We start from the raw sequence: 461,373 nt of genomic DNA, 5'->3' as shown, positions 1-461,373 counted from the left end.
GGCCGGCGCGCAGATCGAGCCGGCCTTCTCCGGGCTGCCTGTCTCGCCGCAGCGCCCCTCGGTCCCCGGGGCGCCGCAGGAGCCGCAGGGACACGGCACGTCACAGCAGGTGCCGTCGACGCAGATATCGGGGGACAAGCAAGCGGTCGCTGAGGTGCACGCCTCCCCCCGGGCCAGGCCGAACCGCTCGGTCTCGGCGAGCGTGATGTCAGAGTAATTCCCCCCTGCCACCAGCACCTGGCCGCTCGACAACCGCGTGGCGGTGTGCCCGACGCGCGGGGAGCTCATGGGGGTCGTGACGGTCCAGGTATTGGCTGCCGGGTCGTACCGCTCCGCGCTGCTCAGGTAGAAAAAGTTGTCGGTCAATCCGCCTGCGAAGAGGACCATGCCGTCGGGTAGCAGCGATGCGGTGTAGCTCACCCGCCCGCGGTTCATCGGGCTCGTCAGCCTCCAGCGCCCGGTCCCCGGATCGTACCGCTCCGCGCTCGCGATCCAGGTGCCGTCACGATGCCGGCCGCCCGCCACCAGGACCTCTCCATTCAGCAGCGGCGTCATCGTGAGGCCGCTGCGCGCGTGGTTCATCGGCTCCTTCGTGAACTCCCACCGATCGGCCTCGGGGTCGTACAGCTGCGCCGTGGCGTACGCGCCGGGAACGTAAGATCCGCCCGCCACGAGGACCTTGCCGTTCGAGAGCAGCGTCGCCTCGTGCCCAGCGCGCGGGTCGTCCATCGGAGCCATGAGATCCCACCGGTCGGACTCGGGGTCGTACAGCTCCACGCTGTCGGTAAAAAAGGTGTTCTTGCCCCCGCCCACCACCAGGACCTTACCGCTCCGGAGCAGCGTCGCCGTGTGACCGGTGCGGGCGAGATGCATCGACGCCACGTCGGTCCATGTGCCCGTCTCCGGATGATAGAGCTCCGCGGTCTCGAGATCGACGCCGCCAATCTCGTGGGCGCTCTCCACGTCACCGCCCACGACGAGGACCTCGCCGCTCGAGAGCAGCGTCGCCGTGTGCCTGGCGCGCGCGTGCTTCATGCTCCCCGTGAAGCTCCAGGCGTCGGCCGCCGGGTCGTACAGCTCCGCGCTGTCGAACGTGGTGCTCGTCTCCTCGAAAGACCCGTCGTCCCGCCCGCCCGCCACGAGGACGAGGCCGCTCCGCAACAGCGTCGCGGTATGACCTTTCCGCGCGACGTTCATCGCGCCGTGGGTCAGCACCCACGCCGGGTCCACGAGCACCGCCTCGCCGCCCGCGTCCACCGTGAGCTCGATGCGCGAGCCCCGCGCCCTGAGCGCCATGGCCACAGGCCGCCCCGAGAGCGCGTGGGCCCGCGGCGCCGAGACCCGCAGCACCGCCGTCCCCCTCCCCTCCTCGACGAGCTCCACCGCCTCGCCGCGCTCGCGCAGCGTCGCGCCCTCCACCTCCCACGCCGCCACCGCCTCGCCGCCGCGCGCCACGCCCTCGTCGAGCAGCAGCCACTCCTCCACGCCGCGCTCGGTCGCCGACCAGAACGACGTCCCCCCGCTCCGCCGGTAGGCCACGGCCTGCTCCACCGCCATGCCCTCCCCCGCGGCCCCGAGCTCTCGCACCCGCACCTCCACCCCTGCCGGCGTGCGGATCCGGATCGGCTCGCTGCCCTCGCGAGGCAGCACCACGTGCGGCCGCGAGGGTCTCCCGCTCACCTCCGCCGAGCCCAGATGAAACCCCTCCCCGTCGGCGACGAACGCCTCGCGCGCCTCGAGCACGGCCGCGGACTGGTCCGGGAACTGGCGGCGCAGGGCCGCGGCGGACGCAGGCGGCTCCACCTCGCCGCTGCAGCCGGAGAGCCATGCGGCGGCCCAGAGCAGCAGGGTGAGGCGCGGCCGAACGCGCCTGAGGGAGCCGCGCGGGGACATCAGGAGCCTCCCCGCCGCCGTGGGAATCGGCCCCGGAAGACCGAGGCGCTCCGCTGCGCGGCGGCGAGGTGCGATCGGCCCCGGAAGGCCGAGGCGCTCCGCTGCGCGATGGCGAGGAGCGCAAGGAGCGCGGCGCCGAGGCCGGCCCTGGGGCCGCCCGCCGCCGCGGTGGCTGGCCCGGCGCTACACCCCCGAACCTCGACGGGCGGAGCGGGCACACAGCGCCCGGAGAAGTCGCATGCATGGCCCGGCGCGCAGTCCTCCCACGAGCTGCACTCGACCTTGCAGGTGCCTCTGACCTGATCGCAATCGTACGGCGCGCAATCCACGACCTCCCGGCCATCGCTGCTCGCGCCCGCGCAGCTGGCTCCACCGGCGGGGCAGAGCACCTGCGCCATGCTGTGCGTCTCGTCGCGGCACTGCGCCGGGGCGCACACGCCGCCCTCGGGCACGGCGAAGCAGGCGCCGAGCCCGTCGCACGATCCATCGCAGCCCTCGCGCGCGCAGTCGCCGCGAGCATCCAAGCCCTTCGGCTGGAGCACGCAGCGCCCCAGCGACGAGGGCATGGCGCACGAGTGACAGGGCTCGGAGCACCGCGACTCGCAGCAGACGCCGTCGACGCAGGCGCCGCGCCCGCACTCGGCGTCCGTCGCACACCGGAGTCCGACCATCGAATACCGCTCTGCGTACTCGAAGTCGCCGACCAGCAGCACATCGCCACTCAGCAGCCGTGTCGCGGAGTGGTAGCCCTGCGAACCGTTCGTGGGCGCCGTCTCGGTCCAGGCGTCGGTCTCCGGGTCGTACAGCTCCACGCTCCTGTAGGACGCGCTGCCCGTGGCGGCGTAGGGCTCACCCGCGACCAGGACCATGCCGTTGTGCAACGTCGTCGCGCTGGGCGATTGGCGCAGCCCGATCATCGGGCCCGTGGCGGACCAGGCGCCGGCTGTCGGATCGTACCGCGCCGCTCGCCGCGTGCCCACGGCCACGACCTCGCCGCTCGGCAGCGGCGCCATGACAACGGGGAACCAACCGCTTCCGGGCAGCGCCCCCGTGGTCGTCCAGGTGTCGGTCGCCGGGTCGTACAGCTCCGCGCTCCCGAGCTCACCGCTGAGTCCCCATCCTCCCGCCACGAGGATCTTGCCGCTCGGCCGCAAGAGCGCCGCGCCGTGTTCCAGGCGAGCGTCGTTCATCGGCGCCGCGGAGGTCCACGTGTCGGTCCTCGGGTCGTACAGCTCCGCGCTGGAAAGGGTGTGGACTCCCGCCATTCCGCCCGTCACGAGGACCTCGCCATCCGGCAGCAGCGTCGCGGTGTGATAAACCCGCGACGTGGCCATGGATGCTCTCGGCGTCCAGGTGTCGGTCTCGGGATCGTACACCTCCACGGTGTCGACGGGCTCCACCGCGGGGGCGTTGAGGTTGTTGCGCTGCCCCCCGAGCACGAGGACCTCGCCGCTCTCCAGCCACGTCGCGGTGTGATTGTAGCGCGCTACGCGCATCGGCTGGCCCACGGGGCTCCAGGTGTCGTCTGCCGAGTCGTACAGCTCCGCGCTGGCGACAACTTCGAGCCGGGTGAGACCGCCCGCCACGAGGACCTTGCCGCTCTGCGACAGCAGCGTCGCGGTGTGATCTCGCCTGACTTCGACGATCCTTCGCCCCGCCGGCTCCCAGGCCGGATCGACGAGCACCGCCTCGCCGCCCGCGTCGCCCGCGTCGCCCGCATCAATCGACAGCTCGACGCGCGCCCCCCGCGCCCGCAGCGCCACCGCCACGGGCCGCCCCGAGGCCGCGTACGCGCGCGGCGCCGTCACGCGCAGCACCGGCGCGCCGCGCGCCTCGTCCACGAGCTCCACCGCCGCGCCGCGCTCGCGCAGCAGCGCCCCCTCCACCTCCCACGCCGCCACCACCTCGCCGTCGCGCGCGACCCCCTCCTCGAGCAGCAGCCACTCCTCCACGCCCCCGTCGGTCGCCGTCCAGAACGACGTCCCGCCCGCGCGCCGGTAGCTCACCGCGCGCTCCGCCATCGCGCCCTCGCCCTCGGCGCCGAGCTCCCTCACCCGGATCTCGCCGCCGTCCGCGAACCGGAACCGGATCGCGCCGCTCCCGTCGCGGGGCAGCTCCACCTCCGGCCGCGCAGCCCGCATCCAGGCCCCGCCGGGCTCGGTCGCCGCCAGCCGGAACCCGCCTTCCGCCGGCGCGAACGCCTCGCGCGCCGACAGCACGACGTCCGCGTGCTCCGGGAAGCGCAGGCGCAGCGCCGCGGCGGACGTGTCCTCCGGCTCCGCGCCGCAGCCGCCGAGGAGCAGCGCGGCCGCGAGCAGGGGTGACGGCGTCGGGAGCGATCGCCTCGATGTCAAGGATGGTGCTGGCACGTCGCGTCTCGCCGCGCCGAGTAGAGCAGCCTTGCCCCGGCCCGCCTAGCCTCCCGCTGCGACGGCGTCGTGCGCGCGCGCCGTCGCAGCGGCGAGCCTCAAGGCCGGCCGTCGCCGCGCGCGCCCTCCGCGGGCGGCTCCGCCTTCTGCGCCCGCGCCGGGGGCCCCTCGAGCCCCGCCGCGCGGGCCAGCCCCATCACCCCCTCCACGGCGGCCGCGATGTATCCGAACGGGTTCGCCCCGTCGACCGCCGTGACGTGCACCTCGCCCATCCGCTGCTGGAACGCGGCCGCGAGCGCCGGCATCTGCTGCGCCACCGTCAGCCGGATGATCTCCGGGGACACGGCGTTCTCGATCTCGCGGAGCGCCCGCGCGCGCCCGAGCTCGAGCTCCTGCGCGAGCCGCGCCTTCCTCGCCTCGATCTCGGCGATGGCGAGCTCGGCCTCGGCCACGAGCCGCCGCGCGTCCGCGATCGCCGCGCGCTGCCGGAGCAGGTCGATCTCGTGGGCGCCCGCGGCCATCTTCGCCGCGTGGCGCGCGGCCGCGGCCTCCGCCTCGAGCGCGGTCTTCTCGATCTCGGCCCGCGCCGAGCGCGCCGCGATCTGCTGCTCGTGCGCGAGGCGCGCCTCCTCGATCCGCGCCTCGGAGGCGATCTCCTCGAGGCGCGCCTTCTCGCTGGTCTCCTGGCGGCGCGTGCGCAGCTCGACCTCGGCGGCGAGCTTCGTCAGCTCGATCGCCCGCTGCGCCTCGGCCTCGCCCTGCTGGACGGCGCGCTCGGTGAGCAGCGACGCCTCGCGGGCCATCCGCTCCTGCTCCTTTCGGTAGCGCGCCTGCAGGTTGCCGAAGACCGCCGGCGAGAGGATGCGCACGTCCTGGATCTCGATGGAGTCGACGAGGACGCCCCACCCCTTGTCGGTCGTGTCGTCGGCGCTGCCGCGCCCCGAGACGACCGGCACGATCTCCCGCATCAGCTCTCCGGCGATCCCTTCTTTCCGCCGCGTCAGGCACTCCTCGACCGACAGGTTCGCGATCAGCCGGCGCGCGGCGCCCGCGAACATGTCGACGAGCAGCGCCTCGAGCTTCTCCTGCGCGCGCTCCGGGAACGAGAAGTTCAGCATCCGGAAGGCGACGAGCGGGTCCGCGATGCGGTAGACGGCGAGCCCTGTGACCTCCACGCCCACCTTCTCGAGGGTGACCTGGTCGGCCGTGAACTGGAGCTTCTGGATCGTGGTCGGCACGACCGCGACGCTGTCGCCGGGGAGCTTGAAGCACGAGGCGCCCTGTCCCGAGGTGGGCCGCAGGTGGCCTCGCCGCATGTGAATCAGGTACTCGCTCGGCTTCGCGCTGATGCGCCCCCACCTCTTGAGCTTCTCCGGATCTTCGGCCGGCTTGCCGGCGCGCCAGCCCTGCTCGTATCGCTCGCGGCCGGCCGCCCCGGCCCCGCGGTCGCCCGCGTGGACGATGGCACCCGCGCTGCCCTCGTCGCTCGTGATGACCCTGCGTCGATCGATGTGCGTCATGGCCTCTCCCTCGTGAGGACGGGCTTCGCAGGAACCGGGCCAGACGGGAGATAGGGGAAATGGGGCGCTGCGCCGCCGCCTCGCGCGCCGCCGCGATCCGCGATGGAGCGCGCGCCGCTCCAGAATGGAGCGCCGCGGCCCGTCGCGGCCGCGGGGGCGGCTCGCGTCAGCGGATGTTGACCCTGAGCCTCACCGGGCGGCCGTCGCGCTCGACGACGACGGACAGGCTCTTGTCGGAGCGCATGCGCGTGTAGGCCATCATCGCCTTCTGCGGGTCGGTGAGGTCGATGCTGTTGATCGATTTCACGAGATCGCCGCTCTGCAGCCCGAGCGACTCGAGCACCGAGCCCGGCTTGATCATCATCTTCAGCCCGACCACCTGGTTGTCCCGCATCTCCGGGATCGCCGCCGAGGTGGTCGTCACGATCTCGGGCTGCTCGAAGATCTTCTCGGCGGCCGATCGATCGATGTCGATCTCGGTGTCGCTCACGCGCTTCATGCGCGAGGCGATCTCGGGCGGGACGTCGCTCCTGCCGGACGCGCGCGACGGGGTCGCGCGGGGCGGATCCGGCGCCCTGGGCTGCGGCTCGGCCGCCTTCTTGCCGTCATTGTCGCTCTTCTTGCCGAGCTGCATCTGGCAGCGCGCGCCGCCCGACGTCATCCACACCCGATCCCAGGCGATGTGCTCGACCTTCCGGCCGCCGATCTCCCCCCCGCGCCGCCCGAGGGCCGTGCGTCCGCCTTCCGCCTCGACGGCGGCGAACGACCATTCCGGGTCCTCGGACACCGCGATGAGCACGACGCGGCCCGTATCGCACGGCGGCGCGAGGTAGGGATCGCGCTGAGAGAGATCCGCCTGGCCGGCGGTCGCCGCGCTCGGCCGAGGCACGAGCGGCCCTGTCGTGGAGTCGAACGGATTGCGCTCCAGGATGGGCGCCGCGCTCGTCGAGCGGTCGTCGGCGGGCGGCGCCGGGGCGGGCGCTCGCTCCGGGAGGGCGGGAGGGGCGCCGTCCCGCGCGATCTGATGGGCGATGAGCTGAGCGACCCCGGAGGCCTGATAATACGCGGAGACCGCGACCATGCCTCCCACGATGAATGCGAATCCGCGCTTGACGAACGCGTCGGGGCTCATTGGTAACGCTCCTCGTGGCGGGAGCGCGCCGGGGCTCGCGGCGCGCGTGTCCCTTGCCGCCGCGGAGGTCGCGGCAGTGCACGCCCTCGCCACCGGCAAGACCGCGCGTCAGGGCGAGCACCGAGCGTGCCCGCGCGCGGGTCATCGCCGCGGTCCGGGCGGGATCTGGCCCGGACAGGCGCGCGCTCAGCGGGGAGGAGCGCTGTTCGCGCGGCTCACTTCAGGGAGTACTCGAGGCCCCAGATATTCACGGATCCCCGTTCGGGATAGTACACGGTGAGCTCGTCCGAGGCCTCGAGGCGGGCGGCGTCGATCAGGGGATCGGAGAAGAATCGGCCCGCGTCGGCGGCGTCGAGGAGCGTCCAGGTCGCATAGCCGTCGCTCGGCGAGGCGCCGGCGATGCGCAGATCGGGGAGGATCGCGTAGACGTTCTCGGTGGAGGAGATCGCGAGCTTTCCCCGGAAGTTCTCGATCGCGCGCAGGCCGAGGCCGTGGCGCGTCCAGGTTCCCCCCGGATCCCGGACGTAATGGAAGAACTCGCTGCGCGCCCGTGCGTTCGTGAAATTCGCGTCGTCGGCCTCGGCGTCGGGCAGGTGCGAGAGCAGCACGTGGACCCGGCCGCTCTCGTCGACGGTCATGTGCTCCTGGTTGATGAGCCCTCGGTTCTGGCCGATGGCCCACACGGAGAGGCCCGCCGTGCTCCGGGTGACGAAGGCGGCGCCGGTGGTCGCGACCTTTTCCCCTGCGTTGTTGTGCCAGGTGCGCCCGTGATCGTCGCTGTAGACGTAGAGGAGATCGTGGTTCGTTGTCGCGTTCGGCGTGTCCCGCCAGCACCAGGCCGCGTGGAGGCGCGCGCCGCCGCGCGTGTACGCGAGCCCGTGCAGGTAGGCGTTCATGCTGGCGTCCGTGCCCTCGATGTACTCGCCGAGCGCGCTCCAGGCGTGCGCCGTCGTGTCGTACTCCCACAGGTGCTCGTCGCCGCTGCCGCTCTCGCCGATCCGGGCGCTCAAGAGGAGCTTGTCGCCGCCGGGCTCGGTGACGAACCGCGGGTAGGTGACGAGGGTCACGGCGGTCGAGCCGACGAGCGCGCTCGAGACGGCGCCGAAGCTCGCGGCGGCCCAGGCGGTGCCCTCCGGGTCGGTCAAGAGGCCGGTGACCGAGCGGCGGTAGTGGAGCGTGCTGCCGTGGTGATCGAAGGCGAGGTGGAGCGTGCCGTCGCCGGGCGCGATCCCGAGAGAGATGGTGTTGTGGGCGTCGTCGGCGCTGAGCCGGTAGTCCTTGAAGTCGAACTTCTGCCATTCCCCGGCGGCGCCGCCCGGGCGGGCCGGCAGCTGCCGTCGCGCGAGGACGACATTGCGATTGGTGTTCCAGAAGGCCGTGTATTGATAACCGCCGAACGAGACGATCGCGTCTTGCTGGAAGGATTCGCCGTTGAGGTAACCACCGTACGACACCACGGTAAGGCCCGACTCGGCGAGCTTGCCCTCGGCGTGCTTGACGATCCCGGGCGCGACGGCCTCCGCGCCGCCGCCGGAGGTCGCGCCGCTCGCGGTCGCGCCGCCGCCCGCGCCGGTGGCATCGGGGCTGGTCGCTCCCGTCCCGCCGCCGCCGAGGTTCGCGCCGCCTCCGCCCGCGCCCCCGCCTGAGGCGGAGCCTCCGGGGGTCGAATCGCGCTCGCCGTCGCCGCAGCTCGCCAGGCAACCTGCCGAGACGAGGACGAGCAGGAGGGAGGAGGGAAAGCGAAGGATCATGGGTGTTGCCCGAGGGTACTGCCGTTCCGCGGCAGCACCAAGCGCGGCCCCGCCTCGCCTCACGCGTCGTAGAGCAGCACCTCGACCTCGGCGCCCTCTCCCACCGCCGCGTCCTCGGCGCGCACGATGACCACGCCGTCCGCGCGCGTGGTCGACGACAGGATCGACGCGCCGCTCGTCGCGATCGGAAACACCCGGTCTCCCTCGACGCGCACCCGCACGTAATCGACGCGCCCCGGCAGCGAGGCGATCTCGCGCGCCACCACGCACCGCCGCCGCCGGTGCGGCCACGCGCGCGGCAGGCCGCCCAGGGCGCGGATCGAGGGGCCCGCGAAGAACTCGTAGGCGCACAGGCACGACACCGGGTTTCCCGGCAGCAGGAACACCGGCCGCTCACCCGCCAGAAACCCGAACCCCGCGGGCTTCGCCGGGCGCATCGCGACGCCGTGGACCGCCACCTCGCCGAGCTCCGCGAGCACGAGCGGCGCATGGTCCTCCGAGCCGACCGACGACCCGCCCGAGACCAGCACCACGTCCTCGCCAGCCGCCGCGAGGGCGCTCCGGACCGCCTCGCGCCGGTCGGGGACATACGCGACCTCCACGTCCTCGACGCCGTCGCGGCGCGCGAGCGCCGACAGCACCAGGCTGTTCGCGTCGACGATGCACGCCCCGCTCGGCGCGCTCCCCGGCGGCAGGAGCTCGTCGCCCGTGATCAGGATCCGCACCGACGGCCGCCGCACCGCGCGCACCTCGGCGACCCCGGTCGACGCGAGCACGCCGACGTCCTGCGGCCGCAGCCGGCGCCCGGCCGGCACGACCTCCGCGCCCTCGATCACGTCCTCGCCGATCGACGCGACGTGCTTGCCCGCCGGCACCGGCGCGCGCACCCGCAGCACCGCCGCCCCGGCCGGGCCCGCGGCCTCCTCCGCGTGCTCCGCCATGAGCACCGCGTCCGCCCCCTCGGGCACCGGAGCGCCGGTCGTGATCCGCACGGCCTCGCCCAGGCGGATCGCCCCCGCGTGAGGGCGCCCGGGGAACGACGCGCCCACGAGCGCGAGCTCGACCGGCGCGCCGGCGGCCGCGCCGGAGGTCGCCTCGCCGGCGAGCGCGTACCCGTCCATGGCCGCGCGCGCGAAGTGCGGCACGCTCGCCCGGGCGAGCACGCGCTCGGCCGTGACCCGCCCCGCCGCCCGGGCGATCGGCACCGGCTCGTCGCCGAGCCGCCGGATCCGCTGCCCGAGCACCTCGAGCGCCCGCTCGACCGTCGTCTGCTCGCGGAAACCTCGCATCCGGACGTCGCGCATCGGGGCTCCGTGGACCGTCGGCCCCTCAGCCGGCGGCGGAGGTCTCGAGCGCGCCGCGATAGACCTCGTCGACGTCGAGCACGCCGTCGATCGACGCGAGCCTCGCGCGCTCGCCGGGCCCGGCCTCGTAGAGCGTCCACGAGCCGTCCTCGTTGCGCCGGAAGACCTCGATCCTCGGGTGCGCCTGCGAGACGAGGACGTACTCCTTGAGCGAGGGGATGCGGCGGTAGTGCGCGAACTTCTCCCCCCGATCGTACGCCTCGGTGGAGTCCGACAGCACCTCGACAAGCACCAGCGGGTTGACGACCGCGTGCTCGTCCTCGGGATCGTGCGCCAGCTTGCCGCAGACGACGCTCACGTCCGGGTACGTCGCGAGGCCCGTCGCGAGGACGCGCACGCGGAGGTCGGACGAGAACACGTCACAGGGGCGCCGCGCCAGCTGCGCGCCGAGCGCCACGGTCACCCGCGCCGCGAGCCGCGCGTGCTCCGGCGTGCCGCCGGCCATGTCGAAGATCTCGCCGCCGAGGTACTCGTGCTTGGTCGGGCTCGCCCGCTCCTGCTCGAGGTACTCGGCGTACGTGAAGGAGAGCTTGCGGGCGGGTGCGTTCACGTTCGGGGCCTCCCGCGGGAGTATGGCACGGGAAGCCCCCCTCCGGTGCCGCCCGCGCCCGCCGCGGCGCCGCCCGCCCGATCCCTACCGCCGGCCGCCCCTCCGCGGCCGGCTCGCGCGCCGGAGCGGCGCGATCAGCGCGAACACCCCGAGCGCCATGACCGACAGCTTCGGCCCCCGCTTCTTCCGGGCGCCCGGCTGCCGCTCGCCCGCGATCGAGCAGTCCTCCGACTCGGCGGAGTCGTCGGAGCCCCCGCTACAGCCGTCGTCCTCCGCGTAATACTCGTCCTCGGACTCGTCGCTCGTATCGCCGCTGCAGCCGTCGTCCTCCGCGTAATACTCATCCTCGGACTCGTCGCTCGTGTCGCCGCTGCAGCCGTCGTCCTCCGCGTAGTACTCGTCCTCGGACCCCGTCTCGCTCGTATCGCCGCTGCAGCCGTCGTCCTCCGCGTAGTACTCGTCCTCGGATCCCGTCTCGCTCGTGTCCCCGCTGCAGCCGTCGTCCTCGTACTCCCCCGCGTAATATTCGTCCTCGTCCTGCGGCTCGGGGTCGTCCACGACGACCGTATCGGCGGTGCCGGCGCAGCCGCAGCCCATGTCCGCGGCCGGCTCGTCGTCGTAGTAGTAATCCGGGTCATCCACGCCCGACGGCCCGCCGGTCGTGCTCGACGCGCCGGCGCTCGGCCCGCCGCCGAGGCCCCCGGGCCCGCCCACGCCCGACGATCCGCCGGGATCGCCGCCCGCGCCGCCGCCGCCGGTCTCGGTGGAGCACGCGTCCAGGCGCACGGCGCCGGCCCTCGCGACCGGCGAGACGGACGCGCCGGCCCCGAACGTCAGCGGCCAGTCCGCGCCGGACTGCCCGGCCGCGAGCCGCAGCGCTACGCGGGTGAGCCACACCGACGACGGCGCGAGCCCGGAGAGCCCGACCGCGAGATCGTCGGCGATCGGACCGCACCGCAGGAGATCGGGATCCGTCTCGTCCCTGCGGGGCGACTCCGCGCAGTCGAGCGCGCCGTCGACCACGCCGAGCGCGGCGCGCGGGCAGCTCGCGGCGACCGCGAGGCCCGACTCCAGCGCGGCCGCGGCCACGGCGGCGCACGCCCCCGGGCCGTCGCCGGCGTCGCCGTACGCGCCCGCGCGCGCGAAATAGGCCGCGACCACGCTGTCCACGCTGTCGCTGCCGAGGGCGACGCGGCGGCTCAGCGCCTCGTGCCCCGCGGCCTCGACGAGCGCCCCGTCGAGCCCCGCCTGGCCGAGGGCCTCGGCGCGCAGCGCCTCGTAATCGCTGCGCTGCGCGCCCGCGTCCCAGCTCAGCGAGGCCGGCGGCAGCGTCACCGGCGTCGCGCCCGTCAGCGCGCCCCGGCCGTCGCCGAGGAGCCACGCGGTCACGCGCACGTCGGCCGCGCCCGCCCTGGCCAGCGACAGCGGCAGGCGCGCCTCCCCGCCGCCCGCGACGACGCGCAGCGTCCGCGTCACCGCGGGCCCGCCGGGCGCCTCGAAGCGCGCCGCCGCGAAGCGCATCCCCTGCAGCGCGCCGAGCTGCGCGGCCGTCTCGGAGGAGAGCGCGAGCCCCGCCGACTCGGCCCAGCGCGCGACCGCGCCCGCGTCCTCGAGCACCGCCACCTCGATCGGCTCGAGCGTCGGCTCGTGCGCGAGCTGCCCGACGGTCTCGAACGGGCCCGGCGGGCCCTCGTCCCCCGGGCAGTAGGGGGCGGCGCCCTCGGGCGGGAGCACGCGCGGCGCGGTCGCCGCCTCGAGCGCCTCGAACCACGCGTCCGAGCTCGCGTCGAGCGCCGCGAGCGGCGGCACCGGCACGACGACCGCCACCGGCCCGCGCGCGCCGTCGAACCGCAGGCTCGTCCAGAGCGTCGTGCGCTCCGGCCCCGCCGCGACGGCGACGCGCTGCTCGACCGACGCCTGTCCGGCGCCGGGCAGCCACGCCCCCGCGGCGAGGGCGTCGGCAGAAAAAGAGAAGAGGACCGCAGCAGGAACGACAAGCGCAAGCGACCGTCGGGGCATGCGAGGCCGATTGGCAAGCAGCATGCCCTTGATCCTACGCGGCCTTCGAGCCCGACTTCCACGCTGCCGCGTCCGGATGAGAACCGCGGTTCACGACGCTCCGTCACCACACCGACGGGCCTGCGGCGGCTCACCCCTCGTGGACGATGACGATGTCGTCGGGGTGAAGGTGGCAGAACACCCTGTCGCCGACGTGCAGCGCGGCCTGGACGGAGCTCTCGTTGGCCACCACGGCCGTGAGCTCGAGGCCGGAGCCGGTCCGGAGGCGCAGCTGGTCGGTGGCGCCCTTGAACAGCTCGTCCTCGACGTGCGCGTCGAAGCAGTTCTCCAGATCGCCGTGCCGTTCCTTGCGGAGCGCGATCTTCTCGGGCCGGATCGAGATGAGCGCGCTCTCGGCCCCGCCCGCGAGGTGCTCGGCGTTGACGAGGAGCTCGATCCCGCCGGCGAGCCGGACCCGCGCGCGCTCGCCGCTCCGCGAGAGGACGGCCGCCCGGAGGATGTTGGCTTGGCCGATGAAGTTCGCGACGAACGTGGTCTTCGGCCGGTGGTAGATCTGCGACGCGTCGCCGAGCTGCTCGATCCGGCCCTTGTTGATCACGGCGATGCGGTCGCTCATGGTGAGCGCCTCTTCCTGGTCGTGGGTCACGAACACGAAGGTGATCCCGAGCTTCTTCTGGAGCTCCTTGAGCTCGACCTGCATGGCGTGCCGGAGCTTCGCGTCGAGCGCGGACAGCGGCTCGTCGAGGAGCAGGACCTTCGGCCGGCAGACGATGGCGCGCGCGAGCGCGACCCGCTGCCGCTGCCCGCCGGAGAGCTGCGACGGCTTGCGCTGCTCCATGCCTTCGAGCGACACCATCGCGACGGCGGCGCGGACCCGCTCGGCGATCTCCGGCTTCGGGACCTTCTTCATCCGCAGGCCGAAGCTGATGTTCTCCTGCACGGTCATGTGAGGGAACAGCGCGTAGCTCTGGAACACCTGGTTCACGTCGCGCCGGTAGGGCGGATCGTGCGTGACGTCCTTCCCCGCGAGCAGGACGGCGCCGCTCGTCGGCGTCTCGAACCCCGAGATCATCCGGAGGAGCGTCGTCTTGCCGCACCCCGAGGGGCCGAGGAGGGTGATGAACTCGCCCGCCTGGATCTGGAGATCGACCTCGCTCACCGCTTGAAAGCTGCCGAATCGCTTGGTGACCGCGCGGAGCTCGACCATGACGTCCATCAATTTACCTTGGGGGGCCGGGAGCAGAGGGGGAGAGATAGAGGCGAGAGAGGGAGCGGGGAGAGCGGGACGCGCGGCGGCGGAGGGGCGCGGCGCCGCGTCAACGGTCCTGCTCCTTGCGCATCCCGAGCAGGAAGAACAGCGAGAACAAGAGGAGCAGCGTCATCCCGAGCGCGGCGCCGAACGGCCAGTCGCGCGCCTGACCGAACTGGTTCTGGATGACGTTGCCGATCATCGGCACCCGCGACCCGCCCATGAGATCGGTGATCGCGAACATCCCGAGCGCCGGGATGAACACGAGCAGGACCCCCGCGAGGATCCCCGGCCGCGTCAGCGGGACGATGACGTGCGAGAAGGCGGACACCGGCCCCGCGCCGAGATCGAACGCCGCCTCGATGAGCGCGTTGTCGAGCTTCTCGACGCTCCCGTAGATCGGCAGGATCATGAACGGCAGGTACGAATACACGAGGCCGATGACCACCGCCGTCGGCGTGTACATGATGTCGAGCGGCGCCGAGATGATCCGCAGGTAGAGCAGGAGCCCGTTGAGGAGCCCCTCCGACTTGAGGATCGACATCCACGCATACGTCCGGATGAGGAAGCTGGTCCAGAACGGCACCATCACCAGCATGAGCAGCTTGTTCCGGATGCCCTCCCGGGCCCGCCCGATGAAGTACGCCACCGGATAGCCCGCGACGAGGCAGATGGCCGTGGTGATCGCGGCGTACTTGATCGAATTGACCAGGATCTTGAGGTAGGTCGCGTCGAGGACGCGCGCGTAGCTCGACAGCGAGAGCTCGAACACCACCTGCCCGAGCTCGTCCCGCTCGCAGAAGCTGTAGACGAGCATGATCGCGGTGGGCGCCACGACGAAGGCGAGGAGCCAGAGCAAGAGCGGGGCGAGCAGCAGCCACCCGCGGACGCCCGGCTTGCGCTGGGGGCCCTGGAGCTCGACGACCTGCCCGGTGGCCGTGTTCATGACGCGCCGCCGCTCACTGCGACGCCTTGAGGTCCGTCACCAGCTTGTCGATGTCCGCCGCCGCCTTCCCGATGTCGTGGAAGGTCTCCATCCCGGCGAGGGGCGGGTAGCTCGCCGGGTTCGCGAGCTGCTCCGGCGTGAGCAGCGCGCGCGCCTCCGTGTTCGGGTTCGTGTAGGGGAACTTGTCCGAGATGAGCTTGCTGACCTCCGGGCGGAGGATGTAATTCATGAACATCTCCGCGCCGATCTTGTTCTGCGCGTTGTCGGGGATGGCCAGGCTGTCGATCGCCTTGTGCGTCCCCTCGACCGGCAGGACGAACTGGAACTTGTTCTTGTCCTCCTGGTAGAGCAGGGCCGCCTCCCCGCTCCAGACGACGCCGATGTCCACGTCGCCGTTGAGCAGCGCCGTCTTCGGGCTGTCGGAGTCGAACACCTTCACGAGCTTGATCCACTCCGCCAGGGTCGGCTTGACCTTCGCGAGGTTCTCCGGGGTCACGTCGTTCGGGTTCATCCCCATCGTCACCATCACCCAGGAGACCATCTCGCGGTTGTCGTTCAGGGCCACGATGCGCCCCTTGTGCTTCGGCTGGAACACGTCCTTGTAGCCCTTGATGGGCTCCTTCACCTTCGCGGTGTTGACGACGATGCCGACGGTCGTGCCCATCCACGGGACCGTGTACTTGAGCTCCGGGTCGTGCGGCTGGTTCCTGAACGCGGGCGCGATGTTCTTCAGGTTCGGGACGCGGGCGTGATCGAGCGGCTGGAGCTTCTTCTGCTTGATGAGCGCCTCGATCGCGTACTCCGAGGGCTGGATGAGATCGTACCGGGTGCCCCCGGCGAGGAGCTTCGACAGCATCTCCTCGTTCGAGGCGTAGGTCTCGTAGTTGACCTTGATCCCCGTCTCCTTCGTGAAGCCGTCCAGGATCTCCTGCGGGACGTACTCGGACCACCCGAAGAGGTTGAGCTCGCCGCCGGCCTTCGGCTCGGGCGCGGGGCCGCTGCCCGAGGCGGCCGCCTGGGGCGCCGGGCTCTCCTTCTTCCCACAGCCGAGCAGGGCCACGAGGGGCACGAACACCAGGATCAGGAGCGCTGAGATGCGTTTCATTGACTTTTCCTTGTCTTGCCTGCGCCGGCGCAGGCGCTCGCGCCGCGCGTCGGTCCCCTTCAGCTCTCGTCGGGGGGCCGCCTCGCGGTGCCCTTCAGCGACTCGGCGACCACGACGAGCATCGCGGTCGCGACGATGAACACGGTCGAGATCGTGTTCAGCATCGGGTTCAGACCGACCTTCGCCATGCCGAACACCTTGATCGGCAAGGTCTCGGACTTGGGCCCGCGGGTGAAATAGGTGACGATGAGCTCGTCCATCGACAGCGTGAACGACATCAGCGCACCGGAGACGATCGCGGGCAGAAGGTAAGGCACCATGACCAGGAAGAACGCCTTGAGCGGCGTCGCCCCGAGGTCCAGCGCGGCCTCCTCGAGCGACGGATCGAGCCCCGCGAGCCGCGCCTGGACCGCGATGAGCACGAAGGGGAAACAGAAGGTGATGTGCGAGATGATGACCGTCGTGAAGCCGAGCTCGAGCTCCACCGTCTTGAAGAAGATGAGCAGGCTGATCCCCATGATGATCTCCGGGATGATCATGGGGATGAAGATCAGCGTGCTGATCGACCGGAGCGCGGGGAACCTGTACCGGTAGAGCAGGAAGGCGCCCGCCGTGCCGAGGACGACCGAGAACGCCGTGGTGATCGCGGCGACGATCACGCTGTTGCTCATCGACTCGATGAGCGGCGACCGGCGCTCGTCGCTCATGTGGGCGACGAGCTCGTCAAAGAGCTGCCGATACCACTTGAACGTGAACCCCTCCCACACCACGCTCATCCGCGAGTCGTTGAACGAGTAGGCGACGAGGAGCAGGATCGGCAGATAGAGGTAAACGAGGACGAGCCCGCTCCAGCCGCAGAGGAGCAGATTCGACAGCTTGATGCCCGATATCGTCCGGAGTCGCATGCGGCGGCCTAGCGATCTACCACGATCGCCGCGCGAGCTTATCGCTTGCGGAACGCCGGTTGCAACCCGTTGCCGTGTGGTGAGGCCGACACGGCGCACGGCGACGCGACCACGCTGGCTGACATGCTTCGCGGCGCGAGGGCGCTCGCGCGCGGCCGCGGGCCCGCCGGCGCCCGGGTCGGCGCGGGCGGCGCGGGCGCGCGGCCAGGCGAGGCCCCCGGCTGCCGCCGAGCCCGCGTGGCTCATCCTCAACGAAGGCGCCCCGCGCCCGGCCGCGGCGGATCCTTCCGGAGAAGCCCTTGACACCGCACTCTCCTCCGCTTACCGGCCCTGCATGACCGGGTTGTCGCGCCGCCCTTCAGGTGAGGTCCCGTGAGCACTCCCCGCATCTGGACGATCGAAGAGGCGAACGCGCTCGTCCCCCGGCTATCGTCGCTGATCGGCCGGCAGCTCGCCCTGGCGAGCGATATCGAGCGCTGCTGGCAGGCGCTCGTGAAGGCCGTCGAGAGCCCGGCGGCGACGCCCGATCAGCTCCTCGAGCTGGCGCGCGGCGGCAGCGAGCTGGCGCGCGCCCGCGAGCGCGAGCTCTCGGAGAAGATCGCCGCGTACGAGTCGGGGTGGCAGGAGGTCGAGGAGCTCGGCGTGGTCGTGAAGGACCAGCGCATCGGGCTCTGCGACTTCTACGGGCGCCTCGACGGCACCCTCGTCTGGCTGTGCTGGCGCTACGGCGAGCAGGCCGTCGAGCACTACCACGGGCTCGAGGCCGGCTACGCCGGGCGAAAGCCGATCACCGCGGCCAAGCGCCGGCAGCTGCTCAACTGACGGGGCCCCGGTGATCGATCGACAGAGAGCGGCACGGGCGATCGAGGAGTTCCTCCGCGCCCTCGGGCGCGACGTCGAGGGGGAGCTCGCCGGCACGGGCGAGCGCGTCGCCGACGCGTGGGCGGACGACCTGATCGAGGGCGAGGCCATCGACGCGGCCGCGGTGCTCCGCGAGGGCGCGATGGAGACGGGCCCCTTCGAGCGCGGCCTCGTCGTCGCCCGCGATCTCTCGGTGACCACGATGTGCCCGCACCACCTCTTGCCGGGGCACGGCACCGGGGTCGTCGCCTACCTGCCGGGGGCGCGGGTCGCCGGCATCGGCACGATCGCGCACGTGCTCGACGCGCTGGCGCGGCGGCTGACCTTGCAGGAGCGCATCGGCGGGCAGCTCGTCGACCTGCTCGTCGGCGAGCTCGGCGCCCGCGGCGCCCTGTGCAAGCTCACGCTGACCCACACGTGCCTCATCGCCCGCGGCGAGCGCAAGGCCGGCGCGGTCATCGAGACCGTGGCGGCCGCCGGGGTGTTCGCCGAGCCGGGCCCGGAGCGCGATCTCGCCTTCGCCGCCGCGCTCTCCGGGGGCAGGCGGTGAGCGGCGTCGCGGTCGTCACGGGGCCGAGCCGCGGCATCGGCCGCGCGACGGCGCTCGCGCTCGCGCGCCGCGGCCTGTCCGTCGCGCTGCTCGGCCGGCCGAGCCCGCGCCTCGACGAGGTGACCGACGAGGTCCGCCGGCTCGACGTCTCCGCGCTGGCGGTCCCCTGCGACGTCGCCTCCGAGGAGCAGGTCGCGCGCGCCGCCGCCGAGGTCGTGGCGTGGCTCGGCGCGCCCCGCGTCGTCGTGAACAACGCGGGCATCGTGCGCCGCGGGACGCGGGTCCACGAGACCTCGCCCGCCGCCTGGGACGAGGTGATCGCCGTCAACCTGCGCGGCCCCTACCTCGTCTCGCGCGCCTTCCTCCCGGCCATGCTGGCGCACGGCCGCGGCCGGCTCGTCCACGTCGGCAGCATCTCCTCGACCATCGCGTCCCCGGGCAACGCCTCGTACGCCGCCTCCAAGTGGGGCCTCGTCGGCTTCTCGAAGAGCCTGGCCGAGGAGCTGCGCGGGACGGGGCTCCAGTCCATCGCCGTGCTCCCCGGCTCGGTCGACACCGACATGCTCGCCGGCAGCGGCTTCCCCCCGCAGATGAGCGCCGACGAGGTGGCGCAGCTCATCGTGTACGCCGCGCTCGACGCCCCCGACGCCGTGACCGGCTCGGCGCTCGAGATGTTCGGCTGACGAGGCCGGCAGGGCGGCCGGCGCGCCGCGCGCGGCCAGGCGCGAAGCGCGCGGCCAGGCACGCGCTGCGCGGGGCCAGGCGCGCAGCGCGCGGCCAGGCGCGCGCTGCGCGATCAGGCATGGTGCCGCGCTCGATGTACGTGGCGCCGCCACACCCGACCCCCCCGCGTGCTACCCTGAGGCTCGTGGAAACGACGCCTCCGCGACCGGGCGACCTCAACGCGGCCTTGCCCGAGCTCCCGCTGTTCCCGCTGCCGCAGACGGTGCTGTTCCCCGGCGCCCTCCTGCCGCTCCACATCTTCGAGCCGCGCTATCGGGCGCTCGTGCGCGACGCGCTCGAGACGCACCGCATCCTCTCGGTCGTCCTCATCACGGACCCCCACCCGATCGACGCGCACGGCCACCCGGCCATCGCGGGGGTGGCGGGCGCGGGCGAGATCATCGATCACGCCGAGCTGCCGGGGGGCCGCTACAACATCGTGCTGCGTGGCCGCGCCCGCGTCCGCCTGGCGGAGCGCCCGTTCGTGCCGCCGTACCGCACGGCCGCGGCGACCGTCCTCGAGGACCAGCCCGGCGAGATCTCGGCGCAGGACCACGCCGCGCTCATCTCCACCGCGGCCTCGTTCGCCTCGCTCGTCCGCGAGCGCGACAGCAATTTCGAGTTTCGGCTGCCGCGCGACGCGGCCACCTCGCTCGTCGCCGACCTCTGCGCCCATCACCTGATCCTCGACGCGCGGGAGCGGCAGGCCGTGCTGGAGACCCTCGACGTCGTCGCGCGGGTGCGCCGCGTGACCGAGGCGCTCGCGCTCCAGCAGCTCGCGCTGGCCTCGGCGGCGCGCGACGTCAACTAGCGCCTCGCGCTCGCCTCGGCGGCGCGCGACGCCGACGACCCCTCGGCGCGACGCCCGCTGACGCCGCGCGCCGCGCCGGGCGGATGGGCTCGATTGCGCGCCGACCGCGCGGCGCACCTGAACACGGGTCCAGAAGCGGCGCCGGAGCGGGGCTGGAGCGGGTGCGGCCGTCCCAAGATCGAGTAGGCTGCGCCGCCTATGGCGACCTCTCGTTCAACGGAACCTTCGGCCCCGATCATCGTCAAGCACCCGGGGTGTCCCCAGTGGGGACTCGGATACCTCGTCGAGGAGCGCGACGAAAAGCGCTTCTACGATTTCGAGGACGGCCTCAATCATTCCATCGCCAAGGCTTTCTGGTCCAAGCTCGAGCCGGTGCAGCTCGGCGACGACGAGGCGAGCGCGCTCGAGGCCAGGATCCGCGGTCTCCGTGACCGGCCGTCGGCCGCCGCCAAGAAGCAGCGCGCGCGCGTGGTCGCGCCGCCGCTCACGAGCTTCGACGAGCAGGTCGCGAGCTTCGAGTCGCAGTTCGAGGGCGGGTTCGGGGGCCCGCACTTCATCGCCGAGGAGCGCGGCGCCGCCGGGGCCGTCGCGGCCGAGGGCGGGAAGAAGAAGAGCAAGGCCTTCAAGCAGGGCGCCATCGAGACCGCGCGCGCGCTCCTCGGCAAGGGCGAGCTCGAGGCGCTGCTCGCGGCGGGCAACCTCGCCGATTTCATGGAGCGGATCGCCAAGGTCCACAAGGCCGCGACCGGCCTCCTGCACCCGCTCGGCGACCTCATCCCGTTCAACAAGATGCCGGCCGAGCACCACCGCGCCTACGCCGAGGCGGTCGTCGACGTGCTCTACGGCGCGGGCGACTACGCCGCGCGCTTCGACCGGCTCGCCGGCGTGCTCGCCGCGGCCAAGGTCGCCACCTGGCCGCTCGCGACGATCCTGAGCGCGCTCGTCTACCCGGAGGAGCACGTCTTCGTGAAGCCCTCGTTCTTCGAGAAGCAGGCGTCCGTGCTCGGCTTCGATCTCGCCTACGATCGCGTCCCGGGCGCCGAGGGCTACGGCCGGATGCAGGCGCTCGCGCGCGAGCTCGAGCGGCGGCTGCGCGAGCGCGGCCTCGCCCCGCGCGACCTGATGGACGTCTACGCCTTCCTCTGGCGCACGATCTCTCCGCCCAAGGTCTCCGCGAAGTCCTGACGTCCCGCGTCAGCCCGCCCCGCGCGTCGCCGCGCGGGGCGCGGCTCGACGGCCCTCGACGCCCGGCCGCGGCCCGCCTATGCGACCCCAACGAGGAGGGCTTCGCAGGAAGCGGCCGCGCTGCCCCTGCGATGCCCCGAGGAGGGTCTCGTATGAAGGCAGCCGTTCTCGAAGCCGTGAAGAAGATCGCCGTACGCAACGACGTCGCGCCGCCGCAGATCGGCCCGCGCGACGTGCTCGTCCGCGCGAAGGCGTGCGGCATCTGCGGGACCGACGTGCACATCTGGGAGGGCGATTTCTTCCCGACCTTCCCGCTGATCCCGGGGCACGAGCTCGCCGGCGAGGTGGCCGCCGTGGGCGACGAGGTCGAGGGCCTCCGGCCCGGCGACCGGGTCATGGTCGACCCGACGGTGACCTGCGAAGAGTGCCATTTCTGCATGATCAACCGGCAGAACCACTGCCTTCGGTGGAACGCGGTGGGCGTGACCCGCGACGGCGGCTTCGCCGAGCTCGTCCGAGTCCCGGCGAAGAACTGTTATCGCTTCGAGCGCGTCTCGTTCGGCGAGGCGGCGTTCTGCGAGCCGCTCGCGTGCGTCGTCTTCGGCCAGGATCGCGCGCGCATCGAGATCGGCTCGGAGGTCCTGGTCCTCGGCGCCGGCCCGATCGGCCAGCTCCACCTCCAGGCGAGCCGCGCGAACGGCGCGGCCGCGGTCACCGTGGTCGACCTCGTCGAGTCGAAGCTCGATCTGGCGCGCCAGCACGGCGCGACCGAGGTGGTCGTCGCCGACAACGCGCTCCCGGCGAAGCTCAAGAAGATCGCGCCGTACGGCTTCGACGTCGTGATCGACGCGACGGGCATCGCGCGGGTCCTCGGCGACGCGCTCCAGTACGTGAAGAACGGCGGCCGGTACCTCGTGTTCGGCGTGTGTGGTCCCGAGGACAAGGTCGAGGTCTCGCCGTTCGAGATCTACCGGCGCGATCTCGAGATCATCGGCAGCTTCGCGATCAGGAGGACGTACGACCGGGCATTCAAGCTGATGGAGCGCGGGGCCGTCGACGTGAAGCGGCTCCTGTCCGAGGCGATGCCCGTCGAGGAGCTCCCGCGCGGGCTGGAGATGATGAAGAAGGGCACCGCGCCCATGAAGCTCCAGGTCGTGTTCTAGCCGCTCACCTTCTCTTCAGAGTTTCTAGCCGCTCACCTTCTCTTCAAAGTTCCAGCCGCTCACCTTCTCTTCCAAGGAAAAGGACGCTCTTCATGGCCATCGTGATCGGAATCGACGTCGGGACCAGCGGCCTCAAGGCCATCGCAGTCGAAACGGAGCGCGGCGCGGCGGTCGCGTCGGCGCACCGCGAATACCCGCTCTCCACGCCGCACGCCGGGTGGGCCGAGCAGGAGCCCGAGGACTTCGCCGCGGCGGCGCTGAGCGCCCTCGGCGAGCTCGCCCGCGCCCTCGGCCCGCGCCGGGACGAGGTGCGCGCGATCGGGCTGACGGGGCAGATGCACTCGGCGGTGTTGCTGGACGAGGCGCAGGCCGTCATCCGCCCGGCGATCCTGTGGTGCGACACGCGCACCACGGCCGAGTGCCAGGCGATCCACGCGAACCCGAAGGTCGGCGACGCGGGCCTCGCGCGCCTGGTCGGCAACCGCGCGCTCGAGGGGTTCACGCTGCCGAAGCTGCTCTGGCTGCGGCAGCACGAGCCCGAGGCGTTCGCGCGCGTGCGCGCGGTGCTGATGCCGAAGGATTACGTGGGGCTCAAGCTCACGGGCGAGCTCGGGACCGACGACAGCGACGCGAGCGGCACGCTGGCGTTCTCGCCGGGGGATCGCGCCTTCAGCGCCGAGCTCCTCGACGCGGTCGGGGTGCCGCGCGCGGTGTTCCCGAAGTCGGCGCCGTCGAACGCGCCGCTCGGCAAGCTCACGCCCGAGGTCGCGGCGGCCACGGGGTTGCCGGCGGGGACGCTGGTCGTGCGGGGCGCGGCGGACAACGCGGCGGGCGCGGTGGGGCTCGGCATCGTGCGCCCAGGCCGGGCGATGGCGTCGGTCGGCACGAGCGGCGTGATCCTGGCGCACACCGACACCTGGGTCGTGGAGCCCGAGATGCGGCTGCACAGCTTCTGCCACGCGGTCCCGGGGCGCTTCTACCTGATGGGGGTGATGCTCGCCGCCGGCGGCGCGCTCCGCTGGTACCGCGACGTCCTCGGCGACGGGGAGCGCATGGCGGCGGAGATCCGCAAGGTCGATCCGTACGAGATCATCTCGGACACCGCGTCGACGGCGCGCCCCGGCGCGGGCGGCGTGGTCTTCCTGCCGTACCTGATGGGCGAGCGGACGCCGCACAACGACGCGGCGGCGCGCGGCGCGTTCGTGGGGCTGAGCGCCCGGACGACGAAGGCCGACCTCTCGCGCGCGGTGCTCGAGGGCATCACGTTCGGGCTGGCGGACTCGCTGGACCTGATGCGCGGCGTGGGGCAGGCGAACGGCGCGGCGGCGGTCTCGATCGACGAGATCCGGCTGACCGGCGGCGGCGCGCGCAGCGCGTTCTGGCGGCAGCTGATGGCCGACGTGTTCGAGGCCCCGGTGGCGATCACGACGTCGACGGAGGGCCCGGCCTACGGCGCGGCGCTCCTCGGCGCGGCGGGCGCGGGGCTGTTCTCGTCGGTCGAGGAGGCGGCGGACGCGTTCGTCCATGTCGTCTCGCGGGTCGCGCCGGATCAGGCGCGCTCGGCGCGGTACCGGGAGATCCACGCGGTGTACCGCGGGCTCTACAACGACCTCCGGGGGCGGTTCCGGGAGCTCGGGAAGCTGGCGTGAGGTAGCCAAGCAGTACCGCCTGCTCGCCGCTGGCGGCAAGCTCGCCGGACGCGAGGGAACTTGCCCCGGAGGCGTCTTCTGCCGGTGACGTTCCCCCCTACGAACTGGCTGGACACCGCCCCAGTGGGCCGTGAGAGACTCCAGCCATGGCCAGGATCTTCCTCTCGCACGCTAGTCCAGACAAGCCGACGGTCCGTCGGATCGCCGAAGCATTACGTGTCGCGGGTCACGAGCCCTGGCTCGATGAGCAAGAGATCCTCGTGGGTGACTCCATCCCAGGCGCCATCGAGCGAGGGCTGCAGAGCACGGACTACGTGATAGTCTGCCTCTCCCGCGCCGCGCTCGCGAGCGGATGGGTCAACAGCGAGCTGCACGGCTCGGTCATGAAACAGTTCAGCTCGAAGATGACGCGGGTGCTGCCAGTCCGACTCGAGGAGGTCACGCCGCCGAGCATCATCGCCCACGTCCTGTATGTTGATCTCTACCCGGACGAAGAGACGTTCCGGCGAGGGATCGACCGGTTGATGCGCTCGATTGACGGCCACGCGGCACGGGCCGTTACCCGCCCCTGATCGGCTCACCGGGGGCGGGCGTCGCCCCGGTGAGCCCAGGGCAGGCGCCATCCCTGCCGGTGCCCTTTGTTCCAACGCCAACGCACAGATGGGCCGGTCAGTGGAGCGGTCTGGCGGCAGCGAAGACAATTGGAACCATCATCGTCATCGCCCTGTTTTTATCGAATATTCCCGCAGGAGATCTGGATGAGAAACTAGCCAGGGTCGGTGCAGAGAATGAACGGCTATCAGAGCAGTACCGCAGCATCGCGGCGCAGGGCGCATCGTCCGATGATGACGAGTACCCAGTCGGAAGCCTACCTCATATTGGTGCCTTCAGTTCGACAGCTGCGTCTAGCTCAGGCGACAAAACTCTACTCTCCGATGAAACCGTCATACAGATCGGATTTTCATTATGGCTGAGAGAACCCCTCAAGGATCCTACATCGAACACACCAAAGCAATATGCCACAATAGCACTCGCACAGTCGGCATGTTCGAATCATTCTCCGGGCTGGCGCTTGCCTAAAACTGGAGAGTTTCGAGCTTTGACGAAAGATGGTCGCATCAATGAGGCGCGGTTTCCAGACTTCCCAATAGGAGCATTCTGGGCTGGACCATACAATCGGGTAGCCGTCTCTGCATCGGGAGCATTGGACACGTACGAAGGCAGCACAGCACCGATGGTGCTATGCATCAAGGACATAGATGTTGATAGCGCCCTCCCGTTCGATCCTTAGGGCAGCTCTCGCTCATAGACACAGACGAGGATCAGCACCTTGCGCTCCTGGGGCTCCACGAGCCGAGCCTACGCCGCCCGCACCCACCCCCGCGCCGTCTCTTCGAAATGCTCCGCGCCGGCGATCCTGAAAATACCGCTCTCCGCCTCCCAGAAGTTCCGCTCGATATCGATCTTGTGCCCGCTGATCCGGATCACGTTGAACGCGTTCTGCTCCCCGCGCCCGCGCGTCGAGGTCGCCGTGCCGGCCTGGATGATCAGCGACGAGTGCCCGCCGGCCTCGAACCGCTCCGCGGAGTGCCCTGTATGGCTGAGGTGCAGGTGCCCCGACAGGATGATGTCGACCCCGCAGGCCGCGATCGCCGCCATCGCCTGCCGCGCGCGCCCCACGATCGCGTGCGGCGAGTTCTCGGGCAGATCGAACGGGTGATGCGTGACCACGATCTTCGTGATCTCGGGCCCGAGCTCGCACATCCTCGCCTTGATCCCCTCGATCTGCCGCGCGTTGATGCGCCCGTCCTTGATGGTCAGCGATCGCGCGGTGTTGATGCCGAGCACGGCGAGCTCCGCGTCGAGGTGGAACGGCGAGAGGTCGTCCGTGATGTGGCTCCGGTACTTGTCGAGCGGGCGAAGGAACCGGTCGAACAGGTTGTAGAGCGGGACATCGTGGTTGCCGGGCACCACGATCTGCGGCGCGGGCAGCGCGTCGAGGAAGGCGCGCGCCTCGGCGAACTCGGCGCTCCGCGCCCTCTGGGTCAGGTCGCCCGAGATCACGACGACGCTCGGCTCGATCCGCCAGATCCTGTCAATCAACGGGCGGAGGATGGCCTTGTCGACGCGGCCGAAGTGCAGATCCGACAGGTGCACGAGCGTGCGCATGATGAATCATCCTCCCAGCGCGGCGACGTGAGCCGTCGAGCCCTCCCGCCGTCGTGAGCCCGCGCTGATCTGGGACGACAGGGGCACGATGACGCGAAGCGCCTCAGGCCGCGTGCGATAGCAGAGCGGCGGCTTCATCTTCAGGACCTCGCCGTCCGCGGCCACGTGGAGGCGGCGGCGCCCCGGCGCCTCCACCCGCAGCTCCGTCGTGCGCAAAACGCTGAAATCGCTCGCCTCCTGGATGCGGCCGGCGAGGGCGCTGGCGATGAGCCGGACGCTGGAGAGCCGGCTCTCCGCGTGCGCGACGCACACCCCGAGCTCGCCCGAGCCCGGCGGCCGCTGCCGGGCGAGATCGACGTCGCCGAGCTTGAAATCGTTGTTCGCGACGAACACGAACGGCGTGTCCAGCTGGAGCTCCTGCCCGTCCAGGAAGAGCCGGAGTCGGACGCGCTCGTGCCGCCGGATGCCCGAGGCGGTCGCCAGCGCGAGGGCGACCCACTTGTTGAGCCCGCTTCGCTTCCGGAGCGCCTCGCGGTCGCGCACGATGCCGGGATAGATGCCCAGGGTCGAGTTGTTCACGAACACACGCCCGTTGACCTCGCCCACATCGACCCGGGCGCGCCGCCCCTCGACCAGCGTGCGCACGGCCCCCTCGAGGGTCAGCGGAACACCGAGGTACTTGGCGAAATGGTTCACCGTCCCGAGCGGCAGCACCCCCAGCGTCTTGTCCGTGCCGGCGACCGCCGCGGCGACCGTGTTCACCGTGCCATCGCCGCCGGCCGCCACGACGAGATCGTAGGGCTCCCGCGCCGCGTAGCGGGCGAGCTCCCCCATGTGCCGGGTCTTCTCGGCGCACAGCAGATCTGCGTCAAAGCCGGTCTCCTTCAGGAGCTCCCCGAGCCGCGCGCGCTGCTCCGCCGCGCGGTTCGATCGGGAAGAGCAATTCAACAGGACTGCCACGGATCGATGCATTACCGTCGAGCTTCCAGCAAGAGGCCAGGGCTCGCGCTCACCGCTCCTCGATGAAACGGATCGCGCAGAGCGCTCCTCCTGGTGAAGCAATCCGCGCGCCCGACCTCCAGCCCGTCGCGCCGGCGCCTCCGGCCGGCCGCGCCGCCAGCGGCGTGCCTCACCCGGCGCGGAGCGTGGCGGATCGCCACGCTCGCCTCCGCGGCCGGCGCGGCGGCGCGCCGCGGCCGACCCTGCTCAGCGCACGCCGCCCCCGACGTCCGGCTCGCTCCGCGGCCAGGTGAAGAAGAACGTGGCGCCGGCGCCCTTCTCCGACTCGACCCACGCCCGGCCTCCCTTGCTGAGCACGATCTTCTGGACGATCGAGAGCCCGATGCCCGTCCCCTCGACGTTGTCGCGCGGATTCAGGGTCTGGAAGATCTCCCAGACCTTCTGGTGGTACTGCGGGGCGATCCCGGGCCCGTTGTCTCTCACCGAGAACTCCCAGAGCTCGCCCACCTCCCGCCCCCGCACCTCGACGCGCGGGTCGGGGCGATCGGCATACTTCAACGCATTGCCGATCAGGTTCAGAAACACCTGCTCGAGCGGAACCCGCTCCGCGAGGAGCGTCGGCATGCCCGCCGCGATCTCGATCGACGCGCCGTCCGGGACCGTGAGCAGCGCGAGCACGTCGTCGAGGAGCTTCCGGACCTCCACGCTCTCGGGCTTGTCGCGCACGCGTCCAGCGCGCGAGTAGCGCAGGATCCCCTCGATGAGCGCCTCGAGCCGGACCACGCGCGAGCGGAGCAGGACCATGTGCTGGCGCGTCTCCGGCGACGCCTTGTCCATGAGGTCGTCCTCGATCCACTGCGACAGGTTCGCGATGGCGCGGAGCGGCGCCTTCAGATCGTGGCTCGCCACGTAGGCGAAGCGATCGAGCTCCTTGTTGCTCTGCTCGAGGGCCTGGATGAGCTGCTGCGCCCGCCGGAACAGGTGCGCGTTGTCCATCGCGATGGCGGCCTGAGCCGCGAGGCCGACCACCAGCTTCTCCGCCCGCTCGGTGAAGACGCCCCGCGCCGGGTGCCCGAAGAACAGCCCGCCGATGACGCTCCCGGACCGAGAGACCACCGGCACGGCCAGGTAGCTGACCACCGGCAGATGGCCTTTCGGCATGCCGTGGTAAGGAGCGTTGTTCCCGTAGCGCCGGTCCTGCGTGACGTCGTCGAGGCGCACCACGCCCTCTCCATTGAATGTAGGCGCGAATACATCCGTGTTGCGCGGCATCGGGAACGCGGAGAAGTGCTCTCGCGGCACGCCCGAGATCGTGTAGAGCATGTAGCTCTTCCCCTCGGCGTTCGTGACGTTGTAGAAGAACGCGCCGAACTGCGCGCCGCTCAGCCGCGTGGCCGCGTCCGTCACCGCCTGCACGAGCTTCTCCAGATCGAGCTCGGCCGCGAGCTGCTTGCCCGTGAGGTTGAGCACCTCCAGCGTCTCCCCCTCTTCCTGGAGCCGGTCCTCGGTCCGCTTGCGCTCGGTGATGTCGAGCACGACGACCCCCACGCCGATGACGCCCTCGTCCTTCGCCCGCACGGGCGCGTAATTGACCAGCCAGGAGCGCGGCAGGTCCGAGGCCCGCGTCCGCCCCGTCACCTCGCCGGTGAAGGCCGCCCCGGTCAGAAGGACGCGCCGGAGGTGGGCGACGATCGCGTCGCTCATCTCCGGGAGCAGCTCGGGGACGGTCCTGCCGAGGTGCGCCTCGAGGGGGATCCCGTTGATGTCCGCCAGCGCCTGGTTGAGCCGCACCACGCGGAGCTCGCGGTCGATCACGCCGAGCCCGGCGGTCGTCGCCTGGAAGAAGGCGTCGATCAGCGCGCAGTCCGCGGACGGCTCGTGCAGCGCGTGGCGCTCGTGGTCGAGCGGCGCCGCCCTCGCTGCGCCGCGCGGCGCCGCCGCGGGCTCTGCCGTCGCGCCCTCGCCCGGACGCGAGACCGGCTCGGCGTGCTCCCCACTCCCGCTCTTCAAATGCGTGTTCTCCATGGACCTCGTGGAACCTGGGGCTGTCCTCGCCCGAGCGTAGCGCTCGTGTGCAAACGCGTGTGCAAAGACAGCACCCGCGCCGTGCGCCGGGGCGCCGGCGCGGGCGGGCGCCAGCCAACGATCGCGATGAGCAGCGCGCTCGCGACGTGGGGCCCGTGGCTCTTCAGGAGCTCGAACGGCGTGCCCCACGTCGCAATCCCCTGCTCCACGCTGCCTCTCCTCCTCGACGATGCGCGCCGGCTCGCCCTGCGCCGGGCTGTGTCGGCGCGCGGCCGTCGGGCGTCAACCGGCGAGCGCGGCGAGGCGACGGAGCCGCTGCGCCGCGAGCTCGGCGCCGTTGACGAGGCCCTGGAGGAGGTGGGCGACGACACTGTCCTTCGCCGCGCGGGTGGCGCGCGCCGGGCGCGCCGCGAACCACGCGAGCTCGCCGGCGGCCGCCTCGACGAGGGGTCTGCGCGCCGAGAGCCAGCGCGCGCACCACGCCGCGAGGTGCGTGTCGCCCTCCGCCGTGGCGACGTACTGGATCAGCTCGACGAGGTCGATGCCGTGGCGCATCCCGAGGAGCGTGCCGCGGTAGGACTTCTCGGCGTTCAGCAGGTGATCGGCGAGGTGATCGCGCAGCGCCGAGAAGATGTGGCCCACCGCGCTCCCGCCGGCGCTGACGGGCAGCCCGCGCTCGGCGAGAAGCGACGGGAGCTCCGACAGCACGGCCTCCGCGTGAGCCGAGACCGCCCGCATGGCGTGCGCCGGCGGCACATCGCCGAGGCGCTCCGCCTCTACCAACGGGTGTGCCTTCGCCGAGTGCTCCGTCTGGAACAGCTCCCGCGCGAGGTTCGCGAGGAACGCGCGCCCCTTCGGGCTCTCTTCCTGCGGCCCGGACTCGTCCCTCGCCGCGCGGCCCTCGCCGTCCGGCGCCCCGTTGCCCTGAAGTTCGTGCATGGTCGTCCCCTCTCCCCTCCTCGCGCCGAGGTCAGGATCCGCTCGCGGCGCGCCGTGCTCCTGTCCCGGTCCGCCGCGAGGTCGTCTTGCGCGATGCGCTGCTCTTGCGCGCGCTCGACCCGGCGCTCTTGCGCGCGCTCGACCCGGCGCTCTTGCGCGCGCTCGACCCCGCGCTCTTGCGCGCGCTCGACCCCGCGCTCTTGCGCGCGCTCGACCCCGGGCTCTTGCGCGCGCTCGACCCGGCGCTCTTGCGCGCGCTCGACCCCGCGCTCTTCGGCGCCGCCTTCTTCGCGGCCCCTCCCTGGCCGGCGCCGGCCGCGGCGTTCCGCTTGCGGGTCGCGGCCGCCTTCTTCGCCGCCGCGCTCCGCGCCGAGGCCGGCCGCGCCTTCGAGGCGGCGCCGCCCTTGCGGCCCCCCTTCTTCGCCGGCTCCTTGTTCACCGGTTTGCCCACCCCCGAGCCCGACTTCTTCCCTCCGCCGGTCATCTTGTTGACGGTCGCCCAGGCCCGCCGCTCGGCCTCGCCCTCCGATAAGCCGCGCTTCTCGTATCCTTCCTCGATGTGCTCGGCCTGCCGCTTCTGCTTGTCCGTGTAGCTCGACTTGTCGCCTCTCGGCATGGTGTCCTCCTTGGCGAGCTCGCGCCGCCGCGCGGGTCCGCTTCTCCGCTGGAAGCCCGGCGCGCCCTGTCGTGAGAAGAAGACAAGACCGTGCCTGTGGCTCGGATCCATCGAACCGCGGTGTCTGCGTCGATCGAGGAGCAACCGCTGTGCCGTCCGCGAGCGCCGCGACGTCCCCTGACGCAGGTCCGGATTTCCCGTCTATTGTGGAGCCAGCGCCGCGCCGGCCGGACGGCGGCGGGGCGCGATCGTGGCAATCGGCCCCGGGTGATGAGGAACGCCTCAATCGCGTCGCGCGGGGAGCGCGGCGGGGCGAGGGCTCAGAGGGACTCGAGGTAGGCGACGAGATCGTCGAGCTGCGCGGAGGTCAGACCGGAGACGTCGCCGTGATCGCGGCCGCCGCAGGCGGGATCGAAGCGATCGCGGAGCGTCGCCGCGCAGCCGTCGTGCATGAACGGCGCGCGCCCGGAGATGCCGATGAGCGAGGGCACCTGCAAGAGCTCACCGGTCCCGACCTCCTCGTTCCGGTTGTTGGTGAGCATCGGGCCACTGTGGCAGTCGGCGCAGGCCACCTTCTTGTCGTGGAAGAGCGCCGCGCCGCGCGTGACCGCGGCCTCGTCCTCGGGCGGCGACGCCGGGAAGGCGGGCAGGCTGTCGATATAGCGGGCCATCAGGTCGAGCCGCCGGGGGCCGGGCTTGGGGCCGCCCATGCGGGAGACGAACACCTCTCCCATCAGGCCGGAGAGATCCGGCATATCGCCGCTCCAGTGGAGGGGCGCCGTCTGCAGGATGCCGCCGCCCACGGTCTGCGTCCGGCGCAGGCCCACGGGGTCGAAGTTCCACGTGTGTCCGTCCTCGTGCCCCTCGGGGTGGCACGACGCGCACGCGACGGCGCTGAAGCCGTTCGGCGGGCGATGGAACATGTCGTGGCCGGTGTCTCTGGCGCTCTCGCCCGGAAGCGCGATGGTGGGCCCGTCGAGCACGACCAGGGCGGCCGGCTCGCGCAGCTGCACGACGACGGCGCCTCGGGCGGTGAACGCCACGGCGACCGGCTGCCCGCCCGCCGGCCGCGAGGTGACCTCGGGGTTGCAGTTGGGGGACACGGAGTCGCGCGTCAGGTTGCCGGTGGCCGCGGTCACGACCACGTCGTTGCCGGCCCCGACCACGGCCACGCGCGCGCCGTCGGGCGATACCGCGATGTCGACAGGCAGCGAGACGCTCGGGATCGCGGCCGCGGGCGGCGGGGAGGCCGCCGTGTCGGGAGTATCCGCCGGGTCGATCCGGCTGATCGCGCCGTGCACGATGTTCCCATCGCAATCGCCTGCCTGGTAATAGCCGCCCGGGCTGAGGGTGACCTGCGACGCCATCGCACGCTGATGCACCATCAGCGCGCCGCCCTCGGCGCGCGGCACCATGCGCCAGGCCACGGAAGGTGCGTAATCCGAGGTGCTGAACCCGCTGGAGCGGAATGCGGGGAGCGCGCGGCGCGAGAGCACCTCGCCCTCGGGGCCCACGACGAGGGTCTCGGCGGACTTGAAGCGGCTGACGAGCAGCCGGTCGCCCTCGACCACGACGTCGCGCAGGTCGGGGGCGGGTCGGATCTTCCGGACGGCGGGGCCGCCGGCGGCGGGGAGCGTCACGAGCTCGCCGCCGGCGCAGGCGACGTGGATGGCGTCGCGCGATGCGTCGAAGGCGACCCCGCGGGGCGCGCGGCAGACCTCTCGGCGCTCGACGATCGATCGCGACGCGACGTCGAGGGTCGCCACGGCGCCGGCGCGCCGGAGCGCCACGTGGACCCGGCCATTCGCGTCTTCGACGAGGCGCCCGGGCTCGTCCCCGCGCGCGAGCGCGACCGACGCCGGCTCGCCGCCGTCGAGATCCACGATCCAGACGCGATCGCGGTCGGGGTCCGCCGCGACCGCCGTGCGTCCGTCGGCGGCGATGAGCAGCGTTCCGCCGCTGATGGCCGGCGGCGGGACCTCCGTCACCATGATCCGCGGATCAGAGCCGTCGACGCCGAAGCCGGGCGTCGGCATGGGGTCCTCTGGCCCGCAGGCCGCGAGGAGCGACGAGAAAACGCTCGTCGAGAAGAGCCCTACCAGGACAAGAGAACGAGAAAGTCGCTGACGCATGAGGTCCTCCGTTCGCCGCGCGCGCGAGCTCAGCAAGAAGGATTCCAGGGAGATGTCGAGATTTGGACGGCGGTTAGCGCCGGGCGCGGCGCGCGCCGCGCGGCGCCGGAGGCCGGAGCGGGAGGCGGAGCGGGAAGAGGTGTTCCCAGGCGGGGTGCGAAGGGGGGCGCGCGCTGGGCCGCGGGGAGCGCGGGCCGACCGGCGGGGATGCGCGCGGGATCGTCCTTCGCCGTGGGCGGAGAGGAGCGCGCCGCGGGAGGAGCCTCGGGAGTGCCCCGGCGCTCCTTCGCGTCGCCCTGGCGCCTCTACCCCGTGGCACCCGGTCGGTGAGGTAACGGAGATACCGACCTGGTCTCACGACCGGGCAGGCGGTCGCGGTGAGGAGCGGCGGCTCTCGCCGGTAGAGGCGCCGGCAATCGCCCCCGGAGACGATGCTGTGGGGCAGATTCGCGAGAGATAGGGTGCGCGGACCGCAGGGACGTAATGCGAACTAGACCGCCTGTTGGCGGACGTTGTACGCGCAGAAACGGTCATGGCTATACCTACTGCGAGATTTGCCGCGACGAATGTCAGCAAGACAAGCCCTACACCTATGAGCTCTGCTTTCAGTGCGGATTCAAATGAGCATGACGCCCCCCGTGACACTTTTGGATGCGACGCACGTCACCTTCGACACGCCAGCCGCGGAGCGCCTGGTGCAGCTCGGGGCGACCAACATCGTACGTGCGCACGAGCATCTTATCATCGGACCTTGTCGCCCGGGCGCCGCAGAGCATGTCCGGACGCGTGAGGATTGGTCTTCTTCATGCGAAGAATGCTCGGACAGAGACGATGATGGAGAAAAGTGGGATCAGCTCTATTCACCCGATCTACGCTGGGAGCCGCCCGTTGTCTTGTGGACGACGGAGAGCCTCGACGATCGAGTGAATCTCTGGAGAACCTGCAGCTACTTGCGAAGCCTGGGAATCCGGAGCAATGACGTCCTCATCGTCGAGTTCGAGCGTGTCCACGGTACGATGAAAAGGTTTCCCGAGCCACCGAGGATCCCGCCTTTCGACTGCACCGGATCGGTAGCCCACCACCCCGACGAGGTTCTTCTGGACCGCCTCGGCAAGGCGCGCCCCTGGCCGGTGGAACGTTACGAACGTGCCGTTCGGCTCTGGGAGAGCTACGCCGATGAGAACCCCTTGCCGTTCGTCGAAAGCTGCATCTCTCGTGTCGAAGGCTTTCCAGAGCTCGCTTCGCTGTGGGCGCTCCTCTCGTGCTTCTTTCCACGGAAGACCGCCGGAGGTGCCCTGCGCCTCAGCCGGTACGACGACCTCCTCCTGACCATTCTGTCCGTAGAGGAGTGGCAGACTCCGGTGAAGGTGATCTGCAACAAATCGCAGCTTGGGCTGGACTTGAGAGATCTGATGTCCTGTACCGGAGACCTGTTTTGGGGAGACCGTCTCGCACAATGGGCAAAGCACGACGTGAGCGCCGCTGTGGAGCGCGCTCCTGGCCCCAAGCCGCCCAACGCTGGCTACCCGCTGCTCTCGACGGTGTATCGCCTCACCGAGCGCGGAGAGCGACTCCGACACGAGGGGCTCGACGAGCTCACGGATGCGCCGAGCCTGCCCATCGCCGGGACCGAGGCGTACTCGGCTTCGGCCCCTTGGGTGCTGCTCGACGATGGCTGGCTCGCTCGACGGTGAGGCGCAACGCGGGCGCCTGCGAGGCGCCAGCGCGCACGAGCAGCATGGAGAAGGGGGACGAGGAGGGCGGGATCGACCGCGGCCGCGAGGGCTGCGAGCTCCCCTGCCGGGAGCAATCCGGCGCGGTCGAGATCAGCTGGCGCGCCGGGGACGGCTCTGGAACGCGCGGCGGTAGCCTTGCGGGCTGATCCCGGCCACCCGGTGGAAGTGCTGCCGGAACGCCGCGACCGAGCCGAACCCGGCGCTGGACGCGACCCGCTCGATGGAGAGGGGCGTCGTCTCCAGCAGCGCCTGCGCCCGGCGGACGCGCGCCTTGAGCAGCCACTGGAGCGGGGTCGTGCCCGTCTGCTCCTTGAAGTGGCGGCTCAGAGAGCGGACGCTCATCGCTGCTCGCCGCGCGATGTCGCCGAGGGAGAGGTCGTCATGCAGGTGCTCTTCCAGCCACTCTAGCACTCGGCTCAACGAGACATGCTCCGTCGGAGGGGGCGCCTGCTCGATGAACTGCGCTTGCCCGCCGTCGCGCTCCAGCGGCATGACGGACAGGCGCGCCGCGGTGGCGGCCACGGCTGCCCCGTAGTCGCGCCGCACGATGTGCAGGCACAGGTCGAGCGCGGCGGCCGCCCCGGCCGACGTCAGCACCTTGCCCTCGTCGACATAGAGGACGCTTGGGTCCACCGATACCCGCGGAAAGCGCCTCGCGAGCTCCCCGGCGGCGAGCCAGTGCGTGGTCGCCCGCTTGCCGTCGAGCAGCCCCGTCGCGGCGAGCAGGAACGCGCCGCTGCAGATCGAAGCGACGCGCGCTCCCTCCTTGGCGGCTCGTCGGACGGCGCGGATCAGAGGCTCCGGGACCTGCCGAGCGATGTCCGCGATGCCCGGAAGGATGACCGTGTCGGCCTTGCGCAGGGCCGACAGCCCCTGCCGGACCCGCATCCGGAAGCGCCCGGCGTCGATATCGCGTTGCACGCCGCAGACCTGCACCTGGTACCCCGGGCGCCCGCTCGCGAGGCGTACGCGCTCGAACACCTCGATCGGCGTCGAGAGATCGAAGGCGACCACCCCGTCCAGCGCGACGATCACCACCCGATGCATGGCGCCATCATGGCGCGCTCCTCTTTCCCCGACAACCGCAGCGGCCGCGACGGCAGCAATCCTTGCCGGATCGCAGCTGCATCGTCTCCCCCTGGGCCCATGACCCCGCGACGGGGTGGCCCCACGACCTCGCAATGCGGCGGCGATCTCGCCTTCCCAGGACGCGACGCTGGCCAGATCCTGGCGATCATTGTCGTTTTTGCCGCTCGCGCAGAGGGCGACCGTCCTCCAGACTGGCGTCCGCGTGGAGTCCCGGACGTCAGTCCCGGACGCCGCCACGTGCCACGGAGATGCTGGACCCCGAGCTGCTTACGATGCTTGAACACTGGAGCAGGGACCTCCGGCGGGAGGCGTACCGATGATCGCGTATCGATGCATTCTCGTGCTCAAGTTCCTGAGCATCATGGGGTACGCCGGCGGCGCTGCCGGCGCTTTCCTGTGCGACGATCCAGCCGCGAGGAGGCGCGCCGTGCACCGCGTCGCGTCGCCCAGCCTGCTGGCGACGTGGCTGTCTGGATACGCGCTCCTCGTCCTGAACGGCTGGCCGCTGTTCGAGCTCTGGGTCGCGGGCGCGCTGCTCCTGTCGCTCGTCGGCAATGCCGCGCTGGTCTACTGCGTCAGCCGAGAGCGAAGGGACCTCTCTGCGTTCCTTGGGTCCGCGCTGCCCGTGGTCTGCGTCGTGGCGTTGATGGTGGTCAAGCCGACCTGGGCGCAGGTGCGGCCATGAACGAGCGCCGGACCCTCCGGATCGCGAGCATCGTCGAGGGAGCGTCTCTCCTGATATTGCTGCTCGTGGCGATGCCCCTCAAATACGCGCTCGGCTACCCCGTCGCGGTGCGCATCGCCGGGAGCGTGCACGGCGTGCTCTTCCTGGCGATGCTCTCCGCCGCCTTCCGGGCGGCGCTCGAGCGCGCGCTGTCCGGCCGGGCCGTGCTCCGCGTGGTCGCGCTGTCCGTCGTCCCGTTCGGGTTCGTCGTCGCGGACCGGATCCTGCGCGTCGGAGACCGGGCCTAGAGAACGGGGACGGCGACCGCGGCGGCGAGGGCTGCTCGCCGCCGCGCCGGGGCCAGAAGCCCATCGGCATCCGGCCGGAGCCCATCGGCATCGGTGGGGCGAGCCGTCGTCATCCGGCCGGAGCCCATCGGCATCGGTGGGGCGAGCCGTCGTCATCCGGCCGGAGCCCATCGTCATCGGCGGGGCGACCCGTCGTCATCCGGCCGGAGCCCATCGGCATCCGGCCGGAGCCCATCGGCATCCGGCCGGAGCCCATCGGCATCGGCGGGGCGACCCGTCGTCATCCGGCCAGAGCCCGTCGTCATCGGTGGGGCGACCCGTCGTCATCCGGCCGGAGCCCATCGGCATCGGCGGGGCGACCCGTCGTCATCCGGCCAGAGCCCGTCGTCATCGGTGGGGCGACCCGTCGTCATCCGGCCGGAGCCCGTCGTCATCGGCGGGGCGACCCGTCGTCATCCGGCCAGAGCCCGTCGTCATCGGTGGGGCGACCCGTCGTCATCCGGCCAGGAGCGTGACGGCACTCGCTTCCCCCTGGCCCGAGCTCGGGCGCGTCGCCGACGGCGAGCCCAGGGGCGAGCTCGCCGCCGTCCATCATCCGCGGCAGGCCGCCGTCAGCGGTAGGCGCCGCCGAACCCCATCTCGTGCTCGATCTTGACCATCTTGTTGTACAGGCCGATCACCAGCAGCGAAGGCACCCACTGGCCGACGAAGTTCGCGATCTGCTTCTTGCCGGCCAGCATGCAGCCGGCCGAGATCAGCATCGAGCCGATCGCCAGCCCGAGATAGGCGCCGGACGGAACCCTGCCAGTCCGCTCCTCGATCTTCGTGGTGATCTTGCCCTCTTCCTTCTGCATCATGGGTTCGGTCGTCGTCATCGTGGATCTCCTTCCGCGGCGCCGGGCCGGCGCTGCGCTTGCCGCCGCGAGCCGGTGCGACGACCGGGCCAGAAGCGAGGGCGCCCGGACGAGAACAAACCGCGCAGCGCTCTCCCCTCGATCCGTCGCCCCGGCCCGCCGCGATTCGCGGCGATCGCCAGCCCGGCGAGGCGCACGGCCGCCGCACCAACGCGGCTGGCGGGCGCGATCGCGCCCGCGCTCACTGCCACGCCGGTGCACACGCCGGCCGGCCAAACCGCGCTTCCGGCGGCCCGGCTGCCTCGAGCGCGGGCCCGGCCGGGGCGCCCGACCCGCTCAGACCCGCGCCGTCACCGCGCGCAGGAGCTGCCGCTGCGCCGCCGCGAACACGAGGAGCACGGGCAGGCTCAGGATCACGTTGCCGGCCATCACGAGGTGCCAGCGGACCCCCGTCCCCTGCTCCCGCAGGAGGGCGATCGCGAGCGGCAACGTGCGCACCCGATCGTCCGTCGTCATGACGAGCGGCCAGAAGTAATCGTTGTAGTGAAAGACGAAGCTGAACAGGAACAGCGCCGAGAGCGTCGGCCGGAGCATCGGGCCGAGGATCAGGTAGACGATCCTGAGCTCGCCCGCCCCATCCATCCTGGCCGCCTCGATGATCTCGTCAGGCACCGAGAGCAGCGCCTGGCGCACGAGGAACGTCCCGAGCGCGCTGACCCCGAAGGGGAGGATCAACGCCGCGAACGTGTTCACGAGGCCGGCCGCGCCGAGCATCGTGAAGACCGGCACGAACGTCACCTGCGCCGGGATGAGCAGGCACGAGAGCACGAGGACGAACGCGGCGCCCCGCCCGACGAACCTGAGCTTCGCGAGGGCATAGCCGGCCGGGAGCGCCAGGGCGATCTGCAAGAGCGCGATGGCCGTCGCCATGAACACGGTATTGGCGAAATACCGCATCACCGGCACCGCCTGGAGCACCTCGCGGTACGCGCCGAGCTGGATCGCCTGCGGCAACGGGTACGCGGGAGCGCGGGTGATCTCGGGCAGGGTCTTCAGCGAGGTGATCGTCATCCACACGTACGGCCCGAGCCACACGACGGCCACCGCGAGGAGCACGAGATCCGAGACGAGCCGGCGCGCGCGCGCGCTGAAGAGCCCCGCGCCCGCGCCGCCGCCGCGCCCCGCCGTCACGACGGCCGCCTCCCCGCGCGCGGCACGCCCGCGCGGAGCGCCCAGAGCTGCAGGACCGTCAAGAGGAGCAAGAACCCGAAGAAGACCACGATCATCGCGCTCGCCCGGCCGACCCGCAGGTTCACGAAGACGTGCTCGTAGATGGCATAGACGAAGAGGGTCGTCGACTTGACCGGACCGCCCTGCGTCATCACGCGGATCACGTCGAACGCCTGGAAGGAGAGGATGAGGCTCGTCGTCGCCACGAACGCGGCGCTCGGGCGGAGCAGCGGCCACGTCACGTGGCGGAACCGCCGCCACGGGCCGGCGCCGTCGAGCGCCGCCGCCTCGTGCAGCGCGCGGGGGATGTCCTGCAGGCCCGCCAGGAAGATGACCATCGCATACCCCGTGATCTTCCAGACGCTCACCGCGGCCAGCGCGAGCAGCGCCGACCGGGGATCGCCGAGCCAGCTCATCGCCGGGAGGCCGAGCCCGCGGAGCGCCGCCGAGAAGATGCCCTCGGCGTCGAGGATCCACATCCAGAGGAGCGCCACCGCGACCCACGACACGACATAGGCGCTGAACACCGCGCCCCGCACGAAGGCGTAGACCGGCCCCGGCCGATCGAGCGCCACCGCCAGCGCGAGCCCGAGGGAGCCGGAGAGCGTCACCACGACGGCGCTGTAGCCGAGCGTGCGGAGCAGCGTGCCGGCGAGCTCGCCGCTCTCGGCGAGGACCTCGTAGTTCCGCAGCCCGACGTACCGCGGCGGCGTGAGCAGATCCCACGCGTAGAAGCTGTTCTTCGCCGCGAGCAGGAGCGGGACCAGGAAGAACACGCCCAGGAAGGCCGCGGTCGGCAGGAGGAGCAGGTACGGAGAGAGGGGGTGCTTGGGCTTCATCGCTCGCGCGCCGCGCGGACGGCCTCGGAGAGGGTCTCGGCGGCGTCGCGCGGGGCGAGCACCGCCTCTTCGAGCCGGGGCTGCACCGCCTCGCGCTGGACGCGGAACAGGTCCGGCGACCAGGGCCAGGGCGCGGCGTGCGCGAGCTGGTCCACGGCGACGCGATCGTTCGGGTGCGCGGCGTAGTAGCCGTCCCGCGCGAGCGCCGCGAGGCCGCGCCGCGAGACGGGCATGTAGCCCGTGCGCGTCGCCCACGCGTTCGCCTGCGCCGGCTCCATCATCCAGCGCAGGAACGCGAACGCCGCCTCCTGCGCCGACGGCGCCGCGCCCCGCGGCATCACGAACATCGTCCCGCCGGTGGGCACCGAGGCGCGCACGTCGCGCGGCAGCGGGGCGGCGCCGACCTCGAACCGCCCCGCGCCCGCCTGGCCCGCGTTGTCCTCCAGGTACCGGAGGAACGCGGTCGAGGTCCAGATCATCGCGACCCGGCCCGAGAGGAAGTCGGTGTTGGTCACCTGCCAGGCGTTGTAGTCGCGCCCCGGCGGCGGCTTCATCGTGCGGTCCTCGTGCACGAGCGCCTGCCAGAACCGGAGCGCGCGCACGCCCGCCTCGCCGCCGAACGCCGGCGCGCCGTCCGGGCCGAGGAGCTCGCCGCCCGCCTGCCCCACGAGCGCCGCCCAGAACCACCAGTCGATCGGGCACTCGAAGCCCCAGCGCCGCGTCCCGCCCCCGTCGCGCACGACGAGCCGCGCCGCGGTCTGGCGGAGCTCGTCCCAGGTCGACGGCGGCGACAGCCCGAGCTCGCGGAACACGTCGCGGTTGTAGTAGGCGATCGGCGTCGACCGGTTGAACGGCAGGCACACGAGCGGGCGCTCGCCCCCGCCCACGAACGTGCCCGCCTGGCCGAGCGCCTCGACGACGTCGAGGCCGCCGTCCCCGGCGCCGGGCGCGCCGAGGAACCGCTCGAGCGGCTCGAGCACGCCCGCCTCGGCCAGGTAGGGCACCACCTCGCCGACCACGTGCGTCAGCGCGGGCGCCGCGCGCGCCGCGAGCGCGGTCCGCAGCTTGGCGAGCGCCTCGAAGTAGTCGCCCTGGTACACCGCGTCGATGCGGTAGCGCCCCTGCTCGCGGTGGAACTTGTCGACGAGCGACAGGAGCACCTCGCGGTTCTTGCCGCCGTAGGCGAACCACAGCGACGCCTCGATGCGCCCGTCCGGCGCGCGCCGCGCGCAGCCGGTCGCGCCGGCCGCGGCCGCGGCGATCGACGCGGCGAGCGCCCGGAGCGCGTCGCGCCGCGAGCAGGCGGCGCTCGCCCAGGACCGCGCCGCGCCGCGCGCGCTGCCGCTCACGGCGCGGCCTCCCCGCGCGCCCCGCGCATGACGCCGACCCCTCCGCGCCGGGCGCGCACCGCTCCGCGCACCGCGCCGCCCCCTCCGCTCATGACGCGCCCCCCGGCGGGGCGATCCGCGCGCCGGAGCCCGCGTCGAACCAGAGCACGGCGCCCGGGTCGAGCCGCGCGCGCACCGCCTCCCCCGGCGCGGGCGTCGCGAAGCCGTGCGCCCGCGCGCGCAGCCGCGCGCCGCCGGCCTCGAGGTACAGGAACGTCTCGGCGCCGAGCGGCTCGGCGACCACGACGCGCGCCTCGACCTCCACCTCGCCCCGCGCCCCGTCGCCCGCGGCCCCGGCGTCGCCCCACGCCCCCGCGTCGCCCTGCGCCCCCGGCGCGACGCGCAGGTGCTCGGGCCGCACGCCCGCGATGACCCGGTCCGGGAGCGCCACCCCCGGCGGGGCGGGCAGCGAGAGCGCCGCGCTCGCGTACCGATCGCCATCGCGCTCGAGCGGGACCAGGTTGATCGCCGGCGTGCCCAGGAAGCCGGCCACGAAGGTGTTCGCCGGCGCCTCGTAGATGGCGCGCGGCGGGCCGACCTGCTGGAGCTCGCCGGCGCGCAGCACGGCGATGCGGTCGCCCATGGTCATGGCCTCGATCTGGTCGTGGGTCACGTAGACCGACGTCGTGCCGAGGCGGCGCACGAGCGCCGCGAGCTCGACCCGGAGCTCGGCGCGCAGCGCGGCGTCGAGGTTCGAGAGCGGCTCGTCGAAGAGGAACGCCGCCGGCGCGCGCACGATCGCGCGGCCCATGGCCACGCGCTGGCGCTCGCCGCCCGAGAGCTCGCCGGGGCGGCGATCGAGCAGGTGGCCGATGCCGAGCAGCGCCGCCGCCTCCTCCACGCGGCGCGCCCGCTCCGCCTTCGCGACCCCGCGCATCCGGAGCGGGAAGCCCATGATGTCGCGCGCGGTCATGTGCGGGTACAGGGCGTAGCCCTGGAAGACCATGGCGACGTCGCGGTCCTCGGGCGCGACGCGGCTGACGTCGCGCCCGCCGATCGAGACCGTGCCGCCGTCGGGGCTGTCGAGGCCCGCGATCAGCCGGAGCGCCGTGGATTTACCGCAGCCGGAGGGCCCGACGAGGACGAGCAGCTCGCCGTCCTCGACCTCGAGGTCCAGGCCGGCGAGGGCGGGGCGCTCGGCGCCCGGGAAGCGTCGGAGGAGGCCGCGGAGCGAGAGGTTGGCCATGGCGGCAGCTCAGGTGTCGAGCAGGACGAGCCCCGGGATCGAGCCCGCGACCGCGAGCAGCTTCGGGCTCGGCGCGACCGCGACGGGCACCCGGGCCGTCCTCAGCAGGGCGGCGTCGTACGCGCTGTCGCCGAACGCCGCAAGCACGGCGAGCTCGGGGAACAGGCGCTCGAGCGCGCGGGTCTTGCCGTCGCCGTAGGTCGGGGGCGCGGCGAGCTCCGCGGCGAGCCGGCCCTCGCGGACGGCCGGGGTCATCGCCGCGATCCGCTCAGGGGCGACGCCGAGCCGCCGCACCGCGCGCTCGATCACGGCGCGCGGGGAGGCGGAGACGACATAGACCGCGACGCCGCGCGACCGCGCCCAGTCGAGGATCGGCAAGAGCGCCGGCCGGATCCGCCCCGCGTGGCCCTTCTCCTCGAGCACGCGGTCGATCAGGGCGGCGAGCTCGTCCTCGCGCCACCCGGCGAAGGCCCAGGCCATCATCGCGAAGGCCCGGTCCTCCGGGTAGCGCTCGGCGGCGAACGCCGCGTAGAGCGCGCTCGCGATCTCGTGCGCGCCGCCCTCCGCGGCGACGCCGAACGCCTCGGCCTCGCGCCGCAGCGCCGCCTCGGCCTCGGGCCGCGCGCAGCGGCCGGCGAGGAACGCCTCGAACAGGTCGAAGCCGACGTCGCCCTCCCAGAGGGTGCCGTCCGCGTCGAACGCGAGGGCGGCGCCCGGGCCGAGGGCGGCGTGCGCGGCCTCGATCCGCCGCAGGATGTCGCTCGTGCTCTGGCGAGGGATGGGCGCCGCGCTGCCGCCCTGGTGTGCCGCTGTCATGGTCTCCCCGAGGCCGGACGCCGGGTCCGGCCGAGGGCTACGCCTACTGCGGCGCGCGCGTCGCGTCACGCCTGTCAACGTCCTGTCACGCGGCCGGCGGCCGGCGTCACGCGGCCGGCGGCCGGTCGTGGTGAGCCGTCACCGCGCCTTCTCGAAGAGGGAGCGGTGCAGCACCGCGACCGCGGCCGCGACGCTCGCGTCCTCGATGACCATCGACAGGTTGATGCTGCCCATGGCGTAGCTCAGCATCTCGACGTTGACGCCGGCCTCGGCCATCGCCTCGAGCACCTGCGCGGCGACGCCCTTCTGCTTGGGCAGGCCCTTGCCGACCACGACCAGCGTCGTCCGGTTGGGCAGCACCTCGCAGGCGCCGAACCCCTCGAGCTCGGGCAGCGCGCGGCTGAGCTTCCCGAGGTCGTCGGTGGTCATCGAGATCGACACCTCGGACGTGGTGATCACGTCGATCACGACCTCGTGCCGGGCCAGCACGGCGAGGACCTGCGCGAGGAAGCCGACCTCGCCGAACATCCGGGTCGAGCTGATCTTGAGCACGACCTGCCGCTCGCGGTACGCGATGCTGGTCACGGCCGGGGACCCGGCCTCGGTGTTGAAGTCGATGACGGTGCCGGGGTGATCCGGCCGGTTCGTGTTGAGCACCCGCACCGGGATGCCCTTCTCCATGGCGGGCAGGAGCGTGGAGGGGTGCAGGACGCGGGAGCCGAAGAACGCGAGCTCGGCGGCCTCGTCGAAGCGCATCGTGGGGATGTTCCGGGCCGTCTTCACGACGCTCGGGTCGGCGGTCATCACGCCGTCGGTGTCGCTCCAGATCTGCGCCTCCTCGGCGCCGAGGCCCGCGGCGAGCAGCGTGGCCGTGAGGTCGCTCCCGTTGCGGCCGACGGTCGTGATCTCGCCGGCCTCGTTGCGGCCGACGAAGCCGGTGACGATCGGGACGACGCCCTCGGGGACGCGCTCGGCGAACATGGCCTTCACGCGGGCGTCGAAGCCGGGCAGCGGGCGCGCGCGGCCGAAGCTCGAGTCGGTGATGAAGCCGAGGTCCCAGACGTCGTAAGCGCGGGCCTCTACGCCGCTCCGCGCGAAGAAGTCCGCGATGCAGCGCACGGCCATGCGCTCCCCGAAGCTCGCGATGTAGTCGAGGCTCCGCGGGCTGAGCTCCTTGACGAGGCTGATGCCGCGCAAAAGGTCCGCGATCTCCTCGTAGAAGGGCGCGAGGAGATCGGGCGCGCAGCCGAGCGCCTCAGCGACGGCGCGCTGCTTGCTCAACGGGATGGAGGGGTCGTACTTCCCGGTGGCGGCGAGCTTGGCGGCGTTGATCAGCGCGTCGGTCATGCCCTTGTGGGCGGAGCTCACGACGACGGGGCGGCGGTCCAGACGGGCTCGGACGATGTGAAGGACCTTCTCGATCTGCGCGCGGCTCTCGACCGAGCTGCCGCCGAACTTCATGACGATCATTGCGCGTGCCTCCATGGGCCTGCCGGCCCGGTGGGCGCGGAAGGATAGTCAGGACCGGCGGTTAGGCGAGCCCCACCGCACGTCTGACGCGCCGGGCTACGCCTCGGTCGCCAGGAGGGCCCGGAAGCTCTCGCGCTTCGTGAGGAGGAGCCAGCGCAGGTTCTTCATGAGCTTGCCCTGCTCGGACAGGGCCGCGTGGCTCAGGAGGACGAGCTCGGCCACGCTGATGCCCTCCCGCACGTCCTCCGGGGAGACCTTGACCCGGCCGTCCGCCGCGGCGCGGCAGCGGGCGAAGCGAGAGATGATGACGGTGGCGAGCGACAGGTCGAGGACCGCGGCCAGGAGGTGCCGGGGCGCCGAGAAGATGTGCCGGCGCTGGAGCACGAGGCGCAGGTAGTCCTTGACGAGGATCCCCTCGTCCCCGGCGAGGAAGCGGTCGACCGTCCTCACCCGCTGCAGCTTGAACGGCTTGGGGATGAACAGCAGTTCGACGGTGCCGCGGCCGAGCATCCAGGCGGCCTTGTTGCCGAAGCTGCGCAGCGCGTGGAGCTCCGTCCACGAGGCCTTTCCGACGCGGTGGGCCTCCCGGACCCGCGACGGATAACAGAGGTTGCCGAGGAGATAGGCGAACAGCACCCGGGCGTAGAACGAGGGCTTTTTGCGGGGCTCGAGCGGCGCGGGCGCCTCGGCCCCGGCGAGCGCGAGGGCGGCGTCGATGGAGACGTCCGCGGCGCGCTCGGCGCCCGGGGGGAGGGCGCGCTCGAAGGCGGTCGTCCAGTCGTAGAGCCGCGCCAGGGTCGCCGCCGGCGAGTCGTCGGTCGCGAGCTCGGCTTCCCAGTGCGCCGCCGCGCGCAGGTACTGCGGCTGGGCGAGGATGACGCCGCCCAGCGTGGCGAGCGCCTTCGACATCCGCTCGGTGTCGCCCCGCTGCTGGAGCTTGTCCTTGAGCTGTCGGTCCACGGGCTCGCCGTAGTTGTCGCGGATCGACGGGCAGAGATGGGACAGCTGCGCGACGACGACGTCCTTCTCGTCGCGGACGAAGCCGAACGGGAACGCCTGGCACGACTTGGGGATGTACTCGTGGCCAAACCGCTTCTGCATGCTGCAGAGCAGGTCGTCGTCGAGGAAGACGCACTGGAGCCGGCGGTCCTTCTCCCGCATCGGCAGGACGCCGCGCGCGATGACGAGCGCCCCCTCCTCCCCGGCCCGCTCCCGCACCCACGGCTCCTCGAGGTACCGCTTGGCCTCTTCGCTGCTGAAGCGGATGTTCCAGGGCAGCCGGCAGCAGCGAGCTGGGCAGTCGCGGCACGCGAACTTCTGATCCGGGGGAGAGGAGATCTTCTCCGCCGGAAGCTTCGGGAGCTTCTTCGCCGGAGAGGCGTGCTTCGTCTTCGTCGCCATGGGGCGGCCGACGATACAACGCGACGGCGGTCCGCGCCCGATCCCCGGCCGCGCCTTGCGTCACCGTCCCGGCCTGCCGGGCGACGTGAGCCGTGGCGCGCAGGCGTGGCAGAACGCACCGACCGGGAAGGCAACGGACAAAAATACAGCGCCGCCGGGGCCTCAGGGGGGCGAAGGCCGCGCCGGCGGCGCTGGCCTCCCATGAAGCACCGACCATGCCATCCGGAGGATCCCTAGAACCGGCCGAGAATTGCGGCAGTGCGTCGGGGACATCCCCGCCAGGTTTCGATTCTGAAACGCCATGGTCTCAGCATTGCACGATTGTAAGGACCATTTTCTTATCAACGTATTCTACCAAGGACGTAACAATTACAGTTATTGCTGTGTTTTTCTCCTGATGTGGCACGTATTGGCGTATTCCGTGCTACGAGCGCTGTACCCCCTACTAAGGAGAAACAAGATGCGACTTGCTCTTCCCCTGTCAGCGGTTGCAGCGATGTGCCTGTCGCTTGCCGCCTGCGGCGACGACGACCCGAGCCCGCAAGGGACCGCGTCCGGCACGGGTGGCGAAGGCGGTGATGGCGGCCAGGGCGGCGACGGCGGCCAGGGCGGCGAGGGCGGCGACGGCGGCCAGGGCGAGGGCGGCCAGGGCGGCGACGGCGGCGACGGCTTCGGCGCCCCGGAGGCGAAGGCGGACGGCGAGGCCTGCACGGCCAACGAGGAGTGTCTCGGCGGGCTCTGCTTGACCGAGGAGTCGTTCGGCTGGGCGGGCGGCTACTGCTCTTCGCTCTGCGACGAGGAGCTGCTGCCCTGCGAGGAGGGCTCCGAGTGTCTTCCCCAGGGCAGCTACTCGCTCTGCCTCAAGTCCTGTGCATCGGCGGACGACTGCGGGGGCGTGGCGCAGGCCTGCGTCGACATGGACGGGGCAGGCTGGCAGATGTGCGTCGGCGGCTGCGACGCCGACGAGCAGTGCCAGGGCTCCTGCGACGACGACTCCGGGTTCTGCGTCGCGGAGGGCGAGACCTGCGACAACGGCAAAGACGACGACCGCGACGCCCTGCAGGACTGCGAGGAGCTCGACTGCTCCGCGCAGCAGGCGTGCTCCGACCGCATCACCGCGGCGTGCACGGGGGCGACCGACGTGTCCGAGGGAGGGACGTTCACCGGCACGACGGAGGACGGCAGCGACGCGTTCGGCGCGATCTGCTCGGACATCTTCGGCACGTACCCCGCCGGCTCGGGCCTCAAGGAGAAGGTGTTCCAGTTCGTCGCGCCGGCGAAGGGCGTGGTCCGGTTCGGCGCGTACTCGGACGATCCGGAGGGCCTGTTCGACTGGTACGTCCGGACCAGCTGCGATGATGCGGCCACGCTGCTCGGCTGCCTCCAGGCGTTCGCGCCGGGCGAGCCCCTCGTGGAGCTCCCCGTCGAGGCCGGCGAGAGCTACTTCATCTACATCGAGGCGCTGAGCGAGGCGGACGCTTCGTACGAGCTCGACGTGACCTTCGTGGAGCAAATCTGCGGCGATGGAGAGATCGTCGGCACGGAGGAGTGCGACGACGGCAATACCGTGGACGACGACGCGTGCAAGAACACGTGCGTGGTGAACGCGGAGGTCCTGTGCGCGGACGCCGTGGCGCTCACGGAGCCGGAGGTGACGGGGGACTCGTCCGACGGCACGCAGGGCTTCACGGGGTCGTGCGGGGGCGCCGGTGGGGAGGTCGTGTATCGGTACACCCCTTCGGCGAGCGGCGATGTGACGATCACCGCCACGCCGGATGTCGGCACCGATGTCGTCCTCTACGCGCGGACCGAATGCGCTGACCGGGACAGCGAGCTCGCGTGCGCGGACGATCCGATCGACGCCGAGTTCCCCGAGTCGATCACGGTGGCGGTGACCGCCGACACGCCGATCGACATCTTCGTCGACAGCTACGGCCCTGGCGACGTCGGGCCTTTCACGCTGACGATCGCGCCGGCGGAGTGACCTGGAGCTGAGCGGCGCCGCCGCCTCGATCTCGCGGCGGCGCGCGCGGTCGGCGCGCGCCGCCGCCACAAACGCGAACCGGCCGTCCGGGAGGCTCGGCCTCCGGACAGCCGGGGAGCGCCGCCGGCGCCGAAGTCACTGGGGCGGCGGGAGCACGGCCTCCTTGCCCTTCATGCTCGGCGGGTCGACGACCTGGAGATCCATCGTCGCGACCTCGCCCGGCCTCACCCGCAGGCCGGCCCCGGTGCTCGTCGACTCGACGTTCAGGATGTAGGGGCCGGGCGGGAGCCCGGACGCGCGGTACGAGCCGTCCTCCGCCGTGACAGGGTAATACATGCCGATGGCGCCCTCGTCCCCCACGGAGGTGGCCAGCACGAGGCGAGCCCCCGGGAGCGGCTTGCCGCCCACGGTGACGCGGCCGCGGATCTCCCCTGTGCCCTGGGGCGGAAAGGCGATGTCCTGCTGCGTTGTCTTCCCCTCCGCGATCTCGACGCCCGCCATCATCACCTGCTCGCCGCGCTGCATGATCACGCGGAGCGCGCCGGACGGGACCTGATCGAACTCGAAGCGGCCCTGGGCGTCGCTCACCGTGTTCACGAAGCCGATCGGCCGGTGCGCCAGCGTGATCCGGGCGCCCGCGATGGGCTTGCCGTCGGCGTCGCGCGCCACGCCGGAGAGGCTGCCGCCGGGCGACATCACGAGCTTCACCGGCGAGAGGCCGTCGCAGCTCGGGACCTCGATCTCCATCGAGCTCACGGCGTTGCTCCCGTCATAGCCGCGGACGACGACCGTGCCCTTCGGCACGTGCGGCAAGCTGAACGAGCCGTCGTCCTCGGTCTGCGCCTGGGCGGCGGCCTCCATGGCGACGGGGCTCATCTCGCCGACGGCGATCAGCGACTCGGCGTCGACGTACACGCCCGGCAGCGGAGCGCCGGACGGGTCCACCGCGCGCCCGGTCAGAATACACCCCTGGGAGAGGGTCAAATCCATCTTCTCGACGTCCCCGGCTGCCACGGCGATCATCGGAGAGAACGTGGGCGCGAACCCCGCCGCGGTCGCCCTGAGGGTGAACTGCCAGGAGGGCAGCTGATCGATACGGAACGAGCCGTCCGGGCTGTCGAACGTGCGCGAGAACAGAGGCGGCGTCGCCGGGGTCTCCGCCGTCACGGCCGAGAGGACGTCGAGCGCGAAGCGCCGCACGGGCTCGCCCCGCTCGTCCAGCACGCGCCCCTCGATGACGCCGCTCCTCGACAGCACGAGGCTCACCGCCTCGCCGGGGTGCGCCGTGGTCGACGTGGTCCCGTACCCCTCGGCGCTCGCGTTCAGCTGATAGGTGCCGTCCGGGAGCCCTAGCTCGAACCGCCCGCGCTCGTCGCTCTTCACCGAGCCCGCCGTCGAGAGCACGTTGCCGGCGACCTCGAACGTCGACGCGACGACGGTCGCGCCCGCGATGGTGTTCCCGTCGCTCCCGTAGACAAGGCCGCTGATCGTGGGCCGCGCCTCCGGCCGCGCCGCGGGCGCGCTGCCGCGGAGGACCGCCCTGTTGCGATAGCGAGCTCGCTTGTCCGCCGCGGCGGCCGGGGCCTTCGCGCCGCCGGTCGGCTCGTCCGCCGGACGGAGGGCGAGGAAGAGGGCCACGCCGGCGAGGGCAGCCAGGAGAAGTCCGACGGCGATCCACAGGCGCCGGCGCGACGGGGGCCGTTGCGACGTACTCGGTTGCATCATTGTTCCTCCAGACAAGTCGACTTGGCTAGAGCTCTGCGCCGGACGCTCGATGGAGGCGGAGAAAGAGAAGGGGCCGCCGGCGGCTGCCGGCGTCCCCTCCTCGCTCCGCACGACGCGATCGACGAACGCCTCCCCGTCCTGCCCGGGGCCGTTACTGAGGGCTTTCTGCGGGGAGACCCTCGCCGATCGGTCGAGCGCTGGGCGTCGCTTCAGAGCCCGATGGAGACCGGTCTCAGCGACGCACCGGCATCAGCAGCCACCACTCGGCGTGAACGTGCCGGTCAGGGCGAACGACAGCGGCGAGTGGTACCGCAACACCGACTTCATCACGCCGTTGTAGCCGTCCTCGATGGCGATGAAGCTGGCCAGGATCGCCTTCTGCCACCGTGTGTCGATGCCGTAGTTCGGGCCGAAGCTGTCCATGCAGATGTCCGCGTCCGTGAACTGATACGAGATCTCATCGCAGCCGAAATGCCCGAGCGTCGTCGCCTGGCGCATGACGGAGGTGGCGCTCACGGCGGCGCCCGGGGCCGCCATGACGCCCCACTTGCACGCGTAGACGCACTCGTCTCTCCACAAATCCCCGCTCTGCTCGGCCAGGCCGCAAGCGAACTTACCGGCAGGGATCGACCGCAGCCCGTTCTTGAGCACGACATCGTAACCGCAAGCCTGATTGATGGCCATGGCGCTGCCAGAGACCGACATCACCGCAGCGAAAGCGAGCGCCCAACGAGCAATCTTCTTCATGAGAAATACCTCCGAGGAATCGAATCTGTGGTGAAGTTTGATGCAGATACCTATCCAGATCGTCACCCAAGGGATTCATGCCCCGGGGCCTGCGCCAGGGGATCCGTGGCCCGGCGGGCGCGACGCGCGTCGTCGTCGGCCCGTCATGGCCACGCTCCCGGAGGAACCCGCCCCGAGGTCATGAAGCGAACAACAGGAGACTATTCTCCCCGCGCGTTCGCGCAAGCACTTTTGACTGGCAGTCTTCCGCTCGAAAACACGACGGAGATAGAACCAGGGAGAATACCGGCACTCCTCGACTATGCTCTCATGCCCTCTGCCTCGAACGCACCCCATGGGCTCCCACATCCAGCCGAATCATCACGCACCTGCGCCGCGAGAGGCGCTGTGCGGCGACGGTGCGAAGAGCGGTCCAGGCCGCGTGTGACGGCGGGAGCGCGCGCGCGGGCGCGCGAGGAAGGAACACGCGGAATGCGCGCGAACGCTCGCGTGCGACTCCCGAGGATGCTTGTGGGTCCTGCCCCCTCATGTGACGCCGCTGGGCACCGCGGAGCCACACGGCGGCGCGGCGCGACGGAGCGCGGCAGTCTCGCGATGATGGGATATCGAGACATCGAGTCGCCGCGGCGGGCCGGGTTCGTCCCGGCCCCCCGGCGGCGCCCGGAGCGGGCGCGCCGCGTCTCGACGGGACGTGGGCGCAGCGACCCCGGACGCGCGGGGGCGCCGCGCGTCAGCGGAGGGTGACGGCCAGCCGGTACTCGAAGAGGGCCGCGGAGCCCGGCGCGCCCGACGCGGCGCGGACGCGGAGGAAGTACGTTCCCGCCGGGAGCGCGTGCGCGCCGGGGTGGCGCGGGGCGTCCCCGGTGCCGTCGAGGAGCGAGCAGCGCCCCCGGCCGCCGTCGTCGTCGTCCGCGATGAGCGCGCCCTCGGCGTCGAGCAGCGACAGCCGGCTGTCGATCTCGAGCGACTCGCACGTCTCCGCGCCGCCCTCGACGATCTCCGCGCGGATCGAGCGGCCCTCCGGGAGATCCACGGCGTAGAAATCGAAGTCGTCGCGCGTCCGCGCGCCGGCGATGAAGACGTCGGAGCCGATCGGCCCGTTCGCCTCGGCGATGGTGCCGTTCGGCTCGGCCTCGGCGCCGGCGGACTCGAGGATCTTCGCCTGGAGGAGGTAGAGCGGGATCGCCGCGCCGCCGTCCCGCGACGCCGCCTCGATATCGTAGTCACCGGCGGGCAGCGCCAGGACGAGCGCCGAGCAGCCGCCGATGCCGCCCGCGACCTCGGCGTCGGAGAGCCCCTCGTCGGTCGCGACGGGCGCCCCCTCGGCGTCCCGCACGCGGAGCGTCGTGGCGATGTCCCCCGCGCACCCCGCGGCGGTGCCGTCGAAGACCTCGAGGCGCACGACCGAGGCGACAGGCAATCTCATGGGAAAGACATCCCTGTCGCCCGCGGCGAGGCTCGCCGCGACGAGCGCGTCGCCCGCGATCACGAGATCGCTCGCCCGCGCCTCCTCGGGGGTGTCGTTCGGCTCGATCTCCGCGGTCACCGCCTCGAGCTGGCAGGCGGCGCTGCACCCGTCCCCGCCCGCGGCGTTGCCGTCGTCGCACCCCTCCGGCGCGTCGCGGAGGCCGTCGCCGCAGATCGCGACCCGCTCGCAGCGCGGATCGCAGAGCGCGCCGCCGTCGCACTCCTCCGTGCCCTCCGTCACGCCGTTGCCGCACGAGGCGTCGAGCGAGACGCGCAGCGTGTAGCGCGCCCCGGGCAGCTCGGGGAAGCCGCGGACACTGACATAGTACGTCCCCGGCGAGAGGCGGCGCGCCGCGGCGCCGCCCGGGCTCGTCGAGTCGATGAGCGAGCAGGCGCCCACGCCGCCGTCGTCGTCGGACGCGAGCACGGTCGCGCCGTCCGCCGCGAGGAGCGCGAGGGCGGTGTCGACGCCGCCGGCGCAGCGGTCGGGGCCGCTCGAGTCGAAGGTCTCGAGCCGGAGGTCGGAGATGGTGGTGAGTTGCAAGGCGAAGAGATCGACGTCGCCCTCCGGCTCGATCGCGCCGGACACGAGCGCTCCCGGCGCCACGGCGCCGTTCGCGTCGGCCTCGGCGGGCGTCGCGTTGGGCTCGATCTCGGCCGTCGCCCCCTCGAGCCGGCACGCGGCGTCGCAGCCGTCCCCGCCGTCGGTATTGCCGTCGTCGCAGACCTCGGGAGCGTCGATGAGGCCGTCGCCGCACACGGGGACGCGCTGGCACGCAGGCCCGCACGCGGGGCCGCCGTCGCACTCCTCCAGGCCCTCGACGCGGCCGTCGCCGCAGACGGCCGTCGTCCGCGCGCGCAGCGTGTATCCGCCGATATAGCCGCTGCCGTACTCCTCGACGCGCACGAGATACGTGCCCGGCGCGGGGATGGCGGCCTGGATGCGCGAGCACGCGCCCTCGCCGCCGTCGTCGTCCTCCGCCATCACGGCGCCTTCCGGCGAGAGGAGCTGCATCACCGTGTCGACATCGCGGCACGAGCGCGGGCCGCTCGTGTCGAACGTCTCCAGATCGAGGTCGGCCACGCCGGGGACCTCGACGGCGAAATAGTCGATCTCGCCCGGCGGATCGATCGACGCGGTGAACAGCGCGCCCGTCGCGGTCGCCTGCCCCGCGGTCGCCTGGTCCGGCGCGTCGTTCGGCTCGATCTCCGGGAGCGTCCCCTCGAGCTCGCACGCGGCGCTGCAGCCGTCTCCGCTCTCGGTGTCGCCGTCGTCGCACGTCTCGGCGCCGTCGACCACGCCGTCGCCGCACACCTGGATGCGCGCGCACGCCGCAGAGCACCCCTCGCCGCCGTCGCACGCCTCCGCCCCCTCGACCACGCCGTCGCCGCAGAGCGCGGTGAACACGACAAGGAGGTTGTAGCCGGGGATCGTGGCGTCGTTGGAGAACTCCTCGACAGCGACGTAATACGTGCCCGGCTGGAGCTGGGTCGCCCACGGGGCGACGCTCGCGTCGATGAGCGAGCAGGCCTCGGGGCCGCTGTCGTCGTCGCTCGCTAGCACCGTCGCGCCGTCCACGTCGAGCAGCTGAAGGAAGGTGTCGACCCCCTGGACGCACGCGCTCAGGCTCCCTGGGCTGAACGTGGCGAGCAGGATCTCCGCGACGCTCGGCACCTCGAAGGCGAAGACATCGACGTCGCCGAGCGGCGCGATCGCCCCCGAGACGAGCGCGTTCGGCCGGAGCGCGGCGCGCGCGTCGGCCTCCGCCGCGGTGTCGTTCGGCTCGACCTCGGGGCGCGGGGTGTCCAGCTCGCACGCGGCGCTGCAGCCGTCGCCGCCGACCGTGTTCCCGTCGTCGCAGAGCTCCGGGCCCTCGAGCGCGCCGTCGCCGCACACCGAGGTGTCCAGCGTGAGCGAGAGCGTGTAGTCGAAGGTCGCGGGCTCCGCGGCAGGGGAGATCTGCACGCTGACGAGGTATTCGCCGGGACTCAGCTTCTCCAGCACGAGGTGAGAGCAGTAGTTGTCTTCGTCGATGTCGTCGTGGTCCGCGATCGTCTCGAGCCTGCCGTCGACGATCGTCAGGTAGGTGTCGACGCCGAGCGAGCTGCACGTCGTGCCCAGCGGGCCGTCGCGCGTCTCCGCCTCGAGGCGCCCGAGCGCGCCGTCGGGGACGGTCACCGAGAACACGTCCACATCGCCTTCGGGATCGATGAACGCGCGGATGCGGCCGTCCGGCGCGATGGAGAAGGCGTCATTGGCGGACGCGAAGCCGTCGTTCGGCTCGACCTCGCACCCGGGCTCCACCTGACAGGCGCGCGAGCAGCAATCGCCGTCCTCGTCGCCGCCGTCATCGCACGTCTCCGCGCCGCCCAGCGCGCCGTCGCCGCACCCCGCGGTGCACGCGCTCGGCGACCCGGCGCAGGCGAACCCGGGCTCGATCGCGCAGCCCGGATCGCACCCGTCGCCGGCCGTCCGATTCCCATCGTCGCACGCCTCGGCGGGCGCGCCGACGGCCCCGTCGCCGCACACCGCGCCTGGCGCGCCGCCCCCGCCGCCGCTGCCCGCCTCGCCGCTTTCGCCGGCCTCGCCGCCGCCGCCGGCCTCGCCGCCGCTGCCGGCCGCGGGCGCATCGATCTTGCTGCGGTCGACGGCGACGAGCAGCTCACACCCGATCAGGGCCGGAGCCCCCAGACCGAGAAACAACGGGAGCGCGGTCCTGCGATAAAACATCATGGAGCTCGGGCCTCGGCTGGGCGCGGTCGCGGACATCGTGGCGAGCGCGACCATCACGTTAGGAGCGCCGCAGGCTCGCCGCGGCGGCGTGGCCGGCAGCAGACCCAAGCCCCACCGTTGCGTCAAGGGACAGCGCGCGCGCCGAGCCTCAGTACGTCACGACGACCGTCTTGCGCAGGTATTCGTCGCTGTCGATCTGGGAGAGCATGAAATGCGCGACGTCCTCGCGAGAGATGGTGGGACCAGCAAAGAAGTAACCGCCCATCGGCAGGTGATCGACGCTGGCGCGGTAATCCTTGGTGAGCCGTCCGTCCGTGAGCTTGGGCGGGCGCACGACGGTCCAGGCCACATCGCTCTGGCGGACGGCCTCTTCCATGCGCTGCATGTCGGAATACCGGTTGCGGAGCAGCGGCTTCACGAGGACGCGGAACCACAGCGCGCTCTGCTGATCGTCGCCGACGCCCGCCGAGGTGACCGCGATCAGGCGGCGGACGCGGTGCTCCTTCATCGCGCGGAGGACGTTGGCGACGCCCTCGGAGTAGACGCGCGTCGGGCCGAGGCCGCGCGACCCGACGGCGGAGAGGACCGCGTCGTGGCCGGACACGGCGCGCGACACCTGCTCGGCATCCATCATGTCGCCCCGGAGCGCGCGCAGCCGCTCGTGGTGCGGGACAGGGATGCTGGCCGGCGTCCGCGCGAATGCGGAGACCTCGTGGCCAGCTTCCAGGGCCTGACGGACCAACGCGGCGCCCGTGCCCCCAGTCGCCCCCAAGATCAGCAGTCTGCTCATGAACCGCCAGCCTACCCGGTCTGCCGCGGCGGGTTCAATACGCGCGATTCATCTTTACGCTCCTTTTACGCTCCTTACGCATGCCCCCGAATCTCGTTCTGCGTTGTGGAGCGAGGCGCGCGCCGCCCTGGGCGGGACGCCGGCCTCATCCGTCGAGCGCCGCCGGGGGATCGTCCGGGCGCGCGGCGCTCCGCCCGTCAGGCGCCGAGCCGCAGCCCCACGACCACGCCGTGGTGATCCGAGCCGGAGAACGGCGCCCGCTCGCAGCGCGTGATCGTCCACCCCTCCCCCGGCTGGACGAAGACATAGTCGATGCGGCGCAGCGGGAGGCCCGCCGGCCAGGTGCCGCCGGTCTTGCCGGGGTGCGTCTGCGACCAGGCGTCGAGCCAGGAGCCCTCTCCGGCGCTCGCCTGGAGGTAACAGACCGCCTCCTCGCTCGGGAGCGCGTTGAAGTCGCCCATCAGCACGGCGCCGAGGCTCTTCGACTTCTCGCGCTCGCGCGCGGCGAAGCTCACGAGCTCGCGCACGGTGCGCGCCCGCGCGCGCTTCGACAGCGAGAGGTGCGTGACGAGCACGTCGATCACCGCGCCTGCGCGCCGGATCGCGGCGCGCAGGACGACGCGCTGGCTGTCGCGCTCGAACGGGTCGTCGCGGTCGAGCGTGAGCGCCTCCACGGAGTGATCGAGCACCTCGATGTCGTCCCGGCAGAGCAGCGCGACCCCCTCGCACTCGCCGCCCGCGGCGACCCGCCCCGGCGCGAACCAGGCCCGGTATCCGCCGACGAGCCGCGAGAGCTCGCCGGCCTGGCCGAGGTCGCCGCTCGCGCCCTGCGCGTGCACCTCCTGGAGCCCGATGATGCAGGGGCGCAGATCGCCGATGAGCCGGGCCAGCATCGCCCGGCGCCGCTCCCAGAGGGCGACTCCCCCCCAGATGTTCTGGGTCAAAATGACGAGGTCGCGATCCTGGCTCAAATGCCTCCTCCTCGGGCGTCAGTCCGGGGATGTCTTAACCAGCTTGTCGAGGAGGCTCAAGGCCCCGTGAGCTAGCCAGTCCGCGGCCTTGGCCTGGAGCGACCGCTCCGCGAGCGTGCCCCGGGTCACCGGCCGCGAGGCCGCCCTGTCCCTCGAGAACAGGTCCGCCACCTGCGCGACGAACGCCGGCTCGAACACGAAGAGATTCACCTCGTTGACGGCGCTCAGGCTGCTCGGGTTCGCGTTGAACGTGCCTATCGTGCACCAGTCGTCGTCGATGAGCGCGAATTTCGAGTGCATGACGTCCCGCTGGTACTCGAAGAGCTTGAAGCCCCGATCGAGCCACGCGGCGTGCTCGGCGCGCGCGGCGCGCTGGATGATGGGCAGATCGGTCTCGCCGGGGAGGATGATCTGGACGTCGACGCCGCGCGAGGCCGCGTCGACGAGATCCTTGAGCATCCCGGCGGGCGGGAAGAAATAGGCGTTCTCGATCCAGACGCGCTCCCTCGCCCGCCGGATCGCCGCGCGGTAGCGGCCGTAGACCCGCGCGTTGTCGTCCGGCGTGTCCGCGACGAGCTCGAGATCCGGGTACTTGCGCCCGGTCGCGTAGTCGCGCAGCCCCTCGGAGCCGCCGTCGGCCTCGCGCCAGCGCTGCTCGAAGAGGAAGGCGAAGTCTTCGACACAGGGGCCCTCGAGGCGCATACAGACGTCGTGCCACCCCTTGCCGCCGCGCCGCTCGGGGAGCCACTCGTCTCCCCACGCGGCGCCGCCGGTGTAGGCGAGCTCGTCGATCACGATGACGCGCGAGTGATCCCGCGGCAGGAGCCCGCCGCGGCCGAGGCTGGACGCCATCGGGCGGTAGGCGCGGACCTCGATGTTGCGGCGCCGGAGCTCGTCGAAGAACGGGGCGTCGGTCTCGTGCGAGCCGAGCGGATCGTAGAGGAGCCGCGCGCGCACGCCGCGCGCCGCGGCCCGCCCCATGACGTCCGCGAACGAGCTCCCGAGCAGGTCGTCGCGGTAGATGTACGTCTCGATGTCGACGCGCCGCTCGGCGCGCTCGACGTCGCGGAAGATCGAGCCCAGCACCGCCTCCATGCCCGGCAGGAGGGTGAGCGCGTGCTGCGCCGTCAGGATGGGGCCGACGGGCTTCGACGCGCCGGCGCGGTCCGAGGGCGGCTCGCCCGGCACGGGCGAGCTGCGTCCGTCGCCGACGGGGCTCAGCAACCGGCGGTCACGGGAGATCATCGGCGGAGTGTGGAGGATGCAGGGGAGAAGGCGAGCGCTACCCGACCCGCCGGCGCTGCGCCGCGCGCGGGCGCCGCGGGCGGGCGCGCTCGCTCACTTGAGCGAGAGCGGGCCCTCGCCGGCCTCGGCGCCGCCCTTCATCTCGTGCGTGTTGGGATCGTACTTCGAGGTGCACTTGGCCATCACGAGGCTCGCCTCGAAGTTGCCGTCCTGCTTGAGCGTGCCCTCGACGGTCACCTGGACGCCGCCGCCCTTCACGTCGCGGAAGGTGTCGGGGATGACGCACTGGGCGTAGCGCACGGGCAGCGACGCCTGCGTGCCGTGGATCTCGAAGCGGTACTCGCAGGGGGTGTCGCGCTTGGCCAGCGTGCCGGGCACGAGCTCGCCCTCGACGCGGACCTTGCGGCCGGCGAGCTTCTCCTTGGAGGCGAGCAGCTGATCGACCGGCGTCGCGTAGACGGCCGCTTCCTTGAAGCCGACGAGGAACAGCGCGACGAGCGCGCCGACCATGACGAGCAGCGTCGCGAGCAGGCCGAGGCTGCGCGACGGGCGCTTGGTCGGCGGGCTCGCCGCGGCCGGCTTCACCACCGCGGGCGTGTCCTGCTGCTCTACGAGAGACAGCGCCTGGGCCAACTCTTCATCCAGCTTCTTGCTCATCGTGGAACCCTTCAGGCACAGGCTAGCCCGCGCTCCACGGCCGGTCGAGCGCCACCTGCACGCCCCCGTGCCCGGCCTCGAAGGCGCCCCAGGGTTCGGACAGCCCTACCGGACTTGTCCCTCGCGAGCGTACTGCACAAACCGGCGCGCCTGCTCGCGGAGCGTCGAGACGCTCGCGGTGTCGTCGGTCGTGAAGAGCACGCGGAGCCCGTCCGCCGCCTCGACGACCCTGCCGCGCGCGCCCGCTCGGGCCATGTCGAACAGGCGGCAGCGCGCCTCGCCGTCCCCCGGCGGCGGCTGCTCCTCCTGGTCGAGCGCGGCGAGGTGCGCGTCGAGCCGGCGAGCGAGCCGCTCGAGCGACGTCGCGGTGGCGCCGGGGACCGGCGTCAGCACGATCTGCACGCCGCCCGGGATGTCCTGCGCGCTGACGCTCGTCGACGCGGAGATCTCGTCGCAAAGCTCGCGCTCCTCGCGGTCGCCCGGCGCGCCCTGGCCCTGCCGCTCGCCCGGCGCGCCCTGGCCCATCCGGCCGCCCGGCGCGCCCTGGCCCATCCGGCCGCCCGGCGCGCCCTGGCCCATCCGGCCCTGCTCCGCGGGGCTCCGCCCGAACTCGCTCGAGTCCGACGGCGGCGGCGCGTGCCCGTGCCAGTGCCCGTGCCCGGCGCCCGGCGGCTGCCCGTCGGCTGCGTAGGGCATCTCGGACTCGAACGTCGGCGTCCTGCCGATCGGCTGGGCCGGCCGCCGCTCGCCGCCGCACCCGGAGGAGACGAGCGCGAGGAGCGCGGCGGCGCCCAGAGTTACGTGCATGCGGTGAATCGACGCGTTCATGGAGGCCTCCTGGCTTTTCTCCGCCCTGCCGGGCTGCAGCCGCCGTGCCCGCGGGCGCGCGCCCCGCGACGATCGCGGCCCGTACAGAGCGGCACCGCGGTGCACGCTCCGGCGTGCGCGCAGCCCACGGCGCGCGGCGCGTGCGCCCTGGCGACGATCGCCGGCCCATCTGCGCTAGGCTCGGCCGCCGCCCCCTCCCGGCCGCGCCGCGAGCGGGGCCGAGCGCGCGAAGCATGCGACGTCCCCGATCGCCCCTCTCCCTCCTCGCTGCCCTGCTCGTGCCGTTCGCCTGCGGCGCGGGCGCTTGCTCCGGCCGCCCGATGACGGCGGCGCCCGCGCCCGCCGGCACGGCGGCGCGCGCCCCCGCCCGCGGGCCGGCCGCCGCCCCGGCGCCGCTGGCCGACGCCGCGGAGGCGGCCGACGCCGCGGCGCAACCCGGGCGCACCCCGCTCGGCGCGCCGCAGCTCGAGCCGCTCGCGTTCACCGTCGAGCCGTCGCTCGACGGCCGCTCGGTGGTGTTCCTCTCCAAGACGTCGTCGGACCGGTTCGGCTGGGTCAGGCGGCTCGACGCCGCGACCGGCGAGCTCGGGCCGCCGCTCCTGCTCGTCGACGAGGACCTCGCCGGCGCCCTCTCCTCGCCCAGCGGGAGCACGACGCTGCTCACCTCGCAGGACGGCGAGATCTGCGCGACGGCGTTCCTCCCCGGCGAGGCCTCGGCCGCGTCCCGCGCGTGCGCGAGGGGCCGCGCGCACGCGGCGGCGGCCGTGGGCGAGCGCGTCGCGCTGCTCGAGCTCGAGATCGCCGATCCCGCGAAGCGCGACGTGGCCGCGAAGGCGCAGCGCGCGGCGCGCGAGCGCGCCGCCGCGGCGAAGCCTTCCCGCAAGGCGCCCGCCCGCAAGGCGCCCGCGGCGAGGCGGCCCGACAAAGTGTCCGGCGGCCGCGGCGCCCCGGCCGACAAGAAGAAGCGCGGCGCGGATCGCGGGCGCGAAGGCCGCCCGAGGAAGGCCCCGCGCGCGGCGCCCCAGCCGAAGCGGCCGGATCCGCTGCCCGAGGTCGAGGTGCGGATCCGCTGGTTCTCGCCGGCCGAGGGGATCGCGACCGCGTCGTCCCCCACCGGGCTGCGGTTCCGGCCGCCCCTCGACGGCATGGGGCTCATCGACGCCGCCGGGAGGCCCGGCGCGATCGACCTCCTCTACTACGCGGCGAGCGCGAAGAAGACGAGCACGTCATGGCTCGGGAGCGCGCAGATCGCCTTCGCGTCGCTCGGCGAGGACGGCAAGCTCGACGCGAGCCGGCGCGCGGTCGTGGCCGAGGGGGATCTCGACTACGGCGCGCTGCGCGGCCACCTGGATCCGCGCCTCGCGACGGCGAGCGCGGGCGCGGTGGCCGTCGATGTCACCGGCCGCAACGGGGCCTGCCAGGCGACGCGCGTCGCGCCCTCGCTCCAGCGGCTCCCGGCCGGCGCCGCTCCCAGGGCGGTCTGCGCCGTGGATCCGGCGCGCCTCGCGGACCCGACGCCGCTCGCGCCCGCCGAGATCGGCGCGCTCGAGCGCATCGCCGCGAGCGGCGCCCGCCGCGCCGCGGGGCAGCCGGCGTACGATCCGGGGCTCGCCGTGTGGGCGGGGGATCGCGCCTACTTCCAGACGGTCGCCGGCGAGCTCTTCTCGGCCTCGCGCGCCGACGGGCAGCCGCGCCGCGAGCCGGACCCGTTCCCGGCGCGGCGCGCGCGCCTCGCGTGGGGCGCGTTCGCGCCGGACGGCGAGGGGCTCGCCTTCGCCGCGGGGCAGCTCCACCGGCTCGACGCGCGCGGCCTGATCTCCGCGTCGGCCGCGCCGGCGGGCCTCGGCGCCGCGCCGCCCGGGGGCGCGCCGGGCGCGCCGATCGACGAGCCGGAGCGCCCCGCCGACCGGCGGCGCGCCGCGCGCATCGGGGCGTCCTGGTGGCTCGCGAGGACCGACGTGGTGCGGCTCGCGCCCGAGCCGCTCGTGGTGCCCGCGCTGCGGGGGCGCGCCCACGAGGGCGGCGCGGCGCTCGTCGGCGGCAGCGAGCGGGGGCTCTTCCTCGAGGTGCTCGGCGACCGGCTCCAGATCACCGGGGTCGACGCCTCGGGCGCGCTCACCGCGCCGGGCGCGCAGGCCGCGCTCGCGCGCGTCGACCCCCGCGCGCCCCACGCGGCCGCGGCGGGCCCGGCGGCGCCCGCCGTGGCGATCGCGTCGCCGGTGCGCGCGGGCTTCGACGCGTGCGAGCGCCGGGGCGGCGGGGCCCTCGTCGCCGGCGTGAGCGCCGCCGATCCGCGCAAGGTCGTGGCGCTCTCGATCGACGCGCTCGGCCGGCCCGGCCCCGCGCGCGAGACGTCGCTGCCGCTCGCCGAGGGCGACCTCACGGTGCGGCTCGTCGCCCTGCCCGAGGGAGGCGCGCTGCTCAGCGACGCGGCCCGGAGCCACGTGGTCTGGCTGGACGACGACGGCGCGGAGCTCGCGTCGCAGCCGTGGCCCACGGACGACACCGGCGCGCTCTGCGTCGACGGCCAGCCGGCGCGGCGCGCGGTCCCGGCGCCCTCGCCGGGCGCCTTCGTGACCGTCCCGGAGCTCGCGGCCCCCGGCGCCTGCGTGGTGGGCGACGTCGTCTGGGCGGCCGACGGCAGCCTGCGGTGGTTCGGGAGCGCGGCGCGCGGGCTCGACGCGCAGGCCGAGGCGGGCGTCGCGCGCCCCGCGCTGCCGGCGACCGCGGTCGCGGCGGCGCGCCCGGCCGCGGGGGCGAAGGCGGAGGCGCCCGCCCCCGCGCTGCCGGCCGCGCCCGCGTGCCCCTCGGACATGGTCGCGATCGCGGGCGGCCGCTTCTGCATCGATCGCTTCGAGGGGATGCTCGTCGACGGCGCCACCGGGCAGGCGCTCTCGCCCGACTACCCGTCGACCCCGAACCTCCTCGAGATCACGCTCGCCGAGTGGTCGACCGGCCGGCGGCGGATCGGCGACGTCCACGCCCGCGCCTTCCCGCTGCCGCTGCTCCCTGGCTGGCAGCGCGGCCGGGCGACCGCCGCGCTGGCCCGCTCCAGGTTCGGGGTGCGGCCGAGCGGCTACGTGACCGGGCTCGTCGCCGAGAGCGCCTGCGCGGCCGCGGGCAAGCGGCTCTGCTCGGTCGACGAGTTCGTCACGGCGTGCCGCGGCGAGGACGACACCCTGTACCCGTACGGCGACACGTTCGAGGAGGGCGCGTGCAATGTCTTCCGGCCGGCGCACCCCGCCGCCCTGCTCCACGGCAACGCGTCGATGGGCCACCTGGATCCCCGGCTCAACCGCGTGCGCAGCGCCCGAGAGCCCCTGCTCCGCGAGACGGGCGGGAGCCCCCGGTGCCGGAGCCGCTGGGGCAGCGACGCGGTCTACGACCTCGTGGGCAACCTCGATGAGTGGGTGAACGAGCCGGGCGGCGCCTTCGCCGGCGGCTTCTACGCGCGCTCGACCCGGGCGGGCTGCGAGGCGCTGATCACGGCTCACCCGAGGAGCTACCTCGATTACTCGACCGGCGTCCGCTGCTGCCAGGACGGCCCCGCGGCGGCGGCGACAGAGACGGAGTCGCCCGAGGCGGCGCCCGCCGGCTCAGCGGTGGGGCCGAGCGGGCATCTGCCGGAGCATCCCGGTGACGGCGAAAGCGGCGGAGATCACGAGGAGCACGTTGAGCCAGCCGTCCTCGGGCAGCACGCCGAGCACGCCGAGCAGCCACATCAGCAGCGACACTAGCACCACGCTCCAGAGCACCACGTCGGTCCAGCGTTTCATACACGGCCCTTTCGAGACGGTTCGCCCGAGGACGAAGCGAATCGCGTGCCACGCCGTCGCGGTCGCGCGCTCCCGCGTGCTACGTTCGGCGGTGATGAGCGCGTCATCCTCCGCCATAGAAAGCGACCTGGAAAACCCGACGGAAGAGCACCGGATGCTGCGGCAGATGGTGCGGGATTTCGCCCGTGAGGTCGTCGAGCCGCAGGCCGACGAGCACGACCGGAGCGCCAGCCTCAACGTCCCCCTGATGCAGCGGCTGGGCGAGCTCGGCCTGCTCGGCGTGACCGTGCCCTCCGAGTACGGGGGCGCGGGCATGGACGCGGTCGCCGCCGTGATCGTCCACCACGAGCTCGCGAAGAGCGATCCCGGGTTCACGCTCGCGTATCTCGCCCACGCGATGCTGTTCGTGAACAACTTCTTCCACGCCGGGAGCGACGAGCAGCGCGCGCGGTACCTGCCGAAGGTGCTCTCCGGCGAGTGGATCGGCGCGATGGGCATGACCGAGCCCACGAGCGGGACAGACGTGCTCGGCATGAAGACGTTCGCCCGGCGCGACGGGGATCGGTACATCCTGAAGGGGCGCAAGGCGCTCATCACGAACGCCCCCGAGGCCCAGATTTTCCTGGTCTATGCGACCATCGAGGGCAGGATCACGACCTTCGTGGTGGAGCGCGGCTTCCCCGGGTTCTCGACCGACGAGAAGACGCCGAAGATGGGGATGCGCGCCAGCACGATGAGCGAGCTCATCTTCGACGACTGCGTCGTGCCCGCCCGGAACGTCCTCGGCCAGGAGGGCGGCGGGATCCGCAACATGATGAGGAACCTGGAGCTCGAGCGCCTCACCCTGGCTGCCATGAGCCTCGGAATCGCGGATCGCTGTCTGGACATCATGATCCAGTACGCCGGAGAGCGGAGGAGCTTCGGCAAGCCGATCGCCGAGCACGGGCAGATCCAGCGCTACATCGCGGAGAGCTACGCCAAGACCGAGGCGGCGCGCGCCCTCATCTACTCGGTGGCGCGCAACGTCAGCCCTGACCGGAGAAACCGCCTCGGGACGGACGCGGCGAAGCTCTTCGCAGCGCCGGTGGGCAAGGAGGTGGCCGACAACGCCATGCAGGTGCTCGGCGGCTGGGGGTACTGCACCGAGTACAAGGTGGAGCGGTTCTTCCGGGACGCCAAGCTGCTCGAGATCGGCGGCGGCACGCTCGAGTCCCACCAAAAGAACATCACGCGAGAGCTGATCGGCCGCATCACCTGACGTCGCACGCCGCACGCCGCACGCCGCACGCCGCACGTCGCGCGGCCCCGCTCGCCCGGCGCCGGCGCGCGTGCGTCGGAGACGGATTCCCGGACGAAGGACGATGTCGCCGGTGGCGGTCGGCGCGTATCGTGCCGAGTCGCCGTCAGGCGGCGCGGGGGCGATGAGCTCCTGTCACGCCCTGGTCGCGAAAAGGCAGCGCTGGGTTTGCGGTCCGGCCATCGAGACGCCACGCGCCTCGTTCAGCATCGTCGTCCATGGATTGGGGAGCACTGGCGACGGTCGCGCCGACGGCGCTGTCATCTACCATCTATGTGACGCTCCAGGCCTCGTTCCTCTTGAGGATCGCCCGGCACCGCCTCGAAGCGGCGCGCGGCGCGCCGCGGCCGCTCGCGGCGACACCGGTCGTCAGCATCCTCAAGCCTGTCGCGGGCGTCGATGACGAGCTCGCCAGCAACCTCGACTCCTTCGCCCGCCTCGATTACCCTTGTTACGAGCTCGTCTTCGGCGTCGCCTCGCGCGAGGACCCGGCGGTGCCGGTGATCCAGGCCTTCATCGAGGCGCACCCCGAGGTGAAGGCGCGGCTCTGCGTGACGGACCCGGGCGAGGCGTTGAACCCGAAGGTGGCGCAGCTCCTCGAGCTCACGCGCAGGGCGGAGGGCAGCGTCCTCGTCATCTCGGACGCGAACGTGCGTGTTCGCCCGGACTACCTCCGCGCGCTCCTGTCGCGCTTGATGCGGCCCGGCGTGGGGCTCGTCTCGAGCCTCGTCGCGGGCACGGGGGAGCGCACGCTCGGCGCGGTGGTCGAGAACGCGCAGCTCGGGGCGTTCATCGCGCCCGGGATCGTCGCCGCCGCGGAGCTCGCGGGGCGGTCGATCAGCGTGGGCAAGTCGATGGCGATGCGGCGGGCCGATCTCGAGCGGGTCGGCGGGTTCGAGAGCGTGGCCAGCGTGCTGGCGGAGGACGACGTGCTCGGGCAGCGCTTCAGCGCGCGCGGGTTCGTGGTCGATCTATGCCTGGATCCGATCGAGAACCGCAACACCAGCTGCTCGCTGATGCGCACGCTGGATCGGCACACCCGCTGGGCGAAGATGCGGCGCGCGCTCGTCCCGCGCTGCTTCGCGGTGGAGCCGTTCAACGCGCCGCTGCTCATCGCCTGGCTGACATTGCTGCTCAGCCCGACGCGCCTCGCCCTGGAGGTCTGGCTGTTCGCCTGGGCGCTTCAGAGCCTGGGGACGTTCCTGGCCCTGAGGGCGCTGCGGCCGGCGCGCTCCAACCTGGCGCTGGTCCTGGCGGAGCCGCTGCGGACGCTGTGCTGGTTCTTCTGCTGGCTGAACGCCTATTCCAACCGGCGGGTCGCCTGGCGGGGGAACGCGTTCTACATCGGGGCCGGGTCGGAGCTGGTGGCCGCAGAGGAGCCGGCTTCGGTGCGATCGCCGGCGCGGTGAGGCGCGGGACACACGCCTTCTTCCGTCTTCCCTCTTCCGTCTTCCGTCTTCCCTCTCCCGTCTTTCCTCTTCCCTCTCCCGTCTTCCCTCTTCCGTGCGCGTCCTTCGTGCGCGTGCGCGTGCGCGTTGATTCCAGGGATCGCGCACGCGCACGCGCACGAAGAGGAGCACGGGAGACGGGAGACGGGAGACGAGCACGGGAGACGGGAGACGGAAGACGAGCACGGGAGACGGGAGACGGGAGACGGGAGACGGAAGACGAGCACGGGAGACGGGAGACGAAATACGTCTGCGCGACCCCCGATCGAAAACCGCTCTAGAGGTGTACGGACAGCACGCCGACGGCGGCGCCAGCCACGATGAGCCAGAGCGAGCTCACGCGGTATCGGACGAGCAGGAGCGCTGCAACGAGGGCCAGGGCGCCGGTGAGCCAGTCGACCACGGCCGCGCGGGCGAGGCGGTAGGAGACGACCGCCATCAGCGCGAGCGACGCCGCGTTCACGCCGTCCAGGAAGGCCGAGGCCACGGCGGAGCGGCGGACGCGGGGGATCAGCGGGCCGCTCAGCGCGACGAAGAAGAACGCCGGGAGGAAGATGCCCAGCGTGGCGACCAGGGCGCCCGGGCCACCGCCCAGGAAATACCCGATGAACGTCGCCGTCGTGAAGACGGGGCCGGGCGTCACCTGGCCGACCGCCACCGCGTCGAGCAGCTGCGCCTCGGTCATCCACCCGTATCGCTCGACGAGATCCGCGCGAAGAAACGCGAGGAGCACATAGCCGCTCCCGAAGAGGACCGAACCCACCTTGAGAAAGAACAGGAACAGCGGCAGGAGCCCGAACGGCACGCCCGCGGCCGCGGCCGTCGCGGCGCCGCCGGCGAGCGGGACGACGAGGCCCGCCACGCCGGGCGACGAGCCCCGAGGGCCCCCGGCCGCGAGCCGGAACGCCACCGCGAGCGCGCCGGCGCCGGCCAGGAGCGCGAGCTCGTGGACGCCGAGCAGGCTCGCGCCCGCGCAGAGCGCCGCGAGGCCCGCCGAGAGCTTCGAGCGCAGGCCGGCGCGGCCGAGACCCCAGAGCGCCTGGACCACCACCGCGATGATCACCGGCTTCACCCCGTAGAGGAGCGCCGACATCTCCGGCACGGCGCCGAACCGGACATACCCCCACGCAAAGCCGAGCGTGATGAGCGCCGCCGGAACGATGAAGCACGCCCCGGCCACGAGCAGCCCCGCCCACCCGGCCCGGCGGTGCCCGATGTGGATCGCGAGCTCGGTCGAGCTGGGTCCCGGGATCAGGTTCGTCGCACCGTAGAGATCGAGGAAGTCCTCGCGCGTCATCCAGCCGCGCCGGCGGACCACCTCGTCCTCCATCATCGCGACGTGGGCCGCAGGGCCGCCGAACGCCGTGGCGCCCAGCCGGAAGAAGAGCCGCGCGAGCTCCCAGAGCGCCGCGCCCCGGGCCTCGCCGGGCGCCGGAGCCCCCCCGCTGACCGAGCTTTCGCCCATGACCGTGCGGCCGTGTGTACCAGAAGCGGGCCCCGGAAGGGCTACCAAAGGCCTCGAGGGAGCCGCCGCCGGGGCAGCCCCCCTCCGCGGCTCCGGGCGCCCGCCGGCGGGCGCCCGCTCGCCCTTCATTCGATGGGGAGGTCCGGGATCTCCGGCGGGACGAGGAAGAAGATCTTGCGGGTGCTCAGCGTGGTCACGCCGTCGCCGGTGACGACGATGTTCGCCGTGAAGACCTGCGGCTCCGTCGTCGGGGGCACCGAGACGTTGATCTTCGGGAGCACGTCGAAGCAGACCGTCGGCCCCGGGAACACGTTGGCGAACGTGTCCGCGACGCCGTCGCGGTTCTTGTCCACGACCCTGAGGCCGGAGGTGCAGGGCTCCGGCGCCAGGTTGTTCGCGATGATCCTGTCGATGAACGCGCTCACGGCGTCGACCGTGTCGGTCTCGTCGTCCTCCGCCGCCGCCGAGATGTCGAGCGTGACGTAGGTCGTGAGCACCTTGATCGCCTGCACGACGGCCAGGTTCAGGCCGGTGCCGCTGCTGGAGGTCTGGAACACGAGCGGGCACTTGCCGTTCGCCGCCGCCACGCCCCTGCCGTTCTCGCCGGTGCAGCACTGGCCGACCGCGCAGCTCGGCGGGCGCATGCCCTCAGGCCCCCACGCCGTCGGCGGAACCACCGAGCCCGTCGCCAGCGCGCCGGCCGTCAGATCGGCCTTCGCCTCGCTCCCGTCGGACGTCGCCACCATGCCGATGAGGCGGCCGCCCAAGCCGGTCACCGCGCTCAGCGCCTGCTGGTAGTTCGGGGACTCGATCCTCGAGTAGCCGTACCCCGGAATCGTCCCGTTGTGGCTCGGCACGTCGGTGATCATCACCACGATGGGCAGCGAGCCGGTGCGGAAGCCCACGCCGCCGATCGTGCCGACCGACTCGCCCGGCGGGATCTCGCCCGGCGGCGCGGTCGCCGGGTCGAACGCCGGCACGCTCGAGCGTCCCTCGTCCGTGCCCCGCCCGCTGGCGATCTGGAAGAGCGCCTCCCAGCCGCTCTCCGGCTCGTCGTTGCCGCCCGAGGCCGAGAGCTCGTCCACCGCTTCCTGCACCGACTCCCGCCCCTCCGGCGTGAGCACGCTCATCACCCGGTGCTCCAGGTAGAACGGCTGGTCGGCGGAGCCGCCGTACGGATCGGTCGGGAAGTCCTTGTAGTGGGTCACCCCGATACCGATGCTCGGGATCTCCTCGGCGAGCACATCGATCATGTCCTGGAGCGCGCCCTGCAGGTTCCTGATGGAGCCGCTCATCGATCCCGTGGTGTCCATCGCGAACACCACGTCGGCCTGCGAGATGTTGGTCGAGAAGTCGAGCGTGTCCTGCGCCGGGCTCGGGTCGTCCCGGTAGGGCACGATGAACACGAAGTCCCCATTGGCCTGCGGGTTATCCAGGTCGTCGTTCGGGTTCGTGCCGGCGGACACCTCGATGAGGTCGCTCACGCCGTCCTCGTCCGTGTCCTCGCTCGCGGTGCTGGACTCGAGCGGATCGAGCACGCCGTCGCAGTTGACGTCCTCGAGCTTGTCGAGCAGCCCGTCGTTGTCGCTGTCCAGATCGAGGAAATCGCCCGCGCCGTCGTTGTCGCTGTCGATGGGCGGCTTCGTGATCTCGCCCTCGCCCCGCTCGGCCGCGTCGGGCCGGCAGTCGCCGTCCGAGTCGAGATCGCGGAACGCCGGGATCCTGTCGCTGTCGGCGTCGATCTCTCGCTCGAACCGATCGAGGATGCCGTCGTTGTCGGAGTCGGTGTCGCGGAAATCAGGCCACCTGTCGCCGTCGGTGTTCACCGGGTCGAGCGGGTCCGGCCCCAGCTCGTCCCTGTCGAAGAGGCCGTCGGCGTCGTCGTCGAGGTCCGCGTAATCGGCCGTGCCGTCGTCGTCGCGGTCGCCGTCGCCCTCCTCTTCGTCGGGGATCCCGTTGCCGTCGGAGTCCTCGTCGCGGAAATCCGGCACGCCGTCGCCGTCGCTGTCGGGAAGCGCGGTTTGCCCCGTGGGGATGGCGCCCTCGAGCTTGTCGGGCAGCCCGTCGCCGTCGGAGTCGGCGTCCTCGAAATCGGGCACGCCGTCGCTGTCCGTGTCGATCTCCTCGTCGCGCCCCTCGTCCGCGTCGCTGATGCCGTCCTTATCCGTGTCCTCGATCGCCGGCACGTCATCGACCGGCGGCTGCGGCTGCGGGGCTTTGTCGTTCGACGCCGCGGTGCATCCGACCGGCACGGAGAGCAAAAGGCAGTAGAGCAGAGGACGAAAACTACGACGCATAGAGACTCCTGCGCGAGTGGGTGCGAAAGCCTAGACGCTCCGCACAACCCGGACAACCGGCATTCCATCGCGCCATCGCGTGATCGCGCGCGCGAGCGCCCGACCCCATCGACAGCTCAGGGGACTGCGGCGCACTGGCCACCGCGATCGGCGGCACAGCAGCGGCCGCCCGTCGCCTCATGCGCCGACAACGGAACGCCGCGGGCTCCTTCGCTGTCTTCCGCCGCGGGCGCTCGATCGCTTCAGGGAAGTTTCACGCGAGGTACCGTGATCGTTACCGACTCCGCCGGCGCGCTCTCACGGTAAGGGCAATGACGACATTTCGAGTTGCAGCAGTATCCCCGCTTCAGGTGATACTCCGCTGTGAAAACCACCCGGCCGCCCTCGAGGTAATAGTCTTCGCCTTCGATGGCCTTAGGAGGTTTCGGCCCGCGCATCTGCCCTCGATCAAGCTACTCCGAAACGCGTACCGGCGCCATCCGGCCCCGGGGCGCGGCGGGGCCGCGACGCCCGCCCGCCGCCCGTGCTACGCCTGCCCCGCCCGCCGCGCGCCGGTGCTCGGGCGGGTCCGCTCGCGATGCCCGATCGATCCTGCCCGAAGCTCCTCCGCGCCCTGCTCCCGCTCCTCGCCGCGACCGGCTGCGACGGCTGCCCGAGCTCCAAGCCCTACACCCCCTACACGCTCGGCTCGGCGGCGCCCTCCGGCTCCCCGCCCCCGCTGAGCGCCATCGCCCCCGGCGCGCCGGACGCGGGCCCCGACGCCGACGCCGACGCTCCGGACGCCGCCGCGCCCCGGTTCGCGGCCGTGCCGAGCGTCCCGGCGCCGGAAGGCGGCAAGCGGTGGCCCCTCGACGGCGGCGCCGTGGCCGCCGCGCCGACCGGGCGCACCTTCGAGACCGGCCTCCTGCTCGACCTCGACGGCGACGGCGCGCGCGATCTCGTCGCCTGGGCGCGGGCGCCCGACGGCCTGCGCGGCGAGCTCCTGCTCGCGCCCGCCGCGCGGCCGCAGGCGCCGCGCACGCTCGCCGCCCTCCCCGGCGATCTCGCCGCGCAGGGGTGCACCCCGCGCGTGGGCCTCAGCCAGATCGGCCCCGCGACGCTCGCCCTCGACTTCGCGCCGCAGTGCCCCGATCAGCAGCGCGCCGCCGGCGCGGGCGCCACGCGCTGGATCGCCGTGATTCGCCTCCCCGGCCCCGCCGCGGGCGCGGGCGCGGCGCCGGAGCTCGCCCTGGAGCTCCGCCTCCGCACGCCGCCGCCCGACGAGGCGCTCTCCGCCTCCCTCGAGGTCGCCGACCGCGACGCCGACGGCCGCGACGACCTCGTCGTCTCCGTCGGCCTCGCCGGCGCGCTGCGCCCGTTCCCGGCGCCGGCGGGCGCCGCCGCCGCCGGCCTCGGCGCCCCGCTGGTCTTCCTCGATCGCCCCGCGGGCCTGTCGCGCGACGCGGCCCAGCCCGGCGAGGCGCTGCGCGCGCTCGCCGCCGCCCTGCTCCGCGACGCGCGCGGCAAGGCCACCGCGCCGGCCGTGGCCGCCTCCGCCCAGCGGCTGCGCCGGCTCCACGCCGCCCTCTGCGCCGACGCCGCGGGCGGCGGCGGCGCGGTCGCCGGCCGCGACGCCACGCGCGCCGGCGAGGCCCTCGTCTGGACGGGCGCGGGCCCGGTGCGGTGCGGAGAGCCGGGGCTCGCGGCGGCGATCGATCACGCCGAGGCGGTCGCGGCATCGACGCGCGGGGCGCCGCTCGCGGCCGTCGCGGCGCTCGACCGCGGCGGCGCCGAGGCGCGCGGCAAGGACGAGGGCAAGCTGCTCGCGAAGCTCGCGCCGCCGGCCACCGCGACCGCCGTGTACCGCACCGCCGCGGCCCCCCAGCCGACCCGGCCCGGCGCCTTCGGCCCGCTCGCGTTCGAGGCGAGCGGCGCCCTGCTCGTCCGCACCGCGCAGGGCGTCGTCCGCGTCGACCCCGCGGCGTCGACCGAGGCGGCGACGGACATCCCCCCCTGGCCCGCCGCCGTCCACGCCGGGCCCGCGGAGCTCGTCGCCGTCGAGCGGCGCTGCGACGCGCCCACGCTGCTCGCGCTCTTCCGCAGCTCGCCCGAGGCCGTCGGCGAGATGGAGGTCCCGCTCCCGCTGCTCCGCGGCCAGGGGCCCCGCGCCCGGCCGGGCGCGGCCGCGCCCGAGCGCTGCGCCGGGACCGAGCGGCTGCCGTTCTCTCCGCTCGCCGCGTCCGAGGGCGGCTTCGACATCGCCCTCGGCGCCGCGCTCGTCTCGATCGACCTGCGCGCCGCCGCGCCGACCGCGTCCGCGCTGTCGTTCCCGCTCGCCACGCCCGCCCCGCGGGGCGCGGCGCGGTCGCCGGACGGCGCGACGCTCGCGGTCCCCGCCGCCGGCGGGCTGCTCGTGGCGACCGCGGGCGGCGCCGCGCGCCTCTGGTCGGGCGGCGACCTCGCGCAGGCGACGGCGTGCGCGCCGGCCAACGGGGGGGCGCGCGTCGCGTGCGTCGTCGGCGCGGCGGCGGTGATCTTCGAGGCGAAGTGACCCCGCGGCCGAGGCCGGGGGTCGCCCCCGCGGCCGAGGCCCGGGGTCAACCGGGGCTCAGCCCTTGTTGACGCGCTCCAGGTACTTGCCGTCGGTCGTGTCGATCTTGATCCACTCGCCCTCCTTCACGAAGAGCGGGACGTTGACGGTCGCGCCGGTCGACACCGTGGCGGGCTTGGTGGCGCCGCTCGCCGTGTCGCCCTTCACGCCCGGCTCGCTGCTCACGATCTGGAGCACCACGTGCGGGGGCATGCTGACGCCGATCGGCTGCCCGTTGAACAGGGTCACGTCGATCGACATCCCGTCGCTCAGCCACTGGGAATCGTCGCCGATCTTCTCGCCGGGCACCGTGAGCTGCTCGCCGGTCGCCGGGTCCATGAACACGTAGTCCGTGCCCTCGGGATAAATGTACTGGAGGCTGCGCTCCTCCACGTCCGCGGGCTCCAGCTTCTCGCCGGATTTGTACGTGCGCTCGAGCACCGCGCCGGTCGCCATGTTCCGGATCTTGACGCGGGTGAAGGCCTGCCCCTTTCCCGGCTTGACGAACTGGAAGTCGATGACCGAGTAGGGCTGGCCGTCGACCATCATCTTGAGGCCTTTTCGGATGTCGCTTGTGTCCATGGGCAGAGCTTCCTGGTAGCGTAAGGGCGGCCTTTCGGCGAGGCCGGGGATCCGCGTCAGCGTCCCCCCTTGCGCGGCCCGCGAGTCCGCGTTAGCGGCCTCCCGGGCGCGGTTCGGGGGCCCGCGTCGCGGCCCCCTTAGCACGAGCGCGGCCTCCTGCACAGGGCGCGGTTTCAGGACTTGAAAATGCACGACTTCGACGACGAGCTCCGGGAGATCAAGCGTGAGATCGTGGAATCCCGTGGGCTCATCATCAAGACGAACAACCTCACGAACGCCCTCGCCGCGGACCTGAAGAGCATCTCCAAGCGCCAGATGGCGTACGAGCGGCGCGCCTTCTGGAACAGCGCGAGCGCGAACCTCCTCTTCGTGATCGTGGTCATCGGCGTCGTCAAGCTCGCCTGGGACGCGCGCGTCGACGCCGTCCAGGCCGAGACGAAGGGCGCCCGGGACCGCATCGCGAAGCACGAGGCGGATCTCAAGGAGATGCAGCAGCGGAGCGACGCGCGGGCCAAGGCCGAGAGCGACGCCGCCGCGTTCTACGAGCTCATCCGTGCCGAGCGGCGGCAGGAGGTGATCGAGGGGTTCGAGGCGCTGCGCAAGGCGCCGCTCACCCGCGCAGAGCTCGCCTTCTTCACGGACTCGGTCGACAAGGCGCGCTCGGAGCTGTCGATCAAATCGTACCAGACGGGCCTCGATCACATGCGGACGGGCCGCTGGCACGAGGCCGCGGTCGCCTTCGAGGACGCGATCCGCCAGAAGGAGACGGCGTCGCACACCCCGTCGGCCCGCCTCAACCTGGCGCGCGCCTACCGCAGGCTGAACCGCCAGCGCGACGCGATCCCGCTGCTCATGACGCTCTCCGAGGCGTCGCCCGACCGCGAGGTCATGGACGACGCGACCTTCCTCCTCGCCGAGTGCCTGCTCGACATCCAGGCCTGGAACGACGCGAAGACGACGCTGCGGTCGTTCATCCGCCGCTTCCCGGACAGCGCCTACATCAACGACGCGCGCCTCGCGCTGGCCGACGTCTCGCTCCGGCACTGACGCGCGTCGGCGAGCGGCGCGCGCGGCGACGTGCGGCGCCGCGCGGCAACGCGCGGCGCAGCGTGGGCGGCGCGCCTCAGGACGGGGGGCGCACGTCGATCTTCCGCGGCTCGTCCTTCTCCTCGAACCAGCCGGATCGGAGCGAGCGGCGGAGGCCCGACGCGAACAGGCAGTCGCGGAACGCGTTCTGCTGGAAGGTCACCGCGCTGTGCGCGAGCGGGGCCTCGATGAAGATCGCGCGGCCGTCCACGAGCTGCTTGCGCGTGAGCTCGCCCGGGCGGCGCTCGTGGAGGCAGGCGACGCCCTTCGCCTCGAGGGCGCGCTCGAGCTCGAGGTTGAGCCGCCGCGGGTCGCCCGCGACGAAGTGGCTGATGAGCTTGTGCCGGTCCCGCCCCGACCTGTCCTTCCGCTCGAGCACCCAGTCGCGGAACGCGTCGACCTCCCCGTAGAGGGCGTCGAACAGGTACACCTCGCTCACCTCGCAGCCGCCGTGGCGGAGGCACGCGGCCGCGACGCGGTAGCCGCCCGAGTGCGCCGACAGGCAGAGCCTCCCGAGCTTCGCCTTGCGCGGGGCGGCGCGGTCGCCGAGCGCCCGCCGCGCCGCGGGGCCCGCGAGCACCGCCGCGAGCTCGCCGCACAGCCGCCGGAGGCCGCCCTGCTGCCCCAGCTGGCCCGGGGGCGACTCGGCGGCGTTCACCGCGCCCTGCGGCACGACGAGCACCGCGTTCTGCTTGCTCTCGTGGAGCTGCTCGCGGAGCTTGTGCGCCGCGATGGCCCGCTCCGCGGTCGTGACGTGACCGTGGAAGTGGATCACCAGGTCGAGCTCGCCGCTCTCCGGCGCGCGGTAATGGTCCGGCACGAAGACCAGCACCGTCGCGTCCCGGTACGGGGCGCCGGCGCAGGGGAACGGCGCGTGCGACAGCTCGAGCTTCAGCGTCACGCCGATGTCCGAGTCGTCGACGCGCCTGACCTTCGAGGCGCCCCCGGCGAGCGCCGGCGCCGGCCGGAAGAGCCCCGGCGCGGCGACGGCGCCGCCCGCGGCGCCGAGCGCATGGAGAAAGGTCCGACGGCTGAGCGGGGGTGCTGCGAAGCGGGACATCCTGGCGACCTCGTCCGATGCCGCCTCCGCGCGTACCGCAGGCCCCCGATCCGGGCCAAGAAACCGCCGCTCAGGCCTGGTTGCTGACCGCGGCGGAGCTCACCTGCGCGAGCAGGTCCTGGATGCGCCGGACGAGCTGCGCCGGCTCCTGCACCACGCCCTCGACGAGGAGGGCCTGGTCGAGGAGGAGCTCGGACCACTGCTTCACCCGCTCCGAGCCGGGCTCGCGCCCCGCGAGGATGTTGAGGTTCTTCACCACCGGGTGGCTCGGGTTGAGCTCCAGGATCCGCTTCGACTCCTCGGTGCTCTGGTCGATGAGCTTCATGATCCGCTCGAGGTTCGCCCCTGGGTCGCCCTCGGCTGCGACGAGGCAGCTCGCGCTGTCGGTGAGGCGGCGCGAGACGCGCACGTCCTTCACCCGGTCGCCGAGCGCCGCCTTGACCGCCGCCACGGCGGCGTCCACGGCCTCCTCGGGCTGGTCCTTCTTCTCCGGCTCGCTGCCGAGGTCGACGTCGCCGTGCGTCACGCTCTTGAGGCGGCGCTTGTCGAACTCGTTCAGCGCCTTCACCAGCCACTCGTCGACCGGATCCACGAGGAACAGCACGTCGTAGCCGCGCTTGCGGAACGCCTCGAGGTGCGGGCTCTGCTCCACCGCGCGGCGGCCGAGGCCGGTCACGTAATAGATCTCCTTCTGCTGCTCCGGCATCTTCTCCACGTAGTCGCGGAGCGAGATGAGCTTGCCCGCCTCCGTGTTCATCGACTCGAAGCGGCAGAGCTCGGCGATCGCGTCCTTGTTCTTCCAGTCGTTCGTGACCCCTTCCTTGACGACCCGGCCGAACTCCCTCCAGAAGGTCGCGTAGCGCTCGGGATCCGACTCGGAGAGGTCCTTCAGCGACTTGAGCACCTGCTTGACGATCTGCTGCTCGATCTGCGAGAGCGTGCGGTTCTCCTGGAGCATCTCGCGCGAGACGTTCAGCGACAGATCCTCGGAGTCGACGACGCCGCGCAGGAAGCGCAGGTACATCGGCGTGAGCTTGTCGCACTCCTCGACGATGAGGACCCGCTTCGCGTAGAGGCGCACCGCCCTGCGGTCCTTGTGGAACATGTCCGGCGGCGCCTTCTCGGGCACGTAGAGCAGGGCGTGGAACTGCACCGGCGCGTCGATCGACAGGTGCACCGTGAGCAGCGGCTTCTCCCCCTCGTAGCCGCCGGTCACGTGCCGGAAGAACTCCGCGTGCTGCTCCTCGGTGATCTGCGACTTCGGCAGCGTCCAGAGCGCGGCCGAGCGGTTCGCGACCTCGTCGTTCACCTTGATGGGGAAATGGACGAAATCGGAGTACTTGCGGATGATCTCCTTGATCCGCCACGCCTTCGTGTACTCGCGCGCGTCGTCCTTGAGGTGGAGGACGATCTTCGTGCCGGGGTGCTCGCGGTCGCCCGGCGCCACGGTGAAGGAGCCGGCGCCGGACGAGCGCCACAGGACGGGCTCGGCGCCGGGCAGCATCGAGCGGGTCTGCACGTCGACGCGCGAGGCGACCATGAACGCGGCGTAGAAGCCGACGCCGAACTGGCCGATGAGCTGGAGCTTGCCGCCGTCCTTCTGCTTCATCGCGGCCTCGGCGTTGGCCCTCAGGAACTCGAGCGACCCCGAGCGGGCGATGGTGCCGAGGTTCTGCACCACCTCGTCGCGGGTCATCCCGACGCCGTTGTCCTCGATGGTGAGGGTCCGGGCCGCGTCGTCGAGCGTGATGAGGATCGCGGGCTCGCCGACCTGCTCGGCGGCCCCTTCGCGCGTGAGGGCCAGGAAGCGGGCCTTGTCGAGGGCGTCCGACGCGTTCGAGATGAGCTCGCGCAGGAAGACCTCCTGGTTCGCGTAGAGCGAGTTGATGACCAGCGCGAGGACCTGCTGCACCTCGGCCTGGAAGGGGAGCTCGACCGCGCCGGCGGCCTTGGCCTCCTCGGACGCGGTCGACGCGGGCGGCTGGCCCGGCGCCGCGCCCGAAGGCTCGGCAGAGGGCGCGGCGCCGCTGGTTTCGGGGTTCTGGCTTTCCGTGTTCATCTCGGCGACCAAATGGATCCGATTTTCGAAAGGGCAATCCCCCGCCGCGCAGCAGAGCGACGCGCGGGCCGCGCCGCGCGGCGATCGCCGCGCTCGATGCGCCGCCCTCCCGCGGCGATGCGCGGCGCCAGGGTGGCTCACCCGCGGCGACGCGCGCTGCCGGGGTGGGGGCTCACGCGTTCACGGGTGCGTTCACGGGTCGACACCTGACCCGAGGTCGGACGCCGCGGGCCGGGTCCTCACGTTCAGGTCGCCGGGCCCGCGATCCCTGCATCCTCGCTCGGTTTTTCCGGAGGGTAAGGGTTTCGTCAGGAGGGCGGCGGCGCTAGATTCACCCGGGTTGCACCCTCGCCGTCGGGGAGATCCGTTGTGGTAGCACTTCTCCGTGCAGTAGTCCGTGTTCTCCCGGTAATCGGGGTGCTGGCGCTCGCGGGGTGCGGCGATCGGGGCAAGGCGGCGGGCAACGAGGACATGAAGCGTCCGCCCGCTCTGCTCCAGTTCGAGGGCTACGTCTACGTCCCGACCGACACGAGCGATTTCAAGATCCTCGAGCGTGTGCGGGCGCAGACGCGCTCGGTGTTCACCGGGCTGCGGCGGTCCCGGGTGATGGTGAGCCGGCGCGAGGTCCAGGGCGCGACCACGGACAGCTTCCTCAAGGAGGCCGTGACCGTCGTCGACGCCGCGGGGCAGCGCAACCTCGCGCTCCGCGTGCGCTACCGCTTCGTCGCCCGGCCGGAGGTCGCGAACGGCATCGACGATCGCAAGGAGCTCGCGCTCGCGGTCCTGCACCGGGAGGACGACGCCGTCGCGGAGCGCGTGCTCCGGGAGTGCACGGCCAACCCGGACGCGAGGAAGGGGGGCGCCAGCGCCGTCGGGCTCGACTTCGATCCGTCCCTCCCGGGCTGCAAGGCGGCGATCGACGCGGAGCAGGCGGCGATCGACGCCGCGCGCGCGAAGGTGCCCGAGCTCGCCGGGGCGCCCGCGTCGGTCAAGGACACCGTGGTCCCGGCCGAGGAGGTGCGGCGCGTGTACCTCCCGACCCGGGTGACGGTCGAGCTCCGCGCCCGCAGGCCCGGCGAGGTCGCGCCGCGCTACGCCCCGGTGGACCGCCCGGACGATCCGGAGCAGGACGCGCGGGTCGCGACGGCGGAGCCTCGCGGCGGCGAGGGCTCGGAGGCGCTCGAGCCGGCGGCGGTGATCGTCGATCCGGATCTCGCGACGCGGCGGACGCCCGAGGAGCAGGCGCTGGCGGCCGAGGGCGCCCTGCTGCCGAAGCTGCCCGGGGCGGTCGGCACGAGCGTCGAGATGGGCGGGAGGCGGCTGCCCGAGGTCGTCGCTCCCGCGACGGCGCAGGCGCAGCAGCGCAAGGTGGAGCCCGCGAACGAGCGCTTCGAGATCCCGCTCGAGACGCTGGCCGATCCGAAGTTCATTGTCGTGTGGCTGAGCCTCCTGATGGCGTATCCGATCCTCCGGGGCGATCCGCGGAAGCGGCGCTGACGCGGCGTCGCCGGGCGTGGAAGCGGCGCTGCCGCGCGTGGAAGCGGCGCTGCCGGCCCGCGGTGAACGTGCCGGCGTCTTGCGATGCGCTCGCGCATCGACGAGCCTGCCGGGCCATGTTGCGGCCGTTGCGGCCGCGCTCCCTGAGAAGGAGGGGTGCATGGCGTCGAAATTGGTGACCGACAGGGACAAGTCCAGCCGCGCCGTGGCCGCGTCGGCCGAGACGCACGCCGACGAGATCGCGAAGGGGATGGCGGCGGAGCTCGCGCCCTGCCTGAGGTCCGGCGAGAAGATGCCCGACGTGGCGTTGCTCGTGCGCCTCGTCGCGCGCCGGCTCGCCGCGGACACGGCCGCGCTCGTGGCGGCCGACGACGCGCACGAGCGCGAGCTCGCCGACGACGCCGCGCCCCGCGAGGCGCGCGACGAGGCGGCCGCCCGGCTGCGCTCGGTGCTCGTCGACGGGCGCGCCGCCGTCGACGCGGCGTTCGGGCCGGCGGGCCTGCGCAAGCTGCGGCTGGACGGGGCCGTTCCCGAGGACCCCTCCGTGCTCGTCACGACCGGCGAGCGGGTCGTGGGCGCCCTGCGGGACGCGGAGATCAAGCTTCCGAAGCCGAGGCGCGCGTCGATGAAGCTCGATCGCGCCGCGCTCGCCGACGAGATCGCGGCCGAGCTGCCGGCGCTGAAGAAGGCGCTCGCGAAGGTCGCGACCGAGGAGCGCGAGAAGGAGGCGACGCTGCGCGCGAAGCAGAATGCCATGCGCAAGAGCGACAAGAGCTTCGGCCAGGGCGCCGCGCTGCTCGCCGCGAGCTTCACGTTCGCCGGCCTCGAGGATCTCGCCGCCAAGGTGCGCCCGTCAGGCCGCAGGCCCGGCCGTACCGCGGCCGAGGAGGACGAAGCGCTGCCCGTCGAGGAGCCCGGCTCGCCCGAATCTCCGCTGCCGCTCGAAGGCGGCTGACCGCCGGCCGCGCCTGAGAGCGGCCCTCACGCCCGAAATCGCGCTGCCACGGCCGGGAAACGCGATGATCCCGCGGCGAGCCGCGGTCCGAGCCGTTCCCCTCGGCCGTCGCCGCGGGCGAAGCCCTCCCGAAGCGCTCGGCGGCGCCGGCGCCGCCGGACCTCGCCTTTCCGGCGGCTCCGGCGGCGTCTCGCCCTGCGCTCGTCGCCCGCGGAGCGGCTCCGGCGGCGTCTCGCCCTGCGCTCGTCGCCCGCGGAGCGGCTGCTGCGTCGAGCGCCACACCCGGTACGTCCCCTGCGCTCCAGTGGACGGTGGCCTTGGCGTCATCGAGGTCTCTCGTCGGCCCCACCAGGACTGCTCCCGCGAGGCGACGGGCCTGCCGAAAAAGATCGCGTCGGGCCTCGCGGCGTTGCGGGAGAAGGGGATGGCCGCGGCGGCGCTCGATGCGGTGCAGGCGAGGCTCGACGCGGGCGACGTGAAGGGCGCCGCCATCGCATATGACGCGGCGGTGCGCGGCGCGGAGGGGACATGAGAGGCTCGAAGGACGTCGCGCGGCGCGGCTTCTGTGCCGCGGTGTTCCAGAAGCTCATCGCGCTGATGACGTCGCTTTCGGTGCTGGCGCCGTCGCCGGCGTGGGCGCGCACCCGCACGCCGTATACCGTGCTCTGGAGGAGCTACGGTGATGCCGATTCGTGCGGTTCTACCGAGCTCGAGACCGAGGGCGATGCCATCTTCGAGGTGAACCGAACGCCGCTGCCCACCTACGGGGTGCCGGGCGCGCTGCAGATCGAAGCCGACGGCTCGCGGAGCAACACGCTCGAGGCGGAGTTCGACTCGGTGCTGCTCCTCATGGGCAGAAACGAGTTCCACTTCGGGGTCCACACCGTCAACGGCAACGACTGGTGTACCCACGCGCAGGAGGTGGTGCACCTCGTCTCGGAGCCGCTCGGGCTGAACAAGCCGCTCTTCGACATCCGCCGCGACGGGACTGGTTTCGAGGGCAGCACCGAGGTCGACCTGAGCCTTTCGGAGATCAACCCGGACCTCGCGCGCGACATCGCGGAGCTGGAGGCCAGGGTCGCCCGGCTGATGGCGGAGCTCCTCCGCAACGCCGCGAGGGTCGCGGACCTCCGGGCGCGGATGGACCTCTTGCGGCAGCTCGACACGGAGCTGCACGACCTGGTGAGCCGGCCGCTGGACGAGATCTCGCGGACCGACCTCGACGCGATCCTCGATCGGTACAAGGACGTGGTCGACGCGGAGACGCGGGCGGCGATGGAGCAGCTCGTCGACGACCTGAAGAAGAGCGTCAGCGATCTGGAGAGCGAGCTCGCACGGCTGCTCGACGAGTTCGGCGCGCAGGCCGATGAGGTGGCGGACCTGGCGACGCAGGACGCGCGCGCCGAGGGGTGGAATCCGGACGACCCGTGGAACTACGCGCTCGGGGAGAGCGAGGTGCCGTGGGTGGAGGTGCCGGACATCGCGGAGGTGGACGAGGCGTTCGAGGAGGGGAGGGACCCGTACGCGGCGTACGCGGACGCGGTGATCGCGGCGCTGGAGGCCGACGTGAGCGGCGGGGTCGTGGTCGCGCGGGCCGACTTCGTGGCGAACGTGCGGGCGTGGCGAGACAACAGCGCGGCGCTGGAGATCGCGCTGCGCGACCGGATGGGCGTGTCGCTGGCGGAGACGAACGCGTTCCTGAAGGCGCAGAACCGGATCACGGCGTACGTGCGGCGGTTCATGGATGCGTCGGACTGGTTCGTGGACTCGCCGGTGCCGGCGGACCTGCGGGCGCAGGTGGACAGCGTGCTCAAGCCGAGGTTCGACGCGCTTGCCGACCAGATGAAGGACAGCCTGAACCAGTGGACCGGGGAGGCGCTCGATCTGGAGCAGACGCAGCTCTATCAGACGATCAGCGCGTTCGCCGGGGCGATGTCGACCGTCGGCGAGGGCTTCGAGGCGTACGCGGGGGTGATGCAGACGCTGGTGCACGCCACGACGCGCATCGGGGTGGGGTTCGTGCCGGTGGTCGGGCCGGCGCTCGACCTGTGCGAGGCGGTCACCGGGAAGGCGTTCTGCTTGCCGTCGGGGCAGGAGCTCAGCGACGAGGAGCGGATCTTCTCGGGGGTGGGGTTCGGGCTCGGGGCGGTCGGACCGATGTGGCGCGCGGTCGGCCGCGCCGGCGGGATGACGCCGGAAGCGATCCGGGTCGCCGAGGAGATCGCGCAGATGGGCGAGGAGCTTGCGACAGCTCTGCGCGCATCGCGGCGTACATCGTACAAGACGCTGCGCGGGGCGGTCACCACCAAGCTGATCGACCCCTTCGAGAGGAAGGCGGCCAAGCTCCTTCTGGACGATGGGCGGGCGCTGATCGGCGTTGGCGATGACGGAGTGCGCACGGTGCTGGGTATCCCGAGGAACGCTCCTGCCTACAGCGATGCCGCGAAGGCGCCCGATTTCGTGACGGTAACCAGAGGGAATAAGCTCGCAGTGAGCGAGGCAAAAAGTGGGACGCACGTCCAGGAAGCGATCAAACAGTTGACGAACGGCCTGAAGGCGCTGAAAGAGAAGGGACTCGCCGGCGACGTCGCAAGAGTCGAGATAATCATCAAGAAGGGCGTAACCTTCGACGATCACAACAAGATCATCAAGAACGAATATCTATTCGACACGGCCACAGGCCAGACCGTTCAGATTTCCGGAGAGGACTTCAAGCATTTTGTTAGGGTCATCGAGATATGAGCGAGCCAAGCGGTCAGCGGGTTTTGAGGGAATCAACCCCTTCGTTCTTCGCGTGGTGTGACGAGTCGGACAGAATCGACGCATTTGCAGCGGCGCTGTCGGCTCTCGTTCACCCGTGGCGGATCTGCGGCAGCCTGTCGATATTCTCGACATGGCGTGATGAGATTCCTGTCGATGAAGTCGCTGCGACGCTGCATGCCCAGTTCGGCACGGACGCGTACGCTTGGGCGTCTTTCGGCGTGACGCTAAGCTCCGGACGTGTGCTGGGCTTCAGCAGCCACTGCTGCGGCGACGGGCAGCTCCGCCGCGGCGCCTCAGGTCCTCTCGGCATGTCGCCGTTCGACAAGGAGGAACTGCTCCCGCTTCGCCTGCCCGTCGGATTGCTCGCCAGCGCTAAATCGATCGAGGTTGAGGCGGCCATGGCGTCACTCGTTGTCCAGGAGGACGTGGAGGATCTCCTGCTCCGCCTATGCGCGCCGGGCGCGAGCAGACGCGTAACGACCGGAGGATGTACGAAGCTCGGGCACTGGGGCGCCCCGATCGAAATCGGCGCGACCTACCACGCGACGGCTACGGAGGTCGTGCGTGATCTTGCTCTCTCGTGGGTGCACCTGCACGACGACGACAAGGTGGAACGCGCCGCAGGGTTGTCGATGGACGCGCTGCATGCGCGCGTCGACGCTGCTCCGCACGGGGCGCGCATCGCGATCAAAGGCGGCGCTGAGGTATCGCGGGAAGCGGTTCTGCAGGCCATTGATACTGCACCGGCAGTGCTTCTCGACGCGCTTGAGGCGTCGGCGCTCCCGGACGACGATTGGCGCGCCGTGGAGCCCTACGCCCGCGAGATCATGAAGATGATCGCAGAGGGCGCGCCCGTGCACGACGTGGACCTCACCACGCGCAAACACGTCCGGTTTCTCGAGCAACACGCCCCCTACCACGTCCGTCGCCTACCGAGCGGCGGTGTAATGCTGGCGACCCACCCGTACCGCACGCTGTGGCCGCTCTGGGCCGACGCCCTCTTCTTGCTGGGCATCACGTCGTGACGCAGGGCGCCCGCCCACTCTCCCTTGCAGGTTCCGCACCTGGAAATGCTGGGCAACGCCCCCCTCCCTGAGCGCGCGGAGCGCGCGATTTGGGAGGGGCGGACCGCGCGCAGGCGCGAAGCGCCGAGCACGGGCCGGGGGTGGGCATCCGCTCTCGCAGAGCGGGCGGGAGGTGGTGCCAGCCAACGAGCGCTTCGAGATCCCGTTCGAGACGCTGGCCGATCCGAAATTCCTGGGCCGCTCACGCCCCGCGCGCGCCTGCGCTCCAGCGCTTGCGGGCGCGCGCGAGGCTGCCCGGCTCGGCGAAGCCGACGAGCAGCGCCGCCTCCTTGGCGCTCGCCCCGCGGTCGATCAGGTCGACGGCGCGCGCGCGGCGCTCGCGGTCGACGAGATCGTGAAAGCTCGTGCCCTCACGCTGCAGCCTTCGCTGCAGCGTGCGGGCGCTCATGTGGAGCCGCCGCGCCACGCTCTCGAGCCGCGGGGCGGCGACGTCGAGCTCGGCGCGCAACATCGAGGCGATGCGGTCGGCGAGCGACGCGGAGGCGGGGAGCGCGGCGACCGCCGTGAGGGCGATCCGCTCGAGCGCGCGCCCCAGGAGCTCCGGCGGCGCCGCGACCGGGCGCCCGGCCACCTCCGCCGGCAGGGCGAGCGCGCTCTCGGCGCAGCCGTACGCCGGCGCGACGCCGAGCGCCGCGCACAGCGCGTCGTCGGGGCCGAGCCGGCCGTGCCGGAGCCGCGCGGCGTGGCCCTCCGCGGGCCTGCCGGTGAGCAGCCGCACCGCGTCGACGATCTCCACGAGCGCGCACTCGGCCAGCACAGCGCGCGCCAGGGCGCTCCGCCCGGGGTGCTCGAAGCGGACGGCGAGCCCGCCGCGGAGCGCGCTCAGGGCGAAGCGCTCGCCGTCGCCCCACACGCGCTGGTAGGCGACGGCGCGGGCGAGCCCGTCGCGGAACGAAGGCCCCGCGAGCAGCAGGAGCGCGGCGACGCCGTACGTCTCCTCGTCCCGCACGCGCGCCAGCGCGGCCCCGAGGCCCGCCGCCCCGACGCGCGAGGCCGCGGCCTCGATGGCCCGGTCGAGCGCGGCGTACGGGACGCGGCAGGCGGGACGCCGGAGCTCGCCCTCGGTGGCGCCGAGCACGTCGAGGAGCGGCGCCGTGTCGAGCGCGCGATCCGCGAAGAACCGCACGAGGCGCAGGGCCATCGCGCCCGAGATGCCAGCGCCGCCGCCACCGCGCGGCTTCATGGGGCGACCGGGATGGCGCGTTCATGGGGCGACCGGGATGGCGCGCGAGGCCGCGCGATCTGGCGTGTCCGGCCGCCGCGCCCAAAGGGGGCGTGGGCTAGGTTCCTCGCCATGGTGCTGCGTCTCATGAAGATTTTCAGTCTCGCATTCGTGGAGACAGCCGTCGAGCGCGCCCGCCGCGGCCCCGCCCGGCCGACCTGGGGCTTCGGCTTCGAGTGGGTGGTCCGCGCGCTCCGCCGCGACTTCATCGACATGCTCGACTGGCCCTATCCGAAGATCCGGGCCGATCTGGACGCGCGCTTGTCTCCCGATAAGGCCGTCCGCCGCGTCGAGCGCACGGCCGACGTCCTGGGGGGCGTGCCCGCCGTGTGGTTCGAGCCGCCGGGCGCGACGGATCGAGGCGTCGTGCTCTACCTCCACGGGGGCTCGTACCTGTTCGGATCCACGAAGACCCACGCGGAGCTCATGGCGCGGCTCGCGCTCTCGAGCGGCGCGCGCGTCGTGGGGATCGAGTACCGGCTGGCGCCGGAGCATCGGTATCCCGCCCAGCTCGAGGACGCGCTCGCCGCCTTCGGCGCGCTCGTCGAGCGAGGCCACGCGCCGGGCGAGATCGCGCTCGCCGGCGACTCCGCCGGCGGCAACCTCGCGCTCGTCGCCCAGCTCGCGCTGCGCGATCGCGGCGAGCAGGCGCGCTGCGCCGCGCTCATCTCCCCCTGGCTCGATCTCACCGCGAGCAGCGCCTCGACCCGCGAGAACGACCCCACCGACTACGGCACCCGGGACGGGCTCGCGCGCCAGGCGCGCGACTTCGCCGGCGCGATGCCGCTCGACGACCCCCGGCTGTCCCCCCTGCGCGCGCGCCTCGACGGCCTGGGCCCGCTGTTGGTCCAGGTCGGCGATGCCGAGCGCCTCCGGGACGAGGGCCTCGAGCTCGCGCGGCGCGCCCGCGAGGCGGGCGTCGACGTCACCCTCGACGTGCTGCGGGACATGCCGCACAACGGGCCGGTCCTGGCCGAGTACCACCCGGAAGGCGCCCGGGGCGCGGAGACCCTGGGGTCGTACCTGCGGGCGCGCCTGTCCGAGCCCGCACGCGCGCCGCATCCGCCGGCGCCGCCCCGCCGCCCGGGCGAGGCGCCGACCGCGCGGCGGGCCTGAGCCGCGCTCCGCGCCCGTTGCGGTGCGCGCGCGCAGCGCGTACTGGATCGGGCCCTCGGGGCGCGCTCCGCGGGGACCTCGAGGAGGACGGAGACGATGACGCCTTCCCAAGACCTTGTCGATCTGGCCGAGCGGCTGGCGGACGCGAGCGGCGCGGTGATCCGGCGGTATTTCCGCAAGGGCATCGAGGCCGACGACAAGGCCGACACGAGCCCGGTCACGATCGCGGACCGCGAGGCCGAGGCGGCGATCCGGGAGCTGCTCGCGGCGCGCGCGCCGGGGCACGGGATCGTGGGGGAGGAGCTCGGCCGCGAGAACGAGGGGGCGGAGCACGTGTGGGTGCTCGATCCCATCGACGGCACGAAGGCGTTCATCACGGGCAAGCCGCTCTTCGGCACGCTCATCGCCCTGCTGCACCGGGGGAGGCCGGTGCTCGGCGTCATCGACCAGCCCGTCCTCGGCGATCGCTGGGTCGGCGCCCTGGGCCGGCCGACGCTCTGGAACGGCAGCCCGGCGCGCGTCCGCGCCTGCGCGGGGCTCTCGCTGGCGCGCCTCTCCACCACGGGCCCGCAGTACTTCCCGCCGGCGGCGGCGCGCGCCTTCGGCGCGGTCGCGTCGCGGGCCAAGCTCCTGAGCTACGGCGGCGACTGCTACCAGTACGGCCTCGTGGCGAGCGGCAGCATCGACGTGGTCGTCGAGCACGGGCTCAAGCTCCACGATTTCGCGGCGCTCGTCCCCGTGATCGCCGGCGCCGGCGGGCTCATGACGGACTGGGAGGGTCGCCCGCTCGACGCCGCCAGCGCCGGCGACGTGGTGGCCGCCGGCGATCCGCGCGCCCACGCCGAGGTGCTCGCCGCGCTCCGCGCCGGCCTCGCCGAACGCGAGGCGCGCTGACGCCGGGGCGCCTCGGGGACGGCCGGCGAGGGCGGGGCCGGGGAGGCGCGCCCGGCGCAGGCGTCACGCCCGGAGCCCACGGTACTGGAGGGCGAGGGAGCTCTTCAGCACCGGATCGAGCGCCGCGCCGAGGGTCGCGAAGCCGCTGAGCCAGGACAGGAGCGCCGCGAAGTAGAGGGCGAAGATGTTGTGCGCCGCGGCGAGCGGGTCGATGTCGCCGTCGACCTCGCCGCGCGCCTGGGCGTCGCGCACGAGGCCCGCGATGCGGTGCAGGAACGCGAAGGTGAGGGCGTTCAGCCGCTCGCCGTTCGGGCCCGACGCCCCGGGAAAGGCCTTCACGAACGCCTGCGACACGAGCGGCTGCTCGCCGTACATCGCGAACAGCTGCTGGAACACGTGGAGCAGCTGGGGGAGCAGGGGGTCTCTGCGCGGCAGCGTCTCGAACGCCGCGTCGACCGCGGCCGCGAGCCGGTCGTGCATCACCATCATGAGCAGGTCGGCCTTGTCGCGCGCGTGGACGAACACCGTCCCCGCCGCGACCTCCGCGCGCTCCGCCACCGCCTTGGTCGTCGTGCCGTCGTACCCGAGCTCGGTGAAGAGCGCCCACGCCGCGTCCCGGATGCGGCGGCGGGTGTCGAGCTTCTGCTGGGCGCGGCCGCCGCGCTCGGGGGCCGGCGCGTCCGGGGACGGCGGCGCGTCCGACGCCGCGGGCGACGCGGCTCCCTTCCGGCGCCTCGCCGCACCTTGACGACTGACCCTGCTCATCGCTCGCGCACTGTGCTGCCGCGCGCCGTTACGAGTCAAGCCGGGTAGACTTGACAGGGCGGGCCCGAAGAATGACCATGGTCATTGACCGTACTCACCAACGGAGGGTGGTGCCATGGCGCTGGTGCATTACGACGAGGGCCTCACGATGCGGGAGGCGCGGGCGATCTACTTCGAGGTGAACGGGTTCGGCGCGGACGGCGGGTACGGGGACGCGTGGGTCGACTTCAAGCTCGGCCCCCTGCCCGTGCCGTTCCCGAACACCCCGGCGCGCGTGCGCGCGGTGCGGTACCACGACCTGCACCACGTGCTCACGGGCTACGACACGAACACGATCGGCGAGTTCGAGATCTCGGCCTGGGAGCTCGGCGCCGGCTGCAAGGACTTCGTCGCGGCGTGGCAGCTCAACCTGGGCGGCCTCTTCGCCGGGCTGCTCTCGGCCCCGCGCCGGACGGTGCGCGCGTTCCTCCGCGGCCGCCGCAGCGAGAGCCTGTATGGCCAGCCGTTCGAGGCGCTGCTCGATCGGACCGTCGGCGATCTCCGCCGGGAGATGCGCGCGGACGCGCCTTCGTCCGGCCCGACGGTGAGCGACGCGCTCTGGCTGGCGCTCGCGACCCTAGGGGGGCTCATGGTGGGCGTCGCGGGGCTCGTGCTCGTGCCGGTCGTGACGCCGATCGGGCTCGTGAGCCTCGCGCTGCGCCGGCACCGCGCGCGGCGCGCCGCGGGCGCCGAAGCCTGAGGGACAGATCGCGCTCTCCACTCACGGTTCGTCGGAGCCCACCCCCACCGGCTCCTCCGGCGCCTCCGGGTGCGCTCCCCCGCCCTTCCCGGGTGAGCCGCTCACGTTGATCTTCACGAGCGTCCCCGTGATCGTGACCCCCGCCGCGTCCAGCCGGATGAACCCGCCCGGTCCGCGGATCGTCACGTCGTCCGCGCCTTCACCCACGAAGTCCTCACCGACGACGTGGATCTTCTTCGCCGCGCGCAGCGCATGGCGACCGCCGACGCGCTCCTGCTGACCTTGCTCGACGGTGCGCGACTGCGTTCCTCGAACCTCCTCCCGGTAGCTCTCACGCACCTCCAGGTGGCAGCTCCCCTCGATCCGCTCCCGCCTGTCGCCCCCCGTCACGGCATCCACGTCCTTGCTCACCGCTCGCTTGACGTAACCGTCGATCCGCTCGGACTCATCGTTCTTGACGAGCTTCTGCCGGTCATGACCGACCGTGCCCTGCTCGTCGTGCTTGACCAGCCGCTTCCGGTCTCTCTGCGCCTGCTGCCAGACGAGCTCCTTGCCCTTCAGGTCCTCGAACATCACCTCGTTGAACCCGCCCGCTCCCGGCGAGGAGTCGCTCTTCCAGGTGCTCCGGGTGCGGTGCTCGGGCAGCGCGTACGGGGCGCTCTGGACCGCGTTGTAGGTGCGACCGATGACAACGGGCTGATCCGGGTCGCCCTGAAGGAACGTGACGAGGACCTCCTGCCCAACGCGCGGAAGCGCGAGCATCCCCCAGCCCGCGCCGCCCCATCCTTGATGCACGCGCATCCAGCAGGAGCTGTGCTGGTCCTTCTGCCCTTCTCGGTCCCACGCGAGCTGCACGCGGACGCGGCCGAACTCGTCCGTGTGGATCTCCTGGCCAGGCGGCCCGACGACCACGGCGCTCTGAAAGCCATGGACGACCGGCTTCGGAGCGCGCCGCGGCGGGCGATACGGCGAATCGGCAAACACCGCGTGACCCGAGAGCGTCCACTCGCCGTCAGGCGTGCCCTCGAACGAGCTCTCGACGACGAGGAGCTTGCGAGCCGGGGGCAGCCCGGGATGCGGATGGCTGTCGACCGAGAAGACGGCGCCCGGGACGATGTCGAAGGCGTTCGTCTCGTAGGCGATGCCGTGGAGGCCGACGCGCTCGCCGTGGAGCTCGCGATGTGCGAGGTCGTCGGCAACTCCGGAGTCATGGCGGGCGAACCCTTGGTCGTCGGCGACCGGGCTGCCGGCTGGCTTGCCGGTCTCCACGAGAAACGCGCCGGGCCGGTACCGGTATTGCTCGTAGCGATCCTCGGCAGAGGCCGTGCGGGCGCTCGCCGCCAGCGGAAACATCGGACGTCGAAAATCGTGGTCCCGTACGCTCACGGCACCAGGACGCACTTCACGGCTGAGACGCACGCCAGTGACGAACTCCCGTCCCGCGCCCTCGCTCGCGTCGCCAATATAGAGGATCGGGGACGCCGACCGCGGTGGGTTCGCCTCCAGACGGTCGCTGAAGATCGGCGCGGCGGCGTGCCCCTCGTCATCCGCAAACGTGAAGGCGATCCCCGCTTCCTCGAGCAGGCGGCTCAGGAACAGGTAATCGGTCTCGGCGTACTGAACCTTGTATTCAAGCTTCGGATAGCGCCCGCGATCGATCCGCCACACAGCCCGAATACGCCACTCGCCGAGGAGGCGGTCGACGATGTCGGGGATGGAAAGGTGCTGGTAGATGCGCTGATTGCGCCGCTGCGTGAGCTGCCAGAGGGTCGGGACCAGGCGGAAGTGGTACGTGGAGACGTTCTGCTGGCCGGCCGCGGTCTTGACGGCGTGGACCTGCTCGGCGCGGCTCACAAGGCCGCTCCACGTGCGGCCGCCCGGCCGGTGCGCGAAGCCGTAGCCGGCGTCGGCGTGGAAGGTCCCCGGGCGGCCGACGATGCCCCCGAGGTCCAGGGTCGGATCCGGCGAGCGGGCCCAGACCGAGATCGAGAACGGCATCGAGATGGCCTCGTGGACCGCAAACCGATGCACGAACAGCGCGTCTTCTCGAGAAGCGAGGGTCAGCTTGAGCGCGGGCATCCGGTCATCCCTCGGACGGCGCGTCCGCCGTCCCCAACGCCCTGACGGATCGCTTGGCCGTCGCGAGCTCGGCGTCGATGCTCGCGAGGCCGTGATCGGGGACCTCGTAGAGGATGCGCTCATTGGCGCCGAGCATCTCCTCGATCTGCAGCGGCGTGCACGTGGGAGCGAAGACGCTCATCACGCCGGGATCGTAAAACCTGAAATACACACGCTCGCCCGACGTCTCCAGCTCCACCATCAGGAACCGCCGGAAGTGCCGTCGGACCTCGCGGAACGGCTCTCGACTCGTGCAGTAAATCCCCCAGCGCCTCCCCCAGCCCTCGAGCACCAGCCGCGACAGCAGCGCCGATCTCGGATCCATGGGGCCGGCCAGGTAGGGCGCCACGTCCTCCAGCGGTTCGCCGGGAGGCCCCTCGTAGAGCGACTGGTGGCGCTCCACCGACTCGCGCAAGAGCTCCAGGATCCGGTCGTCGCGGGCGGCGTCGAGGACCGCGTAGAGGGGAACGCGCGAGGAGGCGTCGCGCAGCCTCTCCAGCGCTCGCTCCGCGAGCCCCTGGCGCATCGCTCGACGGCGCCGCTCGTCCTCGTCGACCTCGTCGTCTTCCTCGTCCGGCGGCGGCGTGTGGGCCTCGAAATAGACCATGAAATCGGCTTCGCCTGCGCGGATCCAGGCCCCGTGCTCCACCTCGGCTTCGGCCACCGGCGCGCCGCCCAGCTGCGTGCCCGTCGCGCTCCGCAGGTCCCGGAGCGTGCAGCGCGCGCCGTCCCAGGCGAGCTCGAAGTGCACCGCCGAGAGCCTCGGGTCGTGCCGCACCGCGAGCTGCGCCATGTCCCCGCGCCCGACCCGCAGCGTATCGCCGGGGTCGATGGCGACCTTCGTGCCCGCGAGCTTCCCCCACCGGACCTCGACGATGCAGCGCGGCGCCGGCATCAGCGCTTCCCCCGGTTGCGGCGCGCCTCGCGCTCCTTGCGCTTGCGCTCGCAGTCCTCGCAGAACGGCTTGTCCGTCCGCAAGGTCTCCGCCTGAGGGTTCGATCCGATGAGCACCGTCGGACACCCCTTCACGATCACCCCGCCGTGCGACGTGGGGTCCCCCATGCGCGCCGCATCCTTGTGGCCGATGATCACCGTGGGCTCGCCCGCCGAGATGCTGTCGATCGCAGGGACGCACTGGGCGCTGTCGCCGACGCGCGCGGCGGGCTGGAAGCCGATCAGGACGGTCCCCTCCCCGCTCAGGACCGGGCCGCCGACGTGGGGGACCGGTCCGGGCTCGACCATCGGGCACGTGTGCAGGTCGGTGATGCGTGCTGCCGGAGGCATCTCTCCTCTCCTCTCGTCTCGCGTCGAACGTTCGGTCGTGGACCATCCAGCGCCGATCACTGCCCTATCAGCGTCCGGCTCACGTCGTCCGTGACGGCCTCCGTCGCCTCGGCCGGCGCCTCGGGGCTCGCGCCCTTGCCGCTGCCGGGCGAGCCGCCGCTGTTGATGCGCACGACGTTGCCCCGGATGGTGATGCCGCTCGCGTCGATGCGAATGAACCCGCCCGGGCCCTTGAGCGTCAGGTCCTTCGCCGCCTCGATGACCAGCGCCGTACCGGCCGCGACGTGGATCTCCTCGGCCGCCGCGAGGGCGTGGCTCTTGCCCACGACCTCATGGCGATCTCCGCCCACGATCAGCGAGTGCGATCCGTCGATCTTCTGGTTGCGCTTCCCCCAGACGCGAAGGTGGCTGTTGCCCTCCACGCGCTCGCGCTTCTCCTGCTTGATGACGATGTCTTGATCCTTGCCGACATAGACCTTCAGGTTGCCGAGCGTGCGCGCGTGCTCGTCGTTCTTCACGAGCAGCTGGCGATCGTGGCCGATGGTGATCGTCTCGTCGTTCTTGACGAGCCGGCGGCGGTTCTTCTCGGCCTGCTCCCAGACGAGCTCCTGCCCCTTCTGGTCCTCGAACATGATCTCGTTGAAGCCGCCGCCGCCCTGCGACGAGTCGCTCTTCCAGGTGCTCCTCGTCTTGTGATCCGGGAGCTTGTAAGGGACCTGCTGGGTGGCGTTGAAGACGCGCCCGACGACGATCGGCTGATCGGGATCCCCCTCCAGGAAGCCGACGAGGACCTCCTGGCCGACGCGGGGGATGACAATCATCCCGTAGCCCGTGCCGGCCCAGCCCTGGCTCACGCGGATCCAGCACGAGCTCGCGTCGTCGTGATGCCCCTCGCGGTCCCAGGGAAACTGGACGCGGACCCGGCCGAACTCGTCGGTGTGTATCTCCTGCCCCGCGCGGCCCACGACCGTGGCGCACTGCGCGCCTTCGACGCGAGGCTTGGGGGTGCGGAGCGGAGGCAGGTAGGGAACGTCCGTGAAGAGGGCGCGGCCCGACATCGACCACTCCTCGCCAGGGGTGCCGTCGATCGAGAATTCGGTGACGAGCAGCCGCGTGCCGTCGGCGATCTCGGGGTGCGGATGGCCATCGACGCTGAAGACGACGCCGGGCCAGAGGTCGATCGTGTTCGTCTCGAAGGAGATCGCGCGGCGGTCGACGCGCTCGGCGCCGAGCGCCCGCTCGGCCAGCCGCGCGCCGAAGGCCTGCTCGTGACGCGTGGCCCCCTTGTCGTCCGCGGCCGGCGTGCCGCCGCCCCTGTCCGCGTGGATCAAGAAGGCGCCCGGCTGGTAATGGTATTGCTCGTACTTGTCCTCGGGCGCGGGCGCCTTCTGCGCCTCGCCGAGGAGGGGAAACGCCGGGCGGCGGAGATCATGGTCGCGGATCGTGTAAGCCCCCGGGCGGACCTCGTGCGAGAGCTGGACGTTGGCGACGAACTGCTGGTCGAGGGGTTGGCTCGGGTTGTCCGCGTAGGTCAGCGGCGCCCCCGCGCGCAGCGGGTTCTGGTGCAGGCGATCGCTCAGCGTCAGCCGAGAGCCCGCGCCCTCGTCGTCGGGGAAGGTGAACGCTATCCCGGCCTCCTCCCAGAGGCGGCACAGGAAGGCGTAGTCGCTCTCGCCGTACTGGACCCTGTACTCGAGCTTGGGATAGCGCCCCCGATCGATCTGCCAGACGGGCTGCAGGTTCCACTCCGCGAGCAGCCGGTCGGAGATGTCCGGGATCGTGAGGTGCTGATAGATACGGTAGTTGCGGCGCTGGGTGAGCAGCCAGAGATCCGGGACGATGCGCACGTGGTAGCTGGAGATGGCCGTCTGACCGCTGGTCGGCTGCACCGCGTGGACCTGCTCGACATAGCTGCAGATGCCCGTCCAGAGGCGGGTACCTGCGCCAGCATGAGACATGCCGCCGACGACGCGAAAGCGCGCCGGCCTGCCGATGATCGCCTCCAGGTCGATGGCGGGGCTCTCGGATCCTGCGAGGACCGAGACGGTGAACAGGCTCGATACCGCCTCCTGCACCGAGAACCGGCGCACGGAAAGCGGGCCCTCGCCACACGCAAAGGTCACCTCGAGACGCATCGACGGGCTCTCCTTCGTTCAGCCGGCGAGGACCTCCCTCACCCTGTGCCAGGCTCACCGGTCGGGGTCGAAGGGTATGCGATCCGCCGCCGCCATCGGAACAAGAAAACGGGCGTGCTCGACGGCCGCACGCTCAGCTCCTGGGCAGCCGCAAGAGCTCCGCGGCCGCCGTCCTGAAGATGCGTTCGCAGGCCCCCCACGCGAGCTCCAGCCGCGCGCGGACAGCCTGGACAGCCGCCTCCACCCTCGTCCGCTCGCGCGCGTTTCCCTGGACCTGCTCGAGCAACCTCTGGAGCGCGCCAGGGTCCTCCGCCGCGCGTGTCATATGGAAGAACGCCCTCCGGACGCGCGTGATGTCGGGCGTGAGGTCGCCCTCGTTGAGATAGGATCGCGTGCGCGCGATCTTCGTGAACAGGCGGACCACGGCGCCCTGGAACTCCTGCGCGTACATCGAGTAGGCGTCGTTGTTGGCGTCTCCGCCGAGATAGGTCGCCGTCTGGAGCGATTCTCTCAGATCCCTCAGGGCCGCATCCTCGAGGAACGCCGTCAGGAGGCTCGAAGTCAGCGGCATGCGCTTGCGCATCCAGTCGTCCCGCGCCGCTCTGCTGTGGATGAGGGGGCCGAGCGGAGCCGAGCCAGCCGAGCCGCTGGCGAGCTTCTCGCGCGCATAGGCGGTGAACCCGGCCTCGAACGCGCCGTTCATCTTGGCGACGATGTTGTTGAAGACGTGATCCCCCTTCGACATGCCGGCCTCCCCATCGCTACGGCTGCGCGCCCGCCCGTCACGCGCGCGGCGCCGCCATCAACCTCCCGAGCGCCGTCACCCTCAGGGCCGCCGGGTGCGTCTCGTACTGATCCTCCTGCAGCTCGAGCGTCGCGATCAGCCTCGCCCTGAACCGCGCCTGCATCGGCAGCCGCTTCGCCAGATCCTCGGGCAGGTACGCCGGCACGTGCTTCGACGAGCCGCCCACCTGCAGCAGCGCGCGCAGGTGCACCGCCCCGAACACCGCGCGCCGCTGGTAGCATCGCCGCTCGAGGAGCACCCGCTCCGCCTGCTCCCCGAGGTACCCCTGCGGCACCGAGCGCTTCACCCGCGCGAAGGCGTCCTCGATCCGCTGGGTGAGCCCCTCGGCCACCGCCGGCGGGCAGAGCAGGTGCGGCATGCTCAGGAAGCCCTTCGCCTCCTCGACCGCGGCGCTCAGCGCCTCGTCCCCGGCCGCGAACGTGGCCGCCGTCGTCATCGTCGCCTTCAGCCGCTCGAGCTCGTCGAACGGGAAGTGCAGCTCGCCGGCGAGCAAGGCCAGCGGCGGCACGAACTTCCCGTCCTCGCGGACCGCCCGCTCGAGCGCCCTGCTCAGCTCCGCCTCGTCCGCCGCCTCCCCGCGCGCGAGCACCTCGAAGACCTCGCGCCGATCCTCGACCGCCATCGGATCCCTGGCGATCGCCGGATCGTCGACCTCCGCGTCGAGCGGCCTCCCCTCGAGCTCGCGGAGGATCCGCTGAAACGCGGGCTTTCGCCGCATCCGCGGCACCTCGTCGGGGTCGTACCAGATGAACTGCAACGCCGGGGCGCCCTCGGGGCGCGGCGTCGCCGCAGGCGCCGGGCGCGCGGCGGGCGCTGGCTCGGCCCGGACGACCTCGGGGGTCGCCACGTGGGCGGCGAGCTGCCCCACCGTCATGGGCGGCGGCTGACCCGCGCGCGGCTCGACCGACCACGGGTTGCTCTCGCGCGCCGGAGGGATCGCCTCCATCGGCGCTGGCGCCACGACCCTCGGCGGCGGAGGCGGCGGCGACGGAGCGAAGAAGGCGTCCGGATCGTCGCTGCCCGTGCGCGTCCGGAGGGAGGGAGGCGGCGGCGCGGGCTGAGCCCCCGCCCCCCAGGACGGCGACGACTGGCCGAGCGACGGCGCGGAGCCCGGCGGCGCGGGCACGGCAGGCGGCGCCGCGCCGCCCCACCCGGACGAGGACTGCGCCAGCGGCCGCGGCGCGCTCTGCGCTGGAGGGCCGCCCGCGAAGCCGGATGCCTGACCCGACGGCGCGAACGGGAGCGCCATGTCCGCCGGGGGGACCACCCCCGGAGCCATCGTCCCCATGAAGCTCTCGTCCTCGGACGACGGCGGCGGCGGAACCGCCGTCTCCGCGACGTCGAGCCCCCGCGGCTGCGACGCCATCGGTGCGCGCCCCACCGCTCCACCGGGCCAGCCGGCCCCGGCCTGCGCGAGCTCGACAAGCACCCTCCCCCGCTCCTGCGGGTGCTCGATCGGGACCTGCGCGCGCCACGTCAGCGCGCACACCGATCGATCCGCGTCGATCCACAGCGTATCGCAGCGCAAGGTGAGCGGCTGCGCCGCGCCGCTCGCGCGCTCGAGCACCGCGCGCGGCCGGACGCCGGGCAGGCTCGCGACGAGGCGCGGGTGCTCCGGGTGGAGGTTCTCGAGCGCGATCTGCGCGTCGTCGCGCAGCTCCTTGATCTGCTGATCTTGCGGCGCGTGATTGAAGCACGAGAAGTCGATGTCTTCCGGGAGCGGCTGCTTGTACCAGTCCCTCAGCAGCCCCGGCGCCCCCTTGCGGCCCATCTTCTCGCGCCTCGACGGCCACGCCGGCGAAAGCGGTCCGAAGCCGATCGGCGCAATGAAATCAGACCGGGATGTGACGTTCACCCCGGGCGGCTGGAGGTTCGGGAGCATGAGCCGCCCTTGCGCGTCGTGCGTCCCAGGGCGCAACCCGACAGGGTTGAACGTGTCCGGCCCGCCCGCCGCGCGCTCGTAAACCAACGGCATCCGAGAGAATCGTTGTCCTTCTTGGAGCGTGCCGTCCTGGCCAAAGGCCCGATCGCAGAACACCGCGATCGACTTGTCCACCTCGCCCACGCTGAGCCGGGCGATCAGCGAGCGCACGGGCTCCCCCCTCGGCGCGAACGCGTGCCCGACCAGCGCGACGTCTGCCCAGGGCTTCACGGGGACGAGATCGCAGGCGGCGCGGAGGCTCCGGCGGGCGTCGTTGTGCCAGTGCTGGTCGTCCTCGTGCGGCGGCTCCTGCTCTCTCGCGAGCGCCGCCTCGCCTGGTCGCAGCACGAACGTCGCTTTGCAGACGACGGTCAGCATCCAGGTCGCGGGGCGTGGCTGCCAGACGACCGAAGCGACCGGCAGCGGGCAGCTGGAGACGACATCCATGGCGGCGTTCGCCATCCTACACCCCGGCGAGGTCACCTCGTGCAACGGGCTCGCGGCCGAGCTCGCGAACGCCCCTCCCCCTCCCCGCCCCGCGCGCCCCTCCGCCCCCAGCTTGACCCGGAGCCCGCCACGCACGAGGATCCGCCCCGTGCCCCAGCGAAAGCGCTACCTCTTCGTCTGCGTCAACCGCCGCCCGGACGGAGTCCCCAAGGGCTCCTGCGCCCAGCGCGGCGCCGAGGGGATCCACGCGCAGCTCAAGGCGGCCCTCGCCGAGCGCGGCCTCGCCAAGACCGAGGCGCGCGCCTGCACCGCGAGCTGCATCGACGTCTGCTGGGCCGGCCCCGTCATCGCCGTCGAGCCGGACGGCTACTTCTACGGGCGCGTGACCCCCGCGGACGTCCCCGAGATCGTCGACGCCCTCGCCGAGGGCCGCCGCGTCGAGCGGCTCGTGCTCCCGCCCGAGGACTTCACCGAGGCCACGGCCGGCCCGCCGCTGCCGGCGCCGCCCCGCCGCCCGCCGGAGGCGTGATGCGCGGCTTCGAGTTCTGCGAGACCATGGCCGGGAGCTTCCACCTGGTCGAGTCCCCCGCCGACGAGCGGCCCATGTCGTTCACCATCCGCGCGCGCTCGCGCGGCCTCCTCGCCTTCCTGCGCAAGCCCGAGGTCGAGATCGAGGGCGAGATCGACGCCGAGGGGTTCGCCGATCACCGCTACCTCTCCGGGCGCCTCGGCCTCGACCTCGCGCGCACCGGCACCCTCCCCTACTCCTTCGAGTTCACCGCGAACGACGGCCGCCGCTGCGCGTTCGCCGGCCGCAAGACCGTGCGCCCGAGCGATCTGCTGGCGTCGATGACCGTCCTGCCCGGCGTGCTCGTCGGCGAGGGCGGCGCCGTGATCGGCGAGGCGCTCCTCCGCTTCGACCTGCGGAGCGACCTGCTCCGGTTCCTCAAGAGCTTCCGGACCGCGAGGTAGCCATGCGAAGGCTCGAGCCCAGCGCGAGCGCGGTCATCGTCGTCGACGTCCAGGAGAAGCTCGCGGCCGCGATGCCGGCGCCCCAGATGGCCGCGCTGACCCGCGCGGCCACCCTGCTGATCGAGGCGGCGCGGCGGCTCGGCGCGCACGTCCTCGCGACCGAGCAGTACCCCGCGGGGCTCGGGCGCACCGTCGCGCCCCTCGCAGAGAAGCTCGCCCAGGCGGGCGCGCCGGTCATCCCCAAGATGGAGTTCTCCGCCTGCGACGCGCTCGAGTTCGAGCGCGCCTTCGGCGAGCGCGCGCCCCGCACCGCCATCGTCGTCGGCATGGAGGCGCACGTCTGCGTCTTCCAGACCGTCCGCGAGCTCGCCGCGCGCGGCGTCGCGGTCCACGTGCCGCTCGACGGCGTCGCCTCGCGCCGCGACGACCACCGGCTCGCCGGCCTCGACCTCTGCCGCGCCGCAGGCGCCACCATCACCACCGCCGAGACCGTCGTCTTCGACTGGCTCAAGGTCGCCGGGACGGACGACTTCAAGCACCTGTCGAAGCTCATCCGCTGAGATCGCCGCGATCTCCGCGGGCCGCGCGGCGCCCCGGTCGCCGTGTCAGTTTGTCAGCCGCCGGCTCGGACTTTGTCAGACCCGTGCTCTTCTGGACATGCCGCTGACGTTCGTGACACAGTGGCGCATGGCTGACGATCTGGCACAAGTCGGAGCCCCCCCGAGCGCGCCGCCGCCCGCCGGCGCCGCGCCGCCGCCCGGCGCGCCGACGGTCCTCGTGGTCGACGACGAGCCGTCGAACGTCGCCTCGATCGAGAAGATCTTCCAGCGCGACGGCATGCGCGTCATCACGGCGGACAGCGCGAAGGCGGCGCTCGAGATCGTGCGCAGCCGCCGCGTCGAGGTGGTGCTCACCGACCTCATGATGCCGGGGGTCAGCGGGCTCGAGCTGCTCCGCGCGCTCAAGCAGCTCGCGCCCGACACCGAGGTCGTGATGATGACCGCGTACGGGACCGTCGAGACCGCGGTCCAGGCCATGCGCGAGGGCGCCTACGACTTCGTGGAGAAGCCGCTCAAGCGGATGACGATCATCAAGAGCGTCCGCAAGGCCGCCGAGCGCCAGTCGCTCGTCGCCGAGAACCGGTCGCTGCGGCAGGAGATCAAGCTGCTCACGAAGCGCGAGATCGTCGGCTCGAGCCCGACGCTCCGCCGCGTGCTCGACATCGCGACCCAGGCGGCGCCCTCGAGCGCCACGGTGCTCGTGCTCGGCGAGAGCGGCACCGGCAAGGAGCTGCTCGCGCGCTTCATCCACGAGCGCAGCGCGCGCTCGCGCGGGCCGTTCGTCGCGGTCAACTGCGCGGCCATCCCGGAGACCATCCTCGAGGCCGAGCTGTTCGGCCACGAGCGCGGGGCGTTCACCGGCGCCCTCGCGAAGCGCGACGGCCGCTTCGCCAAGGCGGCCGGCGGCACGCTGTTCCTCGACGAGATCGGCGAGCTCTCGCCGGCCGTGCAGGTGAAGCTCCTCCGCGTGCTGCAGGAGGGCGAGTACGAGCCCGTCGGCGGCGACACGGTCCGCGCCGACGTGCGCCTCGTCGCGGCCACCAACAAGGACCTCCGCGCCGAGGTCGCCGCGGGGCGCTTCCGCGAGGACCTGTTCTACCGGCTCAACGTGATCGCGATCACCGCGCCCCCGCTCCGGACCCGGCGCGAGGACATCCCGCTCCTCGTCGACCACTTCCTCGGCGTGTACTGCACGAAGAACAACCGCCCCCGCCTGGAGGCGCCGCGCGACGTGCTGGCGCGCCTGACCGACTACACCTGGCCGGGCAACGTCCGCGAGCTCGAGAACGTGATCGAGCGCGCCGTGGTGCTCTGCCGCGGCGACCAGCTCTCGGTCGACGACCTGCCCGACTTCATCCGCGAGGCCGCCCCCGCCGAGCCGAGCTCGCTCACGTTCTCGGTCGGCACCCCCCTCGACGAGGTCGAGCGCAGGCTCATCCGCGAGACGCTCCGCCACGCGCGCGGGGACAAATCCGTGGCCGCGCAGCTGCTCGGCATCTCGACCCGCACGATCTACCGAAAGCTCGGCGAGCTGGAGTGATCGCGCGCGCGCCGTCCGGCGGACACGGCGCGCCCCGGCGCGCCGGCACCCCCGGCGAAAATCCAGTTGTCACTTTGGCAAAGGAGGCCGCCCCGCGCGCCTCGGGTGCGTCACCTTGGCGGGGCAGCTTCCGTATTTCCGAGAAAAGGCGGGGGAACGGCCAGCGATTGACCCCTGGCACGGAACTCGCTTAGAGGAGCACGGGCGCATGGGCATCGACGCGATCCTGAAGCGGTATTTCCCCTGGGTGCTGGGCGCGCTGATCGCGCTCGCCGCCTATTTCCAGGCGTCGGGCATGGGTCAGCTCGTGGCCTCGAGCGTCGCGATCGACGCGCCGCCGGCGCCGGTGGCCGCGCCGCCGCGCCCCGCGTCGTTCGGGTCGACCGCGAGCACGGACCACGCGACGCACGCCGGGCCGATCCTCTCGCGCAACCCGTTCGACTCGGTGACGGGGCCGCTCGACGGCAAGCCGGTCGAGATCCCGAGCGTGCAGCAGGAGATGAGCAACAAGGATCCGTACGAGGATCCGTCGTGCGACGGCGCCCGCGTGCTGCTCATCACGCAGGCCGACGATCCCGCGTGGTCGTTCGCGGCGATGGCCGGCTCGGACGGCAAGGCGATCTTGCGGCGGCAGGGGGATGAGATCAGCGGGCAGACCGTTTACTACGTGGGGTGGGACCGGGTCTGGCTGACGTCCGGCAGTTCGCGGTGCCAGGCCATCGTGGGCGGCAGCAAGGCCGTCGCGCGCGCCGCCGCGGCGCCGACGCCCGTGACGCCCGCGCCGACGAGCACGTCGAAGTCGACCGCCCGCGGCGGCAAGAAGGTGCCGCCCGAGATCGCCTCGAAGATCCAGCGGGTGAGCGAGACGGAGTTCAACGTGGAGCGCAGCGCCGTCGACCAGATCCTCGAGAACCAGGGCGAGCTGATGCGCTCCGCGCGCATCGTCCCCGAGAAGGAGGGCGACAAGGTGGTCGGCATCCGTCTCTTCGGGATTCGACCGGACTCGCTGCTCGGGACGCTCGGCCTGGAGAACGGAGACCGGCTGTCCAGCATCAACGGGTTTGAGATGAGCGATCCGCAGAAGGCCCTCGAGGCCTATGCGCGGCTCCGGACGGCGGACCGGCTCACGGTGAGCATCAACCGCAAGGGCAAGCCGATGAACATCGACTTCAACATCAAGTGAGCGCTGCGGACTGAATTCAAGGGATGAAAGCAGGGTAGTGGCATGGCGCGATGGATAGGTAGACTGGACGAGGGGAGCCTGCTGCGGCGAACGCTGATGTACGTCGGCACGTTCGTCCTCGGCTCACTCACGTTCGTCGGGGTCATGAGCCTGCTCCTCGTGTCGGTCGCCAAGACCGTCCTGCCGCCCCACGGCGCCGAAGGCGCCGCGGACGCGGCGGACGAGGCCGAAGGCGAGGCCACCACCGGGGCGAGCAAGACCGCCCTGGGCAGGACATCCCGCTCGAAGCGGCCGCGGCCCCCCTCGCCGGCCGAGCGCGAGAGCGCGCCGAGCGCCGACTGAGCGGCGCCGCCTCCCCCACCCCAAAACCAACGCAGAGAATATCGAGTCGACTGATGGTGATGACGACCCTCGAGCGATCCTGCTGCCTCCGGAGGAGGCTCCTCGCCGCGCCGGTGGCGGCGCTCGTGTTCGCCGCGGCGGCCCCGCCGGCCGCAGCGCAGCCCGCGAACCGCAACGCCCCCGTGCTGCGGACCCCCGGCCAGGGCGCGCCGGCGCCCGGTCGCCCCGGGATCCCCTCGGGGACGCCGGCCGCCGGGGGCGCAGCCGCGCCGGGCGCGGGCGCGCCCGGGGCAGGCGCGCCGGGGGCGCCCGGGGCAGGCGCGCCGGGAGCGCCGGGCGCAGCGCCGGGCGACACCGGCGACGACCCGCTCGCCGCGGTCAAGCAGGGGGTCCAGGAGATCGAGTTCAAGCCGAAGCCCGGCGGCTACAAGGTCAGCTTCAACCTCGACGAGGCCGACCTGCCCGAGCTGGTGAAGGCGATCAGCAACATCACCGGGCGGCGGTTCATCTACGGCGGCAAGCTCCGGCAGATCAAGGCCACGGTGTACGCGCCGGAGAAGGTGACGGTCGCCGAGGCGTACAGCGCGTTCCTGTCGATCCTCGCGTCGAACGACCTCACCGTCATCCCCCACGGCCGCTTCCTCAAGATCGTGGAGACGCCCGGCGCGGTGTCGGAGACGACCCCCGTGTTCGGGACGGCCGCGCCCGTGCCCGCGGAGGACCGGTTCGTCACCCGCATGTACCGGCTGTCCCATATCGACGCCAACGAGGCGGGCGGCGTCCTGACCAAGTTCAAGTCGAAGGACGGCGACGTCACCGTCTACCCGCCCGGCAACCTGCTCATCATCACGGACACGGGCACGAACATCCAGCGCATGCTCCGGATCGTCGAGGAGATCGACGTCGGCGGCGCCGGCGATCAGCTGTGGGTGCAGCCGGTTCACTACGGCTCCGCCGCGGAGGTCGCGACGAAGCTGAACGAGATCGTCGACCCCAGGGCCGGCGGCGGCGGGGGCAGGCCCGGCAGGGGCGGCGCCCCCGGCGCCGGCGGCACCGGCGCGCGCATCATCGCGGACGACAGGACCAACTCGCTCATCATCACCGCCAGCGAGCCGGACTACCTGCGCGTCCTCGGCATCCTGAAGCGCCTCGACGTGCCGCAGACGGGCGAGGGGCAGGTCCACGTGCTCTCGCTCCAGCACGCCGGCTGCAAGGAGCTGTCCGCGACGCTGAACCAGGTCCTCGGCGGGAGCGCCGGCGGCGGCGGCGGCGCGGCCGTGGGCGGCAGGGGCGCGGCGCGCAACGCCCCCCCGGTGCCCGGCTCGACCGACGACATCTTCGAGGGCCAGGTCAAGGTCACCTGCGACGAGGCGAGCAACAAGCTCCTCATCACCTCGTCGCCCCACGATTACGCCCAGCTGCGCACCGTGATCGACCAGCTCGACGAGCCCCGGCGGCAGGTGTTCATCGAGGCCGTGATCATGGACGTGGACGTCAAGCGCTCGCTCAATTTCGGCATCGGCTACCACGCCGGCGCGCCGTTCGACGCCGCCAACGGCCAGGGCATCATCTACGGCGGCAACAACGTCGTGCCCTCGGTCGGCGGCCTGCCGACCGAGCTCGGCGCGCTCGCGCTGGGCGTCCGCGGCGCCGAGATCCCGGGCTCGAGCAACATCTTCGGGACGGGCCTGTCGATCCCCGCCTTCGGCATCGTCCTCCACGCGCTGGCGCAGGACGGCGACTCCAACATCCTCGCGACGCCGCACATCCTCGCGACCGACAACGTGGCGGCCGAGATCTCGATCGGCCAGAACATCCCGCTCCAGACCAACGTGGGCGGCGGCGGGCTCAACCAGCTCGCGAGCCTGGCGGGCGGCGCGGCGGGGGCCGCGGGCGCGCTCGGCGGCCTCGGGGGCCTCGGCGGCCTGCTCGGCGGCCTCGGCGGCCAGGCCGCGCGCCAGGACGTCGGCACGAAGATCAAGGTCATCCCCCACGTCAACGACTCGGACCAGGTGCGGCTGGAGCTCACGGAGGAGATCTCGGACGCCGGCGCGCCGCTCGGGGCGCTCGGCGCGATCCCCATCAACAAGCGCACCGCGAGCACGACCCTCGTGGTCCGGGATCAGCAGACCGTGGTGATCGGCGGCCTCGTGCGCGACTCGATGCAGACCCGGGAGACCAAGATCCCGGTGCTCGGCGACATCCCGGTGCTCGGGTTCCTGTTCCGGCAGCGGGTCAAGGAGGTGGCGAAGACGAACCTCCTGCTCGTCCTGACGCCGTACGTCATCCGCGACCAGGAGGACCTCCGGGCGATCTTCGAGCGCAAGATGCAGGAGCGGCAGGAGTTCATCGACCGCTACTTCGTCTTCAGCGACAGCGCCGCCTGGGAGCCGCCGCGCGACTTCAGCCGGGCGAACGGGCTCGTCGAGGACATCCGGCAGTCGATCCTGACCGAGGAGGAGCGGGCGCGCCTCGAGGAGGAGGCGCGGCCGAGGAGGCCGCAGGATCACACGCCGGTCGAGCCGGTCGGGCTGCCGACGTTCGGCGGCAAGGCCGGCGCGGCCGCAGGGCCGATGGCCCCTGGTATGGTCGAGATGGACGGCGACATGCCCCCGCCGCAGAACGGAGCGCCGCCGCCGCCGCGCCCCGTGCGACGCCCGCCCGGCGGACGGCAGATGGAGCGCGTCGAATGAGCATGCAGCAGCAGCAGTACCTCGGCGAGATCCTGGTCCGGCGGGGCGTCGTCTCCGCGGAGCGGCTCGTGCCGCTCTTCGACACGGTCCGCGAGCGCGGTCAGCCGCTCGCGGACCTGCTCGTCTCGTCCAACATCGCCGACGAGGCGAGCATCGCGAGGGCGCTCGCGGAGGAGTGCGAGGTCGGCCTCCTCCCGCGCATCGACATCGACGCGGTGCCGCTCGAGCTCGCGAGCCGGGTGCCGATCACGTACGCCAAGCAGCACAAGATCCTGCCGCTCTCCGAGCACGACGGGGTCGTCTACTGCGCGGTCGCCGACCCCCTCGACACGACCGCGATCGACGACGTGCGGGCGCTGTTCGGCAAGCCGGTCGAGATCGCGGTCGCCACGAGCGACGCGGTGCTGAACGCGATCAACCGCATCTGGGAGCGCAAGGAGGACGGCGGCACGAAGCTCGAGGGCGACCAGGCGCTCGAGGAGGACAACCTCGTCGACATCATCGACTCGGACGACGACGCCCCGATCATCGCCTGGGTCAACGGCCTCTTCGCGCAGGCGGTCCGCGAGCGGGCGAGCGACATCCACATCGAGCCCGAGGAGCGCGACGTCGTCGTCCGCTACCGGATCGACGGCGAGCTCTACGTCGCGAAGCGCGCCTCGAAGCAGTTCATGGCGCCGATCATCGCCCGCGTGAAGATCATGGCGTCGCTCAACATCGCCGAGAAGCGGCTCCCCCAGGACGGCCGCATCACCCTGAAGATCGCGGGAAAGAGCGTCGACATCCGCGTCTCGACGGTGCCGACGAGCCGCGGCTTCGAGCGGATCGTGATGCGCATCCTGCACAAGGCGTCGGTCCTGCTCGGGCTCGACGACCTCGGCTTCGCGCCGCGCGAGTACGCCCTCATGGACGGGCTGATCCAGCGGCCGGACGGCATCATCCTCGTCACCGGCCCGACCGGCAGCGGCAAGACGACGACGCTCTACGCCTGCCTCAACCGGATCAACGAGCCGAGCCGGAACATCCTCACCGCCGAGGACCCGGTCGAGTACGAGATCGGCGGCATCCATCAGATCCACGTCCACCCCGGGATCGGGCTCACCTTCGCCTCGGCGCTCCGCGCCTTCCTCCGCCAGGATCCGGACGTCATCATGGTCGGCGAGATCCGCGACAAGGAGACGGCCGAGATCGCCATCCACGCGTCGCTGACCGGCCACCTCGTGCTCTCGACCATCCACACGAACGACGCGGCCGGCGCCGTGACGCGCCTCGTCGAGATGGAGATCGAGCCGTTCCTCGTGCGGAGCAGCGTGATCGGCATCCTCGCCCAGCGCCTCGTGCGCCTGCTCTGCTCGGCGTGCAAGGTCCCCTACCGCCCGTCGGACTACGAGCTCCAGCAGCTCGGCCTCGACCAGGACCGGCTCGCCTGGAAGGCGCGGCGGAAGCTGTCGAACCGCTACAGCGTGCACGGGCAGAAATACGACTACATCGGGCAGGACATCGACCGGGCCGTGTTCTACAAACCGGGCGGCTGCGACGCCTGCAACCAGAAGGGCTTCGTCGGCCGGCGGGGCATCTACGAGCTGATGGTCATCGACGACGCGGTGGGCCCGCTCATCCTGAAGAGCGCGGACGCGCAGACCATCAAGCGGGTCGCCATCTCGCAGGGGATGGATACGCTCCGCGACGACGGGGCACGAAAGGTGCTCCTGGGCATCACCACCGTCGAGGAGGTCCTCGCGGCGACGCAGGAAGACGTCATCGTCGACGAGTAGGGAAGGCCGTGGCGGTATTCGAATACAAAGGCATCCTCGTCGGCACCGGCAAGCCGGTCAAAGGGGTCCGCGACGCGGAGAACGCGAAGGCCCTGCGGGCCGCCCTGCGCAAGGACGGCATCATGCTCACCGGCGCGACCGAGGAGCAGGCCGCGAAGGCGAAGGCGAAGCGGGATCTCAAGCTCTTCGCGTTCGCGGGCCGCCCCTCGACGTCCGAGGTCGCCATGATGACCCGCCAGCTCGCGACGCTCATCGGCGCCGGCATCCCGCTGTTCGAGTCGCTCAACGCGCTCATCGAGCAGGTCGAGAAGGAGTCGCTGAAGCGGACCCTCACGCAGGTGCGCGAGCAGGTGCGCGAGGGCACGAGCTTCGCGAAGGCGCTGGAGGGGCACCCCACGGTCTTCCCGCCGCTCTACGTCAGCATGGTGCGCGCCGGCGAGGCGTCCGGCACGCTCGAGGGCGTGCTGCTCCGCCTGACCGTCTTCATGGAAAACCAGGCGAAGCTCGTGGGCAAGGTGACCGCGGCCCTCGCCTACCCGGCGCTCATGGCGATCATCGGCATCGGGCTCATCTCGGTCCTCATGATCGCGGTCGTGCCGAACGTGAAGGACATCTTCTCGTCGATGGACCAGACGCTGCCCTGGTACACCTCGGCGCTCATCGGCACCTCGGAGTTCGCCGCGAGCTACTGGTGGCTCGTGATCGTCATGCTGGTCGGCGCGGTGTACGGGTTCCGCCGCTGGCTGCGCACGCCGAAGGGGCGCCTCCGCTGGGACACGTTCGTGCTGGGCGCGCCGATCTTCGGCAAGCTCATCCAGATGCTCTCCATCGCGCGCTTCGCGCGGACCCTCGCGACCCTGCTCTCGTCGGGCGTCGCGCTCCTCAGCGCCATGGACATCGTGCGCAGCGTGCTCGGCAACGCCGCCCTGGAGAAGGTCATCGCCGACGCGATCGGGTCGATCCGCGAGGGCCAGAGCATCGCCGATCCGCTGAAGCGCAGCGGCCGGTTCCCGCCCATCGTCATCCACATGATCGCCATCGGCGAGCGGAGCGGGCAGCTCGAGGCGATGCTCGAGAACGTCGCCAACGCGTACGACTCCGAGGTCGAGACCCGCGTCCAGGTGCTCACGAGCCTGCTCGAGCCGCTCATGATCGTCATCATGGGCGGCACGGTCGCGTTCATCGCGATATCCATCCTCATGCCGCTCATGCAGATGTCGAACTTCGTCGGGTAGGGGGCTCCATGGGGCGCAGGAGGCAGCGAGAGAGCACGATCTTCTTCCCGTGGGAGCGCGGCGGCGGGCTCTTCCGCAGGAGCGGCATGGCGCGCGTGCGGCCGTTTGCGGCCGGCCTCGGGATGGCGGTCCTGCTCCTGCTGCTCGGCGCGCGCGAGCGGCGGCTCGTGGGAATTCGATCGACGCGCGCCACGTTGTCCGTCGTCCACGGGGCCATCACGCTGTACCGCGCCGACCACGAGCGGCGGTGCCCGGCTTCGCTGGAAGAGCTGAAGCGCGAGGGATACCTCGCGATCGATCCGGTCGACGCCTGGGGGAGGCCGCTCCGGCTCACCTGCCCTGGCAGGAGGGACCCGGAGGGATACGATCTGATGAGCGACGGTCCGGACGGCGAAATCGGCGGGCTTGACAGGGTGGAGTGAGGGACATGGAGACGAACAGGGCGAACAGGGCGAAGACGATTCGAAGGTTGGGCCGGGGACTCTCGCGGGGCGTGACCCTGGTCGAGGTCCTGATCGTGGTGACGATCATGGCGATCATCGCCGGCGGCGCCACGCTCGTGCTGTGGCCGAAGCTCGAGGCCGCGAAGGTCAGGAGCGCCTACACCGGCGCGTCGGTCATCAAGACCGCGGCGGATCAGTACCAGAACCTCGGCGGGGGCGGCGAGGGCTGCCCGACCCTGCAAGCGCTGGTGAGCGCGAAGCAGATCGACGCCAACAAGACGGACGACCCCTGGGGCCAGCCGTACCGGATCAAGTGCGAGGAGAGCGAGATCCGCGTCTACTCGCTCGGCAAGGACAAGAAAGAAGGCTCCCCGGACGACATCCGGGACAACATGAGGCAGTCCGAGATCAACAAGATCGCGGAGATGTGACGCCGACGCGGAGGGAGCGCCCATGACACGCCGCCTGCGCACGAGGGGAGTCACGCTGGTCGAGGTGCTGATCGCCGTCACGGTGATCGCGCTCATCAGCGGCTCGGTGGTCCTCGGCATGGGCGCGGTCACGAGCGCCCGGCTGAAGCGGAGCGCGGCGCTGCTCGCGGGCGCCGTGCGGGTCGCCTACGCCCACGCCAACGCGAAGTCGAAGCCGATGCGGCTCGTCTTCGACTTCGAGGAGCGGATGATCGTGCTCGAGGAGTCCACGGGCGAGCTCGTCGTCGAGAGGAACGACCGGACCGGCGGCGCCGCCGCGGCGACCGAGGCCGAGAAGGCGGCGGTGGCGGAGGCCGAGGCGATCCTGAAGGGGCCGCGCGCGCCGCGCCCGTCGTTCCAGCCGGCGAAGGCGTTCGGCTTCGACCCGTCGAGCGAGAAGCCCGGCAAGGAGCTCTCGAGCGGCGTCCGCTTCCTCCAGGTGGAGACCGGGCACCAGGACGAGGCCGCGACCGAGGGGCGCGCCTACCTCTACTTCTGGCCCGGCGGCCAGACCGAGCGGGCGGCCATCCAGCTCTCGCTCGGCGGCGAGGAGACCGAGGACTCCGTGATGACGGTGCTCGTCTCGCCGCTCACCGGCAAGACCGAGATCCGGCGGGGCAAGGTGAGCATGCCGCGGCCGCGCGACGACGCCGAGGAGTCGGAGCGCGAGGACACGGGGTTCTGATGCGCGCCCGCGGCTTCACCCTGCTCGAGATCATGGTGGCGGTGGCCATCCTCGGCCTCGGGCTCACCGCGATCCTCTCCGCCCAGGCCGGCGCCTTCTCGGCGGCGGCGCACGCGCGGAACATCAGCCTCGCGAACGGGCTCGCGCGCTGCAAGATGACCGAGATCGAGGAGCGGCTCGCCCGGGACGGCCTGCCGATGCTCGACGAGGCCGACAACGGGCCGTGCTGCGAGGGCGACGAGTCGACCTCCATCAAGTGCTCCTGGCGCATCGAGAAGCCGGAGATGCCCGAGCCCAAGTACGGCGATCTCGATCTCGACACGAACCTCGAGGGGCTCGGCCAGCTCACCAAGCCGGCCGAGTCGAGCGGCTCCGCCGCCCCGAGCGGCAGCCTCGACGACCTCGCGCAGTCGCTGGTCGGCGCGCCCGGCGGCGCGGGGGGCGGCGAGCCCGCCGGCGGGATCGCTGGGCTCCTGCAGCCGTTCATCGACATGCTCGCGCCGACGCTCCAGCCGATCTTCGAGGCGAGCGCGCGGCGGGTGACGGTCCGGCTGACGTGGCAGCAAGGGGCGCAGGAGCACGCGCTCGAGCTCGTGCAGTGGGTCACGGTGCCGCAGATGGGCCAGCCCGAGGACACCGGCGCGGGCGGCGGCACGGGCCAGGGAGGCGGGCAATGACCGCGACGGCGCGGACGGCGAGCTCGCTCCGCAGGCGCCGCCGGCGCGCGGGCGGGGTGACGCTCCTCGAGGTCCTCGTCTCGGTCGCCATCCTGGCGATCATCGGGACGCTCATCTACGGCGCGTTCGACGGCATGAGCCGGTCGCGCGCGGGCATCTCGCGCATCAGCGACCGCTACCACCAGGGCCGCGGGGCGATCGCCCGCATCTCGCGCGAGCTCCAGGCGGCCTTTCTGTCCCGGCACCAGCCGGCCGACAAGAACATCGCGGTACGGCTCACGGCGTTCACCGGAGAGGACTCGTCGCCCGCGGATCGCGTCGACTTCACCGCGTTCGCGCACCGGAGGCTGCTCAGGAACGCGCACGAGTCGGACCAGTGCGAGATCGGCTATTTCGGCTCGCGCGACCCGGAGCGCGACAAGCTCGATCTCGTGCGCCGAGAGGCGAAGTTCATCGATCTCGAGCCGACGAGGGGCGGCGTCGTCAACGTGCTCGCCGAGGACATCGAGAGCTTCAATGTCCGTTACCTCGACCCCGTCACCGGGGAGTGGGTCGACTCGTGGGACTCGACGCAACCGGCGGCGCAGTTCGAGCGGCTCCCGTCGCAGGTGTGGGTGACGCTGGTCCTGAACGGCGGGCCGGGCGGGGAGCCCATCAAGTTCGAGACGAAGGTGCCCATCGCCATGCAGGTCCCCATCGCCTTCGGGGCCAACTGAGCCATGAGCCACCCGGAGAGCCCCCACGCCGAGGAGCGCGCCGCCCCCACCCCGCCGGGCGGGCGCGCGCGCCGCCGCCTCCGGAGGCGGCGCGACCGGCGGGGCGTGGCGCTGGTCATGGTGCTCGGCGCGATCACGGTGCTCACCGTGTTCCTGACCGAGCTCCAGGAGGAGACCTCCACCGAGCTCTCGGCGGCGCTCGCCGATCGCGACGCGCTCCGGGCCGAGTACTACGCGCGGAGCGCCGTGAACCTGTCGCGGATGCTCATCGCCTCCGAGCCGAGCGTCAGCCAGACGATCGGGCCGATGCTCGCGATCATCGGCCTCAAGGGGAATTTCCAGGTGCCGGTCTGGAAGTTCACCGACATGTTCCTCGGCCCGTTCAACGCGCAGCTCACCGAGCCGGGCGCGGCGCCGCCCGACGAGGCCGCGGCCAGCGCGGCGGCGGGCAAGAACCTCGGGCTCACTGGCGGCGGCCGCTTCGAGCTCAAGATCGTCGACGAGGACTCGAAGATCAACATCAACCGCGCCGCCGACGACGTGGGCGGCATCGCGGATCAGATCGCCGTGGGGGCGCAGCTCATCAGCCTGATGAGCCCCCCGCAGTACAACGCGCTCTTCGAGGAGCGCGACGGCGACGGCCAGTTCTCGGATCGCGCGACCATCTGCAGCGCGCTCGTCGACTGGGCCGACCCCGGCGACCAGACGTTCGTCTGCGACACGTCGACGAACGCCCCGAGCTCCACCGGCGCCGAGGACAGCTTCTACCAGACGGTTGGCCTCCCCTACGTGCGCAAGAACGCCCCCTTCGACTCGTTCGAGGAGCTGCGGCTGATCCGGGGCATGGGCGACGACTTCTGGGCGACGTTCGTCGATCCGGATCCGAACAACCCGGACAAGCGGGTGCTGACCGTCTGGGGCAACCGGAAGCAGAAGGTGAACGCGACGTCGGCGAACGCGCAGATGCTCCTCACGCTCACCTGCAGCGCCGACTTCGTGGACGTCGCGGCGACGCCGCTCTGCACCGACGTGAACCAGCAGACGGCGTTCCTGACCGTGGCGTCGCTCGTGCAGAGCATGACCGGGGGCATCCTCTTCCCCACCCCCAAGGATTTCGTCGACGCCATGACCCAGAAGGCCGGCAATACGCTCGGGGCGATGCTCGGCCAGCAGCTCAAGGCGATGGGCGTCGAGGCGGTGAAGTTCAAGCCGAACGCCACGAAGGCCCTCGGCAACAGGAGCAACTTCCTGAGCATCTATGCCGACGGCGTCGTCCCGGGGAACAAGCGTGAGACGCGCGTGCGCATCCACGCGGTGGTCGATCTCACCGGGGCGACGAAGATCACCGATACCGATCCGAACAAGGATCCCGCTGGCGGTGGGGGCAACCCCGACCCGCGGAACGGCGGCTCGACCGGCGCCCCCCCGACGCCGGAATCGTACGAACAACAGGTACGGTCGAACCCCGCCGGGACGATCATCTACTATCGCATCGAATAGGACACCCCTCCGGGAAGAAGCGCGGAAATGCACAGGCTGCTCGGGATAGATGCTGGGAAATCCGTGGTGCGGACGGCGCTCATCCGCACCTCGTACAGGAAGGTCTTCGTCGAGGCGCTCGGCGAGGCGCCCATCACGGACGCGGTCTCCGAGGCCGAGGCGATCCGCGCCGCGGTGGGGCTCCTCCGCCCCGACGCCGCCGCGATCGCGATCTCCGGGGAGAAGTCGTTCTACCGCCGCCTCGACCTGCCCGCGGCCGCGCAGAAGGAGGTCGAGAACGTCCTCGGCTTCGAGCTCGAGGCCACGGTGCCGTTCGAGATGGAGGACGCGGTCTTCGACTACCGCCTGCTCAAGCGGCCGCCCAGCGTCGAGACGCTGCCGGTCTTCGCCGCCATCGCGCGCGCCGACGACGTGCGCGAGCGCATCGCCGTCGTGAAGGAGGCGCTCGGCTTCGAGCCGGAGCGCGTCGCGCTCGGCGCGGTGGCGCTCGCCAACCTCGAGGCCGTGATGCCGGAGCTCGCCTCGCCCTCGCCCGCCGGCGCGAGCGTGCCGATCGCGCTGCTCGACCTCGACCACCTCACGTCCGAGATCGTGATCCTCTCCGCCGGGGAGCCGGTCTTCGCCCGGACGCTGTCGCGGGGGACGGCCGGGCTCCCCGGCACGGCGCCGGCGCTCGCGCGCGAGCTCCGCCAGACGCTCGCGGCCTGGCGCAACCTCGGCGGCGAGCCGCTCGCCGGGATGTACCTCGTCGGCGGCGGCGCGAGCGCGCAGGGCGCCGAGGTGTTCCTGTCCACCCAGCTCGGCCTCACGATCCTGCCGCTGCCGGCCCCTCGGGTCGAAGGGCTCACGCCGGAGCAGGCCGCGGCGCTGCCCCGCTTCGCCAAGGCGCTCGGGCTGGCGCTCGGGCTGACGCCGAAGACCAAGGGGTTCAACCTGAGGAAGGGCGCGCTCGAGGCCGAGCGCAGCTACCCGTTCCTGCGCGAGAAGATCCCGATCCTCGCCGGCCTCGGCACCGTCATCGCGCTGAGCTTCGGGTTCTCCATCGTCGCGGAGCTGCGCACCCTGAGCACCGAGCGGGAGCTCCTGCTCGCCTCGCTCGCGACCGCCTCGCACGACGTGCTCGGCGAGGAGACGAGCGACCCGGTGAGGGCCCGCGAGCTGCTCGACCAGGGCCCCGGCGCGGCCGACGAGGACCCGATGCCCCGCGTCGACGCCTTCGACGTCATGGTGCAGCTCTCGAAGGCCGTGCCGAAGGAGATCACCCACGACGTGCTCGAGCTCGACGTGAACCGCGGGCACGTGACCCTCCAGGGCGTCGTCCCGTCGGTGTCGGACGCGCAGATCATCGCGGATCACATGAAGGAACACCGCTGCTTCCGCGACGTGAAGGTCGGGCGGACGAGCCAGTTCACGGAGGGCAAGCACAAGTACGTCCTCGAGCTGGATCTCAAGTGCGAGGACAAGAAGAAGAAGAAGACCGGCGCCGACGCGGCGGACAGCGCCTCGGCGGGCGCGCCGGAGAAGCCAGAGGGATCGCGATGACGCTCCGCGAGCGACTCGACAAGCTGGAGCCGCGCGAGCGCCGGCTCCTCACCCTCCTCGTCGGATTCCTGGGGGTGCTCGTGTTCCTGGCCGTGCCGATCGGGCTCGCGAGCATCGCCTCCGGCAGGCGCGCCGACAACCAGGAGATCCGCGACCTGCTCCAGCAGATCTACGAGGCCTCGGGGAAGGTCAGCGAGCGGAAGGCGCAGAAGGACGCGCTGCTCGCGCGCTACGCGCGGCCGGCGCCGGCCCTCGCCGGCTTCATCGAGGACGCGGCGAAGCAGCAGGGGCTCACCGCGGCCGAGTCGCAGGATCGCCCCGACGTCCCGCACGGCAAGAAGTACACCGAGCGGGTCACGGTGGTGAAGATGCACAGGATCGGGATGCTCGGCCTCGCCAAGATGCTCGAGCGCATCGAGACCTCGGGCCACCCGGTCGCGGTGACGAAGCTGAACATCAAGCCGCGCGCCGGCGAGCCGGACTCGTACGAGGTGGAGCTCGGCGTCTCCGCGTTCGACCGGAAGGGCGACCCCCAGCCGGCGAGCCCCGCGCCGTCCGCGCCGCCGGCCGCCGACGAGCAGGAGGAGCAAGAGCCATGAAGGCGCGGCTCGTCAAGATCGCGAAGTGGGCGGCCTACCCGCTCTTTTACCTCTTCTGCCTGGGCCTCTTCGGCTACCTCACGTTCCCGTACGACCGGCTCAAGGACCGGCTGATCGCCGAGTTCGATCGCGCGCAGCAGAAGCGGGGCTCCGGCCCGCCGCAGCGCCTCGAGATCGACGAGCTCGACGCGTACTGGTTCACGGGCGTGGAGATGAAGGGCGTGCGGCTCATCCTGCCGCCGAACGAGCCCGGCTCGGGCAGGCCGACCGGCGCCGCCGCCTTCACCTCCACCTCGGGCGACGCCGCCAAGGACAGCGCGCCGAAGCCGAGCGTCATCGAGATCGAGGAGGCGCACGCCCGGGTGAAGATCCTGCCCCTCCTGATCGGGCGGATGCGGGTCTCGTTCTGGGCGAGCGTGTTCGGCGGGGAGGTCGAGGGCGTGGTCCCGATGGGCAAGTCGGGCGGCGACGTGCACGTCGAGGTCGCGGACGTGGAGCTCGCGCAGGTGGGGCCGCTCGGGGACATCCTCGGCCTGCCGATCGCCGGCACGCTGAGCGCGAACCTCGATCTCAGCGCGCCCGACGGCAAGTTCAACAAGGCGAGCGGCGCGCTCGAGGTCTCGGCCAAGGAGGTCTCGGTCGGCGACGGCAAGACGAAGATCCAGGGGCTCATCGCGCTGCCCGAGGCCAAGCTGGGCGAGCTCGTCCTGTCGGCCGAGGCGAAGGACGGCGTCCTCAAGGTCACGAAGATGTCCGCGAACGGCCAGGACCTCGAGCTCGACGGCGACGGCAAGGTCACCATGCGCGAGCCGTGGAACAACTCCACGGCGGACCTCTACGTGCGCTTCAAGTTCAACGACGCCTACCGGTCGAAGAACGACCTCACCAAGTCGCTGCTCGGCGCGCCGGGGTCGAACGTGCCCGGGCTGATCGAGATGCAGCAGCCCAAGATGAAGCGGTCGAAGCGCTCGGACGGCTTCTACGGCTGGCACGTCCACGGCGTGCTGAAGCGGCCGCGGTTCGATCCGCACGCCGCCGACTCGCCCGCGGCGCGGGGCCGCGGCAAGGCCGACGCGCCGAGCTCGGCCGCGACCACGAGGAAGCCCGGCGGCGTCAACCTGCCCCTCGGCCCCTCGGAGGCCCCGGCGCGGGACAGCGAGGAGCAGGGGAGCCCGCCGCCGGCGATGCCCCCGCCGATGCCGCCGCCGCCGTCCACCGAGGACGAGTCGCCCGAGCCGCGGGCGCGGCCGACGCCCGCTCCGCCGGCCGAGGGCGACCCGCCGCCGCCGGAATAGGGCCTGGACCTCACGCGCCAGGGGCGAGTAGGACCTGGACCTCACGCTCCAGGGACGGGTAGGACCTGGATTCACGCTCCGAGGAAGAGGCCATGCGGGACCCCAGGTGGCAGCAGAACCGGCGCATTCTGCTGATCGACGACAACGAGGCCATCCACGAGGATTTCCGCAGGATCCTCCGGTCCGACGCGGAGGCGTCGACCTTCGACCGCCTCGAGTCGGCGCTGTTCCGCGAGCCGCCCGGCCGGCGGCCGGTGAGGTTCGAGCTCACGACCGCGACCCAGGGCGCCGAGGGGCTGGAGAAGGTCCGCGAGGCGCGGCAGCGCGGCGCGCCGTACGCCCTCGCCTTCGTCGACGTGCGCATGCCGCCGGGGTGGGACGGCATCGAGACGCTCTCGCGCATCTGGCAGGAGGACGGCGCCATCCAGGCGGTCATCTGCTCGGCGTACTCGGATTACTCCTGGGAGGAGATCGCCACCCGGTTCGGGAACACCGACAACCTGCTCATCCTCGCCAAGCCGTTCGACCCGAACGAGGTCCGGCAGATGGCCTACGCGCTCACCGAGAAGTGGAACCAGCGCCGTGCCCTGTCCGAGGCGAACCACAAGGTGTCGGCGCAGTACACGGTGACGAGGATCCTCGTCGAGTCGACGACGCTGTCCGAGGGCATCCTCGCGCTCCTCGGCGCGCTCGGGGAGACGCTCGGCTTCCGGTTCGCCGCCCTGTGGCTCGGCGACGGCGAGAGCGGCGGCCTGCGCTGCGAGCACACGTGGAGCGCCGCGCCCGACGACGCCGCCGCGCTCGAGGCGGCGACCCGGGGCGCGCAGCTCGCCCTCGACGCGGGGCTGCCCGGCCGCGCGCTCGCCCAGGGGGAGCCGACCTGGTTCTGCGACCTCGACGCGGTCGAGGACGACCCGCGCGCGCTGGCGGCGCGCGGCGCCGGCCTCCGCTTCGCGGTCGAGCTCCCCATCGCGGTCCGCGCCGACGCGCAGGTCGCGGCGGTGCTGGAGCTCATGGACGCCGAGCCGCGCGAGCCCGACCCGGGGCTGCTCGACGTGCTGCTCGCGATCGCCGCCAAGGCCGGACACTTCATCGGCAGCAAGCGCGTCGAGGCCGCCCTGCGCCGGAGCGAGGCGAACAACCGCGCGCTGCTCTACGCCATCCCCGACACGATCCTCCGGCTCAGCAGCGACGGCATCTGCCTCGACTTCAAGGCGTCCCGGGAGTCGAGGCCGTCGCTCCGCGCCGAGGACTTCCTGCACCGGCACGTCGCCGACGTGTTCCCCGCCGGCGTGGCGGAGCAGATCACCGAGCTCGTCGGCCGGGCGCTCGCCGACGAGGCGACGCACGTCTTCGAGTACCAGGAGCAGGTCCGCGAGGGCACGCGCGACTACGAGGTCCGGATCGCCGGCAGCGACCGCGCCGAGGCGGTCGTGATCGTGCGGGACGTCACCGAGCGCAAGCGCGCGGCGGCGGAGACCGAGGCGCGGCGCGCCCGCGAGGAGGCGCTGCGGGCGCAGAACGAGATGCTCGCGGCCCTGTCGACCCCGCTCATCCCCATCAGCGACGACATCGTCGTGATGCCGCTCGTCGGCGCCCTCGACGCGCAGCGGGCGCGCCGCGTGCAGGAGACGCTGGTCCGCGGCGTCGCGTCCCGCCGCGCGCGCGTCGCGATCCTCGACATCACCGGGGTGCCGCAGATCGACGGCCAGTGCGCCGACGAGCTCCTGAGCGCCGCCACCGCGGTGCGCCTGCTCGGCTCGGAGGTGATCATCACGGGCCTGAGCCCCGACGTGGCCACGACGCTCGTCGAGCTCGGCGTCGACCTGAGCGGGATCGTCACGCACAACACCCTGCAGAACGGCATCGCCGAGGCGATGACGTCCGCGGGCGCCCGCGGCAGGCCGAGGCGGCGCCGCGCGCGGCGGCGCGGGTAGCGGGCGGCGGCCGCGCGACGCCGGCCGCTCACGGCCCCGCCGCGCGCTCGGCGGCGGCGCCCCCGAGCCGCACCGGGAGCTCGAGCGTGAAGGTGGCCCCGCGCCCCACGCCGTCGCTCGTCGCCGACAGCACCCCGCTCATCTCCTCGGCGGCGAGCGCGCAGCTGTGCAGCCCGAAGCCGTGGCCGCCGCTGCGCGTCGTGAACCCGTGGGAGAAGATCCGCGTCAGGTGCTCCTTCGCGATGCCCACCCCCGTGTCCTGCACGCAGATCCGCACCGCGCCGTCCCTGCCCGCCCCGCGCGCCTCGACCCGCAGCGTGAGCTCGTGCTCCCTGCCGGGCAGCTCGTCCATCGCGTGCTTCGCGTTGCTGATGAGGTTCATCAGGATCTGCAAGAGCTTGTGCTTGTCGACGTAGACCGGGCGCGGGCACGCGAGCTCTCGCACGACCTTGAGGTGCGGGCGCGAGAGCGCCGCGTCGTTCATCCGGAGGGCGTCCTCCAGGAGCTCCGAGAGCTGCACCGGCTCGACCACCGCGGTGGTGCCGGCGTAGGTCTGCTGCGTCCGGACGATGTCCTTGATGTGGTCGACGCTCTTTTCGAGCTGGTCCACGTAGCGCAGGATGCGCCGCCGATCGCCCTCCAGCGCGGCGGACAGCGCCTCCAGGTAGGCGATGAGGTGCCGCCCGCGCTCGTCCTCGGTGAGGAACCGCCCGGGGTCCTCCCGGTGGCTCGCAAGGAGCTGCGCCGCCCGCTCGAGCTTCTCCAGCTTGAGGCCGCCGAGCTCCTCCCCGATGAGCTTGGCGGACACGTTGACGGTGTTCAGCACGTTGCCGATGTTGTGCACCACGTTCGTGGCGATCTCCGCCATGCCGGCGCGCCTCGCCGTGTCGAGGACCTGGCGCTGGGCCGCCGCGAGCTCCGCCGTCCGCTCGACGACCCGCTGCTCCAGCGCCTCGTTCAGCTGCCTGAGCTGCTCCTCGCTCGCCTTCAGCGCCGCCTCCGCGCGGCCGCGCTCGGCGAGCTCGACCTGGAGCCGCTCGTTGGCCACGAGCAGCTCCGCGGTCCGCTCCGCCACGCGCCGCTCCAGCTCGCCCTTGGCGCGCTCCAGATCCTCGTTGAGGGCCTGCACCGTCTCCCGGAGCTGCTGCTCGCGGGCCGCCCGGTCCGAGACGTCCGCGTACGCCTGCTGGAGCCGGTCCTGCCGCGCCAGGGTGACGCCGAGCAGGTGCTGGAAGGCGTCTCGCAAGCGCTTGATTTGCTTTATCTTTCCGGCGGGGCTGAGCTCCCCGGAGACGTCGCCCGAGGCGTAGCGCGCGGCGTCCGCGGCGAGGCGCTCGATGGGGCGCACGATCTCGCGGCTCAGGAGCCAGCCGAAGGTCAGCGCCAGGAGGATGCTGCCGCCCACGCCCGCGGCGAGCCCGATCAGGGCGCGCTGCTTGAGCGTGCGGCCCCTCGCCTCGAGCTCGCTCAGCGCCTCCTTGTGCTGCGCCTGGCCCGCCCGCGCGCTCGAGAGGAGCACGAAGGTCAGCTCCTGGGCCTCGCCGTAGAACACCGACGTCGCCCGCGCCGCGTCGCCCTCCTGCATCGCGTCGAAGATCGCCGCGTGCTGCGCGTCGAGCTCCGCGTACACCGCGCCGAGGTGCTGCCACAGCCGCTCTTGCGGCGAGCCCCGCTCGCCCCGCGCGCGGTTGAAATGGACGAGCGTCTGGTCCCGGCGGGACGCGTCATCGGTCGTGTACGGCGAGACGTCGAGCCCGCGCAGCGCCTCGCCGACGGTCTCGCGCTGGGTGATCACCGCGAGCTCCATGTCCTGCAGGTCGACGAGATCGCCGAGGAGAGCGAGCTGCTGCGCGGAGATCCGCGAGAGCGTCGCGTTGACCAGGGGGAGGAAGACCGCCAGCGCGACCGCCACCGTCAGGAGCGGGGCGAACGAGAGCAGCGTGCGGTGGCGGATGTCCACGGAGGCCTCTGCCGGACGAGGATGCCGGGGGGATCGAGCGCGTCAAGGCGCGCCCGCGCCGCTGTCCCGCGCGGGCCCGCCAGCCCTCCGTCCAGCCTCCAGTCCAGCCCCCGCCGCCCCCCGATCGGCGGGCGCGCCGATCCACGTCGGCGGGCGCGCCGATCCACGCACGCCGCGGCCGCTCAGCGCCTCCGCGGGCCGGCGCCGCTCAACCCTTCTTGCCGGTCTGCGCGGTGTGTTTGGCGTGTTTGTCCAGCGCGGCGAGGACGCGGTCGTAGTCGGGCGGCAGCTCGACCGGCGGGTTGGCGAGCCGGCTCGTCACGTCGGGGAGCGCGCGCTCGTGGTATTTCACCTTGAACTCCGTGAACTTGAGGCCGTTCGCGGTCGAGACCACGACGACCCGCTGGCGCTTCTCGACGAGGCCCTTCTTCACGAGCTTCTCCAGCGCGGCGAGGGCGACCGCCGTGTGCGGGCAGGTGTACATCCCGGTCCGGTCGGCGCGCGCCGCCGCGTCGCAGAGCTCGTCCTCGGTCACCTCCTCCGCGACCCCGTTCATCGCCTGGAGCGCCATCATCGCCCGCGGCGCGCTCACCGGGTTGCCGATCTGGATCGCGCTCGCCAGCGTCTCGCCCGCCTTCATCGGCACGACCTCGCTGCGCCCCTCGGCCCACGCCCGGTAGAGCGGGTTGGCCCGCGCCGACTGCGCCACGCACAGGCGCGGGAAGCGCGTCGTCAGGCCGAGGTCCTTCAGCATCTTGAAGCCGGCGTAGAGCGCGTAGGCGTTGCCCAGGTTGCCGCTCGGCAGGACGACCCAGTCGGGCAAGGTCCAGTCGAACTGCTGCACGATCTCGATGGCCACGGTCTTCTGGCCCTCGAGGCGCAGGGCGTTCATCGAGTTCGCCAGGTAGACCACGCCGTCGGCCGAGAGCCGCTGCACGATGGCCATGCAGCCGTCGAAGTCCGTGTCGAGCGAGAGCACCAGGGCCCCCGACGCGATCGGCTGCACCAGCTGCGCCATCGACACCTTGCCCCGCGGCAGCAGCACGACCACGGGCAGGCCGGCCGCCGCGCCGTACGCCGCGAGCGAGGCCGACGTGTCCCCCGTCGACGCGCAGGCGATCGCGCGCACCTCGAGGCCCTCGCGGATCGCCTTGTTCACCACCGAGACGAGCACCGTCATCCCGAGGTCCTTGAACGACCCCGTATGGCTGTTGCCGCAGAGCTTCACCCAGACGTCGTCGAGCCCGAGCGAGCGGCCGTAGCGGTCCGCCCAGAAGAGGTTCGTGCCGCCCTCATCCATCGACACGATGGCCTCGTCCGGGACCTGGGGCGCGACCCACTCCCGCTTGCCCCAGACCCCGGAGCCGTAGGGCCACACCGTGCGCTTGTAGCGCTCGTCGAAGAGCTTCATCCACGTCGCGGGGCTCCGGTCGCGGAGCGCGTCGATGTCGTGCGCGACGTCGAGCAGGCCGCCGCAGGTCGGGCAACGGTAGAGGGGCTGCGTCAGCGGGTAGCTGCCGGGACAGCCGGTCAGACATCGGAATGCAGCAGAGTAGGCCATGGCAATACGGATCTCCTGGGTGGCGGGAAGCGCCCGCGGGAGGTGGTGTTCGGTTCAGTCGAAGCGTGGGGCTTCCATGCCGAGCCGCCTATAGAAGTAGATCGCCGCGTTCCTGGCAAACGATCCCTGCGGGACGTAGACGTCGTCCGGCTCGGGGAGCGGCTCGTCCGCCGAGAGCGGCCCGTCCCGCTCGCCCGCGAGGCGCTCGAGGTCCTCCAGGAACGCCTCCATCGAGGGATAGCGGTTCTCCGGGCGCTTGCGGATCGCCTTCAGGATCACCGACTCGAGCTGCGGGTCGATGCTCTTCCGCTTCTCCGAGGGGCGGGGCGGCGGGGTCACGAGCTGCCGGGCGAGGAGCTCGGACTGCTCCGAGCGCGGGAACGGGAGCTCGCCGGTGAAGGTCCGGAACATGACGACCCCGAGCCCGTAGACGTCGGTGCGGGCGTCGGGCCTGTCGCTCACGACCTGCTCGGGCGCCATGTACTCGAGCGTGCCCACCGCGGTGCCGGTCGCCGTGATGTGATCGGCGTCCTGGATCTTCGCCAGGCCGAAATCGAGCACCTTGACCGCGTACGGGTCGCCCTGCGCGCCGACGAGGTAGAGGTTGTCGGGCTTCACGTCGCGGTGGATGATGCCGACCCGGTGCGCGGCGGCGAGCCCGGACGCGGCCTGGGAGAGCACCGGGACGGCGAGGTCCGCCTCCATGCGGCGCTCGCGCCGGAGCCAGTCGCCGAGCGACTCGCCGAAGAGGTACTCCATGACGATGTACGGCGCGCCGTCGGCGGCGCGCGTGCCGGCGTCGAGCACCTTGACGATGTTCGGGTGCCCGATCTTCGCGGCGCTCTGCGCCTCGCGCACGAACCGCTCGCGCGTCCGCTCCGCCCGGGCCGCGAACGCCTCCAGGACCTTGATCGCGACCGGCTGCCCGGTCTCGATCTCGATCGCGAGGTAGACGCGCGCCATCGCGCCCTTGCCGAGGTAGCCGCGCACCTCGTAGCGCTCCCCGAGGATCGTCCCCCGCAGCCGGGTCGGCTTGTACCGGAACAGGTCGACGCGCCGCGCCTCGGCGAGCTCCGCGCCGTCGTAGGGGCAGAAGCGATGGCCCGCGTCGTACTCCCGGTGGCAGCGCGCGCAGAACATGGCCCCGCTTCGAATAGCGCCCCGCGCTCCGGCCACGCAAGCGCTCCGCGCGCGCGCGCCTGACGCGGCGCGCCCCGCGCCTGCGCGGGCGCCGCGCGGGCGCCGCGCTCACGCCGCCTTGCGCGGCGAGCGCCCCGTCAGCTTGGTGTAGGCGTGATAGCCGAGCCAGCGGATCGGCTCGGGCGGGACCCCCCCGAGCGGGTACATGTAGAAGGGCAGGTCCCGCCACCGCGCGTCGTCGCCCGCGTAAATGTCGCAGAGCACGCGGCCCGCGAGGTTGCCGAGCGTCACGCCGTGGCCGCTGTAGCCGAGCGCGTAGTACACGTTCCGGTGCTCGCCGCGCACCCCCATGCTGCAGATCCGGCTCATCGTGATGCCGAGCGTGCCCGTCCAGCGGTGCGCGATCCGGACCCGCTCGGCCGCGGGGAAGTAGCCGACCAGCCGGCGCCGGATCGCCTCGAACGCCTTCCCGGCCGAGTCGGGTGAGCCGGGGTAGGAGGTCTTGTTCCCATAGAGGTAGGCGTACGCCGCGTTGCTGCCCCCGCCGAACACGAGCTCGCCGGCGGGGGTCATGCTGGCGTACGCGATCCGGTCGTGGTCGTCGCTGAAGCCGGCGACCTGCCCCCAGCCGAGCGCGGCGCGCGCCTCGGCGTCGAGCGGCTCGGTCGCGATCACGTGCGAGTGCAGCGGGAAGATGCCGGTCTTGAAGTAGCCGAGCCGCGGCGTGTAGCCGTTCGTGGCGAGCACGATGGCCGACGCCCGGACGACCCCGCCCGGCGTGGTCAGCTCGATCGTGCGCCCCTCCTGGATCCGGAGCACCGGTGTGTCCTCGTGGAGGGCGACCCCACACCCGAGGAGCAGCGGGCGCAGGCCGCGCAGCAGGTCGACCCCGTTGAGCTGCCCCTCGGTCGCGTCCAGCACGGCCCCGGCCGCCCCGCGGACGCCGAGCCGCTTCGCGAGCGCCGCGCCGTCCAGGTACTGTAGCGGAATGCCCCACCCGGCGAGCTGCTCCGCCCGCGCGTGCGCCGCCTCGGCCCGGCGCGCGTCGGTGAGCACCTCCATGCAGCCGTCGCGCCGGTAGCGCACCGGGAGATTGTGCTCCTGGATCATCCCGACGATGCCGTCGATGCCCGCGCGCGTCGCCTCGTAGACGCGGCGCGTGAGCTCCGGTTCGCGGTAGCTCACCCCGTTAATCCAGTTCAGCATCATCCCGCCGTTGCGCCCGCTCGCGCCGTTGGCGAGGTGACGCGCCTCGAGGATCATGACGCGGAGGCTCGGAAATCGGCGGATTAGATGGTATGCCGTGGAGACGCCGGTGAACCCGCCCCCGACGATGGCCACGTCGGCCGCCGCGTCCCCGCGGAGCGGCGGGGCGGGCTCATAGACCGGGCCCGCCTCGCTCCACACGGAGCGAGCGGAATCGATCTGCGTGCGGGTGTCGACGAGAGCTGCCTGGGTCACGATGATTACCTATCAGATGAACGCTCCGTCTGGCACCATGGACCCCAGGAGCCCTGCTTGAAGCGACGTGTCCGGCTCTGCATGAAGGATCTCTTCCACCAGGACGTGGTGGAGATGATCGAGCGCGAAACCCGCAAATACCAGATCTGGTCGATCGAGGACCCTTCCGACCCGGACTTCGACACGGCGTATCAGATCCTCTGGGACTGCTTCGGGCCTCATGGAGAGATGGAGCGCAAGGAGGCGATCCACGCGTTCCTGCGGGACGACCCGTTCACGCCCGAGCCGTCGGGCACATACATGCGCTACTTCCTGCTCGTGGCGCGAGACGCGGACGGAAAGGTGCGCGGCGTGCGCGACGGGACCGTGCTCGTCAATCCGGCGTACGCGCCGGATCTCTGCGTCATCTACCTCGCCCACATCTTCATGATCCCCGAGGCGCGCGGGACGGTGCTGTCGTACTGGCTGCGCATCGCCCCGGTCGAGCTCGCCATGCAGTACCTCGCCGACCTCCACGCGATGGGGAAGATCACGCTCCCCGCGCCCTCGGCCCCGGGCAAGTACTTCGGGATGAACCTCGATCTCGCGGCCGAGGTCGAGTACTTCACCCCCGAAGAGCGCCTGTCGTGGCAGCGCATCCTGTTCTACGGCCGCGGCGGGTTCGACGCGATCAACCCGCGTCATTTCCCCTACCGCCAGCCCGACTTCCGCGATCCCGAGGAGATCCGGGCGACGGGCAACCAGCCTTCTCCGTTCATGGTCCTCGTCCGGCGCATGGGCCGCGAGCGGCAGGCGCAGCTGCCGATCGACGAGGCGCGGGCGCTCCTGCGGCTGCTCTACGACGATTTCGCGGATCACTGCGCGCCGCACCTGCTCGAGAACAGCCTCCAGCTCGTGCTCGACCGGCTGGAGGAGCGGGCGAAGCGGAAGAGCTTCGTCGAGCTCCTGCCGCTGCCGAGCGGGCCGAAGGACCTGCACCGGCTGAAGCCGCTCTTCCGGTACAACGTGTTCACGAAGTACTACCCGGAGAGCCCCGACATCCGCGGCTACCTGAACAGCGGCATCCGCGAGCGGCTGGCCGCGAACCCGCGCTACCTCGACGAGGAGCTCGCCCGCATCGCGCGGGAGCTGGAGGCCCGCCCGCCGTACGTCTACGGGAGCCGGGACAAGAGCGCGACCTGGGAGGGCACGCCGCTCGCGCCGGGGTCGGAGCCGCCGCCGCCCGAGGGCGCCGACGCGGGCGAGATCACCCGCGAGCTGCCGGCGCCGCCCGGGGCCGCGACGCCGCAGTGAACCAGCGGGCGCGAGCGCGCCCCGGAGACTCCCCCTCCCCCATGAACGTATTCGCCGCCGCGCCCGTCCCCGTCGCGTCGATCCTCTGGCAACCCTCCGCGGGCTCCTGGGTGCTCACCGTCGTCTGCAAGGCGACGTTCCTGCTCCGCCCCGGCGAGTCGCCGCTCGCCCCCGACCAGGAGGCGCCGACCCCCCACGACGCGGCGTGGGACGACGCGCCGTCGAGGAGCCTGCAGTCGGCGAGCGATCTCGCGCCCGCGAAGCCGCGCGCCGACGTCGTGCTCGTCGGCTTCGCGTACGCGCCGGGCAAGGCGCCGGCGCGCTCGCTGGTCGCCAGGCTCGCCGTGGGCGACCTGGACAAGTCGATCGAGGTGTGGTGCGACCGCATCTTCTCCCAGGACGGGACGCTCCACGAGGGCCCGCCGTTCGCGCAGATGCCGCTGGTCTACGAGCGCGCGGCCGGAGGGCCGGGCTCGTGGAATCCGGCCGGGCTGAGCGCCGGCGCGCGGAACGCCTACGGGCAGATCGCCGTGCCCAACCTCCAGCCGCCGGGGCTGCTCGTCTCCGATCCGGGCAAGGCGATCGAGCCCACGGGCTTCGGTCCGATCGCCCCGACGTGGCCGTCGCGCGTCGAGAAGCTCGGCCGCCACGCGGCCGGCTGGTCGCACCGCGACTGGAGCCGCAAGCCGCTGCCCGCCGGGTTCGACCCCGGCTACTTCAACATCGCCCCGCCCGATCAGCAGCTCCCGTCGCTGCGCGAGGACGAGCGCCTCGTGCTCGAGAACCTCCACCCCGAGCACCCGCGCCTCGTCACCCAGCTGCCCAGCCTCCGCCCGACGGCGACCCTCGAGGGCCGGCGAGGCGGCGCTCGACCGGTGCCCCTGCGCTGCGACACGCTCTGGGTCGACACCGCGCGGGGGCGCTGCTCCCTGACCTGGCGCGCGCAGATCGCGCTGGAGCACCCGGAGGAGCAGGGGCGCGTGGTGGTGAGCCTGGAGCCGCCGCAGACCGCGCGCGGCGAGGCCGAGAGGTCCGTGCCCCCGAGCTCCGGGCACGTCGCGCCGCGCCCCCCGAGCACGTCGCAGACGCAGCTCCCCGGGCTCCGCTCCGAGCACGCTCCGGTGCTGCCCTGGAAGACGGAGGAGCGCGGGGCCGACAGCGCGCCCCACTCGAGCCCCCCGAGCGGCGGGCTCCCGTTCCGCGCGCCCGCGGCCCAGGGCGACCTCGGGGCGCTCATGGCGGCGCCGCCGTCGCGGTGGTCCGCGCCGTCTCCGCCGGCCGGCCCCCTCGATCAGGCGCCGGCGACGCCGCCGCCCCCGGCCTTGGCGCCGCCGCCCCCCGCCTTGGCGCCCGCCGGGAGCCGAGGCCTCTGGGGAACCAACGACGCGCCGCCGGCGATGACGGTGGGCCAGAAGTTCGGGGCGGCCGAGAGCGCGGCCCGCGCCTCGCTGCCCGCCCCGGCCGAGGACGACCGCCCGTCGAGGGTCAGGGCGTCGCCGCCGAGGCCCGCGGCCGACGACATCGTCGAGCTGCTCTGGTTCGACCCCGCCGCGCTGCCGCGCGTCCGCGCTCGGTGGAGCGACCTGATCCTCGAGCTCGACTTCGAGGAGCTCGACCCGCGTTACGACCTGCCGGCCGACGACGCGGCCAAGGACCGCCACGACGTCCTCGGCGTGCTCACCGACGGGTCGCCGATCGAGCCGAGCGGCGTGCCGCAGGCGCTCCTCGCGTCGATCGGCGACAGGCGGCGGTTCACGCCGCCGCTCGTGCTCGTGACCGGCGAGGCGCGGTTCCCGTTCGACGAGGTCGAGGCGCTCAAGGCCACCGTCGCCGTGGTCGCGCCGCTCGCGGGCCCCGACAAGCAGCTCAAGGACGCCCTCGACTCCATCGGGGAGCTGCTCAAGTCGCCTTACCTCCAGAGCTCGACCGGCGTCGTGGACCGGCTGAACCAGCAGCTGAAGGAGCTCCTCGCGCAGTCGAGCCGCTCGCTGCCGGCGGGCCAGATCGAGGCGCACACCGAGCGGCTCCTGCTCGAGCAGCGGCGCTACCAGACCCGCAAGGTGCTCGGCGACGCGTGGATTCGCGCGCTGCTCGCGGCGGGCGGGCAGGGCGCGCTGCCGCTCTACCTGCCGAAGGCCCTGGAGCACCGGCTGCCCCTGATGACGAGCCTGAAGGTGCGCGTCCTCGCGGAGGCGCACCTCCGGCAGGATCAGCTCGAGCCGAGCCGCTACGCGCTCAAGGCGGTCGCGCTCGGGAGGGTCTTCACCGCGGACGAGCTGCGGCCCGCGCGCACGTCGGACTGAGGTCAGTCGAGCGGCTCCGTCGGCCAGACGTCGCTCGCGCCGACGAGCGGGAGCACCTCGACGATGAGCCGCTGCTGCGCCTCGAGGAGCTGCCGCTTCACGTCGCCGCTCGCCGAGGCGAAGCGCAGGTGCACAACGAACCTGGGGCCGTCCTCGTAGATGCGCGCCGCCGCCTCCGGCGTGAGCTTGCCGGCGACGTAGTCGCCATGATGGTGGCTGTCCGAGATCGCCCACACCGAAGGCCACCGCTCGTCGAGCCGCCGGAGCATCTCGTCCTGGGAGAGCTCGCTCTTGAAGGACCACGCGAGCGTCGTGCTTGCCGTCTTGCCCATATCACCTCTCCTCAGCGGCCGCCGTCCCGCGGATCGGTCGAGACGCCCGCCCCGCCCGCGCCGGCCGTCCCGGCGCTGCCGGTCGGCGCCTGCGGCGCGGCGGGGGGCGTCGCGCCGACCGCGTTGGGGCCTCGATAGATCGTCGGGAAGTCGCCGTTCGGCTCACGCGGGCCGTTGAGCTTGAAGTCGAAGCCGCCGTTGCTCGGGTTGGGCTCACCGTAGATCTCCACGTTCCACCGCTCTGCCAGCGCGTTGAGCTTGCTCCCGAGCGACGTGTTGGAAAGCCCCGGCTTCCCCTCCGGGTTCAGCGCGCTCGGCGCCTCGCCGTTCTTGAAGATGCCGTATTTGGCGTTGTACGGCGCGCCCGCCTGCTGCGCCTGGACCAGCGCCTGGTCGCTGTGGATCGCGAAATCGGTGTCCGATTTTGGCGACCAGAACCCGAAGGGCTTGTCCGGGTTGCCCTTGAACCCGTCCGTGGCCGAGCCGAGCTGCTTCACCGTCGCGTCCGTGATGCCCTCCGACTCGAAGACGTTCCGGATGTCCGACTGCAGCCTGTCGAACTGCGCGCGATCCTTGTACGTGAGCGGGACGCGCTGGCCGTCGGCGTCGCCCTCGACAGCCATCTTGAGCCGCTCGGGGGTCGTGTTCGGGTGCTCCAGCTCGCCGCGCTGCACCCGCTCGTAGGCCGCGCGGTTCTCCGCGATCCTCGCCTCGAGCTTGGCGGCCGCCGCGGGATCGGCCGCGGGCCCCGCGGCCATCTGCTCGTCGGTCCAGGCGCGCGCCCGGGTCACCTCCTCCGGGCTCGGCGGCCCCTTCCGCCCGAGCGGGACCTCCTCCGCGGCCGGCGGGCGGATCCACCCGAACCGCTCGCCGAGCTTCGCGGCGCCGATGCCCCCGAGGAGGCCGCCGCCGAACTCGCCGAGGATCTCGCCGACGCGCGCGGCGCGCTCGCCAAAGAGGCCGCCCACCGCCTCGCCCACGTGCGCGCCAACGAACGCGCCGGCCAGCGAGCCGGCGAGCCCCAGCCCCGCGACGACGACGCCGGCGCCCACCCCCGTCAGGACGAGCGCCGCCCCGCCCGCGATCAGCGCGGTCCATCGCAGGGTCGTGAGGAGCCACGACGGCACCTCCTCCTCGACGGGCACGAGCGTCAGCGTCTCGCCGCCGATGAACGTGGTGACGGCCGCCTGGCTGACGACGCCGCCGCACTGGGCCTTCTCGGTCCTGCGGCCCAGGTGCTTCCCGTTGACGAAGACCGTGGCGCTGCCCTGCGCCACCTTCTTGCCGCCGTGCTCGAGGACGTCGAGCTCCGCGCGCGCGGCGGCGCGCCCCTCGATGCGCGTGTCCGGCGATCCCGTCGCGATCTCCCCGCACGGGGACCCCTCGAACATCTTGCCGATCTCGGCGCCGGCCAGCGCGCCGCCGGCGCCGAGCCCGACGCCGCCGGCGACCGCCGCGCCGATGAGGACCGCCCCGGCGCCGCCGGTGACCACGGAGAACAGGATCGCCCCGCCGATCGCGAGCCCGACGCACGCCCCCGCGATGAGGCCGGCCCACGCGGACGAGTGGCCGATCTCATCGCCCATCCGGGCCGCTTCGAGGGCGCTCACGGCCTCGCAGCCCCTCAGCCCTGGCCCAGCTTCACGCTCGCGAGGATGCGATCGAACACCGGGTTCAGCCGCGCGGCCTCGCTCTTCGGCATGGTCGCGGTGAAGCTGAGCACCGTCGGCTTACGCCCCCCGACGAACACGAGCCGCTGCTCGATCGGCCCGCTCTGCCCCCTCCACGCGAACCGGATCTCCACGGCCGGCTGGCCGCCGAGGGTGATCTCCTGCCGCGCGTAGAGCTGGAAGCCGTCGAGCCGCTGGGCCATCTCGACGAGCTGCCGGTCGCCGTAACCGCGGATGTCCTCGCCCGCGGCCAGCGTGTCCCGCGTCATGACCAGGTTGGAGATCATCCCCTGGCCGGGCTTCGCCGGCGCGGCGAAGACCACCACCGAGCGGTCCTCCCAGTCGCGCGGCACGTCGAAGGACACGTCGGTGTGGTCATAACGCGGCATCGTCTCCGTCTCCACGCTGCGAGGCGCAGCGCTCGCTCTCCGACATCCAGCCGGCCCCGGGCGTCACGGCTCCACCTTGACGAACCCGCCCTGGAGGTCGCCCCGGTAGAGGGCCACGCCCTGCGCCGACAGCGCCCCTGCGTACGCCCGCTCCGCGGGCACGCCCGAGGCCTCGGTCGCCTGCGCCGCGGTCTTCACCGCCGCGCCGTTCACCGACCGCGGCGCCGCCGCGGTCCGCAGCGCCAGGAACTGCGCCACCTGCCCGCCCGCGCCGCCGACGTGGAAGATGCCGGCCGCGCTGCCCGCGTTCACGAGCGTCCCGAGGTCGCCCGCGCTCAGGCCGCCGAGCGCCGGCAGCGGCGTCGTGAGCACCGGACCGAGCACGTCCAGCGTCGACGGCAGCGAGGCGAGGCTCTCCCCCTTCGCGAGCCGGAAGAGCTCCAGCGCGCCGCTCCCCGTCGCCACCAGCGCGGCGAGCGACGCGGAGGGCGCGCGCACCGCCTCCTGGATCGCCGCGCCGGCGGCGGGCCCGATCTGCAGCGACGCCGGGGCCGCGGCCGGGGTGAGCGGCGGCGAGGCGACGGCGCGGTCGAGCCGCCGCGCCGCGCCCTCCACCTCGACGTCCTCGATGCCCCCCGGCGCCTCGACGGCGCCGCCGCCGCGCATCACCTCGGCCGGCGCGCTCGTCTCGCCGCCACCGCCGGGCCGCCCCGGCGCGCTCGGCGCCCTGGCCTTGCCGATGGTCGCCACCGCGGGCGCCTTCGCGGACGTGGTGTTGATGAGCACGTTCGGCCCGCCGTCGATCTGCACCTCCGCGCCGGACAGCTTGAGCAACCCGCCCGCCGAGATCTCGAGCTTGCCCTGCGCGTCGATGAAGATGCCCTCCGACGTGATCTTGATCGACGCGACGCCGTTCGTGATCTGGACGGTCTTGTCCTTGTTGATCGTGTACCCGACGCCGTCGCCGACCGTGACGCTCTGGCTGTCGCCGGCGTCGACCGCGTCGGAGGTGCGCACGATCGACGTGCGGCCCTCGCCGATGTGGTTGATCTGCTGCTCGCCGATCGTGTGGCTCTGGCTCTTGACGACGTTGAAGCTCTGGCTCCCCCCGACGGTCACGGCGTCGGCGCCGGTCACGCTGGCCGAGCGGTTCGAGAGCACGGTCGAGCGCTGATCCCGCTTGATGATCTCGGTGTAATCGCGCTGCGCCTGGACGTGGATGAGCTCGCGCCCCGCGGCGTCGTCGAAGGAGAGCTCGTTGAACCCGCCCGAGCCCGGGGAGGAGTCGCTCTTCCAGCCGCTCTTGGTCTTCTCGGCGGGCAGCGTGTACGGCACGCGCGTGGTGCTGTTGAAGACGCGGCCCACGATCACCGGCCGGTCGGGGTCGCCGTCGAAGAAATCGACGAGGACCTCCTGCCCGACGCGGGGGATGGCCACGAGCCCGTAGCGGCTCCCGGCCCAGCCCTGGCTGACGCGGATCCAGCACGAGCTCGCGTCGCTGAACCGCCCCTCGCGGTCCCAGTGGAACTGCGCGCGCACGCGGCCGAACTCGTCGGTGTGGATCTCCTCGCCCGGAGGGCCGACCACGATCGCGCTCTGCACGCCCACGACCCGCGGCTTCGGCGTCCGCCGCGCGGGGCGGTAGGGCTGCTGCGCGAACACGGCCTCGCCGGTCATTGTCCACTCGCCGCTGTGATCGCCCTCGAACGTGGACGCGACGACGAGCAGCGCCTGGTCCGGGGCGAGCTCCTTGCGGGGGTGCCCGCCGAGCGCCAGGACGACGCCGGGGCACAGGTCGAGGGCGTTGGTGCGGTACCGGACGGCGCGCCGGCCGCCCCGCTCGCCCTCGAGGCTCCTCGCCGCGAGCGCCTCCGCCTCCTTGATGTCGACCCGCGCGACGCCCCTGTCGTCGGCGACCGGCGTGTCGCCGCCCTTGCCCGGCTCGACCACGAACGCGCCAGGCACGTAGTGGTACTGCTCGTAGCGGAGCTCCTCCTCGAGCCCCTCCCGCGCCTCGGCGAAGAGCTGAACATCGGGCCTCGACCTGAAATCGAAGTCGCGGAGGGTGACGTGGCCGGGCCGCACCTCGTGGCTCACGACGAGCTCGCTCACGTACTCGCGCCCGGACGACTGGTTCGGGTTGTCGACGTAGGCGATGGGAGCGCCGGGGCGCGGCTCCCGCCGCTGCGGGGCGTCGCTCAGGACGAGGCGGGTGAGCTCGGCGCCCATGCGGCCGCCGTCCGCGCGGTGCGAGAAGTAAAAGGAGATGCCCGCCTCCTCGAGCAGCCGGCAGATGAACGCGTAATCGGTCTCGCCGTACTGCACGCGGTATTCATGGGCGGGGTACTTCGCGCCCAGCGCCACCTCCGGCTCGATCTCCCACTCCTTGAGCACCTGGAGCACGATCTCGGGGATCGTCATGTGCTGGAAAATGCGGCTGTTGCGCCGGAGCGTCGCCCGGAACAGCAAAGGCACGATGCGCAGCCGGTAGGTGGAGAGCCCCGTCGGCTCGACCTGCACCTGCTCCATCTGGGCGCAGAGCCCGGCCCAGACCCGGGCGGGAACGGCCGAATGCAGGACGGCCGACTCGGCCTTGAAGGCGGCGGCCTTGCCCACGAGGCTGTCGAGATCGAGATCCTCGATCTCGGAGACGGCCAGTATCGACACCTCGAAGAGCGACGAGATCTGCTCCCGGACCGAGAACCGTCGCACCGAGAGCGATTCTTCCTTGGACGCGAACGAGAGCGAGAGGCGCGACATGGACGGAACGCCGAGCGTAGAGCATGCGCTCGGCGCGATCTAGATCACGGCGCCGCGCCGCTGCCCGTCGCCGCGCGCGCGCGCAGGGCGCCCGCGCGGATCTCGTTCACGGCCGCGCAGGCGGCCTCGTGGGCTTCGATCGCGCCGCGCAGCACGAGCGACCTCCCCCGCTCGGCGGCGGTCTCCTCGAGCGTCCCCTCGAGCACGCCCTCGGCGAGGCGGACGAGCGGGCCCACCTCGGCCATGCCGCGCGCGAGCGCCCGGGCCGCCGCGACGAGCCCGGACGCCGCGGGGGCGGAGCTCGCGACGGCCGCGGCCTCGTCGCAGAGCTCGTCCGCCACGGAGCCCATGTCGCGCCAGCACCCGACGGCCGCGCGCAGGCTGGCGATCGTCACGAGCGCCGAGGGGGTCGCGTGCATCGCGTCGACGGGCGCCTGCGGCCGCACCCCCGCCGCGTTCTGCGCCGCGGCGATGACCGGGGCGAGGGACAGGAGCGCGCGCTCCAGCACGCGCGTGGCCTGCTCGATGCGGACGAGGCGCTCCTGCACGTCGGCGCTGCCGACCGGCGCGTCGCGCTCGACGAGGTCGGAGAGGCGGCCGGCGACCTCGATGGCGAGCTGATCGAGCCCGTCGATGGTGCGCGGGTCGAAGCGGCGGGGCACGACGTCGAGGACGCACAGCGAGCCGATCGCGTGCCCGCGCACGCGCACCGGCACCCCGGCGTACGCGCGGATGCCGTAGTGCTCGACGAGCTCCTTCGGCACCCGCTCGTCGCGCAGCGCGTCCTCGACGAGGAGCGGCGCCTCGTCGCGCACGACGAGCTGGCAGAAGGAGTTGCTCCGCGAGGTCGCGCAGCTCACGGCGAGCTCCAGGGGCAGCCCGTGGTGGGCGCGCAGGAGCTGGATGTGGCGGACGACGAGGCTCACGAGCGCGATCGGCGCGCGCGCGAGCCTGGCGGCCCGCGTCACGCAGGCGTCGAGGATGGCGTCCGCGTCCGTGCGCAGCATGGCGCCGTGCAGCTCGGCCAGGCGGACGGGGTCGTTGAGGTCGGCCATGGCGAAAGTCTACCAGCAAAGGCCGCCGCGCCGGCGCTGCACTGCGTCGCGCCCCGCGGAACCCGGGGCGCGGGAGCATTCACCTGCGCGGCGCGGATTTGCCGGGAGCGCGCGCGGCGCCGCGCCTCCCGCCCGGCGCGCGCCCGCGTTGTCGCGCCGTCTTGCGGCGGGCAGAATCCGCGGGATGGCTGATCCCGCGCGAAGGCTCGATCCCGCAACGATGGCCGACCTCGAGGCGCTCCCGCCGCAGATCAAGGGCGAGATCATCGAGGGCGTGCTCTACACGCAGCCGCGCCCGCGATCCCGGCACCAGCGCGTGCTGTCGCTCATCGACCATGAGCTCCTCGACCCCTACGACCGGAGCCGCGGCGGCCCTGGTGGGTGGTGGATCCTGCCGGAGCCCGGCATCGAGCTCGAAGGCTCGCCGGAGTTCTCGCCCGACATCGCGGGATGGAAGCGCGAGCGCTTGCCCGAGCTGCCCGACGAGGAGTCCATTCGCGTCGTCCCCGACTGGGTCTGCGAGATCTTCTCCCCGCGGATGCGCGCGTACACGCAGGGGACCAAGCGCCCTTTCTACGCGCGGATCGGCGTCGGCTGGCTCTGGTATGTCGACCTCGAGGCGCAGACGTTCACCTGGAGCCGGCTCCACGAGGGGAAGTGGCTGGAGCTCGGCGTGGTGGTCGGGGAGGCGCGGGTGCGCGCGGAGCCCTTCGACGCGGTGGAGCTCGACGTCGCGGAGTGGTGGACGAGCGGTCGCGCGCGGGGCGCCGAGTAGAACTCCATGCCATCAGCGGCGTTCGCCATTTCGTGAATCACAAGGACAGCACCGCCGAATGCCGCCAAGGTGCTCGGCAGAGCTACGGATAGGGCTTATGGGCTGAGCTGAGCTTCCGAGCACGGGAGCCCGACCCCGCAGACGTCACCCCCGAGCCGCCTGCGCCTCCCTCGCCCGCACCGCCGCGACGAACGTGCCGAGATGCACGTCGACCACCCGGCTCACGTCGGGCGTGTAGCCGCCCGCGAGGACCCACGCGATCGGGATGCGGCGCTCGAGCGCGGCCCGGAACACGACCTCGTCGCGCGCGCGGAGGTCGTCGTGCGTCAGGTCGAGCGGCGAATACGGGTCCTCGCGGTACGGGTCCGCGCCGGCCTGGTACAGGATCAGGTCGGGCGCGGCGCGGTCGATCGCGGGGCCGAGGTGCCGCTCCAGGATCTCGAGATAAGCGGCGCCGCCGCTCCCGCCCGGCACCGGGACCGACCAGCCGTTCTCCGTGTCCGGCGCGCGCTCGGCATCGACGTCCCGGTACGCCCGGTTCTGCTTGTACCAGTTGCCGTAAATGGAGAGCTGGAACGCCCACGGCCGCGACGCGAGCAGCGACGCGGTGCCGTTGCCGTAATGGAGGTCCATGTCGACCACCAGGGCGCGGCGGATGCGCCCCTCGGCGCGCGCGCGCTCCATCGCGACGACGAGGCCGTTGAAGGTGCAGAAGCCCTGGCCGTGATCGGCGTGCGCGTGGTGAAAGCCGCTCGCGAGGTTGCCCGCGACGCCGTCCTCGAGCGCCGCGAAGGCCGCGGCGACGCAGCCGCCGTTCGTGAAGCGCACCGCCCCGGCGAGCGCCGGCGACCACGGGAACTTCTGGGACTCGGCCAGCGCCCGGGGCTCGCCGGTCGCGATCGCCCGGACGTACTCGGGCGTGTGGACGCGGAGCAGGTCCTCGTCGCCGACCGGCTCGGGCTCTTCAACCCGCGCGCAGAGGCCGCTCCGCTCGATCGCCTCGCGGACCAGGGCGAACTTGCGCATCGGCATGACGTGCTCGCCGATGTCCGCGAAATAGCGCGGCGAGTGGAACACCCGGATCGGAGGCGAGGCGCCGGTCACTTGCAGACCGACTCGAGCAGATCGAGCGCCTCGGCGACGTGGCGCGGGGCGAAGACGAGCGCCGGCCGGAAGCGGAGCGTGCGCTCGCCCGAGCCGCCCACCTCGAGGCCGCGGTTCCGCAGCGCGGTGAGCGCCGCGTCGCGGCGGGCGGCGTGAGGGAAGTCGACTGCGGCGAAGGTGCCGCTGCCCCGCGCGCCCGAGAGCACCCCCGGGTACCGGACGCAGAGGTCCTCGAGCCCGGCGACGAGGCGCTGGCCGGTCGCCCGCGTGTTCTCGAGGAGCCGGTCGCGCTCGATGACCTCGAGGATCACCTCGAGCTGCGCGCCGCGGAGCGGGTCGCCGAGCCAGGTGTTGAAGATGCGCAGCGGCTCGATCGGCGCGAGCTCCTCGCGGCAGTAGAAGCCGCCGAGCTGCATCTTCTTGGAGAACGTCACCATGTCCGGCGGCTCGGGCAGGTCCCACGCCTCGTGCGCCCACAGCGCGCCGGTCCCGCCGCCGCAGGTCTGCACCTCGTCGATGATGAGCGCGACGCCGCGCTCCGCGGTGAGGCGGCGGAGCGCCTGGAAGAACGCCGGGCTCGCGTGGCGATCGCCGCCCTCGCCCTGGATCGGCTCGACGATGACCGCGGCGACCTCGTCCGGGTGCGCGTCGATCGCCGCCTTGACCGCCTCGAGCGAGCGCGCCTCGGCGGCGCGGTTCTGCTCGGCGTGGGCCGCCTCGGGGAACTGGACCGCGGGGAACGGCACGACGGGCCAGTCGAACGCCGGGATGTCGAGCTTGTGGATCGGCTTGCTCCGCGTCGCCGAGAGGGCGCCCATGCTGCGGCCGTGGAACCCGCCCTCGAAGGAGATTACCTTGAAGGCGTTCACGCCGGGCTGCCGGTTGAGCATGCAGGCGGCGAGGTCGGCGTCGCTCGGCTGCGCGCCGCCGCGCCGGCGCCGGGCGAGCCGGATGAACGCGGCCTTGAGCGCGTTCTCCACCGCCTCCGCGCCCGTGGTGAACGTGAACACGTGCGAGTGCCCCTTCGGCGCAACGCGCATCAGCGTCTTCTCGACGATGTCGACCCACTCGGGCGCGGGCGCGACCCCGAGCGCCGAGCGGTAGCCGGCGCACCAGTCGAAGCGGCCGTCGCGCCACGCGGCGAGCAGATCCGGGTGGTTATAGCCGATGGGCACGGCGGCGATGTGGCCGTAGACGTCGAGCAGGACGTTGCCGTCCACGTCGACCATGTAGTTGCCCAGGCTCTTCCGCGCGTCCTGATAGAGGTGGATCGGCCGCGCGTCCTGGTAGCGATGGTGGCGGGCGCGGAGCGCCTCGGACGCAGGCCCCGGGACGGCGGTGCGCATGGAAGCGCGCTCGGGCTCACCGGGGATGGGCGGAGAGATGCTGGGCGGTGCGTTCATGGTCGGACTCCAGTGCAACGGACGCGGCGGAGCGTCACGCGGATCCGTCGCTCGCGACGGCCCGCCGGACGCGCACCACGATCGATTTCGACGCGGGGGTGTTGCTCTTGTCGGCGATGCTGCCGAGCGGCACGAGCACGTTGGCCTCGGGGAAATAGGCCGCCACGTTGCCGCGGGGGATCGTGTAGAGCACGACGCGGAACGCGCGCGCCGCGCGCTCCCCGTCGGAGAAGCGGCTCGTGACATCGACGAGGTCCCCCTGCGCGAGCCCGCGCTCGGCCGCGTCCTCGGCGTTCATGAACACGACGCGGCGCCCGCCGCGGACGCCGCGGTAGCGGTCGTCGAGCCCGTAGATGGTCGTGTTGTACTGGTCATGGCTGCGGATCGTCATCATCAAGAGCTCGCCCGGCTCGAGCTCGTGCCGCGGGAGCGGGTGGACCAGGAAGTTCGCCTTGCCCGTGGCGGTGCGGAACTCGCGCCGCGCCGCGGCGTTCGGCAGGGCGAAGCCGCGCGGGTCCTTGACCCTCGCGTTGAAGTCGTCGAACCCGTCGATGGTGCGCTCGATGAGATCGCGGATTCGATCGTAATCGGCCGTGAGCGCCTCCCACGGCACGCGCGAGCGCGCGCCCAGCGTCGCGCGGGCGAGCCCCGCCACGATCGCCACCTCGCTCCGCAAGAGCTCCGAGGCGGGCGGGAGGTTGCCGCGCGAGCTCGAGACGACGCCCATCGAGTTCTCGACCGTCACGAACTGCGGCCCGCGCGCCTGCACGTCGCGCTCGGTGCGCCCGAGGCAGGGCAGGATGAGCGCGCGCCGGCCCGTCACGAGGTGCGCCCGGTTCAGCTTGGTCGAGACGTGCGCCGTGAGGTCGCACCGGGCGAGGGCGCGGGCGGTGAAGGCCGTGTCCGGCGTCGCCGAGAGGAAGTTGCCGCCCAGCGCGAAGAACACGCGCGCGCGCCCGTCGGCCATCGCGGCGATCGCGGCGACGGTGTCGAGGCCGTGGCGGCGCGGCGGCGAGAAGCCGAAGTTCTCCTCGATCCGGTCGAGCAGCTCGGCCGGCGGCCGCTCCCAGATCCCCATCGTCCGGTCGCCCTGCACGTTGCTGTGCCCTCGCACCGGGCACGGGCCCGCGCCGGGCCGCCCGACGTTGCCGCGCAGGAGCAGGAAGTTCATCACCTGCTGCACGTTGGCCACGCCGTTCTGGTGCTGCGTGATGCCCATGGCCCAGCACGCGATCGTGCGCTCGGACCGCATCGCGACCTCGGCCGCCGCCCGGATCCGGTCGCGCGGGATCCCGCTCTGCTCCACGATGTCGTCCCACGGCGCGGCGCGCACGGCGGCCGCGAACGCCTCGAAGCCGTGGGTGTGGCGCTCGATGAACGCGCGATCGAGCACGGCCCCCGGCCGCCGCTCCTCCTCCTCGAGCATCTCCTTGATGATCCCGGTGAAGAGCGCGACGTCGCCGTTGATGCGCACCTGGAGGAACAGCGTCGAGAGCGGCACCCCCGCGCCGACGAGATCGAGCGGGTGCTGCGGGTGCTGGAAGCGCTCGTTGCCCACCTCGGGGAGCGGGTTCACGGTCACGATCTCGCACCCGCGCAGCCGCGCCTCGCGCAGCGTCGAGAGCATGCGCGGGTGGTTCGTCCCCGGGTTCTGCCCGACGATGAAGATCGCGTCGGCCCGCTCGAAATCGTGGAGGGAGACGGTCCCCTTGCCCACCCCGATGGCCTCGCGCAGGCCCACGCCGCTCGACTCGTGGCACATGTTCGAGCAGTCGGGCAGGTTGTTCGTCCCGTACTCGCGCACGAAGAGCTGGTAGAGGAACGCCGCCTCGTTGCTCGTGCGCCCCGACGTGTAGAAGACCGCCTCGTCCGGGGAGCCGAGGGCGCGCAGCGACGAGGCGACGAGCTCGAGCGCCTCGTCCCACGACACCGGGCGGTAGTGCGACGCGCCCTCCTCGAGCAGCATCGGGTGGACGAGCCGCCCCTGCTTGCCGAGCCAGTGGTCCGACTGCCGCGAGAGCTCCTCGACGCTGTGCTTGCGGAAGAACTCCGGCGTGACCCGCCGGAGCGTCGCCTCCTCCGCGACCGCCTTCGCGCCGTTCTCGCAAAACTCGGCGGCCGAGCGGTTCTCCTCGGGCTCGGGCCACGCGCAGCCGGGGCAATCGAAGCCCTCGCCCTGGTTCACGTGCAGGAGCGTGCGCACGGCGCGCGCGACCCCCATCTCGGAGACCGCGTGCTGCAGCGTCGCCCCGACCGCCGCGAGCCCGCCGGCCGCCGCGCTGCGCTCGCCGAGCCGGGGCGCCTCGGCCTCGAGCGGCGGCTCGGCCTGCACGTCGCGCGGCGCGTCCCGCGCCGTCACGACGCCGCCTCCGAGAGGGCCGCGATGCGCTCCCGGCCCGCGTAGACGTTGAACCGGCCGTCGCGCGCGAAGCCGACGAGCGTCATCCCGTGCGCCGCCGCGAGCTCGGCGGCCAGGCTCGACGGCGCGCCCACCGCGACCATCACCGGGATCGAGGCCCGCAGCGCCTTCTGCACGAGCTCGAACCCGGCGCGCCCGCTGACCATGAGCACCGCGCCCGGGTCGGGCAGCCGCCCGGCGAGCAGCGCGGCGCCGATCAGCTTGTCGACCGCGTTGTGGCGCCCGACGTCCTCGCGAAGGTCGGCGAGGGCGCCGCCCGCGTCGAAGAGGGCCGCCGCGTGCAGCCCCCCGGTCCGCCCGAACACCGGCTGCGCGCCGCGGAGCCGCGCGGCGAGCCCGTGCACGACGCCCGGCGCGATCCGCGGGACGCCCCGCGCGAGCGGCGCGGGCGGCGCGCACGACGCGACGTCGATCGACGCCTTGCCGCAGACGCCGCAGCTCGCGTTCGCGACCGCGAGCGCGCGCTCGCTGCGCCCGAGATCGACGGTCACGTCCTCGGCGAGCGCGACGCGCACGAGGTCGCCCGAGGGGCCGGAGAGCTCGTCGACGCCGACAACGTCGGCCGCGCGGGAGATGATCCCCTCGGCGAACAGGAGCCCGATCGCGAGCTCGCGGTCGTTGCCGGGCGTGCGCATCGTGATCCCGAGCCGGCGCGGGGCGCGCTCCTGCAAGGCCGAGGGGCGCGCGCTGTCGACGTGCGCGGCGCGCGCGGCGCGCGCGACGACGATGATCTCGAGCGGCGCCTCGACGGCGAGCTGGTCCTCGACGTCCGAGGCGCTCTCGTCGGTGATCCTGCGGATCGAAACGGGGGTCGTGGTGGACGGCATGGCGGCGGATCCGGCGATCTCCATCGTAGCCCGCGGCGGACCGCCGGGGAGGACCCGCGTGGAGCCGCCCGCCCGGCCGTCCCGGCTATCCCGAGGCCCACGCGGCGACGAGCCGCGCGAGCTCCCGGTCCGGCGCGTCGAGCGGCGCCTTGCCGCGCCACGCCAGCGGGAACAGCGGCATCACCGCGCTCCGGAGCACCGGCGCGAAGCCGGCGAGCTCGGCCGTATCGCGCGGGATCCGGATCAGCGGCACGCGCTCGCCCGGGAACGCCGCGAGCCGCGCGAGCGCGTTCTCGCGGATCGGCGCGAGCTCGCCCTGGCTCACCTCGGCGGCGTGGACGGTCTGGTAATGGCGCAGGAACGACGCGGCCCGGGCGCGCGGGATGTCGTCGCGCCCCTCCTCGCCGACCTGGCGCACCACCGCGAGCAGCGGCAGCGGCACCGGCGCCACGCCGAGCGCCGCGAGGTCGCGGAAGTCGGGCTGCGCGTACGGGAGCACCGCCGGCGGGATGATCGCGAACCCGGCGCGGCCGTAGGCGATGAGCCGCACCACCGTGTCGCGGTCGTCCGGGTCGACGGCCTCCATCTCGGCGGCGAGCATCACCTCCGCGCTGGAGCCGCCGAGCCCCGCGCCTTCGAGCGCGCGGCGCGCGAGCGCGACGGGCGCCGCGCGCAGCAGGGCGGCGAGGCCGGAGCGGCGGTACGCCGGCAGGACGAGGGCGTGCGAGAGCAGCACCACGCAGCGCCGCGCGGCGCGGTCGAGCGTGACGTAGCCGTCGCGCACGCCGGCGAGGCGCCCGTCGTCCACGCTGCGCGCGAGCAGCATGTGGTACCTCGCCTCGATCGGCGCCGCCGGGTCCGTGTGCTGCCCGGCGAACCACGCCGCGAGCACCTTGCGCCGCTCGAGCTCGCCCTTCGGCCCGAAGACCTCGTCGAGCGCGCGGTAGCCCTCGTCGAACGCCGCGTCGTCCTGCGCCTCGACCACGGAGAACCGCGCGAGCGCCCGCGCGACCTTCTCCGGCCCCTCCCCCGGGCGCACGTCGCGCGGGTCGACGATCATCCGGCCATCTCGCGCAGCACGGCGTCGAACACCGAGGCCGCCTCGTCGACGTCCGCGGTCGTCGTGATGAGGTGCGGGCGGAGCCGCACCGATCGCGTCCCCGTGTAGCTCGCGAACACCCCGCGGCGGAGCGCGCGCGCGAGGAAGTCGTCGCGCGCCGCGGTCGTCGGCAGGTCGAACGCGAGCAGGAAGCCGCGGCCGCGCGGCTCGGTCGCGAGCGCGGGGTAGCGCTCGCAGAGCTCCTCGAGCCGCGCGAGGAAGTGGCGGCCGGTCGCGCGCACGTTGGCGAGCAGCTGCTCGGCCTCGATCGCGCGGAGCGTCGCCAGCGCGACCGCGGCCCGCGCGCGGTCGCCGTTGCGCGTCTGGTACATGCGCCCGAACTGCGCGACGTCGTACGCCGACGTCGCGAAGAACCCGCCCATCTGCATCTTCTTGCCGAAGCACATCAGGTCGGGCGGGCGCGGCAGGTCGAGCTGCTCGTGCGCCCACAGCGTGCCGCTGATCCCGAGCCCCGTCTGCACCTCGTCCAGGATGAACGCCGCGCCCGCCTTGCCGGCGAGCTCCTGCGCGCGGCGGAAGAAGACCGGGCTCGCGTGCCGGTCGCCGCCCTCGGACTGCACGGGCTCGACGATCACGGCCGCCACCCTGCCCTGGTGCGCGTCGAGGATCCGCTCCAGCGCAGCGAGCGCCTCGACCTCGGCGCGGTCGTTCTGGTCGGCGAAGCGCGCGAGCGGGAAGCGGCTCGCGGGGAAGGGCGCCGTGGGCCAGGGGAACGCGGGCAGGTCGGCCTTGTGGATGACCTTGGAGTGCGTCGCGGACATCGGCCCGAGGCCGCGGCCGTGGAACGCGCCGGAGAACGACACGACCACCGCGTCGGTCCCCGCGTTGTCGAGGATGCGCTGCTGCTGCTCCTCCGGCAGCTCCAGCGGGTTCTTCGGCAGCCCGGCGGCCTCCCGGCGGCGCTCGCCGTGCCGGATGAACGCCGCCTTGAGCGCCGACTCGACGCCCTCGCCCCCCGCGTCCACGCAGAAGACGCGCGCCATGCCGCGCGGGGCGTACCGCTGCTCGAGCGCCTCCACGAACTCGAACCACGCCGGCGTCGTCACGAACGGCGTCGACGTCGGGTTCGCGACGGCGCGGATGAACGCCTCGCCGTGGGCCGCCTCGACGAGCGCGGGGTGGTTGTAGCCGAGCGCGCCGAGCGCGAAGTTCGCGAACAGGTCGAGGAACACGTTGCCGTCCACGTCGACGAGCGAGCACCCCCGGCTCGCGGTGTCGTCCATCACGACGGCGCGGTAGCGCGACTGCATGTCGAAGCCGCCGCGCGCCATGTAGGCGCGCGCCTTCGGCCCCGGCAGCTCGGTGACGACTCTTCGCGGAGGGACGGACGGCAGCGTGGGGCGGTCGGAGAGGTCCATGGGCAGGACGAGTATCCCGCACGGCAGGGCCCGTGTCATCGCCGCTTGCCGCGCCCGGGTGCGCGGGTTTACGACGAGAGCATGCCCGAGACGCGCGAGACCGTGAAGAAGCTCTGGATCGACAACGCCGACAGGGACGCCCTCTCCGGCGAGACGTTCGAGACCGCCAACCCCGCGACCGGCGGCTCGCTCGCGCGGCTCGCCCGCGGCCGGCGGGAGGACGTCGACGCCGCCGTGGCGTCCGCGCGCGCGGCGTTTCCGCGCTGGGCGGCGATGGATCCGAACGAGCGCGCGCGCATCCTGTGGAAGGCCGGGGAGCTGATCCTCGCGCGGTGCGAGGAGCTCGCGCGCCTCGAGGCCGTGGACACGGGCAAGCCGATCACGGCGGCGCGGACGATCGACGTGCCGCGGACGGCGGACACGTTCTTCTATTTCTCCGGGTGGGCGACGAAGCTCGGCGGCGAGACGATCCCGGTGCGGGGGCCGTTCCTGAACTACACGGTGCGCGAGCCGCTCGGCGTCATCGGCGCGATCATCCCGTGGAATTTCCCGCTGCTGCTCGCGGCGCGGAAGGTGGCGCCGGCGCTCGCGGTGGGCAACACGGTGGTGGTCAAGCCGCCGGAGGAGGCGAGCCTGACGACGCTGGAGCTCGCGCGCATCCTCGCGGAGGCGGGGGTGCCGCCGGGCGTCGTCAACGTGGTCACGGGGCACGGCGAGGAGGCGGGCGCGGCGCTCGTGGAGCACCCGGGGGTCGCGAAGATCTCGTTCACGGGCGGCACGGAGACGGGCCGGACGATCATGCGCGCGGCGGCGGGCACGCTGAAGAAGCTGTCGCTGGAGCTCGGCGGCAAGAGCCCGAACATCGTGTTCGCGGACGCGGACGTGGAGAGCGCGGCGAAGGCGGCGGTGACGGCGATCTTCTACAACCAGGGCGAGCTCTGCACGGCGGGGAGCCGGCTCCTCGTGGAGCGGTCGGTGCACGATCGCGTGCTGGAGACGGTCACGAGCGGCGCGCGCCGGCTCGTGCCGGGCGATCCGCTCGATCCGTCGACGCAGCTGGGCCCCCTCGTCTCCGAGGCGCACTTCACGAAGGTGCTCGGCTACATCGATCGGGGCGCGGCCGAGGGGGCGCGCCGCGAGACCGGCGGGCGCCGCGAGGGGCCGGGGTTCTTCGTGGAGCCGACGGTGTTCTCGGCGGTGTCTCCGTCGATGGCCATCGCCCGCGAGGAGATCTTCGGCCCGGTGCTGGCGGTCATCCCCTTCGACGACGTGGAGGAGGCGGCGCGCGTCGCGAACGCGACCGAGTTCGGCCTGGCGGCGGGCATCTGGACGCGCGACGTGGGCAAGGCGCACGCGCTGGCGGCGCGGCTCGCGGCGGGGACGATCTGGATCAACACGTACAACCGGTTCGACGCGGCGAGCCCGTACGGCGGATACAAGCAGTCGGGCTTCGGGCGGGAGAACGGGCGGGCGGTGCTGGACGAGCTCACGCAGCTCAAGTCGGTCTGGGTGGCGCTGGGCTGATCCGAGGGCGCGGTGTCGCCAGAGCTCTCCTGAGAGGAGCCACCCGGTACCGCGGGGGCAGAGATCCCGCCAGGGATCTGCATCGGGAGCGCAGAGACAGAGAGATCAACGCAAAGTCGCAAAGGCGCAAAAAAAAGAGAGAGATTAAATATACACAAAAGAGAACTCAGAACCTCTGTTCTTTTTTGCGCCTTGGCGCCTTTGCGACTTTGCGTTAAATTCTCTCTCTCAGGATCCCTGGCCGGATCTCTGGTGGGTGGAAGTAGATGTGGAGAGGAATCGTCCTCTCACGTTTCGTTGTCCAGACGATTCGAGATCAAGGTCGCTCTGGGCCGAGCAGCAGAAACGGCGACGCGCGCAGCCGGTCCCTGGACCAGCTGCGCGCGTCTCTACTGCCACCCCGGGCGCGCGCTCGATACCGCGCGCCCGCCTTCGCGATGCCGTGGGCCGCGGGGGACTACTTCATCCCCGGCGAGGCCCCCTTCGTGCCCGCGCCGGCGCCGGCGGCCGGGGTCGCCGCCGGCGGCTGCACGCCGCCCTGGCCGCCCGGGCTCCCCGCCGTCACACCGGTCTGACCGGCCTGGTGCCCCGACTGCGCGCCGGCGGCGTGCTGGCCGCCGCTCGCGGCCCCCTGGGCGCCAGCGCCCGTCGCGCCGGTCGCCGCGCCCGTGGCCCCCGCAGGGCCGAGCTTCTGCGCGAGCGCCTCCGCGTCCTTCAGGTGCTTCTCGATCGTCGGCCGGAGATCCTTCTCGAGCATCGCCTTCAGATCGGCGTTCTTCGCGTCCTGCAGGATGCGACGGTCGATGAGGTCGAGCGTCGTCTGGTGGTCCTTGACCATGAGCTGCACGAACTGCTGATCGAAGTCGGCGCCCTGGAGGGCCTTCAGCTGATCGACCGCCTGCTGCGTCTCGGTGGCGAGCTGCTTGCTCTTGTCCGACTCGGCCGCGGTGATGCCGAGCTTCTTGACCAGCTTGGCCTGCTTCGCCTTCGCGTCGTTGTGGTGCTGGACGATGACCCTGGCGTAGGCCTTCACGTCCTTGTTCTTGGCCTTGGTCTGCGCGAGCTGCGCCTCGTCGATCTCCTTCTTGTTCGCGGCGTCGAGCACGGCGACGATCTGCTCGTCGGTGAGCGGCGCCTCGGCGGGCGCGCTCGGCGTCGTGCTCGTGGTGGCGTCCGGCTGCGCCGTCCCCGCCTGCGCGTCGACGCTCGGCGGAGGGGCCGGCGCCATCTCCGGCGGCGTGGTCGGAGCCGGGGTCGGGGCCGGCGGCGGCGGTGCGTTCACCGTGCTCGGGTCGCTTGCCGCAGGCTGGTTGGAGCAACCGGCGCCGAGAGCAAGACCGACCGTCAAGACGAGAACGTTGCGCGATACGACCATAGGTAAGGACCTCCTCAGGTGTGTTCAGGTGCCGGCCCGTGTGCAAGATCGGTGCACAAGACGACAGCACGTTTTTCCCCGAAATCCTCGGGAACGTGGCCGCCCGCACTGTGGCAACTTGCTACGGCCGTGGCGAATCTGCTTTAGAAGGCCGTTTCGAGGATCGCCTCGCTCATCCCACATGATGCCGAATCCACCGAATGGGTGACCCCGGCACGCACAGCGGGCTCTAACCGCGTTCCGCGGTCGCGGAGCTCTGCTTGGCGCTCGCCAGAGCGGGGCTCGGGGAGGGCGTGAGTTGCGGCGGGTTCATCTTGCGGATGCAGTAGCTGAGGGCCGCCCGCAGGTTCCGCTGCGTGACGATCTGCGAGAGATCGAGCCCGAGCGCGACCATCGTCTGGGCCACGTTCGGCTTGATGCCGGCCACGATACCCTCCGCGCCGAGGAGCCGGATCGCCGTCACGAGCTCGATCAGGTGGCTCGCCACCCGCGTGTCGACCATCTCGACGCCGGTGAGGTCCAGGATGGCGAAGCGCGCCTGCTGCTCGACGATGCGCTGGAGCACGCTGTCCATCACGTCCGCGGTCCGCACGCTGTCCACGATGCCGACCATCGGTAGGGTGAGCACCCCGCTCCACACCTCGATGATCGGCGTCGAGAGATTGCGGATCACCTCCTGCTGCTTCTCGATCTGCCGCAGCCGCGAGCGGAGCTCCTCCTCGGCAGACTTCGCCGGCGAGATGTCGAGCGCCACCCCGACCGCCCCCTCGATCTCGCCGTCGCCGCCGCGGAGCGGGACGACCCAGCTGTCCCAGTGAGCGCCCTGCACCTCATCGCAGGTGTGGATCGGCTCCCCGGCGAGCGCGCGCTTCACCTCGCCGGCGAGCTCGCTCCCCTCCTGCGCCTCGAAGAGGCTCACGCCTTCGCACTGGCGTGGCGTGAGGCAGAGCTTCTCGAGCGCCCTGCCCTCCTGGTAGCCGAACCTGCCCTCGCGATCGACCGCCCAGAGCGCGATGGGAAGGTGAGCGACCACCTGATCCAGGATGCGCTCCTTGAGCGAGCGGCTCGCCTCCGGCGCGGGCGCGCCCTGGAGCGAGCCGTAGATCGCGTCGCCGTCGGGCGACCGGGTCGCGCTGCACGTCAGGGCCTGCTCGGCGCCGCGCGCGTCGCGGAAGCGCAGGGCGAGCCGGAGCGGCTCCGCGCTCTGCTGCAGCCGTGACCAGGCCGCCGCGAGCGTCCCCCGATCGGCCTCGTCGACGAGCGAGGCGAGCGTCGCCCCCGGCGCGGCCGCCGGACCCAGGGTGCGCCGCAGCGCTCCGCTGACCTGCTGCAGGCTGCCGTCCCGTCCCGCGACGAACAGCATGTCCGGGCAGGAAGCGAAGAATGCTTGAAGTGAATCCTTGGATGATCCCTGGTCCGCCACGTTCCCTCCCAGCGCACGCGAGCGACGAGGTCGCGTTGTAGCAGAGGCCCGTCTCGCTTGAGAAGCGCGTTCGCCCGGCCGACGCGCGCGCCTGCTCGCCAGTCCGCGCTCCGTCTGCCGTCGCGGATGCGACATCACCGCTCCGGCTACAGCGCTGTCAGGCGACTCATGATGTCGCCCCGCGGGCGCGCGTCATCGGAGCTCCCGTCGCGGCGGCGCGCGCTTGCCGTCCGTCAGGTCGAGGCGCCCCGCGGCGAGCTCGACGGGGCGGCAGGAGCGTTGTCGCGCGACAGCCCCGGGAGCGCCGCGCGGCAGGGGGCGACGACCTCGGCGAGCACCTCGCGGCGCAGCGCCCCGAGCGCGTGCGCCGGGAGCAGGCCGAGCGCCTCGTGCGCGAGCAGCCCCGGCGCCGGGTCGACCGCGAACCGCGCGGCGGCGCGGGAGAACGCCCGCTCCGCCGCGGCGCGCGCCGGCTCGCCGAACGCCGCGAGCATCCACGAGAGCGCCCTCCACGACAGCGCCGCGTGCCGCTCCTCGTCGGCGGCGATGCGCTCGAGCGCGGCCGCGAGCGCCGGGTCCGCGGCGATCCGCGAGAGCTCCCGGCCCTCGGCGGCGCCCAGCGTCTCGCCGACGCAGCCCTCCTCGACGAGCGCCTCCACCACCTCCGCGACGCCCGCGCCGACGGGCGCCGTGGCCGCCTCGAGCAGCGGCCCCGGGCCGATCGCCCGGCCCGCCAGGCGCGAGGCGATGTCGTAGGCGAGGCGCGCGTGCTCCAGCTCGTCGAGCGCGGCGCGGTGCGCCTCCCCGACGAGGGCGGCCGGCGCGCCGAGCGCGAGGAGCTGCAAGGAGAAGCGGGCGAAGCTCGCGATCGACGCGTGCTCGAGCGCGGCGACGGCGGCGTAGTGCGCCGCGGCGCGCTCGCGCACCTCGGGCGGGAGGGACGCGACGTCGAGCTCCGTGGGCGCCGCGGGCGCGCGCCAGTCGTCGCGCGGGGCGCGCGGCGCGGCGCGCGGCGCTCCCTCGACGACGAGGGGGCGGCCGATGGCGCAGGAGATCCCGGCGCACTCCCAGCGCGCGCTCTCTCCCTCGATGTCGGGGACGACGCAGGCGACCCCCGGGTTCGCGTCGGACGCGCAGTCGGCGTCGCTCTGGCAAGCGTCGTCCTTGGTCCTGCAGGCGAGCGTGACCTGCTCCCAGCACCCGTTGAAGTACGCCGACAGGCCGCAGGTGCTGCCAGGGCAATCCGCGTCGACCGCGCAGAGGGCCTTCGCGCAGACGGAGTGCTCCTCTCGGAGCGCGCCAGTCCCCTTGCACACGCACACCTCGGACGGGCCGCACTCGGCGTCGGTCTCGCAGGCGTACTCGCAGCCGCAATAGGGGCCAATCTGCCCGAAGGAGCTCACGCATTTGCCGCGCGGCCCCTGCGTGCAGTCGGCGTCGGTCCTGCATTGAAACGATCGCTCGGTGCCGGCGCACGCGCGCTGCGCGATGGTCGCGTCGCAGCGGACCGTCGACGCGCGGTGGACGGTGCCGTCCGCTTCCTGCATCCAGCCCGCGCTGCGCTGCGGCCGGGGCGCGGGCGCCGCCGGGTCGTCCGCGGCGCCGGCGTCGTCGGCCGTGGCCTGCGGCTCGGCGAGCGTGACGACCGCGATGTCGCGGCTCTTCGCGCTGGAGCAGCCGGCGGCGCCGGCGGCGAGGAGGAGGGTCATGCGGAGCGAGCGGTGGCGGTCCATCCCGCGAGGGTAGCAGAGGGGCGCGCGGCCGACGGTCGGGCTCACGGCGGGGCGAGGGGTGCGCGTGGACGCCGAGGACGTCGAAGAGCACGGCGTGCAGCAAGAGGAGAGACCGCAAGGGCGCACGGGGCGCAACGGGACAGAGATGAATTGCATTCTTCTCTTCCCTTGCGCCCCTTGCGCCCTTGCGGCCCTCTTCCCATGAATTGATTTTCGTCGAATTTCGACGTAATCGGCGTTCTCAGGAGAACAATGTAAGCGAGCGCCGGATCATCTCTTGCCGCCAGCCTGCCGCCCTGTGTGCGTTGGTGGTCTCGCGGCTTTCTTGTTCGGCAGAGGCGCGCGCATCGCTGGCTCCTCGCAGCGCGGCTCGTCGACCGAAGGGACCAGCGACGAGTCGTGCACCACCTGCAGCGAAGCCCCGCGCGCTTCCCGCGACGTCCTGCACCACCTCCGGCCAAGCCCCGCGCGCTTCCTGCGACGTCCTGCACCACCTCCGGCCAAGCCCCGCGCGCTTCCCGCGACGTCCTGCACCACCTCCGGCCAAGCCCCGCGCGCTTCCCGCGACGTCCTGCACCACCTCCGGCCAAGCCCCGCGCGCTTCCCGCGACGTCCTGCACCACCTCCGGCCAAGCCCCGCGCGCTTCCCGCGACGTCCTGCACCATCCCACGCCCCGCGCGACCTCCCCTGCCATCCTGCAACCGCACGACGATATTCATGAATCGCGCCCATTTCGTGCTCGCTCGCGGCATTCTCTCCCGCGCGACTTAGTCCTTGCGTCCATGCCCAAACCCAAGAACCCGAACAAATCAGGGACACCCGCCGTCGAACCCACGCAGCTCCATATCGCGGAGGCGGCCTTTCAGCGCGTGAAGCCCGACCTGGACGCGATACCGCTCGCCGGGCTGGACACGCCGCGGCTCGATCTCCAGGCGGCCGCCGTGCAGGCCATCGGCGTGGCCCAGACGCTCGCCGCGCCCGAGCTGCGCCAGCGCATCGCGGCCATCGCCGCGGCGGGCGCGCTCGACGCCGCGCTCATCGACGGGCTCGAGAGCGTCGCCTGGGCGACCTGGTTCGCCCGGCACAAGCTCCTCCTCACCTCGGCCACGCACTCCGGGGCGGCGCTCCCGGCCACCCTCGTCGAGCGCGCCTACGAGATGCGCGCGCGCATGCTGAAGACCCTCGAGTACCACCTCGACGGCGACGCGGAGGCCACCGCCCAGCTCGCGCACCTGCGCGCGGGCAGCGGTCACCTCGACCTCGCCAACGACCTGTCGGGCGTCGCCGATTTGTACCGCAAGCACCGCGACGCCATCAAAGACGACAAGAGGAACTTCCGCAGCGAGGACGAGCAGGAAGCGAGCGCCCTCGCGGAGCAGATCCTGCGCCTGCTCGGCGCCACGTCGACGCCCGAACAGACGCTCTGGAAAGGCTACCAGGCGCGCGCCGCCAAGCTGCTCTTCCGCCATTACGACGAAGCCGTCCGCATTGGCCGGTTCCTCTTCTATTACGACGATCCCGAAGGTCGATTCCCCAATCTGTACACGGCGACACGCGCCACGCCGGCGTCTCCTCGGCCCGACAAGAAGCCGGATGCCGGCCCCGTGAAGCCCGAGCCCGCTCCGGTCGATCCGCTCGTCACCGGCATCGCCTGATCCAGCCAGACGCTCACGCTCCCCCGCGCGCTCCTCATCATCCCCATCATCCCCTCCACCGCGGCCGCTCGCGCCCTCCGGCCGCATGCGCTACTGCGCCGGCATGCGCCTCTACACGTTCCGCCACTCGCCCAACGCGCTCAAGGTGCGCCTCGCCCTCGCCGAGCTCGGGCTCGCCTACGAACCGGTCGAGATCGACCTGTTCCGCGGCGAGCAGCGCGCCGAGGCGTTCGCCCGGCTGAACCCGCACCGGAAGGTGCCCGTCCTCGAGGACGGACCGCTCGCGCTCCGGGAGTCGAACGCCATCATCGCCTACCTCGGCCGCACGCACGGGACGACGCGCTGGCCCGACGTGCCGACGTCCGAGGCCCGGGCGCTCCAGTGGCTGTTCTTCGACAGCGCGCACCTGACCCCGCACTGCAGCGCGCTCTGGTGGACCAACGTCGTCGCGCCGAAGACGGGCCTCCCCGCCCTCGCCGAGGCGGTCGTCAAGCGGGCCAGCGACGAGGCGACGCGCTCGCTCGATCTGCTCGAGGCAGAGCTCGAGGCCCCGTACCTGCTCAAGAGCTCCATGTCGCTCGCGGACTGCTCCGTGGGCGCCGCCCTCTCGCTGCTCCGCGGTTCGCACCTCGACGACGCCGGGCGCTGGCCGAAGGTGATCGCCTACCGCGAGCGGCTGCGCAGCCGCGACAGCTGGACCGAGGCGGGCGGCGACGCGGTCAGCGACCTCGGTTGAGCGACGCGGCCAGCGCGGCGCGCCCGCGGCTAGCGCCTCGCCCTGCGTCGCTCGCGGCTATCGCCTCGCCCTGCGTCGCTCGCGGCTATCGCCTCGCCCTGCGGCCGATCCCGCGCGCGTCGCGCCCGATCGGCTCGCCCAGCTCGAACGCCGGATCTCCGTCGCCCGCCGGCAGCTCCCGCGGCTCTCCCGGCTCGAGCGGGCCGTGCGCCCGCTCGGCTTCGGCGATGGACGGATAGAGCTCCACGTCGCCGTCGACCCGGAAGCCGCCCGCGCGCGCGGGGCGCACCACGCGGCCGAGGACGAGCCCCTCGTCCCAGATGCCGCCGTGCTCGACCGCGATCGCCGCGCCCACCGCCACGTCGGAGAGCCGCGCGGGCGCGCCGTCCGGCCGCGTCGGCGAGGGTCGCCACCGCAGGATCGCATCCACGTGGAGCACCACCACCGCGCGCTCCCCGGGCAGCTCGGACACCCCGAGGGCAAAGCGGACGCGGCACCCCGGCGCCCCGGCGCGCTCCACCCCGCGCTCGCCGCCGGCGCCCTCCGCCTCCTCGAGCGCGGCGAGCGGCTCCGCACCCAGTTCCTCGAGCGGCGCCATGCGAAGTCCTCCCCGAGCGGTGTCGGCCGAGCGCACGGCGACGTCAAGGCCGCTCGGCCCGTGCCCCGCGCTTGACGCCCCGAGACCTCCGCTGATGCCATCGGCCCATGACGTCGTTCGATCCGTTCCCCGTCCTCACGACGCCGCGCCTGACGCTCCGCGCGATCGCGCCCAGCGACGTCGAGCGCATCTTCCGCATCCAGTCGGATCCGGAGGTGGTGCGCTACGCCGGCCGCGGGCCGGACGGCTCGCTCGCGGACTCGGAGCGGCGCATCGCCACCGTCATGACCGGCGTCCGAGAGAACACCTCGATCCGCTGGGGCATCACCCTCAAAGAGGGCGGAGAGCTCGTCGGCACGGGAGGCTTCTGGCGCTGGAACAAGCCCCATCGCTCGGCGGAGATCGGCTACGAGCTCCTGCCCGCGTTCTGGAACCGGGGGATCATGACCGAGGCGCTGCGCGCCGTGATCCGCTTCGGCTTCGCGTCCATGGAGCTCCACCGCGTCGAGGCGCAGATCGATCCGGACAACCGCGCCTCCGCGCGCGTGCTCGAGCGCCTCGGCTTCGCGCTCGAGGGGCGGCAGCGCCAGAACTGGTACTACGACGGGCGGTACACCGACACCGCGCTCTACGGCCTGCTGCGCGGCGAGCTCGCGGACGCCCCGACGTGACCCGCGCCCGCCGGCCTCCGCCCCCGCGGCTACCTCGCCGCCGGCGCGCGCCCGCTGCCCGGCGGCGCCGCGGTCCCGGGCTCGCCCTTCGGGTCCAGGTTGATCTGGATCCGCGCGGGCGACTCCGACGTGATCTCCACCGTCTGCGAGACGCCGTCGCTCGACCGCGCCTCCACCACGAGCGACACCCCCGGCTTCGGCCGCGCGATGACCTGGCTGCCCACGCCGAGCACCACGCCGTTCAGCTTCACCACCGCGGCGCTCGGCTGGGTCTGCACCGCGATCGGATCCACGATGGGCCGCTGATCCCTCGGCCGGCTCAGCGCGACGAACATGAGCGACGCCACCGCGACGCCCGTCGAGACCGACGCCACGAGCCACGGCAGCGCCACCGGGCGCAGCGCGTCGCTGCCCGCGCGCATCAGCCCGCCGATCCCCCGCCGCGGCGCCGTGCGCGCGTTCCGCGAGCGGCCCTCCGACGGCGGCCCGACGCTCAGCGTCGCCCCCGGCTTCGGCCGCCACCCCGGGCGCTGCTGCGGGACGATCGCGTCCGCGATCCGCTGCCGCTCCTCCTCGAGCTTGTCCCCGCAGCGCGCCATCAGGAGCTCCGCCACGTGCGCGGTCGTGATCACGCCCGACCTGCGCATCAGGAAGTCCTCCAGCGCGCTCGCCATCTCGCCCGCCGTCTGGAAGCGCTGGTCCGGGTCGCGCGCGAGCGCCTTCAGGATGATCTCCTCGAGATCCCGCGGGCACTGCGGCGCGATCAGCGTGGGCCGCGGCGGCTCCGACGACCCGGTCTGCGGCAGCACGAGGTCGTGCAGCACCTGGAACGGGAGCGCGCCCGTCACCGCCTCGAAGAGCACCACGCCGAGCGAGAAGATGTCCGAGCGGCGATCGACCTGGTGCCCCTGCGCCTGCTCGGGCGACATGTACTCGCCCTTGCCCTTGATCTCGCCGGTCTGCGTCGTGTCGCCCAGCCGCTCGAACGCCTTCACGATCCCGAAATCGGCCACCTTCACCGTGCCGTCGCGATCGATGAGGATGTTCTGCGGGCAGACGTCCCGGTGCACGATGCCGAGCGGCACCCCGCGCTCGTCGTGGAGCTCGTGCGCCGCGTGCAGCCCGTGCGCCGCGTCGGCCACGACGCGCGCCGCCATCGCCGGGGAGATCGGCATCGGGCGCAGGCCCGGCCGGAGCAGCCGCTGCATCGTCTGCCCGTCGATCCACTCCATCACGAGGAAGAGCACGCCGTCGGTGTCGCCGAGGTCGAGGATCTCGACCACGTTGCGGTGATGGATCTTCGCGGCGAGGTTCGCCTCGTCGAGGAACATGCGCTGGAACTGCGGATCGCGCGCGAGCGCCGGGATGAGCGTCTTCAGCGCGACGACCTTGTGGAAGCCGCGGGAGCCCTCCATGCGCGCGGCCCAGACCTGGGCCATCCCGCCCTCGCCGATGAGGCGCAGAAGCTCATATCGCCCGAGACGCTGCCCCGGAGCGGGGTCCTCGGAGATCCGCATGGCTCACCAGACGCTTGTGCTCGGGGAGCCGCGCCCGCGGTCCCCAGGAGCAGCTCGGGCCGCAGGTAGCGGCCCCCTCTCTCCAGGCGCTCACCATAGCCAAGCGCGACCGCGCCGCAAAGGATCGTGTGGATCGAAGGCCGCCCGCGGCCACCCCCGGACCGTCGCGCCGCGCCACCTCCGGCGCCCGCGACGCCGCGCGTCCGGCGCGACGCCGCGCGTCCGGGGCCGCGATGCCCCCGCGCCCGGCGGCCTCGATCCGCGTCGCTCCCCCGCCCTGCCCCTGCTATGGCCCGGAGCACGATGACGAACGAGAAGAGCGCCCCCCCGCCCGCCCGCGGGGGCCGAGCCCCCGCCTCCAAAGCCCTGTTCGACCGCGCCGCCGCCGTCCTGCCCGGCGGCGTGAACAGCCCGGTGCGGGCCTTCCGCGCCGTCGGCGGCGACCCCCTCTTCATCGCCCGCGCGCAGGGAGCGCGGCTGTTCGACGCCGACGGCGCCGAGTACATCGACTACGTCGGCTCCTGGGGGCCGGCCATCCTCGGCCACGCGAACCCCGCCGTGGTGGAGGCCGTCCGCGAGGCGGCCCTCGGCGGCCTCTCGTTCGGCGCCCCGACCGAGCTCGAGGTCCGCTTCGCCGAGAAGATCCGCGAGCTCTACCCGAGCATCGACATGCTGCGCTGCGTCTCCAGCGGCACCGAGGCCACGATGAGCGCCATCCGCGTCGCGCGCGGCTTCACCGGCCGCGACGCCATCATCAAGTTCGAGGGCTGCTACCACGGCCACGCCGACCACCTGCTCGTCAAGGCGGGCAGCGGGCTCGCCACCTTCGGCGCGCCCGACTCCGCCGGCGTCCCCGAGAGCGTCGCCCGCGCCACCCTCTCCCTGCCCTACAACGACCCGGCCGCCCTCGAGGCCGCCTTCGCGGCGCGCGGCGGCGACATCGCCGCGGTCATCCTCGAGCCCGTGGTCGGCAACATGGGCTGCGTCCCGCCGGAGCCCGGCTTCCTCGCCCTGGTGCTCGACCTCTGCCGCAAGCACGGCGCGCTCTCGATCTTCGACGAGGTGATGACCGGCTGCCGCCTCGCCCGCGGCGGCGCGCAGGAGCGCTTCGGCCTCCGGCCGGACCTGACCACGCTCGGCAAGATCGTCGGCGGCGGCATGCCCCTCGCGGCCTACGGCGGCCGCGCCGACGTGATGCGCGTCGTCTCGCCGCTCGGCCCCGTGTACCAGGCCGGCACGCTCAGCGGCAACCCGCTGGCGGTCAGCGCCGGGCTCGCGACGCTCGAGCGCCTCACGCCCGACCTCTACGCGCGGCTCGAGCAGCTCGGCGCGTCCCTCGAGCAGGGCCTCAGGGCCGCCGCCGCGGGCGCCGGCGCGACCGCGTGCGTCCAGCGGGTCGGCTCGATGATCACGCTGTTCTTCACGAAGGGCCCGGTCCGCTCCTGGGCCGACGCCGCGACCTCCGACACGAAGCGCTTCAGCGCCTTCCACGCGGGCATGCTCGCGCGCGGCGTCTACTGGCCCCCGTCGCAGTACGAGGCCGCGTTCCTGAGCGGCGCGCACACCGAGGAGGACGTCGAGCGGACCGTCGCCGCCTGCCGCGAGGCGCTCGCGGCCTGAGGCCGGGCGGGCCGGAACGGCGAGGGGCCGGCCGCCGCAGCGACCGGCCCCTCCCGCGAGCGCCCGCGCGGGCGGGCCCCGCGGCGCGGGTCAGTCAGTCCGCGCGTACCCAGCCGTTTCTATAGAGGTTGCCGCGGGCGGTCGGCCAGAGCAGGCAGTTCGTCGACGACCGCGGCACCGTGTACACATAGGTGTTCGGCTCGGGGGTCTGGCCGTCGATCCAGCCGATCTCGCGGAGCGAGACGACGATCTCGACCGTGCCGTCGCCGTTCACGTCGGCGAGCGTGGGCACGGGCATCGCGCCGAGCCGCGGCAGCGGGATCTTGTGGAGGAGCTTGCCGCCCGCGTTGAGGATGAAGAGGTGGCTCCGGTTCTCCTCGGTCGAGTAGGTGTTGAACACGACCTCGGGGATGCCGTCGCCCGAGAGGTCCCCGACCACGACGCCGCCCGTGAGCACCTGCGTGTCGTCCGTGTACTCGACGTCCCAGTACTCGCTCTTGTCGGCGTAGACCGCGTGGATCCGCCCGTCGAGGCCCGCGAAGATCATCTCGGGGCCGGGGTGCGTCGCGTTGAGGTCGGCGACGGTCACCTGCTGCGTCGCCGCCACGATGTTGCCGCCGAGGTCCTCGCCGCCGGACAGGTAGTCCGGCGCGTAGAACGGGCTCTCCCAGCCCGGGATGCGGCTCGCGTCGTTGCGGACCACCCACAGGCCGACGCCCTGGGACTGGTCCGACATGTCGACGTCCTCGGCCGCCGCGAGCATGATGACCTCCGGCGCGCCGTCGCCGTCCACGTCCGCGATCGCAGGGGCCGAGTTCTTGAAATAGGCCTGCAGGTCCCTGCTGTCGCCGAAGCCCTGCTGCGCGAGCGCGAGGTCGTGCATGTACCGCACGCCCGGCGTCTTCGGGCGGCCCTTGAACATGGGATTCGCGTCGAAGGCCTCCCCCGTGCCGTGGTAGAAGCCCGCATAGGAGTTGTCCATCGGCGAGACGATGTCCTGGGCGCCGTCTCCGTCGAGGTCGCCGATGGCCAGGTTCTGGTCGTAGACGCCCACGATCCAGCACTCGGCGTCGTCGCTGCGGCGGGCGTCGCACCCGATCGTGTTGCTCGCGATCGGCGGGAAGCCGGCGACCGGCGCCCCGCTCGCGTGGAACGCCATCAGGACGTCGGGGGTCCTGTCGGTGCTCGCGGCCACGACGTCGAGCTGGCCGTCGCCGTCGACGTCGCCGGCAGCGAGGGCGCGGATCTCGTCGTTCCAGACGACGGGCCAGCCGTCCACCAGGCGGCCGCTCGCGTCGAGCATGTAGATCCGGGTGCGCGCCGCGATGACCACCTCGAGCTGCGCGTCGCCGCGGAAATCCGCGACGAGCGGGCTCGCCCAGATGCGGCCGTGCTCCCGCGACTCGTCGAACCGCCACTTCTGGGCGCCGTCGGGCCCCCAGGCGACGATGTTGCCGTTGTGCGTCACCAGGATCTCGTTCTCGCCGTCGCCGTCCAGATCGGCGACCGCCGGCGACCCGAGCCACGCGCTCTCGTCGTCGTCGGAGAGCTGGAGGAGGAGCTCCGGCTCCGCGACGTCGGCGGAGCCGCTGCCGGCCGGCGCGCACGACGCGACCGCCGGCAGCGGCTTGGAGCCCCCGGGCACCGGGCGGGGGTGGCTCCAGGAGCCGCTGCTGCCGCCGCCGTCGTCGTCGGGGAGGGTGCCGTCGACGTTGCCGAGCTGGCCCTCGCAGGCGGCAAGAGCGAGGACGCTGGTCAAGAGAGCGATTCTACCGGGAATTACAAAACCTCGGTTGCAGACAAAGGACTTCATCATGGCCTGGAAGCTTACCAGCGCTTCGCGGCCGAAGAAGAGGTGAAGCGGAAAATTGACGCGGTCGCGGATGCGCTGAACGGTGCGTTACGCTCCTCCTTCAGGAGGGGAGGTAGGCTGCATGTCCCCGACGTGGCGCGCGCTGGTGGACCTGCGGGTTGCCGGTATGGGTGCGGGTAGGTGCTGTGCTAGGCTCCGCCGCCATGAACGTATCGCGACGGCTTTGGATTGCCGGCGCCGCCTGTGCCCTGCTGCTGGGGACGACGGCGCTGGGCTGCAGCTCGAACCCCGCGCCGAAGACGGCCAAGGTGGAGGCCGGGGACATGCCCGAAGGAGGCGACTGGACGGGCGTCTATTACAGCGAGCTCTACGGTTACCTGCACCTCGTGCGGGACCCGAACTCCGACTCCATCGAGGGCCGCTGGCTCCGGCCCGTCAAGGATCGGTGGGGCGAGCTGCACGGGTCGGTGGCGGGCGACCTCATCAAGTTCACGTGGACCGAGCGCGTCATCGGCGCCATCGGGCCCAACTCGACCAAGGAAGGCCGGGGGTACTTCAAGTACACGCGGCCGGAGGGCGAGAACGTCGACGACAAGATCGTGGGCCAGATCGGCCGCAACAAGGATGAGGTCGGCGAGCCCTGGGAAGCGGTCAAGCAGCGCAACATGATGCCGGACCTGCAGTCGATCGGGGGCTCCGACAGCTCCGACATCGGCGGCGGCGACTGGGACAGCGACAACCAGGAGTCCGGAAAGCCCGAGCCGCCCGCCTCCCCCTCCGAAGAAGCACCTGCCGAGCCCCCCGGCCTCTGACATAACAGCCCCCGATGACCCAGCCGCAGCCGCGAGGCATTCAGTTCCGCGAACCCCCCATCTTCGAGCGAGGCACGCCGGGCAGGACCGGCGCGTCGCTCCCCCCGCTCGACGTGCCCGACGTCGATCCCGGCGCCCACTACGGCGCGCTCGCGCGCAAGGAGCCGGCCGGCCTGCCGGAGGTGAGCGAGCCGGAGGCCTTCCGGCACTTCGTCCGGCTCTCGCAGTGGAACTTCTGCATCGACGGGCAGATGTACCCGCTCGGGTCGTGCACGATGAAGTACAACCCGAAGATCAACGAGTGGGCCGCGCGGATCCCGGGCTTCGCGAAGCTGCACCCGATGACGCCCGACGAGCTCAGCCAGGGCTCGCTCGAGGTGATGTGGCGCCTGCAGGAGGCGCTCTGCGAGGTCAGCGGGATGGACGGCTGCTCGCTGCAGCCGTCGGCGGGCGCGCAGGGCGAGCTCGCGGGGCTGATGATGATGCGGGCGTTCCACGAGTCGAAGGGGCGCTCGCCGCGGAAGGTCTTCATCCCGGAGAGCGCCCACGGCACGAACCCGGCGAGCTGCGCGCTCAACGGGCTGGTCGCCGTCAGGATCGAGAAGACCGCCGACGGCATCACCCACCCCGAGCAGGTCCTCGCCGCGATCGAGCGCGAGGGGTCGGACGGCGACGTCTGCGGGCTGATGATCACGAACCCGAACACCCTCGGGGCGTACGAGACGCACCTGCCGGCGATCATCAAGCTCATCCACGACAAGGGGGGGCTCGTCTACGGCGACGGCGCGAACACGAACGCCATCATGGGGCACGCGCGGCCGGGCGACGTCGGGATGGACGTCATCCACATCAACCTGCACAAGACGTTCACGACGCCGCACGGCGGCGGCGGCCCCGGCTCCGGGCCGGTCTGCTTCAAGAAGCACCTGGAGCCGTTCCAGCCCGCGCCCGTCCTCGTGCGGCGGGGCGACGGGCTCGCGTGGGACCGCGATCGGCCCCAGAGCGTCGGGCGGCTCCGGGCCTTCACCGGCAACTTCGGGATGTTCATCCGCGCGTACACGTACATCCGGGAGATGGGCGGCGAGGGGCTCACGGCGGCGAGCAGCCTGGCCGTGCTGAACGCGCGCTACCTCTGGGCCAAGCTGAAGGACCACTACCTCGCGCCGGTGCCGCAGCCGTGCATGCACGAGGTGGTGCTCTCGGACAGCCAGATCGAGAAGGAGACCGGGGTCAAGACCCTCGACATCGCGAAGCGGCTGCTCGACTACGGCTTCCACGCGCCCACGGTCTACTTCCCGCTGGTCGTGCCGGGCGCCCTGATGATCGAGCCGACCGAGACCGAGACGCGCGAGACCCTCGACGAGTTCGCGGCCGCGATGCTGAGCATCCTCAAGGAGGCGCAGGAGACGCCGGACGTCGTGAAGCAGGCCCCGCACGGGACGGTGGTGGGCCGCCTCGACGAGGCCCGGGCCGCGCGCCAGCCGCGCCTGCGGTGGTCGAGGACGTGACCCTCCCGGAGGAGGCGGCCGGCGCGCGGCCGCCTCCGGCGGGCGGCGCCGGGCGGACAAGCGCTCCAAATTCGCGAATCTGCGCCGGTCGCGTCTACAATGAGCGCCGAGGGTCCGTGGTGCGGTACCTCACGGGACGAGCGACGCGTGGCCGATACCGTTGAGAACGAGGGCGACATCGAGACGATCAGCCAGACCACCCCGGTCTCGGTTGGAGACACCGTGCGCCTGGTGTTCCGCGCCTACGACGAGGCGACGCCGCCGTTCAACATCAAGATCCGCTCCCCCTCGGGGAAGATCATCATCGAGCGCGTGCTGCGCGACCTGCCCACGGGCAAGCCGCAGAGCGCGTCGCCGGTCGAGTTCAGCGCGTCGTCCCCGGGCGAGTACAAGATCGAGATCAAGCAGCTCTACGGGAAGCAGAAGGGCACGGCCGTCCTCCGCGTGAAGCCCTGACGGGCGAGCGCCTGTCCCAGGGCTATCTGGCGAAGCCCGGGATGAGCATGCTCGTCATGCGGTCGGGGCTCACGATGCCCTGCTCCTGCATCCAGCCGTTCGCGGCGGCGACGGCGGCGCGGCCCTCGTCGCCCTGGAGCAGCTCGCCGTGGCGGCGCCGCGCCGCCGCGGCGTAGAGGGCCATGCCGGCGGCCTCGAAGCCGCGCACGGCCTCGGCGAGCTGCTGCGCCGCCGGCTCCGCCTCGCCTCGGGCGGCCGCGACCGCGGCGCGCACCGCCGCGGCGAACGGGTCGGCCCAGGGCATGTGCTCGGCCTCGATCTTGCGGGCGGCGCGCGTCGCCTCCTCGTAGAGCGGCTCCGCCTCGGCCGGCGTGACGGCGGCGGCGGCGGCCAGCGCGGCGCAGGCCCGGAGGTGGGTGATGATGATGCGCACGGCCTGGATGCGCAGGACCAGCGAGCTCTCGAGGCCCGCCCGCTGCTCGGCGAAGAGGCGGTGCGTGGCCTCGCCGTCGCCCCGGTACAGGCCGATGTGCGCGCGGGCGACGAGGTCGAAATAGCTCTGCAGCTGGAAGCCCGCCTTGGACCAGCTCCGGATCGCGTCCTGCGCCTGGCGCTGCGCGGCGTCGGGGTCGTCCTGCACGAGCCAGTAGGCGTTGCTCTGCGACGAGCGCAGGCTCGTGGCGAGGTAACGGTCGCCGCGCTCGTCGGCCGCCTGCAGGGACATCGGGACCCGACGCATGAACTCGCGCGTCTCGCCGCCATACCAGAGCGCCCAGGCCGAGAACGTGTGCGCCCAGCTCCGCTCCCACGTGACGCCGGTGCAACGCTCGCGAAAGATGACGTCCGCCCGATCGAGATCCGCCACGCCCTGGTGCCAGCGGCCGAACAGCGTGGACGTGACGCCGCTGACGAAGCCGACGAGGCCGAGCGCGTGAGGCCGGCCGATGCGCGACGCGATCGCGCTCGCGGTCGAGAGCAGGTCGGTCACGCGGGAGACGGACGGGCCGCCGTCGATCGCGAGGTAGGTCGCCTCGAAGGCGAGGGCGCGGGTCACGCGGTAAGGCTCCCCCGCCTTGAGCGAGAGCAGCAGGTTGCGCGCCTGGAAGTCGGCGCCGCGCGTGGGATCGACGATCGCGAGCCCCATCGCGGCCGACCAGCAGACGTCGATGCGCATGAGGTCCTCGGGCGCGACCTCGTCGGCCGGCCGCTCGACGAAATTCAGCCCGCGCAGGCGGACCTGCGCGCGCCGCAGCAGCAGCGACGCGACCGCGAGCTCCGGCGTCTTCGGCACCTGCATGCCCACCGCGCCGAGCACCGAGCGCAGGCCCGCCATGCCGGCGTCGACGTAGCCGGCGCGGAGGAGGTTCTCGGCGGCGCGGCGCCCGAGGTCGATCGCCTCCGGCTCGGGGGCGCCGTCGCTCGCGGCCATGTACGCCTCCGCGGCCTTGGCGCCGCGGCCGGCGCTGCTCAGCGCGTCGCCGAGCTTGGCGAGCACGACCCGCCGCTCCGCCCCGCCGGGCAGGTGGAGATCGATCGCCATCCGGTAGAGGCGCGCCGCGTGGTCGAACGCGAACGCGGCCTCGGCCTGCTCGCCCGCGCGCACCGCGTAGCCGGCGGCGCGCTCGGAGTCGCCGGCGGCGCGCCAGTGCTCGGCCAGCGCCTCGAGCTCCGCGCGCCCCGAGGCCTCCAGCGCCAGCGCGAGCCGGCCGTGCCAGCTGCGCGCCGTCTGCTCGTCGAGCCGGCTCGTGACCGTCTCCCGGATGCGGTTGTGAAACGGCTCGAGGAACTCGTCCTGCCCCGAGCCGCCGGTCCGCACGAGGTTCGCCGCGCGCAGCACCGAGAGCACCCGCGTGAGCTCCGCGAAATCGGCCGCCATGGCGTGCGCGGCCACCGACGTCAGCACCGGCGCGCCGGCGCAGACGACGAGCTCGAGCAGCTGGCGCGCCCGCGGGTCCAGCCGGCTGATCCGCGCCCAGAGGACGTCGTCGAGGCGCACCGGGCCGCCGTCGTTGTCCTGCGCCATCCGGTGGCGCAGCAGGGCGTCGATGAACAGCGGGTGGCCGCCGGCCTCCTGCGCGATCGCCTCGATGCTGAGCGGCCGGCCGGCCGGCGCGCCCCGGAGCAGGAGCGCGCAGAGCTCCTGCGCCTCCGCGAGCGACAGGCGGTGGAGGATGATGTGCCCGAGCGCGTCGACCGGCACCCCGAGCTGCCGCGAGACCGGCGGCGCCGTCTCGGAGGCGGTGCGCACCGCCGCGACGAGCATCATCGCCCGCGGACGCGCGGGATCGACGACGGGCGGCGCGCCCGCGCACGCGGGCCCGTCGAGGCCGGCGAACGAGCCCGGCCTGGCCGCGGCGCTGAGATCGGCCTCGGTCCACGGGCGCATCACCTCCGAGAGCAGCGCGACGCTGTCGGCGTCGGCCCACTGGAGATCGTCGATCGCGAGCACGAGCGGCCGCTCGGCCGCGAGCCGGCCGAGCAGCTCCCGCAGCGCGGCGAAGACGAGGGCGCGGATCTCGGGCGGGTCGATCGCCTTGCGCCGCGCGCGCGCCTCGGTGATGGCGGGGACCGTGCGGAGCACCGGGAACACCGTGCCGAGCAGGCCCGCGTTGGGCGGCAGGAGCGCCTTGACCTCCTCGGGCGGGCGGCGCACGAGGTGCCGGCTCAGCGCGTCGATGAGCTCGTCCACCGCCTTGTAGGGGACCGCCTCGCGCTCGTAGCAGCGCCCGGCCAGGACGAGCGCGTCCTTGTCGATGCGCTCGAGGAACCGGCGCAGGAGCGCGCTCTTGCCGACGCCCGACTCGCCCTCGAGGAACCGCGTGACGGAGCGGCCCATCCGCGCCTCGGCGAACGCGCCCTCGAGCGCGGCGAGCTCGCTGTGCCGGCCGACGAAGCCGATGCGCTGCGAGAGGACCGGCGGCTCCTCGATGAGCTCCTGCACCCGGAGCCGCCGCAGCACGTCGCGCGCGGTCGGGCGGGCGGCCGGGTCGATGCGGAGCATGTCCACGCAGAGCTCGTCGATGTCCGCCGGCATGTCCTCGACGAGCCGGCTCGGCGGCGGCGGCTCGGCCCGCCGCATCATGTCCATCGTCGCCTTGGGCGCCGTCTGGAACGGATAGACGCCGGTCAGGGCGAGGTAGAGCATGACGCCCGCGCTGTAGATGTCCGCCTCGGGCCCGGCCGCCTTCCCCTCGGCCTGCTCGGGCGCCATGTAGTGGAGCGTCCCGACCACGGCCTGCTCGCGCCCCGGGCCGCTCGCGTCGGCGACGAAGCCGAAGTCGAGGAGGACCACCCGCTCTTCGGCGGTGACGAGCACGTTGGAAGGCTTGATGTCGCGGTGGACCTTGTAGGCCGCGTGCACCGCCGCGAGCCCCTGGGCGAGCTGGGCCAGCGCCGAGCGGAGGCGGGCCTCGTGGAAGGGGCGCTTGATGCGGGGCAGTTGCTCGGGCGCGGGGCCCTGCCCGTGCCAGAGGGGGATCGACGGCAGGGTGGAGCGCCGCCCGCCGCCCGCGGGCTCGCCCCGCGGCCCGCCGTCGCCCTCCTCGTGGAGCCGCACGTGCACCACGAAGTCGACGCCCCGGATGAGCTCCATCGTGAAGAAGAGCTGCCCCTCTTCCTCGTGGAGCTCGCCGAGGCTGACCAGGTTCGGGTGCTGGATGTCCTGCAGCGAACGGAACTCGTTCTTGAACCGGAGGCGCGCCTCGGCGCTCAGATTGCGGAGGATCTTGAGCGCGACGCGCCCCTTCCGCTCGCGGTCGAAGGCCTCGTAGACAACCCCCATCCCGCCGACGCCCACGACGCGAACGACCTGGAAGCGACGCGTGCCTCCGAACTCCGGTCTCGCGTTCCTCAGGCCCATGCGTGGACCAAGAAATCACCGGCGCCGAGCGGTGGCAAGCAGCGCGTTGGGAGCGCGTTGGAAGCGCGGAGGATGCGCGCGGGACGCGCGTGGGGAGCGGGCGGGAAGCGCGCAGGATGCGCGCGCCAGCAGCGCGCGGGCGGCGCGGCGAGGGCGCAGGCGCCGCGCGGCGCGCGCCGGGCCCGCGCGGTGGCGCAGGCCCTGCGCGGCGCGCGTCCGGCCTGCGTGACGCGCGCGTCACGCCGCGAACAGGATCGGCAGAAAGGTGGCACGCGCAGGGGAAGGGCGGTAGCGTACCCGGCCTGCGAGCGAAAAGAACCCGGTCCGGGGCGCGCCGCTCAGCCGGTCAGCCCGGCGCGCACCCAGTTGACAACGGGAGGGCATCATGGTCTGCGTAGTACGCTCCGAGGCTTCGGAAGCGGTTCCGAGAGCGCCACGCGCAAAGGGTTTGCTGGGGTGATCCAGAGGTTGAGAGACTTCTTCTCGTCGTCGGCGCGGCGCATCACGAGGCCCCCGAGCGAGAGCGCGGCCGAGAGCAACCCGGGATGCAGCCTCGTTGTAGAGAATGTCAGCAAGAGCTTCGGGAAGACACAGATACTGAACGACGTGTCGTTCAAGGCGGAGGCCGGCGAGTTCGTCACGCTGCTCGGGCCGTCCGGCTGCGGAAAGACCACGCTGCTCCGCATCATCGCGGGGCTCGATCGCTCCGATCGGGGGCGCATCCTCCTCGCGGGCAGGGCGGTTGACCACCTGCCGGCGAACCGCAGGCCGGTGAACACGGTGTTCCAGAACTATGCCCTGTTCCCGCATCTCACCGTGTTCGAGAACGTGGCCTTCGGCCTGAGGTCGCGCAGCATCCCTGATCCCGAGGTGCGCGAGCGCGTGCGCTCGAGCCTCTCGATGCTCAAGCTCGATGATCTCGCGGAGCGGTATCCGCACCAGATCTCGGGCGGTCAGAAGCAGCGAGTCGCGCTCGCGCGCGCGGTCGTCAACGAGCCTGAGGTGCTGCTGCTCGACGAGCCGATGTCGGCCCTCGACGCGAAGCTGCGCGCCGAGGTCCAGCTCGACCTGCGCCGCCTCCAGCGCGCGCTCGGGAAGACGTTCGTGCTCGTCACTCACGATCAGGACGAGGCGATGACCGTCTCGGACCGCATCGTGCTGATGAACAAGGGCCGCATCGAGCAGCAGGGCGCGACGGCCGAGGTCTACGAGCGGCCGCAGAGCCGCTTCGCCGCCGAGTTCTTCGGCGCGGCCAACCTCATCTCGGCGCAGCGCGTCGGCGCCACGCTCGTCTTCACGACGGTGGGCGCGCTGAGGGTCCAGACCACGCCTCAGTGGGAGTTCGGCACGCTCGCGATCCACCCCGAGTGGATCGAGCTCTGCGACAGCGAGCCGCCGGAGAACGGCGTGCGCGGCGTGGTGCGCGAGAGCTTCTACCGCGGCGACCACGTCGAGCTCATCATCGAGCCCGGGCCGCTGCGCGTGCAGCTCAGCCCCCGCTCGATGCTCAAGCCCGGCTCGTCCGTCTGGCTCGCCCTCCCCGCCGAGCGGCTCGAGGTGCTCAGTGACTGAGCCGACGGTCTGGTATGGCCAGCTGACGACGCGGCGGCGGCTGCTCGCGCGAGGCTTCATGCTCATCGCGGGCGGCGTCTCGTGGCTGTCCGTGTTCCTCCTCCTGCCGAGCCTCGCCCTCCTCGTCGTGTCGTTCGTGAAGCGCGACGCCGACGGCGCGCTGATCTGGGAGCTGACGCTCGAGTCGTTCGCGCGCATCTTCGGCTCCGCGTCGGGCGAGAACGCGCGCATCCTCATCCGGAGCATCGTCCTCGCGCTGGTCGCCACGAGCGCCTCCGTGCTCCTCGCGTATCCGATGGGCTTCTTCATCGCCCGCGGCTCGCAGCGCCGGCGGTTCTTCTGGCTGGCGCTCGTCTTCGTCCCGCTCTGCACGAACCTCGTCATCCGCACGTTCAGCTGGAAGCTCCTCCTCTCGGCGCAGCTGCCCCCCGCCAAGCTCGCCGCGTCGCTCGGCTGGGTCGACCCCGGCCGCGACATCTACCCGAGCTGGGTCGCGGTCTCGCTCGGCCTCGTCGCGGCCTCGCTGCCGTTCGCGGTGGTCCCCCTCTACACGAGCATCGACCGCCTCGACTGGTCGCTCGTCGAGGCGGCGCAGGACCTCTACGCCTCGCGGCTCCGCGTCTTCTTCGCCGCGATCTTGCCCCAGACCCTCCCCGGCCTCAGCGTCGCCGTGATCCTGACGTTCGTCCCCGCGATGAGCGTCTTCGTGGTGAGCGACATGCTCGGCGGCGCGAAGCACTGGCTGATAGGCAACCTGATCCAGCACCAGTTCGGCCCCGGCCGGAACATCCCCTATGGCGCGGCGCTGAGCCTGCTGCTCATCGTCATGACCCTGGGCGGCGTCTCCCTGTATCGCCGCAACGGGCGCTCCGTGGAGATCTTGTGAACAGCGATCGCGGTCCCTGGCGCGCGCTGACGACGGTCGCCGCCTTCCTCGGCTTCGGGCTGCTCTACGTGCCGCTGCTCGCGGTGGCCATGTACTCGTTCAACGCCGCGGAGCGGGGCCTGGTCTGGACGGGCTTCTCGGTGCGCTGGTACGTCGATCTCTTCGCCGATCCCGAGACCAGCCGGCGCGCCCGGGAGATCCGCGAGGTGGCCGTGAATACCCTGCTGCTCGGCGGCGCCTCCACGCTCGTCTCGACCGTCCTCGGGACGCTGCTCGCGCTCGGGATGCGCTTTCCGTGGACGAGCTCCGTGAGCCGGCTGCTCGAGTCGATCGTGGACATCCCGGCGGTCGCGCCGGACATCACCTTCGCGGCGGTGCTGGTCATGGCGTTCAACCTGCTCCGCCGGGTGGTGGACTGGTTCGACCTGGGCATGACGACGATGATCATCGGCCACGTGACGTTCGAGATCGCGTTCGTCACGCTCATCGTCCGCAGCCGCCTCATCTCCATCGGACCGACGCTGAGCGAGGCCGCGATGGATCTCTACGCCTCGTCCTGGATCCATTTCCGGCGGGTCACGCTCCCCCTCCTCTGGCCGGCCATCGTGGGGGGCGCGATGCTCGCGTTCACGATGTCGCTCAACGACTTCGTGATCAGCTTCTTCACGTCCGGCCCCCGCTCGGTCACGCTCCCGCTCTTCGTCTATCACTCTCAGGTGCGGGGGATGCGGACGGACCTGTTCGCGATCTCGACGATCCTCGTGTTCGGGGTGATCGTGTTCATCATGGTGCTGGAGCGGCTGACCCGCTGGCGGAACGATTGAGCGGTCGCCGCCGCTCCACGGCCGAGCTCGAGTCGCTCCACCGCTGAGGGCCCGCGCCGCCGCCTCGCGCCGCGCGAGCGCCGGCGCCTCGCGATCGCTTATGCATGTGCGGCGGCGCGAGCCGGCGCGCTGCGGCTCGGGCGCGGCGCGGCGCGCGAGCGAGCCCGAGCTCGGGCGCTTGCCTCGCGGCGCGCGGGAGCGCGAGCGGTTCCGGGGAGATCCGCGCGCGCGGCGAGCTCCGCGCGCTGGGCTCGACCGCGGCCCGCTCACGCTGTCACGCGGCCCGCGCAGAAGCGCCTACACAGCGGCGGCGACGTGGACGTGGGGGCGTCCGCCGCTTGTGCGAACAGGTTGGATCGGCTCACGGCTTACGGTAAGCTGACCCGGCAATGCGGCTGTTCGTCCGAAGCTCGCCGTGTCTCAGCGTGACTGCTGGGCCCCGGCGGACGGCGCCTTGCGCTCCACTACGACCGCTGGGAATCGAGATCGAAAGATGAGCTTTCGTCGTTCCGCACTCCTACTCATACTCGTTTCACTCCTCACATTCTCCGGTCGGCCTGCCTGGGCGGACGATCTGGCCGATGAGGCCGATCTACACTTCAGGATCGCCACGGAGCGTTACGCCAAAGCCGATTACCGGGGCGCCCTGGAGCACTTCCTGGTGTCGAACCGGCTCGTGCCGAACCGCAACGTCATCTTCAACATCGCACGAACGTACGAGGCGCTCGGGGAGTACCCGGACGCGTTCCGCTACTACGTTCAGGCGCTCGAGCAGGAGCCCAACGCGGCGCGCCGGCCCGCCATCGAGGAGGCGCTCGCGCGCATACGCCCGAACGTCGCCGTCATCAAGGTGACGACGGACCCGCCGGGAGCGACGGTGTACATCAACCGCCGTGATCTCGGCGGCCGCGGCAACACGCCGCGCCTCCTCGGCTTCCCGCCCAACACGAAGCACAAGATCATCGTCGATCTCGAGGGCTACGAGCCGGCGGAGGTCGAGAACGTCGAGGCGAAGCTCGGCGAGCAGACGAACGTCGAGGTCAAGCTGAAGCGCATCATCGGGACGGTGCGCGTGGTGGGCGAGACGGCGGGCACGACGGTGCGCGTCAACGACGCGAGCGGCCCGCCGGCGTGCACCGCGCCGTGCGACCTCACGCTGCCTCCGGGCCGGCACCGCCTGTACCTCTCGCAGGAGGGGTATCAGCCGTCGGAGCAGGACGTGAACGTCGCGGCCGCGAGCACGGTGACCGCGCGCTACCGCCTGAACCCGCTCACGGGCAGCCTGGTGGTCAACGCGGACGAGCGCGACGCGCTCGTCGAGGTCGACGGCAAGCCGATGGGCTTCACGCCGGCGGTGCTCAACGTGCAGAGCGGCCAGCGCCGCGTGCGCGTCTCGCTCCGCGGCTTCCGCCCGGTGGAGCAGGTCGCGACCGTCGTGGCGAGCCAGCAGACCCGGATCGACATCTCGCTCCGGCAGCTCGAGGAGGTCGAGGCCGCGTCTCGTTCGACGGAGGCCGTCGAGGACGCCCCCGGCTCGGTCACCATCATCCCCGGGCAGGAGCTGCGCGCGATGGGTTATCCGACCGTCGCCGAGGCGCTCCGGGGCACGCGCGGCGTCTACACGACGTACGACGGCGTCTACACGTTCGCGGGCGTCCGCGGGATCAACCTGCCAGGCGACTTCGGCAACCGCATGCTGACGCTGCTCAACGGCCACTCGATGAACGACAGCTGGGTCAACCTGTCGTACTTCGACTACCTCGCCCGAACGGACCTGGAGGACGTGGAGCGGATCGAGATCGTGCGGGGCCCCGGCTCGGTGCTCTACGGTACCGGCGCGTTCTCCGGCGTCGTCAACATCGTGACCAAGGGCCGCCCGACGGCGAGCAGCGTGGGCTTCGGCGTGGGCACGGCCGACAACTCGCTGGTCCGCGGGCGCGCGTCGTTCCAGCTGCCGCTCGGGCGCGACTCCGGCGTCTGGGCGTCCGTCGGCGCCGCGCGGAGTCTCGGGCGGGATTACTACTTCGGCGATTACAAGAATCACTTCACGTCCAGCGATCCCCCGCCGGTGCTCGACGAGCGAGATCGGCCGATCTACAACCCGAACCGTTACGACTTCGACGGTCACTCACGGGGCAACGACAAGTTCACCGTGGGGACCTTCCAGGGGCGGCTCTGGCTGAAGTCGTTCTCGGCGCAGTGGTACCTGAACTCCCGCGACAAGACGGTCCCCAACGGCGTCGCGACGACGCAGCTCGGCGTCGACAAGACGTACTACAAGGACACCCGTGGGTTCCTCGAGCTCTCGCTCTCGCCGCGCTTCGGGGACAAGCTCGCGACGCTGACCCGCGCGAGCATCAACCTGTACCAGTTCAGAGACAGGCTCTGGTACTACCCTCCGTTTGCCGCGCCGGGCATGAGCCAGGTCTATGACCAGGAGAAATTCGACGACGTCTGGTTGCTCGCGGAGCAACGGGTCGAGTTCAGCCCGATCCAGCAGCTGAAGATCACCGCGGGCGCCGAGGCGCAGCTGCACTTCACCGCCGCGCAGCAGGGCGTCAACACGGCCATCGACGGCACCGGTCGCCATGACTTCGTCTACCTCCCGCTGAGCGACGATCCTGCGAAGTGGACGGATACGACCGCTCTCGACAAGCACCCTTACCGGATCTTCGCGGCGTATGCGCTCGTCGACATCACGCCGTCGGAGCGGCTCCGCATCTCGGCCGGCTCACGCTTCGACTACTACTCGACGCTGGAGGATGCGGCGCCCGTCCCGAGCCCCAGGATCGCGCTCATCATCAAGCCGTACGAGCAGGGCAACCTGAAGATCACCGGCGGTCGCGCGTTCCGCGCGCCCTCCATCCAGGAGCTGTTCTACGGGTATGCTCTTTCTCCGAATCCGACCGTGCCGAATGACACTCCGCACGTGACCTACAGGCCCTCGCCGGATCTCGAGCCCGAGAACGTCTGGTCGGGTGAGGTCGAGTTCACCCACCGGCTCTCCTCCACGGTCTCGGCGCTCGGCGCGGGGTACGTGAACCACCTGAGCAACCTGATCTTCCAGCAGGGGAGCCAGACGGAAGACGACAAGACGCGCTACGAGAACACCGAGGTTCCGATCTTGGTCGTCGGTGGCGAGGCCGAGCTGCGCCGCGAGTGGCGCCAGGGGTGGATGGCGTCGCTCTCGTACTCCTATGCGAAGGCGCGGTACCTGGAGGACAGCGGCGTCAACAAGCTGCGCAACGTCCCGAACTCGCCGGAGCACATGGCGTCGGCCCGCGGCGCGGCCCCGCTCTTCGGCAAGGCGGTCGTCCTGGCGTCGCGCTTGACGGTCGAGGCGCCGAGGTTCGACCGCAACGTGAAGACGTTCGAGGGGGAGGATATCACGGGCGAGCCGCCTCCCCAGACCAAGACCGAGCCGGCCGTGATCTGGGACATCGTCGTCTCCGGGCAGCTGGACGTCGGCAATCTCCGGTACAACGTCGGCGTCTACAACGTCGGCGACTGGCGCTGGACGGCGCCTACGGCCGCGCAGTACACCATCGCCAAGTTCCCGCAAAGCGGCCGTACGTTCCTCGCCTCGCTCAACATGAGCCTCTGAGCAGCGCCGGCGCTGGCGGCAGCCAGCGTCGCAGAGCGCCCCTCCCCGTTCGGCGGAGGGGCGCTGTCCTTTTGTCCCCTCGCGCGTTCCAGCGGCCCGCCGCCACGTAGCACCCACCGTCACGCGGCGCGCACCGTCCGGCGGCCCCCGCCGTCACGCGGCGCGCACCGTCACGCGGCGCGCACCGTCACGCGGCGCGCACCGTCACGCGGCGCGCACCGTCACGCGGCGCGCACCGTCACGCGGCCCGCACCGTCACGCGGCGCGCACCGTCACGCGGCCCGCACCGTCACGCGGCGCGCACCGTCACGCGGCCCGCACCGTCACGCGGCCTCACGCTGGTCGATGCGCTCCAGCGCAGAAGCGCCTCGATTCATGGACAAACGAAGGCCCCCGGGCGGGGGGGTCGTCGCGCGAGGTGGGAGATGGGCTGATGTTTGAGCCCGAGTGGCGTCCTGTCTCCGTCGTGCGCCGCACGACGGGGACAGGACGCCCCAGGCGAGCTCAGCCCATCCCCCGCCCCGCGCGACGACCGCCCGCTCCGGGGGCCGGACAGCTCGGGACGACCTGGAAGCCTACGAGACCCGCAGAAGCCCCGTCACTTGTTGTACGGCCGCTGCGCCGGCTTGGGGCTGAACATCGTACACAGGATCGTGTCGTAGAACTTCCCCTGGAAGAAGTAGTTCTCCCGGAGGTACCCTTCGCGCTGGAAGCCGACCCGCTCCGCGACCCGTAGCGACGGGCCGTGCTCGGGGTCGATGCCCGCCTCGATCGTGTGCAGGTCGAGCTGCTCGAACCCGAACCGCACGACGGCGCGCAGCGCCTCCGTCATGTACCCCTTGCCGCTGGCCGTCTTCGCCTGCTCGTACGTGATCTCGGCGCGGTAGTGCGGCGTCAGGAAGCGGAAGAACCCGGCGGCGCCGATCAGGTGATCCGACCCCCGCACGCTGATGCCCCATCGCAGCTGCGACCCCTCCTGGTGCGCGCGCTTGAGCATGCCGATCATCTTCCTTGTGTCGGCGACCGTCTTGTGGACGGGAGCGCCCCACAGCCTCAACCATTCATCGTCGGAGCAGACGGAGAACAGGGCTTCTGCGTCGGATTCCACGATCTCACGCAGGATCAGGCGCTCTGTCTCGAGTCGAGGATGAACGGCGAACGGAAGGTCGAGAGGGCTACTCATCAGGGGCTTCTCCCAGGTATAACGCCCAGCCTATCATCGTTCCGCGGCGCTCCGCGCAGCAATCTGGCGTGCGCGCGAGCGGATTGTGTCCGCCGCGCGTGCTGACGCGCCGCGCATCGCGCCTCACACGAGGTCGCGCTCCGCCTCACATCGGGAGTGTCCAGGGGAGAGCCAGCGCGCCGCCGGCCACGCAGGGTCAGACAGGCGACTTCACGGCAGGTGCGTGTCCGCCGACGTGGGCAGAGGTGCCTCCCTGAGCCCGCGGTCGCGCGCCGCGCCACCATCGATGGTGACGCCACGATGGCGTCACTGTGACTTCACTTCCGTCCAGACCTCGTCAAACACCTTCGCCGCCTCGCCGAGGTCGCGGTGGTGCTCCAGGCGATCCGCCACCTCTTTCGTCGGGTAGATGAGCGTGTTCGTGCGATCGGCGTCGGGCAGCTTCCCTTGCGCCGCGGCGTTGGGCGTCGCGTACTTCGTGTACATCGAGAGCTGCGCGCCGCCCTCCGGCGTGAGCACGTGATTGATGAACTTGTGGGCCAGCTCGGGGTGAGGCGCCTTCGCCGCGATCGTCATCACGTCGACCCAGATGACCGAGCCTTCCTTGGGGATCACGAACGCGAGGCGCTCCTTGTCCTGCTCGATCTGCTTCTGCGCGTCCCCGTTCCAGACGACCGCCATGTCGACGGAGCCCGCCCTGACGTCCTCCATGGCGCCCACGCCGCCCTTGAAGCCGAGGCACTTCGGCTGCTTCTTCACTTCCTTGAGGACGCGCCCGGCCTCCCGGATCTCGTCGGCGTTCGTCGTGTTGCTCGAGTGCCCCTTGTACTTGAGCACCGAGCCCAGCATGTCCCGCTGCTCGTCGAGCAGCACGAACGTCCCCGCCAGCTTCTGCGGGTCGAGCAGCACCGACCAGGAAGGGTCGAGGTTGGGCAGCTTCTTCTTGTTGTAGACGATGCCGACGGTGCCCCACTGGTACGGAACGCCGTGCTTGTTGCCGTCGTCGAACCCGGGCCCGGCGAACCGCGACTCGAGGTTCTTGAGGTTCGGGATCTGCGCGTGATCCAGCGCCCTGACCAGGTTGCGCCGCACCATCCTGGGCAGGATCTGGCTGGCCATGATCACGACGTCGTACTGGCTGTCGGCGCCCGCGTACGCCAGCTTGCTCTCCATCTCCTCGGTGGAGTCGTACCGGGTCAGGCGCACCTGTGCCTTGGTCTGTGCCTCGAACTCCTTGATGATCTTCTCGTCGATGTAATCTGGGAAGATCAGCAAGTTCAGCTCGCCTGTTTCGGCGGGCGCGGCTGGTTTGGCGCCGGCGGCCGGCTCCTGCCCCGGAGCCGGGGACTCCTTCTTGCCGCAAGCCATAAGCGAAAGGACCCCCAGCAGCAGCGAAGCAAGCACCAGGGGTCTACGTCGGTATTGCATTAGTCCGTCCTTTCTCCTTCTTGTTCAAGGCATCTCGCGGGGACGCGGCATGACTGGACGTTCTTCGCACTAGTTGAACAATGATTTGACAGGACCAGTCGAGTGGACGATTCGTCGCGCGAGCAGCGTGACCACGAAGTGGTGGAACGCGGCCGCCAGCTCGGGCGCCTCGTCGGTGAGCCGCCGCAGCGCCTCCTCCGAGAGCCTGTAGAGCGTGGCCTGGCGGCTCGCGGTCACGGTCGCAGAGCGCTTCTCGCCCATGTACAGCCCGGACTCGCCGACCACGGAGCCCGGCCCCATGGTGCGGAGCCGCTTGATCTTCTTCCCGTCGATCTCGAGCCACGCCGTCAGCTCACCGCTCTCGATGAGGTAGAGATCCTTGGAGACGTCGCCCTGCCGGAACAGGTCGAACCCCGCCGGGGCCTCGACGCGCTCCAGGTAGCCCAGGAAGCGCAGCATATCTTCCCTGCCGTTGAAGACGTCCTGGAGGTCGTAGAAGAGCATGGGCGGCGGCAGCATGCTCGGGGGCGCCTCCTGGATGATCTCGTTCTCACACGCCTCCAGGCCGCGGTCCAGATCCGGGTAGATCCGGCACACGTCGTCGTTCTCGATCACGACCTCGCCGCGCTCGAGGTGGTTCCTGATGTCCGCCGGGACCTCGGTGAGGATGAGCCTCACGCCGTTCGCCTTCGCGAGGCGGCGGAGCCGGAGGAAGCTGGCGATGGCCGAGGAGTCGAGCCCGTTGACGTGCCGGAAGTCGAGGAGCAGGTACCGAATCTCCGCGTCCGTGCTCTGGATGCGCTGCTGAGCGCTGGTGAGGAGGTTGTACGCCGTACCGAAGAACACATAGCCCTGGAGCTGGAGGATGTACAGCTGCTTGGCGCGCTCCATCAGCGTCATCTCCTCGCCGTCGCTGCGGGCCACGTTGCTGCGGAGGTGCACGCCGGAGATGGCGTTGCGGATAACCTCGATGCGGCTGTAGCTGAGCGCGAACAGGATGAGCGAGACGCCGAGCCCCACGGCCACGCCGAGGAGGAAGCCCCAGACCGCGACGACGAGGAGGATGACCACCACGACGAGGTACTCGGTCCGGCGCAGCCGGAAATAGCCCTCGTACAGCGTGTTGATCAGGAAGTGGAAGCCGAGGTACGCGATGAGCCCCCCGAGCACCGGGCGCGGGTAATAGCTGATCGCGTCGGCGCCGATGATCAGCACGAGCGCGCTGACCGACGCCGCGAAGAGGCCGGCCAGGCGGGTGTTCGCGCCGGTCTTGAAGTTCATCGACGACTCGGGCATCGACATGTACCCGACGACGCACCCGAACATGCTCCCGACGATGTTCGCGACGCCGGTGGCCCTGAGCTCCCGATCGAGGTCGATCTCCTGCTCGGTGGCGAGCTCCACGCCGGACGCGCTCAGGAGCACGGTGATGGCCGCCATGACGGTCACCGCCACCATGTTGCCGCCGCTGTCGAACAGGACGGGCCAGTTCACCTTCTGGAGATCCGAGACCTCGACCGGCGGCCAGAGCCCCTCGCGCGGGAACGGCCCGAGGAGCCACCCGTCCGCGAACGCCTGCGTCACGCTCGAGCCGGCGAGGGTGAGCATGAGGTAGAAGACGCCGGTCGACCCGACGAGCAGGATCGGCAGGAGCAAGAGGTTCGTGTAGCGCCGGAGGAGCGCCACGAGCAGCAGGCCGAACAGGAGGCCGGTGAGGACCTTGTCGAGCGAGCTCGCGAACAGCTCCGGCAGCATCGGCAGCGTGGCCGGCTTGCCGGACATGACCGAGAGCGACCCCTGGACGAGCAGCCAGCCGGCGCCGGCGAGGAAGCCGCCGGCCACCGGGTAGGGGATGAAGCGGACCAGCACCCCGAGGCGGAGGATGCCGAGCAGCAGGAAGAAGCCGCCGGCGACGACCGACGTGAGCGCGATCGCGACGATCACCGTCGGGAACGCGTCGGCGTTCGGGTCGACCTTGTGGACGCCGGCCGCGATGGCCGAGGCCATCGAGGCGAAGATGACGGCGGCGTCCTCCTGCGGCGCGGCGATGACGGGGCGGAAGGAGCTGAGGAGGGCGACGATCACCCCGACGATCACGGAGCTGACAAGGAAGATGCCGATCCCCTTCGACAGCCGGTCCGCGAAGTCGTGCGTGAACACGAGCGCCGCCAGCGAGATGTCGAAGGTGACGACCAGCGTCCCCGAGACCGCGGCGGCCAGGGCCGCCTGGACCAGCTTGAGCCGCTTCGCCGACCCGCGCTGCTCCTCACGCGCCGGCTCCGCAACGTCCCCTGCTTCCTGCTGTGTCATGCTCTTGAGAGACCTCTCGGACGATGTGGCGAAATCCGCGCCGCGCTAGGCTCGAGGGGCGCTAGCGTCGACCCGCAGGCGAGCCGAGCATAGCGATTCTGCAGCCGGGCAGGTATGCGGCAGCGAGGGTCGCGACGACGATGGTGGCGGCGTGGCGGGCGGGGGGCGCCGTGGCCCCCCGCCCCGGCTCAAGAGGCGCCCAGCTCACGCTCGATCGCCGCGGCCTGCTCCTGCAGGGCCTCGGCCTCGCCGAGGTGACCGCTCAGCCGGTGCAGCTTCGCGAACTCCGCGAGGAGCCTCGCCTCCTCGCGCCGGTTGCCGATCTGCCGCTCGATGGCGATCGCGCGCGAGTAGAGCGTGCGGGCGGCGTCGTACCGGCCCTGGACGGCGTAGGCCATCCCGAGGCTCGCGAGCGTGAGCCCCTCGGCCGGGAGGTTGCCCGCCTCACGCGCGGCGCGCAGCCCCTCCTCCCAGTACGTGCGCGCGTCGTCCGGCTGCTGCATCGCCCAGTGCGTGCGGCCGAGGCCGAGGAAGCCGAGCGACTCGGACGCGCGATCGCCGAGCTTCTGCGCGTCGGTGAGCACGCGGATGTGCTCCTGCCGCGCCTCCTGGTACCGGCCCCGCGCCTCGAGGACGTCTCGGGCGAACTCGTAGCGCACGACGACGCTCTCGGGCGTCGGCTCCGGCGAGAGCTTGAAGTAGACGCGGTAGAGGCGCGTCGCCTCCTCGTGGGCGTAGCGCGCCGCCGCCTTGCGGGCGCCCGCGAGGAAGTAGCGGCGCGCGTGATCGACCTTGCCCGCGCGGCGCCAGTGCCGGCCGAGCGCCACGAGCTGGTCCTCGAGGTCGTCGCCGTACAGGCTCTCGATCGCCTCGGCGGCGAGCCGGTGGAGCTCCTGCAGGCGCGCGCGCGACTGCATCTCGTAGGCCGCGTTGCGGAGGAGCGCGTTGCTGAACTGGAAGCGCCGCTCCGTCATCTGCGACCAGATGCACTGCGCCTCGCCGATGCGCACGTGCTCCTCGAGCACGGAGGCGTCGGGGAGCATCAGCGCGAGCACGCGCAGGTCGAACTCGCGCCCGAGGACCGCCGCGGCGACGATCGTCTGCTTCACCTTCGCGTCGAGCCGGTCGAGCCGCGAGATGAGCAGGCTGTTCACGTTCTTCGGCGGCATGAACGTGTTCGAGATCGAGATGGAGCTCGAGCTCGAGCCGTAGCGCCCGTCCTCGAGCCAGTAGGCGAGGATCTCCTGCGCGAAGAACGGGTTGCCGCCCGCGGTCTCGCAGAGGAGCGTCGCGAGCATGTCCGGCATCGGGCCGCCGAAGAACGGGACCGCGAGCGCGAGCAGCTGCTCGCGCGGCAGCGGCTTCAGCTCGATCACCTTCTCGGAGATCCCCGGGTCGAGCGGGATGCGCACCGGCGTGCCGTCGTCCTTGCGCCGCGTCGTGCAGATGATCGCGATGGGCAGCCCCCGGCACGCGCGCGCGATCACGCGCACCGCCTCGAGCGAGTCCTCGTCGGCCCAGTGCGCGTCCTCGAGGTGCAGGATCACCGGCTGGAGCGACGCCTCGGCGAGGAAGACGAAGGACAGCGCCGAGAGCGTGCTCGTGTACCGGAGCTTCGGGTGCAGGCGCTCGTACGGCGAGTCCTCCCAGCGGATGCCGATGAGCGCGGCGAACACCGAGCGCGCGCGGTCGAGCTCGCGCTTCAGCGCGCTCTGGCTCTCGGGCAGCCGCTCGAGGAGGTACTCGAACGCGTCGTCGAAGTTCGTGAGCTTCTCTTCCTTGCCGAGCGCGGAGGACTCCCAGAAGTACTCCTTCAGCGCGAACTCGAACGCGTTCAGCGAGCTCTGGAGCGTCTGGTCGCAGCGCGCGTCGATCCACAGGAAGGGCCGGTCGCTCTGGTGCTCCTCGCACCGGTGGCGGAAGCGCTGCACGAGGTAGCTCTTCCCGAGCCCCGGCTCGCCGTCGATGTAGATGATCCCGGCCGGCTTGCCCTCGAAGATCGGCCCGACGTAGCGCGCGAGCTGCTCGATCTCCGCCTCGCGCCCGATGAGGCCGAGGTCGTAGAACTCCTTCTGGACCGAGATGCGGCGGCGCTCGAGCGAGTAGACGAGGATGGGCAGGTCGAAGCCCTTGAACCGGAAGATGTTCTCCGTCGTCCACTGGTAGCTCGTCTCGCCGGCGCGGAAGACCTGCTCGTCGGCCCAGATCGCCGACCAGGGGGCCTTCGCGACGAGGCGCGCGGCGAGGTTCGTCGCGCGGCCGATGCACGCGAACTCGTGCCGCTCGGTGCCGCCGTTGAAGCCGGCGTAGCGGACGTCGCGCGTGATCCCCGCGCGGAGGCGCATCTGCCGGAGGCCGCGCTTCTTCAGCTCGAGGGCGAAGTCGAGCGCGCGATCGTTGTCGTTCTCGTGCGTGATCGGCGCGCCGAAGTGGATCAGCGCGGCGATGCCGAGATCGCCCGCGTCGATGCCGGTGAAGGTGCCGCCGTAGAGCTCCGAGAGCTCGTGCAGGAGGCGCGTGAGCTCGGCGAAGCTCGGGATCTGCTCGAACGAGAGGAAGACGCTCGTGACGTTGCGGAACTCGCCCTCCGGCGGCATGTCCGCGACGCCCCTCGCCACGAACGCGGCGCCGTCGCCGCGCGGCGGGTTGCGCGGGACCTGCGGCAGCCGGGGCGCGGGCACGTCGCCGAGCTTGTAGACGCCCTCGCCGTGGTACTTCGCGCTCGCGGGCGGTATGCGATCGCAGAGCGCGCGGTCGAGGAGGATGTCCCCCTTCTGCGCCTGCCGCTCGATCGCGACGCACGCGGCGAGCGCCTGCCCGTGGAAGTGGTAGTACGCGCGCTCCGGGGAGATGCGGACGATGCCCCACTCGACCGAGCCCCACGCGAGCCCCATCCGGAACGAGAACGGGAAGCTGCCGAAGGGCGTGTCGCGCTCGGGGTGCTCGGCGAAGAGGTCGCGCATCGAGAGCGCCGCGCCGAGCACGTACTCGGCGACCTTGCGGTCGGGCGTGTCCTGGAACAGCGCCGTGAACGCGTCGCCCGCGAAGTTCGTGATGAAGCCTCCGGCGTGGTGGACCGCGGCGATGAGCGGGTCGAAGTAGTACCGGAGCGTGCCCGCGAGCGTCTCCGCGCCCGCGCGCCCGTGCTGCATCAGCTTCTCCGTGAGCTCGGTGAAGCCGGGGATGTCGATCATCAACACCGCCCCCGTGAAGCTGCCCTCGGTGTTGCCGAGAGCGTCTTGCTGGATGATGAAGTCGGGGACGAGCGGGTTCATTTCCTTGCTCCTCAGCAACGGATCCCGCTTGGAATCGGCCTGGGAAGCGCGTCTGCGGGACGCAGAGCCTGGAGTCTACTGCCGGCGGGAACAGATGAATACCGGGATCTTCGATCGACGGCGACGACGCTGCGGCTGCTGCCTACCTGCGCGGTGCCGGCGCGGCGAGCGTGCGCCCGTTCCGCAGAGCGCAGCACACCGGCGCCTCGCGGGCGGCGCCCGGCCGCGGAGAGCCTGGAATTTGGCGCCTCCGCGTCGGCTGGGACATCCGCCCGGAGCGGTCGCGCGGCGAGGACAGACGGGGAGACGACGAGCAGGCGTGCGGGGCGCTTTCGGGTCATCGCTCGATTTGAATGTCCAGCGGCCGGGGAGACGGAGCAGCAGGGGGCGGCGCGTCGGGCGTCGGCGTGGGCCTCGCGGCGGGCCGCCCGGAGTAGGGCCGCGGCGCCGGGGCGACGGGGGGCGGCGGGGTGGGCGCGGCCGGCGAGCTCGTCGGCGCGGCCGCGCGCTTCGTGAGCGTGGCGACCAGGCGAACCGACTGATCCGACGGGCCCTGGACGATCGAGTACGGCTCGTACCCCTCCTGCCGGACGGTCAGCCGGCGGGGGTTGGCGCGCACCGAGCTGTTCGAGATCGAGAGCTGGAGCGGCGTGGTCCCGAGGGGCTTGCCGTCTTCGAGGACCTCGGCGCCGGAGGGCATGGACTCGACCATCAGCACGAACGTCCCGACGTCGGCCGGCGGCGGGGCCGGGGCGACCTGCGGCTTCTCCGGCTGGGCCGGGGCCGGCGGCGGCTCGCTCGGGCGCATCTGCGACATCGCGACCCCGATGCCCGCGACGGCGAGGACGCCGACGGCGACGAGCACGAGGCCCTTGCGGCCCTGCGGCGCCGCGTCGGCCGGGCGCGAGGCGGCGCCGAGCGACGCGTCGTCCACCTGCGAGGCCGCGCCGCCGGACGACGACGGCGGCGACGGGCTCGCGGGGATCGCGGTCATCACGCGCACGGGCGGCATCGGCGTCGGCATCCTGCCGGTGCCGGTGGAGTCCATGGTGACGAGGCCCGTCGAGCCGAACGCCGGGGACAGGCCCATCGCCTGCGCGCACTCGGCGAGGCCGCGGATGAAGGCCTCCATGTTGGCCGGGCGGCCCTCCGGATCCTTCGACAGGCAGCGCAGCACGAACGCCTCGAGCGGCTCGGGCACGTCGGCCTCGGGGTTGCGCTCGCGCATCCGCGGGACGGGCTGCTGCAGGTGGGCGATCAGGATCTGGACCGAGTTCTGCGCCTCGAACGGGACCTTCCCGCAGAGCATCTGATACACGATGACGCCGAGCGAGTAGACGTCCGTCCGGAGATCGACCTTGCCGTGCGAGATCTGCTCGGGCGACATGAAGCGCGGCGAGCCGAGGAACGAGCCCTGCTGCGTGAGCTCCTCCGAGTCGTCCGCGAGCACCTTGACGAGGCCGAAGTCGAGGATCTTGACGAGCTCCCCGGTGTCCTCGCCGGGGACGAGCATGACGTTCGACGGCTTCAGGTCGCGGTGCACCACCCCGTGCTTGTGCGCCTCGCGGAGCCCGCGCGCGATCTGCCGGGCGACGCCCATCGCGTCGGGCGCCGACAGGCGGCCGGCCTTGCGCAGCCGCCGGAAGAGCGTCTCGCCCTCGAGGAACTCCATGGCCATGAAGTACCGCTCGGGCTCCATGTTCTCGACTCGGCCGTAGTCGAAGACCGTGACGATGTTCGGGTGCTGGAGCCGGGCGAGGATGCTCGCCTCGAGGAAGAAGCGCTTATGAAAGTTGGGGTCGATTTGATTGGATGAGTTCGTCGGCGTCAGGACCTTGATCGCGACCTGGCGCTCGAGGGCGATCTGCTCTCCGCGATAGATGACGCCCATGCCGCCCGTCGCGAGCAGGGAGTGGATCTTGAACTTCTGATTCAAGACCTTTCCCAGCAGCGGGTCGGACTCTCCGCTGGCCGAGGCACCGTCCGAAAGCTTCTCCGCCGTGCTCATGGCCTCTGTCTCTTTCCCCTTCCCATCCCGCTGGCCCCCACTGCTGGCACTCGGGGAAAGCGTACCCCGTGCCCGTCCCGCGCCGCCCTACGTTCGGCTGACGTTCGACCTATGCGCGACTTACGTGCTGCTTACGTCCTGGCTTACGTCCTGGTGTCCGTTCTGGCGCAAATTCTGGGACCTGCCTTCGCTGCGGTACCGCCCGCGCTCGTCGGCTTGGCTTCCGGACCGGCTGCGGCACGTTTGAGCTCAGCCTACCGTAAGCTGCGAGCCGATCCAACCCAGCTGCTGAAGATGACATTCGTTGGCTACCCGACCACACGCTGTGGGCGGGCGCCCCCGGCCGGGACGCTGGGTCCCTGAACGAGCTTGCTGCATGGGCGGATGTACCCGTACTCTGACCGGGTCCCCGATGCCGCCGCAGCACTTCATCCGATGCCAGGCGTGCGGGTTGCCGCACCCGTCGGACACCGAGAGGTGCCCGGTGCACGGCACGGCGCTCACGCCGAGCGTCGCCCCGCCCTCCTCGACGCGGGTGCCGCCGACGAGCAGGGGCGAGTCGCTCTGGCCGGTGGACGGCCCGCTGCCGCCCGACATCGATCCAGATCAGCCCCGGCCGACGAAGGAGGCCCCGCTCGTCGGCCGGCTGCTGCACGATCGCTACCGCATCCTCGGCGTCATCGCCAAGGGCGGGATGGGGATGGTCTACGACGCGATCCACATCGGCCTGCGGCGCCGGGTCGCGATCAAGACGCTCCGCGCCCAGTACGCGCAGAGCAAGACGGCGATCGCCCGCTTCCACAACGAGGCGGCCGTCGCCGGCCGCTTCGGCCACCCGAACATCGTCGAGGTCTACGATCTCGGCGTGCTCGAGGACGGCACGCCCTACCTCGTGATGGAGCGGCTCGAGGGCGAGACCATCACCGAGCGGCTCGGGCGCGAGCGCCCGATGCCCATCCCCGTCGTGCTGGACGTGGCGGTCCAGGTCCTGAGCGCGCTCGTCGTCACGCACAACGAGGGCATCCTCCACCGCGATCTCAAGCCGGACAACATCTGCCTCGTCGGCGGCGATCGCGGCCCGCTCACCGTGAAGGTGCTCGACTTCGGCGTCGCCGAGGCGTTCAACACCGGGCCCGCGTCGTCGATCCTGGTCTCGACCGGCGCCGCGGGGAGCCACTCGGTGGCCGGCACGCCCGCCTTCATGGCGCCGGAGCAGGCCCAGGGCGTCCGCGACCTCGACGCGCGCGCGGACCTCTACTCGGTGGGCATGCTGCTCTACGTGATGCTCACCGGGCAGCTGCCGTTCAAGGCGCCCACGCCGGCGGCGCTGCTCGCCGAGATCCAGCGCGTCAAGCCGATCCGCCCGCGCATGCTGCGGCCGGAGGTGCCGCACTCGCTCGACGTCGCGACGATGCGCGCGCTCGCGCTCGACCGCGACGAGCGCTTCCCGAGCGCGGCCTCGATGATGGACGCGCTCGAGCAGGTGCAGATCGAGGCGGCGATCGGCGGCGGCGCGCCGACCGAGCCGGCGGGCGAGCCGGTCGATCCGGACTCGGAGAAGGTGGAGTACTTCTACCGGAAGAGCGTGCTCCCGCCGCCCATGGAAGACTGAGCGGCGATCATGCGAGCCGTCGTCATCCGCGAGCCGGGCGGTCCCGAGGTCCTCGAGGTGCGCGAGGTGGACGCGCCCGACGTGCCCGAGGGGCACGTGCGCGTCGCCGTCCGCTTCGCCGGCGTGAACCGCGCCGATCTGCTGCAGCGGCTCGGCATGTACCCGGCGCCGCCCGGCGCGCCGCCCGACGTGCCGGGGCTCGAGTACGCCGGCGTCGTCGAGGCCGCGGGCAAGGGCGCGCGCCGCTTCGCGCCCGGCGATCGCGTCTTCGGCCTGGTCCCGGGCGGCGCCTACGCCGAGCGGATCGTCGCCCACGAGCGCGAGGTCGCGCCGGTGCCGGACGGGCTCTCCGACGAGGAGGCGGCGGCGGTCCCCGAGGCGTTCGTCACCGCCTACGACGCGCTCGTCACGCGCGCGCGGCTCGCCCCCGGCGAGCGCGTGCTCGTGCACGCGGCCGGCAGCGGCGTGGGCACCGCCGGCCTCCAGATCGCCCGCGCGCTCGGGTGCTTCGTCGTGGGGACCTCGCGCACGCAGGACAAGCTGGACCGCTGCCGGGAGCTCGGGCTCGACGCCGGGGTCGCGGCGCCGGGCGGGAAGTTCGCCGACGAGGTGCTGAAGGCGACGCGCGGCGCGGGCGTCGACGTGGTGCTCGACCTCGTCGGCGGCGCGTACGTCGCCGAGGACCTCAAGGCGTGCGCGCCCCGGGCGCGCATCGCGCTCGTCGGGCTGACGGCCGGCGCGTCCGCGGAGCTCGACCTGCGCGAGCTCCTGCGCAAGCGCGTCGAGCTCATCGGCACCGTGCTCCGCTCGCGCCCGCTCGAGGAGAAGATCGCGGCGGCCCAGGCGCTCGAGCGGAACATCTCCCCGTGGCTCGCGCGCCGCGCCGTGCGGCCCGTCGTCGACCGGGTCTTCTCGATCGACGATGCCGCCGCGGCGCACATTTACATGGCCAGCAACGCGTCGTTCGGGAAGGTGCTGCTCCGCATCGGCGCGTGAGCGCGCGGGCGCCGCGTCACCCGCCGGGGCCGAGCAGCTTCGCGAGCGCGCCGGCCTCGGCGTCGTGCGCGTCGGCCTCGTCGGCCGGCGTCCACGACATGTCGAGCTCGAGCCGGTACGAGCCCTCGAACGCGTGCGGCGGCGCGCCGCCCCACTCCTCGGGCGAGAGCATCGAGAGGTAGCGGACGCCGTCGCCGCGCCGGTAGAGGTGGTAGACGTGGCCGGGCCGCTTCTTGAAGTTGCACGCCGCGCGGTGGAGCTCGCTGTCGCGCTGCGCCGCCTCGAGGACCTGCCGCGCCTGCTCCTGCAGCGACCGGATCTGCCGGGCGATCTGCGCGAGCTTGCCGCCGGTGACCGCGCCGAGCAGCGCGTCGGCCTGCTGGATCTCGCGCGCCACGTCGACGAGCTCGTGCGGCGCGGAGAGCCGGCTCAGGGGGTACGGCGAGGTGCGGGCGGGCCCCTCGTGGCGGCCGCCGCCGTGCTTCGTGAAACCGTCGTCGCTCATGCGGAGACCCCGAGCTTAGTGCAGCGCGCCCTCGCGCGCCGTAGCGGCGCCGTCACGGGTCGGGGCAGCCGTCCTCGTCCTCGACGCCGTCCTCGTCTTCCTTCTGCGTCGGGCAGCGGTCCTCGTCGTCGAAGACGCCGTCCTCGTCGTTGTCCCCCTCGGGGCAGCCGTCCTCGTCCTGGAAGCCGTCGCGATCCTCCGCGAGCTCGCCGCACTGGTCGGCCTTGTCGTCCACGCCGTCGCCGTCGGCGTCGTGGACGCGCGGGGTCCACGCGACCGAGAGGACGGCGCGCAGCGGCGAGGTGCCGACGCCGCCGACGAGCGCGGTGCCGACGCCGCCCAGGAACGAGACGTCGCCGAGCGCGTAGCGCGCCGAGAGGGCGAGCTCCAGCGCGGCCGTCTCCTGGTTGTCGAACGGCGCGATCGGCGAGAGCGGCAGGTGCCCGTACGCCTCCAGGAAGAACGTGGCGCGCCCCTCCGGGTCGATGCCCAGGATCTGCGGCCGGAACGAGAGGCCCAGGCCGAAGGGGAGCTCGTGGCCGAACACCGTGGGGCACGGGTCCCCCGCGGCGGTGGCCGGCGTCGCCCGGCACCCGAAGCGGGCCTCGTCGGCGCGCAGCTTGAGCCCGGCCGCGAGGTGCGCGCCGAACGCGATCAGGCGGTACTCGGCGAGGAGCCTGAGCTCGTTCGTGACGCTCCCCTCGCCCACGAACGACGCCTCGTCGCCCGTCGGCAGCGTGAAGCGCTCGTGCAGCGCGAGCGCGAACCCCCCGAGCTCGCCGGCGGTGGGCTGCACCAGCGTGAGCTTGCCGACGAGGCCGAGATCGCCGAGCGCCTGCGCCGGGACCCACGTGTCGCCGAGCACCCGCGTGGCGTCGGACGTGGGCTCGTCCCCGGACTGGTAGAGGACCACCGGCAGCGTGAGCCCCACGAGCAGGCGCCGCGCGACGCCGACGCCGGCCGCGAAGTCCGCGCTGACCTGGTGGCGGAGGACGTCGAAGCGGGCCTCGCTCGAGGACGGATGGCGGAGGACGATGGGGCGGTAGGCGTAGGAGGCCCAGAGGCTCGCGCTCCACTCGCCCGTGTCCGGGGTGGCGGCGGGCTCCGTGTAGACGCCGGACCCGGGGTCGATCGAGGCGCGGAACCCGCGGAGGTCCGCCGACGGCTGGGCGGCGGCGGCCGAGGCCACGGAGACGGCGAGCAGCGAGGACAGGGCGATGGCGCTCGGTCGCATGGCCGGAGGAGACTAGACCAGCGCCGGGGAAAGTGGGGCCCGAGTCGCCGCGGCGCGCGGGCGGCGCGCGGGCGGCGCGCCAGCGCGGCGGGCGGCGTCCCCCGAAACATCGCGTTCCGCCGCGGGTTGTGCGATAGCGGGGGCATGGACTCCATCCGGATCCGGGGCGGCAAGCCGCTCTCCGGCAAGATCCGCATCAGCGGCGCGAAGAACGCGGCGCTGCCGATCCTCTGCGCGACGCTGCTCTCCGACGGCGAGAGCCTGCTCCGCAACGTGCCCGCGCTCCGCGACATCGACACGACCTCCGCGCTGCTGCGGTTCCTCGGCCGCAACGTCGAGGTCGCGGCCCCGCTCGTCAAGGTCGGCGCCGGCGACAACGTGCGGCCCGAGGCCCCGTACGAGCTCGTCAAGCAGATGCGCGCGAGCGTGATGGTCCTCGGCCCGCTGCTCGCGCGCTTCGGCCGCGCCAAGGTGTCGCTCCCCGGCGGCTGCCAGATCGGCACGCGCCCGGTCGACCAGCACCTCAAGGGGCTCGAGGCGCTCGGCGCGACGATCCGGCTGTCGCGCGGCTACATCGTCGCGGAGTGCAAGCGGCTGCGCGGCGCCGAGGTCGTGTTCGATCTGCCGACGGTGACGGGCACCGAGAACCTGATGATGGCCGCCGCGCTCGCGAAGGGCCGCACCACGCTGGTGAACTGCGCCCGCGAGCCGGAGGTCGAGGAGCTCGGCCGGGTGCTCAACAAGATGGGCGCGCGCGTGAGCGGCGCCGGCACGGACGTCATCCACATCGAGGGCGCCGACGAGCTCGAGCCGTTCGACCACGCGATCATCTCGGATCGGATCGAGGCCGGCACGTACATGGTCGCGGCGGCCGCCGCCGGCGGCGACGTGCTGATCGAGAACGCGCCGCTCGAGGACCTCGAGGCGGTCGCGGCCAAGCTCCGCCAGGCGGGCGTCGAGGTGGGCCGCGAGGGCGACTGCGTGCGCGTCCGCCGCGACGGCCGGCCGCTGCGCGCCGTCGACGTCACGACCGCGCCGCACCCCGGCTTCCCGACCGACATGCAGGCGCAGTTCATGGTCCTGATGTGCCTCGCGCAGGGCACGTCGCGCATCGTCGAGACCATCTTCGAGAACCGCTTCATGCACGTGCCCGAGCTCGCGCGCATGGGGGCGCACATCGACGTGGACGGCCACACGGCGCACGTCCACGGCGGCGCGCCGCTGTCGGGCGCGACCGTGATGGCGACGGATCTGCGCGCGAGCGCCTCGCTCGTCATCGCCGGGCTCGTGGCGACCGAGGGCGAGACCGAGGTGCTGCGCGTCTACCACCTGGACCGCGGCTACGAGTTCATGGAGCGCAAGCTCGCGCAGCTCGGCGCCGACACGGTGCGGGTCGAGGGGCGGGCCGGATGACCAAGCCGCTCACCATCGCCGTGCCCAAGGGGCGGATCCTGAAGGATCTGATCCCGCTCGTGCAGCGCGCCGGCCTCGACAGCACGCCGCTCCAGGAGAGCGATCGCCGCCTGGTCCGGCCCACGGCGGACGGCGCCTTCCGGTACGTGTTCCTGAAGCCCGACGACGTGCCGACCTACGTCGAGTACGGCGCCGCCGACCTCGGGGTCTCCGGCCGCGACACGCTCCTCGAGCGCCGCCACGATCTCTACACGCCGCTCGATCTCGGGATCGGCCGCTGCCGCCTCGTCGTGGCCGGGCCGGAGGGGACGCCGATCCCCGACCTGCCGCGCGTCGCCACGAAGTACCCGCGGATCGCCGGGGATCACTTCGCGAGCAAGGGCGTGGTGGCCGAGATCATCCCCGTCCACGGCTCCGTGGAGCTCGCGCCGCTCGTCGGCCTCTCCCACCTGATCGTCGATATCGTCGAGACGGGGGCCACGCTGCGCGAAAATCGCCTCGAGGTGCTCGAGACGGTCACCGAGGTGAGCACCCTTCTCATCGCGAACCGCGCGTCGTACAAGCTGCGGAGCGACGCCGTGCGGCCGCTTGTCGAGCGCCTGCGGGCCGCGACGGCCGGCGCGGCGCGGTGACCGCCGCGGGCGCGCCCGCCGCCGCCGCTCGCGGACGAGGATGAGCCCGCCGCCCACCCGAGACACGAGAGAGAGGAGGCCCAGCTGCTACCGCTATTCGCCGCGCTCCCGGCCGACATCGACGCGTGGGTGGGCGGGGGGACCAGCATCGTCGCCGGCGTGCACCGCGATCCCCCGGGGGCCCTCCGCCTCGACGCCGTCGCCCAGGCCGAGGTCGGGCTGCGGCTCGCGACCGAGTCGCTGTATTTCCGGCTCGATCTCGACGTGCAGGCCGCCTCGGCGCCGCTCGGCCTGCCGGCGTTCGGCCTGCCGGCGTTCGTCTACCCCGCGTGGTCGCTGCCCGCGCCGGAGCTCAAGATCGGCCCGCCCGAGTGGGCGATGCTCCAGATCGGCCGCGAGGACTACCACCTCCGGCTGGGCATCGTCTCGCACGCGATTGGCATCGAGGACTGGGACAGCTGGACCAACTACTTCCCGACCTTCTCGACGATGATCAGCACGGTCCCCGGCCGGATGCTCGGCGTCGAGCCCGGGCTCGTCCTCGGCGAGGGATACGAGATCAACGTCTTCGGCGGCTTCGACCTCGACGTCGACGCGCCGACGTTCGGCGCCGGCCTGACCACGATGCAGGCGCTCTGGTCGACCTGGTCGGGCGTGGCGTTCTATCCGACGATCGATTTCTACTCGGCGGTCGTCGCCCTGGAGCTCTACCCGGCCGAGGCGCTGTCGGTGTCGCTCGACGGCAGCGTCGGGCTCGTCGGCGCGGCGGACGAGGCCGGCGCGATCGAGCTCAAGCCGTGGGTGGGCGGCGAGGTCATCGCCAATGTCCTTCCGACGTTGCCAATCCATCCGCTCTTCCGAGTCCAGGCTCTCCACGAGCACGAGGGCGCGCTCTCTGCGTTCCTGTTCGCGCCCCAGCCGAGCGTCTCCGCGAGCGCCGGGCTCACCTTCACGCCGTTCGACGAGCTGAAGATCAGCCTCGAAGGCAAGGCCTCCAAGGTCGAGGACGACATCCTGCCCGGCCTCTTCGCCCTCGTGGCCCTCCGCCGGCCCGAGCCGCCCCCGTACGCGGCCAAGTGACGAGACGACGGCAGCGGCGCTGCGGCGCGGGACGCCGTCGCCGTCAGCGCGCCGTCTGCGCGCCGTCTGCGCCCGTCACCGCGCGCCTGACAGCGACGGAGGCAGACGGCGTCGAGCGCCGCGGCGTCGCACTTTTCCATCGATGCGGCGGCCGGCGCGAAACACTCGAAACGGAGCGAGCGCGCAACCACGTCACCATGTAACCACGCAACACGCGACCGACGCAGGCGACCCTGTTTTTCGCGCCTTGCGGGGCTCGCCCTTGTGATAGGGTTGCGGCCCCTCTCATGAAAATCCACGAGTATCAAGGCAAGCAGCTCTTCGCCCGCTACGGGGTGCCGGTACCGAAAGGGGAGCCCGCTTTCCAGGCGAGCGAGGTGGCGCCGATCGCCGACCGGCTGATCGCGCAGACGGGCAACCCGGTCGTCGTCGTGAAGGCGCAGATCCACGCGGGCGGCCGCGGCAAGGGCGGCGGCGTGAAGGTCGCGAAGGGCGGCAGCGCCGAAGCGACCGCCCTCGCCGAGAAGATCCTCGGCATGCAGCTCGTCACCAAGCAGACGGGCCCCGAGGGGCAGAAGGTCCGCCGGCTCTACATCGAGCAGGGCCTCGACATCGCGCGCGAGCTCTACTTCGCGATGCTGGTCGATCGCGAGCGCCGCCGCATCGCGGTGATCGCCTCGACCGAGGGCGGCATGGACATCGAGGAGGTGGCCCACAGCACGCCGGAGAAGATCTTCAAGCTCTTCGTCGATCCGGTGCTCGGCCTCGCCCCGTACCAGGGGCGGCAGCTCGCGATCGCGCTCGGGCTCACCGCGAAGGAGACGCAGCGCCAGTTCCTCAAGCTGGTGGCGTCGCTCTACACGTGCTTCACCGCGGAGGACTGCTCGCTGCTCGAGATCAACCCGCTCGTCGTGACCGGCGCGGGGGACGTCTTCGCGCTCGACGCGAAGGTGAGCTTCGACGACAACGCCGAGTTCCGGCACCCCGAGTGGAACGCGATGCGCGACGTCGACGAGGAGGACCCGGTCGAGCTCCAGGCGAAGCGGTCCGGGCTGTCCTACGTGTCGCTCGACGGCGACATCGGCTGCCTCGTGAACGGCGCCGGGCTCGCGATGGCGACGATGGATATCATCCTCCATTACGGCGGCAGGCCGGCGAACTTCCTCGACGTCGGCGGCGGCGCCTCGCAGGAGCAGGTCAAGACCGCGTTCCAGATCATCCTCAAGAGCGAGCGGGTCCGCGGCATCTTCGTGAACATCTTCGGCGGCATCATGCGCTGCGACGTCGTCGCGGCCGGGGTCATCGCCGCGGCGAAGGAGCTCGGGCTCAAGGTGCCTCTCGTGGTCCGCCTCGAGGGGACCAACGTCGAGGCCGGCCGCAAGCTGCTCGACGAGAGCGGCCTGACCATCCAGTCGGCGAGCTCCATGGCCGACGGCGCGCAGAAGATCGTCGCCGCCACGCGCGGCAAGGCCCAGAGCGGCGCCTAGGGCGCCCGCGAGCACCGAGCCCCGAACCCAGTTGAGCAGCGAGCGACCGGCGATTGCCGAGCTCCTGTCCACGTTGAAGGTAGAGTAATCAAGCGATGAGCATCCTCGTCAACAAGGACACGCGGGTCGTCTTCCAGGGCATCACGGGCGCCTACGGGTCGCAGCACGCCCGCGCCTGCATCGAGTACGGGACCAAGGTCGTCGCCGGCGTGACGCCCGGTCGCGGCGGCCAGCGCTTCGAGGACAAGGTGCCGATCTTCGACACGGTCGAGCAGGCCGTGCGCAACGAGGGCGCCGACGTCTCGTGCATCTTCGTGCCGCCGGTCGGCGCCGCGGACGCGATCACCGAGGCCGTGGACGCGGGCTGCAAGCTCGTCATCTGCATCACCGACGGCGTGCCGGTGCTCGACATGGTGCGGGTGCGTCGCTTCCTCGAGGGGAAGCCGGCGCGCCTCATCGGGCCGAACTGTCCGGGGGTGATCACGCCGGGCGAGTGCAAGATCGGGATCATGCCGGGCCACATCCACAAGAAGGGGCACATCGGCGTGCTCTCCCGCTCGGGGACGCTGACCTACGAGGCGGTCGGCCAGCTGAGCGCGCTCGGCATCGGCCAGTCGAGCTGCGTGGGCATCGGCGGCGATCCGGTCGGCGGCATGGACTTCATCGACGTGCTCGAGCTCTTCAACCAGGATCCCGAGACGCACGGGGTCGTGCTGATCGGCGAGATCGGCGGCACGGCGGAGCAGCGGGCCGCGGCGTGGATCAAGAACAACATGAAGAAGCCGGTGGCCGCGTTCATCGCCGGTCGCGCGGCGCCGCCGGGCAAGCGCATGGGCCACGCCGGCGCGATCATCGCGGGCGGCGAGGGCACCGCGGCCGAGAAGATCGCGGCGCTCGAGGCGGCGGGGGCCAAGGTGGCCGCCACGCCGGCCGAGATGGGCGTCGCGATGCAGGCGGCGCTCGCGGCAGCGCGCTGACGCCCCGGCCCCCGGCTCCGCCCGGCCCCCGGCGAGGGGGCTCGTGGCGCGGGGTGGGGGCCCCGCCGAACTCGGCGTAGACATGACTCATCCGGCAAGCCGGATGAGCCATGTCTACGCCTCAGACATCGGCCCATCCCCCACCCCGCGCCACGAGCCCCCTCGCCGGGGGCCTACGCTAATGCTTATTTGATGTTGATCCGGTCGCGCGCCGCTCACTCGAGCGGGATCGTCCGGCGCTCGGACGAGCTCTGCATCGCGGCCTCGATGATGCGGATCACGTCGCGCGCCTCCTCGGCGCGCACCGGCGGCGGGGCGCCGTCGAGGATCGCGTCCGCGATCCCTTCGTAATAGGCCTCGTAGGCGCCGGGCAGGCTCTCGATCGCGCGACGCTCGCCGGTCGCCGTGACCAGCGTGCCGAACCAGCGCGGGTCCTCCCGGCCCCACTCCGGCGCGCCGGGGCGCTTGCCCGCCTTGAGGGCATCCTCCTGGCCGTCGATGCCGTACTTGAGGAAGCTCCCGCCGTCGCCGTGGACCGCGAAGCGCGGGCCAGGCTCGCACGCCAGCGTCGAGGAGCGCACGATCACCCGGCGCCTGCCGTAGTCGAGCGTGAGGTGGAAATAGTCGACGGTGCGCGCCTCGGGCCGCTGCGCCAGGAGGTCGGCGGTGACGGCGCGCGGCGGGCCGAAGAGCACCAGGGCCTGATCGATCAGGTGCGCGCCGAGGTCGTACAGGATGCCCGAGCCCGGGGCCGCCTCCTCCCGCCAGCCTTGCTTGATGGCAGGGCGGAACCGGTCGAAGTGCGCCTCGTACGAGGCCACCTCGCCGAGCAGACCCTGCTCGATGCAGTGGCGCACCGTGCGGAAATCCGCGTCCCAGCGGCGGTTCTGGAACACCGAGAGGAGCCGGCCGCGACGGGCGGCCAGGGCGATGAGCTCGTCCGCCTCGGCGCTCGTGATCGTGAACGGCTTGTCGACGACCACGTGCTTGCCCGCCTCGAGCGCCGCGCGCGCGAGCGGGACATGGGTCTCGTTGGGCGAGGCGATGACCACGAGGTCGATCCCGGGCTCGGCGATCAGCACCTCGGGCGTCGGATGCACGGCGACGCCAGAGTGGTCGGTCATGACCTGGCCCTCCCGTCGGGTCGCGATGGCGGCGAGGCGCAGCCGCGGGATGGCCCGGATCAGCGGGGCGTGAAAGACGGCGCCGGCGAGGCCGTAGCCGACGAGGCCGACATAGACGCGCTGGGACATGGCTGGGCGAGCTCGCCGCGGACGCTAGCCCGAAGAGCCACTGGGGGGAAGCCCGGCGGCGCGCGTACGGCCGCGGCGCGCCGGAGGAGGCGGGCCGCCAGGGGCGTCCGCACCCCTCGCGATCGCGACGGGCGAGCCGCCCAGCACATCCGCACCCCTCGCGATCGCGACGGGCGAACCGCCACGAGCGTCCACAGCGATCGTCATGCCGTGTGTCGCACCGCCAAAGGGGTGGTGGCCAGATTCGAACATGAAGGCGGGAAGGCGGGAAGAAAAGCTCAATGATCTTCCTGCCTTCCCACCTTCACGGGAATCACTCCGGGGGCAATTGGGCCACCACCGCCAAAGGCCCCTCCGACGCTCACGATCTCACCTCAGAGTCGCCGCGCGACCGACGATCGCGGGAGAGGTGGTCACCACACCTCCGATGTCGTCTCCCCTGCCCCTCATCGCCGCGGCGTGAGAGCGTTCACGGAGACGCGGCAGCGCTCTTTGCGATAACCTCCTCCGCTTGGAGGCTTTGATGTACGCCACGCGCGTCGTTTCCGCGGTCGCCCTGACCGCCCTGATCGCCGGCAGCTCCCTCGCGGCCGGCTGCAAGAGCACCGCCGAGGCCAGCGTGACCGAGGAGTCGGTCGAGGCGGCCCCGGTCGCGCTCGAAGAGCCGCTCACCGAGGAGCACGACGGCGGCTCGGTCGGCTGGGAGATCGCGCCCGACGGCGCCGTGCGCGCGATCGTGAAGGGGCCCGACGGCAAGCCCATCGACAAGGACGTGAGCGGCACGCTCACCTGGAAAGGGCCGAACGGCGAGGAGAAGATCCCGCTCGCGCTCGACGCGAAGACAGGGCTCCTCGTCGCGGCCGGGCCCAAGCTCGAGGCCGACCTCACTCCGGTGAAGTACGACATCGTCGTCGCCGGGAAGCCGTGGATTGGCACGCTCCACGTGCCCGCAGGGGGCACGAGGGTCATCGTCGAGGGCGCGCGAAAGGCCGAGAAGAGGCCCATCCCCGCGGGCAAGACGGGCCCGAACGGCGGGATCATCCAGGTGGTCGGCGACGACACGATCGAGGTGGTCGCGGACAAGGCCTCCGGTCAGGTGCGGGTGTACGTCCTCGACGCGAACCTCAAGCCCATCCCTGTCGGCGACCGCAAGATCAAGCTCGGCTTCGTGGGCGCGAGCTCCGAGGTCGTCGTGCTGACCCCCGGCCCGGGCGGCCTCTACGTCGTCGGCACGGTCGCCGCCAAGGTGAACCCCGTGAAGCTCACCGTCGTCGTGGCGCACCCGACCCACGCCGACGTCGTGCTCGTCGGCTACCGCCCCGGCGTGCACGTCGTTGTCGGCCCGGCCGCGCCGGCCCTGAACGTGATCGTGGCGACGACGTGGAACGTGGGCGTGAAGGTCAATGCGGCCCCGGGCGTGGTGGTGGTCCACGATGACGACGACGACGACGACGACGGGCGAGCGGTCCACATCCACGTGCACGGCAAGCACAAGCACAAGCACAAGCACCACCACCACCCCCACCACCGCCACTAGGGCCCTCGCGCGGCGCTGGGCGGCCTACCTCTCAACCGAGGTCGACGCCGCCTCGCTCGCCGTCTTCCGCATCGCCTATGGCGGCCTGATCGCGTGGGAGGTCGTCCGGTACGTCCTCCACGATCGGATCTACCGCTATTACATCGAGCCAGGCTTCTACTTCAGCTTCGTCCCCTTCATCCGCCCCTGGGGCGGGACGGGGATGTACTGGCACTTCGCCGCCGTCTTCGTCCTCGCGCTCCTCTGCGCCGCCGGTCTCTTCTACCGGGTGAGCGCCGCGCTCCTCTGCGCCGCGCTCACGTATGTCTTCCTCCTCGACAAGGCCCAGTACCTCAACCACCTCTATCTCCTCTGCCTCCTCGGCCTGCTGCTCGCCGTCGCCCCGGCGCACCGCGCCCTCTCGCTCGATCGCCTCCGCGCGCGCCGCGCCTCGCCGGCCGGCGCGCCCGCCGAGACGGCGCCGCGCCTCTACCTGTTCGCCCTCAAAGCCCAGATCGCGATCGTCTACTTCTACGGCGGCGTCGCGAAGCTGAACGGCGACTGGCTAGCGGGGCAGCCGCTCACGATGTGGCTCGCCGAGCGCCGCGGCGCGCCCCTCGTCGGGCCGCTCCTCGCCGCGCCGGGCGCGGGGCTCGCGCTCTCGTGGGCAGGGCTGCTCATCGACCTCTCGATGGGCTTTCTGCTCTTCTCTCGACGAACCTTCCCGATCGGCGCGGCGCTCGCCGTGGTCTTCAACCTCTCCAACGCGCTCCTCTTCAAGATCGGGATCTTCCCCTACGCGATGATCGCCTCGCTCGCGCTCTTCGCCGATCCCTCGTGGCCGAGGCGGCGTCTGCCGCTCCTCTTCCGGTTCCGGCGCGCGGACCGCCCGGGCGACGGCGCCGAGGTCCCCTCGCCCGCGGCGGGGCGGCGGCGCGGCTTGCCGCTCGCGCTGCTCCACGGGTACCTCCTGGTCCACCTCGCGGTGCCGCTCCGCCACTGGGCCTATCCGGGCGACGTCGCCTGGAACGAGGCCGGACACCGGTTCTCGTGGCGGATGAAGCTGCGCGACAAGAACGTGAGCGAGCTCGACATCCGCGTGCTGGATCCGAGGACCGGCGTGCGCGAGTCGCTCGACCTCGAGGCGTGGCTCACCGATCGCCAGCTCGGGGAGATGAGCACGCGGCCCGACATGATCGTCGACTTCGCGCACCACGTGGCCGACCGCTGGCGGGAGGACTTCGGGGTGAGGCCGATCGTCACGGCCAGGGTCGTCGCGTCGCTGAACGGAGGCCCGTACCGCGATCTCGTCGACCCGACGCTGGACCTCGGGTCGCAGCCGAGAGGGCTCCTCGCGGTCGTGCAGCCGCCCTAGCCCCGAGTCGCCCCGAGTCGCCCCTGGCCCCGCCCATCGTCACAGCACCCCTGAAGAGTGACCCGTACGACAATCCTACGCGTAGAAGAGGTTGTCTTCACTCTACAGCCTCTGGGCTGCACGCGTCCCTCGGCGCCTCGTATGCCCGCCGACCGGCTGGGCGCGACGACGACCCCGAATCGGCTTGTCATCGCTGCAGGATTGCAGCACCATCCACGTGTCTTGGGAGGTGATCCGTGTCGGAGCTCGATGGGCAATACTCTGGTGCTGCGCTGCACTCCTTCATCCGCGGCCTCGAGCGGTCACAAACGCTCATCGACCGGATCCTCAAGGCTCATGGCCTGGATGGAATCGACGAGGATGCTTGGTACCCGCTGGAGACGGCTCGATCCATCTTCATGGCCGTCGGCGAGCAGGTCGGCGACGTGGTCCTCCATGCCGTCGGGATGAAGATCATGGAATCGGCGAGGCTCCCTCCGGAGATCAAGGACCCGAAGGACGCTTTGGCCAGCCTGGACACGGCATACCGCATGAACGTCCGAGGACCCGGCATAGGGTACATCGCCACCACCTTCGAGGACGAGCACAGCGCGATCATCCACTACGCAACCCCGTTGTTTCCATGTGCGGCGTGCCGCGGCGTCGTCCAAGGGTGCTTCAAGAAATTCGGCCAGAGAGCGCTGCTCGAGCACGGCACGGACGGCTGCATGGACAGAGGCGCGCCGTTGTGCACGTTTCACATCACATGGTGAAATGGCCAACCTGATGACGACATCGGTGAGCGAGCACATCGAACGGGCGTCCGACGAGCTCTCGGCGGAGCTCTGCGATCAGCTCGTGAAGCGGCGCGGGGGGGCGTTCGCCAGCATGGGTGCCCCGGCCGCACGGCGGCTCGTCGCCAGGCTCCTGGCCGCCCTCGCGGCCGACGTCGAGCGCGACGCGACCGAGCAGACCCGGAGGGCCGTGACGGAGCTCCTCGATGTCCCTCAGCCCGTGCAGGTCGGCTGGCACGATCTGCGCCTGTTGATCACGTCGCTGCGCAAGGCGCTCTTCGCGAGGTTGGACAACGAACGCGACATCCCGCCGTCCGCGACGCGCGCGCTGGAGGAGCTGCTGTCCCATGCCACGTTTCAAATCGGGCTATGGTTCGTCACGCAGCGCGAGGAGATCATCGAGAAGCAGGCGGGCCAGCTCGAGGTCCGGCTCGCCGAGCTCGCGGCGCTGGACGCCGAGAAGACCCGCGTCCTCGAGCAGGCGCAAGCGCTGAGCCAGAGGCTCGACAGCATCCTGGCGAACGTGCCGGCGCTCGTGTGGGAGACGCGGTTCGGCGACGGCGCTGCGACGCCGAGCGCTCAATTCGTCAGCGACTATGTCAAGGTGCTGACCGGATACAGCGCGGCCGACTGGTATTCGACGAGCGAGTTCTGGCTGACCATCACCCACCCCGACGACAAGCCGCGGGCCCTGGCCGAGACCGGCGCGATGCTGGCTGCCGGCGGGGGCGTCTGCTCCGTTCGATGGATCACCAAGGACGGGCGCACCATCCACGTGGAGATCGGCATGGTCCCCATCAAGGACGAGGCCGGCGCGGTCGTAGGCGTGCGCGGCGTGACCGTGGACGTCACCTCCCGCAGGCAAGCAGCAGAGGCTGAAGCGGCGGCGCGGCTCAGGGAAGAGATCATCCGCATGCAGGCGGCGCGGCTGGACGAGCTGTCCGCGCCGTGCATTCCGATCACGGACAAGGTCATGGTCATGCCGCTCATCGGCGGCATCGATCACGAGCGCGCGGAGCGGGTGATCGACGCGCTGCTGCAAGGGGTCGAGAGGACCGGCGCGAGCGTGGCCATCATCGACATCACGGGCGTCCGCGAGGTCGATAGCCACACGGCGGACGCCGTCCTCCGGGCGGCGAGGTCGGTTCGGCTCCTCGGGGCGCAGGTGGTGCTCACCGGGATTCGCGCCGAAGTGGCCCAGACGCTCGTTCACCTGGGCATCGATCTGAGCGGCCTCGTGACGAAGGGCACCTTGCAAAGCGGCATTGCTCACGCGGTGAGCAGCGCCTGGTAGGCAGCCCCGGGCCGAGGCAACGGCGCCGCCGCGGCGATCGGGGCGAGCCCGGGGAGCTGCGGCGTCATTCGCCTTCTCCTACCGCGTCCGAGGGCGCTCGGGCTCGGGCTCGCCGGCGGGCGGGCTCGGCGCTCGCGCCGGCGCGGGGGGTCCCGCGCCGCACGAGCCGCGGGACCTCGACCGCGAAGAAGTCCGCGAGCGCGCGCACCGCCGGGAGCTCGCCGCGGCGCGAGGGCATCAGCATCGTCACGCGGTGATCGCCGACCTGCCACTCGGGCAGCACGCGCCGCAGCTCCCCGCGCGCGCGCTCGTCACGGCACGAGTACTCGGGCAGCGCGGCGATGCCGAGGCCCGCCACGGCCGCGCCGAGGAGCGTCACGGAGTCGTCGGTGCGCAGGCGCGGCACGAACGGGACCTCCTCGGTCGCCTCGCGGGAGCGCAGCCGCCAGACCGCGCGTGAGCTCGGCCCGCCGAGCAGCAGCCCGGGATGCGCGCGGAGCTCGTCCGGCGTCGCGGGCGCGCCGCGCGCGTCGAGGTAGCGCGGCGCGGCCATGAGCACCCACGGCGTCGGCGAGAGCAGCCGCTGCACGAGCCCGGTGTCGGGCAGCGGGCCGCCATAGCCGCGGAGCGCGAGGTCGAAGCGCTCCTCGACCAGATCCACGAGGCGATTGGTCGCGTGGAGGAACACGTCCACCTTCGGATGACGCACCATGAAGCGCGGCAGGAGCGGCGCGACGAGGTGCTTGCTCATGCCGATCGAGCAGGTGAGCCGGATCATCCCGCTGGGCTCCACGACGCGGCGGCGCGCCACGCTCTCGACGGCGTCCGCCGCGACGCGCATCGCGCGCGCGTGCTCGAGCACCTCTTCGCCCACGTCGGTGATGATGAACTTGCGCGAGGTGCGCTGGACGAGCCGCACCCCCAGCCGCTCCTCGAGGAGCTGGAGGCGCCGGCTCAGGCTGGACTTGGGCACGCCGAGCGCGCGCCCCGCCGCCGACAGCCCGCCGTGCTCCGCGATGCGCACGAACAGCGCGAGGTCGTCCCATTCGTCCATTGGCCGGACGATCGTACCACCTGGTGGACGATACGTTCAAATGGAGGCCTCTACCGGCCAGATCGTCCACGTAGCAGGATGGTCGCATGAACGATCCTTCCCTGCTCGACGCCTACCTCGCGCGCATCGGCTACGACGGCCCCCGCGCGCCGACGCTCGATACGCTGCGCGCCGTCCACGCCCTGCATCCGCGCGCGATCCCGTTCGAGAACCTCGACCCGTGGTCGGGGCGGCGCGTCGACCTCTCCCCCGCGGCGCTCGAGCGCAAGCTCGTGCGCGGCCGCCGCGGCGGGTACTGCTACGAGCAGAACGGGCTGCTCGCGCACGCGCTGCGCGCGCTCGGGTTCGAGGTGCGCGGGCTCGCGGCGCGCGTGCGGTGGAACGTGCCCGAGGGCGAGACCAGGCCGCGCAGCCACATGCTGCTCCGCGTCGAGCTGGCGGAGGGGACGTACCTCGCCGACGTCGGGTTCGGGACGCTCGCGCCGGTCGCGCCGCTCAGGCTGGTGCACGACGTCGAGCAGGAGACGCCGCTCGAGACCTTCCGGTTGCGCGGAGAGGACGGCGGTCAGGCGCTCGAGGTGAAGTCGGGTGAGGCCTGGCGCGCGCTGTACTGGTTCGATCTCACCGAGCAGCTCCCCGCCGACTACGACCTGTTCAACTGGTGGGTCTCGACGAACCCCGCGTCGCTCTTCGTGCGGAGCCTGGTCGTGGCGCGGCCGACCGCCGAAGGGCGCGTCACGCTGTTCGATCGCGAGCTCACCTACCGGCGCCGCGACGGAGGCGTCGAGCAGCGCACGCTCGCGAGCGCGGGCGCGCTGCGCGAGGTGCTCGAGGGGGAGTTCGGGCTCGACCTTTCAGGCCTGGACGGGCTCGATCAGGCATTGCGCCGCCTCGCGCCGCCCGGTGGAGCGAGCGAAAGAGAGGAGAGAGTTTAACGCAACGGCGCAACGGCGCAACGGCGCAAGAAGAGGACCTGCCCTGCGCACAAAATGCGCCGGACGCGAGAGCGTGACCCGGCACACGTCGAGTCGTCATCACGTGCGTTCTTCGCGCGATCCCGACGAAGATTGTTCTATATTCAAGCTCTCGGCTCGCGATCGACCACACGAAACAGAGTGTCAGGGCCATCACGAGCTCGAGCACATGCACATATGGGCACCACAGCGTCGATCGATTTGCCAGGAGTTGTTGTCGAGCAGCTGATCCACGAAGGCAGCAAGACCCATGTGTACCGCGGCCGCCGCACCGCGGATCAGCGGCCGGTCGTCATCAAGACGCTGAAGGGCGAGCACCCGAGCGTCCGCGATCTCGCCCTGTTGCGGCACGAGTTCGGTCTGCTCCGCGATCTGGACCTCGACGCCGTGGTGCGGGTGTGCTCGCTCGAGAGGACCCGCGGCGGCCTCGCCCTCGTCACGGAGGCGGTCGAGGGCACGACCCTGAGGGCGCTCCTCCACGATCGCCGGCTGGATCTGCGCACGGCGCTGGCGCTCTCGGTCGCCATCGCCGACGCCCTCGGCGCGGTGCACCGCTGTCACATCACGCACAAGGACATCAATCCCAGGAACATCATCATCGGCTCGGACCTACGCCGTGCCACGCTCATCGATTTCGGCGCCGCGTCGCGGCTCCAGCAGGAATTTCAGCAGCCGACCTCGGTCTCCACCCTGCAAGGGACGCTCGCGTACATATCGCCCGAGCAGACCGGACGCATGAACAGGGGCATCGACTACCGCGCGGATCTCTACTCGTTCGGCGTCACCCTGTACGAGATGCTGACCGGCGCGCTGCCGTTCTCGGACGCCGATCCCATGGACCTCCTCTACAGCCACATCGCGCGGCCGCCCGTGCCGCCGCACGAGCGCCGCGGGGACGTGCCTCAGCCGGTGTCCGAGATCGTCATGAAGCTCCTCGCCAAGACCCCCGAGGACCGGTACCAGAGCGCGTACGGCGTCAAGGCCGACCTCGCGGAGTGCCTGCGCTCCCTCGAGCAGACGGGCCGGGTCCATCCGTTCTCGATCGGGCGGAGCGATCGCAGCTACGAGCTGCGCGTCCCGCAGAAAATCTACGGCCGGGACGCGGAGCGGCACCGGCTCCTCGCCGCCTTCGAGCGGGTCCGGGGCGGCGCGGCGGAGCTCGTGCTCGTCGCCGGATACTCCGGCGTCGGCAAGAGCGCGCTGGTCCACGAGACCTACAAAGCGATCGCCAGGGTCGGGGGGCACTTCGCGCACGGGAAATTCGACCAGCTGAACCGCGGCGTGCCCTGCGCCTCGATCGTCCAGGCGTTCAGGGGCCTCGTGCAGCAGATCCTCTCCGAGCGGACAGAGGCGCTGTCCCGCTGGAGAGCAGAGCTCGGCGCGGCGCTCGGCGCTAACGCCGGGGTCCTGCTCGAGCTCATCCCCGAGCTCGCGCTCATCATCGGCGACGCGCCCCCGGTCGCGGCGCTCGGCCCCTCCGAGTCGCAGAACCGCTTCGACATGGTTTTCCGGAGCCTCCTCGGCGTGCTCGCCGCCCCGTCACACCCGCTGGTCCTGTTCCTCGACGACCTGCAATGGGCGGATCCGGCGTCGCTCCGGCTGCTGCGTCTCCTGCTCACCGACCCCGACACGAGCCACCTCCTGGTCGTCGGGGCGTACCGCGATAACGAGGTGAGCCCGGCGCACCCGCTCATCATCACCCTCGACGCCGTCCGCGCTGCGGACGCGGCGGTGACGGACATCCCGCTCGCGCCGCTCTCGCCGGAGGACGTGACCGCGCTCGTCTCGGACGCCCTGGGCCGCGCGGCGCAGGACGTCGCGCAGCTCGCCGAGCTCATTCACGGGAAGACGCAGGGCAACCCGTTCTTCATCGGGCAATTTCTGCGGATGTTGAGCGACGACGGGCTCCTCCGCTGCGAGCCGGAGACCGGCAGATGGACCTGGAGCCTCGCGGCCATCGAGTCGCGCGCCGTGACGGACAACGTCGTCGATTTCATGATCGCGAAGCTGCAGAGGCTCTCGCCGCCCACCCAGCGCGCCCTGAAGCTCGCGGCGTGCATCGGGCACAGGTTCGACCTGCGCACGCTCGCGACGATCTCCGAGCAGACCGCCGCGCAGGTGGCGCAGGACCTGTGGGAGGCCATGCAGGAAGGGGTCCTGCTCCCCATCGACGCAGACTACCGGCTCGTCCAGCCGGGAGAGCCATCCCACGGCGATCCCGCGAGCGAGGCGTCGCTGGCCGTCTCCTACCAGTTCTTGCACGATCGCGTCCAGCAGGCGGCGTATGCCTTCATCGCGGACGAGCACAAGCGCGCTGCCCACCTGCGCGTCGGCCGCCTGATGCTGGCCAGTCAGCGCGGCGAGGCGCCGGAAGAGCAGCTCTTCGATATCGTGAACCACCTGAACTACGGCGCCCCCCTCGTCTCCGATCCCGGCGAGCGCGAGCTGCTCGGGCGCCTGAACCTGCGCGCCGGGAGGAAGGCCAAGAGCGCGACCGCCTATGGGGCCGCGGCGGAGTACCTCAGCGCCGGACGGAGCGCGATCGGAGACGACGACGCCTCCGGGGATCGCGCGCTGCGCTGGGCGCTCACGCTGGAGGCCGCCGAGTGCGAGTACCTGTGCGGCCGCTTCGCCGAGGCAGAGGCGCTGTTCCAGCGCCTGCTCGACACGGCGCGGTCCAACCTCGATCGGGCGCGGGTGCAGAGCCTGCGGATGAAGCTCTATCAGGTGGCCGGCCGCTACGACGAGGGCGTCACGGTGGGACAGGAGGCGCTGCGCCTGTTCGGCGTCGAGATCCCCGGGGCGAGCGAGGAGATCGGCGCCGCCGTCTCGGCCGAGATCGCGCAGATCCCCGAGAGCATGGCGGGCAGGAGCATCGAGGACATCCTGGATGCGCCGCTGCTCGCCGATGAGCACATCCGCGCGACCATCAACCTGCTCGCCGACTGCGCCCCCTGCGCGTACATCGGGCGGCCGGGCGTGTTCCCGCTCATCGCGCTGAAGATGCTCAACCTGTCGCTGCGGCACGGCAACACCGAGGCGTCGTGCTTCGCGTACAGCGTGTACGGGTTTATGCTGGTCTCGGCGTTCGGCGATATCCCCTCGGGATTCCGCTTCTCGGAGATGTCGATCCGGCTGAACGAGAAGCTCGGGGACGTCTCGCTGCGCGGCACGCTGCTGCACCTCCACGGCGATCACATCAACTTCTGGGTCCAGCACATCCGGAACGACCTGCCCATCCTGGAGAGGGCGTTCCTCGCCTGCCTCGAGGCCGGCGACCTGGTGTACGCGAGCTACCTGGCCTTCGAGACCGTCTGGCAGGTGTACGAGAAGGGCGACCCGCTGGATGAGGTCCATCGCGTCGCCGAGCGCTTCGCGTCGTTCGCGCGAAAGACAGGCAATCGCGCCGTCCTCGAGACCATCCGGCTGGAGCAGCAATTCCTGCGCAATCTGAAGGGGCTCACCGCGGACGACGTCTCGCTGAGCGAGGAGGGCTTCCCCGAGGAGGAGTACCTGGCCGCCCTCACCCGGGCGAGCTTCGGGTGCGGTATCGCCTTTTATCATATCATCCGGCTCATCCTGCTCTATTCCCACGGCCGGCCCGATGCGGCGCTCGCTGCCGCGGAGGCGGCGCGCCCGGTCCTCGGGGCCGTCATGGCGATGCCGATCGAGGCGACATACCACTTCTATCTCGCGCTCACGCTTGTCGCGCTCGGCGAGCGCGACCCGCGTGAGCGCGAGCGGCACGCCGAGGCGCTCTCCGCGTCGCTCAAGAAGCTCGAGCTCTGGGCGACCCAGTGCCCTGACAACTTCCGCGCGAAGCACCTCCTGGTGCTCGGCGAGATGGCGCGCGCCTCCGGCCGCGACGCGGAGGCGATGGAGCTCTACGACGACGCCATCGACGCCGCCCGTCAGAGCGAGTTCATCCAGTACGAGGCGCTCGCGTCGGAGCTGGCCGGGCTGTACTACGCCCGCAAGGGCCGGCGGCGCATCGCGGCGCTCTACCTGAGCGCGGCGATGCACGCCTACCGGCAGTGGGGGGCCGAGCGAAAGGCCGCGGCGCTGATCCGGCAGCACGGGCTCGACGCGCTCCCCGCGGACAGAGCGCCCGCGGCGGAGCGCGATCAGGCCATCTCCAGATCGAGCACCATTTCGGTGAACCACCCGCTCCTCAACAAGCTCGTCGACGTCGCGGCGGTGCTGCAGGCGACGCACGCGATCTCCAGCGAGCTCGTGCTCGGCAAGGCGCTCGATCGCGTGATGCGCGCCGTCCTCTCGAGCGCCGGCGGCCAGCGCGGCTTCCTGGTGCTCGCGCGCGAGGACCGGCTGGTCATCGAGGCGGCCATCACGATCGACCCCGAATCGGTCGAGGTGGAACTCCGGCGTCCGCTGGAGGAGTCCTCGGATCTGCCGATCAGCGTCGTGCACTACGTGGCGCGCACGCGAGAGCTCGTCATCCTCGACGACACCGCCGCGACCCCTCGCTTCGCGGCGGATCCTTACCTCGCCGCGCGCCGGCCGAAATCGGTGATGGGCCTTCCGCTCATCCACCAGAACCGGCTCACGGGCGTGCTGTACGTGGAGAACGCGCTCGCGAGCGGCGCCTTCACGCCGGAGCAAACCGAGCTGCTCCGCCTGCTGGGCGCGCAGATCGCAGCGGCGCTCGAGAACGCGCTGCTCTACAGCCGCCTGCAGGAGATCTCCGAGGGACATCGCGCCATGAGCGACCGGCTCGAGAGCGAGGTGCAGCGGCGCACCGAGGAGCTCTGCTCGGTCAACGAACGCCTGTCGCAGAAGGCGGACGAGCTGAACCAGGCCAATGAGCGGCTGCTCGAAGAGCTCCTCGAGCGCGAGCGCGCCGAGCGGGCCCGGGCGGCCCTCCAGGAGGAGATCATCGAGGTGCAGCGCCTGCGCCTCTCGGAGATGGCGACGCCCATCATCCCCATCACCGATCGCGTCCTGGTCATGCCGCTCATCGGGACGATGGACGCGGCGCGCGCCGCCCAGGTGCTGGAGGCGACCCTCGCCGGCGTCCAGCGCCACAACCCGTCCGTCGTCATCATCGACATCACCGGCCTGAAGCACGTCGACGCCGGGGTCGCCGACACGCTGATCCGCACCGCCTCGGCGCTGCGTCTGCTCGGCGCGCGGGCGATCTTGACGGGGATGCAGCCGGAGATCGCCCGCGCCCTCGTGCAGGGCGGGATCGATCTCCGCGGCATCGTCACCCGCTCGACGCTGCAGAGCGCCGTGGCCCACGCGCTCGCGCCGTCCGGCACCGGACCGGTCCACTGAGCGTGCGGCGCGCTCCGCATCGCCCCCCGCCCGATGCGGAGCGCGCGGACGGGCGCCCCCGCCCGGACGCTAGTCACGCTGCGACGCCTGCTTGTCCTCGCAGCGGCCCAGCACGAAGATCCCGCACACCCGCTCCTCCAGCAGGCACTCCTGCCCTTTCGGGCACTGCGATGGGTCGATCACGCTCGGATCGCAGGGCCTCGCGCAGAACGGAGGCGGGCCGAGCGGGGCGTCGTAAACGCCGTTGCCGTCGCGGTCCAGGAAGATGGGGTTCGTGACCGCATACGGCGCCACCGGGTACCAGTCGGGGACCGGCGGAGACGCCGTGAAGAACCGCGAGAGCGCCTCGACCTGCGTGAACGCGAGGCTCGCCACCCGCGGCAGCTGGAGCTCCCCGAACGCGACCGGCAGCGCGACCGGCGTGAGGAGGTTCTCGTCGCGCAACCCCATCGCCACCACCACCACCCAGCCGTCCGACGCCGGCGCCGGCAGCTCGAGCCGCTCGTCGACGTCCACGATCGCCGACGGGCCCGCCGAGGGCTCGAGCACCCGGACCAGCCGGCCGCTCACGTACACCTCGACGCGATCCACGCCGAACCAGCTCGCCGTCTCGATCCGCAGATCGAGCGGCACCGTGTCGCCCTCGATCCGCGCCACCCCGCCGTACGTCGCGCCGCCCACGCCCGCGCGGACGAACGGGCCGTACGTCGCGAACGCGCTGCCCGCGCGCAGCGCGCCGGTGACCCCGCCCAGATCGATCGCCGCGGGCTGGTCGGTCGGCGAGCGGAAATAGGTGCGCGGAAACCCCGGCTCCGGCGACGCGCCGTGGCTGTCGCTGCTCCCGAGCTGCGTCGGCGAGAAGCCGTGGTCGAGGTAGCGGAACAGATCGTCGACCTGGCCCGCATGGAACGTGCACGGCCGATCCGCGTCCTCCTCCGGGACGGCGCCCCCCTCGCCGACCAGGCAGAGCGCCTCGCCCTCGGCCGCGGTCCGGTCGAACCGCCAGATCGCGTCCTGCTCCTCGGGCGTCCTCGTCAGGATCCGCTTCGTGACCTGCCAGGCGAGCGCCGAGCGGGCGCGCTGCTGGCACACCGCGTACCGCTCGCCGGGCAGGCACGCCGGCAGCTCCACGGGGATCCCGCCGCACGCCGCGCCGAGCGCCGCCTCGTCCCGCGCGGCGTCGATCCGGGACAGGCAGCGGTTGAAATCGACCACCTCCTGCACGGTCGGCGTCCGGAGCAGGTCGAACCGCTTCGCGTTGAAGACCTCCATCGCGTCGAAATCGCAGCTGCCCGCCTGGAACAGCGGGTTGCTCGCCTCGAGCGTGGGGATCGTCCGGTCCAGCGTGAACGGGTCCACGCCGAGCTGGTCGATGTACCCGATGAACCCGTCGCGCGGGTGCGCCACGATCACGAGCGCGTCCTCGCCGTCCGCCGCCGCGCCGCGGACGCCGTCGATCACGTCGCCGCCCGGGCGGCACACCCAGTCGAAGACGCCGTGATCCGGCACCGCGAGCTCGTCGTAGCGGAGCGGGAAGCCGATGAAATGGCCGAGCTCGAGCGTCGAGACCTCGGCGCCGACCGCCGTCTTCAAGAGCGGCTCGAGCCCCAGCTGCCGCACCGCCGGCTCGAGATCGGTGTGCACGTCGTGATCGGTCGCCACCGCGACCTCGAGCCCCTCGACGACCGCCGAGGTCACCCGCTCCTCGAGCGGCATGCCGCTGTCGAAGCTCGGGCGCTGGTGCAGGTGCATGTCGATCGACATCCAGCCCGTCGAGTCGACCTCGCGCGGCACGACCGCCTCGATCCGCCGCATCTCCCCGGCGCGCACCTCGAGGTCGGGGACCTCGAACCGGCCGAACTCGGGCCCGCGCGTGACGAGCACGCGGTAGCGGCCCGGCTCGATCTCGACCGCGCCCTCGCCCGTCGCCGAGCGCTCGATCTGCCGGACGCCGCTGCCGAGCCGGCCGTGGCCGAGGTAGACCCGCCGCGTCCCGTCGCCCTCGCGCGGCCACCCCGCGGCGTCGAGCGCGACGAACGTCAGCTTGGCCGGCGAGAGCCGGCCGCCCTCGTCGACGACCCGGTACGCGACCCGCGCGGGGCTCGGCAGCTCCGCCGCGACCGACACCGTGGCCCCGGCGCCGAGCGCCACGCGGATCGGCGCGGACACCGCCGCGCCGCCCGGGCTCTCCGCGACGAGCAGGTAGCCGCCGGGCTCGAGCCGCGCGCGGAAATCGCCGTCCTCCACCGGATCGAGCCCGAGGTCGGCGTCGATGGAGCTGACGAGCCCCACGTCGCCCGAGCGCGCGAGGCTCGCCTCGACGAGCGCGTCGACGCTCTCGAAGCGCGCGGCCGGGTCGGGGTCGCGGAAGACGTGGACGCGCGCGTTCGGCACGGGCTCGCCGGTCGACCGCCAGAGGACCGCGCCCTCGACCGCGCCCGTCGGCGCGCCGCGGGCGCCGTACACCACCTCGGCGACGCTCGCGATGTCGCCCTCGCCCACGGCGAAGTAGCGCTCGTAAGTGAACGACCGCTTGTGGTCGCACGCCTCGTCGTCGTCGCCCGCCGCGAGGCAGCTCTTGCCGGCGCTCAGGAAGGCGGTGGCCGCGCTCGTGAACACGGGGACGTTGACCGTGGAGGGCGGGTCGCCCGGGCGCGCCTTGGTGAAGTAGCCGTAGCTGACGTCGCCGCCCGCCGCGGCCACGAAGTCGAAGCTGAGCGGCCGCTGGAACGTGTCCCGGCCGGAGAAGAGGGCGTCGAACACCGCCTTCTCCTCGTCGAACCCGATGCCGGGGCCGAAGATGTCGTTCTGGTTGCCGAAGAAGACGAAATCGCCGGCGACGATGCCGCCCTTCCGCTCGGGATCCTCGCCGCGGACGTCGCCGAGGATGCCCCGGAAGATGTCCGACGGCCCCGCGTAGTTGTCGAGCGAGAGCGGCTCGCCGCAGGCGCACGTGGGGCAGCCGTCCTCGCCCGCCGCGAGCCCGTCCTCGCACTCGAGCGCGCAGGCGCCGACGCTCGGGCACCCCACCGCCCTGTCCGGCAGCAGCAGCGTCGTGCGGATCGTGACGAACCGCTCGCCCGGGCGGAGGACGTAGTCGGTGCGGAAGCGCATTTCCGGCTTCAGGCCGTCGAACAGGAGGCCGAGCAGGTCCTCCTGGGTCTTCAGCACGCCGAGCGCGTGGAAGAGGAACCCGCCGTCGCCCTCGACGCGGACGATCGCCTCCTGCCCGTCGGAGCCGTCCTTCGCCACGAAGACCTCGGTGGCGCCCGGATCCGGCACGAGCAGGTTGGCCACCGGGAACGACTCGGCGAAGCGGTCGCGCCCCGACGCGCTCGCGAAGCGCGGATCGGGGCGGCGCAGGTCGGCGTCGACCAGCGAGCCGCCGTAGACGCCCGGCCCCGGCGAGTGGCGCGCCCCGAGGATCGCGACCCGGATCTCGTCGTTTTCCAGAAGGAAATCACCGACATCGGCCATCGCCACCGGCCCGCCGACGAGCTCGAACCGGTTCTCGATCGGCTTGGCGCGCAGGAGGTTCGGCGCGTCGCAACCGACCAGGCCGGCCAGGCCGATCAGGCCGGCGAGGCCGGGGGCGGTGCGCGGCGCGAGCGGAACGGGGACGGAGCGGCGGGTTCGCATGGCGGGCCGCTACAGGTTGAGCTGGAGCCCTAGCGCCACGGCGTCGTTGTCGAGCGCGACGCCGTGGATCTCCTGCCGGTGGGTGAAGTCGGCCTGCGCCTTGAGCACGTTGTCGATGAAGTGGTAGCTCGCGCCGGCGGTGAGCGCCCAGCTGTCGGTCTCGTCGTCGAGATCGAGGTTGGGGTCGAGCCACTCGAAGCGCGCGGTCACGCCGAGCTTGATGCGCTTCACGAGATAGCCCACCTCGCCGACGAGGCCGAGCGAGGTGACCGGGGCGAGCTGGCCGAGCGGCTGCGTCGGGGCGCGCTCGGGGTCGCTCTGGTTCCAGAGGAGCTCGGCGAGCGCGTGCGCGCCGGCGGCCTGGAACAGGACGTCGGCGCCGATGCCGTGGATGTCGCGCGTCCCGCCGTCGCTGAAGAAGTAGCTCGCGCCCGCGCCGAGGCGGGGGCGCGAGACGGCGAGGTCCTGCAGCGAGCGCGGGAGGGGGCCGAGCGGCTCGGTGGCGAGGCGCGCGACGTAGGCTATGTGGTCGAAGCGGTTGCCGGAGATCGCGGCGTTTTCGACATAGCCGGCGAAGAATTGATCCGAGCGCTGGAAGCCGTTGAAGATGCCGGCGAAGTAGCTGAACGTCCTGTCCCGGAAGTGCCCCTCGACGTGGAGGCCGACCTGGCGGAAGGGCGCCATGGCGCGCACGGCGAACGGCCGCTCGAGGAGCGCGCCCTCGCCGGCGCCCGTCATCGCCGAGCGGCTGAACGGCACGTCGTGCGCGCCGAAATAGAGGTGCGCGAACGGGAAGTGGGCGTAGCCGATCCACGCCTCGGAGAGCCGCGGCGCGCCGTCCGCGCCCGCGGCGAGCTCGCCCGAGACCGCGAACGGCACGTACCCGGCGAGCGTGCCCGCGAAGCCGACGCGGGCGCGCCGGACGCGGAACCCCTGCCCTTCGGCGACGTCGCCCGCCTGGAGGTAGGCGTCGTCGCCGACGTACGGCACGGCCTGCGCCTGCACGAGCACGAGCGGCGAGAGCAGGAGCCGGCCGATGCTGAGCTGGAACGGCGGCCCCGCGGCGCCATCGGACGGCGGCGCGGCGTCGGAGCCGGCGGGCGACGGCGCGGCCGCCGCGCCCGGCGTGGCGGCCGCGGCGCCCGCGGGCGGCAGCGCCGCGCCCGCGGGGGGCGGCAAGGCGTCGCCGGCGGGCGGCAAGGCGGCGCCGGCGGGCGGCAGCGCCGCGGCGGCGGGCGGCGCGGCGGCGGGCGGCGCGCCCGCGTCGGGCGGCGTCGCGGGGGCGGCCGACGGCGGGGCGGGCGCGGGCTCGCCGGGGGGCACGACGGAGGTGGCGCCGGCGGGCGGCGCGGCGGCGGGCGGCGCCGCGGGCAGGGGCACGGGGAGCGGGTCGGCGGCCGGAGGCTGGACCGGCAGCGGCCGGCTGGGCTGCGCGCCCGCCGGCGCACACCAGAGCGCCGCCGCGGCCACGAAGGCGGCGCCCGAGCGCCGCGTCGCCCTGCACCACCGAGGAGCCGCGCCGCGGCGCGTCCATGCGCAAGCTGTCATCGGCATCCCCTGTCGGCCGGCGGCGAGGGTGGGAATCGCTGCGAAGCTGCAGCGGGCGCCGCTGGCAGGCGCTGTTCGTCTATCGCAGGACGCGACGGGGTGTCAACGCGCGGGCGGGCGCGTCGGCGCGAGGCGCGCGCGCTCTTCCGCCGCGAGCGATCGCCCCGCGCCGCGATCACTCCTTGTCCGCGGACGGACCGATCATGCGCTCCGGCCTCACGACCTCGTCGAACGTCCGCGCGTCGAGGAGCCCGAGCGCGAGCGCCGCCTCGCGCAGGGTGGTCCCGTCCGCGTGCGCCTTCTTGGCGATCTTCGCGGCGTTGTCGTAGCCCACGTGCGGGTTCAGCGCGGTCACCAGCATCAGGCTCTCGCGGACGTTGCGGGCGATCCGCTCGCGGTTCGGCGCGATGCCGCGCGCGCAGTGCTCGTCGAACGACGCGCAGCCGTCGGCGAGCAGCCGGATCGACTGCAGCACGTTGTGGATGATGAGCGGCTTGTACACGTTGAGCTCGAAGTTGCCGCTCGCCCCGCCGACGCCGACCGCGACGTCGTTGCCGAGCACCTGCGCGCAGAGCATCGTCATCGCCTCGGCCTGGGTCGGGTTCACCTTGCCCGGCATGATCGAGCTGCCCGGCTCGTTCTCGGGGAGGGTGATCTCGCCGATGCCGCACCGCGGCCCGCTCGCGAGCCAGCGGACGTCGTTCGCGATCTTGATCAGGCTGCAGGCGAGCGTCTTCAGCGCGCCGTGCGCCGCCACGAGCGCGTCGTGCGACGCGAGCGCCTGGAACTTGTTCGGCGCGGTGACGAACGGCGCCCCGGTGAGCTCGGCGATCTTCGCCGCGACGCGCGCCGGGAACTCCGGGTGGGCGTTCAGCCCCGTCCCGACCGCCGTGCCCCCGAGCGCGAGCTCGTAGAGCGGCGGCGCCGCCCGCTCGATCGCGGCGACGCCGGCGTCGAGCTGCGCGACGTAGCCGGAGAACTCCTGCCCGAGCGTCAGCGGCGTCGCGTCCTGCAGGTGCGTGCGGCCAATCTTGACGATGTCCGCGAACGCCGCGCTCTTCTGCGCCAGGGTGTCGCGGAGCCGCCGGACCTCCGGGAGCAGGCGGCGCTCGATCTGGAGCGCGGCGACCACGTGCATGGCCGTCGGGAACACGTCGTTCGAGCTCTGCGACCGGTTCACGTCGTCGTTCGGGTGGATCGGCGACTTCGAGCCCAGGACGCCGCCGCTGAGCTCGATCGCTCGGTTCCCGATGACCTCGTTCACGTTCATGTTGGTCTGGGTGCCGCTGCCCGTCTGCCAGACGACGAGCGGGAAGTGGTCGTCGAGCTTGCCCGCGATCACCTCGTCGGCCGCCGCGACGATGAGCCCGCATTTGTCCGCTGGCAGGAGCCCGAGGTCGCGGTTGACGAGCGCCGCGGCCTTCTTGACCGTGGCGAGCGCGGCGATCATCTCCCGCGGGAAGCGCTCGCCGCCGATCCGGAAGTTCTCCAGGGATCGCTGCGTCTGCGCCCCCCAGTAGCGGTCGGCCTGCACCTCGATCGGCCCGAAGCTGTCCTTTTCGATGCGAGTCCCCATCGCCGCGTCTTAGCGGCAGTGGGCGCGCCCCTCAAGCGGCGCGACCCCCGGTTCCCGGCGTCCTGCGTAACGGCATTCGCGCCGCGGGGGCGAGCGGGGGTAAAAAGCGGGCGTGCTCTTGTTTTCTCGCCTGTTTTTTGCGAAGTTCCGGGCCGCGCACGCGCGAGAAACACGGAGATCAGTATGGCCGGCATGGACACGGTACCGCGGGAGCTGCTGCAGGCTGCCTACAAGCGCAACCCGATTTACCTGCTCAAGATTCCGCTTCATTTCGGCATCTGGGCCGCGCTCACGTGGGTGCTGTACGCGACGCAGCACCACCCGCTCGCCATCCCGATCGGGATCGTCGTCTCGTTCGCGATTGCCAACCTCGTCCGCGGCCTCGGCGCGGTCGCGCACGACGCCGTCCACGGCAGCTGCTCGCGATCGAAGCTCGTCTCGTACCTCATCGCCCTGGTCTGCTGGGCGCCGACCGGGATGAGCGTGACGCTGTACACGAACTACCACCTTCATCATCACAAGATCGCGAACACGTACCCTGACGTCGACAACTTCGTCGTCACGGACTACACGCGGAACCCCGTCCTCGCGAAGCTCCTGCTCCTCGCGGTCTACACGTTCGCCTATCCGCTGTACTTCCTCGGCTGCATGGCGCGCTACGTGAAGCGGCTGTCGGCGCTCCAGCGCGTCAAGATGAACCTGGAGATCCTCGGCTTCTGGGGGCTCATGGCCTTCTTCTTCTGGGTCATGCCGCGGCAGGTGTTCTTCTTCTTCTATGCCCTGCCGTTCATCTTCGGCGCGATCCTCGCCAGCGTGACCTCGATGATCGAGCATTACGAGATGCTCCCGGGGGAGGACGCGTACAGCTCGCGCACGTACGGGACCAGCGCGCACTTCACCAATTTCCTCTGGAACAACGTCACGTACCACAACGAGCACCACAAGTTCCCGGGCATCCCGTTCTACAACCTGCGCCGCTTCCACGTGGCGGCGTATCCCTATTACGATGAGCGGGTGAAGTCCGCGTGCCACCCGTCGATCGTCGGCATCGCCCTCGAGCTGTACGGCCGGATCCTGAAGCTCGACATCGCGAAGCTCGACGAGCGCTACCGCGGCCTCAACAAGGAGGCCGAGCGGCAGAAGATGATGGCGATGAACGGCATCCAGCCGGGCGTCACCGCCTGAGGCTCGCCCCCGGCCCGCAGCGGGCTACCGCTTCTTCTCCGCCATCGACTTCACGATCGCCTCCGCCGCCGCGATCATCGAGCGCCTGAAGGCGTGCAGCCGCTGCTGCGCCGCCGCTCCCCTCGCCGCCGGCTGGCTCGAGGCGAACGTGAACCAGGCCATCGGCAGCCCGAGGAGGAGGACGAACAGGTCCTCGGCGCACTGCTTCGAGGCCACCCCGAGCTCGTGGGCCGCGCCGAGCGCGCACACCCTGGCGGCCGCCGCCTCGTGCTCCGCCTCGTCGGGGAGCTCCAGCTGCCTCCACATCATCATCCGCACGCTCTTCGGGTTCTCGACCAGGTGGTCGAAGACGCCGGCGACGAAGGCCGGGAGGTCCGACGGGTCGCACGGCACGGCGTCGAACACGCTCTTGCACCGCTCCTCGAGCACGCAGCGGAACAGGTCCTCCTTCGAGCCGAAGTAGGCGTAGATGGCCTGCTTGTTCGCCGACGCCTTCTCGGCGATGCGGTCCACGCGCGCGCCGGCCAGGCCTCGCTCCGCGAACTCGTCGAGCGCGGCGTCGAGGAGCCTCTTCTTTGTCGCCGCCGAATCGTAGGGCATGGGTCGATCCTTCAGGGTGCCCACGCCGGGGCGCGGTGCAAGGGCGCGGGACCGCCGTTCACGAGGGCAGTGTAGCGGCAAGCGAGCGGCGCGCGCAGCGGCGACGTCGCCCCCCGTTGACAGGGCCGGGGCCGCTCCCTAGGTTTTCAACCATCCAGTTGGTTTGTTGCCCGAAGCACGCCGGCCGCGGCGCCGAGGGGCGGTCACGATGGCAGGCGCGGTCGCCGCCGAGGTGTCGGGGCGCAGCTCCAAGCGCGCGGCGGCGGGGGCGGGGGACCAGAGGAAGGACGGAGAGATGACGGATCGGGATCCGAACAAGCACGAGGACGTCAGCGCGCTCTTCAAGCCATTTCAGCTGAAGGGGCTGACGCTCAAGAACCGGCTCGTCATGGCGCCCATGACGCGCCAGAAATCGCCGGGGAACGCGCCCGGCGAGCCGAACGTCGCGTACTACGCGCGGCGCGCGGCCGGCGGCGTCGGGCTGATCCTGTCGGAGGGGACGGTCGTGGAGCGGCCGGGCAAGCTCCATCTGCGCGACGTCCCACACTTCTACGGGGATCGGGCGCTGGACGGCTGGAAGAAGGTCATCGACGCCGTGCACAGGGAGGGGGGAAAGATGGCCCCCCAGCTGTGGCACGTCGGGCTCACGACGCGAGATCCGAACGGCTACGAGCAGCCCGCGGATCTGGAGGGTCCGGCGAACATGTCCCGTGAGGACGTGCAGGCCACGGTGCGGGCCTTCGGCAGGGCGGCGGGGGACGCGAAGCGCCTCGGCTTCGACGCCGTCGAGCTGCACGGCGCCCACGGGTACCTCATCGATCAGTTCTTCTACGAGGCGACGAACCAGCGCACCGACGAGTACGGCGGAAAGACCCTCGGCGAGAGGACGCGCTTCGCCGTGGAGGTCCTCAAGGCCGTTCGCGAGGCCGTCGGGCCGGAGATGGTGGTGATCCTCCGCCTCTCGCAGTGGAAGGTCGGCGCCTACGATCACAAGATGGCGAAGACGCCGCAGGAGATGGAGCAATGGCTCTCGCCGCTCGCGGACGCCGGCGTCGATATCTTCCACATGTCCCAGCGGCGTTACTGGGAGCCCGAGTTCGCCGGCTCCGACCTGAACACCGCGGGGTGGGCGAAGAAGATCACCGGCAAGCCCACCATCACCGTGGGCTCCGTGGGTCTGTCGGGCGATCTCTTCGGGAATCTTGCGGGCGAAGCCTCCGTGCCCCGGGGGCTCGGCGAGCTCGTGCGCCGCCTCGAGCGCGGGGATTTCGATCTGGTCGCCGTCGGGCGCTCCTTGCTGAGCGACCCCGCCTGGGTGGAGAAGATCGAGGCGGGGCGCACCGCCGAGCTGACGAATTTCACGAGGGAGAGCCTCGGCACTTACTTCTGAGGTGGATCATGAAGATTGCCATTGTGGGCGCTGGTAGGATCGGAAGCACGTTCGCGTTCCAGCTCGCGCGGGCGGGGCACGAGGTGACGGTGGTCGCTCGTGGGGCGCGGCTCGCGCAGCTGCGGCGGGACGAGGCCATCGTGACCGCCGCGGGGGAGCGCGCCGCGGTGGGCGTGAGCGCCGCGCTCGACGAGGCGGCGGCGTGGGATCTCGTGCTCGTGACGGTGCTCGCGCATCAGGTGGACGAGGTGCTCCCCGCGCTGGCCGCGAGCGCGGCGAAGACCGTGATGTTCATGTTCAACACCTTCGAGCCGCTCGGCCGACTCCGCGACGCCGTGGGCGCGGCGCGCGTCGCCTTCGGGTTCCCCGCGATCCTGGCGACCCTCGATGACGGCAAGCTGACGTCGAGGATCGTCACCCGAGGCATGGTCACCCCGGTGACGGACGCGGCCTGGGCGAAGGTCTTCACGGACGCGGGCATCCCCGCCGTCGTGGAGCCCGACATGGAGAGCTGGCTGCGCACCCATGCGGCGCTCGTCGCGCCGGTGATGGTCGCCGTCGTCACCGCGCACGCGCGAAAGGCAGGCGTGTCGTGGGCCGAAGCGACGGACGTGGCGCGCGCCCTGGAGGAGGGGCTCCGCGTGGTGCGCGAGCTCGGAAACACCATCACGCCGGCGCCGATCGCCGCGCTGAGCCGCTTGCCCACGCCGGCGGCGGCCGCGCTCGTGTGGACGCTCAGCCGGGTCGAGGCGCTCCGCAAGACGGGCGCCACCGGGCCCGCCGAGCCGCGCGCGCTGATCGACGCGATCGCCGCCGCGGCGCCTGGTCAGACGCCGGCGCTGCTGGCCATTCGGCCCTGAAGAAGAGAACGGCGCGCGCGATCGCCTGTCGGCGCTCGGTTCAGAGGGAGGACAGCGACGATCTCGAGATGGGGAGCTCCCCGCCGGGCGTGGGTTCTGCGCGTGCTGCCAGGCGGCATCGGCGCGGCGTCGCCCGAGCCAAGGACGCCTCCCCCTGCGCCGTCGCCCGCGGTCGTCAAGGCACCGGAGGTAGCCCAGCCGGCCGCGTCGCCGGAGACGGCCGAAGCCGTGCAACTCGACCTGTTCTCGTGGCCGCCGAAGCCGAGGAAGCCGGTGCAGCTGTCGCTGTTCGACGACGCATCACCTCGGGACTAAGCTCCGCGCATGACATCTGTCCAAACCCGAACATTTAAGACCGTCGTAGACGAAGCGCTCGTGCTCGCTGCCGAAACCGGCAAGGAAAGGCAGCGCGTAAGAGGGCTTCCGCTCGGCCCGTCGGACGGCGCCGTGCCCAATGCCAGACCGGCCGCTCAAGAGCTGAAACGTTTTCTTGAACAGCAGTCCGATCGTGCCCTGACACTGCTGCGCCTTTTGATGTACGCGGGACGCGACCCAGGGAACCCTGACGTCGTTCGGGTGTACCGCGACCTGTCGCGGAAGCCGCGAGCAAGAGAAGAGATCATCAAGGTACTCGTCACAGCAGAATCCTTGGTATCCGACCTACGAGCGGGTCTGGATTATGCTGGGCGACAGCGTTTCGATTTGGAACGTGCGTTCATCGACGCGTCCTACATGGCGGAGTAGGCAAACTTAGCCAGATCAAGCGGATGGCCGAAGTTGGCCACTACCTGCCCAGCTGCCCCCGAGAGACTGGATCCGGTCCCCCGGGCCATGCTCAGCTGCCCCCGAGAGACCGGATCCGGTTCCCCGGGCCATGCTCAGCTGCTCCGCCGTGACCGGATCCGGTTCCCCGGGCCATGCTCAGCTGCCCCGCCGTGACCGGATCCGGTTCCCCGGGCCATGCTCAGCTGCCCCGCCGTGACCGGATCCGGTTCCCCGGGCCATGCTCAGCTGCCCCGCCGTGACCGGATCCGGTTCCCCGGGCCATGCTCAGCTGCCCCCGAGAGACCGGATCCGGTTCCCCGGGCCATGCTCAGCTGCCCCGCCGTGACCGGATGCGGTCGCGGCAAGCAGCTCCGCTGCCCCGAGGGACTGGACGCGCCAGCCCCCCAGGCCAGGCTCGGCTGCCCCGGCACGCGCCGATCGCCTTGGCGGCGCCGGAGAAGGCGCCACCCTCACAAAACCAGGGACGCGACGGAAGCAAGGCGCAGATCAGCGCAGGACCACGCGCCCCCTACTGCCCGCCGGGCACGCAGATCGCCGTCGCCGAGCCGGCGCCCATGCACGAGAAGCCCGCCGCGCAGTCGGTGTTCGCGGCGCACGGGAAGGCGCACTTGCCCACCGCCGTGTTGCACTTGTGCGTGCCGCAGACCATGTCGTTCGTACACGGGAGCGCGAGCGGGCTCGGCTGCGCCGTCGTCGCCGGAGCGGTCGTCCCCGGCTGCTGGTACTGCCCCGGCTGCTGATACCCCGGCTGCTGGTACTGCCCCGGCTGCTGGTACTGCCCAGGCTGCTGGTACTGCCCAGGCTGCTGGTACCCGGGCTGCTGGTACTGCCCCGGCTGCTGGTACCCAGGCTGCTGGTTGTAGGCGTTGTACTGCTGGCTCGAGGGATCCTCGGCCTCGCTGCCCCGGCACGCGGAGGACAGGAGCCCGAGGCCTCCGAGAGCAAGGACGACCGCCGCGGCCGAGCGCACGCTGGTGAACCACATGGATCGCTTCATCAAGGTCTCCCGCAGATGCGGGGCTTTCCCCGCGTGAGCAGCGGGCCGGTGCCGACCCGCCGCTGAGATCTGAGCCCCGGCCCCCGGAGGAGCAACCGCAGGCCCTTCGCCGGCGAGCGCCGCGTCGCGGGCCCGCTGGAGGCGAGCGTACCCCCGGTCGGCGGCCACGCGCCCGCCAAAATGACGGCGCCACCGTGCGCTCACCGCGGCGCAGCGTCCTTGCAGCAACGAAACCCCTGCTCGTAGCCGTAATCCTCTTCCTTGTGGAACCCCACCGTCGGGCGGCATCGGCCGCGCATCGGGCCCCACCAGCCGCCCTTGAGCCCGCTCCGATCCGGGGACTTGCGGCCCGGCCGCACGACCCACTCGTTGATGTTGCCGTTGAGGTCGTAGACGCCGAACGGCGACACGCACGCCGGCATCGAGCCGGCCGGAACGCGCTGATCGAGCCGCTCGAGCTCCGCCTTGCACTTGGGGTGCCGCATGCACCGCTCGTAGCGGTAGAGCGTCAGCTCGCGCTGGCAGAACGGCCGGTCGATGTTGCACTTCGTCGCGTCCCGCACGAACCCGTACGTGTACGGGAGCATCTCCTCGCCCTCGCAGGCGAAGTTGAACTCGTCCTCGGTGCAGAGGCGCTTGCCGACGCCCTCGCACGCCTTGACGGCCTCGCGCCACGAGACGAGCAGCGCAGGGAGCTCGCCCTTCCTGTTGGGCCACTCGTACCGGTCGACGCAGTAACGCATCGGCGCGCGCTTCTTCGAGAGGCACGCGGTCGGCTGCTTGTACTCGAGGCAGCGCTCGCTGACGCTGGTCGAGCCCTCCACGCCGCCGTACGGGCTCTCCCGCCGCGCCTGGTCCTTCTCGTACTCCTTGTGGTGCTTCAGGCAGATCTGCTCGACCAGGGGGCAGTAGTCGCCGTCGACGAGGACCATGTCGTCCGGACACCCCGCGGAGCTGCCGGGCAGCCCGGCGTCCGACACGCCGCCGTCGGGCGACGGCGACGCGGTCGCGCCGTCGAGGGCCGCGGCGGTGTCGGGCAGCGCCGCGGCGTCGGGCAGCCCCGCGGCGTCCGGCGGCTCCGCCGCGGCGCCGTCGGGTGGCGCTGGCTCGGCGTCCGCCGCTCCGCCGGCGCTCGCGGGCGCAGCGGGGGCCGCGGCGTCCGTCGCGGCGGGCTCGCGGCGATCGCAGCCGAGGAGCGCCGCCGCGAGGCCGCACAGCAAGACGAGGCCCCCCGCGCAGCGCCGGCAGAGGGCCCTGCGCCGCCGGCGCGGAGCGGCCGGCGGCGCGATGCGGCGGCGGCGCCGGCTCATCGGCCGGGGGCGGGGATGACCTTGAGCGGCACCCGGGTGCCGCCGCGCTCCACCTCGATCACGACCTCGCGGCCCGGCTCGAGCTCGCCGAGCGCGAACATGAAGTCGTGGATGTTGGTGATCGCGTGGGCGCCGATGCGCACGATCACGTCCCCCGCCTGCATCCCGGCGCGCGTGGCCGGCGCGTCGGGCCGCACGCCCGTGAGCTTCACGCCAGGCCCCTGGTACGCGTAGTCCGGCATCGTGCCGAGCGACGCGCGGAAGCCGCGGCGCATGCTGCGGTGAGGGTCGGCCGGCGGGTCGGTGAACGCCATCCGCGCGTCGCGCTGCGCGAGGGCGAGCGCCATCCGCGCCGCGAGCACCGCGCAGCGCGAGACGCCCGCGGCGTCGATCTTGTCCGCCGTGTCGCTCGGCCGGTGGTAGTCCTCGTGGACGCCCGTGAACAGGAAGGCGACCGGGACGCGCGACGCGGTGAACGACGTGTGATCGCTCGCGCCGAACCCCTCGACGCCGAACTGGAGCGCGAGGCCGAGCCCGCGGGCGGCGTCGTCCACGATCGGCTTCCAGTCGGGCGAGGTGCCGAGGCCGTCGACGAGGAGCTTGTCCTCCCGCATCCGGCCGACCATGTCCGCGTTGATCATCGCCACGACGGACTTCGTTCCCGCGAGCGGCGCCGGCGGGTGATCGACGAAGTGGCGCGAGCCGAGGGTGCCGAGCTCCTCGGCGCCGAACGCGATGAACAGCAGGTTGCGGTCCGGCCGCGCGGGGAGCGAGGCGAACCGCCGCGCGACCTCCAGGAGCATCGCGGTCCCGGAGGCGTTGTCGTCGGCGCCCGGGTGCACCGCGTGCACGCCGGGCGCGCGCGAGTACGAGTTGCCGCCGTGGCCGAGGTGATCGAAGTGCGCCCCGACGACGACGTACTCGCCGGCGTGCGGGGAGCCGTCCCGCGCCGGGAGCAGGCCGATCACGTTGGACGCCGGCGCCATCCGCGGGGTGACCTTGGTCGTGATCTCGACGGTGACGCCGTCGAGCGGCTTCGGCCCAGGGGCCTTCGCCGGGGCCTGCTTCGCGGCCGCGGGCTTCGCGGCGGCCTGCTTCGCGGCCTCGGGCTTCGCGGGCGGCGGAAGCCCCGCCGTCGGGAACAGCGCCCGGGCCGCGGAGCGCGTGATCACCACCGCCGGGATGCCCATGCTCGCCGCGTCGTCCGACACGCGCGGGAGCTCGTCGCCCGCCGCGACGAGGATCACGCCGGCGGCCTTGTGCTCGCGGGCGGTGCGGAGCTTGTAGCGGACGCTGCCGAAGTCGCGGAGCGCGTCGGCCGGCCGCGGCGACGGCGCGTGATGCGGATCCGCGTGCGCCGCGCCGTGCGGGTCCGCGTGAGCCGCGCCGCCGTGCGGGCCGGCCTGCGCCGCGCCGCCGTGCGGGCCGGCCTGCGCCGCGCCGCCGTGCGGGTCTGCCGCCGCGCCGCCGTGCGGGCCGGCCGCCACGCCGCCATGCGGGTCTGCCTTCGCCGCGCCGCCATGCGGCTCTGCCTTCGCCGCGCCGCCATGCGGCTCTGCCTTCGCCGCGCCGCCATGCGGCTCTGCCTTCGCCCCCGCCTGCGGCGCCGCCTCCGCGCCGCCGCCCAGCGTGGGCACGCCGTCGAGCACGACCGCGATCTTCCCCTCGATGTCGCGGCCGCCGTAGTCGTCCCAGGAGAGCGCCGCCGCGGTCACGCCGTGGCCCACGAGCACCGCGGCCCCCGAGGCCGCGCCGCTCGCGCTCCCGTCGGCCGTGACCAGCTTGCCGGCCTCGACGCTCTGCTTCCGGCCCGCGCGCTGCACCGCGAGCGCCGCCGGCGCCACGTCGGCGCCGACCCGCGCCTCGAACGCCTGCCGGTACGCCTTCGCGTCGCCCCCCTGCCCGCCCAGCGGCGCGAGCTTGAGCTCGGCGAAGCGGCGCGCGATGAAGTCGGCCGCGAGCTCGGCGCCGGGCTCGCCGGTGGCGCGCCCCGCGAGCTCGGGCGACGCGAGGTACGCGACGTCCGCCTTGATCCGCGCCTCCGCGGCGGGGTCGAGACCGATCGAGGCCGGCGCGGCGGGCGCCGCGGCGGCGGCCGGCGCCGAGGCCGGCGGCGCGGCCGCCTCGCGGGGCGGCGCGGCCGGAGGCGCGCAGGCCCCGAGCGCGGCGAGCAGCCCCGCGACGAGGCCCGGGCGGAGCCCCGCCGCGCGGGGCGCGCGCCCCCCGGCGCGCCCGGCGGTCACCACGGCGCGGCCTTCTGCGCCGCGCGGACCAGCTCGAGCGCGCGGCGCCCGATGTACTCCTCCACGTCGGCGGGCGCGATGTGCCTGTCCTTCGCGAAGTCGAACTCGCGCGGCTTGCCGTCGCCGAAGGTCACCCGGACGATCGCCGACTCCCGCAGGAGCTCCAGCGCCAGGCTGAACTCGCCGAGCGCGAGCCGGTGCTTGTCCTGCTCCTGCGAGAGCACGACCGGCTGCCCCTTGTCCTGCAGCCTCTCGTGCGCGAACTTCAGCGATTCGGCCCCCTGCGACACGGCCGACTCCGCGGCCGCGAGCGCCTCGGCGACCCGCTTCTTGTGCCGCGCGAGCTCTTCCGACTCGCGCTCCGCCTTCGATTTCACGGCCTCGTTGAGCTCATCACGCCAGGTAGCCACAGTGCACCTCGGCGCGAACACTCTTCCGAAACGCGCGCTTTGTCCAGCCCGACACGCGCCCGCCGCCCGTCGCCAGGGCCCCCCCGACGCGCCGGCGCGGGCTCGTCCGCGCAGCCTCGACAAAAACAGGAAGCCCGGGATCCCCGGGGGAGGACGGCCTCCCTCGAGAGCTCCCGGGCCCCTCGCCCGATCGCGCAGGCGCGCGCCGCTACTGCACGTCGGCGCCCCCGCCCTTGGCCGGGGCGAGCGCGCTCAGGTCCTCGGCCACGGTGGCCTTCGGGTTCATGAGCTCGTGGAACGCGCGCTTCGCGAGCGCGCCGGTGTCGCCCGGCTCGTGCCGCAGGGCCATGAGCGCGCCCTTCTCCTTCATGAACTTGAGCGTGTCGATCGCGCCCTTCTTCTGCTCGCCGTCGCCGCTCTTGGCCGCCTGGTAGAGCCGGTAGCGCAGGACGACGCGCGTCTCGGAGTGCGGGCCGTTGTCGTACTTCAGGTTGTCGAACTGGGCCTGGAGCCGCTGCCGCGCCCACTCCTGCGGCGCGTCCGCGACCTTCACCCGCGTGACCGCCTCGGCGTTCGCGACGTACCGGTAGAGGTTGCCGCGCTTGAAGTCCTCGTCCGACCAGTAGCCGAACGCGCGGTAGTAGTGGTCCTTGAGGTCGTCGAGCGCGCCCTTGTCGAAGTCGGCGTACATCGCGACCGTCCGCGCCGCGGTGTCGCTCGTGCCGCCGAGGATGAGCGCGAGCGCCGCCGCGTTCCGGACCTCGACGTCCTTGAGCTTCTCGAAGAGCTGGTTCTGCGCCGCCTCGTCGAAGCCGCCGATGCCGATGGCGCGCGCGACGGCCATGCGCACCCCGGGCTCGACGTCGGCCGTGAGCAGCGGGACGAGCTCGCCGGCGGCGCTGGGCACCGGCCGGAGCGCGAGCGCGGACGCGTAACAGGCGCCGATGAGCTGCTTGCGCGGCTCCTTCTTGCTCGCGAAATCCTTCGCCTTCTTCGCCACCTCGACCATCGTCTTGTCGTCGGCGCACCAGGCGAGCGCCTCGCACGCGGCCTGGCGGGCCTCCTCGTGCCACGTCTCGTCCTCGATGAGCTTCGTCAGCGGCTCCACCGCGCGCGGGTCGCCCCACTCGGCGAGCCCCTGCGCCGCGCCGTAGGCGACCGCGCGGAGCGCCATGCCCATCATCGCGAGCCCCGCGCCCTGGAGCCCGTCCTGGGTGATGTCCATCTTCGGGTCCTTCTTCCGCTTGAACTGCTCGAGCAGCCGCGGGAAGGAGGGCTCGTCCTTCATGCGCCCGATGTACCGGAGCGCGCTCTGCGCGGTCTCGAACGCCGCCGGGAACGGCGGCTGCTGCCCCTCCTTCGGGAGCGGGTCCGTCGGGAAGGCCCAGTCGCGCATGTCCTTCAGGATCTTCTCGGAGCGGATCGTGGCGAGGAAGCGCAGGCCGTTCGCGTGCGGCTGCGGGCGATCCTTGAGCCACAGGATGACCGGCGACTCGGCCGCGGCCTTGAGCTCGGCGGCCTTGTCCGCGTGGATCGTGGCGAGGTCGGCGAGCATGCGGGCGCCGACGACGCGCGGCAGGTCGGTGCGCGACAGGTGCCCGCCCTCGTCCGCCTCCCAGAACTTCTCGAGCTTGTAGAGCTTGAGCGGGTCGGCCAGCATCCGCTCGCCGATGTACTTGGCGCCGCGGATGTCGCCGACCTCGGCGAGCCGCGTCCCCGCCTCGCCCTGCCAGTGCAGCGGCGGCTTCTTCGCCTCGATCCACTTCACGAGCGGGTCGGCCGCGCGCGGATCGGCGAGCTCGCGCAGCATCTCCATGATCTGCTTCGTCTGGAACCAGGTCGTCTCCTCGGGGTCCGACTTCACGCTGTCGAGGGCGAGGACGAGCCCCTCGCCGCCGATGCCGTCGCGCAGCGCCTCGAGGAAGCGCTGGCGGCTGTCCTTGTCGGCGTTCGAGAGCGCCTCGAGGAGCGGGGCGCGCGCCGTCTCGTCGCCGATGCGCCCGAGGCCGTTCGCGGCCTCGCGCGCGACCTCGACGTCCTTGTCCTTCACGAGCGTGATCAGCGCGCTCGTCCACTTGGGCTCGGCGTTGCGCGACAGGACCGTCGCGACGAGCTGCCGCACCGACGCGCTCTCGTCGGTCGCGAGCTTCGCGAGCTCGTCGAGCGACACGAGGCCGGCGAGCTTCTCGGGATCGAAGGCGATGCCGCCGCCGAGCCGCTCGACCTTCGAGAGGAACCCCTTGCGGTACTGGTCCATCGCGTCCTTGAACGCGGCCGGCTCCTTGAGCTCGACGAGGGCCCAGACGATCTGGGGCCGGTCGCTCTCGTCCGCGACCTTGAGCGCCTCGAGCAGCGCGGGCTTGGCGCCGTCGGCCTTGGGCGAGCCGTAGTAGGCGAGCACCTGCGCGGCGACGCCCTTCACGCGGTGGTCCTGGAGCGAGAGCGCGGTCGTCGCGTGCGTGACGCCCTCGGGGTCGCCGGCCCACGCGAGCTGCATGAGCGCCTCCTGCTGGAGCGACGGCTCGGCGTTCGAGGCGGCCCACTTCCGCCAGAGGGGCAGCTGGTCCTTCTTCGGCAGGACGAAGATGTTCTTCTTCTCCTTCGAGATGGCGTCGACCGTCATCTTCTGGCTGTCCTGCTTGACGCCGAACCAGATGGCGCCGGCGGCGCCGAGCGCGAGGAGGAGGCCGACCACGATCGACACCGGGCTGAACCGGCCGCGCTTGAAGTTGCCGTCGTCCGCGAAGCCGCCGCCGGCGGGCGCCGGCGGGGCTCCGGGCAGGTCGTTGTCATCGGGGGGCCACTTGGCCGCCCGCTTGGCCGGGGGGAGCCCGGGCGGCGGGCGCCGCCCGCGGGGCCCCGCGGGATTTTCTCGTGAAAGATTCGGACGATCCAGCATGGTTCCTCCAGCGCGCGGGCGACGACGTGACCCGGACGGCGGTGGCAGCGCGCGGCGAACCGCGCTGCGCCCCCGACCCCCACCGGCGGCGGCGGCGGCGTCGCGCGGCGAGCCGCGCTGCGCCCCCGACCCCGGGCCAGGCGGCGCAGCGCCTGGCCGGTCGAGGCGCCGGACCGTACCAGAGCCGCTCGGACGTAGGCCCAAAGATTTGCTATGAAGCCCAGGGCCCCGTATGGCCGAACCCGAGTCCAATTCCGGTAAGATTCTCTACCCTGCAGTCGCGGTGCTCATCGCCCTGAGCGCGCTCTTCGGCCTTGCGATCCTGCCGCGGCTCGCGCCTGGGGTCGGGGGCATGGTCGGCGCGGTGGCCCCCGACGTGACGCTGCCGGTCGCGGCCAACGGCGAGCCCGGCGCGCGCATGCAGCTCGCCGAGCTCAAGGGCCAGCCGGTGATCCTCGACTTCTGGGCCACCTGGTGCGGCCCCTGCGCGGTCCAGGCGCCGATCCTCGACCGGATCGCGCGCCGGTACGAGAAGAAGGGGCTCGTGGTGCTCGGCGTCAACGTGGACGATCCGCCCCACGTGGCCAGCCAATACGCCCTCAAGAAGGGCCTCTCGTACCCGATCCTCATCGACGACGCCAAGGAGGCGTCGGTCCGGTACGGGGTGGACAAACTGCCGAGCCTCGTGGTGATCGACCGGCAGGGGAACGTCGCCGCCTACCTGACCGGCATCGTCGACGAGGCGAGCCTCTCCGAGATCGTCGCGGCGACCCTCTGACCTCGCTCCACGTGTCACGGCCCTCCCGACCCTCGCGCGTCGCGCTCGCGGCGCTCACCGCGGCCGCGGCCGCCTGCTCCCGCGGCGAGCCCGATCGCGGCCCCGGCGACGCCGCCGCGCCGGCGGCCAGCCCCGCGGCGCCCGCGGCCTCCGGCCCGGGGGACGCGGCCCCGCCGGCGGCTGGGTCTGCCGGCGCGCCGCCGCCGGCCGGGGGCGAGGCGCCGCCGGCGGCCGACGCGCCGCCGCCGGCCGGGGATCCGATGGCGATCCACTACGAGGCGCGCGAGGACCTGGTGCGGCTCTTCTCGCTGAAGGAGCTCACGCCGCGGGAGCGCAAGTTCAGGAACCCCGAGCTCTTCCTGGAGAAGAACTTCGGCGGCGGCGGGCCGTCGCGCATCAACCAGGGCAACAGGGCGCTCGCGCGGCACACGCGCTCGAAGGAGCAGTGCCTCGAGGGGCTGCGCGGCGTGGTCCTCCAGACGGAGGAGCAGCGCGCCCGCTGCGGCGGCCACGAGAACATGGTGCCCGTCTTCAAGACCGTGCGGGGGAAGGCGAGGCCGGCCGAGTTCTGCATCGACATCTTCGAGTTCCCCAACAAGCCGTGCGAGCTGCCGATGGTGTGGGCGGGCCCGACGCAGGCGGCGTCGGTGTGCAGCCTCCAGGGCAAGCGCCTCTGCACCGAGGACGAGTGGAGCCTCGCGTGCCGCGGCGACCCGGAGGGCGGCGCGCCGCGGACGTACGCTTACGGCGACGAGCTCGACCTCGCCGTCTGCCACACGCAGACGCGGCACCGCGACATCGACGGCAAGCCCTGCGACGCCGACACGGCGCGCTCGGCCTACGAGACGTGCGCGACCGACACCGAGCCGGCGGGCGCCTACCCCGCGTGCCGCTCGCGGTTCGGGGTCTTCGATCAGCACGGCAACGTGGCCGAGATCATGACCCGCCGCGACCGGGACGACGGCAAGCTGTACAGCCAGCTCAAGGGGAGCGCCTGGTTCTACGTCGAGGTCGCCCGCGCGCACGACGCCCCCCGGCCGAAGGGGCAGGAGACGTATCCCGATCACTGCTCCTTCAGCCCGCGCTGGCACGTGGAGCCGATGGAGAACGCCTGGCACGTGAATTACCACCTCGGGTTCAGGTGCTGTAAGACGGTCCGCTGAGGCGCCCGGGCGCCGCGGCTGGATCGCGCCCGCGCCGAGGGGTAGCCTTGCCCCTCGATGCAAGCGCTGGCTCAGCGCGCGCGGATCGCGCGCGGCACGTCCGGTGAGAGCCGCTGGGAGATGGCGACCCGGCCCCCGGCGCCGCGCCTCCGCCCCTACCTCCGCGACTACTGCGGTTACACGGAGGAGGCGCCTGGGCCGCTGCGGCGGGCCGAGTTCCCGATGCCGCAGGTGGTCGTCATCATCGAGTTCGGGCCGCCGCTTCGCGTGTTCGACGCCGGGAGCGATCGCCGCCACGCGTCGTACCCGGGCGGCTTCGTCGCGGGGCTCGACGACAGCTTCACGGTCACCGAGCACGACGGCCTCCAGCGCGGGATCCAGGTGAACCTCACCCCCATCGGGGCGCGGCTCCTCTTCGGCGTGCCGATGGCGGAGCTCACCGGGCGCGTGATCTCCGCGCGCGATCTCCTGCCGAGGAAGCACGCCCACCTGGCCGAGCGCCTCGAGGAGCTCCCCACCTGGGACGCGCGCTTCGACCTGATCGAGCGCGCGCTCGGCGAGCGCGTCGACGAGGCGCGGCACGCGCTCGGCGTGGTGCCGTGGGCGCTCCGGCGGATCGAGGAGCGCGGGGGCGCGGTCGACATGCGGGCGCTCGCGCGCGAGCTCGGCTACAGCCAGAAGCACGTGATCGACCTGTTCCGCGAGCACGTCGGCGTCCCCCCCAAGCTCCTCGCCCGCCTGGTGCGCTTCGAGCGCCTGGTGCAGCACCTCAAGGCGGGCGCCTCCGGGACCTGGGCCGAGCTCGCGCAGCGGTTCGGCTACTACGACCAGGCGCACCTCGCGCGGGACGTGAAGCAGTTCACCGGGACGACCCCGACCCGGGCGCGCGCCACGCTGATCGACCTCGCCGGCATGAGCCCCTGATCCCTCGCCGCCCACGCCGTGTCGCTAGGGCCTGCGCGGCGGCCGCGGCTCCGGCTCGCCGACGGTCACGGTCCTCGGCGGAGGGATCCGCGGTCGCGCCGTCGGTCCCGCGTCTGCCGGCCCCGCGTCCGCCGCCGCCGCGCCTGCCGGCTGACCTGCCGTGGTGAATCGCGCGATGAAGTGCGCGATCGCCGCGACCGGGCCGAGCGCGAGGATGGCAATCAGCGCGCGAGCCGCCGTCGAGGCCCTGGAGCTGCCTCGCTGTCGTGCGGGCGGGTCGCTGCCTTTCCCAGCTGCGGGCAGGGTCGCAGCGCCGGGGGACGTGTCGAGTGTCCTCTCCGTGCGTGCCGCGTGAGCCGGCTCGCTCGTGTCCATGAGGGTCGGCGCAGCGCTCCTGTGCGCGCAGTCGGCGATGGCGGCCCGGATCGCGAGCGTCACGGAGGTCCACGCCTCGCTCTCGCGCTTCCACGACATCACGGGGACGCGGTTGGGGGGCAGCGGCGCCAGGGCGGAGAACGGCGTACCCTCCCAGTCGCACGCGTCGAGGAGGATGGGGATGACCCGCGCCCGCCCGGCGTTGTGGCGCCCGAGCGCCCGTTCCATCTCTCGCCACTGCGCGTCGGCGGCGAGATAATCAACGCTGACGAGAAGGACGATGAGGTGAGCCGCGTCGAGGCGAGCCGCGAGCTCGGCCTCCCGATCGCTGCCGACCCCGACGCGCCCGGTATGCCAGGTGCGGACTTTCCCTTCGCGCTTCAGGGCCGACAGGTGCTTTCTGAGCACGTCCTTCTGCTTCTCGTTCGCGGCTGCATGCGAGATGAAGACGTCGATCGGTAGAGGCGCAGGAAACACGAGGATAGCGTATCAGGAAGGAGCCAGGCGGACGAGCGGAGCGGCCTTGTTCAGATTATTTCATTACCATCCAGATCCTGGCGAGTCTGTACATCGAGGAACGCCGCCGCCGAGGTGCAGGGCTTACCGGCCGGGATCCGTCCTGCGCACGCATATCCATGGCTTCGGAGATGTGCGATCCGTCGTCACCCCCCGAGCTCCCGGCGACGGCGGTGGCTCGCGACGGTTCGGCACGGCAAATTCGCGGTCGGCGACCCGGCAGGGGGCAAGGTAAAATCTTTACAATACCCCCGGCGTCGCGCTCCCCAAGGTAGGCCCCGAAGGAGCGAACACCATGTCGACCGGGTCTCCCACGAATCTGCCCCCTGCCGTCCGCCTCAACCAGATGATCATGAGCCTCTGGGTGCCGCAGGTCGTCCACGCGGCCGCGGAGCTCGGCGTCGCCGACATCCTCGCCGACGGGCCGCTCCCGAGCGGCGCGGTCGCGGCGCGGCTCGGCACGCACCCCGACGCGACGGAGCGCCTGCTCCGGGCCCTCGTCACGCTCGAGCTGCTCGCCCCCCGCGGGGACCGCTTCGAGCTCACCGAGATGGGGCGATGCCTCGAGACGAGCTCCCCGAGCTCGCGGCGCGCGTGGTCCCGGCTCATGGGCGGGGCGGGCGTGTGGACGGCCTGGGGCCGCTTGACCGACTGCGTCCGCACCGGCCGGATGGCGTGGGGCGACGGAGGCGCGGCGGCGCCGTCCGGGACCGAGCACTTCGACGAGATGGGGCGCGACCCGGCCGCCGCCGCGATCTTCCACCAGGCGATGGTGGAGCTCACCCGCGGGGTCGCGCCCGGCATCGTCGGGGCCGCGGATCTGCGCGGCGCGCGCCGGGTGGTCGACGTGGGCGGCGGCTACGGCGCGCTGCTCTGCGCGATCCTGGAGGCCCACCCCGGCGTGGAGGGGGTCGTCTTCGATCTCGAGCACGCGCGCGAGGGAGCGCTCCAGCTGTTCGCGTCGCGCGGCGTCGCCGCCCGCGCCTCCTTCGTCGCGGGGAGCTGCTTCGACGCGGCGCCGCCGGCCGCCGACGTCTACGTGCTCAAGAGCGTGATCCACGACTGGGACGACGCCCGGAGCCTGACGATCCTGGGCAAGTGCCGCGAGGCGATGGACGGCGCGGCGCGCCTGCTCGTCGTGGAGCCGCCCGCCCCCGCCCAGCGCGGGAACGCGGCGCTCGAGTGGGTCCTCACGTTCAGCGACATCAACATGCTCGTGAACACGGGCGGGCGCGAGCGCACCGAGGCCGAGTACCGCGCGCTGCTCGAGGCCGCCGGGCTCTCCGTGAAGGGCGTGCGCGAGACGCCGAGCTTCTACCGGATCTTCGAGGCGGCGCGGGTCTGAGATACCTTCACGAGCGCGACCCATCCCCCCTTGCCGAGGTGCATCGCCGTGGTCTCTTCCGACGAACTTCGAACGCTCGCCCTGTCGCTGCCCGAGGCCGAGGTGCAGGACCACTTCGGCAAGCCGTCGTTCCGCGTGCGGGGGAAGATCTTCGCGACCCACTGGGTGGCGCAGGAGCAGGCGGTCCTGAAGCTGTCGCTGGAGGAGCAGGACAGCCTGGTGCGGGCGCAGCCCGACGTCTTCTCGGTGACGCCGTGGGGACACCAGGGCTGGACGCGGGTGGAGCTCCGTCGCGTCGACCCGGCGCTCCTGGAGGAGCTGCTCGTGGGGGCCTTTCGCCGCGTGGCGCCGAAGCGCGTGGCCGCGCAGCGGGACGCGGGGCGCAGCGTGGAACCGGCGGCGCCGCGGGGGGCTCCCTCACGCCCGCGGAGACGCGCGCGCGCGACGTGACGGACGCCGGGACGCGCGGCGCGGCGCGGAGACGGACAGCGCCTCGGCCGCGCGCGGCGGTGCCGGCGACGGAGGGCGCTGTCTTTTTTTTCCGACGGGGAAGGAAAATTCGATCGGGGTCGTAGTATGTTCACGCGCCGCGCGCCTGCCGGGTCGACGATTCAGCCCGTTCGCTTCCTTCGACGGAGCCGTCCTCCAGCGCCGCGCGGACTCTCAGGCGAACATTCTCGATGATGGAGCGCTCGATGACACGGATGAAGGTTCTTGGGATGCTGATGGTGGGGCTCGCGCTCGTTGCGTGCGGCGATGATGGCGAGGAGGGCACGTCGGGCCCCGGCGGCACCAGCAGCACCAGCGGCACCGGCGGCGACGGCGGCAACGGCGGCACGGACGGCACCGGCGGCAACGGCGGCACGGACGGCACCGGCGGCAACGGCGGCGAGACCGGGGGCGACCTCGACGACAAGCAGCTCGGCGACCTGACGGACGAGGAAGCGCAGGCGGTGTGCGACGCGGTCGCCGCGTCGGCCGCGGACGTCACGAAGGAGGACGCGTGCGAGCTCGTCGGCCTGATCGCCGCCGCCACGCCCGACTCCGGCCTCGACTGCGAGGCCGCCAAGGAACAGTGCATCGCCGAGCCCGACGAGCCTGCGGAAGAGGAGTTGTGCACCGCGGAGGACTTCGCGGGGTGCGCCGCCACGGTCGCCGAGTTCAAGGCCTGCACGGACAGCCAGTTCGAGATGATCAAGGCGCTCACGTGCGAGTCGGACCTCGAGTCCTTCAAGCTGCCTCCGGAGTGCGAGGCCGTCGACGAGAAGTGTCCGGAGCTGTTCGGCTCGGATACCGGCGGCGAGGAGCCCTGAGGCTCCCCGCTCGCTCGCTACCGGTCGATCTCGGGCGCCACGACGTCGAAGCTGGCGATGAGCGCCACGAGATCGGCCAAGAATAGCCCCGGGCTCTTGGCCTCGATCATCGCCATGGCGGTGAAGCTCCCGGTCCGGAACCGCGCCCGGTACGCCTCCTCCGCGCCCCGCCCGATCACGTAACACCCCATGTCGCCGCGGGCGCTCTCGATGCGCGCGTAGGCCTCGCCGTCGGGCCTCATCTTCTTGGGCAGCTTGCCCAGGATGTCGTCCTCCGGGTGCTCGTCGATCTTGTCGAGCGCCTGGCGGAGGATCTTCGCCGACTCGCGGCACTCCTCGACCCGCACGTAGAACCGGTCCCAGCAGTCCCCCACCGTCCCGTAGCGCCCGCGGCCCACCGGCACGTCGAACTCGAGCTCCGGGTACACCGAGTAGCCGTCTTCCTTGCGGAGATCCCATCGCACGCCGGACGCGCGCAGGTTGGGGCCGACGAGCCCCCAGTCCTTCGCCTCCTCGGCCGTCACCACGGCGACGTTGGCGAGCCGCTTGATGAAGATGTCGTTCAGGCTGATGAGCCGGTCGAACTCGACCATGATCGGCTCGAAGCGGTCGAGCCACCGCCTCACCTTGTCGGCCCACCCCGTCGGCATGTCGAACGAGACGCCGCCGATGCGGTGGTAGTTGAAGGTGAGCCGCGCGCCGCACAGCTCCTCGATGAAATCGTTGACGTGCTCGCGCTCGCGCAGCGCCCACGGGAAGGGGGTGACCGCGCCGACGTCCATGGCCATCGCGCCGAGCGCGATCATGTGGCTGCCGATCCGGTTGAGCTCGCAGGAGATGACGCGCAGGTACTGCGCCCGCTTCGGCACCTCGATGCCCATCAGCTTCTCGCAGGCGCTCGCCCAGGCCTCGTTGGCGAACATCGCGGCGACGTAATCGACGCGGTCGGTATAAGGCATGAAGCCGCTGTAGGTGCAGCGCTCGCCGATCTTCTCGATGCTCCGGTGCAGGTAGCCGACGTCCGGCACCGCCTTGCGGATGATCTCGCCGTCCGTGGAGATGACGAAGCGGAGCACCCCGTGGGTCGACGGGTGGTGAGGCCCCATGTTGAGGGTCATCTCGTCGTCGAGGTCGCTCCCCGGGCCGGCGCCCCCGCGGTCGACGCTGAAGATGACCTGGCTCATGTCGCCTCCGACTCCTTCTTCGGCAGCTTGATCTTGAAGAGCTCGACGGGGTTCGGCCGCTGCGTCGGGATGCCGTGGTACTCGGCCTTCTCCTGCCAGTCCTTGCGGAGCGGGTGCCCCTCCCAGTCGTCGGGCAGGAGAAGGCGCCGGAGGTCCGGGTGCCCCTCGAAGCGCACGCCGAGCAGGTCGAAGCACTCGCGCTCCTGCCAGTTCGCGGCCGACCACACGTCGACGAGCGTCGGCATCGCCGGGGCCTCCCGGTCGAGGAACGCCTTGAGGACGACCCGGTGCTTCTTCGCGTACGAATAGATGTGATAGACGACCACGATCTTCTTGAGATCGGGGTAGTCGACCCCGGTGATGCACTCCAGGTAATCGAAATCGAGCTCCGGCGCCTCGCGCAGGTGCTGGCCCACGGCCTGGATCTTCTCCGGCGCGACCTGGAACCAGGCGTCGCGATCCTTCGCGGACACGGGGTGGAGGTCGAAGACCGCGTCTTCGCCGAGCTTCGCCTGGAGCGCCTGGAAGATCTCTTCGGGTGTCATGGGGTGCGGGAGCGCGGGACGAGCATGGAGACGAGCACGATAGGGCGGCTCAGCCGCCCTGCGCGCCGCGGCGGCCGAGGGCCCGCTCGCTCTTGATCTTCTCCTGGATCTTCAGGAGCCCTTCGAGGAGCGCCTCGGGGCGCGGGGGGCAGCCGGGCACGTAGACGTCGACCGGGATGATCTGATCCACGCCCTTGCAGACCGAGTAGGCGTACTGGAAGAGGCCGCCGCAGTTCGAGCAGCTGCCCATGGAGATGACGTAGCGGGGCTCCGACATCTGGTCATAGAGGCGCTTCACCCGGGTCGCCATCTTGTACGTCAGCGTCCCCGCGATGATGAAGAGATCGCTCGAGCGGGGGCTCGGCCGCGGGGCCGCGCCGAAGCGCTCGAGGTCGCCGCGGGGGCCGCCGGTCTGCATGAGCTCGATGGCGCAGCAGGCCAGGCCGAAGAGCATGTACCAGACGCTGTTCGACCGGCCCCAGTTGAGCAGCCAGTTCACCGTCTGGTCGACGCTCGTCGTGATGACGCCGCCGCCGTCGCTCTCGTACTTCGCCTCCCACCCGCGGGGCGGGGCCATCAGGTTCAGGTTCGATGTCATGACTCCGCACCTCCGTCGGCGGCCGCGGCCGCCGCGACCGCCGCGCCCTCGCCCGCCGCGCCCGCGCTCGGCGCGCGCGCCCGGGACCGGCTGCTCACGTTCTGGGCCCCGCGCGGATCGCCCTTGATGGCGCGGATCCAGTCGAGATCGCCCTTCGCCCAGACGTAGGCGAAGCCGAGCATCAGGATGGCCACGAAGAGGAAGATCTCGATCAGCGCGAAGAGGCCGCTGCCCTGGTCGACCCAGCGCTTGAACACCGCCGCGACCGGGTAGATGAAGGCGATCTCGACGTCGAAGACGATGTAGACGAGCGCGATGATGTAAAAACGCGGGTTGAAGTTGAACCACGCGGGCCCGACCGGCGCCTCCCCGCACTCGTACGTCTCGACCTTCTCGGGGTACGGGTTGCTCGGGCGCAGCAGCTTCCCGAACAGCAGAGAGCCGAGGACGAAGCCGATCGCCACCAGGAAGAACGCGGCAACGCTGGCGTATGCCATCAACATCGGACGGAACCTCGCTCGGCTCGCCCTCCCTCGCTCCGGGCGAGAGAGCGCCAGATCAGGGGCGGTATGTAGGTGAAAAGATGAAGCGCGGCAAGCCAGCAGACCCGGGAGCGAGGGCGCTGAGCCCGCTCCCTCGCGCGTTGGCTCGGGCCGCGCCGGGGGAGGCGGCTCGCGGGGCCGCTGCTCGGGATCGACAGGACGCGCCGCGCTGGGGTATCGGTCGGACGTGGGTCTCGTGGACGTGGCGGTGCTCGCGGCCGTGGACGGGGCGGCGCAGGCGCTGCCCATCTCGGCCACGGGGCACGCCGCGGCGGCGCGGCTCTGGCTCCGCGCGGCCGACGGCGATGGTTGGGCCGCCGCCGCGCAGGCGCTCGCGGCGGCCGCGGCGCTCGCGGTCGCGGCGCGGCGGCGGCTCCTCCGCGCGCTGGGCGAGGGCGCCCGCGCGCTCGGGCGGCCGTCGCTCTTCCGGGCGTCGCCGCCGGCGCGCGACGCGGCGCTGCTCGCGCTGGGCGCCGCCGCGAGCCTGATCGTCGCGGCGGCGCTCCGGCCGTACGTCGCGCGGTGGGGGCAGGATCCGCTCGCGGTGGGGCTCGGCCTGCTCGCGACCGGCGCGGCGCTCGCGAGCACCGCGATCGCGCCGCGGCGCGACGGGCGCGACGCGACCGACGCGCCGTCGCTCGTCGGGATGCTCGCGGTCGGCGCGGCGCACGGGGCCGCGGCGCTGCCGGGCGGGTCGCGCGTCGGGGCGGCCCTCGTGCTCCTGCTCTGGCTCGGCGTCCGGCCCGCGCGCGCCGTCGAGCTCGCGCTCGCGCTGAGCATCCCCGCGCTCGCCGCCGCGGCGCTCGCGGAGGCGCCCGCGCTCAGCGCCCCGCCGCCCGGGGCGGGCGCCGCATTGCTGAGCCTGCTCGCCGCCTTCCTGAGCGCCCTCGCGGCGGCCGCCGCGCTCCGCGCGCTCGCCGAGCGGCGGCGCACCGGCGCACTGGCGCTGTGGGTCGTCCCGCTCGGCCTCGCGATGGTGGCCTACGCGTACGCGCTGCCGGGCCCCACCTGAGCGGCCCCCTGCCCCGGCGCCGCGTCCCTGCGTTACCCTCCGGCGTGTAACCCTCGACGTTCGCCCATGAGCTCGACCGAGACCCCCGTCCATGTCCTGATCCTCGCCGGCGGCGCGGGCACGCGCTTCTGGCCGGCGTCGCGCGCGGCGCGCCCGAAGCAGCTCCTGCCGCTGCTCGGCGGCGAGCCGCTCATCACCGCGACGGCGCGCCGGGTGCTCCCGCTGTGCGGAGGCGCGGGCTGGGAGCGCATCTGGATCGCGACCGGCCAGCACCTCCTCTCGCCCACGCGGGCCGCGCTGCCCGACGTCTCCGAGCGGCGCCTGCTCGTCGAGCCCGCGCCGCGCAACACGGCGCCGTGCATCGGCTGGGCGGCGGCGACCATCGCGCGCGAGGATCCCGAGGCGGTCGTGGTCGTGCTCCCGAGCGATCATCACATCGCCGACGTGCCGCGGTTCCTCGAGGTGCTGGAGGCCGCCGTCGCCTCGGCCCGGGGCGGCGCGATCACGACCATCGGCATCCGCCCGACGCACCCGGAGACGGGCTTCGGCTACATCGAGGCGGACGGCGCGGACGGCGCCGGGAGCGCGGCGCCCGCGGCGCCCGCGGCGCCCGCGGCGCCCGCGGCGCCCTGCAAAGTGCTGCGCTTCGTCGAGAAGCCGAGCCGCGAGCGCGCCGAGGAGTTCGTGGCGAGCGGCCGCTTCCTCTGGAACGCGGGGATGTTCATCTTCCGCGCGGGCGACATGCGGGCGGCGATCCGCGCCCACCTGCCGGCGCTCGCCGAGGGGCTCGACGAGATCGACCGCGCCGCCGCGCAGGGCGCCGAGGCCGAGACGGTGCTGCGGGTGTTCCCGCGGCTGCCGGCCGTGAGCGTCGATCACGGCGTGATGGAGCACGTCGCCGGGCTCGCGGTGGTGCCCGGCGATTTCGGCTGGAGCGACGTCGGCAGCTGGCAGAGCGCCTGGGAGCTCGCCGAGAAGGACGAGCGCGGCAACAGCGCGCCCGCGGGGTCGGTGCTCGTCGACGCGCAGGGCAACCACGTGGTCGATCTGCGCGCGCGGTCCGGCGGCGCGCCGGACGATCGCCGGGTGATCGCGCTCGTCGGCGTGGAGGACCTCGTGGTGGTCGAGACCGACGACGCGCTCTTGATCGTGCCGCGCGACCGGGCGCAGGACGTGAAGCGCGTGGTCGACGCCCTCAAGGCGCGGGGGCAGGGGCGGCACACCTGACGGCGCGCCGCCCGCCCTACTCGCGCGGCGAGCCTCGCCGCGCCACCGCCCGCGCGTAGAGCTCGCGCCGCGGGAGCCCGAGCTCGACCGACAGCTCCTCGGCGATGTGCTTCGCCCGCCTCCCCTGGGCGAGCTCGCGGTCGATGCGCGCGTCGAGCTCCTCGTCGCTCGGGCGCGCGCCCTCCGCGGCCGGCTCGGCGGGCGCGAGCACCAGCGTGATCTCGCCGAGCCACTCCCGCTCGAGCGCCGCGAGCTCCTCCACGGTGCCGCCCAGGATCTCCTCGTGCACCTTCGTCAGCTCGCGCGCGACGACCGCGCGGCGGCCGCGCATGCGCTCGACCAGCTCGGCCAGCGTCTCGCGGAAGCGCCGCGGCGACTCGAACAGCACCACCGCCTCCGGCGTCGACGTGACGAGGGCCAGCGCCTCGCGCCGCTCGCGCCCGCCGCGGGGCAAGAACCCCACGAAGCGGAAGCCGCCGGTCACGAGCCCCGACGCGCTCACCGCGGCCATCACCGCGCTCGGCCCGGGGATCGCCACGACGCGCGCCCCGGCGTCCTTGGCCGCGCGCACGAGCGCCGTCCCCGGATCGCTCACGACCGGCGTGCCGGCGTCGGTCATGAAGGCGATCGACTCGCCCGCCGCGAGCCGCGCGGCCGCCCGCGCGGCGTCCGCCTCGGAGGCGTGCGCGTCGAAGCGGTCGACCGGCTTGCCCGAGACGCCGAGGTGGCCGAGCAGCGCGCGGGCGCGCCGCGTGTCCTCGGCGAGGATCCGGTCCGCCGCGCGCAGCGTCTCGACCGCGCGCAGCGTGATGTCGCCGAGGTTGCCGATCGGCGTCGCCACCACGTAGAGGCACCCGCGATCGCTCGCCCCGCCCTGCTCGCCGACGGTCGACAAGGCCTAGTCCGCTTCGACGGCGTCGCCGAGCTCCTCTTGCAGGTACGTCCGCAGCTTCGACTGGAGCCGCGCCTCGAGCTGGCGCACGCGCTCGCGCGAGATGCCGAACTCGTTGCCGAGCTCCTGGAGCGTGAGCGGATCCTCCGCGGCCATGCGCTTGTCGAAGATGATCACGTCCTTGCCCTTCAGCGTCTCGCGGAACTTCGAGAGCCGGTCGTGGACGAGCATCCCCATCTCGCTCGCCTCGAACGCGCTGTCCGGGCTCGCCCCCGACGAGACGAGCAGCTCGACGCGCGGGATCGTCCGGCCCTCGAGATCGCCGACCGGGGCGTCGAGCGACGCCTCGCCGCTCGCGAGGCGGCGGTCCATGTCGACCACCTCCTTCTCCTCGACCGAGAGGCGCTTCGCGATCTCCGCCGCCGTCGGCTCGATGCCCATCGCCGAGAGCTTCGCCTTCTCCTTGTTGAGGTTGAAGAAGAGCTTCCGCTGCGCCTGCGTCGTGCCGAGCTTCACGAGGCGCCAGTTGTTGAGGATGAAGCGCAGGATGTACGCGCGGATCCACCACGCCGCGTAAGAGGAGAGCTTGACGCCGCGGTACGGGTCGTAGCGCTTCACGGCCTGCATCAGGCCGATGTTCCCCTCCTGGATGAGGTCCATGATGTTCTTGTAGGCGCGCCGGTACTCGTACGCGAGCTTGACCACGAGCCGCAGGTTCGCCGTCACGAGCCGCGCGGCGGTCGCGACGTCCTGCGTCTTCGAGTACTTGATCGTCAGCTCCTTCTCCTCGTCCGCCGTGAGCAGCGGGTGGCGCTGCACCTCGCGCAGGTAGGCCTGCAGCGGGTCCGTGCGCGACAGCGCCGCGTCGCCGCCGCGCCCCTCGCCGGCGGCGCCTGCGCGCGCGGCGCGCGGGAGCTCGATGTCGTTCAGATCGAGGTTCTGCTCGTCGATGACCTCGCCGACGACCTCCACGACGTCCCCCTCGTCGACGTCGCCGGCCGGCGCGGCGCCGCTCTCGGGCGGGGCGTCCCCCTCGTCCTCGTCGTCGCGCGCGCCGTCGTCGTCGCTGGTCGCGGGCTGCGCCTCGGCGCGCGCGCCGCCGGCGTTCTTCGCCGCGGAGCGCGCGCGGCGCTTCGCGGCGGGCCGGGGCGCCGCGCCCGCGACCTCGTCCGTGCCCGCGCCTTCGTCCTCCGGCTCGGGCAGCGGGCCCGCCTCCGCGGCCCCCGCGGGCTGCGGCGCACCGGTCCCCTTCGTTCGCTTCGTTCGCGGCTCGCTCTTGCTCTTCGCCACCAGGACCTCGTCCTCGAAGTTCTAGTACAGGCCCGCCGCACCGCGCCACCTGCGCCGGCGCGCAGGCACCTCGCGATCCGAGGCTACCCGCTCCGCGATCCGCAGGTAAGCAGGTATGGAAGAGAGCGCGCGGGCTCGGAGAACGTGCTACACGCCAGCCTCCACGTGGACTCGCACCGCCCCCCGCGCCCGCGCTCGCTGCGCCCCTGGTACCTGGTGGCCACCATGCTGCTCACCTGGCTCATCGGCGTGCGCGGCTTCATGGCGGGGTGCGGGACGGCCATGTACCTGCGCGGCGGCATGGCCCCCGACGTGATGGCCGTCGCCCAGCAAGCACGCGACCAGGGGGAGCCATTCCAGTTCACGTACCTGGTGCTCGAGGCGGCCCAGGCGCGCGCCCTCAGCCTGTACCAGGACGTCTCGTTCCCGCTCAGCATCGGCAAGGTGCTCCTCGGCGGGCTGCTCGTCGTCGCGAGCGGCCTGGCGCTCGGCGGTCGGCCCGGCACGCGCGGCTTCGTGCTCCAGGTCCTCTTCGCCAACCTGGCCTTCGCCGCGGTCGATTACGCGCTCACCCGGGGCGTCCGCGGCGCGTGGATCGACATGGTGGCGCAGGCGGGGGCGCTCCTGCCGCCGGACGTCCCCGAGCGCGCCGGCCTCACGAACCCGGACCTCTGGTGGACCGCCGAGCGGGTGCGCTTCGTCATCTTCGAGCTTGCCATCCTCGGCTCCGCGGCGCTCGCGCTGACGCGGGAGCGCACCAAGCTCTACTTTCAGGCGGTCGCCCGGACGACGGTCGACCCCGGCGAAGAGCCATGAGCTCCGCGGAGAGGATCGCCGGCGCGGATCCTCGATCGAAGCCCGCCCAGCCCGAGGCGCGAAGGGTCGCCGTCCTGCCGGACGACCTCGCCAACCAGATCGCGGCCGGCGAGGTGGTCGAGCGGCCGGCGAGCGTGGTCAAGGAGCTGGTCGAGAACGCGCTCGACGCGGGCGCGCGCCGCATCCGCGTCGACATCGAGGGGGGCGGCGTCGGCCTGGTGCGCATCGCGGACGACGGGTGCGGGATGAGCCGCGAGGACGCGTCGCTCGCGGTGCTGCGCCACGCGACGAGCAAGATCGCGCGGATCGACGACCTCCGCTGCATCCAGAGCTTCGGCTTCCGCGGCGAGGCGCTCCCGAGCATCGCCTCGGTGAGCCGCTTCTCGCTGCGCACGCGGCGCGACGGCGAGTCGGAGGGGACGGAGATCCGGATCGAGGGCGGCGGCGCCGCGCAGGTGGTCCCCTGCGGGTGCGCCGCCGGCACCGTGGTCGAGGTGCGCGACCTCTTCTACAACGTCCCCGCGCGGCGCAAGTTCCTGCGCGCCGTCGGGACCGAGTCGGCGCACGTGACCGAGATCGCGCAGGCGGTCGCGCTCGGCGAGCCGGGCGTGACGGTGGTGCTCTCGCGCGACGGGCGCGTCGCGCGGGAGTGGCTGCGCGCCGCGAGCCGCGCGGAGCGGGTGCGCGCGATGCTCGCGGGCGAGGAGCTCGCGACGTGCGCCGGGCAGCGGGGGCCGCTCACGGTCGAGGCGTTCGTGTCGCGGCCGGAGCGCGCCCGCTCGGGCGCCGGCTGGCTGTGGATGTTCGTGAACGGGCGGCACGTGCGCGACCGGTCGCTGGCGCGCTCGATCGCGCTCGCTTACGGCAGCGTGCTCGAGCCGGGCCGGTACCCCATCGGCGCGGTGTTCATCGATCTTCCTCCCGAGCTCGTGGACGTGAACGTCCACCCGCAGAAGGCCGAGGTCCGCTTCGCCGACGGCCGCGCCGTCGCCGACGCGCTCTACAAGATCGTCGCCGCGCAGGTGGCCGCGGCGTTCGGCCTGCCCGCGCCGGCCCCTGGCGGCTTCCAGGGCCGCAAGGGCAAGCTCTTCGAGGACGCGGCCTCGCCGCCCGGAGACGCCTGGGTATGGTCGAGCGGCCCCTCCGCGGGGGCGCCCGCGGCGGGCCCACCCGCGGCGGCGGGCCCACCCGCGGCGGGCGCGCCGAGCGAGCGCCGGGAGCCGCCGGCCGACCCGTGGGGCCTCGGCGGCGACCTCGTCGGGATCCCGCCGGGGCGCCCGGAGGCCGCGCGCCCCGGGTCCGTCGCGAGCGGCGCGGGTGCGCCGGCGCAGCTCGGGGTGTGGGACGACATCGCGCTCGCCGAACGGCGCGGCGGGGCGGTCGAGCCGGCGATCGCGCCGGGCGCTCCGTGGATCGCGCCAGACGAGCCCGCGAACGTGCCGGGCGGGCTGGCGAACGTGCCGGGCGGGCTGGCGAACGTGCCGGGCGGGCTGGCGAACGTGCCGTACCCGACCGGCAGCGCGTCCGTGCTCGCCGCGGCCGAGCGCGTCCTCGCCTGGAAATCGCTGCGCTTCCTCGCGCAGGTGCGCAACACCTACTTCGTGTGCGAGGGCCCGGACGGGATCTACTTCCTCGACCAGCACGCGGCGGCGGAGCGCGTGACGTTCCACCGGCTGCGCGCGGCGTACGACGGGCGCGACGTCGCGACGCAGAAGCTGCTCTTCCCGGTGCTGGTCCCGGCGGCGCCCGCGGAGGTGTCGCTGGTCGAGGAGGCGCAGGAGGCGATCGCGCGGCTCGGGCTCGACGTCCGCCCGGCGGGCGCGGCGCAGCTCGCGGTGCACGCGGTGCCGACGCTGCTCCGCCGCGCGGCCCCCGAGCGCCTCGTGCGCGACCTCGTGGACGAGCTGAGCCACTCGGGCGAGCGCGCCTTCTCGGGCGCGGTGGACCTCGCGCTGGCGACGATGGCCTGCCACGGCTCGCTGCGCGCCGGCGACCCGGTGGCGCCGGACGAGGCGCGCGCGCTGCTCGCGGCGCTCGATGAGGTGGATTTCGCCGGCCATTGCCCGCACGGCCGGCCGATCGTGATGCGCGTCGGCTGGCCGGAGCTGGAGCACCGCGTGGGGCGGCGGTGATCGAGGCCGAGCGCGGGCTCGCCCCGGAGGCGAGCGCGGCCGCCGCGCCGCCGTGCGCGGCCGCCGCGCCGCCGTCGTGGGAGACGATCGCGCCGCCGTCGCCGGGCGAGCTGCTCGTCGTGGTCGGCCCGACGGCGAGCGGCAAGACCGAGCTCGCGATCCGGCTCGCGGAGCGCTTCGGCGGCGAGGTGGTGAGCGCCGACAGCGTGCAGATCTACCGGGAATTCGACCTCGGCTCCGGCAAGCCGACGCCCGCCGAGCGGGCGCGCGCGCCGCACCACCTGATCGACGCGGCCGATCCGCTGGAGGCGATCGACGCCCAGCGCTTCGCGGAGCTCGCGGAGGCGGCGATCGGCGATATCCGCGGCCGGGGCCGGGTGCCCATCGTCTGTGGCGGCACGTTCCTGTGGGTGAAGGCGCTGCTCTTTGGCCTGTCGCCGGCGCCGCCCGCCGACCCCGAGGTGCGGGCGCGCCACCGCGCGATCGCCGAGGCCGAGGGGCGCGCTGCCCTCCACGCGCGCCTGGCCGAGGTGGATCCGGCGAGCGCGGCGCGCCTCGCGCCGAACGATCTCGTGCGCGTGAGCCGGGCGCTGGAGATCTACGAGCGCTCGGGCCGGACGCAGAGCGCGTGGCACGCCGAGCACGGCTTCCGGGAGCGCCGCCACGCCGCGCGCCTGCTCGCGGTGCACCGGGACCGCGCCGAGCTCGACCGCCGCATCGAGGCGCGCGTCTCCGGGTGGCTGGAGCAGGGCTGGGTGGACGAGGTCCGCTCGCTCCTGGCGCGCGGTTACGGCGGCGCGCGGGCGATGGGCTCGGTGGGCTACCGCGAGGTGCGGAAGCACCTGGAAGGTGGCCTGCCGGCCGCGGAGCTCGCGCCGGCCATCGTGCGCTCCACGCGGGTCTTCGTGCGGCGGCAGCGCACCTGGCTGAGGGATCAGCCGGTCGCACACGTCACGCTCGCAGACAGCGTTGATAGTTAGACTAACGAACCATATCGCGCCACGCGGCGGCCCCTCCAGGCGAGGTCCAAGGAGCGGGCGGGCGCACGCGTCATGCTCGCAGACGGCGGGAATAGTTAGATAGACTAACGAACCATATCGCGCCGCGAGGCGGCCTCTCCAGGAGCGGTCGAGGGAGCGGGCCGTCGCGCAAGCCACGCTCGCAGATGGCGTTGATAGTTAGATAGACTAACGAACCATATCGCGCCGTGGAAGCCCCCTCCACGCGCAGTCGACGGATCATTCGTTCGCGTATGTCACGCGCGCGGAGCGTCGATAGTTAGATAGACTAACGAACCGCATGGAGCCGACGCGGCGGCCCTCCCACGAGCCCCGAGGCAGCCACAGGGCGTCGCGGGCGCGGGCGGTCCTGGCGCGCGACGGCGCGGGTCAATAGGCGAAGGCCTGGTAGACCTCGGTCTCGTCGGGCCCGTCGAGCGACTCGACGATCGGGTTGAAGCGGAGCATGCGCTTCGCCCGCTCCGACAGGTGGGGGAGGCTCTCGCGGGGCACCCGGATCGAGACCTCCGGCCGGAAGAGCCAGCGGCGGCTGTAGCCGATAACGACCATGGGCCGCGGCTCGCGCGAGCGGTTCGGGGTCCCGCGGTGCAGGCCGCGAACGTCGCGGACCATGACGTCGCCGAGCTCCATGGGGATCGGCTCGAGCGCGACCTCGCCCTGCTCGAGGCGCCGCATCCCCTCGGCCTTGGAGAGCATGTGCGTGCCACGGGCGATCTCGATCGGGCCGTTCTCGGCGGTGACGTCGACCAGGGGGAAGTTGACGGCGAGCTGGAATGCAGGCGTCTCCTTGCCGGTCTCCGGGAAGAGCGGCGGCGTGTCGCGGTGGACGTCCTGGTAATCGGACCCGAGGATCGGGGTGTCGGTCGCGAGCTGGACCATGGTCATGTCGGCGCCGACCAGGCGCTCGACGACACCCAGGATCGTCTCGTCTTCGTAGATGCGCGGCTCCGCGAAGGGGGCTTTGAAGGGGAGCGTGACGTAATACCGCCCTGGCCCCCGGTTCTTGAGGTGCCCCTCGCGCGCGATGTGCGCGTCGAGGAGCGGCGCGAAGGCCTCACGCCACGAGAGCAGCAGGCTCTTCGGGATGAGGCTCTTGATCAAGCAAAACCCATCGCGCTGCGCTGCGTGGGCAAGCTCATCCAATTCGGCGCTGGTGCGGCGGGCGAGGTTCATGGCTCGGCGCCAAGCTTGGAGTGGCTCACGCCGAGTCGTCAAGCTCATCACTCGCCCTCTGCCGATTCGTGACGACCCCACCTTTCCCGGAATCGTCGTCTTCGAAAGAGAAGTCGCCGGGTCAGGGAGCTGGAGCACGCGCGGGACGGACGAGCGCTCTCACCCTGCTCGATGTCCGCAGGACTCCGCATCGGCAGCGCCGATTCCTCGCTGTCAGCGCGACTGCCACCTGACCTCGCCGTCGCAGCGCGGGCAGCCCGCGCCGCGCGGCCGCGGCTCCTGCGCGAACGCGACCCGGCCGCAGCCAGCGCAGACGGTCATGTGGCTCCGGTAGAGCTCCGCGTCGGAGAGGATCTCCGCGGCGAACAGGCTTAGCACGATGTCGCTCAGGAGGTCGCTCTCGCGCGGCGCCGGGATCCAGCCCGAGCGGCCTTCGACGACGCTCCACCGCACGCGCGCGCTGTACAGCGCCGCGCGGAGGAACCCGCGATCGGGGTTCGGCGCCACGAAATCGAGCAGCGCGAGCGCCACGCGCCGGCGCGCACATCCGGTGAGCGCCGCGACCTCGCGGTGCCGCTCGTCGAGCTCGCAGAGCTCCACGGTCGCCGCGCCCGGCTCGCGCAGCGCGCGAGGGGCCTTCATCCAGCCGGGCTCGACCACATGCTCGTGGAGCCACGCCGCGAGCTCGTGGGGTTCCCACGAACGGGTGGTGACCTGCATGAAGCTGAGCGCGCCGGCCAGGCTGGGGCTCGCGAGCAGGCGCGCCCGCAGCGCGACGAACGAGCCGGCCCGCCCGGCGCCGGCTCGAACGCCCTGCCCGAGGGCCTCGCGTCGGACGGAGCGGCTCGCGGGCTTGAGGCCCGCCATCGCGATCTTGAGGGAATTGCTCATAAGTTCCATGGGGTTTCCGTCCCGCTGTGCGCTGCGGGGGGCGGCCGATCGCCGGCGATGTGCGGCGCTGTAAGCGCCCCGCGTGCCAGCCATTCGATGCGTCAGCCCTGCGCCGCATCGCGCGAAGACGCGCTGATTGCGCTCAAAAGAGCGCGGCGCGCGCATGCAGCTGAGGTCTCGAGACCGCCGTCCATCGCGCGCGATTGCTGCGTCCAGGCATCAGGCAGCTGGAACGCAATCGACATCTGCGCTCGGCGCGCGTCCTGCGGTCATCCGAGGCTCGATAAGGCAGGTCCGTTTCGCGCGCCGGCGCGGCACGCAGGCGCTCTTCCGCCCGCGACACCCCGAGATCGCGCCGAGCGCTCCCCGAAATATCGTGATGAGAGCACCCGATGCGTGGCCGCCGTCGGCTCACCCGCTCGGCAGCGAGGAATCCATCACTGCGGGCGCGGCGGCGAGACGGCGGCGCCGAGCGCGTGGGCCGCGCGCAGGGCCACGACCCGCAGATGACCGTCGGGCAGGTGCTCCCGCCCCGCGACCAGCGCAGTCAGCGGCACCCAGTGAAGCCGCCGAGGCGGAGCGGACACCGGCGCGGCCGTGGGCGCGGCGGTCGACGGGGACGCGGCGGTCGACGGGGACGCGGCTGCCGACGAGGACGCGGCTGCCGACGGGGACGCGGCTGCCGACGGGGACGCGGCTGCCGACGGGGACGCGGCTGCCGACGGGGCACGCGGCGCCTCCGCGGCCACCCCGGTGACCACGAAGGCGATGGGATGGACCAGCTCCGGCGTCAGCCCCGCCGAGGGGCGGTAGGCGCCTCCGAGCTCGACGGCCTCGCCCGCGTCGACGCCGTACTCGACAAGGAGCCGCGCCCGCACGAACGCCTCCGCCTCCGCGAGGGTGCGCGCGCTCCGCGGCAGCCGCCACGCCGGCGCGACAAGGAGCTCGCTGTTGCCCGAGAAGCTCTGGGCGGCGGGCAGGTCGTGGTCGTCCACGCCGAGCACCACCTCTCCCGACGGCGCGCGCGCGAGCAGCGCGGTCGAGACGGTCAGCGCGCCGAGCGGCCGCGGCACCACGTACTCGAGCTCGCGCGCGGCCACCACGGCGCCGCCGTCGGCCAGCTCCTCGAAGCGCGCCCGCCGCACCTCGAGGAACCCGGTGCTGGCGCTCGGATCCACCCGCGCGTACCGCCGGCGGCTCGGGCGCTCGAGCAGGGCGCGCAGCGACGTCGGCTCCACGACGGCCACCGCGCCGCCGCCCGCGCTCGCGAGCGCGGCGCCTGCAGCGCCCGCTCCGGGCGGCGCGGAGGGGCCCTCGGGGAGCGCGATGTCGTCGCCGATCCACGGCCCGAACGACAATCCGAAGCGCGCCAGCAGGTCGTAGACGTTCAGCTCGAGCCGCGCGTCGGGCAGGCCGCCGACCTGCGCGGCGCGCAGCAGCTGGCGCGCCTCGATCGCGCGGATGCGGCCCGAGGTGCCGAACCCGGAGACGTCCTCGGAAGGCGCGTTCACGAACGAGGGCTCGACCTCCACGAGCATCGAGCGCACCTCTTCGAGGATGCCGCCGGGCGACGGGTAGTACGTCGTCCCCGGGATCATCCGCTGGATCGCCTCCGCCCGCACGCCGGCCGCGCGCCCGAGCGCCCGCTCGACCGTGTGGCCGACCGGGAGCTCGGTCTGCACGACCGCGATCGGCTCGGCCAGGTAGTCGGCCGGGCCGCTGCCGTCGAGGGGGGGCGTCTCCTCGCGGCAGGCGCGCGCGATCGGACGCGGGTAGCTCGTCCTCGCCAGCACGTACGCCGTCTCGCCGGCGAAGAAGAACGGCACGATGTCCAGCGTGGGGTGGGGCCGCGCCGCCAGGTCGAACACCCGGCCGGTGGCGCGATCCTGGTGATGCTCGATCCGCAGGAACCGCGGAGGGCCCTCCGCCGGACGGAGCCGGAACGCGACCCCCTGACCGGCCTTCACCTTCTCGCCGACGATGAGGTAGTTCGTGGGCGGATACGGCAGCCGCGCGCCCGCGGCGTCCCGCAGCTCGAAGCGGCCGGCGAACCGGTTGCGCACGATCCACGGGTTGCGCAGCGGCGTGGACGACAGCACGCGCAGGCCGAGCCGGGCGAAGAGGGCCTCGAACTGCGCTTGCGAGAAGTAGGTGTACTCCTCCTTGACCTCGGCTTCCCAGTCGGCGCGGTAATCCTTCCGCAACACGAACTCGACCGCGTGCTTGTGGGCGAGCCGATACCGCCGCCACCCGGGGCGCGGCGCGGGAAGCGCGCCGGACGGCCCGGGGGAGAGCCGCTCCAGCGGGAACCCGGGCTCGGGCGACAGCGCGCGAAACTCGCCGGCGAACCGCTCGAGCAGCGCCGCGGTCGAGGCGCTGCGGGGGTCGGGGCCGCCGTCGCCGTCGTCGGCGGGCACGTCGAGCAGCACCGGCTGCGGCCCCGGGTCGACGAAGTCCCGCACCACCAGCACGCCGCCCGGCGCGAGCTGCTCCACCTGCGCCGAGAGCGCGTCCGCGGCGTTCGCGTGGCGATAGCCGCCGTACGAGGTCACGTGGTGCAGCACCGACGAGTCGAAGATCCCGTCGAGGCTCTCGGGCGGGAAGACCGCCGTGGCGATGTCGCCCAGCTGGAAGCTGAGGTTCGGGCGCCGGTGAGCGCGGCGCGCGAGCTCGATGACCGTGGGATCGATGTCGACGCCGATCACCTCGAGGCGCGGGTAGAGCAGCGCCAGCGCGGCGCTGCCCTGCCCCGAGCCCATGCCCATGTCGGCGACGCGGCCCTCGCACAGGAGGTGCGCGGCCGTGAGCGCGACCTTCTGGCGCATCGACGCGTCCATCGCGGACAGGTACCGCGCGTACGCGGACAGGTCGTCTCGCCGTTGATCCGCCTCGTACCCCGCCGCCGCGCTCGTCGTCATGGCTCACGAGTGTACGCCGGGCGCGGGGCGCGGGAAGACCGCACCGCCGGCGCGGTCACCGCCGGCGCGGTCGCGTGATGGCGGCGGCGCCCGCGCCGGGGCGCCGCGCGCCGGCCGCCTCAGGTGGCCGCGAGGCCCGGGAGCGGCGACTTGGCCGGCAGGTTCGGATCGCCGAAGCCGCTGAAGTCCGTGACGCCCATCGCGTCGCAGAGGCTGAGCAGCACGCGCTCGTGCCGCTCGGAGCTGCGCACGTAGCGCCCGCCGGGGCTCGTCTTCAGATAACCGCCCTCGCCGCTCGCCAGGACGAACTTCATCTCGTTCTGGTTGTGGTTCGGCGAGTCGCCCATGTCGCGGCACCAGGCGATCAGCGTGTTGTCGAGGAGCGTCCCGGAGCCGTCGGCCTCGGGGATCGCCTTCAGCTTGTTGATGAGATCGACGAACCGCTGCGCCAGCCACTTCTCCAGCTTGATCAGGTCGAGGTGCGCCGGAGCGCCGGTGTGGATCATCGAGCCGTGCTCCTCGCCCCGCAGCCCGATGTCCGCCAGCTCGACGTTCATGGCCTGATCCGAGCCCCACTGGATCGCGGCGACCCGCGTGATGTCGCACGCGAACGCGCCGACGATGAGATCCATGTGCAGGAGGTTGGCCTCCAGCGGGTTGCTCGGATCGCCGCTCGGCGCCGTCGGCGCGGTGCAGGCGCCGCCTCCGCCGGACGACGCGTTCGACAGCCGCTCCTCGATCTGCCGGATCGAATCGAGGTGCAGCCCGAGCTTGTACTTCTGCTCGGCGCCGAGGTTCCCCTCGAGCGCCTTGATCTCGTTCTTCAGGTTGTCGAGCACGCTCCTGCGGCGGCGCAGCACCTCGTCCGCGGTGGTGTTCGCCGGGATCGCCGAGCCGAACAGGGTGGAGTAGGCGGACTTCGGGGACGCGATCGTCGGCAGGTTGTCCTTGCGGTAGTACGGCGACCTGCCGCCGCTCACCGTGCTCTCGGCCCCGAGCAGGAGCGAGGGGATGGTCGTCTTCGTCCCGGCGGCGATCAGCTTGTCCGCGATGTACTGATCGACGGAGATCAGCCTGGCGGGGTCGCTGAAGCCGAGCCCGGTGAGGCCGTCGGGGGCGCCGTGGTTGTTCCCGGGGTTGCCGCTGGGGAGGCCGTCCACGAGCACGACGTGCTGCTTCACGTCCGCGAGCGGCGACGTGGACTCGCTGAACGTCGGGGTCTCGCCGGAGACGCTCGTGGGCTTCCAGATCTGGGGCGCGGTCCCCATCGTGCAGAACAGGAGCAGCCGCTTCGGCTTCTTCCCGGGCGCCGCGTGGGCGATGGAGTCGAGGAACGGCGTGAACAGGAAGCTGGCCCCGACGCTGGCGCCCAGGCCTTGAAGAAAAGCTCGACGATGAAGGCTGCGCATGAACGACCTTTCGCTCGCACCCGATTCTCTTGCAGCTTGCAGCCGTGCCGCGTGAAGAGCGCGGTCCGGAGACCGCCGCGACAGGCGCGTGGGGGCGCGCCTGTCGCGGCGGGGGGGGGCTCGCGCCCCGTGCTCTCAGGTAGCCGCCAGGCCCGGGAGCGGCGACTTCGCCCCCAAGGCCGGATCGCCGAAGCCGGAGTAGTCCGTGACGCCCATCGCGTCGCACAGGCTGAGCAGCACGCGCTCGTGCCGCTCCTGGCTCTTGATGAACCGGCCGCCCGGGGCCGTCTTCAGGTAGCCGCCGGTGCCGCTCGCCAGGACGAACTTCATCTCGTTCTGGGTGTGCGCCGGCGCGTCGCCCATGTCGCGGCACCAGGCGATCAGCGTGTTGTCGAGGAGCGAGCCGGAGCCGTCGGCCTCGGGCAGCTCCTTCAGCTTCTTGATGACGCCGACGAACTGCTCGTGCAGCCACTTCTCGAGCTTGATCAGCTTCACGTGGCCGGGGTCGTTGCCGTGGATCAGGCCGTTGTGCTCCTCGTCCGCCAGGCCGATCTCCGGCAGGTTGACGTTCATCATCTGATCCGAGCCCCACTGGATCGCCGCGACGCGCGTGATGTCGCACGCGAAGGCGCCCACGATGATGTCGAGATGAAGCTGGTTGGCCTTCATCGGGTTCGACATGTCGCCCGAGGGGCTCGTCGGGACGGAGCAGCCGCCGCCGGTGGGCCCGCCGGGCCCGCCGGTCATCGAGCCCGAGAGCCGGTTCTCGATCTGGCGGAGCGACTCGAGGTGCAGATCCAGCTTGTACTTCTGCTCCTGGCCCAGGTTCCCCTTGAGCGCCGTGATCTCGCCCTTGAGGTTGTCGAGGATGCTCATGCGCCGGCGCAGCCGAGCCTCGGCGGCGGGGTCGGGTTGGTTCGGGTTCGTCGGGTTCGACGGGGTCACCCCCGAGAACACGGTCGAGTAGGCGGACATCGGCGAGCCGATCGGCACCAGGTTGGTGTTCTTGTAGAACCCCGTCTTGCCGCCGCTCGTGTCGGCGCCGAGCAGGAGCGAGGGGATGGGGGTCGCGAGCCCGGCGCCCTTCAGCTTCTCGACGATGTACTGGTCGACCGAGATGAGCCCGTAGGGGCCGTTGCTGAAGTAGCCCATCCCGGTGAGGCCGTCGGCGGACCCGTGGTTGTTGCCGGGGCTCGCGCTGGGGAGGCCGTCCAGCATCACGATGTGCTCCTTCACCTCCTCCAGCGGCGAGGTGGCCTCGCTGAACGTGGGGGTCTCCCCCGAGACGCTCTTCGGCTTCCAGACCTCGGGGGCCGTCCCCATGGTGAAGAAGATCAGGAGCCGCTTCGGCTTCTTCCCGGGAGCCGCGTTGGCGATGGAGTCATAGAAGGGCGAGAACAGCAGGCTAGCCCCGAGGCTGGCCCCAACACCCTTAAGGAAGTTCCTACGACTGTGGCTGCGCATGACCGATCCTTTCACTTGCTACCGATCTCTTCTTTGTTTGCAGCCGTGGGGTCACGGACCTTGAACTCTGCGGGTGAAGTGCGGCGTGCGCGTCAGCGCGAGCCACACGCTCTTCAGGCGGTACTCGTCGGCCGACGCCTCCTGCTGGACCTTCTCGTACGTGCAGCCGTCCTGCTCCCAGGTGTCGCCGAACGCGTAGTACGACCAGTAACGGACCATGCACGCCTTGACGTCGTCGCTCGCCGCGAGGTAGTCGGCCAGCTCGGTCACGCCGTTGAAGTTGAAGTCGTCCCCGGAAGGCGGCTCGACGATCATCCCGGTCACGTCGACGGGGATCCCGGCCTCGTCGTTCCGCCACCGGCCGAACGTGTCGTAGTGCTCGAAGCCGACGCCGATCGGGTCCATCTGCACGTGGCAGCTGTGGCAGTAGTCAGCGCGGGTGTGCTGCTCGACCATCTCGCGCGTGGTCGCCGGGGTCTCCAGGGGCTTGATGTTCGGATCGACGCCGGGCGGCGGGGGATCGAGCGGCTGGCAGAGCAGGCGCGTGCGGACCATCTTGCCGCGCTGGGTCGGCGAGGACAGCTTCGCGCCGCCGTGCCCGGTCAGGAAGCTGCCGTGGGCCAGGATGCCGCGATCGCGCTGCCCGGGGGCGAGCGTCACCCGGGTGAGCTCGGTGCCGCCGGCGCCGCCGATGCCGTAGTGCGTGGCCAGGCTGCTGTTGACGAACGTGTAGTCCGCCTGCAGGAGGTTGGCGAACGTGCCGTTCTGGTTGAACGCGGTGTCCACGATGAGCGCCTGCGTCTCGGACATCATGTCCTTGCGCAGGTCGTCGCTGAGGTTGAAGACCGTGTTGTCCTTCACCGCGGTGACCAGGCGGTTCAGCTGGAGCCAGCCGCGCATGAACCGCGTCATCTCCGCCTCGGCGAGCGGCCGCGTCGCCGGGTCTTCCAGGATGCGCAGCGCGTGCTGGGTGATCAGCTCGCTGCTCAGCGTGGTGCCCGCGGCGGCGGCCTCGTCGGCGGCCTGCAGCAGCGCCGCGTCCGGCATGGTCCCGGTCAAGAGGTACGAGAGGTTGCTCGCGATCTCGTGCGGGGAGAGCTCGTAGATGCCGCCGCCCGCCTCCCGGCCGATCTCGTGGCGGTACAGGAAGTACGGCGACTGCAGCATGGCGCTCACGACCACCTTGGCGCCGTCCTCGAACGTGCTCTCCGCCCCGAACAGTTTGTCGTAGGCCTCGAAGCGGTCCGTCGGGAGCGGCTCGCGGAACGCGCGGCGGCCGAAGTCGCGGATGAACTGGCCGCGGCAGGCCTCGTCGGTCGTCCGGCAGGTGGCCGAGGTGAGGGTGTCGAGCTTGTTCGTCACCGCCCAGTCCGCGGTCGCCTCGGCCCAGTCCATGATCTGCTGGGCGGTCAGGTCGCGGATCACGAGCGCGTTCGCGTCGGCCGTGAACCCGAGCACCTGCGGATCGTTGAAGATGCTCGGCAGGGCGACGCTCGGATCCCGGAAGAGATCGCGCACGGTGGCCTCGAACTGCTCCACCGTCAGGCGCCGCACCGTGCGCGGGCCGGGGGTGCTCAGGTCCTCGACCTCGCACTCCGACACCTTGGGGATGTCGTGGGGCTGCGGCGGCGGCTTGTCGATCGGCGGCTGATCGTCCGGAGTATCGCTCGGGTCGTCCTCGGCGGGCGTGCCGTCGACATTGCCCAGATTGCCCAAGCAACCGAGCGGGCCGGCGAGGAGCAGTGCCACTGCGGAATAGCGGCGACACGCCTTCGCCGAAACTAAGCTCTTAAGCGTGCTCATCATTGCTTGAGAAAAGCTGATGTCTCTCATGTTGTCAAGCCCCGATCAAGCGGTGTCGCCTTGATAACTCACGAGCTCACGTGGTTTCCACGTGCCCTGACTCGATTCGTCGGTTGGTTGATTCAGCGCTTCTACCTGTCTCCGCAGGCCTCATCGTTCACAGGATCGTCACAGGACCGAGTTCGCTCTCCAGAGAGGGAGTCTCGCTCGACGCAGAGCGTCGAGCCGATTCACGCTGTCGTGCGCCATGCGGGCGAGCTCGGCCGGCTCGCCAACCCAGAGCCGACCCGGAGCCGCTGGATCGCCAGGCGCGCCTCGACCTCGGGTCCCGCGGCCAGCCGCCGGGCGAGCTGGCCATTTCCCGTGAGTGTCGAAAAGCGATCCACGGCGAGATGAAGTGCAACCCCTGTGCCGCGTCGTCCCTCGATGCCAACCCGGGGTCCTGGGCCAATTTCTGGATTTTTTCGGAGGTTTCGCTGGGGTGGACGCGGGAAAGTCCAGGAAGCGTGATCCACCCCGGTCGCGATCCATCCATGCTCATCGGTGGCCGGGCCCCCAGCCCCGGCCGCGTCAGCCCTTGGACCAGGCGCTGATCGAGCGATAGCTGGCGACGGACTCCTCGATGACCTCCAGGGCGCGGTTCCTGTCGTACATCGTCTCGACCTCGGCGAGCTTGTTCTCGAGCGTCTTGTAGTCGATGAAGAACCGCATGAGCTCCTTGGTCACATGCGGGGGCAGCTCCTCGTGGGTCAGGTAATGGGCCACGGAGGGGTCGTCGACGGCGACGGCGATGATCTTGTCGTCGACGCCCTTGTCGTCGCGCATGAAGAAGCCGCCGATGGCGCGCGCCCTCACGATCGTGAGCGGCACGACCGGCTCCTGCATGAGGACGAGGACGTCGAGCGGATCGCCGTCGCCCGCGTGCGTCTGGGGGATGAAGCCGTAATTGGCCGGATAATGAACGGACGAGTAGAGCACGCGATCGAGCATCAAGAGCCCGGTCTTCTTGTCGAGCTCGTACTTGCACTTCGACCCCTTGGGGATCTCGATCACCACGGGAAAGAAATCGTGCCGGCTGTCGGGGAGCAGGATGTCGTGAAGCGGATGGGTCATTGAGGCGTCCTGGGCTTTCGCCCCGCCCTGGGTGTGGACGAGGGGCGCGCAGGATAGCAGAATTCCAGGCAAATTGGCGCGCGACGTGGCGCCCGCCACGCGCGCCATCGTCCTAGGACACGCATGACGCGCGCGGCCGCGCGCCATCCCCTGACGCGCGGCCGCGCCGGACGTGGCGGCGTTGCGCCGCCGCGGCTCACTCCCGCCAGCAGAACCCGAAGCGCGCGGACGCCCCCGGCAGGAGCTCGGCGTTGTAGCTCATGCCGGAGAACTTCACGCCCGCGTTGCCCGCCTCGGCCACGGCGTTCCACACGTCGGTGGGCGTGCCGTCGGTCTGCAGGGTGATCACCCAGGTCGCCGGCGCGTCGCCCACGTTGGTGACGTCGACCGACTTGCAACCGCCGCCGTCCCACACCGTGTCCACGGTCTCCTTGACGTCGAAGTCCGAGTTCACGGGCGGCGGATCGTTGTCGGTGCCCGACGGCTCCTCCTCGCCGCCGCCGGGATCCTCCGACGGATCCGGCTGCGTCGCCGCCTCGGCGAGGCGCCTCGTGAAGCGCGGCGACTGCGCGATCGCCTTGATGACGCCCGCGACCGTGAGGTTCTCGGGCCCGAGCTGGCCGGTGATCTGGTCCGCCATGCAGGAGAGCTCGGCCTGGTCCATGGCGCCGAAGCCGAAGCGGAGCCACTGGAGGGTGAAGCACGCCTGCGCGTCGGGGCTCTCCGCGAGCTTCTGGGCGAGCTCTCCGGTGCCGTCGAACGGGCCGCTCGTGCCCTCCGCCCCCACGATGTTGCCGCTCGCGTCGACCGGGTGCCCGTCGTCGGTGTCGCGGTAGCGACCGACGCCGTCGAAGTGCTCGAAGCCGAAGCCGATCCCGTCGATGAGCGAGTGGCAGCTGCCGCACGCCTCGTTGTTCGAGTGCTCGAAGAACCGCTCGCGGGTCGATTTCGTGGGATCGGGCTGGGGCGGCTTGACGTCGAGCCCCGCGGGCGGCGGCGGCAGCGGCTGGCAGAGGAGCTGCTCGCGCACGAACTTGCCGCGGTGCACCGGAGACGACTCGCCGGCGTGCGCGTGGGTGCTGAGGACGCTGCCGAGCGTGAGGATGCCCATCCGGTTCGACCCGGTGAGGTCGACGCGCGTCGTGCCGTACTGATCCGCGGCCCCGCCCGGCGCCGGGAGCCCGTAGAACGACGCGAGCTCCGGGGTCACGTAGGAGTAGTTCGCGGTGTACATCTCGCCCAGCGAGCCGGAGCCATCCTGGAGGAGGTGGTGCACGAAGGCCGCCGTCTCCTTCTCGATCGCCTGCCGGATCTCCTCGGTGTACTCCGGGTACGCGGTCATGTCCTTCGACGGCTTGGCGCTCAGCTGGAGCCATGTCCTGAAGAACCTGAGGACGCCGGCGTCGGCCCGCGGATCCTGCATCATCCGATCGACCTCGGCGGAGATGGCCGCCGGCGTCGCGAGCTCGCCCGACTCCGCCTTGCTGAGCAGCTCGTCGTCCGGCATCGAGCTCCAGATCATGTAGGAGAGCTGAGACGCGATCTCGTGCGGCAGGAGCTGGTAAGTGCCGTCCTGCGCGGCCACGCCGAGCTCCGGGCGATAGAGGAAGTACGGAGACTGGAGCACGGCGGCGATCATCGCCTGGACGCCCCCGGCGAAGCCCTCGTCGGCCTTCACGCCGCGGTAGAGCTCCATGTACCGGGACCGGTCCTCTTGCGTGAGCGGCCGGCGGAAGGCGCGGCGCCCGAAGCCCTCGAAGAACTCGGTCGCGCACGCGTCGTCTCCGGTCTCGATCGGGCAGGGGACGAGCGACCCGGGCGCCGCGGCCACCTTGGCGGCGATGTCCTCGGCGGCGTCCCGCATGAGCTGGACGTCGGCCCCGGCGTAGAGGAGCGCGTCGGCGTTGTTGTCGAACCCCTCGACGTTCGCGTCGGTCGGGAGGATGTAGCCGGTCGTGTCGACGCCGAGGAGGTCGGCCACGGTCCTGTCGAACTCGACGCGCGACAGCCGGCGCAGGACGCGCCGCCCGGACACCATGTTGGGCTCGCAGGCCGTCGGCTGGTCCTCGCACCCCTCGCCCAGGTTGACGCGGTTCACGAACTTCTCGAAGGACTGGTATTCCTCGCTCTGGAACGGGATGAGCGCGCCGCCGGCGTGGCCGTCGGGGTGCCGTCCGGAGGGGCGCAGGAGGAGCGTCGACTCGCCGTTCACCTCGAGCGCGGCCATGGCGCGCACCGCCTCGAAGTTGGCCTGCAGCGCCTCGTCGGTGCCCGAGGTGTCGAACACCATGCGGGTCCCCTTCGCGAGCCCGCTCGCGGTGTGGCAGACGGTGCACTTCGAGGACATGATCGGGTCCCAGAGGTTCGCCTTGAAGAACTCGATGTTGTCGGCGCACCCCGAGTCCAGCGAGCCCGTGTCGTCTCCGCCGTTCGTCTCGTCGCCGCCTCCGAACATGCCGTTGCAGCCGGCGCCCGCGGCGCCCAGCGCGGCGCACGAGAGCAGGAGCGCGTAGCCGAGGCGCGGAGTCCGCCGGCGCCGCGGGGGGTCGCTCGCCGGCGGGGGCCGGGAGACGGACGCGTCCGCCGTGTCGAAGGGTCCCTTCGCGTGTGTGTTCATAAGCTTGTTCCTCGTAATCCCAAGTGCTTTGAGTGGACGGACGTGCGGACGACCGCGCGTCACGCGAGCCCGTCCAGCGGGCCGGTGCCCTTCGAGGCGTCGCCGAAGGTGCTGTTGCTGAGGCCCATGGCCTGGCAGATGGAGACCAGGAGCTGCTGGTGGGGAGCGCCGCCGAACTTGATGTAGCGGCCGGGCGTGAAGGCTCCCCCGCCGGCGAGGACGAACGGGACCGACTCGCACCGGTGCAGCGGCGCGTCGCCGAGCTCCTTGGCCCACACGACCAGCGTCTCGTCGAGCAGGGTGCCGCCGCCGGAGCCGGCGGTCGACTTCAGCTTCTTGAGGAGGTAAGCGAACTGCTCGGCGAACCACCGCTCCGCGACGCGGAACCTGTCGACGTCCTCCCCCGAGCTCGCGTGCGAGAGCGAGTGATGATCCTGGCTGGAGAGGCCGAGCCACCGGAGGTGCAGCGGCGAGACCGTGTGAGAGAACTGGACGGTCGCGACGCGGGTCCGACCGCAGGCGAGCGCCGCGGCGACGAGGTCCATCTGCGCGACGGCGATGTCGGGCACGGCGTCCTCGTCGGTCGGGTTGAACGAGGGCGGCGGCGGGGGCGCCGTGCCGCAGCTCGCCGCGACGGGGCCGGCGCCGGTGCTCGCGCCGGGCGCGATCTGCTTGAGGCCGTCGATGTGCGCGTCGAGCTTCGCCTGCTCGCGCGCGGGCACGCCGGCGCGCAGCGCCTCCATCTCGCCGTTCGTGACGCGCAGGATGCTCTGCCGGCGCTTCATCTTCGGATCGATCTCGCCACCTCCGGTTCCGGTCGAGCCGCCGTTGCCGGTGAAGCCGTCGAAGATCTGGTTGTAGGCGGTCCGCGGCTCGTCGATCACGGGCGCGAACTGCCCCGCCGCGCTGTAGGACATGCGGGTCTGGGCGCCGGTCCCCCACGGGCTCGTGTAGATGCCGAGGTTGACCGGCCGGACGCCGAGCTCCTGTGCGACGTACCAGTCGACGCTCTGGCCGCGGCTCGCGCTGCCGGCGTTCCCGCCGCCCGTGAGCATGTTGATCATGCCGGGCTCATGGTTGTCGACACCCTTGAAATCGATGCCGTCGCAGATGATGAGATCGGACTTGTGCGCTGCGAGCGGCTCGAGGATCGAGCCCGCAGGGAAAGAGAAGCTCGATCCGGAGCCCGTCGGGCGCCAGAGGTGATGATGAGTCCCGTTGGGGGAGAAAAAGATGACGAGGTTGCGCGCAGTACCACCGTCGGCGCGAAGCTGGCTGATCCTCCCGAGGAACGGAGCGGCGAGGAGACCAGCGCCCAGGCCGGCGGCGAAGCGACGTCGGGATATGCGGTTCATGCGAGCGTGCTTTGCAGAGGCCGTGCCCGCGAGGCGATCGGCGCCTGAGCACTCGAATTCATCGAGCTCGCGAGGGTGCCACATGTCGCCTGAACCCGGAGCGGTTCTGGGCGCGAGATCCAGTCGATTTGGAGGATGATCCTGAACCGGAACGAGTTCGGCGCACATTCAGCACAATGCGTGAGCCTCTGCGGCACAGCACGGGCTCATCCGCGAAACGCGCGACGCAGGCCCTCATTCAGCGGCGGATATTCAAGACACGTGCCGCGGGCGTCCGGAAATGCCTTAAGGGGTCTCAGCTCCGCTGGTGATGCCTGGCACATTCACGCTGCATCAGGAGGACGCCAGGAACGCGAGGAGAAGCCACAATTTTATCCTCTTGGCATCCTTTGTACCTCGGCCGCTCGACATCTCCTCGCCTGGAGAATACGACGATGCAGCGATGTTCGTGCGTGTCCGATCCAGTCACACAGAGGGAAAGCCGCCAGGACGCCAAGAGCAGTCGAGACCGTGCCCCGCGCACGCCCCACCCGGGCGACGGGAGCGCGCGCCCGCGCCGCGCCGGCCGCGGCGCAAGGCGGCCTGCGCGCTCGCGCTGCTCGCGCTGGCCGCCGCCCTCGGCGGCCCCCCCGCCGCGGCGGCGCGCGCGCCGGACGCGGCGCCGGCCGGTCCGCCGCCGCCCGCGCCGGGCGCGCTGGGGAGCGTCGCGCCCGCCGACGAGGCCGCCGCGCCGCCGGCTGAGGGCCGCCCCGTGGTCTCGCCGGTCCAGCGCCCCGACGAGCGCGACGCCCCGCAGCGCGCCTGCTCCTTCGCGCTGCCCGTCTGCGCGCACGCGCCCGCGGGCGTCCCCGGCAGCGCCCTCCTGGAGAGCCTCGCCGACCTCGAGTCCGCGATGCGCGCCTACGACGCGCTCGGCCTGCCGCGGCCGCTCCCCGACGGGGCGCGCGGCGGCGGCCCGGCGTACGACCTCTACCTGGAGCGCGGCCCGCGCCGCCCGGCGCGCGTCGGGCACGACCTCAGGGCGATCGGCGAGCGGTTCGACGCCGCGAGCGCGTTCGCCATCATCGCGGCGCCGGGGCGGGGCGGGTGCTCGAGCGCGTCCGACGCGGCGTACGCGCTCGGCCACGCCGTCGCGACGCGCCTCGACGCCGGGGCCGAGGAGGGCGCGCTCGCCATGACGGCGAGCTACCTCGCGGCGATCGCGGCGCCCTGCCCGGCCGAGGAGCTCGCCGCGATCGACGCCTTCCAGCGCGCGCCCGAGCGGGCGCTCACGGGCGCGGCGCTCGGCGCCCTCGACGGCGCCCTGCTCTTCCCGTGGTACCTCGACGACGCCTACGGCACCGGGACGCCGGCGCAGGTCGCGATGTCGCTGCTCGCCATCGCGGCGCAGCCCACGCCCGGCGGCGCGGCGCGCTTCCGCGCCGAGCCCGACACGTTCGACGCGCTCCGGGCGTCGCTCCGGTCCCGCGGCAAGGACCTCGACGACCTGCTCCTCGAGTTCGCGATCGCGCGGGCGTTCGTGGGCAGCCGCAGCGACGGCGCCCACCTGTCCGACGTGGAGCGCTTCGGCGACTTCGGCCGGGTGCGCTTCGAGTGGTCGCTGCCCTACGCGACGCTCCCGCGGCGGGTCGCGCCCCTGCGCCCGATCGAGCCGACCGGCGCCACCTACCTCTGGCTCGATCTCGCCGCGGAGGGCGCGGCCGGCGGGCCGGACCTCGAGGCGGCCGAGATCACCCTCGTGGCCGACTGGGAGCTGCCCGCGCTGTTCCGCTGGGCGATCGTGAAGGTCGACCGGCAGGGCGCCGAGGCCGGCCGCGTCGAGGTGGCCGGCATCTTCGGCGAGAGCCGCGCGCAGCGCACCGTGGTCGGGCTCGACGGCCTCGCGGGGCTGCTCATCGTGGGCGTCAACGCGGGGAGCATGATCCGGAGCCGCCCGTTCGACCCCGACGACGCGCCGTTCATGCCGCACGCGTACACGGTCTGGCTCTCGAGGTGATCGCGGCGTATCACGCCCGCGCCTCGTCGCCCCTCGGGGACAGGTGCTGCGCGAACCACTCCCCCGCGAGCCGGGCGACCGCCGCGAGCGCGCCCGGCTCCTCGAACAGGTGCGTCGCGGAGGGCACCACGGCGAGGCGGCGCGGGCCGGCGAGGCGCTCGAGCGCGCCCTGGTTCAGCGCCAGCACCGTGGTGTCCGCGCTGCCGACGATGAGCAGCGTCGGCGCCCGCACGCGGGTCAGGGCCGCGCCCGCGAGATCCGGCCTGCCGCCGCGCGACACGACGGCGCCCACGGCGCGAGGCCGCGCCGCCGCGGCGACGAGCGCGGCCGCCGCGCCGGTGCTGGCGCCGAAGTAGCCGACGCCGAGGTGACGGAGCTCGGGGCGCGCGAGCGCCCAGTCCGTCACCCCGAGCAGCCGCCGGGCGAGCAGGTCGATGTCGAAGCGGAGGCGAGCGCTCCGGCGATCTTCGGCGGCCTCCTCCTCGGTGAGCAGATCGAACAGCAGCGTGGCCAGCCCCCACCGCCAGAGCGCCTCCGCGACCGAGCGGTTGCGAGGGCTCCTGCGGCTGCTGCCGCTGCCGTGGGCGAAGAGCACGAGGCCGATCGCGCGCTCCGGGATCGCGAGATCCCCGGGCAGCGCCGCCGCGCCCGCCTGGACGAGGAGCGGCCGCTCCGCGCCCTCCGGCGGCGGCAGCTCGCGCCGCGCCTCGGCGAGGAGCCAGGCGACCAGGTCGTCGGAGGTCTGCGAGAAGTCCTCGTAGTAGGCGCCGATCGCCTGGAGGCCGGGGTCCTCCTCGATGCAGGCGATGGAGTCGACCTCGCGGGCGAGCGACGACAGGCTCGATGGCGCGGCGACCGGCGCCGCGAGCACGATCCGCCTCGGCGAGCGCCTGCGCAGGTCGCGCAGCGCGGCCCGCACCGTGCCGCCGGTCGCGATGCCGTCGTCCACGACGATGACCGTCCGCCCCTCGACGCGGGGCATCGGCCTGTCGCCCCGGAACCGGCGCACCCCGCGCTCCACCTCGGCGGCCTGCTGCTCCGCGATGTCGGCGAGCTCCGCGTCGGCGATGCCGAGCGCCGAGACGAGGCTCCGGTCGATGTACACCTCGCCCCCCTCGGAGATCGCGCCCACGCCGAGCTCCGGCTGCCCGGGCGCGCCGAGCTTGCGCACGATCCACACATCGAGCGGCGCGCCCAGGGCGCGCGCCACCTCGTAGCCCACCTCGACGCCGCCGCGGGGCAGGGCGAGGACGAGCGGCGCCTCGCTCCTGTACCCCGAGAGCAGCTGCCCGAGCCTGCGCCCGGCGTCCCTGCGATCCTGGAACAGCTTCGCTCGACCCATCGCCGCCTCCCCTCACCACCGCTCCCTTTTGGATCGCGTCGATCTTTCAAGAGCGGTGCCGCGCGCGGCGCGCGGAGGGGGGCCGCGCCGGCGCGGGCTCAGCCGCGCGGCGCGCCGCGGCGGACCGTCAGCCGAACAGGCTCCACTCGTCCTCGATGAGCGACAGCGCGTTGATCAGCTCGATCGCGAGCTCGCGATCGAGCCACTCGTCGACGCGCTGGCCGGCCGCGACCGCGCTGAAGCACGCGCGCGGGATGCGCTTGGCGAGGTGCATCAGGCACGAGCCGGTCCGATCGAGGCGCGCGACCCAGTCGGTGTCGCGGTAGGCGTACCTGGCCTGGTGGAACAGCGAGTCGCTGAGCGCGGAGATCCTGTCGCGGATGACGTCGGCGGGCTCGGCGCGCGACGCGATCGCCTCGCGGACCTCGCCGATGGCGCGCAGCACCAGGCCGACCGGCGCGCCGGGGTGGAACGAGGCGCGCTTCGGCGAGAACGAGAGATCGTCGAGCGCGACGAAGTACCAGGCCTGCGGCGAGGACACGCGGTAGAGGTACGCCGCGCCGCAGGCGTCGGCCGCCCTCATCGCGACCTGCCAGGCGCCCTCCTCGTCGACGCTGTCCTGCTCCGCGGGCATCCCGTCGATGCGCTCGACGCCCGCGCTGCTGACGAGCGGATCCGCCCACGCCATGACCACGACCGACGTGGTGCGCGACCAGCTGCACAGGAGGCGCGCCCTCGCCTCGGCGGAGACGCGGCCGCCCGGCGCGATCCAGACGAAGCGCCCGTCCTTGAGGTCGGCGCGGTGCTCGTGCTGCGAGGCGCCGTGCTCGGCGAGCTGCTGGAAGAGCGCCTCGCCCCGCGCCGCCCAGCGCTGGGCGAGCGCCTCCTCGGCGCTGTCGGACGGCGTGTCGTCCCAGTCGAGCTCCGGCGGCCGGGGCGGCGAGAGCTCCGTGTCGTCCGCCTCGCTCGCGGGCTTTTCGCTGCGGGGTCGCCGCTTCGGCGGCGTCGCCCGGGCGTGCTCGTCGGCGCGCGCCCTCGCGGGGCGGAGCCTCGGCGCCGTCGGCCGCTCCGTCGCGGCGCCCTTCCGCGCCGCCGGCCGCTCCGTCGCGGCGCCCTTCCGCGCCGCCGGTCGCTCCGTCGCGGCGCCCTTCCTCGCCGCCGGCCGCTCCGTCGCGGTGCCCTTCCGCGCCGCCGGCCGCTCCGTCGCGGCGCCCTTCCTCGCCGACGAGCGCTCCGTCGCGGCGCCCTTCCGCGCCGACGAGCGCTCCGTCGCGGCGCCCTTCCTCGGCGCCGCCGCGCGCTCCGTCGTGGCGACCTTCCGCGACGTGGCCGATCGCTTCGCCGGCGCGGCCGACCGCGCGGCGGCTGCCTTCGCCTTCCCGGGCGTCGCTCGCGCGCTGGCCGCCGGCCGCTCGTGCCTGTCGCGCAGCGCGGCCGGCGAGCCCGCCTCGGCGACGCCGCGCTGGCCCGCCTTGTCACGAGGCTGCGCGCGCGCCCGCCCGCTCGATGCCTTGACGGTGCGCCTGGGTTCGGCCGATGTCCTTCGACCGCGCGGTTTGGGCATTGGGACAGCGTATCACGAGCCCGGCGGGCGATACCGACAGACGCGCCCCGAGAAACGCGCATGTCGAACGGAAAGGCGGTCCACCGAGCGCCGCGCCCGGGAGCCCGCAATCGAGCGCTCCGTCGCGGCGCCCATCACCCGAGCTCGCACCTCCCCGGCCCCGCGCGCTCACGCCGCCTTCAGCGCAGGTGCGTTTGCGTTCAGGGCCCGTCTTGTTGCGTCTGTTGCGTTTGTTGCGTTTGTTGCGCCCAGCTGCCTGTATTTGCGTCGCTCGCGTTCAGTTCGCCTCGCTGAGGGCCCGGCGCACGACCTTCTTGAATTTCCTGAGCGGTTGGGCTCCGCTGACCAGGTAACCGTTGATCACGAACCCCGGAGTCCCGGTGATGCCGGCGCTCCGCGCGGCCTCCGCGTCGGCCTCGACGGCGGCGCGGTGGGTGCGCTCGTCGAGGGCTCGGGCGAAGCGCGCCGCGTTGAGCCCGATGCTCGCGGCGTGCTGCTCCAGGGCAGCGCGATCGAGGTTCGCGGCGTCATGGGCCTTGAAGAGCCGATCGTGCATCTTCCAGAAGCCGGCCTGCCCCTGCTGCGCGAGCGCCTCCATGGCCGCTTCGGCGGCCAGCTGCGCTTCGGGGTGGAAGGGGAGCGGCAGGTGGCGAAAGACCACGCGGACCTTGCCCGGGAACGCCTTGAGGAGCTCATCCATCGTGGCGGCGCTGCGCGCGCAGAAAGGACACTGGAAGTCGGAGAACATCTGGATGACCACCTTGCCGGCGGCCGCCCCCTTTGCGGGGTGGCCCTTGGGCGGCGGCGGCACCGACACCTTCGGCGGGAGCGCCGGCGGGACAGCCTGCTTCTGGATGGCCTCGTAGACCTTCGCGCGCGGCGTCCCCGCCACGACCATGGCCTCCGCCTTGGCGAGCTCCTCGTCGATGAGCGCCTGGAACTCCTCGATCGGCTGCGCGCCGACCAGCCTGCGCCCGTTGATGAAGAAGTGCGGCGTCCCCGCGGCGCCGAGATCGTCGGCGAGCTCCATGTCGGCCTCGATCGCGGCCGCGTGCTTGCGCGAGGCGACGGCGCGCTTCGCCGCCGCCACGTTCAGCTGGAGCTCGGCGGCGAGGGCCTCGAGCGCCGCGTCGTCGAGGCCGGCCTCGGGCGCGAGGAGGCGGTCGTTCGCCCGCCAGAAGGCGGCGTCCCCCTTCTGGGCCCGCGCCTCCCGCGCGAGCTCCGCCGCGGGCTCGGCGCGGGGGTGGAACGGGAGCGGGTTGTCCTTCCAGACGACGCGCAGCTTGTCGCCGTACTGCGCCGCGAGCTTCTCGACCGTCGGCGTCACCCGCCTGCAGAACGGGCACTGGTAGTCGCTGAACAGCACCATCGTGACGAGCGCCGTGTCCTTGCCGCGCACGGGCGAGTCGCCGACCGGCACGAGGTGCACCACCCGGCGCTCTTCCTCCTCCGCCGCCTCCTCGGGATCCGCGGCGGGCGCCGCGAAGTTCTTCGCCGCGAGCGCCGCGTAGATCTGCTCCGGCGGCGTCCCCGCGGCGCGGAGCGCGCGCGCCGCGGCGAGCTGCGCGTCGATGATCTCGGCGAACCGCTCCGCCGGCTGCGCGCCGACGAGCAGGACGCCGTTGATGAACGACGCCGGCGTGCCGTCCACGCCGAGCCGCGCGGCGAGCGCCATGTCGGCGTCGACCTTGCGCGCCGCCCCGCTCCGCTCGACGAGCTGCTCGACCTGGCCCGGCGTCACCCCCGCGCGCCGGAGCGCCGTCGCTTCGAGCGCCGGCGAGAGCCGCTCGTCCGCCCCGAAGATGGCGTCGTGAAACGCCCAGAACGCGCTGGGGCCGGCGTGCGCGAACACCGCCATCGCCGCCTCGGCGCTCGGGCGGGCCTGCTTGTGGAAGGCGAGCGGGAAGTTCTTCCACACGATCCGCAGCTGCTCCGGGCCGTAGCTCCGCTCCAGCTGCCGCAGCGTGCCGCCCAGGTGCTTGCAGAAGGGGCACTCGAAATCGGAGAACACGACGATCGTCACGGGCGCGAGCCGGCTGCCGCGCGCCGGATCGGCGCGGGTCACCGGCACCGGACCTGGCTCGCCCTCCGCGACCATGAGCTCATCGAGCGTCGGGCGCGTCGCAGACCGCGCGGCCGCGCCCGGCGGCTGCGCGGCCTTCGCCGGCTGCGACGCGCCCGGGGGGGACGGCGGGAGCGCGGAGCTGCAGGCCAGGGCGAAGATCAGCGAGAGCCAGGCGACGGCGGCGAGGGCGCGGCGGAGCATCGCGCGAGTGTACTCGCGTTCCGCGATGACGCCGGCCGTCGCCGCGCGGCCTCGCTGCGCCCAGCGCGGAACGCGTCCGCGCGTCGCCCCGGGAGCGGCGAAGCGCGCGGATGCGGCCGGGCCAGGCACGATTGACGCCCTCGCGGCCTTCGGCCATGACGGGCCCGGCGCGCCGCTCTGCCGCGCCAGGAGAGCGCACCGGAAGCCATGGAGAAGGTCTACAGCGCCGCCCGCGTCCAGCCGGACGCGCACAGGGACGTCCTCGCGCAGCTCTGGAAAGAGAACCTCGCCCACGGCGAGGTCTCGCAGGATTTCGTGGAGCGGCGGATGCGCTGGTTCCAGGAGCAGAACCCGGCCGGCCCCCCGCGGACCTGGATGGGCTTTCACGGCCCGGCGCGGGAGATCATCGGCAGCGGCTCGTTCTACCCGCGCGACGTCTACGTCAGCGGGCGGAAGCTCAAGGCCGGCGTCCTCGGCGATTTCGGCGTGACCAAGGCGCACCGCATCGCCGGGGCCGCGATGAGCATCCAGCGCGAGCTCGCGAAGGGCTGCCGCGACGCCGGGGTCGACTTCCTGTTCGGCTTCCCCAACAAGGCCTCGTTCCCGATCTTCCAGCGCGCCGGCTACAAGAAGATCGCGGACTCCACCATCTGGGTGCGGCCCCTCATGGCCGCGTACAAGCTGAACGAGCTCGCGGCCTCGTCGGCCGGCGATCAGCAGAGCATCGTCACCGCGGTGGTGCAGCGGGTCGCCGAGCGGGCCGCGTCGGCGGTCCCCCACCCCCGCTGGCGCGCGCTCTGGGAGCCGGCGGCGCCGGGCGCCCCGCCCGCCCCCCTGACGCGGGCGCTGTCGACGGCCGCCGAGCGCGCCGTGCAGCGGGCGACGGTGAAGCCGGACAACGCCCTGGTGCGCGCCGCCGGGCGCGCCGTCGACACCTCGATGGCGCTCCGGGACGCCGCGGCGCTGCTCGCGCGGGGCAGCCGCGTGCGCACCGAGCTCGTGGACGCCGCCGACCACCGCTTCGACGACCTGTGGTCGCGGGCGAAGCCGTCGCCGATCGCCGGCGAGCGGAGCGCCCAGTTCCTGAACTGGCGCTACGCGCAGCTCGGCAACGTCCGGTATCGCTTCTTCTGCATGCTCGACAGGCACGACGGGCGGCTGCTCGGCTACGCCGTCTACTCGGTGCGGAACAACAAGGTCGAGATGACCGACGTGTTCTGCGAGGACAGCGGCCCCCTGCTCGACGCCCTGCTCCTCGAGTTCTGCCGGGCGATGCGGCGCGAGGGGCACGTCTCCGTGGGGATGCTCCTCGTGACGCCGCCAGCGTTCAGCGCGCGCCTGCGGGCGCTCGGCTTCTTCTCGCGCCCCCACCCCCCGAGCGTGGGCTCGCGGTGGCTCATCGTACACCTCGACCCGAGCTTCCCGGACGAGCTGCGGCGCGTGCTCCTCGACCCGGACAGCTGGTTCATGACCGACGGCGAGCTCGACGTCTGACCGCCCGGGCGCCCGCCCCCCGGAGGATCCCACCGATCCGCTGGACCACCTGCTGCCGCCGGTTACCCTTGCCTCTCCATGGATAACGAGGCGCCGGCCCTGTCCATCGCGCGGCTGCGCTCCATCTGGGACGCAGAGGTGGATCCCTCCGCGCGGCGCGCGCTCACCGCCGCGGCCTTCGCGGGGCTGTTCGGCGCGGCGCACGTGGCGCGCGTGGGCTCCCCGCTCGCCCGCGGGCTCGCCGGCGCCGGCCTCGCGCTGCTGCTCGCGGCGATCGTCGCGCGGGTCGTCGTCGCGCGGCGGCGTCGCGGCGACGCCCGGCGCACCGTGCGCGAGATCGTCGGTCGCACGGACGAGGCGCTCGGCGCGGCCACCCTGCGGGCGCTCTCGCTCGTGGATCGCGCCTCGGCCGACGATCGGGTCGGGTCGCCGGAGCTCGCCGGCCTGCACCTCCGGCGGCTGCTCGGCCGCGCCTCGCGGGCGCGCATCCTCGCGCGCGCGCAGCGGTCGGCCGCGCGGTGGGCGAGCGCGGGCCTCGGCCTCGGCCTGGCGGCGCTCGCGGCCGCCGCGATCGATCCGCCGCGCGTCGTCGAGGGGCTCGACGTCCTCGCCGCCCGCGGCGGCGAGGCGCCGCTCGATCTGCTGTGGCTCGAGGAGGTCGAGATGACGGCCACGCCGCCCGAGTATCTGCACGAGGGCGCCGAGGTGCTCCTGCCGTTCGCGACGACGATGCAGCCGCGGGGGACCGTGATCACGGTGCGCGGCCGCCCGGTCCGGGCGGGGCGCGCGCTCGTGCTGACCGACGGCGGCACCGAGGTCCCGTTCGTCGACGACGGCAAGGGCGGCGTGATCGCGCACTGGACCCTCGGCGACTCGACGACGCTCCAGGCGGCCGCGCGCTTCGGGCAGGTCCGCGTCCGGCAGGCCGACGCGCAGCGCGTCGTGTCGATCCCGGACGACGCGCCGCGCGTCACGCTCGAGGGCGCGCCGCGCACGGTCAGGCTCCTCGACGAGCCCAGCATCCCGCTCCGCTACGAGATCACCGACGATCACGGCCTGCGCGAGGTCGACCTCGTCCTGCGCGCCGGCGCGAAGGAGGAGCGGCGGGTGCTCTCGCGGCCGGCGGGGGACGCGAAGATCGACCGCGGCGGCTACGAGCTCAAGGCGCGCGACCCGTTCTTCCGCAGGACGTACGTGCCCATCGAGGTGCGGATCGAGGCGCGCGACAACGATCCGATCGAGGGCCCGAAGTGGGGCAGGAGCGAGGCGATCGTGGTCATCCCGCCGCAGGTGGGCGAGCCCGAGGCGCGGCGCTACGCCGCGCTCGCGAAGGCGCGCGACGCCCTCACCGACCTGCTCGCGGACCGCATCGGCCAGAAGACGCCGGAGGCGGGCGGCGCCGCGGCGCACGCCGCGCACGAGGCCGAGGCGCAGGCGACCGCGAAGGCGGAGGTCGAGCGCGCGCTCTCCGCCGACTACGGCGGGCTCCGGGTGCGGGGGCGCGTCGCGTCGCTCGCGCGCGGCCAGCTCGCCCGGCTCGACGCGGCGCTCGGCGCCGAGCGGAAATCCACCACCCGCGCGGCGCACCAGAAGCTGCTCGACGAGACCGAGGGCGTGCTGCTCGCCTTCGACGCCGGCCTGCGGGGCCTCGGCGTCCGGGACGCCCGGGCCGTCGCGCAGCGGCTCGCCGACGTCGCGGACGAGGCCGCGGCCGCGGCCGAGCTCCTTCGAGGCGGCGGCGACCGCGAGGGCGGCGAGGTCCGCCTCGAGGCGGCCGTCACGGTGCTGGGCGGCGGGGGCGCCGAGCTGCGCAAGCTCGGCGAGCTCGGCCTCGATCTCGGCGAGATCGTCGCGAGCGACCTGCGCAGGGTCGCGCGCGCCCGCGGCGCCGGCGACTGGGCGCACGCCGAGCTCGCGGCGCGCGACCTCGCGGCGCGGCTCCGGCGGCCGGATCCCTCGTTCGGCGGCGGCGGCCGCGGCGGGGTGGAGTCCGGGGCGCCGCGCGGCGGGCCCGATCCCGGGGAGGCCTCGCGCGCCGACGAGAGCGTCGCGCAGAGCGAGCGGGAGCTCGAGGACCTCGCGCGCGATCACGCCGCCGAGACGAACGCGGTCGCCGAGGAGCTCATGCGCGCCTCGCGGCCCGAGGACGTCGCGGCGCTCCGCGAGGAGGCGAAGCGGCGCGCGGAGGCGATCCGCGAGGCGGTGCAGGAGCTGCCGCGGCCCGGCGGGGCGCCGGGCTCGGCCGAGTCCGCCGCGGCGGCCGGCAGGGAGCAGGCCGAGGCGATGGCCGGCGCGCTGGAGCAGGGCCGCCTCGAGGAGGCGGTCCAGAGCGGCCAGGGCGCGGCGCGCTCGCTGGGCGAGGCGAAGCGGCTCGGCGCGCAGGGCGGCGGCTTCTTCCCCGAGGAGCGGGCCGGCCGCGAGGCGGGCGAGGCGCAGCAGGCGCTCGCCCGGGAGCTCGCCTGGGCCGAGGAGGCGCTGCGCCAGCTGCAGCAGGCGGCGTCGGAGCGGGCGCGGGAGGGCCTCGCGCGCTCGAGCCAGCGCGAGGGCTCGCTCGCCGATCGCGCGCGCGAGCTGCGCAGGCGGGGCGAGCAGGGCGACGGCCGCATGCCGGAGGAGATGCTCGAGCGCCTCGAGGAGGCCGAGCAGGCGATGCGCGACGCCCAGCGCGCCCTCTCCGAGGGGGAAGGCGAGCAGGGCAACGAGCGCCAGCGCGACGCGCAGCGGCTGCTCGAGATGTCGCGCAGCGACGACCAGAGCCAGGACGGCGACGCCGAGTCGGAAGGGAACAGGGACATGGCGAGGAAGGCCGACATCCCGGACAAGGACAAGCACAAGGGCCCCGAGGAGTTCCGCCGGCGCGTCCTCGAGGGGCTCGGGAGCGCCTCGGAGCCGCGGCTGCGAGAGGCGGTCAAGCGCTACGCGGAGGGGCTCCTGAAATGACGTGCGCCGGCGCTACGGCGGCCCCGGCGAGGGCTCCGCGCGGGGCGACGGCCCTCGCGAGGCGCGGCCTGCGGGCGGTGGTCCTCGCCGCGCTCGCGACCGTGTCGGCGACCGCGTCCGGCCGCATCGCGGTCGGCGACCTCGATCGCGCGGCGCGGGCGCGGGCCGCGATCCTGGAGATCGACGCCCCGGCGGCGCGGGGCATCCTCGAGGGCGCGGATCCCGTCGATCTCGCGCTCGCGCTCGAGCGCGGCCGGCTCGCCATCTACGAGGGCGACTGCGACGCCGCCGCGGCGATCCTCGCGCGCCCCGATCTCGCGGCGACGGCGGAGGGCGCGGCGCTCGGCGACATCGCGCGCGGCTGCGCCCGCGCCACCGCCGCGACGGTCGTCGTGAACGACGAGGCGCGCGGCGTGTGGGTGCGGCTCCAGGACGACGACGATCGCGCGCTCGTGCCGCTGCTCGTCGAGGTGGCCGCGAAGACGCGCGACGTGCTCGCGAAGGACCTCGGGGTCGAGCTGCTCCGGCCGCTGCGGATCGATCTCGTCCGCGATCAGTTCACGCTCTCCGCGATGACCGGGCTGCCCGAGGACGCGGCGCGGACGACGGGCACCGTCGCCATCGCCAAGTGGGGGCGGGTGACGATGCTCTCGCCGCGCGCGACGCCGAACGGCTACCCCTGGCTGGACACGCTCGCGCACGAGATCACGCACCTCGCGCTCTCGCGCGGCACGCGGGACAACGCCCCGCTGTGGCTGCAGGAGGGCGTGGCCAAGCGCGAGGAGGTCCGCTGGCGCGAGCCCGACCCGCTGGACGACGTGCCGTCCGCGGACGCGGTCGCCTTCCTCGGCATCCAGAAGGGCCTCGGGCGCCCGCTCGACAAGATCGGCCCCTCGATCGCGATGCTCCCGAGCGCGGAGGAGGCGGCGATCGTGTTCGCCGAGGTCGCGAGCTTCATCCGGTACTGGACGAGGGAGGCGGGCGACACGGCGCTGCCCGAGCTCTTGCGCCGGCTCAAGGACGCGAGCAGCGACGCGGATCTGGAGCGGGCGATCGCCGACATCTCCGGCGCGGATCTCGCGGCCTGGGACCAGCGCTGGCGCGCCTACCTCGCCACGGTGCCGGCGGGCGTGCCGCCCGACCTCGCGCCGGGCGGGGACATGCCGCACCGGCAGGAGGTCGCCAAGCGGGTGCGGCTCGGGCAGCTGCTCCACGATCGCGGCCACCACGCCGCCGCCGCGGTCCAGCACGCCCGCGCGCAGGCGCTCGCGCCGCACGAGCCGGCGGTGCGCTGCTTCCTCGCCGCCGCCCTGCTGGCCTCCGGCGAGCGGGCGAGCGCCGCCCCGCTGGTCGAGCGGGTCGAAGACGTGAACAGCCGCCACGGCCGGTGGTGGTCGCTGCACGGCCTGCTCCACGGAGGCGCCGACGGAGGCAGCGCCTTCTCGGCGGGCGTCGCGCTCGACCCGCTGAGCCCCGAGGTGGCCTGCGAGGAGAAGCTGCCGCCGGAGCTCCCGAGCGACCCCACCCGGTCGGCCCTCTGCGAGGCCGCGCGCCGCAGGGCGCGCTGATCAAAAGGCCGCGGAGGCGAGGAAAAGCCGCCGCTCGACGCAATGGCGCGCGCTCGCCGGTTTCTGCGCGAGCGCGCGCGCTCCGGCTTCCGTCGCGCTGGAGCGCGCGCCTACGGTCGCGCGCGTGCCGAACCTGGATCGCATCGCCCTCGTCGTCGCGCTGAGCCTCGCCTTGCCGGCTCGGTCGCGCGCCGACGACGCGCCGCCCTCCTCGGCGCCGCGCAGGGTCGGCGAGCTCGGCGCGTCGTCCGTGCTGGCGTTCGGCTTGCTGCCTGCGGCGAGCATCGGCCCCTCGGTGGAGGCCTCCCTCCGCTGGCTCGACGCGTCCCTGTCGGTCGAGGCGCGCGTGCTCCGGGCGCTGGGCCGCGGCCCGAGCGCCGCCTCGCTCGTGGGGCCGGAGAGCACCGCCGGCCTCGGGCTCATGTCGATATGCAGGCACGAGGAGGCCGTCTTCGTGTGCACCTCCTTTCAGACCGGGGCCGTCGCCGCGGACGTCGACAGGAGCCTGAAGCCGACGTACGGCGGCGAGCTCTCCTGGATGATCACCTCCGGCCTGCGCGGGGGCGCCGCGTGGCGCCTCGCCCGCCACCTGGAGCTGCGCAGCTTCCTCGAGCTGCACGCCGTCCTGGAGCGCCCTCACGTGAGGGTCGACTCCATCGAGAGGTGGCGGGCGTCCTACGTCGCGGGGATCGTCGGCGTCGGCCTCTGGTTCCGCCTGAACCCGGAGTGACGCAGGCCTCCCGGCGCGCCGAGGCGCCCCGGCGCGGGCCCTCGCCCGGCGCAGGCGCCTCGCCGGCGGCCCCGGCGCGGCTGGCTCACCGACGGCGCGTGCGCGGCCGCCTCAGCTCTTCGTGCGGAGCGCGCGCGCCAGGGTGTTCCTGCCGACGCCGAGCCGCTTCGCCGCTTCCGTCTTGTTCCCCTCGCACGCGCGGACCATCGCCTCGACGTAGCGCCGCGTCACCTCGTCGAGGGTGAGGCCGAGCGGCAGCGCGACCTGATCGTCGCCCTCGGGCCCCGCGGCGGCCTGCGGCGGGGCGCCCCCGCGCCGGCGCGCCGGGAGGTGCCCGGCGGAGATGCGGCCGTCCGGCGCCAGGGCGATCGCGCTCTCCACCCAGTGCTCGAGCTCGCGCACGTTGCCCGGCCACGTGTGGGCGCGGATGTGGCGGAGCGCGTCCAGATCGAAGCGCGGCGCGGGCCTGCCGTACCGCGTCGCGTAGACGTCCGCGAAGTGGCGGGCCAGCGTCTCGACGTCCTCGGGGCCGCGCTCGCGCAGGGCCGGCAGGTCGATCTCGACGACGCGCGCGCGGTAGTAGAGATCCTTGCGGAAGCGGCCCTCGGCGACCGCGCGCTCGAGGTCGCAGTGCGTGGCGCACACGACGCGCACGTCGGCGCGGAGCGTCTGCCGGCCGCCGACGCGCTCGAACGAGCGATCCTGCAGGAAGCGCAGGAGCTTGCCCTGGATGTCGAGCGGCAGATCCCCGAGCTCGTCCAGGAACAGCGTGCCGCCCTCCGCGAGCTCGACCTTGCCCGGCACGCGCCGGTCCGCGCCGGTGAACGCCCCGCGCTCGTGGCCGAAGAGCTCGCTCTCGACGAGCTGCGCCGGCAGCGTCGTGCAGTCGACCGTGACGAAGGGCCGCGTCTGGCGCCGCGAGTTGACGTGGATCGCCCGCGCGAACAGGCTCTTGCCGGTGCCGGTCTCCCCGCGGAGGAGCACGGTCGCGTCGGTCTGCGCCGCGAGCTGGACCTTCTCGTACACGGCGGCCAGCCGCTCGCTGCGGCCCACGATCCGGTTGAACGGCCCCTGCAGCACGACCCCCGGCCCGCCGCCCTCGGCCGCGCGGAGCGTCGTCAAGAGCAGCGCGCGGGCGAGCTGCGTCGCGAGCGCGACGAGGTAGCGCTCGTCCTCCTCGTCGAAGGGCGCCCCCGCGCGGTTCAGCAGCTGCACGACGCCGCGGATCGGCGCGGCGCCGTCCTCGCGGATCGGCGCGACGAGCATCGAGCGCGTCGTGTAGCCCGTCGCCCGATCGGCCGACGGATCGAAGCGCGGATCGCGCGCCGCGTCGTCGACGCGCACGACCTCGCCGGTCCTGGCGACGTGCCCCGCGATGCCGCGCTCGAGCGGCTGCCTGAGCGCGGGGAGCTCGGGCAGGACGGCGACGCGCGTGACGAGATCGCCGCGCTCCGCGTCGACGAGCCAGATCGTGGCGCGGTCGGCGCGGAGCGCCTTCGCGAGCCGCTCGCACGCCGTGCCGAGGAGGGCGTCGAAGTCGACCTCCCGGGCGAGGAGGGAGGCGAGATCGACGAGCAGCGAGAGGCGCGACATGGATAGCGGAGCAGGATCCAGCATAGAGGTCGCCGCCCTTGTCGTCACCCGCGTCATCACGCGGCCCGCGCGACGGCCTCGACGTCGATGCAGAGCCCCTCGCGCGCGGCGACCGAGGCAGGGAAGAGCTCGCGCGCGAGGCGCTCGATCTCGGCGACGCCAGCGTCCGTCCGCTGCGGGTCGTGGTGGAAGAGTACGAGCTGACGCGCGCCGCACGCCCGCGCGATCTCGGCGCCCGCGATGTACGTCGAGTGCCCCCATCCGACCCTCGATCGCCCGGCGTCGCCGCGGTACTCCTCCGGGGTGTACTGCGCGTCGTAGATGAGCACGTCGGCGCCGTCCGCGAGCGCGCGCAGCGCCGGATCGACGCAGGCGTAGTGCTCGGTGTCGGTCGCGTAGACGAGGCTCTTCCCCGCGTGCTCGAGGCGGTAGGCGAGCACGCCGCCCGGGTGGTTGAGCTTGGCGGTGCGCACGTGCACCTCGCCCACGTCGAACGCCTCGCCCGGCCGCGCCTCGCGCAGGGCGATCTGGGCGCCCAGCTCGTCCAGCCGGACCGGGAAGCTCGGCGCCGCCATCTGCGCCGAGAGCGCCTCGCGGAGGGTCCCGGCCCCGTGCGCGCTGCCCACGATCGACAGCTTCGAGCTCGGCAGGTACGCCGGCACGAAGAACGGCAGGCCCTGAATGTGGTCCCAGTGCAGGTGGGAGAGCAGCACCGTCGCCTCCACCGGCCCTTCCCGGAGCAGGGCATCTCCGAGCTTGCGAACGCCCGTCCCGGCGTCGAGGATGAGCTGCGTCGATCCGCAGCGGACCGCCACGCAGCTGGTGTTTCCGCCCACCGCCGCCGTCTCCGGCCCAGGCGAAGCGATGCTCCCGCGAACCCCCCAGAACCTGATCTCCATCGTCGTCGCGTGCCTCCTGGGCTCCCTTCAGCGAGCGGCGTGCCAGGGCGCAGGGACTTGAAATCGCTCCGCTTTTCTGCTGCCCCCGGCCGCGCCGATCGAAGTTGCAGCGCCGGGTCCGGATCGGCGCTTCAGAATGGAGCGCGCGGCCGGCGCGGTCCGCCGGCGCTCGCGCCGCCATTTGCGTGGGGCGGCGCTTCGCGGTTGACGCCCTCGCGGCGACGTGGAGAAACGTGGAGCGCGGGGGACGGGCCTTTCGTCGCGCCACGGATCGCGCTGAGCGTCGCGCGTCGCGTCAAGGCTGAGCTCCTTCGCTGGATGGGGGGACCGCGCCGGCGCGGAAAGGTTCGCCTGACCCGAGCGTTGACCGAGGTCCGTCCCGAGGCCTAGCATTCCTGCACCGCTCTCTTTCCCGCATTGTTACCGCCGCTCCGCACAATGACCGTTGCCACCTACGCCGCCGCACAGCTGTTGCGGGTGCTTCCGCGAGAGCGCATTACCCGGGCCGTTGGCCGCCTCTGCGACGCCAGAGCACCCGCCGCCGTCTTGAACGCGGTGGTCAAGCTCTACGCGCGCGCGTACCGCGTCGACATGGACGCCGCCGAGGTGCTGACGAGCCCTTACGAGAGCTTCGACGCGTTCTTCACGCGCAAGCTCCGCGAGGGGATGCGCCCTGTCTGCTCCGATCCCGGAGCCATCACCAGCCCCGCCGACGGCCGGATCGAGTCGCTCGGCCCCGTGACCGAGGGCGGGCGCCTGCTCATCAAGGGGCAGCCCTACCGCGTGGAGGACCTCGTGGGCGACCCCGCGGAGGCGTCGCGCTACGACGGCGGGCAGTTCGCGGTCGTCTACCTCTCCCCCCGCGACTACCACCGGGTCCATTCGCCCGTCGCCGGCCAGGTGAGCCTCATCCGCTCGATGCCGGGGGAGCTGTTCCCGGTGAACGCGATCGGCGAGCGCCACATCCCGGGCCTGTTCGCGCGCAACCGGCGCGTCGCGATCGTGATCGACACCGAGCGCCAGGGGCGCGTGACGGTCGTGATGGTGGGCGCGATGATCGTCGGACGGATCACGGTGAGCGCCGTCGACGCGCGCGACGTGCCGCTCGGCGTGCACCCGATCTCGCCGGCCCTCCCGGTCGCGTGCGGCGAGGAGATCGGCAAGTTCCACCTCGGCTCCACCGCGGTCCTGTTCGTCGAGCGCGGGGTGTCGCCCCCCTGGAGCAGGGCTCCGGGGCCGGTCCTCTACGGTGAGCCGATGGACGGAGGGGGCAGGCAATGACGAGCGAGCGGCCGCGCAACCCCCTGGCTCAGGCCGCCCAGGAAGGCGGCGCCTCCGGAGAGTCCGGCGCGCCCCCGCCGGGCGAGGCAGGGAACGCGGCCGCGCTCGCGCCGCCGGGAGAGGGCTCGCTCCCCGCGCGCTCGTCCGTCGCTCCGCGGCCCGAGCGCACGCCCAGCGTGCGCCCGCAGCTCGCGACCACCACGCCGCTGCCGCGCCTCGACGTCATCCCGGGCATGGCCGACGGGAGCTCCAGCCGGCCGCCCTCGGAGATCCCGGACCTCGATCTCGATCCGCGCATCGCCGGGCCGCCGACGGAGCGCTCGCGCCACGGCACCCCCCTGCCAGCCACGCCCACCTCGAGGCGGGCCTGGCAATCGCTGGCCGCGGAGGTGGAGCGGGCCACGGAGGCAGAGCGCGGCGACGGCGCGAAGACCGCGCGCCGCCGCTCGCGGCGGCTCGTGAACGTGCCCGGAGACGCGGCGCAGCAGGGCGACGATCCGGGCGCCGCGCTCGACTCGGGCGCCGCGCTCGACTCGGGCGCCGCGCTCGACTCGGGCGTCGCGCAAGCGGACACGGCGACGCCGCGATCGCTGGGGCTCGATGAGGTGGAGGACGACGGATGGCTGAGCGCCGCCGCGAGGCCCCCCAGCGAGCCGGCGATCGAGGTGCCCAAGACCGCCAGCAAGCCGGCGCCGCCGCCGAACCTGGCGGAGCTGGTCGCGCCGCGGGCGGTCCCGCGGCCGTCGCCGAAGTCCTCGAGCGTGCCGCCGATGCCGACGCCGGGGCTGATCATCGACCCGGACTCGGTCGCGGTGATCCGGCCGCTCCAGATCCTCAGCATCGAGTCGAACCTGCCGCCGGTCACCTCGCAGGCCGAGCCGCAGCCCGAGCCCGCCAGGCCGCCGCTGCTGACCGACCCGACCGAGCACGAGTGGCCGCCGCTCCAGTTCCGGAGCGGGCCGGACTCGCGCCAGACCGTGCTGGGCCTCGACCCGTACCAGGAGGGCCCGGGGGAGGGCCCGCCGACGGCGCGCGACGCCGCCTTCGACGCCCTCCAGCCCGAGCCCCGGCGGCCCCAGCCGTCGGCGCCGGAGATCGAGGCGCGCCCGCTCGACTGGCGGCCCGGGTCGAGCCCGGAAGAGCTCACGGAGGTCGAGCCCGAGCTCGAGCTGGCCGACGAGGCCAGGGCCAACGCGACGAGCGCCCCGCCCGAGGCAGGCGGCGGCGAGCAGCAGCCGGCCGACCCGACGCGCATCACCTTGCCGCCGAAGAGCAGCGAGGTCGAGCTGGAGGAGGTCGAGCCCGAGCTGACCGACGAGGGCCGGGCCGCCCGCGCCGACGCCCAGGCGGCGCATCCCAAGAAGCCGCCGCCGCCGCCGCCGCCGCCGCCGCCGCCGCGGCGCCCGCGCGCGCAGGCGCTCGCCTCGCCGGATCTCGCGACGTTCACGTCGGTGCCGCCTCCGCCGGTGTCCGTGCCGCCGCCGCACGGCGATCCCTCGGCGCGCATCTCCGCTCCGCCCGCGCAGCCCGCGGCCAAGCCGCTCGATCTCGAGTCGAACTCCGGCCCGTCGACCGAGCCCGCCGCGCGCCGCAAGCGCCCGTGGTGGGAAGAGCTCTTCGGCGACGACTTCCTGCGCACGCTCGACAAGATCGACAGCAAGGTGGTTCGCCGCGAGGTCGACTTCATCGAGGAGCGGCTCGGCGTCGAGAAGGGCGCCGTGATCCTCGACCTCGCGTGCGGCGCGGGCGGCCACGCGATCGAGATCGCGAGCCGCGGCTACAGCGTGGTCGGCTTCGACCTGTCGCTCGCCATGCTGGCCCGCGCCGCCGACGACGCGCAGGACCGCGGCCAGAAGCTGAACTTCCTCCAGGGCGACATGCGCGAGATGACGTTCGAGGAGACCTTCGACGGCGTCTACTGCTGGTCGACGAGCTTCGGCTACTTCGACGACGAGAAGAACGCGGACGTGCTCGCCCGCATCCGCCGCGCCCTCCGCGCGGGCGGCATGCTCCTGCTCGACATCGTGAACCGCGACTACGTCGCGTCCCGCCAGCCGAGCCTCGTCTGGTTCGAGGGCGACGGCTGCGTCTGCATGGATGAGATGCAGGTCGATTTCTTCACGAGCCGGCTCAAGGTGAAGCGCACGGTCATGTTCGAGGACGGCCGCTCGCGCGAGATCGACTACTCGATCCGCCTCTACGGGCTGCACGAGCTCGGCAAGATGCTCCACGAAGCCGGCTTCAAGGTCACCGAGGTGACCGGCCACCCCGCGCACCCGGGCGTCTTCTTCGGCTCGGAGTCGCCGCGGCTCATCATCCTTGCCGAGCGCAGCTGACGCGCTAGGGGGCTCCTGACGCATGCGCTTCGAGGCCGCGATCTCGCGCGCGCTGCCGGGGATCCCGGCCAGCGCCTCCCCCGTCGATCAGATCGCCTACGCCCGCGATCTCTGGCCGCGGCACCACCTCGCCGTCACGGAGGGCCGCATCGCCGAGCACCGGCCCGGGATGATCCTCTGGCCGGCGTCGACCGAGGAGGTCGCCCGGGTGGTCCGCTTCTGCGCGGACGAGGGGCTCCCGCTCGTGCCGTACGGCGCGGGCTCGGGCGTGTGCGGCGGCGTCCTGCCGGACGACCGCACGGTCGTGCTCGACCTGAAGCGGCTCTCCCGCCGCCGCTCGCTCGATCGCCAGGCCCCCTCGGTCGAGATCGAGGCCGGCGCCCTCGGCATCCGCTTCGAGGAGGAGCTCAACGCCGAGGGCTTCACGCTCGGCCATTTCCCGTCGTCGATCCTCTGCTCGACCGTGGGCGGCTGGGTCGCGGCGCGCAGCGCCGGCCAGTGCTCGGGGCTCTACGGCAAGATCGAGGACATGGTCGCGTCGCTCGAGTGCGTCGTCGGCCGCGGCGAGGTCGTCCGCTTCGATCGGCGGACGCGCGGCCCGGATCTGACGCCGCTCCTCATCGGCAGCGAGGGCGTGCTCGGCGTGGTCACCGCCGCGACGCTCCGGCTGCACCCCGCCCCGCCGGCGCGCGCGTTCGCCGCCTTCTCCTTCCCCACGCTGGAGGCCGGGTGGAACGCGATGCGCGAGATGTTCCAGGCCGGCCTTCGCCCGGCGGTCTCGCGGCTCTACGACCCGTTCGACTCCTTCATGGCCCGGCTCGGCGCGGTGCGCCGGCAGCGCGGCCACGCCGGCGCGGGCGACGAGCCGACCGAGGGGCCGGCCGCGCGGGCGCGCGGCGCGCGGGGCCCGGGCACCGGCGCCGCCGTGCTGCGCGGCCTCCTGCGCGCGCCGGGGCTCCTCAACCAGGCCGTGGACGCCGTCGGGTCGCGCGTGCTCCGCGGCGCGACGCTCATCCTCATCTTCGAGGGCACCGCGCGCGCGAGCGCCGAGGATCTCGCCCGCGCCGCGGCGATCGCCGGGCGCGCCGGGGCCAGGCCGCTCGGCGAGGAGCCGGCGCGCCACTGGCTCGCGCACCGCTACAGCGTGAGCTACCGCCAGGCGCCTGTCTTCATGGCCGGCGCGTTCAGCGACACGATGGAGGTCGCCGCGCCCTGGTCGCGCCTCGACGCGCTCTACCGCGCGGTGCGCGGGGCGCTCGGGCGCCACGTCTTCGTGATGGCGCACCTGTCCCACGCCTACCCGGACGGCTGCAGCATCTACTTCACCTTCGCGGGCAGCGCGCCGACCGTGGCGGCGGCCGAGGCGAAGTACGACGCGGCCTGGCGGGCGGCCCTCGACGCCGCGATCGACGCCGGCGGCACGCTCTCGCACCACCACGGCGTCGGCCGCAGCAAGGCGCCGCGGCTCGGCGCCGAGCTCGGCCTCGGCGCCGACGTCGTCCACGCGCTCCGGGGCGTCTTCGACCCCGCCGGCATCATGAACCCGGGCAACCTGCTCCCGCGCGACGCCGCCCGCGCCGCGCGCCGCCCGGTGCCGCCGCCCCCCCCGTCGCCCGTGATCGACCGCGACGCGCTGCTCGTGCACGCCGCCGGCGAGGCTCGCCTCGGCGAGGTCGAGCGCGCGCTCGAGCAGCGCGGCCTCACGCTGGGGCTCGACTTCGACGCGGCCTCGCGCGAGCTCACGCTCGACGCGTGGATCGCGGCGGGCGCCCCCGGCGCGCCGGATCCGTGGAGCGATCCGGTCGATCACCTCGTCGCCGGCTTCACCGCGCGGCTCGCGTCGGGCGCCGAGCTCGCGGTGCGCCCCGCCCCGCGGCGCGCCGTCGGCCCGGATCTCTTCGCGCTGTTCCTCGGCGTGGGCGGGCGCGTCGGCGCCGTCACCTCCGTGCACCTGCGCGCCCACGGCGCGTCGCGGCCGCGCGCGCTGCCGACCTCGCTGCCGCGGCAGCCGCCGCTCGGCCAGGCCGAGGCGGCGTGGCTCGACGCCGTGGTGAGCGCCGCCCGCGACGTCCGCTGAGCGGCGCCGGCGCTGGCCGGCTCAGCCGGGGGGCCAGGCCATGGGCCGGCCGCCGATGACGTGGACGTGGAGGTGGAAGACGGTCTGGCCGGCGTTCGCGCCGCTGTTCACGACGGTCCTGAAGCCGCCCTCCGCGATGCCGGTCTTCTCTGCGACCTGCCGCGCGGCGAGCAGCAGCCGCCCGAGGACGGCCTCGTCCTCGGGCGCGGCCTGGGCGATCCCGGCGATGTGGCGCTTCGGGATGACGAGCACGTGCGTGGGCGCCTGCGGGTTCAGGTCGTGGAAGGCGATGACGTGCTCGTCCTCGAGCACGACCTTCGACGGGATCTCCTTTTTCGCGATCTTGCAGAAGATGCACATGGTCGCCTCCTAGTACCGCGTCGTACCGCGCGTCAGGAACCCCTATCACGCAGCGCCAGCTCCACCCACCAGCAGTCCGGGCACGGATCCGGAGAGAGAGCTCAACGCAAAGGCGCAAAGACGCAGAGGCGCAAAAAGACGAATATTTTTGCGTCTTGGCGCCCTTGCGTTGAGATCTCCCTCCGCTCGCGAGGCAGATCCCCGGCGGGATTTCCGACCCGCGGTACTACGGCGCCTGCGTATCGCGCCGCTCCCGGTCGCGGGGCAGCGCCCGGGTCGCCGGGTCCGGCTCTCCCGGCTCTCCCTGGCCGGGGGCCTCCAGCGCGCCGCCCTGCCCTTCCCTGGGCAGCAGCCGGGCGAGCGCTCTCTCGATCCGCGAGGAGTCCGCCGGCTCGGGGAGCAGGTCGTCGGGCAGCGCGGCGCCCGACGGCGGGCTCGGCGCGGCGCCCCCGCCGTCCTGCTGCACGGCGCGGGGGACCGTCCCGCGCGCGACCGCGATGCGGAGCACGGCGAGCTCGAGGTCGTCGAGCGCGGCGGTGCGCTTCAGCCCGAGCGACGGCACATCGTAGGTGAGGAGCGCGCCGCCGCTCGCCGCGGGCGCGAGCCCGGCGCGGCCCGCGCCGCCGACCAGCTGCCGCACGATGCTCCTGAGCAGCGCCGCCCGCCGCCGCACCCGGCGCGCCTCGGGATCGGCGTAGAGCGAGTAAAACCGGTTCCGCGAGAACGTGGACGGCGCCAGCACGAGCGCGACGAACAGCGCCTCCAGATCGATGGGCGGCGTCCCCCTCACGTTAAGGGCTCCACCGCGCCGCCGGCGGGCCCCGAGAGCCCGCCGCGCCGCAGGAGCTCCGCCTGGCGATGCGTGCGCAGCGCGCCGATGAGCTCGTCGAGATCCCCCTCGATGATCTTGTCGAGCTTGTGCAGCGTGAGGCCGATCCGGTGATCCGTCACCCGGTTCTGCGGGAAGTTGTAGGTCCGCACCTTCTGCGCGCGCTCCCCCGTGCCGACCATGGTCCTTCGCTCCGCGCTCTGGGCCTCCTCCTGCCGGCGCTGCTCGATCTCGAGCAGCCGGCTCCGGAGCACCTTCATCGCCTTCGCCTTGTTCTTCAGCTGGGAGCGCTCGTCCTGGCACTTCACGATCATGCCCGTCGGCAGGTGCTTGATCTGCACGGCGCTGTTCGTCGTGTTGACGCCCTGCCCGCCGGGGCCGCCCGACGCGGCGATCGAGATCTCCAGGTCCTTGTCGTCGATGTGCACGTCGACCTCGTCCGCCTCGGGCAGGACGGCGACGGTCGCGGTCGAGGTGTGGATCCGCCCCTGCGTCTCCGTCGTGGGGACCCGCTGCACGCGGTGCACGCCGCCCTCGTAACGGAGGTGGGAGTAGACGTCCTGCCCCGAGATCAGCGCCGCGACCTCCTTGTAGCCGCCGGCCGAGGCCTCGCTCAGGTTGAGCACCTCGACCTTCCACCGCTTCGTCTCCGCGTAGCGGCAGAGCATGCGGAAGAGGTCGGCGGCGAAGAGCGCCGCCTCCTCGCCGCCCTCGCCGCTCCGGATCTCGATCACGGTGTTGCGCGCGTCGTTCGGGTCCTTCGGCAGGAGGAGCACCTCGAGCTCGCTGGCGAGCCGCTCCCGCTCCGTCTCGAGCTCGGGCAGCTCCGCCTGGGCGAGCTCGGACAGGTCGGGATCGCTCAGCGCCTCGCGGTCCTCGGCGATGCGCCGGTCGACGTCCCGCAGCCGCGCGAAGGCGACGACCACGGGCTCGATCTCGGTCCGCTCGCGGTTGAGCCGCTGGAGCTCGGCCGGGGAGGAGAGCACCGCCGGGCTGCACATGAGGTGCTCGAGTTCCTGAAAGCGGCGCTGGACCGCCTCGAGTTTCGCGATAGGTAGCATCTGCAATCCGAAGACGACGCGGAGTTGGACGGCGGCGGCGTGCGGCGGCGCCGGCGCGCGCTAGCCGTGGGCGCCAGCGTAGCCGGGGTCGGCCAGCACCTTGGAGTAGTCCGCGAACACCCGATCGGGCTGGACCGGCGCGGTCACCGACGCCTCCCGCCAGAGCGTCGCGCGGAGCGAGGCGAGGGCGACCTCCAGCTGCGCGTCGTCCGGCTCCGCCGTCGTGATCTTCTGGACCAGGAACCCCGGCCAGAGCAGCACGCGGAGCGGGCCGGTGGTGCAATAGCGCGCGAAGAGCCGCTGGATCTCGAAGGTCACCGCGGCGATCAGCGGGAGGAACGGCAGCTTCATCAAGAAGAAGCCGACGCTCTCGACGAGCCGGCCGCCGGGCAGCTTGGGCAGGAACGCACCGAGGGACGCCCCGGCCACCGAGAACACAACGATCGACACGAGCGCCACCATCACCAGGAACGTGGTCCCGCAGCGCGGGTGCATGGCCGTCTTGCGGCGCGCGTTCTCGACCTCGAGCGCCTCGCGGGCCTCGTAGGTGGAGATCGCCTTGTGCTCCGCCCCGTGGTACTGGAAAACGCGCCGGACCTCGGCGATCTGGCGGATCAGCAGGAGGTAGGCGACGACGATGGCGAGCTTCGCCACGCCGGTGATCGCCTGGAACCCCGGCGACGTGACCTCCAGCCCGAGGCCGAAGACCTTGTTGACCAGCTCGGCGCCGGCCTGAGGCGCCGCCACGAAGAGCAGGACCGCGAAGAGGATCGGGATGATGCCCATCCCCCCGCCTCTCTTCTTTCCGTCGCTTCCGTCTGCGCCGCTGCCGCCGGGCGCCGGGCCGCCCGCGACCTGCGCGGGCTCGCCGTCCTGCGTCGCGATCGCGGCCATGCTGAGCGCCAGGGAGGTGAGGCTCGCTCCGCTCGCCGAGCCGGCGCTCGAGCGCCTGGAGGCCGGCCCCTTGGCCGAGGCCGCCTCTTCGGCCGCCAGATCCTGCTCGTAGAGATCGGCGGACCAGCGGAGCGCCTGGGACCCGAGGCGCAGCGACTCCACGAGCGTCGCGACCCCCCGCACGAACGGCCACGTGCGCGGCCCCTTGGAGACCGCGGTCATCGGCTGCTCGCGCACCACGAGCTCCCCCGAGCGGCGTCGGCAGACGATCGCGACCGAGCTCGGCGATCGCATCATGACCCCCTCAATCACCGCTTGGCCGCCGATATACGGACGTGCAGGCTGATCGCTCATACGCGTTCCAATCTAGCGCATCGCACGGCTTTCGCATCGGCCTGGCCGATCAGCGCCGCGAAAGGTGGATGGGCGACGTCGTCCGTCGTCCAGCGCGCGCGCCGTCTCGGCCGCTCGCGCTGCGCGGGTCGGCCGCTCGGGCCGGCCGGCGCGCTCGGGACGAGCGCGGGCCTCCGCCACGCCCCGGGCGGGGCGGCGTGACGGGCGTGTCTGTAAAGAAGGGATGTCGAGGAGGGGACGAGCCGCCGCCTACTTGCCAGCGGTCGCGTACTTCTTGCGGAAGCGGTCGACGCGGCCGGCGACGTCCATGATCTTGTGCTTGCCCGTGTAGAACGGGTGGCAGGCGGAGCACACGTCGGTCGTGAAGCTGCCGCGGGTGGAGCGGGTCTCGACGACGGCGCCGCACGCGCAGGTGATCGTGGAGGCCTTGTACTCGGGGTGGATGCCGGGCTTCATGGTGAGTCCTTCGGGTGTTGCGAGGGAGGGCGCCTATAGCTCAGGGCGTCTCGGACCGCAAGAAGCCCCTCCGGCGCGCCGCGTCTTCACGTGCTCCCGCGGCGTGCTCCCGCGCCGGAGTCTGCCGGACGGGCGTTCGGCGCGGGTTGCGTGAGGACAGCGCGCGGCCGGAGAGGTCCTGGCGTGGCCGGCGGAGCCCTCCGCTCCGCGCCGACGCGGCACCTCGAACCGGAGCGCCGGCTCGAGGCGCTCGACGGCGCGGAAGGCGGACGCTCTACGTGCGGCCCGAGGGCGCGCCCGTCAAGCGTCCGGCCCGGCTGGCCCGCGCGCACGACAATTGCTAGGGGCGGCGTTGACGCTCGGATGCACATGGTTAGTTTCGCGGTCGCGAGCCAGCGAGCTCGCGAAATCCGGCGAAAGTATCCGAATTCCCAGCGGTTTTTGACGGCTCTGGAGCAGGGGCTCGCGGCAGCTGTCAGCCGGGCCCTGCTGGCCGGTCGGGTCTTCTCGCCCCCCCGGCGGCGACCAAGCCGTCGCGCAAACATTCCTCGGAGGGTTCAACGTCATGGGCAAGATCATCGGCATCGATCTCGGCACGACCAACAGCGTCGTCGCGGTGATGGAGGGCAAGGAGCCCAAGGTCATCGTGAATGAGGAGGGCTCGCGCCTCACGCCGTCCGTCGTGGCCTGGGACGACAAGGGCGAGGTGCTCGTCGGGCAGATCGCCAAGCGCCAGGCGGTCACGAACCCCACCAACACCATCTACTCCGCCAAGCGCTTCATGGGTCGCCGCGCCGAGGAGGTGCAGGACGAGACGAAGCGCGTCCCGTACAAGGTCAGCAAGGGCAAGAACGGCGACGCATCGATCGAGGTGCGCGGCAAGCAGCTGTCGCCCCCCGAGGTCTCGGCGAAGGTCCTGCAGAAGCTGAAGAAGGCCGCGGAGGACTACCTCGGCGAGAAGGTGACCGAGGCCGTCATCACCGTGCCCGCGTACTTCAACGACGCGCAGCGGCAGGCCACGAAGGACGCCGGCCGCATCGCCGGCCTCGAGGTGAAGCGCATCGTCAACGAGCCCACGGCGGCCGCGCTCGCGTACGGGCTCGACAAGAAGAACGAGCAGGTCATCGCCGTCTACGACTTCGGCGGCGGCACGTTCGACATCTCGATCCTCGAGGTCGGCGACAACGTCGTGCAGGTCATCTCGACCAACGGCGACACCCACCTCGGCGGCGACGACGTCGACCACCTCGTCATGGACTGGCTCGCGGCCGAGTTCAAGAAGGACACGGGCATCGACGTCTCGAACGACAAGATGGTCGTGCAGCGGCTCAAGGACGCCGCGGAGCAGGCGAAGATCGAGCTGTCGAACGTGCAGGAGACGACGATCAACCTGCCGTTCCTCACCGCGGACGCCTCGGGGCCGAAGCACCTCCAGAAGCAGCTCACCCGGGCGAAGCTCGAGCAGATGATCCGGCCGCTCATCGAGCGCACGCTCGAGCCGACCCGCAAGGCGCTCGCGGACGCGAAGAAGACGCCGCAGCAGATCGACGAGATCGTCCTGGTCGGCGGCTCGACCCGCATCCCGCTGGTCCAGGAGACGGTCAAGAAGTTCTTCGGCAAGGAGCCGCACAAGGGCGTGAACCCGGACGAGGTCGTGGCCGTCGGCGCCGCGGTCCAGGCGGGCGTGCTCTCGGGCGACGTGAAGGACCTCGTGCTGCTCGACGTCACCCCGCTCTCGCTCGGCGTCGAGACGCTCGGCGGCGTGATGACCGTGATGATCGCGAGGAACACGACGATCCCGACGCAGAAGAAGGAGATCTTCTCGACCGCGACCGACAGCCAGCCGAGCGTCGAGGTCCACGTCCTCCAGGGCGAGCGCACCGAGGCCCGCTACAACCGGACCCTGGGCCGCTTCCACCTGGAAGGCATCATGCCGGCGCCCCGCGGCGTGCCGAAGATCGAGGTGACCTTCGACATCGACGCGAACGGCATCCTGTCGGTGCACGCCAAGGACACCGCCACCGGCAAGGATCAGCGGATCACGATCACCGCGTCGGGCGGCCTGAAGGAGGACGAGATCAACCGGATGGTCAGCGAGGCGGCGACGCACGAGGCCGAGGACAAGCGGCGCCGCGAGGAGATCGAGCGGCGCAACAAGCTCGACAACCTCTGCTACACGCTGGAGAAGACGATCAGCGAGAACAAGGAGAAGCTGCCGGAGAGCGACGTCTCGGCGCTGAACGGGATCATCGCCGAGAGCCGGTCGGCCATCGAGAAGCAGGACGACGCGGCCGTGACCGCGGCGCTGGAGCGGCTCGAGAAGGAGGCGCACCGCATCGCGAGCGTCATGTACGAGAAGGCCGGCCCGCCGCAGGACGGCGGGGGCGCCGCGCCCGGCGCCGCGGGCGGCCAGCCGCCGCCCCCCGCCGGCGGCAAGGGGAAGGACTCGGTCATCGACGCGGAGTTCGAGGAGTCGAACTGATCGCCGCGGGGTGAGCGCTCATCGAGCGGTTACGCCGGCGCAACCGGCGTAACCGACGTAACCGACGCGGCTCACGCGACTCACGCGACCGACGTCCCCGAGGGTGCTGGCGCGGCTGGCACAACGATGAACGAGCAACGAGCGCGGCTTCGTCCGCGCTCGTTTGCATTTGAGGCCGCGCCTCACCCCCCGAGGCGGCGCGGACCGCCATCTCCCCCGCCCGCGCGCTCCTTGGGCGTCGACTCGGATGTCCGGGGGCCGTATAACCGGCGCTCATGCGAACTCTCCTGCCGCTCGCCACCCTGGTCCTGATGGCCGGTCCCGTCGCCTGCGGGCCGGCCCCCACGCCTGCCACGCCGGCAGGAGCACAAGGCGAGGTCAAGGCCGGGCCCTCCCAGCCCGCGAGCCCCGCGTTCGATCTCTCCCCTGTCGCCGAGCCCGCCGACATCGTGGGCGTGCTCCGCTGGAGCAACCCGGCGGCCACGCTGTCGAGCGTCGCCGCCTGCGCCGGGCTGCCGCCGGCGCTCGCCGAGGCGGGCGCGCAGGGGCTCTCCGCGGGCGTCCTGAGCGAGCTCGTGAGCCCCTCGATCGACGCGAACCAGCTCGCCGCGGTGGTCGCGCTCGACGCGCCGGTCCACCTCGTCGTCGCGCTCGACGACAGCTCGAAGCGGGGCAACCCGGTCGCGGCCGTGTCGCTCGGGCTCACGTCGCTGGAGCGGGCCAGGGGCGCGCTCGAGGCCGGCGCCACCCTGACCGAGGTGAAGCCGGGCATGTGGAAGATCGGCGGCAAGGAGCCCGCGTCGTCGAGCTGCTTCCTCGCCGCGTCCGCGGGCTCGACGCCGGCGCGGCTCCTCTGCGGCGATCGAGACCGGGACGTGACGACGCTCGGGCCGTACCTCGCGCGCACGCTGCCGACGCTCTCGCCCGAGGCGCGCGACCTCCACGGCGAGGTCCGCTTCGTCCCGCTCAGCACGAAGTACGGCGACATGGCCAAGCAGCAGCTCGGCGGGCTCCCGATCCTCGCGCAGAGCCAGCTCTCGATCGGGCAGCCCCAGTTCGACCGGGCGCTCACCGACGCGACCACCGCCGTCCAGGCGGAGCTCGAGGCGCTGATCAACGACGCGAGCAAGGCGATCGTCGATCTGAAGGTCGACAACCAGACCTGCGTGAACCTCACGGCGGCCCTGGAGCTGCGGGGCCAGTCGTCGTGGCTCGCGAAGACGATGGCCGACGGCGCGAGCCGCGCCGCCCCCGCGCCGGCGCTCTACTGGCGCGTGCCGAAGGACAGCCACGGCGCCTTCTTCGACCACGGCTACGACCCGGCGCACTACACCGGCATCCTGAAGACGCTGCGCGAGATGCTCGAGGGGTGGCTCGAGAAGGAGAAGATCGGCAAGCCCGCCGATCGCAAGGCGCTCGCCGACGTCCTGTCGCTGCCGATCAACCGGACGCCGAGCGTGTCCGCGCACGGGTACGTCGACGCGCCTCCCGCCGCCGCGAAGGCCGGCAAGCCTTCGCCGAACGAGATCCTCGACGGCATGATGGGCGGCTTCGTCGGCTGGAACCTGTTCGGGTTCGAGGAGGCGCCGGACGCGCTCATCAAGTACCTGAAGAACGCCGTCGCCGCCTACAACACGCCCGCGCTGCGCAAGCGGCTCCCGGAGCTCGACGTCGATCCGAAGGACCTGCCGACGGTCAAGACGGTGCAGGCGCCGAAGGAGCTCGGGAAGACGTCGCTCGCCGTCGAGATCCAGATCACGAGCGAGCTGCCGTCGCCCGACGCCGACGCGGCGCAGGCCCCCGCCGGCAAGGCCAAGCCGAAGCCCAAGGCCACGGTGACGCTGCACCTCCTCCTCATGGGCGACGAGAAGACGACGTGGATCGCATTCGGCCACGACAAGCGCGAGCTGCTGAGGCGGCTCGCCATGGTGAAGGCGGGCGCCACCGACACCGACACGCTCGCGTCGCGTCCGGGGCTCGAGAAGCTGAAGACCGGGAAGTTCGTCTCGGGTGGATTCTCGACGCTCGCCCCGATCACGCGCACGCTGCAGAGCGTCCTCACGACCCTGGACAGCCCCGGCGCGGCCCCGATGGCGCTGCCGCCGGAGGCGCGGCGGTTCGGCGAGGCGCTGGCGAAGCTCCCCCACAAGGGCGAAGGGCTGATGTTCATCACGACGCAGGAGCAGGGCGGCGCCGCGCCGCGCGCCGAGATCGCCATCAACGTGTCCAAGCCCGTGCTCGAGGACATCGGCGCCCTCCTCGCGGCGGGGCTCCAGATGGCCGGCATCACGAAGCCATAAGCCCGCGGATGCGCTATCACAGCGGGAGCCCAGCGTGGCCGCTCCTGCTCGGTCGTGTCCTCCGGAGGACGCACGCGCCGCGTGCGCCCTCCGCCCACGTTCAAGACCGGTATGCGAATTGCCCAGCTCCCCGAAGAGATGAGAGGAAACCATGAACAACCGTGAAGGTGCGAGTCGCGACGGAACGAGCCCGGCGCGACCGGAGACGTCCGGGAACGCCACGACGGCAGCCCCCATGCCGAGGCCGCCCGTGCGCCGCCCGGCGCCCGATGCGGACGACTCCGATCTGCCCGAGCTGACGCCGGAGCAGCTGAGCGAGCTCAAGCAGGCGCTCGAGGAGCGCCGGGCGAGCCTCGTCGCCAACATCGACGAGCGGCAGCACGCAGAGCGCGACGTCTCGCGGGAGGTGGGCGACGAGATGGACGAGGCGAACGCCGAAGGCGCAACCTCGCTGACGTCGAAGCTCCTGGAGCGCGACGTCCGGGTGCTCGCCGAGATCGATCGCGCGCTCGCCAAGATGAAGGAAGGGACCTACGGGATGTGCGAGGGCACCGGCGAGCCCATCGGGTACCGCCGCCTCAAGCTGCGCCCGTGGGCGCGCTACAGCGTCGCCTACCAGGAGCAGATCGAGCGCGAGGAGCGGACCGGCGGCGGCTCCTGAGCCGAACGCCAGCGCGCCGCACGCCCCGCGCCGAGCGCGGGCGTGCGGCCGGGCGCTAGCGGAAGCGCGCGTCCAGCGGGGCGCTCGCGCTCGTGCCGAGCGCCTTGGTCCACGCGATCACCGGCGCGCGCCAGTCGAGGCCGGTCCACTGCGGGGAGGGGTCCTGCGCCTGGAAGCGAAAGCCGTCCCCGCCGTAGTAAAGGAAATCGATCGTCGCGACGGTGTAGCGGCGGTTTTCGTCCAAGAGGCGCCCGTCGTGCAGGACATAACGACCGCCGGTCGAGGGCGATAGGCCGACGAGCACCGCGTCGCGGTGGCGGAGCGTCTCGAGGATGTCGCTGCCCCGCAGCGAGCAGATGACGAGCTTGTTGTCGAACGGGAGGACGGAGAACACCGTCGCTTTCGTGATGGGCCCCCTGGGGACGGCCTGCCGGATGCCGTCCTTGTTGAGGATCGCGACGTCGACCCCGAGCTGCTCGCGCCACGACCCCGCGATCCAGCGCTGGATCTCGGCGGAGTCGCGCTCCATTCCGTCGCTCGAATACCCGATTTGCTCGCCGAGCGCCGCGTCCAGCTCGCGCTGCCAGCCTGCGGCGGCCCTGGAGAGCGGCTCGTCCGGCGGGGCCGCGGGCGCGCCCTCCGGGTGGGCCACGTCGACGACCTCCGCGGCGACCGACAGCACGCGCTGCTGGAGCGGACGGCGGGGGTCGATCTCGAGCGAGACGCGGGCGTAGCTGCGCAGCCGCCAGCCGGGGTTGACGAGCGGCACGCCGCCCACGCGCAGCTCGGCCCTCTTGTGGCAGTGCCCCGCGCCGACGAAGGACAGGCGCCACTCGGGGTGACGTGCGAGGATCGGCTCGAGCACGTCCTGGCACTGGTGCGCGACGAGCACGAGCGCGTCGGGCGCGGCGCGCCACGCCTCGGGGATGGCGCGCGAGAGCGCCGCCTCCTCGCCCTCGAAATCGATGCCCTCGAAGCGGCTCGCCGTCGCAGCCTCGCGGGTGCGCGAGGTCGAGAGGCCGACGACGCCGATGCGCACCCCGCGCCGCTCGAACACGGCGAAGGAAGGCAACGCGAAGGCGGAGAGCGCCGGATCGGTCACGCGCAGGTTCGCCGCGAGGTAGGTGGCGCGAGACCGTGTCCGGTTCTGGAGAAAGGCGTCCCTGCCGAAATCGAACTCGTGATTTCCGAAGGCCGACGCGGCGTAGCCCATCCGCGCCATCGCGTCGGCCATCGGCGCGCCCATGAAATAGGAAGAGAGCGCGGGGCCGGTCCAGTTGTCGCCGCCGGAGAGCGCGAGCGTCGACGGGTCCTCGCAGGCCGGCGCTGGCGGGAGATCGGGCGGAGCCCCGGGCGCAGGGCCCGCGCAATGGCCCTCGCGCGAGCGCCACACGGCCAGCACCTCGGCCGCGCCGCCGAGGACCTTGCCCCCCTCGGCGGTGGGCAGGAGCCACCCGTGCTCGTCGGTCGTGTAGAGGAGGGTGACCGCCGCCGGAGCGCGCTCGGCCGGAGCCGACGCCTTCGCGGCCGTCGCCGCCTCCCTGGGATCGCACGCGGAGAGGGGCAGCAGCGCCAGCGCGCCGAGCGAGAGCGCGGCGAGCGCGCGCGCGGCGCGGGGCCGTCGCGCAGGCTCCGCGCTCAGGGGCATCGCGCAGGCTCCGCGCGGCGAGGCACCTCAGCCGCCCATCCGCTGGATGAACGGGACGATGCGCTCGACGAAGGGCTGCTTGTGGTAGCGGTCGAACTCCGCCCACGTGCAGAGCGTGCGGGGATCCTTCACGCGATCGACGAAGAGCACGCCGTCGACGTGGTCCTTCTCGTGCTGGAAGGTGCCCGCCGACAGCCCGCGCACGACGCGGTCGATCGGCTTCCCGTCGCGATCCAGGCCGGTCAGGCGGATCTCGGTGTACCGATCGACGACGCCCCTCAGGTTCGGGACGCTCAGGCACCCTTCGTAGTTCTCGAACGTCTCCTGCGTGAGCGGCTCGATCACGGGGTTGACCACGATCGTGAGCGGGATGTTGGGCTTGTACGGATACCGTGGGTTGTTCTGCACCTCGACCGCGAAGATGCGCAGCGGCGCGTGGACCTGAGGGGCGGCGATGCCCGCGCCGTTCGCGTCGCGCATCGTCTCGACCAGGTCGTCGATGAACGCCTGCATGGCGGGAGACGAGAGCTCTTCCGGCGTGACCTCGCGCGCTCGCTGCCTGAGGACGGGGTTGCCGATGTGGGCGATTTTCAGGAGCGTCACGCGCCGATCGTACCATACGCGCGCGCCGCCGCCCCCGTCCCGCGGGGCCGCGCGATCGTCGACCACGCGCGCGGCCATGCGGCGCGCTTTTGCGTCAGCTATGGAGAGGAGCCATGCACTACTTCCCCGACGAGCCCCACGTCCCCGAGCAGCAGCAGGCGACCGCCGTCATGCACCTCCGCTTCGAAGACGTCAGCCAGAACGGACGGGTGATGCTGGACGCGCTGCCGCACGGCCTCGGGCCCGCGATCTGGGTGAAGCTCCTGCGAGCGAGCCCCGTCGAGGCGCTGATGACCACGCAGGGGATCATCCCGATCCTCACCCGCCTCATCATCGAGGGCGGCGACGGCCCCGTCGCGGCGCGGGAGCCGCTAGCGCTCAAGGGCAGCTACCAGCTCGCGCGCACGGAGGACGCCGCGTCGGAGGTGAACCGGCTGATCCTGGCCATGTGGCTCTCGGCCAGCGCGCGCCGCAGCCGGACCTACGGCCCGCCGCCGCCCGGCGCCGGCGAGCCGATCCAGGTCGGCCGGGTGTTCGCGGAGCACGTGTTCACGCGGCCCTTCGCCGAGCCCGGCGCGCGCAAGGTGCTGCGCTTCGACGCGCAGGACCTGCCGCCGGTCCCGCCGGAGCGCTACGCCTGGCGCTCGCCGGAGGCGCTGATGGGGCTGCCGGCGGGCGCGGAGCCGTTCGACCCGGAGCCGACGCTGGATCCGATCCCGATCGCGTTCGGCCTGGATCACACGGACGGCAACCAGCACGTGAACTCGCTCGTGTACCCGCGGCTCTTCGCGGAGGCGGCGCTCCGGCGCCTCGCGCAGCACGGGCACGGCACGGCGGTGCTCGCCCGCAGGGTCGAGGTCGCCTACCGCAAGCCGTGCTTCGCGGGCGCGCGCGCGAGGATCGTGCTGCGCACGTTCGCGATCGACGGCGCGCTCGGCGCGCTCGGTGCGTTCGTGCCGGACCCGCCGCACGGCGCCGAGAGCGCCGCCCCCGAGGCGCGCGCGTACTGCTACATCCGCACGCTGTTCCAGGGCTGAGCGGGCCCTCGGTCGAGCGGGGCCCCTCGCGGCCCCGCGCGCGACGGCCGGGCGCGCTACGCGCTCGCCGGGCGCGGGAGGCCGGCGCGATCGGCGATCTCGTCGTGGAAGGCGCGGAACGTCGACTCCTGCGGCCACGACGGCGCGTTGGCGAGCAGCTCCCCGACGCGGGTGAGCTCGCCCTCGTCGATGGCGATGACGGCCGCGGCGTAGCGCATGGCCCAGAAGACGAGCGGGCTGACCTCGCTCGCGCGCTCCAGGAGCGCGCGGTCGCCCGGCACGCTCGTGTGCGCGAAGGCGCGGGCGAGCGCGCCGGCCGCCGCCCGCAAGGTGACCACCCGGTTGCGGAAAGGAGAGCTGACGTTCGGGAGCGGGAGGCGCTCCAGGCGACCGGCGCGCTCGAGGGCCGCGTCGCGATCGCCCTCGAAGGTGTAGAGGAGCGTGTCCAGGAAGAGCCGGTGCTCGAGCGCCGCGTCCCAGGCCGGCCCCCGCTCGGCCGCCGCCATGGCCGCCCGCGCCTTCTCGACCCAGCCGTAGGCGGCGAACGCCGTCGCCGTCATGAGCGGCGCCATCGTGGCGGGGTGCGGGATGCGATGCAGCGTCGGCGACCAGCGCTGCAGCACCGAGCGCACGTCGCCCGAGCGGAGCAGCCGGCGCAGCTTGCGGCGAGCGAGCCAGCGGGCCGCCGCGAACGCGAGGACCAGGCCGAGCACCGCCGCCATGATCACCGGCTGCTGCCAGGCGAACCGGAGCGCGGCCGCGGCCAGCGCTGCGGAGCCGGTGAAGAGCAGCACCGGAATCAGCCGGCTGCTCCGCCCCTCGTCCTCGGAATCGAACGGATCCACGACACCTCCAAGCGTACGGGGCTTCCCGAACGAGGCAAGTCCCGGGCGACGCGCGCTCCGGCTTCACCCACCCCGCGCGCGCGCCGAATTGCCGCGCGCGCGCGCCGAATTGCGCTCCGACTGCATCCGGATGGCCCTCGGCGGAAGAACGCGGGGAGGCAGGCCCTCGGGCGTTCGCCGCGCGGCCGAGACGCCGTGGCGCCCACGAGGCGCCGCAGCGCGCTTCATAGGGCTCGACACGGCGCCGAGGTTCGACTACGTAGTCCGTGCGTCAGGCGAAAGCGCCTGGACCTCATGGGTCCGCCGACAGCGCGCCGTGAACCCCGCCAGGCCCGGAAGGGAGCAACGGTAGCGGAAAGCGGGTGTGGCGGGCCCACTTGCTTTTTGTGGGCTCGACGCGCTCGCGCACCCACCTCGGGCGCGGTCGCGTAGCCCGGTGCCAGGTCGCTGCCGCGGGCACGACCGGCGCATCAAGGCGCTTCGAGCGCCGCCGGCGCGATGGGCGCGACGGGCACGGAGAAGAGCGCGTCCGGGCTCGTCGTGATGCGCGGGACATCCGTGCTCCGCAGCGGGCTGACGCCGCCGGCGGCCAGGCGCTGCTGCACGATGCCCGCCTCCTCGTCGCCGCCCTCGAGCGTGATGGCCCCGAGGCGGCTGTCCCGGCCGACGTCGCCGTCAATGAGCATGCTCGCCCGGCGCGACGGCTCGATGGACGGGTTGATGGACTCGAGCCCGTTGCCGCTGAGGACGAGCCCGTGGATCGCCGCCTGCGCCCGCTCCTGCCAGCTCACGCCGTCGCCCACGACCTCCTGGGCCTGCTCGCCGCTCGCGCTCACCACCGCCGAGTCGGCGAAGGTCCCGGCGATGCGCATGCCGTCGATGATGATGCCGCGCGCCTCGCCGCTCATGCCCAGGCCGATGGCCCTGTTCTTCTCGAGGACGCCCCCGCGGAGCGCGACGGGCTGCTCCGGCGTCGTGTTCTGGATCCAGATCCCGGGCTGGTTGCCGCTCACCTCGAACCCCGCGCCGTCCCCGCCGATGGCCGCGCTCGCGCCGTCGATCAGGAGACCGAAGCCGCTGTTGTCGGCCACCTTGAGGGACGTCGCCTCGAGGCTCGAGCAGCTGGACACGGAGACGCCGCCGCTCGGATCGAACCCGGTCAGGCCGTTGCCGCTCACCTCGACGCGGGACAGCGAGGCGCGCGCCCCGACGAGCGACACGCCGACCACCTTGTTGTCGCGGAGGACCGCGTCCTCGACCTCGAGGTCCACCGTCGCCTCGCAGTCGCAGCCGCCGGTGCACTGCGCCCACAGCCCCGGCCCCCGCGAGCCGGAGACGACGGACCGCACCACCGAGACGCGGTCGGCGTCGAACACGCTCAGGCCGTAGCGCGCCGAGCCCTCGATCGCCGCGTCGACGAGGTCGAGCGTCGCGCCGAGGCCGACCGTCACGCCGTCGGCAGCGCTCCCGGCGACGCGCACCGCCTCGATCCGCGCCCGCGCGCCGGCCGCGACCACGACGCCGCCCGCGCCGACCGTGAGCCCCCGGAGGACGGCGCCGTCGCCGGCCGCGAGCGAGACCGCCGCCACCGTCACGGAGCCGGCGCCCCGGCCCAGCAGGCTCACGCCGGGCGGCAGATCGACGGCGCCGTACGTGCCGGGGCCGAGCGCGATGCACGCCCCGGGCTCCGCCGCCGCGGCGGCCGGCGAGAGCGCCGCGGGGCTCGCGACCTCGATCACCTCGGCGCAATCGACGGACCCGGCGCAGAAGTCGCCGCCGCAGAGCGCGCCGGCGGGGACGCCGATGCACGCGCCGGAGGCCGTGAGCGCGCCCGGGCACGCGCCCTTCGTCGGTTCAGGGTCCGACGCGCACCCGAGCGCCGCCGGGCCGAGCGCGGCCATGGCGGTCAGAACGAGAGCTGCCTGATTCCAAGCCTTGATCATGACGAACGTCTCCTGCGCGGCACGCCGCGCTGCCCAACCAGAAGAGGCGCGGCCCCTCAGGACCCCGCGAGCACCGCGCGGCACTCGCGCGCCCGCGCGGCGAGCTCGCCCTCCACGAAATGCGTCGCCAGCGAGGCGGAGAGCTGCGCGACGGCGGCCTCGGCGCGAGGGCGCGTCGCGGCGTCGCGCAGGCCCGCGCGGCAGATCGTCGCGAGGCCGAGCGCCACGTCGGCGAGGTACACGCGCCCGCCGCCCACCTCGGCGAGGCGCAGCGCCGCGCAGCCGGACTCGAGCGCCTCGCCGACGTGGCCGACCGCGAGCAGCGCCGAGGCCAGATTGCGGTACGCGTCCGGCAGGTCGGCCCCCGCGCCGGCCTGCTCGCCCAGCGTCACCGCGCGCCGCGCGTGCTCGAGCGCGGCGCGAGGGCGCGAGAGCCGGAGCTCGACCTCCGCGAGGTTGTTGTGCCCGGAGGCGATCGCCTGGAGATCGCCGAGCCGCTCCTTCAGCGCGAGCGCGCGGGCGAACACCTCGCGGGCGCCGCCGAGGTCGCCCCGCGCGAACAGCGCCGCCGCGACGCCGTTCAGCGCGAAGCTCAGCGCCTCTGGGGACGCGCGCTCGTCGACCGCGCGCGCGGCCTGGCGGTAGCAGCGCTCGGCCTGCACCAGCCGGCCGCGCGAGTAGAACACCGTCCCGAGCGCGAGGAGCAGCTGCGACGCGGCCTCGCGGCGGCGGCCGTCGCCGGGCGGCAGCGTCGCGCAGACGCGCAGGCTCCGGAGCGCGACCGCGCGGCAGGCGTCGAGATCGCCGTCGCGCCGGTGGAGCGCCGCGAGCAGGCCGACCATCGGGAGCGCCTCCGGGGCGGCGCCGCCGCGCTCGGCGAGCGCGATCGCCCGCTCGACGAGCGCGCGCGCCTCGGCCGTCGCGCCGCGCACCTTGAGCGCGAGGGCGAGGCGGTAATCGACGCGCGCGTCCCAGAGCAGCGCCGCGCTCGGGTCGCGCGCGGGCGGCGCGGAGGCGCGCCGCTCCACGCGGAGGATCCGCGCCCGCGCCTCATGGTACGCGCGCTCCGCCTCGTCGAGGCGGCCCGCCCGCCGGAGCGCGTCGCCGGCGTCGAGCAGGAGCCCGGCGCGCTCGTGCCACGCGAACAGCCGGCGCTCGCCGCCCGCCGACGCGGCCGCCGACGCGGCGCGCGCCTCGGGGCCGCTCGCCTCGGGGCCGCCCTCTGCGCGCGCGTGGATCTCCCGGGCGCGCTCGAAGTGGCGCAGCGCCTCGGCGTTCTGCCCGAGCGACGCCGCGCTCGCCGCGGCGCGGGCGTAGGCGAGCGCGGCGCTCCGCGCGTCGCCGCCGCGATCGTGGTGCAGCGCCGCGAGCGCCGCCCCGACCTCCCCGGGCCCCCGGGGCGCCGCCGACATGCCGTCGAGCCAGGCGGCGACCGCGCGGTGCATCGCGCGGCGCACCTTGAGGCTGAGCGTGTCGTAGGCGATCTCCTGGGTCGCCGCCTCGGCGAAGACGTACTCGCAGTCCTCGGGGAAGGTCGACGCGTCGCGCGCGCGGATGATCTGCTGATCCCGGAGCCGGCGCAGCACGTCCGCGGTGCTCGACGCGCCGCCATCGAGCGGCGCGACGCCGCGGAGGTGGTCGATCGCGCCCTTCCAGAACGTCCTGCCGACCACGGCCGCCTGCGCCAGGACGGCCCGCGCCTCGCCGTCGAGCCGATCGAGCCGCGCCTGGACGACGCCCTGGATCGTCGCCGGCAACGAGAGCCGGGCGAGCTTCTCCTCGTGCAGGATCCACGGCTCGCCGCCGCGCCGCTCGAGGGCGCCGACGTCGATGAGCAGGTACAGCGTCTCGGTCAGAATGAGCGGGTTGCCCTCCGCGCGCTCGGCCAGGGCGCGGACGGCCTCCGCGGAGCAGGGCGCGGCGAGGCGCAGGCGATCGCGGGCCATGTCCTCGACGTGCCGCCGCGACAGCGGGCCGAGATCGAGGCGCGCGTGGCTCGCCTTCCCCTCGCCCCAGTGCGGCCGCCGCTCGTAGAGCTCGGGCCGCGCGGCGCCGACGAGGAGCAGCGGCGCGTCCGAGAGGCGCACGACGAGGTCGTCGAAGAGGTCGAGGCTGGCGTCGTCCGCCCAGTGGATGTCGTCGAGCAGGACGACCACGGCCCCGCGCGCGGCCACGGTCCGCAGGAGCACCGCGACGGCCGCGGCCACCCGCTTCTTGACGTCCGCGCCGCCCTCGTCGGGGACGATCGCGGTCGCGGACGCGGCCGGCGCCGCGCGGCGCGGGCAGAGCACGGCCGCGATCTCGTCCAGCGCGTCCTCCAGGGCGAGCGGGTGGGGCGCGCCGCCGGCGCCTTCGCCCGCGCCCGCCCCGGAGACGCCGGCCCTGAGCTTGCGCAGCACGACGTCGCGCGCGTCGTCGTCCTGGACGCGGAAGTGGGCGCGCAGGAGCGACGCGGCGAGGTGGTAGCTCGCGTCCATCGACAGCGAGGAGCACGCCGCGCCGAGCACGACGCACGGACCCGCAAGAGGCGGCGCCATCGACCGGATCTCCGACAGGAGGCGGCTGCGCCCGACGCCGCCCGCGCCGATCACGGAGACGAACATCGCGCGCCGCTCCGCGACGACGGTCTCCAGCGCCTCGGAGAGCCGCTGCAGCTCCGCCGTCCGCCCGACGAAGCGGGTGCCCTGCCCGAGGAAATCGGATCCGGCGATCGATCCGCTCGCGACCTTGAGGACGCGGAAGCTCGGCGCGTCGCCGCCCTGCGGCTCGACCTGGAAGAGGCCGGCGACCTGCCGGAACGTGGGCTGCGCGATCAGCACCGCGCCCGGCGCGGCGGCCTGCTGGAGCTGCGCGGCCGCCCGCAGGGCCTCGCCGGAGGCGTCGACCGGGGCGCCCGGCCCGGCCGCGCCGCTCACGAACAGCCTCCCCGTGCTGATGCCCACGCGCAGCCTCGGCCGGCACCCCGGCGGCAGCTCTGCGCCGAGCGACGCCGCGTCGATCGCGGCGAGCTCCAGCCCGGCGCGGACCGCCCGCTCGGCGTCGTTGTCGCTCGCGCGCGGCGCGCCGAACAGCGCGGAGATGGCGCCGCTGCCGCGGCCGTCCACGACGCCGCCGAGGCCCTCGACCCGCGCGCGGACGAGCGCGAGGCAGGCCTCGCGGAGCTCGAGCTCCTGCTCCGGATCGAGCGGCGCCTGCCCATCGCCGCCGGCCACGATCTCCGCCGAGAGCACGGTGCAGACGCGGTGCTCGCCCGCCGGCGGCGCGGCCCTCGCGGCGCGCGCGGGCGCCGCGAAGGCCGGGGGCGGCGCTCGCCCCGGCGCGGGCGCGGAGGCGGCGTCCGGCAGCGTGGCCGAGAGCGCATCGGCGGGCCTCGGCGCGGCGCCGCGGCGCGCTTCCGGGACGCGCGCGAGCGCCTCGCCGAGCTCCCGCGCGTCCCGGAAGCGCGCCGCGGGCTCGACCGCGACGGCGCGCGCGATGACCGCCTCGAGCGCGGGGCTCGCCGCGACGCCCAGCCCCGCGAACGACGGCCGCCTGCGCGGGTCGACGGCGGCGAGGTAGAGATCGGCCCAGTCGCTCCCGTCGAGCGGCTGCTTGCCCGAGGCGAGCTGCAGCAGGATGAGCCCCAGTGCGAACACGTCGGTCCAGGGCCCGGTCGCGCCCAGCCTCGGGTTGAACTGCTCCGGGGCGCCGTAGAGCGGGGTGAACGCGTGCAGCGTCCGCGACGCCGCGAGCTCCTGCGTCGTCTCGGTCGCGGCCCCGCTGGGCGCCGGCGTCGCCGAGCGCGCCGTCTCGACGAGCGCCTTCGACAGCGGCATCGACGCGTCGATCACCTTGGCGATGCCGAAATCGACGACCTTCATCGTCGTCGCGCCGGGCGACCCGACGAGGAACAGGTTCGCCGGCTTGATGTCGCGGTGCGAGACGCGCTCGTCGTGCGCCATCGCGAGCGCCGACACCGCCGGCGCGAGGAGCTCGATCGCCTCGTCGACGGGGTACGGCCCGCGCCCGGCGGCGCTCCGCGCGTCGATGTGCTGCGCGAGCGTCTCCCCCTCGAGCCACTCCATGACGAGGTACGGCGTCCAGTGGCCCTCCGGCGAGGTCGCCGCAGCGACGTCGAGCGCCTGGACGATGCCCGTCGTCCGGCGCGAGAGCCGGTGCAGCAGCCGCGCCTCGCGCTCGAACGTGTCGAGCAGCGCCCCCCGCTCTTCCAGCGAGAGATCCGCGGGTATTTTCAAGCACTTGACCGCGACCTGCTCCTGGAAGCCCAGGTGCGTCGCCCGGTAGACGACGCCGAACGCCCCCTCCCCGGCCACGGCGTCCACCAGCAGCTTGCCGCCGATGGTGCTGCCCACCCAGCCGAACGGGTCTCGCGCGATCATCCGCGCAAATTCTACCGCCCACGCCGCGACGCCGGGAGCGCGCCGCCTCGGCGGGGCGACGATCGTCGCCCTGCGCCGCCGCCGGAGGTCGAGCGGGCGAAGCGAGCGCGACGGCAGTCGCCCTGCGCGCGCGTCCATGCTACGCAGCCGCCTGCAAGGCGCGCCCTCGGTCCTGGCCGCCGTCCTGCGCGAGCTGCCGCAACGGTCCCCGGGACGGATCGCACGCGTGCAGTGGAAGGGCGCCCTCAGGCGCCCGGCGCGACTCTGGGGTGCGATGTGGCTGAGCCGGAGTTTGTTTCCCGCGATGGTGGCCCGCTCGAGGTCCTGATCATCACGCAGAGCTCGATGAGCACGCGGCAGCTGCCGGGCTCCGGGAGCGTCGTCCTCGGCAGGGACGAGGACGCCGGCATCTGCGTGCCGGACTCGTCGGTGTCGCGCCGGCACGCGGTGCTGCACCTCGGCCCGCCGCTCCGGCTCGAGGACCTCGGCAGCAGCAACGGGACGCGCGTGCGCTCCCGACACAGCAGCGCGGCGACCGAGCGCCTCATCGACGTCGGCAAGGGCGCGCCCGCGCGCGGCGCCGTCGAGCTCACGCCCGGCGACGTGATCTACCTGGGCGCCGCGCGCGTCATCCTCCGGCAGAGGGACGGCGAGCGGGGCGCGCGCAAGGACGTCATCGTCAAGGACGACGCCATGCGCGCCGTCTACGCGCTGGCCGAGCGCGTCGCGAAGGGCCCCATCAACATCCTGCTCCTCGGCGAGACGGGCGTCGGCAAGGAGGTGCTCGCCGAGTCGATCCACAGGGCGTCGCCGCGCGCGGGCCGGCCGCTCCTGCGCCTCAGCTGCGTCGCGCTCTCCGAGTCGCTGCTCGAGAGCGAGCTGTTCGGCCACGAGCGCGGCGCCTTCACCGGCGCCGTCCGGGCGAAGCCGGGGCTGCTCGAGACGGCCGAGGGGGGCACGGTGTTCCTCGACGAGATCGGCGAGCTGCCGCTCTCGATCCAGGCCAAGCTGCTCCGGGTCATCGAGGAGCGGAAGGTGATGCGGGTCGGCGGCCTGACCCCCACGAAGATCGACGTCCGCTTCATCTCGGCGACGCACCGCAACCTCGAGGCCGAGGTGAGCCGCGGCGCGTTCCGGCAGGACCTGTACTTCCGGCTGAACGGCGTGACCCTCACCCTCCCGCCGCTGCGCGAGCGCCCCGGCGAGGTCGCGGCGCTGGCGCAGCTCTTCGCGGAGCGCACGGCGAAGGAGCTGTTCCCCAGCGAGGCGAGCGCCGCGGCCGTCCCGCTCTCGCCCGCGGCCCTGGCCGCGCTCCAGCGCCACAGCTGGCCAGGCAACATCCGGGAGCTGCGCAACGTGATCGAGCGCGCGGTGATCCTCGCCAACGGGGCGCCCATCGGGCCGGAGCACCTGCTCCTCTCCCCGCTGGCCGATCCCACCCGTCCCTCGCATGAGCCTACCCTTCCGGTGCAACCGTCTCAGGCGCCCGCCCCGGCGGCCGCGTCCCCGAGCTCCCCGCACGGGGATGCGAGGGGCGTGCCGGACGGCGCGAAGGGCGCGCTCGACGGCGCGGGCCCCGGCCCCACACGGCTGCGCGACGCCATGGAGGCCCACGAGCGCGAGCGCATCGTCCAGGCGCTCGAGCAGTGCATGGGCAACCAGACGCGCGCCGCGGCGCTGCTCGGGATCTCGCGGCGCACGCTGGTGGAGCGCATCCGCGTGTACGGGCTGCCGCGGCCACGCAAGGCCTGAGCGCCGCCCGCGCGTTGCGCGAGCCGCCGCGCAAGTTGCGCGAGGGCTCGCTCGACCGCGCGCCGACGCGCGCAACGCCTCAGGCGGGCGTCTCGCGCCGCGTGAGCGGGGCGAGCTCGATCCCGAGCTCCGTGGCGAACCGGAAGATGCGCTCGTCGCGGTAGAACTCGCCGAAGACGACCCGCGAGATCCCCGCGTTCGCCATCATCTTGAAGCACCCCCAGCACGGCGACGCCGTGACGTAGACCATCGCGCCGTCGATCCGCACCCCGTTCCGCGCGGCCTGGATGATCGCGTTCGCCTCCGCGTGGATCGTGCGCACGCAGTGGCCGTCCTCGATGAGGTGCCCCTCCTCGTCGCAGTGGGGCAGCCCCCGGATCGAGCCGTTGTAGCCGGTCGCGAGGATGCTCTTGTCGCGCACGATCACCGCGCCGACGTGCTTCCGATCGCAGGTCGCCCGCGACGCGACGACCTCGGCGATGCGCATGAAGTATTCATCCCACGAAGCCCGGTGAGTCATCGCTCGTCTCCACGGCGGGGATCCGCGCCCGCTGCCCCCTCGACGCCGATCGACGCCGAGGCTCCGCGCCCGCTGTCCCCTCCAGAATGTTCAGGGGTCCGCACTCCGGTCCTCGCGCGTCCCCGCGCGAGGGGGCCCGGCGGCGCGCGCTCGCGGCCCTGGCCGAGCCGCGCCGCGCGCCCTGCGGGCGCTTCTATCACGATGTCGGGCGCCGCGGAGCCCCTCCCGGACGGGCGACCGCGCGAGGCGCCTCGACAGCGAGGGCCGCCGCGTGGTAGCGCGCGTGCGTGAGCTCCACTGCGAAACCACGCCGGTCAGATCGCCGCATCCTCGTGCTCGGCTCGGGGGGGCGCGAGCACGCCCTCGCGCGCGCGCTCGCCCGATCGCCCTCGGTCGCCGAGGTCGTCGTGGCGCCCGGGAACGCCGGCACCACGGCGCAAGGCGGCCCCGGCCGCGCCCCGATCCGCCGCGCCGACCTCGCCTCGCTGTCGCCCGACGAGGCGACCCGGCTCGCCGTCCGCGAGCGCGTCGACCTGGTCGTCGTCGGCCCGGAGGCGCCGCTCTGCGCCGGCGTCGCCGACGCGCTCGCCGCCGCGGGCGTCGCCGTGTTCGGGCCGAGCCGCGAGGCGGCGCGCCTCGAGGGGTCGAAGGCGTTCCTCAAGGAGTTCGCCGCCCGCCACGGCATCCCGACCGCGCCGTTCCAGATCGCGCGCTCCTTCGACGAGGCGGCCCGCGTCATCCGCGAGCGCGGCGCGCCCATCGTCGTGAAGGCCGACGGGCTCTGCGCCGGCAAGGGCGTCGTCGTCGCGGCGACCGTCGACGAGGCGCTCGCGGCGGCGAAGGACATGCTCGTGGATCGCCGCTTCGGCGACGCCGGCGCGACCGTGATCCTCGAGGACGCGATCGTCGGCGAGGAGGCCAGCGTGCACGCCCTCAGCGACGGGGAGGCGATCTTCGTCCTGCCGGCGGCGCGCGATCACAAGCGCGTCGGCGAGGGCGACACCGGGCCGAACACCGGCGGCATGGGCGCGTTCGCCCCGAGCGCCCGCGTCACCCCCGAGCTCACCGCCCGCGTCGAGCGCGAGATCCTCCGGCCGACGATCGACGGCATGCGGGCGGAGGGGAGGCCCTTCCGCGGGGTGCTGTTCGCGGGCCTGATGATCACGCCCGCGGGGGACCCCATCCTGCTCGAGCACAACGTCCGCTTCGGCGATCCCGAGTGCGAGGCGCTGATGGAGCTCCTCGAGGGCGACGTCGCCGAGCTCTGCGCGTCGGCCGCGGCGGGCGCGCTCGACCCCGGGGCGGCGCGCGTCGCCCCCGGCCGGCACGCGCTCACCGTGGTCCTCGCGGCGCGCGGCTACCCGACGGCGCCCGTCACCGGCGACGTCATCCGCGGCCTCGACGCCGCGGCCGCGGTCGAGGGCGCCTTCGTGAACCACGCGGGCACGGCGGAGCGGGACGGCGCGATCGTGACCGCGGGGGGGCGCGTGCTCGCCGTCACCGCCGCGGGCGACTCGCTCGCGGAGGCGCGGGAGCGCGCGTTCCGCGCCGTGAGCGCGATCGACTTCGACGGCAAGGTGCTCCGCCGCGACATCGGGGTGGACGGAGCGCGCGCCGCCGGGTGAGGCGCGGCCCGCGCGGCGCCGCGCTTGACCCTCGGCCGCCGGTCGTGCCTATCGTTTCACGAGGGCGCGCCACCGCCGCCCAGGCCGTCCGCCGGGTGCGCGCGGCGACGCGGCTTGCCGGGGAGCGCATCGGCCACAGAGAGACGGGGACAGAGAGACGGGGGGCGGCGCTGCGCCGCTCCCGACCCGAGAGCGCGACACCATGGAGCCCATCGTCGATCTTGCCCCGGGCGCGGAGGACAACGCGCTCGCCGCCCACTTCGGCCGGCTCATCCGCGAGCACCTCGGCCGCGACCCAAGGCGCGTGTCCGATTTCCGGACGCTGCGCGGCTCGGTGCTCGTCGTCGCGCAGGACACCGGCACGTCGATGACGATGCGCTTCGATCACGGGCGCCTCACCATCCACGACGGCGCCATCGGCATCCCCTCCGTCACGTTCTGCGGCGACGAGGCGGCGCTGCTCCGGCTCCCGGACATCGCGTTCCACCGCTGGCTGAGCCTCCCGAAGCTCGGCCTCCTGCACCGCCGCCAGAGCGGCCCCCTCCGCGAGCTCGCGCGGCTCGTGGCCAGCGGAGACCTCAAGATCTATGGCCTGCTCGCGCACCCGCGGCTCATCCTCACGCTGCTCCGGGTCCTCTCGAGCCACCCCTGAAGTCCGACCAGGCCGATCGCGCAGGGCCTCGTCGGTGTGATACTGTACGACGAAAGCGGACTTCGCCGTCCGCGTCCGACGGGCGTTCTTGTGGGCTTGCAAACCTTTGCAACGCGGCCCAGAAGCTGGCTTTTGACGGCCTGTTGGGCTGTTGGTATGGCTCGATCATGGGCATCCGATTGCGCTACCTCGCCCACGATCTCGAGGTGCCGCTCGGCGAGTTCTTCATCGGACGGAGCGCGGATTGTCAGCTGTCGCTCGACGACCCGCTGGTGTCGCGCAGGCACGCGCTCTTGACCGTCGGCGAGGGCGGCGTCGCGATCGAGGATCTCGGCAGCCGCAACGGCGTGCTCATCAATGGGACCCGGATCACGGGCCGCCAGATCCTGTCGGACGGCGACAAGATCGCGATCGGGGGGCAGGAGATGTTCCTGCTCGGGGCGATCGAGCCGAGCTCGACGCACTCGCCGCGGAGCGCGCCGATCTGGACCCGGCAGCCGAACGCGCGCACGGTCGACATGAGCGAGATGTCCTCGGGCGAGGACGACGGCGCGACGGCGATCGCCTCGCGCAGGTCGCTGCCCGGGCTGATCCCGCAGCACCCCGACAAGCGCGTGCACGCGCTGAGCCTCATCGGCAGCGTCGCCGACAAGGCGCTCGCGCTCGGGCGGGTCGACGAGGCCGAGCGCATCCTCCAGCGCTCGCTCAACGACATCCTCACCAAGGCGCGGGAGGGGGGCGTCGGGGCCGTCCAGCCCGAGCTGGTCGAGAAGGCCAGCACGTACGCCGCCCGCCTCGCAGCCGCCACCGGCCGGGGGTCGTGGATCAACTATATTTTCGAGCTGAACACGCGGCTCGAGCTCCTGCTCCCCGCCTACCTCGTCGATGAGCTGTATAGTGTCCTGCGCAAGGTGAAGGCCGTCGACATGTCCATCCTTCGTGGCTACGCGAAGCGGCTCCGCGAGCGTGCGGGAGAACGTACCCCGGCGGAGCGGTTCATCCTCCAGCGAATCGAAGGGCTCGAGCGCCTCGGCGCACTGAAATAAACCATGCCTTTCCGCCTCCGGTACTTGGCGCACGATTTCGAGCTCCCCGAAGGGCCCTTCGTGATTGGCCGGAGCGGCGACTGCCAGCTCTCGCTCGACGATCCGCTGGTGTCCCGGCGCCACGCCACGCTGCAGGTGCGCAGCGACGGCGTGGCCGTGCTCGATCTCGACAGCAGGAACGGCGTGTACGTGAACGGCACGCGCATCTCCGGCCAGCGCGAGCTGGTCGACGGCGACCGCATCATCATCGGCAGCCAGGAGATGTTGCTCTACGGCGGCGAGGAGTCGCGGCCCCACGACGCCTACGGGGTCGAGTTCCGGCGCGCGACCGCGACGCTCGGCGCGATGGCGCTGACCGAGATGCGCAAGATGTCGGACGACCCGACGGAGCTCACGAGCCCGACGGGCGACGGCGGCTCCAAGGGCTTCCAGTCGCTGCGCCTGCTCGCGAGCCTCGCCGACAAGGCGCTCGCGATGGGGCGGAGCGAGGAGGCCGAGCGCATCCTGCAGACCGTGCTGATCGACATCCTGAGCCGCGCGCGGACGAACGTGCCGCTGGAGATGCCGGCCGCGGAGCTCGCCGCGCGCTACGCGGCCCGCCTCGCGGGCGCGACGACCAAGGGAACGTGGGTCAACTACGCGTTCGAGCTCTTCACGATCGCGCGCCGCCCGCTGCCGGGCCCCGTGGTCGACGAGCTCTACACCGTGGTCCGCCGCGTGAAGTCGCTCGATATCCAGCCGCTCAGGATCTACCTCGACGACCTGCGCCGGATGGCTCCTTCGTTCGGTCCGACCGAGCGGTTCTTGATGCAGCGGATCGAGGGTCTCGAGCGGCTGGTCGCGGCGAAGTAGCCGCCCCGTCGTCCGGCGGCGCGGCCCGCGGCGACGCGCGCGGGGCCGGCGGCGCGGCGTCGCGAGCGGCTGCGCGCGAGGTCGACCGAGAGGGCGACGGCGTCGACGACGTCGGCGGCGCCGGCGCCCGGGAGGGCTGCGGCGGGGCCACGGCGGGGGCCGGCGGCTCGTTGCGAGGGCGCGCGCTCGCGCGCCCCTCGGCTTCCTGCCAGCCGAGGTTCCTCGCGGCGGCCTTCGCGATCGCGTCGCGCAGCTCGGGATCCGGGACCTTCCCGAGCTCCCGCCGCACCTCGGACGGGAGCGGCGCCTCCTTCGGCGCGGGGCGGACCTCCTCGCGCCACGGCGGGCGCGCGACCGGCTCCACCTTGCCGACGCGGAACCGGAGCGACTGCACCGCGAGGCCGCGCGCGCGGAGCTGCGCGGTGATCACGTCGCCGAGCATCGAGAGCTCCTGCGCCCACGTCGAGCTCGCCGCGCGCACGTGAAGGACGCCGCGCTCCAGCTTGAGCGGCCGCGCGCGCGCGGCGATCCGGGAACCGACGGCCGCCTCCCAATCGCGGAACGGCATCGGCGCGGTGTCGACCTCCGTCGGCGCCGCCAGCGACGACGCCCGCTGGATCAGCGCGCCCAGCCGCTCGATACCTCCGCTCCGACGCGACATGCGCGCCGAGCGTAGCAGCCCGACGGCGGCTTGCTCCGGCGGACCGCGGCGTTCCGACTCGCCCGACGTCGCGGACGGCCGGCCCCCGCCGCGCCCTGGCCCCGCCCCGCCGCCCTGCGACCAGGACAGCCGACGATCGATCGCGGGCGCCTCACCCCGCCGGAACGGCCCGGAGCCGCAAGCGCGCTCGCCCGCAGAGGACGAGATCCGCGCAGAGGCGCCTCGTCCAAGGATTCCGCATCGGTACCGAAGGTGGGACTCGAACCCACAAGCCCGTGAGGACAGCGGATTTTGAATCCGCCGCGTTTGCCATTCCGCCACTTCGGCTCAGCGCTCCGAGGAGCGTGCGCTCCGGGAACCGTAGATCACCCGGCGCGATCCTGGCAACGGTCGTCGACCGTCCGATCGCGGTCTGAGGGCGATCGGAGCGCGGTAGAGGCGCGGCGACGCGCGCGGGGGAGCGGCGGGCGAGGCGCGGCGAGGCGCGGCGCGGCGAAGGCGCGCGGCGGCCGCGGATCGCGGCCGCGCGGCGCGAGATCACACCACGAAATCCAGCATCTGGAGGCGCGTCAGGTAATCCTGGAGCGCGGCGGCGTACTCGTCGATCAGGAGATCGAGCCTCACCAGCGCGCCGTGATCGTCGATCGCGTCGATGGTCCCGCTCACCGGGATCTCGCGCGCGGGCAGGATGAGCACGCCGCTCCAGTGCGCGCCCTTCGCGGCGTCGCGGAGGCCGGCGAGGCGCAGCCAGCCGTCGGAGAGCTCGACCACGGGGACGAGCGCGCCGCTGTCCAGGCGGACGGAGCTCTTCAGCGTGTGCGCCGGCTCGACCATGTAGTGCGAGCGCCGGTTCTTCTCGATGAGCTCCTCGAGCGTCGCGCAGATGACCTTGCTGAGCGGCGTCTCCTCGCTGTCGAGCACGAGCTCGAGCAGCCGCTTCATCGCCCGCTGCGTGCGGATGAGGTTCGCGCGCACCTCCTCGAGCCGCCGCGCGTCGCGGCGGATCTTGCCGGCCACGACGTTGAGCAGGTTGTTGTAGAACGGGTAGGCGACGTCGCCGTGCCCCTCGAAGAAGTCCTGCAGCTCGGCGACGCCGATGCGCCAGATCTCCGAGGGCTGCGTCGTCACCGCGGTCGTCGTCCGCCGGAAGCCGGTGAGCGCGCCGAGCTCGCCGATCGGCGAGATGGGGCTCAGGCGGAAGCGCGTCTCGCCCCCCTCGAGCAGCGCGACCTCGCCCTGGACCAGGAGGAACAGGTGCGCCGGCGCGCTCCCGGCCTCGAAGAGCACGTGGCCGGACGGGACCTCCTGGCGCTGGAACGCCCTCATCAGCTCGTCGAGGTGGTCCTCCGTGATTCTCTCGAACAGGGGGATCGCGTGCAGGTCGGATGGACGGACCGCCATGGGGTGACACTCCTCTTCAACGTGGGTCGGGCTCCGCGTCCGCCGCGTTGCGAGACACGGATCCATGCGGCGCGCACGAGCTCGGCGTGGACCGCGGGAGGGGCATCCTACTCCAGGTCCCGTCGCGAGGAAGAGGGATGGCCGCCTCGCCGAGCGGCGCGCGCCCGCGGGGGAGGCTTGCCCCGCTGGCGGGATCGGGTGGGTGCCGGTAACGTCGCGTGGGTGATGCCGTCCGTTCGTCAAGGGCTCTTCGCCGCGGTGCGCCTCCTGCCGCTGCGGCTCCTCGCGCTCGGCCTCGCCCTCGCCGCCGTCGCGTGCGGCTCCGCGCCCTCGGCGGCGCCGGTCGGCGTGGAGGCGCCGCCGCCGCCGAAGCCGCGCAACGCGGCCGCGATCGCGCAGTCGATCGCCGGGGGGAAGGTCTCGGTGCTCGTGTTCGCCGACCGGACCCGGGGCCACCCGATCATGGCGCGGCTCGCGGCGCTCGATCTGTGGGGACCCGTGCTCACCGGCACGGGGCTCGATCCGGAGCGGGACCTCGAGCGCGCCTTCATCACCGCGCCGCGCGCGGACGCGGCCCACGAGGCGGTGATCGTCCTCGAGCACAACGTGCCGCCGGAGCGGCTGAAGACGGGGCTCGACACGCTCCTCTCGCGCAGCCAGCCGCCGGGCGCCGAGGAGAGCGGGCTCGGCGTGCCGGCCGTGCGCGTGACCCTCAAGGGGCACACGCGCGTGGTGGCGACCGTGGAGCCGAACTTCCTCGTGGTGCTGCCGGTCTCGCGGGCGCGCGAGGCGCGGCGCTTCATCGGCACGGGCGGCTTCCCCGAGCCGGTCGGCGACGAGGCCGCGCTCGCCGCGGCCATCGACCCGGCGCGGACGCTGCGGGGGCCGCGCGAAGCGCCCCGCGTGCCGCCGACGCTGAGGTCGCTCGAGGCCACCGTGACGCTGACCAAGGACGGCGGCGCCACGGTCGCGCTCGACGGGGCGAGCCAGAGCCCCGAGGACGCCGCCCGCGACGCGGCCTTCCTCAACGCGGAGATCGAGCGCGCGACCTCGTTCCGCATCGCCGTCGTGACGGTCCGGGTCGTCGACCCGGTCGAGTTCTTCGCCGAGGGAGACCGGGTGAAGGCGAACCGGCGCGTGACGCCCGGGGAGATCGACAAGCTCTTCGCCCTGCTCAGCGCCGTGCTGCCGCGCTAGGCTGCCGCCCGATGCGACTCGTCAAGATCGGAATCGCCAACGTCAACGCGACCGTCGGCGCCGTCCGCTCGAACACCGACCGGTGCCTCGCGCTCGCCCGCTCGATGGCGCGCGACGACGTCACCCTGGCGGTCTTCCCGGAGCAGGTGATCGGCGGCTACGCGTCCGAGGACCTCGTGCAGTGGCCCGCGTTCGTCGCGAGCCAGCAGCGCGAGCTCCGCCGCTTCGCCGAGGAGACGGCGTCGCTCCGCACCGTGTTCGTCATCGGGGTGACCGTCGGCGTGGGGGGCGACCTCTTCAACGCCGGCGCGATCGTCCACGCCGGCCAGGTGCTCGCCTTCTCCCCGAAGGAGAAGCTGCCCACGTACAACATCTTCTACGAGGCGCGCACGTTCTCGCGCGGCATGCCGTTCATGGAGCTCGACGCCGACGGCGTGATCTGCGGCGACCGCATCCTCGCCTTCGATTTCGGGACGATCGCCGTCGAGGTGTGCGAGGACATCTGGTCGCCCGACGGGCCGATGCGGCGCCGCTGCTACGCGGGCGCCGAGATCGTCTGCAACATCTCGGCGTCGCCGTTCCGCGCCGGGGTGACGGGCACCCGGCGCGAGATGATCGCGACGCGCGCGGCCGACAACCAGTGCACCATCGCCTACGCGAACCTGGTCGGCGGCAACGACGGCCTCGTCTTCGACGGCGGCGGGTTCATCAACCAGAACGGCCGCCCGATGCTGGAGGCGCCGCGCTTCCGCGAGGGGTACGCCGCGGCCGTGGTCGACCTCGACCGGACGACGCGCTGCCGCCGCGAGGCGAGCACCTGGCGCAGCGACCTCGAGGAGTTCCGCCGCGCCTCCCCGCACATGGTGGAGGTCCTCCGGGCGACCGGGCAGACCGCGGACCGCTCGCGGCTCGCCTACCCCGCCCCGCCGCCGGGCACGACGCCGTTCCTGCCCTCGGCGGCGCTGCCGGCGATCTCGGCGCGCGACGAGCTGCTCGACGACTTCTACGAGGTGCTCGCGCTCGGCGTCGCCGACTACTACCGCAAGATCGGCGCCTTCAAGGGCATCGGCCTCGCGCTCTCGGGCGGCCGCGACTCGCTCCTCACGCTGCTCGTCGCCTGGCGCGCGGTGCAGCTCCTCCACCCGGGCCTCGAGGGCGAGGCGCTGCGCGCGCAGATGAAGGCGTCGCTCCACGCGTTCTTCATGCCGTCGCGCTACTCCAGCGACGCGACGCACCGGGCCGCCGCGCAGATCGCCGACGATCTCGGCGCCTCGTTCGCGGTGATCCCGATCGAGGACGCGTTCCCCCGGGAGCTCGAGGCCGCCCAGGCGATGGTCGGCGAGGGCCGGCAGCTCACCGAGCTCACGCGGCAGAACGTGCAGGCGCGCATCCGCGGCGGGCGCATGTGGAACTGGGCGAACACGAGCGGCGCGCTGTTCCTGCAGACGGGGAACATGAGCGAGAAGGCGCTCGGCTACACCACGGTGGGCGGCGATCTCGAGGGGGCGTTCAGCGTGATCGCCAACCTCCCGAAGACCGTGGTCATCGCGCTCATCGAGCGCCTCTCGCAGCGCTTCGGCTTCAAGGGGATCCAGCAGACGCTCGCCACGACGGCGGGGCCGGAGCTCGCCGAGAACCAGTCGGGGGAAGCCGAGCTCATGCCGTTCGAGGTGCTCGACGCGTGCCTCTACCTCTACGGCGCCGAGAAGCTCGCCGCCGACGAGCTGGCCGCCGCGCTCCCCAGCCTGTTCCCGGACAAGGACCCCGCCGCGCTCGCGGCGTGGGCCGAGAAGTTCGCGACCCTGTTCTCGCGATCGATCTTCAAGTGGGTGCAGTCGCCGATCGCGATCCACCTCGGATCGCTCGATCTCGACCGGGAGCGCGCGCTGCAGCTGCCCGTGGTGCAGCGGACCGAGTGGAAGGGCGGCTGAGCCCCGCCCGGGCGCGCCCCGCGGCCGCCCTCGCCGCGCGGGGCGGCCAGCGCGTCAGTTGGGGGCCTTCTCGACCGGCGTCTGCGCCGCCTGCCGGCCGTCCTTCCCGTCCATCGGGGTGAGCTCGAGGATCTCGTGGCCCGGGGGCGCCGGGGGCGGGGCGGGGCGGATCGAGCCGTCGGCGGAGAAGCGCTCGAGCTCCTCGGTCACGCGGCGGAGGTAGCCCTGCTTGATGTGGAACGGCAGGAAGGCGCTCTTGAAGCCGGCCACGATGGTCGACTTGATCTCCTTCAGGCCGAATCCCATCTTCGTGTGGCAGTGCCAGAGCTCGTGCGACACCGTCGTGTCGGTGACGAGCCGGTTGTCGGTGTTGACCGTCACGCGCAGCCCGAGGCTCTGGTAGAGCTTGAGCGGGTGCGAGGCGAGGTCGCGCACGGCGCCGGTCTGCACGTTCGAGGACGGGCAGCACTCGAGCGGGATCCGGTGATCGTTGATGTAGTGGAGCAGGCCCCCGTCCTCGCGCAGGCGGCAGCCGTGGCCGATCCGGTGCGCGCCGCAGACGTGCAGCGCCTGCGCGATCGACTCGGGGCCGTAGGCCTCGCCGGCGTGGATGGTGCAGTTGATGTTGTTCTGGCGCACGAGCTGGAACGCCGCCTTGTGGTGCTTCGCCGGGTGGTCGTACTCGGCGCCGGCGAGGTCGAACCCGACCACGCCGCGGCTCTTGTAGGCCACCGCGAGCTCCGCCATCTCCAGCGACGACTCCGGCGAGATGTTCCGGATGCCGCAGACGATGACGTTGCTCTCGATGCCCAGCGCGTCGCGCGCCGCCCTGAGCCCCGAGAGCACCGCCTCGACGACGCTCGTGAGGCGCAGGCCGAGGCGGGTGTGCAGCATCGGCGAGTAGCGGACCTCCATGTAACGGACGTTCTCGCGCGCGGCGTCCTCCGCGAGCTCGTAGGCGACGCGGTAGAGCGCCTCCTCGGTCTGGAGCACGCGCAGCGTGATGTCGAACGCCTTGAGGTACTCGACGAGCGAGCCGCAGTTCTGGCCCAGGTTCATCACCCGGCGCAGCTCCGACGGCTCGTACGTCGGGAGCTCGACGCGGTTGCTGCGGGCGAGGTCGATGATCGTCTCGAGGCGCAAAGAGCCGTCGAGGTGGACGTGCAGATCGGTCTTGGGTAGTTGCCGGAAGAACTCCAGCGGGAGCTTGCCGGCTAGCTCGGGATGATCACTCATGAGCTATTCTGTCACCCGCCGACCGGCCGCGAAAGGCGGCGGGCGAGCGCAGCGCGGCGCGGCTTACGGTGCCGCCGCCGCCGCCGATGACGGGGGCGGCGCGGACCCGCCCGACGCGCCGCGCGAGCGATCCCGGCTGCCCACGACGACCGCGGCCGCGGAGACGCCGAAGAGGGCGACGAAGAGCAGCGGGAGCGGCAGGCTGAGCGGATCCCCGGCGGCCTCGCGCCGCAGCGCATCGCGGAGGCGATCGGGGTTGTAGCCGACCACGAGCCGCCGCCCGACGTAGGTGGCGGGGAGCCCGCGCGCCTCCATCCGCCCATACAGCGCGACGTCCGCGTCGATCGTGGCCTGGGTCTCCGGCGCGGCGAGGCAGGCCTCGAGGTCGGCGGGGAGCCCGAGCGGCGCGAGGACGGACGCGACGCGGTCGTCCGTGAGCTTGCCGGGCGACGCGCTGTAGAGCAGCGCCGCGGCCTGCTCACGCTTGTCCGGGGGCGCGCAGACGTAGGCCTTCGCCGCGGGGAGCGCGCCGGGGTGGCTGGGCAGCGGCACCATCTTGCGCACGTGGCGCAGCCGGTCGCCGTAGGGCTCCTCCATCTGGCTCAGCTCGGGGTGGAGCCGGCGGCAGAAGGGACACTCGAAGTCGGTGAAGGCGACGACCGTGATCTTGCCGGGCTCCTGCAGCGACGCGAGCTCCGGCGGGAGCGGCGGGATGACCGGGTAGCTGCCCCAGAGGAACGGCAGGCCGATCGCCGCGACGGCGGCCGCGCCCCACACCGTGGTGCCGGGCAGCCCGCCCTGCGCGGCGCGATCGAACGCGGCGCGCGGCATGCGCCACGCCTGCCAGGCGACGAGCGCGGACGTGACCGCGGCGGCGATGGCCGCGACGTCGACCGCGACGCACCACGCGCAGAACGCGCCGATCGCGAAGGCCTGCAGGCCGAGGAGCACCGTGGCGGCGAGGCCGCCGGCGGCCGAGGCCGCCGCGATCGCGACGTGGTGCCAGCGCTCCCGCGCGAGCAGCGAGGCGGCGAGGAGCGTGCTGAAGGCGGCGAGGCCGAGGTTCGGCAGCGGGACCCCGAAGAGCCGGCTGTACGGCGACACCCGGACGGCGAAGCAGCCCGAGCTGACGCCGCAGAACGCGGGGTCGCCGGCGTTCTGGTACTCGACGACGAGCGCCGCGCTCGCCGCGATGGCGACGAACAGCGCGAGCCGGAAGAGCGTGACGACGAACCGGGCGCGCCCGGCCTGCGCCTCGCCGGTCGAGGTCGCGGGCCCCGCCGCCTGAGTCGCGGGCCCCTCGGGGCCGGCCCGATGCGCCTCCGAGGATTCACGCGCGTCGCGTCTGTCGCGCGCCGGACGCACCGCGAAGACGTTGCCCCTCCCGGCGAGGAAGACGAGGAGCATCAGCGCGAGGAGCAGGGCGATCGAGTTCAGCAGCATCGGTCCGTGGCGGCGCCAGAGGCGTGGGTTCGAGGCATACCGGACCCGGGCGGCGACAGCCAGCGAGAGGAGACTCGTGCTAGTCGAGTTTCATGCGTTCCTCATCTCGCGGAGATTCCCCGACGACCGGCTCCGGCGCGCGCCGCCGGGAGGCCGTGGTCGACCTGCTGTCGTCATTCAAGCGCGCCCTGCACGCCAACGAGATCGCCGAGCGCCTCGGGGTCGAGCCGAGCCGCTACACGAAGCTGCAGCGGCTGCTCGAGGAGCTGTCGACGGAGGGCAGCATCGTCGCCCTCCCCGGCCAGCGGTTCCGCGTGAGCCGCCAGCAGGTCGAGGCGCGCGGCGCCGAGCACGAGGGGACGCTGACCGTGCACCCGCGCGGCTTCGGGTTCGTGTCGCTCGGAGGGGCGGCCGAGGACGTCTACATCTCGCCCGAGGCGATGGGCGGCGCGCTCCACGGCGACACCGTCGCGGTGCGCATCGCGACGCGCTCGCGGCGCGGCGTGGAGGGGGAGATCGTCCGCGTGGTCAAGCGGCGGCACGCGCGCGTGGCGGGCGTGCTCAGGCGGCGAGGCAGGAGCGCCTGGCTCGAGCCGGACGACGGTCGCGTCCGCGGGCCGATCGTGATCGTGCCGCGCGAGCCGGGCGGGCCGCTCGCGCCGCCCGACGCGGAGGACGGCGCCGCGGCGGTCGTGTCGATCGCCCGCTTCCCGGACCTGCCCGACGAGAACCCGGAGGGCGTGCTCGAGGCGGTGCTCGGGACGCCCGGCGACCCGAACGTGGAGGTCGCCAAGATCCTGCTGCGCGAGGGGATCGAGGAGGAGCACACGAAGGAGGCGATCGCCGAGGCCGAGGCGTTCGGGGGCGAGGTGCCGGCCGAGGCGCTCGAGGGGCGCGTCGACCTCACCCACCTGCCGATGCCGACGATCGACCCGGAGGACGCGCGCGACCACGACGACGCGGTCTGGGTGATCCGCGAGGACGACGGCTCGTACCGGGCGTGGATCGCGATCGCCGACGTGTCGCACTACGTGCGGCCGGGCAGCGCGCTCGACCAGGCGGCGCTCGGGCGGGGCAACTCGATCTACCTGCCCGATCGCGCGATCCCGATGCTGCCGCGGGCGCTGTCGTCGAACCTCTGCTCCCTCCTGCCGGGCGTGATCCGGCTCTGCCTGTGCGTCGAGGTCGAGCTCGACGCGACCGCGACGGTGCGGCGCGCCCGCGTCATCGAGGGGTACATCCGGTCGATCGCGAAGCTCACCTACCCCGGCGTGGCGCGCGCGCTCGGCTTCACGCCCGATCCGCCGCGCAGCCCGGAGGCCGAGGCGCTGCGGAACGACCTCCAGGTGATGTGGGACCTCGCCCGGCTGCTCCGCGGACGGCGGATGCGGCGGGGCGCCCTCGACCTCGACCTGCCCGAGGCGAAGGTGGTGCTCGATCCGTCGACGGGCGCGCCCGTCGACGTGCAGAAGCGCAGCCACGACCCCGGGGTGGCGAAGGCCTACCAGCTCATCGAGGAGATGATGCTCCTGGCGAACGAGACCTGCGCGCAGTTCGTGGTCGACCAGGGCATCCCCACCGTGTTCCGGTACCACGCGCCCCCGGACCAGGCGAAGCTCGAGCGCTTCGCGACGATGTGCGGCGAGCTCGGGCTCGCGTTCGATCCGGAGGACGCGGCCGATCCGAAGCGGCTGTCGGCGTTCCTGAAGAAGCTCGACGCGCACCCGCAGAAGCAGGTGCTGCACATGCTCCTGCTCCGCGCCATGAAGCAGGCGGTGTACGACGTGGCCAACGTGGGCCATTTCGGGCTGGCCTCGAGCGCGTACCTGCACTTCACCTCGCCCATCCGGCGGTACCCGGACATCACCGCCCACCGCGCGATCCGGGCGGTGCTGCGCGGCGAGCGCGTCGACCGGAGCGAGGCGGCGCTCGAGCGGCTGCGCGAGGCGGCCATCCTGGCGTCGGAGCGCGAGCGCAAGGCGATGGAGGTGGAGCGCGAGGTGGTCGACCTGCACCGCGCGCTGGTCATGCGCTCCCGGCTCGGGGACACGTTCGAGGGCACCGTGACGGGCATCGTGGGGACGGGCGTTTACGTCAACATCGAGGATCCCTTCGTCGACGTGCTCGTCCGCATGGAGTCGCTCGGCCCGGATGATTACGAAATCGACGACGAGGGGCTGCGCGTCATCGGCCGCCGGTCGGGGGACCGGATCGCGATCGGCGACGCGATGCTCGTGCAGATCGAGGACGTGGCGATCCTCCGGCGCACCATCTACGGCCGGCGGCTCGCCGGAGACGGGATGTCGGACGAGTCGAAGCCGCGCCGGCTGCGGCGCGACGCGGCGGACGCACGGACAACTCGTCGTGTCAAGGCCAGCAAGAGCACGAAGCCCGCCAAGGGCCTGAAGGCCGGCAAGGGTGGCAACGGTGGCAAGAGCGGCAAGAGCGCCAAGGGGCGAAAGAAGCAGCGATAGCAGGGCGCCCGGGGGCGCCACGCTCCGCCGGCATTCCCGCCGGCCTTTGCCGCTCGGACGCACGAGCGCGCGACACCGATCGAGCCGCGCTCACGCGCGCCGATAAGCGCGCGAAACCTCCTCGAAATCGCCGAGATAGGCCCTCGAAACCGACGAGGCCGGCCCGCGCCGCGCGCTGCTCGGTTCGCCCGCAGCGCGCGTCGACGCGAGATCCACAATCGCACCTCCTCCGCGCCTCTTCGCGCCTCCTTCGTGCCTCCTTCGTGATCGAGCTTCGATCAAAAGAGGGCGGGCTCCTGCATTTTCCTTGCGTTCAGAAAACCACTATGGTCTCAACTTATTCATTCTAGGAGAGAGGTAACCAATGCCGAAGCCGACGTATCCCGCCTACAACGCTGGTGACTTCCTGGTCGATTACGAGGAGAAGGTCTTCGAAGACGTCAAGGCGAAGCCGGGAGAGAAGGCGCTGGTCACCTTTCACACCGTGGCCTTCGAGGGCTCGATCGGCCTCGTCAACGTGCTGACGGCGATCCGCCTTCAGCGTAAAGGGTTTGAGACATCCATCTTGCTGTACGGGCCGGGCGTCACGCTGGGGCTGCAGCGCGGCTTTCCGAAGCTCGGCAGCGAGGCGTTCTCCGGGCACCTCGCCGTGAACCAGCAGATCGGGCGGTTCATGGAGGAGGGCGGCAAGGTGTACGCGTGTCGGTTCGCGCTGCAGGCGCTCTACGGCCACGGCGAGCACGCGCTGATCCCGGGAATCAAGCCCATCAGCCCGCTCGACGTGCTCGACATCCAGTTGATCCACCGCCGGGAGAACGCGTTCATGGTCCACTCCTGGACGCTCTGACCCGAGCGCCGTCCATGGAGTACAACCGCAAAGTCCGGGCCGCCGCGGTGCAGGCCAGTCCCGTCCTCGGCAGCAGGGACGGGACGACCGAGCGAGTCGTCGCCGCGATCGCCAGGGCCGCGAAGGAGGGCGCCGAGCTCTGCGTCTTCCCCGAGGCGTTCGTCCCGTATTACCCCTACTTCTCCTTCGTGCTCCCGCCGCCCGCCATGGGGAAGGAGCACATGCGCCTTTACGACGAGGCGGTCACCGTCCCCGGCCCGGTGACGCGGGCCGTGGCCGCCGCCGCGCGCGCGCACGGGGTGGTCGTGGTGCTCGGCGTGAACGAGCGCGATCACGGCACGCTGTACAACGCGCAGCTCGTCTTCGACAGGGACGGCGCGCTCGTGCTCCACCGGCGCAAGATCACGCCGACCTACCATGAGCGGATGATCTGGGGGCAAGGCGACGGCTCGGGCCTCAGGACCGTGAACACCGCGGTCGGGAGGCTCGGCGCGCTCGCGTGCTGGGAGCACTACAACCCGCTCGCGCGGTTCGCGCTCATCGCGCAGCACGAGCAGATCCATTGCAGCCAGTTCCCCGGCTCGCTGGTGGGGCCGATCTTCGCCGAGCAGATGGAGGTGACCATCCGGCACCACGCGCTGGAGTCGGGGTGCTTCGTGGTGAACGCCACGGCCTTCCTGACGCCGGAGCAGGTCCGGGAGGTCGCGCCGAACGAGCAGCTCCAGGGCGTGCTGCGCGGCGGGTGCATGACGGCGATCGTGACGCCGGAGGGCGCGCACGCGTGCCCGCCGGTGACCGACGGCGAGGGGATGGCCGTCGCGGACCTCGACTTCGCCCTGATCACGAAGCGAAAACGGATGATGGATGCGGCGGGGCACTACGCCCGGCCCGACTTGCTGCGGCTTTGGATGGACACGGCAGAGCGACCGATGGTGCTCGGCGCGGGCAGCCCCAAGGCCTCCTCCCTCGATCCTGCGGCGGTGGACCATGGATACCCAGACGCTGATCACCGAGCTCCAGTCGTTCGGCCTGAGGCTGGCTGAGGCCCCCGAGGGCGCCCCGGGCGCGGGCGCCGCGGCCCCGGGCGAGCCCGCGTCGCCCGCGTCGCCCACGTCGGAAGGCGGCGAGGGCCGCCGCGCGGCGTGGACCTCGCGCCGCGGCGGGGCGGGGCCGACCCAGCACGTGGCGGCCACGCTCCGCGGCGCCACGGTGATGATCCCGATCCACACCGACCAGGCCGCGGCGTCGCCGTTCGTGGCGCGGATCGGGCGCGACGGCGCGGGGACCGTCGAGCGCGACGGCAGGGAGCTCGCGCCGATCGCCCTCGTGAAGGCGCCGCGCTTCTACGCCCTCTCGACCAGGGACGGCATCCCCTACCCCAAGATCGCGCTCCTGCACGGGGCGGACGTCCTCGCCTCGACGGTGCTCCAGACGTGCATCCGGTACTCGGAGCGCGACAAGGCGTGCACGTTCTGCGCGATCGGGCAGTCGCTCGCGGCCGGGCGCACCACCGCGAAGAAGACGCCGGAGCAGCTCGGCGAGGTCGCCGAGGCGGCGGCGCGGCTCGACGGGGTGCGGCACGTGACGCTCACCACGGGCACGCCGCGGTCGCCCGATCGCGGGGCGGCGCACCTCGCCGACTGCGCGCGCGGCATCAAGGCGCGCGTCGACCTGCCGGTGCAGGCGCAGTGCGAGCCGCCCGACGATTTCGCCTGGTTCGAGCGGATGCGCGCGGCCGGCATCGACAGCCTGGGCATGCACCTCGAGGCGGTCGAGGACGAGGTGCGCGCGGCCGCGATGCCGGGCAAGGCCGAGGTGAGCGTGGCCCGGTACTTCGAGGCGTTCGAGGCGGCCGTGCGCGTGTTCGGCCGCGGCCAGGTGTCGACCTACCTCATCGCGGGGCTCGGCGACTCGCCGTCGTCGCTGCTCGACGCGAGCGAGCGGCTCATCGCGATGGGGGTCTATCCGTTCCTCGTCCCGCTCGTGCCCATCCCGGGGACCCCCGCGGCCGATCGCGCGCCGCCCTCGGGGGAGCTCATGCGGGCGCTCTACGCGCACATCGGCCCGCTGCTCGCGCGGGCGGGGCTGCGATCGAACGACGTGAAGGCGGGCTGCGCCCGCTGCGGCGCCTGCTCGGGGCTCTCGGGCTTCGAGGCGGAGGGCCGGGCCGCGGCGCCGCCGGACGCGGGCGCGGCATGGACATCAACCTCGGAGAGCTCCGATGACGCCTCAGTACAGCTTCGAGCTTGTGCAGACGCGGGACACGTATCTCGCGTACCTCCGCTTGCGCCGGGCCACCTTCTGCGACGAGCAAGGGCTGTTTAAGACGACCGACGAGGACGACTGGGACGCCTCGGCGTTCCCCATCGCCGCCGTGCTGCGCGGGGCGCCGGGGGGCGAGGCGGTCGTCGGCACGGTGCGCATCTACGAGGCGGAGCCCGGCCTCTGGTACGGCGGCCGGCTCGCCGTCGAGCGCGCCCACCGCAAGCAGGGCGTGGTCGGCCGCGGCCTCGTCCACAAGGCGGTCACCTCCGCCCACGGCTGGGGGTGCCAGAGGTTCCTCGCGCTCGTGCAGGCGGCCAACGTGCCGTTCTTCGAGAGCATCCACTGGCGCTCCCTCGAGGAGCGGTCGTTCCGCGATCGCCCGCACCACCTGATGGAGGCCGACCTCGCGAGCTACCCGCCGGGCGACGAGCCCCGCCCGCCGCCCGGGCAGAGGTTCCGCTGATGCTCGCCGGCATCGCGGCCGAGCTGCGGGGCGCGCTCGGGATCCTCGCGAAGCGGGACGTGCAGATCCCGGCGCGGTACCTGTCCGGCAAGCCGGGCGCCGGCGGCGCGGCCGGCGCAGGCGACGCGGCCGGCGCGAGCGGCGCCGCCTGTGCGATCGACGCGGTCCATCGGCCCGCCGCGCTCGGCGACGACTGCGCGGCCATCCCCGACGGCGACGGCTACCTGCTCCTCGCCGCCGAGGGGATCTGGCCGACGTTCCTCGAAGGAGACCCGCGGTTCGCGGGCTACAGCGCCGTGATGGTCAACGTCAGCGACATCTACGCGATGGGCGGCCGCCCCATCGCCGTGGTCGACGTCGTCTGGGGGACCTCGGCCGGCGCGCTGGAGCCGGTCTGGGAGGGCATGGTCGCCGCGTCGCGCGCCTACGGGGTGCCGATCGTCGGAGGTCATACGAGCGCGCGCAGCCCCTACAACGCCCTCGCCGTGGCCATCGCGGGGCGGGCGCGGCGGCTCATCACGAGCTTCGCCGCGCGCCCCGGCGACGTGCTCGTCGCGGCGATCGACCTGCGCGGCAGGATGCACGCGGAGCACCCCTTCTGGAACGCCTCGACGGGCACCGACCCGGCGCGGCTCCGCGGCGATCTCGAGGTCCTGCCCGCCCTCGCCGAGGCGGGCCTGTGCGACGCGGGCAAGGACATCAGCATGGGCGGCGTCGCGGGGACGCTGCTGATGCTCCTGGAGACGTCCGGCGTCGGCGCGGTGCTCGACGTCGCGGCCGTCCCGCGGCCGGGCGACGCGCGCGATCTCTCGATCGCGCGCTGGATGCTCGCGTTCCCGAGCTACGGCTTCTTGCTCAGCGTGCGCCCCGACGCCGCCGGCGCGGTCCTCGCGGCCTTCGCCCGGCGCGGCATCGCGAGCGCCGCGGTCGGCGCCGTCGACGGCTCGCGGCGGCTCACGCTGGAGGCCGCCGGCGAGCGGCAGACGCTCTGGGACCTGTCGGCCGAGCCGCTCACCGGCTTCGCGGGCGAGGGCGCGCGATGAGCGCCGGCGCCGCGCCCGGCGCGCCGCTCTCGGTCGCGCTGCTCACCTACTCGACAAAGCCGCGCGGCGGCGTCGTGCACACGGTCGAGCTCGCGGAGGCGCTCCACGACCTCGGCGTGGACGTCTGCATCTACGCGTTGAACAAGGACCAGGGCGGCTTCTACCGGCCGCCGCGCTGCCCCGCCGTCCTCGTGCCCGCCGCGCCCCCGCCGGAGGGGATCGACGCGGTCGTGCGGCAGCGCATCGCGGAATTCGAGGCCGGGCTGCGCCGCCTCGGGGCGCGGCACGACATCTGGCACTCGCAGGACTGCATCAGCGCGAACGCGCTCGCCGCGCTGCGCGCCGAGGGGCGCGTGCCCCACTTCCTCCGGACCGTGCACCACCTCGACGACTACGACAGCCCCTACCTGCGCGCCTGCCAGGAGCGCTCGGTGCGCGAGGCGGACGCGTGCCTCGTCGTCAGCGAGGCGTGGCGGAGGACGCTCCGGGCCGATCTCGGCGTCGACGCGGCGATCGTCCCGAACGGCGTGAGCCTGCGGCGGTACTCGCCGGCGCCGGACGCGCGCGACGCGGAGCTCCGGGCGCGGCTCAACGCGACCGGGTCGCCGCTCTACGTGACCGTGGGCGGCGTCGAGCCGCGCAAGAACTCGATCGGTCTGCTCAAGGCGTTCCTGTCGGTCCGGAGGCGGCTGCCCGGAGCCCAGCTGATCATCGCGGGCGGAGAGACGCTGTTCGATTACGCGCCCTACCAGCGCGAGTTCGAGGCGATCGCGCGGGAGCACGGCGTCTTTCCGGCGCCCGCGGGCGCGCCTACGGCGGCGGCAGGCGCCGCGGGCGCGCCGCCGCCGCTCGTCCTCGCGGGCGTGCTCCCCGACGCGCTGATCCCGCCGCTCTACCGCCTCGCCGACGCGTTCGTATTCCCGTCCGTCCGCGAGGGATTCGGGCTCGTCCTGCTCGAGGCGATGGCGTCGGGCGCGCCGGTGGTGAGCTCTGCTCAACCTCCCTTCACCGAGTTCCTCCGAGACGGGGAGAGCGCGCTGCTCGTCGATCCCTCGAGAACAGAGGATCTCGCGGCCGCGATGGAGGCTATCCTGGAGGGAGGCGTGAGGCGGCGCCTGCGCGCGGCGGCGATCGAGGCCGCGGCGCGGTACACGTGGGAGCGCTCGGCGCGCATCGCGGCCGGCGTCTACCGCGAGTTCCTCGGATCCCGCCATAACTAGGACGAGCGACGTATGCCGGAGATGCGCTTCGTGATCGAGTGGCCGAGCGGCGAGCAGCAGGTCTGTTATTCTCCGTCGCTCGTCGTGAAAGAGCACCTCGACGTCGGGGAGAGCTACTTCATCGACGATTTCGTGTCGCGTTGCCGGAAGGCGCTCGAGATCGCGAGCGAGCGGGTCCTCAAGAAGTACGGGTTCCCCTGCAGCCTGGCGCGGGCGGAGGCGGCGCGCATCGCGAGCGCGGCCGCGCGATTCCACGGCCAGAGCGGGGCCAAGGTCCGGGTCCTCAAGTTCGTCGAGTGACGGAAGGAGCACGGTATGGTGTCGAAGTCGAAGATGGAGCGCCTCCTCAGCGAGCGCCAGTTCCTCGTGTCCGCCGAGCTGACGCCCCCGCGGCACTACGACCTGGAGAAGCTCTTGAAGCACGCCCGAAACATGGCCGGGTGTGTCGACGTGGTGCAGATCAACGATCACCTGCTCTCCCAGGCGCGCTGCGCCAACATGGCAGTCGGCCATTTCGTCAAGCAGGAGGGGCTCGAGCCGGTGCTCCAGTTCTCGCTCCGCCACAAGAACAGGATCGCCCTCCAGGGCGACCTGCTCGGGATGGCGGCGCTCGGGCTCTCGAACATCATCATCCTGGGCGGCTATCCGTGCGCCATCGGCTCGGATCCCGAGGCCAAGGAGGTGAGCGACGTCGACAGCTACGCGGCGATCGAGCTGACCCGCCGGATGACGCGCGAGGGGAAGCTCTACAATGGAGACGTCATCTCGCCGGCGCCCTACTTCCACGTCGGGACCATCGATTTCCCGTGCGGGGAGCAGGCGATCGCCGGGGCGATGGACCGGCTCAGCGCGAAGATCGACGCGGGCGCGAGCTTCATCCAGGTGCAGGCGGTGTTCGAGCTCGCGCCGATGCGCCGCTGGATGGCCGCGGTGGTCGAGCGCGGGCTCCACGAGCGCGCCCACTTCATCGCGGCGATCTTCCCGTTCGCCGGCGTGGACCGGCTGAGCTTCTTGCAGAAGGTGCCGGGCCTCGTGGTGCCGGAGCACCTGATCGAGCGCGTCCGCCAGAGCGGCGACGCCGAGGGCGAGAGCTACCGGATCACGCTGGAGCTCATCCGCGGGCTGCGCGACATCCCCGGGCTCTCGGGCATCCACATGCGCTCCATCGGCGCGGAGGACTGGGTGCCCCGGCTGGTCGAGGAGGCGGGGCTCCGCCGCGCGGCGTGAGCCGGCGGGCGGCGTGAGCCCCTCCGGCCGGGGGCTCACCCCCTGTGCGCGATCCAGAGCAGCGCGAGGCCGTTCATCCGGCGCTCGCGGCGATCGATCTCGAAGCCCGTGCCGCTCAGATCGGCGGTGAGCCGGTCCTCGGTGTGGCGGTAGGTGACCTCCGCCGCGTCGGCCCACGCGAGCATCGCGTGGGCCGTCGGCGGGTTGTACCGGTGGCCGCGCAGGTAGCCGGCCATGGCGACGCGGTTCATCCCGGGCGCGGGCTCCAGGAGCGCGAGGCGGCCGCCCGGGCGGAGCACGCGCGCCGCCTCGGCGAGCACCGGGCCCGGCTCGGGCACGTGCAGGAGCAGGTTCGACGCGGTCACCACGTCGAACGAGGCGTCGGGGAACGGGAGCCGCGTCGCGAGCGCCTCCCGGAAGGTCACGTTGTCCAGGCCGAGCGCCTTCGCCCGCTGCGCGGCGCGCTCGACCATCGCCGCGGTCGCGTCGATCCCGACCGCCTCGTGGCACCGGCGCCCCATCTCGCGCGTCAGCCGGCCGGTGCCGCAGCCGAGGTCGAGGCACCGCTCCTCCACGCCAGGATCGGCCAGCGTGACGAGCTCGTCGATGAGCGTCGCGTACGGCCCCTCCGCCTGCATGCGATCGAAGAAGTCGACGAGCTCGTGGAACGGGGTCGCCTGCTCCTTCGCCGCGTACCGGTCGCGCCACCGCCAGACGTCGTCGAGCGCCTGGTACGTGCCGCGGTAGTACAGGAGCGGCGCGCCCGCCTCGCCCCGGCCGGACGAGAGCGCGCGGCCGACATAGATGATGTGATCGCCGCCGTCGTACGCGTGCTCCACCTTGCAGTCGATGAAGGCGAGCACGTCCTTGAGGATCGGGCTGCCGGACTCGGCCACGTGCGCCTCGGTGAGCACCGCCTGCCGATCGATGTCCGTGCCCTTGCCGGCGAACAGATCCGAGATGTCCCGCTGCTGCTCCCGCAGGATGTTCACCGCGAAGACGCCCGACGCCTCGATGGCCGCGCTCGTGCGCGAGCGCCGGTCCGCGCAGAACAGCACGAGCGGCGGATCGAGCGAGACGGCGCTGAACGAGTTCACCGTCATCGCCTGCGGCGTGCCGTCCTGCACCGTGGTCACGAGCGTGATTCCGGTCGCGAACTGGCCCAGCACCTTCCGGAACTCCGCGGGATCGAAGAGCATAGGCCATAGTACGCGCTCGGCGCGCACCCGGGATCCAGGATCTGCGCCGCGCGCGCGCTCTCGTCCATCGCCACGCGGCCACCACCCGCCGCGCGCGCGGCCATCGCCGCCCGCACGCGGCTCACCCGGCGTCGCGCCGCGCGAGGTCCGGCGCGAACGCCGGTATGCAGAGGGCGAAGTACTCGCTCTCCTCGTCGAACGGGTTGCTGTAGCGGACGCGCTGATCGGGCTCCGTCCAGATGGCCTGCCCGGCGGAGAGGTCGACCGTCTCGCCCGCGATCTCGACGCGCATGCGGCCGCGGATCATCAGCGTCAGCTCGCCGAACGCGGGCGTCTGCGCCGGCTCGCTCCACCCGGGCGGCGCCACCATGTGCGCCAGGCTGAAGCCGTCCGTGCCGGTGTTCACGCGGCCGAAGAGCTCCTCGATCAGCTTGCCGCCAGGCACCGGGATGCGCGCGGCGGACGTGACGAGACGGTAAGGGCGCGCCATCGAAGACCTCCAGATCAGAACGCGCGCGTCCGATCGTCGGACACGCGGTAGAGCTGCATGAGCAGGTGGCGGCCGCCGTACGGCTGCAAGTAGCGGAGCGCAGCGGCCTTGCTCGCCACGAAGCGGTGGTAGCGCCGCGCCGGCACCACCACGAGATCGCCCGCGCCGACCCAGATCCGCAACCAGTCGTCGTTCATGCAGCGGACGTCGTACAGGGCCTGCCCCTCGAGGAAGAGCCGCACCTCGTCGCCGAGGTGGCAGTGCTCGTCGGCCTCCCGCGCGCTCTCCGCCTCATCGCGAGGATTGCTCGTGTCGCGTCGAACCTCGTCGTGCTCCGTCCACCCGCGCTCCGCGTTCACGCGCTGCAAGGCCAGCGCAGCTGCGCCCGGGTCGAACGTGCCGCACCGGATCCCTTCCGCCTGGAGCTCCGCCTCGGTGAACTCGATCTCGCCTTCAGCGCTCATTCGGATCGCACGCATGCGCACCCTCCGGGACTGGGCTCTTCGACCTCTGCGCGCGCGCGACGTCAAGACGCTAACCGCGTCCAAGCAGCCACATCAGACCCGCGATGCTGAGAGCCAGCACACCCAGCGCGAGCAACGCAATGAGCGCCTCGGTGAATCCCCACCCGCCACCCTGCGCAACGCGCGGCGCCGCCGCGGCAGGCCGCGCGAGCGGCGATAACGTGCTCGCGGAGGCAGGCGAAGGCGTCGGCGTGGAAGTCGGCGAGGAGGACGGCGCGGAGGACGCCGCGGACGGCTCCTCGGCCGAAGGAGGCTCGACGGCCGCGTCCGCAGGGAGCGGCTCGCACGGGCTGCGCTCGATCTCCGCGAGCGCCTCGGCGGCCGGATGCTCGAACACAAGCCGATCGGCCGAGATCGCCAGCACCTGTCCAGGCCGCCAGATCGTATCGAACTGAGGCACCGGAGCGCCGTCGAGCGAGGCGCCGGAGCGCGACCCGAGATCCTGAACTGAGAATTGGTCGCCTCTGCGCGTAATGGCCACATGGCGACGGGAGACGTCCGGGTCGTCGAGCGTGAGATCGGCGTCCTGGGCGCGCCCGACGAAGTAGGGTCGCCCGGGCGCCTCCACGTGCAGCGCGCGGCCGCGGTCCGGGCCGTCCACGACGACGACGCGCGGCGTGGGATCCTCGCCCTGGGCGGCGAGGCCGCGGGCGACGAGCTCGAGGGCGAGCTCCTTGGCGGCCGCGGCGGGGGAGGCCTTCGGGACCGCCGGCTCGATCCGGAGCGCGAGCCACACGCGCCCGATGCGGATGCGGTCGCCGGTGCGCAGCGGCATGGCCGTGCGCGGGGCGATGCGCGTCTTGCCGAGGAAGGTGCCGTTCTCGCTGCCCTCGTCGAGGAGCAGGTAGGTGGCGCCGCGCTGCCGGATCGACGCGTGCCGGGGGCTCACGCTCGTGTCGGGGAGGCGGACCTCGCAGCCCTCGGCGCGGCCGAGGATGATGCGGGGCGCGTCCAGGGTCAGCGAGAGCTCGCCCTCCCTCCCCGCCCCGCCGGGCGAATTCCCCGCCCCGCCGGGCGAGAGCACCACGATCGTTAGCGCCATCGACGCTGCCTCTGCGCGGAAGGGCCGCGGGGGGTCAAATCGCCGCCGTGCGACGCATCCGCTCGGTGGCGCTGACGAGCTGCCGCACCGCCTGATCCTGCTGCCGCGCCGCCTCCTCGATGCGCTTGCCGGCCTCGATGAGCTGCTCGCCGCCGCGCGTCTGGCTGCGGTGCGAGGCGTTGAGGCTGTGGACCTGGTTCGAGATCTGCTCGATCGCGCTCGTGATCTGGCGGCCGCCGCGCGCCTGCTCCTGGCTCGACCGCTCGACGTGCTGCGTGATGGTCCGCATCTTCTCCGCGCTCTTCATGATGAGCTCCGAGCCGCGCGCCTGCTCCGCCGTGGCGGCGGCGATCTGCTGCACCGTCTCGGCGATGCGGCCGATCGCGTCCGTGACCTGCTTCGACCCCTTGGCCTGCTCGACCGTGGCTCGGGCGATGGCGCGCACCATGTTCGTCGACTTCTGCGAGCTCTCCAGGATCTTCTTCAGGGCCCGCTCGGCCTCGTTCGACACCTCGACGCCGCGGTCGACGTTGTGCGCGCCGCGCTCGACGGCGGCGATCGCGTTCTTCGACTCGGACTGGATCGTCTTGATGAGCTCCGCGATCTCCTTCGTGCTGCCGCCGGCGCGCTCGGCGAGGTCCTTGATCTCGTCGGCGACGACGGCGAAGCCCTTGCCGTGCTCGCCGGCCTGGGCGGCGATGATCGCGGCGTTCAGCGCGAGCAGGTTCGTCTGCTCGGCGACGTCGTCGATGACGGCCAGGATCTGCCCGATCGCCTCGATCCGGAAGCCGAGGTTCGAGATGACGGCCACGGCCTCCTGGCTCGACTCCTTGATGCGGTAGATCTCGCCGATCGTCTTCAGGATGGCCTCGGCGCCCTTCTCGGCGTCGGTCGCCACCTCCTCCGAGAGCCGGGCCGTCTCGTTCGCGTTCGACTGGACCTGATCGATGGAGACGTCCATCTGGTTCATCGAGGAGCTCGTCTCCTCGGCCGTCAGCGCCAGGGCGTCGACGTTCTTCGCGACCTCGCGGATCGAGTAGGCCATCTCCTCGATCGACGAGACCGTCTCGCGCACGCTCGACCCGAGCTCGCCGACGTTCTCGGCGACCTCCTCGTTCGTGGCGGTCATCTCGAGGATGCTCGAGCTCGACTCCTCGGCGCTCGACGCGAGCGACTCGACCGACTGGGCGATGTTGGCGAGGGCGGTCGTCATGTCGCGGATGTACACGGTCGCCTGCTCGCTCGCGTGCATGACGCTGCTCACGCCGTCGCTCAGCTTGGGCAGGAGCTCGTCGAGCAGCACGGTGGCCTGGGCCAGCTCCGACCGGCGCTGCTTGTCGCGCAGCTCGGACTGGGTGACCCGCTCCGCGATGCCGGTGAGCTCCGAGTAGAGGCGCGAGAGCTCCGGCGGCGCGCCCGGCGGGACGCGCACCCGCTCGCCGGCGGTGGCGCGCAGCACGGCGTCGACGAGCGCGTCGACGTCGATGTCGGGGCCGCGCTGCGCGAGGTCGTTCACCTTGCGGGTGAGGTTCGCGCACTCCCGCTCGAGGGTGTCGCGCTCCTTCGTGAGCCCGTCGCGCTCCTTCAGGAGCCCGTCGCGCTCGCGGCTCAAGCTGTCCCGCTCCCGCTCCAGGGCGTCGCGCTGCCGCTCGACCCCGTCGCGCTCGCGGCTCAGGCCGTCCCGCTCCCGCGCGAGCTTGTCGCGCTCCTCGGCGAGCGCGTGGCGCTCCTCCGCGAGCTCGGCCTGCCGGCCGGCCAGCTCGGCGATCTGCTCGTAGGTCTCCGCGATGTCGGCGGGGGCGCCCTCGGGCAGCTTGGGCCGCTTGCCCCGCGCGGCCGCGCGGAGCGCGTCGCGCAGGCCCCCGAGGGGGACGCCGCCCTTGCCCGCGAGGCTCGCGTACACCACCGCCACCGCCGCGGAGAAGCCGAAGAACATGAACAGCTGGCCCGAGAACTCCGCCAGCGACCTCGACGCGAAACTCAACCCGAGGCCGACGAGCGCGAGGACTACGGCGATGGGGATGGAGAGCTGCTTGGAGTTCATTTCGTGCGTTCCAGCGCGGTCGAGCGGCGGCGCGCGCGTGGGCCAGCGCGCACCCGACGACCCGAGGACGCCCGAGCGTAAGAGGCGAGTGCCCCCCGGTGCAAGGAGAGCGCGCGGCAGAAGCGCGGTGAGGGGCCGCGGGCAGGCGAGCCGCGGACGAGCGCTGCCTCTGGGCAGGGGCGCAGGGGCGCAGGGGCGGCCGCGCGGCCAGGGCCGGCGTGTGGGGAAGTCGCGATGAATTTGGACGACCTCGACCCGATGGCGTATGCACGGAGACGCGGCGGAGAAGGACCGCCGCGGGGGCTCGGCGCGGGCGCCGGTTCCTCCAGGCTCTACCCTGAACACCGCCGCAGACCGCGGCGGCCGCCCGGCCGTCCTGGCCGCCGGGGTGGCCACGCGGCCGGGCGGCCGTGGCCGCCCCGCCATGCCCCTCGCCGCTCGCCTCCTGCTCGCCTTCGGGCTCGTCGCGATCATCGCGACGGCGTTCGTCGGCCTGACGTTGCGCGAGGCGTCGCGCGAGATCATCGAGAGCGGCTTCGCCGATCGGATCGACGCGGCGCACGCCGGCGTCCGGCAGCAGCTCGCGTGGGAGGCCGAGGCGCTGCGCGATCTCCTGCCGCCGTTCTGCCAGCACGACACGTTCGTCGACAAGGCCCACGTCGAGCTGGAGCGGGCCAAGGGCGACCCGGACGCGATGGACCCGACGAGCCGCATCGCGCTGCGCCGCCTGGTCCCGAGCCAGGCCAAGGCGCTGCGCCTCGACGCGCTGTCGCTCGTGGCGGCCAACGGGAGCGTCCTCGCGGCCGAGGACGCCTCGCGCATCGGCGCCCGCGACCCGCGGCTCGCGGAGGCGATCAAGGCCCCGGGGGGCGCGCCGCGGCTCCGGCCGGCGAAGGCGGGCGGCGAGCCGTCGCTGGAGGTCCACTGCGCCCTGTCGCGGCACGGGGTGACGATCGGCCTCGTGGGGGCGCGGCGGATCGGCCCGGTGCTCGCGCGCATCGGCGACGCGTACCACGTGCGGCTCACGGCGGCGCCCGAGGGGGGGCCCGCGCCCCGGAGCGGCGAGGCCGAGGTGGTGCGCGTCCTCGACGTCCCGGAGATCCCGGGGCTCGACGTGGTCGCCTCGGTGTCGCGCGAGCCGCTGAGGCAGGCGCTGGCCCGGCTCGATCGCTCGATCGCGCTGACCGGCGCCACGGTGCTGGCGATCGCCCTCGGGATCGCCGTGGTGCTGGCGCGCAGCCTGTCGCGGCCGATCGCGGCGCTGGCCCGCGAGACGCGCGAGGTGATGAGCGGCGCGCCGCGGCGGGTGGAGGGGCGCGGGGGGCGGGAGATCGCGGATCTCGCGGCGGCGTTCAACGCGACCATCGACGAGCTCGCCGCGATGCGCAAGCGCCTGGCGGCGACGGAGCGGATCGCGGCGCGGCGCGAGGTCGCGCGGCAGATCGCCCACGAGATCAAGAACCCGCTGGCGCCCATCCGGGCGGCGGTGGAGACGCTGCGCCGCCTGCGGCAGCGCGAGGATCCGGCGTTCGACGACTACTTCGAGGAGGCGACGTCGACGGTGCTGAACGAGGTGCACCGGATCGCGAACATCGTGACCGAGTTCACGCGGTTCGCCCGGCTGCCGGCGCCCAACCCGGAGCCGGTCGATCTCGTGGCGATCGCGCGCGGGGTGGTGACGCTGCACGCGGCGCCGGCGGGCGAGGAGACGGGCGGGACGACGGGCGGCGCGGCGTCGCCGCGGGTCGAGCTCGTGGCCGAGCCGATCCCGAAGGTCTCGGCGGACCGGGACCAGCTGATCCAGGTGCTCACGAACCTGGTCCAGAACGGGCTGGAGGCGGCGGGCGCGGTCCGGCGCGACCCGCGCGTCTCGGTGACGATCGGCCCGCTGCCGAACGATCGCGTGCGGATCGTGGTGCGCGACAACGGGCCGGGGGTGGCCGAGGACATGGTGCCGCGCCTGTTCGAGCCGTACGCGACGAGCAAGGAGAAGGGGACGGGGCTCGGGCTCGCGATCGCGCAGCGGATCGTGTTCGAGCACGGGGGGGAGATCGGCTACCGCAAGGCCCAGAAGGGGGGCGCGGTCTTCGAGATCTGGCTGCCGGTCGGGGGGCCGCCGCTCCTGGAGAAGCCGCCGGGGGACACCACGGTGCGGCCGAGGGCGCCGGACGTGCCGTGACAGGGGCGCCGCCCGCGGGCGCGCGCCCCTGTCACGCGGCGCTCTGACTAGAGCGGCTGGCTATCGTACTCGCAGGCCGAGCTGCAGCCGTCGCCGCTCCTGTTGTTCCCGTCGTCGCACTCTTCGTAGGCGCTCTGGCGGATGCCGTCGCCGCAGTGCGGCCCGTACTTGCACCCCGGCGCGCACTTGCCGTAGCCGCCGGTGTTGTTGCCGTCGTCGCACTGCTCGGGGCCGTTGACGACGCCGTCGCCGCAGCGCGGCCCGTACTTGCACTGCGGGCCGCACTCGCCGTAGCCGCCGTCGTTCTTGCCGTCGTCGCACTGCTCGCCGAGGTGGGCCTGCACCACGGAGTCGCCGCACTGGGCGCCGAGGCGGCAGTTGTCGCTGCAGCCGGTCGCCTCGTTCGGGGGATCGCACTGCTCGCCCCACTCCTCGTCGACGTGGCTGTCGCCGCACTGGGCCGCCGGCGTGCAGTCGGGGAAGCAGCTGCCGTAGAAGCCGTCGTTCACGCCGTCATCGCAGGCCTCGGCGCCGTTGATGACCGCGTCGCCGCAGTACGGACCGTAGGTGCAGGAGGCGTTGCACCCGTTGTACGCGCCGGTGTTCATCCCCTCGCCGAGGTCGCAGTCCTCCTCGTCGGGCTGCACCACGCCGTCGCCGCACCGCGGGCCGTAGAGGCACATCGGGGCGCACTCGCCGTAGCCGCCGTCGTTGCGGCCGTCGTCGCACTCCTCGCCGTAGTTCGACTGCACCACCGCGTCGCCGCAATGCACGCCGAGCTGGCAGCCCACGCAGTTCGCGTCGGTGGGGTCGTCGCACTGCTCGCCCCACTCCTCGTCCACGCGGCCGTCGCCGCACTGCGGGGCGCGCGTGCAGTTCGGGTTGCAGGTGCCGTAGAAGCCGTCGTTCTTGCCGTCGTCGCACTGCTCGGGGCCGTTGACCACGCCGTCGCCGCACGACGGCCCGATCTCGCACGAGGTCGTGCAGCCGCCGTAGCCGTTCGCCGTGTTGCCGGAGCCGAGATCGCACGCCTCGTAGGGCGCGTTGACCAGGCCGTCGCCGCAGCGGGGCGGGGCCACGCACCCCGGCGCGCAGGCGTTCGAGGCGTTGGCGTAGGTGCTGTTGTTGACGCCGTTGTCGCAGGCCTCGGGGCCGTTCTTCACGCCGTCGCCGCAGTAGGGGCCGAGCTGGCAGTTGTTGCACTGGCCATAGCCGGTCCCGTTCGCGCGGCCGTCGTCGCACTCCTCGCCCGGCGTGACGACCGGCGGCTCGACCCCGCACTGCGGCGTGCACACCGACGTTCCGGCGCTGAAGCCCGCCAGCGTGAGCTGGTAGTTCGATCCGGTGACGTGGCGCTCGGCCTGGAACACCGCGATCTCGTAGACCTTCCCGTGCTCGAGGTTGAGGTCGACGGTGTAGGCCGCGCGGTTCGGGCAGCCGGAAGAGGTGGGGCAGGGGGTCACCTGGGCGTCGCCGTTGTCGAGGATGGTCACGCTCTCCTGGGCTTGCCCGTGGATGCCGCCGATGTCCGCGGTCAGCGTGTTCTTGATGAACACCCAGACGTCGTCGTCACCGTAGAAGGTGAGCACGGGGTTGTTGCTCGCGTTGCCGTCCGAGCGGTGCTGGAACCAGTAGCGGACCTCGCTCGTGAAGTAGAAGTTGTGCCCGTTGTCCTGCGCCCGCTCCAGCCCGGCGGCGACGAGGCTGTCGAGCGCGGGATCGGCGCCGGGCGGGTCGAGGTCCACCGGCCAGAACGGGTTCCGCTGGTACACGTACCTGCCGCTGCCGGTGGGCGTCTCGGTCAGCTGGATGGTCGTGACGAGCGTCCTGTTGAAGATCGGGTTGTCCCGGTACCACCACTGGAAGTTCTCCTGCCCCGTGGTCCAGCCGTTGCTGCTGGCCGGCTCGAAGTAGCCGTTACCGTGGGCGTTCACCGGCTTGCCCTCGGCGTCGAGCGTCGACTCGACGGTGCCGTCGGTCTGCAAGGTGGTGCCGCTGGGCGTGATCTCGAAGTCGAAGTGCCCGATGAGGCGGTCCGTCAGGCGGGCGTCGCACTGGGAATTGCTCGCGCTGGTCTCCCTCGGGCACCAGCCGATGAAGTCGCGGAGGACCATCGGCAGCCGCATCTCTGTGGGCGCCACGGTGCAGACGTAGCCCGGCTCGATCCGGCACGTGGCGGAGCAGCCGTCGCCGCTCTCGGTGTTGCCGTCGTCGCACTGCTCGGCGGCGTCGCCGGGCAGGAGGATGCCGTCGCCGCAGATCGAGAGGCACGCGCCGGCCCTGCAGTCGGGCTCGCGCTTGCAGTCCGGCGTGCAGCCGTCGCGCCAGTTGCCGTTGCCGTCGTCGCAGACCTCGGTGCCCTCGCGGACGCCGTCGCCGCACACGGAGCGGCCCCTGCAGTCCTGGGGCTCGCGATTGTCGCACACCCGGCCGGGCTCGATCCGGCACCGATCGTCGCAGCCGTCGCCGGAGACGAGATCGCCGTCGTCGCACTGCTCGGCGCCGACCTTGATCCCGTCGCCGCAGACCGTCTTGCAGGGGAACCCGACGCGCGAGCAGTCCCACCCCCTCTCGATGGTCCGGCAATCGGCGCTGCAGCCGTCGCCGCTGGCCGGCGTGTCGTCGCCGTCGTCGCACACCTCGTCGCCGCCGATCACGCCGTCGCCGCACACCGGGGGCGGGGGCGGCGTGCAGGCGCCGCCGGCCGGCGGGCACGTCCAGCCGAGCTCGATCTTGCACTGCGCGGTGCAGCCGTCGCCGCCCGCGGGCGACGCGCCGCCGCCGTCGTCGCACTGCTCGCCGACCTGCACCACCCCGTCGCCGCAGAAGGTCCTCACGGTGCAGGGCCGGCCCGGCCTGCAGACCCAGCCCTCCTCGAGGCGGCAGTCCGCGGTGCAGCCGTCGCCGCTCTCCGGCACCGCCTCGCCGTCGTCGCACTGCTCCGCGCCGTTCACGCGGCCGTCGCCGCACCGGTAGAGCAGGATGCACGGCTCGCCCGGCTCCGGGCACACGTAGTTCGGGTCCCGCACCTGGCAGTCGGCGCTGCAGCCGTCGCCGCCTTCGGCGTTGCCGTCGTCGCAGAGCTCTCCCGGCTGCACCTCGCCGTCGCCGCACTCGATCAGCCGCTCGCAGGGCGATCCGGGCGTCGGGCAGTAGTAATAAGGCTCCTGCCGGCACAGGCTCGAGCAGCCGTCGCCGCTCGTGGCGTTGCCGTCGTCGCACCCCTCGCCGGTCTCCTTGTCGCCGTTGCCGCAGACCGGCAGCGGCGTGCACGGCTGACCGGGCCGGCTGCACTGATATCCCGGCTCGCGCTTGCACTCGGCGTCGCAGCCGTCGCCGGACGCGGGCGGGTCGTCGCCGTCCTCGCACTCCTCGGAGCCGTTCACGCGGCCGTCGCCGCAGTCGTAGAGCAGGATGCACGGCTCGCCCGGCCTCGGGCACACGTACGAGGAGTCGACGTAGAGGCAATCGGCGCTGCAGCCGTCGCCGTCCGCGGTGTTGCCGTCGTCGCAGAACTCGCCGGGGTGGAGGATGCCGTCGCCGCACGCGATGGTCAGCCGGCAGGGCTGGCCGGGCGTCGTGCACTCCCAGTAGGGCTCGACCTGGCACTGCCCCGAACAGCCGTCGCCGGGCAGGGTATTGCCGTCGTCGCAGGTCTCGGCCTCCTGGTTCTTCGCCCCGTCGCCGCACGCGGGATCGGGCGGCAGGAAGCACTCGGGCGGCGGCTCATCGACGTCGCACGGATCCGGCTCGCCCGCGCCGCTGCCGCCGAGGCCAGGGCCGCTGCCGACCGTGAACTCCGGCTCGCCGCCGGCGCCGCCGGAGCCGGGCCCGCCGGTGCCGGAGCCCGCGCCGCTCCCGGAGCCCATGGCGTCGCCCGGGGACGAGACGTCCCCGCCGCAACCCGCCGTGATTTGAAGCAATCCCAACGCCAAAGCCAGATAAGAGGTTCTCACGCCCACAGCCACCTCGATAACGCACGTTGCGCTCAGCAGAGGCCAACGGCGCTAGGATGCACCATATCGTAAACGCGCCTCACACCTCTAGCGTTAAATCACACCTCGTTGTTTCGACGCTTCGCCGCTTCGACATTTCGCCGTTTCGCCGTGCCCGTGCGGCTGTGCTCGGCGCGCCTCGCTGCCCTCGGCCTTTCCTGGTCGTCGGGATCGTCGTGCGTGCGTGCGTGCGTGCGTGCGTGCGTCCTACCCGCGTAGGCCGAGAGCCGCGCGAAGGGATGACGCACCTGACGCGACGCAGGGTGCTGGCGGGGGTTGGCGGATGGCTGCTGAGGCGAGCGCGGCAGGGCTTCGCGCTTGACAGCGCCGGCGTTCCAAGCGCGCCCGCGCGCGGCGCGGCGTTCGCGCCACAGTGACGCGAGCGGCGGGGGGAGCTTGAGACAAATCGCCGCGGCGGAGTCGGCCGTGGGCCTCGGCGTTCCGGCTCGCTCCGGAGCGGAGGGACATGCATACGCCGCCACCTCGCGCGGCTGGCCACCTCAGCCGTGTTCCGCGCCGGCGGCCGAGCGCGGCGCGCGAGGGCACGGGAGATGAATACCGCGCCGGCATGCGCGCACGCTGGGTCGTTCCTCTCGCCATGATCACCGCGCTTCCGCTCGGCTGCCTGGATCGGGCGGAGCGCCGGGTCGAGCAGATCGCCGAAGCGACCCCGCCGCCGGCTCCGGGGCCGCTCGACGTGCCGCCCTCTGCCCGCGAGGCGGTCTCGCTCCAGGAGGGCTTCGCGCCGATCGTGTCGCGCGTGAGCGCCGCGGTCGTGAACGTCTCCTCGGTGCGGTTCGTGCGCCCGCCGGCGCCCGAGCGCGTCCCGTTCTTCTCGAACCCGTTCTTCCACGAGTTCTTCGGGATGGGCGGCGACGGGCGCGACGGGCGCGACGACAGGGGCGGCCAGGAGGGCCAGGCGCCGGGCCCGCTCGTGCAGCGCGAGCAGAGCCTCGGATCGGGCGTGATCGTGTCGCGCGAGGGCCACGTGATCACCAACGCGCACGTGGTCCAGGGCGCCACTCAGGTGCGCGTCGCCGTGCCGGGGCGGCAGGAGATGAAGGCGACGGTCGTCGGCGTGGACGCGAAGACCGACGTCGCGGTGCTGAAGCTCGAGGGGGGCGAGTTCGCGTTCGCGCCCTTCGGCGACTCGGACGCGGTGCGCGTGGGCGACTTCGCGCTCGCGATCGGCAACCCGTTCGGCATCGGCCAGACCGTCACCCAGGGGATCATCAGCGCCGTCGGCCGCGGCAACATGGGGATCGTCGACTACGAGGACTTCCTCCAGACCGACGCGGCCATCAACCCGGGCAACTCGGGGGGCGCGCTCATCAACATGGCGGGTGAGCTCATCGGGATCAACACGGCCATCCTGGCGCGCGGCGCGCAGGGCAACCAGGGCATCGGGTTCGCCGTGCCCTCGAAGCTCGCGCGCGCGGTGATGGACCAGATCGTGGAGCACGGCCGCGTGATCCGCGGCGCGCTCGGCGTCGCGATCCAGGACGTCTCGCCCGGGCTCGCCGAGGCGCTCGGGCTGCCCCCGGACACGCGCGGCGCGGTGGTCAGCGACGTGTCCGCGGGGAGCGCCGCCGACAAGGCCGGCCTCCGGCGCGGCGACGTGATCGTCGCGCTGCGCGGGGAGCACCTCGCCGACGGCCGCGACCTGCGGATGCGCATCGCCGAGACGAAGCCGGGCACCCGGGTCGAGCTGCGCGTGCTCCGCGACGGCCGGAGCCTGGAGCTCGCCGCGACCCTCGACGAGCTGCCGGAGCCGAAGGCGGAGGCGCCCACGCCCGCGCCGACGCCGACGGGCGCGCTGGGCATCGAGATCGCCGCGCTCTCGGACGACCTGCGGCGGCGGTTCGAGATCCCCGGCGACGTGAAGGGCGCGCTCGTCGTCGGGCTCAGCCCGGGCAGCCCGGCCGCGCGGGCGGGGCTCGGCCCGGGGGACGTCATCCTGGAGGTCAACCGGAAGCCGCTGACGGGCCCCGAGCAGCTGAAGCAGGAGGTCGACGCCACGGACAAGCGGCCGGTGCTCCTCCTGGCGTGGCGGGAAGGGCGGACGCGGTTCGTGCTCGTGGAGCGGTGAGCCCGGGCGGCGCGCCCCGCGCCGGCCCGCCGCCGGCGCCGGTCACTCGGCGATCACCATGATCTCGGTCGCCTTGATGAGCGCCTGCACCTCCTTGCCGACCGAGAGCCCGAGCTCCTTCACCGCGTCGCTCGTGATCACCGCGACGAGCTCCGTGCCGCCCGGCCCCTCCATCACCACCTTGGCCATCACGTCGCCGACCACGATCTCCGTGATCTTCCCGGGAATCTTGTTCCTGCCGCTGATCTGCATCCCCACCCTCACCCGGGGGATCGTAGTGCCGAGCGGTCCGATCGTCCCCGCGTGGGTCGCCGAGAGTCTCACAGCCACGAGGAGTAACTTAGTGTGACTAACTGATTGTTCCGCGCGGGCGCCGAGAACCCGTAGGCGCCGCGACCGTTCAGGCCGGGAGCGGCTGGCCGCCGGCCCTGCCCGGCCGGCGCCGCGCGACCTCGATCCCGGAGATGCAGACGGCCAGCCACATGCTTCCCGCGGCGAACCCCGCGAGCACGTCGCTCAGGTAGTGCACGCCGAGGTACATCCGGCTGAAGCCCATCGCCACGGTCCAGCTGAGCGCGAACGCGACGAGCGCGAGGCGAGCGCGGAGCGTCCGGAGGAACAGGAGACCGAGGTACGAGAGCATGCCGAACGTGACAAACGTGCCCATCGAGTGTCCGCTCGGGAAGCTCCACCCCGCGGCGACGGCGAGCGGCTCGTCGAACAGCGGCCGCGGCCGCGCGAACAGGGCCTTGAGGGCCTGGTTGAGGAGCCCGCCCCCGGCGAGCGCGATCAGCCAGCCGACGGCGAGGACGCGCTGCCGCCGGCTCAGCAGCAGCGCGGCCACGACGAGGGCCAGCACCGTGAGCGCCCAGCCGCTGCCGAGGTGGGTGAAGGCGCCGAGCGCCGTCACGCCGGCGCTGCTCGACGACGCGTGGAGGGCGCGCGCGAGCGCGAGATCGACCTGAACGATCCACGCGTCGCCGCTCACGGCCTGCGCGATCGCGACGAACACGAGCGCGGCCAGGGTGAGCGCGAGGCCGAGGCCGAGGTGGATGACGAGGTACTCGGACGCGGAGAGATCGCGGAGCACCCGCGCGATCGCGGGGAACCGGGCGGAGAGCCGCTGCGTGATCGGGTGCTCGGCCGCCGCGCGGTAAGCCCCCGCGGCCCGCCCCCACAGCGCGCGGGCGTGGCGCTCGGAGAGGCGCGCGACCGCGACCAGCCCGAGGAGGGCCCCCACGGTCCCGGCCAAGAGCAACGCGAGCAGCAGAACGGGCCGTGCGCCGATCGCCGAGGCGAGCTGATCCGCGCGGACATCCAGCGCTTCCATGGCCGGAGCTCTAGCACGCGGGCTGCCCGGTCCGGCGCGGCGCTGCGGCGCAGCGCGCGCGGCGGGTCGCGCGCACGGGGCGAGCGACACGCGTGTCTTGCTTCGGCCGCTCGCGCAGCATCCCCTCGACCCGTCGCAGCTCGCCGCGGGCGGCGCACGTGCTCTCGGTGCTCACCGGGGTGCGCCGCTGGCGGGCGCGCTGGGGTTCGAGGCGCGGACGTCCCCGTGCCGCTTTCGTGCTGGCGAGGCCAAGGCTGGGAAGGGTGAGGTATCCCGAACAGCGCGCCGCAGCGAACGCTCCTTGAAGGCGCGAGGCTCGCGGTCTCTTGCCGGAGGTGGAGCATGTCGATGCGCGCGAAAGGGATGGTGCTCTTGATCATCGGCCTCGTCTGCGCGGGCTGCGCGAAGAGCGAGGAAGAGATCCAGGAAGAATTCGACGCGATCGTCGCCGAGTCGAACGCCTGCAACGACGCCTCGGAATGCGTCTATGCGACGCCCGGCTGCCCACTCGGGTGCTTCGTGGCCGTGAACAGCGCCAAGAAGGCGTATGTGGAAGAGGAGGCCCGCGCGCTCATCGAGGACTACAACAGCTTTGGGCGGTACTGCGCGTACGAGTGCGTCGCGCCGGGCCCGCTCGAGTGCACTGCGGGCCGCTGTCAGGAGGGGGACGCCTCGCCCTGACGCGCGGGTCGCCGCCCCGGGCTGCCTCAACCTGCGCCCCGGGCTCCACCTGCGCCCCGGGCTCCCAGCCCGGGTCCGCGCCTCGTCAGCGGCCGGGCTGCCCAGCCTGGGCGAGGCTCGCCCTTCTAGACGACCGGTCTACTAGATGCTACGCTGCGACGTCATGAACGGGACTGCCGCCACCATCGACGTCCGCCGGCACATCCTCGACGTGGCCCAGCCGCTGCTGCTCCGTAAGGGCTTCACCGCCGTCGGCCTGGCCGAGGTGCTGACGGCGGCGCAGGTGCCGAAAGGCTCGTTCTATCACTACTTCGGTTCCAAGGAGGCCTTCGGCGAGGCGGTGCTCGAGGCGTATTTCGCCGGCTACCTCGCGCGGATGGATGCGCTCCTGGCGCAGCCGGGCACCGCCGCGCAGCGGCTGGTCGCCTACTTCCACGACTGGCTCGACTCGCAGACCGGCGAGGAGGCGCAGAGCCGTTGTCTCGTGGTCAAGCTCGGCGCGGAGGTCTCCGATCTGTCCCAGAGCATGCGCGCGGCGCTGGAGCGCGGCACCCGCGGCATCATCCAGCGCCTGGCGCGCTGCATCGAGGCGGGCAGAGCGGACCGCTCGCTGGCGGCCGCGCCGGACGCGCACGCGGTCGCGGTCGCGCTCTACCAGAGCTGGCTCGGCGCCAGTCTGCTGGCCAAGATCGCCCGCGACCGCGCGCCGCTGGACACGGCCATGGCCGGCACGCGGCAGCTCTTGGGTCTGGCGCAGACGGCCTGAGGCGGGAGAGGAGCATGCATCCCGGCCTTTCGTCGTGCCCGCCTTCTAGACGACCGGTCTACTCGAAGGTCCACGCCGCGCTCGCCTCGCCCGTGCCGGCGCGCCGAGGGCGCGCCGGAGCGAGCGAGCAGAACGTTGTTCCACCCCACGTCAACCACACCTCACCCCCGGAGTAGCCCATGTCTCGAAGCGATAGCGTCAACCGCCGTGTCCTCCTCGCCGCGCGTCCGCGCGGCCTGCCGACGCCGCAGGATTTCCGGCTCGAGGAGGTCGCCGTCCCGACGCCGGGCGAAGGACAGGTGCTGTTGCGCACCCTGTACCTCTCGCTCGATCCGTACATGCGTCAGGTGATGGACGAAACCCGACCTGTCTATGCCCCGTCGGTGCGGCTGGGCGACCCCATGGTGGGCGGCACGGTCAACCGCGTCATCGCCTCCAAGCATCCGCAGTTCCGCGACGGCGACCTGGTGCTCGGCAACGCCGGCTGGCAGGACTACGCGCTCTCGGACGGTCAGGATCTGATGCAGCTCGGCGAGTTGGCGCAGCCGTCGCTGGCGCTGGGCGTGCTCGGCATGCCCGGGTTCACCGCCTACGTCGGCCTGCTCGACATCGGCCGGCCCGCGCCGGGCGAGACCGTGGTCGTGGCCGCGGCCACCGGCGCGGTCGGCGCGGTGGTCGGGCAGATCGCCAAGCTGAAGGGCGCGCGCGTGGTCGGCATCGCCGGCGGCGCCGACAAGCGCCGCTACGCCGTCGAGGAGCTCGGCTTCGATGTGTGCCTCGACCGCCGCGATCCGCAGCTCGCCGAGCGCCTCGCTGTGGCCTGCCCGGACGGCATCGACGTCTATTTCGAGAACGTCGGTGGCGCGGTGTTCGACGCGGTGCTGCCGCGGCTCAACGTCGGCGCGCGCGTGCCGGTGGTCGGGCTGATCGCGCATTACAACGAGGAGACGCCGCCGCCCGGCCCGAACCGGCTGCCGCTGCTGATGACGGCCGTGCTGCAGAAGCGCATCCGCATGCAGGGCCTGGTCATCCTCGATCACTATGCCGACCGCTTCGAGGCCTTCCGCCGCGACATGGGCGAGTGGGTCGCCGACGGCCGGGTGAAGCTGCGCGAGGACCTCGTCGACGGGCTGGAGAACGCGCCGGAGGCGTTCATCGGCCTGCTCGAGGGGCGCAACTTCGGCAAGCTCGTGGTGCGCGTCGCGGCCGGCTGACGCGCCGCCGCCGGCGAGCGCGGCGAGGTCGGCTCTCCGCTGCGACGCTGATTCGGTCCGCCAGCTCTGCCGTGCGCGGCGCCATCCGCAGCGCGGGCGCGCTATGCTGGCGGCCTCGCGCGACCGACGTCGGCGCGCCGGGGAAGCCGGAGAGGGACGAGAGGGAGCGATGGAGAAGCTGGTCCTCGAGCCGTACGCTGCGCAGGCCGCCCGCTGGCCCGCCGCGGGGCGCCACATCCTCGCGCAGTTCGACGCCGAGACCATCGTGGTCTACCAGGCGTACCGGCCCTCGATCGCCCGCCACGCGGCGCTGCACCAGCGCCTCGGGGGCCCGGAGTTCAGCTTCGGCCGCATGAGCTGGATCAAGCCGAACTTCCTCTGGATGATGTACCGCTCGGGCTGGGGCACGAAGCCCGACCAGGAGGCGGTGCTCGCCATCCGCCTGCGGCGCGCGGGGTTCGACGCGATCCTGGCCGCCGCGGTGCCGTCGAGCTTCGTCCCCGAGCTGTACACGGACCAGGAGGCGTGGAATCGAGATCTGAAGCGCTCGGACGTGCGCCTCCAGTGGGATCCGGACCACCATCCCTCGGGCGCGCCGGTCGCGCGGAGGGCGATCCAGCTCGGCCTGCGCGGCGCGACGCTGCGGCGGTTCGCCGAGGAGTGGACGGTGGGCGTGGAGGACATCTCGGCGCTCGTGGCGGAGCAGCGAGAGGCGCTGAGGGGCCAGGGCGCCTCGAGGCTCGTGATCCCGCGGGAAGAGGTGTACTGGCCGGCGGAGGCGGAGGGGGCGAGGCGGGTCGGGCTCGAGCGGTGGGCGGGCGGAGAGGAGCGAGGTCGATGAACGGCGGGAGGACCGTCCGCGCGGCGGCAGGCCTCGGCGACGCATGAGCGACCGTCCGACCATCGTCGAAGTACCGCCGCGCTTTCGCGTGGTCACCGGTCCGTGGGACGCGGAGGCCGACGAGCGCACCATCGTCCTCGGCCCGAGCCACGCCTTCGGCGACGGCCGGCACGAGAGCACGCGGATGTGCCTTCAGGCGCTCGCGGCGTTCGCGCCGCGAGGCGGCTTCCGCCTCCTCGACGTCGGGAGCGGGACCGGCATCCTCTCGATCGCCGCCGCGAAGCTCGGCGGCGAGGCGATCGGGGTCGACATCGACGCCGCCGCGATCGCCATCTCGGCGGAGAACGCCCGGCGGAGCGCGGTGGAGGCGCGCGTGCGCTTCGCGACGACGTGGCCGGATGGGAGCTTCGACATCGTCGTGGCCAACATCCTTCGCGACGTGCTCACCGAGCTCGCCCCCCTCATCGCGGCCCGCCTGGCGCCGCTCGGCACGCTGATCCTCTCGGGCCTCGTGTCCACCGACGTCCCGGAGATCGTCGCGCGGTATGCGCCGCACCTCGCCGGACGAAGGCCGGAGATCTTCGAGCGCGGCGCGTGGCGTACGCTCGTGTGGCGCCTGGCCGACCGGCGAGGGCCCTAGCGCCTTCCCCGCTCGCCCTGGCGCCTTGGAGGCTCTTCTGCTGATCCGGGGCGACCTTCCCGGAGGGGTGCTAACGGTCGACGGCGTCCATGACGGCCTGCCACTCCGTCGAGAACGAGCCGTCGGTGCGCTTGATCTCCGACCCTGTGTCCCACAGCACGGGGACGATGCCGCGAGACTGCGCCGCCTCCACCACCGACTGCATCCACAGCCTCCGCGACGCCGGCTCGCGGGGGTAGTTCTCGCCCGGCGTGACGGCGAACTCGCCGAGGATGATCGGGATGCTCCGCTCAGCGCTGAACGCGCCGAGCTTGTCGAACAGGCCCTTCAGCTCCGCCTTTTCGGCGTCCGTGCCCCACGTCGTCTTGGGAGAGCCCCAGGACTCCACCGTGTCGAGGCCGCAGAAGGTGTAGGGCGTGTAATAGTGGATCGAGAGGAAGAGGCTACCCGTGCCGGCCGGATCGGTCGGCACCTTGAAATCGCTCACGCAGGTCCTGTCGATGTCCGTCACGAAGCCGGAGATGAGCAGGGCGCGGCTCGCGTTGTAGCCGCCCTGCTCGCGCACGGTGGTGACGAAGAGCTGGTTCATCTCGTTCAGGGCGGCGTAGTCCGGCGTCCCCCCGTCGCGAACGCCGTTGACCCAGTAGTTCCCCTCCTCGTTCATCCCCTCGAGGATCAGCTTGTGACCGACGCCGCTGAAGGCCGTGGCGATCTGGGTCCAGTAGGACGCGAACTTGGTCTTGACGTCGTCGGTGAGCTTGTACTTGTTGGCGTTCTCCTCGTTGAAGATCCAGCCCCCGTCCCAGTGGATGTTCACGATCGAGTACATGCCCGCCGCCTCGATCCAGCCCACCACCTCCTTGACCCGGGCCATCTTGGCGGCGTCGATCGTGCCGTTGACGGCGTAGGTGTCCCAGGCCACGGGCACGCGCACCGTCTTGATTCCATGGCTGGCGATGCCGTTGATGAACGCCTGCGTGATCAGCGGCTGGCCCCAGCCCGTCTCCCACGCGGTGGTGTTCTCCAGCGTGTTGCCGATGTTGGTCCCGATGCCCATGTCGGGGACCATGGCTGCGGCGTCCACCGGCGTCGCCGATCCGCCGCTCCCGCCGGAGCCCCCGGTTCCCCCCGCGCCGCCGCCGCCCGTGCCGGCGTCGCCAGCGCCCGCGCCGCCCGCGCCGCCCGTGCCGGCGCCGCCCGTGCCGGCGCCGCTCGTGCCGGCACCGCTCGTGTCCGTGCCTCCGCCGCTGCCGCCGGCGTTCCCGCTCGTGCTGCTCTCCGAGGAGCACCCCAGTGCAACGAGCATCAACAAGGGGGCAGTGAGATTGAGCCAGGACGTGGCCGCAGAGCGGCAGAGTTGCAAGCAGTTCATGAACGACATGGATACCGAAGCCCTCCGCGAAGTACAACCTCGCCCCTGGCAGCGCGGAGGTGCCGGGAGCTGGCGCTCCAGCCCCCTCCACGCGAGATCACTCCCAGTTCTTGCGCTGGGGATTCACCCAGGGCGAGGTGCACATGACGCAATCATCGCCGTAGAATAATGCTTCCCGCCGGTGTCGTTGTAGATCCAGTAACGGAGCCAGGCCACGATCGCAGGTCGCTGGACGCATGGAGTGCGCCCGGATATCGTCCCAGCCGAGCCCAACTGCTGCTCCTCCCCCTGCGTGCGCCTCGTCTGGAGCCATGGCGCGACCGTCGAGGTGAACGCGCATGAGGGCGCAGGGCCCGGTGCGCGTGAGGGCCTTTCAGGGCAAGGCGAGAGGAGCTCCGCAGCGCGGAATGTGAACGTTAACATTAGCGGCGTCAATCACAAACTGGCGCGCGGCGGTCGCCCGCGAGCGCGAGGTCCGCGCCTGGCGAACGGATCTAGTGGCGCGGCACGACGCGCCCTCGAGCCTCCCGCTCGCGTCACCGACGCCAGCCACACCGACGCGATGCGGCGCAGGTCTGCCGTACCGGCGCGGCCGCAGGGGCGGGCGGCGAAGCTCGAGGTAAGCGGTTGGCAGGCGCAGAGGCAGGCGCAGAGGCAGGGCGCCTCGATGCGCGCGTCGACGCCGCGTGGCCCAGCGCTATACTCCCGCGCATTTCAAAGGAGATTGCTCGCCATGGAGTACCGGTCGCTAGGAACCAGCGGGCTCAAGGTCCCCGTGCTCTGCCTCGGCGCCATGACCTTCGGGGAGGCGGACGAGAAGTCGTTCATGCACAAGGTCGGCTGCGATGAAAAGACGTCGTTTGCGATCATGAGCCGAGCGCTCGAGCGGGGCGTGAGCTTCATCGACACCGCCGACGTCTACGGCCAAGACGGGCTGTCCGAGCGCATCGTGGGCGCGTGGATGGCGGAGGCCAAGAGCCGCGATCGCGTGGTGCTCGCCACCAAGTTCCGCTTCCGCATGGGCGAAGGGCCGAACTCCTCCGGCGCCTCCCGCTACCGCATCGTCCGTACGGTCGAAGACAGCCTGAGGCGCCTCAAGACCGATCGCATCGATCTCTACCAGATCCACATGCAAGACATCGAGACGCCGGAGGAGGAGACCCTCCGCGCGCTCGACGATCTCGTGAGGGCGGGCAAGGTCCTCTACCTCGGCGCGAGCAACTACGCGGCGTACCGCCTCACCGACAGCCAGTGGATCGCGAAGACCGAGCACCTCCATCGGTTCGTCGCGCTGCAGATGCAATACAGCCTGCTCGTGCGCGACCTCGAGCGCGAGCATATCCCGGTGTGCAAGCGGTTCGGTATCGGCGTCCTCCCGTGGTCGCCGCTCGCCTCCGGCTTCCTGTCCGGGAAATACGTGAAGGACCAGCCGCCGCCGGAGGGCGTGCGCCTCGATAAATGGAAGCAGCGCTTCGCCGATTACGACAACGACCGCGGCTGGCGGACGCTCGACGCGGTGAACGCGATCGCGAAGGAGAAGCAGACCACGCCGTCGGCCATCGCCCTCGCCTGGCTGCTCGCCAAGCCGACGGTCACGTCCGTCATCTTCGGCGCGCGCTCGCTCGAGCAGCTCGACGACAACCTCAAGGCCGCCGACGTGAAGCTCTCGGCCGAAGAGGTGCAGAGGCTGGACGACGCGAGCGCGTTCGAGATCGGATATCCCTACAACTTCATCGGGAACATCCAGAAGCGCTGGTGAGCGCGGCGAGCGCCTCCCCCGTCGCCTGCAGGTCGGTCGCCGCGGGGCGCGCCGCAGGTTGACGTCTCGCGCCGCCTGGATGTAATGGCACGCGATGCATCGCGCCCTCGCCACCGCTGCACTGCCGCTCCTCTTGCTCGCGTGCGCCACCGCCTCGCCGCCGCCCTCCGCGCCGGCGGCGCCCGCGCCCACGGCGCCCGCGCCCACGGCGCCGGCGACGGCCGCGGCAGCGCCCGACGCGCGCGCGCAGCAGGCGCTCGGGGAGCAGCTCGTCGCCGCGTTCAACGACACGTGGAACCGACACGACATGGATGCGTTCGCCGCCCTGCACGCCGAGGACGCGGACTTCGTGAACATCTTCGGGATGTGGTGGCACGGGCGCGCGACCATCCGGGAAAACCACGCTGGCATTCACAAGACCGTCTTCCGGCAGAGCCGCCTCGAGAGCGTGCGCGTCGAGACGCGCTTCGTGGCGCCGGACGTCGCGGTGGTCCGGTGGGCATGGGTGCTGACAGGCATCCTGACCCCCGACGGCAAACCCGCGCCCGACATGCAGGGCATCCTGGTCCACGTGGCGCGGCTCGAGGGGGACCGGCTAAAGCTCGTGACGACGCAGAACACGCAGGCGACCGCCGACGCTTTCCGCGCGGTGCGCGGCGCGGAGCCGCAGGCCGGACCTGCCCAGTAGGGCCGCCTCCGCCGGCGCTCGACGAGCCGTCAGCTCGCCAGCGCCGCCTCGCCCCGCCGCGGCCCCTCCCCCGCCCCCGAGAGCGCCGCGCGGAAGCTCTGGATCGTCGCGTAGAGCCCCTGCCGGAGCGCCACCCGCGGCTCGAACCCCAGCGCCCGCCGGGCCAGATCGATCGCCGGCCGCCGCTTCCGCGGATCGTCCTCCGGCAGCGGGCGGAACACGATCCGGCTCGCGCTGCCCGTGAGCCGCACGATCTCCTGCGCCAGCTCGAGCACCGTCACCTCCACCGGATTCCCCAGGTTGACAGGCCCCACCTCCACCGGGTGCTCCATGAGCCGCACACACCCCTCCACGAGATCGTCGACATAACAGAAGCTCCGCGTCTGCGCCCCGCTCCCGTAAATCGTCAGCTCCTCCCCCCGCAGCGCCTGGACGATGAAGTTGCTCACCGCGCGCCCGTCGTCGATCGCCATCCTCGGACCATACGTGTTGAAGATCCGCGCGATCCGCCCCGACGCCCGGCCCTGACGGTGGAAGTCCATCACCAGCGACTCCGCGCAGCGCTTGCCCTCGTCGTAACAGGCGCGCACCCCGATCGGGTTGACCCGGCCGAGGTAGCTCTCCGGCTGCGGGTGCACGTCCGGGTCGCCGTACACCTCGCTCGTCGACGCCTGGAGCAGCCGCGCGCCGTGCCGCTCGGCGCACTCGAGCGCGTGCAGCGTGCCCATCACGTTCGTGATCGTGGTGCGCACCGGATCGCCTTGATAGCGCGCAGGGCTCGCCGGCGACGCCAGGTTGTAGACCCGGTCGATCTCGTAGTCGAAGGGCAGCGTCACGTCGCGCTCGACCAGCCAGAAGCGGCTGCTCCGCATCAGGTGGGCCACGTTGGTCGGCGAGCCCGTCGAGAAGTCGTCGAGCGCGATGACCTCATGGCCATCCGCGAGGAGCCGCTCGCACAGGTGCGAGCCCACGAAGCCGGCGCCCCCCGTCACCAGGATGCGCATGCTCCTCCCCACCGCTCTCCCGTTCGCGTCCACCATCGGAACACCTCCGTTGTCGCAAGCCCGCCCCTCGCGGGGCGCCGAGACCACGCCCGCCCGCGCCGCGCCTCACGCGAGCGGGCTCCGGTGATGCGCCGGGTCGCAGCGGCGGACCCCGGACGCCGCGCCGCTCCGCTCGAGCTCGTCCTCCTCGTCGCCGGCGAGCCACGGCGACGGCCGCAGGAGCAGCTCGTCGACGAGGTCGAGGAGCGTGTCGACCCGGTGCGCGCACGTGTGGCGCGAGAGCACCGTCCGGCGCCCGTGCTCCGCCACGCCGCGCGCGAAGCCGGGGTCCGCGAGGAGCGCGCGGAGGTGCTCCGTCATCTCCGCGCCGGTGCGCGCGACCAGGTAGTCGCGGCCGGGCGAGAAGAGGCGCTCGGCGTCGGTCCACGGCGCGCTCACGAGCGGGATCCCGCACGCGAGCGCCTCGAACGGCCGGATCGTGGGGATGCCGGGGAGCAGCGCGGCGTACGGCCGCCGCGGGACGTGCACCGTGACGCGGGCGCGCGCGTAGGCGTCGGGGACGAGGTGGTTGGGGAGCCAGCCGGCGTACTCGATGCCGGCGTCCGCGAGCGCCGCGAGCGCGTGGTCGGGGTAGCGCACCCCGTGCACGCGCGCGCGCAACCCGAGCGCCCGCACCGGCTCGATCAGGAACTCGCGGAGCTCCGCCGTCCGCTCGCCGTCGCCGAAGTTGCCGATCCACACGAGGTCGCGCTCCTTCTCGACCCCCGGCAGCGGTCGGAACACGCGCGCGTCGGCGGCCTCGTGCCACACCACGGCGCGCCGCGCGACGCCGCGGCGCAGGTAGAGATCGCAAAGGCTCTTTCCGAACCCGAGCACGCAGTCGTACCCCGAGAGATCGCGGCGCACGATCGCGGCCGGATCGGTGAGCAGGCGGTGATGCGTGTCGTGGAAGAGCAGGCGGTAGCGATCGGTGCGCGCGCGGTGCTCGCCGAGGCGCCGCACGAGCTCGGGGTCGTTCCGCTCGTGGACGAGCACGACGTCGACGCTCGCGAGCGCGGCGTCGAGGTCCAGCGCCGCGGGCGCGTAGCGGCGCGGGCAGAGGCGCGGGTACACGGCGGCCGACTCCCACGGCGCGGCCGGGCCGCCCTCGGCCTCGAAGCGCTCGGCGCCCGCGGCGTCCTCCGGCTCGAAGGCGAGGACGTCATGGCCGCGGGCGTCGAGCTCCGCCGCGATCCCGCGGAGGAAGTGGGCGTGACCGTGGTCCCGGTCGGAGAGCAAGGAGTGACAGAAGAGGGCTATTCGCATGGTGTCCCGCAAGGCGTGGGCGTCGAGGGAGGGCAGGCCCGCGAGGCGGCCTCCGGCCGGGCCGCGCGCGCGACGGCGTAGATCTCGAGGTAGCGGCGGGCCATGGCGTGCGGGCTGAAGCGCACCGCGCGCCGGCGGGCGAGCGCGCCGAGCGCCTCGCGGCGCGCGGCGTCCTGGATGAGCTGATCGAGGGCGCCGCGGAGCGCGCCCGGGTCGTCCGCGGGGACGTAGACCGCGGCGTCGCGCCAGAGCTCGCGCAGGCTGGGCAGGTCGCCGAGCACGAGCGCGCAGCCGGAGAGGCCGGCCTCGAGGACCGACATGCCGAACGGCGCGTACCGCGCCGGGAAGGCGTAGATCGCGGCGCGGCCCATCCACCACGCGAGCTCGCCCTCGTTCATCCACCCGAGCGAGCAGAGGCTCTCCCCGGCGCGACGGCCGACGCCGCCCGGGGCGACGTCGCTCCCGGCCACGAGCACGGGCCACGGGAGGCGCGGCGCGACCTTCTCGAGCGCCGCGAGGTTCTTGGCCTCGTCCCAGAGCCGGCCGGCCGCGAAGACGAACCGCTCCTTCGGGGCCGGCGCGAACCGCCGACGGTCGCGCGCGTGCGGGACGACGTGGCCGCGCCCCAGGCCGAGCGCGCCGTACTCGCCCGCGAGGGCGCTCAGCATGGCCGCGCTCGGCGCGACCACCGCCTCGGCGGCGCGGAGCCCCTCCGCGACGCGCGCCCGGTAGACGTCGTGGCGGACCGGCGCCGGCCGCCGGTGGACGGCGCGCCACCACGACAGCACGCAGGCGTGCGCCACGACGACGCGCGGCGCCCGGAACGGCAGGGCGGCGTGGCAGTAGCCGTTCAGGTGGACGACGTCGGGGCGCGTCCGCTCCTCCAGGTCGAGCAGCCAGTCGCCCGCGGCCGCGACGTCGTCCCAGGGGTCGTCCATCCACTCGAGCCGGTAGGCGCTCTCGACGAGCTCGAGCCCCGGGATCGCGGCCGCGGCCGCGCGCGCCGCGGGCGCCAGCGGCCCGCCCATGACCGCGAGCGCCGTGGCCACGCCGGCGCGCGCGAGCCCGGCGGCGAGCTCGAGCGCGTAGGTCCACACGCCGCCCTGCGTGTCGGCCGTCATGAGCACCCGGCCGGGCCGCGGCGCCGCCGCGCCGGAGAGGTCGCCGTCACCACGCGCCATGCTCGAGCTCCGAGAGCGGCAGCGGCGGGCCGTCCTGCAGGTCGCTGAGCGCCCGGTGCTCGGCGATGTAATGGGCGTGCGCTCGCTCCCAGGCGCCGTCGTCGGGCGCGCCCCACCGCCGGGCGTACGCCGGAGAGCCGGGGTACGGGAACATCGGGACCGGCTCGTTCGCCCACACGCCGAGCCCGAGCAGGCGCTGCCGCCACGACGCCGCCTCGCCCGGATCGTCGGCGTCCGCGTGGATCAGGCTCGCCTGGACGAACGGCACGCTCCGCCGGGCGTGGACGAGCAGCCCGGTGAGCTCCTCGACCGACGCGCCGCGCCGCCTTCCGGGCGCGTCGCTCCCGTCCGCCGAGGCGCGCTCGATGCCGGCCTCGATCGAGACGCAGCCCGCGCGGCCGAGGAGGTCGAGCATCTCGCGCGACCAGGCGTCGATCCGGAGCTGGACGCCGAACACGACGTCGCGCGCGCAGAGCGCCTCGAGGAGCGCCCGGTCGGGCAGGAAGAGCTCGTCGATGAAGTACACGTGGCGGACGCCCTGGGCGAGGAGCGCGTCGAGCTCGTCGAGCACGGTCGCGAGCGGTCGCCGCCGGGGCTTGTCGCGGAGGCGCGCCGCCGCGCAGGAGGCGCAGGGGTGGGGGCAGCCGCGCGAGGTCTCCATCTCGGCGCTCGGCCCGTCGGGCACGGCGTCGAAGCGGTGGTGGTGGTGGGCGTGGCGCGCGATCGTCGCGGCGTCCCACCGCAGGGGCGGCAGCGCCCTCATGCAGGCGGCGTAGGGGCCGCCCTGCACGTGATCGACGCCGTTCCTGCGGTAGGCGATCGACGGGATCTGCCAGAAGCGCGACTCGGTCGCGCCCGCGAGCAGGACGAGGATCTCCTCGCACTCGCCGAGGACCACGACGTCCACGCCGAGCTTGCGGAGCGCCGCGCGCGGCGTGGCGGAGCCGTGGGGCCCCACCGCGACGAGCAGGCCGCCGTGGCCCCGCAGCGCGGCGGCGGCCGCCATGGGCACGCGCAGCTCGGGCGGCGGGCAGCGCCAGAGGAGGTAGCTCGGCGCCGTGGTGATCACCGTCATGTCCGGGCGGAGCGCGGCGACCTCGGCGCGCACGACGCCGAGGTCGATCCCGCGCGCCTGCGCGTCGATGAGGGCGGCCTCGTGGCCGGCGCGCTCGAGCAGCGCCTTCGCGTACCCGAGCTCGAGCGGCAGGTGCGCCTCGCGGCAGCCGGCGTAGACGCTGCCCTCGAAGCGCCAGGGCGGGTTGACCAGCGCGACCTTCACGAGGCGACCCCCAGCCGCCGGTCCGCGCGGCTCAGCCGGACGGACGCGGGCACGTCCCCGTAGACGGCCCCGAGGCGCTCCTCGACCCCGAGGCGCCATTGATAGAGCGCGCGCAGCCCGTCGCGGAGCGCGACGCGCGGCGTCCAGCCGGTGAGCGCCTGGAACGCGCGGCAGTCGGAGACGTAGTAGCGCTGATCGCCCGGCCTCCACGCGGCGAGCGAGACGACCGGGCGGCGGCCGTCGAGCTCGGCGATGAGATCGAGCAGCTCGACCGGGCTCACCGCCCTCTCCGGGCCGCCCCCGATGTTGAAGGCGCACCCCGAGGCGGGCTCGAGCTCGCGCCGCGCGAGCAGGAGGGCGTCGACGAGGTCCTCGATGAACAGCGCGTCGCGGACCTGCAGCCCGTCGCCGTAGAGGGTGATCGGGTCGCGGCGGATGGCGCGCGCGACGAAGTGGGCGATCCACCCCTGGTCCTCGTTGCCGAACTGCCGGGGGCCGTAGATGCAGCTCATCCGGAGCACCGCGGCGCGGAGGCCGAAGGTGCGGGCGTAGTCGAGGACGTACTGGTCGGCGGCGCCCTTGGAGCAGCCGTGGGGGCTCCGGAGATCGAGCGGCTGCGCCTCGGAGATGCCGTGGTCGCGCGCGCGCTCGCAGAGGGGCTGGTATCGGTCCTCGCGCCGCTCGAGCGGGAGGTGGGCCAGCGCGCCGTAGATCTTGTGGGTCGAGGCGAAGAGGAGCGGCGGCGGGCGATCGAGCCTCCGGAGCGCCTCGAGCACGTTGAGCGTGCCGCGCGCGTTCACCTCGAAATCGAGCGCCGGGTCCGCGACGCTGCGGGTGACGGCGACCTGCGCGGCGAGGTGGAAGACGAACGAGGCGCGCCGCACGGCGTCGCTCACGGCCTGCTCGTCGCGGACGTCGCACAGGAGGACCTCCACGCCGTCGGCGTGGCGCTCCCGGAGGAGATCGACGTTCCGCTCGACGAAGGCGCGCGAGAGGTTGTCGAGGACGAGGACCGGCTCCCCCTCGCGGAGGAGCCGATCGGCGAGGCTCGAGCCGATGAAGCCGGCCCCTCCGGTGATGAGGACGGGCGGCTTCACAGCGAGAGCCCCCTCGCCTCGAGCTCGGCGCGCGCCTGGGCGGCGCCGTCGCGCGCGATCTGCCCTTCGATCCAGCCGGCGAGCTCGAGGAGCCCGCGCTCGAACGGGACGGACGGCGCGAACCCGAGGACGCGCCGCGCCTCGCGGGTGTCGGCGAAGCAGTGCCGGACGTCGCCCACGCGGCACCGGCCGGTGATCTCGGGCTCGATCTCGCGCTTGCCGAGCGCCTTGCAGAGCGCCTCGGCGACGTCGAGGATGGAGCGCGGGCGGCCGGTGCCGATGTTGAGCGCCTTGCCGGCGGCGGCGTCCTCGGCGAGCGCCTTCGCGCAGGCCTCGGCGACGTCGCGCGCGCTCACGAAGTCGCGCTGCTGGAGCCCGTCCTCGAAGACGAGCGGAGGGCGGTTGTTGAGCAGGCGCGAGGCGAAGATGGCGATCACGCCGGTGTAGGGGTTGGAGAGCGCCTGGCGCGGGCCGTACACGTTGGCGAGGCGGAGCGCGACGACGGGGATGCCGTAGGCGCGACCGGCGATGAAGCAGAGCCGCTCTTGATCGTACTTGGAGAGGGCGTAGACGGACTCGAGGGCGGGTATTTTGTCCTCGGGCGTCGGCACGGGGACGAGGGGCTCGCCGTCCGCGGCGCAGATCTCGAAGGCGCCGCGCTTCAGCTGCTCGACGGGCCGGCTGCGCGGGGCGACGAGCTCGCCGCTGGCCCGGCGGTAGAGGCCTTCTCCGTAGACGCTCATGCTGGAGGCGACGACGAGCCTCCGCACCGGCTGCTCGGCGAGGGCCTCGGCGAGCACGGCGGTGCCGACGGTGTTGACGGACGTGTACCGCTCGACGCGGTACATGCTCTGTCCGACGCCCACGGCGCCGGCGAGGTGGACGACCGCGTCGACGCCGTGGAGGGCGCGCCTCACGGCGTCGCGGTCGCGGACGTCGCCGACCATGAGCTCGACGGCCGGGTCGAGGTGCGCGGGGCGGCGCCGGTCGGGGCCGTGGACCTGGGGTACGAGGCAGTCGAGGGCGCGGACGCGGTGGCCTGCGCGGAGCAGCTCGTCGGCGAGGTGGGAGCCGATGAATCCGGCGCCACCCGTGATCAGGACATGGTCAGGCATATCATGCTCCGTTCCGGTCTGGACGAGCAGCGGGCGGCGCGAGAGAGCACCTCGCGAGCGGGCGGCGCAGGACGGCGCGGCGGACAGAGCGTCCGCGCGCCGCGATCTCCCCCCGGCTCCGCGCCTCGCTGCGCTGGAGTCTCCGAGGGGACACCGATTAACATGCGGTCTCTGGGGTCGCAAACCGATCGGAGGTGCTTTGTCTCGAGAGGGAACTCGGGGCGGCGCGGGCCTTAGCGGGGGTCCGGAGGCGCCGGAGGGTGCGCCGTCCCCCGTCTCTCGCCTCTCACTCGCCCTCCGCCTTCCGTCTTCCGTCTCCCCTCTTCCGTCTCCCCTCTTCCCTCTTCCGTCTTCCCTCTTCCGTGCACGTGCGCGTGCGCGTGCGCGTGCGCGTGCGCGTGCGCGTGCAGTGGTCAAATTGGAACATGAAGGCGGGAAGGCGGGAAGAAAACCTTAATAATCTTCCCGCCTTCCCGTCTTCATGTGGACTCTCTCTGGGCAAAGTTGACCACTACCCGTGCGCGATTCCCCCGGAATCAGCGCGCACGCGCACGCGCACGAAGGACGAGCACGGAAGAGGGAAGACGGGGGACGGGGGACGGGGGACGGGGGACGGGGGACGGGGGACGGGGGACGAGAGGCGGACGACGTCTGCATGAAGCCCGAGCGAAAACCTCTCGAGAACACCGATCAGCTGTTCGAGCGAGAAATAAACCGCCAAGGCACCAAGGACGCCAAGACATTGCCTTCTTCTTGGCGTCCTTGGCCCCTTGGCGGTTCGAAACTCTGCTCGCTTCAGGCGGGTCCAACCCGCTCCTCGCCCCACCGCCATCGCGCAACCGGCGATGAGCTCGGGTGAAGCGGAGCTGGAGCGCCCAGCGCGGGGCGTTCAGCCCGGACGGCCAGGGTCCGGCATTCCGAACATCGACGGGGACTGCGCTGGAGGAGAGCGGGCTTCGGGGTGTCCGGGGAGGGGCGGACGCGCGCCGCCGAGGCTCAGCTCGCGGTCGGCTGGCCGGTCAGGCGCAGGTAGATGTACGTGTAGCCGAGGGCTGCGATCGGCCCGGCCACGAGCGTGCCGACGCAGCAGGCGAGCATGCCCGCCACCACGAGCGCGAAGACGAGCAGGCCATAGACGAAGATGCCGCCCTTGTGTCCGGTCGTGATTCGCCAGCTTTCCTTCATCGCGTCGACGGCGCCCAGGTTCTTATCGACGATGCACATGTTCGTCATGCTCAGGCCGAGCGCGAGGATGACGCCGGGGACGATCAGGAGGACCATGCCGACGCCGATGGCCATAGAGGTCAAGATCTGGGCGCCCAGGATGGACATGAACCACCGCCCGCCGCCGAGGATGTCGTTGAACGCGTACGGCTGGCCGCGCGCCACCTTCAGGAGGAGATTGGACAGGCCTCCGGCGAAGTAGCTGCCCACCACGAAGCCGAAGAGCTGCATGAGGACCTGAATGGCCGATCCGGCGGCCGGCGCGTCGCTCGCGAGCGCCGCCTGGAGGCCGCCACCGATGAAGTTGGGGAAGCCCGCCGCGAGCCCGACGACGGCCACGGCGCCGATGATCACCGCGGGATCGCGCTTCACCCGCTCCCAGCCGAAGGACGCGGCATCTCCCGCCCCCCACGACGTCGGGCCGCCCATGCCAGGCGGCGCACCGTAGGGGCCGCCGCCCGGCGGCGGACCGTAGCCCCCACCGCCAGGAGGCGCACCAAACCCCCCACCAGGCGGCTGACCCCAGCCGCCGCCACCAGGAGGCGGGCCCCAGCCGCCGCCGCCGGGCGGCGGGCCGTAGCCGCCGCCCCCGGGAGGCGGGCCGTAGCCGCCGCCAGGAGGCCCGCCGCCAGGAGGCGGGCCATAGCCGCCCCCCGGGGGCTGACTGTAGCTACCGCCCGGCGGCTGACCGTAATTGCCGCCCGGGGGCTGGCCATAGCTACCGCCCGGCTGCCCCGGCGGCTGACCGTAACCACCCCCCGGCTGCCCCGGCGGCTGGCCGTAACCGCCCCCCGGCTGCCCCGGCGGCTGACCGTACCCGCCCGGCTGCCCCGGCGGCTGGCCGTAACCACCCCCCGGCTGCCCCGGCGGCTGACCGTAACCACCCCCCGGCTGCCCCGGCGGCTGACCGTAGCCACCCCCCGGCTGCCCCGGCGGCTGACCGTAACCACCCCCCGGCTGCCCCGGCGGCTGACCGTAGCCGCCCCCCGGCTGCCCCGGCGGCTGGCCGTAGCTGCCGCCAGGCTGGCCCGGCGGCTGGCCGTAACCACCCCCCGGCTGCCCCGGCGGTGGGCCGTAACCGCCGCCGCCCGGTGGCTGACCGTAACCACCACCGCCCTGACCGCCCCCTGATCCCCCGCCCCAGCCACCTTGGCTCATCTTGTCTCCACCGGGTGTGAATCCCAACGATGTCCGACCCAACCCCCCCACTATACGTGGAGGGCGCCGGCACGGAACAACTAACTTCTCCCTACGCAGCCAGCGCGCCGTAGCCCCCCGCACCGCCGCGCAGGATCGACCGTCGAAAGCCTGCCGGCATTGCGAGCAGCGCCGTCACGACGGATTGCGCAGGGCGCCTCTCGATGGACGGCAATCGCCCCATCGAGGTCCATTGCGGGACACGCGCACGAAACGGAACAGCACGAGACGGAAGAGCACGAAACGGTGACGGATCACCTCGACAGCACGCCGCTCAGGCAAAGCCCGGCGACGCTGCTCGTGAACGAGGTCCCGTCCTCGCGCTTCACCTCGGCGGAGTTGCCCGTGAGCGGCGACAGAAACACCCCCTCGACGACCCCGGCCCCCTGCTTCGCCGTCACGAAGCGGCCAACGAGAGCCCCCGGCGACACCGCCTCGACCGGCGCCCCCGGCGCGATCGCCTGCTCCTCGGGCAGCTCCGCGCGCCGGAACCCCCCGAACCGCACAACCGTACCGCCATCCGCTTTTGGCACAATTTTACCGATGCACTGCCCAATCGGGGTGTTGACGGCCGCGTAGCGCACGGTGGCGTCGATCGGCCGCCGCCGCGACTCGCCCACGAGGACGGCGGCGATGGCGAGGACGAACGCGGCGATCGGGACCACCACCGCGGTCGCCACGACCGCAGCGGCGGCGCCGGACGTCGCGCGGCCGAACGCCGCGAGCTCGGCGCTCACGGCCTGCTCGAACGACCGCAAGATCACCACCTGCCGCGCGCGCACGCGCTCGAGGACCGCCGGCGCGATCAGGTTGTCGGCGGCGCAGAAGCCGCACCGCGCGATCGCGCCGTCGCCGCCGCCGAGCGGCGCGCCGCACACGTGGCACGCCGCCGGCTCGCCCGGGGCCGCCGGCGGGCGCGCGGCGCACGCCTCCTCGATCCGCCGCTGCCGCCGGCGCACGAGCGCGAGCACGGCCGCGCCCGTCCCGACCGTGCCCAGCCACGCCGCCACCACCATGCCGCCGGTGACCAGGTTCCCCTCGGTATCGGGGCTGACCCAGACCCCCAGCAGGATGATCGCGGCGAGCGCCGTGATCGGCACCGACGCGAGCGAGAACACCACGAGGAGCCGCGCGTGCCGCCGCGACGCCGCGACCAGCATCCGCCGCAGCGCGTCCGAGAGCTGGCGCCGGCGAGCGTCGGTCTGGAAGACGACGTGCGCCGCGGCGCGCAGGCCCTGCGCCGCCTCCGCGGGCGGCGGGCCGCGGTAGTGGCACGCCGCGCACTCCATGAGATCCGGGCTGGCGAGCGATACCGGCGCAGGACGCCCGCAACGCGGGCAGTGCACGGCGAGCATCGCTCGATTACGCCAGCCGCGTCTCGGCGCGTCAAGGCGCCCCGCCGCGCGCCAGGCGCAGCGGCGCGGGAGCGCGCGGCCTCGACCGCATATCGTGGCCGCGGCCGCCCTCACCGCGCCCGCCGCGCCGCCTTGCGCGCGCGCTTCCCCGCCGACGCGAGCAGCTCGATGACGACGATCCACCCGTCCACCTGCTCCCGGGCGAGCGACGGCGCCTGGACCTCGGAGGGCGTGCCGCGCAGCACCAGCGTGCGGAGCCCGCGCTCCTGGGCCGACGCATGGAGGCCCATCAGGACGGGGTTCCAGAACGACCCGTCGAGAAAGGGGGTGATGACGCCGACGGTGACCGGGCGGTCCGCGGCGGCGGGCGCCGCGCCCTGGACCGGCGGGGCGGTCGTGCGGCGCGCGGGCGGGTGGGTGCTGCGCGCGGGAGGCAGGGAGCTGGCCCCTCGTCCCGAGCCCTGCCCCGGGTCGCCGGGGAGCTCGCCCCACTGCTCCGGCACCGAGACGCTGCTGTCCCGCCCGCCCTGACCCATCGTCGCGCTCCCCCCCGGGTCTGCTTGACCCCATCCCGCTGAGCCTCCGGCCCGGAGGCCAGCGCCATCCCTAGCCGATCTCGGGTGGGCGGTGTGGAACGCAGCGGTGCCCTCGTTCCGCCCGCCCGAAGTCAGGCCGGGGATGGCCGGGCTCCCGCGCCGCTTCGCGGCGGCTCCGTTGTAGCCGCCGGTGGAAACGATGCTTTGCTCAGACAGACCTTATGGTCTTCGCTCGGCAGTGTCGGGAGCGACGAAGTGAAGTGATGTTCGCGCTAACATGGAAACTTCTGCCCGATGCGGCAACCCGACGACGAGCTATCCTTTCGACGGTTCGCCTCGCTTGATCAAAATGTGCATAACCGGCATGCTCCGCGCATGAACGTTATCGTCCCGTCCCGTTGGTCGCAGGGTACCCTCGCCGCTTGCCTGGCTGCCGCGGCCTTCACGGGCTGCGCCGGCTCCGGGGAGGGGAAGGACGCAAGCGGGAGCGGCGGATCGATCGCAGGATCCACCGGCGGAGGCGGAAGCGGTGGTCAACCGGGCGCCGGGGGCGCGGGCGGTACCGCCGCAACCGGAGGCGTCACGGGGGGCGGCGACGCGAGCAGCAGCAGCGGTGGGGTCGGTGGCGCGGGCGGCGCGACGGGCGGCGGTGGCTCCGCCGGCGACGGCGGCGGGGACACGGGCGGCGGCGCGGACGCCTGCCCGCCGGCGCCACCCCTGACCGGAGGCATGGAGTATTGCTCGAACCGCCGAGGCGATGCGGGCAATGGTTACGGTTTCGAGCTCTGGGCGGAAGGCGGCGGGTCGGGCTGCATGACCGTGCACAGCGTCGACGCCACGTTCAGCGCGGAATGGAACAACGTCGAGGATTTCTTGGCGCGCGTCGGGCTCGACTACAACCAGACCCAGAAGCACACCCAGATCGGCACCATCTCGGCGGAGTTCGCGCATACCAAGACGGAGGAGAACGGCGGCCTGACGTACATCGGTATCTACGGCTGGACCGTCAACCCGCTGCGCGAGTTCTACATCCTCGACGACTGGGGGAGCGAAAAGCCGGCGGGTTTCTCCTCCGACGGGACGCCGCGGGACGAGGTGGGCACGCTCACCGCCGATGGCGAGACCTACGACGTGTGGAAGAAGACCCGCGTGAACAAGCCGGCCATCACGGGTCCGAGCGCGACGTTCGATCAGTATTTCAGCATCCGGCGGACGGCGCGCACGTGCGGCACCATCTCCGTCTCCGAACACTTCACCAAGTGGGAGGCGCTCGGCCTCCCCCTCGGGAATCTGCACGAGATCAAGCTGCTGGTCGAGGCCCAGAACAACAGCGGGACGGTCAAGTTCACGACGGCGAAGTTCACCGTGAAATGAGCGTTTCGGCCGGCGCGATCACCTTTCCGGGGTTGAGGATGCCGCCCGGGTCGAAAGCATCTTTGATGCGGTGGTGCAGCGCGAGCGACGCCGCGCCGAGCTGGCGTGTGAGGAGGCCGCGCTTGAGCGTGCCGACGCCGTGCTCGCCAGTGATCGTGCCGCCCAGATCGAGCGCCTGCGCCATCACCTCGTTGAAGGTCGCGACCGCGCGCGCCTCGGCAGCGGCGTCGCTTCGATCGAACACGACCAGAGGGTGAAGGTTACCGTCGCCCGCGTGCGCCACCGTCGCGACGGTGGTCTGCCTCGCGGCGACGATCGCCTCGATTCGACGGAACATCTCCGGCAGCTGCGGCAGCGGCACGGCGACGTCGTCGACGAGCACCGTGCCGAGCTGCTCGAGCGCCGTGAGCGCGAGGCGGCGCGCGGTGAGCAACATCTGCCCCTCGCCCTCGTCCTCGGTGGTGGCGACCACCGTCCCGCCGGCGGCCTCGCAGGCCGCCTGCATGCAGGAGAGCTCGGCGGACCCGGGAGCGTCGCTCTGCGCGATGAGCATCGCGGCAGCCTCGGTGTCGAGGTCGAGCGGGCGGAAGCGCTCGACGGCGCGGATGGCCGTGCGGTCCATGATCTCGAGCATCGACGCGTCGACCGACCGGACGATCGCCGCGACCGCCCGCCCCGAGGCCTCCAGCGACCCGAACGTCGCGACCAGCGTGGTCGCCGGCGGGCGCCGCCGCCGCAAGCGCAGCGTGATCTCGGTGATCAGCGCGAGGGTGCCCTCGGAGCCGACCAGGAGGCGCGTCAGATCATAGCCGGCGACGTCCTTGCGGCTGCGGCCGCCGGTGCGGAGCGCCGTCCCGTCCGCGAGCACCGCCTCGAGGCCGAGCACGTAGTCGGACGTGACACCGTATTTCACGCAGCACAGGCCGCCGGCATTGGTGGCGACATTGCCGCCGATCGTCGAGATGGCGTAGCTCGACGGGTCGGGCGGATACCACAGCTCCCGTTCCTGCGCCGCGGCCTTGAGCTCGCCGTTGAGCACCCCCGGCTGGACGACGGCGAGCATGGCCGCCTCGTCGATCGCGAGGATCCGGTTCATGCGCTCGAAGCTCACCACCACGCAGCCGTCGGTGGCGGTCGCCCCGCCCGCCACCCCGGTCCCGGCGCCGCGCGGCACCAGGGCGATGCGGTGCTTGGTCGCCCACCGCGCCAGCGCCTGCACGTCGGCGGTCGAGGACGGCCGCGCCACGGCGAGCGGCCAGCCGCCCGGCGCCCAAAGGGCCTTATCGTGGCGATACCCCTCGATGACGTCCCGATCCGTGACGAGGCCGTCGCGCAGCGTGAGGGCAAGCTCATCGAGCGGGCTCATGTGCCGTAGAACTCCGAGAGGTGCGCCCTGAGGAGCGTCGCGCCCGACTTCGCGTTACCGCGCTCGATCGCGCGCAAGAGCGCCCGGTGCTCCTCGACCACCCGCGGGCGGATCGCCGAGAACGAGCGCGCCCGCAGCGCCTCTTCGAGGTGGAGCCGGATGCTGTCCTTGACCGCGACCATCACGAGGGAGAGCGCCTGGTTGCCAGAGGCCGCGACCAGCGCGGCGTGGAACGCGATATCGACGTCGTAGAAATCGGTGGGCGAGATATGCTCCCGCGCCATCTCCTCGAGCGCGGCGCGCGCCTCATCGAGGTGAGCGGCGACAGGCGCGGCCGCCGAGCGGGTCATTGCGGCGGTCTCGATCGCGACGCGAAGCTCGATGAGGTCCGGGAGCGACACGTTCCGGAGCTGGACCACGTGGGTGAGCGCCTCGCAGAAGCGCTCGACCGCCGCGTCAGGGCTCGCGGCCTGCATCGGCGAGGTCCGCCCGCGCGACGCGAGTAGCCCCTGCGCCTGGAGATGGCGGAGCGCCTCGCGGACCGTCGCGCGGCTGACCCCGAACTGCTGAGCGAGCTCGCGCTCGGGCGGCAGGCGCTCGCCCGACGAGAGCGAGCGATTGAGGATCGCGTCACGGATCTGGTCGGCGACGTCGACGTAGATCGCCGAACGGGACACGGTCCGGAAGCGTAGTGCGTTGGTCATATTGTCTTTTGGTCAGACCAACGTACTTTCGGCCATCGGCGCGGTCAAGGCAAAATCTGGAGTTCCCGCCGGCCAGCTTGGGGTTCGCCCCGGAGCGCTCCTCGGGCGAAACTATCCACGTGAGCATCGAGAACGTCGAAGATCTGCGCGTGCTTGTGGAGACGGCCCGCCGCGGGACGCTGACGGCGGCGGCGCGGGTCCTGGGCGTCACGCCGGCCGCGGCCAGCGCCATGCTGAAGCGGCTGGAGGCGCAGCTGGGCGAGCGGCTGTTCGAGCGGTCCACGCGCGCGCTGCGCCTGACGCCGGAGGGCCAGATCCTCCTGGACTACGCCTCCCGCGCGCTCGATCTCCTGGAAGAAGGCGAGGCGCAGCTCGCGTCGCAGCGCCGCTCGCTCGTGGGCACGGTGCGCGTGGCGGCGCCGTCGGATCTCGCGCGCAGCGTGCTCTTGCCCTGGCTGGACGAATTCGTGGCGGCCCATCCGGGCGTGCGCTTGGCCCTGTCCGTGACCGACCGCGTGCAGGACGTGATGCGCGACGTGGTGGACCTGGCCTTGCGTTATGGCGAGCTCAGCGACTCCCGGCTGGTGGCCCGGGCGCTCTCCACGACGCGCCGCGTGCTCTGCGCTTCCCCCGCGTACCTCGCGCGGCGCGAGCCGCCGCGCTCGCCCGAGGATCTGGCCCAGCACAACTGCCTGACCTTCCACGTCAACCACAAGCGGCATGTGGCCTGGCGCTTCGAGAAGGGCGGCGCATGGACCGAGGTGCGCGTCGACGGCGACCGCGACGCCGACGACGCGGCCATCGCCCACCAATGGGCCCTCGCCGGCGCCGGCCTGCTCTACAAATCCGAGCTGGATCTGGTGCACGATCTGCGCGAGGGCCGCCTTGTGCGCCTGCTGCCCGGCTGGCAGGGTGAGCCCTATCCGCTCAACGCCATCCTGCCGAGCCATCGTTTCGTGCCGGCGCGGGTGCGCGCCCTCGTCGACTTCCTCGCGGCGAAGCTCCGCGACCTCTCGCCTCAGAAGCCCGGTGTGCCCGGCGCCAGGGGCTTGAAGCGATAGACCAGGTAGGGCGCCTTGTTCCTGGCCACGCCGTCGGCCTGGAGCGCGCTGGTGAGGGACAGCTGCGCCGCGCCGGTGTACATGGCCCCGTCGCTGTTGTAGGTGACGCCGTCCGGCCAGACCATGCCCGGGTCGCTGACCAGGCGCTCGTATTTGCGGGTGCCCGACGGGATGATACCCACGGCGCGCTCGCCGACCTCGGTGAGGTACAGGTTGTCGTCCCGGTCGATGGCCAGGCCGCCGTTGAAGGGCTTGTCCGCGTAGGTCTCCACTTTCGCCCCGAGCTGCGCGGCGGTGAGCGACGTGTCGAGAAGGTCGCTCATCCGGATCCGGTACATCTTGTAAGCGTTGAGCGGGGCGAAGTAGAGCCACTCGCTCTTCGTGTCGAGGGCGATGCCGTCCACGCCCACGTACAGGTCGACGGCGCCGCTCGTCGGTCGACCCACGTCCCAGCGGATGGGCTCTTTCAGGGGCATCACGCTGGGATGGCCTTGCAAGAGGCGCCGGCTGTCGCCGGTGGAGAGGTCCACCACCACGAGCGCCGCCTTGTCGCCGACGCCGCCCGAGCCTTCGCCGATGGCCTCATCGGCGATCACGATCACGTTGTGCTTCAGGTCCACCACGAAGTCGTTGTGCTGCGACTCGGTGAGGGTGGCTTCCGGTGAGATGGGGATGACGCGCTTGAGCTTGTTCTGGTGGGTGTTCCACCCAACGAGCTTGGGCACGAGGCCAGCCGGGCGCCCCGCCGCCTTGTCCGTGGATTTGGCCGAGTCGAGCAGCCAGAGGACGCCGTTCTGGTCCGTATGCAGGCCGAGCACCCAGTCCAGGCAGGCGTTGAAGTCGGATTTCCAGCTGCCGTCGGCGTTCTTGCAGCTTTGCCACGCCGCGCTCGGGTACGGTGTGGTGGACTCCCGGTCTGGGTTGAGCAGCGCGACCTGCACCTCGGGCTCGTAGAACGGGTGAAAGCCGATGATCACCCGGCCGTCGGGCATCTGGGTGATGCCGCCGACGCCGGTCGCGTCGAGCCGAGCATAGACCTCGAGCGCGGGCTGCGGCGGCCGCGCCGGGATGGCGCTGGCGCCGCAGCCCGCCGGGCCCGCGACCAGGGCCGCGCCCGCGACCAGGGTCAGGCTCGCGAGCTCGAGCTTGAGATGGGCAAACCGATGCATGCTTGTCTCCTCGTCGTGGTGGTCCTCCATGTTTGAGGAGCGCGCCCTGCCGGACAAGCGACGGCACGCGGAAACAGTTTCAGCGTTTCGTTGAGGATGGCTCGACCCGCGCGCCGCCCCGGCGTCCGGTCGCACCACGAGATTGCGCGCTAGCGCGCGCCCCGCCGGGCCTTGAGCGAGCGCCCCCCCGCGGGCGCGAGCTCCCGGAGCGCCGCCGACAGCGACGAGAACGTGGCCAGCGCGCCGAGGTCGACGTCGACGAGGCTCCTCGCGATGTCGGGCCGCACGCCGACCAGGTAGACCCGCGCCCCGAGCATGGCGGCCGCGCGGCTGGTCATGCCGAGGGAATGCGCGACCTGGGCGTCCACGAACGGCACGCCCGTGAGATCGAGCAGCACGCGCAGCGCCTCGTGCCGGCTCACCCCCTCGGCCACCTTCTCGAGCACCTGCTGGGCGCGGCCGCCGTCGATCATCCCGATCAGCGGCACGAGCAGCACGCCGGGCAGCAGCGGGATGAGCGGACAACCCAGCTCGCGCACCGTCTCCGAGAGCGCGCGCTCGCTCGCATAGGCCTTCTGCAGGTCGACGTGCTGCGCCGACAGCGACTCCACGAGCGCGTCGCGCTCCAGCGCCGCGCCGAGCAGCGTCCCCCAGATCGCGACCGTGCCCTCGTCGCCGGTCATCGCGACGATCGTCGGGCCGACGAGCGCCAATATCCCCCAATCGCGCTGGGCAGAGCGGATCGGCAAGAGAAACACCGAATACGTGCCGTCCGTCGCCGAGGGCGGCAGCATCGTCTCCGGCGGGAACGCCCCCAGCCGGCAGCGGCTGCCGTCCGGGGGGACCGGGCCGCCGTCGCGGCTGTACGCGCCGGCGATGACGAGCTCCGCGCGCGCCGCCGGATCGTCCCATAAGGCAAGGCAGCCCCAGACCACCGTGGTCGTCTCGAGCCACGAGAGCGACCGGTATTCCTGCTGAGTGCCGCCGAGCAGGGCGAAGCTCACCTCGTAATTGGTCCTCGCGAGCACCCCGAGCTGGTGGACATACTGCGTCTCGGCCGCGAGCCGGGCCCGCGCGATCGCGAGGCGCGCGAGCTCCAGGAAGTCCTCCACCCGGCGCCTGGCCGCGGCGTCCAGGGGCGCGCGGCGCCGCTCGGGGAGCTGGCCGAGGAGCCGCGCCGTCGCCAGCAGGGCGCCCAGATCGGGCGTGATGTCGACCGCCTCCCGATAAGCGCGCTCGAGCTCGGCAGCCGGCGCCGGCGCGGCGCCGCGGAGCGCCGAGAAATACATGTCGACCACCCGCGTGACCGCCGGCCATACGTCGGTCGGCGGGGTGTCGGGCGGGAGCGGCCGGGGCAGGATCAAGAGCTCGACCAGCTGCCGGGCGACGGCGTCGACGTCGCCGTCCTCGGGCGCCTCGTCCCTCGCGTCGAGGAAGTTCTGGATCACATTGCATCCGCACGAGCTCCGCTGGATCAGCGCGTTCGCCGTGCGCACGCCCTCGGCCGGGAATGCCTCGCCGGCGATCATCGTCAAGATGAGCTCGCACGCGGCGCTCCCCATCATCTCGAACCGCTGGCGCACGGTGCTCAGCGGCGGATCGGCGCTCTGCGCCTCCGCGACGTCGTCGAAGCCGATGATCGCGAAATCCTCGGGGAGGCGGACGCCCGCCGCCTTCAGCGCGGACATCATCCCGAGCGCGTTCTTGTCCGTGCCGAAGACCGCCGCCGTGCACCCGGGCAGCAGCGCGAGGAGCTCGGGCGCGACGGCCCGGCCGCCGCTGTACATGTTGTTATCGCACGGGATGACCAGATCGGGATCGAAGGGAATGCCCGCCTCGGCGAGCGTGTCCTTGTAGGCGTCGCGGCGCTCGCGCACGTCGTACGCGGCGAAGTTGCCGACGAACGCAATGCGCCGGTGCCCGTGCTCGATCAGGTGGAGCACCGCGCTCCGGACGCCGCCGTGGTTGTCCGGGAGCACGGCCGGGCAGACGATGTCGGCGGGACGGGCGCCGAGCGTGATGAACGGGACCCCCGCGCGCGCGAGCTCCGAGAGGCCGTCGAACTCGATGACGACGATCCACCCGTCCACCTGCTCCCCCCCGAGCGAGGGCGCCTGGACCTCGGACGGCGTGCCGCGCAGCACCAGCGTGCGATGGCCGCGCTGCTGCGCCGCCTCGTGAATGCCGATCAGGACAGGGCCCCAGAACGCGCCGGAGAGGAAGGGGGCGACGACGCCGATGGTGCGAGGGCTGGCCGCCCCGCGCGGGACGTCGGCCCGGCCCGCTGCGCCGGAGGTTCCCCTGGCCCGCCGCGACGCGGTGCCGGGCAGATCACCCCACTGCTCCGGCAACGGCACTCCACTGCGCTGGCGACCCTGACCCATTTCTGACGGCCTCCTGCTGTCAACCCCTGGTCGCCCTCCCCACGACGGCTGCGGACCCTTCCAGCGTACACGCTGGACCGGGGGCCCGGGCGAGAAGTCTGGCATTCTGCCGCGGAATCCGCGGCGAACCGTCAGACCGCGGACACCGCCGCCCCACGATTGCCGCGCCGTCGGCGGAGCGCCCCGCGGCGCGAGGCGCTCCGCCGGCGGCGCGTCGGGCGAGCCGCGCGCCCGCGCGTCGGGCGAGCCGCGGGTGCTATCGTTGTGCGATGCGGTACCGCGACGAACGGGACGCGCTGCGCGGGCGCGTGGACAGCCTCGAGGAGCAGCTCGCGTCGGCCAGGAAAGAGCTCGAGGATCAGGGGGACGAAGGCCGGGCGGCGCGCGTCGAGCAGCTCGAGCGTCAGATGGACGAGGCCCGCCGCGTGCTCGACCAGCTCGGCCGCGAGCTCGACGATTTGCGGGGCGGGCCGAAGCGCTCGCTGATCGTGCCGGTCCTGGCGACGATCGCGGGCGTCGGGTTCTGCGCCATGGTCGCGGGCTACGCGATGAGGCGGCCGGAGTCTTACGCGATCAACGGCCCGCCGCGGCCGGTCGCGGCCCCGCCGCCCGAGCCCGTCCCCGTGTCTCCGGCGCCCCCGCCCGAGCCCGCGCCGCCGCCGCCGGAGCCGGCCGCGCCCGCCCCGGAGAAGCCGCTCGCGACCCGGACCGCGACGTGGAAGGCGACCGTGGCGCGCGCCACGGGGCTCCCCCTCTCGGCCGGCGCGCCATGCACCGTCGAGGCGAAGCTCACGAGCTCGGGCGACGACCTCCGCGTGCCCGCGCTCGACGTCGTCTGCGGCGGGAGGGCGATCTATCGATCGAGCGATCCGCTCAATGGCATGTCGATGTTCCGCAGCGGCGTGGAGGAGGACCGGGGCGCGGCGCCCGGCACCTATGTTTATGCGCTCTCCTACGACGACAAGGGAACGCGCGCGGGGGAGCGCGCCGAGGTGTCGCTCGACAGCCTCGGCCGGACCGGCGCGGTCTGGCGCGACTCGGCGCCCGCGTACCGCGTCGAGCTCACGCTGTCTCCCCAGAGCGCGCCCGCGGGCGGGGAGCCGCTCCTCGACGCCACCGGGAAGGCGCTGCGCCGGTCGGCGCGCGTCACCGAGACCACGGGCCCGAGCCCGGTGAAGGCGGGCGCGAGATGCGCGCTGCGCTCCTCGTGGATTCCACGGTCCGACAAGTGCCGCACGCGCATCGAGTGCGGCGGCCGCATGCTCTACGGCGCCGGCACCACCGGCATGTCCGGGTGCGCGGTGGAGGAGGGCCGGGTCGTCCGCGTCCACGACGGGAACACGACCCAGAACGGCGGGGATCCGGCGCTCGATCTCGACGTCGCCGCGGGGCGGGCGACCCTGCGCGACGAGGGGAAGGGCGGCGCGTGGACCGCCGGGATCGAGCTCGATCCGAGCGAATAGGCATTTCGGCGGTTCAAAAGGAGAGCCGCGCCGACAGCCCGGCGATCGCGCCCGAGGCCGCGGGCACGATCCGGAGCTCCACGCCGCCTCGATCCTCGCTGCGATACGTCCGCGGCATGTTGAGGACCACGAGGACCGCGCCTGCCGCCAGGGTCGCGCCGCCGGCGATGAACAGGCCGGTGGCGACGCGGCTCTCCGTGAGCCCCTGGCTGGTCGTGTCCGTCGTCGTCGGAGCGCAGCTCGACGTGCACGTGTCTTCGAACTGCTGCTCCGCCGCTTCCATGTGCTCGTCGGCTTGCCAGCGCAACGCCGCGCCCGCCAGCCCGAGGCCCGCGCCGGCCCCGACCACGGCCCACGGCTTCCAGGCGGCCCACCGGCGCACCGTGACGAGGCCGTCGGCGCTCAGCGTGAGCGCGCCCGAGGCGTGCGCCCCGGCGAGCACGACGACGGGCTCGACGAGGGGGAAATACCCCTCCTTCCGCGCGCTGATGACATGCTCTCCCGGCGTCACGAACCGGCGCGCCGAGCCCGGGCCGACGAACCACGGCCTCCCGTCGAGCAGCACCGCGGCGCCGAGCTCATCGCAGCGCATCTCGACGACGGCCAGCTCCCGCTCGACGAGCTCCTTCATCAGCGCGCGCGCCTCTTCGAGGTCCTCCGGATCGAGCGACGCCGGCCCCCACCGCAGGGACAGGCGCAGGTTCTCGTAGGCGAGCAGCGGCATCCCCATCATCTTGAGCACCCTGCCCAGATAGAACCGGAGATCCGGGTGCTCCCACAGGGCGAGCGCCTCCTCGTACTTCTTCTTGGCGTCGCCGAGCACCATCCTTCGGTGCAGGTCCCGCCCCTGCATGAAGAGCTCCAGCGCCGCCTGCTTGCGCTCCTCGGGGACGCCCTCATGCCAGGGGGGCAACGCCGCCTCGGCCTGAGCCCACGCGGGCGCGGCCCGGGACGCGAGCACCGCGATCGAGAGCCATGAACAGATCGCGGCGCGCGTGCTCGTCGGCGTCCTCTGCACGGGGGATGGTTCGATGATCCCCCGGAGCGCTTTTTACCTCAAGCGGTCCCGGATCCGCCCGACGGAGCGCTGGATGAGCTGCTCCAGCTCTTCCTTGCTGCGTCGCTCGTCGTCTGCGGCTTGCTTGGCCTTCCGCGCCTCGACGCCGGCCCTGGCCCGCTCGTCATCGGCCTGGGCCTTGGCGCGCCGCGCCTCGACCTCGGACGTCCGCGCCTCGTCGCGCGCCGTCCGCGCCTCGCCGGCCGCGGCGCGCGCCCGCTCGGCCTCGGCTTCGGCCCTGTCCCTGGCCTCCTCGGCCTCTCTCTGCAGCAGCTCCGCCCGCTTCCGCTGCTCTTCCGTGCTCATCCTCGCGTGCTCGGCGGCCTGCCGGGACGCCGTCTCTCGCGCGAGCGCCTCCTCGAGGCTGTCCTCGGTCCGGCGGATGTCCGCGAGCTGCGCGCTGATGACCCGGTTCTGGCGGACCACCGTGACGATGCCCGCGGTGGCCCCGACGACCAGGAGGGCCAGGCTCGCGATGGTCCCGACGATGAGGTTGCGCTTCCTGCGCTGCGCCTGGCCGGCCAGCCCGATCACGGCGTCGAGGTAGCGCTGCTCGCGCTCGGGCAGCCGGCGCTCGGAGCGCTCCCGGAAGCGGCGCGCCTCCTCGGCGAGCTTGCCGCGCCACAGGAGGTCGTCGGCGCCGCCGCTCGACGCCCACTGCCGGGCCGCGGCGCGCAGCTTGTCGAGGAACACGGCGTCTTCCTGGTTCTCGTCGAGCCAGCGCAGCAACGTCGGCCACCGCTCGATGAGCGACTCGTGCACGATCTCCACCCGGCTGCCGGCGTTGTCGCGCCCGGTCTCGATGGCGAGGAGCCGCGCGTCGGCCAGCAGGTGGACGACGCTCTCGAGCTCGTCGGGATCGCCGTCTCCGGGCAGCTCGCGGAGCTCTTCCAGGCTGGCGATGGCCCGCGTGCGCTCGGGCGTGACAAGGCGCTCGAGGATGGCGCGGCAGAGCTTCGCCTGGCGGCCGCCGAGCCCGGCCAGCACCGCGTCGGCGTGGCTCGCCAGCGTGCCGGCCACGCCGCCGATCGCCTCGTAGCTCGCCCGCGTCAGGAGCCGCCGCTCGCGGTCGCGCATGTCCCACAGCCTGGCCGCGGTGAACTGCAGGAGGGGGAGCGCGCCGTGGGTCGTCTCCAGCACATCGAGGATGCCGTCGACCATCGCCGGGTCCTCGATCTCGTACCGCGCCGCCTGGATCGGCTTCAGGAGCGCGTCGCGCAGCCCCTCCCGGCCGATGGGCGAGAGGAACACGAGCCCGCGGGTCACCCCCGCCATGAAGCGCCTGTCCTCGGCGACGCGCTCGATGAAGTCCGAGCGGGTGGAGAGGATGACGCGCAGGGGCGAGGAGGCGTCGTCGGCGACGCCCTCGAGGCACGAGAAGAAGGCGGCGCGATCGCGCGCGTCGCACGAGAGCGTGTAGAGCTCCTCGAACTGATCGACGAACAGCACGACGCGGCGCTGGTTCCGGGCGGACCACGCGCGCAGCGCGGCGCCGAGGTAGCCCGGCTCGGCGCGCAGCCGCTCGATCCGCTGGCCGCGCGCGGGATCGCGGGCGAGCGCCGCGGGCGCGTGGTCCTCGGTCTTGGCCTCGGTCTTGGCCTCGGCCTCCTCCCGGAGGGCTGGATGGCCGAGCAGATCGGCGAGCGCCGCCATGGGCTCGCGGCCTGGCCGCAGGACGAGCGACGCCCACCCGGCCCCGGAGCGCTTGAGCGCCGGGATGATCCCCGCCCGCACCAGCGACGATTTCCCCACGCCCGAGGCGCCGACGATGGCGAGGAGCGGCTGGCTCTTCAGGCGCGCGACCATGCCGGCGATGTCGTCCTCGCGGCCGAAGAAGCGATCGGCGTCGACCTCCTGGAAGGCCGACAGGCCGGCGAAAGGGCTCTCGGCGGCGCCGAGGACGATCTCGCGACGCCCGGGCAGGAGCGGCGTGAGCTCGGCGAGGAGCTGCTGGGCCGAGGCGAAGCGCTCGGATCGCTGCCAGCGCAGGCACCGCTCGATGATCGGGCCGAGCGGGCCGAGGTCGCCCCGCGCCCCGCCGAGCGCCCGGACCGGCGCGTCGAGCGCGGCGGGACGCGCGGAGCCGGGCGCCCCCGCCTCCTCGAACGGGTGCGCGCCGGTCACGAGCTCATGGAGCATGATCCCGACGGCCCAGATATCCGTGGCGTGGTCGATCTCCTCGCCGGCCCGCTGCTCGGGGGACATATAGGCGAGCGTGCCCATGACCGCGCCGTCGCGCGTCAGGGGGAGCGCGCCCATCGCATCGGTGGGCGCGTGGGGAGCGCGCTCGTCGCGCGCGGAGGCGGCGTCGGCGTCGAGCTGCTTGGCGATGCCGAAGTCGAGCACCTTGATGGCGCCGGACGCCTCCAGCATGATGTTCTCCGGCTTGAGATCGCGGTGCACGATGCCGAGCTTGTGGGCGCACGCGAGGGCGCGCACCACGGGCACCATCACCTCCACCGCCGCGCTCGTCGATAGCGGGGTGGCGGCAGCGCCCCTCGCCGCGCCGGCCGGGCGCCGCTGCGTCATCCACGCGCGGAGGCTCTGGCCTTCGATGTATTCGAGCACCATGTAGGGGTGCCCGCCGTGCTCGTTGACATCGTGGATGGTCACGATGTTCTCGTGCTTGCAGCGCGCGGTGGCGCGGGCCTCGACGAGGAACCGGTCGAGCCGGTGGCCGGTCAGCGTGGTGACGAGCTTGATCGCCACGAGCCGGCCCAGCCGGACGTCGCGGGCGAGGAAGACCGTGCCCATGCCCCCGCGGCCGAGCTCGCGAATGAGCTCGTAGTGGCCGAGGAACGTCCCGGCGGCGACGGGCGGCGCCTGCGGCGCTCGTCGCGGAGCGCCGCTCGCCCCGGCGGGGCGCTCGTCGGTGGGCGGATCGTAGGCGGTCGACGCCGTGCGCGGCGGAGCCTCGGTGACCAGGGTCATCGATAGGCCGACTCCCTGTCTCGCCTGTGGACGCCCCCTCTGGCCCGGCGGCGGGGTGACGGCCTCCTCGTCCTCGGAACCGCTGCCGCGGGCGTCCATCACGGGCACGAAGGATATTCCGCTCTCCGGGCTCATGCCAATGTCGCTGCGCGCGCCTCACAGGTCCTGGGCCGTGGGCCGGGAACGTGGCCGTCGCGGAGGCTTTGGACCGGCTGCGGCGACGCCCGGGGGCGTCGGTGGATGCTCCAGGGCGTCCATCGCTGAACGAAGCCCCCCTCGGCGCTCAAGGGTCGAGCGCCGTTCGGCCGAGCTGGTTGATGCGGCCATCCGAGCTGACGAAGAACACGTGGCTGGAGGTGCCCCATACGGCCACCGTGCCGACGGGGTCCCAGCGCATGGGCAGCCAGGATATCCCGTCGAAGTGCAGCACCGTCCCCAGAGACCCGACGGCGAAGACGTCGCTCGGGCCGCTCCCCCATACGTCCTGGAGATGCGCGTCGGCTGGCAAGGTCATCCGCGTCCAGGAGCTGCCGTCGAAGTGCAGCACGGTGCCCACGTCCCCGACCGCGAAGACGTCGCTCGGACCGCTCCCCCATACACCCCGAAGATACGCATAGACCGGCGAAGCCATCTGCGTCCAGGAGCTGCCGTCGAAGTGGATCACGGTGCCCACGTCCCCGACGGCGAAGACGTCGCTCGGGCCGCTCCCCCATACGCCCGAGAGAGGCACATCGGTCGGCGTGGGCATCCGTGTCCAGGAGCTGCCGTCGAAGTGCATCACGGTCCCCACGGACCCGACGGCGAAGACGTCGCTCGGGCCGCTCCCCCACACGGCGAAGAGGGGCACGTCGCTCCACGATGCCGCCAATGTCCAGGAGCTGCCGTCGTAATGCGCGATGCCCGTATCTCCATGGACGACGCCCGTGTCTCCGACGACGAAGACGTCGTTCGGACCGCTGCCCCACACGTCGAAGAGACGCCCGCCCAGCGGGTCATCCATGGGTGTCCAGGAGCTGCCGTCATAATGCACGATGCTCGTGCCCCCGACGGCGAAGACGTCGCTCGGGCCGCTCCCCCACACGCTGGCGAAAGAGTCCAGGAGATCAGCCTGATGGAGCGACACGGTCGCGCTCACGCCGTCGAAATGCAGCACCATGCCCTCGAGGCCAGAATACCCGACGGCGAAGACGTCGCTCGGGCCGCTGCCCCACACGCCGATGACGGACCCGCTGACCGGCGAAGCCATCTCCGTCCAGGAGTTGCCGTCATAATGCGCCAAGACGCCGTTGACTCCGACGGCGAAGACATCGTTCGGGCCGCTGCCCCACACGCTGTGAAGAGTCATACGGACCGGGGAGGCCATCTTCATCCAGGAGCTACCGTCATAGTGCAGCACGGTGCCGCCTTTTCCGACGGCGAAGACGTCGCGCGGGCCGCTGCCCCACACGTCGTTGAGGCTCACGATGCCCGTGACCGGCGAGGCCATCCGCGTCCAGGAGCTACCGTCATAGTGGATCACGGCGCCGCCGTTTCCGACGGCGAAGATGTCGCTCGGGCCGGTGCCCCACACGCCGAGAATACGCGCATTGTACGACGCATCCATCCGCGTCCAGGAGCTGCCGTCATAGTGCGCCAAGACGCCCTCGGATCCGAAGATGAAGACGTCGTTCGGACCGCTGCCCCACACGGCGTCGAGCTCCGCGTCGGCCGGAAAATCCATCGATGTCCAGGAGCTGCCGTCATAGTGGATCACGGTGCCGGAGAGCCCGACGGCGAAGACGTCGTCGGGCCCGCTGCCCCACACGTCCATCAGGTGGTTCTTGGTCGGCACGTCCATCCGTGTCCAGGATTTGCCATCGTAATGGAGCATGGTGCCGGAATTCCCGACGACGAAGACGTCGTCGGGCCCGCTGCCCCACGCGTCGCGAAGGGGCGCCCCGGCCAGCGGATGCATCGAGCGCCACCCCAAGTTGCCGCAGGCATTGACGTCCAGGGAGTCGCACGCGCGCGAACAGGCGGGGCGGCCGAAGTCATACTGGAGATCCACGCAGGAGACGGCCGTGGGAGCGGCGGGATCACACATCTCCTCCTTCGCGATCTCGCCGTCGCCGCAATGAAGCCGGCAGTCCAGGCGGCACAACCCACCCGCGGACGAGTTCTGGCGATCGCCGCATACCGCCTCCCGGGGCGCAGCGGCGCCGGCGCCGCAGTCGCACTCCTCGCCGGGATCGAGGACCGCGTTGCCGCAGACCTCCCGCCGGCAGCTCGCGCCGCACCCGTCGCCCGTCACGACACCGCCGTCGTCGCACTCCTCGCCGGGATCGAGGATCGCGTTGCCGCAGACCTCCCACCGGCAGCTCGCGCCGCACCCGTCGCCCGTCGCGACACCGCCGTCGTCGCACTCCTCACCGTCCTCCTTGAGCCGATTGCCGCAGACGTTCAGCGGCGTATCGGGCGGGACGCACCGCGCGCCGTCGATCGAGGTGATGCACATGTAGGACGCCAGGCAGTAGCCGTCGCCGCAGGGGGTGGACACGTCGCCCGCACACGCGACCGCGAGCGCCGCGAGGAGGAGGCTCCACATCCAGAAGAGGCGTTGGCTCATGGCTCGGCCCCTCCTGTCGCCATGCCTGCCCCAGACCGGAGCCATGCTCCGCTCGATGGACGTCGGATGCCCGGACGCGCCGCAGGCATGCGAGCCCACGTTGGGCTCGGCCATGCGTGCACCTCGGTGGTCAACGCTCGTACCGCCATCACAAGAAGCTCCTTCGAGGGCCGGCGAGCCCTCGCTGGCTCGTCGCTGCGGACGACCTACGCCTCCCGGGCCCCGGCGAGATCGATGGCAATCCGTGTGCCATGAGCGCCCGCCTGGAGGCGAGCCTCCGATGGCCGTGTCCCGCGCGCGGGCACGCCGCGTGGTGGTTGGCACACGGGCACGGGCACGGCGGGCACGGCACACCGGCCGGGCACGAGGAAGCCTGCGCACCCGCGTCGCCGGGCGAGCCGCGGCGCCGAGGTTCGCCCGCGCCGCGGCGGGTGCCCCTGCACCGGACGAGAGACCCGGGGTAGACTCCGCGGCGACGTGGCGCCCCCTGCGCGGAACACGACCCTCGACGACGCGCCCGGCCTCCCTTCGGAGCACCTCGGTTCGAAGGCGCCAAGACCCGGGCTTCTGCTCATCTTCTCGGTGGATCGCCCCCGCTGCGACGTGCTCCCGCTGGAGGACGGCGAGATCGAGCTCGGGCGGTGCGAGGTCGCGGGCGTGCACCTGGACGATCAGCGGATGTCGCGAAGGCACGCGCGCGTGCGCTGGACCGGCGGCGCGTGGCGGGTCGAGGATCTCGACAGCCGGAACGGCACCTGGCTCGACGGCGTCCCGCTGGTGGGCGCGCGCACCGGCGCCGATTTCCGGATCGTGCGCACGGGCTGGTCGGTGTTCCTGCTCCTGGCCGACGTCGAGCCGTTCCGCGCGGGGGTCTCGCGCACCGGCGGCACGATCCTCGGGGCGACCCTCGCCCGCACGTGGGACGCGATCGACCGGGCGGCGCGCCTCGGGGCGACGCTGCACGTCGCCGGCGAGAGCGGAACGGGCAAGGAGCACGCGGCGCGGGCGTTCCACGCCCTCGGCCCGCGGCGCGACGGGCCGTTCGTCCCCGTGAACTGCGCGGCCATCCCCGCGGGGCTGGCCGAGCGGCTGCTCTTCGGCGCCCGCAAGGGGGCGTACTCGGGCGCCGCGGCGGACGCCGAAGGGTACGTGCAGGCCGCGCGCGGCGGGGTGCTCTTCCTCGACGAGGTGGCCGAGCTCGACCTCGGCGTGCAGGCGAAGCTCCTGAGGACGCTGGAGGCGAAGGAGGTGCTCCCGCTCGGGGCGTCACGGCCCGTGCAGGTGGATTTCGCGCTGGTCTCGGCGACCCACAAGGACCTGCGGGCGCAGGTGGCCGCCGGGAAGCTGCGCGACGATCTCTTCTTCCGCATCGCGCGGCCTTCGGTCCGCATGCCGCGGCTCCGGGAGCGACCGGAGGACGTCCCGTGGCTCGTCGATGCGGCCCTGCGACACGCGGCGGCCGGCGCGCGCGCCGAGGCGAGCGCGCCCCCTCGGGCGCATGCGTCGCTGATCGAGGCGTGCCTCCTGCGGGCGTGGCCAGGGAACATTCGAGAGCTCACCGCGGAGATCCGGGCAGCGGCGCAGGAGGCGCACCTCGCGGGCAGCTCGGTGGTGCACGACCATCACCTCTCCCCGTCGGCGGGGCAGCTGGCCTTCCCCGGGACGCCGGCGGTCGTGTCCGGCAGCGCCACCGGCACGGCGGCGAAGGACGCCGCGCGGGCGCCGCAGCCGGCGGCGGAGGAGCGGCCCTCGCGGCGGGCAGCGTCGTGGCCCGCCGAGGAAGAGATCGAGGCGGCGCTGCGCCGTGAGCAGGGCAATGTGACGCGCGCGGCCCGGGCGCTCGGCATGCACAGGAACCAGCTCCGCCGCTGGCTCGCGCAACGCGCGGCGGGCGGGGACGAGGACACGGGGGGGTGAGCGAACAGCGCGGACTCGTGGTCCATATCCGTCGATGTCCCGAGGCTCACGGTGGCATCGTCGTATCAGGTGGATACGCCGTCATCGGGCGAGATCTCGATCTCCACGAGATCGGAGATGGCCCTACCCCCCGAGCACCTCGGCGTAGAGCGCCTCGTACGCCCGCACCATCTGGTCCAGCCCGAACCGCTCGATCACCCGCGCCCGCCCGCGCTCCCCCATCGCGGCCCGGTCCTCCCGCACCGCGACCGCCTCCAGCGCGGCCGCCAGCGGCTCCGGCGCCCCCGGCGACACGAGCAGCCCCGTCGACCCCTCCTCGATGATCTCCGGATTGCCCCCCACCCGCGTCGCCACGATCGGCAGCCCCGCCGCCGCCGCCTCGATCAGCGTCAGCGAGATCCCCTCGGTCAGCGACGCGAGCGCGAACACGTCGAACGCCGGCAAGAGCTCCGCCACGTCGCCGCGCGTCCCCGTGAACGCGACCGCCCCGCCGAGCCCGAGCCGCGCCGCCTGCTCCTCGAGCGCCGGCCGCAGCGGGCCGTCGCCGATCAGCGTGAGGTGCGCGTCCGGCCGCACCTCCCGGAGCCGCGCGAACGCCGCGAGCAGCGTCGCGTGGTCCTTCTCGGGCGACAGCCGCGCGACGCACCCCACGTGGTAGCCCGACGCCGGCACCCCGAGCCGCGCCCGCGCCGCGCCCGCGTCGCCCGGCCGGAACACGTCCGTGTCCACGCCGTTCAGGATCGTCACCACCTTGGCCGGATCGACCCGCTCCACCTCGAGCGCCACCGCGCGCGCGTCGTCGCTCACCGCCACCACCCGGTCCGTGAGCGCCGCGGCCAGCCGGTTGACCAGCACCTTCCGCTTCTGCTTCGGGTAGTTGCGCCCGTGCTTCGTGTGGATGACGCGCGGCCCCCCGCCCCGCCCCGGCAGGCTCGCGGCCCGCGCGAGGCCCGCCGCCAGCGCGCCGTAGAGGTGCGGCCCCGGGTTGTGCGTGTGCACCAGCCGGATCCCCTCGCGCCGCAGCCACGCCGACAGCCGCACCGGCAGCCCCGGGTCGAGCCCGGGCCGCCGCGGCAGCACCACGAGCGGCACGCCGAGCCGCGCGAGCTCCTCGGCCAGCGCGCCGGGCTCCTCCAGCGCGCACACGATCGGCGCGAACCGGTCGCGCGCCGTCCGCTCGAGCAGCCGCAGCACCACCCGCTCGAGCCCGCCGACGTTGAGCGAAAGGACGACGTGGGCGACCTTCGCGGGATGGCCCGGCGCGGCGCGCGGCCCCTCGCCGCCCGCCGGCCGGACCTCGGGAGCACCGTTCACGCCGCGGCCTCGCGCCCGAACTCGATCGGCACCTCGGACACCGTGAAGCGGAACTTCCCGCCCGAGGTGACCGGGATCTCGTCGACGAGCTCCACCCGGATGTCCGCCCGGTCGCCGAGGAACCGGCGCAGATCGCGCTCGATCGCCTGCGACGTCTCCGGCTGGTAGCCCGCGCTGGGGACGATCCGGATCGTGATCGCCCGCGACTTGTCCTGGTGGACCTGGTACCGCTCCACGGTCGGGTTGTCCTTGAAGAAGTAGGGGAAGAACACGGCCGAGAGGAGCTGGCCGTCCGGCCCGACGATCATGTCGAGCACCCGCCCCTCGACCGAGGCGAGCAGCGGCAGCCCGCGGCCGCACGAGCAGGACTTGTCGGCCGCGACCACCACGTCCTCGTTCTTGTAGCGGATGAGCGGCATCGACCGGCACAGGAGGTCGGTCAGGATCACCTCCCCCGGCTCGCCGGGCCGCGCGAGCCGGCCGCCGCACTGGACCTCGACGAAGACGTTCTCGATGTTGAGGTGCTTGCCCTCGCGGCGCTCGCACTCCGCGCCGATCAGCATCATCTCCCTGCAGCCGTAGCGATCGTAGACCGGCGCCTGGAACGCCTTCTCGATGACCTCGCGCTGGTGGGGGAAGAGCCGCTCCGCCGTCGCGATGATCCCCTTCGGCGTCGGCAGCCTGCGCCCCGCCTCGAGCGCGTAGCGCGCCGTGTAGTAGAGCGGGCTCGTGTACCCGACGACGAGGTTCGGCTGGTAGCGGAGGATCTCGTCCACCACCCCGGCGAGCCGCGCCTCCGACAGGTTCCACGCGCTGACCGTCTTCTTCCGGAGGAACGCCTCGTGCAGCGTGCGCTTCACCTTCTTCCACCGGGGCTCGTGGGTCGGTATGCCCCAGATGTACAGCTCCTTGTCCCCGATCTGGCCGCCGGCCCACGCGTCAGCGCGAAGGGCGGCGGCCTGACGACACTCGTACGTGGTGTGATCGTAGAAGAACCGCGCTGGCTCCCCGGTCGATCCGCCCGTGCCGCTCCTGAAGAGCTTGCCGTTCCAGCCCTCCGCGATGAGCTCGCCGCCGTGCGCGCGGAGATCGGCCTTGGTCAAGACGGGGAAGCGCACGAGATCCTCGGGCGCGTGCACGTCCTTCACCCGCACGCCGTATTCCGCGAAGCGGCGCCGGTAGAAGGGCACCTTCTCCTCGGCGAAGCGGAGGGTCGCCAGCATCTTTCGCCAGTTGAGCTCGCGCAGCTCGCTCTCCGGCCGCCACTGGGACCGCTTCAGCTCATCGAGATATGTCAGCGTCGCCCTCCTTCGGAGTTTCGTCTCGTAAACGGGAAACAGCACGTTCCGGAAGAGTACTGAATACATATCTACCGACGGACGATTCTTTCGGAGCTCCGACAAACAGTCAAGCTGCCGCGGCCGCCGCGGCGCGCGCGTTTCGTGCGCTCTCACGAGGGTAACGGAGGTGTCGTGGATGGACTTCGCATCACGGCTGTTCCAGCGCCGGCGAAAACACACGCCCGCTACGGGCGCGCTCCGTCGACGCTGCGCGGCCGGCCAACACCGCGCGGCCGGCCAGCGCCGCGGGGACGGGCGAGCGGGCTCGTCGCGCGTCGATGGGGCACGCGGCACGCGGCGCCCGGCCCGCGACTCGGCGCCTCATTGCAGGGTGGGCTCCGCCTCTTGCTGCCAGAGCGCCGCCAGCGCGAACGTCTTGGCGTTCTCCGGCACCCCCTGGCAGAAGCTCTGCCGCCGCGCCGGGTCGCGGATCCACTGCGCCCGCGCGACGAGCCGCTGCATCGCCACCGCGATCGCCTCGCGCGCCGCGTCGTGGTGGCCGGCGGCCCGGAGCGACTCGGCGTACACGAGCCGGATCTGCGCCTCGCCCTCCTCGGTCCCGCCGACCGACACGAGCAGCCCGAGCCCGCGCCGCGCCGCCTCGAGCGCCTCGTGGGCGCGGCCCTGCTCGAGCAGCACCCGCGCGCGCACCGCGAGCGCCAGCGCCTGGAGCGTCGGCACGTGCGCCAGCATCGCCACGGCCGCGCCCGCCTCGTTGTCCGCCGCCCCGAGGCTGCCGAGCCGGGTCAGGATCGCCGCCAGGTAGGCGCGCGACCGCGCCTCCTGCCGCCGGTTCGCCTGCGCCGCGAACGCCTCCACCGCCTCGGCCGTGACCGCGCGCGCCGCGCCGAGATCGCCCTGCTGGATCCAGAGCAGCCCCAGGTTCTGCTTCGCGAACGCCGCCACGTTGTAGAGCCCGAGCCGCTCCGCCTCGGCGAGCGCGTCGCGCAGCTCCGCCTCGGCGCGGCCGTACGCCCCGAGCTGCACGAGGCAGTGCGCCGCGTTCACCCGGCTCAGGCACGCGTTCCTGATGTCGCCCGTCTGGAGGTACGCCGGGATGCTCTGCTCGGTCCACTCCAGCGACGCCGCCGGGTCGCCGTAGCAGAGCGCCTGCGACGCGCGGAGCGCGTGGAGGCGCGCCGCCACCGCCGCGTCCCGCTCGGCGAGCGGCATCGCCACCCGCGCGAGCTCCTGCACGATCTCCTCGGCGGCGGCGTACTGGCCGCCGTGCAGGAGCGACCCGGCGATGCGCGCCAGCGCGCTCACCGAGGCGCCGGTCGCCTCGTCGAGCAGCTCCGGCGGCCCGCCGCGCTCGCCGCTCGGCCGCCCGCCCCGGAGCTCGTCGACGAGGTCCGCGAGCTTCTCGCCCATGCCGAGGCGCACGCGCATCGACGCCGCCTCCGCGGCCGCCGCGTACCAGAGCGCGCTCTTCCTCGGGAAGCCGTTCATCGCCATCACGGCGCACCGCTCGGCCTCGGCGGCCTCGCCGAGCCACTTGTGGGCCTCGGCCTGGACGAGGCGCAGCGCCGCGAAGAGCTCCCCGTCGACCTCGGCGCTCGCGGCGCCCTGCTCGGCGCGCTGGATGGCGGCGCGGAAGTCGTTCGCCCCGAGCGCCTGCTCCGCCGCGCGCCGGAACCAGATGACCGCCCGCTCGGCGTCGCCGCCGCGCTCGAAATGGTCGGCGAGGAGCGCCGCGTCGCGCTCGCCCGCGGCCTCCAGCCACTCGCCGGCGAGCAGGTGGCCGAGCGCGCGGTCCGCGTCGGTCAGCGTCGCGTACGCCGCCTCGCGCACGAGCGCGTGCCGGAAGGCGTACTCGTCGTGGCCCCGGAACTTCCCCTCGCCGCGGCGCGCGATGAGCTCGCGATCGACGAGCACCGCGAGCCACCCGTCGACCTGCGGCGCCCGGCGCTCGCCGCCGAGCAGCGCCATCAGCCCGCCGCGCCAGAACTTCTGGCCGAAGACGCTCGCCGCCCGGAGCACGCGCCGCGCCTCGCCGTCGAGCGACTCCAGGCGGGCCTGCACCATGGACAGCACGGTCTCGGGCAGCGCCTCGGTGCGCCCCGAGGCGGCGGCGCGGATGAGCTCTTCCAGGTAGAACGCGTTGCCCCCGGCGCGCTCGCACAGCCGCGCGCAGAGGTCGGGCGTCACCGCGTCGCCGAGCACCTCGCGCACGAGCCGCTCGCTCCCCCGGCGCCCGATCTCGCGCAGCCGGATCTCCTGCACGCCGCGCGAGACCCACACCTTCGGGAAGACGGCCTCGACCTCGGGCCGCGCGAGCGCGAGCACCATGAGCGGCTGGTCCCGGAGCGCGAGCGCCGCGTCGATGAGCTTGACCGTGGGCACGTCGCCCCACTGGAGGTCCTCCAGCACGAGGAGCACCGGCTCGTCGCGGCACTCGGCGAGCACGAAGTCCTCCCAGGCGCGGCGGATCTGGTCGCCCATGAGCATCGGGTCGCTGCGCGCCGCGCGCAGCTCGACCCGGCCCTCGTCGGAGAAGTGGATGCGCGCCACCTCGCCGAGGAACTCGGTCACGCGGGCGAGGTCGCCGCCCGAGAGGGTGCGGCCCACGCGGGCGCGGAGGCGCTGCTCGCGGACCTCCTGCGGCTCGCCGCCGGACAGGCCGGCCTCGCGGCGGAGCATCTGGCGCAGCATCCCGAACGGCGAGCCGGCGCTCATCGGGTCGGCGTGGCCGAGCCAGACCTGCACGCGCTGCTCGCGCTCCTCGACGCGGCGGAGGAACTCGTAGCGCAGCCGGCTCTTGCCGAGGCCCGCGGGCGCGGTGATGAGCACGGCGCGCGCGGTCGGCTCGGAGAGGCACTCGTCGAGCACGGCGTCGAGGATGGCGAGCTCGTGGTCGCGCCCCACGAACGGCGTCGTCCGGCCGAGGAGGGTGCGCGCCGCCTCGACGAGGTCGCGCTCGGCGCGGAGCACGAGGCCGGTCGCGTCGCCGCCGACGTCGAAGCGGGCGTCGAGCAGGCCGGCCATCACCTCGTCGAGGCGGACGGAGCCGCCGTCGGCGCGGTCGAGCAGGCGCACGGCGCGGTCGATGGTCGGGCCCATCGGGAGGCGGTCGTCGGCGGAGCCGCGGCCCGCGACGAGGGCCATCTGCACGCCGGGCAGGAGGTCGCGCACCTCGAGGGCGCACCGCGCCGCGCGCGCCGCCTGGTCGGTGATGAGGCCGCGCCCCTCGAGGGTGATGAGCAGGAGCCCGTCCGCGAGGGTCTGGAGGGTCCCGCCGAAGCGGGTGGCCACGCGCTTCACCTCGTCTTCCGAGACGGTGCGCGCGAGGGGCATGGTCATCGGGAGGGTCATCGGCATGGTGGGCCCTTGCCAGGCCGGCGCTTCCGGCTGGCCCACCCGGGCGAGCATCAGGCAGACGGTCCGCCGCTCGCCGGTCGTGAGCGCGCTCGCGCGCCGGCTCACGGGCGCCGGGGGGGTGCTCTTGATCTCGCCGACGCGGAGCAGCTCGAGGGCGACGGCGGCGCCGTTCGCGGGCCGCTGGGCCGGGTCCTTGGCGAGCATGTGCGCGACGGCGGCGTCGATGCTCTCGGGGATGTCGGCGCGGAGGTCGCGGAGGCGGGGCGCCTCGTCGAGCACGACGCGGAGGAGGGCGGTGTGGATGTCGTCGCCGACGAACGGCGGGCGTCCGGTGAGGCAGTGGAACAGGACGCAGCCGAGGGCGAACACGTCGGCCGGGGTCCCGACGGCGCGCTCGCCGCGCGCCTGCTCGGGCGCCATGTAGAACGGCGTGCCCATGACGACGCCGGTCATGGTGAGGGGCGCGAGCGAGGTGAGGCGCGCGATGCCGAAGTCGAGGAGCTTGACCTGCTCGACCGCCTTGTCGACGAGGTAGAGGTTGCTCGGCTTGAGGTCGCGGTGGACGACGTTGTTGCGGTGGGCCTCGGCGAGGGCCTCGGCGACGCGGAGGCCGAGGGTGACGCTCTCGGCGACGGTGAGCCCGCGGCGGCGGAGCCGGTCGGCGAGGCTCTCGCCCTCGAGCCACTCCAGGGCGAGCCACGGCTCGCCGCTCTCGGTGGCGCCCTGGGCGATGTACCGGACGATGCCCGGGTGCCTGAGCTCGGCGAGGACCTGCGCCTCGCGGGCGAAGCGCTCGCTGTGCTCGAGGCCGCGGCCGGACATGACCTTGAGGGCGGCGGTCTCGCCGGTGTGCCGGTCGAGGGCGCGGTAGACGGAGCCCATCCCGCCCGACCCGGCGAGGCGCTCGATCAGGAAGCGGTCGGCGACGATGTCCCCGGGTTTCATCGGGACGGCGAGTATCACACGGAGGGCGGACCGAGAGGCGAGATCCCGGCGCCCGTGCGCGGGACGAGGCCGCCGGCGGCCCTGGCGCGCGGGGAGCGGAGGGCGGTGGAGCCGTGGGGAGGTGGGAGGAGCGGCGAGGAGCACCGCCGGGCTGCGGAGGGTGACCGATGTACGCCCGCCGTTTGCGGCTGGGCCTGCGAAGTGACACGACGTGTGCCCCGCCGTTTACAGCACGGCCTGCGAAATGACACTACGTGTGCCCCGTCGTTTACAGCACGGCCTGCAAAATGACACTACGTGTGCCCCGCCGTTTACAGCACGGCCTGCGAAGTGACACGGACTGCGTTCCGTCGTCTCCAGCGCCTCCCGGCGGGCGCCGCATCGCTCCTCGACGGCGTCGTCGCCACGGTGTTCGCGAGCAGCCCGGCCGCCCGGCGCGGAGCGTCGCGCCTGTCGACCGAGGTCGCGCCGGTGCGGCGGCCCTCGTCGAGGGAGCCCGAGCGGCGCCGCAGCAGCGCGCTGCCCGATTGCAAGGCTCTGCGCTGGTAGGCCGCTCCGATCGAGCATGGTAAGACGTCACGCCGTCGGTTCCCCGTGACGAGGTTCTCTCCATGAAGATCAGCCGAGCGACGATCGAGAACTTCAAGAAATTCGCTCCTCCCGGCGTCGAGCTGGACTTCAAGAACAAGGCGACCGGGGATGTGGCCGATCGTTACTTGATCCTTGGCGACAACGCGTCAGGGAAGACGACCATCCTGCAAGCCATCGCCCTCACGCTCTCGCTGGCGCAGCGGAAGATCCCCGATATACGCCATTTCGGCTGGACCGGGTGGGCACCCGAGCGGTATTTCGTGCACGGCGATCCGATCGTCGAGTTGACGGTCGAGTTCGAAGACGACGAGATCGCCGCGACACAGGAAGCCGCGAGGCGCTGGTGGGACCTCGTGAGCCCCACGAGCCATGAGTCGTTCAGGGAGCCTGGCGACAGCCGGGTCGTGACGTTGCGTCTCGAGGGGGCTCGGGTGAGGACGACCGGCTCCGCGCGCGAGATCTACCAGTTCCGAGGGCGCTCGTACGTCGCCGCCTCGGTCCGGAATGACGTTAAGCTCCGCGCCCTCTTCTCTCGGCTACCAGGGGTGTTCTGGTACGACCAGTTCCGCAACATCGCGCTGTCCGGCGCGCGCGAGCCGCCGGAGCGCGAGGCGTCCGACCCCGCTCCGCCGAACGAAATGGGAGTCCGGTTCGAGACCGCCGTCGAGCGGCTCGATAGGATCCTCAAGATCTGGCATCGAAACCGCGAGCAGCGCGGACCACACCCAGAGCGCGACTACCTCGGCGAGCTCGAAGCTCTCTACCGGACGGCGTTCCCGGGTCGCAGCTTCGCCGGGCTCGAGACCCTGTTCGACGGACCCACGCCGGCGGACGATCGCTTCGTGCTGAAGGACGGAGGCCGCACGTACACGCTGAGCGAGATGTCGGCGGGCGAGCAATCCGTCTTTCCCGTCCTGTTCGAGTTCGTGAGGCAGCAGATCCACCGCTCGGTGGTGCTCATCGACGAGATCGACCTGAACCTGCACCCGCCGCTCGCGCAGACGCTGCTCGGCCTGTTGCCCCGCCTCGGCGAGGACAATCAATTCCTGTTCACGACGCACGCGCGCGCGGTCTCGACGCTCGTCAGCCCTCACACCATCCACCGGCTTCCGGAGGGACGGCCGTGCCTGTGAGCGTGCTCTTGTGCGAGGGCGAAGACAACGGTCCCGACGTCAGGCTCCTCCACGCGATCCTCCGGGGCACCGGCGTTCAGGTCAGCCGTTACGTGGCGCAGCTCGAGCGCGTCTTCGATGCGCTCGGTCACGTCACCGCGGCGCGGATCGCGTTGACCTGCTGTGCGCCGCGGCGGAACCGGCTCGAGACCCAGGTGCGCCTCGACGCTACCGAGCAGGAGCTCGCGCAGGAGCTTCGAGACAAAGCCGACGCGTACACCGAGGGCGCTCGGCTCGACAAGGACAAGCTGCTCCAGGCCTTCGAACGCCACGTGCCAGATTGCCTGAGCGGCGGGCGCTTCCGTCAGCACGCGCTCGAGGTGTTCGCCGGGAAAAACATCCTCGCGAAGATCCAGCACACACCTGGATTCCACCCGATACTCAAGAGAAAACCCGAGCTCGAGGAGCGGATCCTCAACGCGCTGGAGCACGACGCGGAGCCCCATTCGTGGCTCCCCGAGTGGGCGGCGCTCCGGTCGGCCGTGGGGGCCTGGATGCCCGCGCCGGAAACCGAGGCGACGAGCGCGGGCGCCTGATCCAGCCGCTCACGCCTCGGAGGTTGTGATACGGTGCGCCCCCATGTCTGCGCTTGTTCTGCCTACCGTCGAGATGCTCGCTCCCTACGAAGCGGGAAAGCCGATCGAGGAGCTCGCGCGCGAGCTCGGCGTGACCGACGCCGTGAAGCTCGCCTCGAACGAGAACCCGCTCGGCCCGAGCCCGCGCGCCCTCGAGGCGGCGCGCCGGGAGATCGCGAACATGCACTTCTACCCGGACGCGTCGGCCTACCGGCTCCGCGAACGGCTCGCGGCGATCCACGGCGTCGCCATGGAAGAGGTCGTCCAGGGCAACGGCTCGAACGAGCTGCTCGACCTCGTGGTGCACACCTTCGCGACGCCAGGCTCGCACATCGTCTTCGGCGACCCGGCCTTCGTCGTCTACAAGCTCGTCGCGCTCGCGTACGGCGTCCCGTTCACCGCCGTGCCGCTGCGGGACCTGCGCCACGACCTCGAGGCCATGGCCGCGGCCGTCACCCCGAAGACGCGCCTCCTCTTCGTCGCGAACCCGAACAACCCGACCGGCACGCACGTGAGCCGCGGCGCGGTCGAGCGCCTGCTCAAGGAGGTGCCGCCCGAGGTCGTCATCGTCATGGATGAGGCGTACATCGAGTACACCGACGCGCCGGACTTCCCGGACTCCATGCGCCTCCGCCACCTCCGCGAGCGGCTCCTCGTCGTGCGCACCTTCTCGAAGATCTACGGCCTCGCCGGCCTCCGCGTCGGCTACGCCATGGGCCCGGCCAAGCTCATCGACTACATGAACCGGACGCGCGCGCCGTTCAACGTGAGCGCGATCGCGCAGGCGGCCGCCATCGCGGCGCTCGACGACGCCGAGCACGTCGAGAAGAGCCGCGCGCTGAACCTCCGCGAGCGCGACCGGCTCACGCGCGAGCTCACCCGGCTCGGGCTGTCGGTGGCGCCGAGCCAGGCGAACTTCGTGCTCGTCGACGTGGGGCGGCCAGCGCGCCCCGTCTACGACGCCCTGCTCCGCAAGGGCGTCATCGTGCGGCCGTTCGGCAACCTGCCGACCAGCCTGCGCGTCACCATCGGCACCGAGCGCGAGAACCAGCGCTTCCTCGACAGCCTGGCGGACGTGCTGAAGTGACGCGCCTCGGGACCGACGGAGCGCCGGCCCGCCGGGCGCGCTGAAGCGCGCTCGGCGAGGCGCCCCCTACCCGCGCTTCGACGCCGGCCCCGCATAGCGCGCCGCCGCGCGCACCATGCCGCCCAGGCTCAGCGGCACGAGCGTGACCAGCCCGCGCCCCTCCGCCGTGCCGGGGTGCGCCGACACGAAGCAACGGACCGACGGGTTCTCGTAGAGGTGCAGAAAGCCGCAGTCGTCGGCGGGCTCGCCCGCCCGCCCGGCCTCGAAGACGAGCGGGCTGCCACGCTCGCTCGACTCGAGATCGAACGAGGCGGCGAGCTCCGCCATGAGCGCGTCGGCGCCCGCCACCTGGCTCTCGACCGGGCCCGTGTGGGTGATGTCGACGAACCGCGAGAACAGCGCGTAGCTCGACGGGTGCGCGAGCGAGCACAGGCAATGGACCGGTCGACCCGGGTGGGCGAGCATGTAGCGGATCAGCCGCTCCAGGACGAGGCGCAGGACGACATCGCCGACGAGGCGCAGGGCGCCATCGCCGCCGGAGCGCCCGCCGAGCGCGCCGGACTCGCCGCGGAAGATCGCGACCGTCGCGCCGCAGGACTCCCGCTCGAGGATCTCGATCGCGAAATAGCCGACGAGCTGACCGCCCGCGCCCCGGTGGAGCACGACCGCGCCGTGCTCCGCGCCGGCCTCGACGACGTGGCTGGCGAAGCTCCGCTTCCGCTGCGCGCCCTCGAAGATCCGGCGGCGGAGGGCATAGAGCTCGTCGACGAGGATCTGCTTTTCGTCCGGCGTCATCTCGCGTGGAACAACGACCTTGATGGAGGTCTGCTCGCTCATGGATTCCTCGATGCCTGTCCTGTCGGCCGCCTCGGCGGCGGGACGGCGGTTCGCCGGCGCCCTCGCGCCGCGCGCGACGAGAGCGCCGCCGAGGGCCGCGCCGTCGCCGTCGCGTCGAGCGCGCCGCACCGGCGTCAGCGAGGTTGAGCAATGGCGGTGCCAGGGGTGGGAGGCGTCGTGAGCAACCCGCGATCGTGCCGTCGGCGGCGCATGGATCGCCGCCGCCCGCGCCGCGCGCCGCGCTGGACGCGCTCTGCCGCGCGCCGGACCCGCGGGCCGTCGAGGCGCGGCCGCTCCGGCCGGATCGCGCGGCGGAGCGGGTGCGGCCCGCAGGCATCAGGCCGGCAGACCTCAGGACAGCCGGACGCTCCGCGCGTCGAGGGGCGCTTACGTCTCGGACCGGTCGAGGCGCGGCCCGGGCGCGAAGCGGATCGGCAGGCGGGTCGGGCCGAGCACGTGGATCGCCCGGCGCGGGTCCCACGGCGCGTCGCTCGCGAGCCGGAGGTCCGCGAGCCGCGTCACGAGATCCGACAGCGCGATCCTGGCCTCGAGGCGCGAGAGCGGCGCCCCGAGGCAGAAGTGGAGCCCGTGCCCGAACGCGACGTGCGGGTTCGGATCGCGCGCGATGTCGAAGCGGTGGGGATCGCGAAACTGCTGCGGATCTCGGTTCGCCGAGCCGATCATCACCAGCACCGGCTTGCCGGCCGGGATCACCTGGCCGTGCATCGGGACGTCGCGCTTCGTCACGCGGAACATCGCCTGCACCGGCGAGCGGTAGCGCAGCACCTCCTCGATCGCGGCGGGCAGGAGCTCGGGCTCGGCCCGGACGCGGGCGAGCGCGGCCCTGTCCTCGAGCAGGCACAGGACGGCGTTGCCGATCAGGTTCGTGGTCGTCTCGTGGCCGGCCACGAGGAGGAGCTGGAAGAAGCCCAGGATCTCGTCCTCGCCCAGCCGCTCGCCGTCGACCTCGGCGTCGACGAGCCGGGTCAGGAGATCGTCCCTCGGCGCCTCCCGCCGCTCCGCGATGAGGCCCCTCAGGTAGGCCTGCATCTCGGCGCTCACCGCGGTGAACGCGGCGATCGCCCGGGCCCCCGCCTCGGTGCCGGCGACCGTGGTGCTGAGGTCGAGGATCACGTCGCTCCAGCGCTTGAACCGCGGCTGGTCCTCGATCGGCGCGCCGAGCATCTCGGAGATGACGAGCAGGGGGAGCGGGACCGTGTAGTCCTCGACCAGGTCCATCTCGCCGCGCTCGATCGCGCGGTCCAGGAGCCCGCGCGACAGCTCGCGGACGCGCGGCTCGAGCGCCGCCACGGCCCTCGGGGTGAAGGCGCGCTGGACGAGGGCGCGCAGCTTCGCGTGGCGCGGCGGGTCCATGAAGAGGAGCCACTCGGAGGTCCTGTTGCCCGGCGGCGACACGACGGAGCTGAACGCTTCATGGTCGTGGAGCGCCCGCTTCACCCCGTCGTAGTCGAAGATCATCCACGTGTCCGAGGGGGGATAGTGGAGCACGGGAGAGCCGCTCCGGAGCTGGTCGTACAGGGGGTAAGGGTTTCGGCGCATCTCGTCCGAGAACAGGTTCATCGCTCACGACCTCCGTCGCGAGCCACGGTAGGATTCGAGGGCGTGGGCCGCTTGAACGAATCCCGGATCGGCGCCGTGATCGCGGAGTCCTTCGCGGTGCGCGCCTCGACGGCGATGGCGTCGTCCCTCCACGCCGAGCACGGCGCGGCGGTCCTGGTCGGGCTGGAGAGCGACGTCACGGTGACCGCGCCGGAGCCGGGCGGCGGCGTCGTGCGCGGGCGCGTGGTCGTGGTGCCCCCGGACCAGTGGCACGCCGCCTCGTGCCCCGGGCCCACGATCGGGCTCCTCTACGACCCCGAGGAGACGCCGCACGTGGCGGGCTACACGCGCCAGCGCGGCGGGGCCTGCCCGCTCGAGGGCCGCCTCCTCGCGCGCGTCGACGGGGCCGTGGCGGCGCACCGCGCGTCCCTGTCGCGCCCCGACGTCCTCGACGGCCTCGCCCGGGAGATCGCGGCCTGGCTCGCGCAGGAGTCGCCGCGGCGCGCCCCGGACGGGCGCGTCGCCCGCGTCCTCGAGGCGCTGCGCGATCCGGCGGGGGACCGGCGGCGCGCGGTCGCGCACGCCGGGATCTCCGAGGCGCACTTGCAGGCGCTGTTCGTGCGCGACGTGGGGGTGCCGATCCGCACCTTCCAGCTCTGGCGCCGGCTGCTCGTCGCGCTGGCGGCGTTCGCCCGCCTCGACGCGACGGGCGCCGCCCACGCCGCGGGGTTCGCCGACCTCGCGCACTTCTCGCGGACCTGCCGCCGCATGCTCGGCTACTCCCCGACCGAGCTGCGCACCGGGCTGATGCAGTGAGCCCGCGCCCAGGGGCGGCCTCTGCGATTGACGTGGTGCTGCCCTGCCGGCAGCGTGTCGGCCTGGCGAGGAGATGACGTCATGACGATGGATATCGCCGCGCTGCGCCGCGACACCCCGGCCTGCGCCAGCGTCCTGCACTTCAACAACGCGGGGTCGTCGCTGCCCCCGGCCGCGGTGGTCGACACGGTGGTCGAGCACCTGCGGCGCGAGGCGGCCATCGGCGGCTACGAGGCCGAGGCGGAGGCGGGCGAGCGGCTCGCGGCGGTGTACGGGTCGGTCGCGCGGCTCATCGGCGCGGCGCCGGACGAGATCGCGCTTGTCGAGAACGCGACGCGCGCCTGGGACATGGCGTTCTACTCGCTCCGCTTCAGCCCGGGCGATCGCATCCTGACCGCGCGGGCCGAGTACGCCTCGAACTACATCGCGTTCTTGCAGGTCGCGCGGCGCACCGGCGCGGAGATCGTCCCGATCCCGAGCGACGAGCGCGGCGCGGTCTCGCTGTCCGCGCTCGATCGCCTGCTCGACGAGCGGGTGAAGCTGATCGCGATCACCCACGTGCCCACGAACGGCGGGCTGGTCAACCCGGCGGAGGCGATCGGCCGCCGGGCCAGGTCGGCGGGCGTGCCCTTCCTGCTCGACGCCTGCCAGTCGGTGGGGCAGCTGCCGATCGACGTCGAGGCGATCGGCTGCGACTTCCTGTCGGCGACCGGTCGCAAGTACCTGCGCGGGCCGCGCGGCACCGGCTTCCTCTACGTAAGGCGCGCGCTGCTCGACCGGCTGGAGCCCCCGTTCCTCGACCTGCACGCGGCCACCTGGACCGCGCCGGGCCGCTACGAGCTGCGGCCGGACGCCCGGCGCTTCGAGAACTGGGAGAGCTACGTCGCCGGGCGGCTCGGGCTCGGCGCGGCGGCCGAGTACGCGCTCCGGCTGGGCCTGCCGGCGATCCGCGACCGGGTCTGCGCGCTGGCCGAGCGCCTGCGCGCGCGGCTGGCCGAGCTCCCCGGGGTCGCCGTGCGCGATCTCGGGGAGCAGCGCTGCGGCATCGTGACCTTCACCCGGGACGGCGAGGACGCCGCGGCCGTCAAGGCGCGGCTCGGCGCCCGGGCGATCCACGTCAGCGTGTCGACCGCGGCGGGGACGCTGCTCGACTTCGAGGCGCGCGGGATTCCCGATCTGGTGCGCGCCTCGGTCCATTACTACAACGACGAATCCGAGGTGGATCGCTTCGTCGCCGCGGTCGGCGCGGCCTGAGGGGGAGGCGCGGCGTCCGCTTGTTGCTCGTCGTTCTCCGCGCGCGCGGCCCCCGCTAGCATCGCGCGATGCGAAACCTTCTGAATGACCTTGGGATGACGCTGTGCGTGGGCGCGATGGGCCTGCTCGCAGCGTGCGGCTCTGCCGATGACGACAAGGAGCCTGTGGGGTCGGGTGGCGCCGGCTCGGGCGGATCGGACGGCCTGGATGCCAAGCAAGCGTGCATGAACTTCTGCAACGCTCGCAATGCGAGCGGCTGCGAACCTCAGGAGTCGGACTGCGAGGACTTCTGCGACGACCGGATCGAGGACGCCGGCGGCTTGTGCGAGGACAAGGCCGCCGTGCTCTTCACGTGCGCCCTGCCCTACGCTTCCACGTGTCCGCGCGATGTGCCCCCCTCGTGCCAGGAGCAGATGGTCGCGCTGGAGACGTGCATGGAGACGCACGGATGCGCCGGCGGCGAGCTGTGCTCCGGCGGAGGCGGCGAGGACGGCGTGACGACGTGCTCGTGCGAGGCCACGTGCCTGGGCAAGCGGCACGAGATGCGGTGCGACGCGGCCGCCGGCGGCACGATGACGTGCGTCTGCCTCGTCAACAGCGTGGAGGTCGGGACCTGTCAAGAAGCCCCGCCCGACCCGTGCGGGGTGAAGAAGGGCTGCTGTCAGGAGTTTTTCAACATCCCCTGATCGTTCACCTCGAGGAGGACGACGTCGCCGTCTTGCCTCCTCGCGTCGAGCTCGAATCCCTCGGAGCGCGGCTCACAGGCTCGTCGCTATCCGCAGCGACGGCGGCAGGAGCTCGTTGAGCCGCGCGAGGTCGCGCGCCATCTCGAGGCGGCGCGGCTCGCGGCCGTCGTGCGACGGGAACGGGATCGCCGCGAACGCCTCGAGCGCGGCCTCGGCCACGCGCGCCGCGCCCTCCGGGCCGAGGAGGGCGCGCTCGAGCGCCACGGCGGCCGCGCCGAGGTACGTGTCGAACAGGTGCACGCCCGAGACCGCGAGCTCCTGCCGCGCGCGCTCGGGCGTCGCGACGACGTCGTGGATGAAGATCGCCTGGACCGACTCCGGCGCGAGCTCGAGCATCCGCTGACCGAAATGGATGTCGCCCTGCCCGCTGTCGCCGACGAAGACGAAGCCGTATTCGGGGTACAGCCGCCGGTATTCCAGGAAGTTCTCGAGCTTCTTCTCCGCGATCGCGCGATTGCCGATGAGGCGCGTGAACGAGCCCGCGAGCACGGTCGCGGCGAGCTGGCCGCGCGCGGCGAGCGCCCTCAGCGTCGCGTCCTCGACGAGGCCGAGGCGGTCGCCGGGGCGGGCCGTGACGAAGGTCAGGTCGCCGGCCCGCCCGGGCTCCGGGCCCGGCCCGCGGTCGAGCTCCGCGTAGAACTGGAGCACGCCGGGATAGACGGTCTTCTTCGGATACCGCGCGTCCTTCCAGTTCGCATAGAAGGTGTCGTCGATGTCGGAGAGGATCTTCACCTCGCCCGTCGGGACGGCCTCGGCCGCGATGTGCGCGAGGAGCTCCTCGCGCAGGCCGTCGTCGTCGATGTCGTGATAAAAAAGCTGGTGGAGGTCGTGGTAGCGGCCCCGGCCGTCGAGCGCGTTCTTGAGCCGCGTGACGTCGGCGCCGCGCGTGCCGAGCCAGAGGCGGCGCAGCGCCTGCTCGTCGCGGCGGCCCGTGCGTCCGCGCTGCAGCGCCGAGGCGAGCGCGGCGCGCGCCGGGACGCCGAGGTCGCCGAGGCGCTCGGCGGTCAAGAGCTCGAGCAGCGCGGTGCGGTTGTCGGGGCCGAGGAGGCGATCGTCGAGGTCGCCGAGCAGCGCGGGCAGGTCGAGCAGGACGAGCAGCTCGTCGAGCTCGGCGGCGGTCGCTCCGGCGAGGATCTCGAGGATCCGCCGCTCGTCCCGCCGGTCGGTGTGCGAGGCCATGCGCCGCCGGATCTCGTCGAGCTTCGGCAGCACCGACGGGATGGACGCGTCGGGGGTGGCGTCGATCGTCATGGCGCCCCGGCAGGATAAGGGATCTGCCGGCGCCCTGTCCGGCCGGAGATCCCGCGGCGCCGCGAGGGCGCGCCGCCGGGGCTCAGCCGCCGGCCGGCGCGCGGCCGCGGAGCACCTCCGCGAGGGCCGACGCGCCGCCGCCGAGCACCTCCGAGAGGGCCACGAGGACGCCGTCGAGGCGCGGCCCCGCGCCGCGGAGCGCGCGCAGGAAGCTCACGAGATCGGGCGCGAGCAAGTGCGCCGGAGAAGCGTAGTCGCCGGCGGTCAGGTAGATCTCCGCGGTCCCCGCGCGAACCGCGAGGTACATGGCCACCGTGAGCTCGATCTCGACGCCGCGGTCGGACTCCGTGTGCACGATGTGCCCCGGCAGCCGGGCGAGCGTGAGGAGCTCCATCGCTCCCATCCTGCTCGGCGAGGTCGATTTGCGGAGGACGGTCCCCTGCGCGAGCGGCGACAGGACGACGATCGCCGCCGGCGGGAGCGCCGCGGGCCACGGCACCCGGGAGGGCGCGCCGCCCGCGTCGAGGAGGGCAAGGCCGTCGATGGAGGCATAGAGCGCCTCGATCTGCGGGTGAAGCGCCCCGCGCTGCGCCTCGACCTCGGCCACCTCGCGCCGGCGCTCCGGAGAGGGGGTCTTCACCGCGACGGACCAGCCGGCGCGCGGCGCGGAGGAGGCGAAGCTGCCCCGCACCAGGGCGCTGCGGAGGGTGTCCTCCAGCCGGTCGTCCGCGGGCGCCGCGTCCCGCCCGCCCGCGCCGGGCGCGGCGCGGCGCGGGTCGAGGCAAGCGTCGATGAGCTGCGCGAGCGCCTCGTCGACGGCCGGGTCGGGGCGGAGGGGGCCGCGGTCGAGGAACGGCGCGTAGCGGAGGTCGGCGGCGATGCGGGCGACCTCCTTGCGGCCGCGCTCGCCGTAGCGCCGCTCGAAGTGCGCGCGGAAGGCCTGCGCCGTCTCCCCGAGCGCCGGGAGCGCCGCGCGCACGAGCGCGTCGACGTGCTCGCCGGCGAGGACCATCCCGAACAGCATCCCGCCGCCTCGCTCCACCGCGATCAGGCCCTGCAGCACCGAGGTGAAGCGCGCCTGCGCCTCCATGAACGAGACCGCGTCGTCCGGCTGGTGGCGCGCGAGGGCCTCGTGGAACCACGCGAGCAGGCGTGCCGCACCGTCCATGGTGCCTGTCAGTCTACGCCCTGAGGTGGCGCCGGCCCAAGGCCCGCGCGACCTGCTTCCGGACCCGGGAGGACGCGGTATCCTTCGCCGCCGGCGTGCCCCGCGGCGCGGCCGGCCCGAGGTGCCCGATGGCGCGACCCGTCTTCGCCGATCCCAAGACCGACTTCGTGTTCAAGAGGCTGTTCGGCAGCGAGGAGCAGAAGGACCTGATCGTCGCGCTCCTGAACGGGCTGCTCGAGCTGGACGGGCCGCACCGCATCGTGTCGGTCGAGCTGCTCGCCCCGGATCAGCGCCCCGCGGTCGCCGAGCTCAAGCACTCGATCGTCGACGTGAAATGCCGCGACGCGCGCGGGGTCACGTACGTGGTCGAGATGCAGGTGCTCAACGTGGAGGGCTTCGAGAAGCGCGTGGTGTACAACGTCGCGAAGGCCTATGTCGGCCAGCTCGGCCGGGGCCAGCTCTACCCCGAGCTCAACGACATCATCGGGATCACGATCTGCGACTTCGAGCTCTGGCCGGGCGGCGAGGGCCGCCGCGTTCCGATGCTGAGCCGATGGCGCATGCAGGAACAGCACGGCGGCGAGCGGGGGCTCGGGCAGCTCCAGTTCGTGTTCCTCGAGCTGCCCAAGTACGACGTGAGCCGACCGCCGCAGACGGTCGTCGAGAGGTGGGCCTACTTCTTCCGCGAGGCGGAGAACCTGACCATGGTCCCCGAGGTGCTCGCGCAGCCGCCCTATGTCGACGCGCTCGAGGCCGCGAGGACCGCCGGCTTCACCGAGGAGGAGTGGGAGGCCTACCTCCGCGCGGGCATGGCGCTCCAGGACGAGCGAGGGGCCCTCTCGCTGGCGCGGACGGAAGGCCGGAGGGAGGGACAGGAGGAGGGACTCCGGCAGGGCGTCGAGGCCCTCTGCGAGGTGCTGGGGATCGCGCTGACCGAGGCGCGGCGGCAGGAGATGGCGGCGCTCGACGCGGCGGGGCTCTCGGCGCTGCTCGCCCGGATCAAGGCGCGCCAGGGCTGGGACCCCTGAGCGTCGGAACCGTGCGGCCCCCCGCGAGCTCAGCCGTAGCGCGGCAGCTGCGCTCGAATCGTCCCGCCACATTTCACCCCCGGGAGCTGTGACCTCGGTGCTCGCCACACCTTCCGCCAGCGAGGGCGCCGGCGTAGGCTCCGGGGCGATGATGGCTCCTACAGCGGTCGTGTTCGATCTCGACGGCACGCTGATCGACAGCCGAGGCGACATCGTGGCGGCGGTGAACCATGCGCTCGAGGCGACGGGGCGCGCCCCGCTGCCGGGGCAGGTGATCGTCCGGTACGTGGGCGACGGCGCCCGCGCGCTGTGCGCGCGGGCGGCCAGGCTCCCCGAGTCGTCCGACGACGCCGATGAGGTCCTCCGGCACTTCCTCGCCTACTACGAGCGGCACCCGCTCGATTTCACGCGCTGGATGCCGGGCGCGCAGGACATCATCGAGAAGCTCTCGGACGTCGGCGATCTCTCGCTCTGCGTCTGCACCAACAAGCCGCGCTCGACCACCGACGCGGTGCTCGCCGCGCTCGGCGTCGGCGCGCGCTTCCACGCCGTGGTCGCCGGCGGCGACGTCGCCGACAAGAAGCCGTCGCCCGCGCCGCTGCTCCACCTCGCGGAGCTGCTCGGCATCCAGCCGCGCCGGATGGTGATGGTCGGCGACGGCCCCCAGGACATCGAGTGCGCGCGCCGCGCAGGCGCGCGGTCGATCGCCGTCCTCGGCGGCTTCGCCTCGGAGCAGGAGCTGCTCAGCGCCCACCCCGATGTGATCCTCCGCACGCTGGACGAGCTCTGGGACGTCCTCCGCCGCTGGCGCGACGCGACCGCCCGGATCTCCGTCCTGCGCTAGCGCCGCACGCGGCCTATCCGCCCGCGCGGCCTTCCCGCCGAACGCGGTCTTTCCGCCCGCACGGCCTTTCCGCCCGCGCGGCCATCCCGTCCGCGCCGCCCCTCAGGCCGCGACGCCCTCGGCGATCTCCCGGCCGAACGCGGTCGCGTTGAGGATCGCGCGCAGCCGCACGCGCGCGCGGTGGAGCCGCGATCGCACGGCGCTCTCGCTCACCGCGAGCTTCTGCGCGATCTCCTGCAGGCCGAGATCCTCGTGGTAGTGCGCCAGCACCACGTCACGGTAGTCCTCCGGCAGCTCGCAGAGCGCCTCGCGGACGTACGCCTCGCGCTCCGCCGCCGACGCGGCGTCGTCCTCGCCGATGGTGCTGCGCATCGTCGGGAGCAGGCCGAGCTCCTCGAAATCGAGCCCCTCGACGATGCGCGCGCGCTGCCGCCGCTGCGACCGCATCAGCATGAGCGCCTCGTTCGCCGTCACCCGGAACAGCCACGTCGTGAAGCTCGAGTCGCCGCGAAACGAGCGGATCGTCCGCACCACCTGCAGCAGCGTCGACTGCACGAGATCGAGCCGATCCTCGTCCGACACCGGGTAGCGCGCGAGCTGCCGCTCCACGTGCGGACGGATGAGCCGCGTGAGCTCGTCGAGCGACTCCCGGTCCCCCTCCTTCGCCCTGCCGATCACCTCGGCCAGCGGGCCCGCGCTCGCGGCCCGCGGCGCCGGGCGCGGACCGACCGCGCCCGGCGGGGTGAGACCGCACGGCGCCAGAGGAGTCTCGGGCCTCGTGGTGGCGCTCGGAACATCGGTCGGAACGGCGGTCAGAGCCATGAGCCATCTCTCCGTCGAGGGCGCCGCGTGCGCTTCCGGCCCACGGGCCCGGTGGTGCGCTCCGATGAGCAAACCGCTTGCCACGGCAAGCTCAACGGACGTGCGCGCCGCGTGCGCACCGCGTGCTCAGCCGGTATAAGCGGGGCCACCATGTCCAGCGACGCTCCGCGATGGGATGCCCCCCGAGGGGAAGACCGCCACGCTCCGACGCCCGAAATGGACCGGCCAGCGCCGTCCGTATCCGCGCCGCCCCGCGCGCTTGCGCACCCGCTGCCCGCCGGCATGCGCGATCTCCTCCCGGAGGAGGCGCGGCGCCGCCGCGCGCTCGCGAAGCGCGTGCTCGATCACTTCGTCCTGCACGGCTACGAGCCGGTCGCGCTGCCCGCGTTCGAGTTCGCCGAGGTGCTCGAGCGCGGCCTCGGCACCCTCGACGCCGCGGACGTGCTGCGCTTCATCGAGCCCGAGTCGGGCGAGGTCGCCGCGCTGCGCCCGGACATGACCCCGCAGATCGCCCGGCTCGTGGCCACGCGGCTCGCCGACGCGCCCCGCCCGATCCGCCTCTGCTACGAGGGCACCGTCCTGCGGCGGCGCCAGGGCCGCGCCCGGCGCCACCGGCAGATCCCGCAGGCCGGCGTCGAGCTGTACGGCGTCGGCGCGCTCGGCGGCGACCTGGAGATCCTCCGCCTCGCCGCCTCCGCGGTGCGGGAGGCCGGCCTCGAGCACGTCGTGGTGGACCTCGGCCACGCGATGATCGCGCGCGCGCTGCTCGACGCGGTCCCGGCGGGGCTCGCGGCCGAGCTCTCCGAGGTGCTCGAGCTGAAGGACGCGTCGCGCCTCGCCGCCGTGCTCGCCAGCCCGCGGGCGACCGACGTCCCGCGCCGCATCGTCGCCGCCATCGCCGCGCTCCCGGACCTCGCGGGCGGCGGCGAGGCCGACCCGGACGGCGCCCTGGTCTTCGAGCGCGCCGGCCGCCTCCTCGCCGGCACGCCCGCCGAGGCGCCGCTCGCCGAGCTGCGCGCGCTCTGGGACGCGGCGCGGAAGAGCCCGGAGCTCGGCCCGGCGCTCCGCGTCGACCTCGGCGAGCTCCGCGGCCTCGCCTACTACACAGGCGCGATTTTCCACGTGCTCGCCGACGGCCCGGGGGAGCCGATCGCGGCGGGCGGGCGCTACGACATGCTGCTCTCGCGGTTCGGGCTGCCGATGCCGGCCGTCGGCTTCGGCCTGAACCTCGACGCGGTGGCGTGGGCGCGCGACGTCGCCGGCGCCGCGGACGAGCCGGCGCTGCGGGTGCTCCTCGCGATGCGGGCGGAGCGCGCCGAGCCGCTCGCGGCGGCGCTGCGGGGGCTCGGCGTCCCGGTCGTGACGCACGCGCCGGACCAGGATCCGGAGGGGTACGCGCAGTCCTGGCGGTTCTCGCACCTGGTGCGCGAGCGGGACGGGGCGCTCGTGGTCGAGGCGGCGGCCGGCGGCGGCGGGGCGGCCGGCGGCCCGGGGTCCGAGGCGGGCGTCGTCCCGGCGGGCCTGGACGACGCCGCGGCGGCCCAGGCGATCGTGCTGAAGACGAGGGGGCCGGGTCCGGGCGGCAAGTAGACGCTCGCTCGGCACGCGAGCCTGGGGTAAAGGCGGACGTGGACCCGGACGGAGCCGCTCGGAGGGACGAGCGGGCCGAGGACGGGCCAGGTGATTCGGGAGGAGCTTCGGAATGACCGCGATCGTGATCGTCGGCGCGCAGTGGGGCGACGAGGGCAAGGGTAAAGTCGTCGACCTTTATACGGAGAGCGCCGACCTCGTGGTGCGCTACGCCGGCGGGCCCAACGCCGGACACACGCTGGTGGTGGGCGGGGAGAAGCTGATCGTACGGCTCATCCCGAGCGGAATTCTCCGCGCGAACGCCCGGTGCGTGATGGCGCAGGGCATGGTGGTCGACCCGGGGGTGCTCGTCTCCGAGATCGACGCGGTCGAGGCGCGGGGCTGCTCGACGCAGGGGCGGCTGTTCGTGTCGGATCGCGCGCACCTGATCCTGCCGTACCACCCGCTCGTCGACTCGCTCCGCGAGGCGGCGGCGGCGGACGGGACGCGGCTCGGGACGACGAAGCGCGGCATCGGCCCGTGCTACGAGGACAAGGCGTCCCGGCGCGGGGCGCGGCTCGGCGACCTGCGCGACATGAAGCGGCTGGCGCAGCTGGTCTCGCGGTCGCTCGAGGCGTGGACGCCGACGTTGCGCGCGCTCGGCGGCGAGCCGCCGTCGCTCGACGCGATCATCGAGGAGCTCACCCCGCTGGCGAAGCGCATCACGCCGCTGCTCGCGGACACGTCGCAGCTCATCGACGGGGCGCTCCGCCGCGGCGAGCGCGTGCTGCTGGAGGGGGCGCAGGGGACGCTGCTCGACATCGACCACGGCACGTTCCCGTTCGTCACGTCGTCGTCGGCGATCGCGGGCGGCGCGTGCGTGGGCGCCGGGGTCGGCCCGACGCGCATCCGCCGGGTGCTCGGCCTGGCGAAGGCGTACTGCACGCGCGTGGGCGAGGGTCCGTTCCCGACCGAGCTCGGCGGCCCGCTGGGCGAGCGGCTGCGGTCGGTCGGCGGGGAGTACGGCTCGGTGACCGGGCGCCCGCGGCGGACCGGCTGGCTCGACCTGCCGGCGCTGCGCTACGCGGCGCGCGTGAACGGCCTCGACGGGATCGCGCTGACGAAGCTCGACGTGCTGACGGGCATGCCGGAGCTCAAGGTGTGCGTCGCCTACGACACGCCGTCGGGGCGGACGCGGGAGTTCCCGATCGACGAGATCGCGACGGCGAAGCCGGTGCTCGAGCCGGTGGCCGAGTGGAGCGAGCCGATCGACGCGGCCCGCTCGATGACCGAGCTGCCGGCGGCGGCGCGGCAGTACGTGGAGCTTGTCGAGAAGGAGACGGGGGTGCCGGTCGACGTGGTGTCGGTCGGCGCGGACCGCGACGCGACCATCGTGCGGCGCAACGCGTTCGCGTGAGGGGGAGCGGGCGGCTCCCCGACGGCGCGGGCTCTCGGCCTCTCACCAGACGGAGAGCACCGCGTCCAGCGTGGAGGCGCGCTCGCACCACGCGATCAGCTCCCCTTCCTCCGGCTCTGTCACGATGACGATGTAGTCCGACGCTGGTGACCATCGGCCCTGATGACCGCAGGAGCCGATCGGGCCCGAGCCGCTGCTCTGCAGCGCGAACACGCCGAGCGACGTATCGCGCGACGGGCGCCCCCAGACGAACGTGGAGCCGCGCGCGCCAGCGTCGAGCACCAGCTGCCTGGACGCGGAGCCATCCATCTCTAGCCATACGACGAGCGTCTTGTCCGCCGCGTGGCTGCGGATGCTCACCGTCCTCCACATGAAGAAATAAGCCCACAGCGCCGCGATGACGGCCGCGACGAGCAGGGCGCGCGCGGCAGCTCGGCCGAGAGGGAGAGAACGCGATCCAGGGCTCATGCGCTTGCCACCGATGTGCCGAGCTGTTCGGTCACGGGCAGGTCGTGACCCTTGGGGACGAAGTAGGCGACGACGCGGTTGCCCAGCGGCTCGCCGACGCGCCGCACGGCGGCCCCGCCGATGCGGTCCCGCGGAACCGCGTGGAAGAGCTCTTCCACCGGGACCTCCGCTCACGAGAGCCAGGCCGCCCAGGACCGCGACGCCCGAGAGCGCCGCTGCAAGTACCACCGCACCCGCGCGCATGACCGCACCTCAGCCCATCTGGTCGTTCTCGACGACCCGATACGAATCGATGCGGCTGTTCTGGGGTAGGAGACACGAGAAGAAGTGGAAGTCGCTGTGCAGCAGGCTGTATGGTTTGTTGCTATGCGCTGCCGCGCAGTCGACCCCAGCGTCGTCCTTGATATCGGCCGCGAACGACGGGAGCGCCGCGCAAAGCACGGCCGACCCAGAGAGACCCACGAGCTTCCGGATACGAACCATACGAATTTCCTCGCCGTCACCAGCAGCCCAATCGTCCTCTGTTCGGAGCGCGTGCGTTACAAGCAGGAACGAGAAAGGCACGCGCCGGCCTCGCTTTGCGCTCCACGCTCGCGTGGTCAGCCGCGCTTCGCCGCATCGACGTGCGACGGGCGCACGAGCGACCTACGAGCACCCAGCGCACGCACCCGAGCAACCCACGTACCAGCCTGCGTAACCTTGCTCGCCCGGCATCGACGCGCTTGATCGCCATCCGTTCCGCGCCGGCGCTCAGCCGATTACCGTGTCACGGTGAGAGTCCACGGACGCACGTGCCAGCGGTGCCAGCGTGTCAGCGTGCCAGCGTGCCACCGCGCGCACGAAGAGCCATCCGTCGTCGACAGCCAAGCTCGGGGCCGAACATGGAGGGCAGCGCAGCTTGCGTGTGCTCTCAGGATGCCCCGCGATATGAAAGCATCCTGACCGAGCGGCCGGTAGTGGTCAACTTTGCCCAGAGAGAGTCCACATGAAGGCGGGAAGGCGGGAAGATCATCAAGGTTGTATTCCCGCCTTCATGTTCAAATTTGACCACTACTCTGGTCGAGGATGGAGAAGGGCGTGCCCGCGGACGCGATATCGGCCGGCGCGATCGCGGCGCGACCCTCGTGCGGAGCGAGCACGTTCGCATAGCAGCGCGCTATGGCGTCTCGGTCCGCGACAGGTGCGGCGGAGTGCGGGCTAGCGGGCGCGCCGGCTCACCGAGGTCATCCGCCGCCCGGCGTGCGCGTACCGCCCTGGGTGCCGCTGCCTCCCTGGGTGCCGCTGCCCGGTGTGCGGGTGCCGCCTCCCTGGGTGCCGCTGCCTCCCTGGGTGCCGCTGCCGCCGTGGGTGCCGCTGCCGCCCGGCGTGCCGGTCCCGCCGCTCGGCGGCGCAAAAGAGCCGCCCCCGTGGGTGCCCGAGCCGCCGGTCGTCCCGCCGGTTCCGCCCGGCGTCCCGCCGGTTCCGCCCGGCGTCCCGCCGGTTCCGCCCGTCGTCCCGCCCGGCGTCCCAGTGCCGCTGCCCCACTCATGCGTGCCGCCCTGCGTGCCTGCCCCGCCATGGGCGCCTCCTCCCGGAGCTCCCATCTCCCCTCCAGGCGTCGTCTCCGTGCCGGGAGCTCCCATTCCCTCGGTACCGCCGGGGGTCTCTCCGCCGGTGTGCCCGGTCCCCGGCGAGGTCTGTTGTCCGCGACCCTGGCTGCCCCCGCAAGCCATGAGCGGCACCGCGGCCACCACTACCAGAAACATGCTTCGCATGATGTGTCCCCCAGGTCGTCTGCGTTCGCGGCCCGTGCCGAGCCGCCGGCGATGCGGACGCGTCCGTGCGCACGAGGCCCCCGAGGGTCCTGCGGCGTAGCGTCCCACCCTCGACATGCTGGAGCCGTATCCAGCCGCCGGGATCGAGACGCCGCCGGAACGGCGCATCGGGCCGCGCCCGATCGAGCACCGCTGCGCGCTCGGACGCAGACTGGCCTCCTCACGCCGGCCGGCGCTCGCGGGCGCGCTCGACGGCACGCGACCGCGCAGGCGGGCGCGTCGGTGCTCGCGCGGCACAAGCACCCTCACGGCTCGACGCGGCGCGCCCGGCGCTTGCATGGGGCCAGGACCACCTGTGACCGCGGAGCACGCCGCGCCCGCGCGCGGCCGCTCGCGACGCGGCGTGGGCGTACGTGCCGCGCGGCGTGGCGCAGAAGAGGGGGTGAGGCATGCGCGACAAGTTCCGGAATACGATCGTCGTGATCACGGGCGCATCGAGCGGCATCGGCCGCGCGACAGCGCTGGAGTTCGCCAGGCGCGGGGCCGCGGTGGCGCTCGCTGCCAGGCGGGAGCAGCCGCTGCGCGACCTCGCCGCCGAGTGCGAGCAAGCCGGCGGCAAGGCGCTCGTCGTGCTCGCCGACGTGACGAACGAGGCCGCCGTCCTGGAGATCGCGCGGCGCACCACCGAGGCCTTCGGCCGGATCGACGTGTGGGTCAACAACGCGGCGGTGACGCTCTTCGGCCTGTTCGAACAGACGCCCTCCGAGCCCTACCGGCGCGTCATCGAGACCAACCTGTTCGGCTACATCCACGGCGCCCGCGCCGCCCTGGCCCAGTTCCGGCGGCAGGGCAGCGGCGTCCTCATCAACGTCGGCTCGATGGTGTCGAAGCTCTCGGAGCCTTACGTCAGCGCCTACGTCGCCTCGAAGCACGCGATCCGCGGCCTGTCCCAGAGCCTGAGGCAGGAGCTCCAGGTGCTCCGGGCCCGCGACATCCACGTCTCCACCGTGCTGCCCGCGACCATCGACACGCCGTTCTTCCAGCACGCGGGCAACTACACGGGGCGCACACCGAAGGCCATGCCGCCGGTGTACCCGCCAGAGCGCGTGGCGCGCGCCATCGTTCGTCTGGCGCGGAGGCCGCGGCGCGAGGTGTTCGTGGGCAGCGCGGCCCGGCAGCTGTCCTTGCTGTCGCTCGTCGCGCCGGGGCTCGCCGAGCGCCTGCTCGCGCGGGGCGTCGACCGGCTGCACCTGAAGCACGACCGCACCGCCTACGCGACGAACGGCAACCTGTTCACCCCGCTGCCGGAAGGGACCGCCGTGAGCGGCGGATGGAAGCCGCGCGGCAAGAAGCGGCTCCTGCGCGCCGTGGTCGTCGGCCTCTCCGCCCTCGCGCCCGCCGTGCTGGGCCTGCTGTGGCTCCGCCCGAGGCTGCTCCCGTCGAGGTGACGGCGCGCCCCGCCCTGCGCCATGGTCCGCCTGTCGCAAAACGACACACCCCCATCGTCGGCCGCGGCGACACGGGCAGCTGGGCTCGCGGCCCCCACGGGATCTGCGCTGGCCTCGGTTGCGGAGCGGGGCGCCGGCTCTAGGTGCGTGGGAGGGGACATGTCTCCGGACGACCAACAGGGCAGCAGGAACAGGCACGTCCTGGCGCGCCCGTTGCCATGGAATCCACCCGACAACCGTTGAGGGCAGCATGAAGGAACGAAAGAAGCTCGCAGGGAAGCGAATCGCGGCGCTCGTCGCGGACGGGTTCGAGCAGATCGAGCTGACCGTGCCGATGAAGGCGCTCCGCGCCGCGGGCGCGACGGTGGACGTCATCTCGCTCCGTCACGGCAAGATCCGCGGGATGAACCTCCACGAGCCCGGCGCGCGGGTGCGCGTGGACCGGACGATCGGCGAGGCGGATCCGGCCGAGTACGACGGGTTGCTCCTGCCGGGGGGGTTCATCAACCCGGATCTCCTGCGCCAGAGCGAGGAGGCGCGCCGGTTCGTGCGCGCGTTCGACGACCTCCGCAAGCCGATCGCGACGATCTGCCACGGCCCCTGGGTGCTCGCGTCGGCGGAGCTCGTGAGCGGGCGGCAGCTCGCGTCCTGGCCCGGCATCCGCGACGACATCGTGCACGCGGGCGGCGTCTGGCGCGACGAGGAGGCGGTGCGCGACGGCAACTGGCTGTCGAGCCGCGGGCCGCAGGATCTGCCCGCCTTCGTGCGCGAGATGCTCGATCTGTTCGCCGAGACCGCGCCGATCCACGCCGCGGCGTCGCCGCTGGCCGCCGAGTCGGCGCCGGCGCGCACGTCGCCCCCGCTCGCGGCGCTCAGCGCCACGGCGTTCCTGCCGCCGCCCTCCACGGCAAGGAAGTTCCTGAGCACCGCGGCCACGCTCGGGGTGGGCGGGCTGGCGGTGCTCGCGCTGCGCCGGGCGCTCGCGTGACGTGAGCGAGGCGGACGTACGGGTCGGCGGGCCCACCACCTCCTGCGGCGTCCGCGGGGAGGCTCACGCCTGGACATATCGCCGCGACGAGCGCGGCTGTCCAGCCTGGGCCGAACAGCTCCCCGTGTAGGTCACTCCACGAATCGGCGGAGGGCCGGGCGAGGAGAAGTTCGCTTCTTCCTCGGCGGAATGGACTATTATGTCCATCGCTATGGCCGAGGACAGCTACACGTTTGCGGGTTCGGAGCGCGCGCGAGAGCTGGAGCGCCTGCGGCGGATCGAGGGGTTCTTCGACCCCGCCAGCTGGCGCCTGCTCAAGGCGTCCGGGATGGGTCCCGGCTGGAGCTGCCTCGAGGTGGGAGCCGGCGCCGGGTCCATCGCCTCCTGGATGGCAGAGCGCGTCGGCCAGGAAGGCGAGGTGGTCGCGGTCGACCTCGATGTCGGGTTCATGGATGCTTCTCAGCTGCCGGGCGTCCGGATCATCGAAGGCGACATCCGCCAGCTCGACTTTCACGCGGCGCGCTTCGATCTGGTGCACGCCCGCTACGTGCTCATCCACAACGCCCATTTCCAGGATCTCCTCGACGCCATGCTCGCGGCGCTGAAGCCCGGCGGGCGCCTCGTGCTCGAGGAGCCGGACTTCACCGCGGCCAGGGGCGCGTCCGGCCCGGATATCGAGGCCTTCGATCGGGTGAATCAGTCGATCCTCGCGATGTTCCAGGCCGAAGGCAAGGACCCGGGGCTGGGCCTGCGCCTGCCCGCGATCCTCGCGTCGCGAGGGCTCGCCATCGAGGCCGTCGAGAACGAGGTGCCGCTGTGCCCAGGTGGCCACCCGCTGTCCGAGATCATGAGCCTCTCCGCCACCCAGCTCCAGGACAAGTACCTCGCGACCGGGCGGATCAGCGCGGAAGATCTCGCCGGATACGCCAGGTTCGCGGCCGACCCCGCGGCGTGGGGCATCTACTACGGCACCGTCGGCGTCGTGGCCCGCAAACCGGCCAAGGCCGCGGACTGACGCGCCGTTCGCGCGCCGTTCGCGCGCCGTTCACGCGCCGTTCACGCACGGCTTGCCGGGAGCACGCCGCCCGCGCGCGGGCCTCCTCCAGGAAAGCATCGATGTCCGTCCCGCCGCCTCCGCCGCGGCTGGACATGGCACCTCGCCGATCCCCCGACAGCGCCGCTCCCCTGCCCCTTTCGACCTCCCATGACCACGCGGGCGCCGCCGCCCTGGCAGCGCCCTCGTCCGTTCAGCCACAGCGAGAGGTGGCACCCGCGCGCCGGTCCGTCGCGCGACGCCGACGATTCAACCGATCCTGTGCGCTCGTGAGCATCATCGATTTGACGATCTCGCGCTTGCATATCCCCAGAGCAGTTCAAGATACGTGACGGGGCGGGCCAGGCATCACCGCCAAGCGCTCCGGCGCCGGCGCCGCTTCCGTCATTGACATGGGGGGAAGTATGAAGTTTCGAATCGACTCTCTTCGTTTTGCATGGATCGCAACCCTGGCGCTCGCGGGGACCAGCGCCTGCTCCGTCGCTGCGGGAGACGACGACCTCGCAGCGGCGGACCAGGACAGCGCGGAAGAGGCGGTCGAATCCGCATCGCTGGCCTTCACGCTCTCGATCCCGGAGCTCGCCTCGGTGATCGACGCCTTCGATACGGTCCAGATCGCCGAGGCGCAGACCGCCCGGACCCGCGCGACGGACCCGTACGTCATCGAGCTCGCCCAGGAGCTGCTCAATCACCACACCGCCGCGAACCAGCAGCTCCGGGCCGCGCTCGCGCAGACCGGCGTGACGCCGGACGACAACGAGGTCAGCCGGGCGCTGATCGAGCAGGGCGCCTCGGATCAACAGACGCTCGAAGGGCTCAGCGGACGCAGCTTCGACTGGACGTACGTCAACCTCCAGATCGTCCGGCACCAGGAGTTCCTGGCCCATCTCAAGGAGCAGCTCGTCGTCGTCGGACCCGAGCTGCACCCGGGGATCTCTCACCTCATCCCCGATATCCGGGAGGCCACGTCGCGGCACCTCTCGTTCGCCACGTCGCTCACCTCGCTCATCGGCACACCGTACGTCCCGGAGAACGGCAATCCGCCGCGCGCGCCGTACTACGGCAACGGCGCCCCATACTACGGCAACGGCGCCCCGTATTACGGCAACGGCGCCCCGTACTACGGCAACGGCGCCCCGTACTACGGCAACGGCGCCCCGTACTACGGCAACGGCGCCCCATACTACGGCAACGACGCCCCGTACTACGGCCCCGTCTACTACGGCCCCAACGGGCCTTACATGCCGGCCTACCCGCCGTACGGCGGCTACGGGCGCAGCACGTCGCTCGGCTCGGGCACGCCCAGCCCGTATCCCCCTTCCCCCGGCCATCGCCCGTGAGCCGGCGTAGGGCGCCGGCGCCGCGCTCGCCCGCGCCGGACGCCGTCTGACGAGCTGCGGCGCCGACCGAGCCGCCGATCCGTCGACGAGACGGGCGCGGCGCCCTACAGCCGGCGCCGCGCGCGGCCGCGATCCGGGATGACGCCGTGGATCTCCGCCTCGGTGAAGCCGGCGGCCTTGTAGAGGCGCTTCAGGTGCACGAGCTCGATGTGCGCGCTCTTCGCCACCGCGGCGCGGATGCGGTCGAGCACGCTCAGCCGCTCGAGCGGGAGCCGGGTCGCCTCGACCGTCGAGCGCAGCGCCGCGGCCGCCGATTTCACCTCGGCCGCCGCCGCCTGCGCCTTGTCCAGGCTGAGCTTGGGGTGGATCCCCGAGCCGAGCAGCTGCGCCAGCACCTCCAGCCGATCCGGCTGCCCCGTGATGTCGCCGTCCTCGTAGTCGGCGAAATACGCCGCGCCGCCGGGGAACAGGATCGACAGCGCAGGATCCGCCGAGGGGCGGCCCACGGCGTTCCAGACGTCGTCGGCGACCTTGCCGAGCGCGTCGTCGGCGCGCGCGGACTCGGCCTCCACCTTGGCGAGCAGCGGCTCCGCCTCCGACCGCGCGGCGTTGCGCTGGGCCTCGACCCCGTCGAAGAGCGTCAGCACGGGCACGAGCCGCTGCTCGGCGAGCTCCCGGAGGGACCCCCCCTTCGCAGAAGCGCTCTGGAGCGTCGCGCGCACGTCACCGATGATGTCGTCCGCCGGCGCATCCTTGCGAATCACCTCGCCCATGATGTCGATCCTCCTCTGGCCTCACGAGGCTCCAAGGCTGCGGAGTCCAGCGATGCACGACCCGCGAACGCCCCCCGTCGGCGCTGTCACCTCGGGCACCATAACGGACCATCGCCCGCCCGATCAACCGGATCGCAGCCCGCCGCCGCCGGCCCGGCGTGGGCCTCCGGGGCGCCTCGCTGGTACACTCCGGCCGTGCACCCCGGCCCGCTGTTGCTTACGGCCCTGCTCGCCCTCCCGCTCACCGCCCACGCCGGCCAGGCGGGCGGCGAGCTCGTCGCCGCGGCGGCCGCGGCGGGGCGGCCGCCCGAGTGCTCGGCGCGGTCCAGCCGGGCCATCGCGCGGGGGCCCACGGTCTGGGAGCGCGCGCGCGCGCCGGAGCTCCCGCGCTACTGCGACCTGCTCGCGCGCGGCCAGGCGCAGCTCGGCAGCAACCCGGAGGCGGCGCGCGAGGCGGCGCGCCTCGCCGACGAGCTCCTCCCGGGGCACGCCGCGCCGCAGGTCCTGCTCGCCCGTGCCGCCCTCGCCCTCGGCTCCCCCGAGGACGCGGGGCGCGCCTTCGATCGCGCGCGGGGCATCGATCCGCGCAGCGTCGAGGACCCGCACACGATGCACGATCTCGCCCGGTCGCTCGCCCGCACCGGCAAGCGCGACGAGGCGATCGCGATCTACCGCGCGCTCGTCCCGCGCATCGACCTGCTCGGCACCGCCGATCAGCGCGCGCTCGTGCTGCTCGAGGCGGCGCACCTGTCGATGGCCGCCGCCGGCGCGGCCGCGAAGCCGCCCTCCGGCGCGGCCGCGCAGGGCGCCCGCGGCGACCTCGACGAGGCGATCGCCTACCTGCGCGAGGCGCGCCAGCGCGCGCAGACGCAGCTCGCCCGCGACGTCACGCTGTCGCTCGCGCTCGCGCTGGACCGCGCCGGCGACAAGGCCCAGGCCGACGCCGCGCTCGACGGCGAGGCGGCCGACGCGGGCGCCGGGGGCGACCCCCGCGCCCAGGCAGCGGCGCGCGCCCGCGCGGAGGCCGCACGCGCCCGCGCGGCCGACCACCGCGCCGAGGCGGCGGCGCGGGCGGCCGACCAGCACGCCGGCGCCGCCGCCCGCGAGCACGCCGCCGACGATCTCGCCAGCGCGGCGGCGCGCCTGCGCACCCTCGACTACCTCGCGGTCCCGGAGGACAGGCTCGCCCTCGAGGCGCTCGCGCTGGAGCGGACCATGACGGCGGCGGCGATCGCGCGCTGGGAGGCGTACCTGGCGGGCGCCGGCGGCCAGGGGCCGTGGGCCGCGGCGGCGCGCGCGCGCCTCGACGCGCTCCGGAGAGGCGGCGGCGGGGGTCAGCGGCCCGCGCGCGCCGCGGCGACGGGAGCGGCGGGGCGCGCCCCGCAGGAGCGCGGCGCGGCGCCCGCGCCGGGCGCAGGGGGCGCGCGATGAGCCAGGAGCCGCGCCTGCCTCGGCCGCCTCGCTCGCCCGGGCGGGCTCGCTCGCCCCGGCCGCCGCTCCTGCCCGGCCTCGCGGCGCTCCTCGCGCTCGCGCTCGCGGCGGCGCCCCTCCGCGCGGCGCCGACCGTCTGGTCCCGCGCGCTGGATCCGGCGGCCGACGAGCGCGCGGCGCTCATCGCCCAGGCCGACGCGCTCCTCGCCCGGTACGACCGGCTCCGGCGCTCGCCGCTCCTCGAGCGGGTCGACGAGATCGGCCCGCTCTGGCTGCGCGAGGCGCGCACCCTGTACGAGCGCGCCGGCGCGCCGGCCTCGCGCGAACCGTCGGTGCGGCTGCGCTACGCCGACATCCTGGAGCACCTCGGCGACGTGGAGGGCGCGGTCGCGACGCTCGAGGGGCTCTTGCGCGCCAACCCGCCGGCGCCCTCCCGGGCCGACGCGTGGCACGCGCTCGCGGTCTGCTATGCGCGGCTCGGCAGGTACACGGAGGAGATCAAGGCGTACGACGAGGCGCTCGCGCTCGAGCCGCACGCCGCGTCGCGGGCGCTCTTGCTGGCCAACCAGGCCGAGGCGCACATGGCGCTCGGCGACATCACCGCCGCGGTCGAGGGCTACCGCGCGGCGCTCTCGACGCTCGGGTCGCTCGACATGTTCCGCTACGGCGTGACCACGCTCTGGGGGCTCGCCGTGGCGCTCGACCGGTCGGGCGACCTGGAGGGCGCCATCGAGCACATCCGGCTCGCGAGGACCTACGACCGGAACGATCAGCAGATCAACGGCGCCGGCTGGTTCTACGTGCCCCCGTACGACGACGCCTGGTACGCCGCGCTCGGCCACTGGGCCGCGGCGCGGAGCGCCGAGCTCGGCGCCGCGCGCGCGGAGGCCTACCTGCAGGCCGTGGCTGCGTGGGAGTCGTACATCGCGCGCGCCCCCGGAAACGACCACTGGGTGGCGCTGGCCAAGGCGCGGCGCGCGCAGTGCGATCGGGAGCGGGAGCAGACGATGAAGCGCCTGCGCAAGCCCGGGCCCGCGGCGCCGCTGCGGCGCTGACCCGCGCCCGCGGCGCCGCTGCGGCGCTGACCCGCGCCCGCGGCGCCGCAGCGGCGCTGACGGGCGGCGCTCGGCCGGGCCGCGCGCCGCGCTCCGGTCGCGATCGCGCCGCGCTTCCGGCCGCTCCCGCAGGTGCTTCCGGGAGTTCCTGCACGCCGCATCCGGTCGCGCATCGATCGCGCCGCAGCGGACGCGCGTCGCGCCGCGGCGGGATGCGAGGACGCCCCTTTACGACCCCGCCCGGCGGGTTCACCTTAGCGTGGTCGCCCTCGCGCGCGGGGGCGGCGCCGGCCAGCTCACCCCGAACGGAGATCCGTCGAGATGCGCGACTCGGTGTTCAATGAGCCCGTGCTCTGGTCCGGACGCCCCAAGGTCGTCGCGACGCCGCTCCTGTACGTCGTGGGCGCGGTGGTCTGCGGCGTGACCTCCGCGATCAGCACGGCGTCCGCCATCGTCGTGAGCAAGGCGCTCGGCGCGTCGCCGACCCAGCTGCTCGCCTTCGCGGCCTGGATGGCGAGCCTCGCGGTGGCGTTCAGCTACCTGCCGCGCTGGTGGCGGTCGGAGCTCGAGTACCTGCTCACCGACCGGCACATCGTGGTGCAGCGCGGGAAGCTCCGGCGCTCCATCGAGCGGCGGTCGATCAGCTACGCGCGCATCCACTGGCACCCGAAGCACCCCGGCGTGGGCGACCTCGAGCTCGTGAGGGCGGTGCCCACGGGCGCCCTCCGGCGGCGGCTGTCGATCGTGCTCTGCGGCGTCGTGGCCCCGGATCGCGTCTGGGCGATCCTGCGGGGCGTCGTCCCTTCGGCGCCCGCGGGCGACGGCCACCGGCTGCTCTCGCAGCGCCTCGACGAGGGCGAGCGGGTGCTCTGGTCGGCGCACCCGGCCGACGGCTGGCACAAGTGGCTCCCGAACGGCCTGCGCGGGGTCGGCTCGGTGCTGCTCGGCGTGCTCCTCGGCGGCTTCGCCGTGGTCACGGCGGTGCACGCCGTGCGCAGCATCCGCATCGTGACCGCGGCGGGCATGGATCCGGAGAGCGTGTCGTTCGTGGCGCTCGTCGCCTCGCTCTCGCTCACGATCGTGCTGCTCGTCGCCGCGGGCGCGGCGATGCTCTACGTGTCGGTCGTGCGCCCCGCGCGGCTCGCGGCGCGGACGCGGTACCTCATCACCGACCGGCGCGTGCTCATCCAGCGGGGCGACGAGGAGCTGCACCTCGATCGCTCGCGCATCGTCGACGTGATCGACGCGCCGGGCGCCGGCGGCCTCCGCGACGTGTTCCTCGTGCTCGACGGCCCCCGCGCCCGCGCCGTCGCGGCGAGCGGCGCCTTCGGCGAGGCCCCGGGCGCCGGCCTCCAGCCGGTGCTGCACCGGGTCGCGGACGTGGACTCGGTGCGGCAGATCTTGCGGCCGGCGTAGCGCCCGCGTCGCGCGCCTCCGGCGGCGCGCGCCTCGGCGGCGACGCCCGCCTCGCGCGCGCCGGCGAGCGCGCTCAGCGGCGCGTGACCCGGGCCTCCAGGTCGCGCACGCGCGCCTCGAGCTCGCGCACGCGCGCCTCGGCGGCGGCGCGGGCGCGCTGCTCGGCGACGCGGGCGCGCTGCTCCTGGGCGCGCGCCTCGCCCTCGGCGCGGAGGGCCTCCTCCTCGGCGGGCACGAGATCGGTCGCGCGGGAGGTCCGCGCGACGCGCAGCGTCGGGTGCGGGCCGTCCTTCAGCACGACCACGTGCGCGTCGAACGCCTCGATCCAGAGGGGATCGGCGCCGGCGTGGACGCGCAGGTAGGTGCCGTCCGGATCGCGGCGGTAGAGCTGGAGCGGCACGCGCTCCTCGGAGAGCGGCGCGCGGGCCGAGGCCGCCTCGGGATCGAAGAGCAGGAGCTCGGGGCAGCCGAGCTGCCAGTATTTGGCCGGCGCGACCTCGTACGCCCGGCGATGGTCGCCCGTGACGATCTCCAGCGCGAACCGCGGCGGGCGGTGGCCCGGCAGCCACGTCTGCCACTGCCGCGGCAGCGGCGGCAACGGGCGGTGATCGAGGACGTACAGGTCGGGCAGGACGCGCACCAGCGGCTCGGCCCGCACCCAGGCGAAGGCGTGGTCGGCGCCGGCGTACCAGTCGACCCAGCCGCGCTCGCGCGCGAGCTGCGCGAGCACCGAGAGCAGCAGGCGGACGATCCCGGACCGCTCGGCCTTGCCGTGACGCTCCGCATCATCGGGCAAGTACCAGCCGGACCAGTCGATCGCGGCGCTGGCCTCCTCGGGCGACAGATCGCGGAGCACGAGCGCGCGGGGCGGCCGCCGGGGGCTGAGCGGGTACCCGATGCGGTTCGGCGAGGCCACGCGGGGAAACTAGCACCCCGGCACGTCCCGCGGGAACGCAGCGGCGCGCCGGCGTCGGATGCGGACGCCTCACGACCCGGGCGCCCTCGCCGAGCGCCTCGTCGGGCGGCATGGGCTGCCCCCTGAGCGCTCCCTGCGCGCCCCCTTCAGGCGACATGTACCTGCGGCTCGCTTGACAGGGGCAAAGGTTCCATGTCTTCCTACCTGCTCAGAGCTTTCTTTACATCTTTCACGCCGGGAAGGGCGGCGCGTCGCGCCGAGCGATCTCGCTATCTGCGGTTGGCCGCCGCCGGAGACCGGCGCGACCAAACAACAGCACCACGGTGACCACGCGACCATCGCGTCTGCCCGGATCCGGGCACGCCGATCCGCGTGGTGGTCCGGGCGAATCGAGCCCTGAGCGCGCGCACGGAGGAACCTGAATGAGAACCTTGCAACATCGGATCGGGACTCGATTTGTCGGCGCTGCCTCCATCGGCGCAGCCTTCGTGGTCGCCTGCTCGGCAAGCCCGAGCGGCTCCCCGCAGCAGGGCCAGGGCGCCGGCGGCTCGGGCGGGGCGCCGGAGGAGTTCGGCGCGGGGACGGGGAACATCTTCGACGTGGGCAGCGGCGGCCCCGTCGAGCCGCCCCCCTGCGAGGTCTGCGAGGACTTCCCCGCGGCCCCGGTGCTCGACGACGCCGGGACGCCGCCGCCGGCCAACGCGCCCGAGCTGTTCGGCGCCCCGGGCAGCGGCGCGCCGGGCGGGCCGTGCCTCGCCGAGCCGGAGATCGGGGCGCTCTTCCCGAACAACTGGCTGCGGCCGAGGTTCCGGTGGACCGCGCCCGAGGGGCAGGACCTGTTCGAGATCCGCGTGCACGCCGACCGGGAGAAGAACGACCTGGTCGTCTACACGACGAACCGCGAATGGAAGATGCCCAAGGACATGTGGGAGAAGCTGGCGTCGCATGTCCGGAACGAGCCGATCACCATCACGATCCGCTCGGTGTCGACGAGCGCGCCGGGCGCGCCGCTCGTCGGCACCTCCGGGCCGATCACCATCGCGCCGGCCCCGGCCGGCGGCAGCATGGTGTACTGGGCGGCGATCGGCGAAGGGCCGGCGGACGCGTGGCTGGCCGGGTTCGGCGTGGGCGAGGAGGGCGTCGTCGACGCGCTCAAGGTCGAGCAGGTGCAGCAGGGCGGCCGCAGGACCGAGAACGGCGGCCTCCGGAACGACGGCGCGGTGAGGTGCATCGGGTGCCACACGTCGACGCCCGACGGCGAGTCCGTCATCTTCACGGATCACTGGCCGTGGGGGCTCGCCATCGCCTCCGTGCAGAAGGACTCCGTGGGCGAGGTCCCCTCGTACGTCACGCCGGGCGGCTCGGAGGCGATGAGCCAGGCCTGGCTCGGCGCGCCGAGGATGTCGGCAGCGCACTTCTCCCCGGGAGACCGGATCGTCGTCACCTCCTATGGCCGGGATCGCGGCACGGTCTGGGACGGCCAGTCGTACAGCGCCATGCCGAACGCGCGCCTCGCGTGGTTCGACCTGGAGTCGCCGGTGCCGACCTACCCGCTCGACGCCAACCCCAACCTGGTCAAGGAAGAAATGGCGGCCGCGGAGGGGACCGCTTACGGCTTCATCCCGCGCGCGGGCGACACGCGCGGAGCGCTGATGCCGGACTGGAGCCACGACGGCGACACCATCGTTTACGTGTCCACCGACGCCGGCAAGGACGGGCGGATCGCCGCCGGGGCTGGCGATCTCTACACGGTGCCCTACAACGACCGGCAGGGCGGCGCGGCGACGCCGCTGCAGGGCGCCGCGGAGCCGGCGTTCAACGAGTATTACCCCGCCTTCTCGCCCGACGACCGGCTGATCGCGTTCAACCGGACGCCGAGCCCGGGGGAGATGTACTATAACCCCGCGTCCGACATCTACGTCGTCCCCGCGGCCGGCGGCGCGGCGACGCGGCTCGCGGCCAACGATCCGCCGGCCTGCGTCGGCGTCACGAGCCCGGGGATCCACAACAGCTGGCCCAGGTGGTCGCCGGAGGCCACGACCGTCGACGGCAAGACGTATTACTGGGTCATCTTCTCGTCGTCCCGCGACGGCTACACCCTCCAGAAGGACCCGCAGAAGAAGGCGTCGCAGCTCTACGTGACCGGCGTCGTCGTGGAGGGCACGACGGTGACCACGTACCCGTCGATCTATCTCTGGAACCAGACCACGAACACGAGCAACCACACGCCCGCATGGGACGTGTTCAAGATCCCCCCCGCGCCCGTTCCCCTCTGACGCCGCGCGCAGGCGTCCCGGCCGGGAGAGCGAGCCCCCGCCGCCCTCGGACACGTGCCCCCCGATACGGCGCGTCCGTCCGGGCCCAACGAACCTCCGTCTCATCGCGTATTGGCGGAAATAGCCAGTCTCATCACCCATCCATGGCACACGTGTGCCAGGCGGCCTCCGCCAGCGCATGCATGTCGTGCCTCGCGCCGCGCGGCGGGCCGTGCGCGCGCGCGAACCGCCGCATTTCGCGGTGAATCGAGCGAGCGGGCGGCTGGCGCGGGCCTTGCGACGCCGGCGGGCACCATGCGAACCCACCGCGCCCATTCCTCTCTCTGGCTTCTCCTAGCAACAGGCCTCCTCGCCGTCGGATGCGTCACGGAGTCCTCGTCACCCGGACCCGACGAGAGCGCGTCGCAGCGCGCGGCGCTCCACCGGGCTCAGTCGTGCGACGACCTCGAAGCGCTGCTGAAGCAGGACGCGCTCGCCAAGATGAACGCCCAGATCGACGCCATGATCGCGAGCTACGGGGCGATCAGCGACGGCCGCGGCGTCGGCTTCGGCGGCCCCGGCGTCGCCATGCCCGGGGGGGCCGCGGACCCCACCGGCGTACCTTCCCCGACGCCGCCCGTGGCCGGCAGCCCCGAGGACGCGGCGTCGGGCGGCGAGAGCGATGCCCCCGCCCACTCGGACACGAACACCCAGGTCGCCGGCGTCGATGAGGCCGATATCGTCAAGACCGACGGGAACAACCTCTACATCCTGCACGACCAGAGCTTCTACACGCTGACCGCGTGGCCGGCGTCGTCGCTCGCGGTGGGCAGCTCGCTCGCGATCGAGGGCAGCCCGCTCGAGATGTTCGTGGCGGGCGACAAGGTCGTCGTCTACTCGTCGGTCAACGGGGCCGCGATCTACGAGAAGGCGGGCGTCGAGCCGCGGCCGGGGTACTACGACTACAGGATCGACATCGGCATCGCCTTGCCCGCAGGCGCCGGCGATCCGGGCAGCGCGCCCGCCGGCACGCCGGGCAGCGCGCCGGGCAGCGGGCCGGACCAGGACGATGCGCCGGCGCCCCCGGAGGGGTCCGGCACGCCGTCCAACCCGGGCGGCGGCGACCCGCCGCCGGACGGCGCCGACAAGCCCGCGGAGCCGATGCCGGACGGCGACACCGAGCCCACGCCGCCGGACGGCGCCCCGTCCCCCGATGAGCCGGTGACCGACGCGCCCCCGCCGCCCGACGCCTACGCCCCGCTCACGAAGCTCACCGTCCTGAGCCTCGCGGGCGGCGCCCCCAGCGTGGCCAGGGAGCTCTACTTCGAGGGCGGCTACGCCTCGTCGCGGCGCGCGGGCGACGACGTCCGCACGGTGCTGTCCGGCGGCGCCCACGGCCCCGCGCTCAACTACTGGCCCACCGACCTCACCGCCTTCCCCGAGACCGCCGAGGCGTGGACCGCGGCGTTCGAGCAGCTCCGCGCCGAGAACACGGCGATCATCGAGGGCTCGTCGCTGTCGGCGTGGCTGCCGTACCGCTTCGAGAAGCAGGGGGAGACGGTCACCGAGCTCGGCGCGAGCTGCGCGGACTTCTACGTCCCCGAGACGGGCACGACGTCGTACGGCCTGACGCAGATCGAGTCGATCGACCTCGCCGACCTCGACGAGGCGCCGGCGTCGACCTCGATCATCGGCGCGACCGACACCGTGTACTCGAGCCACGACGCCCTCTATGTCGCCGCGCGCGGCTGGCAGGCGCCGACGGCGCCCAGCGCGGTGAACGCGAGCACGGACGTCACGCACCTGCACAAGTTCGATCTGGTCGCCGACCCGAGCCAGCCCCGGTACGTCGCGTCGGGCTCGGTGCCCGGCCACATCCTCAACCAGTTCTCGCTCGACGAGCACAACGGCAAGCTCCGCGTCTCGACGACCGCCATGGTGCCCGGGACCGAGCGGTGGACGACCCGCAACGGCGTGTTCGTCCTCGAGCCGCAAGGGGCCGAGCTCTCGCGCATCGGCGCCATCACCGACCTGGCCCCGGGCGAGCAGATCCGCTCGACCCGGTTCATCGGGGATCGCGGCTACGTGGTGACGTTCCTCCGGGTCGACCCGCTCTTCGTGCTCGATCTCTCCGACCCCGAGTCGCCCTCCGTCGCGGGCGAGCTCAAGATCCCCGGCTTCAGCGAGTACATGCACCCGCTCGACGACGGGCACCTCCTGGCGATCGGCAGGGACGGCGACGAGAGCGGCGTGGTGACCGGCCTGGCGCTGCAGATCTTCGACGTCACGGACCCGTCGGCGCCGGAGCTCCTGCACAAGAAGTCGCTCGAGGGGGACTACACGTCTTCCGAGGCCGAGTACAACCACAAGGCGTTCACGTACTACGGTGAGCGCGACGTGCTCGCCTTCCCGGTCGTGAGCTACGACCGGGAGACCGGCGCGGTCGCGAGCACGCTGGAGCTCTTCAACGTCGATGTCGCCGACGGGTTCAGCCACCTCGGCTCGGTCGACCACAGCGGCTTCTTCAGCGCGACGTCGGGGTGCTACTACTACGGCGGCGCCGACGTGAAGCGCGGCGTGTTCGTCGAGGACTACGTCTACTCGATCTCGCACGGCGGCGTGCTCGTGAACGCGCTCGACGACCTCGCGACGCCGGTGGCGTCGCTGCCCCTGCCCGCCCCGACCTCGTGGGGGTCCGCTTGCGGCGGCGGCGGCGACGTCGCCGAGCCCGGGCCCGCCGAGCCCGCGCCGACGCCGGCTCCCCGCGGCGAGGAGTAGCGCCGGGCGGCGGAACGCAGGCCGCGGCGCCCCTCGAGCGGGGGCGCCGCGGCGGCGCCGCGGCGCTCAGGCCCCCTGCCGGGGCGCCTCCCACGGGTGATCCGGGTAGAACTCACGCATGAGCCGCGCGGTGTAGGCGACGAGGTTCGCGAAGCCCTCGGCCCTGCGCCTCAGCGGCGAGTCGAAGAAGGGCGTGAGGATGCCGGCCAGCGCCGCGAAGGCCGTCGCGTCGACGCCCGCGGGGCGCCCGCCGAACAGGTACGGCCTGTCCCCGAGCAGCGCCGAGAGCGCGGTCAGCGAGCGCACGCCGAGCGAGACGATCTCCTCGTTCGAGTGACGCGCGATGCCGAGCGCGCGGTAGTTCTCGCGGACGCGCGCGAGGAGCTCCTCGCGCAGCTTCGGGCGCTGCTCCTCCGGCGCGCCGTCGACGAAGTGCGCCGGGCCCTTCGCGAAGTTCTCCGGGATGAGCCAGCGCGCGTACCCCGAGGTCGCGACGAAATGGTTCTCGAGCATGCGCTCGATGGCCCACGCCTCGGCGCGCTGCCGCGCGTCGAGGCCCGCGTCGAGATCCTTGCCGTACTTCCGCTCGAGGTGCTCGCGGATGAAGTGCGAGTCGGCGACGCGCGCGCCGTCGTCGTCGATGAAGGGAAGCTGCCCCTTCGGCGACAGGTCGGGCCGCGCGCGCTCCTTCCGGTAGGGCAGGCCGAGGAGCTTGAGCTGGACCTCGGTCTTCGTCACATAGGGGCTGGCTTCGGGCAAGCCGAACGTGGGGCCGAAGCCGTAAAGCGTGATCATGAGAACCTCCGGGAGCTTGGGTCCGCCGTGGACCGCGCTTGATGTAGCCTCGCCCTGCTGACAACCTGGTGTCAGCATCCTCGTGCGGCGCGCCGACCGATTGTTCCAGATCCTTCAGATCCTGCGCCGGCAGCGGGCGCCGGTCACCGCGGCGGCGCTCGCCGAGGAGCTCGAGACGTCGAAGCGGACGGTGTACCGCGACGTCGCGGATCTCCTCGCCCAGCGCGTCCCGATCCGGGGCGAGGCCGGCACCGGCTACGTGCTCGAGCGCGGCTTCGACATGCCGCCGCTGATGCTCACGCCCGACGAGATCGAGGTCGCGGTCCTCGGCGCGCAGTGGGTCGCCCACCGCGGGGACGCCGCCCTGCGGAGGGCGGCGCAGGACCTCATCGCGAAGATCGCCGCGACGGTCCCCGAGCGGCTACGCCCGCTCGTGCTCGAGCCGACGACGGGCACGCCCCCCGCGCTGGACCAGGTCCCCGACGGGCTCGACCTGGCCGAGGTGCGCGCGTCGATCCGCGCCGGCACGAAGATCGCGCTCCGCTACCGCGACGAGGCGGGCCGCGAGAGCGAGCGCGTCGTGTGGCCCGTCGTGGTCGGGTATCGCGAGTCGACGCGCCTCCTCGTGGCGTGGTGCGAGGTCCGCCAGGACTTCCGCTCCTTTCGCACCGACCGCGTGGTCGGCGCCACGTTCCTGAAGGAGCGCTACGGCGAGAGGCCGAGCGCGCTGCGCGCGCGGTGGCGCGCAACCCTGCCCGCGCGCCGCGAGCTGTGGAAGCGCACGGGCGCGCCGCGCGCCGGGGAGTGACGCGGCGTTCGACCCTGGCCGGGAGCTGATGCGTGGGGGCCGCTCCGCCCGCGCCGCCGGTCGTGCCAGCGCGTCGTTCGGCGCCGGCGGAGCCGCGCGCAGCGGGCAGCCCCCGGGCTCAGGGCGCCTCGGCGTCCGGGCCGCCGGAGGGCGCGTCCGGCGCGGCGCCCGCGCTGCGGTCCGGCGCTTCCGCCGGCCGTGCCTTCTGCTCCAGGAGAACGAGGACCACATCCACCGTGGCCCCCACAGCGCGGTTGACGAGGCGGATCGTCCCGTGGACGCCGGACAGCGTCGTATCGTGGATGACCCGAATCCCCCTCACGGGCGCCTGGATCGGGGGGATCTGCTCCAGCAGATCGAAGGGCAGCTTCGCCGCGTGCTTCTGCAGGCGCTCCACGGCCCGCGAGCCGTGCTCGACCGCCTCCTGCACGAGATCCTTCAAGCCGCGCCACCGCTCCATCACACCGCCTCCTCGCACCACGCGCGGATCTGCGCGTAGACGTCCGGGTCGTGGGCCAAACGCAGGTGCCCGAGCGACGGCATGATCCGCGCGTGCGCTTGAGGGAAGGGCGAGCACCGGTCCTCGGCGACCGCCCGGCCCGTGGCGCTCCTCAGCGAGACCATCGCGTCGCCGAACAAGAGGGAGAGCCTCGGGTCGGCCGTGAGCGCGCCGGCGATGAGGTGATGGCGAATGTGGGGGAGCAAGGGCACGGGATGACGGCGATTCTGGAGCAGGGCGTCGGCGCCGGCGCCCTCCCAGTCCTCGCGGCGGAGGTTGGCGTAGCCCAGGTCCTTCATCCCGCCGCTGCGGAGGTTGACGATATCGGCGATGAGCTTCGTGTACGGATTGCCGATGCTCGCGAGCGCCCACGTGACAGCGTTGCCGAAGCGCTCCAGCGGTGCGCCGAGGTGCGGTGTGCCGAGGTAAAAGGCCCGCTTGACGAGGGGCAGCCACCTTCGAGGTTTGTCGCTCGCCGCGTGCGCGGCGCTGCGCGCGACGAGGCCGCCCATGCTGTGGCCGATGAGGACCAGCTCCTCCACGGCGACCGGAGAGGCGCAGACGAGCTGCTCGAGGAGGACATCCAGGGCCTCGCCGTTCTCGGAGACGCGAAGGCCGCTGTTGTACCGCACGTAAAACGGCGTGTACCCGAGGTCGCGCGCAAGACGCGATCCGTACGTCTCGCCGTCCGGCATCGTCCAGATCTCCTCGGTGCTCATCAGCCCGTGCACGAGCACGACGACACGGGGTGTGGCTCGAGCAGCGGCGGCCGCGGGGAATGCCCTGGCAAGCGGCAGGCGGCGTCCGTCGCGGACGAGCTGCATCGCGGTCGCGAGGCCGTTGCTGGTCCGCTGCAGATGGTCGCCGAGGAGCCCGTTGAGCACCCCGACGACCCGCTCCAGGTTGTTTCCCATGCGCCGATCCGGCCCGCATCGTGGCACGGATCGGCGCCTCGCGCAGCGCTGCAAGGCGGCGGGCGACTCTGCAGGTCGGAGCGGCGCCGCATGCCGAGCTCGGCGGGTGGGGCGCAGCCCGCCCGCTCAGCGCCCGAGCTTCGCGAGGAACGCGTCGCGGCCGCCCTGCCCCGCGAGCGGCCCGCCGCCGAAGTCGAGGGCGCCGTCGAAGTAGCCGGTGAGGAGGACGTCCCCGCCCGGGTCGAACGCGACGTCCGTGGGCGTCTGGCTCTGCGCGTCGCCGAAGCGATCGCCCCACAGCGCGCGGCCGGCGGCGTCGAGCTCGACGAGGAAGACGTCCTCCTCCCCCGCGCTCTCGATCCGCCCGCACGCGAGATCGAGCGCGCCGCGGAAGAACCCGGCGACCGCCACGTTGCCGTCCGCGTCGGCGGCGATCGCCGTGCCGTCCTGCCGGAGCGCGCCGCCGAGGCGGCGGCTCCAGACGTGACGGCCCCTCGGGTCGAGCTTCAGGACGAACGCGTCGTTGTCGCCCGCGCTGCGGCGCGGTCCGCCGCCGAAGTCGACGCTGCCGGCGAAGCCCCCGGTCACGAGGACGTTGCCCCGCGGATCCACCGCGACGGCGGAGGCGTTCTGGCTGCCGGGATCTCCATAGCTCCGGCTCCAGACATGATGGCCGTCCGGATCGAGCTTGGCGACGAAGATGTCGGAGCTCCCGGCGCTCGGGAGCGGCCGGCCGCCGAAATCGAGGCCGCCGCCCAGGGAGAACCCCGCGAGCACGATGTTGCCCGCGCCGTCGACCGCGAGGCCCTCGCCGCGATCGATATCCACGGTGCCGAAGGCCTTGCTCCAGAGGTGGTCGCCGGAGGCGTCGAGCTTCGACACGAAGATATCCTCGTCGAACAGGCCTCCTGTGCTGACGAGCGGCGACGCTCCGCCGGAGAAGTCGAGGGAGCCCTCGAACGAGCCCGAGACGAGGACGTTGCCGGCGCCGTCCGCGGCGATAGAGCGCGGGAAGTGGCGCTCGTCGCCGGACGCGGCGCGGCTCCAGAGGTGGCCGCCGCTGGCGTCGAATTTGGCAATGAACGAGATCTGGAGTCCGTCGAAGGGGTTCATCAGCGGGCCGCCGCCGAGATCGATGGGGTCGCGGAAGCCGCCCGCGAGCAGGATGCCGCCGTCGGCGTCGACGGCGACGGCAGAGGCAAACGATGACGGGGCGTCGAAGGCGCGGCCCCAGAGGAGGCCCCCGTCGGCGTCGAGCTTCGCGAGGAACGCCCCCGAGGCGGAGACCGGCCCGCCGCCGAAGTCGACCGTGCCCGCGGCCGAGCCCGCGAGGACGATGTTCCCCGCGCCGTCGGCGGCGACCGAGTACCCGATCTGCTCGCGATGATCGCCGTACCGCCGGCTGAAAAGGTGGGCGGCGCCGGGACACGAGCGGTGGCACACATAGCTCGCGGGCGGGCGCGGCGCCTCGCGGCGCGCGGGCTCCGCGTCCTCCGCGCGGCACGGCGGCGGGGGCGCGCCGTCGCTCGGGACCGCGCTCGGGACCGCGCCGTCCACGTCGCGGCGCGGCCCGCGAGGGGGGACGGCGGCGTCCTCGACGTCCCCGGGGCCGCCCCGGCGGATCGGGGCGCAGGGCGGAGACGCCGCCTCGGCGGGGATCGCGAAGAGCACAGGGAGGACGAGGAGGAGCTGAGGAATAGAACATCTCATGATGTTCTCCGGTGCCGGAGCGCGGCTGTCCGTTGCTATCGCACCGCGGTCATCGGCCGATGCCGCCCAGCGCGCCGCCTCGGACGAGCCCGCTCCCCGCTGCCGGACGGCCTCGAGCGACCAGCGCGAAGCGCTCGACGCCCGCCGCGATTTCGAGCGCATGACGGGGCGGAGCCGGATGGATGGCTTGACAACGGACCGGCCGATCGCGCCTGCTGGCACGATCCCCGCGCCGCGCTCCGCCGGTGGGGTGTAGGTCGAACACGCATGATCACCGGTCTGGACCTCTTCGCAGCGCTGCATCGCATCGTACAGGACGCCACAGACAGCCTGCCTGGAACGCGGCGCGGCGGCCTGCTGATCCGAGAGGGAGATCGCCTGTTCTACCGGGCCGCCGTGGGCCTCGAGAGCCTGCTCTCAGGCCCGCTGCCGATCCCGTCGGACGCGGGGCCGGCCAGCGCGGTCTCGCAGCTCGACCCGGGCGACGGCGCGCGCGCCGTGGCGGCGGCCGCGTGGTACCGAGAGCACCTGCCGGGCGCGGTCGCGCTCGACTGGCTGCCCGCGGACGCGGTCGTGGTCCTCGCGGCGGTGCGCATGCGCGGGCGGCCGGTCGGCGTGCTCGCCGTCGAGCAGCCGGCCGCGGAGCCGCTTTCGGACGAGCGCAGGTTGCGGCTGATGGCCCTGGCCGGCAGCGCCGGCGCGGCGCTCGAGCGGCGCGAGCTCTTCGACGACAAGGCGCGGTCGGCCCACGAGAACCGCGTGCTCGAGGAGGTGCTGAACGCGGTGGCCTCGCAGGCCAGCCCGCAGGAGCTCGTGGAGATCATCTCGAGCGGTATCAAGAGCGTGCAGCTGCGGCCGCAATGGAGCGCGGTGGAGCTCGCCCTGGTGGAGGACGACACCTGCGGGGCCTCGCCCGCGAGCGAGCGCGGCGCGGACCGTGAGCTCCGCGTCTACCGGGCGCCGCGGCGCGCGCCGGTGGTCTACTGGAACAACCTGCGGGAAGGCGCGCTGGTCGCGGGGCGCGCCCTCGGCGTCGGCGTGATCCACCGGTGCGGCAGCGCCGGCGGCGAGGGCGGCCAGAGCGCGCTCATCGACGAGGGCGTGCGCCGCGGGGTGAGCGGCATCGCCGTGGCGCCGGCCGACGCCGCGGCCCTCGAGCCGGCGATCCGGCGAGCGGCGGAGGCCGGGATTCCGGTGATCACGTTCGATACGCCGCCGGCCGACGGCAGCAGGGCGCTGGCCTACGTCGGCACCGACAACGTGGCTGCCGGCCGGCTCGCCGGAGAGACGATGGCGCGGCTCCTCCCGGACGGCGGGGTCGTGGGCGCGCAGGTCTCGTCGCTCCGCGCCATGAACGGTTGCGATCGGGTCGCGGGGTTCGGCGCGGCGGCCTTCGGGACGTCCATCTCGATGCGATCTCCGCTGGAGAGCCACTACGATACTTCCGCGGCGATGCAGCTCGCCCTGGACGCCTTGCGCGAAGGAGGGCTGTCCGGCGCCTTCGGGGCTTGCGCCGAGAACGGCCTGGCCTGGGGCGCGGCCGCGAGGGCCCTGGGGAGGGCGGGAGATCTCAAGATCGTGGCGTTCGATCTGATCCCCGAGACGATCGCGATGCTCCGGGAGGGCACCATCCATGCGGCCGTGGTCCAGCGCGAGCACGACATGGGCTATCGCGCCGTCGCGCTGCTCCACGACATGGTGTCGAGGGGGGTGGAGGCGGCGCTGGCCGAGCTCCCGGCGCCGGGGCAGGCCGAGGATCGGCGCCTCCCGCGCTTCATCGACACCGGCGTGGACCTCGTGACCCTCGAGTCCACGCCCTGGTCTCGCCCGCTGTCGGAGCAGCTGACCCTGGAGACGAGCCGCAAGTCCGCGAGCCGGAGGCGCGGGGGCGCGGCGGTGGATCGCTCGCGCGAGCTCCTCGTCATCAGCCTGGACGCCGACGAGCAGGGCCTCGTCGAGGGGCGCGCCCGGCTCGAGCGGGAGTCGCTGGTCGGCCGGGTGCTGAGCGCCGGCCGGTCGGTCGTCATCGACACGCTGGCGGGCGAGCACGACCTCTGGCCGGATGTCGTCGAGGCGCGCCGGAAGGGCAGCCGCACGCGGGCCGGCGTCCCGCTGCTCGCCCGGGGAAGGGCGCTCGGCGTCCTGGTCCTCGACAGCGAGCGGCGCGCGGCGTGCTCGCCCGAGGACCTCGAGCTGATCGAGCGCATCGCCGACACCCTGGCGGTGGCGCTCGAGAACGCGCAGCTCCTCCGCCGCGTCACCGAGCGGACCCAGGAGCTCGAGCAGGCGAACCGGCAGCAGGCGGCGCTGCTCAGCACGATCCATGAGCTCTCCAGCCCGGTGGTCCCGGTCGCGCGCCAGATCCTGGTGATGCCCATCGTCGGGGCGATGGACAGCCAGCGCTCGGGCCGCTTCCTCGAGTCGATGCTGCGGGAGATCTCCGAGCGGCACGCGCGCGTGGTGCTGATCGACGTGACGGGGATGGCGGCGGTGGACACCGCGGCTGCGGATCACCTCATGACGGCGGCGCGGGCGGCGGGGCTGCTCGGGGCCGAGGTCGTGCTCGTCGGCATCACGCCGGCGGCGGCGCAGCTGATGGTGGAGCACGGGCTGGACCTCGGGGGCGTCGTCGCCCGCTCGACCCTCGAGCTCGGGTTCGCCTACGCGCTGTCGAAGACGGGCGGCCGGCTCGTCTACGGCGGCTCGCCCCACGCTGCGCGGTCGTGAGCCGCGCGCCGCGGCGCGCCCTCGGCCCTTCGGCGGGCCGGCGGCGCCGAGCGCGCCCCTTCAGCCGGCGTCGAGCTCGAAGGCGCCTTCGTAGATGGCGTCGACCGGAACGGCGGCGCCGATCGCGAGCGAGATCGCGCCTCCCGCCTCGATCACGAGGTAGCGCCAGGAGCCGTCGGCCTCGCGCCGGAAGTGCTCGACGCGCACCGAGGTCTGCGAGACGAGCAGGTAGTCGGTGAGGGACGGGATGCGCTGATACGCTGCCCACTTCTCGCCGCGGTCGTACGCCTCGGTGCTGGGCGACAGGACCTCGACGGCGACGCTCGGGTTCGCGAGCACGTCGCTGGTGCCCGGCTCCATCCGCACACCGCCGCACGCGACGACGGCATCCGCGTAGACGTAGCGCTCCCCCTGCTTCGCGGAGATCCGCTGGTCCGGTGACAGGACATGGCACGGCCTGCCGCGAACGGCCGCGCGGAGCTCCGCCCCCACGGCGTTCGAGAGGAAGTTGTGCCGCGGGCTGCCGCCCGCCCTCGAGCGGATCTCGCCGAGGCGATACTCGTGCTTAGCGACCTGCCCGCGCTCCCACTCGAGATACGCTGCAGCGCTCATGCGCTGGGTGGCGGCGGCGTCGCCCATGAGCACGAACGTAAGGTAACAGCAGTGCAGGAGCCAGGTTCAGCGACTCAGGCTGCGCGGCCGCCTGCCTGCCGTCGCTGCCCGAGGGGAGCAGACCGGCGCGTCAGGTGCCGAAGCGGCGCGCGTTGCGGAGGCGGGCCTTCGCGGCCTCGACTTCCTTGTTCTTGGGCGGAGCGGTGGTCTCCAGCGACTCGACGAGCCGGCGCGTGATGGCGGCGATGTCGTCGACGGCTTGCTCGAAACAGGCGACGTTCTTCCCGCTGGGGCTGCGGGTGCCGCTCACCTTGCGCACGTATTGCAGGGCGGCCGCCCGGATCTCTTCCTCCGTCGCCGGCGGCTCGAAGTTGAATAGAGGACGGATGTTCCGACACATGCCGCGAGCGTACCGCCGAACGCGGCGCGGTGGAACCGGCGCGGCGAAAACACGGCCAAAACGGCGCGGTCGACCGGCGCGGCGCTCCCGTCCTGCGCTGCGGCGCTGCGCCTTGCGCGACGTGCGTTATCGCGGCTCCAGCTGCTCCAGCTCGCGCACCCGGGCCTCGAGCTCGCGCACCCGCGCCTCGGCGGCCTCCCTGGCGCGCGCCTCGGTCGCCGCGACCTCTTCCTGGGTGGGCACGAGCTCGCCCTTGCCGTCCGGGCGCGCGAGCCGGAGCCGCGCGTCGGCCCCGCTGCCCACGACGCAGAGCCAGCTGTCGAGCGCGGGGCTCCACGCGGGGCCGGCGCCGGCGTGCACGCGCACGTACGCGCCGTCGGGGTCGCGCCGGTAGGCCTGGAGCGCCACCCTGCCGGCGGGCGGCCGCTGCGCGGCGGCCAGCGGATCGAAGATCGCGAGCTCGGGACAGCCGAGCTGGCAGTACTTGAGCGGGATGTCCTCGTAGGCCTTTTGCCAGTCGCTCGCCACGATCTCGAGCGCGAAGCGCGGCGGGCGGTGGCCGGGCAGCCAGGTCTGCCACTGCTTGGGCAGCGGCGGCGCGGGGCGGTGATCGAGGAGGTAGACGTCCGGCGAGACGCGCACGAGCGGCTCCTCGCGCACCCACGCGAAGAACCGGTCCGACCCGGCGTGGTGGTCGGTCCAGCCGCGCTCGCGCGCGAGCTGCGCGATCGAGGACAGGAGCAGGCGGGCGATCTCGTCGTGCTCGCCCCACGCGCCGATGCCGTCCGCGTCGTCGAGGTACCAATCCGACCAGTCGATGGTCGCGCGGAGCTCCTCGGGCTCCGGATCGCGGACGACGAGCGCGCGCGGGAGGCGCGTCGCGTGGGGGTTGGCTCCGGTGCGGACGGGCGGCACGAGCTTCGACCGTAGCACCCCCGGCGCAGCGGCGGGAGGCGGGCGGGCGCGGGCGAGCGGCGCGGGCGGGCGCGGGCGGGCATTGCGGGCAGGCGAGGGCGAGCGGCGCGTCAGGCGTTGCGGGCCGCCGGCCGGCGCGGGCGGACGGCGGCGCATCGCATCGCCAGGGCGCGCTCGGGGCTCCCGGTGCCGCGCGCGGGTGCCATGTCGGCGGCATGCGTTTCGAGGGGGTCCTCTTCGACGTCGACGGAGTGGTGGTCGACTCGCCGCACGAGCGCGCCTGGCGCGAGGCGCTGGAGGCGCTGATGGCGACCGAGTGGCGCGCGATCGCGCCCGAGACGCGCTACGCGCCCGAGCGGTTCACGACGGCCGTCTACCAGAGCGAGGTCGCCGGCAAGGCGCGCGAGAGCGGCGCGCGCGCGGCGCTCGACTACTTCGGCGTGCCCGACGCCGCCGAGCGCGCGCGGCGCTACGCCGAGCGCAAGCAGGAGGCGCTGCTCCGGAAGATCGAGGCGGGGGAGTTCGTCGTCTTCCCTGACGCGATGCGGCTGATCCTAGGGCTCAAGGCGCGCGGCGTGCCCATCGCGGCGGCGTCGTCGTCCAGGAACGCAGGCGAGCTCCTCCGGAGGATCCGCGCCGACGCCTTCGCCGAGCAGCAGCGCACCCGCCGCCCGGCCGTCGCGCCCGGCACGACGCTGATCGACCTGTTCAACGCCGACCTCTGCGGCGTCGCGGTGGCGCACGGCAAGCCGGCGCCGGACCTGTTCCTGGCCGCCGCGCGCGCGCTCGGCGTGCCCCCGGCGCGCTGCCTCGTCGTCGAGGACGCCCCCTCCGGGGTGCAGGCCGCCAAGGCGGCCGGGATGACCGCGCTCGGCGTGGCGCGGCTCGCCGACGACGCGCTGCTGGCCGCCGCGGGGGCGGATCGGGTCGTGACGACGCTCGACGCGGTCGATCCCGACGCCGTGGTCGAGGGGCGGATCGCGGCGCGGGCGGCGTGAGGGGGTGCGCGGGCTGCCCGCGGCGCGCGGTTCGAGCCCACGCGGGGCGTCGCTCTGTGGTCTGCCGGTTGCCCCAGGGAAGCGGCGAACCCATGGTCGTCTCCACCGCGTGTCCAGCGGTCCCAGACTTGCCCAAGCGAGAGATCTGGTCATAATGGTCATATGCGCAAGGCGTCGCTCGCGGAAGCAAAGGCTCACCTTTCCGCCTTGGTGGATGAAGCGGAGCATCACAAAAGGCGCACCTTGATCCTACGGCATGGCAAGCCCGTGGCTGCGATCGTGCCGATCGATGTGGCTGTCCCGCCAAAGCCGCATCTGTCCAAGGTGGAGATAGAGCGACTGTTCGCGGGGCTGGGTTCGACGGCCCCCCAGGAAAGCGCGGTGGAAGATCTGCTCTCGGGGCGACGATGAAGCTCGTTCTCGACGCTTCCGTCGCCGTTGCCGCCGTGCGGCCGAATGAGCCTTCTCATGCTGTGTCGCGGGCCCGAGTCACGCGCATTCTCGAAGGTCTCGACGAGTTCATCGTACCAGCGATCTTTCCGATTGAGGTCGGCGCATCGCTGGCGCGCGTCGGTGAGCCGACCGCGGCCGTATGCGCTTATGTCGATGCGCTGATGTCCGTCGCGATCGATGTGGCCACCATAGGTCCCTTGCGCGCGCGAAGAATTCGAGACACGGCGATCGCATCGAAGCTTCGCGCAGCGGACTCCGCCTACGTCTGGCTCGCGGCTCAAGAGGCGGTGCCCTTGTGTACACTCGACAGGGAGATGACGCAGCGAGGCAGCGCCTTTTGCCGAGTGATCCCGCCTTGATTTGAGCAGGCCGCCCCTCAGCCACCCTGCTTGCGCACGACCGCGAGGCTCCAGATCTCCCCGGCGCTCGTGCCCACCCACAGCGTCGGCGACCCCTTGCCGGCGGCCACCAGCACGGTCGGCTCGCCGCGGGCGCCGAGCGCGACGCTGGCCGTCGGCGCGAGCGGCGCGCCGGAGGCGGCCTCGATGGCGGCGCCGTCGAACAGCGCGACGCGGCCGTCGGCGAAGCAGGCGAACAGGCTCGACTCGAGGACCGCCACATCGGCGACCGGGTCGCTGAAGGCGAGCATCTTCGCCGCCAGCTTGCCCGACGACCGCACGACCGCGCAGGCCGCGCTCGCGCCGCGCTTGTACACCGCCGTCAGCTTCGGGCCGCCGCGCACCCGGTCGAGGTTCTGGGCCGCGCGCGGCAGCGAGGCGCGCAGCGTCGGGCCCGGCTCGGGCGTCGCGCCGGGGTGGACGCGGAGCTCGCCCCCTTCCCCGGCGCCGTCCATCACCGCGTGCGTCTCGGTGTCGGTCACGTCGAACGCCCGCGCCGCGCCGCGCACCGCGAACGTGCGGCCGTTCACCTCGGTCTTGTCGAGCTTCAGCTCCGTCGCGCTGCCGTCCCACCCCAGCGACAGCGCCGTCTCGCCGGAGGGGCGCGTCGCGAGCTGCCGCGCGTCCCGCCCGACCTGATCGAGCTTCGGGCCGTGCGTGATGCCGAGCAGCGCCCAGACCGCGTCGTCGCTCCGCACCACGGCCACGTCCTTCGAGAGCAGCGCCACGTCGTGCGCCGAGGAGAGCGACAGGTTCGTCGTCTTCGCGCCGGCGCCGCCGATCGGGCAGACGCCGAGGCGCACGGGGTCGGTCGACACCATCGCGACCAGGCCGGGGCTCGCGAGGAACGCGGCGCCGCGGATCTCCGCATCGAGGCCGTGCACCTTGCGGGGGGAGCTCAGATTGCTGAAGGGCATGGCCGACGAAGATACCGGTTCTCGCGGGGCGGCGTCAGCCCTTGATGAGCGAGCGGACCTCGATGTCGAGGTTCTCGGACTCCGCGACGGCGTCCATCGCCTTGCGGAGCTGGGCGAGCGACACCCCGACGGGGACGTCGACGTGGGCCTCCATCCGGAAGAGCTGCGAGCCGGTCACCGGCGCCTCGTAGGCCGAGGTCTCGAGCGAGACGATGTTGACGCCCGCGCCGTGGAGCGCGCGCGACACGGCGCGGACGATCCCCTCGTGATCGAGCGCGTCGACGGAGATGACGCAGGGGATGGTCGCCGCGCGCCGGTGCGACTCGGGGCTCTTGGTCCTGCGGCTCTGCACCGTGAGCCCCGTCGCCCGGGTGAGCGCCCCGGTGTCGCGCTCCACCGCCTCGATCGCGCCCGGGGGGCCCGACGCGAGCAGGAGGATGCCGAACTCGCCGCCGAGCACCGCCATGCGGCTGTCCTCCACGTTGGCCCCCCGCTCGGTCAGGTAGTGGGTCACCTCCGCGACGAGGCCCGTTCGGTCAGGGCCGAGGCAGGAGAGGACCAGGAAGGCTTCGGGCTCGGGCGTCGTCGTCATGCGGCGCATCTTAGTCCGATCCGCGCGACCGACGCGACCGACGCGACCGACGCGACCGACGCGACCGGCGCGACCGGCGCGACCGGCGCAGGCCATCGCGGGCGCGCGTCCGCGGCGGCGAGCGTCCGGGCAGCGCCGACCAGGTCGGCGCGCGCGCGTCCGCGGGGATCGAGCAGCCGCGCGCCGCGGCCGACGAGGCGCTTGTCTCCGGCGGGGCGGTGGGCGAGAGGACGGCCATCCCCATGCCGTACGAACGCGACAACATCCACCGCCTCACGCCCTACACGCCCGGCGAGCAGCCGCAGCGGGCCGACGTGGTCAAGCTGAACACCAACGAGAACCCGTACCCGCCGCCGAGCGCGGTGCTGGAGGCGATCCGGGGCGTCTCGGCCGATCAGCTCCGCCGGTACCCGCCGCCCCGCGCGCAGCAGTTCCGCGAGGCCGCGGCGAGGCTCCACGGCCTGTCGCCCGAGCAGGTGATCGCCACGAACGGCGGCGACGAGCTGCTGCGCATGGCGGTGACGGTGTTCTGCGAGCCCGGCGGCCTCGGCCTCGGCGAGACGTACCCGACCTACTCGCTCTACGACGTGCTCGCCGAGATCCATGGCACGACGATCACCCAGGTCCCCCTCGAGGAGGACTGGTCGGTCCCGGAGGACTTCGCGAGCCGCCTGAACGACCGCGGCTGCCGGCTCGCGCTCCTCGTCAACCCGCACGCGCCGTCGGGGCGGCGCGAGCCGCTCGACAAGCTCGAGCGCATCGCGCGGGCGTTCCGCGGCGTGGTCCTGATCGACGAGGCGTACGTCGATTTCGCCGAGGCCGACGCGATCCCGCTGCTCGATCCGGCGCGGGGGCTCGACAACGTCCTGCTCCTGCGGACCCTGAGCAAGGGGTACTCGCTCGCGGGGCTCCGGTTCGGGTACGGGCTCGGGCACCCGCGGCTCATCGAGACGCTCGACAAGGCGCGCGATAGCTACAACACGGATATCCTCGCGCAGGCCGCGGCGACCGCGGCGCTGTCCGCGCGGGACGAGGCGAGCGAGAGCTGGGAGCGGGTGATCGCGGAGCGCGCCCGGCTCACGGCGGCGCTGCGCGAGCGGCGGTTCACGGTGGCGCCGAGCCAGACCAACTTCGTCCTGGCGACGCCCCCGGCAGGGGGGCTGTCGGCGCAGGCGATGTACCGGGCGCTCTACGACCGGGCGATCTTCGTGCGCTACTGGGACGCGCCGCGCCTCCACGACAAGCTGCGGATCACGGTGGGCACGCCCGAGCAGAACGACGCGCTGCTCGGGGCGATCGCCGACGTGTCGCGCGCGGCGGCCGGGGCGTAGACAGCCCCGGTTCGCTGTCCGCTTCGTGCGCGAGTGTACGATCCTTGCGCAGCTCCTCACCTCCCCTGCCTCGCATTTCGCCGAGCGGCCCCGCTGGCCTCGACCGTGCAACGAGCCGCGCGCGACGGACAGCGCGCCCGCGAGGTCGGCTGATCCGGCTTCATTCTTCACGAGGAGAGGAGATCGCTTCATGCGCCACCCCAGCATCCGGTCATCGAGTCACGTCCTGTCGCGCCTGCTTCGCGGCGGGAGCGTCGTCTGCCTTTCTCTGGCGCTCGTGCCGGCGTGCGGTCCAGACGCCGGCGACCGCAACCCGATCGGCGCGCTGACCTCCGGCGTGAGCGACGCGGGCGGCGGCGGTGAGGGCGCGGGCAATGGCAACAGCGGCGGCGGCCCTGGCAGCACCGGCGGCGACGGCAACGGCGGCGGCAGCGACGGCAGCAGCGGCGCGGGCGCTCCGCCCGGCGCCTGCGGGCTGAGCGGCGCCACCGTGGAGCGCTCCTATTCGCCGAAGCTGTTCGCCGCGGGCGCGGATCCCTCCGGGGACGCCGCGTGCAGCGGCGTGCTCAACCCCGAGCGCGGCCTCTTCCGCTTCACGGATCTCCGGAGCCTCGGCTCGCTCTCGCATCTTCGGGGCGAGGGTTACACGCTGATCTACGGCAAGGTGCTCATCGACGACTACCGCACGCGGGACATCGACCAGGACCTCGTCGACCAGCTCAACGCGAGCTTCGCCGCCGTGCGCGCGGCGGGGCTGAAGGTGCTCCCCCGCTTCTACTATGCGGACACGGGCACCGCGCCGGACGCGCCGCTCGACCGCGTGCTGTCCCACATCGACCAGCTCAAGCCCGTGCTCGAGCAGAACGCCGACGTCATCGCCGTGCTGCACCCCGGCTTCGTCGGGGCCTGGGGCGAGTGGCACTCCTCGACGAACGACCTCACCAGCCCTGCCAGCCGCGAGCAGATCTTCGACGCGCTGCTCGCGGCGCTGCCGAGCGACCGGATGACCCTCGCGCGCCGCCCCTCGCACAAGCGCGAGGCGTACGGCGGCCCGCTGACCGAGGAGACGGCGTTCTCCGGAGCGCCGCTCTCGCGCGTCGGCCACCTCAACGACTGCTTCCTCGCGAGCGCCGACGACGTCGGCACCTACCAGCTCCCCGGCGAGAAGGACTATGCCATCGCGGACTCCGCGTTCACGCCCGTCGGCGGCGAGACGTGCGCCCCCAATCCGCCGCGCAGCCAGTGCCGCTCGGCGCTCGACGAGCTCTCGCTGCACCACTGGAGCTTCATCAACACGGACTACCACACCGACGTGATCGACGGCTGGCGCTCCGAGGGCTGCTTCGAGACGATCGCCTGCCGCCTCGGATACCGCTTCGCGGTGATGGGGCACGCGTCGCCCGAGCAGGTCGGGCGCGGACAGCCGCTGTCGCTGCGGCTGCGCCTGTTCAACGATGGGTATGCCCGGGCCTACAATCCGCGCCCGGTCTACCTCGTGCTCCAGCAGGGCGAAGCGCGGCGCGTCGTCCAGGTCGACGCCGATCCGCGCCGCTGGGCGCCGGGCGAGGAGAGCGACCTCTGCCTCGAGGCGCAGATCCCGGCGGATCTCCCCCCGGGCGACTACCGGCTCGGCCTGTGGCTCCCGGACGCGTCCGAGCGCCTTCGCGACGACCCGCGCTACGCGATCCAGCTCTCGAGCGGCGCGGCGTGGGACGGCGCGAGCGGCGTCAACCTGCTCGACGCCACGGTCCGGGTGGTCGAGTAGGCGGCTCCCCTCACGCCGGCGCCGGGAAGGCGCGCCGTGCCCTTGCATCTCCGGCGCGCGGGCTTACCTCATCGCGTGATCCCGGCCCTCATCTCGCGCGTGGGCCCAGGCGGATCGTCGGAAAGGAACCGGAAAGGAAGTCACGCCATGCGCGCTGTCGATCGTCTTGAAGTCGAGAACAACCCCGCCGTCACTGCCGAGGGCGGCGAGGGAGCTCCGTCCGGGAGCGAGAAGACCGTCGAGACCTCCTGGTCCGATGCCGTGCGCCTCCTGGAGCAAGCCGCCGCCATCGCCGCCGCGCGCGGGTGCGACCCGCAGTCGTTCACGAACGCCGCCTTCGCCGCCTACGTCGCCAAGAACCCGGCCTTCCGCCAGTGGCTCGAGACCGCGCATCTCGCCCACCGGCTCGATCACCTGCGGCGGGAAGGGCGCGTCGGGGTGGCGTGATCGCCGCCTGGCGCAGCGCTCACAGCACCCGCGCGAACGCGCTCTCCAGCGCGGCTCTCCCGCCGCGCTCGATCACGTCGCCGTGCGCCACCACGATGCGCTCCGGCGCCCACGCGAGCATCCGCTTCACCGCCGCGCCCACCGCCGCGCGATCGCGCATCATCGAGCGCGCGAAGCGCGACGGACCGAACCGCCCATACGCCCCGTTCAGGCGCATGAAGAGGCGCGTCGGGAAGTGCGCGCTCTGCGTGATGTGAAAGCAGAGATCCCAGAGGAAGAGGGTCTTGCTCGGCCGGTGAAAGAAGACCACCTCGTCGACCTTGGGCATCCCGCCGACCGTCACCTGGTCGAACTCCGCCGCCCACAGCGGGTCCGGCGCGTCGCCGAGCTCGTCCGTGAACGCCACGTCGGGGCGCTTCTCGCGGAGCCGCCGGGGGCCGTACAGCCGCGCCCCCGGGAACGCCCGCGCCGCCGGCGCGAGGCCGAGGTGGTGGAACAGGTTCGGCGCCACGATCGCCCGCACCTCCCCGAGCGCCCGGATCTCGCCCGCCACCTGCTCCACGCCCGGCAGCGGCGAGAAGAGGAGCAGCCCGCCGTCCCCGAGCCGCACGACCGGAGACCGCACCGGGAAATGCATGGCTGGCAGCTTCAACGTGTCTTCCGCAACCCAGAGGGCTTGATCGAGTTGTCGCAGCATGCTCCAATTGGTAAAGCTGCTTGACCATTTAGTCAAGCAGCTTTACCATCATGGCCAAGAACGACCTCGATCCCAGCGATGTCGCGGAGCTCGAGCGGCGCAAGCGCGCGAGCCTCGGGCAGCTCCTCCTGCGCTCGGCGCGGCTGCTCGACGAGCGAGCGGTGGCGCGCATCGCGCGGCGCGGGGCGCCCGGGGTGCGCCGGGCGCACACCGCGCTCATGCCGTACATCGATCTCGAGGGCACGCGGCTGACCGATCTGGCCGAGCGCGCCCGGGTGACGAAGCAGGCGGTGGGTCAGCTCGTGGAGGAGCTCGAGGCGATGGGCGTCGTGGAGAGGACGCCCGATCCGGACGACCGGCGGGCCAAGCGGGTGCGCTTCACGCCGCACGGGCTGAAGGCGCTGCTCCACGGGCTCGGGGTGCTCATGGAGCTGGAGGAGGAGCTCACGCGGAAGCTGGGCGAGAAGCAGATGGCGTCGCTGAAGAAGGGGCTCGCGGCGCTGCAGGCGGCGTTGGAAGAGCCGCCGGAGGGAGGGTGAGCGCCGGGGCGGAGGATGTCGCGCAGGCGCTGGGCGAGCCGCTGCTCAGGAGCGCGATCGCCAGGGTGCGTATTCCGGGCCGACGTGACGGCCGATTCCGAGAGCACGTGACGGCCCGTTCCGAGGGGACGCGACCGGGCGTTCCGGGCCACCCGACGGGGTGTTCCGACACACCTGACGGCTCGTTCCGACGCACGTGACGGGCCGTTCCGAGGGACGCTCCGCGGCGGGTCGATGCGGAAGAAGAAGGCGGTGGCTTCCGAGGTGACCGAGACAAAGACCTGACCGCGCTCGTCGCTGCGCTCCGGTCCACGTCACGCCACCATGCGCGACGACTGGCTTGAGCAGCTCATGGTGGCGTTCAACCGCATCGTGGCGGACCATCGTGTCTTCCGCGAAATCTTCGCGGTCATATGAGGGGATGCCTCAGGGGGATACCGTCTCGCGAGTCCCGGATCGGGCGTGGCGCCGATGCGGGTCGCGCCTTGCCGCGACGGCCCCCGTCACGCGTACTTTTTGCCGCGCCTTCTACCTATCTTTAGAAAGTCGATCAGCACCTCGAGCTTGGGGGCGAGGTTCAGCCGGCTCGGGTAGTAGAGAAAATAGCCCGGGATGTGCGGGCAATACCCATCGAGCACCCGCACGAGTCGCTTCTCGGACACGAGCCCGCTCACCATGTCTTCGAAGACGTAGGCGAGTCCGACGCCCTCGACGGCGGCGTCTACCAATACCGACCCATCGTTGGTCACGACGCGGCCGTCGACGACCAGCTCGAACTCCTTGTCGCCCTCGACGAACTTCCACCGGGCGACTGCGCCCGTCGACATGCGCAGACCAATGCACTCGTGCCCGTGAAGCTCGCGCGGATGCGTGGGCTTGCCTCGGCGCGCGAAGTAGTCCCGTGAGCCGACGACCACGAGGCGCTGGTCCGGGCTAACGCGAACAGCGATCATCTCGCGATCGAGGCTGTGGCCGAGGCGAATCCCCGCGTCGAAGCCTTCGACTACGATGTTCGACAGCGCCTCCTGGAGACAGATGTCGATTCGGATGTCGGGGTACGCGGCGAGAAAGGCCGCGAGCTTCGGCTTGATGACGTCGTTGTAGCCGGTTCGGAGCATCGTCAGGCGCAACAGCCCCGATGGGCGTCCGTTCATGGCCATGAGCGACTCGAACGCGGCGTCGATGCCGTCGAATGCAGGCCTGAGCTGCCCGATGAAGTGCTCACCGGCCTCGGTCAAACCGACGTTGCGTGTGGTTCGTTGAAGCAGGCGCACACCGACGCGCTCTTCGAGGGCGCGAACGATCTGACTAACGGCAGATGGCGTCACCCCCAGCTCGGCGGCCGCCGCACGGAAGCTCCGCTTTTCGGCCACGCAGAGGAGGGCCCGAAGCCCGGATAGGTCGTCACGCATTGTTTAGCCTGGCTACCTATAGCATGCACGATTCCGCGCGTTCTCTTTTTTGTTTGGCGAGACTAGTGTCTCCGAAGCGAACAACGCAGAGGAGAACACTCATGACGCCCGCGCTCCCCAAACCCATAGCCGCCTATGTCGAGGCAAACGCACAGCTCCATGTGGACGGCATGCTGAAGCCTTTTGCCGCCGATGCGGTCCTCTCGGACAACGGAAAACGTCACGAGGGCCACGCCGAGCTGCGAACCTTGTTTGAAGACGAGGTGATCGCCGTCAAGGCGATCTTCACGCCGGATGCCGTTCGCCACGAGGACGGTCAGGTCGTGGTCGAAGGTCTTGCCCATGGCGACTTCAAGGGCAGCCCGATCCGCTTCACCTATCGCTTCACGCTCGAAAACGACGCTATCAAAGCACTGGAGATCACGATATGAACATCAAAGCTGATCCCGCGGAGTTCGCTGGAAAACGTGTGCTCGTGAGCGGCGGCAGCAAGGGTCTGGGCCGCGCCACCGTCGACCGCTTCCTGGCCGGGGGCGCCAGGGTTATCACCGCAGCTCGCGGAACCCTGGAGCCCATCGACGGCGTCGAGTTCGTCCGCGCGGATCTGACGACGGCCGAAGGCGGCGAGACCCTGGCCAAGGCGGCGCTCGAGCGTATGGGCGGCGTCGACATCCTCGCCCACGTGATCGGTGGCTCGGCCTCGCCGGGCGGCGGCTTTCTCGCGCTGACGGACGATCACTGGCTCGCCGAACTGAGCCTGAACCTCATGGCCACGGTCCGCCTTGATCGCCTCTTGGCTCCGCAGATGATGGAACGGGGTGCCGGCGCGATTGTGCATATCACCTCTATCCAATCCATCCTGCCGCTTCCCGAATCGACCACTGCCTACGCCGCCGCAAAGGCCGCGCTCAGGACCTACAGCAAGTCGATCTCCAAAGAGCTGGGGCCGAAGGGCGTGCGGGTCAACGCCGTCTCCCCCGGCTGGATCATGACCGAGTCGTCCGTCGACATGCTGAAGCGTCTGCAGGCCGCCAATGGTGGCACGGTCGAGGAGGCGCGGCAAGTAGTCCTTGTTGCTCTGGGCGGTATCCCGATCGGGCGTCCAGCCGAGCCCGAAGAGGTTGCCGATCTCATTGCCTACTTGGCCTCGGATCGCGCCGCCGCGATCCACGGCGCCGAGTTCATCATCGACGGCGGCACCGTCCGGACCGTCTGACGTGGGCGTCTGCGCCGGGACGCTGTACCGGTGGCGGCATGATAGGCTGCACGGCGTTCTGGTGAAGGACGATCCGGTCCCCCGGGACCGGTGAGCGCCCGCCCAAATCCCTCCTTCGGAGGCGAAGTGAGGCGCAGGCGAACGAAGACTCCGGATTCGGCGCGGCCCGCTGCTGGCTCTTTCGGCGCCCTGAGCGGAACGGCTTCTACGCCGCAGACCTGACCTGAAGCTCTCTCGCCGCGCGAAGCTGCCGCCCGCGATGGCGATCCCGTTGGGACAGAGTTCGGTTGCGGGACGGCTCGCGTTCAACGAATAGGCGTTTGCGGGACTGCGCCGGAACCTCGCCGCCGCTGCTGCTCAAGCGCAGTCCCGCAAACGCCTATTCGTTGGGCCCGGGTTGGGTCGATGCCTTCCAAACGGGTGCGATCAGCGGCCTGGTGCCCCCAAAATCCCGGAGGAAGCGACGGATCGCGACGGTTCGGCACCGCAGATTCGTTCCGTGTCAACACCTCCCCCCAAACAGCGGACGAGCTTCGGCGACCTCTCGCCTCTCGCTCGCCCCACCGCCCCAGCGACTCTCCCCGGAGCTCAGCGCTTCCCCCGGACCCGCCTCCGCGATACGACATCGCCGTGACCCGCACGATCGCCCGCTGGCTCCCCCTCCTCGCTGCGCTCTCCTCCAGCTGCGCCCCCGCGCCGGCCCCCGCCGCACCGGCGGCCGACGGGGGCGCCGCGAAGGCGGCGAGCGCGGCGCTCACCGCGCTCTCGCACCGCAAGTTCGACATCCAGGGCTGCGCCGCTTCCGAGGCGCGCGTCGTCCCGGAGGCCGAGGCGCGCGCGGGCTCGCCTCAGGGCGAGCGGTGCGTCATCCTCGTCGCGCGCCAGAGCGACCAGACATGGCTCGTCGCCGTCCGCTCCTCGCTGTCGTCCAGCTCCTTCGGGGCGCAGGCGCTCGTGACCGTCCTCCCCCAGGCCGAGGGCGTCGGCGCCATCGAGTACACGCGCTGATCCAGCGCCGCGTCCGCGCCGCTCCGGCGCGGCCAGGCGCTCACCGCGCCGTGGCCCAGCCGCTCACCGCGCCGTCGCGACGAGGAACAACCTCCGGAACGGAAACGGCGTCTTCCCGTCCGCCGCCTTCGGATACGCCGCAGCCACCCGCGTCCCGTACGCCTCCAGGAACTCCGCCCGCTCGTCCTCGCCATCGAGCGCCGCGAGCAGCGGCCGCAGCGCCGTCCCCAGGGTCCACTCGACCACCGGGCTCTCGCCCTCGAGGACGTGCAGATACTCCGTCTCCCACAGGTCGATCCGCGCCGCGTGCGGCGCAAGCACGTCGTAGTACGCCGCTGGCGCCGCGACCGGGCTCTCCCGCACCAACCTCGCCAGCCTGTCGCGGAAGCGCGGCATCCGGCTCACCTCCACCATCGCCGTGTGCGACGGCGCGCCGTGGTTCCGCGGCATCTGCACCGCCAGCACGCCGCCGCGCGCGAGCCGACCGAGGAGCGCCGGAAACAGCGCCGCGTGGTCGTCCAGCCAGTGAAGCGCGGCGTTGCTGAAGATCAGCGCCGGCGGCGCGGGCGGCGCGAAGCGCGCGATGTCGCCCTCGACGAACCGCGCCCCCGGCAGCACGGTGCGCGCCTTCGCCAGCATCTCCGGCGAGCTGTCGACCCCGAGGACCCCCCGGTCCGGGAGGCGCTGCGCCACGAGGCGCGTGATGTTGCCCGCCCCGCAGCCAAGGTCGACGATGTCGCCCGGGACGGTGACGTCGACCCGCCCCAGCAGATCGACCGCCGGACGCGCCCTCTGGTCCTCGAACTTCAGGTACTGAGCAGGATCCCAGCTCGCCATGCCGCCCTCCATCGGACCAGCGCTGCAGCTCGTGAGCTCCCCGCTGCCCGTGTCATGCCTTCCCGTTCCACCAGATCCGGACGCGCCTGTCGACGCAGAAATCAGGGTTGCCCGCTCCCCCGCGGCGATCGCCGGCCCGCCGCGTGGCGATCTGCCACAGCCTTGCCAGGTCGCCACGGCGGCGCCGGTCGCGGCGCTCGCCCGCGCTGCCCTCACCGCGCTCGGCATATGCATTGCTCGACGCGCGCCCGGAGTCCTGCGACTTCTTGGCAGCACGGTCCGGGAACGCGGCCGCCGGCCGCCGCCCCTCGTTCGCACCGACCCACAGGAGAACGCTTGAACACCCCAGCCACGAGCCGTCCACCGCCGCGCCCTCGCATGACACCGACGCTCCTCTTCCTTGGGCTCGCCGCGCTCGCGGCGGCGCCCGGCTGCTTCAGCGCCCGCGCCTCCTCGGGCGGCGGCGAGACGACGCCGCCGTCCCCCGCCCGGTCGATCCGCACCGCGGACATCGAGCTGCCCGCCGGATACGTCATCGAGGTGGTCGCCACCGGCCTCACCTTCCCGACCGGCGTCGCGTTCGACGACGCCGGGCAGGTCTACGTCACCGAGGCCGGGTACTCCTATGGCGAGGTGTTCACCACGCCACGGCTCCTCCGGATCGAGCCGGGCGGCCGCACCACCGTCGTCGCGACCGGGAAGAACCCGCCGTGGACCGGCGTCGCCTGGGCCGACGGCGCGTTCATCGTCTCGGAGGGCGGCGTGACCGAGGGCGGCCGGATCCTCCGGATCACCCCCGGCGGCGAGAAGCAGACCCTCGTCGCGGGGCTCCCGAGCTTCGGAGACCACCACACGAACGGGCCCGTCGTCGGCCCCGACGGCTTCATCTACTTCGGTCAGGGCACCGCCACGAACTCCGGTGTCGTCGGCGAGGACAACTACAAGTTCGGCTGGCTGAAGCGACACCCCGAGTTCCACGACGTCCCCTGCAAGGACGTGACGCTGACCGGCGCCGCGCTCACCTCGCCGAACCCGCTCACCAAGGACGAGGACGACGAGGCCACGACCGGCGCCTTCGTCCGGTTCGGCACCCAGACGCAGAAAGGACAGGTCATCCCCGGGAAGGTGCCGTGCAGCGGCGCCGTCATGCGCGTGCCCGCCCGCGGGGGCACGCTCAACCTCGTCGCCTGGGGGTTCCGCAACCCGTTCGGGCTCGCGTTCTCGCCGGACGGCAAGCTGTTCGTCACGGACAACGGCTATGACGAGCGCGGCAGCCGCCCGGTCTGGGGCAACGCGGATTCCCTGTGGGCCGTGACGCCGGGCACCTGGTACGGATGGCCCGATTTCGCCGACGGCCGCCCCGTCGCGCAAGATCGCTATGCCCCGCCCGGCGGGCAGACGCCCCTTGCCCTCCTCGAGACGCTGCCGAACCCGCCGCCGCAGCCGGTCGCGCTCTTCGCCGTGCACAGCTCGTCGAACGGCATCGACATCTCGCGCGACCCGTCGTTCGGCTTCGTCGGCGACGCGTTCGTCGCGCAGTTCGGCGATCAGGCGCCCGACGTCGGCAAGGTCCTGCACCCCGTCGGCTTCAAGGTGGTCCGGGTCGACCTCAAGACCGGCGTCATCCGCGATTTCGCCGTCAACCGCGGCAAGGACAACGGCCCGGCGTCGCGGCTCAAGACAGGCGGCCTGGAGCGGCCCATCACCGTGCGCTTCGATCGCGCGGGGAAGTCGCTCTACGTCGTCGATTTCGGCGTCATGCTCATGGATGAGAAGGGCGCCAAACCGAAGCAGGGCACGGGCGCGCTGTTCCGCATCACCCGCGCGGCGGCCGCAGGCTGAAGGAGGAGGCGATCATGGTCCTGCGCGCTGTCGTTTGCGGTCTCCTCGCCACGTCGCTCGGGCTCGCCGCCGGGTGCGGCTCCTCCCGCAGGAGCGAGCCGATCCTCGGGCCGCCCCCGCTCGACGAGCCGCCCGAGCGGCGCGGCGAGGTGGTCTTCATGAAGCAATGCAACCAGTGCCACCCGGGCGGAGCAGGCGGGCTCGGCCCGGGGCTCAACAACAAGCCGGCGCCCGCGGCGGCCATCCGGCTCCAGATCCGGAGCGGGCTCGGCGCGATGCCCTCCTTCTCGGAGAAGGAGATCTCCGACGCGGACGTGGACGCGATCATCGCCTACATGCTGTCCATCAGGAGCTACGAGAAGGGCGATTGAGCGGAGAGCCACGGCGCCGAGCCGCCCTCGGCGCGCCGCCGCCGGACAGACCAGCTCGAAGCAGCGGTATCACACGCAGAGAAATCGACAAAACCAGGAGAGGACCCGGTCATGGCAGCCATTCGCGGCGTAATCTTCGACGTCGACGGCACGTTGATCGACAGCAACGACGCGCACGCCCGCGCCTGGGTCGATGCGCTGGAGGAGTTCGGGCACAAGGTCCGGTTCGAGGAGGTGCGGCGCCTCATCGGGATGGGCGGCGACAAGCTCCTCCCCGAGGTGACCGGGATCTCCATCGAGAGCCCTGAAGGGAAGAGGATCAGCGGGCGCTGCTCGGAGATCTTCATGAAGCAGCTCCTGCCCGAGCTCCGCGCCTTCCCCGGCACGAAGGAGCTGCTCGAGGAGCTCCACCGGCGCGGCCTCAGGATCGTCATCGCGAGCTCGGCCCAGAAGGAGAAGCTCCGCGAGCTCCTCAAGCTCACCGGCGCCGACGGGGTCATCGAGAGCGCCACGTCGTCGAGCGACGCCGAGCAGTCCAAGCCGGATCCGGACATCGTGCAGGCGGCGCTCGACCACCTGAAGCTGCCGCACGGCGAGGTCGTGATGATCGGCGACACGCCCTACGACGTCGAGGCGGCCGCGCGCGCCGGGCTGCGCACGATCGGCTTCCGCTCGGGCGGCTGGACCGACAGCGCCCTCGAGGGAGCCATCGCCGTGTACGACGGCCCGGCCGATTTCCTGGCGCAGCTCGATGCATCGCCCCTCGCCGGCGGACCGGGGAACGCGAGCACCGCCCCCCAGGCCGAGAAGACCCCGCAGCAGCGATACGTCTAGGCAGGCGCTCGCCCGATCGCCGCCTGGCGCGGCGCGACCGCCGATGTCCGACCGAGGCTTGCCCGGGGCCGCGCTCCGCTCAACGTGCGGGCGCATGGACCCGTCGAGCGATACCCGCGATCCTCAAGAATCGGAGATCACCCAAAACGACGATTCGAACGAGCTGCTCCTCACGAGGTCGCTGGAGCGATGCGCCCGGCTCGTGCAGACGGACGAGGAGCTCCGCCGGGCGCTGCCCTCCCCGGCGGCGCTGGAGAAGATCCGGCGCTGTAACTCCACGATCGAGTCCGTGGCGACGGCCTTCGAGCTCTACGCGGACCGCCCCTGCGTCGGCCACCGCCCGCTCGACACCGCGGCGACAGCGGCCGACGGCGGCAGCGCGCCGCGCTATCTGCCGGAGTTCCGCGCCGTCAGCTACGCGGACGTGTGGTCCCGCGTCGAGGCGTTCGCCAGCGGCCTCCAGCACGAAAAGCTCGCGAACACGGGCGATTTCGTGGGTATCTCGGGCTTCGGCAGCACCGACTGGGTCGTGGCCGGCCTCGCCTGCATGTACCTCTCCGCCGTCTCGGTGCCGCTGCAAACCGACCTGCCCCCCGCCGACCTGGAGCTCATCGTCACCGAGGCCGAGCTCGCCTGCGTCGTTTGCAGCGTGGGCCAGCTCGCGCGGATCGAGGACATCCTGCCGCGGTGCCCCTCCGTGCGGAGCATCGTCGTCATGGATCTGCTGGAAGGGGATCGCTGCGGGCATAACGAGCTCGAGCGCGTAAGGCGCGCCCTCCGACCGCTGGAGGCGAGAGGCCGCCGCCTCTCCGTGCGGCCCATGCACGAGGTGGAGCACCTCGGCCGGCAGCAGGGCATCTTGCCGAAGGTGCTGCCGGCGCAGCGGGGCGAGCCCGATCCGCTGATGACCCTCATGTACACGTCCGGGAGCACCGGATCGCCGAAGGGCGCGATGGTCCCCGAGAGCCTCTGGCGCCGGTACTGGCAGCTCGCGTTCACCAGGAGCCAAGACCCGCGCCTGGACCTCTTGCCGCTCGTGGGCCTCAACTACAGCCCGATGAACCACTTCATCGGGCGCAGCCAGGTCGGCCGCTCCCTCATGCGCGGCGGGATCACGCACTTCGTGCTGAAGAGCGACATGTCCACCCTGTTCGAGGACCTCCGCCTGGCCAGGCCGACAACGCTGTTCCTGGTGCCGCGCATCGCGGAGCTGATTCACCAGCAGTTCCAGGCCGAGCTCCTGAGGCGCGCCCGAGCGCAGGGCGCCGGCGGCGACGACGCCGCCCGACGGCGGATCGAGCGCGAGATCATGGCGGAGATGCGCGGGTCGCTGCTCGGCGACCGGCTGCTCCTCGCGAGCATCGGGTCGGCGCCGACGCCGCCAGAGGTCCTCTCGTTCCTGAAGCGCTGCTTCGACGTGCCCATCTTCGAGGGTTACGGCTCCACGGAGGCCTCCTCGCTCACGACCGATGGCCGGCTGGATCGGGAGTTCGTGACCGAGTTCAAGCTGGTCGACGTCCCGGAGCTCGGCTACTCCGCCGCGGACCAGCCGTACCCGCGCGGCGAGCTGCATATCCGATCGAGCCTCATGGTGCCCGGCTATCACAAGAACGAGAAGGCCACGAGGGCGCTCTTCGACGAAGAAGGGCTCATGAACACAGGCGATATCGTCGAGCAGCGCGGGCCCGACACCGTCGTCTGGATCGATCGCGCGCGGAACGTGCTCAAGCTGTCGCAAGGAGAGTTCGTCGCCACCTCGCGGCTCGAGGTCCTCTACAGCGCGGGCAGCCCCTTCATCCAGCAGATCTTCCTTTACGGCAACAGCACCCGCTCGTACCTCCTGGCGGTCGTCGTCCCCGAGATGCGCGAGATCTCGGCCCACCTGCGGCAGCGCGACGTGAAGCCCGACGGCGAGCCCGTCAGGCAGCTGCTCCGCGCGGAGATCGACCGCATCGCCCGGGAGAACCAGCTCCGCGGCTACGAGATCCCGCGCGACTTCCTGATCGAGCCGGCCCCGTTCACCCGGGCGAGCGGCCTGCTCACGGAGACGCAAAAGCCGGCGCGCGCCCGGCTCAAGGCCAGGTACAGCGCCCGCCTCGAGGAGCTCTACGCGACGATCGAGCGCACCCAGCTCGAGGAGCTCCGCAGCCTCCGCGAGGGCGGGGCGACGCCGGCGTCCGCCGCGCTGGTGGTGAAGAAGGCCCTGGAAGCCACGCTCGGGATCACCGGCGTCGAGCCGCGGAGCGCGCGGAGCTTCGCGCAGCTCGGCGGCGACTCGCTCAGCGCCGTCCGCCTGAGCCGCCTCATCGAGGAGATCTCCGGCGTGGCCGTGCCCGTGGGGCTCGTGCTCAACCCGACGAGCAGCGTCCGCGCGATCGCCGATCACCTGGAGCACGCCCTGGCGGGCGAAGCCCCCCGCCGCGCCGCGCGCTTCGACGAGGTGCACGGCGCCGGCGCCGAGGTCGTCCGGGCGGCGGACCTGCGGCTCGACCGGTTCCTCGGGCCGGACGAGCTCGCGGCCGCGAGGCGCGCGACGCCGGCCGCCGCGCTGCCGGCGCAGGCCCGGGTGGCGCTCCTGACCGGCGCCAACGGGTTCCTCGGCCGGTTCCTCGCGCTGGAGCTCCTCGAGCGGCTGCCCGAGGAGGGCCGGCTGTACTGCGTCGTGCGCTCGCCGGACGACGCGCTCGCCTTCGATCGGCTCCGCGCGACCTACGAGTCCGATCCCGCCCTCCTGGAGCGGTTCGACGCGCTGTCGGCGCACGGCCGGCTGGTCGTGCTCGCCGGCGACCTCGTGGAGCCGAGGTTCGGCCTGGCGGACGACCTCTACGCGCACCTCTGCGTGGAGGTCGACTGCGTTGTGCACAACGGCGCCCTGGTGAACCACGCCCTGAGCTATCCGCAGCTCTTCGAGCCCAACGTCCTCGGCACGGTGGAGGCGATCCGCCTTTCGCTCGCGCACCGGGTCAAGTCGATGAACTACATCTCGACCATCGCCGCGGTCGGCGGCCTCGACCGGAGCGGCCCCATCCGCGAGGACGAGGACATCCGGGAGCTCTGGCCGGAGCGCGCGCTCGGCGCCGGTTACGCCGTCGGGTACGCGACGAGCAAGTGGGCGAGCGAGGTGCTGCTGCAGGACGCCCACGACGCGCTCGGCCTCCCCGTCAACGTCTACCGCCCGAGCGGCATCATGGCGCACAGCCTGTATCGCTCCCAGATCAACGTCCCGGATTTCTTCACGCGGCTCCTGTGCGGCGTCGTGTACACGGGCCTCGCCCCGAGATCGTTTTACGAGGGCGGCCGCCCGCACCGCGACGGCCACTACGACGGCCTGCCCGTGGACGCCGTGGCGCGGAGCATCGCCGCCGTCGCCGTCGATCGACGGCCCCCCACGGAGGCCGTCGCCGTCGATCGACGGCCCCGCCCGGGGACCGTCGCCGTCGATCGACGGCCCCCCACGGGCGATGAGGGGGAGAGGGCGAGCCGCGCGACCTATCATGTCGTGAACCCCTACTGGGACGACGGCATCTCGCTCGACGTCATCGTCTCGTGGGTCCGATCGGCGGGTTACCCGGTGGAGCGCGTCGACGACTACGCCGCGTGGTACGCGGCGTTCCGCGACCGGCTGATGCAGCTGAGCGAGCCGCTCAGGCGCCACTCGCCGCTGCCCATCCTCAACGCGTGGGAGCGCCCGGCGCGCGCCGACGGAGAGGTGTTCGACGCGGAGCGCCTCCTCGCCCGGCTGCGGCAGCTCGCGGCGCGCGGCGGGGCGGGCGATCTCGCGACCCTGCCGCACGTCGGCGAGCCGCTCATTCACAAGTACCTGGACGACATGGTCGCGCTGGGGCTCATCGGGCCCGCCGCCGTGCGCGCCGCGTCCTGACGCGGGCGCTCGCCCCCCGACGCGCTCGACCCCGCCCGAGCTCGCTACCGCTCGCCGCCCGCGATGTGCGCGAACAGCACCTCGGGGGCGATCGGCTTGACCAGGTGCGCGTCGCACCCCGCCTCCCTGGATCGGCGCACGTCGTCCTGCTGGCCGTACCCGGTGAACGCGAGGATCCGCAGGGCGCCGGCGCCCGCCTCGCCGCGCATCCTCCGGGCGACCTCGTAGCCGTCCATGGCCGGCAGGCCGATGTCGAGCAGCACCACCTCGGGCGCGAACGAGCGCGCCGCCTCCAGCGCCGAGGGACCGTCGTGGGCCAGCGCGGTCACGTGGCCCGCCTGCTCCAGGAGGAGGACGAGGGCGTGCGCGTGATCGCGGTTGTCGTCCACGACGAGGATCCGGCGCGCGAGCGTGCCGGAGACCGGCCCGGCCGCGCCCTCGGCCTCGGCCGGCGGCTCCACGGCGGGCAGGCGCACCGTGAACTCGCTGCCGCGGCCCTCGCCCTCGCTCGCCGCCGACACCGAGCCGCTGTGCATCTCGACCAGCCGCTTCACCAGCGTGAGCCCGATGCCTAGGCCGCCGCGCGCGCGGCCGAGCGTCGGGTGCGCCTGCTCGAAGAGGTCGAAGATGCGCGGCAGCATCTCCTCCGGGATGCCGTACCCCGTGTCCTTCACCCGGACGACGATCTCCGACCCCTCCTGGCGCGCCGAGAGCCAGATCCGCCCGCCCTCGCGGGTGTACTTCGCGGCGTTCGTGAGCAGGTTGACGATCACCTGCTCCAGGCGCGCGGTGTCGCCGAACACCGGCAGCGGCCGCGGCCCCACGTCGAGCGCGAGCTCGTGCTTCGAGGCGTCGATCAGCGGCGCGGCCGCCGCCACCGCCTGGTAGACGATGTGGCCGAGATCGAGCGGCTCCTGCTTCAGCGTGATCTTGCCGCGGGTGATGCGCGAGACGTCGAGCAGATCGTCGACCATGCGGCCGAGCTGGCCGAGCTGCCGCTGCATGACCGCCTGCGCCCACGCCCGCCGCGGCTCGGGCACCGTGGGCATCTGCGAGATGCGGAGCGCGAACTGGATGGCCGAGAGCGGGTTCCGGAGCTCGTGCGCGAGCATCGCGAGGAACTCGTCCTTGCGGCGGTCGCCGTCGAGGAGCGCCTGCTCGGCCTGCTTGCGCGCGGTGATGTCGTTGAAGGAGACCGCCACGCCGTCGCCGACCTTCACCGCCATGTTGCGGACCCACACGCGGTGCCCGCGGGCCGTGTACGCGATCTCCTTGTCGTGCGGCTCGCCGGTCTCGACCACGCGCACGTAGAGCGGGAAGAGCTCCGTCCGCTGCTCGGGCATCAGGTCGAGCAGCCGCCGGCCGACGAGCGCCGAGACGGGCACGCGGAGGAGCCGGCCGGCGGCCGGGTTCGCGAAGTCGAAGAGGAAATCGGCGATCTGGCCCGCCTCGTCGCGCGCCGGGCGCAGCACGATGAACGCGTCGAGCGAGAGCTCCTGGGCCGCGCGGAAGCGCTCCTCGCTGCGGCGCAGCGCCTCGTCCGCCTGCTTGCGGTCGGTGATGTCCTCGACCACGCCGACCGCCCGCACCGCCTTGCCGCGCTCGTCCCGGAACACCGCGCCGCGCACCACCACCCAGCGGACGCCGCCGTCCTTCCGGACGAACCGCTTCTCGCTGCGCCACTCGCGCTGCGCGCCGTGGACGGCCCGCTGGTAGATGGCGAGATCCCGCGCGCGATCGTCGGGGTGCGTGAGGTCGACGAAGGTGCGCTCCAGGAGCTCCGCCTCGGAGTAGCCCGTCAGCGCGCAAAACTCCGAGCTGACGGCGAGGATCCGCGCCGTCGGCGGCTCGCCCGTGGCCACGGCCACGCCGGCCAGCTCGAGCGCGAGGTGGAGATCGCGCTCGCTCAACAGCGCCGCGGGGGCCCGGTCGAGCTCACGTCGAAGGGCGCCGTCGCCGGAGCTCTCTGCCCCGGAGAACGATGCATTCTCCGCGTCTTTCCGCTCTTCTCGAGTCCCCGTCACCCGCCCTCCCCCGGCGACGCCCCGCCGGATTGCCGGCCAGCGGGCCGGCGGCCCGGCGCGCGTCGCGGCCATCGTAGACCAACGGGGCGCTCCTGACAGTGACGAAACGAGCCGGCCCGGCGCGTCGCAGAAGTACCATGGACGCGGCGCCCCGTGGACCGGAGTCGCCACGCGCCAGCGACAGCGCTCCCTCGACACGGCGCCTGTCGACAGCGCGGGTCGGCGCCGCGCCGGGCGCGGGATGGCGAGGGAGAAAGCTCAATGATCTTCCGGTCTTTTCAACTCCACGGGGCGCCGCCCAGGCCAGCGCGGTCGGCGCCCGCTCCGTCGAGCGGGCGGGTCGCCCGCGCCGCGAGGTCGTCGCGACGTTCGCGGCGCTCGCGGACGGCGCGCGGGCAGGGTTCGCGCGCCGTCGAGGCCCTCGACGCGCAGCGCGAGCGCGGGGTAGCATCGCGCGCCGCAATTCACCGATAGCAAGGAGCGCCCCGCGGCGGCTCGACCGCCGCACGCAAACCCTATGAAGCTCGCTGTCATCTCAGGTAGTCACCGCAATGGCTCCGAATCGGGGAAGGTCGCCCGTTACGTGCAGCAACAGCTGTCGTCGGCGCCGGACGTCTCCTCCGTCTACCAGCTCGATCTCGCCGACAACCCGCTTCCGCTCTGGGACCCGGAGGCCTGGCAGCCCTCGGAGAAATGGGAGCGCCTCTGGTCGCCCATCTCCGCCGAGCTCGCCGCGTCGGACGCCTTCGTGATCGTGGCGCCGGAGTGGCACGGCATGGTCCCCGCGGGGCTGAAGAACTTCTTTCTCTTTTGCACCAAGGGCGAGCTCGCGCACAAGCCCGCGCTCATCGTCGCGGTCTCCGCGGGCCCGGGAGGCGCCTACCCGATCGCCGAGCTGCGCATGAGCAGCTACAAGAATTCCTACCTCTGCTACATCCCGGATCACGTGATCGTGCGCAACGTCCGCGAGCTCCTCAATGATCCGGCGACGCCGCAATCGCCCGACGACGGGCGCATCCGCGAGCGGTTCCAGTACGCGCTGGGCCTCCTCCTCCAGTACGGCAAGGCCCTGCAGCAGGTCCGCGCGAGCGGCGCCGTCAACCTGGCCCGATACCCGTACGGGATGTAGCCGCCGGCCCGAGCGCCGGAGATCCCGGCGCGCCAGGCCATGCCCGCATCGCGACCTCGACGGCCGCGCGGAGGCTCTCCCGCGATGCGCCATCCCGCGCCTGGACCGACATCCCCAGCAAGACGGTCACATAGAACGTGGCCAGCGCGGCGGCGTCCGTGTCGGGCGCGAGCTCGCCGGCCTCGACGGCTCGCTGGATCCGCGCCTCGAACCCGCTGTGCCAGGTTTCTCGGTACCCCCGCAGCAAGCCCTGTACGGGCCGGGCGCCGGGGGAGCACTGGGTCCCGGCCAGCGCGATCATGCACCCGGGCGGGTGATCGGGCCGGGTGAGCTCGTCGGCCGCCGTCTCGAGCAGCCGCTGCACCGCGCCCCGGGCCGTCGGCTCCTCGGCGACGATGCGGTCGATGTACCCGCCCCGCCCGGCGAGATACCGGTCGACCGCCGCCCGGAACAGCTGCTCCTTGCCCCCGAACGTCGCGTAGAGGCTCGACGGGCTGATGCCCATCGCCGCGCTCAGCTCGTCGAGCGACGTCCCCTCGTACCCCCGCTCCCAGAACAGGACCATCGCCCGCTCCAGCGCCGCCTCCTGATCGAAGCTGCGCGGCCGCCCTCGACCCCGCTGGAGCGCCCCCGTCGCTTTTTTCATAACGGTCGTTCCATAAATCGCTTGACGGACTGCAGTACCCTACTTAGCTTCCATTTCAGGAACGATCGTTCCAGAAAAAAGAGAGGACTTGGCCATGGGTACGTTGAAGGGCAAGGTTGCGCTGGTCACCGGGGGTTCGCGGGGTATCGGGGCGGCGATCGCCAGGCGCCTCGCGCGCGAGGGCGCCGCCGTGGCCATCACCTATGCCGCGTCGCCCGCGAAGGCGGACGAGGTGGTGGGCGCCATCGAGGCGGCGGGCGGCAAGGCGATCGCCGTGCGGGCGGACAGCGGCGACGCCGAGGCGGTGAAGAGCGCCGTCGCCGAGACGGTGAAGGCCCTCGGCCGGCTCGACGTGCTGGTGAACAACGCCGGCGTCGCCGCCATGGCGCCCCTCGATCAGTTCTCGCTGGAGGAGTTCGATCGCGTCATGGCGGTGAACGTCAGGGGCCTCTTCGTCGCCGCGCAGGAGGCTGTCCGCCACATGGGCGAGGGCGGGCGCATCATCAACATCGGGAGCGTCTCCGGCGACGTGGCGCTCATGCCCGGGATGTCGGTCTATGGCGCGACAAAGGCGGCGGTCGCCGGCCTCACACGCGGCTGGGCCCGGGATCTCGGTCCACGCGGCATCACGGTCAACAACGTCCAGCCTGGCCCCGTGGACACCGACATGAACCCGGCCGACGGCCCGCTCGCCTCCGGGCTGAAAGGCCAGATCCCCGTGCAGCGCTACGGACAAGGCGACGAGGTCGCCAGCATGGTGGCGTACCTGGCCGGCCCCGAGGGCGCCTTCGTCAACGGCGCCAACCTGAACATCGACGGCGGCATCACCGCCTGATCGCGCCGGTTGACCGCCCAGGCAGGCTGTGACGCTACGCCTCGTCGTCCACCAGCGTGACGGCGAGCAGGGCGCCCGCCGGCGCGATCGCCCGCAGCGCCGCGGGAACGGCCGCGAACTCGAGGCGCTCGACCTCCTCGCCGACGACCGAGGGTCGCACCAGGATCGAGCCAGGGGCGCGCTCCGGGGCCGGCGCATCGCCGTCGAGCTCGGCAAGCGACATCCACACGAGCTCGTCGTGGTCGCCGCTCACCGCATGGGCTGTCGGGTCGACGCAGCACTGGGCCGCGAGCAGCACCAGGGGCGCGATGTCGACGTCGACCTCGGCGGCCCCGGACGCAGGATCGACATAGGAGGCCACCTCGACGGCGTCGGGCACGAGCTCGCTCCAATCGACCTGCGGCGTCCACGAGGGCTGCGCGACGAGGCGCGCCAGCTCGAGCTCGAGATCGATGATGGCGTCGTCGGCACCGAGCTCGCGCAGCACCTCGACGCGCTGCGCTGCGAGCGACAGGGAGTTGTCGACGACGGTCGACCCCTCGACGAGGTCGGCGCCTGTCGCGCGGGCGCGCAGCGCCGCCGTCACCTGGTCGCGCGAGAGCCCGAGGACCGCGGCGAGCGTCGCGATCCGCGACGCCTCGATGGGCGAGCGCATGCCGGCGAGCGCGCGGTCGAACGCCGGCCGCCGCCGCGCGAGGAACCCGAGCAGGTCGTCGAAGGCAAACGCGCGGGGCACCTGGCCTTCGAGCTCGGCCGGCGTGACCGCGTGCCGCTCGCGGAAGGTCGCCTGCAGCGCGGCGTGGAGCTCCTCCACGACCTCGAGGTCTGCCGGAAACACCCACGCTCCCGGAGGGAAGAGCCCGCGCCCCTGGCGGCCCCGGATGGCGAAGCGCTCGGCGCAACGGACGGTCATGCCGGCATGGCTATCACGGGTGGGCTGGCGCGTCAGGCGCTTCCCCGACTCAGGGCGGGCAGGCGCCGGCGCCGTTGTTCTCCTCGAGCACCATGAGAGGCGGCCAGTCGAGGCGCTCCACGAGCGCCTCGACCTCGCAGCTCGGCAAGCTCTCGTTGTCCCGGATTTCCATCGCAATATTGATCGATCGAGCTCCCAGATCGCGGAGCGTCGCGAGCGACCGGTTCCCCTCGACGTTGAGGTGGTCGATCGTGGTCAGGTCCTCGAGCCCGGTCAGCCCGACCAAGGCGTCATTGTCTCGGAGGGTCAACTGGCCCACGCGAGCCAGGCCGCGCAGAGCGTCGATGTCGACGAGCGCTTGGTTGCCTGCGAGCGTCACCGTTTGGATCGCGCCGTCGCCCGCGCCGAGCGAGCCGAGCCCGTCGAGGCTGGTGAGCGCGGCGTTGTTGGAGATTTCGAGCCCGTTTCGCGCGTTGCGGAGGGCGCTCAGGCCCACGAGGCTCGTGAGCCGAGGATTGTCGTAGATCTCCAGCCGATCGAGCGCCGAGACCTGCTCGAGCCCCGTGAGGCTCACGAGCCCGGAGTTCTGGGCCACGGAGAGAGCTGACACTTCAGCAACGCCGGCGAACCCGGACAGGTCCGAGAGGGAGCCACAGCCGGTGATGGACAGCTGCCTCAGCCGTGTTGTGTCGCCGAGATCGATGGTGGCGAGCTTGGGGTTGTCCGAAAAGTACAGCGACGGCGCGTGGTCCAGGTCCGAGCGAAGGTGCGCGAAGGCGTTGGCGCTCACCAGCTCGGGGTTCGCGTCGACCACGGCTTCCAGGACGACATCGCGGAGCGAGGGCACGCCGTCCAGGCTATTCATCGCCGAATTGCCGCTGACGACGAGGACGTCGGTGGTCTCGAGCGCTCCGAGCCCGGTCAGGTCCACGAGCCGCTCGTTCGAGTAGATGGCGATGCGGCGCGTGGAAACGAGGCCATCCAGGCCCACGAGGCTCGTGAGCCGAGGATTGTCGATGATCTGCAGCCCATCGAGCTCCGAGACCAGCTCGAGCCCCGTGAGGCTCACGAGCCCGGAGTTCTCTCCCAGGATAAGGGTTGACATCTCCGTGATGCCGGCGAACGCGGACAGGTCCTCGAGGGAGCCGCAGCGGGTGACGGACACCTCGCCCAGCCGCGTCACGTCGCCGAGATCGATGGTGGTGAGCTTGGGGTTGTTCGCGAAGGAAAGCGACGGCGCGCGGTCCAGGTCCGAGCGAAGGTGCGCGAAGGCGTTGGCGCTCACCAGCTCGGGATTCGAGTCGACGGTGGCTCGCAGGACACCGCGGAGCGAGGGCGCGCCGTCCAGGCTGCTCATCGCTGAATTGCCGCTGACGACGAGAGCGTCGGCGGTCTCGAGCGCCGCGAGCCCGGTCAGGTCCACGAGCCGCTCGTTCGACGAGATGCCGATGACGCCTGCGGAGACGAGGCCGTCGAGGCCGCGCAGCGAGCTCAGCTGCCGGTTTTCCCGCAACGTGAGCTTCTTGACGGCCGTGAGCCGCTCGAGGCCTTGCAAGCTGACGAGCCCGTCGTTCCCGGAGATGAAGAGCTCCTCGAGGCCGTCGACGGCGCCGAGGCCCTCGAGGCTGGTCAGCGCGTCGTTGTCGACAAGGTTGAGCCACCCCCGGCGCAGGCTGCGCAGCCCGTCCAGCGTCGCGAGCCGGTCGTTGCCCTCGATCCAGAACACCCCTTCCTCGACGTCTTCGAGGCCTGACAAGGACTCGAGGGCATCGTTGTCGACAACGCGCCACTCGGCCGCTTTCACCCCGACGCCGACGACGCTCTCGAGGAGCGGGTTCTCGCTGATGAGGACCGCCACGGCCTCTCGCAGGCTCCGAAGCCCGCCGAGGCTGAGCAGCGAGGGGTTCCGCATCACCTGCAGCTGCAAGCCGACGTAGGAGAGGGAGCCGAGGCCATCCAGGCTGGAGAGCCGCGTGGCGTCGATGATCTGGAGCTTACCCTTGATGGTCGTCAGACACGCGAGGGGGGACAGGTCGGAGACGTCGCCGCCGATGGTGAGCGTGCCATCGAGCACGGTGACGCCGCGCAGGTCCTCGAGGCCGTCCTGGTGGGTGACGCTCAATGAGCCGCTGTACACGCTCGGATCGCACCCCGGCTCGGCGCCGCCGGCGCCCGCGTCCGGCTCGCTCGACATGCCTGTCGACGAGGTTTGGCCGCCTGAGCTGGAGGCTTCCACGGCGCTCGCTGGGCCGCCGGCGCCCCCGGCAGCGCCAGCGCCCCCGGCACCGTCAGCGCCTGTCGTCGATCCGACCTCGCCTCCGTCCGCCGGCGGTTCTTCGATATGACGCTCGATCCGGCCCCCACAAGCCGGCGCGAGCGCAACCGAGGCAAACACCCCCATCCACCACGGCATCCGCATGTCGCGACGCTGAGCTCACTCCAATTCGGCGTCAAGACCGGCCAGGTCCATGCTGGAAGGGCGCAATTGCAACACGGAAACTTTACAGGAGACGCGGAGCGCATTGCGTCCGTCCAGCTCTGGTGGCTGTACGTCGCTCCGAGACCCGCACAGCGAGGGCGGGTCTCTGGTCCAGGGGGCGGCGTCGAGCGATGTGCTGCCTCAGTTCGTCTGCAGCTCGCAGATCGGGAAGCCCTCCTCGTCCAGCGCGCAGCTCGTGCCTTCAAAGCACGGAAAGATCTCGATCCCCGTCCGCGGCGAGCAGAACCGCGTGGCGGACACGCCTTCCTCGGTGACTGCGCAGTCGCCGAGCTCGGGCAGGGACGAGCAGTCGTACGGCGTGGAGTTCGGCCGGAACCAGCAGAGCGGGCGGGCGCCGGGTCCTTCCGCGCAGGCGGCGTACGCGGCGTCCGCCTCGACCGTGGGATCGATCTCGACCAGGCGCGCGTACGGCGGGACGAGGCCGGGGATGTCGGTGCCGGGGTTTCGCACCTGGCACAGGGCGCCGGCGAAGATGGTGTCCACGCGGCATTGACCCCCCGTGTTGTTGACGTTGGTGCCCGTCACGACCGTCGTCGAGGGCGTGTCGGTCGACACCTGCGCCCGGCCGAGCCAGACCCCGAAGTCGTTGGCGACCGCCGCGATGCGGTAGCAGAGATCGCGCTCCGCGTCGCCCGCCCATACGCCGTCGCAGCGGGACTTTGTCGCCGGCGACACCCGCGTCCGGTACGCGCTGTTCTCGTCGATGTCATCGCCCCACATCCGGGGCAGGCAGTCCTTCGATGCGAAGTAGTCGGACTGGCCCTCGGAGGAGCTCACCGTGCCGAACTGGCCTTGCTCGAGCCCCTCGACCTGGATGCGCTGCGGCGGGCCGTCCTTGAACGGGAAGCCGCCGAGCGCGTGGCCCACCTCGTGGCAACCGATGAATGTCGCGAGGTCGCGCGTGAGGCCGGGGCGGAAGAGGTCGGACCCCACGAGGATGCTCCAGGTGCGGTCCGCGGCGAACTCGATGCGCGTCAACGAGCCCGTGACGCGCACGGAGAACTGCGCCCCGTGGGCCTGCGCTTCAGGGGCATAGGCTGCCGCGACGCCTTCGATGAGGAGCTTCACGTCGTCCTCGGACACCGGCTCATCGCCGGCCAGCGGCATGTCCGACGCCTCGATCCCATCCGGATCCTGTCCCAGTGCAGCCGCAGGGGGGCTCGAGCACCCGAGGATGGCGCTCGCGGCCATCGCCACCGCGAGGAAGGCTTTTGCGCTTCGCATACCAACAACGACCATGATGCTCCTTTCGCCGCGCGTGCCGCGCGGAACGGTGCGCGCCCACGGCGGCTCGCAGGCCGCAGCTGTCCGCGTCTCGCTACGATTCCGAGTCGATGCGGCGCCCCGCAAGGATGCCGCCCGCGGCGTCACTCCGCCTGCGCGAAGCGCGGGGCGCCTCGATCAGAAGAATGGCCGCCGGCGGGCTCGACCTTAGAGGTCCAGCTGGGCCCTGCGTCGCTGCTCGGCTGTCCTGTGGATGCCGGCGCCGTCGGTCGTCCTTCGCTCGAACCGCACGGGACGGCGTCGTTTTCCTGCTGTGCCGACCGGCGGCCCGACGCGCCGCGGCGCACCCGTCGCGCCTGCTGGCTGGTGCCGCCCACCAGGAGTCCGGCCAGGGATCCGGAGAGAGAGTTCAACGCAAAGGCGCAAAGACGCAAAGACGCAAAACAAAATTATAATGTGCTTTTTTTTGCGCCTTTGCCCCTTTGCGCCTTTGCGTTAAAACTTCTCTTCGCGCGCGAGGCAGATCCCTGGCTGGATGGCTCGGCGGAGGCGAACCCCTTTGGCCTGCTCGGCGATGGCATCTCTGGAGACTTCGTATGCCATGCCGTGTCCTTGTCATCGCTCTCGACGAGAGACGCCACCATGACGGGCCGCCGGCCCCGACAGCCGGACCCGATGCCGCCCTGGTAGCCCACGAGCCCGGAGCCCGGAAGCGACTCGACGTCCGCCGGCCCGCCCGATCGCGCGCGGGCTGGGCCGGGCGAGCACGCGGCGGACGGGGGCCAAGTGCCCGCCTGCGCCGACACACCCCCCCCACCGGTCACGATCCAGCCCGAGGAGACCCGCGCCGAGACCCGACCGCTGTGCCGAAATCCCTCGCCCAGGCTTCGCCTGACGCACTCGGTGCATATCTAACTTGACAGGTGAACAGTACTGCGCAAAGTTCGACCGGGTAGGCCCGCGCTCGCCCCCCCTTCGAAGCGAGGAGATGACAATGCCCATCATCGGACGACAGTGCACACGCGATGGCAGGACGGTCTGCCTTCGGATGAGTCAAGCCGATCTTCCGGTCAACCTCGAGGGGCCCGGGCTCACGGTCGTTTACGGGTGGTCGAGCGAGGAGCGCCGCGCGAAAGGGCTCCCGGCGTCGATCCAGGGCATCGAATTCCGCGCTGACTCGGGCAAGGTCCTCGTGTTCGATCACTGCCCGTTTTGCGGCGGGGAGCTCGCGGGGAGCGCGACGAGCGTCCGAGCGACCGTGGCACGACGCGCCGCGTCGGAAGGCGCCCGTGCCGAGCAGCCGCCGGTGAAGGCCGAGCCCGCACCGCGGGAGGTGCGTGCGATCGAGGTCGCGCGGCCTCGCCCTGCGAGCGCACCGGCGACGAGCGCACCGGCGCGCGAGCAAGCGGCGCGCGAGCAAGCGACGACGGGCTCGACGTCGCTGAAGGAGCTCCGCGAGAAGCTCGGGCTCTCGCAGGCCGAGCTCGGCGGAAAGCTCGGCCTCGCGCGCAGCTCGGTCGCCAACTACGAGAACGGACGGTCTCCTCTCTCGCAACGGCTCCGCAAGTGGATCGCGAAGCACGAAGCGAAGCTCACCGAGGGGGGAAACGGCGCAGGCCGCCGCGGGAGCGCGGCCGCGTAGGACGCTCGGCGCAGGCCGCCGCGGGAGCGCGGCCGCGTAGAACGCTCGTCATCGGGGGCGCAGCGGAAGGTCGAGGATGAACGTCGCGCCCCGCCCAGGAGCGCTCCGGCACGTGAGCGTGCCACCCATCTCCTTCGCGGCCAGCGCGCTCGTGTGGAGGCCGAAGCCGTGCCCGCTCGGCTTGGTCGTGAAGCCCTGCGTGAACAGCCTCGAGGTGAGCTGCTCGTCGATCCTCCCTGCCCGCCGCGACGTCTCGGCGACCAGCTTGGTCGACGCGATGAGCTCTCGCTGCGTCCTGCTGAGCTCGCGCAGGCTGGCGTCCAGCTCGCGGTTGGCCGCGACGATCTCGGTCCGCTCGCGCTCGACCTAGGCCGCGAGGATGCTGTTGTTCACGAGCGCCGCGAGGTGGTTGCCGAGGAGCATGAAGTGGTTCTGATCTTCCTCGGAGAACCTGTGAAACTTGGCGGTCCGCGGCGAGCTGCCCGCGAACAGGAGGAGGCGTGAGCCGCTGCGCACGCTGCCCCTTCGCACGTTGCCCCTTCGCACGTTGCCCCTTCGCACGTTGGAAGAGAGCCAGAGGAACTCCTCGAGCCCGATGGCGTCCGCGAGCCTCCGCAGCGCGGGCGGGGCGCTCGGATCGCACCGCCCGACTTCACTGCAGGCGTCCATCTTGTGCGGGCGGGCGCCCGTGGTTCGTCGCAGGTGGATCCCCGGGCTGGGCGGTGGGTCGCCCGGCCTGGCGGAGCGGGGGGACCCGCGGCACGGGCGGCGAGGCACGCTGGTCGGCGGCGGGAGCCGCAGGGGCCGCCCCGGCGCGCTGCGCGTTCTGTGGTTCCGTCGCTGCGCGACCTGGGTGAAGCTCCAGGAGCACGGCATCACGATGCCGGGTGGGCGTCGAGGCGCACACCCCGGAGCGATCGAGCTCCGGAGCGATGAGAGGAGCGCCATCATGCATCGATCGTGGCCTGCAGTGGTCCCCTGGTTGATTCCCCTCCTTTCGGCGATGCACGTCGCGTGCGGCGACGCCGGCGCGGATCCTGGCGGAGCAGGCGGCGCGGGCGGAGACGCGCGCGGCGGCTCGAGCTCGCCAGCCCCGGCGGCCACCTCCTCGACGTCGGCCGCCGGCGGGGGCTCCGACCTGTGGATCCCGGCGCTCGACACGCCGTGGCACTGGATGATCGACCACCCTCTGGACCTCGACGACCCCAAGGACATGGGCCTGGTCGATCCCACCGGCGCGGCGCTCGATCTGCCGCCTCCCGTGGTCTACGACATCGACTGGGAGTTCACGCCGGCAGAGACGGTCGCCGCGCTCCACGCGAGGGGGGCCAAGGTGATCTGCTATGTCGACGTCGGCGCGTTCGAGGACTATCGGTCGGACGCCGGCGACTTCCCGGAGTCGGTCAAGGGCGAACCGGACTACCACTGGGAGGGCTCGTTCTGGCTCGACATCCGGCAGATCGACGTCCTCGGGCCGATCATGCAGGCCCGGTTCCAGACCTGCAAGGACAAGGGCTTCGACGCCATCGAGCCCGACGAGGTCGACGGGTACGCCAACGAATCCGGGTTCCCGCTCACCTACGAGGACCAGATCGCCTACAACCGGTTCATCGCGGAGCTCGCGCACGGGATGGGCATGTCCGTCGGGCTCAAGGGCGACATCGACCAGGCGGAGGACCTGTGGCCGTACTTCGACTGGACGCTGAACGAGCAGTGCTTCGAGTTCGAGGAGTGCGAGATCCTCGTCGATACCTTCGTGGCGAACGGCAAGGCCGTGTTCCACGTGGAGTACGACGATCCGTTCTCGGGGCACATGACGGACAGGTCGCTCTTCTGCGAGCAGACGAACGCGTGGAACTTCAACAGCATGGAGATGCCGCTCGACCTCGACGGCGGCCGGTGGCCCTGCCGGTGATCTCCGGACCTCGCGCGCGTTCTGCCCCGCGTCGACGCCCTGGCGGCCGCCTTTCGTCCAGCCCTCGCGCAACTGGATCTTGCCCGGGCGCTTCCGGCGCAGACAGTCCGGCTACGGCGCATCTCCTCGACGCCCTCGGGATCCGCTCGTAAGCGACGCGCATTCCCCGAATCGCCATCGTTTCTCCCCGGCCTGCATCGCCATTGCGCGAAGCGCCTGCGGCCGATTTCATGACACCGACGCGCTCTCCAGCGCGAGCGCGACCGCGCTCCGTCGACTATCCTCGCGCACCGATGAACGTCAGTATTCTCGCGTGCGTTTTCGCGATCACCGTTCTCACCGCATGCTCGAAGACCTCGCCGGATACGACGTCGACGGACGCAGGCGCGGCGCCGAAGAGCGGCGCGCGACTCCGCATCGCCGTCGTGCCGAAGGGGACGACGCACGAGTTCTGGAAGAGCGTGCACGCGGGCGCGGTGAAGGCCTCGCGCGAGCTCGATGTCGACATCGTATGGAAGGGGCCGCTCAGGGAAGACGACCTCAAGGGGCAAATCGATGTGGTCTCGAGCTTCGTCGCGCAGGGCGTGTCCGGCATCGTGCTCGCGCCGCTGAACGGCACGGCGCTGAGGTCGCCGGTGCGCGCGGCGGCGCAGGCGAAGATCCCGGTGGTCGTGTTCGACTCCGACCTCGCCGGCGACGAGCACGTGAGCTTCGTCGCGACCGACAACCACGGCGCCGGCAAGCTCGCGGGAGAGCACCTCGCCAAGGCGATCGGCGGGAAGGGCAATGTCCTCATGCTCCGTTATCAGGAGGGCTCGGCGAGCACGCAGGGCCGCGAGAAGGGGTTCCTCGACGCGGTGCGCGCGATGCCCGACATCACGCTCGCGAGCGAGAACCAGTACGGCGGCGCCACCACCGAGACGGCGTTCAACAAGAGCGAGAGCCTGCTCCTCGCGCACAAGGCCGCGGAGGGGACGATCGCCGGGGTGTTCACGCCGAACGAATCGACGACCTTCGGGATGCTGCAGGCGCTCCGCAAGACGGGCGCCGCCGACAAGGTGAAATTCGTCGGCTTCGACGCCTCGGAGAAGCTCCTCGGCGCCCTGCGCGAGGGCGACGTCGAGGCGCTCGTCGTCCAGAACCCGTTCTATATGGGGTACGTCGCGGTCAAGACGATGGCGGCGCACCTCCGCGGCGAGCCGGTCGAGAAGCGCATCGACACGGGCGCGCGCGTCGTCACGAAGCAGGACCTCGACGACCCGGCGGTGCAGGAGATCGTGAGGCCCGACCTCGCCCGGTGGCTCGGGGAGTGAGCGGCTCGTGACGCGGCTCGTTATGGCAGCGCGCACGCCCCTCCTCGAGGTGATCGGCCTCGCCAAGGCGTTCGGCCCGAGCGCGGTGCTTCGCGGCGTCTCGCTGCGGATCGCGCCCGCGAGCGTCCACGCGCTCCTCGGCGAGAACGGCGCGGGCAAGAGCACGCTGACCCGCATCCTGCTCGGCATGGAGCGCGCCGACGCGGGGTCGCTGCGGCTCGGGGGGGCGCCGTACGCGCCGGCCTCGGCCGAAGGCGCGCGCCGCGCGGGCGTCGTCCTCGTCCCGCAGGAGCGGACGCTCTGCCCCCACCTCTCGGTCGCGGACAACGTGGTGCTCGGGATCGAGCCGGCCGCGCGCGCGCTGCCCGGGATCCGCGACCGCGCGCGCGCCCGCGCCGTCGCCCGGGGAGCGCTCGCGCTCGTCGCCGACGGCCCGGACCGCGTGCCGCTCGACGCGCCGGCCGGGGAGCTCGGCGTCGCCGATCAGCAGCTCGTCGAGATCGCGCGGGCGCTCGCGCAAGGCGGCCTCCGCGAGGGCGGGCGGCTCGCGGCGCGGCTGCTCGTCCTCGACGAGCCGACCTCGAGCCTCGGCCACGCGGACGCCGCGCGCCTGTTCGACCGCGTCCGCGCCCTGCGCGACGCCGGCCTCGCGGTGCTGCTCGTGACGCACTTCCTCACGGACGTGCGCGAGCACGCAGACCGCTACACGGTGCTCCGCGACGGCCGCGTCGCCGGGGAAGGCGATCCGCGCGAGACCGAGCCGGCGCAGATCGTCCGAGAAATGCTGGGCCGCGCGCTCGAGGACGCCCGCGAGCGCGCGGCGTCCGAGGGGCCGCCGCCCGGCGGCGAGGTGGTGCTCGACGTCAGGGACGTCTCCGGCGCGAAGCGGCCGAGGCGCGCGTCGCTGACGCTGCGCCGCGGAGAGATCCTCGGGATCGCCGGCCTCGTCGGCTCGGGCCGGACCGAGCTCCTCCGCATCCTCGCGGGGCTCGACCCGAAGCAGAGCGGCACGGTCGCGCTGCGCGCTCCCCGCGGGGTCGGCCTCCTCAGCGAGGATCGCGGCGGGGAAGGGCTGATGCTCGGCCGCTCGATCGCCGAGAATGTCTGGCTCTCGCCGCGCGCGCCCCTCGTCGCCGCGCCGAGGGCGCTCCTCCCGGAGGCGGCGCGCTGGATCGAGGCGCTCGCGATCCGCGCGGCGGGGCCGGAGCAGCGCGCCGGCGAGCTCTCGGGCGGCAACCAGCAGAAGGTCCAGCTCGCGCGCCTGCTCCGCGAGGACGTCGACGTGCTCCTCGTCGACGAGCCGACGCGCGGCATCGACGTCGCGAGCAAGGCGCAGGTGCTCTCGCTGCTCCGCGAGCTCGCGGGCGCCGGCAAGGCCATCGTGCTCGTGTCGAGCCAGCTCGACGAGCTCGTGACGACGTGCGACCGCATCGCGGTCCTCCGGCGGGGGACCCTCGATCCGCCGCGGCCCGCGGCGTCGTGGACCGCGGCGTCGCTCCTCCTGGAGGCCTCCTCGTGAAGAAGCGCCCGCCGTGGCTCGGCCCGCTCGTCGCCCTGCTGCTCGTCTACGCGCTCTTCGCGGCGCTCGCGCCCGACACGTTCCTGCGCAGCCAGAACCTGCTCACGATGGCGCGGCAGACGGTGGTGGTCGGCATCTGCGCCCTCGGCATGACCCTGGTCATCGCGACCGGCGGGATCGACCTCTCCACGGGCTCGCTTGTCGCGTTCACCACGGTCGTCCTCGCGACGCTCCTGCGCGCGGGGGCGCCGGCGCTGCCCGCGGCGCTCGCCGCCACGGCGGCGGCGGGCCTCGCGGGCGTCGTCGCCGGGACGCTCGTGGGGCGGGCGCGGATGATGCCCTTCGTCGTGACCTTGGGCACGATGAGCGCGCTGCGCGGCGCCGCGAAGGGGCTCGCGTCCGAGCAGAAGGTCGACGCCGACCCGCGCGGCCTCGACGCGCTGCTCTCGGCCGACCTCGCCGCGCCCGGGCTGTGGATGACCGCGGCGCTCGCGCTCCTCGTCTTCGCCGTCCTCACCTTCACGCGCTTCGGGCGCCACGTGTTCGCGGTCGGCAGCAACGAGGCCGCGGCGCGGCTCTGCGGCATCGACACCGGGCGCGTGAAGATCGCGGTGTACACCCTGTCGAGCCTCCTCGCCGGCGTCGCGGGCGTGATGGAGTTCTCGACGCTGACGGTGGGCGACCCGACGGACTCGGTGGGCCTCGAGCTCGAGGTCATCGCGGCGGTCGTCATCGGCGGCGCGCCGCTCTCGGGCGGCGAGGGGAGCGTCGCGGGGAGCGTGATCGGCGCGCTGCTCATCACGGTCATCCGGACCGGCGGCGTCCACCTGGGGCTGCCGAGCTGGGTGCAGGAGATCGCGACGGGCGCGATCATCGTGGCCGCGGTGGCCGTCGATCGGGTGCGCCGCGCGCGCGGGGCCCGCGCGGCCGCGGGCCGTCAGCCTGCGCCGCGAGATCCACCAGCGCGACCATCCTCTGCGCAATCGCCGTGAAGGTGTCCTCCGCCTCGCGGTCCTCCGGCAGCCGGTCCGGCAGGGTCGGGCGCGTGCGGTGGATACGATAGCGCTCGGCGAGCCGCGCCCCCGGGAAGGCGCGGTGCAGCTCCTCCATGCCGCCGATCAGCGCCACGAGCCCGCCCATCGTCGCCGTGCCGTTGTCGGAGTCCCACCCGGACAGGGTGCCGATCTGGACGGTGCGCCGGAAGCTCCCCCCGCCGAACAGGAGGGCCATCGTCCCGGTCGCCAGGTTGATCGCGGACTCCGTGAACCCTCGATAGACGAAGCCGTGCGCCCGGGCCTGCTCCTGATAGCGATGCGCGATGGCGTCGCGGACGCTCTCCCAATCCTCGGGATCGTCCGCCGATAGATAGGCCGAGAGCACGAAATCGATGACATCGGCGGCCTTCGACGCATCCGGCAGGTAGCTCCTGGCCTCGCGGACGATGCGCACGATCTCCTCGCGCCGCGGTTTCTCCGGATCGAAGGTCGCCGCGAGCGAGAAGAGGAGGACATAGAATTGCGCGGCGTGCGCGGCGTGCGCGCGCGCCGTGGTGCGGATGGGGAGGTCGGCGATCCGCAGCGCGAGCTCCGGCATGCCGGGCGCGAGGGCGCCGAAGATCTCCGTGGTGAGCTGCGCGTCGATGTGGAGCGCGTCCGGGTTGAGCGCCGGGTGGCTCGTCCTGGGGGGCAGCACGCCTCGCTCCAGGAGGTCGCGCGCCCTCCGGTTGGAGACCCAGATGAAATCGTTGATGTGCGCTCGCCACCCGTCCCGGATCGCCTCGGGGGACAGGAAGAGCGTCCGCGCCTCGGTCATGAGGTGCAAGTAGACATACTCGATATCGGTGTCGTCATCGGCCGGGCACGGGTCGAGGAGCACGAAGTCGATCCGCGCCCCATTGCGGCCCTGGGGTGTCCCCCAGTCTGCGTCGGTGAAGAAGGGGCGCTCGATGCGGACGCCCTCCGTCGTCAGCCCCGTCCAGTTGGCGATGCACTCGCCGAGCCACATCGCGCGGAGCCGCTCGGCGTAGGCGGCGCGATCGAGCTGCCCGCGCGTCCTGGAGGAGATTCCCGGAAGGTCGCGTCGCTCCACGGGGCCTGCCGGCGCGCCGCCCGCGCCCGCGAGCGACGGGATGGAAAGAAGCGCGAGCAGCAGGCCGCGCCAGCGCGCAGGAGGCGCGATGCGGCATGTTCCTTCGAGGAGGCGAGGGCCGCCACGGGTGCGCATGAATCACTCCTTGAATGCGCGCCCGGAGCGTCGCGCCTGGTTTCGCCTCGCGTTAATGCAAGCGAGGTGCCGAGCCCGCTCCCCCGGCGCCGGTCTCCCCCTTAGGTTGTGCTCATGAACCTCGGGCAGCACATCGCGCGCGCCGCGGGCGCACGCCTGGACACCCTCGTCTCGCGCGCGGGCCGCCATCTCCTCGGCGGGGCCCTCGCCGTCACGCCGGGCGTCGCGTCGATCGCTCCGGTGCTGGAGAATCTGCTCTCCTTTCACCCGGGGTGGATATCCCGGAGCGTGACCACCCACGACCCCGCGGGCGGCAACAACGATGGATATCGCGCTGGCGTCGCGCAGGAGGGGGATCACC

356 protein-coding genes, 1 tRNA gene, 1 other RNA gene and 2 pseudogenes (2 of these 360 running past the window's edge) are annotated in these 461,373 nt (G+C 72.6%); 176 read left to right on the top strand and 184 right to left on the bottom strand.

Annotated features, from left to right (window positions below):
- The 12 genes from WMF26_RS50900 to WMF26_RS50845 form a co-directional block, all read right to left on the bottom strand.
- Positions 1-1,893 carry the 5' portion of a kelch repeat-containing protein gene (locus WMF26_RS50900; protein ID WP_437998585.1) on the bottom strand. The gene continues 384 nt to the left of window position 1, outside the view, so the window shows 1,893 of its 2,277 coding nt (coding positions 1-1,893); its start codon is at positions 1,891-1,893; its stop codon lies beyond the left edge, outside the window.
- Complete coding sequence (locus WMF26_RS50895) at positions 1,893-4,247, bottom strand: Kelch repeat-containing protein (protein ID WP_437998584.1); 2,355 nt, start codon at positions 4,245-4,247, stop codon at positions 1,893-1,895. Before WMF26_RS50895 ends, WMF26_RS50900 begins: the two co-directional genes overlap by 1 nt.
- Positions 4,248-4,360: 113 nt before the next feature.
- Positions 4,361-5,782 carry an SPFH domain-containing protein gene (locus WMF26_RS50890; RefSeq protein ID WP_437335167.1) on the bottom strand — a complete coding sequence of 474 codons (1,422 nt, stop codon included), beginning with the start codon at positions 5,780-5,782 and terminating at the stop codon, positions 4,361-4,363.
- Between the two features lie 166 nt (positions 5,783-5,948).
- Positions 5,949-6,914 carry a type II secretion system protein GspC gene (gene gspC / locus WMF26_RS50885; RefSeq protein WP_437998583.1) on the bottom strand — a complete coding sequence of 322 codons (966 nt, stop codon included), beginning with the start codon at positions 6,912-6,914 and terminating at the stop codon, positions 5,949-5,951.
- Positions 6,915-7,129: 215 nt separating this feature from the next.
- Positions 7,130-8,665, bottom strand: coding sequence for a BNR repeat-containing protein (locus tag WMF26_RS50880; protein ID WP_437998582.1), 1,536 nt, complete (start codon positions 8,663-8,665; stop codon positions 7,130-7,132).
- Positions 8,666-8,724: 59 nt separating this feature from the next.
- A complete protein-coding gene (locus tag WMF26_RS50875) occupies positions 8,725-9,954 on the bottom strand; it encodes a molybdopterin molybdotransferase MoeA (protein WP_437998581.1) in 1,230 nt (409 codons plus the stop codon).
- A gap of 40 nt (positions 9,955-9,994) precedes the next feature.
- Positions 9,995-10,579: a Uma2 family endonuclease gene (locus WMF26_RS50870; RefSeq protein ID WP_061623075.1), complete on the bottom strand. Its 585-nt coding sequence runs from the start codon at positions 10,577-10,579 to the stop codon at positions 9,995-9,997.
- 84 nt (positions 10,580-10,663) lie between these two features.
- Positions 10,664-12,622 carry a DUF2330 domain-containing protein gene (locus WMF26_RS50865; RefSeq protein ID WP_437998580.1) on the bottom strand — a complete coding sequence of 653 codons (1,959 nt, stop codon included), beginning with the start codon at positions 12,620-12,622 and terminating at the stop codon, positions 10,664-10,666.
- 106 nt (positions 12,623-12,728) lie between these two features.
- A complete protein-coding gene (locus WMF26_RS50860) occupies positions 12,729-13,814 on the bottom strand; it encodes an ABC transporter ATP-binding protein (protein ID WP_437335161.1) in 1,086 nt (361 codons plus the stop codon).
- Between the two features lie 100 nt (positions 13,815-13,914).
- On the bottom strand, positions 13,915-14,793 hold the full coding sequence (locus tag WMF26_RS50855; RefSeq protein ID WP_020742313.1) for an ABC transporter permease: 879 nt from the start codon (positions 14,791-14,793) through the stop codon (positions 13,915-13,917).
- Between the two features lie 13 nt (positions 14,794-14,806).
- Positions 14,807-15,898 carry a polyamine ABC transporter substrate-binding protein gene (locus WMF26_RS50850; protein ID WP_437998579.1) on the bottom strand — a complete coding sequence of 364 codons (1,092 nt, stop codon included), beginning with the start codon at positions 15,896-15,898 and terminating at the stop codon, positions 14,807-14,809.
- 59 nt (positions 15,899-15,957) lie between these two features.
- The gene (locus WMF26_RS50845; protein ID WP_061624081.1) at positions 15,958-16,803 is read right to left on the bottom strand and encodes an ABC transporter permease; all 846 of its coding nucleotides are present in this window, start codon (positions 16,801-16,803) and stop codon (positions 15,958-15,960) included.
- A 372-nt stretch (positions 16,804-17,175) separates the two neighbouring features.
- On the opposite strand from WMF26_RS50845, the gene WMF26_RS50840 reads away from it, so the two are divergent.
- From WMF26_RS50840 to WMF26_RS50800, 9 genes are all read left to right on the top strand, one after another.
- Positions 17,176-17,625, top strand: a complete 450-nt coding sequence (locus WMF26_RS50840) for a DUF2203 domain-containing protein (protein WP_437998578.1) — start codon at positions 17,176-17,178, stop codon at positions 17,623-17,625.
- A gap of 10 nt (positions 17,626-17,635) precedes the next feature.
- Positions 17,636-18,214 (top strand): GTP cyclohydrolase I, encoded by a 579-nt coding sequence (gene folE / locus WMF26_RS50835; RefSeq protein WP_437998577.1) that lies wholly within the window; start codon positions 17,636-17,638, stop codon positions 18,212-18,214.
- Complete coding sequence (locus tag WMF26_RS50830) at positions 18,211-18,897, top strand: SDR family NAD(P)-dependent oxidoreductase (RefSeq protein ID WP_020742308.1); 687 nt, start codon at positions 18,211-18,213, stop codon at positions 18,895-18,897. Before folE ends, WMF26_RS50830 begins: the two co-directional genes overlap by 4 nt.
- 185 nt (positions 18,898-19,082) lie before the next feature.
- Positions 19,083-19,748, top strand: coding sequence for an LON peptidase substrate-binding domain-containing protein (locus WMF26_RS50825; RefSeq protein WP_437937908.1), 666 nt, complete (start codon positions 19,083-19,085; stop codon positions 19,746-19,748).
- A gap of 198 nt (positions 19,749-19,946) precedes the next feature.
- On the top strand, positions 19,947-20,933 hold the full coding sequence (locus tag WMF26_RS50820; protein ID WP_437953225.1) for a hypothetical protein: 987 nt from the start codon (positions 19,947-19,949) through the stop codon (positions 20,931-20,933).
- 152 nt (positions 20,934-21,085) lie between these two features.
- Positions 21,086-22,096: a zinc-dependent alcohol dehydrogenase family protein gene (locus WMF26_RS50815; protein ID WP_061627511.1), complete on the top strand. Its 1,011-nt coding sequence runs from the start codon at positions 21,086-21,088 to the stop codon at positions 22,094-22,096.
- Between the two features lie 92 nt (positions 22,097-22,188).
- A complete protein-coding gene (xylB, locus tag WMF26_RS50810; RefSeq protein WP_437998576.1) occupies positions 22,189-23,745 on the top strand; it encodes a xylulokinase in 1,557 nt (518 codons plus the stop codon).
- A gap of 146 nt (positions 23,746-23,891) precedes the next feature.
- The gene (locus WMF26_RS50805; protein WP_437998575.1) at positions 23,892-24,317 is read left to right on the top strand and encodes a toll/interleukin-1 receptor domain-containing protein; all 426 of its coding nucleotides are present in this window, start codon (positions 23,892-23,894) and stop codon (positions 24,315-24,317) included.
- Positions 24,318-24,376: 59 nt separating this feature from the next.
- Positions 24,377-25,036 (top strand): hypothetical protein, encoded by a 660-nt coding sequence (locus tag WMF26_RS50800; protein WP_437998574.1) that lies wholly within the window; start codon positions 24,377-24,379, stop codon positions 25,034-25,036.
- Positions 25,037-25,104: 68 nt separating this feature from the next.
- Here WMF26_RS50800 and WMF26_RS50795 read toward each other — a convergent pair whose 3' ends face one another.
- The 4 genes from WMF26_RS50795 to WMF26_RS50780 all read right to left on the bottom strand — a co-directional run bounded on the left by WMF26_RS50795 (position 25,105) and on the right by WMF26_RS50780 (position 29,838).
- Complete coding sequence (locus WMF26_RS50795) at positions 25,105-25,914, bottom strand: metallophosphoesterase family protein (protein ID WP_437998573.1); 810 nt, start codon at positions 25,912-25,914, stop codon at positions 25,105-25,107.
- A 6-nt stretch (positions 25,915-25,920) separates the two neighbouring features.
- Positions 25,921-26,874: a diacylglycerol/lipid kinase family protein gene (locus tag WMF26_RS50790; protein ID WP_437998572.1), complete on the bottom strand. Its 954-nt coding sequence runs from the start codon at positions 26,872-26,874 to the stop codon at positions 25,921-25,923.
- A 246-nt stretch (positions 26,875-27,120) separates the two neighbouring features.
- Positions 27,121-28,899: a sensor histidine kinase gene (locus WMF26_RS50785; RefSeq protein WP_437998571.1), complete on the bottom strand. Its 1,779-nt coding sequence runs from the start codon at positions 28,897-28,899 to the stop codon at positions 27,121-27,123.
- Positions 28,900-29,181: 282 nt separating this feature from the next.
- Complete coding sequence (locus tag WMF26_RS50780) at positions 29,182-29,838, bottom strand: hypothetical protein (protein WP_437335149.1); 657 nt, start codon at positions 29,836-29,838, stop codon at positions 29,182-29,184.
- A gap of 86 nt (positions 29,839-29,924) precedes the next feature.
- On the opposite strand from WMF26_RS50780, the gene WMF26_RS50775 reads away from it, so the two are divergent.
- Positions 29,925-30,431, top strand: a complete 507-nt coding sequence (locus WMF26_RS50775) for a hypothetical protein (protein ID WP_437998570.1) — start codon at positions 29,925-29,927, stop codon at positions 30,429-30,431.
- A gap of 343 nt (positions 30,432-30,774) precedes the next feature.
- On the opposite strand, the gene WMF26_RS50770 is transcribed toward WMF26_RS50775, so the two are convergent.
- A complete protein-coding gene (locus WMF26_RS50770; RefSeq protein ID WP_437998569.1) occupies positions 30,775-32,490 on the bottom strand; it encodes a cytochrome-c peroxidase in 1,716 nt (571 codons plus the stop codon).
- A gap of 734 nt (positions 32,491-33,224) precedes the next feature.
- On the opposite strand from WMF26_RS50770, the gene WMF26_RS50765 reads away from it, so the two are divergent.
- Entirely contained in the window at positions 33,225-34,280 is a 1,056-nt protein-coding gene (locus WMF26_RS50765; protein WP_437998568.1) for a hypothetical protein, read from the top strand.
- A gap of 132 nt (positions 34,281-34,412) precedes the next feature.
- Here WMF26_RS50765 and WMF26_RS50760 read toward each other — a convergent pair whose 3' ends face one another.
- Entirely contained in the window at positions 34,413-35,369 is a 957-nt protein-coding gene (locus tag WMF26_RS50760; RefSeq protein ID WP_437998567.1) for a GlxA family transcriptional regulator, read from the bottom strand.
- Positions 35,370-35,727: 358 nt separating this feature from the next.
- Here WMF26_RS50760 and WMF26_RS50755 point away from each other — a divergent pair, with 358 nt between their 5' ends.
- Positions 35,728-36,096: a hypothetical protein gene (locus tag WMF26_RS50755; RefSeq protein WP_437998566.1), complete on the top strand. Its 369-nt coding sequence runs from the start codon at positions 35,728-35,730 to the stop codon at positions 36,094-36,096.
- A complete protein-coding gene (locus tag WMF26_RS50750; protein ID WP_437953216.1) occupies positions 36,093-36,383 on the top strand; it encodes a DUF3817 domain-containing protein in 291 nt (96 codons plus the stop codon). Before WMF26_RS50755 ends, WMF26_RS50750 begins: the two co-directional genes overlap by 4 nt.
- A gap of 611 nt (positions 36,384-36,994) precedes the next feature.
- Here WMF26_RS50750 and WMF26_RS50745 read toward each other — a convergent pair.
- The 8 genes from WMF26_RS50745 to WMF26_RS50710 form a co-directional block, all read right to left on the bottom strand.
- On the bottom strand, positions 36,995-37,258 hold the full coding sequence (locus tag WMF26_RS50745; RefSeq protein WP_020742286.1) for a hypothetical protein: 264 nt from the start codon (positions 37,256-37,258) through the stop codon (positions 36,995-36,997).
- Between the two features lie 315 nt (positions 37,259-37,573).
- The gene (locus WMF26_RS50740; protein ID WP_061621687.1) at positions 37,574-38,428 is read right to left on the bottom strand and encodes a carbohydrate ABC transporter permease; all 855 of its coding nucleotides are present in this window, start codon (positions 38,426-38,428) and stop codon (positions 37,574-37,576) included.
- Positions 38,425-39,306: a carbohydrate ABC transporter permease gene (locus WMF26_RS50735; protein WP_437998565.1), complete on the bottom strand. Its 882-nt coding sequence runs from the start codon at positions 39,304-39,306 to the stop codon at positions 38,425-38,427. The genes WMF26_RS50740 and WMF26_RS50735 overlap by 4 nt, the downstream gene beginning before the upstream one ends.
- The gene (locus WMF26_RS50730; protein ID WP_437998564.1) at positions 39,303-40,655 is read right to left on the bottom strand and encodes an ABC transporter substrate-binding protein; all 1,353 of its coding nucleotides are present in this window, start codon (positions 40,653-40,655) and stop codon (positions 39,303-39,305) included. Before WMF26_RS50730 ends, WMF26_RS50735 begins: the two co-directional genes overlap by 4 nt.
- Positions 40,656-40,743: 88 nt before the next feature.
- Positions 40,744-41,880: an ABC transporter ATP-binding protein gene (locus WMF26_RS50725; protein ID WP_437998563.1), complete on the bottom strand. Its 1,137-nt coding sequence runs from the start codon at positions 41,878-41,880 to the stop codon at positions 40,744-40,746.
- Positions 41,881-41,889: 9 nt separating this feature from the next.
- Entirely contained in the window at positions 41,890-42,696 is an 807-nt protein-coding gene (locus WMF26_RS50720; protein WP_437998562.1) for an HAD family hydrolase, read from the bottom strand.
- 138 nt (positions 42,697-42,834) lie between these two features.
- Entirely contained in the window at positions 42,835-44,166 is a 1,332-nt protein-coding gene (locus tag WMF26_RS50715) for an aspartate kinase (protein WP_437998561.1), read from the bottom strand.
- Between the two features lie 96 nt (positions 44,167-44,262).
- Positions 44,263-45,567 (bottom strand): YkgJ family cysteine cluster protein, encoded by a 1,305-nt coding sequence (locus tag WMF26_RS50710; RefSeq protein ID WP_437998560.1) that lies wholly within the window; start codon positions 45,565-45,567, stop codon positions 44,263-44,265.
- Positions 45,568-46,063: 496 nt separating this feature from the next.
- Between WMF26_RS50710 and WMF26_RS50705 the strand changes: the two genes are divergently transcribed.
- Positions 46,064-47,551, top strand: coding sequence for a DUF4215 domain-containing protein (locus tag WMF26_RS50705; RefSeq protein ID WP_437998559.1), 1,488 nt, complete (start codon positions 46,064-46,066; stop codon positions 47,549-47,551).
- Positions 47,552-47,686: 135 nt separating this feature from the next.
- Here the strand turns inward: WMF26_RS50705 and WMF26_RS50700 are convergent, their stop codons facing one another.
- The 8 genes from WMF26_RS50700 to WMF26_RS50665 form a co-directional block, all read right to left on the bottom strand.
- Complete coding sequence (locus WMF26_RS50700; protein WP_437998558.1) at positions 47,687-49,276, bottom strand: MSCRAMM family protein; 1,590 nt, start codon at positions 49,274-49,276, stop codon at positions 47,687-47,689.
- A 249-nt stretch (positions 49,277-49,525) separates the two neighbouring features.
- Positions 49,526-50,023, bottom strand: coding sequence for a hypothetical protein (locus WMF26_RS50695; RefSeq protein ID WP_437998557.1), 498 nt, complete (start codon positions 50,021-50,023; stop codon positions 49,526-49,528).
- Between the two features lie 730 nt (positions 50,024-50,753).
- The gene (locus WMF26_RS50690) at positions 50,754-54,224 is read right to left on the bottom strand and encodes a DVUA0089 family protein (RefSeq protein WP_437998556.1); all 3,471 of its coding nucleotides are present in this window, start codon (positions 54,222-54,224) and stop codon (positions 50,754-50,756) included.
- Positions 54,225-54,372: 148 nt separating this feature from the next.
- The gene (locus WMF26_RS50685; RefSeq protein ID WP_437998555.1) at positions 54,373-55,014 is read right to left on the bottom strand and encodes an NAD(P)-dependent oxidoreductase; all 642 of its coding nucleotides are present in this window, start codon (positions 55,012-55,014) and stop codon (positions 54,373-54,375) included.
- Positions 55,015-55,211: 197 nt separating this feature from the next.
- Complete coding sequence (locus WMF26_RS50680) at positions 55,212-55,985, bottom strand: endonuclease/exonuclease/phosphatase family protein (RefSeq protein ID WP_437953204.1); 774 nt, start codon at positions 55,983-55,985, stop codon at positions 55,212-55,214.
- An 18-nt stretch (positions 55,986-56,003) separates the two neighbouring features.
- The gene (locus tag WMF26_RS50675) at positions 56,004-57,230 is read right to left on the bottom strand and encodes a phospholipase D-like domain-containing protein (RefSeq protein ID WP_437998554.1); all 1,227 of its coding nucleotides are present in this window, start codon (positions 57,228-57,230) and stop codon (positions 56,004-56,006) included.
- 93 nt (positions 57,231-57,323) lie between these two features.
- Positions 57,324-57,887 carry a cytochrome c maturation protein CcmE gene (locus tag WMF26_RS50670; protein ID WP_061621774.1) on the bottom strand — a complete coding sequence of 188 codons (564 nt, stop codon included), beginning with the start codon at positions 57,885-57,887 and terminating at the stop codon, positions 57,324-57,326.
- Positions 57,888-57,992: 105 nt separating this feature from the next.
- The gene (locus WMF26_RS50665; protein WP_437998553.1) at positions 57,993-58,694 is read right to left on the bottom strand and encodes a hypothetical protein; all 702 of its coding nucleotides are present in this window, start codon (positions 58,692-58,694) and stop codon (positions 57,993-57,995) included.
- A gap of 254 nt (positions 58,695-58,948) precedes the next feature.
- Between WMF26_RS50665 and WMF26_RS50660 the strand changes: the two genes are divergently transcribed.
- The 3 genes from WMF26_RS50660 (at position 58,949) to WMF26_RS50650 (ending at position 65,197) form a co-directional block, all read left to right on the top strand.
- Entirely contained in the window at positions 58,949-62,452 is a 3,504-nt protein-coding gene (locus WMF26_RS50660; protein ID WP_437998552.1) for a hypothetical protein, read from the top strand.
- Positions 62,453-62,585: 133 nt separating this feature from the next.
- The gene (locus WMF26_RS50655; RefSeq protein ID WP_437998551.1) at positions 62,586-63,749 is read left to right on the top strand and encodes an acyl-CoA dehydrogenase family protein; all 1,164 of its coding nucleotides are present in this window, start codon (positions 62,586-62,588) and stop codon (positions 63,747-63,749) included.
- 257 nt (positions 63,750-64,006) lie between these two features.
- Positions 64,007-65,197: a glycosyltransferase gene (locus WMF26_RS50650; protein ID WP_437998550.1), complete on the top strand. Its 1,191-nt coding sequence runs from the start codon at positions 64,007-64,009 to the stop codon at positions 65,195-65,197.
- Positions 65,198-65,513: 316 nt separating this feature from the next.
- On the opposite strand, the gene chrA is transcribed toward WMF26_RS50650, so the two are convergent.
- The 3 genes from chrA to WMF26_RS50635 form a co-directional block, all read right to left on the bottom strand.
- On the bottom strand, positions 65,514-66,701 hold the full coding sequence (gene chrA, locus WMF26_RS50645; protein WP_437998549.1) for a chromate efflux transporter: 1,188 nt from the start codon (positions 66,699-66,701) through the stop codon (positions 65,514-65,516).
- A gap of 125 nt (positions 66,702-66,826) precedes the next feature.
- Entirely contained in the window at positions 66,827-68,998 is a 2,172-nt protein-coding gene (locus WMF26_RS50640; protein WP_437998548.1) for a VWA domain-containing protein, read from the bottom strand.
- Between the two features lie 242 nt (positions 68,999-69,240).
- Complete coding sequence (locus WMF26_RS50635; RefSeq protein WP_437953196.1) at positions 69,241-69,435, bottom strand: DUF5522 domain-containing protein; 195 nt, start codon at positions 69,433-69,435, stop codon at positions 69,241-69,243.
- A 140-nt stretch (positions 69,436-69,575) separates the two neighbouring features.
- On the opposite strand from WMF26_RS50635, the gene WMF26_RS50630 reads away from it, so the two are divergent.
- Positions 69,576-71,528 carry a hypothetical protein gene (locus tag WMF26_RS50630; RefSeq protein WP_437998547.1) on the top strand — a complete coding sequence of 651 codons (1,953 nt, stop codon included), beginning with the start codon at positions 69,576-69,578 and terminating at the stop codon, positions 71,526-71,528.
- Between the two features lie 57 nt (positions 71,529-71,585).
- Here WMF26_RS50630 and efp read toward each other — a convergent pair whose 3' ends face one another.
- Complete coding sequence (efp, locus tag WMF26_RS50625) at positions 71,586-72,149, bottom strand: elongation factor P (RefSeq protein WP_020742258.1); 564 nt, start codon at positions 72,147-72,149, stop codon at positions 71,586-71,588.
- 186 nt (positions 72,150-72,335) lie between these two features.
- Here efp and WMF26_RS50620 point away from each other — a divergent pair, with 186 nt between their 5' ends.
- Positions 72,336-73,196, top strand: coding sequence for a tetratricopeptide repeat protein (locus WMF26_RS50620; protein ID WP_020742257.1), 861 nt, complete (start codon positions 72,336-72,338; stop codon positions 73,194-73,196).
- A gap of 76 nt (positions 73,197-73,272) precedes the next feature.
- Here the strand turns inward: WMF26_RS50620 and WMF26_RS50615 are convergent, their stop codons facing one another.
- Both WMF26_RS50615 and htpG read right to left on the bottom strand, forming a co-directional pair.
- Complete coding sequence (locus WMF26_RS50615) at positions 73,273-74,295, bottom strand: hypothetical protein (RefSeq protein WP_437998546.1); 1,023 nt, start codon at positions 74,293-74,295, stop codon at positions 73,273-73,275.
- A gap of 70 nt (positions 74,296-74,365) precedes the next feature.
- Positions 74,366-76,354, bottom strand: a complete 1,989-nt coding sequence (htpG, locus tag WMF26_RS50610; protein ID WP_437953193.1) for a molecular chaperone HtpG — start codon at positions 76,352-76,354, stop codon at positions 74,366-74,368.
- 471 nt (positions 76,355-76,825) lie between these two features.
- On the opposite strand from htpG, the gene WMF26_RS50605 reads away from it, so the two are divergent.
- The 5 genes from WMF26_RS50605 (at position 76,826) to WMF26_RS50585 (ending at position 82,594) form a co-directional block, all read left to right on the top strand.
- Positions 76,826-77,851, top strand: a complete 1,026-nt coding sequence (locus WMF26_RS50605; RefSeq protein WP_437998545.1) for a hypothetical protein — start codon at positions 76,826-76,828, stop codon at positions 77,849-77,851.
- Positions 77,852-78,011: 160 nt separating this feature from the next.
- Positions 78,012-78,806, top strand: coding sequence for a hypothetical protein (locus tag WMF26_RS50600; RefSeq protein ID WP_437998544.1), 795 nt, complete (start codon positions 78,012-78,014; stop codon positions 78,804-78,806).
- Between the two features lie 304 nt (positions 78,807-79,110).
- Positions 79,111-79,338 (top strand): hypothetical protein, encoded by a 228-nt coding sequence (locus WMF26_RS50595; RefSeq protein ID WP_437998543.1) that lies wholly within the window; start codon positions 79,111-79,113, stop codon positions 79,336-79,338.
- Positions 79,335-81,548, top strand: coding sequence for a hypothetical protein (locus WMF26_RS50590; protein ID WP_437998542.1), 2,214 nt, complete (start codon positions 79,335-79,337; stop codon positions 81,546-81,548). Before WMF26_RS50595 ends, WMF26_RS50590 begins: the two co-directional genes overlap by 4 nt.
- Positions 81,545-82,594 (top strand): hypothetical protein, encoded by a 1,050-nt coding sequence (locus WMF26_RS50585; protein WP_437998541.1) that lies wholly within the window; start codon positions 81,545-81,547, stop codon positions 82,592-82,594. Before WMF26_RS50590 ends, WMF26_RS50585 begins: the two co-directional genes overlap by 4 nt.
- Positions 82,595-82,835: 241 nt before the next feature.
- On the opposite strand, the gene WMF26_RS50580 is transcribed toward WMF26_RS50585, so the two are convergent.
- A complete protein-coding gene (locus tag WMF26_RS50580) occupies positions 82,836-83,837 on the bottom strand; it encodes an AraC family transcriptional regulator ligand-binding domain-containing protein (RefSeq protein ID WP_437998540.1) in 1,002 nt (333 codons plus the stop codon).
- Between the two features lie 126 nt (positions 83,838-83,963).
- Here WMF26_RS50580 and WMF26_RS50575 point away from each other — a divergent pair, with 126 nt between their 5' ends.
- Together WMF26_RS50575 and hisN are read left to right on the top strand one after the other, a co-directional pair.
- Positions 83,964-84,992, top strand: a complete 1,029-nt coding sequence (locus tag WMF26_RS50575; protein WP_437998539.1) for an alpha/beta hydrolase — start codon at positions 83,964-83,966, stop codon at positions 84,990-84,992.
- Positions 84,993-85,088: 96 nt separating this feature from the next.
- Positions 85,089-85,886: a histidinol-phosphatase gene (gene hisN / locus WMF26_RS50570; protein ID WP_437998538.1), complete on the top strand. Its 798-nt coding sequence runs from the start codon at positions 85,089-85,091 to the stop codon at positions 85,884-85,886.
- Between the two features lie 63 nt (positions 85,887-85,949).
- Here the strand turns inward: hisN and WMF26_RS50565 are convergent, their stop codons facing one another.
- Positions 85,950-86,651, bottom strand: coding sequence for a TetR/AcrR family transcriptional regulator (locus tag WMF26_RS50565; RefSeq protein ID WP_437998537.1), 702 nt, complete (start codon positions 86,649-86,651; stop codon positions 85,950-85,952).
- A gap of 115 nt (positions 86,652-86,766) precedes the next feature.
- On the opposite strand from WMF26_RS50565, the gene WMF26_RS50560 reads away from it, so the two are divergent.
- Positions 86,767-87,390 (top strand): hypothetical protein, encoded by a 624-nt coding sequence (locus tag WMF26_RS50560; RefSeq protein WP_437998536.1) that lies wholly within the window; start codon positions 86,767-86,769, stop codon positions 87,388-87,390.
- A gap of 21 nt (positions 87,391-87,411) precedes the next feature.
- Here the strand turns inward: WMF26_RS50560 and WMF26_RS50555 are convergent, their stop codons facing one another.
- From WMF26_RS50555 to WMF26_RS50530, 6 genes are all read right to left on the bottom strand, one after another.
- The gene (locus tag WMF26_RS50555) at positions 87,412-89,469 is read right to left on the bottom strand and encodes a type VI secretion system Vgr family protein (RefSeq protein ID WP_437998535.1); all 2,058 of its coding nucleotides are present in this window, start codon (positions 89,467-89,469) and stop codon (positions 87,412-87,414) included.
- Positions 89,470-89,473: 4 nt separating this feature from the next.
- Positions 89,474-90,403: a DUF4123 domain-containing protein gene (locus tag WMF26_RS50550; protein ID WP_437998534.1), complete on the bottom strand. Its 930-nt coding sequence runs from the start codon at positions 90,401-90,403 to the stop codon at positions 89,474-89,476.
- A complete protein-coding gene (locus WMF26_RS50545) occupies positions 90,403-90,792 on the bottom strand; it encodes a PAAR domain-containing protein (protein WP_437335108.1) in 390 nt (129 codons plus the stop codon). The genes WMF26_RS50550 and WMF26_RS50545 overlap by 1 nt, the downstream gene beginning before the upstream one ends.
- 56 nt (positions 90,793-90,848) lie before the next feature.
- Positions 90,849-92,927, bottom strand: a complete 2,079-nt coding sequence (locus WMF26_RS50540) for a type VI secretion system Vgr family protein (RefSeq protein ID WP_437998533.1) — start codon at positions 92,925-92,927, stop codon at positions 90,849-90,851.
- Positions 92,928-93,060: 133 nt separating this feature from the next.
- Positions 93,061-93,672 carry a hypothetical protein gene (locus tag WMF26_RS50535; protein ID WP_437998532.1) on the bottom strand — a complete coding sequence of 204 codons (612 nt, stop codon included), beginning with the start codon at positions 93,670-93,672 and terminating at the stop codon, positions 93,061-93,063.
- A gap of 37 nt (positions 93,673-93,709) precedes the next feature.
- Positions 93,710-96,100: a DUF2169 family type VI secretion system accessory protein gene (locus WMF26_RS50530; protein WP_437998531.1), complete on the bottom strand. Its 2,391-nt coding sequence runs from the start codon at positions 96,098-96,100 to the stop codon at positions 93,710-93,712.
- Positions 96,101-96,248: 148 nt separating this feature from the next.
- Between WMF26_RS50530 and WMF26_RS50525 the strand changes: the two genes are divergently transcribed.
- The 19 genes from WMF26_RS50525 (at position 96,249) to WMF26_RS50435 (ending at position 116,264) form a co-directional block, all read left to right on the top strand.
- Positions 96,249-96,629, top strand: coding sequence for a (2Fe-2S) ferredoxin domain-containing protein (locus WMF26_RS50525; RefSeq protein WP_061625805.1), 381 nt, complete (start codon positions 96,249-96,251; stop codon positions 96,627-96,629).
- Positions 96,629-97,072 (top strand): hypothetical protein, encoded by a 444-nt coding sequence (locus WMF26_RS50520; protein ID WP_061625806.1) that lies wholly within the window; start codon positions 96,629-96,631, stop codon positions 97,070-97,072. Before WMF26_RS50525 ends, WMF26_RS50520 begins: the two co-directional genes overlap by 1 nt.
- Before the next feature lie 2 nt (positions 97,073-97,074).
- The gene (locus tag WMF26_RS50515; protein WP_437335104.1) at positions 97,075-97,632 is read left to right on the top strand and encodes an isochorismatase family protein; all 558 of its coding nucleotides are present in this window, start codon (positions 97,075-97,077) and stop codon (positions 97,630-97,632) included.
- 127 nt (positions 97,633-97,759) lie between these two features.
- Positions 97,760-99,172 carry a sigma-54-dependent transcriptional regulator gene (locus tag WMF26_RS50510; protein ID WP_129580924.1) on the top strand — a complete coding sequence of 471 codons (1,413 nt, stop codon included), beginning with the start codon at positions 97,760-97,762 and terminating at the stop codon, positions 99,170-99,172.
- Positions 99,173-99,380: 208 nt separating this feature from the next.
- Positions 99,381-100,355: a type II secretion system protein GspC gene (gene gspC, locus WMF26_RS50505; protein WP_437953183.1), complete on the top strand. Its 975-nt coding sequence runs from the start codon at positions 99,381-99,383 to the stop codon at positions 100,353-100,355.
- Positions 100,356-100,397: 42 nt separating this feature from the next.
- A complete protein-coding gene (locus WMF26_RS50500; protein ID WP_148314647.1) occupies positions 100,398-100,697 on the top strand; it encodes a hypothetical protein in 300 nt (99 codons plus the stop codon).
- 53 nt (positions 100,698-100,750) lie between these two features.
- Positions 100,751-103,390 (top strand): type II secretion system secretin GspD, encoded by a 2,640-nt coding sequence (gspD, locus tag WMF26_RS50495; protein ID WP_437998530.1) that lies wholly within the window; start codon positions 100,751-100,753, stop codon positions 103,388-103,390.
- Positions 103,387-105,165 carry a type II secretion system ATPase GspE gene (gspE, locus tag WMF26_RS50490; RefSeq protein ID WP_061622494.1) on the top strand — a complete coding sequence of 593 codons (1,779 nt, stop codon included), beginning with the start codon at positions 103,387-103,389 and terminating at the stop codon, positions 105,163-105,165. The genes gspD and gspE overlap by 4 nt, the downstream gene beginning before the upstream one ends.
- Before the next feature lie 8 nt (positions 105,166-105,173).
- Positions 105,174-106,400, top strand: coding sequence for a type II secretion system inner membrane protein GspF (gene gspF / locus WMF26_RS50485; RefSeq protein ID WP_437953180.1), 1,227 nt, complete (start codon positions 105,174-105,176; stop codon positions 106,398-106,400).
- Positions 106,401-106,408: 8 nt separating this feature from the next.
- On the top strand, positions 106,409-106,822 hold the full coding sequence (locus WMF26_RS50480) for a type II secretion system protein GspG (protein WP_061622493.1): 414 nt from the start codon (positions 106,409-106,411) through the stop codon (positions 106,820-106,822).
- A 5-nt stretch (positions 106,823-106,827) separates the two neighbouring features.
- The gene (locus tag WMF26_RS50475) at positions 106,828-107,274 is read left to right on the top strand and encodes a prepilin-type N-terminal cleavage/methylation domain-containing protein (protein WP_437335100.1); all 447 of its coding nucleotides are present in this window, start codon (positions 106,828-106,830) and stop codon (positions 107,272-107,274) included.
- Between the two features lie 22 nt (positions 107,275-107,296).
- Entirely contained in the window at positions 107,297-107,998 is a 702-nt protein-coding gene (locus WMF26_RS50470) for a pilus assembly FimT family protein (RefSeq protein ID WP_437335099.1), read from the top strand.
- A complete protein-coding gene (locus WMF26_RS50465) occupies positions 107,998-108,675 on the top strand; it encodes a type IV pilus modification PilV family protein (RefSeq protein WP_437953178.1) in 678 nt (225 codons plus the stop codon). Before WMF26_RS50470 ends, WMF26_RS50465 begins: the two co-directional genes overlap by 1 nt.
- On the top strand, positions 108,672-109,391 hold the full coding sequence (locus WMF26_RS50460; protein WP_437335097.1) for a type II secretion system protein GspJ: 720 nt from the start codon (positions 108,672-108,674) through the stop codon (positions 109,389-109,391). The genes WMF26_RS50465 and WMF26_RS50460 overlap by 4 nt, the downstream gene beginning before the upstream one ends.
- 3 nt (positions 109,392-109,394) lie before the next feature.
- Complete coding sequence (locus WMF26_RS50455) at positions 109,395-110,891, top strand: general secretion pathway protein GspK (RefSeq protein WP_437998529.1); 1,497 nt, start codon at positions 109,395-109,397, stop codon at positions 110,889-110,891.
- 27 nt (positions 110,892-110,918) lie between these two features.
- Positions 110,919-112,433 (top strand): type IV pilus biogenesis protein PilM, encoded by a 1,515-nt coding sequence (gene pilM / locus WMF26_RS50450; protein WP_437998528.1) that lies wholly within the window; start codon positions 110,919-110,921, stop codon positions 112,431-112,433.
- The gene (gene gspM, locus WMF26_RS50445; protein ID WP_437998527.1) at positions 112,430-113,032 is read left to right on the top strand and encodes a type II secretion system protein GspM; all 603 of its coding nucleotides are present in this window, start codon (positions 112,430-112,432) and stop codon (positions 113,030-113,032) included. The genes pilM and gspM overlap by 4 nt, the downstream gene beginning before the upstream one ends.
- On the top strand, positions 113,029-114,327 hold the full coding sequence (gene gspN / locus WMF26_RS50440; RefSeq protein ID WP_437998526.1) for a type II secretion system protein GspN: 1,299 nt from the start codon (positions 113,029-113,031) through the stop codon (positions 114,325-114,327). The genes gspM and gspN overlap by 4 nt, the downstream gene beginning before the upstream one ends.
- Before the next feature lie 92 nt (positions 114,328-114,419).
- Positions 114,420-116,264: an STAS domain-containing protein gene (locus tag WMF26_RS50435; protein ID WP_437998525.1), complete on the top strand. Its 1,845-nt coding sequence runs from the start codon at positions 114,420-114,422 to the stop codon at positions 116,262-116,264.
- Between the two features lie 28 nt (positions 116,265-116,292).
- Here WMF26_RS50435 and WMF26_RS50430 read toward each other — a convergent pair whose 3' ends face one another.
- From WMF26_RS50430 to WMF26_RS50415, 4 genes are all read right to left on the bottom strand, one after another.
- The gene (locus WMF26_RS50430) at positions 116,293-118,224 is read right to left on the bottom strand and encodes a sensor histidine kinase (RefSeq protein WP_437998524.1); all 1,932 of its coding nucleotides are present in this window, start codon (positions 118,222-118,224) and stop codon (positions 116,293-116,295) included.
- A 208-nt stretch (positions 118,225-118,432) separates the two neighbouring features.
- A complete protein-coding gene (thrC, locus tag WMF26_RS50425; protein ID WP_061623896.1) occupies positions 118,433-119,785 on the bottom strand; it encodes a threonine synthase in 1,353 nt (450 codons plus the stop codon).
- 54 nt (positions 119,786-119,839) lie between these two features.
- Complete coding sequence (locus tag WMF26_RS50420) at positions 119,840-120,925, bottom strand: serine/threonine-protein kinase (protein WP_437953171.1); 1,086 nt, start codon at positions 120,923-120,925, stop codon at positions 119,840-119,842.
- A 108-nt stretch (positions 120,926-121,033) separates the two neighbouring features.
- Complete coding sequence (locus tag WMF26_RS50415; RefSeq protein ID WP_437998523.1) at positions 121,034-122,386, bottom strand: NAD(P)/FAD-dependent oxidoreductase; 1,353 nt, start codon at positions 122,384-122,386, stop codon at positions 121,034-121,036.
- Between the two features lie 57 nt (positions 122,387-122,443).
- On the opposite strand from WMF26_RS50415, the gene WMF26_RS50410 reads away from it, so the two are divergent.
- Both WMF26_RS50410 and WMF26_RS50405 read left to right on the top strand, forming a co-directional pair.
- The gene (locus tag WMF26_RS50410) at positions 122,444-123,679 is read left to right on the top strand and encodes a hypothetical protein (protein WP_437998522.1); all 1,236 of its coding nucleotides are present in this window, start codon (positions 122,444-122,446) and stop codon (positions 123,677-123,679) included.
- A gap of 41 nt (positions 123,680-123,720) precedes the next feature.
- Positions 123,721-125,982, top strand: a complete 2,262-nt coding sequence (locus WMF26_RS50405) for a DUF2169 family type VI secretion system accessory protein (RefSeq protein WP_437998521.1) — start codon at positions 123,721-123,723, stop codon at positions 125,980-125,982.
- 2 nt (positions 125,983-125,984) lie between these two features.
- Here the strand turns inward: WMF26_RS50405 and WMF26_RS50400 are convergent, their stop codons facing one another.
- From WMF26_RS50400 to WMF26_RS50380, 5 genes are all read right to left on the bottom strand, one after another.
- Positions 125,985-126,314: a hypothetical protein gene (locus WMF26_RS50400; RefSeq protein WP_437998520.1), complete on the bottom strand. Its 330-nt coding sequence runs from the start codon at positions 126,312-126,314 to the stop codon at positions 125,985-125,987.
- Positions 126,315-126,325: 11 nt separating this feature from the next.
- Positions 126,326-127,924 (bottom strand): PAAR domain-containing protein, encoded by a 1,599-nt coding sequence (locus tag WMF26_RS50395; protein WP_437998519.1) that lies wholly within the window; start codon positions 127,922-127,924, stop codon positions 126,326-126,328.
- A gap of 14 nt (positions 127,925-127,938) precedes the next feature.
- Positions 127,939-128,373 carry a DcrB-related protein gene (locus tag WMF26_RS50390; protein ID WP_148314644.1) on the bottom strand — a complete coding sequence of 145 codons (435 nt, stop codon included), beginning with the start codon at positions 128,371-128,373 and terminating at the stop codon, positions 127,939-127,941.
- A gap of 63 nt (positions 128,374-128,436) precedes the next feature.
- Positions 128,437-131,133, bottom strand: coding sequence for a type VI secretion system Vgr family protein (locus WMF26_RS50385; RefSeq protein WP_437998518.1), 2,697 nt, complete (start codon positions 131,131-131,133; stop codon positions 128,437-128,439).
- 44 nt (positions 131,134-131,177) lie between these two features.
- Positions 131,178-132,188, bottom strand: a complete 1,011-nt coding sequence (locus WMF26_RS50380) for a GAF domain-containing protein (RefSeq protein WP_437998517.1) — start codon at positions 132,186-132,188, stop codon at positions 131,178-131,180.
- 184 nt (positions 132,189-132,372) lie between these two features.
- On the opposite strand from WMF26_RS50380, the gene WMF26_RS50375 reads away from it, so the two are divergent.
- Positions 132,373-132,963, top strand: a complete 591-nt coding sequence (locus tag WMF26_RS50375; protein ID WP_437998516.1) for a Uma2 family endonuclease — start codon at positions 132,373-132,375, stop codon at positions 132,961-132,963.
- A gap of 144 nt (positions 132,964-133,107) precedes the next feature.
- Here the strand turns inward: WMF26_RS50375 and WMF26_RS50370 are convergent, their stop codons facing one another.
- The 6 genes from WMF26_RS50370 to WMF26_RS50345 form a co-directional block, all read right to left on the bottom strand.
- Complete coding sequence (locus WMF26_RS50370) at positions 133,108-134,067, bottom strand: histone deacetylase family protein (protein WP_437998515.1); 960 nt, start codon at positions 134,065-134,067, stop codon at positions 133,108-133,110.
- A complete protein-coding gene (locus tag WMF26_RS50365) occupies positions 134,064-135,470 on the bottom strand; it encodes an aminotransferase class III-fold pyridoxal phosphate-dependent enzyme (protein WP_437998514.1) in 1,407 nt (468 codons plus the stop codon). The genes WMF26_RS50370 and WMF26_RS50365 overlap by 4 nt, the downstream gene beginning before the upstream one ends.
- 34 nt (positions 135,471-135,504) lie before the next feature.
- Positions 135,505-137,829: an FdhF/YdeP family oxidoreductase gene (locus tag WMF26_RS50360; protein ID WP_437998513.1), complete on the bottom strand. Its 2,325-nt coding sequence runs from the start codon at positions 137,827-137,829 to the stop codon at positions 135,505-135,507.
- Positions 137,826-138,716: a formate dehydrogenase accessory sulfurtransferase FdhD gene (locus WMF26_RS50355; RefSeq protein WP_437998512.1), complete on the bottom strand. Its 891-nt coding sequence runs from the start codon at positions 138,714-138,716 to the stop codon at positions 137,826-137,828. Before WMF26_RS50355 ends, WMF26_RS50360 begins: the two co-directional genes overlap by 4 nt.
- An 85-nt stretch (positions 138,717-138,801) precedes the next feature.
- Positions 138,802-139,776 (bottom strand): hypothetical protein, encoded by a 975-nt coding sequence (locus WMF26_RS50350; protein ID WP_437998511.1) that lies wholly within the window; start codon positions 139,774-139,776, stop codon positions 138,802-138,804.
- A complete protein-coding gene (locus tag WMF26_RS50345; RefSeq protein ID WP_437998510.1) occupies positions 139,773-141,194 on the bottom strand; it encodes an aminotransferase class III-fold pyridoxal phosphate-dependent enzyme in 1,422 nt (473 codons plus the stop codon). Before WMF26_RS50345 ends, WMF26_RS50350 begins: the two co-directional genes overlap by 4 nt.
- An 81-nt stretch (positions 141,195-141,275) precedes the next feature.
- Here WMF26_RS50345 and WMF26_RS50340 point away from each other — a divergent pair, with 81 nt between their 5' ends.
- Positions 141,276-142,718 (top strand): aldehyde dehydrogenase family protein, encoded by a 1,443-nt coding sequence (locus tag WMF26_RS50340; RefSeq protein WP_437998509.1) that lies wholly within the window; start codon positions 141,276-141,278, stop codon positions 142,716-142,718.
- 457 nt (positions 142,719-143,175) lie between these two features.
- Here the strand turns inward: WMF26_RS50340 and WMF26_RS50335 are convergent, their stop codons facing one another.
- From WMF26_RS50335 to WMF26_RS50325, 3 genes are all read right to left on the bottom strand, one after another.
- The gene (locus WMF26_RS50335) at positions 143,176-144,000 is read right to left on the bottom strand and encodes a DUF4142 domain-containing protein (protein WP_437998508.1); all 825 of its coding nucleotides are present in this window, start codon (positions 143,998-144,000) and stop codon (positions 143,176-143,178) included.
- A 322-nt stretch (positions 144,001-144,322) separates the two neighbouring features.
- On the bottom strand, positions 144,323-145,456 hold the full coding sequence (locus WMF26_RS50330; protein ID WP_437998507.1) for a PAS domain-containing protein: 1,134 nt from the start codon (positions 145,454-145,456) through the stop codon (positions 144,323-144,325).
- Positions 145,457-145,749: 293 nt separating this feature from the next.
- The gene (locus WMF26_RS50325; protein ID WP_437998506.1) at positions 145,750-147,249 is read right to left on the bottom strand and encodes a ferritin-like domain-containing protein; all 1,500 of its coding nucleotides are present in this window, start codon (positions 147,247-147,249) and stop codon (positions 145,750-145,752) included.
- A 783-nt stretch (positions 147,250-148,032) separates the two neighbouring features.
- On the opposite strand from WMF26_RS50325, the gene WMF26_RS50320 reads away from it, so the two are divergent.
- Entirely contained in the window at positions 148,033-148,905 is an 873-nt protein-coding gene (locus WMF26_RS50320; protein WP_437998505.1) for a hypothetical protein, read from the top strand.
- An 85-nt stretch (positions 148,906-148,990) separates the two neighbouring features.
- On the top strand, positions 148,991-149,641 hold the full coding sequence (locus WMF26_RS50315; protein ID WP_437998504.1) for a glutathione S-transferase family protein: 651 nt from the start codon (positions 148,991-148,993) through the stop codon (positions 149,639-149,641).
- 85 nt (positions 149,642-149,726) lie between these two features.
- Here WMF26_RS50315 and WMF26_RS50310 read toward each other — a convergent pair whose 3' ends face one another.
- Positions 149,727-150,239 (bottom strand): hypothetical protein, encoded by a 513-nt coding sequence (locus WMF26_RS50310; protein ID WP_437998503.1) that lies wholly within the window; start codon positions 150,237-150,239, stop codon positions 149,727-149,729.
- A 107-nt stretch (positions 150,240-150,346) separates the two neighbouring features.
- Between WMF26_RS50310 and WMF26_RS50305 the strand changes: the two genes are divergently transcribed.
- On the top strand, positions 150,347-150,910 hold the full coding sequence (locus WMF26_RS50305) for a GNAT family N-acetyltransferase (protein WP_437998502.1): 564 nt from the start codon (positions 150,347-150,349) through the stop codon (positions 150,908-150,910).
- Positions 150,911-150,939: 29 nt separating this feature from the next.
- Here the strand turns inward: WMF26_RS50305 and WMF26_RS50300 are convergent, their stop codons facing one another.
- The gene (locus tag WMF26_RS50300; RefSeq protein ID WP_437998501.1) at positions 150,940-152,427 is read right to left on the bottom strand and encodes a serine/threonine-protein kinase; all 1,488 of its coding nucleotides are present in this window, start codon (positions 152,425-152,427) and stop codon (positions 150,940-150,942) included.
- A 303-nt stretch (positions 152,428-152,730) separates the two neighbouring features.
- On the opposite strand from WMF26_RS50300, the gene hemL reads away from it, so the two are divergent.
- Positions 152,731-154,047 (top strand): glutamate-1-semialdehyde 2,1-aminomutase, encoded by a 1,317-nt coding sequence (gene hemL, locus WMF26_RS50295; RefSeq protein WP_437998500.1) that lies wholly within the window; start codon positions 152,731-152,733, stop codon positions 154,045-154,047.
- 94 nt (positions 154,048-154,141) lie between these two features.
- Here the strand turns inward: hemL and WMF26_RS50290 are convergent, their stop codons facing one another.
- Complete coding sequence (locus WMF26_RS50290; protein WP_437998499.1) at positions 154,142-155,806, bottom strand: FG-GAP repeat domain-containing protein; 1,665 nt, start codon at positions 155,804-155,806, stop codon at positions 154,142-154,144.
- 257 nt (positions 155,807-156,063) lie between these two features.
- On the opposite strand from WMF26_RS50290, the gene WMF26_RS50285 reads away from it, so the two are divergent.
- The 3 genes from WMF26_RS50285 (at position 156,064) to WMF26_RS50275 (ending at position 158,636) form a co-directional block, all read left to right on the top strand.
- Positions 156,064-156,672: a hypothetical protein gene (locus WMF26_RS50285; RefSeq protein ID WP_061622642.1), complete on the top strand. Its 609-nt coding sequence runs from the start codon at positions 156,064-156,066 to the stop codon at positions 156,670-156,672.
- 14 nt (positions 156,673-156,686) lie between these two features.
- Positions 156,687-158,180, top strand: coding sequence for an aminomethyl-transferring glycine dehydrogenase subunit GcvPB (gene gcvPB, locus WMF26_RS50280; RefSeq protein WP_437998498.1), 1,494 nt, complete (start codon positions 156,687-156,689; stop codon positions 158,178-158,180).
- A 147-nt stretch (positions 158,181-158,327) separates the two neighbouring features.
- Complete coding sequence (locus WMF26_RS50275; RefSeq protein WP_020742172.1) at positions 158,328-158,636, top strand: hypothetical protein; 309 nt, start codon at positions 158,328-158,330, stop codon at positions 158,634-158,636.
- A gap of 22 nt (positions 158,637-158,658) precedes the next feature.
- Here the strand turns inward: WMF26_RS50275 and WMF26_RS50270 are convergent, their stop codons facing one another.
- Positions 158,659-162,495: a serine/threonine-protein kinase gene (locus WMF26_RS50270; RefSeq protein WP_437998497.1), complete on the bottom strand. Its 3,837-nt coding sequence runs from the start codon at positions 162,493-162,495 to the stop codon at positions 158,659-158,661.
- Positions 162,496-162,951: 456 nt separating this feature from the next.
- Between WMF26_RS50270 and WMF26_RS50265 the strand changes: the two genes are divergently transcribed.
- The 4 genes from WMF26_RS50265 to WMF26_RS50250 all read left to right on the top strand — a co-directional run bounded on the left by WMF26_RS50265 (position 162,952) and on the right by WMF26_RS50250 (position 169,381).
- Positions 162,952-164,067, top strand: a complete 1,116-nt coding sequence (locus WMF26_RS50265; protein WP_129580871.1) for an ABC transporter ATP-binding protein — start codon at positions 162,952-162,954, stop codon at positions 164,065-164,067.
- Positions 164,060-164,953: an ABC transporter permease gene (locus WMF26_RS50260; RefSeq protein ID WP_437953145.1), complete on the top strand. Its 894-nt coding sequence runs from the start codon at positions 164,060-164,062 to the stop codon at positions 164,951-164,953. The genes WMF26_RS50265 and WMF26_RS50260 overlap by 8 nt, the downstream gene beginning before the upstream one ends.
- Positions 164,950-165,777 carry an ABC transporter permease gene (locus WMF26_RS50255; RefSeq protein ID WP_437335050.1) on the top strand — a complete coding sequence of 276 codons (828 nt, stop codon included), beginning with the start codon at positions 164,950-164,952 and terminating at the stop codon, positions 165,775-165,777. Before WMF26_RS50260 ends, WMF26_RS50255 begins: the two co-directional genes overlap by 4 nt.
- A 661-nt stretch (positions 165,778-166,438) precedes the next feature.
- Positions 166,439-169,381: a TonB-dependent receptor domain-containing protein gene (locus WMF26_RS50250; protein ID WP_437998496.1), complete on the top strand. Its 2,943-nt coding sequence runs from the start codon at positions 166,439-166,441 to the stop codon at positions 169,379-169,381.
- A gap of 598 nt (positions 169,382-169,979) precedes the next feature.
- Here the strand turns inward: WMF26_RS50250 and WMF26_RS50245 are convergent.
- The 5 genes from WMF26_RS50245 to WMF26_RS50225 form a co-directional block, all read right to left on the bottom strand.
- Positions 169,980-170,564, bottom strand: coding sequence for a GNAT family N-acetyltransferase (locus tag WMF26_RS50245; RefSeq protein ID WP_437335048.1), 585 nt, complete (start codon positions 170,562-170,564; stop codon positions 169,980-169,982).
- 306 nt (positions 170,565-170,870) lie between these two features.
- Positions 170,871-171,839, bottom strand: coding sequence for a polyamine ABC transporter substrate-binding protein (locus WMF26_RS50240; protein ID WP_437998495.1), 969 nt, complete (start codon positions 171,837-171,839; stop codon positions 170,871-170,873).
- Positions 171,840-172,061: 222 nt separating this feature from the next.
- Complete coding sequence (locus WMF26_RS50235) at positions 172,062-174,302, bottom strand: SLC26A/SulP transporter family protein (protein ID WP_437953143.1); 2,241 nt, start codon at positions 174,300-174,302, stop codon at positions 172,062-172,064.
- Positions 174,303-174,490: 188 nt separating this feature from the next.
- The gene (locus WMF26_RS50230; protein WP_020742163.1) at positions 174,491-177,577 is read right to left on the bottom strand and encodes an AAA family ATPase; all 3,087 of its coding nucleotides are present in this window, start codon (positions 177,575-177,577) and stop codon (positions 174,491-174,493) included.
- A gap of 337 nt (positions 177,578-177,914) precedes the next feature.
- Positions 177,915-179,585, bottom strand: a complete 1,671-nt coding sequence (locus tag WMF26_RS50225) for a serine/threonine-protein kinase (RefSeq protein WP_437998494.1) — start codon at positions 179,583-179,585, stop codon at positions 177,915-177,917.
- Between the two features lie 451 nt (positions 179,586-180,036).
- On the opposite strand from WMF26_RS50225, the gene WMF26_RS50220 reads away from it, so the two are divergent.
- Together WMF26_RS50220 and WMF26_RS50215 are read left to right on the top strand one after the other, a co-directional pair.
- A complete protein-coding gene (locus WMF26_RS50220) occupies positions 180,037-181,197 on the top strand; it encodes a serine/threonine-protein kinase (protein ID WP_236644345.1) in 1,161 nt (386 codons plus the stop codon).
- Between the two features lie 9 nt (positions 181,198-181,206).
- The gene (locus WMF26_RS50215; protein WP_437335044.1) at positions 181,207-182,193 is read left to right on the top strand and encodes an NAD(P)H-quinone oxidoreductase; all 987 of its coding nucleotides are present in this window, start codon (positions 181,207-181,209) and stop codon (positions 182,191-182,193) included.
- 16 nt (positions 182,194-182,209) lie between these two features.
- Here WMF26_RS50215 and WMF26_RS50210 read toward each other — a convergent pair whose 3' ends face one another.
- Together WMF26_RS50210 and WMF26_RS50205 are read right to left on the bottom strand one after the other, a co-directional pair.
- A complete protein-coding gene (locus WMF26_RS50210; protein ID WP_020742159.1) occupies positions 182,210-182,698 on the bottom strand; it encodes a DUF2452 domain-containing protein in 489 nt (162 codons plus the stop codon).
- Between the two features lie 52 nt (positions 182,699-182,750).
- On the bottom strand, positions 182,751-183,932 hold the full coding sequence (locus WMF26_RS50205) for a hypothetical protein (RefSeq protein ID WP_437998493.1): 1,182 nt from the start codon (positions 183,930-183,932) through the stop codon (positions 182,751-182,753).
- A gap of 144 nt (positions 183,933-184,076) precedes the next feature.
- On the opposite strand from WMF26_RS50205, the gene murA reads away from it, so the two are divergent.
- The 5 genes from murA (at position 184,077) to sucD (ending at position 189,521) form a co-directional block, all read left to right on the top strand.
- Complete coding sequence (murA, locus tag WMF26_RS50200; RefSeq protein ID WP_020742157.1) at positions 184,077-185,345, top strand: UDP-N-acetylglucosamine 1-carboxyvinyltransferase; 1,269 nt, start codon at positions 184,077-184,079, stop codon at positions 185,343-185,345.
- Positions 185,342-185,977 carry an ATP phosphoribosyltransferase gene (gene hisG / locus WMF26_RS50195; protein ID WP_061626578.1) on the top strand — a complete coding sequence of 212 codons (636 nt, stop codon included), beginning with the start codon at positions 185,342-185,344 and terminating at the stop codon, positions 185,975-185,977. Before murA ends, hisG begins: the two co-directional genes overlap by 4 nt.
- 129 nt (positions 185,978-186,106) lie before the next feature.
- Positions 186,107-187,057 carry a hypothetical protein gene (locus WMF26_RS50190; protein ID WP_437998492.1) on the top strand — a complete coding sequence of 317 codons (951 nt, stop codon included), beginning with the start codon at positions 186,107-186,109 and terminating at the stop codon, positions 187,055-187,057.
- A 287-nt stretch (positions 187,058-187,344) separates the two neighbouring features.
- Positions 187,345-188,544 (top strand): ADP-forming succinate--CoA ligase subunit beta, encoded by a 1,200-nt coding sequence (gene sucC / locus WMF26_RS50185; RefSeq protein ID WP_437335041.1) that lies wholly within the window; start codon positions 187,345-187,347, stop codon positions 188,542-188,544.
- A gap of 95 nt (positions 188,545-188,639) precedes the next feature.
- Positions 188,640-189,521, top strand: a complete 882-nt coding sequence (gene sucD / locus WMF26_RS50180) for a succinate--CoA ligase subunit alpha (protein ID WP_437998491.1) — start codon at positions 188,640-188,642, stop codon at positions 189,519-189,521.
- 215 nt (positions 189,522-189,736) lie between these two features.
- Here sucD and WMF26_RS50175 read toward each other — a convergent pair whose 3' ends face one another.
- On the bottom strand, positions 189,737-190,774 hold the full coding sequence (locus WMF26_RS50175) for an oxidoreductase (protein ID WP_061626574.1): 1,038 nt from the start codon (positions 190,772-190,774) through the stop codon (positions 189,737-189,739).
- A gap of 523 nt (positions 190,775-191,297) precedes the next feature.
- On the opposite strand from WMF26_RS50175, the gene WMF26_RS50170 reads away from it, so the two are divergent.
- From WMF26_RS50170 to WMF26_RS50155, 4 genes are all read left to right on the top strand, one after another.
- Positions 191,298-192,311: a hypothetical protein gene (locus WMF26_RS50170; protein ID WP_437998490.1), complete on the top strand. Its 1,014-nt coding sequence runs from the start codon at positions 191,298-191,300 to the stop codon at positions 192,309-192,311.
- A complete protein-coding gene (locus WMF26_RS50165) occupies positions 192,208-193,665 on the top strand; it encodes an HTTM domain-containing protein (RefSeq protein ID WP_437998489.1) in 1,458 nt (485 codons plus the stop codon). Before WMF26_RS50170 ends, WMF26_RS50165 begins: the two co-directional genes overlap by 104 nt.
- Positions 193,666-193,901: 236 nt before the next feature.
- Positions 193,902-194,417: a hypothetical protein gene (locus tag WMF26_RS50160; RefSeq protein ID WP_437570497.1), complete on the top strand. Its 516-nt coding sequence runs from the start codon at positions 193,902-193,904 to the stop codon at positions 194,415-194,417.
- 13 nt (positions 194,418-194,430) lie between these two features.
- The gene (locus WMF26_RS50155; protein WP_437998488.1) at positions 194,431-195,732 is read left to right on the top strand and encodes an STAS domain-containing protein; all 1,302 of its coding nucleotides are present in this window, start codon (positions 194,431-194,433) and stop codon (positions 195,730-195,732) included.
- Positions 195,733-195,796: 64 nt separating this feature from the next.
- Here WMF26_RS50155 and WMF26_RS50150 read toward each other — a convergent pair whose 3' ends face one another.
- The gene (locus WMF26_RS50150) at positions 195,797-196,786 is read right to left on the bottom strand and encodes a LysR substrate-binding domain-containing protein (protein ID WP_437998487.1); all 990 of its coding nucleotides are present in this window, start codon (positions 196,784-196,786) and stop codon (positions 195,797-195,799) included.
- Between the two features lie 86 nt (positions 196,787-196,872).
- Between WMF26_RS50150 and WMF26_RS50145 the strand changes: the two genes are divergently transcribed.
- Positions 196,873-197,721: an arylamine N-acetyltransferase family protein gene (locus tag WMF26_RS50145; protein ID WP_437998486.1), complete on the top strand. Its 849-nt coding sequence runs from the start codon at positions 196,873-196,875 to the stop codon at positions 197,719-197,721.
- 216 nt (positions 197,722-197,937) lie between these two features.
- Positions 197,938-203,055 (top strand): AAA family ATPase, encoded by a 5,118-nt coding sequence (locus WMF26_RS50140; protein ID WP_437998485.1) that lies wholly within the window; start codon positions 197,938-197,940, stop codon positions 203,053-203,055.
- A gap of 69 nt (positions 203,056-203,124) precedes the next feature.
- On the opposite strand, the gene WMF26_RS50135 is transcribed toward WMF26_RS50140, so the two are convergent.
- The 3 genes from WMF26_RS50135 to fumC form a co-directional block, all read right to left on the bottom strand.
- Entirely contained in the window at positions 203,125-206,694 is a 3,570-nt protein-coding gene (locus tag WMF26_RS50135) for a PHP domain-containing protein (protein WP_437998484.1), read from the bottom strand.
- A 9-nt stretch (positions 206,695-206,703) separates the two neighbouring features.
- On the bottom strand, positions 206,704-208,242 hold the full coding sequence (locus WMF26_RS50130) for a porin (RefSeq protein WP_437998483.1): 1,539 nt from the start codon (positions 208,240-208,242) through the stop codon (positions 206,704-206,706).
- 175 nt (positions 208,243-208,417) lie between these two features.
- Positions 208,418-209,818, bottom strand: a complete 1,401-nt coding sequence (gene fumC / locus WMF26_RS50125; RefSeq protein WP_061623002.1) for a class II fumarate hydratase — start codon at positions 209,816-209,818, stop codon at positions 208,418-208,420.
- Positions 209,819-210,010: 192 nt separating this feature from the next.
- On the opposite strand from fumC, the gene WMF26_RS50120 reads away from it, so the two are divergent.
- The gene (locus tag WMF26_RS50120) at positions 210,011-211,003 is read left to right on the top strand and encodes a fatty acid desaturase family protein (protein ID WP_236644344.1); all 993 of its coding nucleotides are present in this window, start codon (positions 210,011-210,013) and stop codon (positions 211,001-211,003) included.
- 24 nt (positions 211,004-211,027) lie between these two features.
- On the opposite strand, the gene WMF26_RS50115 is transcribed toward WMF26_RS50120, so the two are convergent.
- On the bottom strand, positions 211,028-211,603 hold the full coding sequence (locus tag WMF26_RS50115; RefSeq protein WP_437998482.1) for a TetR/AcrR family transcriptional regulator: 576 nt from the start codon (positions 211,601-211,603) through the stop codon (positions 211,028-211,030).
- A gap of 295 nt (positions 211,604-211,898) precedes the next feature.
- Between WMF26_RS50115 and WMF26_RS50110 the strand changes: the two genes are divergently transcribed.
- From WMF26_RS50110 to WMF26_RS50100, 3 genes are all read left to right on the top strand, one after another.
- Entirely contained in the window at positions 211,899-212,993 is a 1,095-nt protein-coding gene (locus tag WMF26_RS50110; protein WP_438002500.1) for an NADH:flavin oxidoreductase, read from the top strand.
- Between the two features lie 8 nt (positions 212,994-213,001).
- A complete protein-coding gene (locus WMF26_RS50105; RefSeq protein WP_437998481.1) occupies positions 213,002-213,853 on the top strand; it encodes a ketopantoate reductase family protein in 852 nt (283 codons plus the stop codon).
- Between the two features lie 324 nt (positions 213,854-214,177).
- Entirely contained in the window at positions 214,178-214,597 is a 420-nt protein-coding gene (locus WMF26_RS50100) for a hypothetical protein (RefSeq protein ID WP_437998480.1), read from the top strand.
- 550 nt (positions 214,598-215,147) lie between these two features.
- Here WMF26_RS50100 and WMF26_RS50095 read toward each other — a convergent pair.
- The 5 genes from WMF26_RS50095 to WMF26_RS50075 form a co-directional block, all read right to left on the bottom strand.
- The gene (locus tag WMF26_RS50095; protein ID WP_437335025.1) at positions 215,148-215,636 is read right to left on the bottom strand and encodes a hypothetical protein; all 489 of its coding nucleotides are present in this window, start codon (positions 215,634-215,636) and stop codon (positions 215,148-215,150) included.
- 200 nt (positions 215,637-215,836) lie between these two features.
- Positions 215,837-216,856 (bottom strand): formylglycine-generating enzyme family protein, encoded by a 1,020-nt coding sequence (locus WMF26_RS50090; RefSeq protein WP_437998479.1) that lies wholly within the window; start codon positions 216,854-216,856, stop codon positions 215,837-215,839.
- 86 nt (positions 216,857-216,942) lie between these two features.
- Complete coding sequence (locus WMF26_RS50085; protein WP_437998478.1) at positions 216,943-219,192, bottom strand: M20/M25/M40 family metallo-hydrolase; 2,250 nt, start codon at positions 219,190-219,192, stop codon at positions 216,943-216,945.
- A complete protein-coding gene (locus WMF26_RS50080) occupies positions 219,186-219,566 on the bottom strand; it encodes a hypothetical protein (RefSeq protein WP_020742126.1) in 381 nt (126 codons plus the stop codon). The genes WMF26_RS50085 and WMF26_RS50080 overlap by 7 nt, the downstream gene beginning before the upstream one ends.
- Before the next feature lie 241 nt (positions 219,567-219,807).
- Positions 219,808-222,498 carry a HEAT repeat domain-containing protein gene (locus tag WMF26_RS50075; protein WP_437953116.1) on the bottom strand — a complete coding sequence of 897 codons (2,691 nt, stop codon included), beginning with the start codon at positions 222,496-222,498 and terminating at the stop codon, positions 219,808-219,810.
- 232 nt (positions 222,499-222,730) lie between these two features.
- Here WMF26_RS50075 and WMF26_RS50070 point away from each other — a divergent pair, with 232 nt between their 5' ends.
- Genes WMF26_RS50070 through WMF26_RS50060 form a run of 3 tightly spaced genes read left to right on the top strand, consistent with a single transcriptional unit; the run spans position 222,731 to position 225,363 of the window.
- Positions 222,731-223,276, top strand: a complete 546-nt coding sequence (locus tag WMF26_RS50070) for a TlpA family protein disulfide reductase (RefSeq protein WP_061621161.1) — start codon at positions 222,731-222,733, stop codon at positions 223,274-223,276.
- A gap of 11 nt (positions 223,277-223,287) precedes the next feature.
- The gene (locus WMF26_RS50065) at positions 223,288-224,439 is read left to right on the top strand and encodes an SUMF1/EgtB/PvdO family nonheme iron enzyme (protein WP_437998477.1); all 1,152 of its coding nucleotides are present in this window, start codon (positions 223,288-223,290) and stop codon (positions 224,437-224,439) included.
- A 57-nt stretch (positions 224,440-224,496) separates the two neighbouring features.
- Positions 224,497-225,363: a helix-turn-helix domain-containing protein gene (locus WMF26_RS50060; protein WP_437998476.1), complete on the top strand. Its 867-nt coding sequence runs from the start codon at positions 224,497-224,499 to the stop codon at positions 225,361-225,363.
- Between the two features lie 24 nt (positions 225,364-225,387).
- Here WMF26_RS50060 and WMF26_RS50055 read toward each other — a convergent pair whose 3' ends face one another.
- Positions 225,388-226,215 carry a toll/interleukin-1 receptor domain-containing protein gene (locus WMF26_RS50055; RefSeq protein WP_437998475.1) on the bottom strand — a complete coding sequence of 276 codons (828 nt, stop codon included), beginning with the start codon at positions 226,213-226,215 and terminating at the stop codon, positions 225,388-225,390.
- Positions 226,216-226,549: 334 nt separating this feature from the next.
- Between WMF26_RS50055 and WMF26_RS50050 the strand changes: the two genes are divergently transcribed.
- The 3 genes from WMF26_RS50050 to WMF26_RS50040 all read left to right on the top strand — a co-directional run bounded on the left by WMF26_RS50050 (position 226,550) and on the right by WMF26_RS50040 (position 228,912).
- The gene (locus WMF26_RS50050; RefSeq protein WP_437998474.1) at positions 226,550-227,599 is read left to right on the top strand and encodes a methyltransferase; all 1,050 of its coding nucleotides are present in this window, start codon (positions 226,550-226,552) and stop codon (positions 227,597-227,599) included.
- A 48-nt stretch (positions 227,600-227,647) separates the two neighbouring features.
- Entirely contained in the window at positions 227,648-228,049 is a 402-nt protein-coding gene (locus WMF26_RS50045; protein ID WP_437998473.1) for an MmcQ/YjbR family DNA-binding protein, read from the top strand.
- Between the two features lie 245 nt (positions 228,050-228,294).
- Positions 228,295-228,912: a hypothetical protein gene (locus WMF26_RS50040; RefSeq protein WP_437998472.1), complete on the top strand. Its 618-nt coding sequence runs from the start codon at positions 228,295-228,297 to the stop codon at positions 228,910-228,912.
- Between the two features lie 17 nt (positions 228,913-228,929).
- Here the strand turns inward: WMF26_RS50040 and WMF26_RS50035 are convergent, their stop codons facing one another.
- The 4 genes from WMF26_RS50035 to WMF26_RS50020 are packed head-to-tail and all read right to left on the bottom strand — an operon-like array spanning position 228,930 to position 231,742.
- Positions 228,930-230,096 carry an NADH-quinone oxidoreductase subunit D gene (locus WMF26_RS50035; RefSeq protein ID WP_437998471.1) on the bottom strand — a complete coding sequence of 389 codons (1,167 nt, stop codon included), beginning with the start codon at positions 230,094-230,096 and terminating at the stop codon, positions 228,930-228,932.
- Positions 230,093-230,641: an NADH-quinone oxidoreductase subunit C gene (locus WMF26_RS50030; RefSeq protein WP_437998470.1), complete on the bottom strand. Its 549-nt coding sequence runs from the start codon at positions 230,639-230,641 to the stop codon at positions 230,093-230,095. The genes WMF26_RS50035 and WMF26_RS50030 overlap by 4 nt, the downstream gene beginning before the upstream one ends.
- A 49-nt stretch (positions 230,642-230,690) precedes the next feature.
- Complete coding sequence (gene nuoB / locus WMF26_RS50025) at positions 230,691-231,239, bottom strand: NADH-quinone oxidoreductase subunit NuoB (RefSeq protein WP_437335009.1); 549 nt, start codon at positions 231,237-231,239, stop codon at positions 230,691-230,693.
- Entirely contained in the window at positions 231,236-231,742 is a 507-nt protein-coding gene (locus tag WMF26_RS50020) for an NADH-quinone oxidoreductase subunit A (RefSeq protein ID WP_437998469.1), read from the bottom strand. Before WMF26_RS50020 ends, nuoB begins: the two co-directional genes overlap by 4 nt.
- 226 nt (positions 231,743-231,968) lie before the next feature.
- Between WMF26_RS50020 and WMF26_RS50015 the strand changes: the two genes are divergently transcribed.
- Positions 231,969-232,793, top strand: a complete 825-nt coding sequence (locus WMF26_RS50015; protein WP_437998468.1) for an undecaprenyl-diphosphate phosphatase — start codon at positions 231,969-231,971, stop codon at positions 232,791-232,793.
- A 66-nt stretch (positions 232,794-232,859) separates the two neighbouring features.
- Positions 232,860-234,020, top strand: coding sequence for a mannose-1-phosphate guanylyltransferase (locus WMF26_RS50010; RefSeq protein WP_437998467.1), 1,161 nt, complete (start codon positions 232,860-232,862; stop codon positions 234,018-234,020).
- Positions 234,021-234,036: 16 nt separating this feature from the next.
- On the opposite strand, the gene rsmI is transcribed toward WMF26_RS50010, so the two are convergent.
- Both rsmI and WMF26_RS50000 read right to left on the bottom strand, forming a co-directional pair.
- A complete protein-coding gene (gene rsmI, locus WMF26_RS50005) occupies positions 234,037-234,915 on the bottom strand; it encodes a 16S rRNA (cytidine(1402)-2'-O)-methyltransferase (RefSeq protein WP_437953103.1) in 879 nt (292 codons plus the stop codon).
- A gap of 3 nt (positions 234,916-234,918) precedes the next feature.
- Positions 234,919-236,202 carry an RNA polymerase factor sigma-32 gene (locus WMF26_RS50000; protein WP_437998466.1) on the bottom strand — a complete coding sequence of 428 codons (1,284 nt, stop codon included), beginning with the start codon at positions 236,200-236,202 and terminating at the stop codon, positions 234,919-234,921.
- 144 nt (positions 236,203-236,346) lie between these two features.
- On the opposite strand from WMF26_RS50000, the gene WMF26_RS49995 reads away from it, so the two are divergent.
- Genes WMF26_RS49995 through miaA form a run of 3 tightly spaced genes read left to right on the top strand, consistent with a single transcriptional unit; the run spans position 236,347 to position 240,130 of the window.
- Positions 236,347-237,018 carry a hypothetical protein gene (locus tag WMF26_RS49995; protein ID WP_437998465.1) on the top strand — a complete coding sequence of 224 codons (672 nt, stop codon included), beginning with the start codon at positions 236,347-236,349 and terminating at the stop codon, positions 237,016-237,018.
- On the top strand, positions 237,015-239,150 hold the full coding sequence (mutL, locus tag WMF26_RS49990) for a DNA mismatch repair endonuclease MutL (RefSeq protein ID WP_437998464.1): 2,136 nt from the start codon (positions 237,015-237,017) through the stop codon (positions 239,148-239,150). Before WMF26_RS49995 ends, mutL begins: the two co-directional genes overlap by 4 nt.
- Positions 239,147-240,130, top strand: a complete 984-nt coding sequence (gene miaA, locus WMF26_RS49985; protein ID WP_437998463.1) for a tRNA (adenosine(37)-N6)-dimethylallyltransferase MiaA — start codon at positions 239,147-239,149, stop codon at positions 240,128-240,130. Before mutL ends, miaA begins: the two co-directional genes overlap by 4 nt.
- Before the next feature lie 408 nt (positions 240,131-240,538).
- On the opposite strand, the gene WMF26_RS49980 is transcribed toward miaA, so the two are convergent.
- The 9 genes from WMF26_RS49980 to WMF26_RS49940 form a co-directional block, all read right to left on the bottom strand.
- Positions 240,539-241,342, bottom strand: a complete 804-nt coding sequence (locus WMF26_RS49980) for a phytanoyl-CoA dioxygenase family protein (protein WP_437998462.1) — start codon at positions 241,340-241,342, stop codon at positions 240,539-240,541.
- A 213-nt stretch (positions 241,343-241,555) separates the two neighbouring features.
- A complete protein-coding gene (locus WMF26_RS49975) occupies positions 241,556-242,233 on the bottom strand; it encodes a hypothetical protein (RefSeq protein ID WP_437953098.1) in 678 nt (225 codons plus the stop codon).
- A 437-nt stretch (positions 242,234-242,670) separates the two neighbouring features.
- Complete coding sequence (locus WMF26_RS49970) at positions 242,671-245,151, bottom strand: methyltransferase domain-containing protein (protein WP_437998461.1); 2,481 nt, start codon at positions 245,149-245,151, stop codon at positions 242,671-242,673.
- Between the two features lie 119 nt (positions 245,152-245,270).
- A complete protein-coding gene (locus WMF26_RS49965) occupies positions 245,271-246,560 on the bottom strand; it encodes a DUF1552 domain-containing protein (protein WP_437998460.1) in 1,290 nt (429 codons plus the stop codon).
- A 135-nt stretch (positions 246,561-246,695) separates the two neighbouring features.
- Complete coding sequence (locus WMF26_RS49960) at positions 246,696-248,024, bottom strand: DUF1552 domain-containing protein (protein WP_437953095.1); 1,329 nt, start codon at positions 248,022-248,024, stop codon at positions 246,696-246,698.
- 51 nt (positions 248,025-248,075) lie between these two features.
- A complete protein-coding gene (locus tag WMF26_RS49955) occupies positions 248,076-249,773 on the bottom strand; it encodes a DUF1592 domain-containing protein (protein ID WP_437998459.1) in 1,698 nt (565 codons plus the stop codon).
- 624 nt (positions 249,774-250,397) lie between these two features.
- Positions 250,398-250,940, bottom strand: a complete 543-nt coding sequence (locus WMF26_RS49950) for an inorganic diphosphatase (RefSeq protein WP_020742099.1) — start codon at positions 250,938-250,940, stop codon at positions 250,398-250,400.
- A gap of 196 nt (positions 250,941-251,136) precedes the next feature.
- Positions 251,137-253,557 (bottom strand): DUF1592 domain-containing protein, encoded by a 2,421-nt coding sequence (locus WMF26_RS49945; RefSeq protein WP_437998458.1) that lies wholly within the window; start codon positions 253,555-253,557, stop codon positions 251,137-251,139.
- A 59-nt stretch (positions 253,558-253,616) separates the two neighbouring features.
- Positions 253,617-254,912: a DUF1552 domain-containing protein gene (locus tag WMF26_RS49940; protein WP_061628091.1), complete on the bottom strand. Its 1,296-nt coding sequence runs from the start codon at positions 254,910-254,912 to the stop codon at positions 253,617-253,619.
- Between the two features lie 442 nt (positions 254,913-255,354).
- On the opposite strand from WMF26_RS49940, the gene WMF26_RS49935 reads away from it, so the two are divergent.
- Positions 255,355-256,908 carry a hypothetical protein gene (locus tag WMF26_RS49935; RefSeq protein WP_437998457.1) on the top strand — a complete coding sequence of 518 codons (1,554 nt, stop codon included), beginning with the start codon at positions 255,355-255,357 and terminating at the stop codon, positions 256,906-256,908.
- A 10-nt stretch (positions 256,909-256,918) separates the two neighbouring features.
- Here WMF26_RS49935 and WMF26_RS49930 read toward each other — a convergent pair whose 3' ends face one another.
- The 3 genes from WMF26_RS49930 to WMF26_RS49920 form a co-directional block, all read right to left on the bottom strand.
- Positions 256,919-258,250, bottom strand: a complete 1,332-nt coding sequence (locus WMF26_RS49930; RefSeq protein WP_437998456.1) for a phosphoribosyltransferase family protein — start codon at positions 258,248-258,250, stop codon at positions 256,919-256,921.
- A 127-nt stretch (positions 258,251-258,377) separates the two neighbouring features.
- On the bottom strand, positions 258,378-259,814 hold the full coding sequence (locus WMF26_RS49925) for a DUF6882 domain-containing protein (protein ID WP_437998455.1): 1,437 nt from the start codon (positions 259,812-259,814) through the stop codon (positions 258,378-258,380).
- A gap of 277 nt (positions 259,815-260,091) precedes the next feature.
- Positions 260,092-262,080: a DsbA family protein gene (locus tag WMF26_RS49920; protein ID WP_437998454.1), complete on the bottom strand. Its 1,989-nt coding sequence runs from the start codon at positions 262,078-262,080 to the stop codon at positions 260,092-260,094.
- A gap of 207 nt (positions 262,081-262,287) precedes the next feature.
- On the opposite strand from WMF26_RS49920, the gene WMF26_RS49915 reads away from it, so the two are divergent.
- The 4 genes from WMF26_RS49915 to WMF26_RS49900 all read left to right on the top strand — a co-directional run bounded on the left by WMF26_RS49915 (position 262,288) and on the right by WMF26_RS49900 (position 268,812).
- Positions 262,288-263,574, top strand: coding sequence for a GNAT family N-acetyltransferase (locus WMF26_RS49915; RefSeq protein WP_061621752.1), 1,287 nt, complete (start codon positions 262,288-262,290; stop codon positions 263,572-263,574).
- A 78-nt stretch (positions 263,575-263,652) separates the two neighbouring features.
- Positions 263,653-266,514, top strand: a complete 2,862-nt coding sequence (locus WMF26_RS49910) for a DUF4175 family protein (RefSeq protein WP_437998453.1) — start codon at positions 263,653-263,655, stop codon at positions 266,512-266,514.
- A gap of 77 nt (positions 266,515-266,591) precedes the next feature.
- Positions 266,592-268,082 carry a hypothetical protein gene (locus WMF26_RS49905; RefSeq protein WP_437998452.1) on the top strand — a complete coding sequence of 497 codons (1,491 nt, stop codon included), beginning with the start codon at positions 266,592-266,594 and terminating at the stop codon, positions 268,080-268,082.
- Positions 268,083-268,206: 124 nt separating this feature from the next.
- Complete coding sequence (locus WMF26_RS49900; protein WP_437953086.1) at positions 268,207-268,812, top strand: hypothetical protein; 606 nt, start codon at positions 268,207-268,209, stop codon at positions 268,810-268,812.
- Between the two features lie 111 nt (positions 268,813-268,923).
- Here the strand turns inward: WMF26_RS49900 and WMF26_RS49895 are convergent, their stop codons facing one another.
- Positions 268,924-270,429, bottom strand: coding sequence for a sigma-54-dependent Fis family transcriptional regulator (locus WMF26_RS49895; protein ID WP_437998451.1), 1,506 nt, complete (start codon positions 270,427-270,429; stop codon positions 268,924-268,926).
- Positions 270,430-270,461: 32 nt separating this feature from the next.
- Complete coding sequence (locus WMF26_RS49890) at positions 270,462-271,304, bottom strand: MBL fold metallo-hydrolase (RefSeq protein WP_437998450.1); 843 nt, start codon at positions 271,302-271,304, stop codon at positions 270,462-270,464.
- A 555-nt stretch (positions 271,305-271,859) separates the two neighbouring features.
- Here WMF26_RS49890 and asd point away from each other — a divergent pair.
- From asd to WMF26_RS49875, 3 genes are read left to right on the top strand one after another with little or no spacing between them, the layout of a single operon-like run.
- A complete protein-coding gene (gene asd, locus WMF26_RS49885) occupies positions 271,860-272,585 on the top strand; it encodes an archaetidylserine decarboxylase (RefSeq protein WP_020742088.1) in 726 nt (241 codons plus the stop codon).
- Positions 272,582-274,921 carry a methyltransferase domain-containing protein gene (locus WMF26_RS49880; RefSeq protein WP_437998449.1) on the top strand — a complete coding sequence of 780 codons (2,340 nt, stop codon included), beginning with the start codon at positions 272,582-272,584 and terminating at the stop codon, positions 274,919-274,921. Before asd ends, WMF26_RS49880 begins: the two co-directional genes overlap by 4 nt.
- Before the next feature lie 22 nt (positions 274,922-274,943).
- Positions 274,944-276,998: an FAD-binding protein gene (locus WMF26_RS49875; protein ID WP_437998448.1), complete on the top strand. Its 2,055-nt coding sequence runs from the start codon at positions 274,944-274,946 to the stop codon at positions 276,996-276,998.
- A 21-nt stretch (positions 276,999-277,019) separates the two neighbouring features.
- Here WMF26_RS49875 and WMF26_RS49870 read toward each other — a convergent pair whose 3' ends face one another.
- The 5 genes from WMF26_RS49870 to rpmE all read right to left on the bottom strand — a co-directional run bounded on the left by WMF26_RS49870 (position 277,020) and on the right by rpmE (position 280,952).
- Positions 277,020-277,358, bottom strand: a complete 339-nt coding sequence (locus WMF26_RS49870) for a histidine triad nucleotide-binding protein (RefSeq protein WP_437998447.1) — start codon at positions 277,356-277,358, stop codon at positions 277,020-277,022.
- Between the two features lie 226 nt (positions 277,359-277,584).
- A complete protein-coding gene (locus tag WMF26_RS49865) occupies positions 277,585-278,148 on the bottom strand; it encodes a hypothetical protein (protein WP_437953082.1) in 564 nt (187 codons plus the stop codon).
- Positions 278,145-279,248, bottom strand: coding sequence for a peptide chain release factor 1 (gene prfA / locus WMF26_RS49860; RefSeq protein ID WP_437334978.1), 1,104 nt, complete (start codon positions 279,246-279,248; stop codon positions 278,145-278,147). The genes WMF26_RS49865 and prfA overlap by 4 nt, the downstream gene beginning before the upstream one ends.
- A 60-nt stretch (positions 279,249-279,308) precedes the next feature.
- Entirely contained in the window at positions 279,309-280,439 is a 1,131-nt protein-coding gene (locus WMF26_RS49855) for a DUF1385 domain-containing protein (RefSeq protein ID WP_437998446.1), read from the bottom strand.
- A gap of 306 nt (positions 280,440-280,745) precedes the next feature.
- Positions 280,746-280,952 carry a 50S ribosomal protein L31 gene (gene rpmE, locus WMF26_RS49850; RefSeq protein ID WP_012241637.1) on the bottom strand — a complete coding sequence of 69 codons (207 nt, stop codon included), beginning with the start codon at positions 280,950-280,952 and terminating at the stop codon, positions 280,746-280,748.
- A gap of 565 nt (positions 280,953-281,517) precedes the next feature.
- Here rpmE and dnaK point away from each other — a divergent pair.
- The 3 genes from dnaK (at position 281,518) to WMF26_RS49835 (ending at position 286,395) form a co-directional block, all read left to right on the top strand.
- A complete protein-coding gene (dnaK, locus tag WMF26_RS49845) occupies positions 281,518-283,434 on the top strand; it encodes a molecular chaperone DnaK (protein ID WP_129580792.1) in 1,917 nt (638 codons plus the stop codon).
- 275 nt (positions 283,435-283,709) lie between these two features.
- On the top strand, positions 283,710-285,734 hold the full coding sequence (locus WMF26_RS49840; RefSeq protein WP_437998445.1) for a hypothetical protein: 2,025 nt from the start codon (positions 283,710-283,712) through the stop codon (positions 285,732-285,734).
- A 235-nt stretch (positions 285,735-285,969) separates the two neighbouring features.
- The gene (locus WMF26_RS49835; protein ID WP_437953078.1) at positions 285,970-286,395 is read left to right on the top strand and encodes a TraR/DksA family transcriptional regulator; all 426 of its coding nucleotides are present in this window, start codon (positions 285,970-285,972) and stop codon (positions 286,393-286,395) included.
- 55 nt (positions 286,396-286,450) lie between these two features.
- Here WMF26_RS49835 and WMF26_RS49830 read toward each other — a convergent pair whose 3' ends face one another.
- The gene (locus WMF26_RS49830) at positions 286,451-288,043 is read right to left on the bottom strand and encodes a bifunctional metallophosphatase/5'-nucleotidase (RefSeq protein ID WP_437998444.1); all 1,593 of its coding nucleotides are present in this window, start codon (positions 288,041-288,043) and stop codon (positions 286,451-286,453) included.
- Between the two features lie 27 nt (positions 288,044-288,070).
- Positions 288,071-288,646, bottom strand: a complete 576-nt coding sequence (def, locus tag WMF26_RS49825; protein ID WP_437334973.1) for a peptide deformylase — start codon at positions 288,644-288,646, stop codon at positions 288,071-288,073.
- Between the two features lie 113 nt (positions 288,647-288,759).
- Here def and WMF26_RS49820 point away from each other — a divergent pair, with 113 nt between their 5' ends.
- Positions 288,760-289,683, top strand: coding sequence for a hypothetical protein (locus tag WMF26_RS49820; RefSeq protein ID WP_061626240.1), 924 nt, complete (start codon positions 288,760-288,762; stop codon positions 289,681-289,683).
- Positions 289,684-289,739: 56 nt separating this feature from the next.
- Here the strand turns inward: WMF26_RS49820 and WMF26_RS49815 are convergent, their stop codons facing one another.
- Entirely contained in the window at positions 289,740-290,528 is a 789-nt protein-coding gene (locus WMF26_RS49815) for a hypothetical protein (RefSeq protein WP_061626241.1), read from the bottom strand.
- Between the two features lie 292 nt (positions 290,529-290,820).
- On the opposite strand from WMF26_RS49815, the gene ffs reads away from it, so the two are divergent.
- An RNA gene (gene ffs, locus WMF26_RS49810) (signal recognition particle sRNA small type) lies at positions 290,821-290,910 on the top strand.
- An 88-nt stretch (positions 290,911-290,998) separates the two neighbouring features.
- On the opposite strand, the gene WMF26_RS49805 is transcribed toward ffs, so the two are convergent.
- Both WMF26_RS49805 and WMF26_RS49800 read right to left on the bottom strand, forming a co-directional pair.
- Entirely contained in the window at positions 290,999-292,471 is a 1,473-nt protein-coding gene (locus WMF26_RS49805; RefSeq protein ID WP_437998443.1) for a hypothetical protein, read from the bottom strand.
- Between the two features lie 56 nt (positions 292,472-292,527).
- Positions 292,528-296,850, bottom strand: coding sequence for a protein kinase domain-containing protein (locus tag WMF26_RS49800; protein ID WP_437998442.1), 4,323 nt, complete (start codon positions 296,848-296,850; stop codon positions 292,528-292,530).
- A 345-nt stretch (positions 296,851-297,195) separates the two neighbouring features.
- Between WMF26_RS49800 and WMF26_RS49795 the strand changes: the two genes are divergently transcribed.
- Positions 297,196-298,602, top strand: coding sequence for a sigma 54-interacting transcriptional regulator (locus WMF26_RS49795; protein WP_437998441.1), 1,407 nt, complete (start codon positions 297,196-297,198; stop codon positions 298,600-298,602).
- A gap of 79 nt (positions 298,603-298,681) precedes the next feature.
- Here WMF26_RS49795 and WMF26_RS49790 read toward each other — a convergent pair whose 3' ends face one another.
- Positions 298,682-299,122, bottom strand: a complete 441-nt coding sequence (locus WMF26_RS49790; RefSeq protein WP_044987198.1) for a deoxycytidylate deaminase — start codon at positions 299,120-299,122, stop codon at positions 298,682-298,684.
- A gap of 332 nt (positions 299,123-299,454) precedes the next feature.
- On the opposite strand from WMF26_RS49790, the gene purD reads away from it, so the two are divergent.
- The 4 genes from purD to WMF26_RS49770 all read left to right on the top strand — a co-directional run bounded on the left by purD (position 299,455) and on the right by WMF26_RS49770 (position 303,297).
- Positions 299,455-300,747: a phosphoribosylamine--glycine ligase gene (gene purD, locus WMF26_RS49785; protein WP_437998440.1), complete on the top strand. Its 1,293-nt coding sequence runs from the start codon at positions 299,455-299,457 to the stop codon at positions 300,745-300,747.
- Positions 300,748-300,949: 202 nt separating this feature from the next.
- The gene (locus WMF26_RS49780) at positions 300,950-301,399 is read left to right on the top strand and encodes a hypothetical protein (protein ID WP_437570432.1); all 450 of its coding nucleotides are present in this window, start codon (positions 300,950-300,952) and stop codon (positions 301,397-301,399) included.
- A gap of 167 nt (positions 301,400-301,566) precedes the next feature.
- Positions 301,567-302,445: an FHA domain-containing protein gene (locus WMF26_RS49775; protein WP_437334966.1), complete on the top strand. Its 879-nt coding sequence runs from the start codon at positions 301,567-301,569 to the stop codon at positions 302,443-302,445.
- Positions 302,446-302,448: 3 nt separating this feature from the next.
- Positions 302,449-303,297, top strand: a complete 849-nt coding sequence (locus WMF26_RS49770; RefSeq protein WP_437998439.1) for an FHA domain-containing protein — start codon at positions 302,449-302,451, stop codon at positions 303,295-303,297.
- Here the strand turns inward: WMF26_RS49770 and WMF26_RS49765 are convergent.
- The 3 genes from WMF26_RS49765 to WMF26_RS49755 all read right to left on the bottom strand — a co-directional run bounded on the left by WMF26_RS49765 (position 303,188) and on the right by WMF26_RS49755 (position 305,359).
- A complete protein-coding gene (locus WMF26_RS49765) occupies positions 303,188-303,958 on the bottom strand; it encodes a DUF721 domain-containing protein (protein WP_437998438.1) in 771 nt (256 codons plus the stop codon). The genes WMF26_RS49770 and WMF26_RS49765 overlap by 110 nt on opposite strands.
- A 244-nt stretch (positions 303,959-304,202) precedes the next feature.
- Positions 304,203-304,285: transfer RNA gene (locus tag WMF26_RS49760), tRNA-Leu, on the bottom strand.
- Positions 304,286-304,495: 210 nt separating this feature from the next.
- Positions 304,496-305,359, bottom strand: coding sequence for a Crp/Fnr family transcriptional regulator (locus WMF26_RS49755; protein WP_061622455.1), 864 nt, complete (start codon positions 305,357-305,359; stop codon positions 304,496-304,498).
- Between the two features lie 225 nt (positions 305,360-305,584).
- On the opposite strand from WMF26_RS49755, the gene WMF26_RS49750 reads away from it, so the two are divergent.
- The gene (locus tag WMF26_RS49750; RefSeq protein ID WP_437998437.1) at positions 305,585-306,556 is read left to right on the top strand and encodes a hypothetical protein; all 972 of its coding nucleotides are present in this window, start codon (positions 305,585-305,587) and stop codon (positions 306,554-306,556) included.
- Between the two features lie 11 nt (positions 306,557-306,567).
- Positions 306,568-308,487 carry an NAD(+) synthase gene (gene nadE, locus WMF26_RS49745; RefSeq protein WP_437953066.1) on the top strand — a complete coding sequence of 640 codons (1,920 nt, stop codon included), beginning with the start codon at positions 306,568-306,570 and terminating at the stop codon, positions 308,485-308,487.
- Positions 308,488-308,541: 54 nt separating this feature from the next.
- On the opposite strand, the gene add is transcribed toward nadE, so the two are convergent.
- Both add and WMF26_RS49735 read right to left on the bottom strand, forming a co-directional pair.
- A complete protein-coding gene (add, locus tag WMF26_RS49740; protein WP_061622452.1) occupies positions 308,542-309,723 on the bottom strand; it encodes an adenosine deaminase in 1,182 nt (393 codons plus the stop codon).
- A gap of 63 nt (positions 309,724-309,786) precedes the next feature.
- Positions 309,787-311,166, bottom strand: coding sequence for a vitamin K epoxide reductase family protein (locus WMF26_RS49735; protein WP_437998436.1), 1,380 nt, complete (start codon positions 311,164-311,166; stop codon positions 309,787-309,789).
- 92 nt (positions 311,167-311,258) lie between these two features.
- On the opposite strand from WMF26_RS49735, the gene rnr reads away from it, so the two are divergent.
- The 9 genes from rnr to WMF26_RS49690 all read left to right on the top strand — a co-directional run bounded on the left by rnr (position 311,259) and on the right by WMF26_RS49690 (position 320,705).
- Positions 311,259-313,640, top strand: coding sequence for a ribonuclease R (rnr, locus tag WMF26_RS49730; RefSeq protein WP_437998435.1), 2,382 nt, complete (start codon positions 311,259-311,261; stop codon positions 313,638-313,640).
- A gap of 364 nt (positions 313,641-314,004) precedes the next feature.
- Positions 314,005-314,487 carry an MSMEG_0572/Sll0783 family nitrogen starvation response protein gene (locus tag WMF26_RS49725; RefSeq protein ID WP_020742060.1) on the top strand — a complete coding sequence of 161 codons (483 nt, stop codon included), beginning with the start codon at positions 314,005-314,007 and terminating at the stop codon, positions 314,485-314,487.
- 14 nt (positions 314,488-314,501) lie between these two features.
- A complete protein-coding gene (locus tag WMF26_RS49720; RefSeq protein ID WP_437998434.1) occupies positions 314,502-315,530 on the top strand; it encodes a Nit6803 family nitrilase in 1,029 nt (342 codons plus the stop codon).
- Positions 315,475-316,812 carry an MSMEG_0568 family radical SAM protein gene (locus tag WMF26_RS49715; RefSeq protein WP_437998433.1) on the top strand — a complete coding sequence of 446 codons (1,338 nt, stop codon included), beginning with the start codon at positions 315,475-315,477 and terminating at the stop codon, positions 316,810-316,812. Before WMF26_RS49720 ends, WMF26_RS49715 begins: the two co-directional genes overlap by 56 nt.
- Positions 316,772-317,215, top strand: coding sequence for an MSMEG_0567/Sll0786 family nitrogen starvation N-acetyltransferase (locus WMF26_RS49710; protein ID WP_437998432.1), 444 nt, complete (start codon positions 316,772-316,774; stop codon positions 317,213-317,215). The genes WMF26_RS49715 and WMF26_RS49710 overlap by 41 nt, the downstream gene beginning before the upstream one ends.
- Entirely contained in the window at positions 317,215-318,258 is a 1,044-nt protein-coding gene (locus WMF26_RS49705) for a sll0787 family AIR synthase-like protein (RefSeq protein WP_437998431.1), read from the top strand. The genes WMF26_RS49710 and WMF26_RS49705 overlap by 1 nt, the downstream gene beginning before the upstream one ends.
- Positions 318,255-319,478, top strand: a complete 1,224-nt coding sequence (locus WMF26_RS49700) for an MSMEG_0565 family glycosyltransferase (protein ID WP_437998430.1) — start codon at positions 318,255-318,257, stop codon at positions 319,476-319,478. The genes WMF26_RS49705 and WMF26_RS49700 overlap by 4 nt, the downstream gene beginning before the upstream one ends.
- A 12-nt stretch (positions 319,479-319,490) precedes the next feature.
- Positions 319,491-319,778 carry an MSMEG_0570 family nitrogen starvation response protein gene (locus WMF26_RS49695; RefSeq protein ID WP_061627665.1) on the top strand — a complete coding sequence of 96 codons (288 nt, stop codon included), beginning with the start codon at positions 319,491-319,493 and terminating at the stop codon, positions 319,776-319,778.
- A 15-nt stretch (positions 319,779-319,793) separates the two neighbouring features.
- Positions 319,794-320,705: a methylenetetrahydrofolate reductase gene (locus tag WMF26_RS49690; protein WP_437998429.1), complete on the top strand. Its 912-nt coding sequence runs from the start codon at positions 319,794-319,796 to the stop codon at positions 320,703-320,705.
- Positions 320,706-320,740: 35 nt separating this feature from the next.
- Here WMF26_RS49690 and WMF26_RS49685 read toward each other — a convergent pair whose 3' ends face one another.
- From WMF26_RS49685 to WMF26_RS49665, 5 genes are all read right to left on the bottom strand, one after another.
- Positions 320,741-321,904, bottom strand: coding sequence for a flavin reductase (locus WMF26_RS49685; RefSeq protein WP_437998428.1), 1,164 nt, complete (start codon positions 321,902-321,904; stop codon positions 320,741-320,743).
- Between the two features lie 121 nt (positions 321,905-322,025).
- Complete coding sequence (locus tag WMF26_RS49680) at positions 322,026-322,394, bottom strand: cupin domain-containing protein (protein ID WP_437998427.1); 369 nt, start codon at positions 322,392-322,394, stop codon at positions 322,026-322,028.
- 14 nt (positions 322,395-322,408) lie between these two features.
- Positions 322,409-322,858, bottom strand: coding sequence for a 1,2-dihydroxy-3-keto-5-methylthiopentene dioxygenase (locus WMF26_RS49675; RefSeq protein ID WP_437998426.1), 450 nt, complete (start codon positions 322,856-322,858; stop codon positions 322,409-322,411).
- A 70-nt stretch (positions 322,859-322,928) separates the two neighbouring features.
- Entirely contained in the window at positions 322,929-323,960 is a 1,032-nt protein-coding gene (locus tag WMF26_RS49670) for an FHA domain-containing protein (protein WP_437998425.1), read from the bottom strand.
- Between the two features lie 34 nt (positions 323,961-323,994).
- Positions 323,995-326,004 carry a methyl-accepting chemotaxis protein gene (locus tag WMF26_RS49665; protein WP_437316913.1) on the bottom strand — a complete coding sequence of 670 codons (2,010 nt, stop codon included), beginning with the start codon at positions 326,002-326,004 and terminating at the stop codon, positions 323,995-323,997.
- A 424-nt stretch (positions 326,005-326,428) separates the two neighbouring features.
- Here WMF26_RS49665 and WMF26_RS49660 point away from each other — a divergent pair, with 424 nt between their 5' ends.
- The gene (locus WMF26_RS49660) at positions 326,429-328,183 is read left to right on the top strand and encodes a sensor histidine kinase (RefSeq protein ID WP_437998424.1); all 1,755 of its coding nucleotides are present in this window, start codon (positions 326,429-326,431) and stop codon (positions 328,181-328,183) included.
- 47 nt (positions 328,184-328,230) lie between these two features.
- Here WMF26_RS49660 and WMF26_RS49655 read toward each other — a convergent pair whose 3' ends face one another.
- Positions 328,231-332,106, bottom strand: a complete 3,876-nt coding sequence (locus WMF26_RS49655) for a DUF4215 domain-containing protein (RefSeq protein WP_438002499.1) — start codon at positions 332,104-332,106, stop codon at positions 328,231-328,233.
- A 670-nt stretch (positions 332,107-332,776) separates the two neighbouring features.
- Here WMF26_RS49655 and WMF26_RS49650 point away from each other — a divergent pair.
- Positions 332,777-334,267 (top strand): Do family serine endopeptidase, encoded by a 1,491-nt coding sequence (locus WMF26_RS49650; RefSeq protein ID WP_437998423.1) that lies wholly within the window; start codon positions 332,777-332,779, stop codon positions 334,265-334,267.
- Positions 334,268-334,309: 42 nt separating this feature from the next.
- On the opposite strand, the gene WMF26_RS49645 is transcribed toward WMF26_RS49650, so the two are convergent.
- Together WMF26_RS49645 and WMF26_RS49640 are read right to left on the bottom strand one after the other, a co-directional pair.
- Positions 334,310-334,597, bottom strand: a complete 288-nt coding sequence (locus WMF26_RS49645; protein WP_437998422.1) for a TOBE domain-containing protein — start codon at positions 334,595-334,597, stop codon at positions 334,310-334,312.
- A 70-nt stretch (positions 334,598-334,667) separates the two neighbouring features.
- Positions 334,668-335,597, bottom strand: a complete 930-nt coding sequence (locus WMF26_RS49640; protein ID WP_437998421.1) for a phosphatase PAP2 family protein — start codon at positions 335,595-335,597, stop codon at positions 334,668-334,670.
- A gap of 348 nt (positions 335,598-335,945) precedes the next feature.
- On the opposite strand from WMF26_RS49640, the gene WMF26_RS49635 reads away from it, so the two are divergent.
- The 5 genes from WMF26_RS49635 (at position 335,946) to WMF26_RS49615 (ending at position 339,739) form a co-directional block, all read left to right on the top strand.
- Positions 335,946-336,278 carry a hypothetical protein gene (locus WMF26_RS49635; protein ID WP_437998420.1) on the top strand — a complete coding sequence of 111 codons (333 nt, stop codon included), beginning with the start codon at positions 335,946-335,948 and terminating at the stop codon, positions 336,276-336,278.
- A gap of 163 nt (positions 336,279-336,441) precedes the next feature.
- Positions 336,442-337,044, top strand: coding sequence for a TetR/AcrR family transcriptional regulator (locus WMF26_RS49630; RefSeq protein WP_437998419.1), 603 nt, complete (start codon positions 336,442-336,444; stop codon positions 337,042-337,044).
- Between the two features lie 179 nt (positions 337,045-337,223).
- Positions 337,224-338,258 (top strand): NADP-dependent oxidoreductase, encoded by a 1,035-nt coding sequence (locus WMF26_RS49625; RefSeq protein ID WP_437998418.1) that lies wholly within the window; start codon positions 337,224-337,226, stop codon positions 338,256-338,258.
- Positions 338,259-338,427: 169 nt separating this feature from the next.
- Positions 338,428-339,099, top strand: a complete 672-nt coding sequence (locus WMF26_RS49620) for a DUF4291 domain-containing protein (RefSeq protein ID WP_437998417.1) — start codon at positions 338,428-338,430, stop codon at positions 339,097-339,099.
- 43 nt (positions 339,100-339,142) lie between these two features.
- Complete coding sequence (locus tag WMF26_RS49615) at positions 339,143-339,739, top strand: 50S ribosomal protein L11 methyltransferase (RefSeq protein ID WP_437998416.1); 597 nt, start codon at positions 339,143-339,145, stop codon at positions 339,737-339,739.
- A gap of 70 nt (positions 339,740-339,809) precedes the next feature.
- Here the strand turns inward: WMF26_RS49615 and WMF26_RS49610 are convergent, their stop codons facing one another.
- Positions 339,810-341,045 (bottom strand): glycoside hydrolase family 5 protein, encoded by a 1,236-nt coding sequence (locus WMF26_RS49610; protein ID WP_437998415.1) that lies wholly within the window; start codon positions 341,043-341,045, stop codon positions 339,810-339,812.
- Between the two features lie 799 nt (positions 341,046-341,844).
- Here WMF26_RS49610 and WMF26_RS49605 point away from each other — a divergent pair.
- Together WMF26_RS49605 and WMF26_RS49600 are read left to right on the top strand one after the other, a co-directional pair.
- Positions 341,845-342,870: an aldo/keto reductase gene (locus WMF26_RS49605; protein ID WP_437998414.1), complete on the top strand. Its 1,026-nt coding sequence runs from the start codon at positions 341,845-341,847 to the stop codon at positions 342,868-342,870.
- Positions 342,871-342,964: 94 nt separating this feature from the next.
- Complete coding sequence (locus tag WMF26_RS49600) at positions 342,965-343,558, top strand: SgcJ/EcaC family oxidoreductase (protein WP_437998413.1); 594 nt, start codon at positions 342,965-342,967, stop codon at positions 343,556-343,558.
- A gap of 29 nt (positions 343,559-343,587) precedes the next feature.
- Here the strand turns inward: WMF26_RS49600 and WMF26_RS49595 are convergent, their stop codons facing one another.
- The 9 genes from WMF26_RS49595 to WMF26_RS49555 all read right to left on the bottom strand — a co-directional run bounded on the left by WMF26_RS49595 (position 343,588) and on the right by WMF26_RS49555 (position 354,851).
- Positions 343,588-344,598, bottom strand: a complete 1,011-nt coding sequence (locus tag WMF26_RS49595) for a UDP-glucuronic acid decarboxylase family protein (RefSeq protein ID WP_063823936.1) — start codon at positions 344,596-344,598, stop codon at positions 343,588-343,590.
- Positions 344,599-344,667: 69 nt separating this feature from the next.
- On the bottom strand, positions 344,668-345,867 hold the full coding sequence (locus WMF26_RS49590; protein ID WP_437998412.1) for a CgeB family protein: 1,200 nt from the start codon (positions 345,865-345,867) through the stop codon (positions 344,668-344,670).
- Positions 345,858-347,048, bottom strand: a complete 1,191-nt coding sequence (locus WMF26_RS49585) for a glycosyltransferase family 4 protein (RefSeq protein ID WP_437998411.1) — start codon at positions 347,046-347,048, stop codon at positions 345,858-345,860. Before WMF26_RS49585 ends, WMF26_RS49590 begins: the two co-directional genes overlap by 10 nt.
- On the bottom strand, positions 347,035-348,327 hold the full coding sequence (locus tag WMF26_RS49580; RefSeq protein ID WP_437998410.1) for a TIGR04295 family B12-binding domain-containing radical SAM protein: 1,293 nt from the start codon (positions 348,325-348,327) through the stop codon (positions 347,035-347,037). Before WMF26_RS49580 ends, WMF26_RS49585 begins: the two co-directional genes overlap by 14 nt.
- Positions 348,324-349,424: an SDR family NAD(P)-dependent oxidoreductase gene (locus WMF26_RS49575; RefSeq protein ID WP_437953039.1), complete on the bottom strand. Its 1,101-nt coding sequence runs from the start codon at positions 349,422-349,424 to the stop codon at positions 348,324-348,326. Before WMF26_RS49575 ends, WMF26_RS49580 begins: the two co-directional genes overlap by 4 nt.
- Positions 349,421-350,539 carry an NAD-dependent epimerase/dehydratase family protein gene (locus tag WMF26_RS49570; RefSeq protein ID WP_437998409.1) on the bottom strand — a complete coding sequence of 373 codons (1,119 nt, stop codon included), beginning with the start codon at positions 350,537-350,539 and terminating at the stop codon, positions 349,421-349,423. Before WMF26_RS49570 ends, WMF26_RS49575 begins: the two co-directional genes overlap by 4 nt.
- Positions 350,540-351,535: 996 nt before the next feature.
- Positions 351,536-352,921: a YciC family protein gene (locus tag WMF26_RS49565; protein WP_437998408.1), complete on the bottom strand. Its 1,386-nt coding sequence runs from the start codon at positions 352,919-352,921 to the stop codon at positions 351,536-351,538.
- 293 nt (positions 352,922-353,214) lie between these two features.
- On the bottom strand, positions 353,215-354,315 hold the full coding sequence (locus WMF26_RS49560) for a hypothetical protein (RefSeq protein WP_437998407.1): 1,101 nt from the start codon (positions 354,313-354,315) through the stop codon (positions 353,215-353,217).
- 110 nt (positions 354,316-354,425) lie between these two features.
- Positions 354,426-354,851 (bottom strand): hypothetical protein, encoded by a 426-nt coding sequence (locus WMF26_RS49555; protein ID WP_437998406.1) that lies wholly within the window; start codon positions 354,849-354,851, stop codon positions 354,426-354,428.
- 294 nt (positions 354,852-355,145) lie between these two features.
- Between WMF26_RS49555 and WMF26_RS49550 the strand changes: the two genes are divergently transcribed.
- A complete protein-coding gene (locus WMF26_RS49550; RefSeq protein ID WP_437998405.1) occupies positions 355,146-356,225 on the top strand; it encodes a glycoside hydrolase family 11 protein in 1,080 nt (359 codons plus the stop codon).
- Here the strand turns inward: WMF26_RS49550 and WMF26_RS49545 are convergent.
- Together WMF26_RS49545 and WMF26_RS49540 are read right to left on the bottom strand one after the other, a co-directional pair.
- Positions 356,212-357,591: an FAD-binding oxidoreductase gene (locus tag WMF26_RS49545; RefSeq protein WP_437998404.1), complete on the bottom strand. Its 1,380-nt coding sequence runs from the start codon at positions 357,589-357,591 to the stop codon at positions 356,212-356,214. The genes WMF26_RS49550 and WMF26_RS49545 overlap by 14 nt on opposite strands.
- A complete protein-coding gene (locus WMF26_RS49540) occupies positions 357,588-358,295 on the bottom strand; it encodes a FadR/GntR family transcriptional regulator (RefSeq protein WP_437998403.1) in 708 nt (235 codons plus the stop codon). The genes WMF26_RS49545 and WMF26_RS49540 overlap by 4 nt, the downstream gene beginning before the upstream one ends.
- Positions 358,296-358,414: 119 nt before the next feature.
- Here WMF26_RS49540 and WMF26_RS49535 point away from each other — a divergent pair, with 119 nt between their 5' ends.
- The gene (locus tag WMF26_RS49535) at positions 358,415-359,356 is read left to right on the top strand and encodes a LysR family transcriptional regulator (protein ID WP_438002498.1); all 942 of its coding nucleotides are present in this window, start codon (positions 358,415-358,417) and stop codon (positions 359,354-359,356) included.
- Here the strand turns inward: WMF26_RS49535 and WMF26_RS49530 are convergent.
- Together WMF26_RS49530 and WMF26_RS49525 are read right to left on the bottom strand one after the other, a co-directional pair.
- Positions 359,314-360,525 carry an L-dopachrome tautomerase-related protein gene (locus WMF26_RS49530; RefSeq protein ID WP_437998402.1) on the bottom strand — a complete coding sequence of 404 codons (1,212 nt, stop codon included), beginning with the start codon at positions 360,523-360,525 and terminating at the stop codon, positions 359,314-359,316. The genes WMF26_RS49535 and WMF26_RS49530 overlap by 43 nt on opposite strands.
- Before the next feature lie 149 nt (positions 360,526-360,674).
- Positions 360,675-362,909, bottom strand: a complete 2,235-nt coding sequence (locus WMF26_RS49525) for a substrate-binding domain-containing protein (protein ID WP_437998401.1) — start codon at positions 362,907-362,909, stop codon at positions 360,675-360,677.
- Between the two features lie 269 nt (positions 362,910-363,178).
- On the opposite strand from WMF26_RS49525, the gene WMF26_RS49520 reads away from it, so the two are divergent.
- Entirely contained in the window at positions 363,179-364,372 is a 1,194-nt protein-coding gene (locus WMF26_RS49520) for a hypothetical protein (RefSeq protein WP_437998400.1), read from the top strand.
- A 13-nt stretch (positions 364,373-364,385) separates the two neighbouring features.
- On the opposite strand, the gene WMF26_RS49515 is transcribed toward WMF26_RS49520, so the two are convergent.
- From WMF26_RS49515 to WMF26_RS49505, 3 genes are all read right to left on the bottom strand, one after another.
- Positions 364,386-365,390 carry a hypothetical protein gene (locus WMF26_RS49515; protein WP_437998399.1) on the bottom strand — a complete coding sequence of 335 codons (1,005 nt, stop codon included), beginning with the start codon at positions 365,388-365,390 and terminating at the stop codon, positions 364,386-364,388.
- Positions 365,391-365,423: 33 nt separating this feature from the next.
- Positions 365,424-368,360: an nSTAND1 domain-containing NTPase gene (locus WMF26_RS49510; RefSeq protein ID WP_437998398.1), complete on the bottom strand. Its 2,937-nt coding sequence runs from the start codon at positions 368,358-368,360 to the stop codon at positions 365,424-365,426.
- Between the two features lie 283 nt (positions 368,361-368,643).
- Entirely contained in the window at positions 368,644-370,965 is a 2,322-nt protein-coding gene (locus tag WMF26_RS49505; protein ID WP_437998397.1) for a glucosyltransferase-I, read from the bottom strand.
- Between the two features lie 477 nt (positions 370,966-371,442).
- Here WMF26_RS49505 and WMF26_RS49500 point away from each other — a divergent pair, with 477 nt between their 5' ends.
- Positions 371,443-372,882, top strand: coding sequence for a sigma 54-interacting transcriptional regulator (locus tag WMF26_RS49500; RefSeq protein WP_437998396.1), 1,440 nt, complete (start codon positions 371,443-371,445; stop codon positions 372,880-372,882).
- A gap of 123 nt (positions 372,883-373,005) precedes the next feature.
- On the opposite strand, the gene WMF26_RS49495 is transcribed toward WMF26_RS49500, so the two are convergent.
- From WMF26_RS49495 to WMF26_RS49485, 3 genes are all read right to left on the bottom strand, one after another.
- Entirely contained in the window at positions 373,006-374,196 is a 1,191-nt protein-coding gene (locus tag WMF26_RS49495) for a glycosyltransferase family 4 protein (protein ID WP_437998395.1), read from the bottom strand.
- Complete coding sequence (locus tag WMF26_RS49490; protein ID WP_437998394.1) at positions 374,193-375,539, bottom strand: phenylacetate--CoA ligase family protein; 1,347 nt, start codon at positions 375,537-375,539, stop codon at positions 374,193-374,195. The genes WMF26_RS49495 and WMF26_RS49490 overlap by 4 nt, the downstream gene beginning before the upstream one ends.
- Before the next feature lie 318 nt (positions 375,540-375,857).
- Positions 375,858-379,799 carry a protein kinase domain-containing protein gene (locus tag WMF26_RS49485; RefSeq protein ID WP_437998393.1) on the bottom strand — a complete coding sequence of 1,314 codons (3,942 nt, stop codon included), beginning with the start codon at positions 379,797-379,799 and terminating at the stop codon, positions 375,858-375,860.
- Positions 379,800-380,129: 330 nt separating this feature from the next.
- Between WMF26_RS49485 and WMF26_RS49480 the strand changes: the two genes are divergently transcribed.
- From WMF26_RS49480 to hisC (WMF26_RS49465), 4 genes are all read left to right on the top strand, one after another.
- Positions 380,130-380,348, top strand: a complete 219-nt coding sequence (locus WMF26_RS49480; RefSeq protein ID WP_437998392.1) for a hypothetical protein — start codon at positions 380,130-380,132, stop codon at positions 380,346-380,348.
- A 62-nt stretch (positions 380,349-380,410) separates the two neighbouring features.
- Positions 380,411-381,523: an AAA family ATPase gene (locus WMF26_RS49475; protein WP_437998391.1), complete on the top strand. Its 1,113-nt coding sequence runs from the start codon at positions 380,411-380,413 to the stop codon at positions 381,521-381,523.
- Positions 381,520-382,098, top strand: coding sequence for a hypothetical protein (locus WMF26_RS49470; RefSeq protein WP_437998390.1), 579 nt, complete (start codon positions 381,520-381,522; stop codon positions 382,096-382,098). The genes WMF26_RS49475 and WMF26_RS49470 overlap by 4 nt, the downstream gene beginning before the upstream one ends.
- A gap of 43 nt (positions 382,099-382,141) precedes the next feature.
- On the top strand, positions 382,142-383,224 hold the full coding sequence (hisC, locus tag WMF26_RS49465; RefSeq protein ID WP_437998389.1) for a histidinol-phosphate transaminase: 1,083 nt from the start codon (positions 382,142-382,144) through the stop codon (positions 383,222-383,224).
- A gap of 66 nt (positions 383,225-383,290) precedes the next feature.
- Here hisC (WMF26_RS49465) and WMF26_RS49460 read toward each other — a convergent pair whose 3' ends face one another.
- Positions 383,291-384,061, bottom strand: coding sequence for a hypothetical protein (locus tag WMF26_RS49460; RefSeq protein ID WP_437998388.1), 771 nt, complete (start codon positions 384,059-384,061; stop codon positions 383,291-383,293).
- Positions 384,062-384,448: 387 nt separating this feature from the next.
- The gene (locus tag WMF26_RS49455) at positions 384,449-385,642 is read right to left on the bottom strand and encodes a cytochrome P450 (protein ID WP_437998387.1); all 1,194 of its coding nucleotides are present in this window, start codon (positions 385,640-385,642) and stop codon (positions 384,449-384,451) included.
- Positions 385,643-385,684: 42 nt separating this feature from the next.
- On the opposite strand from WMF26_RS49455, the gene WMF26_RS49450 reads away from it, so the two are divergent.
- From WMF26_RS49450 to WMF26_RS49440, 3 genes are all read left to right on the top strand, one after another.
- Entirely contained in the window at positions 385,685-386,437 is a 753-nt protein-coding gene (locus WMF26_RS49450) for a helix-turn-helix domain-containing protein (protein ID WP_437998386.1), read from the top strand.
- An 81-nt stretch (positions 386,438-386,518) separates the two neighbouring features.
- Positions 386,519-387,691 (top strand): aminotransferase class V-fold PLP-dependent enzyme, encoded by a 1,173-nt coding sequence (locus tag WMF26_RS49445; protein WP_437998385.1) that lies wholly within the window; start codon positions 386,519-386,521, stop codon positions 387,689-387,691.
- Between the two features lie 68 nt (positions 387,692-387,759).
- Entirely contained in the window at positions 387,760-388,377 is a 618-nt protein-coding gene (locus WMF26_RS49440; RefSeq protein ID WP_437998384.1) for a hypothetical protein, read from the top strand.
- A gap of 72 nt (positions 388,378-388,449) precedes the next feature.
- Here WMF26_RS49440 and WMF26_RS49435 read toward each other — a convergent pair whose 3' ends face one another.
- Both WMF26_RS49435 and WMF26_RS49430 read right to left on the bottom strand, forming a co-directional pair.
- Positions 388,450-389,688, bottom strand: a complete 1,239-nt coding sequence (locus WMF26_RS49435) for a phosphatase domain-containing protein (RefSeq protein WP_437998383.1) — start codon at positions 389,686-389,688, stop codon at positions 388,450-388,452.
- 82 nt (positions 389,689-389,770) lie between these two features.
- Complete coding sequence (locus WMF26_RS49430) at positions 389,771-390,856, bottom strand: hypothetical protein (protein ID WP_437998382.1); 1,086 nt, start codon at positions 390,854-390,856, stop codon at positions 389,771-389,773.
- A gap of 128 nt (positions 390,857-390,984) precedes the next feature.
- Here WMF26_RS49430 and WMF26_RS49425 point away from each other — a divergent pair, with 128 nt between their 5' ends.
- Both WMF26_RS49425 and WMF26_RS49420 read left to right on the top strand, forming a co-directional pair.
- A complete protein-coding gene (locus WMF26_RS49425) occupies positions 390,985-391,884 on the top strand; it encodes an Rpn family recombination-promoting nuclease/putative transposase (protein ID WP_437998381.1) in 900 nt (299 codons plus the stop codon).
- A gap of 148 nt (positions 391,885-392,032) precedes the next feature.
- The gene (locus WMF26_RS49420) at positions 392,033-392,728 is read left to right on the top strand and encodes an HAD family hydrolase (RefSeq protein ID WP_437998380.1); all 696 of its coding nucleotides are present in this window, start codon (positions 392,033-392,035) and stop codon (positions 392,726-392,728) included.
- Between the two features lie 102 nt (positions 392,729-392,830).
- Here WMF26_RS49420 and WMF26_RS49415 read toward each other — a convergent pair whose 3' ends face one another.
- Positions 392,831-393,550, bottom strand: a complete 720-nt coding sequence (locus WMF26_RS49415; RefSeq protein WP_061624338.1) for an RNA polymerase sigma factor — start codon at positions 393,548-393,550, stop codon at positions 392,831-392,833.
- Between the two features lie 282 nt (positions 393,551-393,832).
- Between WMF26_RS49415 and WMF26_RS49410 the strand changes: the two genes are divergently transcribed.
- On the top strand, positions 393,833-395,140 hold the full coding sequence (locus tag WMF26_RS49410; protein WP_437998379.1) for an ATP phosphoribosyltransferase regulatory subunit: 1,308 nt from the start codon (positions 393,833-393,835) through the stop codon (positions 395,138-395,140).
- A gap of 112 nt (positions 395,141-395,252) precedes the next feature.
- A complete protein-coding gene (locus WMF26_RS49405; protein ID WP_061624336.1) occupies positions 395,253-396,536 on the top strand; it encodes an adenylosuccinate synthase in 1,284 nt (427 codons plus the stop codon).
- A 42-nt stretch (positions 396,537-396,578) separates the two neighbouring features.
- Here WMF26_RS49405 and WMF26_RS49400 read toward each other — a convergent pair whose 3' ends face one another.
- The 4 genes from WMF26_RS49400 to WMF26_RS49385 all read right to left on the bottom strand — a co-directional run bounded on the left by WMF26_RS49400 (position 396,579) and on the right by WMF26_RS49385 (position 398,587).
- Entirely contained in the window at positions 396,579-397,004 is a 426-nt protein-coding gene (locus WMF26_RS49400; RefSeq protein WP_437334900.1) for a hypothetical protein, read from the bottom strand.
- The gene (locus WMF26_RS49395) at positions 397,001-397,162 is read right to left on the bottom strand and encodes a hypothetical protein (protein ID WP_437998378.1); all 162 of its coding nucleotides are present in this window, start codon (positions 397,160-397,162) and stop codon (positions 397,001-397,003) included. Before WMF26_RS49395 ends, WMF26_RS49400 begins: the two co-directional genes overlap by 4 nt.
- A 94-nt stretch (positions 397,163-397,256) precedes the next feature.
- A complete protein-coding gene (locus WMF26_RS49390; protein ID WP_437998377.1) occupies positions 397,257-397,487 on the bottom strand; it encodes a hypothetical protein in 231 nt (76 codons plus the stop codon).
- Positions 397,488-398,227: 740 nt separating this feature from the next.
- Positions 398,228-398,587, bottom strand: coding sequence for a hypothetical protein (locus WMF26_RS49385; protein WP_437998376.1), 360 nt, complete (start codon positions 398,585-398,587; stop codon positions 398,228-398,230).
- A 620-nt stretch (positions 398,588-399,207) separates the two neighbouring features.
- On the opposite strand from WMF26_RS49385, the gene WMF26_RS49380 reads away from it, so the two are divergent.
- From WMF26_RS49380 to WMF26_RS49365, 4 genes are all read left to right on the top strand, one after another.
- Entirely contained in the window at positions 399,208-400,206 is a 999-nt protein-coding gene (locus WMF26_RS49380; RefSeq protein WP_437998375.1) for an SDR family oxidoreductase, read from the top strand.
- Positions 400,207-400,456: 250 nt separating this feature from the next.
- Entirely contained in the window at positions 400,457-401,194 is a 738-nt protein-coding gene (locus WMF26_RS49375) for a type 1 glutamine amidotransferase domain-containing protein (RefSeq protein WP_437998374.1), read from the top strand.
- Positions 401,195-401,393: 199 nt separating this feature from the next.
- The gene (locus WMF26_RS49370) at positions 401,394-402,209 is read left to right on the top strand and encodes a class I SAM-dependent methyltransferase (RefSeq protein ID WP_437998373.1); all 816 of its coding nucleotides are present in this window, start codon (positions 401,394-401,396) and stop codon (positions 402,207-402,209) included.
- Positions 402,210-402,652: 443 nt separating this feature from the next.
- Positions 402,653-403,588 carry a DUF4142 domain-containing protein gene (locus WMF26_RS49365; protein ID WP_437998372.1) on the top strand — a complete coding sequence of 312 codons (936 nt, stop codon included), beginning with the start codon at positions 402,653-402,655 and terminating at the stop codon, positions 403,586-403,588.
- 104 nt (positions 403,589-403,692) lie between these two features.
- Here WMF26_RS49365 and WMF26_RS49360 read toward each other — a convergent pair whose 3' ends face one another.
- Positions 403,693-404,361, bottom strand: coding sequence for a hypothetical protein (locus WMF26_RS49360; RefSeq protein WP_020741980.1), 669 nt, complete (start codon positions 404,359-404,361; stop codon positions 403,693-403,695).
- A gap of 195 nt (positions 404,362-404,556) precedes the next feature.
- On the opposite strand from WMF26_RS49360, the gene WMF26_RS49355 reads away from it, so the two are divergent.
- The 3 genes from WMF26_RS49355 to WMF26_RS49345 all read left to right on the top strand — a co-directional run bounded on the left by WMF26_RS49355 (position 404,557) and on the right by WMF26_RS49345 (position 408,263).
- Positions 404,557-405,792: a hypothetical protein gene (locus tag WMF26_RS49355; RefSeq protein WP_437998371.1), complete on the top strand. Its 1,236-nt coding sequence runs from the start codon at positions 404,557-404,559 to the stop codon at positions 405,790-405,792.
- Positions 405,789-406,847, top strand: coding sequence for a tetratricopeptide repeat protein (locus WMF26_RS49350; RefSeq protein WP_437998370.1), 1,059 nt, complete (start codon positions 405,789-405,791; stop codon positions 406,845-406,847). The genes WMF26_RS49355 and WMF26_RS49350 overlap by 4 nt, the downstream gene beginning before the upstream one ends.
- 321 nt (positions 406,848-407,168) lie before the next feature.
- Positions 407,169-408,263: a hypothetical protein gene (locus tag WMF26_RS49345; protein WP_061621235.1), complete on the top strand. Its 1,095-nt coding sequence runs from the start codon at positions 407,169-407,171 to the stop codon at positions 408,261-408,263.
- Between the two features lie 73 nt (positions 408,264-408,336).
- Here WMF26_RS49345 and WMF26_RS49340 read toward each other — a convergent pair whose 3' ends face one another.
- Entirely contained in the window at positions 408,337-409,179 is an 843-nt protein-coding gene (locus WMF26_RS49340; RefSeq protein WP_437952997.1) for a Uma2 family endonuclease, read from the bottom strand.
- A 422-nt stretch (positions 409,180-409,601) separates the two neighbouring features.
- Between WMF26_RS49340 and WMF26_RS49335 the strand changes: the two genes are divergently transcribed.
- Together WMF26_RS49335 and WMF26_RS49330 are read left to right on the top strand one after the other, a co-directional pair.
- Positions 409,602-411,455, top strand: coding sequence for a hypothetical protein (locus WMF26_RS49335; protein WP_437998369.1), 1,854 nt, complete (start codon positions 409,602-409,604; stop codon positions 411,453-411,455).
- A gap of 480 nt (positions 411,456-411,935) precedes the next feature.
- Complete coding sequence (locus WMF26_RS49330; RefSeq protein ID WP_437998368.1) at positions 411,936-414,212, top strand: beta-propeller domain-containing protein; 2,277 nt, start codon at positions 411,936-411,938, stop codon at positions 414,210-414,212.
- A 66-nt stretch (positions 414,213-414,278) separates the two neighbouring features.
- Here the strand turns inward: WMF26_RS49330 and WMF26_RS49325 are convergent, their stop codons facing one another.
- On the bottom strand, positions 414,279-415,007 hold the full coding sequence (locus WMF26_RS49325; protein ID WP_437998367.1) for a glutathione S-transferase family protein: 729 nt from the start codon (positions 415,005-415,007) through the stop codon (positions 414,279-414,281).
- Positions 415,008-415,089: 82 nt separating this feature from the next.
- Here WMF26_RS49325 and WMF26_RS49320 point away from each other — a divergent pair, with 82 nt between their 5' ends.
- On the top strand, positions 415,090-415,815 hold the full coding sequence (locus tag WMF26_RS49320) for a helix-turn-helix transcriptional regulator (RefSeq protein WP_061629761.1): 726 nt from the start codon (positions 415,090-415,092) through the stop codon (positions 415,813-415,815).
- 118 nt (positions 415,816-415,933) lie between these two features.
- Here WMF26_RS49320 and WMF26_RS49315 read toward each other — a convergent pair whose 3' ends face one another.
- From WMF26_RS49315 to WMF26_RS49305, 3 genes are all read right to left on the bottom strand, one after another.
- Positions 415,934-416,275 carry a hypothetical protein gene (locus WMF26_RS49315; RefSeq protein WP_437952993.1) on the bottom strand — a complete coding sequence of 114 codons (342 nt, stop codon included), beginning with the start codon at positions 416,273-416,275 and terminating at the stop codon, positions 415,934-415,936.
- On the bottom strand, positions 416,275-417,228 hold the full coding sequence (locus WMF26_RS49310) for an esterase/lipase family protein (protein ID WP_437998366.1): 954 nt from the start codon (positions 417,226-417,228) through the stop codon (positions 416,275-416,277). Before WMF26_RS49310 ends, WMF26_RS49315 begins: the two co-directional genes overlap by 1 nt.
- Before the next feature lie 126 nt (positions 417,229-417,354).
- On the bottom strand, positions 417,355-418,938 hold the full coding sequence (locus tag WMF26_RS49305) for a nucleotide-binding protein (RefSeq protein WP_437998365.1): 1,584 nt from the start codon (positions 418,936-418,938) through the stop codon (positions 417,355-417,357).
- Between WMF26_RS49305 and WMF26_RS49300 the strand changes: the two genes are divergently transcribed.
- Complete coding sequence (locus WMF26_RS49300; RefSeq protein ID WP_061621854.1) at positions 418,937-419,194, top strand: hypothetical protein; 258 nt, start codon at positions 418,937-418,939, stop codon at positions 419,192-419,194. The two genes, WMF26_RS49305 and WMF26_RS49300, sit on opposite strands and share 2 nt — an antisense overlap.
- 11 nt (positions 419,195-419,205) lie before the next feature.
- Positions 419,206-421,665 (top strand): substrate-binding domain-containing protein, encoded by a 2,460-nt coding sequence (locus tag WMF26_RS49295; RefSeq protein WP_437998364.1) that lies wholly within the window; start codon positions 419,206-419,208, stop codon positions 421,663-421,665.
- A gap of 60 nt (positions 421,666-421,725) precedes the next feature.
- Here the strand turns inward: WMF26_RS49295 and WMF26_RS49290 are convergent, their stop codons facing one another.
- The 3 genes from WMF26_RS49290 to WMF26_RS49280 form a co-directional block, all read right to left on the bottom strand.
- Positions 421,726-422,304 carry a Uma2 family endonuclease gene (locus WMF26_RS49290; RefSeq protein WP_437998363.1) on the bottom strand — a complete coding sequence of 193 codons (579 nt, stop codon included), beginning with the start codon at positions 422,302-422,304 and terminating at the stop codon, positions 421,726-421,728.
- A 103-nt stretch (positions 422,305-422,407) separates the two neighbouring features.
- The gene (locus WMF26_RS49285; RefSeq protein ID WP_020741965.1) at positions 422,408-422,677 is read right to left on the bottom strand and encodes a DUF2277 domain-containing protein; all 270 of its coding nucleotides are present in this window, start codon (positions 422,675-422,677) and stop codon (positions 422,408-422,410) included.
- 126 nt (positions 422,678-422,803) lie between these two features.
- Positions 422,804-423,610, bottom strand: a complete 807-nt coding sequence (locus WMF26_RS49280) for a Uma2 family endonuclease (protein WP_437952988.1) — start codon at positions 423,608-423,610, stop codon at positions 422,804-422,806.
- Positions 423,611-423,807: 197 nt separating this feature from the next.
- Between WMF26_RS49280 and WMF26_RS49275 the strand changes: the two genes are divergently transcribed.
- The 3 genes from WMF26_RS49275 to WMF26_RS49265 all read left to right on the top strand — a co-directional run bounded on the left by WMF26_RS49275 (position 423,808) and on the right by WMF26_RS49265 (position 425,402).
- On the top strand, positions 423,808-424,590 hold the full coding sequence (locus tag WMF26_RS49275; protein ID WP_437998362.1) for an HAD family hydrolase: 783 nt from the start codon (positions 423,808-423,810) through the stop codon (positions 424,588-424,590).
- A 162-nt stretch (positions 424,591-424,752) separates the two neighbouring features.
- The gene (locus tag WMF26_RS49270) at positions 424,753-425,001 is read left to right on the top strand and encodes a type II toxin-antitoxin system Phd/YefM family antitoxin (protein ID WP_437998361.1); all 249 of its coding nucleotides are present in this window, start codon (positions 424,753-424,755) and stop codon (positions 424,999-425,001) included.
- Positions 424,998-425,402 carry a type II toxin-antitoxin system VapC family toxin gene (locus tag WMF26_RS49265; RefSeq protein WP_437998360.1) on the top strand — a complete coding sequence of 135 codons (405 nt, stop codon included), beginning with the start codon at positions 424,998-425,000 and terminating at the stop codon, positions 425,400-425,402. Before WMF26_RS49270 ends, WMF26_RS49265 begins: the two co-directional genes overlap by 4 nt.
- A gap of 17 nt (positions 425,403-425,419) precedes the next feature.
- Here WMF26_RS49265 and WMF26_RS49260 read toward each other — a convergent pair whose 3' ends face one another.
- Both WMF26_RS49260 and WMF26_RS49255 read right to left on the bottom strand, forming a co-directional pair.
- Positions 425,420-426,358: a hypothetical protein gene (locus tag WMF26_RS49260; RefSeq protein ID WP_437334876.1), complete on the bottom strand. Its 939-nt coding sequence runs from the start codon at positions 426,356-426,358 to the stop codon at positions 425,420-425,422.
- Positions 426,359-426,392: 34 nt separating this feature from the next.
- A complete protein-coding gene (locus WMF26_RS49255) occupies positions 426,393-426,950 on the bottom strand; it encodes a glycine cleavage system protein R (protein WP_236644327.1) in 558 nt (185 codons plus the stop codon).
- Positions 426,951-427,192: 242 nt separating this feature from the next.
- Here WMF26_RS49255 and hisC (WMF26_RS49250) point away from each other — a divergent pair, with 242 nt between their 5' ends.
- From hisC (WMF26_RS49250) to WMF26_RS49240, 3 genes are all read left to right on the top strand, one after another.
- Complete coding sequence (hisC, locus tag WMF26_RS49250; protein ID WP_437998359.1) at positions 427,193-428,281, top strand: histidinol-phosphate transaminase; 1,089 nt, start codon at positions 427,193-427,195, stop codon at positions 428,279-428,281.
- 190 nt (positions 428,282-428,471) lie between these two features.
- Positions 428,472-430,046, top strand: a complete 1,575-nt coding sequence (locus tag WMF26_RS49245; protein ID WP_437998358.1) for a DUF4832 domain-containing protein — start codon at positions 428,472-428,474, stop codon at positions 430,044-430,046.
- Positions 430,047-430,193: 147 nt separating this feature from the next.
- Positions 430,194-430,493 (top strand): hypothetical protein, encoded by a 300-nt coding sequence (locus WMF26_RS49240; RefSeq protein WP_437334872.1) that lies wholly within the window; start codon positions 430,194-430,196, stop codon positions 430,491-430,493.
- A gap of 19 nt (positions 430,494-430,512) precedes the next feature.
- On the opposite strand, the gene WMF26_RS49235 is transcribed toward WMF26_RS49240, so the two are convergent.
- A complete protein-coding gene (locus tag WMF26_RS49235) occupies positions 430,513-431,190 on the bottom strand; it encodes a DUF4336 domain-containing protein (RefSeq protein WP_437998357.1) in 678 nt (225 codons plus the stop codon).
- 50 nt (positions 431,191-431,240) lie between these two features.
- Here WMF26_RS49235 and WMF26_RS49230 point away from each other — a divergent pair, with 50 nt between their 5' ends.
- Positions 431,241-431,729: a MarR family winged helix-turn-helix transcriptional regulator gene (locus WMF26_RS49230; protein WP_437998356.1), complete on the top strand. Its 489-nt coding sequence runs from the start codon at positions 431,241-431,243 to the stop codon at positions 431,727-431,729.
- A gap of 503 nt (positions 431,730-432,232) precedes the next feature.
- On the opposite strand, the gene WMF26_RS49225 is transcribed toward WMF26_RS49230, so the two are convergent.
- Positions 432,233-433,141 (bottom strand): LysR family transcriptional regulator, encoded by a 909-nt coding sequence (locus WMF26_RS49225; protein ID WP_020741952.1) that lies wholly within the window; start codon positions 433,139-433,141, stop codon positions 432,233-432,235.
- A 101-nt stretch (positions 433,142-433,242) separates the two neighbouring features.
- Between WMF26_RS49225 and WMF26_RS49220 the strand changes: the two genes are divergently transcribed.
- The 3 genes from WMF26_RS49220 to WMF26_RS49210 all read left to right on the top strand — a co-directional run bounded on the left by WMF26_RS49220 (position 433,243) and on the right by WMF26_RS49210 (position 435,365).
- Positions 433,243-433,572 carry a nuclear transport factor 2 family protein gene (locus tag WMF26_RS49220; RefSeq protein ID WP_044987164.1) on the top strand — a complete coding sequence of 110 codons (330 nt, stop codon included), beginning with the start codon at positions 433,243-433,245 and terminating at the stop codon, positions 433,570-433,572.
- Positions 433,569-434,357 (top strand): SDR family oxidoreductase, encoded by a 789-nt coding sequence (locus tag WMF26_RS49215; protein ID WP_437998355.1) that lies wholly within the window; start codon positions 433,569-433,571, stop codon positions 434,355-434,357. Before WMF26_RS49220 ends, WMF26_RS49215 begins: the two co-directional genes overlap by 4 nt.
- Before the next feature lie 630 nt (positions 434,358-434,987).
- Positions 434,988-435,365 carry a hypothetical protein gene (locus WMF26_RS49210; protein ID WP_437998354.1) on the top strand — a complete coding sequence of 126 codons (378 nt, stop codon included), beginning with the start codon at positions 434,988-434,990 and terminating at the stop codon, positions 435,363-435,365.
- A gap of 63 nt (positions 435,366-435,428) precedes the next feature.
- Here the strand turns inward: WMF26_RS49210 and WMF26_RS49205 are convergent, their stop codons facing one another.
- Positions 435,429-436,202 (bottom strand): methyltransferase domain-containing protein, encoded by a 774-nt coding sequence (locus WMF26_RS49205; RefSeq protein WP_437998353.1) that lies wholly within the window; start codon positions 436,200-436,202, stop codon positions 435,429-435,431.
- Between the two features lie 378 nt (positions 436,203-436,580).
- Between WMF26_RS49205 and WMF26_RS49200 the strand changes: the two genes are divergently transcribed.
- The 4 genes from WMF26_RS49200 to WMF26_RS49185 all read left to right on the top strand — a co-directional run bounded on the left by WMF26_RS49200 (position 436,581) and on the right by WMF26_RS49185 (position 443,129).
- Positions 436,581-438,044, top strand: a complete 1,464-nt coding sequence (locus WMF26_RS49200; protein ID WP_437998352.1) for a PQQ-dependent sugar dehydrogenase — start codon at positions 436,581-436,583, stop codon at positions 438,042-438,044.
- Between the two features lie 14 nt (positions 438,045-438,058).
- Positions 438,059-438,415 carry a c-type cytochrome gene (locus WMF26_RS49195; RefSeq protein WP_061628140.1) on the top strand — a complete coding sequence of 119 codons (357 nt, stop codon included), beginning with the start codon at positions 438,059-438,061 and terminating at the stop codon, positions 438,413-438,415.
- 111 nt (positions 438,416-438,526) lie between these two features.
- The gene (locus WMF26_RS49190) at positions 438,527-439,249 is read left to right on the top strand and encodes an HAD family hydrolase (protein ID WP_437952975.1); all 723 of its coding nucleotides are present in this window, start codon (positions 438,527-438,529) and stop codon (positions 439,247-439,249) included.
- 94 nt (positions 439,250-439,343) lie between these two features.
- A complete protein-coding gene (locus WMF26_RS49185; RefSeq protein ID WP_437998351.1) occupies positions 439,344-443,129 on the top strand; it encodes a thioester reductase domain-containing protein in 3,786 nt (1,261 codons plus the stop codon).
- Between the two features lie 44 nt (positions 443,130-443,173).
- Here the strand turns inward: WMF26_RS49185 and WMF26_RS49180 are convergent, their stop codons facing one another.
- Positions 443,174-445,153, bottom strand: a complete 1,980-nt coding sequence (locus WMF26_RS49180) for a PAS domain S-box protein (protein ID WP_437998350.1) — start codon at positions 445,151-445,153, stop codon at positions 443,174-443,176.
- A gap of 517 nt (positions 445,154-445,670) precedes the next feature.
- Between WMF26_RS49180 and WMF26_RS49175 the strand changes: the two genes are divergently transcribed.
- Positions 445,671-446,282 (top strand): NADPH-dependent FMN reductase, encoded by a 612-nt coding sequence (locus WMF26_RS49175; RefSeq protein WP_437334860.1) that lies wholly within the window; start codon positions 445,671-445,673, stop codon positions 446,280-446,282.
- Here WMF26_RS49175 and WMF26_RS49170 read toward each other — a convergent pair.
- Positions 446,251-446,928: a TetR/AcrR family transcriptional regulator gene (locus WMF26_RS49170; RefSeq protein ID WP_061628134.1), complete on the bottom strand. Its 678-nt coding sequence runs from the start codon at positions 446,926-446,928 to the stop codon at positions 446,251-446,253. The two genes, WMF26_RS49175 and WMF26_RS49170, sit on opposite strands and share 32 nt — an antisense overlap.
- A 94-nt stretch (positions 446,929-447,022) precedes the next feature.
- On the opposite strand from WMF26_RS49170, the gene WMF26_RS49165 reads away from it, so the two are divergent.
- Positions 447,023-447,763, top strand: coding sequence for a 3-oxoacyl-ACP reductase family protein (locus tag WMF26_RS49165; protein ID WP_437998349.1), 741 nt, complete (start codon positions 447,023-447,025; stop codon positions 447,761-447,763).
- A 34-nt stretch (positions 447,764-447,797) separates the two neighbouring features.
- Here WMF26_RS49165 and WMF26_RS49160 read toward each other — a convergent pair whose 3' ends face one another.
- From WMF26_RS49160 to WMF26_RS49150, 3 genes are all read right to left on the bottom strand, one after another.
- Complete coding sequence (locus WMF26_RS49160) at positions 447,798-448,676, bottom strand: hypothetical protein (protein ID WP_437998348.1); 879 nt, start codon at positions 448,674-448,676, stop codon at positions 447,798-447,800.
- Positions 448,677-448,725: 49 nt separating this feature from the next.
- Entirely contained in the window at positions 448,726-450,870 is a 2,145-nt protein-coding gene (locus WMF26_RS49155; RefSeq protein ID WP_437998347.1) for a leucine-rich repeat domain-containing protein, read from the bottom strand.
- Between the two features lie 426 nt (positions 450,871-451,296).
- Positions 451,297-452,400: a hypothetical protein gene (locus tag WMF26_RS49150; protein ID WP_437998346.1), complete on the bottom strand. Its 1,104-nt coding sequence runs from the start codon at positions 452,398-452,400 to the stop codon at positions 451,297-451,299.
- Positions 452,401-453,448: 1,048 nt separating this feature from the next.
- Between WMF26_RS49150 and WMF26_RS49145 the strand changes: the two genes are divergently transcribed.
- Positions 453,449-454,042 (top strand): helix-turn-helix domain-containing protein, encoded by a 594-nt coding sequence (locus tag WMF26_RS49145; protein WP_437952968.1) that lies wholly within the window; start codon positions 453,449-453,451, stop codon positions 454,040-454,042.
- 48 nt (positions 454,043-454,090) lie between these two features.
- On the opposite strand, the pseudogene WMF26_RS49140 reads toward WMF26_RS49145, so the two are convergent.
- Together WMF26_RS49140 and WMF26_RS49135 are read right to left on the bottom strand one after the other, a co-directional pair.
- A pseudogene (locus tag WMF26_RS49140) lies at positions 454,091-454,255 on the bottom strand (ATP-binding protein); the annotation flags it as partial.
- Positions 454,256-454,408: 153 nt separating this feature from the next.
- On the bottom strand, positions 454,409-454,711 hold the full coding sequence (locus tag WMF26_RS49135; RefSeq protein ID WP_437998345.1) for a hypothetical protein: 303 nt from the start codon (positions 454,709-454,711) through the stop codon (positions 454,409-454,411).
- Positions 454,712-454,991: 280 nt separating this feature from the next.
- Here WMF26_RS49135 and WMF26_RS49130 point away from each other — a divergent pair, with 280 nt between their 5' ends.
- From WMF26_RS49130 to WMF26_RS49115, 4 genes and pseudogenes are all read left to right on the top strand, one after another.
- Entirely contained in the window at positions 454,992-455,957 is a 966-nt protein-coding gene (locus WMF26_RS49130; RefSeq protein ID WP_437998344.1) for an endo alpha-1,4 polygalactosaminidase, read from the top strand.
- A 293-nt stretch (positions 455,958-456,250) separates the two neighbouring features.
- Positions 456,251-457,270, top strand: coding sequence for an ABC transporter substrate-binding protein (locus WMF26_RS49125; RefSeq protein WP_437998343.1), 1,020 nt, complete (start codon positions 456,251-456,253; stop codon positions 457,268-457,270).
- 7 nt (positions 457,271-457,277) lie between these two features.
- A complete protein-coding gene (locus tag WMF26_RS49120; protein ID WP_437998342.1) occupies positions 457,278-458,789 on the top strand; it encodes a sugar ABC transporter ATP-binding protein in 1,512 nt (503 codons plus the stop codon).
- A gap of 107 nt (positions 458,790-458,896) precedes the next feature.
- A pseudogene (locus WMF26_RS49115) lies at positions 458,897-459,613 on the top strand (ABC transporter permease); the annotation flags it as partial.
- Positions 459,614-459,659: 46 nt separating this feature from the next.
- On the opposite strand, the gene WMF26_RS49110 reads toward WMF26_RS49115, so the two are convergent.
- The gene (locus WMF26_RS49110; protein ID WP_437998341.1) at positions 459,660-461,012 is read right to left on the bottom strand and encodes an ADP-ribosylglycohydrolase family protein; all 1,353 of its coding nucleotides are present in this window, start codon (positions 461,010-461,012) and stop codon (positions 459,660-459,662) included.
- A 114-nt stretch (positions 461,013-461,126) separates the two neighbouring features.
- Between WMF26_RS49110 and WMF26_RS49105 the strand changes: the two genes are divergently transcribed.
- Positions 461,127-461,373, top strand: partial view of a DUF2961 domain-containing protein gene (locus tag WMF26_RS49105; protein WP_437998340.1) — the 5' end (the start) only. It continues 2,525 nt past the right edge of the window; only the first 247 of its 2,772 coding nucleotides appear in the window; the start codon lies at positions 461,127-461,129; its stop codon lies off the right edge, out of view.

Source organism: Sorangium sp. So ce185 (genome assembly GCF_051526825.1).
Lineage (GTDB): Bacteria > Myxococcota_A > Polyangia > Polyangiales > Polyangiaceae > Sorangium > Sorangium cellulosum_D.
The sequence above is the reverse complement of the archived record's forward strand: the minus strand, read 5'-3'. Positions and strand labels throughout refer to the sequence as shown.

Bases quoted from the DNA above. Each gene is read 5' to 3' on its own strand.
- hisC (WP_437998389.1), top strand. From the start codon at position 382,142: ATGTCTGCGCTTGTTCTGCCTACCGTCGAGATGCTCGCTCCCTACGAA.
- WMF26_RS50710 (WP_437998560.1), bottom strand. From the start codon at position 45,567: ATGGCGACGAAGACGAAGCACGCCTCTCCGGCGAAGAAGCTCCCGAAG.
- gcvPB (WP_437998498.1), top strand. From the start codon at position 156,687: ATGACCCAGCCGCAGCCGCGAGGCATTCAGTTCCGCGAACCCCCCATC.
- WMF26_RS50655 (WP_437998551.1), top strand. From the start codon at position 62,586: ATGAGCGCGTCATCCTCCGCCATAGAAAGCGACCTGGAAAACCCGACG.
- WMF26_RS50850 (WP_437998579.1), bottom strand. From the start codon at position 15,898: ATGAAACGCATCTCAGCGCTCCTGATCCTGGTGTTCGTGCCCCTCGTG.
- WMF26_RS50170 (WP_437998490.1), top strand. From the start codon at position 191,298: ATGTACGCCACGCGCGTCGTTTCCGCGGTCGCCCTGACCGCCCTGATC.
- WMF26_RS50390 (WP_148314644.1), bottom strand. From the start codon at position 128,373: ATGCCGCGTTATGACCACACCGACGTGTCCTTCGACGTGCCGCGCGAC.
- WMF26_RS49835 (WP_437953078.1), top strand. From the start codon at position 285,970: ATGCCGAGGCCGCCCGTGCGCCGCCCGGCGCCCGATGCGGACGACTCC.
- WMF26_RS50760 (WP_437998567.1), bottom strand. From the start codon at position 35,369: ATGCATCGGGTGGTGATCGTCGCGCTGGACGGGGTGGTCGCCTTCGAT.
- WMF26_RS50435 (WP_437998525.1), top strand. From the start codon at position 114,420: ATGCGGGACCCCAGGTGGCAGCAGAACCGGCGCATTCTGCTGATCGAC.
- WMF26_RS49595 (WP_063823936.1), bottom strand. From the start codon at position 344,598: ATGGTGGACGCGAACGGGAGAGCGGTGGGGAGGAGCATGCGCATCCTG.
- thrC (WP_061623896.1), bottom strand. From the start codon at position 119,785: ATGGCCTACTCTGCTGCATTCCGATGTCTGACCGGCTGTCCCGGCAGC.
- hisN (WP_437998538.1), top strand. From the start codon at position 85,089: ATGACGCCTTCCCAAGACCTTGTCGATCTGGCCGAGCGGCTGGCGGAC.
- WMF26_RS50375 (WP_437998516.1), top strand. From the start codon at position 132,373: ATGGCTGATCCCGCGCGAAGGCTCGATCCCGCAACGATGGCCGACCTC.
- WMF26_RS50700 (WP_437998558.1), bottom strand. From the start codon at position 49,276: ATGATGCAACCGAGTACGTCGCAACGGCCCCCGTCGCGCCGGCGCCTG.
- WMF26_RS49530 (WP_437998402.1), bottom strand. From the start codon at position 360,525: ATGCATCGGTTTGCCCATCTCAAGCTCGAGCTCGCGAGCCTGACCCTG.
- WMF26_RS49665 (WP_437316913.1), bottom strand. From the start codon at position 326,004: ATGAACTCCAAGCAGCTCTCCATCCCCATCGCCGTAGTCCTCGCGCTC.
- WMF26_RS50510 (WP_129580924.1), top strand. From the start codon at position 97,760: ATGGCTGACGATCTGGCACAAGTCGGAGCCCCCCCGAGCGCGCCGCCG.
- WMF26_RS50155 (WP_437998488.1), top strand. From the start codon at position 194,431: ATGACGACATCGGTGAGCGAGCACATCGAACGGGCGTCCGACGAGCTC.
- WMF26_RS49630 (WP_437998419.1), top strand. From the start codon at position 336,442: ATGAACGGGACTGCCGCCACCATCGACGTCCGCCGGCACATCCTCGAC.
- WMF26_RS49160 (WP_437998348.1), bottom strand. From the start codon at position 448,676: ATGACCGTCCGTTGCGCCGAGCGCTTCGCCATCCGGGGCCGCCAGGGG.
- WMF26_RS50580 (WP_437998540.1), bottom strand. From the start codon at position 83,837: ATGAAGCCGCGCGGTGGCGGCGGCGCTGGCATCTCGGGCGCGATGGCC.
- WMF26_RS50600 (WP_437998544.1), top strand. From the start codon at position 78,012: ATGGCGTCGAAATTGGTGACCGACAGGGACAAGTCCAGCCGCGCCGTG.
- WMF26_RS50325 (WP_437998506.1), bottom strand. From the start codon at position 147,249: ATGGACCGCCACCGCTCGCTCCGCATGACCCTCCTCCTCGCCGCCGGC.
- WMF26_RS49350 (WP_437998370.1), top strand. From the start codon at position 405,789: ATGAGCCAGGAGCCGCGCCTGCCTCGGCCGCCTCGCTCGCCCGGGCGG.
- WMF26_RS50465 (WP_437953178.1), top strand. From the start codon at position 107,998: ATGCGCGCCCGCGGCTTCACCCTGCTCGAGATCATGGTGGCGGTGGCC.
- WMF26_RS49765 (WP_437998438.1), bottom strand. From the start codon at position 303,958: ATGTCGCGTCGGAGCGGAGGTATCGAGCGGCTGGGCGCGCTGATCCAG.
- WMF26_RS49635 (WP_437998420.1), top strand. From the start codon at position 335,946: ATGCGCGCGAAAGGGATGGTGCTCTTGATCATCGGCCTCGTCTGCGCG.
- WMF26_RS50150 (WP_437998487.1), bottom strand. From the start codon at position 196,786: ATGGACGAATGGGACGACCTCGCGCTGTTCGTGCGCATCGCGGAGCAC.
- WMF26_RS49610 (WP_437998415.1), bottom strand. From the start codon at position 341,045: ATGCTCGTTGCACTGGGGTGCTCCTCGGAGAGCAGCACGAGCGGGAAC.
- WMF26_RS49295 (WP_437998364.1), top strand. From the start codon at position 419,206: ATGATCACCGGTCTGGACCTCTTCGCAGCGCTGCATCGCATCGTACAG.
- WMF26_RS49175 (WP_437334860.1), top strand. From the start codon at position 445,671: ATGAAGCTCGCTGTCATCTCAGGTAGTCACCGCAATGGCTCCGAATCG.
- WMF26_RS49820 (WP_061626240.1), top strand. From the start codon at position 288,760: ATGCACTACTTCCCCGACGAGCCCCACGTCCCCGAGCAGCAGCAGGCG.
- WMF26_RS50270 (WP_437998497.1), bottom strand. From the start codon at position 162,495: ATGGGCCTGAGGAACGCGAGACCGGAGTTCGGAGGCACGCGTCGCTTC.
- WMF26_RS50070 (WP_061621161.1), top strand. From the start codon at position 222,731: ATGGCCGAACCCGAGTCCAATTCCGGTAAGATTCTCTACCCTGCAGTC.
- WMF26_RS49170 (WP_061628134.1), bottom strand. From the start codon at position 446,928: ATGAAAAAAGCGACGGGGGCGCTCCAGCGGGGTCGAGGGCGGCCGCGC.
- WMF26_RS50755 (WP_437998566.1), top strand. From the start codon at position 35,728: ATGATCGCGTATCGATGCATTCTCGTGCTCAAGTTCCTGAGCATCATG.
- WMF26_RS49165 (WP_437998349.1), top strand. From the start codon at position 447,023: ATGGGTACGTTGAAGGGCAAGGTTGCGCTGGTCACCGGGGGTTCGCGG.
- WMF26_RS49685 (WP_437998428.1), bottom strand. From the start codon at position 321,904: ATGCTCTTCGATCCCGCGGAGTTCCGGAAGGTGCTGGGCCAGTTCGCG.
- WMF26_RS50140 (WP_437998485.1), top strand. From the start codon at position 197,938: ATGGGCACCACAGCGTCGATCGATTTGCCAGGAGTTGTTGTCGAGCAG.
- rpmE (WP_012241637.1), bottom strand. From the start codon at position 280,952: ATGAAGCCCGGCATCCACCCCGAGTACAAGGCCTCCACGATCACCTGC.
- WMF26_RS50345 (WP_437998510.1), bottom strand. From the start codon at position 141,194: ATGGACCTCTCCGACCGCCCCACGCTGCCGTCCGTCCCTCCGCGAAGA.
- WMF26_RS49920 (WP_437998454.1), bottom strand. From the start codon at position 262,080: ATGCTCCGCCGCGCCCTCGCCGCCGTCGCCTGGCTCTCGCTGATCTTC.
- WMF26_RS49110 (WP_437998341.1), bottom strand. From the start codon at position 461,012: ATGCGCACCCGTGGCGGCCCTCGCCTCCTCGAAGGAACATGCCGCATC.
- WMF26_RS49855 (WP_437998446.1), bottom strand. From the start codon at position 280,439: ATGATGCGATCGCCGAGCTCGGTCGCGATCGTCTGCCGACGCCGCTCG.
- WMF26_RS49640 (WP_437998421.1), bottom strand. From the start codon at position 335,597: ATGGAAGCGCTGGATGTCCGCGCGGATCAGCTCGCCTCGGCGATCGGC.
- WMF26_RS50605 (WP_437998545.1), top strand. From the start codon at position 76,826: ATGAAGCGTCCGCCCGCTCTGCTCCAGTTCGAGGGCTACGTCTACGTC.
- WMF26_RS49965 (WP_437998460.1), bottom strand. From the start codon at position 246,560: ATGCGCAGCCTTCATCGTCGAGCTTTTCTTCAAGGCCTGGGCGCCAGC.
- WMF26_RS49605 (WP_437998414.1), top strand. From the start codon at position 341,845: ATGGAGTACCGGTCGCTAGGAACCAGCGGGCTCAAGGTCCCCGTGCTC.
- WMF26_RS49550 (WP_437998405.1), top strand. From the start codon at position 355,146: ATGCGGCAACCCGACGACGAGCTATCCTTTCGACGGTTCGCCTCGCTT.
- WMF26_RS49890 (WP_437998450.1), bottom strand. From the start codon at position 271,304: ATGGAGATCAGGTTCTGGGGGGTTCGCGGGAGCATCGCTTCGCCTGGG.
- chrA (WP_437998549.1), bottom strand. From the start codon at position 66,701: ATGGGCGAAAGCTCGGTCAGCGGGGGGGCTCCGGCGCCCGGCGAGGCC.
- WMF26_RS50075 (WP_437953116.1), bottom strand. From the start codon at position 222,498: ATGCTGGATCGTCCGAATCTTTCACGAGAAAATCCCGCGGGGCCCCGC.
- WMF26_RS50670 (WP_061621774.1), bottom strand. From the start codon at position 57,887: ATGAGCAAGAAGCTGGATGAAGAGTTGGCCCAGGCGCTGTCTCTCGTA.
- WMF26_RS50095 (WP_437335025.1), bottom strand. From the start codon at position 215,636: ATGAAGCGATCCATGTGGTTCACCAGCGTGCGCTCGGCCGCGGCGGTC.
- WMF26_RS50030 (WP_437998470.1), bottom strand. From the start codon at position 230,641: ATGACACCCGAAGAGATCTTCCAGGCGCTCCAGGCGAAGCTCGGCGAA.
- WMF26_RS50035 (WP_437998471.1), bottom strand. From the start codon at position 230,096: ATGAGCCAGGTCATCTTCAGCGTCGACCGCGGGGGCGCCGGCCCGGGG.
- WMF26_RS50650 (WP_437998550.1), top strand. From the start codon at position 64,007: ATGGATTGGGGAGCACTGGCGACGGTCGCGCCGACGGCGCTGTCATCT.
- WMF26_RS50420 (WP_437953171.1), bottom strand. From the start codon at position 120,925: ATGTTCTGCGCGCGCTGCCACCGGGAGTACGACGCGGGCCATCGCTTC.
- sucD (WP_437998491.1), top strand. From the start codon at position 188,640: ATGAGCATCCTCGTCAACAAGGACACGCGGGTCGTCTTCCAGGGCATC.
- WMF26_RS49455 (WP_437998387.1), bottom strand. From the start codon at position 385,642: ATGAACCTGTTCTCGGACGAGATGCGCCGAAACCCTTACCCCCTGTAC.
- WMF26_RS49940 (WP_061628091.1), bottom strand. From the start codon at position 254,912: ATGAACCGCATATCCCGACGTCGCTTCGCCGCCGGCCTGGGCGCTGGT.
- WMF26_RS49705 (WP_437998431.1), top strand. From the start codon at position 317,215: ATGCTCGCCGGCATCGCGGCCGAGCTGCGGGGCGCGCTCGGGATCCTC.
- hemL (WP_437998500.1), top strand. From the start codon at position 152,731: ATGACGAACGAGAAGAGCGCCCCCCCGCCCGCCCGCGGGGGCCGAGCC.
- WMF26_RS50735 (WP_437998565.1), bottom strand. From the start codon at position 39,306: ATGAAGCCCAAGCACCCCCTCTCTCCGTACCTGCTCCTCCTGCCGACC.
- WMF26_RS50705 (WP_437998559.1), top strand. From the start codon at position 46,064: ATGTGCCTGTCGCTTGCCGCCTGCGGCGACGACGACCCGAGCCCGCAA.
- WMF26_RS50130 (WP_437998483.1), bottom strand. From the start codon at position 208,242: ATGACAGCTTGCGCATGGACGCGCCGCGGCGCGGCTCCTCGGTGGTGC.
- WMF26_RS49950 (WP_020742099.1), bottom strand. From the start codon at position 250,940: ATGACCCATCCGCTTCACGACATCCTGCTCCCCGACAGCCGGCACGAT.
- WMF26_RS50805 (WP_437998575.1), top strand. From the start codon at position 23,892: ATGGCCAGGATCTTCCTCTCGCACGCTAGTCCAGACAAGCCGACGGTC.
- WMF26_RS50535 (WP_437998532.1), bottom strand. From the start codon at position 93,672: ATGTCGAAGGGGGATCACGTCTTCAACAACATCGTCGCCAAGATGAAC.
- WMF26_RS49235 (WP_437998357.1), bottom strand. From the start codon at position 431,190: ATGCTGCGACAACTCGATCAAGCCCTCTGGGTTGCGGAAGACACGTTG.
- WMF26_RS49275 (WP_437998362.1), top strand. From the start codon at position 423,808: ATGCGTTTCGAGGGGGTCCTCTTCGACGTCGACGGAGTGGTGGTCGAC.
- WMF26_RS49805 (WP_437998443.1), bottom strand. From the start codon at position 292,471: ATGATCAAGGCTTGGAATCAGGCAGCTCTCGTTCTGACCGCCATGGCC.
- WMF26_RS49410 (WP_437998379.1), top strand. From the start codon at position 393,833: ATGCGCGATCTCCTCCCGGAGGAGGCGCGGCGCCGCCGCGCGCTCGCG.
- WMF26_RS49980 (WP_437998462.1), bottom strand. From the start codon at position 241,342: ATGAACCTCGCCCGCCGCACCAGCGCCGAATTGGATGAGCTTGCCCAC.
- WMF26_RS50225 (WP_437998494.1), bottom strand. From the start codon at position 179,585: ATGAGCACGGCGGAGAAGCTTTCGGACGGTGCCTCGGCCAGCGGAGAG.
- WMF26_RS49505 (WP_437998397.1), bottom strand. From the start codon at position 370,965: ATGAGCCAACGCCTCTTCTGGATGTGGAGCCTCCTCCTCGCGGCGCTC.
- WMF26_RS50020 (WP_437998469.1), bottom strand. From the start codon at position 231,742: ATGTTGATGGCATACGCCAGCGTTGCCGCGTTCTTCCTGGTGGCGATC.
- WMF26_RS50675 (WP_437998554.1), bottom strand. From the start codon at position 57,230: ATGATCTCCCGTGACCGCCGGTTGCTGAGCCCCGTCGGCGACGGACGC.
- WMF26_RS50235 (WP_437953143.1), bottom strand. From the start codon at position 174,302: ATGACACAGCAGGAAGCAGGGGACGTTGCGGAGCCGGCGCGTGAGGAG.
- WMF26_RS50555 (WP_437998535.1), bottom strand. From the start codon at position 89,469: ATGCCCGCGCTCAAGCTGACCCTCGCTTCTCGAGAAGACGCGCTGTTC.
- WMF26_RS49300 (WP_061621854.1), top strand. From the start codon at position 418,937: ATGATGTTCTCCGGTGCCGGAGCGCGGCTGTCCGTTGCTATCGCACCG.
- WMF26_RS49305 (WP_437998365.1), bottom strand. From the start codon at position 418,938: ATGAGATGTTCTATTCCTCAGCTCCTCCTCGTCCTCCCTGTGCTCTTC.
- WMF26_RS49150 (WP_437998346.1), bottom strand. From the start codon at position 452,400: ATGCGAAGCGCAAAAGCCTTCCTCGCGGTGGCGATGGCCGCGAGCGCC.
- WMF26_RS50120 (WP_236644344.1), top strand. From the start codon at position 210,011: ATGGACACGGTACCGCGGGAGCTGCTGCAGGCTGCCTACAAGCGCAAC.
- WMF26_RS49725 (WP_020742060.1), top strand. From the start codon at position 314,005: ATGCCGAAGCCGACGTATCCCGCCTACAACGCTGGTGACTTCCTGGTC.
- WMF26_RS50315 (WP_437998504.1), top strand. From the start codon at position 148,991: ATGCGCTACTGCGCCGGCATGCGCCTCTACACGTTCCGCCACTCGCCC.
- WMF26_RS49430 (WP_437998382.1), bottom strand. From the start codon at position 390,856: ATGGACGGTGCGGCACGCCTGCTCGCGTGGTTCCACGAGGCCCTCGCG.
- WMF26_RS50530 (WP_437998531.1), bottom strand. From the start codon at position 96,100: ATGGATGTCGTCTCCAGCTGCCCGCTGCCGGTCGCTTCGGTCGTCTGG.
- WMF26_RS49960 (WP_437953095.1), bottom strand. From the start codon at position 248,024: ATGCGCAGCCACAGTCGTAGGAACTTCCTTAAGGGTGTTGGGGCCAGC.
- WMF26_RS49240 (WP_437334872.1), top strand. From the start codon at position 430,194: ATGCGCGCTGTCGATCGTCTTGAAGTCGAGAACAACCCCGCCGTCACT.
- WMF26_RS50855 (WP_020742313.1), bottom strand. From the start codon at position 14,793: ATGAACACGGCCACCGGGCAGGTCGTCGAGCTCCAGGGCCCCCAGCGC.
- WMF26_RS49915 (WP_061621752.1), top strand. From the start codon at position 262,288: ATGGAGAAGGTCTACAGCGCCGCCCGCGTCCAGCCGGACGCGCACAGG.
- WMF26_RS49795 (WP_437998441.1), top strand. From the start codon at position 297,196: ATGAGCACGCGGCAGCTGCCGGGCTCCGGGAGCGTCGTCCTCGGCAGG.
- WMF26_RS49205 (WP_437998353.1), bottom strand. From the start codon at position 436,202: ATGGCGAGCTGGGATCCTGCTCAGTACCTGAAGTTCGAGGACCAGAGG.
- WMF26_RS49555 (WP_437998406.1), bottom strand. From the start codon at position 354,851: ATGGGTCAGGGCGGGCGGGACAGCAGCGTCTCGGTGCCGGAGCAGTGG.
- WMF26_RS50635 (WP_437953196.1), bottom strand. From the start codon at position 69,435: ATGCGCGGGCCGAAACCTCCTAAGGCCATCGAAGGCGAAGACTATTAC.
- WMF26_RS49565 (WP_437998408.1), bottom strand. From the start codon at position 352,921: ATGAGCCAAGGTGGCTGGGGCGGGGGATCAGGGGGCGGTCAGGGCGGT.
- WMF26_RS49925 (WP_437998455.1), bottom strand. From the start codon at position 259,814: ATGCCCAAACCGCGCGGTCGAAGGACATCGGCCGAACCCAGGCGCACC.
- WMF26_RS49910 (WP_437998453.1), top strand. From the start codon at position 263,653: ATGGATAACGAGGCGCCGGCCCTGTCCATCGCGCGGCTGCGCTCCATC.
- WMF26_RS49415 (WP_061624338.1), bottom strand. From the start codon at position 393,550: ATGGCTCTGACCGCCGTTCCGACCGATGTTCCGAGCGCCACCACGAGG.
- gspD (WP_437998530.1), top strand. From the start codon at position 100,751: ATGGTGATGACGACCCTCGAGCGATCCTGCTGCCTCCGGAGGAGGCTC.
- WMF26_RS49485 (WP_437998393.1), bottom strand. From the start codon at position 379,799: ATGAAACCCGGGGACATCGTCGCCGACCGCTTCCTGATCGAGCGCCTC.
- WMF26_RS50565 (WP_437998537.1), bottom strand. From the start codon at position 86,651: ATGAGCAGGGTCAGTCGTCAAGGTGCGGCGAGGCGCCGGAAGGGAGCC.
- WMF26_RS49620 (WP_437998417.1), top strand. From the start codon at position 338,428: ATGGAGAAGCTGGTCCTCGAGCCGTACGCTGCGCAGGCCGCCCGCTGG.
- rnr (WP_437998435.1), top strand. From the start codon at position 311,259: ATGCGTTCCTCATCTCGCGGAGATTCCCCGACGACCGGCTCCGGCGCG.
- WMF26_RS50365 (WP_437998514.1), bottom strand. From the start codon at position 135,470: ATGAACGCACCGCCCAGCATCTCTCCGCCCATCCCCGGTGAGCCCGAG.
- hisG (WP_061626578.1), top strand. From the start codon at position 185,342: ATGACCAAGCCGCTCACCATCGCCGTGCCCAAGGGGCGGATCCTGAAG.
- WMF26_RS49130 (WP_437998344.1), top strand. From the start codon at position 454,992: ATGCATCGATCGTGGCCTGCAGTGGTCCCCTGGTTGATTCCCCTCCTT.
- dnaK (WP_129580792.1), top strand. From the start codon at position 281,518: ATGGGCAAGATCATCGGCATCGATCTCGGCACGACCAACAGCGTCGTC.
- murA (WP_020742157.1), top strand. From the start codon at position 184,077: ATGGACTCCATCCGGATCCGGGGCGGCAAGCCGCTCTCCGGCAAGATC.
- WMF26_RS50460 (WP_437335097.1), top strand. From the start codon at position 108,672: ATGACCGCGACGGCGCGGACGGCGAGCTCGCTCCGCAGGCGCCGCCGG.
- WMF26_RS50105 (WP_437998481.1), top strand. From the start codon at position 213,002: ATGAAGATTGCCATTGTGGGCGCTGGTAGGATCGGAAGCACGTTCGCG.
- WMF26_RS49390 (WP_437998377.1), bottom strand. From the start codon at position 397,487: ATGGTTCGTATCCGGAAGCTCGTGGGTCTCTCTGGGTCGGCCGTGCTT.
- WMF26_RS50860 (WP_437335161.1), bottom strand. From the start codon at position 13,814: ATGGACGTCATGGTCGAGCTCCGCGCGGTCACCAAGCGATTCGGCAGC.
- WMF26_RS49830 (WP_437998444.1), bottom strand. From the start codon at position 288,043: ATGCCCCTGAGCGCGGAGCCTGCGCGACGGCCCCGCGCCGCGCGCGCG.
- WMF26_RS49370 (WP_437998373.1), top strand. From the start codon at position 401,394: ATGTCCATCGCTATGGCCGAGGACAGCTACACGTTTGCGGGTTCGGAG.
- WMF26_RS50540 (WP_437998533.1), bottom strand. From the start codon at position 92,927: ATGCGTCTCGAGGTGACCTTTGCGTGTGGCGAGGGCCCGCTTTCCGTG.
- WMF26_RS49375 (WP_437998374.1), top strand. From the start codon at position 400,457: ATGAAGGAACGAAAGAAGCTCGCAGGGAAGCGAATCGCGGCGCTCGTC.
- WMF26_RS49335 (WP_437998369.1), top strand. From the start codon at position 409,602: ATGAGAACCTTGCAACATCGGATCGGGACTCGATTTGTCGGCGCTGCC.
- WMF26_RS50685 (WP_437998555.1), bottom strand. From the start codon at position 55,014: ATGAGCAGACTGCTGATCTTGGGGGCGACTGGGGGCACGGGCGCCGCG.
- WMF26_RS49365 (WP_437998372.1), top strand. From the start codon at position 402,653: ATGAAGTTTCGAATCGACTCTCTTCGTTTTGCATGGATCGCAACCCTG.
- WMF26_RS50550 (WP_437998534.1), bottom strand. From the start codon at position 90,403: ATGCCGGCGCCGCGCTGCATCGTCGAGGTCCGGTGGGGGAAGCTCGCG.
- WMF26_RS49840 (WP_437998445.1), top strand. From the start codon at position 283,710: ATGCGAACTCTCCTGCCGCTCGCCACCCTGGTCCTGATGGCCGGTCCC.
- WMF26_RS49345 (WP_061621235.1), top strand. From the start codon at position 407,169: ATGCGCGACTCGGTGTTCAATGAGCCCGTGCTCTGGTCCGGACGCCCC.
- WMF26_RS50215 (WP_437335044.1), top strand. From the start codon at position 181,207: ATGCGAGCCGTCGTCATCCGCGAGCCGGGCGGTCCCGAGGTCCTCGAG.
- WMF26_RS50780 (WP_437335149.1), bottom strand. From the start codon at position 29,838: ATGCACGAACTTCAGGGCAACGGGGCGCCGGACGGCGAGGGCCGCGCG.
- WMF26_RS50665 (WP_437998553.1), bottom strand. From the start codon at position 58,694: ATGCACGTAACTCTGGGCGCCGCCGCGCTCCTCGCGCTCGTCTCCTCC.
- WMF26_RS49650 (WP_437998423.1), top strand. From the start codon at position 332,777: ATGATCACCGCGCTTCCGCTCGGCTGCCTGGATCGGGCGGAGCGCCGG.
- add (WP_061622452.1), bottom strand. From the start codon at position 309,723: ATGAGTGATCATCCCGAGCTAGCCGGCAAGCTCCCGCTGGAGTTCTTC.
- WMF26_RS50865 (WP_437998580.1), bottom strand. From the start codon at position 12,622: ATGCTGCTTGCCAATCGGCCTCGCATGCCCCGACGGTCGCTTGCGCTT.
- WMF26_RS50135 (WP_437998484.1), bottom strand. From the start codon at position 206,694: ATGCGAACCCGCCGCTCCGTCCCCGTTCCGCTCGCGCCGCGCACCGCC.
- WMF26_RS49800 (WP_437998442.1), bottom strand. From the start codon at position 296,850: ATGATCGCGCGAGACCCGTTCGGCTGGGTGGGCAGCACCATCGGCGGC.
- WMF26_RS49245 (WP_437998358.1), top strand. From the start codon at position 428,472: ATGCGCCACCCCAGCATCCGGTCATCGAGTCACGTCCTGTCGCGCCTG.
- WMF26_RS50145 (WP_437998486.1), top strand. From the start codon at position 196,873: ATGAACGATCCTTCCCTGCTCGACGCCTACCTCGCGCGCATCGGCTAC.
- WMF26_RS49590 (WP_437998412.1), bottom strand. From the start codon at position 345,867: ATGCGAATAGCCCTCTTCTGTCACTCCTTGCTCTCCGACCGGGACCAC.
- WMF26_RS50380 (WP_437998517.1), bottom strand. From the start codon at position 132,188: ATGGCCGACCTCAACGACCCCGTCCGCCTGGCCGAGCTGCACGGCGCC.
- WMF26_RS49600 (WP_437998413.1), top strand. From the start codon at position 342,965: ATGCATCGCGCCCTCGCCACCGCTGCACTGCCGCTCCTCTTGCTCGCG.
- WMF26_RS50050 (WP_437998474.1), top strand. From the start codon at position 226,550: ATGTCGACCGGGTCTCCCACGAATCTGCCCCCTGCCGTCCGCCTCAAC.
- pilM (WP_437998528.1), top strand. From the start codon at position 110,919: ATGCACAGGCTGCTCGGGATAGATGCTGGGAAATCCGTGGTGCGGACG.
- WMF26_RS50545 (WP_437335108.1), bottom strand. From the start codon at position 90,792: ATGCCTCCGGCAGCACGCATCACCGACCTGCACACGTGCCCGATGGTC.
- WMF26_RS50165 (WP_437998489.1), top strand. From the start codon at position 192,208: ATGACGACGACGACGACGACGACGGGCGAGCGGTCCACATCCACGTGC.
- nuoB (WP_437335009.1), bottom strand. From the start codon at position 231,239: ATGACATCGAACCTGAACCTGATGGCCCCGCCCCGCGGGTGGGAGGCG.
- WMF26_RS49755 (WP_061622455.1), bottom strand. From the start codon at position 305,359: ATGGCGGTCCGTCCATCCGACCTGCACGCGATCCCCCTGTTCGAGAGA.
- WMF26_RS50630 (WP_437998547.1), top strand. From the start codon at position 69,576: ATGCCCGATCGATCCTGCCCGAAGCTCCTCCGCGCCCTGCTCCCGCTC.
- WMF26_RS49690 (WP_437998429.1), top strand. From the start codon at position 319,794: ATGGTGTCGAAGTCGAAGATGGAGCGCCTCCTCAGCGAGCGCCAGTTC.
- WMF26_RS49775 (WP_437334966.1), top strand. From the start codon at position 301,567: ATGGGCATCCGATTGCGCTACCTCGCCCACGATCTCGAGGTGCCGCTC.
- WMF26_RS50455 (WP_437998529.1), top strand. From the start codon at position 109,395: ATGAGCCACCCGGAGAGCCCCCACGCCGAGGAGCGCGCCGCCCCCACC.
- WMF26_RS49155 (WP_437998347.1), bottom strand. From the start codon at position 450,870: ATGTCGAGCGAGCCGGACGCGGGCGCCGGCGGCGCCGAGCCGGGGTGC.
- WMF26_RS50875 (WP_437998581.1), bottom strand. From the start codon at position 9,954: ATGCGAGGTTTCCGCGAGCAGACGACGGTCGAGCGGGCGCTCGAGGTG.
- WMF26_RS49420 (WP_437998380.1), top strand. From the start codon at position 392,033: ATGATGGCTCCTACAGCGGTCGTGTTCGATCTCGACGGCACGCTGATC.
- WMF26_RS50795 (WP_437998573.1), bottom strand. From the start codon at position 25,914: ATGCGCACGCTCGTGCACCTGTCGGATCTGCACTTCGGCCGCGTCGAC.
- WMF26_RS49310 (WP_437998366.1), bottom strand. From the start codon at position 417,228: ATGGGAAACAACCTGGAGCGGGTCGTCGGGGTGCTCAACGGGCTCCTC.
- WMF26_RS50890 (WP_437335167.1), bottom strand. From the start codon at position 5,782: ATGACGCACATCGATCGACGCAGGGTCATCACGAGCGACGAGGGCAGC.
- WMF26_RS49325 (WP_437998367.1), bottom strand. From the start codon at position 415,007: ATGATCACGCTTTACGGCTTCGGCCCCACGTTCGGCTTGCCCGAAGCC.
- WMF26_RS50210 (WP_020742159.1), bottom strand. From the start codon at position 182,698: ATGAGCGACGACGGTTTCACGAAGCACGGCGGCGGCCGCCACGAGGGG.
- WMF26_RS49560 (WP_437998407.1), bottom strand. From the start codon at position 354,315: ATGCTCGCCGTGCACTGCCCGCGTTGCGGGCGTCCTGCGCCGGTATCG.
- mutL (WP_437998464.1), top strand. From the start codon at position 237,015: ATGAGCTCCGCGGAGAGGATCGCCGGCGCGGATCCTCGATCGAAGCCC.
- WMF26_RS49935 (WP_437998457.1), top strand. From the start codon at position 255,355: ATGTTCGTGCGTGTCCGATCCAGTCACACAGAGGGAAAGCCGCCAGGA.
- gspE (WP_061622494.1), top strand. From the start codon at position 103,387: ATGAGCATGCAGCAGCAGCAGTACCTCGGCGAGATCCTGGTCCGGCGG.
- WMF26_RS50770 (WP_437998569.1), bottom strand. From the start codon at position 32,490: ATGCCGACGCCCGGCTTCGGCGTCGACGGCTCTGATCCGCGGATCATG.
- WMF26_RS50640 (WP_437998548.1), bottom strand. From the start codon at position 68,998: ATGCGTCGTAGTTTTCGTCCTCTGCTCTACTGCCTTTTGCTCTCCGTG.
- WMF26_RS49425 (WP_437998381.1), top strand. From the start codon at position 390,985: ATGGCGCGACCCGTCTTCGCCGATCCCAAGACCGACTTCGTGTTCAAG.
- WMF26_RS49380 (WP_437998375.1), top strand. From the start codon at position 399,208: ATGCGCGACAAGTTCCGGAATACGATCGTCGTGATCACGGGCGCATCG.
- WMF26_RS50615 (WP_437998546.1), bottom strand. From the start codon at position 74,295: ATGTCCCGCTTCGCAGCACCCCCGCTCAGCCGTCGGACCTTTCTCCAT.
- WMF26_RS49875 (WP_437998448.1), top strand. From the start codon at position 274,944: ATGCGCTTCGAGGCCGCGATCTCGCGCGCGCTGCCGGGGATCCCGGCC.
- WMF26_RS49135 (WP_437998345.1), bottom strand. From the start codon at position 454,711: ATGGACGCCTGCAGTGAAGTCGGGCGGTGCGATCCGAGCGCCCCGCCC.
- WMF26_RS50310 (WP_437998503.1), bottom strand. From the start codon at position 150,239: ATGGCGCCGCTCGAGGAACTGGGTGCGGAGCCGCTCGCCGCGCTCGAG.
- prfA (WP_437334978.1), bottom strand. From the start codon at position 279,248: ATGCTACCTATCGCGAAACTCGAGGCGGTCCAGCGCCGCTTTCAGGAA.
- WMF26_RS49220 (WP_044987164.1), top strand. From the start codon at position 433,243: ATGACGCCCGCGCTCCCCAAACCCATAGCCGCCTATGTCGAGGCAAAC.
- gspC (WP_437953183.1), top strand. From the start codon at position 99,381: ATGGGCATCGACGCGATCCTGAAGCGGTATTTCCCCTGGGTGCTGGGC.
- WMF26_RS49770 (WP_437998439.1), top strand. From the start codon at position 302,449: ATGCCTTTCCGCCTCCGGTACTTGGCGCACGATTTCGAGCTCCCCGAA.
- WMF26_RS50355 (WP_437998512.1), bottom strand. From the start codon at position 138,716: ATGCCGTCCACCACGACCCCCGTTTCGATCCGCAGGATCACCGACGAG.
- WMF26_RS49255 (WP_236644327.1), bottom strand. From the start codon at position 426,950: ATGACGACGACGCCCGAGCCCGAAGCCTTCCTGGTCCTCTCCTGCCTC.
- WMF26_RS50695 (WP_437998557.1), bottom strand. From the start codon at position 50,023: ATGAAGAAGATTGCTCGTTGGGCGCTCGCTTTCGCTGCGGTGATGTCG.
- WMF26_RS49715 (WP_437998433.1), top strand. From the start codon at position 315,475: ATGGATACCCAGACGCTGATCACCGAGCTCCAGTCGTTCGGCCTGAGG.
- WMF26_RS49735 (WP_437998436.1), bottom strand. From the start codon at position 311,166: ATGCTGCTGAACTCGATCGCCCTGCTCCTCGCGCTGATGCTCCTCGTC.
- WMF26_RS49510 (WP_437998398.1), bottom strand. From the start codon at position 368,360: ATGACCCTGGTCACCGAGGCTCCGCCGCGCACGGCGTCGACCGCCTAC.
- WMF26_RS50340 (WP_437998509.1), top strand. From the start codon at position 141,276: ATGCCCGAGACGCGCGAGACCGTGAAGAAGCTCTGGATCGACAACGCC.
- WMF26_RS49225 (WP_020741952.1), bottom strand. From the start codon at position 433,141: ATGCGTGACGACCTATCCGGGCTTCGGGCCCTCCTCTGCGTGGCCGAA.
- gspN (WP_437998526.1), top strand. From the start codon at position 113,029: ATGAAGGCGCGGCTCGTCAAGATCGCGAAGTGGGCGGCCTACCCGCTC.
- WMF26_RS50585 (WP_437998541.1), top strand. From the start codon at position 81,545: ATGAGCGAGCCAAGCGGTCAGCGGGTTTTGAGGGAATCAACCCCTTCG.
- gspM (WP_437998527.1), top strand. From the start codon at position 112,430: ATGACGCTCCGCGAGCGACTCGACAAGCTGGAGCCGCGCGAGCGCCGG.
- WMF26_RS50515 (WP_437335104.1), top strand. From the start codon at position 97,075: ATGCGAAGGCTCGAGCCCAGCGCGAGCGCGGTCATCGTCGTCGACGTC.
- WMF26_RS49945 (WP_437998458.1), bottom strand. From the start codon at position 253,557: ATGAACACACACGCGAAGGGACCCTTCGACACGGCGGACGCGTCCGTC.
- WMF26_RS49290 (WP_437998363.1), bottom strand. From the start codon at position 422,304: ATGGGCGACGCCGCCGCCACCCAGCGCATGAGCGCTGCAGCGTATCTC.
- WMF26_RS50660 (WP_437998552.1), top strand. From the start codon at position 58,949: ATGCGACGTCCCCGATCGCCCCTCTCCCTCCTCGCTGCCCTGCTCGTG.
- WMF26_RS50385 (WP_437998518.1), bottom strand. From the start codon at position 131,133: ATGTCGCGCCTCTCGCTCTCGTTCGCGTCCAAGGAAGAATCGCTCTCG.
- WMF26_RS49720 (WP_437998434.1), top strand. From the start codon at position 314,502: ATGGAGTACAACCGCAAAGTCCGGGCCGCCGCGGTGCAGGCCAGTCCC.
- WMF26_RS49540 (WP_437998403.1), bottom strand. From the start codon at position 358,295: ATGACCAACGCACTACGCTTCCGGACCGTGTCCCGTTCGGCGATCTAC.
- WMF26_RS49475 (WP_437998391.1), top strand. From the start codon at position 380,411: ATGAAGATCAGCCGAGCGACGATCGAGAACTTCAAGAAATTCGCTCCT.
- gspC (WP_437998583.1), bottom strand. From the start codon at position 6,914: ATGAGCCCCGACGCGTTCGTCAAGCGCGGATTCGCATTCATCGTGGGA.
- WMF26_RS50500 (WP_148314647.1), top strand. From the start codon at position 100,398: ATGGCGCGATGGATAGGTAGACTGGACGAGGGGAGCCTGCTGCGGCGA.
- WMF26_RS49400 (WP_437334900.1), bottom strand. From the start codon at position 397,004: ATGAGCCCTGGATCGCGTTCTCTCCCTCTCGGCCGAGCTGCCGCGCGC.
- WMF26_RS50690 (WP_437998556.1), bottom strand. From the start codon at position 54,224: ATGATGTTTTATCGCAGGACCGCGCTCCCGTTGTTTCTCGGTCTGGGG.
- WMF26_RS50400 (WP_437998520.1), bottom strand. From the start codon at position 126,314: ATGGGCAAGACGGCAAGCACGACGCTCGCGTGGTCCTTCAAGAGCGAG.
- WMF26_RS49570 (WP_437998409.1), bottom strand. From the start codon at position 350,539: ATGCCTGACCATGTCCTGATCACGGGTGGCGCCGGATTCATCGGCTCC.
- WMF26_RS50820 (WP_437953225.1), top strand. From the start codon at position 19,947: ATGGCGACCTCTCGTTCAACGGAACCTTCGGCCCCGATCATCGTCAAG.
- WMF26_RS49790 (WP_044987198.1), bottom strand. From the start codon at position 299,122: ATGACTCACCGGGCTTCGTGGGATGAATACTTCATGCGCATCGCCGAG.
- WMF26_RS50100 (WP_437998480.1), top strand. From the start codon at position 214,178: ATGACATCTGTCCAAACCCGAACATTTAAGACCGTCGTAGACGAAGCG.
- WMF26_RS49660 (WP_437998424.1), top strand. From the start codon at position 326,429: ATGCCCCTCGCCGCTCGCCTCCTGCTCGCCTTCGGGCTCGTCGCGATC.
- WMF26_RS50745 (WP_020742286.1), bottom strand. From the start codon at position 37,258: ATGACGACGACCGAACCCATGATGCAGAAGGAAGAGGGCAAGATCACC.
- WMF26_RS49385 (WP_437998376.1), bottom strand. From the start codon at position 398,587: ATGGGAGCTCCGGGAGGAGGCGCCCATGGCGGGGCAGGCACGCAGGGC.
- WMF26_RS49695 (WP_061627665.1), top strand. From the start codon at position 319,491: ATGCCGGAGATGCGCTTCGTGATCGAGTGGCCGAGCGGCGAGCAGCAG.
- WMF26_RS49670 (WP_437998425.1), bottom strand. From the start codon at position 323,960: ATGGCGCTAACGATCGTGGTGCTCTCGCCCGGCGGGGCGGGGAATTCG.
- WMF26_RS49675 (WP_437998426.1), bottom strand. From the start codon at position 322,858: ATGAGCGCTGAAGGCGAGATCGAGTTCACCGAGGCGGAGCTCCAGGCG.
- WMF26_RS49260 (WP_437334876.1), bottom strand. From the start codon at position 426,358: ATGCCCTTCAGCAATCTGAGCTCCCCCCGCAAGGTGCACGGCCTCGAT.
- WMF26_RS50040 (WP_437998472.1), top strand. From the start codon at position 228,295: ATGACACGGATGAAGGTTCTTGGGATGCTGATGGTGGGGCTCGCGCTC.
- WMF26_RS49780 (WP_437570432.1), top strand. From the start codon at position 300,950: ATGGAGCCCATCGTCGATCTTGCCCCGGGCGCGGAGGACAACGCGCTC.
- WMF26_RS49525 (WP_437998401.1), bottom strand. From the start codon at position 362,909: ATGGGTCAGGGTCGCCAGCGCAGTGGAGTGCCGTTGCCGGAGCAGTGG.
- WMF26_RS49195 (WP_061628140.1), top strand. From the start codon at position 438,059: ATGGTCCTGCGCGCTGTCGTTTGCGGTCTCCTCGCCACGTCGCTCGGG.
- WMF26_RS50060 (WP_437998476.1), top strand. From the start codon at position 224,497: ATGCAAGCGCTGGCTCAGCGCGCGCGGATCGCGCGCGGCACGTCCGGT.
- efp (WP_020742258.1), bottom strand. From the start codon at position 72,149: ATGGACACAAGCGACATCCGAAAAGGCCTCAAGATGATGGTCGACGGC.
- WMF26_RS49895 (WP_437998451.1), bottom strand. From the start codon at position 270,429: ATGCTGGATCCTGCTCCGCTATCCATGTCGCGCCTCTCGCTGCTCGTC.
- WMF26_RS49145 (WP_437952968.1), top strand. From the start codon at position 453,449: ATGAGTCAAGCCGATCTTCCGGTCAACCTCGAGGGGCCCGGGCTCACG.
- WMF26_RS50590 (WP_437998542.1), top strand. From the start codon at position 79,335: ATGAGAGGCTCGAAGGACGTCGCGCGGCGCGGCTTCTGTGCCGCGGTG.
- WMF26_RS50880 (WP_437998582.1), bottom strand. From the start codon at position 8,665: ATGATCCTTCGCTTTCCCTCCTCCCTCCTGCTCGTCCTCGTCTCGGCA.
- WMF26_RS49975 (WP_437953098.1), bottom strand. From the start codon at position 242,233: ATGAGCAATTCCCTCAAGATCGCGATGGCGGGCCTCAAGCCCGCGAGC.
- fumC (WP_061623002.1), bottom strand. From the start codon at position 209,818: ATGGGGACTCGCATCGAAAAGGACAGCTTCGGGCCGATCGAGGTGCAG.
- WMF26_RS49870 (WP_437998447.1), bottom strand. From the start codon at position 277,358: ATGTGCATCTTCTGCAAGATCGCGAAAAAGGAGATCCCGTCGAAGGTC.
- WMF26_RS50110 (WP_438002500.1), top strand. From the start codon at position 211,899: ATGACGGATCGGGATCCGAACAAGCACGAGGACGTCAGCGCGCTCTTC.
- WMF26_RS49230 (WP_437998356.1), top strand. From the start codon at position 431,241: ATGGCCAAGAACGACCTCGATCCCAGCGATGTCGCGGAGCTCGAGCGG.
- nadE (WP_437953066.1), top strand. From the start codon at position 306,568: ATGCGACTCGTCAAGATCGGAATCGCCAACGTCAACGCGACCGTCGGC.
- WMF26_RS49360 (WP_020741980.1), bottom strand. From the start codon at position 404,361: ATGGGCGAGGTGATTCGCAAGGATGCGCCGGCGGACGACATCATCGGT.
- WMF26_RS50750 (WP_437953216.1), top strand. From the start codon at position 36,093: ATGAACGAGCGCCGGACCCTCCGGATCGCGAGCATCGTCGAGGGAGCG.
- WMF26_RS49285 (WP_020741965.1), bottom strand. From the start codon at position 422,677: ATGTGTCGGAACATCCGTCCTCTATTCAACTTCGAGCCGCCGGCGACG.
- WMF26_RS50785 (WP_437998571.1), bottom strand. From the start codon at position 28,899: ATGGAGAACACGCATTTGAAGAGCGGGAGTGGGGAGCACGCCGAGCCG.
- WMF26_RS49445 (WP_437998385.1), top strand. From the start codon at position 386,519: ATGACGATGGATATCGCCGCGCTGCGCCGCGACACCCCGGCCTGCGCC.
- WMF26_RS50285 (WP_061622642.1), top strand. From the start codon at position 156,064: ATGAACGTATCGCGACGGCTTTGGATTGCCGGCGCCGCCTGTGCCCTG.
- WMF26_RS49270 (WP_437998361.1), top strand. From the start codon at position 424,753: ATGCGCAAGGCGTCGCTCGCGGAAGCAAAGGCTCACCTTTCCGCCTTG.
- WMF26_RS50520 (WP_061625806.1), top strand. From the start codon at position 96,629: ATGCGCGGCTTCGAGTTCTGCGAGACCATGGCCGGGAGCTTCCACCTG.
- WMF26_RS50815 (WP_061627511.1), top strand. From the start codon at position 21,086: ATGAAGGCAGCCGTTCTCGAAGCCGTGAAGAAGATCGCCGTACGCAAC.
- WMF26_RS49750 (WP_437998437.1), top strand. From the start codon at position 305,585: ATGCCGTCCGTTCGTCAAGGGCTCTTCGCCGCGGTGCGCCTCCTGCCG.
- WMF26_RS49970 (WP_437998461.1), bottom strand. From the start codon at position 245,151: ATGACGACGAGCGCGGCGGCGGGGTACGAGGCGGATCAACGGCGAGAC.
- WMF26_RS49190 (WP_437952975.1), top strand. From the start codon at position 438,527: ATGGCAGCCATTCGCGGCGTAATCTTCGACGTCGACGGCACGTTGATC.
- WMF26_RS49545 (WP_437998404.1), bottom strand. From the start codon at position 357,591: ATGAGCCCGCTCGATGAGCTTGCCCTCACGCTGCGCGACGGCCTCGTC.
- WMF26_RS50300 (WP_437998501.1), bottom strand. From the start codon at position 152,427: ATGCGGATCTCCGAGGACCCCGCTCCGGGGCAGCGTCTCGGGCGATAT.
- WMF26_RS49880 (WP_437998449.1), top strand. From the start codon at position 272,582: ATGACGAGCGAGCGGCCGCGCAACCCCCTGGCTCAGGCCGCCCAGGAA.
- WMF26_RS49315 (WP_437952993.1), bottom strand. From the start codon at position 416,275: ATGGAGCGGTGGCGCGGCTTGAAGGATCTCGTGCAGGAGGCGGTCGAG.
- WMF26_RS50175 (WP_061626574.1), bottom strand. From the start codon at position 190,774: ATGTCCCAGCGCGTCTATGTCGGCCTCGTCGGCTACGGCCTCGCCGGC.
- WMF26_RS50115 (WP_437998482.1), bottom strand. From the start codon at position 211,603: ATGCCCTACGATTCGGCGGCGACAAAGAAGAGGCTCCTCGACGCCGCG.
- WMF26_RS49440 (WP_437998384.1), top strand. From the start codon at position 387,760: ATGCGAAACCTTCTGAATGACCTTGGGATGACGCTGTGCGTGGGCGCG.
- htpG (WP_437953193.1), bottom strand. From the start codon at position 76,354: ATGAACACGGAAAGCCAGAACCCCGAAACCAGCGGCGCCGCGCCCTCT.
- WMF26_RS50720 (WP_437998562.1), bottom strand. From the start codon at position 42,696: ATGACAGCGGCACACCAGGGCGGCAGCGCGGCGCCCATCCCTCGCCAG.
- WMF26_RS49680 (WP_437998427.1), bottom strand. From the start codon at position 322,394: ATGGCGCGCCCTTACCGTCTCGTCACGTCCGCCGCGCGCATCCCGGTG.
- WMF26_RS49930 (WP_437998456.1), bottom strand. From the start codon at position 258,250: ATGGGTCGAGCGAAGCTGTTCCAGGATCGCAGGGACGCCGGGCGCAGG.
- hisC (WP_437998359.1), top strand. From the start codon at position 427,193: ATGCCGTACGAACGCGACAACATCCACCGCCTCACGCCCTACACGCCC.
- WMF26_RS50320 (WP_437998505.1), top strand. From the start codon at position 148,033: ATGCCCAAACCCAAGAACCCGAACAAATCAGGGACACCCGCCGTCGAA.
- WMF26_RS50725 (WP_437998563.1), bottom strand. From the start codon at position 41,880: ATGGCCAACCTCTCGCTCCGCGGCCTCCTCCGACGCTTCCCGGGCGCC.
- sucC (WP_437335041.1), top strand. From the start codon at position 187,345: ATGAAAATCCACGAGTATCAAGGCAAGCAGCTCTTCGCCCGCTACGGG.
- WMF26_RS50405 (WP_437998521.1), top strand. From the start codon at position 123,721: ATGAACGTATTCGCCGCCGCGCCCGTCCCCGTCGCGTCGATCCTCTGG.
- WMF26_RS49435 (WP_437998383.1), bottom strand. From the start codon at position 389,688: ATGACGATCGACGCCACCCCCGACGCGTCCATCCCGTCGGTGCTGCCG.
- WMF26_RS49585 (WP_437998411.1), bottom strand. From the start codon at position 347,048: ATGGCGCGTGGTGACGGCGACCTCTCCGGCGCGGCGGCGCCGCGGCCC.
- WMF26_RS49125 (WP_437998343.1), top strand. From the start codon at position 456,251: ATGAACGTCAGTATTCTCGCGTGCGTTTTCGCGATCACCGTTCTCACC.
- WMF26_RS49200 (WP_437998352.1), top strand. From the start codon at position 436,581: ATGACACCGACGCTCCTCTTCCTTGGGCTCGCCGCGCTCGCGGCGGCG.
- WMF26_RS49700 (WP_437998430.1), top strand. From the start codon at position 318,255: ATGAGCGCCGGCGCCGCGCCCGGCGCGCCGCTCTCGGTCGCGCTGCTC.
- WMF26_RS50560 (WP_437998536.1), top strand. From the start codon at position 86,767: ATGGCGCTGGTGCATTACGACGAGGGCCTCACGATGCGGGAGGCGCGG.
- WMF26_RS50010 (WP_437998467.1), top strand. From the start codon at position 232,860: ATGAGCTCGACCGAGACCCCCGTCCATGTCCTGATCCTCGCCGGCGGC.
- WMF26_RS49265 (WP_437998360.1), top strand. From the start codon at position 424,998: ATGAAGCTCGTTCTCGACGCTTCCGTCGCCGTTGCCGCCGTGCGGCCG.
- WMF26_RS50715 (WP_437998561.1), bottom strand. From the start codon at position 44,166: ATGATCGTCATGAAGTTCGGCGGCAGCTCGGTCGAGAGCCGCGCGCAG.
- WMF26_RS50330 (WP_437998507.1), bottom strand. From the start codon at position 145,456: ATGCTGTTCGTCGCGGGACGGGACGGCAGCCTGCAGCAGGTCAGCGGA.
- WMF26_RS49185 (WP_437998351.1), top strand. From the start codon at position 439,344: ATGGACCCGTCGAGCGATACCCGCGATCCTCAAGAATCGGAGATCACC.
- WMF26_RS49405 (WP_061624336.1), top strand. From the start codon at position 395,253: ATGACCGCGATCGTGATCGTCGGCGCGCAGTGGGGCGACGAGGGCAAG.
- WMF26_RS50470 (WP_437335099.1), top strand. From the start codon at position 107,297: ATGACACGCCGCCTGCGCACGAGGGGAGTCACGCTGGTCGAGGTGCTG.
- WMF26_RS50305 (WP_437998502.1), top strand. From the start codon at position 150,347: ATGACGTCGTTCGATCCGTTCCCCGTCCTCACGACGCCGCGCCTGACG.
- WMF26_RS50845 (WP_061624081.1), bottom strand. From the start codon at position 16,803: ATGCGACTCCGGACGATATCGGGCATCAAGCTGTCGAATCTGCTCCTC.
- WMF26_RS49615 (WP_437998416.1), top strand. From the start codon at position 339,143: ATGAGCGACCGTCCGACCATCGTCGAAGTACCGCCGCGCTTTCGCGTG.
- WMF26_RS50205 (WP_437998493.1), bottom strand. From the start codon at position 183,932: ATGCGACCGAGCGCCATCGCCCTGTCCTCGCTGCTCGCCGTCTCCGTG.
- WMF26_RS49520 (WP_437998400.1), top strand. From the start codon at position 363,179: ATGCGGTACCGCGACGAACGGGACGCGCTGCGCGGGCGCGTGGACAGC.
- WMF26_RS50230 (WP_020742163.1), bottom strand. From the start codon at position 177,577: ATGAACCCGCTCGTCCCCGACTTCATCATCCAGCAAGACGCTCTCGGC.
- WMF26_RS49330 (WP_437998368.1), top strand. From the start codon at position 411,936: ATGAACGCCCAGATCGACGCCATGATCGCGAGCTACGGGGCGATCAGC.
- WMF26_RS50475 (WP_437335100.1), top strand. From the start codon at position 106,828: ATGGAGACGAACAGGGCGAACAGGGCGAAGACGATTCGAAGGTTGGGC.
- WMF26_RS50480 (WP_061622493.1), top strand. From the start codon at position 106,409: ATGGGGCGCAGGAGGCAGCGAGAGAGCACGATCTTCTTCCCGTGGGAG.
- WMF26_RS50350 (WP_437998511.1), bottom strand. From the start codon at position 139,776: ATGATCGTCGACCCGCGCGACGTGCGCCCGGGGGAGGGGCCGGAGAAG.
- xylB (WP_437998576.1), top strand. From the start codon at position 22,189: ATGGCCATCGTGATCGGAATCGACGTCGGGACCAGCGGCCTCAAGGCC.
- WMF26_RS49460 (WP_437998388.1), bottom strand. From the start codon at position 384,061: ATGAGCGAGCAGACCTCCATCAAGGTCGTTGTTCCACGCGAGATGACG.
- WMF26_RS49625 (WP_437998418.1), top strand. From the start codon at position 337,224: ATGTCTCGAAGCGATAGCGTCAACCGCCGTGTCCTCCTCGCCGCGCGT.
- WMF26_RS49215 (WP_437998355.1), top strand. From the start codon at position 433,569: ATGAACATCAAAGCTGATCCCGCGGAGTTCGCTGGAAAACGTGTGCTC.
- WMF26_RS50620 (WP_020742257.1), top strand. From the start codon at position 72,336: ATGCACGACTTCGACGACGAGCTCCGGGAGATCAAGCGTGAGATCGTG.
- WMF26_RS50575 (WP_437998539.1), top strand. From the start codon at position 83,964: ATGAAGATTTTCAGTCTCGCATTCGTGGAGACAGCCGTCGAGCGCGCC.
- WMF26_RS50245 (WP_437335048.1), bottom strand. From the start codon at position 170,564: ATGAGTAGCCCTCTCGACCTTCCGTTCGCCGTTCATCCTCGACTCGAG.